Consider the following 461373-nt stretch of genomic DNA (forward strand, 5'->3'; position numbering starts at 1 on the left):
AGTGGCTGGCCGAGGCGCGTCCTGATTTACGTTTCCCGCAGCAGGCGGGTGAGCAGGCGGATATCAACATCGCCTACTGTCCGGAGCGCGTGCTGCCGGGCCAGGTGATGGTCGAACTGATTAAAAACGACCGCGTCATTGGCGGTATGACGCCCGTCTGTTCCGAACGTGCCAGCGCGCTGTACAAGATTTTCCTGGAAGGCGAGTGCGTGGTGACCAACTCCCGCACCGCCGAGATGTGCAAGCTGACGGAGAACAGCTTCCGCGACGTCAATATCGCCTTTGCGAACGAACTGTCGCTGATCTGCGCCGACCAGGGGATTAACGTCTGGGAGTTGATTAGCCTGGCAAATCGCCATCCTCGCGTGAACATTCTCCAGCCAGGCCCGGGCGTGGGCGGACACTGTATCGCCGTCGATCCGTGGTTTATCGTGGCGCAGAATCCGGCGCAGGCGCGTCTGATTCGCACCGCGCGTGAAGTGAATGACAGCAAGCCTCACTGGGTGCTCAACCAGGTTAAAGCGACGGTAGCGGATTGCCTGGCAGAGAGCGGCAAGCGCGCCAGCGAGCTGAAAATTGCCTGCTTTGGTCTGGCATTTAAACCCAATATTGACGATCTGCGTGAAAGCCCGGCGATGGAAATTGCCGAGATGATTGCCGAATGGCACAAGGGTGAAACGCTGGTGGTTGAGCCGAATATCCATGAATTACCGGCAAAACTGGCGGGACACTGCACGCTGACGGCGCTGGACGACGCGCTGGCGACGGCGGACGTGCTGGTGCTGCTGGTAGATCATAAAGAGTTTAAAGCGACGTCCGGCGATGCTGTTCGTCAGCAGTATATTGTGGATACCAAAGGTGTCTGGCGTTGAACAGCCTGAATGGGGTGCTTGAGTCCCTGCAGTGGGAGAGTGCCTTTTTCGGCCTGCCGTCGGCCATCGTACGTCTGCGCGATGATGCGCCGGTGCTGGCTGAATCAGATTTTATCGCCTGGCAACGGGTGCAGGCTAAGATCCCGGCGGAGCGCGCCGATCTGCTTGACGCGCTCCAGCAGCACGGCTTTCAGCTGGTTGAAGGTGAGGTAGACCTTTCCATTACCCTTACCCGGCACGATGCGTCCGGCGCGGAAATTGCAAACGAACAGGACATCCCCGTGCTGCGTCAGATGGCGGCCCAGGCATTTGCACAGAGCCGCTTTCGTGCGCCCTGGTATGCACCTGACGATAGCGGACGTTTCTATGCCCAGTGGATAGAGAATGCGGTCAAAGGCACCTTTGACCACGTCTGCCTGGTTTTCCGTGCTGGGGACGGTCAAATCCAGGGGTTCGTCTCGCTGCGTAAGCTCAACGAGCGCGAGGCGCGTATTGGCTTATTAGCCGGGCGCGGCATGGGTGAGAAACTCATGCAGGCGGCGCTGCACTGGGCGCAGCAGCAACAGCTTGTGACGCTGCGGGTCGCGACCCAACTGGGCAACACCGCCGCGCTTAAACGTTATATTGCGAGTGGTGCCAACATCGACGCCACCGCCTACTGGTTATACAGGTGACAAGATGATTCCATTTAACGCACCACCCGTTGTCGGAACTGAACTTGACTATATGCAGTCTGCCATGGGCAGCGGCAAACTCTGTGGTGACGGCGGTTTTACCCGTCGCTGTCAGCAGTGGATGGAACAGCGTTTTCGCAGCGCCAAAGTGCTGCTGACCCCGTCCTGCACGGCATCGCTGGAAATGGCGGCACTGTTGCTGGATATCCAGCCCGGTGATGAAGTGATTATGCCGAGCTATACCTTCGTTTCCACCGCGAACGCCTTTGTCCTGCGCGGAGCGAAAATCGTCTTTGTGGATATCCGCCCGGATACCATGAACATTGATGAGACGCTGATTGAAGCGGCGATCACCGACAAAACGCGCGCGATCGTGCCGGTTCACTACGCGGGCGTGGCCTGTGAAATGGACACCATCATGGCCATCGCCCAAAAACATAATCTGTTCGTGGTGGAAGATGCCGCGCAGGGCGTGATGTCCACCTACAAAGGACGCGCGCTGGGCACTATTGGCCACATTGGCTGCTTTAGCTTCCACGAAACCAAAAACTACACGGCGGGCGGAGAAGGTGGCGCGACGCTGATTAACGACCGGGCTCTCGTGGAGCGTGCGGAAGTGATCCGTGAAAAAGGCACCAACCGCAGCCAGTTCTTCCGGGGTCAGGTAGATAAATACACCTGGCGCGACATCGGTTCCAGCTATCTGATGGCGGATCTGCAGGCGGCATACCTGTGGGCGCAGCTGGAAGCGGCTGAACGTATCAACCTTCAGCGTCTTTCCCTGTGGCAAACGTATTACGATGCGCTTGAGCCGCTGGCCAAAGCCGGGCGTATTGAGCTGCCGACCATCCCGGCGGATTGCGTCCACAATGCGCATATGTTCTACATCAAGCTGCGCGATAACGACGACCGCAGCGAGCTCATCGCCTGGCTGAAAGAGGCCGAGATTATGGCGGTGTTCCACTACATCCCGCTGCACTCCAGCCCGGCCGGCGAAGCGTTTGGCACGTTCGCGGGTGAAGATCGTTACACCACGAAAGAAAGTGAGCGTTTGCTTCGCCTGCCACTGTTCTACAACCTCGCGCCTGTTAACCAGCGTACGGTGATTAATACCCTTCTGAGTTATTTCGGCTGATATGTCTCTGGCAAAAGCATCGGTGTGGACCGCCGCGTCCACGCTTGTAAAAATTGGCGCCGGGCTGCTGGTCGTCAAGCTGCTGGCCGTCTCATTTGGCCCCTCTGGCGTGGGGCTGGCGGGTAATTTCCGCCAGCTCGTTACCGTCCTTGGGGTGCTGGCCGGTGCCGGTATCTTCAACGGCGTGACCAAATACGTTGCGCAGTATCACGATGATGCGGCTCAGCTGCGCAGGGTGGTGGGCACCTCTTCGGCGATGGTCACGGGTTTTTCGACCCTGATGGCGGTTGTCTTTCTGCTGGCGGCGGCGCCCATCAGCCAGGGATTGTTCGGGCACACCCATTATCAGGGGCTGGTGCGTCTGGTCGCGTTGGTTCAGATGGGCATTGCCTGGGCAAACCTGCTGCTGGCGCTGATGAAAGGTTTTCGTGATGCCGCCGGGAACGCGCTTGCCTTAATCCTGGGCAGCGTCATCGGCGTGATTGCCTATTACTTCTGCTATCGCCTTGGCGGCTATGAAGGCGCACTGCTTGGGCTTGCGCTGGTCCCGGCCCTGGTTGTTGTGCCTGCGGCATTGATGCTGATGCGTCGGGGCGTCATCCCTTTGAGCTACCTGAAACCGCAATGGGACACGATGCTTGCCAGCCAGCTGGGTAAATTTACCCTGATGGCGCTCATCACCTCCGTCACGCTGCCGGTGGCCTACGTGATGATGCGAAACCTGCTGGCGGCGCATTATAGCTGGGATGAGGTGGGGATCTGGCAGGGCGTAAGCAGTATTTCCGACGCCTATCTCCAGTTTATTACGGCTTCCTTTAGCGTTTACCTGCTGCCAACCTTATCGCGTCTGACGTCCAGACAGGATATTACCCGTGAGATTTTCCGATCGCTGCGCTTTGTGCTGCCGGCCGTCGCAGCGGCCAGCTTTACCGTCTGGTTACTGCGCGATGTTGCCATCTGGCTGCTGTTCTCGGCGAAGTTCACCGCCATGCGCGATCTCTTTGCCTGGCAGCTGGTGGGTGATGTGCTGAAAGTGGGTGCTTACGTTTTTGGCTATCTGGTGATTGCAAAAGCGTCCCTGCGGCTGTATATCCTGGCGGAAATTAGCCAGTTTGCGTTACTGACAGCATTTTCACACTGGCTGATACCCGCGCACGGTGCGCTGGGGGCGGCTCAGGCCTACATGGCAACCTATATCGTTTATTTCGCCGCCTGTTGCGGCGTATTTTTATTGTGGCGTAAACGCGCATGACTGCACTGATTCACATCCTGGGATCGGATATCCCACACCATAACCAGACCGTTTTGCGGTTCTTCAACGACGAGCTGGCATCGGGTAACCCTGATGCGCGTGAGTTTATGGTTGCAGGTCAGGATAAGGGCCTGAGCGAGGCGTTTCCGGCGCTGACGATTCGCTTCTGGCCGGATAAGGCCGCGCTGGCGAAGGCGGTTGTTGCCAAAGCCAAAGCGGATCGTAAGCAACGTTTCTTTTTCCACGGGCAGTTCAATACCGGCCTATGGCTGGCACTGCTCAGCGGGGGGATTACACCCTCCCAGTGCAGCTGGCATATCTGGGGAGCCGATCTCTACGAAGTCTCCCGCGGCTGGAAATTCCGTCTTTTCTATCCGCTGCGGCGTATGGCGCAGGGGCGCGTCGGCTGTGTGTTTGCCACCCGTGGCGATCTCAACTATTTTGCTAAACAGCACCCGAACGTGCGCGGAGAACTACTCTATTTCCCAACCCGCATGGATCCGGCGCTGAACGCCATGGCGAATGACGCGGTGCGTGAAGGCAAGCTGACGATCCTGGTGGGGAATTCCGGCGATCGCAGTAACGAACACGTCGCGGCGCTCAGGGCGGTGCATCAGCAGTTTGGCGATACGGTGAACGTGGTGGTGCCGATGGGCTATCCCGCCAACAACGACGCCTATATTGCTGACGTTCGCCAACAAGGGCTTGCGCTGTTTAGTGCAGAAAATCTGCACATCCTCAGCGATAAGCTGGAATTTGATGAGTATCTTGCGCTGCTGAGAAAATGCGATCTCGGCTATTTCATCTTCGCCCGACAGCAGGGAATCGGCACGCTATGTCTGCTGATTCAGGCGGGTGTACCGTGCGTGCTCAACCGCGACAACCCGTTCTGGCAGGACATGGCCGAGCAGCATATTCCGGTGCTGTTTACCTCTGACACGCTGAATGTCGAGGTGGTACGGGAAGCCCAACGCCAGCTCACGCTGGTGGATAAGAATAGCATCGATTTTTTCAGCCCGAATTACCTCACGCCGTGGCACCGCGCGCTGCGTATCGCTTCAGGAGACAAAGCATGAGTCAGTTGCAATTCAGCGGCTTACTGGTTGTCTGGCTTCTGAGCACCCTGTTTATTGCCACGCTTACCTGGTTTGAATTCCGCCGGGTGCGTTTCAACTTTAACGTTTTCTTCTCGTTACTGTTTCTGCTGACCTTCTTTTTCGGCTTCCCGCTGACCAGTATTCTGGTCTTCCGTTTTGACGTGAGCGTCGCGCCGCCGGAAATCCTGCTCCAGGCGCTTCTGGCGGCAACCTGCTTCTATGCCGTCTACTACGTCACCTATAAAACGCGTCTGCGTTCAGCGCAGGCTGCTGCCCCGCGCCGGCCGCTTTTTACCATGAATCGGGTGGAAACCCACCTGACGTGGGTGATGCTGATGACCATCGCCCTGGTCAGCGTCGGTATCTTCTTCATGCATAACGGCTTTCTGCTGTTTAAGCTCCACTCCTACAGCCAGATTTTTTCGGCCGAAGTCTCGGGCGTGGCGCTTAAGCGTTTCTTCTACTTCTTCATTCCGGCGATGCTGGTGGTCTTTTTCCTGCGCCAGGACAGCAAAGCGTGGCTGTTCTTTCTGGTCAGCACCGTCGCGTTTGGCATTCTGACCTACATGATTGTGGGCGGTACGCGCGCGAACATTATCATCGCCTTCGCCATCTTCCTGTTTATCGGCATCATCCGCGGCTGGATCTCGCTGTGGATGCTGGTTGCAGCAGGCGTGTTTGGCATTGTCGGGATGTTCTGGCTGGCGCTGAAACGCTACGGGATGAACGTGGCGGGCGATGAGGCGTTTTACACGTTTCTCTACCTGACGCGCGATACCTTCTCGCCGTGGGAAAACCTGGCATTGCTGCTGCAAAACTACGACAAGATTGATTTCCAGGGGCTGGCACCGATTGTTCGCGACTTCTACGTCTTTATCCCTTCCTGGCTATGGCCGGACCGGCCTGGCGTGGTGCTTAACACGGCAAATTACTTTACCTGGGAAGTGCTGAACAACCATTCCGGTCTGGCAATCTCGCCAACGCTGATTGGTTCCCTGGTGGTGATGGGAGGGGCGTGGTTCATTCTCCCCGGGGCGGTTGCCGTGGGGCTGATTATCAAGTGGTTCGACTGGCTTTACGTGCGTGGCAACGAAGAGACCAACCGCTATAAAGCCGCCATTTTGCACAGTTTCTGCTTTGGTGCCATTTTCAATATGATCGTTCTGGCGCGCGAAGGGCTGGACTCGTTCGTTTCGCGCGTGGTGTTCTTCATGGTCGTTTTCGGCCTCTGCCTGTTGCTGGCCAAACTGTTGTACTGGCTGTTTGACAGCGCAGGACTCGTGCACAAGCGCGAGCGGCAGGGCAGCACAACGCTGTCGCAAGTCTGAGTAAGGATAGTAATGACTGATAAAATTTCTGCACCGCGCTACGCGCTACGTGGCCTGCAGCTAATTGGCTGGCGCGACATGCAGCACGCGCTGGACTTTCTGTTCGCCGATGGCCAGATGAAATCCGGTACGCTGGTGGCCATCAACGCGGAAAAAATGCTGGCGGTTGAGGATAATGCGGAAGTCAAAAGCCTGATTGAAGCGGCTGAATTTAAATACGCGGACGGGATCAGCGTGGTCCGCTCTATCCGTAAAAAGTATCCTGACGCTAATGTTTCCCGCGTGGCGGGGGCCGATCTCTGGGAGCAGCTTATGGCCCGCGCAGGTGCGCAGGGCACGCCCGTGTTCCTGATTGGCGGTAAGCCGGAGATACTGGCCCAGACGGAGGAGAAACTGCGTCGTCAATGGAATGTTAATATCGTCGGCAGCCAGGATGGTTACTTCAAACCGGAAGATCGACAGGCTCTGTTTGAGCGCGTTCGTGACAGCGGGGCGAAAATTGTCACCGTGGCGATGGGCTCCCCGCGCCAGGAGATCCTGATGCGTGACTGCCGTCTGGTCTGTCCTGATGCCCTCTACATGGGCGTCGGCGGCACGTACGACGTCTTTACCGGCCACGTTAAGCGTGCGCCAAAGATCTGGCAAAATCTGGGGCTGGAGTGGCTGTACCGCCTGTTATCACAACCGACGCGCATTAAACGACAGATCCGTCTGCTTCGCTACCTCGCCTGGCATTACACCGGGAAAATGTAATCAAAATGTAGCGCGATATGCTATTCGCGCTGCAACTCGCCTGCAAAACTGCTGATAATCTGTGCAATGCATTCATTTTTTTAATGCATCGTTTGCCATTTGGCAGATTTTAGGAAACCATTCGCTCCGTATTTTAGTACCCCTAAAAAACAATACCCGGTATTAAGCCGGGAAACAGCAAACACAATCGAGGATCTATGGCAGAGAAACAACCGGAGCTACAGCGTGGGCTGGAAGCTCGTCATATTGAACTGATAGCGCTGGGCGGCACTATCGGCGTGGGCCTGTTTATGGGCTCCGCAAGCACGCTCAAATGGGCAGGCCCTTCCGTATTACTGGCGTATATTATCGCCGGGCTGTTTGTTTTCTTCATTATGCGTTCCATGGGCGAAATGCTCTTCCTGGAGCCGGTAACCGGCTCTTTCGCCGTTTACGCGCATCGCTATATGAGCCCCTTCTTCGGCTACCTGACGGCCTGGTCATACTGGTTTATGTGGATGGCGGTGGGCATCTCAGAGATCACCGCGATAGGGGTCTACGTCCAGTTTTGGTTCCCGGACATGGTCCAGTGGATACCCGCGCTCATTGCCGTGGGGCTGGTGGCGCTGGCAAACCTGGCAGCCGTGCGCCTTTACGGTGAAATTGAGTTCTGGTTCGCAATGATCAAAGTCACCACGATTATTGTGATGATTGTCGTTGGCCTGGGCGTGATTTTCTTCGGCTTTGGCAACGGTGGACACGCTATCGGCTTTGGCAACCTGACCGAAAACGGCGGCTTCTTTGCCGGCGGCTGGAAGGGCTTCCTGACGGCGCTGTGTATCGTTGTGGCCTCGTATCAGGGCGTGGAGCTGATCGGTATTACCGCCGGTGAAGCGAAAAACCCGCAGGTCACGCTGCGTAGCGCGGTGGGTAAAGTGCTGTGGCGTATCCTGATTTTCTATGTGGGCGCGATCTTCGTCATCGTGACCATCTTCCCGTGGAACGAAATTGGCACGACGGGTAGCCCGTTTGTATTAACCTTCGCCAAAATTGGTATCACGGCGGCGGCGGGCATCATCAACTTTGTGGTCCTGACGGCAGCACTGTCAGGCTGTAACAGTGGGATGTACAGCTGCGGGCGTATGCTCTATGCGCTTTCGAAGAATAACCAGCTGCCTGCGGCGATGAGTAAAGTCTCACGTGCCGGCGTACCGGTGGCGGGTGTGGCGGTCTCCATTGCGATCCTGCTGATTGGTTCGTGTCTGAACTACATCATCCCGAATCCGCAACGCGTGTTCGTTTACGTTTATAGCGCCAGTGTGCTGCCGGGCATGGTGCCGTGGTTTGTTATCCTCATCAGCCAGCTGCGTTTCCGCCATGCGCATAAAAAAGCGATCGAAAGTCATCCGTTCCGCTCAATTCTGTTCCCCTATGCGAACTATTTGACGATGGCGTTCCTGATTTGCGTATTAATCGGCATGTACTTTAATGAAGATACCCGCATGTCGCTGTTTGTCGGGATGATCTTCCTGGCGGCTGTGACGGCCGCATATAAGCTTTTTGGCCTGGGTCGCCGCGGCACCACGCAGAAAGTGGAGGAATAAGCGGCAAAATGTGCAAACCATAACCAAACGCGCATTTTTTTCAAAAAAGCACTAGACAGCGGGGACGGAGGTACGTAATATCCAGCCCCGCAACGGCGCTAAGCGCCCGTAGCTCAGCTGGATAGAGCGCTGCCCTCCGGAGGCAGAGGTCTCAGGTTCGAATCCTGTCGGGCGCGCCATTTTAGTCCCGGCGCTAGAGCTGCGGTGGTCTGAGAAGTAGTCAGTACCGCGTGAAAGAATACAGTGGTGGCTATAGCTCAGTTGGTAGAGCCCTGGATTGTGATTCCAGTTGTCGTGGGTTCGAATCCCATTAGCCACCCCATTATTTGAAAGAGTTGTGAATTGCGAAGGTGGCGGAATTGGTAGACGCGCTAGCTTCAGGTGTTAGTGTCCTTTGGATGTGGGGGTTCGAGTCCCCCCCCTCGCACCACGACTTTTTAAATGAATTGAACTAAAAATTCAAAAAAGCAGTACATCGGCGAGTAGCGCAGCTTGGTAGCGCAACTGGTTTGGGACCAGTGGGTCGGAGGTTCGAATCCTCTCTCGCCGACCAATTTTGAACCCCGCTTCGGCGGGGTTTTTTGTTTTCTGCGATTCTTCATCCCTGTCGTTATTCCCCAACCACGTCCTTTTTCATTGTCGCAATCCAGCGACATGCAACTCATTGAAAGTCATATAAAAAACCATTTATGGGTTTTGCCGTCTCCTCCTGGCGACATATTCCCGCCTTTTCCCGCTACGTTGTAGCGCTTAAGGCGGCGCTTAGCAGCATAATTTCCTTTTATCTTAAAATGTTGCGTCATGTAAAAGTTCTGGGTGTTATGTTGGCACGTTACGTGCAATAATATGCGTGTAGATGCTCATTCCATCTCTTATGTTCGCCTTAGTGCCTCATAAACTCAGGAATGACGCAGAGCCATTTACGGTGCTTATCGTCCACTGACAGATGTCGCTTCGGCCTCATCAGACACCATGGACACAACGTTGAGTGAAGCACCAAATATGTTGTCTTACAGACCTGTTTTAACGCCTGCTTTTATAGCAGGCGTTTTTTTATGCCTTATTCCCGATACAAGCGCATGATCAGGGCAACCATCAGCAGGGCCGATGCAGAGACAGCATATAGCGCCTGTACTGAGCCAAACCCTGAAGCCACCGCCGCTGCAATGCCGGTGAAAAGAGAGGCGCTGAGCGTTTGCCAGCGCCAGGCTTTACCGCTGGCAGAAGCGGTTTGCGTGAGAGGAAAACTACTGAGTACGCCAAACGTGCCCGCTGCGAAGAGAACATTCGAGGCCAGATGCGCGATAAAGATCATCCCCAGCGCACATACCGTCCACCCGGACAAAAACGGCAGCATGCCATAAGCGGCCAGAAAGATGCTCAGACAAACGATTATTCGCGGCGTGTGGGCCGCAAAGCGCATCAGGCTCTCTTTTTTTAGCAGCAGGGGGCCACAAAGCTGCCCCAGACTCCTCGCGAAAAGCAGGGGCAAAGCAAGGCCCGCCGCATCCTGAGGACGGAGCTGCTGGGCCAGTGCAGGAAGAAGCGCCATGGCCGGTGATCCGACGGCGGCCAGCGCCGGCAGGATGAGCAGGCTGCGTTTCTGCCGAACGGTCAACGCCTGCCAGCGTAATGTTGCAGAACCCCCCTTTTCCATAGTAGTGGGGCCTGGTGCCGGAGAAAACCGGCGTCCAGCCATCCATAGCAGTAACAGTGACCCGAAAAAGCTCAAGGCATCAATGGCCAGCAGGGTAAACACGGATGTCTTCTGAAACAGCACCACGCCGAGGCCGGTCCCTAACAACACCTGAGAAGCAAAAATCACATTTTCCAGACAGGTCGCAGCAGGCAGCTCTGCTTCGCTAAATCCGCGCTTAAAGAGCAATGTCAGCGCGGGCCAACTCATCCCGCTGAGCAGCGCTTCGGTGGATTGCACGGCGAGCAATGCGGCAACGCTGTGGTAACCCACGCCAAGCAGGGGAAAGAGCAGGGCGAGCAAGCCTAGTCCCTCGGTCAGTATCAGCAGGGAGATCGGAGAACAGCGTGAGCACAGCTTTTCACCGATCGTGCTGCCGATGAATCCGGGTACCGTAGCGAAAAGAAAAGCGAGAGTCAGCAGAGCGGGCGGGGCTGACCATGCTAAGAGCAAACCGAAGACCACAACCTGGGTTAGACCATTCCCCAGCGAAGAAAAGATAAAAGCGCAGGCAAGCAGGCGCAGCCAGCGGTGGCAGCGCAGCGCCTGGATAAGCGCATACAAAAGCGAGTTCATTGAGATTTCCTTTCAAAAACGATTTAGTCCACGCTGCAAAATGTGCGCGTGTGTGAAAAAAGGTTAATGAAAAGACATCGTTACATTGGCGGATTCGTTTGCGGATGTGGGTGCAAAGAATGTAGCAGGAGAAAGGCGATAAAAAAAGGAGACCCGCTGGCCTCCTTTTTATTTACTGCTGCGTACCGTTATTTTGCAGCGTTAGCAGCAACCCATCACGACGCATGGCGGCTGCCTCTTCCGGCTTATGCTGCTTGTCCAGCGTATCGGCAAGCCACGCGTAGTCAAACGCGTCCGGACGCTGTTTCAGCGCCGCGCGGAAGGAGAGGCTCGCCTCCTGCCATTCTCCGTGCTTCATCAGCGACTGACCAAGCGTGCTCCACAGCAGCGGGCGGTCACCGACGGTTTTAATCTGATGACGCAGCACTTTTTCGATTTGCTCAGGATTATTGGTTTTCAGGCGCGGGATCACCATCACCAGACGATCGTCATACTGGCGCTTCAGGCCGTCGAGGAGGATCTCCTGAGCCGTGTCATGATCGTCACATTCAATAAGATGTTCCGCCATGGCGACCTGCAGAGGAACCTGCTGACGCGTCTTACGGCTCTGATTCTTCCACCACGTTTTCAGACCGTCGCTGCCCAGGTCGGCGCGCGCCTGATCCATCAGGCCAATCCATGCCAGACGCTGAAGCTCATCACGATGTTCATCGTCACCCACCTCGGCCTTCGCCATTGACGGAATGATGTCCAGCAGTGAACCCCAGGCGCCGGTACGAATATACGCCTGCTCGGCAAGACGCAGCACTTCCGGATGACGTGGCGCAACTTCCAGCAGGCGATCGATACCGTGACGCGCCGCGTGATTTTCATTGCGCGCCAGCTGCAGGCGAACGCGCGTGATTTCTACCGGAATCGGGTCGCCATGAGCCAGCTCTGCCGCCCGCTCCAGATGCTGATTGGCGCGGGCTTCGTCACCGCGCTGCTGCGCCGCTTCGGCAGCGAGCAGATAATTAACCACCGGCTGTTCGGCATGATCGGCGTTTTTCGACATCAGCTTTTCAACCTGCTGATAGTCACCCTCGGCAAGCTTAAGCAGCGCCTGTTCGGTCTGCTTACGGGCGCGGCGGCGCTTGCGGCCAACGAACCAGCCGCGCGTGTGGGCACCGGTGCGGAAAATGCGGCGCAGGATCCACTCGATCGCAAACAGCACCACCACGCCGAGGATCAGAATGATCGTCAGGCCGGTTACGCTGGTTTCAATGTTGTAGTTATCGGTCTGGATCAGGACGTAACCCTGATGACCCGCAAGCATAGGTCCCAGCACGATCCCGGCGATCAGCAGGATGAAGAGTAAGAGGACTTTAAGCATCATTACTCTCCTTGTGGTGCGCTTTCAGGCGCTGGAGCCGGAGCCGCTTCGCCCGACGGCTCTGCCGGCACGCCCGGTTGCGCCAGCAGGTTACGTACGCGCGTCTGCATCAGTTTCTCCAGAATCGGCTGGCTGGCCAGCTTATCCGGCACGTTCATGGTGATGTTCTGCTGGCTCAGCTTATCAATGTCTTCGAGGAAGGCGGTGGTCGTCGCATCATCGGTGTTGTAGTAGGCGCGTACCCACGTTGAAACGTTATCCAGCGCCTGTTTATAGATCTCTTCCTGATGACGCGGCACGGCCTGAGCCGCTACCAGCAGGCGGGAACGGATGTTCTCGCGCAGATAGATATCCTGGTTCGGCGCCAGCAGCGGCACGGCGGTTTCGTCGCGACGGCGGATAGTGATGAAGCTGTCCATAAAGTTCTGCCAGCTTTTCTGCAGGTTTATGCGCCATTCGCTCAGGGAGCTGGAAAGCTCGGTACCGTCGGAATCCATCGGGGAGTCGTCGTCGTTGTTATCCGCCAGCTGCAGGTTATCAATCTGATTCGACAGCTGGTTCACCTTAAGGATAATGCCGTCGTAATCCACCTGCGAGACGGCGGAGAGGCTGGCGATGTCCTCGGTGATCGCGCGACGGGCCGTGATAAGGCTCGGGTCGTTCATGTCTGCCAGGCTCGCGTCGGCGCTTTTCAGCAGCGCGGCGGCAGTGGTGACGTCCTGATCGCTCCAGAGCTTACGTCCGGCGAGCTTCACCAGGAAGTCAGCCTGCGAGAGCAGCCAGGTTTTGGCATCGGTACCGGAAATCGTGGCGACTTTCTGCTGCACGTCGCCCAGCTGTTTGGTCAGCTCTTCCTGTTTGCTGTTCGCCTCGGCAAGCGCGGCGGCCTGCTGCTTAATCACCGCTTCCAGCTCGGTTTTCTGCGTCTCCTGCGCTTTTTGCAGGGCGGTGAGCTGATTCACCAGCGCGTCGCTGGTGGACGTTTGATTAGCACCCTGTTGCTTCACCAGACCGTACAGGCCAACCCCTGCTGCCAGCGCAATGGCAATGGCAATCGCGCTCAGCGCGAGGCTCGTTTTGTTGCTGCCGTTTTTCTTCTCAGCGGTTTTCTCTGTCGTCTCTGGCTGTGGCGTCGTCTCCACAGTCTCCCTGGTCTCTTCAACCACGGCGGAGGATTTGTCGTGTTCCGTCATTATGGCTTCCCATTTGAGAGTTATTGTAATGCGCGCAGCAGCGCATCGTTGTCGGCGTTATCAGCGATCCGAATATCCTGCCAGCCCAGTTCCCGGGCCTGGTTCGCCAGACGCTCACTGACGACTAAAAGCCGACAGCGGAGTAACCAGTTTTCGCGATACCAGAGCGGTATCAGCGACCAAAGCTGTTGTAACATTTCACCGCTGGTGACCACCAGCGTATTAATGCCGCGCGCGTGCCAGCGCATCGCCTCTTCCGCGCCATCGTAGTGTTTTGCACAGCGCTGATAGCACTCAATGAACGTTACGTCTGCACCACGTTCACGCAGCGTTTCGCCCAACAGTTCGCGGCCACCATTACCGCGCAAAATGAGCGCACGCTTTCCGGCAATAGTTTGTAATTCAGGTAATTGTAGCAAGACTTCGCTGATTTCCCGATCTAACGGGTAACGAACGTCCGCGCTGCTTACGGTATGCAGCGCCAGTGCCGTTGTGCGGCCAATCGCGAAATAGCGGGGGGCGGTTGGCCAGGCCAAACCCTGCTGTTGCAGCTGCGCGTGGGCAAATTCCACGGCATGTTGCGACAGCGCAAACAGCAGGTCGCCTTCCTGAAGGGTATTCATCTGGTCGGCGAGCGCAGAGAGCTCCCGACCGGGGGAGAATTCAATGAGCGGAAAACTCCAGGCCACCTGCCCCAGTGCGCGCAGACGGCTCACTAACTGCTCTCCTGCGGGAGAAGGGCGGGTGACGAGAATACTCATGCAGGGGGCTCTCCATTATAAACGTCAGCCAGAATCTCGCGGGCGCCGTTATCCAGCAGTTCTTCCGCCAGCGACACGCCAAGCTGCTCGGCATCTTGCGCTTTACCGCGACGTTCGCCGCGTACCATCTGCGAACCGTCCGGAGCGCCCACCAGCGCGCGCAGCCACAGTTCACCTTCTGTTAATTCAGCATAGCTGCCAATCGGTACCTGGCATCCCCCTTCGAGGCGGGTATTCATCGCACGCTCGGCTTTTACGCGGATAGCGGTCTCGTCATGGTTCAGCGGTGCGAGCAGTTCGCGGGTACGCGCATCGTCCAGACGGCACTCGATGCCGACGGCACCCTGGCCCACGGCCGGGAGCGACAGCTCTGGCGGCAACGCCACGCGAATGCGCGACTCCAGCCCCAGACGCTTAAGGCCGGCAACGGCGAGGATAATGGCATCGTAATCGCCGTTATCCAGCTTGCCCAGGCGCGTGCCGACGTTACCGCGCAGCGAGCGAATGATCAGGTCAGGACGGCGCTCTGCCAGCTGACACTGACGGCGTAAACTGGACGTGCCAACCACGCTACCCTTCGGCAGCGCGTCGAGCGAGTCATAGTGGTTAGAGACAAACGCATCGCGCGGATCTTCGCGCTCGCAGATGGTCACCAGCCCCAGCCCTTCCGGGAACTCGACGGGCACGTCTTTCATTGAATGTACGGCGATATCGGCGCGGTTCTCAAGCAATGCCAGTTCCAGCTCTTTGACAAACAGGCCTTTGCCGCCCACTTTCGCCAGGGGCGTATCGAGGATCACGTCACCGCGCGTGACCATCGGCACCAGCTCGACGCGCAATCCACTGTGGCAGGCTTCAAGGCGCTGCTTCACATAATGTGCCTGCCAGAGCGCGAGAGGGCTTTGGCGTGTGGCAATTCTCAAAACATTGTCTAACATGCTTGTTACCGTCATTATCAATCGCTAACCATCCTAACATTGTTGACTCTGGGATGGCAGTTTTACGGTTGATGAAGCGTGAGAGGGACAAGGCGGCGTATTCGTCAGCCATAGCCGTATTCAGGAATTTACACGTACAGAACGGTGCTACACTTGTATGTAGCGCATCTTTCTTTACGGTCAACCGGCAAGGTGTTAAATTGATCACGTTTTAGACCATTTTTTCGTCGCTACCACCAAAAATGATAAGGGCGAAAAAGGGTAACGGTTATCTTTTTGAAATACTGCGGGTCCGCTGTTATTCGTGTTTTGAATAGCTTGCGACACCCGGAAACATCAGGCGATACGTCTTGTACCTCTATATTGAGACTCTGAAACAGAGACTGGATGCCATTAATCAACTGCGTGTGGATCGCGCGCTTGCTGCCATGGGCCCTGCTTTCCAGCAGGTATACAGTCTGCTGCCGACATTATTGCACTATCACCATCCGCTGATGCCTGGCTACCTTGACGGTAACGTTCCCCAGGGCATTTGCCTTTTCACGCCTGATGAAACTCAACAGCATTACCTCAACGAACTGGAACTCTACCGCGGCATGCCGCCACAAGAGTCTCCAAAAGGTGAACTGCCGATTACCGGCGTTTACTCTATGGGGAGCACCTCATCGGTAGGGCAAAGCTGTTCTTCGGACCTGGACATCTGGGTCTGCCATCAGTCCTGGCTCGATAACGACGAGCGTCAGCTGCTGCAGCGCAAGTGCAGCCTGCTGGAGAGCTGGGCGGCCTCGCTCGGCGTGGAAGTAAGCTTCTTCCTGATTGATGAAAACCGTTTCCGCCATAACGAAAGCGGCAGTCTGGGTGGTGAGGACTGCGGCTCGACTCAGCACATCTTACTGCTGGATGAATTTTACCGTACTGCCGTGCGTCTGGCCGGGAAGCGTATTCTGTGGAATATGGTCCCTTGCGAAGAAGAAGAGCATTACGATGACTACGTCATGTCGCTTTACGCGCAGGGCGTACTGACGCCAAACGAATGGCTGGACCTCGGCGGTCTGAGCTCTCTGTCAGCCGAAGAATACTTTGGCGCAAGCCTCTGGCAGCTCTATAAAAGTATCGACTCACCGTACAAAGCGGTGCTGAAAACGCTGCTGCTGGAAGCCTATTCCTGGGAATACCCCACGCCGCGCCTGCTGGCGAAAGATATTAAGCAGCGTCTGCACGACGGGGAGATCGTCTCCTTCGGGCTGGACGCCTACTGCATGATGCTGGAGCGCGTGACCGAATACCTGAAAGCCATTGATGACACCACGCGTCTTGACCTGGTGCGCCGATGTTTCTATCTCAAAGTCTGTGAGAAATTGAGCCGCGAGCGCGCCTGCGTGGGCTGGCGTCGTGAAGTGGTCAGTCAGTTAGTGAAAGAGTGGGGATGGGACGAAGCGCGTCTGTCCATGCTCGACAACCGGGCCAACTGGAAAATCGATCAGGTGCGTGAAGCGCACAACGAACTGCTCGATGCGATGATGCAAAGCTACCGTAACCTGATCCGCTTTGCGCGCCGTAACAACCTCAGCGTTTCCGCCAGCCCGCAGGACATTGGGGTATTAACCCGCAAGCTGTATGCCGCGTTTGAAGCGCTGCCGGGTAAAGTCACCCTTGTTAACCCGCAGATTTCGCCAGACCTGTCAGAACCGAATCTGACCTTTATCTATGTGCCGCCGGGCCGCGCAAACCGCACCGGGTGGTATCTGTATAACCGTGCGCCAAGCATGGACTCAATCATCAGCCATCAGCCGCTGGAGTATAACCGCTACCTGAACAAGCTGGTGGCCTGGGCCTGGTTTAACGGCCTGCTGACCTCGCGCACGCGCCTGTTTATCAAAGGCAACGAGGTGGTTGATCTCGCTAAGCTGCAGGAGATGGTCGCGGATGTGTCGCACCACTTCCCGCTGCGTCTGCCTGCCCCAACGCCGAAAGCGCTCTACAGCCCGTGCGAAATTCGCCATCTGGCGATTATCGTCAACCTGGAATACGACCCGACGGCGGCCTTCCGCAATCAGGTGGTTCATTTTGACTTCCGCAAGCTGGACGTCTTCAGCTTTGGCGAGCAGCAAAACTGCCTGGTGGGCAGCGTGGATCTGCTGTACCGCAACTCGTGGAACGAAGTGCGTACCCTGCATTTCAACGGCGAGCAGGCGATGATCGAAGCGCTGAAAACCATTCTCGGCAAGATGCACCAGGATGCCGCACCGCCTGACAGCGTTGAGGTGTTCTGCTACAGCCAGCACCTGCGCGGTTTAATTCGTACCCGAGTGCAGCAGCTGGTTTCTGAGTGTATCGAACTGCGTCTCTCCAGTACCCGCCAGGAAACCGGACGCTTTAAAGCGCTGCGCGTCTCCGGCCAGACCTGGGGCCTGTTCTTCGAACGTCTGAACGTGTCGGTACAGAAACTGGAAAACGCCATCGAGTTCTACGGCGCGATTTCACATAACAAGCTGCATGGCCTGTCGGTGCAGGTGGAAACCAACCACGTTAAGCTGCCGCAGGTGGTGGACGGATTCGCCAGCGAAGGGATTATTCAGTTCTTCTTTGAAGAGTCGGGCGACGATGCCGGGTTCAACATCTACATTCTGGATGAAACCAACCGCGCCGAGGTGTATCACCACTGTGAAGGCAGTAAAGAGGAGCTGGTGCGCGACGTCAGCCGCTTCTACTCCTCTTCGCACGACCGTTTCACCTACGGCTCAAGCTTTATCAACTTTAACCTGCCGCAGTTCTACCAGATTGTGAACGTCGACGGTCGTACGCAGGTGATCCCGTTCCGCACCCAGGCCGTAACGCCTGCCGCGCCTGCCAATCAGGACACCGCGCCGCTGTTGCAGCAGTATTTCTCCTGAGCCTTTTCGCTCGCCCGGTGGCGGCTACGCCTTACCGGGCCTACAACAACTCGAACCCGTAGGCCGGGTAAGCGCAGCGCCACCCGGCACCAAAACTATCTGAAACTCACAGCCTCACCCGCCTGCGCGGTCGCCGCCTGTTCCAGCAGATCCCAGAACGGTACGCCGCTGCGGTCGCAAACCCATTCCCCGTCCTTCAGATCGAAATGATAGCCGCCCTGTTTCGCGGCCAGCCACACCTGGTGAAGCGGCTCCTGGCGGTTAATAATTATTTTGCTGCCATTTTCGAAGCTCAGGGTCAGAATGCCGCCGTTGATTTCACAATCGATATCGCTGTCGCCGTCCCAGTCGTCAAGACGCTCTTCGATGGTCATCCACAGGTTGTCGGCAAGGCGATGGAATTCACTGTCGTTCATGGTTTTGTTCCTGTTTTTCGTGATGCCGGCAGTATAACCCTAAATAATTCCCGTTGCAGGAAAGCGGCAAACTCTTGCTTTTGTGTCTTCTCCTGCGATGATAGAAACAGATTTGAACTTACGAGCAACTTTATAATGAAAAACGTCTTCCGAACGCTTGCCGTTCTCATCACGCTGTTTAGCCTGACTGGTTGTGGACTGAAAGGACCGCTGTACTTCCCGCCAGAGGATAAAACCGCGCCGCCGCCGACGAAACCCGTACAAAGCGGCATTGAGTCTAGCACGCCAAATACTAACGACCGTGGCGACAACGGTGGCCCGACTCAGGTTAATCTCTGACGACAACGTTCTGTACCCGCGCAATGGAGCAAATGATGCAGTTCTCTAAAATGCATGGCCTTGGCAACGATTTTATGGTCGTCGACGCGGTAACGCAGAATGTGTTTTTCTCCCCGGAACTGATCCGTCGCCTGGCGGATCGGCATCTGGGCGTGGGGTTCGATCAGCTGCTGGTGGTCGAGCCACCGTACGATCCCGACCTCGATTTTCACTACCGTATTTTTAACGCGGACGGCAGCGAAGTTAACCAGTGCGGCAACGGCGCGCGCTGTTTTGCCCGCTTTGTCCGCCTGAAAGGGCTGACCAACAAGCGTGATATTCGCGTCAGCACGGCCAATGGCCGCATGGTGCTCAGCGTCACCGATGATGAGCTGGTGCGCGTGAATATGGGCGAGCCTAACTTCGAGCCCTCCGTCGTGCCGTTTCGCGCAAACAAAGCGGAAAAGACCTATATTATGCGTGCGGCCGAGCAGACAGTATTGTGCGGCGTCGTCTCAATGGGTAACCCACACTGCGTGATTCAGGTTGATGATGTGGAAACCGCCGCGGTCGAAACGCTCGGCCCGGTACTGGAAAGCCACGAACGTTTCCCGGAGCGCGCGAACATCGGCTTTATGCAGGTGGTGAAGCGCGAGCACATTCGCCTGCGGGTTTACGAGCGCGGCGCGGGCGAGACTCAGGCCTGCGGAAGCGGCGCCTGTGCTGCGGTGGCCGTGGGCATCTCTCAGGGGTTACTGGCAGAAGAGGTTCGCGTGGAGTTACCGGGCGGTCGGCTTGATATCGCCTGGAAAGGACCGGGTCATCCACTGTATATGACTGGCCCGGCGGCACATGTCTATGACGGGTTTATCCATCTATGAAACAACCAGGGGAAGAACTGCAGGAAACAGTGACGGAACTGGACGACAGAGCTGTTGTTGATTATCTGCTGCGCAATCCTGAGTTTTTTATTCGCAATGCACGCGTCGTCGAAGAGATGCGCGTGCCGCATCCGGTTCGCGGGACCGTGTCGCTGGTCGAATGGCACATGGCGCGCTCGCGCAACCACATCAATCAGCTAGAAGAGAACATGACGCTGCTGATGGAGCAGGCCAGCACCAACGAAAGCCTGTTCTATCGTCTGCTGCATCTGCAGGCGCGTCTGGCGTCGGCGCACAGCCTTGACGAGTTCCTCAGCCGCTTCCACCGCTGGGCTCGCGAGCTGGGGCTGGCGGGCGCAACGATTCGTCTTTTCCCTGACCGCTGGCGCATTGGCGCACCGTCGGGGTTCACCCATCTGGCGCTCAGCCGTCAGGCGTTTGAACCGCTGCGCATTCAGCGTCTGGGCCATGAGCACCACTATCTGGGGCCGCTGAACGGGCCTGAGCTGCTGGTGGTGTTACCGGAAGCCAAAGCGATTGGCTCGGTGGCGATGTCGCTGATGGGGCGCGATGGCGATCTGGGTGTCATGTTATTTACCAGCCGCGATGCGCATCACTATGAGCAGGGGCAAGCCACGCACCTGCTGCAGGAGATCGCCCTGATGCTGCCCGAGCTGCTGGAGCGCTGGATTGAGCGCGTATGACGGCCGGACTGCTCGCCACTGACGTCTCGCGCTTTCTGCGCTATCTGGGCGTGGAGCGTCAGCTTAGCCCCATTACCCTGCTCAACTACCAGCGTCAGCTTGATGCCATCATGCAGATTGCCGACGAAATCGGCCTGAAAAGCTGGCAACAATGTGACGCTGCGACGGTACGCGGGTTCGTCGTGCGTAGCCGTAAAAAAAATCTCAGCCCGGCAAGCCTGGCGCTCAGGCTCTCAGCGCTGCGCAGTTTCTTCGACTGGCTGGTCAGCCAGGGGGCCTTAAAAGCCAACCCGGCAAAGGGGATCGCCACGCCGAAAGCGCCGCGCCATCTGCCTAAAAATATCGACGTTGACGACGTAAACCGCCTGCTGGATATCGACCTTAACGATCCGCTCGCCGTGCGCGACCGCGCGATGCTGGAGGTGATGTACGGTGCCGGGCTGCGTCTGTCCGAGCTGGTTAATCTTGATATCAAACACCTCGATCTGGAGTCCGGTGAAGTGTGGGTGATGGGCAAGGGCAGCAAAGAGCGCCGCCTGCCGATTGGCCGCAATGCGGTTTCCTGGATTGAGCACTGGCTTGACCTGCGCGGGCTGTTTGGCAGCGAAGAGGATGCGCTGTTCCTGTCGAAGCTCGGCAAACGGATCTCGGCGCGTAACGTCCAGAAGCGCTTTGCGGAGTGGGGCATTAAGCAGGGGCTGAACAGCCACGTTCACCCGCACAAGCTGCGCCACTCCTTTGCGACACACATGCTTGAGTCGAGCGGCGATCTGCGCGGCGTGCAGGAACTGCTTGGCCACGCAAATCTGTCGACCACTCAAATCTATACCCACTTAGACTTCCAACACCTTGCCTCGGTGTATGACGCGGCGCATCCACGCGCCAAACGGGGGAAATAATGCGTTTTTACCGCCCACTTGGTCAGATCTCAGCCCTGACGTTTGACCTTGATGACACCCTTTACGACAACCGCGAGGTGATTCTGCGTACCGAGCAGGAGTCGCTGGCGTTTGTGCAGAACTACCATCCCGCGCTGAAAGCGATACAGAACAAGGACTTTCAGAAGCTGCGTCAGTCCCTGCGGGAGACCGAGCCGGACATTTACCACGACGTGACCGAATGGCGTCGTCGTGCGGTTGAGCAGGCGATGCTCAATGCTGGCCTGAGCGCGCAGGATGCGGCCATCGGTGCCGAAGCGGCCATGGAAAACTTCGCCAAATGGCGCAGCCGTATCGACGTGCCGCAGGAGACTCACGACACGCTGGCGAAGCTTGCCGAAAAGTGGCCGCTGGTGGCCATCACCAACGGCAATGCACAGCCCGAGCTGTTTGGCCTTAGCGATTACTTTGAATTTGTGCTGCGCGCAGGCCCGCACGGGCGTGCGAAGCCGTTCAGCGATATGTACCATCTGGCGGCGGATAAGCTTAACCTGCCGCTGGGTAACATTCTGCACGTGGGGGATGACCTGACCACGGACGTGGCCGGTGCTATCCGCTGCGGGATGCAGGCCTGCTGGATCAAGCCGGAAAATGCGGAGCTGATGACCTCAACCGACAGCCGTCTTCTGCCGCACGTGGAAATTTCACGGTTGGCATCCCTCACGACGCTGATATAATCACCAGTAATATTGTATAAATTACCAGGGGTTTGCAGTTGTAGGCCCGGTAAGCGAAGCGCCACCGGGCGCTTCGCTGTGTTCCTGAATACTATGTGACGGTGCCAATGGACGTTTCTTACCTGCTCGACAGCCTTAATGACAAACAGCGTGACGCGGTTGCCGCCTCGCGCACCAACATGCTGGTGCTGGCTGGGGCGGGCAGTGGTAAGACGCGCGTGCTAGTTCACCGTATCGCCTGGCTGCAGAGCGTGGAGAACTGCTCCCCGTACTCCATCATGGCGGTGACGTTTACCAACAAGGCGGCAGCAGAGATGCGCCACCGTATCGCCCAGCTGATGGGCACCAGCCAGGGCGGCATGTGGGTTGGCACCTTCCACGGTCTGGCGCACCGCCTGCTGCGCGCGCACCATATGGACGCTAACCTGCCGCAGGATTTCCAGATCCTCGACAGCGAAGACCAGCTCCGCTTGCTGAAGCGCCTGATTAAGGCGATGAACCTCGACGAGAAGCAGTGGCCGCCGCGTCAGGCGATGTGGTACATCAACGGCCAGAAGGACGAGGGGCTGCGCCCGCACCACATTCAGAGCTTCGGCAACCCGGTCGAGCAGACCTGGCAGAACGTTTACAAGGCCTATCAGGAAGCGTGCGATCGCGCCGGCCTGGTGGATTTTGCCGAGCTGCTGCTGCGCGCCCACGAGCTGTGGCTCAACAAGCCGCACATCCTGCAGCACTACCGCGAACGCTTCACCAATATCCTGGTGGACGAATTCCAGGATACCAACAACATCCAGTACGCGTGGATCCGCCTGCTGGCCGGTGATACCGGCAAGGTGATGATCGTGGGCGACGACGATCAGTCGATTTACGGCTGGCGCGGGGCGCAGGTGGAGAACATTCAGCGCTTCCTCAACGATTTCCCCGGCGCGGAAACCATCCGTCTGGAGCAGAACTACCGCTCAACCAGCAACATCCTGAGCGCGGCCAACGCCCTGATTGAAAACAACAACGGGCGTCTGGGTAAAAAGCTGTGGACCGACGGCGTCGACGGCGAACCGATTTCGATTTACTGCGCCTTCAACGAGCTCGACGAAGCCCGCTTCGTGGTGAACCGCATAAAAACCTGGCAGGACAACGGCGGCGCGCTGGAGCAGTGCGCCATTCTCTACCGCAGCAACGCCCAGTCGCGCGTGCTGGAAGAGGCGCTCCTGCAGGTGAGCATGCCGTACCGCATTTACGGTGGTATGCGCTTCTTCGAACGTCAGGAAATCAAAGATGCGCTGTCGTATCTGCGCCTCATTGCGAACCGTAACGACGACGCGGCGTTTGAACGCGTGGTCAATACGCCGACCCGCGGGATTGGCGACCGCACGCTGGACGTGGTGCGTCAGGCCTCGCGCGATCGCCAGCTGACGCTGTGGCAGGCGTGCCGCGAGCTGCTGCAGGAAAAAGCCCTCGCCGGACGTGCCGCCAGCGCATTACAGCGCTTCCTTGAGCTGATTGACGCTCTTGCGCAGGAAACCGCCGACATGCCGCTGCACGTGCAGACCGACCGGGTGATTAAAGACTCCGGCCTGCGCACCATGTACGAGCAGGAAAAAGGCGAGAAGGGCCAGACCCGTATTGAGAACTTAGAGGAGCTGGTCACGGCAACGCGCCAGTTCAGCTACAACGAAGAAGACGAAGACCTGATGCCGCTGCAGGCGTTCCTCTCCCACGCCGCGCTGGAAGCGGGCGAAGGGCAGGCCGACACCTGGCAAGATGCGGTTCAGCTGATGACCCTGCACTCCGCCAAAGGCCTGGAGTTCCCGCAGGTATTTATCGTCGGGATGGAAGAGGGGATGTTCCCGAGCCAGATGTCGCTGGATGAAGGCGGCCGTCTGGAAGAGGAACGTCGTCTGGCCTACGTGGGCGTGACGCGCGCGATGCAAAAGCTGACGCTAACCTACGCCGAAACCCGCCGTCTGTACGGTAAAGAGGTCTATCACCGTCCGTCGCGCTTTATCGGCGAACTGCCGGAGGAGTGCGTGGAAGAGGTGCGTCTGCGGGCGAGCATCAGCCGTCCGGTCAGCCATCAGCGCATGGGCTCGCCGATTGCGGAAACCGACACCGGCTACAAGCTGGGCCAGCGCGTGCGCCATTCGAAGTTTGGCGAAGGCACTATTGTGAATCTGGAAGGCAGCGGCGAGCACAGCCGCCTGCAGGTAGCGTTCCAGGGGCAGGGGATCAAATGGCTGGTGGCGGCCTATGCGAAGCTGGAAACAGTCTAACATTCAGAAAAATATCATTATTTTGTAATAATCTGCTAGCCTTATACAGTGAAGGTCAATTAATGCCCTTCAGCGTTCCGTTGCGTGTTGACGCCACAGTTATAGCTGGCGTAACATGCGCGCACGATTACGCTAAGAGGACATTCGCCTTGGACACACCCAGTAGATACTGGCTCAATTCCCTGTCATCCAGGAACAACTCCTAAGGCTATCTCCTCTTGCTGATGGCCTTAGTGGTTGTCAGCGACCTGCATTATTCCCGTCGCGCTGAGTCAGGCTGTTTAATGGTCTGAAACCCAATTTGTTTCTGTGTGCCCACCGAACTGTCCGATATTTTTTGCATTGGGAGTCCCGGTCATGTTGAGCGCATTTCAACTCGAAAATAACCGACTGACTCGGCTTGAAGCCGAAGAGTCACAGCCCCTCATTGATGCCGTATGGGTGGATCTGGTCGAGCCGGACGACGATGAACGCCTTCGCGTACAATCTGAACTGGGGCAAAGCCTGGCAACCCGCCCGGAACTGGAAGACATCGAAGCATCCGCGCGTTTTTTTGAAGACGAAGACGGTCTGCATATTCACTCCTTCTTCTTCTTTGAAGATGCGGAAGACCACGCGGGTAACTCCACCGTGGCGTTTACCATTCGCGACGGCCGTCTGTTTACCCTGCGCGAGCGCGAGCTGCCGGCATTCCGCCTCTACCGCATGCGCGCCCGCAGCCAGGCAATGGTGGACGGTAACGCTTACGAGCTGCTGCTCGATCTGTTCGAGACCAAAATTGAACAGCTGGCGGACGAAATCGAAAACATCTACAGCGATCTGGAAAAGCTGAGCCGCGTGATCATGGAAGGCCATCAGGGCGATGAGTACGACGAAGCGCTCTCCACGCTGGCGGAGCTGGAAGATATCGGCTGGAAGGTGCGCTTGTGTCTGATGGATACCCAGCGCGCGCTGAACTTCCTTGTGCGCAAGGCGCGTCTGCCGGGCGGTCAGCTGGAGCAGGCGCGGGAAATTTTACGAGATATCGAATCCCTGCTGCCGCACAACGAATCTCTGTTCCAGAAGGTGAACTTCCTGATGCAGGCGGCGATGGGCTTTATCAACATCGAGCAGAACCGCATCATCAAGATCTTCTCGGTAGTGTCCGTGGTGTTCCTGCCGCCGACGCTGGTGGCGTCCAGCTACGGGATGAACTTTGAGTTTATGCCGGAGCTGAAATGGAGCTTTGGTTACCCGGGGGCGATTATCTTTATGATCCTCGCGGGGCTGGCGCCGTATCTGTACTTTAAGCGCCGGAACTGGCTGTAAAAATCTGGCGGGTGGCGCTGCGCTTACCCGCCCTACGATCGAATTCCCTCTCCCTGTGGGAGAGAGTTAGGGTGAGGGCAACATCACAGCCCTTTGCGCACCCTGCGCTGGGTATAAATCGCATCCGCAACAAAGATTGCCAGAGCCACCCAGATAAAAGCGAACGTCACCATCTTATCCGCCCCCGGCACCTCACCGTAAAACACCACCGCCAGCAGGAACATCAGCGTCGGGCCAATGTACTGGAAGAAGCCCAGCGTGGAGAGACGCAGACGCGTCGCGGCACCGGTGAAGCACAGCAGTGGAATGGTGGTCACCACGCCCGCCGCCATCAGCATCAGGTTCAGCGACCACGGGTTGCTGCCCATATGGCTGGTGGCGCTGTCGGCGATGCCGAAGAGATAAATCGCCGCCACGGGCAGCAGCCACAGGGTTTCAAACAGCATCCCCGTCTGCGCTTCCACCGCAATCTTCTTACGCACCAGGCCGTAGAACGCAAAGCTGAACGCCAGGCCGAGGGCAATAATCGGCAGCGAGCCGAAGGTCCAGAGCTGCACCAGTACGCCGCAGAAGGCCAGAATCACCGCCACCCACTGCATCCGGCGGAAGCGCTCACCGAGGAAAATCATCCCCAGCACGATATTCACCAGCGGGTTAATGAAGTATCCCAGGCTCGCTTCGAGCATGTGATGATTATTCACCGCCCAGATAAACAGCAGCCAGTTGCCGCCAATCAGCACCGCTGAGAGCGCCAGCAGGAAAATCTTTTTCGGGGTTTGCAGCAGCGTTTTGACGCCCGACCACTGACGGCTGAGGCTCATCAGCGCAATCATAAAGAAGAATGACCAGATAACGCGGTGAGTCAGGATCTCATCGGCCGGAACGTAGGCGATAAGCTTGAAATACGCCGGGGCGATACCCCAAATAAAATAAGCGGCAAGGGCGAGTAAAACGCCCTGCCGCGTCTGTTTAGCATCCATCGGGAAAATCCGTTACAAAAAAGTGAATTAATTTTACCCGATTTTGCCGCCTCAACCCACCATATAAGTGGCGGTTGCGCTGGCGATATACACCTGTTCTTCGTTGTGTAATTCAACGCGCGCCACGGCAACTTTATTTCCCGCGCGCAGCAGGCTGCTGGTACAGGTAAAGCGATTTCCGCGCCCCGGGCGAAGATAGTCGACGCGCAAATCAATGGTGCCCATACGCGCCAGACGCTGGCGGAGTTCGTCTTCGTTGATGGTGTCATGGCGGGTCAGCGTACTGCCCACGCAGACCAGACCTGCCGCCACGTCCAGCGCGGAGGCAATCACGCCGCCGTGCAAAATACTTTGCGCCCAGTTACCTACCATCATGGGCTGGTTGTTGAAGCTCAGCTGGGCAAAATCTTTCTCGTAACGCTCCAGCTCCAGTCCCAGCGCGCGGTTAAACGGCATATGGTAAACAAAAATCTCGCCCACGAGTTTTAACACTTCTTCGGCGGTAAGCATGGCTGACATGAGGCATCACATCCTTATTGTTAACGAAATGTTGATTTTATGCCTCAGCAACAAGGAATTCCACTTTCAGAAACGAGGATGCAGCAGTTGTCGCAGAAGTCTGTAGAATGTTCGCCACATAACTATTCAGCTAATTTTACTCTTTTGCAGGAGAACACCACCGATGCGGACGTATCTGGCCTGGTTACTGGCGGCGGTTGCGCTGCCCCTCACAGCATATGCGCAGGAAGCGACGATCAAAGAGGTGCATGATAAACCTGCCGTTCACGGTAGCATTATCGCGAACCTTCTTCAGGAGCATGACAATCCGTTCACGCTCTATCCGTATGACACCAACTACGTAATTTATACCCAGACCAGCGATCTCAACAAAGAGGCGATAAGCTCCTATAACTGGTCTGATAATGCGCGTAAAGATGAGGTGAAGTTCCAGCTCAGCCTCGCGTTCCCGTTCTGGCGCGGTATTCTGGGGCCGAACTCGGTGCTTGGAGCGTCTTACACCCAGAAATCCTGGTGGCAGCTCTCTAACAGCGGAGAGTCCTCGCCGTTCCGTGAAACCAACTATGAGCCGCAGCTGTTCCTCGGTTTTGCAACGGATTATGAGTTTGCGGGCTGGACGCTGCGTGACGTCGAAGTGGGCTTTAACCACGATTCCAACGGTCGCTCTGACCCGACATCCCGCAGCTGGAACCGCGCCTATACGCGTCTGATGGCGCAGAACGGTAACTGGATGGTGGAAGTGAAGCCGTGGTATGTGGTGGGCGAAACCGATGATAACCCGGATATCACCAAATATATGGGCTACTACCAGCTCAAAGTCGGCTATCAGTTGGGGGATGCCGTGCTCAGCGCCAAAGGCCAGTACAACTGGAACACCGGTTACGGCGGTGCGGAAGTGGGCTTAAGCTATCCAATGACGAAGCATGTCCGCATCTATACTCAGGTGTACAGCGGTTACGGCGAGTCGCTTATCGATTACAACTTCAACCAGACCCGCGTCGGCGTGGGCGTGATGCTGAACGATATTCTCTAGGCTGTTCGAATGTTTTTGCGTTAAACGTTGAAGTTTCTTTCTCAGGCGCTGAAAATAGCGCCTGTTTCATTTCTGGCATATGGGGTTAACGTGGCGCAGGCGGAAGTATTGAATCAGGAGTCGCTGGCTAAACAGGTTTTGCATGAAACCTTTGGCTACCAGCAGTTCCGCCCCGGCCAGGAAACCATCATTGAAACGGTGCTGGAAGGTCGTGATTGCCTGGTGGTGATGCCGACCGGCGGCGGTAAGTCCCTCTGTTATCAGGTGCCCGCGCTGGTGCTTAACGGCCTGACGGTCGTGGTATCCCCTCTCATTTCTCTGATGAAAGACCAGGTTGACCAGCTGCTCGCCAACGGCGTGGCGGCAGCCTGTCTTAACTCCACGCAAACCCGGGAGCAGCAGCAAGAGGTGATGGCCGGGTGCCGCACCGGGCAGATCCGCCTGCTGTATATCGCGCCGGAACGCCTGATGCTGGATAACTTCCTCGATCACCTGGCGCACTGGAACCCGGTGCTGCTGGCGGTAGATGAAGCGCACTGTATTTCCCAGTGGGGACACGATTTCCGCCCGGAATACGCTGCCCTCGGCCAGCTGCGTCAGCGCTTCCCCGAGCTGCCGTTTATGGCGCTTACCGCCACGGCGGATGACACCACGCGGCTGGATATCGTTCGCCTGCTCGGGCTGAACGACCCCTATATTCAGGTCAGCAGCTTCGACCGCCCAAACATCCGCTATATGCTGATGGAAAAGTTCAAGCCGCTGGATCAGCTCCTGCGCTACGTCCAGGAGCAGCGCGGGAAGTCCGGCATCATCTACTGCAACAGCCGTGCGAAGGTGGAAGACACTGCCGCGCGTCTGCAAAATCGTGGCTTTAGCGCCGCCGCGTATCATGCCGGGTTAGAGAACCACATCCGCGCCGACGTGCAGGAAAAATTCCAGCGTGACGACCTGCAAATCGTCGTCGCGACGGTGGCGTTCGGAATGGGCATTAACAAGCCCAACGTGCGCTTTGTGGTGCATTTCGACATCCCGCGCAATATCGAATCCTACTATCAGGAAACCGGCCGCGCCGGGCGTGACGGTCTGCCTGCGGAAGCGATGCTGTTTTACGATCCGGCCGATATGGCGTGGCTGCGCCGCTGTCTGGAAGAGAAACCGCAGGGACAGCTGCAGGATATCGAGCGCCACAAGCTCAACGCGATGGGCGCGTTTGCCGAAGCGCAAACCTGCCGTCGTCTGGTGCTGCTCAACTACTTTGGTGAAGGGCGCCAGGAGCCGTGCGGCAACTGCGATATCTGCCTCGATCCGCCAAAGCAGTACGATGGCCTGATGGACGCGCGTAAGGCGCTCTCGACCATTTACCGTGTGAATCAACGCTTCGGGATGGGCTACGTGGTGGAGGTGCTGCGCGGCGCCAATAACCAGCGTATCCGCGATATGGGCCACGACAAGCTGCCGGTTTACGGTATTGGCAAGGAGCAGAGCCACGAGCACTGGGTGAGTATCATTCGCCAGCTGATCCACCTCGGCTTCGCCACGCAGAACATTGCCCAGCACTCCGCCCTGCAGCTGACCGAGGCGGCGCGTCCGGTCCTGCGCGGAGACGTCGAACTCAAGCTCGCCGTACCGCGCGTCATCGCCCTGAAGCCGCGCGTGATGCAGAAATCCTACGGCGGCAACTACGACCGCAAGCTGTTCGCCAAACTGCGCAAGCTGCGTAAAGCCATCGCTGATGAAGAAAACATCCCGCCTTACGTGGTGTTTAACGACGCGACGCTGATCGAGATGGCCGAGCAAATGCCGCTCAGCGCCAGCGAGATGCTCAGCGTCAACGGCGTGGGAACGCGCAAGCTGGAGCGCTTCGGTAAAGAGTTTATGGCGCTCATCCGCTCTCACGCCGATGGTGATGATGAGGAGTAGTCAGCCGGGCGAAAAAGTGCCAGGATGATGACTCACTAAATTATTTCCTCGCGAGCTAATTATGTTAATGCTATTTCTCACCGTGGCGTTAGTGCACATCGTTGCGCTGATGAGCCCCGGCCCGGACTTTTTCTTCGTATCACAAACGGCCGTCAGCCGCTCCCGCAAAGAGGCGATGATGGGCGTGCTCGGTATCACCATGGGCGTTATGGTCTGGGCGGCCGTTGCGCTGCTCGGTCTGAACCTTATCCTGGCGAAGATGGCCTGGCTGCATAACATCATTATGGTCGGCGGCGGTCTGTACCTGTGCTGGATGGGCTACCAGATGCTGCGCGGGGCGCTGAAGAAAGAAGAGAAAAAGCCGGAAGAGCCAAAGGTGGAGCTGGCAACGGGCGGCCGCAGCTTTGTAAAAGGGCTGCTGACCAATCTGGCGAACCCGAAAGCCATTATCTATTTCGGCTCGGTGTTCTCGCTGTTTGTCGGCGATAGCGTCGGCGCGGGCGCACGCTGGGGAATCTTCCTGCTGATCGTCGTTGAAACCTTTGCCTGGTTTACCATCGTGGCCAGCCTGTTTGCCTTACCGGCGATGCGCCGCGGCTATCAGCGTATCGCGAAGTGGATTGACGGCTTCGCCGGCGCGCTGTTCGCCGGCTTCGGCATTCATCTCATCATTTCTCGCTAAGCATGACGCGCTGACGCAAGCAGCGCGCCAACCAGCATAAACAGCGAGCCAAAGACTTTATTCAGGGCCTTCATCTGCTTAGGCCCTTTAATCCACGCCGCAATTCGCTGTGCCAGCGTCGCGTAACCAATCATCACGATGATATCGACGATAACGGTGGTCGCGCCCAGCACCACGTACTGCATCACCTGGGGCTGATGCGGAACGATAAACTGCGGGAACAGCGCGGCGAGGAAAACGATGCTCTTCGGGTTGGTCAGGTTGACGAACACTGCGCGCTTAAACAGATGGCCGCGGTTTTGCGTCTGAGCCAGCGTATTCAGGTTGATGGAGCCTGCCGCGCGCCACTGCTGGATGCCGAGCCAAATCAGATACGCTGCGCCGGCCCATTTCAGCACCTCAAAGGCCAGCACGGAGCGGGAGAACAGGGTCCCCAGACCGATCCCGACCAGCACAATATGAATGCCCAGCCCGGTCTGCAAACCGGCAATCGACGCCGCCGCACCGCGATAGCCGTGATTGATGGAGGTGGTCATGGTGTTAATAGCCCCAGAGCCCGGAGAAAGGCTGAGGATAATGGATGTCAGCAGGTAGGCGAACCACCATTCGAAGGTCATTTGAAACTCCCGAACCGTCTATTTTTATGCCACAATACGCTATTATTGAGTCATTTTGTGACCGGTGACGAAAAAAACGATATTCCCTGGATTACGTGAGTGGAAACCCAATGTTTCAGCAGAAAAAGGACTGGGAAACACGAGAAAACGCTTTTGCTGCTTTCTCTATGGGGCCGCTGACCGATTTCTGGCGGCAGCGTGAGGAAGATGAGTTTACGGGCGTCGGGGGCATCCCGGTGCGTTTCGTTCGTTTCCGAAATGAAGAAAATGACCGGGTGATTGTGGTCTGCCCCGGGCGTATTGAAAGCTACGTTAAATACGCCGAGCTGGCCTATGACCTGGTCCATATGGGGTTCGATGTCCTGATCATCGACCATCGTGGACAGGGGCTGTCCGGACGTATGCTGCCGGACACGCACCGTGGGCACGTCGATCGCTTCAGCGATTACGTCGACGATTTTGCCGCGTTCTGGCAGCAGGACGTTCAGCCCGGCCCCTGGCGCAAGCGGTATATTCTTGCGCACTCCATGGGCGGCGCCATTTCGACGCTGTTTTTGCAGCGTTATGCGCACGAGTGCGACGCCATTGCGCTCACCGCGCCGATGTACGGTATCGTCATCCGTTTTCCTGACTGGATGGTGCGCCATCTTCTTGACTGGGCTGAGGGCCATCAGCGCATTCGTGAAGGTTATGCCATTGGCACAGGACGCTGGCGCGCGCTGCCGTTCGCCATCAACGTCTTAACCCATAGCCGGCAGCGTTATCGCCGCAATCTGCGCTTTTATGCCGATGAACCGCGCTTGCGCGTCGGCGGCCCGACCTGGCACTGGGTGCGGGAGGGGATTCTGGCCGGTGAGCAGGTGCTGGCGGGCGTAGGCGATGATGACACGCCGACGCTTCTGATCCAGGCGGAAGAAGAGCGTGTGGTGGATAACCGCATGCATGACCGCTATTGTGAACTGCGCGCTGCAGCCGGTCACCCTTGTGAAGGGGGTAAACCGCTGGTCATTAACGGCGCGTTCCATGAGATCCTTTTTGAAAAGGACGCTATGCGCTCAGTCGCGCTCAACGCCATTGTTGAATTTTTCAACAGGCATAATTGATTCTTGTTTTCCACCAGAGGTTGAAATCCCTATGTACCAGGTTGTTGCATCTGATTTAGATGGCACGCTGCTTTCCCCCGACCACACCCTAACGCCTTACGCGAAAGAGACCTTAAAACTCCTGACTGCCCGTGGCGTGAACTTTGTGTTCGCCACCGGCCGCCACCACGTGGACGTGGGGCAGATCCGCGATAATCTTGAGATCAAATCGTACATGATCACCTCCAACGGTGCGCGCGTGCATGATACCGACGGCAACCTGATCTTTACCCACAATCTGGATCGCGATATTGCCGCCGATCTGTTCGGCGTGGTGCATAACAACCCGGCTATCGTTACTAACGTTTACCGCGACGACGACTGGTTTATGAACCGCCACCGCCCGGATGAAATGCGTTTCTTCAAGGAAGCGGTATTCAACTACTCCCTTTACGAACCGGGCCTGCTGGAGCCGGAAGGGATCAGCAAGGTGTTCTTCACCTGTGACAGCCACGAAGAGCTGCTCCCGCTGGAACAGGCGATCAACGCCCGCTGGGGCGATCGCGTCAACGTGAGCTTCTCAACCCTGACCTGTCTGGAAGTAATGGCGGGTGGCGTCTCCAAAGGTCACGCGCTGGAAGCGGTTGCGAAACGTCTGGGCTTCGGGCTGAAAGACTGTATCGCCTTCGGTGACGGCATGAACGACGCCGAGATGCTTTCGATGGCGGGCAAGGGCTGCATCATGCAGAACGCGCACCAGCGTCTGAAGGATCTGCACCCTGAGCTGGAAGTGATTGGTTCTAACGCTGACAACGCGGTACCGAAGTATCTGCGTAAACTGTTCCTTGAATAATCTTCATTCGGTTGTTTATTGCTCAGTTGTCAACTAAAGAGTTCGCTACAATGCCTCTCCTTCTTTCTGAGAGACAAGCATTGTGGCGCTACTCATTATCACCACTATCCTGTGGGCCTTCTCCTTTAGCCTGATTGGCGAATACCTTGCCGGTTCGGTCGACAGCTACTTCTCGGTGCTGATGCGCGTGGGGCTGGCGGCGCTGGTGTTCCTGCCGTTTCTGCGTACGCGCGGGCAATCGCTGAAAACGATTGTGCTTTATATGCTGGTGGGAGCGATGCAGCTCGGCATCATGTATCTGTTCAGCTTCCGGGCCTACGTCTACCTGTCCGTCTCCGAATTCCTGCTTTTTACCGTGCTGACGCCGCTCTATATCACGCTGATTTACGACCTGCTCAGCAGACGCCGTCTGCGCTGGGGATACCTGCTGAGCGCCGCGCTGGCGGTGATCGGCGCGGCGATTATTCGCTATGACAAAGTCAGCGATCACTTCTGGACCGGGCTGATGTTCGTCCAGCTCGCCAACATCAGTTTCGCCATCGGCATGGTGGGCTACAAACGCCTGATGGAAACCCGTCCGATGCCGCAGCATAACGCGTTTGCCTGGTTCTATATGGGCGCCGCGATTGTCGCGGTAGCGGCGTGGTTCATGCTCGGTAATCCGCAAAAGCTGCCGACCACCGCCGTGCAGTGGGGCGTTCTGGTCTGGCTGGGCGTAGTGGCGTCAGGGCTGGGATACTTCATGTGGAACTACGGCGCTACGCAGGTAGACGCCGGTACGCTGGGGATCATGAACAACGTGCATGTCCCGGCAGGGCTGCTGGTCAACCTCGCCATCTGGCAGCAACAGCCGCACTGGCCAAGCTTCATTATTGGGGGAGCGGTGATCCTGGCTTCGCTGTGGGTCCATCGCCGATGGGTCGCTCCGCGCTCCGCACAAACGGAAGATGGTCGCACGCGTGGTTCCGCGCTGAGCGAATAAACGCCTCCGTAATCGGCTGACGCTGCTCGCCATCGCGCACGGCGGCGTACAGTCGGCTCCACAGTCCTTCACCCAGGGTTTTGGTCTGCACCAGACCCTGGCGTTCAAAACTCTCCACCACCCAGTGCGGCAGCGCCGCGATACCCATTCTGGCCGCCACCATCTGAATCAGCAGCAGGGTGTTATCCACGCTTTTCAGCTGCGGGCTAATGCCTGCTGGCTGCAGGAAGTGGCGCCAGATATCCAGGCGGCTGCGCTGGACCGGATAAATCAGCAGCGTTTCTGTCGCCAGGTCTTCCGGCGTGATGCGCGTTTTGGCGGCCAGCGGGTGGTCCGGCGCCAGCACCAGGCGCACTTCATAATCAAACATCGGCGAATAGTGCAGGCCACTGCGCGGCAGGATGTCAGAGGTCATGACCAGATCCAGCTCGCCCTGCTGCAGCGACGGCTGGGGGTCAAAGGTCACGCCGGATTTGAAGTCCATCTCCACCTGCGGCCACTTCTGACGGAAGTTCTCAAGCGCGGGGGTCAGCCACTGAATACAGCTGTGGCACTCAATGGCGATGCGCAGTTTGGTCTGCTGCGGTTCGTTACACGCCTGCAGCGCGCTCGCGATCTGCGGCAGTACCTGATTCGCCAGCTGAAGAAGAATTTCACCCTGCGGCGTAAAGCGCAGGGGCTGGCTCTTACGCACAAAAAGACGGAAGCCGAGGCGTTGTTCCAGATCGCTGAACTGGTGAGAAAGGGCGGACTGGGTCTGGTGCAGCGTGGCCGCAGCCGCCGCGAGCGAACCGCAGTTCCGCAACGCTTGTAGCGTTTTCAGGTGTTTAATCTCGATCATGAAAGTCCTTCACTTCGCCATGAACATATTGCGCTTGAGGAATATACAGTACCTGCCAATTATAGATGTGTAAACATCTGGACGTCTAAATAACGAATTTCACAAGGGGCATACCATGACAATCCGCAATCACACTCTCGGTTTCCCTCGCGTAGGCCTGCGTCGCGAGCTGAAAAAAGCGCAAGAAAGCTACTGGGCGGGTAATGCCACCCGCGAAGAGCTGCTGGCGGTAGGACGCGAGCTGCGCGCCCGCCACTGGGATCAGCAAAAACAGGCGGGCATTGACCTGCTGCCGGTGGGCGATTTCGCCTGGTACGACCATGTTCTGACGACCAGCCTGCTGCTTGGCAACGTACCGGCTCGTCATCAGAACAAAGATGGATCGGTAGATATCGATACTCTGTTCCGCATCGGCCGTGGCCGCGCGCCAACGGGGGAGCCAGCGGCAGCGGCGGAAATGACCAAGTGGTTTAACACCAACTATCACTATATGGTGCCGGAGTTTGTCAAAGGCCAGCAGTTCAGGCTGGACTGGACGCAGCTTCTGGACGAAGTGGATGAAGCGCTGGCGCTGGGCCACCAGGTGAAGCCGGTGCTGCTCGGGCCGGTAACCTATCTGTGGCTGGGCAAAGTGAAAGGTGAGCCGTTTGACCGACTCAGCCTGCTGAAGGATATTCTGCCGGTCTACAAACAGGTGCTGAGTGAGCTGGGCAAACGCGGCATTCAGTGGGTGCAAATCGATGAACCGGCGCTGGTGCTTGAGCTGCCGCAGGATTGGCTAGATGCCTTTAAACCGGCGTATGACGCGCTCACCGGTCAGGTAAAACTCCTGCTGACGACCTATTTTGAAGGCGTGGCGTCGAACCTGAAGACCATTACCGCGCTGCCGGTTCAGGGCCTGCACGTTGACCTCGTACACGGTAAAGACGATGTCGCGGAGCTGCACAAGCGCCTGCCAGCGGACTGGCTGCTCTCTGCCGGGCTGATTAACGGCCGTAACGTCTGGCGCGCCGATCTCACCGAAAAATATGCACAAATCAAAGACATCGTCGGCAAACGTGAGCTGTGGGTGGCCTCATCTTGTTCCCTGCTGCACAGCCCGATCGATCTGAGCGTGGAAACGCGTCTGGATGCCGAGGTGAAAAGCTGGTTTGCCTTCGCCCTGCAAAAATGCGAAGAGCTAACGCTGCTGCGCGACGCGCTCAACAGCGGCGACACGGCGGCGATTACCGAATGGAGCGCCCCGATCCAGGCGCGTCGTCACTCGGCGCGCGTGCACAACCCGGCGGTGGAAAAACGTCTGGCGGCCATCACCGCCCGGGACAGCCAGCGCCAGAGCCCGTACGAGGTGCGCGCTGAAGCGCAGCGCGCACGCTTCAATCTGCCCGCGTGGCCAACAACGACGATAGGTTCTTTCCCGCAAACTACGGAGATCCGCGGCCTGCGTCTGGACTTTAAGAAGGGCAATCTGGATGCGAATCACTACCGCACCGGCATCGCGGAACACATCAAGCAGGCGATTATCGAGCAGGAGCGCCTGGGGCTGGACGTGCTGGTGCACGGTGAAGCCGAGCGTAACGACATGGTGGAATATTTTGGCGAGCACCTGGACGGCTTCGTCTTTACCCAGAACGGCTGGGTGCAGAGCTACGGCTCCCGCTGCGTGAAGCCGCCTGTGGTCATTGGTGACGTCAGCCGTCCGGAAGCGATCACCGTGGAGTGGGCGAAGTATGCCCAGTCCCTGACCGACAAGCCGGTAAAAGGCATGCTGACCGGTCCGGTGACCATTCTCTGCTGGTCGTTCCCGCGCGAAGACGTGACCCGTGAAACCATTGCGAAGCAAATTGCGCTGGCGCTGCGTGATGAGGTGGCGGATCTGGAAGCGGCAGGCATTGGCATTATCCAGATTGACGAGCCGGCCCTGCGCGAAGGCCTGCCGCTGCGCCGCTGCGACTGGGATGCCTACCTGCAGTGGGGCGTGGAGGCGTTTCGCATCAACGCCGCGGTGGCGAAGGACGACACCCAGATCCACACCCACATGTGTTACTGCGAATTTAACGACATCATGGATTCGATTGCCGCGCTGGATGCCGACGTGATCACCATCGAGACTTCGCGTTCAGACATGGAGCTGCTGGAGTCGTTTGAAGAGTTTGACTACCCGAATGAAATCGGGCCGGGCGTGTACGACATTCACTCCCCTAACGTGCCGAGCGTGGAGTGGATTGAAGCCCTGTTGAAAAAAGCGGCCCAGCGCATTACGGCAGAGCGCCTGTGGGTGAACCCGGACTGCGGACTGAAAACCCGCGGCTGGCCGGAGACGCGTGCGGCGCTCGCCAACATGGTGAAGGCGGCGCAGAATTTGCGTCAGGCGTAGCGGTGCAGGATTGCCGGGTGGCGACAACGCTTACCCGGCCTACCTGTTGGCCCGGTAAGGCGTAGCCGCCACCGGGCTTTTTGCTTTATGCTTTCTTCCCGCCGTACTGGCTAAACCACGCCAGCATCCGCTGCCAGCCATCTTTGGCTGATTCTGCGTGATAGCTTGGACGATAATCGGCGTTAAACGCGTGCCCGGCATCCGGGTAGACCACAATCTCCGCCTTCGCATTTGCCGCACGGAGCGCATGGCGCATGGTCTCTACCGAATCAAGCGAAATACCGGTGTCCTGACCGCCGTAAAGCCCTAACACGGGGGCATTTAACTCGGTGGCGATATCGACGGGATGTTTCGGTGAATTCAGCGTTTTTTCACCCACCAGTTTGCCGTACCAGGCGACAGCGGCTTTGAGCTGCGGGTTATGCGCGGCATACAGCCAGCTAATGCGTCCGCCCCAGCAGAAACCGGTGACCAGCAGACGATGCGGATCCCCGCCGTTGCGCGCCGCCCAGCTGGCGACGTGGTCGAGATCGGCCAGCACCTGCGCGTCCGGGACTTTGCTGACCAGGTTGCTGAGCAATGTTGGAATATCGCTGTAGTCGTTCGGATCGCCCTGGCGGAAGTAGAGCTCTGGCGCAACGGCCAGATACCCTTCCAGCGCCAGCCGGCGGCAGAGGTCGCGAATGTATTCGTGAACACCAAATATCTCCTGAATCACAATCACGATGGGCAGCGGACCGTCTGCCGATTTTGGCCGTGCGTGCCAGGCAGGCATATTCTCCCCCTGCGAGGGAATGGAGGTCTCGCCCGCGGTAATTGCCGCTTCTGGCGTCGACACGATGGTTGAAGCATGTGGGGCCGCAGCAGGTGCAAAACCGGTTTTTTCAGTCATGGCATTCTCCGTACCAATGAGTTAGCGCAAAGGTAAATATAGACACCAGGTTAACAACTCACAGTGCCTTAAACGGTCTATCTTTTGTGCAGCACCTGGCGATATAACTTGTTAATGTGATGTGAATCACCTTTTTATGGAAATTCAATGTAATCATTTTCATTCATGGTGAGGTGCGTCACGAAAATATGCTTACTGCTTCTGTAAAGTACCGTTTTACTTCTTCTGACTAACCGACCCACAGAGGAGTCACCTATGTCTAAGTCTGATGTTTTTCATCTCGGCCTCACCAAAAACGATTTACAAGGGGCTACGCTCGCTATCGTCCCTGGCGATCCTGAGCGTGTGGAAAAGATCGCCGCGCTGATGGATAAGCCGGTCAAGCTGGCTGCCCATCGTGAGTTCACCACCTGGCGCGCAGAGCTGGATGGCAAAGCGGTGATCGTGTGCTCTACCGGTATCGGTGGTCCGTCTACGTCTATTGCTGTTGAAGAGCTGGCCCAGCTGGGCATTCGTACTTTCCTGCGTATCGGTACTACCGGCGCTATCCAGCCGCACATCAACGTCGGCGACGTGCTGGTCACGACCGCGTCCGTTCGTCTGGACGGCGCAAGCCTGCACTTTGCACCGATGGAATTCCCGGCAGTGGCTGATTTCGAATGCACCACCGCGCTGGTTGAAGCCGCGAAGTCCGTAGGCGCAACCACCCACGTGGGCGTAACCGCCTCTTCCGACACCTTCTACCCGGGCCAGGAGCGTTATGACACCTTCTCAGGCCGCGTGGTAAACCGTTTCAAAGGCTCAATGGAAGAGTGGCAGTCCATGGGCGTGATGAACTACGAAATGGAATCCGCAACGCTGCTGACCATGTGCGCAAGCCAGGGTCTGCGTGCCGGTATGGTGGCGGGCGTTATCGTCAACCGTACCCAGCAGGAGATCCCGAACGCCGAAACCATGAAGCAGACCGAAAGTCATGCAGTGAAAATCGTGGTGGAAGCCGCGCGTCGCCTGATCTAATCCTCTCTTCTGAAATCAAAGGCCGACGCGTTCGGCCTTTATTTTTTGCGTAGCGCCTCGCAGGAAAAGCCTTTCAAACTGGACGTTTATACAGCACAATTCTATTTTGTGCGGGTAATACGTTGATGCAGGGGGTTTTGTGGATATCTCAATCCTGATTTACGCGGTGATTGCGCTGGTGGGCTTAGGGATTGGCTGGCTGATTTCCAGCTACCAGCATGCGCAGCAGAAGGCCGACCAGCTGGCCGAGCGAGAAGAGATGGTCGCCGATTTAAGCGCGACAAAACAGCAGCTTGCTCTTAGCGAACACTGGCGCGACGAGTGCGAACTGCTCAACAACGAGCTGCGTAACCTGCGAGATATCAATACGTCACTGGAGGCCGATCTCCGCGAAGTGACCACCCGCCTTGAATCCACCCAGCTGCATGCGGAAGACAAAATCCGCCAGATGATCAACAGCGAGCAGCGCCTCAGCGAACAGTTTGAGAACCTCGCCAACCGAATTTTTGAGCACAGCAACCGCCGCGTTGACGAACAGAACCGCCAGAGCCTCAACAGCCTGCTGACGCCGCTGCGCGAACAGCTGGACGGTTTTCGCCGTCAGGTGCAGGACAGCTTTGGTCAGGAAGCCCGCGAGCGGCACACGCTGGCGCATGAGATTCGCAATCTCCAGCAGCTGAATGCGCAAATGGCGCAGGAAGCGGTCAACCTGACCCGCGCGCTGAAAGGGGATAACAAAACCCAGGGCAACTGGGGAGAAGTGGTGCTGACCCGCGTGCTGGAGGCCTCTGGCCTGCGGGAAGGATATGAATACGAAACGCAGGTCAGCATTGAGAACGACGCCCGCTCTCGCATGCAGCCGGATGTGATTGTGCGGCTGCCGCAGGGTAAAGATGTGGTGATTGACGCCAAAATGACGCTGGTGGCGTATGAACGTTACTTTAATGCGGACGATGACTACACGCGCGAGTCTGCGCTACAGGAGCACATTGCCTCCGTGCGTAACCACATTCGCCTGCTCGGCAGAAAAGACTACCAGCAGCTGCCGGGGCTGCGCTCGCTGGACTATGTTCTGATGTTCATCCCGGTAGAACCCGCATTTCTGCTGGCACTCGACAGACAGCCTGAACTTATCACCGAAGCGCTCAAAAATAACATTATGCTGGTCAGCCCCACCACGCTGCTGGTGGCGTTACGCACCATTGCGAACCTGTGGCGCTATGAGCACCAGAGCCGCAACGCTCAGCAGATTGCCGATCGCGCCAGCAAGCTTTACGACAAAATGCGCCTTTTCGTGGACGACATGTCTTCCGTCGGGCAGAGCCTGGATCGTGCGCAGGATAACTACCGCCAGGCGATGAAAAAACTCGCCTCCGGACGCGGCAATTTGCTGGCTCAGGCCGAATCATTCCGCAGCCTGGGGGTTGAGGTTAAACGCGAGATTAATCCGGAATTGGTCGAACAGGCCACCGCCCAGGACGACGAGTTTCGCCTGCGAGAAGGTGCGGACGAACAAAATACAAACAGTGAAGACAATACGTTAGCGGCGGATTTATCACCAGACGAGACTCCAGCGCGTTTCTTTCGCGGTGGTTGAAACGTAGGGCAAACGCGCCCAATCTGTTACACTTCACGAACATTTTACTGATAAGCAGGCTCTGAGATGGCTGACGATTCACAAGACACAACGCACTTTGGCTTTCAGACTGTCGCCAAAGCGCAGAAAGCTGACATGGTGGCCCACGTATTTCATTCCGTGGCGGCGAAGTACGATGTGATGAATGACCTGATGTCGTTCGGCATTCATCGCTTGTGGAAGCGCTTCACCATTGACTGTAGCGGCGTTCGCCGTGGACAAACGGTGCTGGATTTAGCCGGTGGTACGGGCGATTTAACCGCGAAATTCTCCCGTCTGGTGGGCGAAACCGGTCGCGTTGTTCTCGCCGATATTAATGACTCCATGCTGAAAATGGGACGCGAAAAGCTGCGTAACATCGGCGTGGTGGGGAATGTGGAGTATGTGCAGGCAAACGCCGAAGCGCTGCCATTCCCGGACAATACCTTTGACTGCATCACGATCTCTTTCGGTCTGCGTAACGTGACCGATAAAGAAAAAGCGCTGCGCTCCATGTACCGCGTGTTGAAGCCGGGTGGACGTCTGCTGGTGCTCGAGTTCTCTAAACCTATCATTGAGCCGCTGAGCAAAGCCTACGACGCCTATTCCTTCCACGTGCTGCCGCGTATTGGTGAGCTGGTGGCTAACGACGCTGAAAGCTACCGCTATCTGGCGGAGTCTATCCGTATGCACCCGGATCAGGACACATTAAAAGCCATGATGCAGGATGCAGAATTTGAGAACGTTGAATATTTCAACCTGACGGCGGGCGTCGTCGCGCTGCATCGCGGTTACAAATTCTGAGTGGAGGTGTCCCGTGCCCTTTAAACCCTTAGTCTCCGCAGGCGTCGAGAATGTACTGAACGCTTTTCTGTATCGCGCTCCGGCGCTGAAAGCTGCACGTCAGCGGCTTAACGGGAAGGTATTACGCATTGTTTTAAAAGAGTTCTCGACGCCGCTTGTGCTGGTATTCAGCGAACGCCAGCTTGACGTTCTGGGGGGGTGGGAAGGTGAAGCAGACTGCTCGGTCATTACGCACATGAGCGTGCTGCCTAAACTGCGCGATCGCCAGCAATTAACGGCGCTTATCCGCAGCGGTGAGCTGGAAGTGGAGGGCGACATTCAGGTCGTGCAGAACTTCGTTGCGCTCACCGATCTAGCGGAGTTCGATCCGGCAGAGCTGCTCGCGCCTTTTATCGGCGACATCGCCGCCGAAGGCATCGGGAAAGTCCTTCATGGTGGCGCCTCCTTTGCGCGTAAAAGCCTTCAGCGCCAGCAACGCTATGCGGCGGAAGTGCTGACTGAGGAGTGGCGAATGGCGCCCGGACCACTGGAAGTTGCATGGTTTGCGGAAGAGACCGCTGCTGTTGAACGTGCGGTTGATGCGTTAACCAAACGGCTGGAAAAACTGGAGGGCAAATGACGCCTGGTGAAATTCGGCGCCTCTATTTTATTATTCGCACCTTTTTGAGCTACGGGCTCGACGAGCTTATCCCCAAAATGCGTATCACGCTGCCGCTTCGTATCTGGCGGCGGATGCTGTTCTGGATGCCCAATCGCCATAAAGGTCAACCGCTGGGTGAGCGTCTGCGCCTGGCGCTGCAGGAGCTCGGTCCGGTTTGGATTAAATTCGGACAGATGCTGTCGACCCGCCGCGATCTCTTCCCGCCTCTGATTGCCGATGAGCTCGCGATGCTGCAGGATCGCGTCGCACCGTTTGACGGCGCGCGCGCGAAAAAGCAAATTGAAGAGGCGATGGGAAATGTACCCGTTGAGACCTGGTTTGACGATTTCGACATTAAGCCACTGGCATCGGCCTCTATTGCGCAGGTGCACACCGCGCGTCTGAAAGAAAACGGCAAAGAAGTCGTTATTAAGGTCATTCGTCCGGACATCCTGCCAGTCATCAAAGCGGACATGAAGCTGATTTATCGTCTGGCGCGCTGGGTGCCACGCCTGCTGCCGGACGGGCGTCGCCTTCGTCCACTGGAAGTGGTGCGGGAATATGAAAAAACGCTGATTGATGAGCTTAACCTGCTGCGCGAATCGGCAAACGCCATTCAGTTGCGTCGCAACTTTGAAAACAGCCCGATGCTCTATGTACCTGAAGTCTATTCTGACTACTGCAGCCAGAACATGATGGTGATGGAGCGTATCTACGGTATTCCGGTTTCGGATGTGGTGGCCCTGGAGAAACAGGGAACGAACATGAAGCTCCTGGCCGAGCGTGGGGTACAGGTCTTCTTTACCCAGGTGTTCCGCGACAGCTTTTTCCATGCGGACATGCATCCGGGCAATATCTTCGTGAGCTACGAGCATCCTGAGGATCCGAAGTATATCGGTATCGACTGCGGAATTGTGGGGTCGCTGAACAAGGAAGATAAACGGTATCTGGCTGAGAACTTCATCGCGTTCTTCAACCGCGACTACCGTAAGGTGGCCGAGCTGCACGTCGATTCCGGCTGGGTGCCGCCGGATACCAACGTCGAAGAGTTTGAGTTCGCGATCCGGACCGTTTGTGAACCGATTTTTGAAAAACCGCTGGCGGAAATCTCCTTCGGGCATGTGCTGTTGAACCTGTTCAACACGGCTCGCCGTTTTAATATGGAAGTTCAGCCACAGCTAGTTTTACTTCAGAAAACATTACTTTACGTTGAGGGTGTAGGCCGACAGCTCTATCCTCAGTTAGACTTGTGGAAGACCGCGAAACCTTTCCTTGAATCCTGGATTAAGGATCAGGTTGGCATTCCGGCGCTGGTGCGCTCGCTGAAAGAGAAAGGTCCGTTCTGGATAGAAAAAATGCCTGAAATTCCTGAACTGGTTTATGACAGTTTGCGTCAGAGCAAGAACCTTCAGCACAGCATGGATAAAATCGCCCGCGAGCTTCAGTCCAGCCGTGTTCGCCAGGGACAGTCACGCTATCTCTTTGGGATTGGCGCAACGCTGCTGCTGAGCGGTACGCTGCTGCTGATCAACCGTCCGGACTGGCAGATGATGCCCGCCTGGCTGATGGCTGGCGGGGTGGTAGTCTGGCTGGCAGGCTGGCGAAAAACGCGCTGAGCGTGCGTCGCTATCGACGGGTCGCATACGTATAATGCGATCTGACTCATTAATCATCTATCCCTGAGGAACATGTATGGGTGGTATCAGTATCTGGCAATTAGTCATTATTGCCGTCATCGTCGTGCTGCTGTTTGGCACCAAAAAGCTCGGTTCTATTGGTTCCGATCTGGGCGCGTCTATCAAAGGCTTCAAGAAAGCGATGAGCGATGATGAGAGCAAGCAGGATAAAACCAGCCAGGACGCTGACTTTACTGCTAAATCCATCGCCGACAAGCAAGAAGAAGCCAAAAAGGAAGACGCTAAACGCCACGATAAAGAGCAGGTGTAAGTCGTGTTCGACATTGGTTTTAGTGAGCTCCTGCTGGTCTTTGTGATTGGCCTGATTGTGCTGGGGCCGCAGCGTCTGCCGGTGGCAGTGAAAACCGTTGCGGGCTGGGTTCGTGCGCTGAGATCGCTGGCATCGACCGTTCAGAATGAACTGGCGCAGGAGCTTAAGCTGCAGGAATTTCAGGAAAGCCTGAAAAAGGTCGAAAAGGCGAGCATGGATAACCTGACGCCGGAACTGAAAGCGTCAATGGATGAGCTGCGCGAAGCGGCGGAATCGATGAAGCGCTCCTATAGCGTTAACGATCCTGAAAAAGCGAGCGATGAAGCGAACACCATCCATAACCCGGTGGTGAAGGGCAGCGAGGAGCAGCGCGAGGGCGTAACGCCTGCCAGTGCTGAACATCAGGCTGCCGCACCAGAACAGACGCCGCAGGAAACCGAATTGAAAAAACAGGCGCAGCCGGAAGAGCCGGTGGCAAAAGCGGCGGAAGTGAAGCCCGTTGCGTCCGTTTCCGAATCATCCCCCTCGTCGAGTGATAAAGCGTAAACATGGCAGTAGATGATACTCAACCGCTGATTACGCACCTCATTGAGCTGCGTAAGCGCCTGTTAAACTGCATTATTGCGGTTTTACTCATATTCCTGTGCCTGGTCTATTTTGCCAACGATATCTATCAGGTGGTCTCTGCGCCGCTGATCAAGCAGATGCCGCTGGGCGCAACGATGATTGCAACAGACGTTGCTTCTCCGTTCTTTACCCCCATCAAGCTGACCTTCTGGGTGTCGTTGATTGCCTCTGCACCGGTCATTCTTTACCAGGTGTGGGCGTTTGTGGCGCCAGCGCTGTATAAGCATGAACGCAAGCTGGTGATCCCGCTGCTGGTGTCCAGCTCGCTGCTGTTCTATATCGGCATGGCGTTTGCCTATTTCGTTGTCTTCCCGCTGGCCTTCGGCTTCCTGACGCATACCGCGCCGGAAGGGGTCCAGGTGTCGACGGATATCGCCAGCTACCTCAGCTTTGTGATGGCGCTGTTTATGGCGTTTGGCGTGGCATTCGAAGTGCCGGTGGCCATTGTGCTGCTTTGCTGGGTAGGGGTTACGACCCCGGATGACCTGCGTAAGAAGCGTCCATATATTCTGGTGGGCGCCTTCGTGGTCGGCATGCTGCTGACACCGCCGGATGTGTTCTCGCAGACGCTGCTGGCCATACCAATGTACTGTCTGTTTGAGGTCGGCGTTTTCTTCTCGCGTTTCTACGTGGGTAAAGGACGTCGAGCGGATGACGAAGACGATACGTCCGACAAGACCACTGAAGAGTAAAACCAGCCGCCCGTCAGGGCGGTTGTTATATGGGGATTTGCATGTTTGATATCGGACTCAACCTGACCAGCTCGCAGTTTGCGAAAGATCGTGATGAGGTGGTTGCGCGTGCGTTTGCCGCCGGGGTGAAAGGACTGCTGCTGACGGGCACCAACCTGCATGAGAGCGAGCAGGCGCAGCAGCTGGCGCAACGCTACGATCGCTGTTGGTCTACTGCTGGCGTGCATCCTCACGACAGCAGCCAGTGGACCGCGGAAAGTGGCGACACCCTGTACAGGCTGGCGAAGACGCCAGACGTTGTGGCGATCGGCGAATGCGGTCTCGATTTCAATCGTAACTTTTCCACGCCTGAAGAGCAGGAAAAGGCGTTCACTGCCCAGCTTGCGCTGGCGGCAGAGCTTGGAATGCCCGTGTTTATGCACTGCCGCGACGCGCATGAGCGTTTCCTGGCACTTCTGGATCCGTGGCTGGAGAAACTGCCCGGCGCGGTACTGCACTGCTTCACCGGTTCACGGCAGGAAGCGCTGGATTGCCTGAAGCGAGGGCTTTATCTGGGTATTACCGGCTGGGTGTGCGATGAACGCCGCGGGCTTGAACTTCGTGAGCTGTTGCCGGTAATCCCGGCTGACCGGCTGCTCCTCGAAACCGATGCGCCTTATCTGCTACCGCGCGATATGAAACCCAAACCGGCATCGCGGCGAAATGAGCCCGCGTATCTGGGGCACATTGTTGAGAGCGTCGCGAAGTGGCGCGGAGAGGATCCGCACTGGCTTTCGGCGCAGACGGATGACAACGTGCGTAATCTGTTCGGGATAAACGTTTAAAGTTTGCGGAAGTCGGTGTTTTTAACGCTCTGCAGCACCTGCTTGTTCAGCAGATTGAGCAACAGCATAGAGCGCGCTTCCCCGTCCGGTTCGGCAAAAATCGCCTGCAGGCCTTCGAAAGCGCCTTCGGTAATCACGACGCTATCGCCGCTGTAAGGGGTTTCAGGGTCGGTGATCCCTTCAGGCTGTTGATAAATCGACAGCTGATGAATGACCGTCGACGGAACCGTTGCCGGGTGTGCGCCAAAACGAACGAAGTGGCTGACGCCGCGCGTTGCGCTGATGGTGGTGGTGTGGATGACTTCCGGGTCGAACTCCACGAACAGGTAGTTCGGGAACAATGGCTCACTGACGGTTGTGCGCTTCCCGCGCTGCATTTTTTCAAGCGTGATCACGGGCGTCAGGCAATTTACAGACTGACGTTCAAGATGTTCCTGCGCGCGCTGAAGTTGCCCGCGTTTGCAATACAGTAAATACCAGGCCTGCATAATCACTCTTTCCCTTAGTTCGGGGCGCAAGCATATCAAAACCCTGGCGGGATCGCTAAGTTGATTATAATGGGGGAAAATGGAACAGAACGCATAAGTTCACGCTTATTTAACAAAATTACAGCATCAAGCAGGCATACGCCGTATAATGAAGCGCTTACAGAGAGGCCATGATTAACTGCATGAAATACCACGATCTCCGCGACTTCCTGACGCTGCTGGAAAAGCAGGGTGAACTCAAACGTATTACACTTCCTGTCGATCCTTATCTGGAAATGACAGAAATTGCTGACCGCACCCTGCGTGCCGGTGGCCCCGCATTACTGTTTGAAAATCCGAAAGGTTACTCCATGCCGGTGCTGTGCAACCTGTTTGGTACACCGCGTCGTGTTGCACTGGGAATGGGGCAGGAAGACGTCTCTGCGCTGCGTGAAGTCGGTAAACTGCTGGCGTTTCTGAAAGAGCCGGAGCCACCGAAGGGCTTCCGCGATCTGTTCGACAAGCTGCCGCAGTTTAAGCAGGTGCTGAACATGCCCACCAAACGCCTGCGCGGCGCGCCGTGCCAGCAGAAAGTGCTGGAAGGCGATGCGGTAGATCTGACTAAAATCCCTATCATGCAGTGCTGGCCTGAAGATGCCGCTCCGCTGATCACATGGGGGCTGACCGTTACGCGCGGCCCGCACAAAGAGCGGCAAAACCTCGGTATTTACCGCCAGCAGTTGATTGGCAAGAATAAACTCATCATGCGCTGGCTGTCGCATCGCGGCGGCGCGCTGGATTTCCAGGAGTGGTGCGCTGCGCATCCGGGGGAACGTTTCCCGGTGTCTGTCGCCTTAGGCGCCGATCCGGCCACCATTCTGGGAGCCGTCACCCCCGTGCCGGATACGCTCTCTGAATATGCGTTTGCAGGCCTGCTGCGCGGAACGAAAACCGAAGTCGTGAAGTGTATTTCTAACGATCTCGAAGTTCCGGCCAGTGCAGAAATTGTTCTGGAAGGTTACCTTGAGCAGGGTGAAATGGCGCCAGAAGGCCCTTACGGCGACCACACCGGCTATTACAACGAAGTGGATAACTTCCCGGTGTTCACCGTGACGCACATTACGCAGCGTGAAGATGCGATTTATCACTCTACGTATACCGGACGTCCACCGGATGAACCGGCGGTACTGGGCGTGGCGCTGAATGAAGTGTTTGTGCCGATTCTGCAAAAGCAGTTCCCGGAAATTGTTGATTTTTATCTGCCGCCTGAAGGATGCTCGTATCGCATGGCGGTGGTCACGATGAAGAAGCAGTATCCTGGTCATGCTAAACGCGTGATGATGGGCGTATGGTCTTTCCTGCGCCAGTTTATGTATACCAAATTTGTTATTGTTTGCGATGATGACGTTAACGCCCGCGACTGGAATGACGTAATCTGGGCCATTACCACGCGAATGGACCCGGCGCGCGACACGGTGTTAGTCGAAAATACGCCGATAGATTACCTGGATTTTGCCTCGCCGGTTTCCGGCCTTGGCTCAAAGATGGGACTGGATGCCACAAATAAATGGCCTGGCGAAACCGACCGTGAATGGGGTCGCCCGATCAAAAAAGATCCTGCAGTGACCGCGCGAATTGACGCGATCTGGGACGAGCTGGCCATAATGAATAACGGTAAACCCTGAGCTGACCGTTAAGCCCTATAGACTTCCCGACAGAGAGAGCGAATGACAACCTTAAGCTGTAAAGTGACCTCGGTAGATGCCATGACCGACACCGTATATCGCGTCCGTTTAGTGCCAGAAGCGCCATTCTCTTTCCGCGCGGGTCAGTACCTGATGGTTGTGATGGATGAGCGTGATAAGCGTCCTTTCTCTATGGCCTCAACGCCAGCGGAGCAGGAATTTATTGAGCTTCATATTGGTGCGTCAGAGCTTAACCTGTATGCGATGGCGGTGATGGATCGGATCCTGAAGGAACGTGAAATCGTTGTGGATATTCCGCACGGCGATGCGTGGCTGCGCGATGACGAAGACCGTCCGCTGATCCTGATCGCTGGCGGTACGGGCTTCTCTTATGTGCGCTCTATTCTGTTGACAGCACTGGCGCGTAACCCTGACCGCGACATCACCATTTACTGGGGTGGCCGCGAAGAGAAACATCTGTACGACCTGTCTGAGCTGGAAGCGCTGAGCGTAACTCATCCTAACCTGCGCATTGAGCCGGTGGTTGAGCAGCCGGAAGAGGGCTGGCGTGGTCGTAGCGGGACGGTGCTGACGGCGGTGCTGCAGGATCACGGCACGCTGGCAGGGCACGATATCTATATCGCTGGCCGTTTTGAGATGGCGAAAATTGCCCGCGACCTGTTCTGCAACGAACGTGACGCGCGTGAAGACCGCCTGTTTGGCGATGCGTTTGCCTTCATTTAAATAAAAAAACCCGCCCCTGACAGGCGGGAAGAACGGCAACTAAACTCTTTCTCTTCGCCAATGACGCCATAACTGCGTTGGCTGCGCTCGTTCACCCGAATCACTTACTTTAGTAAGCTCATCGGGATTCGCTCGCTTGCCGCCTTGTTCTGACGCCATTGGCTTTGAGATACTTTTCCTGATTTACACTCTCTCAAACACCGTCGCGATACCCTGACCCAGCCCGATACACATCGTTGCCAGACCAAACTGGGCATCTTTGCGTTCCATCAGGTTAATCAGCGTCGTGCTGATACGCGCTCCGGAGCAGCCCAGTGGGTGACCGAGGGCGATCGCGCCGCCGTTGAGGTTAATCTTCTCGTCGATCTGCTCCATCAGCCCCAGATCTTTAATGCACGGCAGGATCTGCGCGGCGAACGCTTCGTTCATTTCGAACAGGTCGATGTCGCTGGCGGTTAATCCCGCTTTTTTCAGCGCCAGCTTCGAGGCCGGAACCGGGCCGTAACCCATGATTGAAGGATCGCAGCCCACGACCGCCATCGAACGTACCCGAGCGCGAGGAGTTAAGCCCAGCTCGCGGGCGCGACTTTCGCTCATTACCAGCATCGCGGCGGCACCGTCGGACAGCGCCGACGAAGTACCTGCCGTTACTGTACCCGTGACCGGATCAAACGCAGGGCGCAGGGTAGAAAGCGCTTCTACGGTGGTTTCCGGGCGGATGACTTCGTCGTAGCTGAACTGCTTCAGTACGCCGTCTGCGTCGTGGCCGCCGGTCGGGATGATCTCATTCTTAAAGGCACCGGACTGCGTCGCCGCCCATGCGCGAGCATGAGAGCGCGCGGCAAAGGCATCCTGCATTTCACGGCTAATGCCGTGCAGCCGAGAGAGCATCTCGGCGGTCAGGCCCATCATCCCCGCGGCTTTCGCCACGTTACGGCTCATGCCCGGGTGGAAATCGACCCCGTGGCTCATCGGCACGTGACCCATGTGCTCGACGCCGCCCACCAGGCAGGCCTGCGCATCACCGGTCATGATCATGCGCGCCGCGTCGTGCAGCGCCTGCATTGACGAACCGCACAGGCGGTTCACGGTGACGGCCGGAACCGAGTGCGGGATCTCCGCCAGCAGCGACGCGTTACGGGCGATGTTGAAACCTTGCTCCAGGGTCTGCTGCACGCAGCCCCAGTAGATATCGTCCAGCGCAGCAGGATCCAGCGCCGGGTTACGCGCCAGCAGGCTACGCATCAGATGCGCGGAGAGATCTTCTGCACGCACGTTACGGAATGCACCGCCTTTTGAACGGCCCATCGGGGTGCGAATCGCATCAACAATGACAACCTTTTCCATTGTGACTCCTTAAGCCGTTTTCAGCTCGCCAACCGGACGGGCTGGCTCAACTGCTGGATAGTAGGGTTCGTTATGGCGCGCTTTGTTGCGAAGCCCTTCCGGCACCTCATAAAGCGGGCCGAGATGCTGATACTGCTGAGCCATATCGAGATAGCGGGCGCTGCCGAGCGTGTCCAGCCAGCGGAACGCGCCGCCGTGGAACGGAGGGAAGCCCAGGCCGTACACCAGCGCCATGTCCGCTTCTGCCGGGCTGGCGATGATGCCTTCTTCCAGGCAACGCACCACTTCGTTGACCATCGGGATCATCATCCGGGCGACGATCTCATCGTCGGTGAAGTCGCGTTTTGGCTGGCTAACGTCGGCCAGCAGGCCGTCCACCACGGCATCTTCTTCTTTCTTCGGTTTGCCTTTGCTGTCTTCTTTATAGCGCCAGAAGCCCAGGCCGTTTTTCTGGCCGAAGCGGTTAGCGTCGAACAGAGCGTCAATGGCGTCGCGATAATCTTTCTGCATACGCTGCGGGAAGCCTGCCGCCATTACCGCCTGAGCGTGGTGGGCGGTATCAATGCCGACCACATCCATCAGATACGCCGGGCCCATCGGCCAGCCGAACTGTTTCTCCATTACTTTGTCGATTTTGCGGAAGTCCGCACCGTCGCGCAGCAGCTGGCTGAAACCGGCGAAGTAAGGGAACAGCACGCGGTTTACGAAGAAGCCCGGGCAGTCGTTAACAACGATCGGCGTTTTGCCCATCTTGCTCGCCCATGCCACCACTTTAGCGATGGTTTCGTCAGAGGTTTTTTCCCCACGGATCACTTCGACCAGCGGCATACGGTGTACCGGGTTGAAGAAGTGCATCCCGCAGAAGTTTTCCGGACGCTTCAGCACGCTCGCCAGTTCGCTGATTGGAATGGTGGAGGTGTTAGAGGCCAGCACGGTCTCAGGACGAACCTTGTCTTCCGTTTCCGCCAGCACCGCTTTTTTGACTTTCGGATTCTCGACGACGGCTTCGACTACCACGTCGACACGGTCGAAACCGCTGTATTCCAGCACGGGCTGAATGGTGGAGATCACACCTGCAAGCTTCAGCCCGTCAATTTTTCCGCGTTCCAGCTGTTTATTCAGCAGCTTGGCCGCTTCGGTCATGCCCAGCGTCAGGGATTTCTCGCTGATGTCTTTCATCACCACCGGCACGCCTTTCCAGGCCGACTGGTAAGCGATGCCGCCACCCATAATGCCGGCGCCGAGTACCGCCGCATGTTTTGGCGTCTCAACGTTTTTAGTCAGCTGTTTGGCTTTACCCTTCACGAACTGATCGTTGAGGAAGATACCGACCAGCGCGCGGGCTTCATTGGTGTGCGCCAGCGGGACAAAGCTCTGATTTTCGAGCTTCAGCGCCTCGTCGCGTCCGAGACGAGCAGCCGCTTCAATGGTTTTCACCGCCGTGATCGGCGCCGGGTAGTGTTTACCCGCCGTCTGCATGACCATGCCTTTGGCGATGGTGAAGCTCATGGTGGCTTCAATTTTGCTGAGTTTTAACGGCTCCAGCTTCGGCTGGCGTTTGGCTTTCCAGTCGAGATCGCCGTTAATGGCCTGACGCAGAATGGCGAGTGCGCCTTCAACCAGTTTCTCTGGCTTCACGACGCCGTCGACCAGGCCGATTTTCTGCGCCTGTTCGGCGCCGACATCTTTACCTGCGGCAATGATCTCCAGGGCGCTGTCGGCACCCAGCATGCGCGGCATACGCACGGAGCCGCCAAAGCCCGGCATGATGCCCAGCTTGGTTTCCGGCAGGCCGATGCGCAGGTCCGGCGTCGCCAGACGGTAGTCGGTCGCCAGCACGCACTCGCAGCCGCCGCCCAGCGCATAGCCGTTAACGGCGGAAATGGTCGGGACAGGCAGATCTTCCAGACGATTAAAGACGCTGTTGGCAAAGTGCAGCCACTGGCTCAGCTGTTCTTCCGGAACCAGGAACAGCGAAAGAAACTCGGTGATATCGGCACCGACAATAAAGGCCGCTTTGTTCGAACGCAGCAGCAGCCCTTTTAATTCAGGTTGTTTTTCAAGAATATCCAGCGCCTGGCCAAGACTGGCCACCGTTGCGGTATCAAGCTTGTTCACTGAGCCGGGGGCATCGAACACCAGTTCGGCAATGCCATCTTCCAGCCAGTTGAGGTACAGGGTGTCGCCTTTGTAGAGCATGTCAGTCTCCTGAATCCAGCAATTGGATCTGGTCATACCAGATGAATCGGAGTGTGGGATTTATGTTAATAAAATGCAAATTACTCATTAAGAAAATGCTGCATTGATCACGGTCGGTGGAAATCACGCAGCCGGAGTGAGGTGTGCTAAGATGCGATGACTTGAGGTCAAAAAAACGAAAGGAAGAATGATGGACTCACTGGCTTCGCTTTATAAAAATCATATCGTTACCCTACAGGAACGTACCCGCGATGTACTGGCCCGCTTTAAGCTGGATGCGCTGCTGATCCACTCCGGCGAGCTGATGAATACCTTTCTGGATGACCACGCTTATCCGTTCAAGGTGAACCCGCAGTTTAAAGCCTGGGTGCCGGTAACTCAGGTTCCAAATTGCTGGCTGCTGGTGGACGGCGTGAACAAGCCGAAACTGTGGTTCTACCTGCCGGTCGATTACTGGCACAACGTAGAACCGCTGCCGACCTCTTTCTGGACGGAAGAGATTGATGTGATTGCACTGCCGAAAGCGGACGGCATTGGCAGCCAGCTGCCTGCCGCGCGGGGCAACATCGCCTATATTGGCCCTGTTCCGGAGCGCGCGCTGGGTCTGGATATTCCGGCAGACAAACTCAATCCGAAAGGCGTGCTGGATTACCTGCACTATTACCGCGCGTATAAAACCGACTACGAACTTTACTGCATGCGTGAAGCGCAAAAAACGGCGGTGAATGGCCACCGTGCCGCGCACGAAGCGTTCCAGTCGGGGATGAGCGAGTTCGACATCAATCAGGCCTATCTGACCGCGACGGGCCACCGTGATACCGACGTGCCTTACAGCAATATCGTCGCGCTGAATGAGCACGCGTCTGTGCTTCACTACACCAAGCTGGATCACCATGTTCCGTCGGAAATGCGCAGCTTCCTGCTGGACGCAGGGGCAGAGTACAACGGCTACGCGGCCGACCTGACCCGTACCTGGGCGGCGAATGCGGATACCGATTTCGCGCAGCTGATTAAAGACGTGAACGATGAACAGCTGGCGCTGATTGCCACCATGAAGGCGGGAACCAGCTATGTGGATTACCACATCCAGTTCCATCAGCGCATCGCAAAACTGCTGCGTAAGCATCAGATTGTGAAAGACATGAGCGAAGAGGCGATGGTCGAGAACGATCTGACCGGGCCATTCATGCCGCACGGTATCGGTCACCCGCTGGGCCTGCAGGTTCACGACGTTGCGGGCTTTATGCAGGATGACACCGGGACGCACCTGGCGGCTCCGTCTAAATATCCTTACCTGCGCTGCACCCGTATTCTGGAGCCGCGTATGGTGTTGACGATTGAACCGGGGATCTACTTTATCGAATCCCTGCTGGCGCCGTGGCGTGAAGGCCAGTTCAGCAAACACTTCAACTGGGAAAAAATTGACGCGCTGAAGCCGTTTGGCGGCATTCGCATCGAAGATAACGTGGTGGTTCACGAAAACGGTATTGAGAACATGACGCGAGACCTGAAGCTGGCCTGATGGAAAGCTGGCTGATACCGGCTGAACCGGTCACCTTTGTTGAGGAAATCAAGAAAAGCCGCTTTATTACGCTGCTGGCGCATACCGACGGCGTAGAGGCGGCAAAGGCGTTTGTCGAATCCGTTCGGGCTGAGCATCCTGACGCGCGTCACCACTGCGTGGCGTGGGTGGCAGGGCCGCCGGACGATTCACAACAGCTGGGGTTTTCCGACGACGGTGAACCGGCGGGCACGGCCGGTAAACCCATGCTTTCGCAGCTGATGGGCAGCGGCGTGGGTGAAATTACCGCCGTGGTGGTGCGCTACTACGGCGGTATCCTGTTGGGCACGGGTGGGCTGGTAAAAGCGTATGGCAGCGGAGTTCAGCAGGCACTGAATATGCTCACAACTATCCGCAAAACGCCGCTCACTGAATATACTTTGTTGTGCGATTACGCTCAGCTATCGGGCATTGAAACGCTGCTCAAACAGTTTAACGGCGTGATTGCGCACAGTGATTACCAGGCAATGGTGCAATTACGCGTGGCGCTTCCTCAGGCGGAGCTGGCTGCTTTTTCAGCAAAACTGGCTGATTTTAGTCGTGGTTCGTTGCAATTGCTGCCGATTGAAGAATAATCCCCACCTCACTTTTTTGAATACCAAAGGAAGCGGCAGAGATGCATTTTCGTGCCATAACCCGAATCGTTGGACTACTGGTCATACTCTTTTCCGGGACGATGATTCTCCCAGGACTGGTGGCGCTTATCTACCGGGACGGCGCGGGGCGTGCATTTACCCAGACCTTCTTTGTCGCGCTGGCGATTGGCTCGCTGCTGTGGTGGCCAAACCGTCGTCAGAAAGGTGAGCTGAAATCTCGCGAAGGATTTCTGATTGTGGTCCTGTTCTGGACGGTGCTGGGGAGCGTTGGTTCGCTGCCCTTTATCTTCTCTGAACAGCCTAACCTGAGCATCACGGATGCCTTTTTTGAATCGTTCTCCGGTTTAACAACCACCGGGGCGACGACGCTGGTGGGGCTGGATTCACTCCCGCACGCCATTCTCTTTTATCGCCAGATGCTGCAGTGGTTCGGGGGGATGGGGATCATCGTCCTGGCAGTGGCTATTCTCCCTATTCTGGGCGTTGGCGGCATGCAGCTCTATCGCGCCGAAATGCCCGGACCGCTGAAAGATAACAAGATGCGCCCGCGTATTGCCGAGACGGCGAAAACCCTCTGGCTTATCTATGTATTACTGACGGTGGCCTGTGCGCTGGCGCTATGGTTCGCCGGGATGCCCGCTTTCGACGCCATCGGACACAGCTTTGCGACGATCGCTATCGGCGGGTTCTCCACCCACGATGCCAGCGTCGGCTACTTCGACAGCCCAACCATTAACACCATCATTGCCATTTTCCTGCTGATTTCAGGCTGTAACTACGGTCTGCACTTCTCTTTACTGAGCGGGCGCAGCCTGAAGGTGTACTGGCGTGACCCGGAATTCCGCATGTTTATTGGCGTCCAGCTTACGCTGGTAATCATCTGTACCCTGGTGCTGTGGTTCCATGATGTCTACAACTCCGCGCTGACCACGCTAAATCAGGCGTTCTTCCAGGTGGTATCGATGGCGACGACCGCCGGGTTTACCACGGACAGCATCGCGCGCTGGCCGCTGTTCCTGCCGGTGCTGCTTTTATGCTCGGCATTTATCGGGGGCTGTGCGGGTTCTACGGGCGGCGGCCTGAAGGTGATTCGTATTCTGCTGCTGTTTAAGCAGGGCAACCGTGAGCTGAAGCGCCTGGTCCACCCGAACGCGGTTTACAGCATTAAGCTGGGGAACCGCGCGCTGCCGGAACGTATCCTCGAAGCGGTGTGGGGATTCTTCTCGGCGTATGCGCTGGTCTTTATCGTCAGTATGCTGGCGATTATCGCGACGGGGGTGGATGATTTCTCCGCCTTTGCGTCCGTCGTAGCAACATTGAATAACCTCGGGCCCGGCCTGGGCGTTGTGGCGGATAACTTTGCCAGCATGAACCCGGTCGCGAAATGGATCCTCATCGCCAATATGCTGTTTGGTCGTCTTGAGGTCTTTACGCTGCTGGTGCTGTTCACCCCTACATTCTGGCGCGAGTAAGGAGCCGTTGATGAAAACATTGATTCTTTTCTCTACGCGAGACGGGCAAACGCGTGAGATTGCCGCTTATCTGGCGTCGGAATTAAAAGAGCTGGGTATTTACTCTGATGTGGTGAACCTGAACCGTGCGGAGCAGATAGCCTGGCAGGAGTACGATCGCGTGGTGATTGGCGCGTCAATTCGTTACGGGCATTTCCATCCGGCGCTGGATCGCTTTGTGAAAAAGCACACGGCGGTGCTCAACAAATTGCCCGGTGCCTTTTACTCGGTCAACCTGGTCGCACGTAAAGCTGAGAAGCGTACGCCGCAGACCAACAGCTACACGCGCAAGTTTTTACTCAGCTCGCCGTGGCAGCCAGACCTGTGCGCCGTCTTTGCCGGCGCGCTGCGCTACCCTCGCTACCGCTGGTATGACCGCTTTATGATCCGCCTGATTATGAAGATGACCGGGGGTGAAACCGATACGCGTAAAGAAGTGGTTTATACCGACTGGTCGCAGGTGGCCAGTTTTGCGCGGGAAATCGCACATTTAACGGGCGATTCGCGACATAAATAAGCGTTAAGTTTGAAAAGTGAGCGAACGAAAAGTTTTTTGTATTTTATGCTTGTCACGTCGGAATAACTCCCTATAATGCGCCTCCACTGACACGGAACAACGGCACACACGCCGCCGGGTCAGCAGAGAAAAGCGAAAATAAACGCTTGACTCTGAAGCGGGAAAGCGTAATATGCACACCCCGCGCCGCAGCGAAAAGCGAAGCGGCACTGCTCTTTAACAATTTATCAGACAATCTGTGTGGGCACTCAAAGTGACATGGATTCTTAACGTCGCAAGACGAAAAATGAATACCAAGTCTCTGAGTGAACATACGTAATTCATTACGAAGTTTAATTCACGAGCATCAAACTTAAATTGAAGAGTTTGATCATGGCTCAGATTGAACGCTGGCGGCAGGCCTAACACATGCAAGTCGAGCGGTAACACAGGGAGCTTGCTCCTGGGTGACGAGCGGCGGACGGGTGAGTAATGTCTGGGAAACTGCCTGATGGAGGGGGATAACTACTGGAAACGGTAGCTAATACCGCATAACGTCGCAAGACCAAAGAGGGGGACCTTCGGGCCTCTTGCCATCAGATGTGCCCAGATGGGATTAGCTAGTAGGTGGGGTAACGGCTCACCTAGGCGACGATCCCTAGCTGGTCTGAGAGGATGACCAGCCACACTGGAACTGAGACACGGTCCAGACTCCTACGGGAGGCAGCAGTGGGGAATATTGCACAATGGGCGCAAGCCTGATGCAGCCATGCCGCGTGTATGAAGAAGGCCTTCGGGTTGTAAAGTACTTTCAGCGGGGAGGAAGGTGTTGAGGTTAATAACCTCAGCAATTGACGTTACCCGCAGAAGAAGCACCGGCTAACTCCGTGCCAGCAGCCGCGGTAATACGGAGGGTGCAAGCGTTAATCGGAATTACTGGGCGTAAAGCGCACGCAGGCGGTCTGTCAAGTCGGATGTGAAATCCCCGGGCTCAACCTGGGAACTGCATTCGAAACTGGCAGGCTAGAGTCTTGTAGAGGGGGGTAGAATTCCAGGTGTAGCGGTGAAATGCGTAGAGATCTGGAGGAATACCGGTGGCGAAGGCGGCCCCCTGGACAAAGACTGACGCTCAGGTGCGAAAGCGTGGGGAGCAAACAGGATTAGATACCCTGGTAGTCCACGCCGTAAACGATGTCGACTTGGAGGTTGTGCCCTTGAGGCGTGGCTTCCGGAGCTAACGCGTTAAGTCGACCGCCTGGGGAGTACGGCCGCAAGGTTAAAACTCAAATGAATTGACGGGGGCCCGCACAAGCGGTGGAGCATGTGGTTTAATTCGATGCAACGCGAAGAACCTTACCTACTCTTGACATCCAGAGAACTTAGCAGAGATGCTTTGGTGCCTTCGGGAACTCTGAGACAGGTGCTGCATGGCTGTCGTCAGCTCGTGTTGTGAAATGTTGGGTTAAGTCCCGCAACGAGCGCAACCCTTATCCTTTGTTGCCAGCGGTTCGGCCGGGAACTCAAAGGAGACTGCCAGTGATAAACTGGAGGAAGGTGGGGATGACGTCAAGTCATCATGGCCCTTACGAGTAGGGCTACACACGTGCTACAATGGCGCATACAAAGAGAAGCGACCTCGCGAGAGCAAGCGGACCTCATAAAGTGCGTCGTAGTCCGGATTGGAGTCTGCAACTCGACTCCATGAAGTCGGAATCGCTAGTAATCGTAGATCAGAATGCTACGGTGAATACGTTCCCGGGCCTTGTACACACCGCCCGTCACACCATGGGAGTGGGTTGCAAAAGAAGTAGGTAGCTTAACCTTCGGGAGGGCGCTTACCACTTTGTGATTCATGACTGGGGTGAAGTCGTAACAAGGTAACCGTAGGGGAACCTGCGGTTGGATCACCTCCTTACCTTAAAGAACCTGCCTTTGCAGTGCTCACACAAATTGTCTGATGAAAAACAGCAGTAAAAATCTCTGCAGGCTTGTAGCTCAGGTGGTTAGAGCGCACCCCTGATAAGGGTGAGGTCGGTGGTTCAAGTCCACTCAGGCCTACCAAACTCCTTTTAAAGGATGAGCGGTACAGAGATTATAAACGATGGGGCTATAGCTCAGCTGGGAGAGCGCCTGCTTTGCACGCAGGAGGTCTGCGGTTCGATCCCGCATAGCTCCACCATCTTTTACTGCGAACACAAGAAAACTTCAGAGTGAACCTGAAAAGGTGCACTGCGAAGTTTTGCTCTTTAAAAATCTGGATCAAGCTGAAAATTGAAACGACACATCTTTAATGGTGTGTTCGAGTCTCTCAAATTTTCGCAAGTCGATGGTGAATCGAAAGAAACATCTTCGGGTTGTGAGGTTAAGCGACTAAGCGTACACGGTGGATGCCCTGGCAGTCAGAGGCGATGAAGGACGTGCTAATCTGCGAAAAGCGCCGGCGAGGTGATATGAACCTTTGACCCGGCGATGTCCGAATGGGGAAACCCAGTGTGATTCGTCACACTATCGTTAACTGAATACATAGGTTAACGAGGCGAACCGGGGGAACTGAAACATCTAAGTACCCCGAGGAAAAGAAATCAACCGAGATTCCCCCAGTAGCGGCGAGCGAACGGGGAGCAGCCCAGAGTCTGAATCAGCTTGTGTGTTAGTGGAACGGTCTGGAAAGTCCGGCGATACAGGGTGACAGCCCCGTACACGAAAGCACACAGGTTGTGAACTCGAAGAGTAGGGCGGGACACGTGGTATCCTGTCTGAATATGGGGGGACCATCCTCCAAGGCTAAATACTCCTGACTGACCGATAGTGAACCAGTACCGTGAGGGAAAGGCGAAAAGAACCCCGGCGAGGGGAGTGAAAAAGAACCTGAAACCGTGTACGTACAAGCAGTGGGAGCACCTTCGTGGTGTGACTGCGTACCTTTTGTATAATGGGTCAGCGACTTATATTCTGTAGCAAGGTTAACCGTATAGGGGAGCCGAAGGGAAACCGAGTCTTAACTGGGCGTTAAGTTGCAGGGTATAGACCCGAAACCCGGTGATCTAGCCATGGGCAGGTTGAAGGTTGGGTAACACTAACTGGAGGACCGAACCGACTAATGTTGAAAAATTAGCGGATGACTTGTGGCTGGGGGTGAAAGGCCAATCAAACCGGGAGATAGCTGGTTCTCCCCGAAAGCTATTTAGGTAGCGCCTCGTGAACTCATCTTCGGGGGTAGAGCACTGTTTCGGCTAGGGGGCCATCCCGGCTTACCAACCCGATGCAAACTACGAATACCGAAGAATGTTATCACGGGAGACACACGGCGGGTGCTAACGTCCGTCGTGAAGAGGGAAACAACCCAGACCGCCAGCTAAGGTCCCAAAGTCATGGTTAAGTGGGAAACGATGTGGGAAGGCACAGACAGCCAGGATGTTGGCTTAGAAGCAGCCATCATTTAAAGAAAGCGTAATAGCTCACTGGTCGAGTCGGCCTGCGCGGAAGATGTAACGGGGCTAAACCATGCACCGAAGCTGCGGCAGCGACGCTTATGCGTTGTTGGGTAGGGGAGCGTTCTGTAAGCCGTTGAAGGTGTGCTGTGAGGCATGCTGGAGGTATCAGAAGTGCGAATGCTGACATAAGTAACGATAAAGCGGGTGAAAAGCCCGCTCGCCGGAAGACCAAGGGTTCCTGTCCAACGTTAATCGGGGCAGGGTGAGTCGACCCCTAAGGCGAGGCCGAAAGGCGTAGTCGATGGGAAACAGGTTAATATTCCTGTACTTGGTGTTACTGCGAAGGGGGGACGGAGAAGGCTATGTTAGCCGGGCGACGGTTGTCCCGGTTTAAGCATGTAGGCGGAGGTTCCAGGTAAATCCGGTACCTTTTAACGCTGAGGTGTGATGACGAGGCACTACGGTGCTGAAGTAACAAATGCCCTGCTTCCAGGAAAAGCCTCTAAGCATCAGGTAACATCAAATCGTACCCCAAACCGACACAGGTGGTCAGGTAGAGAATACCAAGGCGCTTGAGAGAACTCGGGTGAAGGAACTAGGCAAAATGGTGCCGTAACTTCGGGAGAAGGCACGCTGATATGTAGGTGAAGCCCCTGCGGGTGGAGCTGAAATCAGTCGAAGATACCAGCTGGCTGCAACTGTTTATTAAAAACACAGCACTGTGCAAACACGAAAGTGGACGTATACGGTGTGACGCCTGCCCGGTGCCGGAAGGTTAATTGATGGGGTTAGCGGCAACGCGAAGCTCTTGATCGAAGCCCCGGTAAACGGCGGCCGTAACTATAACGGTCCTAAGGTAGCGAAATTCCTTGTCGGGTAAGTTCCGACCTGCACGAATGGCGTAATGATGGCCAGGCTGTCTCCACCCGAGACTCAGTGAAATTGAACTCGCTGTGAAGATGCAGTGTACCCGCGGCAAGACGGAAAGACCCCGTGAACCTTTACTATAGCTTGACACTGAACACTGGTCCTTGATGTGTAGGATAGGTGGGAGGCTTTGAAGCGTGGACGCCAGTCTGCGTGGAGCCGACCTTGAAATACCACCCTTTAATGGCTGGTGTTCTAACGTAGACCCGTAATCCGGGTTGCGGACAGTGTCTGGTGGGTAGTTTGACTGGGGCGGTCTCCTCCCAAAGAGTAACGGAGGAGCACGAAGGTTAGCTAATCCTGGTCGGACATCAGGAGGTTAGTGCAATGGCATAAGCTAGCTTGACTGCGAGAGTGACGGCTCGAGCAGGTGCGAAAGCAGGTCATAGTGATCCGGTGGTTCTGAATGGAAGGGCCATCGCTCAACGGATAAAAGGTACTCCGGGGATAACAGGCTGATACCGCCCAAGAGTTCATATCGACGGCGGTGTTTGGCACCTCGATGTCGGCTCATCACATCCTGGGGCTGAAGTAGGTCCCAAGGGTATGGCTGTTCGCCATTTAAAGTGGTACGCGAGCTGGGTTTAGAACGTCGTGAGACAGTTCGGTCCCTATCTGCCGTGGGCGCTGGAGAATTGAGGGGGGCTGCTCCTAGTACGAGAGGACCGGAGTGGACGCATCACTGGTGTTCGGGTTGTCATGCCAATGGCACTGCCCGGTAGCTAAATGCGGAAAAGATAAGTGCTGAAAGCATCTAAGCACGAAACTTGCCCCGAGATGAGTTCTCCCTGACCCTTTAAGGGTCCTGAAGGAACGTTGAAGACTACGACGTTGATAGGTCGGGTGTGTAAGCGCAGCGATGCGTTGAGCTAACCGATACTAATGAACCGTGAGGCTTAACCTTACAACGCCGAAGCTGTTTCGGCGGACGAGAGACAGACAATCAAATTTCAGCTTTGATACAGATTTAACAGAATTTGCCTGGCGGCTTTAGCGCGGTGGTCCCACCTGACCCCATGCCGAACTCAGAAGTGAAACGCCGTAGCGCCGATGGTAGTGTGGGGTCTCCCCATGTGAGAGTAGGGAACTGCCAGGCATCAAATAAGTGAAGAGGCCATCCGAAAGGATGGCCTTTTTGCGTTTATACGCTGCACAAACTAATCCCCCAACGCCCTGCTTATACGGTAAACTACCTGCGTTTTTGCATCAGGATAGCGTCTATGAACCACTCCCTTAAGCCCTGGAATACCTTTGGCATTCAACGCAATGCTAAACAAATTGTACGTACCGATACTGCACAGCAACTGCTGGATGCATGGCAAAGCGCAACAGAAAATAACGAACCCGTACTGATTCTGGGCGAAGGAAGTAATGTCCTGTTTCTCGATGATTTTGCGGGAACGGTGATCGTTAACCGCATCATGGGGATTGATGTTGAAGAGCGTGCCGATAGCTGGCACCTGCACGTGGGGGCTGGAGAAAACTGGCATCATCTGGTGCAATTCACCCTCGAAAAAGGGATGCCGGGTCTGGAAAACCTTGCGCTTATTCCAGGCTGCGCCGGATCGTCACCTATTCAAAACATCGGCGCCTACGGCATCGAACTGAAACATGTCTGTGAATATGTCGACTGCATCGAACTGGCGACCGGAACGGCTAAGCGTTTAACCGCAGGACAGTGTCGATTTGGCTATCGTGACAGTATCTTCAAACATGAATATCAGGACCGCTACGTGATTGTCGCCGTGGGTCTGCGCCTGTCGAAGAACTGGCAGCCGGTGCTGACCTACGGGGATTTAACGCGTCTCGATCCGGAAACCGTTACCGCACGCGACGTTTTTGACTCGGTTTGCCATATGCGGATGACCAAACTTCCCGATCCAAAAGTAAACGGAAACGCCGGCAGTTTCTTCAAAAATCCGGTTATCAGCAGCGAAAATGCAAAAGTCTTTCTTGAAGGATGGCCAGCCGCGCCACATTACCCTCAGGCGGATGGCAGCGTGAAGCTTGCCGCGGGATGGCTTATCGATCAATGCCAGCTAAAAGGCACTTCAGTAGGCGGTGCTTCTGTTCACCAGCAGCAGGCTCTGGTGCTGATTAATCAACGCGATGCGACCAGCGATGATGTTGTACAGCTGGCTCATTATGTTCGTCAGCGTGTGGGCGAAAAATTTAACGTCTGGCTGGAGCCAGAAGTTCGCTTCATTGGCTGCACAGGTGAAGTCAATGCCGTGGAGGCTATCGCGTGAAGGACAATACCATTCCCTTAACCCTGATTAGCATCCTTGCTGACGGTGAGTTTCATTCTGGCGAGCAGCTGGGTGAACAGCTTGGCATGAGCCGTGCTGCTATCAATAAACATATTCAGACGCTTCGCGACTGGGGTGTTGATGTGTTCACGGTTCCCGGAAAAGGCTACAGTCTGCCGGAGCCGATTCAATTGCTGAATGAAGAAAAGATCCGCAGCCAGATCGGACACGGCAATGTTGCGGTGCTGCCGGTGATTGATTCGACGAACCAGTATCTTCTGGATCGTCTGCCTGAGCTGACATCCGGCGATGCCTGCGTTGCTGAATATCAACAGGCCGGTCGCGGCCGTCGCGGTCGCAAATGGTTTTCGCCATTTGGCGCTAACCTCTATTTGTCCATGTACTGGCGACTCGATCAGGGCCCGGCCGCTGCTATTGGCCTGAGTCTGGTCATCGGCATCGTCATGGCGGAAGTGCTGCACGATCTGGGAGCGGATAAAGTACGTGTTAAGTGGCCTAATGACCTCTACCTCAACGATCGTAAACTTGCCGGTATTCTTGTCGAACTGACGGGAAAAACGGGCGATGCGGCACAGATCGTCATTGGGGCAGGCCTCAATATGGTGATGCGCAACGTACAAAATGATGTGGTGAATCAGGCCTGGACGAACCTCCAGGAGGCGGGGATCGTCATCGATCGTAACACCCTTGCCGTGCGTATGATTAAAGAGTTGCGCAGTTCACTCACGCTTTTTGAGCAGGAAGGGCTGGCACCGTTCCTGTCTCGTTGGGAAAAGCTGGATAACTTCATCAACCGCCCGGTGAAACTGCTGATTGGTGATAAAGAGATCTACGGGACTTCACGCGGTATTGACGCACAGGGCGCGCTGCTCCTGGAGCAGGACGGTGTGATAAAACCCTGGATGGGCGGTGAGATTTCACTGCGAAGTGCCGAATAACCGGATTGAGTTAATTATGCGAAAACCCGTCTGCGCGACGCTGGCCGTCATGATGAGTCTGCTGTTCTCGCCTCTCTCTCATGCGGATCGGGCCTGGGAGAGCTACAAGGCCCGCTTTTTCAAACCGGAAGGCCGCATTGTCGATACCGGCAATGGCGGCGTGTCGCATACGGAAGGCCAGGGTTTTGCCATGCTGATGGCGGTGGCCAACGACGATAAGGCCACGTTCGATAAGCTCTGGCAATGGACAGACAGTCAGCTGAAGAACAAAGAAAATGGTCTGTTTTACTGGCGCTATAATCCCGCAGAGTCCAACCCGGTCGCCGACAAAAACAACGCTGCCGATGGCGACGTGCTGATTGCCTGGGCGTTGCTGAAAGCCGACGCCCGCTGGCATGACAAACGCTACAGCGCCGCATCGGATGCAATTACAAAAGCACTGATTGACCATAGCGTGATCCGCTATGCCGGTTACCGCGTGATGCTGCCCGGCGTCCAGGGGTTTAAGCTTGAGGGTGAAGTGGTCCTTAATCCTTCCTATTTCGTGTTTCCGGCCTGGCAGGCCTTCTCCAGACGCAGTCATTTGCCGGTCTGGCGCGATTTGATTAAGGACGGGAAACGCCTGCTGGGGAAAATGGGTTCGGGTAAAGCGAATCTGCCCACTGACTGGGTTTCACTGGCATCAGGTGGCAAGCTGGCACCTGCTAAAGGCTGGCCGCCGCGAATGAGCTATGACGCGATTCGTGTTCCGCTGTACGTCGCCTGGTCTGATAAGCAAAGCCCGCTGCTGACGCCGTGGAAGGCCTGGTTCGGACAGTTTTCCCGGGAACAAACTCCCGCCTGGGTTAACGTCACGACCAACGAATATGCGCCCTACATGATGGAAGGCGGCCTGCTGGCTGTACGTGATTTCACGATGGGGCAGTCTTCCGGTGAACCCGAAATCACCTCTAAAGACGACTACTATTCGGCAAGTCTGAAAATGCTGGAGTGGATCGCCCAGCAATAATGTTGACATTGTCCCTCTCCCCGATGGGGAGAGGGACGTCATACCGTGTTACTGCGGATACGGTACCCAATCCCCGCCGTTCAGGCGAACGTAAGGTTTGTTTTGATATTGAATGACGACCGCGTTAGCGTTCTCGGAGACTTCTGCCGTTTGCGGCAGGTTGCTGGTGAGCTGATCCCAGTTCACGCTATCTTCCACAAACAGCTTCCCGTCAACGGCGCGGGCAACCAGCTCTGAGATTGCCAGATAGCTGGTTGGCTGTGTAATCTCAATCGGTGCGCCCTGATGCGGTGCCTTCATACCAAAGAATTTAATGCCTGCAGGCACGTTGGTAATGGACGGGCTTGGGATATCACGCAGACCCGACACCTGCATTCTGTCACCTTTCAGCGCTCCACCGTGCTCAGGCACCACAACCACCATCACTTTACGGCCCGATTTTTCCAGCTCCGTGAAGAACGCGTCCAGCTCGTCAAAGAACTTCTGAGCACGCACTTTATAATCAGCCGTTTTGCTCACGCCCGGGAAATGGTTACCGTCGTGGAGCGGCAGAGTGTTATAGAACGTCGCGCTGCGCGGATTACTGTCTTTTTCGATGGTCTGCAGCCAGCGTTGCAGGACGGCAGTATCGTCATAAACGGGCGAGCCGTCGAAGCCCAGCAGAGAGACGGGAAGACCGGTTTGATCCATCAGCGGTGCCTGCATGCCGCCCTGTTCGCGCACCTCTTTCAGGAAGTTACCGAACTGGCCGTTATGCCCCAGCATCAGATGCTGCGTAAAGCCCAGCTTTGCGAGGTTATCGAACAGATAACACTGGTTACCGGCGGGTTGATACAGGTTTTTATGCGATGTTTGACCGCAGCTTGCACGCAGCAGGCGGATCGCCGCCGGGCCGCTGTAAGAGGTAGCAGAGTTGAAATCTTTAAACTGAATATCGAAGTGTGACCACAGCGGATGAGACATCAAACCGGCGGCGTCCACGTCGGCCCAGGAGAGAGAGCAGATGTTGATCACCAGCAGTTCAAACGGCTGAGCATCCGCCGGCAGCGCATCCGGGAATTTAGTCTGTCGCTTGTCTTCCGCGGTATAGAAACTGGAGAGCCAGGCGTTCAGGTTGGTTGAGGTCGGCGGTGCGGTCTGGGTTGGGATATCGCCCACCACAGGCGTATCGCCTGCCGTTGTGACGGTTGCCGCCGCGCTTCCCCCTGTGGTGGTCACCGTGGTGGTCGGTTGACCGGCAGGCCACAGCGAAAAGTTCGGCCCAGCCAGCGTCAGCACGTTAAGCCAGATCATAATCGCGACCACAAACACCGTGACGCGGATCCACTGCGACAGGAACAGCCAGGCAACCAGCAGCACAAATACCGCGCCAATCATCTGCCAGTTAATAAAGCGCTCGGTCAGATCGAGGACATAGCTGGCGCTAAAGCCCGCCACCTGCGACCCCTGGCTCATAATGCTGTCCGGCCCCGGTAGCCAGGTATCATGCCAGAACAGCGCAAAGCCGACAGGTATAGCGACCCAGTGGCGCAAGCGATGTAGCCTGATATTCGGCAGCGGCATCAGCAGGAAGGCCATAAATACCAGGTTGAGAAGGGGATGGAAATTCAGATAGCCTGCCCACAGCAGACCAAACTTCACCAGAAAGTAGAAGTTCCAGCCGGAAAGGCCGCGCCAGTATTGCCAGAGCGGCGAGGGTGACGAAGCGGTATAGGTAGAATTAGTCATGTTTTCGGTCTGCCTTGACGTGTGATGCCCGTGTCAGTGTTCCGGCTGGTTTTACATAGCGAGGTTTAATAAACAGCACTCTGGCCGTATCACGGATACGGCGTATGGAATGGCGCGCATAGTAGCCAAGCGGGAAAAAGATCAGCGCACAGAATATAACCAGTTGAATGATATCGCTGATGTTCATGATGATGCGTTCTCCGCGTTGTCTGTTAATAAGCGAAGGGGTTCCGGAACCCGACGCCAGACGTGTCCATCATGCCTTGCATTGAGGATAGGTTTGGCATCGCTCTTAATTGCGAGCGGTTTGGCCCATTGTTCAGGCTGGAGCGCACGCATCTGCACCAGCTCCGCGCTAATCGTATTATCTTCGAACCAAATCATACGGTTCGAGAAAATATCCCCTGTAGGCAGGGGGAAGATGTGGTTAAGCGCCGTATCGAGATCGTTTACCCGGCAGAAGGACAAAAACAGCACCAGGCGATTGTCGCCAATGGTCATGATGTCCCCAGTACGGTTCGGGCGACATAAAGTGAGAGCCTGTTCAACGCGAATACCCGGTACAGGGCGCAGGGCAACCATGACCCCTTTTCCGTCAGCAGGAAGAAGCGTGTTGTTCATCATGTTGCCCACGGCGTCGCAGAAGGTATCCCATTTTTGGTACCCACGCAGCTTCATCGGCTGCGTCATGGAGAGCAGCGTGGAAATATCTTCCGGTACGTGGCGGCTAAACTGCTGGCCCTGAACGCTTTCGATAAGCGTCAGACAGCGTGACAACGGCGCATTCCATGGAATAACCATATTGGCACCGCAGCCCAGAAGCAGGCGCTCATCGGTGGCGCGCAGGCTGGTATTATTTTCGCGCACGATAATTTTCAACGCACTGCCGCGCTGGCGGCGTAAGGTGTGGATTTGCCGCGCCAGCGTCTCAATCTGGTTATTCTGCATCAGCGAGAAAATAAGGGTTGCCGCCTGGGTTGTGCGGGCTTCATGGAAAAGGGCTTCGTTAGAATCAAACAGCGTCCAGTTTTCCGACAGGGCGGGTGCCCCCTCTAAAACCGCGATATGGCTCAGGATGCGTTTTTCATCACTGCGCGGTTGCACCACGGTTTCTTCCTGCTGCGCCAGGTGCCACTCGCCCTCGACATGTTTCAGCGTAAGCTGTTGCCTGGCGCTCACGCCTTTTTCGGTAATGACTCCAAATTATTGATAGTGTTTTATGTTCAGATAATGCCCGATGACTTTATCATGCAGCTCCACCGATTTTGAGAACGACAGCGACTTCCGTCCCAGCCGTGCCAGGTGCTGCCTCAGATTCAGGTTATGCCGCTCAATTCGCTGCGTATATCGCTTGCTGATTACGTGCAGCTTTCCCTTCAGGCGGGATTCATACAGCGGCCAGCCATCCGTCATCCATATCACCACGTCAAAGGGTGACAGCAGGCTCATAAGACGCCCCAGCGTCGCCATAGTGCGTTCACCGAATACGTGCGCAACAACCGTCTTCCGGAGCCTGTCATACGCGTAAAACAGCCAGCGCTGGCGCGATTTAGCCCCGACGTAGCCCCACTGTTCGTCCATTTCCGCGCAGACGATGACGTCACTGCCCGGCTGTATGCGCGAGGTTACCGACTGCGGCCTGAGTTTTTTAAGTGACGTAAAATCGTGTTGAGGCCAACGCCCATAATGCGGGCGGTTGCCCGGCATCCAACGCCATTCATGGCCATATCAATGATTTTCTGGTGCGTACCGGGTTGAGAGGCGGTGTATGTGAACTGTAACTGCCATGTTTTACGGCAGTGAGAGCAGAGATAGCGCTGATGTCCGGCAGTACTTTTACCGTTACGCACCACCCCGTCAGTAGCTGAACAGGAGGGACAGCTGATAGAAACAGAAGCCACTGGAGCACCTCAAAAACACCATCATACACTAAATCAGTAAGTTGGCAGCATCACCAATTCGCCCATCAACAATAAGGGAGCCATTGATGGCCATACTCGGATTACAGGGTGTCCGTGGCGGTGTGGGTACCACATCAGTTACCGCGGCGCTGGCGTGGTCATTACAGCTTTTAGGTGAATCGGTGCTGGTTATTGACGCCTGCGCCGATAATTTGTTGCGTATGTCGTTTAACGTCGACTTTTCTCGTGAAGAGGGCTGGGCCCGGGCACTGCTTGATGATAAAGACTGGCAGGATGCAGGGATGCGCTATACCTCCCAGCTTGATCTGCTGCCGTTTGGGCAACTGAGCACCACGGAACGCGAGAATGAAGCCGCGTATCAGCGCTTGTTTTCACAGTTCACGCTGGCGCTGCAAACCCTGAAAGAAAAGGGGCACTACAAGTGGATCCTACTGGATCTGCCGCACGGCGCCGGCACGCTGACCCGACAGCTTATCGCCCAGTGCGATCATATACTTTCCATCGTCAACGTCGATGCGAACTGCCATATCCGCCTGCATCAGCAGGGGCTGCCTCAGAACGCTCACCTTCTGATTAACGATTTGCGCATTGGCAGCCAGATTCAGGACGATCTGTATCAGGTCTGGCTGCAAAGCCAGCGCCGTCTGCTTCCCATTGTCATCCATCGTGATGAGGGAATGGCGGAATGCCTTGCGTCTAAGCAACCGCTCGGCGAATACCGCAGCGATTCACTGGCGGCAGAAGAGATCCTGACGCTGGCTAACTGGTGTCTGCTGAACTTCGCCAACAGGGCGGAGCATGCAGGGAGTTCTGTATGAGTCGTCTCGCCAGCTGGTTACTCATCCCACCGGTCAGTTCGCGTTTGAGCGAACATTACCGGCATTTCCGCCGACACGGTGCTTCGGCATTTAGCGCCGCGCTCGGCTGTTTCTGGATGATTCTGGCCTGGATGTTTATTCCCCTCGAACACCCGCGCTGGCAGCGCATACGTGCCCGGCACAGTGAGCTATATCCGCACATTAATCCCAACCGACCGCGTCCTTTGGATCCGGCACGCTATCTCATTCAAGCCATCTGGCTGGTGGTCACGTCATCCCGCTCAGAGAAAATAACGCCGCACTGGCGCAGCTTCTCCCGCGTGCAGCAGTTACGTGAGCGCTACCACCAGTGGCTGGACAGGCTGCCCAACAGCGTAAGCGATAAGACCAGCCATCTGGATAACCACAAAGAGCTCGGGCATCTCCACCCGGGCCTGCGGCGCTTTATCCTCGGCGTGATCGTCGTGTTCTCGCTCATTCTGGCGCTGGTCTGTATTACGCAACCTTTCAACCCTCTGGCGCAGTTCACCTTCCTGATCCTGCTGTGGGGCGTGGCGCTGCTGGTCCGCCGTATTCCGGGCCGCTTCTCGGCGCTGATGCTGATTGTGTTGTCGTTGACCGTCTCCTGTCGCTACATCTGGTGGCGTTATACCTCAACCCTGAACTGGGACGACCCGGTCAGCCTGGTGTGCGGCCTGGTGCTGCTGTTTGCCGAAACCTACGCCTGGATCGTACTGGTGCTGGGCTATTTCCAGGTTATTTGGCCGCTCAACCGCCAGCCGGTTCCGCTGCCAAAAGACACCGCGCAGTGGCCGTCTGTTGATCTCTTTGTACCGACCTACAACGAAGATTTGAGCGTGGTGAAAAATACCATTTATGCCGCGCTGGGCATCGACTGGCCGAAAGACAAGCTTAAGGTCTGGATCCTGGATGACGGCAACCGTCCGGCGTTCCGCCAGTTCGCAGAAGAGGTTGGCGTCGAGTACATCGCCCGTCCGACTCACGAGCATGCGAAAGCCGGGAACATCAACAACGCGTTGAAGTATGCCACAGGGGAGTTTGTCTCGATCTTTGACTGTGACCACGTGCCGACGCGCTCGTTCCTGCAGATGACCATGGGCTGGTTCCTGAAGGAGAAAGAGCTGGCGATGATGCAGACGCCGCACCACTTCTTCTCGCCGGATCCGTTTGAACGTAACCTTGGCCGCTTCCGCAAAACCCCGAACGAAGGCACCCTGTTCTATGGCCTGGTGCAGGACGGGAACGACATGTGGGATGCCACCTTCTTCTGCGGCTCGTGTGCGGTTATCCGCCGTAAGCCGCTGGATGAAATTGGCGGTATTGCCGTCGAAACGGTCACTGAAGATGCGCACACCTCTTTGCGCCTGCACCGTCGTGGCTATACCTCGGCGTATATGCGTATTCCGCAGGCCGCCGGTCTGGCAACGGAGTCACTGTCGGCGCACATTGGCCAGCGTATTCGCTGGGCGCGCGGCATGGTGCAGATTTTCCGTCTCGATAACCCACTGATTGGGAAAGGGCTCAAGCTGGCGCAACGTCTCTGCTACGTCAACGCCATGTTCCACTTCTTATCCGGTATCCCGCGGCTGATCTTCCTGACGGCGCCGCTGGCGTTCCTGCTCCTTCACGCTTATATCATTTACGCCCCGGCGCTGATGATTGCGCTGTTTGTTCTGCCGCACATGATCCACGCGAGCCTGACGAACTCGAAGATACAGGGTAAATACCGCCATTCCTTCTGGAGTGAAATCTACGAAACGGTGCTGGCCTGGTATATCGCGCCGCCGACGATGGTGGCGCTGATTAACCCGCACAAAGGGAAATTTAACGTCACCGCCAAGGGCGGCCTGGTGGAAGAAGAGTACGTCGACTGGGTGATCTCCCGTCCGTATATCTTACTGGTATTGCTGAATATCGTTGGCGTCATCGCCGGTATCTGGCGTTACTTCTACGGCCCGGAAAACGAAATCCTGACCGTCTTTGTGAGTATGGCCTGGGTCTTCTACAACCTGATTATCCTCGGCGGCGCGGTAGCGGTGTCGGTGGAGAGTAAACAGGTTCGCCGTGCGCATCGCGTTGAAATCTGCATGCCTGCGGCGATCGCCCGTGAAGATGGCCACCTCTTCTCCTGTACAGTGCACGACTTCTCTGACGGTGGTCTGGGGATCAAAATCAACGGCCAGGCGAAGGTGCTGGAAGGCCAGAAAGTTAACCTGCTGCTTAAGCGCGGTCAGCAGGAGTATGTCTTCCCGACGCAGGTTGTTCGAGTGGCGGGCAATGAAGTCGGTTTGCAGCTGATGCCGTTGACCAAAAAGCAACATATCGATTTTGTGCAGTGTACGTTTGCCCGCGCGGACACGTGGGCTCTCTGGCAGGACAGCTTCCCGGAAGATAAACCTCTGGAAAGCCTGCTGGATATTCTGAAGCTGGGGTTCCGTGGCTATCGTCACCTTGCAGAATTCGCCCCGTCGTCGGTGAAATTAATTTTCCGGTCACTTACTTCGCTGGTTTCCTGGGTCGTGTCGTTCATTCCTCGTCGTCCTGAGCGGGATGAGGCGAAGCAGGCGGACCCGGTTATGGCTCAACAATGATGATAACGCGATGAAAACAAAACTTTCCTGGTTATGTGCAGTGGCAATGGGGATGAATGTCCTCCCCGCAACAATGGCTAACGCAGCTCCTGGTAACGCAGCGGCAACGCCTGCGCCAACGGTACCTGTCGTCGCGCAGGCAACCGATCCGGTTGTCACCGCGGCACCCGGTCAAACAGAAAATATCACGCCGAACCAGCCAACGGAGGGGAACACCCTGCCGGCAGACGGCCAGGTCATCGGGCAGGTGATGCCGGGCGTCCGGGGGGCGAATGCGCCCGTCGTTGCGGACAATGCGCCGTCGCGGGACGTGAAGCTGACCTTCGCGCAAATTGCACCACCTCCGGGCAGTATGGTGCTGCGCGGCATCAACCCTAACGGCGGCATCGAGTTTGGCATGCGCAGCGATGAGGTCGTTTCGAATGCGGTGCTGAACCTGGAATACACGCCGTCGCCATCTCTGCTGCCGACGCAGTCTCAGCTGAAGGTCTACCTGAATGATGAGCTGATGGACGTACTGCCGGTCACCAAAGAGCAGCTGGGCAAGAAAACCCAGGCGCAGGTGCCGATCAATCCGCTGTTCATCACCGACTTTAACCGTATCCGTCTGGAATTTGTCGGTCACTACCGCGATGTCTGCGAAAACCCGGCCAGCAACACGCTGTGGATGGACGTCGGACGTAACTCCTCGCTGCAGATGACCTACCAGTCGCTGGCGCTGAAAAACGATCTCTCGGCATTCCCGGTTCCGTTCTTCGATCCGCGTGATAACCGTCCGCTCACGCTGCCGATGGTGTTTGCATCATCCCCGGACGTGACCGAGCAGCTGGCGGCCACCATTGTGGCGTCCTGGTTTGGTTCACGTGCTGGCTGGCGTGGACAGAGCTTCCCGGCGATGTATGACAAACTGCCGGACAGAAATGCCATTGTGTTTGCGACCAACGCGAAACGCCCGGGCTTCCTGCGCGATCATCCGGACGTCAAAGCGCCGACCGTTGAGATGATAAGCCACCCGGAAAACCCGTACGTGAAGCTGCTGGTGGTCTTTGGCCGCGACGATAAAGATCTGGTGCAGGCCGCAAAAGCGATTGCCCAGGGCAACGTCCTTTTCCGCGGTGACAGCGTGGTGGTGGATGAGGTCAAACCGCTGCTGGCGCGTAAACCTTATGATGCGCCAAACTGGGTGCGTACCGACCGTGCGGTGACATTTGGCGAGCTGAAAACCTATGAAGAACAGCTGCAGGCGACGGGGCTTGAGCCAGCGCCGATTAGCCTGTCACTGAATCTGCCGCCGGATCTGTATCTGCTGCGCACCAACGGCATTGATATCAACCTGAACTACCGTTATACCGCGCCAGCGACCAAAGACAGCTCGCGCATGGATATCAGCCTGAACAACCAGTTCCTGCAATCGTTCAGCCTGCAAAGCACGCAGGATACTAACCGCCTGATGCTTCGCCTGCCGGTGTTGCAGGGGCTGCTGGACGGTAAAACGGATGTCTCCATCCCGGCACTGAAGCTCGGCGCGATAAACCAGCTGCGCTTTGACTTCCAGTACATGAACCCGATGCCTGGCGGCTCGGCGGAAAACTGCATCACCTTCCAGCCCGTACAGAACCACGTTGTGATTGGCGATGAGTCGACCATCGACTTCTCGAAGTACTATCACTTCCTGGCGATGCCGGATCTGCGCGCCTTTGCTAACGCGGGCTTCCCGTTCAGCCGCATGGCCGATCTCTCTGAGTCCATCGTTGTGATGCCAAAAGCGCCAAGCGAAGGGCAGGTCACGACCCTCCTGGATACCATGGCGACCGTTGGGGGACAGACGGGATTACCGGCGATTAACGTCACGTTGACGGATGATGGCAGCCAGATCCAGAACAAAGATGCTGACATCATGGTGATCGGCACTATTCCGGATAAGCTGAAGGATGACAAACGTATCGATCTGCTGGTGAAAGCGGCCCAGTCCTGGGTTAACACGCCGCTGCGCCAGACCGAGTTCCCAAGCATTATGCCGGATGTGAACGACCGTCAGGCCAGCGCGCAGACGACCGTAACGTCTCAGGGGGCAATGGCTGCGGTGGTGGGCTTCCAGTCACCTTACAACGAACAGCGTAGCGTGGTGGCTCTCCTGGCGGACAGCCCGCGCGGGTATGAACTGCTCAATACGGCCATGAACGACAGCGGTAAACGTGCCGCGATGTTTGGTTCCGTTTCGGTGATACGTGAGTCCGGCGTCAACAGCCTGCGCGTGGGCGATGTGTACTACGTAGGCCATCTGCCGTGGTTCGAACGACTGTGGTATGCGCTGGCTAACCATCCGGTTCTGCTCGCCATCCTGGCGGCGGTCAGCGTGGTCTTGCTGGCATGGGTGCTGTGGCGTCTGCTGCGTATCATCAGCCGTCGTCGCCTGAACCCGGATGAGTAAGATGTGATGAAAGCCTTTCGCTGGTGTGCATTAGCAGCGTTGATGCTGGCGGCGCTTCCTCTTCGCGCCGCCTGTACCTGGCCTGCCTGGGAGCAGTTTAAAAAGGATTACATCAGTGAGGGCGGGCGTGTCGTTGATCCCAGCGACACGCGCAAAATTACGACCTCGGAAGGGCAAAGCTACGCCTTGTTCTTTGCCCTTGCGGCGAACGATCGCAGCGCGTTTGACCAGCTGCTGACCTGGACGCGCGATAATCTTGCCAGCGGCAATCTCAACGACCATCTGCCCGCCTGGCTATGGGGTCAGAAAGATAAAGAGACGTGGGCGGTGATTGATACCAACTCCGCCTCTGACGCCGATGTCTGGATCGCCTGGTCTCTGCTCGAAGCGGGTCGGTTGTGGAAACATCCGGACTATACCCGCACGGGTAAGGCGCTGCTGAAACGCATTGTCAGTGAGGAAGTGGTGAAAGTGCCGGGGCTCGGCGCAATGCTGCTTCCCGGTAAAGTCGGTTTTGCCGATGAAAACGTCTGGCGTTTTAACCCCAGCTATCTTCCTCCGCAGCTAGCGAGTTATTTCACGCGTTTTGGTACCCCGTGGACCCAGCTTCGTGAAACCAATCAGCGTCTGCTGCTGGAGAGCGCGCCGAAAGGTTTTTCGCCGGACTGGGTTCAGTATCAGAAAAACAAAGGGTGGCGGTTACAGCAGGATAAATCGCTGGTGGGCGGCTACGATGCCATCCGCGTTTATCTCTGGGTGGGAATGATGAGTGATAAAGATCCTCAGAAAGCCCGGCTGCTGACGCGCTTCCAGCCGATGGCGGCAAAGACAATGAAACGGGGTGTGCCGCCGGAGAAAGTGGATGTGGCGACGGGTAAACGCACCGGGAATGGCCCGGTCGGGTTCTCTGCCGCCATGCTGCCGTTTTTACAACAACGTGATGCCCAGGCGGTTCAGCGCCAGCGCGTTGCAGACCATTTTCCCGATAATAATGCCTATTACAGCTACGTGCTGACTCTCTTTGGGCAAGGATGGGATCAGCATCGTTTTCGCTTCACCGCAAAAGGTGAATTAATACCGGATTGGGGCCAGGAATGCGCAAGTTCACAGTAAATCTACTCACTTTATCGCTTGGCCTGGCACTGATGCCGATGGCTGAGGCCGCCAACTCTCCGCAGCAGAAACAGCTGCTGGAACAGGTTCGGCTGGGCGAATCGACACAGCGTGAGGATTTGGTTCGTCAGTCGCTTTACCGTCTTGAGCTGATTGACCCGAACAACCCTGACGTCATTGCCGCACGTTTTCGCTACCTGCTGCGCCAGGGCGATAACGCCGGTGCGCAAAAAAAGCTGGATCGTCTGAAAGGGATCGCGCCGGGCTCGAGTGCGTATCAGTCATCTCGCAACACGATGCTGCTGTCCACCCCGGATGGCCGCCAGCAGCTCCAGCAGGCGCGATTGCTCGCCACCACGGGACACACGCAGGAGGCGATTGCAGCCTATGACAAGCTGTTTGACGGCAACCCGCCGGGCGGCGACGTGGCGACGGAATACTGGAACGTCGTGGCGAAAGACCCCGCTCGCCGGAATGCGGCCATTAACCAGCTCAAGAAAATCAACGCCAGCAGTCCCGGAAATACGCAGCTGCAGGCGACGCTGTCCCAGCTTTTGTTCCAGAGCGGACGCCGTGATGAAGGCTTTGCCGTATTGCAGGAGATGGCTAAATCGACCAACGGGCGCAGCCAGGCGTCTGATATGTGGTATGACCAAATCAAAGGCCAGCCTGCCAGCAGCGCCAGCGTCAGCGCGCTGCAAAAATACCTGAGCGTATTCAGCAGTGGTGATAGCGTCGTGGCGGCGCGTGCCCAGCTCGAAGAACAGCAAAAACAGCTCGCTGACCCGGCGTTCCGCGCGAAAGCGGAAGGGCTGGCGGCTGTGGATGCCGGGCAGGGGAGTAAGGCGGTGGCTGAGCTGCAAAAAGCCGTCAGCGCCAACCATGCCGACAGTGAAGCGGTGGGCGCCCTTGGCCAGGCCTATTCCCAGAAAGGCGACCGCGCCCGCGCGGTGGCGCAGTTTGAAAAGGCGATCGCCCTCGATCCCCAGAGCGATAACCGGGGTAAATGGGACAGTCTGCTCAAGGTCAACCGCTACTGGCTGCTGATCCAGCAGGGTGATGCGGCCCTGAAGGCGAATAACCCTGCGCAGGCGGAGCGTTACTATCAGCAGGCGCGCGGTATCGACAATACCGACAGTTATGCCGTGCTGGGGCTGGGCGATGCCGCCGCGGCGCGTAAAGACAACGACGCGGCGGAACGTTACTATCGCCAGGCGCTGCGTATGGACAGCGGCAACAGCAATGCGGTCCGCGGCCTGGCCAATATTTACCGCGCGCAGTCCCCGGAGAAGGCCTCGCAGTTTATCCAGTCTCTCTCCGCCAGCCAGCGCCGGAGCATCGATGATATTGAACGCAGCCTGACCAACGAGCAGCTCTCCGCTCAGGCAGAACAGCTGGAAAATCAGGGGAAATACGCCCAGGCGGCAGAGATTCAGCGTCGTCGTCTGGCGCTCTCTCCCGGCGACGTGTGGATAACCTATCGTCTCTCGCGCGATCTCTACAGCGCAGGTCAGCGCAGCCAGGCGGATACCCTGATGCGTCAGCTTGCCAGCCAGAAACCGTCCGACCCGGATCAGGTGTACGCCAGCGGGCTCTATCTTTCCGGCAACGATCAGGACCGCGCCGCGCTGGCGCATCTGGACACGCTGCCGCGCAGCCAGTGGAACGGCAATATTCAGGAGCTTGCCGACCGCCTGCAAAGCAACCAGGTGCTGGAAACCGCCAACCGTCTGCGTGACAGCGGCAAAGAGCAGGAGGCGGAAAACCTTCTGCGCCAGCAGCCGACCTCCACCCGCATCGACCTGACGCTGGCGGACTGGGCGCAGCAGCGTGGCGATCTGGCGTCGGCGAAAACGACGTACAGCGCTGTACTGCAGCGTGAACCGCAGAACGAAGACGCGATCCTCGGCCTGACCGAGATTTATAGCGCGCAGGGTGACAAAGATGCCGCGCGCGCAGAGCTGGCGAAACTGCCCGCCGCGCAAAATGGCCAGCCGCTGTCGCTCAACATGCAGCGCCGGATCGCGATGGCGCAGGCAGGTCTGGGCGATTCCGCTGCCGCAGAACAGACCTTCAACAACATCATTCCGCAGGCTAAATCGCAGCCCGGCTCCATGGAAAACGCGCTGGTGTTACGTGATGCCGCGCGTTTCCAGGCGCAAAACGGTCAGCCTCAGCAGGCGCTGGAAACCTATAAAGACGCGATGGTGTCGTCCGGCGTCACGACGACCCGTCCGGCCGACAACGACAGTTTCACTCGTCTGACGCGTAACGATGAAAAAGACGACTGGCTGAAGCGCGGCGTACGCAGTGATGCCGGTGACTTGTACCGTCAGCAGGATGTTAACGTCACGCTGCAGCACGACTACTGGGGTTCCAGCGGAACGGGCGGCTATTCCGACCTGAAAGCGCACACCACCATGCTGCAGGTGGATGCCCCGCTGTCTGACGGGCGCATGTTCTTCAGAAGCGATCTGGTCAACATGGACGCCGGTTCATTTGATAACAATAACGGGACCTACGATCCAAAATGGGGGACCTGCTACGAAACGCCGTGTAGCGGCAACACCCATCAGTCCGACAATGGCGCAAGCGTCGCCGTCGGCTGGCAGAATAAAACCTGGGCGATGGATATTGGCACCACGCCAATGGGCTTTGACGTCGTCGATGTGGTGGGCGGGATCAGCTACAGCAGCGATCTGGGCCCCATCGGCTATACCGTTAACGCCCATCGCCGCCCAATCTCCAGCTCTCTGCTGGCGTTCGCCGGGCAAAAAGATACCAACACCGGCACCACCTGGGGCGGCGTACGTGCCACCGGTGGCGGCGTAAGCATGAGCTATGACAAAGGGGAAGCGAACGGCGTCTGGTCAAGCCTGAACGCGGAAACGCTGACGGGTAAAAATGTGGAAGATAACTGGCGCGTCCGCTGGATGACGGGTTACTACTACAAGCTCATTAATAAAAACAACGAGCGCCTGACGGTCGGCGTCTCCAATATGCTCTGGCACTACGACAAAGACCTGAGCGGTTATACCCTGGGTCAGGGCGGCTACTACAGCCCGCAGGAGTATGTCTCCTTCGCACTGCCGGTGACCTGGCGTAAACGCACGGAGAACTGGTCATGGGAGCTGGGTGGCTCAGTGTCCTGGTCTCACTCTAAAACCAAAGACGAGCTGCGCTATCCAATTCAGAACCTGATCCCGACCGATGAGCCAGACCGCTATACCGACCGGGGCGCGATGGAAACCGGCAGCAGCTCCTCAGGCACGGGTTATACCGCGCGGGCCATTATTGAACGCCGCGTAACGTCCAACTGGTTTGTGGGCATGGGCGTGGATATTCAGGAAGCGAAAGACTATACCCCAAGCCATGCGCTGATCTATGTGCGTTACTCTGCTGCAGGCTGGCAGGGCGATATGGACTTACCGCCGCAGCCGCTCATCCCTTACGCGGACTGGTAATCGGATTTTCCTTAATCCATTTGTAAGTCTCTCTTAATAGCGCGGCAATCGGGTATACTCAGGCGCGCCAGGTTTACACCCTGGCGCGCCCTGCGCTTCGAGTTTTGTGGAGAGTCATTTTGCGTGTCAGCCGTTCCTTAACAATCAAACAGATGGCGATGGTTTCTGCCGTCACCATGCTGTTTGTACTGCTCTTCTGCGTAATTTTGCTGTTTCATTCCGTACAGCAGAATCGCTATAACACGGCTTCGCAGTTAGAAAGTATCGCCCGCTCGGTGCGCGGCCCTCTCTCTGCCTCTATCCTGAAAGGGGATATTCCCGAAGCGGAAACCATTTTAAAACGCATTCAGCCTGCCGGCGTCGTGAGCCGCGCCGATGTGGTCTTGCCCAACCAGTTTCAGGCGCTGCGGATGAGCTTTATCCCGGAGCGTCCCGTCCCGATGATGGTGATGCGCCTGTTTGAACTGCCGGTGCAGATTTCGCTGCCCGTTTATTCGCTTGAACGCCCTGCCAACCCGCAGCCGCTGGCCTACCTGGTATTACAGGCGGACTCCTACCGCATGTATAAATTCGTCATGAGCTGGGTGGTTACGTTAGTGACCACTTGCTTACTTATGACGCTTATTCTCAGCGTGGCGCTTACCTGGTGCATTAACCGGCTGATTGTTCATCCGCTGCGCCGTATCGCCCGCGAGCTGAATACGCTTGCGCCGCAGGATCAGATGGGGCATCAGCTTGAGCTACCGCGTCTGCATCATGACGATGAGATAGGTATGCTGGTGCGCAGCTACAACCTCAACCAGCAGCGCATCCAGCGCCAGCAGGATGAGCTAAACAGCAGCGCCACGCGCTTCCCGGTGTCTGAGCTTCCTAATAAAGCCTTCCTGATGGCGATGCTGGAGCAGACCGTTGCCCGTCAGCAAACCACGGCGCTGATGGTTATCGCCTGTGAAACCCTGCAGGACACGGCTGGCGTGCTCAAGGAGAGCCAGCGCGAAATGCTGCTGCTGACTCTGGTCGAAAAAGTGAAGTCTGTCCTTGCCCCGCGCATGGTGCTGACCCAGGTCAGCGGTTACGACCTGGTGGTGATTGCCAACGGCGTAAAAGAACCCTGGCATGCGATCACTTTAGGTCAGCAAGTACTCACTGTCGTTAATGAGCGGTTGCCCATTCAGGGTATCCAGCTTCGTCCAAGCGCCAGTATCGGTATTGCGATGTACTATGGCGATTTAACGGCAGAGCAGCTTTATCATCGCGCGTTCTCGGCGGCGTTCACCGCCCGGCGCAAAGGCAAAAATCAGATCCAGTTCTTCGCGCCGGAAGAGATGGAAAAGGCGCAGCAGCGCCTGACGGAAGAGAGCGACATCCTGACCGCGCTGGATAACCGCCAGTTCGCCCTCTGGCTACAGCCGCAGGTGAATTTGCTGACGGGAGAAGTGAAAAGCGCCGAGGCACTGCTGCGCGTGCAGCAGCCGGATGGTTCATGGGAGCTACCGGAAGGGCTGATTGAGCGCATTGAGTCCTGCGGCCTGATGGTTACCGTTGGCTACTGGGTGCTGGAGGAGTCCTGCCGTCAGCTTGCTGCCTGGCAGGAGCGCGGCGTGACGCTGCCGCTGTCGGTCAATTTGTCTGCCCTGCAGCTTATGCACCCAACCATGGTTTCAGAGATGCTGGAGCTGATCCATCGTTACCGAATCAAGCCTGATACGTTAACTCTGGAAGTGACGGAGAGCCGACGCATCGACGACCCTAATCAGGCGGTCGCAATTCTGAAACCGCTGCGTAATGCCGGCATTCGCATCGCGCTGGATGATTTTGGCATGGGGTACGCCGGGCTGCGTCAGCTTCAGCACATGAAAACCCTTCCGGTGGATGTGCTCAAAATTGATAAAGCGTTTGTCGACGGTCTGCCGGGCGACAGCAGCATGGTGCAGGCGATTATCCAGATGGCACGCAGCCTCAACCTGCATCTTATTGCCGAGGGAATTGAAACCGAAGCGCAACGCGCCTGGCTGGCAGAGGCGGGCGTGGAGAGCGGACAAGGCTTCCTTTTTGCCCCTGCTGTTCCTTCGGATGTCTTTGAAGAACGATACCTTTCTGGTGCTGACAATAACGCAAAAGTGTAATTTTGTTGCTGGCTTGTGCGAGCCAGCTCAAAGTTCTTAACATTTGTGTTTCAAATTTGAACTGAGTTTATTTCTGTCCTGCTATGTGGGTGTTATTTTAAAGCCGCAGGTTAACCATAACCTTACAAAGCCTGTGGTTTTTCTTCCCAAGGACACCTTATGAAAACCTCACTCTTCAAAAGTCTTTATTTCCAGGTCCTGACAGCCATCGCCATCGGTATTCTGCTGGGTCACTATTACCCTGAGCTGGGCGCGCAAATGAAACCGCTTGGCGACGCGTTCGTTAAGCTCATCAAAATGGTCATCGCTCCGGTGATCTTCTGTACCGTCGTGACGGGCATCGCTGGCATGGAAAGCATGAAGGCGGTAGGTCGTACCGGTGCAGTGGCGCTTCTCTATTTCGAAGTGGTCAGTACCCTTGCGCTGATTATCGGTCTGATCATCGTCAACGTGGTGCAGCCGGGCGCGGGGATGAACGTAGACCCGTCAACGCTGGATGCCAAAGCGGTCGCGGTGTATGCCGAGCAGGCGAAGGATCAGGGCGTGGTGGCCTTCCTGCTGGACGTAATACCGGGCAGCGTCATTGGCGCGTTCGCCAGCGGAAACATCCTGCAGGTTCTGCTGTTCGCGGTGTTGTTTGGCTTTGCCCTGCACCGTCTGGGCAGCAAAGGCCAGCTTATCTTTAATGTGATCGAAAGCTTCTCGCAGGTGATCTTCGGCATCATCAATATGATCATGCGCCTGGCGCCGATCGGTGCTTTCGGTGCGATGGCCTTTACCATCGGTAAGTATGGCGTCGGTACGCTGGTGCAGCTGGGTCAGCTGATTATCTGCTTCTATATCACCTGTATCCTTTTCGTGGTCGTGGTGCTGGGCTCCATCGCCCGCGCGACGGGTTTCAACATCTTCAAATTTATCCGTTACATCCGCGAAGAGCTGCTGATTGTTCTGGGGACCTCCTCTTCAGAGTCGGCGTTGCCGCGTATGCTCGACAAGATGGAAAAGCTGGGGTGCCGTAAATCGGTGGTCGGGCTGGTGATCCCGACGGGCTACTCCTTCAACCTGGACGGCACCTCGATATACCTGACGATGGCGGCCGTGTTTATCGCTCAGGCGACCAACAGCCATATGGATATTTTCCACCAGATTACCCTGCTGGTGGTGCTCCTGCTCTCCTCTAAAGGCGCGGCAGGCGTGACGGGCAGTGGCTTTATCGTGCTGGCTGCCACCATTTCCGCTGTGGGTCACCTGCCGGTGGCGGGTCTGGCGTTGATTCTCGGTATCGACCGCTTCATGTCAGAGGCGCGCGCGTTAACCAACCTGGTGGGTAACGGCGTGGCAACGGTGGTAGTGGCGAAATGGGTAAAAGAGCTGGATCACAAAAAGCTCGACGATACTCTGAATAATCGTTCAACTGACAGCAAAAATCCTGGCTTATCCTCTTAATCTTGACACAAATGCCCGTATTCCCTTGTCGGGATGCGGGCTCCTGCGCATAATAACTGTTCGTACCTGTCATAATTCGACAAGATTTTTTTTGGGTATATTTCACTTCTGACCGTGACGTTTTGCCGAACGCGCGGTCTAATCGACGTGTTTTCATCGTCATCTTTAAGAGTGAAGAGCGTCGCGAAACACTCTTTTTTAACCAGGAATGTTGATCAGGGGTTCACATGCAGGGCACAAAAATTCGACTCTTAACCGGCGGTTTGCTGATGATGGCAGCAGCCAGTTATGTGCAGGCAGATGCGCTCCAGCCAGACCCGGCCTGGCAACAAGGGACATTAGCGAACGGTTTTCAGTGGCAGGTGTTAGCCACTCCGCAGCGTCCCAGTGACCGTATAGAAATCCGTCTGTCTATTAATACCGGTTCCCTCACGGAAAGCACTCAGCAAACCGGTTTTAGCCATTTTATTCCCCGGCTGGCGCTCACGCAGAGCGGCAGCCTGCAAGCGGTTCAGGTGCGTTCGCTTTGGCAGCAGGCCATCGATCCAAAACGCCCGCTCCCCCCGGCTGTTGTCTCGTATGACTACACCATGTTTAACCTGAGCCTGCCTAATAACCGTAACGATCTGCTTAAAGAAGCGCTTACATATCTCTCCGATGCCTCTGGCAATCTGGCGATTACGCCGGACACCGTCAACTATGCGCTGAGCAACAGCGACATGGTGGCGACCTGGCCCGGGGATACCAAAGAGGGCTGGTGGCGTTACCGCCTGAAGGGCTCGACGCTGCTGGGACACGATCCGGCCGAACCGCTGAAACAGCCGGTGGATGCCGAACAGGTAAAATCGTTCTACCAGAAGTGGTACACCCCGGACGCGATGACGCTGATCGTGGTGGGTAACGTGGACAGCCGCGCGGTGGTGGAGCAGATCAACAAAGCGTTTGGTGATTTGAAAGGCAAGCGTGAAACGCCAGCCCCTGTTCCGACGCTCTCTCCGCTGCGTGCAGAGCCTGTCAGCATTATGACGGACGCCGTGCGTCAGGATCGCCTCTCCGTCATGTGGGATAACGCCTGGCAGCCAATCCGCGAGTCCGCGGCGATGCTGCGCTACTGGCGTGCTGATCTGGCGCGTGAAGCGCTGTTCTGGCACGTTCAGCAGACGCTGAGCAAGAACAACGTGAAGAATATCGGTCTTGGCTTTGACTGCCGCGTGCTGTTCCAGCGTGCGCAGTGCGCCATCAACGTTGAATCGCCGGGCGATAAGCTGAATGCCAATCTGGGCGTGGTCGCGAAAGAGCTGGCAAAAGTGCGTAAAGAGGGTCTTTCCGAAGAGGAATTCAACGCTCTCGTGGCGCAGAAAAAACTCGAGCTGCAGAAGCTGTTTGCGACCTACGCTCGCGCCGATACCGACATTCTGATCAGCCAGCGTATTCGCTCTCTGCAGAATCAGGTGGTCGACATTGCGCCGGAACAGTACCAGAAGCTTCGTCAGGACTTCCTGAACGGTCTGACCGTCGAGATGCTTAATCAGGACCTCCGTCAGCAGCTGTCGCAGGAGATGGCGCTGATCCTCCTGCAGCCGAAGGGCGAGCCGGAATATGACATGAAGGAAATTCAGACGACCTGGGATTCCATTATGGCTACCGCGCCGCAGCCTTCGCAGGCCGCCACGGCTGATGATTTACATCCGGACGCGACGGATATTCCGCAGGGGCAGTAATGCTTAAACATTCCCTCTCCCTGTGGGAGAGGGTTAGGGTGAGGGCATCAGCCCGCACCTTACTTAAACAGGCATCGCCTCACGCGGAATAATCGCCCCGCGATACTGAATCACCGTGCTGGCCGTCAGGTGCCCACGCTGTGCCGCCGCTTCCGGCGTTCCACCCGTCAGACGTACCGCCAGATACCCAGCGCTGAATGAATCGCCGGCCGCCGTGGTATCAATCACTTTCTCTTTGGCAAGCTTCACCGCCGGAACGTTAACCAGCGCTTCGCCCGCCACCGCGACCAGGCACGAATCCGCCCCGCGCTTAATCACCACTTCGCTCACGCCTGCCGCCTGCGTGCGTGCAATCACGTCCTCTACCGGTTTCTCACCCCACAGGGCGTCTTCATCGTCGAGCGTCAGGAAGGCGATATCGGTGCACTGCAGCATCTGCTGATAGACCTGCTGCGTCTCTTCGCGGCTGGCCCACAGGCGCGGGCGATAGTTGTTATCGAAAATAACCTTGCCGCCGTTTGCACGGCATTCGCGCAGCAGCGAGAGCAGCTTTTCACGGCTGGCGGGGCTTAAAATCGCCAGGCTAATGCCGCTCAGATAGAGGTAGTCAAAGGTCGCCAGCTCTTCGCAGATGGCCGCGGCTGCGTCGCTCTCCAGCCAGAATTTGGCCGCGGCTTCGTTACGCCAGTAATAAAACGTGCGTTCGCCGGTGCTGTCGGTTTCGATGTAATAAAGCCCCGGGAGGCGGTTCTCCATACGCTGAATCAACGACGTTTCAACATGTTCACTCTGCCAGGCCTCCAGCATTTGCTGGCTGAAGCTGTCCGTGCCCAGGGCGGTCACGTAGTTCACGGTAAGCGCGTCAGGCGCGACCTGACGGGCAATATAAACGGACGTGTTTAACGTATCGCCACCAAATCCGCGGCTGACTTCCGCGCCTTTTTGTGACAGCTCAATCATGCATTCGCCAATCACGGCAATTTTTTTGGACATAGTCGTGAACCTGAACAGAAGAATTATCAGCAGTGTGCGCTGAGTGAATTAACCGGTCAACTATATTAAAACAACGTTCCATTATTTTATTTGAGCCAGCGCGTGTTCCCGCGCATTTCTGTCATCTTAATTTCATTTTCCCGGTGAATTGAACATAAAGTTCTCAATTGTCGGGCCGATAATCCTGTGACGAGTCCAGAAAGGCTATCCCAACAACAGGACATCTGAAATGAAGTCAGAGCAGGTTATCCAGCGGCTGAGCACTACGCCTGAGGCAAGTATTGAGAACTTGCAGGAGCATCGCTACTGGCTGCAATGTGAGCGTGCGTACACCTATCAGCCGATCTACCGAACAGATGGTCGACTGATGGCGATTGAAATTTTGACCGTCGTTACGCATCCCTCAAACCCTACTCAGCGCATCGCGCCGGATCGCTATTTTGCCGAAGTTGCCGTTCGCCAGCGTCTGGACGTGCTGGAAGAGCAGCTTCGTATGCTGGCGACGAAGCAACCTTTTTTCGAACAGCACGATATCCTCGCCTCGGTGAACGTCGATGGCCCAACCCTGCTGGCGCTGCGTCAGAACGCGAAATTGCAGGAGCTGATCGCCACTCTGCCGTGGATGCGCTTCGAGCTGGTGGAGCATGTCCGCCTGCCGCAGGATTCCTCGTTTGCGTCGATATGCGAATACGGCCCGCTGTGGCTGGATGACTTTGGCACCGGCATGGCGAACTTCTCCGCCCTGAGTGAAGTACGCTACGACTACATTAAAGTGGCCCGCGACCTGTTTATTATGCTGCGTCAAACCCCGGAAGGGCGGAATCTGTTTACGCTGTTATTACAGCTGATGAACCGCTATTGCCAGGGCGTGATTGTTGAAGGTGTGGAAACACTGGAAGAGTGGCGTGATGTGCAAAACTCTCCCGCAGCGGCGGCGCAAGGCTATTATCTCTCCCGCCCGGTACCCATGGATCGCCTCGATAGCGTTATAACGACCCTCTGATAAGCCCGCTTCCCTTTGTCTGGACTATAGTTTTACAGGACAGGTCATCAGGAAAGGGGATAAAAATGACGAGAACAACCAGGGTAATCTCCTGGACAGCAGGGATTTTCTTGTTGTTGATCGTGGTCGTCGCCATCATTATTGCGACGTTTGACTGGAACCGTCTCAAGCCGACCATCAACCAGAAAGTCTCAACCGAACTGAACCGCCCCTTCGCCATACGCGGTGATTTAGGGGTGGTATGGGAGCGTCAGAAAGAGGAGCCCGGCTGGCGCAGCTGGATCCCCTGGCCTCACGTCCATGCCGACGACATCATTCTCGGCAACCCGCCGGATATCCCGGACGTCACCATGGTCCACCTGCCGCGCGTTGAAGCCACGCTGGCTCCGCTGGCGCTCCTCACCAAAACGGTCTATCTGCCGTGGATCAAACTTCAGCAGCCCGATGCGCGCCTGATCCGACTTTCAGAAAAAAACAACAACTGGACGTTTAACCTTGCCAGCGACAGCGAAAAAGATCCGAATGCCCAGCCTTCCTCCTGGTCATTCCGTCTCGACAATATTCTTTTCGATCGAGGACGGATCGCCATCGACGATAAGGTCAGCAAGGCGGATGTGGAGATCCTCGTCGATCCGCTGGGCAAACCGCTGCCGTTTAGCGAGGTCACGGGCACGAAAGCAAAAGGCGACGCGGCAAGCGTAGGTGACTATGTCTTCGGCCTGACGGCAAAAGGGCGCTACAACGATCAGCCTCTCAGCGGTAAAGGGAAAATAGGCGGCATGCTGGCGCTGCGGAGCGAAGGCACGCCGTTCCCGGTGCAGGCGGACTTCCGTTCCGGTAACACCCGCGTGGCGTTCGTGGGCACGGTCAACGATCCGATGAATATGGGGGGCGTCGACCTTCAGCTCAAATTTGCCGGTGATTCGCTGGGCGAGCTGTATGAACTGACCGGCGTGCTGCTGCCGGATACCCCGCCGTTCGAAACGGACGGGCATCTGGTTGCCAAAATCGATACCGAAAAAGCGTCCGTTTTTGACTACCGGGATTTCAACGGCCGCATCGGCGACAGTGATATTCACGGCACGCTGACCTACACCACCGGAAAACCGCGCCCGAAACTGGAAGGGGATGTTGAGTCCCGTCAGCTGCGTCTGGCCGACCTGGGCCCGCTAATTGGCGTGGACTCGGGTAAAGGTACCAAGTCGAAAGAGATCAAAAAGGATGTTCAGCCTGCCGGCAAAGTGCTGCCATACGATCGCTTCGAAACCGACAAATGGGATGTTATGGATGCGGATGTGCGCTTCAAAGGCGGAAAAATTGAACATGGCAGTACGCTGCCGATCAGCAATCTTTCGACCCATATCCTCCTCAAAAACGCCGACCTGCGCCTGCAGCCGCTGAAGTTCGGCATGGCGGGCGGGACGATTTCCTCGAATATTCACCTGGAAGGCGATAAGAAGCCGATGCAGGGACGGGCGGAAATCCAGGCGCGTCGATTGAAGCTGAAAGAGCTGATGCCGAACGTAGAACTGATGCAGAAAACTCTCGGTGAAATGAACGGTGATGCCGACATTCGCGGCGTGGGGAACTCGGTGGCGGCGCTGCTGGGCAGCGGCAATGGTAACCTGAAGCTGCTGATGAACGACGGGCTGGTGAGCCGCAACCTGATGGAGATCCTGGGGCTGAACGTCGGTAACTACGTCATCGGGCAAATCTTCGGTGATGACGAGGTGCGGGTGAACTGCGCGGCGGCCAATCTGGATCTGGTTAACGGCGTGGCACGTCCACAGATATTTGCCTTCGACACGGAAAACGCGGTGATTAACGTGACCGGGACCGCGAGCATGGCCTCGGAGCAGCTTGATTTGACGATTGACCCGGAAAGTAAGGGGATCCGCATCATCACCCTGCGCTCGCCGCTTTACGTGCGCGGAACCTTCAAAAACCCTCAGGCGGGCGTGAAGCCCGGACCGCTGATTGCGCGCGGTGCGGTAGCTGCGGCCCTGGCGACGCTGGTCACCCCAGCCGCAGCCCTGCTGGCGTTGATTTCGCCGTCTGAGGGCGAGGCTAATCAGTGCCGTACTATTTTGTCGCAGATGAAGAAGTAGCTCCCTTTCTCCCTCTCCCTGTGGGAGAGGGCCGGGGTGAGGGCATCGGGCCGCAGTGAATTACAGAGCCTGGTGCTTCGTCTCGTGCGTCAGCAGCAGCGCAATCAGCGTCAGCGCTGCCATGGCCGCCAGATAGACGCCCACGTAGAACAGACCATAGTTCGCCTGCAGCCAGGTGGCGATATACGGCGCAACGGACGCGCCCAGAATAGAGGCAACGTTGTAGGAGAACGACGCACCGGTATAACGCACTTCCGTCGGGAACAGCTCAGGCAGCAGCGCGCCCATCGGGCCGAAGGTCAGCCCCATCAGGCTCAGGCCAATCAGCAGATAGGCCATCACCAGTGCCGGACTACCTGAACCCAGCAGCGGCGGGAAGACGAACAGGGCAAACAGAATGATCAGCGTGGTGATCACAATCATGCTTGAGCGGCGACCAAACTTATCCGCCAGCAGACCCGCAATCGGTACCATGACCCCGAACCCGATCACCGCCATCATCAGCATCCACAGCACTTCGTTACGCGGCAGCCCCAGGCCAACCGGCGCGGCGGCGGTACTGAACGTCATGGAGTAGACGGTCATGATGTAGAACAGCGTATAGGTTGCCAGCATGATGAACGTGCCCAGTACGGTCACGCGGACGTGTTTGGTCAGCAGCGTACCCAGCGGCACTTTCACCTGCTTGTTCGCCGCGGCCACTTTCGCAAAAACTGGGGTCTCATGCAGCGAAACGCGCACATACAGGCCAATCAGCACCAGCACGGCTGAGAAGATAAACGGGAGACGCCAGCCCCAGCTCATGAACTGTTCATCCGTCAGCAGCCAGGAGAGCAGCAGGAACGTCCCGTTGGCAAAGAAGAAGCCAATCGGTGCGCCCAGCTGCGGGAATGAACCGTACAGTGCGCGCTTGCGCGCCGGGGCGTTCTCGGTGGCCAGCAGCGCCGCGCCGCCCCATTCACCGCCCAGTCCCAGACCCTGACCGAAACGCGCCAGCGCCAGCAGGACCGGCGCCAGAATGCCGATGGTTTCATAGGTTGGCAGCAGACCGATGGCTACGGTGGAGATGCCCATCGTCAGCAGCGAGGCCACCAGGGTGACTTTGCGGCCAATGCGATCGCCAAAGTGTCCAAACAGCGCAGAGCCAATCGGACGCGCAACAAACGCGATGGCAAAGGTCGCCAGAGACTGCAGCGTGGCCGCCGTCGGATCGCCCTGCGGGAAGAAAATATGCGGGAAGACGATGACCGCGGCGGTGGCATAAATATAAAAGTCGAAGAACTCAATGGCGGTGCCAATCAGCGAGGCGACGACAACTTTATTGCGCGAGTTTACCGGAACGTTTTCCGTTCCTGAGTCGAGTGTGGTGGCTGTTGCTTGCATAATATTTTCTTATTTTTGTCGAACGAAAGGCCATATTACGCACAGCAAAAGCGACATTTCAATCTGTAACAAAGCCGCGCGCTGGTGATAAAAGCAACAAAAAGCGGATAATTTTCAGGCCAGCGAAAACACGTCTATGAAATGCTTCACAGATTTTAAATATCAGTCAATTAAACTGGTTTTCGGTTAAATAAAAGTTACGGACTGGATTTATATGCTGAAATGATGAATCGGGCTGAAATTTCAGCCCGAGAGCGGGGCTAGCGGTGCGTTTTACCGGGCATTCGCGTGTCGCCTTTGTACTCGGCGGTGGCAATCCATGCCGCGCAGAACAGCGTCAGGCGGGCGAAGAAATAGAAGAAGGCCATCAGTCCCAGCACCGAGCCAAACGCCGCGCCGGAAGGCGATTTCACCAGCGACGGCAGCGTGTAGGTCATCACGATTTTGATCACCTCAAAGCCGATCGCCGCAATCAACGTGCCGCGAATCAGCGCCTTCTTGCGCGGACGATGGCGGGGCAAGCGCCAGAAGATCCAGAAGAACAGCAGGTAGTTAGCGAAGATGGAAATGGCCAGCCCAATGCCGCGCCAGGCGGGCTTCAGCCATTCGATGTAATCAAGATAGAGCGCGGAGATGATCATCTGCTGCGCCGAGCCCGCCACGGAGGTAATGGAAAGCGTCACGATCAGCGCGACGAGCAGGCCAATCAGCGAAACAAAATCGCGGAGATACTTCACCCAAATTTTCTCCTGGTCCTGCGGCTTACGCTCCCAGACGTCGCGTGACTGGGCGCGAATGGCCTCGCGCAGGTTGCCCATCCAGTTAACGCCGGAGTAAAGTGCAATCAGCAAACCGACGATACCGACGGTGGTACGCTGCTGCACGGCGGTATTGATGGTGCTCTTGAGCGTGCTGGCAAGAGTCGGGTCACTGACGTTATTCAGGATCTTACTGAAGATATCCTGCAGCAGCGTCGGGTGCGACGCGAGCACAAAACCTGCCGCTGCAAACGACACCATCAGGATCGGGATCATCGACAGGAAGGAAAAATAGGTGATGGCGGCACCAAACTGGTTCCCCATGCGGTCATTAAAGCGCTCGGTCGCGCGTATCAGATGCGCAACCATGGGAAACTGCTGAATTCTCGCGGCGATGCCGGTGACGGTCCCCAGCGCTTTGCTGGCGGTGCCTGGCGTTTTGGCCTCTTCGGGCCCGGTTTCCATCTTTTTGACGGGCTCATACTCTAAATGTTGGGTGGGTCGTTGCGGGTTGTTTTCCGGCGTCACGCGCATTTTCCTTTTCGTTGAGCTGGATGTGTTTGTGAATTATAGCTTGCGGCTAGTCCACGTAAGCTTTTGTGAGTTCGGTAAGCCACTCCATGAACAGATGGACCCGGCGGGAGAGGTTGCGGCGGTGAGGGTAAATCAGGGAGACGGGCATCGGTTCGGCCCGGTATTGCGGGAGGATCTCAGTCAGTTTCTTCGCGCGCAGTAAATCGCGCACCCCAACCCGCGGAACCTGAATAATGCCCAGCCCGGCGAGACAGGCAGCCTGGTAAGTTTCCGTGCTGTTGACGGTTAATACCCCGCCCGTTTTTATCCACTGCGTCGCACTGCCGTTATAAAACTCAAAACCCTGCGGGCGGGTTCCCAGCATCGCAGCGTAGTGGATCACGGCGTGCGAGCCTAAATCGTCCAGGGTTTCCGGATAGCCAAAACGCGTCAGATAATCCGGGCTGGCGCAGTTAATCACCGACAGCTTGCCCAGAGGACGAGCAATCAGCCCTGAATCCTTCAAAGTGCCGACGCGCACCACGCAATCAAACCCTTCGCGAATCACATCCACCAGGCGATCGCTGCTGCTGAGCTCCAGTTCAATGCCCGGATAGTGCTGCAGAAAAGCAGGTAGTTTGGGGATGACTAAATTTCGAGCAACGCCGACGGGCATATCCACGCGCAGCCGACCGCTGATGCTGGAGGGATCGTGCTGAAACATACCGTCGAGTTCATCAAGGTTTGCCAGCAGATCTTTTGCCCGTTCGTAATAGACCATGCCGTCCTGCGTCAGGCTGACGCGGCGCGTGGTGCGGTGCAATAGCTGGGTCCCAAGCCGGTTTTCCAGGGCCTGAATTTGCCGCGAGACGCTGCCTTTCGGCAGGGTTAATGTTTCGGCCGCGCGGGAAAAACTCTCCAGTTCCGCGACGCGGACGAACAACTGCATTGCGTGAATTTTATCCATAGAGGAAGCTCATTGTTGTTTCTGGTGAAACAGTGAAGCGTTTTAACCCATCTTTATTGATTTTCTATCACCTAATAAGCTCTTTCTCAATCTCCTTAACAGCCAAAACGAGGTTTATGATGAGTGAACGTATCGCATTAGTGACGGGTGGTAGCCGTGGTCTGGGTAAAAACGCTGCGTTAAAGCTGGCGGCAGACGGCACGGGAATTGTCCTGACATACAACCGTAGCCAGCAGGAAGCGCTGGATGTTGTGCATGAAATTCAGCAAAAAGGCGTCAACGCAGCGGCATTACAGCTCAACGTCGGGGATATCACGGGTTTTGATCATTTTGCCCGACAGCTTCAGGAAACTCTTAAGACCGTCTGGCAGCGCGAAACCTTTGACTATTTATTGAACAATGCCGGAACGGGTTTATATGCGCCCTATGCCGACACGACGGAAGCCCAGTTTGATGAAGCGTTGAACATTCATTTCAAAGGACCTTTCTTCCTGACCCAGCGCCTGCTGCCGCTGCTTAACGACGGGGGACGTATCCTCAACGTCTCCAGCGGGCTGGCCCGTTTTACCCAGCCGGGCTCAGGGACCTATGCGGCCATGAAGGGGGCGATGGAAGTGTTGACGCGTTATCAGGCGAAAGAGCTGGGCGCGCGCGGGATTTCCGTCAATATCATTGCGCCGGGTGCGATAGAAACCGACTTTGGCGGCGGACGCGTGCGCGACAACGCGGAGCTGAATCAGTTGCTGGCCTCGCAGACGGCGCTGGGACGGGTGGGGCTGCCGGACGATATTGGCGATGCCATTGCGGCACTGCTCAGCGATAAGCTGGGCTGGATGAATGCGCAACGTATTGAAGTGTCAGGCGGTATGTTCCTGTGATGCGCGGGCTTAAGGGGAAGGAACCTCTTAAGGAAACCCTTAATATGGATGTGTCTGCATACTGACAGTGATAAAGAACGCAGGCAGCCATAGCCGATAACCCATTTTCATCACGATATTTCTCCAGAGAAAGACCCGGATGTTTTTTTATTAACGCAATGGCCGCTGAAAATATTTCCAGCGAATGATGTTTGATATTCGTTTCCTCTTAATAGCGACACTGAAGAGGAAACGACGTCCGGGAAATATCTGCTAAAAAGCGGTTGGTCAGGAATTATTATTCAGGTATTCCTGCTGTAATAAACCAAATAGCCAGTCATTTTGCCAGCGCCCCGCAAGGTAATAGCTCTCGCGTAATTCACCTTCCAGGCGAAAGCGGGCTTTTTCCAGCAGGCGTCTTGACGCGACATTTCCCGCGGTAACGGTGGCGGTGAGTCGCCGTATACCGCCCTGATGAAAAGCGTAATCGCAAAGTGCTTTCAGGGATTCAAAGCCGTAACCTTTCCCCTGCGCCTCGGGTGCGAAAAGGAAGCCCACTTCGGCGCAGTCCTCCTCCCGATGAATATACCCGGTAACGCCCAGCGGGGCATGTGAGGCGGTGTCACGTACGACGAGACAAAGCCAGTGCGCGCTGCCCGGTGCCCATGGGGTCAGACGCGAATCAAACGCCTCGCGGATCGCCGCGACGGGACGATCTTCCGCCACAAAGCGCATCACGTCCGGGTGCTGCTGTAGCGCCAGAAAAAAGGGCCAGTCTTGTTCCTGCAGGGGCGAACAGGTCAGGCGAGAGGTAATTAAAACCGGCATTCAGTTTCTCCTGAAACATTTTAAATCATTTTAGGGTTGTCACTTTATTTCAACAGAAAGTCAGGTATGGTTAACCGCGTATAAATAAAAAGAAAAAAGGGCGTCTCGTGCCCATTCCGGATGTCTTCGTTGTCGCTTAAGGAAAACAATGACTCTCAGCACATCACACCATATTCGCGAACAGTTTGAACACTGTCTGGCGGTCATTCGCCATGCGTCGGTGGAAATTTTACTCCTTCTGAATGTACATGCTTCTGAGGGAAAAGATCCACGCTGGTTCCTGGAACAACTCGACAGCGCGCGATTAGCTCTGGGCGGCTGGGGAGCCGTTGCGAAAAAACTCAACCTCAATGATGCCGAGATGTCGGAATTTACGCTCCAGCTGCGCCTGCTGCAGCAGCGCGTTCCGCAGTATGAAAGCGGACAGGATGTGAGTGAAAACCAGCTTATTGCGGCGATGCGGTTTGTGACCGCGCTGGAACATCTTCGCCTGCAGCAGCCGCTGTTGACCTACAGCACTGACCTGGCACCGGGAAGCGAACTCCAGCAGCAGCAGGCGCACAAGCAGGTACGCGCGATTGAGCTGATGATTAAAGGGCTCATCCAGCAGGCCTGGCCCGATCAGGTGCGGCTGAACAACCATCTTAAGACCCTGTTTAACGCTGACCGCGTGCGGCGCTGGCTGAAGCTTGGCGAGATCAATGATGTCCTCAGAGGCATGATGTTCAGTGAACTGGCGCAGATGCTGGTGGATAAAAAAGAGTTCAGCCGCTATTACGCTTCGCTGTTCAGCGACCCGTCCATGCTGACGCTGCTGGTTGAACCGCGCAAAACGCTGCAAACCTTCCTCGATGATATTCGGCAAATCCGCAACAGCATCACCGTTCAGAAAACGCTAAGCTCGGCGCAAATCCAGCTGCTGGATAACTACTATGCGCAGATCGCGCGGCCCGTTCAGCGCGCGTTTGAAGAGGGGAGAACGCGCGTCAATCCGGCCGGATTCATGGCGGTAGATGCCAGCGAATTGCATACCTTCTGGGAAAAGGCGCAGAAAATGGATCGGGTCACCGGTGGGGATCTGTTTGAAGTCCGTGACACCATTGAAAAGCCGACCCAGCGCGCGCCGCGTACCCCTGAACAACGCGAGCAGCTCATTTCCGGTGCGCTATGGGGGGCGGTTGGCGTCATGGTGATCGCCATCGTGGCGGGAGGCTTCTGGCTGGTGACCAGCAGCAAACCGCAGCCTGCAACCGCCAGCGCGGCTGAAGCGGCTCCTCCGCAGGAAATGCGCGAGACGCCTTCCTCGCGCGAAACGCTCACGCGCATGGGGGTCACCTGGGACGAGAATAATTTCCGCTCGGCCATTAACCGCAACGATACCCGCGTGACCCTGCTATTTTTGCAGGGCGGTATGGACTGGAAGCTGTCCTGGACCGAAGAGGCGATGTCGGCAGGCTATGACGATGTGCTGGAGCTGATGTTACGCTACCGGCAGAACATGGTGGAAGAGAAGCCGTGTCGTCGCTTCATCAACACGCTCAGCCATGCCATGTCGAACGGCGAGTCTCTGACCTCGGTTCGTAAAGAGTATCTCAAAGCGTTCTGCACCGTGCCTGCCGAGGTGAAACGCCAGCAGCACGATCTCGACATGGCCACACGCCGCGCGCAGTCGCAGCCGGATGCCACCACGAAAAAATGGCAGTCCATTCAGACTGCCATTTATGAGGTGATTCGCTGATCTCTTCTCCCTCTCCCTGTGGGAGAGGGCCGGGGTGAGGGCACCAGACCGCACCCCGCTTAAGGCTCCCCATACAGCCCAATCAGCCGCCGCACCACGCCGTTCGTCCAGCCAAAACCGTCCTGCAGCGGATATTCACCCCCGCCACCTTCGCGCGGCGTGCTGCTGGCGATGTGATACTTCTCAATTAGCTTGTGATGCGTCTTATAAAAATGGTTCACCGTATGCAGCCAGCTCCAGGCTATCTCATCGCCCAGCGAGTCGTTGCCGTACTGCTTGAACCCCTGAATCGCCATCCACTGCAGCGGCGCCCAGCCGTTGGGTTTATCCCACTGCTCGCTGGTTTCGTACTCGGTCGCCAGAATTCCGCCCGGGGTCAGCAGCCGCGCTTTGACCGCATCAGACAAACGTTCTGCCTGCTCGTGCGTCGCCATTCCAACATACAGCGGCACAATGCTGGCGGCAGAAAACAGCGCCAGCTCTTCGCGTCGCCAGTCGTAATCGCGGTAGCAGCCGCTCTCCTCATCCCACAGATAGCGGTTCACCGCCGCGCGGCGATCGTTGGCTTTCTGGCGGAACGCCTCTGCCGTCTCTTTATCCCCTTTCGACGCCGAGATGTTGGCGATAGCGCTTTCCAGCTTGAACAGGAAGGCGTTCAGATCGATGGGGATAAACTGCGTCGTGCGGATGCTGGCGAGCCGCGCCGGATCGCGCAGCCAGCGGGACGAATAATCCCAGCCGGACGCCGCCCCCGCGCGCAGATCGCGGTAAACCTCATTGGGCGGACGACCCGAGTGGCGGGCAGTTTCCACGTCCTCAATCCACGATTCGTCGCGCGGGGTATCACGGTCGTCCCAGTAGCGGTTGAGCAGTGAACCGTCCGGCATGCGCACGGCGCTGCGGTAAGCCTGGTTAAGCAGCAGCGACTCCGCGCCGTCCATCCAGAAGGCGTACTCCATTTTGAGGTGATCCAGATAGCGTTTCGCACCGCGCACGCCGTCCTCCTCGAACAGCTCCACCATCAGGGCAAAGACCGGCGGCTGCGAGCGGCTGAGATAATAGGTGCGGTTGCCGTTGGGGATATGCCCGTAGCGTTCAATCAGCCAGGCGAAGTTGTCTGCCATACACTTCAGCAGATCGTTACGGCCACTCTCCGCCAGCCCCAGCATGGAGAAATAGGAATCCCAGTAGTAGGTTTCGCTGAATCGCCCGCCGGGGACGATATAGGCCTGCGGCAGGGCCAGCAGGGAAGACCAGGGAATATGATCCTGTGGCTCGCGCGTCAGCACCGGCCACAGGTTATCAATGTGCTCTTTCAGGGAGAGTCCCGGGTCGGAGACATATTCTGTGCCGTACGTTTCCGGCATCCAGAAGTGGTTCTCCACAAACTGGCGCAGGTCGAAATCCCGATGGCGTCTGACCTTGCGGTAGCGGATCAGGATATCTAGCGGATCCATCTTCGGCGCGCAGTCGGGGAAGGTTTTACTGTCCGCAAACAGCCGCGTCGACTGCACATGCTCGAACAGTTCAAGATAGCGGTCTGCGGGCGTCAACGCATCGGAGGCGGGTAGCCCCTCGATCATTTCGGGTTCCGGCTCCGCCTCAATCATTTCATCCAGTTTCAACTCGCAGGGATCGGTCTCGTAGCGCAGCTCTTCTGCAATCTCGAACTCGATGTTCTCGGTAGCCTGTAGTTTCTGGTTGAACATGGTGATAGGGACCTCCGGTTGTGTGTTCAAAAGACAGGTTTATCCGGGCGTCCTATAAGCGTAGTCATTCGCTTCGGTAGATGGGGAGGGATATGTGCGGTAGATCACTATTTTCGGAGCATTCGTTTTGCAACGATTTATGAATGTTAAAAAAATGCCCCTCCGGAGAGGGGCATCAGGATTAACGCATGGTCACAAACTCTTCCGCGGCCGTAGGGTGGATGGCCACCGTGTTGTCGAAGTCTTTCTTGGTTGCGCCCATCTTCAGCGCCACGGCGAAGCCCTGCAGGATCTCGTCCATGCCGAAACCGATGCCGTGGATACCGACAATCTTCTCTTCCGGACCTACGCAGACCAGCTTCATGCGGCACGGCTGACGGTGAGAGGTGACGGCGGTGTACATCGCGGTAAACGCCGATTTATACACTTTCACCTGGTCGTCGCCGTACTGCTCGCGCGCCTGCGGCTCGGTTAAGCCGACGGTGCCGATTGGCGGGTGGCTGAAGACCACGGTCGGAATGTTGCTGTAGTCCAGATGCTCGTCCGGCTTGTTGTTGAACAGGCGCTCGGAGAGACGACGACCCGCCGCAACGGCGACCGGCGTCAGCTCAACCGCGCCGGTGTTGTCGCCGACCGCATAAATGCCCGGAACGCTGGTGTTCTGGAATTTATCGACGACAATATAGCCTTTTTCATCGGTTTTCACGCCGGTCACGCCCAGGTTGAAGTTATCGTTCGCCGGCTCACGGCCAATCGCCCAGATCAGGCAATCGACGGTCTGGCTGCGGCCATCTTCCAGCTCAAGCGTCAGGCTGCCGTCCGCGTTTTTCACCACCGCTTTTGGCACGGCGTTGGTGTGCAGGGTCGGGCCTTCGGTGTTCATTACTTCAACCAGCGTATCGACAATCAGCGGGTCAAAGCTGCGCAGCGGCGCGTGTTTACGTACGAACAGGTGCGCTTCTGCGCCCAGGCCGTTAATCACGCCGGCCAGTTCCACCGCAATGTAACCCGCGCCAACAACGGCAACGCGCTTAGGCAGGGCAGGCAGCTCGAAGAAACCGTCGGAATCAATGCCGTATTCCACGCCCGGGATGTTCGGGTGGCTCGGACGGCCGCCGGTGGCGATCAGGATGTGATCGGCGGTGATCGTCTCGCCGTTCACTTCGATCGTTTTCGCGTCCACAAAGCGGGCGAAGCCGTGGATCACGTCAACGTTATTTTTACCCAGCACGTTGTCGTACGAGGTGTGAATGCGGTCGATGTAGGCGGTACGGCTGGCGATCAGTTTGTCCCAGTCGAAGCGGTTGATGGTGGTGTCAAAGCCGTAGTCCGGGCCATACATATGGATAGCTTCACGGATTTGCGCCGCATGCCACATCACTTTCTTCGGTACACAACCCACGTTCACGCAGGTGCCGCCCAGCGCTTTGGCTTCAATCAGCGCGCACTTCTGGCCGTACATGGCCGCACGGTTGATGGAGGCGATGCCGCCGCTGCCGCCGCCGATTGCGATGTAGTCATAATGCTTAGTCATTACTTTTGTCCTTAATCGTGAATTGCCGCGATTGTATACCTGAAATCAATAGTTTCCACCGATGGCTGCGATTACTCCGGCACGATCCAACTGACGGTGGCGTGGCCTGTACCCGCTGGCACCAGCGTTTTATGCAGCCACGGCAGCACGTTGTTCATCTGCGCTTCGAGCTTCCACGGCGGGTTGATCACAATCATCCCGGAGGCGGTCATGCCGCGCTGATCGCTGTCAGGGCGTACCGCCAGCTCGATCTGCAGGATCTTGCGGATGCCGGTCGCTTCCAGGTCTTTGATCATGCGTTTGATTTGCGCGCGCAGCACCACCGGGTACCACAGGGCATAGGTGCCGGTAGCAAAGCGTTTGTAGCCTTCGTGGATACCGGTCACCACCGCCTGATAGTCGGTTTTGATTTCGTACGGCGGGTCGATCAGCACCAGGCCGCGACGGGAAACCGGCGGCAGTTTGGCCTTCAGCTGCTGGTAACCGTCGGATTTTTCCACGCGGGCGCGGCTGTCTTTCTGAAATTCAGAACGCAGCAGCGGGAAGTCGCTCGGATGCAGCTCGGTCAGCTGGAGGCTGTCCTGCTCGCGCAGCAGCTGACGTGCAATCAGCGGCGAGCCAGGGTAGTAGCGCAGCTGGCCGTTGCGGTTGAAGTGATTCACCACACCGATGTAAGGCTCCAGCTCGGCAGGCAGGTCGTCCTGCTGCCAGATGCGGGCAATCCCTTCCAGATATTCACCGGTACGCTCGGCATGCTCGCCGCTCAGCTGATAACGGCCCGCGCCCGCGTGCGTGTCCAGATAGAGAAACGGCTTCTCTTTCTCTTTGAGCGATTCGATGATCAGGCTCTGAACGGTGTGTTTAAGGACGTCGGCGTGGTTGCCTGCGTGGAAGCTGTGGCGATAACTGAGCATGGATGAATGTGTTCCAGGTAGTAAACGTAGGCCCGATTAGCGTAGTGCCATCGGGCAAAAATAGAGCGTATCGCCACAGTATACAGAAAAGTTTCCACTGCCGCGAAAGCGCAACGTCCGGCATTGAAATCCTCTACACTTAACCCCATTCTAGATCTCATATGCACAGCGCCGGATGCGCGCTTCATTCACCTATTTCAACAGGACAGCGTTTATGACCAATCCATTACTGACGCCTTTTTCGTTGCCGCCGTTTTCTAAAATCCTCCCTGAGCATGTGGTTCCAGCCGTTACGCAATCGCTGGGCAACTGCCGCGCGGCGGTAGAAAGCGTGGTAGCGCAGGGCGCGCCGTACACCTGGGAAAATCTGTGTCAGCCGCTGGCCGAAGTGGACGACGTGCTGGGGCGTATCTTCTCCCCGGTGAGCCACCTGAACTCGGTAAAAAACAGCCCGGAACTGCGCGAAGCCTACGAACAGACGCTGCCGCTGCTCTCTGAGTACAGCACCTGGGTTGGCCAGCACGAAGGGCTGTACAAAGCCTACCGCGACCTGCGCGACGGCGACCACTATGCCGAACTGAACACGGCGCAGAAAAAATCGGTCGATAACGCCCTGCGTGATTTTGAGCTGTCCGGGATTGGCCTGCCAAAAGAGAAGCAGACCCGCTACGGCGAAATCGCCGCGCGTCTGTCCGAGCTGGGCAACCAGTACAGCAACAACGTGCTCGACGCCACCATGGGCTGGACGAAGCTGATTACCGACGAAGCTGAGCTGGCCGGTATGCCAGAAAGCGCGCTGGCGGCGGCAAAAGCCCAGGCCGAAGCGAAAGAGCAGGACGGTTTCCTGTTAACGCTGGATATCCCGAGCTATCTGCCGGTGATGACCTACTGCGACAACCAGGCCCTGCGCGAAGAGATGTACCGTGCGTACAGCACCCGCGCCTCCGATCAGGGGCCGAATGCCGGTAAGTGGGACAACAGCCCGGTAATGGCGGAGATCCTCGCCCTGCGACACGAGCTGGCACAGCTGCTGGGCTTCGAAAATTACGCCGATAAATCCCTCGCCACCAAAATGGCGGAGAACCCGCAGCAGGTGCTCGACTTCCTGACCGATCTGGCGAAACGCGCCCGTCCTCAGGGTGAGAAAGAGCTGGCCCAGCTGCGCGCCTTCGCGAAAGCGGAGTTCGGCGTGGACGAGCTGCAGCCGTGGGATATCGCGTACTACAGCGAAAAACAGAAGCAGCACCTCTACAGCATCAGCGACGAGCAGCTGCGCCCGTACTTCCCGGAAAACAAAGCCGTTAACGGCCTGTTCGAAGTGGTAAAACGCATCTATGGCATCACCGCCAAAGAGCGTACCGATATCGACGTCTGGCATCCGGACGTGCGCTTCTTCGAACTGTATGACGAGAAAAACGAGCTGCGCGGCAGCTTCTACCTCGATCTCTACGCGCGTGAGAACAAACGCGGCGGGGCGTGGATGGACGACTGCGTGGGCCAGATGCGTAAAGCCGACGGTTCTCTGCAAAAACCGGTCGCCTACCTGACCTGTAACTTCAACCGTCCGGTAAGCGGCAAACCGGCGCTGTTCACCCATGACGAAGTGATTACCCTGTTCCACGAGTTTGGTCATGGTCTGCACCATATGCTGACCCGCATCGAAACCGCAGGCGTGGCCGGTATCAGCGGCGTGCCGTGGGATGCGGTCGAGCTGCCAAGCCAGTTTATGGAAAACTGGTGCTGGGAGCCGGACGCGCTGGCGTTTATCTCCGGTCACTATGAGACCGGCGAGCCGCTGCCGAAAGAGCTGCTGGATAAAATGCTGGCGGCGAAAAACTACCAGGCGGCGATGTTCATCCTGCGCCAGCTGGAGTTCGGCCTGTTCGATTTCCGCCTGCACGCCGAGTTTAGCCCGGAGCAGGGCGCGAAAATCCTTGAGACCCTGGCCGAGATTAAAAAGCAGGTTGCCGTTATTCCTGGACCAACCTGGGGCCGCTTCCCGCATGCCTTCAGCCACATCTTCGCAGGCGGCTACGCGGCGGGCTACTACAGCTACCTGTGGGCCGACGTGCTGGCGGCAGATGCCTTCTCTCGCTTCGAAGAAGAGGGGATCTTCAACCGCGAAACCGGCCAGTCGTTCCTCGATAACATCCTGACCCGCGGCGGGTCTGAAGAGCCAATGGTGCTGTTCAAACGCTTCCGCGGACGCGAGCCGCAGCTGGATGCGATGCTTGAGCATTACGGGATCAAAGGCTGATTGTTACGTGAAGATCTGCTTAGTAGATGAAACAGGCGCCGGAGACGGCGCCTTATCTGTTCTGGCGGCCCGCTGGGGGCTGGAGCACGATGAAGAAAACCTGATGGCGCTGGTGATGACGCCGGAGCATCTCGAATTACGCAAGCGCGACGAACCGAAGCTCGGCGGGATTTTCGTCGACTTTGTCGGCGGCGCGATGGCGCACCGGCGCAAGTTCGGCGGCGGTCGCGGCGAAGCGGTGGCCAAAGCGGTCGGCATCAAAGGGAGCTACCTCCCGGATGTGGTCGATGCCACGGCGGGACTGGGGCGCGATGCGTTTGTGCTAGCGTCTGTCGGCTGTCGCGTGCGGATGCTGGAGCGTAATCCGGTGGTCGCTGCGCTGCTCGACGATGGACTAGCGCGGGGCTACGCGGACCCGGAAATCGGCTCCTGGCTGCAGGATCGTTTGCAGCTGATCCACGCCTCCAGCCTGACGGCATTGACGGATATCACCCCGCGCCCGCAGGTGGTCTATCTCGACCCTATGTTCCCGCATAAGCAGAAAAGCGCGCTGGTGAAGAAAGAGATGCGGGTGTTTCAGTCTCTGGTGGGGCCGGATTTGGATGCCGATGGCCTGCTGGAGCCGGCTCGTCAGCTTGCCACGAAGCGGGTGGTGGTAAAGCGCCCGGACTATGCACCGCCGCTGGCGGACGTTGCGACCACTAACGCGGTGACCACGAAAGGGCACCGGTTTGATATTTATCCGGGTACGCCGGAATAAAAAAGCCGGGTGGCGGCTTCGCCTTACCCGGCCTGTGTCCTCGATCTATCCCCTCTCCCTTTGGGAGAGGGTTAGGGTGAGGGGAGCTTAACGCACTTACTCGTCTTCTTCGTCACGCAGTGGAACAATCAGCATATCCACGTGAACGGTGTTAATCAGCTGGCGCGCTGAAGACATCAGCTTGCTCCAGAAGTCCTGATGGTGACCGCAAACCACCAGGTCCATATCGTATTTCTTGATCGCATCAACCAGCACCTGGCCCAGGTCGCCGCTGCCGCTCAGGGTTTCGGTAATTGGATAGCCCGCGTTGGTGGAGAGTTCGCTCAGGGCATGGTGAGTCTCTTCGGAAATGCGTTTCTGCATATCGCCAAGATTCACGTCGATCAGACCGGTGTAGAGGTCGGAGTAATTCACGTCAACGTGAATCAGCGAAACTTTCGCGTTGTAGGGACGTGCCATGGATACCGCTTTATCAACCAGCACTTTGCTCTCAGGGGAGAGGTCAACCGCGATGAGAATGTGTTTGTAAGCCATAGTGTTACTCCTTCCTTAAGTTATCGATGACTAAGTGAGAATGCCGTCGTCTGATACTTTCATTACGGCCCAGTTAAACATATTTTTCAAGCTTTGGTGTTGATAACGATTAACCTTGTGGCAAAAAAATTAACGGATCTCCTACACTATTAAATGAGCCGTTCGGATATTAAAACGCGAACCGGATCGACTTCTGGTCATTCTTTCACTGAACTGTCTGTCAGGGCATTGGGGTGCGGTAGCTCAGGAGCCTTGCTTCGTGGGCGGACGCCGGGGAGGATGTATGATTAGCACCGTCGCATTGTTTTGGGCGTTATGCGTGGTTTGCATAGTGAATATGGCGCGCTACTTCTCATCGTTACGTGCGCTGTTAGTGGTACTTCGTGGTTGCGATCCGTTGCTTTATCAGTATGTGGACGGTGGAGGGTTCTTCACCTCGCATGGACAGCCCAGCAAGCAGATGCGTCTGGTGGGATACATCTACTACCAGCGCTACCGCGATCATCACGATGAAGAGTTTATTCGTCGCTGCGAGCGCCTGCGTCGTCAGTTCATTTTGACCAGCGCCCTGTGCGGGCTGGTCGTGGTCAGTATGATTGCATTGATGATTTGGCACTGAGCATCACAGCAGGCGGGGAAAGCCCCGCCTTCTTTCATCTGGCTCAGGGCTTAACTGAGAACCGGAGACTGGAGATATTGTTCTCAATCGAAATAACCTTTCCGCTATAGGCAATGTTCACTTCCCCGCTTGTATCAATACTGGCCGAGGTTATCGTGCCTGTACCTTCGATTACCGGATACTTCATCGCAAGCTGATGGATAATATCAGGGTCTTTCCCTGCAAGCGCCCCCGAGAGATAGTAACGGTAGATTGGTGGTACGGTTGTGCCACCCTGATTGTTCACGGTCATATAGAGCCAGACGCTATCGGATAATTTATAAACGCGCTGTAGCTCATCGCTATTTCGCTGATTGGGCTGATGGTTTAACCAGAAAAATCCAATGAACAGAACCAGAAGTGAAAAGGTAACAAGGCGATGAATCCATTTAATAGCCGTTTTGAATGGCATAGTCTATTCCGTCATGGGTGTTGTTTGGACTGAGAACATTCGCGAGGATAATAGTTATTTGTGCAGTAAAAATCTGAACAGATAGTGTTCAGATTGTCCTGATTACAGCACTGGGTTGAGTAAAAAAACAGCCATAAAAAAAGCGGGTCAGTTTCCTGACCCGCTTTTTTGTCGCACTAAACCGATTAGATCAGCTTCAGCGAAATCCAGTACAAACCGCCAGACAGCAGGATGGATGCCGGAAGGGTGAACACCCAGGCCATCAGAATGTTGGTCACGGTTTTGCGCTGCAGACCGCCACCGTCAACAATCATGGTACCTGCCACGGACGAGGAGAGTACGTGGGTGGTAGATACCGGCATACCGGTGTAGCTCGCCAGACCGATAGACACTGCCGCCGTCATCTGCGCGGACATACCCTGCGCATAGGTCATGCCTTTCTTACCGATCTTCTCGCCGATGGTGGTCGCCACACGACGCCAGCCAATCATCGTACCGATACCGAGCGCCAGCGCGACGGCCATGATGATCCAGATTGGCGCGTACTCGATGGTGTTGAGCATATCGCCTTTCAGTTTCTTCAGGAGACGCTGGTCGTCAGCATTCACGTCAGGCAGCTTCGCCACTTTATCCGTCACATCAGAGATGCACAGCATAATGCGACGCAGCTGACCACGCTGCTCGACGGTCAGTTTGTCATAACTTTCGATATTGCCCAGCATGCCTTTCGCACGTTCCAGCGCGTTAATCGCGTTTGCCGGATGGCAGTGGAACTCGCCTGGTGCAGTCGTGGCACCGGCTTCCGGAGAAGGGATTAACTGGTCAACGCCGGTCGCCTTCTTCAGCAGTTCAGGATGTTGCTGGAAGTAGGTTTCGACGTTGTTGACCGCATCGCGGGTACGGGTGATTTCGTAGCCGGAGGCATTCATGTTGACCACGAATCCTGCCGGTGCAACGCCAATCAGTACCAGCATCACCAGACCAATGCCTTTCTGACCATCGTTCGCGCCGTGTGAGAAAGCCACGCCGATAGCGGAAATGATCAGGGCAATACGCGTCCAGAATGGCGGCTTTTTCTTGCCGTCTTTCTTTTCACGCTCTGCAGGCGTCAGGTGAATACGGGAGCGTTTTTTGGTATTGCTCCAGTAACGACGCAGGATGAAGATCAGCCCGCCAGCCACCACCAGACCCACGATAGGGGAGACGATGAGTGAGGCAAAGATCCCCAGTACTTTCGGGATATTTAATGCATCAACAACCGAGGTACCGGTCATGAGGGCATTCGTTAACCCGATACCGATAATCGCGCCGATGAGGGTGTGAGAACTGGATGCAGGCAGGCCAAAATACCAGGTACCGAGGTTCCAGATAATTGCAGCAAGCAGCATTGAGAACACCATAGCGAGGCCATGGCCAGAACTAACGTTAAGCAGCAGATCCGTTGGCAGCATATGCACGATGGCATACGCAACGCTCAGCCCGCCCAGGAGAACACCAAAAAAGTTAAATACCGCCGCCATAACAACCGCAAGCTGCGATCGCATTGCGCGAGTGTAGATAACCGTCGCTACTGCGTTTGCAGTGTCGTGGAAGCCGTTGATCGCTTCGTAAAACAGTACAAAAACCAGAGCAAGCAATAATAAAAGCCCGGTATGTAAATCCAGGCCGGCAAACAAATGTAGCATAGGACGTTACGCCATTTTGAGGACATGAACGCGGCGCATTATCCAGGACAAATGCGCGGCGGGCAAAGTGAAATATAGACTTTTTTTGACATACCACCTGATTTGCGAAAAGCACTAGAAAGGATATTCTTTAAATTTCAATGGAATGCCTTTGTAATATCTTTTTACGCTGGTGTGACCACAGAGGAAACTTTACAATCCGCGGCAGTTAACAAAGAGGGTTTTGACGTGGAAAGGTTTGATGCCGTAGTAATTGGCGCCGGTGCGGCGGGTATGTTTTGTGCGGCAATGGCCGGACAGGCGGGTCGTCGCGTGCTGCTGCTGGATAACGGTAAAAAGCCCGGCCGTAAGATCCTGATGTCCGGCGGCGGGCGCTGCAACTTTACTAATCTGTATGTTGAACCCGCGGCCTATTTGAGCCAAAACCGTCATTTTTGTAAATCTGCGCTGGCGCGCTACACCCAATGGGATTTTATCGACCTGGTGGGCAAGCACGGCATCGCGTGGCATGAAAAGACGCTGGGGCAGCTGTTCTGCAACGACTCCGCGCAGCAGATTGTCGATATGCTGGTGGCCGAGTGCGAGAAGGGCGGCGTCGTCATGCGCCTGCGCACGGAAGTGCTGGAAGTCGCCCGCGACGACCAGGGCTATACGCTGCAGCTGAACGGTGAAACCGTCAGTGCTGATAGCCTGGTGATCGCCAGCGGCGGCCTGTCGATGCCGGGGCTGGGCGCCTCCCCGTTCGGCTATAAGATTGCCGAACAGTTTGGCCTTAAAGTCTTGCCCACTCGCGCCGGGCTGGTGCCGTTTACGCTGCATAAACCGCTTCTTGAACAGCTTCAGACGCTGTCTGGCGTGTCCGTTCCCTCGGTCATTACCGCCGAAGACGGGACGGTGTTCCGCGAAAATCTGCTCTTTACCCATCGCGGTCTTTCCGGCCCGGCGGTACTGCAAATCTCCAGCTACTGGCAGCCTGGGGAGTTTGTCACGGTGAATCTGCTCCCCGATTGCGATCTCGACGCGTTCCTTAACGAGCAGCGTACCGCGCACCCAAATCAAAGCCTGAAAAACACCCTGGCAATGCAGCTGCCAAAACGTCTGGTGGAATGTTTGCAGGCGCTGGGGCAGATCCCGGACGTGTCGCTCAAGCAGCTTAACAGCCGCGAGCAGGAGATGCTGGTGGAAACCCTGACAAACTGGCGCGTGCAGCCAAACGGCACCGAAGGCTACCGCACGGCGGAAGTGACGCTGGGTGGCGTTGACACGAATGAGCTCTCGTCCCGCACCATGGAAGCGCGCAACGTGCCGGGGCTCTATTTTATTGGCGAAGTGATGGATGTGACCGGCTGGCTCGGCGGGTACAACTTCCAGTGGGCATGGGCAAGTGCCTGGGCGTGTGCTCAGGCGCTGGCAGATGTCCGAAGACAATAAAGTTGTACACAAAGCACTAAAGTTGTAACCATTCTCAAAAAACGACGCTAATGTTGTATACTTACTGAATGTGTGGTTATAGGGTTGGAGACTATAAAATGCACATATAGGTACGTATCAATGTCGTTTTTTGGGTACGATCATGGGTAGGGGTAGGCGTCTCAAATCCTATTTGGATTATGAAAATGCGCTAGGTGACGGCATAGGAGTGGGCTATGGCCAAAGTTATCAGCCCTGGCTTAGAGCTCAGGACGTTAAATCCCGTGGAAACCGTTCGATAGTCTTTGGCCTTAAGACGTTTCGAAACCATCATCTCCTTTCTTCTGTCGAAAGTAACTTTTTCTATCTGGCTGAGTTTAATGACTCGGTGATTGATATCCGGGAACAATTCCCACTCTTTCCTCTCCGGCTTACCCAACAAATAGCAAATCATTTACATTTTCAACATCCTATGGTGAGGGGAGTAAGAGGAGTACCTGTCGAAGTTCTGAATGTTATGACAACCGATTTTTTACTGACCTTGAGAACTCCTGAAGGCGGACTTCGATACAAAGCTGTAGCAGTAAAACAAAACGAGAGCATACCTGAACGCGAAGCCCAAAAACTTGAAATAGAGAGGATGTTTTGGCAGTTGATTGATGTGGTGATGCTGCCAACTTACTGATTTAGTGTATGATGGTGTTTTTGATGTAGCCCCCTGAAACACCGGACAGTAGCTGTATCTCCAGATAAGAGATAGGCTTGAATATATGTCTAACACTAACGCCAATTTTGAGATGACCGGGATCCTGTTAGGGCAAGAAGCCCGTAAACGTAAAACTCCTCAGGAGAAGATCGCCATTATCCAGCAGACGATGGAGCCGGGCATGAATGTCTCCCATGTCGCCCGCCTGCATGGTATCCAGCCCAGCCTGCTGTTTAAGTGGAAGAAGCAATATCAGGAAGGCAGCCTCACCGCCGTTGCGGCCGGAGAGGAAGTCGTTCCTGCTTCTGAGCTTACTGCTGCTCTGAAGCAGGTCCGGGAACTTCAGCGCCTTCTGGGCAAGAAGACGATGGAAGTTGAGATCCTGAAAGAAGCCGTGGAGTACGGCCAGTCGCGAAAATGGATAGCGCACGCGCCCTTGTTGCCAAAGGACGGGGAATAGCCCTGGTCAGCCGCACCATGGGCGTGTCGCGTGCGCAGCTGTCACTGCGGATTAACCGTTCTGCCGACTGGCAGGACAGGCGCTGTAACCGGCGTAATGACGAAGCAGACGAAGAAATACTGTCGGCTATCCTCGACATCATCAGCGATATGCCGAGTTATGGTTATCGACGCGTGTGGGGCATCCTGCGCAAGCAACGTCGCACAGAGGGACAGCCACCTGTGAACGCCAAACGGCTTTACAGGATAATGAGCGAGCATAACCTGTTGTTGTTGCATGACAAACCAGAGCGACCGAAGCGTGAACATAAGGGCAAGATAGCGGTGGCAGAAAGCGATATGCGCTGGTGTTCAGATGGCTTCGAGTTCGGCTGCGACAACGGCGAAAAACTGCGGGTAACGTTCGCGCTGGACTGCTGCGACCGTGAGGCCATAGACTGGGCAGCAAGCACGGGAGGCTATGACAGTTCGACCGTGCAGGATGTGATGCTGAGGTCGGTGGAAAAGCGCTTCGGCGACAGGCTACCGGAAACACCAGTGCAGTGGCTGACGGATAACGGTTCAGCGTATACCGCGTATGAAACGCGGAGGTTCGCGAGAGAGCTGAATCTGGAGCCCTGCACAACAGCGGTGAGCAGCCCGCAGAGTAATGGCATGGCCGAACGGTTCGTGAAAACGATGAAAGAAGACTATATCGCGTTCATGCCAAAACCGGATGTGAGAACAGCACTGCGAAACCTTGCAGTAGCGTTCACGCATTACAATGAAAACCACCCGCACAGCGCGCTGGGATATCACTCCCCGAGGGAATACCGGCGGCAGCGGACATCGTTAACTTAAGATACAAAAGCTGTCCGGAGATGGAGGGTCAAGATCAGTATGATGGTGTTTTTGAGGTGCTCCAGTGGCTTCTGTTTCTATCAGCTGTCCCTCCTGTTCAGCTACTGACGGGGTGGTGCGTAACGGTAAAAGTACTGCCGGACATCAGCGCTATCTCTGCTCTCACTGCCGTAAAACATGGCAGTTACAGTTCACATACACCGCCTCTCAACCCGGTACGCACCAGAAAATCATTGATATGGCCATGAATGGCGTTGGATGCCGGGCAACCGCCCGCATTATGGGCGTTGGCCTCAACACGATTTTACGTCACTTAAAAAACTCAGGCCGCAGTCGGTAACCTCGCGCATACAGCCGGGCAGTGACGTCATCGTCTGCGCGGAAATGGACGAACAGTGGGGCTACGTCGGGGCTAAATCGCGCCAGCGCTGGCTGTTTTACGCGTATGACAGGCTCCGGAAGACGGTTGTTGCGCACGTATTCGGTGAACGCACTATGGCGACGCTGGGGCGTCTTATGAGCCTGCTGTCACCCTTTGACGTGGTGATATGGATGACGGATGGCTGGCCGCTGTATGAATCCCGCCTGAAGGGAAAGCTGCACGTAATCAGCAAGCGATATACGCAGCGAATTGAGCGGCATAACCTGAATCTGAGGCAGCACCTGGCACGGCTGGGACGGAAGTCGCTGTCGTTCTCAAAATCGGTGGAGCTGCATGATAAAGTCATCGGGCATTATCTGAACATAAAACACTATCAATAATTTGGAGTCATTACCAGTTCATGTCAGAGAAGCCCTTAAAAGCTTTGATCCCTGGAGATATAGACAGGCCACAGCACAAGGAATTCGTAAGAAAAATAGACGAGGTTATGCGCAATTTCGACGAGAAAATACTGTCTCTTGACCATGATCTTGTTATCACCAGAACAGCTGAAAAGAAAAATACCTACGATGCTCTTCAGCGTTGCGGGCTTATAAATACAGATCCACTTAATAAATTGTAATGAGGTCATCAGTTCGTAACGGTCAAAGAGAGGTGGGGTAAATGAGAATGTTGTCTGTTTTACCTGATGAATCCTTGTTCAGTCGGTTTTGTCGGACAGCTACCGTGTACGGTATGTCCCCATCTTCTCTGTTAACGATCATTTTCCACAAACCTGATATGAGCGTCCATCCAATTCTCAATTCAGGATTAAAGGCTATTTCTCTTCATACATCCGAAAGTGCAGACCAGCTCTGGCATGAACAGACTTTACTCCCTCTGTTTGCCTGGGCACTACCAATCAGTCGTAATGAAATTATGGATTTCAACACGACCCCTGCCAGGCTTAATCGATTGTGCCGCCTTAGTAATTTTTCACTAGGACAGCGGACACTATTGAAGTTTTGCCCGGTTTGCGCTCGTGAAGATACTTTTCATTATGGTGTTACTTATTGGCATCTGGCGCATCAACTTCATGGGGTTACAACCTGCCATCGGCACCAGGTAGTGCTTGAAAGCATCAATGTCCCTTCTGCACCGCACATACGTATTGGACTGATGCCTCCTGTTTCGTATACAGAACAACTCAGCAATGAGACAGACTTCGATTTTGCTAAATTTTGTTATGAGTCCATAAATATAATCAGAAGAAAAGAAATTTGTCACCCAAATTACATGGATGTACTTAAAAAGTTAAATTTATTATCATTGGACGGGAATCTGAAGAAAAATGTATTTTACGCACATGTTTATGCTAAGTGCCAGTTATTTGGGGAGGGTTCATCGGAGCTTCTACCGACATCCCTTACTGATTATCACTACTGGGAGCCTATACTCAAAGATAAATGTTGTCAGCATCCCACAAAGCACCTTTTGCTTTGTTATTGTTTGTTAAATACTTGCTGGCCAACGTATGCAGGAAGTCGTCCTAATAAAAAGAAAGAAATCTTTAAAAGTCATAAGGAATACAGCTTTCATATGGCTGAAAATAATACTAGTGTTAGCAACCTTGGGAGAGAATTTAATCGCAGCAGATGTTACATTAAAACACTTATTTATAAAAAATACCTGAGGGCGTTTAAGCGAAACACAAAAATTAATATATTCACTGAATTGCTTATCAAGTCTATGGCTGTAAGGGGGTTTAGTCTGGCATCCATAGCTGAGAAAAACTCATTATCGGAAGGAACTGTATCCTCTGTAATTTCATCTTGTTACGGTTTATGCTCATGGCGTAAAAAATGTAAAAAAGATTCTTTAAGACGGCGTCATAAGCAGAAAATATTAAGATTTATACATAATCAATCCATTTCTGTAACGCGAAAGTTAGTCAAGGAAAGTTGTTATGCTAGTTTCTTTTGGCTAAATAAACATGAAAATGGCTGGCTTAATTCCTGTCTTCCTAAAGCAGTACGATGTTATAGAAATAAAAGAGTAGACTGGAGCGAGAGAGATATAATCTCATCATCATTAATAAATGTTGTTTTATCTCAGGGGCAATACCCGATGTCACTTACAAGCCTGGATGCTTTACTGGGGGGGCATAACTGGCTTTTGAAATACAGAGATAAACTACCAATGACAATGACACTTCTCAGGAAAAAGAATCTAATTAAATAAGAGGGAGTGATATGGTTTACGAAAATGAATTGTGGCACAGTTTTCTTCTGCGTTCACAGATAATGTATAACTTATCCAATTGCAGGAACATAATATCTAAGCATGGTGAACTAAGGTACGATGCCTTTCCTCGGCTCGAACTGATTGATATGTACAAATTGCATAGTTTGCAGGATATATATGACATTCTTGCCACAAGAAATGGTTATATACTAACTTCCAATATAGTGTCGTTATCTTCTGGTGTTTACGGGTATTTCAACGCTGTTGAAGATGCCTGTCGAAATAATTTACACATAACTAATTCATATCCATTGGTAAACATCTCAAAGATTCGTTACTGCCATAAATGTATTATTGAAGATATACACTCTAAAGGCATTGGTTATCTTCGTCATAGATGGTTGTTTGAATCTAAATGTGCAGCTCATAGTACCTGTTTATATGAGGTTTGTTTTGACAACTATTTGGATGCAGTGAAAGGACTTAGTGACTTAATTATAAGTGGAATAAATCCTCATGGTTATTGTTCCCTTGTGGTTGACATTTCAAATCCTTTCAAAACTCCAGTGTATTTATTGCCATGTGCCAGGGATAAAATTTTAAAATGGATTTCTGACAATAAAAATGAGCTGGTTTACTTTCTCTTTGACCTCTTTAAAAGTAAATCGCATTCTAGTTTATTAAAGGTTATTGAAGTCAGGATAATGCATAGTAGTTATATTTCTGCGGTGTTCAGGATATTGAGTGAGGTTAATTTTTGTAATTTCAACTCATTTATTACCGATTTATTCGAGGACGTAAGTTATGCCTCTGTTGGACTTGATGATTATTCTGTTAATGTGGATTTTCTCAGGCTAAAAGCCGCAGATTGCAAATTTTGCCGGTTCAATGGTAAAAATTTTTGCTCACTTTTTAATGTAAAGCTTCTTCGCTAATTTTTACTTCATTTATAAACTACTAAGAAAGCTAATAAGATAGGGTTATATATTTTGATTAGGGCGGGAATAAATTATCACTTCCCGAGTATCCCTGGGGGTTACCACCTGAGTATGATGCCGGTTAGCAACAACGTCTAAGGAAGGTGCGAACAAGTCCCTGATATGAGATCATGTTTGTCATCTGGAGCCATGGAACAGGGTTCATCATGAGTCATCAACTTACCTTCGCCGACAGTGAATTCAGCAGTAAGCGCCGTCAGACCAGAAAAGAGATTTTCTTGTCCCGCATGGAGCAGATTCTGCCATGGCAAAACATGGTGGAAGTCATCGAGCCGTTTTACCCCAAGGCTGGTAATGGCCGGCGACCTTATCCGCTGGAAACCATGCTACGCATTCACTGCATGCAGCATTGGTACAACCTGAGCGATGGCGCGATGGAAGATGCTCTGTACGAAATCGCCTCCATGCGTCTGTTTGCCCGGTTATCCCTGGATAGCGCCTTGCCGGACCGCACCACCATCATGAATTTCCGCCACCTGCTGGAGCAGCATCAACTGGCCCGCCAATTGTTCAAGACCATCAATCGCTGGCTGGCCGAAGCAGGCGTCATGATGACTCAAGGCACCTTGGTCGATGCCACCATCATTGAGGCACCCAGCTCGACCAAGAACAAAGAGCAGCAACGCGATCCGGAGATGCATCAGACCAAGAAAGGCAATCAGTGGCACTTTGGCATGAAGGCCCACATTGGTGTCGATGCCAAGAGTGGCCTGACCCACAGCCTAGTCACCACCGCGGCCAACGAGCATGACCTCAATCAGCTGGGTAATCTGCTGCATGGAGAGGAGCAATTTGTCTCAGCCGATGCCGGCTACCAAGGGGCGCCACAGCGCGAGGAGCTGGCCGAGGTGGATGTGGACTGGCTGATCGCCGAGCGCCCCGGCAAGGTAAGAACCTTGAAACAGCATCCACGCAAGAACAAAACGGCCATCAACATCGAATACATGAAAGCCAGCATCCGGGCCAAGGTGGAGCACCCATTTCGCATCATCAAGCGACAGTTCGGCTTCGTGAAAGCCAGATACAAGGGGTTGCTGAAAAACGATAACCAACTGGCGATGTTATTCACGCTGGCCAACCTGTTTCGGGCGGACCAAATGATACGTCAGTGGGAGAGATCTCACTAAAAACTGGGGATAACACCTTAAATGGCGAAGAAACGGTCTAAATAGGCTGATTCAAGGCATTTACGGGAGAAAAAATCGGCTCAAACATGAAGAAATGAAATGACTGAGTCAGCCGAGAAGAATTTCCCCGCTTATTCGCACCTTCCCTAAAAGACCTACGATCACGATAAATGTCACTGGGTCACTCTCAAGCAAAGTGGTCAGGGGTGCTAGATACCAGTACTGCTTACTCAACACGGCCTTGTTTTTGAAAGATGCCGAATCTTGGCAAGAGGCGTATTACAGCCTATAGTCTGTTAATGAGTATTACAGCTTATCTGCTGTAAATCCATTCGTTGTGCTTGTTAACCCGTCGATACGGAAGATCACTTATGAACACTCAATACGCTTTGAAGACCTTGAATCAGTTGCGTCCTGTTTTAATCGGCTTTCGCAAAGCCAATGGACTGACGCAAAGAGATGTTTCTGAACGTTTGGGTGTAACACAGCAAACTTATGCCCGACTGGAGGCCAACCCTGCAAGTGTGGGTTTTGAGCGTTTGTTTAGAGTGTTCAGCGTCCTTGGAGTGGAGATCGTACTTTCATCCAGGGAACCATTGTCAGATGCAAAGCCCGAATACGGAGCTTTGCACAATGATTCTTCACTTCCAGCCAGGCGGGAGAAATGGTGACGCCATGCGCTTCCCGGTCTAATTGTCTGCAGCAATATTAACCCCTTAGCGGCCTGAAGTATCAGGTTGCTATGAAGCCTTTCGTTTCTTCTGTTATGTTAAATACACCAGTTTGAGCTGTTTCGGACAACCATAAATTATCTCTTCACTCTTAAATGAAAATTTTATGTCGATCACATTATCGATGAATTTAGGAAATAATCCGTAAATGAAAATCTATCTACCTTTAAATTTATCAATGTCCGTACGACATAATTAATATCAAAGAATGTGTATTATTATCATTTAAGTCATAAAAGCCATGAGTCAGTTCCAAAAAATATAATGAGCATTGAAATTATTACCCATCATTCTGGAGTTTTAACTTAGCCATGTATCGAACCACAAGTTGGCTTCCGGTGTTTTGAGGAGCAGTAAAGTTCAGAAAGCGCGACCAGATCATAATCCAGAAATGTCGTTAAGATATTCTGAATAACGGTTATCCCTGCATGTTGGCAGGCATTTGAAAATATATTTTGTATTCAGGTTGCAGCAAAACGCTTTCTTACACACAGGACTTCATATGCGGCTCAGAAAATTAAAACTGAAAAACTTCAGAGGCTACAGAAACTCTACTGAAATCATTATTGATGAAAGCATGACGGGTATTGTCGGTCGTAATGACTTTGGGAAGTCAACGATTCTGGAAGCGCTGGCTATTTTTTTTGAAACAGAAGGAATGAAGGCTGACAAGAATGACATGAACTGTTTCAGCCTAAGAGAAGGGGACGGCCGTTTTGAAATAGCCTGTGAATTTGATGACCTGCCCGATTTTATCATGATCGACGACAGGGTGCAGACCACGCTCGCCTCAGAACATCTGCTGAATGAAGACGGCAATTTTGAAATCGTCAAAACGTTTAAAGCAACGACCTCAGGAAAACCGGAGCAGACCTGCATCCGCTGCATCCATCCCGAAGAGGAGCCCCTGAGAAACTTACTGGCAATGAAAATTTCCGAGCTCAGGGCGGTGGGAAAAGAAGCTGAAAAAAATGTGGCGGATAAACGCACTGCATCGTTATGGCGTCAGGCCATCAGGGAAGCCGCCGCTCCCTATACCTGTTCTGAAATGTTGCTGGATGTCGATAAAGAGTTTGGAACCGACACAAAATCATTATGGGGTAAGATCCTCGATTTGCTGCCCACGTATGCGATTTTCAAAGCCGACAGGGAAAGCAGCGACGGGGATTCAGAAGCTAAAAACCCCTTACAGCAGGCCGTAAAAGACGCTCAGGCTGCGCTGCAGGACAAAATTACAGCGCTGGAAAATGAGATCCAGGACAGCGTACTGGATGTCGCACAGAGAACGCTGGATAAATTACGTGAAATGGCCCCCGAACTCGCCAGTGAACTGACTCCACGATTTAAGGAGAAACCCAAGTGGACCTTCAGTTTCACCCTGGACGGGGAAAATGGCATCCCCATCAATAAGCGCGGCAGCGGGATAAGGAGGCTTATCCTGTTGAATTTTTTCCGGGCTGAGGCCGAGAAGCATGTCGCGGGGACGCCCAGAAATGTGATTTATGCCATAGAGGAGCCTGAAACGTCACAGCATCCGAACTATCAGATGATGCTGATGAAAGCGTTACTGGCACTGGCAGGCCAGCCGCACCGTCAGATTATCGTCACCACCCATGTCCCGGCGCTGGCCGGATTGATCCCTGTCGAAGGCGTACGTTATGTCACCCGAAATGAGGCGGGTGAACCCGTAGTAAAAATGCCGGATGACGCTGTGCTGAAGGAAGCCACTGAAAGCCTGGGGGTGCTGCCAGAGACCGGTATGGAAAGGGCGCAGGGGATAGTTCTGGTAGAGGGAAAGTCGGATGTCACTTTCCTGAGGCATGCGGCCAGTTCATTAAAACAGTCAGGTATGTTGCCAGCCTCTCTGGAGGACGTGAAAATAGTGCCAGTCCTCATAGGAGGGTGTGGCAGCGTCAAACACTGGGTGACATTGAATCTGGCCAACGATCTGGGGCTTCCCTGGTGCGTATTTCTGGACTCCGATATTGGGGGAGACCCTGCACAGGTTCTGTCCATTCAGAAACGTAAAAAAGAAGTGGAGGATGCCGGTAAGGTATTCTTCGCCACGCGCAAACGTGAAATAGAGAACTATCTCTGCCCGGATCTGATTGAAGAAATGACCGGTGTAGCCGTCACGTTTACGGACACCTGTGATGCTAAAAAAATAATTGGCCGGGCGGTGGGAATGAAACCCGATAATGGGTAATGGTGCCAACTTACTGATTTAGTGTATGATGGTGTTTTTGAGGTGCTCCAGTGGCTTCTGTTTCTATCAGCTGTCCCTCCTGTTCAGCTACTGAAGGCGTGGTGCGTAACGGTAAAAGTACTGCCGGACATCAGCGCTATCTCTGCTCTCACTGCCGTAAAACATGGCAGCTACAGTTCACTTACACCGCTTCTCAACCCGGTACGCATCAGAAAATCATTGATATGGCCATGAATGGCGTCGGATGTCGCGCCAGTGCACGCATTATGGGCGTTGGCCTCAACACGATTTTACGACACTTAAAAAACTCAGGCCGCAGTCGGTAAACTCACGCATACAACCGGGCAGTGACGTCATTGTTTGCGCGGAAATGGACGAACAGTGGGGTTACGTCGGCGCTAAATCACGCCAGCGCTGGTTGTTTTACGCGTATGACAGGATACGGAGGACGGTTGTGGCGCACGTATTCGGTGAACGCACGTTGGCCACGCTGGAGCGTCTTCTGGGCCTGCTGTCGGCCTTTGAGGTCGTGGTATGGATGACGGATGGCTGGCCGCTGTATGAATCACGCCTGAAGGGAGAACTGCACGTTATCAGCAAGCGATATACGCAGCGCATTGAGCGGCATAACCTGAATCTGAGGCAGCATCTGGCAAGGCTGGGCAGGAAGTCACTGTCGTTCTCAAAATCGGTGGAGCTGCATGACAAAGTCATCGGGCATTATCTGAACATAAAACACTATCAGTAAGTTGGAGTCATTACCGCTTTCTCTGCTATGGCCCATCCGGAATTAAAAAGCTCTGTGCCACAGGCTGATTCAGCCGTAGCGGCCCCGGAAAAGATTCAGCTTAATTTCTCGGAAAATCTGACCGTGAAATTCTCAGGTGCAAAATTAACGATGACGGGTATGAAAGGCATGTCATCACATTCTCCGATGCCGGTCGCGGCAAAAGTGGCGCCAGGCGCTGACCCTAAATCTATGGTCATTATTCCGCGAGAGCCTTTACCCGCTGGCACTTATCGTGTTGACTGGCGCGCGGTTTCTTCAGATACGCACCCTATTACCGGTAATTACACCTTTACAGTGAAGTAATATTATGAACGACCTGATTATGATTGTTATTCGTTTTCTTCTTTATCTGGATTTGATGGTAATATTTGGATTGCCATTTTTTCAGATATATGGAATAAGCGGTGTCAGACATGAAACCTATAACCTGACTAATTTCAGGTCGTTTATAACCTTTGCTGTTGTTACAGGCATCATTCTTACTGGCATTAATATGCTCCTGGTATCTAATGCCATGAGTGGAGTAACTGACCTCAGAGAATTATCCATCCATGTTATCGAGATGGTGATAGAAGAAACTGATGTGGGTATTAGCTGGATTGTCAGGCTCTGTGCCCTGTTTACCACACTCGGTGCTTTGTTCCTTTACACTAATAAGAGAGTATTGTCCTGCCTGCTGATGACGATGAGTGGGGGCGTGGCGCTGGCTACACTTGCCTGGGGAGGACACGCCGTTATGCATGACGGTCTGCATTACTATCTCCATTTACTGAGCGATCTGACCCATCTCGGTGCTGCAGGTGCCTGGACAGGTGCTCTGGTTGCATTTGCTATCCTGCTGATGCGCAGAAACGAGCATAATGCACAGAGCGTCATTGTGATATCTGACTCCCTGGCAAAATTTGCCACGGCAGGAACGGTGATTGTTGTAGCCCTGATCCTGAGTGCGCTGGTCAACTATCTGTATATTGCTGAGGGTAACTTAACTCCCTTATTCAACAGTTCCTGGGGGAGGATATTGCTTGCCAAGACGGCTCTGTTTGTTCTGATGCTTCTTCTGGCTGCAGCAAACCGGTTTCACCTGGGTCCCCGGCTTGAAGTTATGGTCAGGGAAGGGAATTATGATCGCAGCGTTGCCCTGATGCGAAACAGCATCCTGACAGAATTCGTTGTTGCGATTATCATTCTGGGCGCCGTAGCGTGGCTCGGAATGCTTGCTCCGTCTCAGGTCAGCTAGGGGACAGCCAAAGCTCATGCGTGAGATTTTTACTTTCATATCAGCGAGTTGACCATGCAGCGTATTTTAATCGTTGAAGACGAACAAAAAACAGGTCGTTACCTGCAGCAGGGACTGGTTGAGGAAGGCTATCAGGCCGATCTCTTTAATAATGGCCGCGATGGTCTCGGGGCCGCGTCGAAGGGACAGTATGATTTGATAATACTGGACGTGATGCTGCCTTTCCTCGACGGGTGGCAAATCATCAGCGCACTGAGGGAGTCCGGGCACGAAGAACCGGTCCTGTTTTTAACCGCAAAGGACAACGTGCGGGACAAAGTGAAAGGACTGGAGCTTGGCGCAGATGACTACCTGATTAAGCCCTTTGATTTTACGGAGCTGGTTGCACGTGTAAGAACCCTACTGCGCCGGGCACGCTCGCAGGCCGCAACAGTCTGCACCATCGCCGATATGACCGTTGATATGGTGCGCCGGACCGTGATCCGTTCGGGGAAGAAGATCCATCTCACCGGTAAAGAATACGTTCTGCTTGAGTTGCTGCTGCAACGCACCGGAGAAGTGTTACCCAGGAGTCTTATCTCGTCCCTGGTCTGGAACATGAATTTTGACAGTGATACGAATGTGATTGATGTCGCCGTGAGACGTCTGAGAAGTAAAATTGATGATGACTTTGAGCCAAAACTGATCCATACCGTTCGCGGTGCCGGATATGTCCTGGAGATCAGAGAAGAGTGAGGTTCAAAATTTCCCTGACCACACGCCTGAGCCTGATTTTTTCTGCGGTGATGCTTACGGTATGGTGGTTATCAAGTTTTATCCTGATTAGCACCCTTAATGGCTATTTCGATAATCAGGACCGCGATTTTCTGACAGGTAAACTTCAGCTCACCGAAGAGTTTCTTAAAACAGAGACGTTCCGGAACAAAACGGATATTAAGTCATTATCAGAAAAAATAAACGATGCGATGGTAGGGCACAATGGTTTATTCATTTCTATAAAAAACATGGAAAATGAAAAAATTGTTGAACTCTATGCCAAAAATTCTGTTGTTCCAGCGGTCCTGCTTAATAAGTCGGGTGATATTCTCGACTATATGATCCAGACGGAAGAAAATAACACCGTGTACCGCAGTATCTCGCGGCGGGTTGCCGTGACGCCGGAACAGGGTAAAAGCAAACATGTCATCATTACGGTTGCCACGGATACTGGGTATCACACCCTGTTTATGGACAAACTCAGTACCTGGCTGTTCTGGTTCAATATCGGTCTGGTCTTTATTTCTGTTTTTCTGGGCTGGCTGACCACACGTATTGGTCTGAAACCGTTACGGGAAATGACCAGTCTGGCTTCCTCCATGACTGTACACAGCCTGGATCAGCGTCTAAATCCCGATCTGGCTCCGCCGGAAATCTCTGAGACCATGCAGGAGTTCAATAATATGTTTGATCGCCTGGAGGGGGCATTCCGGAAACTGTCAGATTTCTCGTCTGACATCGCGCATGAGCTGCGCACACCAGTCAGTAATCTGATGATGCAGACGCAGTTTGCACTGGCTAAGGAAAGGGATGTTTCGCATTACCGCGAAATTTTATTCGCTAACCTGGAAGAACTGAAAAGGTTGTCACGAATGACCAGTGACATGCTTTTTCTGGCACGTTCAGAGCATGGTCTGCTGCGGCTGGATAAACATGATGTGGATCTGGCAGCCGAACTGAATGAATTACGTGAGTTGTTCGAGCCCCTGGCAGACGAAACAGGAAAGACAATCACGGTTGAAGGAGAGGGCGTTGTTGCCGGAGACAGCGATATGCTCCGACGTGCTTTCAGTAACCTGCTTTCCAATGCAATCAAGTATTCTCCCGATAACACCTGTACAGCGATACACCTTGAGCGTGACAGTGACTGTGTGAACGTGATGATTACGAATACGATGTCCGGCCAGGTTCCCGCTAATCTGGAACGTTTGTTTGACCGGTTCTATCGCGCAGACTCATCAAGGTTCTACAACACGGAAGGCGCGGGGCTGGGATTATCAATTACAAGGTCGATCATTCATGCTCACGGCGGCGAGCTGTCAGCAGAACAGCAGGGGCGGGAAATTGTGTTCAAAGTGCGCCTGTTAATGGATTAATCCCGTTCTTCAGGAGAAACCTGGAAGGTGACAAAATTGTCATCATTCAGTCACGCGATAAACAGAGGCGGTTTTTTATAATCATACATAAATCAGGAGCAGAGTGATAACGCAATCGCCTGGTTCCTGGAGTGATGAATAACCCGCCCTGAGATCAAATGCTTTCTCTGTTATAAGCCGTTGATTGTTTGGGTATGAAAACACCGGAGACCCAACCATGAAAAAGATCCTTGTATCATTTGTTGCCATTATGGCTGTCGCTTCATCCGCCATGGCTGCAGAGACAATGAACATGCATGACCAGGTAAATAATGCCCAGGCACCCGCCCATCAGATGCAGTCAACCTCTGAAAAAAGCGCTGTTCAGGGAGACAGTATGACAATGATGGATATGAGCGGACACGATCAGGCTGCAATGTCCCATGAAATGATGCAAAACGGCAACGCTTCTGCCCACCAGGACATGGCGGAGATGCATAAAAAAATGATGAAAGGCAAACCAGGGGCCACCAACGAATCAGCAACGTCATTTTCAGAAATGAACGAGCATGAAAAAGCCGCTGTTGTGCACGAGAAGGCGAATAATGGTCAGTCTTCCGTTATTCATCAGCAGCAGGCTGAAAAGCATCGCAGCCAGATCACCCAGAATTAACCCGCAGCTCCACTTGTTAGACCCTCATTTGACGCCGAAGTCACTGGCTTACGCTCCCATTCGGGAGCGTTTTTTTTATTCTTTCATTTATCATTGAGTCTTATGGGAATGGATTTAATCAGTTACTTAATCCCTGCCTCAGCAACAAGTCCCGGAAAGAGCAGCTTTATATTCCGGGTTTTTCTGCTCATAACCTCAACGGTGGCGCTTAGGATGTACTTTGTAAGTACCCAGAGTGTGTGTCATCAGTACCGGTGTTAATGCACCAGCCCATTCCAGCCATGTATACCCATGTAAATCCCAACAGCAGCAATCAGGGCGCTTGAAATATAGGGGGCTCTTCTGGCGATGGTATTGAAGCCACTCCAGCGTTTGGCGACCTGACGAACGCTGATCGCCGCACCCACTCCAACCGTTACGAGGGTCAATGCCAGGCCGATACTGAAACAAACAACCAGTGTGGCACCCAGCGTAAGCGCTTTAAGCTGAAGGCAGATCAACAATACAGTTATAGCTGCCGGGCAAGGGATAAGCCCTCCTGTCAGTCCAAATATCAGGATTTGCCCGTTGGTTACTTCTTTCCCGTCGAAGCGGCGTTTTATGTCATTGGCATGAGCCAGTTCGTGAGCGTCCTGATACTCTTTCGAATTCACATCCAGCCCATCAAGCTCAGAGTGGTCATGGTCGTGTTCAGCGAACGCCACATCATAGTCATGGACATGACCACGATGTCCCAGAGACAGACGTACGTTGAAACTGTGAGGCTCAGGGATGGGAGATGTTGACTCCAGATAATCACCATGATCAACAAATTCAAAAGTCTGAGAGATCGTACTGTTTTCCCGAAGTGTGGTTAATGAGATATCTTCAGAAGCCCATCTTTGGCCACTAAGAGTGCGTAGCCGCCAGTGGGGAAGTTGTCCTTCTTCAAAAATGGACAGTTCAACTTTTCCATGGCCAGTATCGATCAACCTTGTTTCGTCATGGTGATGATGTTCATTCTCCTGCATTCCCTCCAGCCAGTTTTTCTCACCGCTCCAGGTTCGCCAGAACATCCAAAAAGCCGTACCAAGGATGATCACTGAAGAGACCATCTGTAGCCAGGGTTCGGCTGATTCTGCGGTAAATTTATTACTGATATACATCCCTCCAAAAGCAATCAGCCATACGACTGCAGTGTGCGACAATGTTGCCGCGACACCCAGCATCACGGCCTGACGTACGGTGCCTTTTATAGCAATGATGAATGCTGCCATCATTGTTTTGGAGTGCCCGGGCTCCAGTCCATGAAGCGCGCCAAGCAGAATGGCGCTGGGGATGAAAAACCATGCGTTGCCTTGCTGAAGAAGTGTCGTAAATTCGTTCATGAGAATCATTCTTGGTTATTAAGTGTAGGCCGGATTCTACTCCCCCCCAGTAAAATATACTACCCCCCAGTAGAATAACGCTGGTATAGTTACATAAAATATCCAGGAGAGTGAGAGCCCACATGTCACATACCATCCGCGATAAACAAAAACTGAAAGCACGTACAAGCAAGATCCAGGGGCAGGTTGCTGCGCTGAAAAAAATGCTTGATGAACCTCACGAATGTGCCGCTGTACTGCAACAAATAGCCGCCATACGTGGTGCCGTGAATGGTTTATTGCGTGAAGTGATTAAACTGAACATATTGTTCATGAAAGTGAAGAACAGAAACGAGAAGAAGACCTGGACGTTGTGCTGAAGGTTCTGGATTCTTACATCAAGTGACAGTTTGGCTAAAAGCCCTGAGCATTAATTTATCTAAATAACACGTTATCAAGTGACGGTTTTGGGCTGTTTGTAGCGGCATAGTGAGTTTGTTTAATCAATGAGCTTTAAGATGCCCCCCTTCATGCAAGGCAACGCGTACATTTCTGGTACATCTACTTCCCTTACTTTGCTCAGGGCAACCCACATTGTTAAAGCCTCTACTCGCTGACCATCAAAATCACCCAACGTCAGATAATGGAAAAAAATTTTGGATGACATTTTGAAACGTGTCCTCTGCTGTGAACGTCGAGAGATGCTACGCGAGAAAGGAGATGACCTACTTAGTATCCTGTTAAGTAGGTCTATCTGAAGAAGTAGACAACTTTAAAGTCTTTTTCATGTTAAAGGAGACAACTTTAATGTCTGTGTACAGCAGAAGACAAGTGACATAAGAGCACAGCCACTCGTCGCGGTTGGCTTTATGGGCTGACGGTGGTTACGTCCGTCACAGCAAGAATATTGCTCGCGGCCACGGTCCCCATCTTGATATATGACGCTGCGGTAACGCCGCCAATATGCGGTGAAATAACCACGTTTTCTACGGACTGCCACAGGTGCGGCGCGGTCAGCGGCTCGTGGGTAAAGCTGTCCAGCGCGGCGCTGTGCAGCGTGCCATCCCTGAGCGCCGCCAGTAACGACTCATCGTGGATCAGTCCACCGCGTGCCGTATTGACCAGAATTGCGTTCCGCTTGCAGTGTGCGAGCGTCTGGCTATTGATCATCCCCCGATTCTCATCGGTCAGCGGACAGTGCAAAGAGATGACATCGGAACGGGAAAGAAGTCCGTTCAGCGTTTCTGCGCGTTCGCACAGGGCAGGCATGGTCTTAGCATAGGGATCGTAAGCCAGCACCTTCATGCCGAAAGCGTGGCCAATAGTCGCCACGCGCGAGCCGATAGCACCCAACCCAATTAGCCCTAGGGTTAAGCCCTCCAGTTCAATGGATTTATGCGTCGCCTTATCCCAGTGCCCGTCTCGCAGCCGCTTGTCCAGAGGCACTACTGACTTTGCGCAGGCGAGGATCAGCGCCCAGGTATGTTCAGCCACTGCCGCCGCGTTTGCGCCTGGCGCAGCCCGGACGGCGATGTTGCGCTCGGCCGCTGCCGTCTGGTCTATCACATCGATCCCGCTTCCGTGCTTGGAAATAACCTGCAGAGCCGGGGCGGCATCCATGACCTTCGCGGTGATCCTGCCGTAACGTACCAGGATCGCCACAGGATTGTGTCGTTTACACAGCGCGATCAGGTCATCTTCTGTGGGCTGGCGGCCCGCAAACACTACCTCAAAGCCCTGTAACATGACCGTGGCCTGCTCCGCCAGGTCGCTTCCGGTAACCAGAACTACGTCTTTGCCGCCCATTACAGCGTCTCCCCGTCGCTCAACATACCTGCCTTACGAAGCGCGTCATCAAGCCAGCGTGGACGTAAATCGCCTTCACGGATGGCAGCAAGACGCCGGGTCTCCATCTCCAGCTTTTCTTTTGCCAGAGCGATAACCTCCTGAACCTCATCTCGCGGGATAACGACCACGCCGTCGATATCCGCGACAACCAGATCCCCGGCCTGAACCGTCGCCCCGGCGACTGAAATGGGATGATTAACCCGGCCAGAAATTAACTTTGTCGGGCCGCAGGGGTTCAGACCGGCAGAAAAGACGGGGTAGTGACCTTTGCTCAGGGTATCGGCGTCACGTACAGCGCCATCAATAATAATGCCCGCAATGCCGCTCGCCTGAGCCTGAGTGGCCATGATTTCGCCAAGCAGCGCGCAGCTCAGGTCGCCTTTGCCATCGACGATCAGGACATCGCCGGGCTGCGCCACCGCCATCGCGGCATGAATCGCCAGATTATCACCCGGACGGACTTCAACGGTGATGGCCGGACCCGCAACGGACATGTGTGGGGCCAGCGGTTTGATGCGGCCATGAAGCGTACCGCGGCGACCGGCCACGTCGGCCAGAATAGCTGCCTGATACTCGGCAGCCCGACGAACGTCCTCGGCAGAAACGCGCTCGAAATGGCGATTAATCGGTTTTTTTTCAGTAACGGACATAAATGCCTCCATATTGTTTTACTGAGTACAATGCAGGTGTACAGAACAAAACAACTATAGCGGTGTTGCTTTCCTTTTAGCCAGACCCGAGGTGGCGTTTGTGATGTAAACACGAAGTGACTCACAAAATTTGAGGTACACTCACTGCCGGGCTAACAAGGAGATAATGATGGGGAATGAAGGCGTTGTAGCGGTTGAAAAAGCGCTGGCTTTACTGGATTGCTTCCGTCCTGGAGATGAGAGCCTGACGCTGACCGCGCTGGCACAGCTGTCGGGTTATCACAAAACCACGGTTTACCGCTTGATGAATTCTCTTGAACGGATGAATTACGTCGTCAGGCATGAAGACGGCAATTATGCGCTGGGCCCACGTCTGCTTTACCTCGGCAAGCTGTATGAACAATCTTTCCATCTTTCCCGGGTGGTTCAGCCAGAGCTTCAGGCCTTATCCCTGGCGTCTCAGGAGAGTGCCAGCTGGTATGTGCTGGAGGGAGGGCAGCGGCTTTGCCTGTTTCGCGCTGAAGCGTCGCATGGCCTGCGACACAGCAATCTTCCCGGCAGCCAGTTCCCGCTCGATAATTCGGCCATCAGTAAGGTATTGCGTCATTGGGGGCTCAATGAAAGCCTGCCGGAGGAAGACGCTGAACTCCCATTCTACACGTCAGGCGCGCGCGATCCCCACACCGCTGCGTTTGCGATGCCTGTCTTCGGCGTTCACGACAAGCTGGTTGCGGCGTTAGCCCTGACCGGCCCCATCTCGCGGCTGACGGAAGATCGTCGTGAGAAGGAGATAGGGCAGTTGATGAAGGCGGCCGCAAGCCGTCTGTCGCAGAAAATGGGCGCCAGTAAGCCCTTCTGTCAGCAGTTCTTTGGTGAAACGAGCGACGCGGCGGAAGAAAATCTTTAAACGCCGAAGCGGGACAAATGTCCCGCTTCTGTCATCGTTAATGCGTGACCTGTTTTTCGTGTAGCTGAGCGCGGCGGGCCTGCCGGCCCATAATGAGCACCGCGATGCCCCAGCCACGCACAGCGCGGCCAGCGGAAGCATAGCCAGCGTGTAGCTGCCCGTTCGCTCATTGATAATGCCGTACGCGTTTACCATCACCGCCCCGCCTATCAGGTTTGCGATGGCGCCAATCGCGGCCAGTCCCGCCGCTGCTGAGGTACTGCTCATCCAACCGGACGCCAGCGCCCAGAAAGGCCCTTTCATTGAGTAAGCGCCTATCAGCATAATGCTGAGGATAACGATCGTGGCAGACAGCGAGACGCTTACAAAGGCGGCGAACACGCCGGCGGCAATCATGAACAGCGTGAGTGCGGTATGCCAGCGGCGTTCGTTGGTACGATCGGAATTCCGTCCCCATACAATCATCAGAACCGATGCCAGACCGTAAGGAATGGCGTTAAACAGACCTGTCTCCAGGTTATCGAGATGGAAGGATTTCAGCAGTTGAGGAGACCAGACGCTGATGGTGGTGCCCGCAGAAGATGCACCCGCGTAAATCAGCGCCATCAGCCAGATTTGGCGATGCTTTAGCAACTGCCACGTCGTCTGGTGTCCAATGTTCTTTTGCTGGCTACGCTCGGTCTCAAGCGTGGTTTCCAGCCACTTTTTCTGTTCATCACTGAGCCATTTCGCCTGATGAGGGCGATCCCGGAGAATAAACCAGGCTGCAATACCCAGCAGCACCGCCGGCAAGCCTTCAATGATGAACAGCAGATGCCAGCCGCGAAGGCCCAGCCAGCCATCCAGTGACAGTATCAATCCGGAAAGCGGGGAGCCGATGAAGTTAGCGAGCGGGATGGCGACCATAAAGGACGCAATAATGCGTGCGCGGTAGCGGGACGGGATCCACCAGGTCAGATACAGCACGACGCCCGGGAAGAAGCCCGCCTCTGCAGCACCGAGAAGAAAACGAACGATATAGAGCGACGTGGTGTTCTGCACCAGGGCCATACACATGGAGACGATGCCCCAGCTGATCATAATGCGCGGGATCCACAGCCGGGCGCCGACTTTCTGCATGGCCAGGTTGCTGGGTACCTCAAACAAAAAATAGGCCACGAAGTAAAGGCTGCTGGCGAAGCCAAACGCGGCTTTGCTGAGGCCAAGGTCCTCATTCATCTGCAGCGAAGCCATGCCGATATTCCCGCGATCGATAATGGAGACCAGGTAACTGACAATCAGAAACGGGAGAATACGCCAGATCACCTTCCGCATCGTCTCTCTTTCTATGTCCTCGGTGGCGGTCGCGCCGTTACGTAAATGTTCTGTCATTGTGTCCTCGCAGGGTTTGTTCTTTGTTTTATTAGGTACAACTCAGTTTTATTAAACAAAACCACTATAGCGACGGCGCGTTATTTTTATCCAGTTAATGGAAGGTTTAAATGATGTAAATAAGAGGTGACTCACAGATAGTGCGCTTCAGATATATCGTTCACAGCAGCCGAACCAGCGGCAAAGAGGAGGTTCTGTAATGGAAATAATCACGCAACGCAATTATTGCACCAACTTTTCCTCGCCGTTCAACTAAGCTTCGACCGGGTGCCCCGCCGCGTTAGTGGGGCCATATTCCTTTTGGTCGAGCACGCATCATGCAGCTACTCAGTATTATTATTTTGCTTACCCTAACCGTGGTGATCCATTCGCTGTGGATGTTTGGCGTTTTAAAATTCATTAGGTTAGAAGTCGATTCTGCGGTACGCATCGTGTTACGCAACGTCGGTATCGTGATCTCCATGATCTTTGCCCACCTCCTTGAGGCCGGACTGTTTGCTGCGTTTTATTTTGTCATCGACGCGTTTAATGACTGGAACACCAGCTTCTATTTTTCACTGGTCAGCTACGCGACGGTAGGATACGGCGACGTCACGTTACCCCAGCACTGGCGGCTCATCGGCGGTGTGGAAGGGCTGGTGGGCGCGTTGATGGTGGGCTGGTCCGTGGCGGTTCTGGTGGCGGTGCTGCAGCGTTTGCGCGGCATGAGCGCCTAAACGGCAGATGCGCGATCCCCGTCGGGTAAGGTAAAGTACTCCTCCTTGCGCGGCCAGAAGGCCGCGAATTTGAGGGCGAAGAGGCTGATTAACGGCCCGCCCTTTTCTGTTCCTGGTTTACGCCAGTTTGCATGGTGTTGTGTTTTGTCTGCCAAAAGGGTTTTGTATGTCTGCTGCTCATCTCGGTTTCCCGACGGAAACCGTTGTTGTCTTTGTGGTGATGGCCGTTGGGGCGATGTTTATCGACCTCTTTATGCACCGTCACGATAAACCCGTCTCGCTGAAAAGCGCGGCGATGTGGTCCATTTTCTGGGTCATGATGGCGATGGCCTTCGCCGGATTCCTGTATGTTCACCACGGCGCCGAGATGGCGAGCCTGTTCCTCACCGGCTATGCGCTGGAAGAGGTGCTCTCCGTCGATAACCTGTTCGTGATGATGGCGATCTTCGCCTGGTTCGGCGTGCCGGATAAGTACCGTCACCGCGTGCTCTACTGGGGCGTACTGGGGGCGATTGTCTTCCGCGGCATCTTTGTGGCTATCGGCACCAGCCTGTTAAGCCTGGGGCCGTACGTTGAGGTGATCTTCGCGCTGGTCGTCGGCTGGACGGCGGTGATGATGCTCAGACGCAATGAAGAGAGCGACGAAGTGGAAGATTACTCGGGTCATCTCGCCTATCGCCTGGTGAAGCGCTTCTATCCGGTCTGGCCGAAAATCAGCAGCAACGCCTTTATTCTGACGCAGAAAGAGGTGGATGCGGAGCTTGAAAAGCCGGAAACCAGGACGTGATGGTCGGACGCGTGAAGAAGGCGAAGCGCTATGCGACGCCGCTGCTGCTTTGCGTAGCCGTCGTCGAGCTCTCTGACGTCATGTTCGCGTTTGACTCCGTGCCGGCCATTATTGCCGTGAGCCGCGAGCCGCTGATTATCTACAGCGCCATGATGTTCGCGATTCTCGGCCTGCGTACGCTTTACTTCGTGCTGGAAGCGCTGAAGCAATATCTGGTGCACCTCGAGAAAGCCGTGGTGCTGCTGCTGTTCTTCGTGGCGTTCAAGCTGGGATTAAATGCCACCGACCACTTCTGGCATCACGGTTACAGCATTGGCGCCACGGCCAGTCTGTTTGTGGTGCTTGGCGTGCTGGCGCTGGGGATTATTGCGAGCGTGATGTTCCCGGGGAAACGTGAGGCCTGATGTACCGCTTTTCTCCCTCTCCCTGTGGGAGAGGGCCGGGGTGAGGGCACCAGACCGCACCTAACCCTTAATCGGTGAATTCCGACGCTTGCGCGGGTGGTGGAAGTGCCGCCAGTGCGGATCCTGCGCCGCCGCCAGCAGCTCGTGGTCGCCGCGGGTGTCTCCCCAGGCGCGCAGGTGATAGGCGTTCAGATCGCCATACACTTTTTCCAGCCTCGCCACCTTCTGGGCGCAGCGACAGTTATTGCCCGTAATGCGCCCCGTCAGCTTGCCGTCTTTCACTTCCAGCTGCGTGCCAATCAGCTTAATGCCGAGCTTATCAGCCCACGGCTGGAGCACCAGCGCCGGGGATGCGGAACAGATGGTCACCTCCGCACCGGAATTTACCTCAGCCGCCACCGCCAGAACCCCTTCGGGGCGCATCAGCTTGTTCCAGTATTTTTCGCAAAAGGCTTCCGCCTGCTGGCGCAGCCAGTGTTCATCCACGCCCGTCAGGAACGTTTTAATCAGCACTTCCTTCAGCTCATCGCGCGTCAGCTTGCGACGCACGCAGTGGAGCGTGGGCAGCGCCATGCGCACCAGGCGGCCCGCGAAGTAGCGTTTACCGAAGGCAAAACGCAGGAAAGGAATAAAGCTGTCGTGGTGCGTTAATGTCCCGTCAAAGTCAAAGACAGAGAGCACGCTGGATTTTGCCACCGTCTCGTCGGCAATCATATTGGTCATAAATACGTCTTAGCTGAAATACACATTCTGCGGATCAGTTTACCTGCTTTAGCTGGACAGTCCTTATATCACCACTCTTTTTTTCTCAATCTTGCGATCTCAAAGTGAATCCATTTTTGGCCTCGATAACAATTGGTGAAAAAACGAACTGTCTATATTATCGCCACATCGCAAGATATTTAGGGGAACCATTGGGCCCCACAGGTAAGGAAAAACTCACTCACTACTTCTTTCTTGATATGACTCTTAGATCGCTTATTTCAATCCTCACGTTAAGTTTTGCTTCGTTTTCTGCGTTCAGCTTTCAACTTCCAGCGTCGATGTTATCGATGAACAGTGAACTGGCAGCATCACCGGCGAAATCTGCGCTGGTGCATCAGGAAACAGGCCCGCTGCGCTCGCGTATTCTCGACCAATACCAGAAGTGGAAAGGCACCCAGTACCGGTGGGGCGGAACTACGCATCGCGGGGTGGATTGCTCCGCGCTCATGCAGCACCTGTTCACCGATGCGGCGCATCTTAATTTGCCGCGCACGACGAGTGAACAGATCCATCGCGGCGTGCAGGTCGCGCAATACCGCCTGAGAGCCGGCGATCTGGTCTTCTTCCAGACGGGCCCGAACCGCAAGCACGTCGGCGTTTATATTGGCAAAAACCAGTTTATTCATGCCTCAACCAGTCAGGGCGTAACGGTTTCAACCCTGACGGATGATTACTGGCAAGCACACTACATTACCGCCCGTCGCATTGCAGGCAGCGCGGCCTGACAGCCTCAGATAATGTCATCCACGACGCCACCGTCGACGCGCAGCGCCGCGCCCGAGGTGGCGGAGGCCTGGGGCGAACAGACATAAATCACCATATTGGCCACCTCTTCAACCGTTGCCGCACGCTGGATAACCGAGCTGGGGCGGTTGGCCATCACAAACTCTTTCGCCAGCTGTTCCAGCGATTTGCCGGTTTTTTCGATTTCATCTTTCATCATCTCTGCGAAACCGTCTGACATCGTCGGGCCCGGCAGCACGCTGTTGACCGTCACGCCGCTCCCCGCCACGAACTTCGCCAGCCCGCGCGCCAGCGAGAGCTGCGCCGTTTTGGTCACGCCGTAGTGGATCATATCCGCCGGAATATTGCAGGCCGACTCGGAGGAGATGAACACCACGCGTCCCCAGCCTTTCTGCACCATACCCGGCAGCAGGGCGCGGGACAGACGCACGCCGGACATCACGTTGGTCTGCCAGTAACGCTCCCAGGTCTCATCGTCGGTGGCATAGAAATCCTGCGGACCGTAAATCCCGGCGTTGTTGACCAGAATATCGACGTTATTCGCTACCTTCAGAAGCGACTCGACCCCTTCCGCCGTGCTGAGGTCGGCAATCGCGGCGCGCACCTGTACGCCCGGCACCACCTGCTGGAGCTGCTGAATGCCTTTATTCACCGATTCCGTGCTGCGGCCATTGACGATCACTTCCGCACCGCTTTCTGCCAGACCTCTGGCAATGGCGAACCCGATCCCGCCGGTTGAGGCGGTCACCAGCGCCACTTTCCCCGCAAAGTCGATTTTCATCATCTGCTCCTTCTCGTTTAAACGTTCGGACCTTAAAGCGTAGCAGGTGAGGATGACGGCTCCTGGCTAAAAAGGCGCAACAGCGTCTCAACCTGCTCATCAAGCGGGGCGAGGGAACGCTTTACAATCAGGTGAAGCGGCGTTGCCCTGCGCGCGCCGTGGCTCAGCGGCAGGCGCTTCAGTACGCCCTGATCCAGCTGGGTCTGGATACGTTCCTCTGGCAGCCAGCCGTAGCCGACCTGGGAGACGACGGCCTCTATGGCGGCATCGATGGTGGAGAAGGTCCACGACTCGCCGGCAGCACGCGCGGCGGGCTGGCTGTCCGCAATCTGGATGAGCGGCCACGGGCGCAGCATCTCATCATTTAGCGGCGCGTCGAGGTGAAACAGGGGATGCCGGGAATGGGCCACGGCAACAAAGTCGATATTCATCAGCCATTCGCCGAGCCCGGTAATGTCCTGGCGGCGGGTTAAGACCATCACATCGGCTTCGTCGTTAATGGCGTCGGCGCGGGTATTTTCCAGCACCTCTGTCAGACGAACCTGAGTCTGCGGATACTGCTGCTGGAACTGACGAAGAATAGCGAACAGGCGGCGGCGCGGGAAAATGGAGTCCACCACCAGATCTAACCGCGTGCGCATCCCGTTGCGAAGGGTCGCTGCGCGCGTCTCAACATACGAAAACGCTTTCAGCAGCGGTTTAACCTGGTTGAGAAGAAGCTCTCCGGCCGGGGTTAACACCGCCCGTCGCCCCTCCGGCACCAGCAGCGCCACGCCGAGCCGCTCCTGCAGCAGCGACAGGTTATAGCTCACCGAGGACTGGCTGCGGTGGGTTTCTTCCGCGGCTTTGGCGAAACTGCCCGCTTCCACCACTCTTTCCAGTAAAGCCCATTGTTCCAGCGTCGTCTTATGCATAATTTATCTAAAATTTGGATGACTTTGATTAAAACATAGCGTTATTCATTCATTTTTTGAAGGGGTACGATCGTCTCATCAAAACAAAGGAGACATCTTATGAACACCTTCGACAAACACGACTTAAGCGGCTTCGGGTGATGCTGCCAACTTACTGATTTAGTGTATGATGGTGTTTTTGAGGTGCTCCAGTGGCTTCTGTTTCTATCAGCTGTCCCTCCTGTTCAGCTACTGACGGGGTGGTGCGTAACGGTAAAAGTACTGCCGGACATCAGCGCTATCTCTGCTCTCACTGCCGTAAAACATGGCAGTTACAGTTCACATACACCGCCTCTCAACCCGGTACGCACCAGAAAATCATTGATATGGCCATGAATGGCGTTGGATGCCGGGCAACCGCCCGCATTATGGGCGTTGGCCTCAACACGATTTTACGTCACTTAAAAAACTCAGGCCGCAGTCGGTAACCTCGCGCATACAGCCGGGCAGTGACGTCATCGTCTGCGCGGAAATGGACGAACAGTGGGGCTACGTCGGGGCTAAATCGCGCCAGCGCTGGCTGTTTTACGCGTATGACAGGCTCCGGAAGACGGTTGTTGCGCACGTATTCGGTGAACGCACTATGGCGACGCTGGGGCGTCTTATGAGCCTGCTGTCACCCTTTGACGTGGTGATATGGATGACGGATGGCTGGCCGCTGTATGAATCCCGCCTGAAGGGAAAGCTGCACGTAATCAGCAAGCGATATACGCAGCGAATTGAGCGGCATAACCTGAATCTGAGGCAGCACCTGGCACGGCTGGGACGGAAGTCGCTGTCGTTCTCAAAATCGGTGGAGCTGCATGATAAAGTCATCGGGCATTATCTGAACATAAAACACTATCAATAATTTGGAGTCATTACCAGCGCTTGCATCATTAATTCCTGACAAAGATTGAAGGCCTGATGTTAATCGATGCTGTAGATGCCGGTTTAACTGCCTTGCCGCCAGCGCCGGTTCTTGTTCATTTGCATCGTAAAATTCGTTGATGTTCACGCGGTCGCGGACATCCACGGTGAAAACGGGTTTTTCTGGCGGTACATCATACCAGCGACTTTTTTTATCCAGCAGGTGTTCGCTACAGTGGATCAGCACCACCCGCAGATCGCTGTTACAGCGCACGGCGATATTTGCCGCGCCGCGCTGGAGGGAGATAGCCTCACCAAGCCGGGTACGCGTGCCTTCCGGGAAGATTAACAGCGTGTCGCCCTGAGCCAGACGCTGCTGGCTGGCCGCGAGCAGGGGCTCGGCTTCGCTGTTAATCAGGTAATCCGCCGCGCGGATAACGCCGCTGACAAAGGGGTTGCGCAGCAGCGCGCTCTTCACCAGACAGTCGGTTTCCGGCATCACCGACGCCAGAATCACGTAGTCAATTAACGTGGGGTGGTTAGCCACCACCAGACATCCCCGATCGCTGCGCAGCGCGTCAAGATTGTGAATGCGATAGTCCAGTACGCCGAGGCTGCGCGCCACGGTCAGGAAGAAGCGGAAGCTGGCCGCAATGCTGCGACGCGCCAGGCGGCGACGGCTGGCGCGGTCGCGCTGGACGATTAGCAGCAGGTTGAACCAGACCAGCGACAGCAACAGCCCGCCCACGCCAAACAGCGCGAAGCAGAAGCCGGTCATCGCCAGACGCCATAGCCAGTTGATACGGGCAGCCAGGCGGTTCATGCGCGCGTCCATTGCCACAGCAAACGTTCGCCGGGCACCACAAACTGACGTTCCTCGCTGAGATAGCGCTGCAGGAACATCAGGCTTTGCGGCAGGGCAGGTTCTTCACCCGTGCTGCCGCTGCGGGTTTCACACTGCATTCCGTTGCCGGATTCAATCACCAGCGCCAGCGCGTAGGGCCAGGTGGGCATCTGCGGCGGTAACGCTGGATGGTAAAATTCCGGCAGCGCGCCGTCAAAATCGACCAGCAGGACGCGGGAATAGCCCGCCTGCAGCAGGCTCAGCACTTCACATAAGGCCTGCTGGAAGGTGTCCAGTCCGGCAGAAATAGATGACGAGACGATGGCCTGGCGTGCGGTGATCGTGAGATTACCCACCGCGGAATTGTGCACGGACATCGCGAAATCGGTGGGTGAAACGGACTGCCCGGTCGCCAGAGCATGCAGAATACGGTCGTTGCGCTCCAGCTCGCCGTGGCGGCTGGAATAGACGACGGCATCAATGGCGTGGTTTTGCAGCATGGCAAGACCAATATCCACCGCCAGCTTACTGCCTGAATTGAGGCGGCGCGCGGTCATCATGGGTAAAGCGGTCAGGCGGGGAAGCGGGGCCGCTGGATCGACGGTCAGCTGCAGGCGCGACCACGCCTGCCACTCTGTGGCATCGCTGAGTCCTGGCGCTCTTGCCTGCCAGTCGATAATGTTCAGTGAAAATTTCATCTACGCGCGTCCGCGAAAAATAACCGTATTCAAAGGGCAGGCTGGGCCACCCGGGCAGCTAAGCTGCTCTATTGTTCACGTTTGGTGCATATCAGCAGGGTATGACCGACCCCAAGGTTGTCCAGCCGCTGTTCAACGCTGAAACCTGCGCTCTCCAGGTAGCGATAAAACTTCTCTACGCTGTAAAACCGGCTATTACCATTCGCCATACAGGTGAAATAGAGCGAGGTGGCATTCAGGCTGAAAGAGGCTGCTTCAAATTTCTGAGCATCCCAGAAAAGCTCCATGATGCACAAACGTGCGCCTGGCTTCATAGCCTGTGCGACGCGCGTCAGCATGGCGACAATCTGATCCGGAGAGAAACAATCCAGGAACTGGCTCATCCACCAGACGTCGGCGTCACCCGGCAATGTTGCTGGGCTAAGCATATCGACAGCATGGAATGCAATACGATGAGAAAAACCTGCTTTTGCGATGTTTTCCTGCGCCAGCGCTATCTGCTGCGGCAGATCGAGGATCGTCACGGCAACATTTTCGTCATAGCGGCAGCAGCGTAACGACCATTTACCCGTATTTCCGCCCACATCGTACAATTTTGTCGGCGAGCTTGCGAATATATATGGCAAAGCAGCGTCAAAAGCGGCGTCAGAATAGTAATGATCGAAGGCGAACCAGCTCTCTTTCGCCGCAGCAGGTAATTGGGATAACGCCGGGTAGATGGTTGGCCAGTTGCCAAACACGGCTAATCCGGCCGGTTTTTCTTCCTGCAGGGCGTCCGCCAGGTGAAATAGCCCCTGGTAACAAACGTCCTGGGTGAAATCCATATTTACGCGGGTCATTTCGTCGTGCAGTAAAAAATGGCCCACTTTCGCCAGGAAATAACGTCCATTCTGTTGGGTAACAATTCGACCGCTTAATCCCATATCCAGCAGTACGCTGACGGCATAGCTGCCGAGCGTGCTGTGTTCGGTTATTTCCTCGAGGCCTGCCCCCTCTTTACCTTGTTTATCGAGCCAGGCGAGAACGCCTGAGTTACGCAGACAAAGCGCAGTCTGGAATAACATCGGGGCAAAGGCGATGCGCTGCGCTTCGGTAATGGCATCCAGTGCGCTGAGTGTGTCCTTTTCGTACATGACTGCGTAACCTTTGAGGGCAATAAAGAGAGGTTATCGGGCCATACGCGGCCCGACTTTAGAAAAATATTACAGCGCGGCGCCAGAGGAGAGGTTCAGCTGAATATCGTGGTCGAGGTTATTCACCCAGCGGTTATAATTTTTGTGAATTTTACCGTCTGCCGCTTTCAGGTTAAGGCTGTTTTCATAGTTGATTGAATAGCTTGTTGCCGTGTACGGAATACTCACCTGGACCGAGTGATCGCGTGACTGCAGACGCCCCTTAATCATTCCCGGGCCGGTTTCCGTCATGATCCAGTCGCGTTTTTGACCAGCTTTCAAAATTGCCGTTTTTACCTGATCGGCAGTATGGCCTGTGCTTACAATAGAGTGAACCTGAGCGATTGGCGCGGTACGCGCGCAGCCTGCCAGCGCGCCAACGAATACGGCAGCAGCACACCATTTAACGATCTTTTTCATCAACAACTCCATATCAATAATAACAATTAAAGGCAGTGGTTTTTACAAATAATATTCATCCGGCTTTTTGCTATCGCCAGGTGTAATTTTTAATCAATATTAATGTTTGCATTACGTTGAAGCGAAGGCGGGAATAATAACATGGAAAATAAATAAGGATTTCATTTTTTATAATTTGCGTTAAATCATGAATTGCATTTGAACGTAATGCGCGCGGCGTAACTAAAAACAGAATGAATATCGCCTTAACGCAAATAAAAATACCGCGACGGATTAGGGACGCGGTAATTTACGGTGTATTACTGACGGTTTAAACCTGCCTGTACAGGCAGGTCCGCTACCCGGGTAATCGGCTTTTCGGCCTCCCCGGCCCGAGCAGGATCGCCAGCTTGCTGCCGCCTTTGGTGGTCTCCATCCAGATTTTACATACGCTGGTCAGGGGGACCGACAGCAGCATACCGACCGGGCCCAGCAGCCATCCCCAAATCAGTAAGGATAAAAATACCACCAGCGTCGACATGCCCAGACGGTGTCCCATCATGCGCGGTTCAAGAATATTGCCCAGCACCATATGCACGACGAGGAACAGCGCGCCGACCAGCATGCATTCGTAGAAGCCGTTAAACAGAAACGCCTGAATCATCGGCGGTACGGCGGAAAGCACCGCGCCAATATTGGGCACGTAGTTCAGCAGAAAGGCCAGCACGCCCCACATCAGCGCGAACTGCACGTCCATCAGCATCAGCCCCAGCCAGACAATCACCCCGGTCCAGACGCTCAGGAGCGTTTTCAGCGCCAGATATTTGGAGACGCCCTTCAGCGCCCGGTGTAAGCCGGCAATGTGAATTTGTGGATTGTTCAGCGCAAAGCGCAGCTTATAGGGGACGTGGCGAACTTCGAACAGCATAAACACCACCGTCATGACCAGCAGCAGAATGCTGGCCATCGCGCCGGAAAGCCCCGTCATCAAGGTGGTGGCGTAGGTCATGACTTTCTCGGAGTCCATCCTGCGCAGCATCCGTTCGGGTGAGATATGGAGATTAAGGAAGGGGACCATCTCCTGCAGCGCGACAATTTTACGCGTCAGCTCTTTGTTGTACTGCGGCAGCATGGTGGAGAATTCGCTCAGCGATGCCGCCAGTACGCCAAAGAGCGCCGTCAGGCCAATCAGCATGACAATAACCACGATGGTGATGGCCACCGGACGGCTAACGCCCCGGCGTAAAAACCAGGTGACCAGAGGATTAAGCACGATGGCAAAAAAGAGCGCCAGCAGGAGCTGAACAATAATGTCGGCGGCAGCATGGATACCCGCAAGGATAACCACCAGACAGGCGAGTTTTAATAAGATGTGGAGTCCTGCTTTGTCGGACGGGTTAGCGATCATGCGTGTTCCTTAATATGATGACCCGATAAGTGTAGTGCCCGGGCTTCGCTTCGTCTGGCACCGTTAATCTGAAAGTCGGGGCTGATTTTCTTATTGCGCCGTGGTAATAGTGAAACACTGTTGTAAAAAATCCAGGTAGAACCCCATGCCCGAAGCTGCCGCTGAACCGGCACTGAGCGGACTGCGCCTCAATCTGCGCATCGTTTCCGTTGTGATTTTCAACTTTGCCAGCTATCTGACCATCGGCCTGCCGCTGGCAGTCCTGCCGGGCTATGTCCATGACGTGATGGGCTTCAGCGCCTTTTGGGCGGGGCTGGTGATAAGCCTGCAATATTTCGCCACGCTCCTCAGCCGCCCGCATGCCGGGCGCTACGCGGACACGTTCGGTCCAAAAAGCATCGTGGTGGTGGGACTGTGCGGCTGTTTTCTCAGTGGCCTGAGCTATCTGCTGGCTGCCGCAACCAGCCACTGGCCGCTGGTCAGTCTGGCGCTGCTCTGCCTGGGCCGCGTCATTCTTGGCATCGGGCAAAGTCTGGCGGGAACCGGCTCAACGCTGTGGGGCGTGGGTGTAGTAGGCGCGCCGCACATTGGCCGGGTGATCTCCTGGAACGGGATTGTCACCTACGGTGCGATGGCGCTCGGGGCGCCGCTCGGCGTGGCCTGCTATGCGCTGGGCGGGCTGCATGGGCTGGCCATCACCATTATGGCGGTCGCGCTGCTGGCGATCCTCTTTGCGCTGCCGCGCCCGAAAGTGAAGGCCAGCAAAGGCAAGCCGCTGCCGTTTCGGGCGGTGCTGGGGCGCGTCTGGCCGTACGGCATGGCCCTGGCGCTGGCGACCACCGGCTTCGGCGTGATTGCGACCTTCATTACCCTGTTCTACGACGCCAAAGGCTGGGACGGCGCGGCCTTTGCGTTAACCCTGTTCAGCTGTGCGTTTGTTGGCGCCCGTCTGCTTTTCCCTAACGGCATCAACCGTCTGGGCGGGCTGAACGTGGCGATGATCTGCTTTGTGATAGAGATAGTCGGGCTGCTGCTGACCGGAATAGCGATGGTGCCCTGGGTCGCGAAAGTGGGTGTGTTCCTCGCGGGGGCTGGCTTTTCCCTGGTCTTCCCGGCGCTGGGCGTGGTGGCGGTAAAAGCCGTGCCGCAGCAGAATCAGGGGGCGGCGCTGGCGACCTATACGGTGTTTATGGATATGTCTTTAGGCATTACCGGCCCGCTGGCGGGGCTGGTGATGGCCTGGGCAGGGGTTCCGGTGATCTATCTTGCCGCGGCGGGTCTGGTGGTGATTGCGCTGCTGCTGACGTGGCGGCTAAAAAAATGGCCCCCGGTGCAGGCACCGGAGGCCACGTCATCGTCGTGAAGCGTTACTGGATCACGATGGTGTTAATGATGTTTTCAGCAGCCGTCTGCGCTTTCTGCTGATCTTCCGCTGGCAGGGTGATCTGCAGGGTCAGCAGTTTGTTATCAACCTTGCCCAGCACCACAGAAGAGTAGGCGGTCTGGCCTTTTGCAGAGATGATGCTGTCGAGCTGTTGCAGCGTGTGGCCTTTCAGCTCGATGGATTTATTGGTCACGACCTGCAGCTGAGGATCGCGGCCGCGCTGCTGATCTTCCAGACGTTTGGACAGGACGGCCAGGTCTTCGCTGGTGTCGTCGCCCACAATCACAATGACCGCTTTCTGCCCGGTTGCGTCGGAGTAAACGTGCATGTTGTTCGCCTGGGTGCCCAGCTTGCCGCTCTGGTCAGTCATATCGGCTGGCAGAGAGAAACTGAGTTTGCCATCCATCAGATTCACCGGCTGGCCGGTCGCGTTGCTCTCTGCGGATGCGCCCTGAGCAGGCGTTTTCGTGTCGCTGTTATCACAGGCTGCAAGACCCACAACCAGCAGGCCAATCCCGACATATTTAACCAGATTGCGCATTGACTTCTTCCTTTCGATAAACGGCCATAACGGCTCATTCGCTCATCTTATCACAACTGATAAAGCGAACCCTTAACCAGCCTGCAATGCCGTGATTTCAGATTTATCTGCCAGCCTTTTCAGCAGCATATTGAGCAGCACGCCGTACATCGGCAGGAAGAACACAATGCTGATAAGCACCTTGAAGCAGTAGTCCACCAGCGCGATTTCCATCCAGTGTTCAGCCATGAACGCATCCGGGCTGCGCCAGAAGGCGATGAAGAAGAAGGCCAGCGTATCGCTCACGTTACCGAACAGCGTGGAGGCGGTTGGTGCCATCCACCAGCGATGGTTCTGCCGCAGGCGGTTAAACACATGCACGTCGAGGATCTGCCCCAGCGCGTAGGCCATAAAGCTTGCTGCGGCGATACGGGCAACAAACAGGTTGAAGTGGGTTAACGCCTCAAAGCCCTGCCAGCTTCCCATATAAAACAGTGACGAAACCACGTACGAGATGAACAGCGCCGGGAGCATGACCGAAAAAATAATGCGGCGAGCCAGCGGTGCGCCAAAGATACGCACGGTCAAATCCGTCGCGAGGAAAATAAACGGGAAGCTAAATGCGCCCCAGGTGGTATGAAAACCAAAGATGGAGATCGGGAGCTGCACCAGATAGTTGCTGGAGGTGATCACCAGCAAATGGAAAAGCGAAAGCCAGAACAACGCTTTTACGCGCTGTGATTCAGAAAACGACGTCATATTGTGACCTTTTTATACGTTGGGGTGAGGGAACCCAATAAAAACCGCAGCATGATACTGCTTTGGCAGGACATTGCAATGGTTAGTTTTTACGCAATCGTTAACCTGGTTTGCATTGATCGCAACCGGGCGTAAACTACAGCCGTTTTTACCAGACCGAGAAGACCATGACCGACCTGTTTTCCAGCCCAGACCACACTCTTGATGCCCAGGGCCTTCGCTGCCCGGAACCGGTAATGATGGTACGCAAAACCGTGCGCAACATGCAGACCGGTGAAACGCTGCTGATTATTGCCGACGACCCGGCCACGACCCGCGATATTCCCGGCTTTTGTACCTTTATGGAACATGAGCTGGTGGCACAGCAGACCGAAGCGCTGCCGTACCGGTATTTGATTCGTAAGGGTTAAGTTTTGTAGGCCGGGTAAGGCGAAGCCGCCACCCGACGAATATGTGTCCTCTGCGGCCTGATGCCCTCACCCCGGCCCTCTCCCACGGGGAGAGGGAGAAAGTCAGCCTTTCATCCACGCCCTGATCCCGTCCAGGAACATCTGCGTTGCCATCATCACCAGAATCAGCCCCATCAGGCGTTCCAGCGCGTTCACCCCTTTCTCACCCAGCAGGCGCAGGAACAGCGACGACTGCAGCAGGATGATAAACGTCCCGCCCCAGGCGATCAGCAGGGCAATCACCAGATGGCTCATCTGGTTCGGATACTGATGCGACAGCAGCATCAGCGTGGCCAGAATGGTCGGCCCGGCAACGAGTGGAATTGCCAACGGCACAATAAACGGCTCTTCACCCGCAGGCAGGCCGCTGCTGCTGCCTTCCGCGCTCGGGAAAATCATCCTAATGGCAATCAGGAACAGAATAATCCCGCCGGAAATCGACACGGTTTCGGCGCGCAGGTTCAGGAACGCGAGAATTTTTTCACCCGCAAACAGGAAGATAAACATCACCAGCAGGGCGATGAGCAGCTCGCGGATCATGATCGCCCGGCGACGCTTCGGCTCGGTGTGCTTAAGCACCGACATGAAGATCGGCAGGTTTCCCAGTGGATCCATTATCAGGATCAATAAAACCGCTGCGGAAATGATTTCACTCATGTAAATTATCCCTGAAATTCTCTAAGGTTATTATGATAATTAGCTGTATTTCTGATTGCCGGGCAATCATCGATTAATTTCGCTTGCGACTTTGGCAGCATTTTGTAATGTGAAGCATATCCCAGTTCAATACTGGCTTGCACAAACAGCACACACCCTCAGCAGGAAAAAAATGCTATGAAAAACGTTGGTTTTATCGGCTGGCGCGGTATGGTCGGCTCTGTACTCATGCAACGCATGGTTGAAGAGCGCGATTTCGACGCTATCCGCCCGGTCTTCTTCTCCACTTCCCAGCTCGGCCAGGCTGCTCCGTCCTTTGGTGGTACCACAGGCACGTTGCAGGATGCTTACGATCTGGAAGCGCTGAAGGCACTCGACATTATTGTCACGTGCCAGGGAGGCGATTATACCAACGAAATCTATCCAAAGCTGCGTGAAAGCGGCTGGCAGGGCTACTGGATTGACGCGGCCTCTTCGCTGCGTATGAAAGACGATGCCATCATCATTCTTGACCCGGTTAACCAGGGCGTCATCACCGACGGCCTGAACAACGGCGTGAAAACCTTTGTTGGTGGGAACTGCACCGTCAGCCTGATGCTGATGTCCCTCGGCGGCCTGTTCGCGCAGGATCTGGTGGAGTGGGTCTCCGTGGCGACCTACCAGGCGGCGTCCGGCGGCGGTGCGCGTCACATGCGCGAGCTGCTGACCCAGATGGGCCAGCTGCACCAGAGCGTCGCGACCGAGCTGGCAAACCCGGCGTCCGCGATCCTTGATATTGAACGTAAAGTGACTCAGCTTACCCGCAGCGGCGAGCTGCCGGTGGACAACTTCGGCGTACCGCTGGCCGGCGGCCTGATTCCGTGGATCGACAAACAGCTGGATAACGGCCAGACACGCGAAGAGTGGAAGGGCCAGGCTGAGACCAACAAAATCCTCGCGACCGAGAACACCATTCCGGTTGACGGTCTGTGCGTACGTATCGGCGCGCTGCGCTGCCACAGCCAGGCCTTCACCATTAAACTGAAAAAAGATGTGTCTATTCCGACCGTGGAAGAGCTGCTGGCCGCGCACAACCCGTGGGCGAAAGTGGTACCAAACGATCGCGATATCACCATGCGCGAGCTGACCCCGGCTGCCGTTACCGGCACGCTGACCACGCCGGTTGGCCGTCTGCGCAAGCTGAACATGGGGCCGGAGTATCTCTCCGCGTTCACCGTCGGCGACCAGCTTCTGTGGGGTGCCGCCGAGCCGTTGCGCCGCATGCTACGCCAGCTGGCGTAATAATTTGTTAACTACCGGGGGTGATTTTCACCCCTTTTTTTTGCGTACTACATGGAGTAACACGCGTATGTCTTATTTTTTATCAGGAGTCATCTAGAGCGTTGGCTATGCTTTAAGGAAGAGTCATTTCTTACCTGAGGTTCGAACGGAGCAGAATGGATGCACATTTTTGTGCTGTCCCGTTCAGGTCACATTAAAAGTCGTCCCGGAGCGCTTAAAAAGGACGACATAAAAAACAGGATGAATACCATGTCCGATCGTGTGGATAGAGACGTGATTAATGCGCTTATTGCGGGTCATTTTGCTGACCCCTTTTCTGTGCTTGGGATGCATCAAACTGAGGATGGCCTTGAAGTTCGGGCACTGTTACCGGATGCCACAGAAGTCTGGGTGATTGAACCCAAAACCGGCCGCAAGGTGGGTAATCTTGAATGCCTCGATTCCCGTGGCTTCTTCTCGGGCGTAATGCCCCGCCGTAAAAACCCTTTTCGCTATCAGCTCGCCGTTCTCTGGCACGGTCAGCAAAACCTGATTGACGATCCATACAGCTTCGGCCCTCTGCTTAAAGAGATGGACGCCTGGCTGCTCTCAGAAGGAACGCATCTTCGCCCTTATGAAACCCTGGGTGCCCATGCCGATACCATGGACGGCATTACCGGCACGCGGTTCTCCGTGTGGGCACCTAACGCCCAGCGCGTCTCCGTTGTCGGCCAGTTCAACTACTGGGACGGTCGCCGCCACCCGATGCGCCTGCGCCGTGAAACCGGCATCTGGGAGCTGTTTATCCCCGGGGCGCACCCCGGGCAGCTTTATAAATTCGAGATGATCGATGCCAACGGCAAGCTGCGCATTAAAGCCGACCCGTATGCCTTCGAAGCGCAGATGCGCCCGGATACCGCGTCGCTGATTTGCGGCCTGCCGGAGAAGGTCGTCCAGACGGAGGAGCGTAAACAGGCCAACCGCTTTGACGCGCCCATTTCCGTCTATGAGGTACACCTTGGCTCCTGGCGTCGCCACACCGATAACAACTTCTGGCTGAGCTACCGTGAGCTTGCCGACCAGCTGGTGCCGTATGCCAAATGGATGGGCTTTACCCACCTTGAACTGCTGCCGGTCAATGAGCATCCGTTCGACGGCAGCTGGGGCTATCAGCCCACCGGGCTGTATGCGCCAACGCGCCGCTTCGGCACGCGCGATGACTTCCGCTATTTCATTGATGCCGCGCACGCCGCCGGGCTGAACGTCATCCTCGACTGGGTGCCGGGCCATTTCCCGTCGGATGACTTTGCGCTGGCAGAGTTTGATGGCACGAAGCTGTACGAGCACAGCGACCCGCGCGAAGGCTATCACCAGGACTGGAATACGCTGATCTACAACTACGGTCGCCGTGAAGTCGCAAACTACCTGGTCGGGAATGCCCTGTACTGGATCGAGCGGTTTGGCATTGATGCCCTGCGCGTCGATGCGGTGGCGTCGATGATCTACCGCGACTACAGCCGCAAAGAGGGCGAGTGGATCCCGAACGAGTTTGGCGGCCGTGAAAACCTGGAAGCGATTGAATTCCTGCGCAATACCAACCGCATTATCGGCGAACAGGTGGACGGTGCCGTGACCATGGCGGAAGAGTCGACCGACTTTGCGGGCGTCTCCCGTCCGCCGTCATTAGGCGGCCTGGGGTTCTGGTATAAGTGGAACCTGGGCTGGATGCACGACACGCTCGACTACATGAAGCTGGATCCGGTTCACCGCAAGTATCATCACGATAAGCTGACGTTCGGGATGCTCTACAACTACACCGAAAACTTCATGCTGCCGCTGTCTCACGATGAAGTGGTGCACGGCAAAAAATCCATTCTCGACCGCATGCCGGGCGACGCGTGGCAGAAATTTGCCAACCTGCGCGCCTACTACGGCTGGATGTTTGCCTTCCCGGGCAAGAAACTGCTGTTTATGGGCAATGAGTTCGCTCAGGGACGCGAGTGGAACCACGACGCCAGCCTCGACTGGCATCTGCTGGAAGGCGGCGACAACTGGCACCACGGGGTGCAGCGTCTGGTGCGCGACCTGAACCTGACCTACCGCCACCACAAAGCGCTGCACGAGCTCGACTTCGATCCGTACGGCTTTGAGTGGCTGGTGGTGGACGACCACGAGCGCTCGGTGTTTGTCTTTGTGCGTCGTGACAAAGCGGGTAACGAAATCATCGTCGCCAGCAACTTCACGCCGGTGCCGCGCGAACACTATCGCTTCGGCATTAACCAGCCGGGCAAATGGCGCGAGATCCTGAATACCGACTCGATGCACTACCACGGCAGTAACGCCGGTAACGGCGGGCTGGTACAGAGCGACGCCATCGAAAGCCACGGACGACCCAACTCCCTGAGCCTGACGCTGCCGCCGCTTGGCACCATCTGGCTGATGCGGGAGGGCGAATGACGCAGCTTACGGCAGGTAAACCCGAACCGCTCGGCGCGCGTTTTGACGGAAAGGGGGTCAATTTCACCCTCTTTTCCGCTCACGCTGAGCGGGTAGAACTGTGCGTGTTTGATGGGGAAGGTAACGAGCACCGTTACGATTTACCCGAGCGCACGGGGGATACCTGGCACGGCTACCTGGCCGGAGGACGGCCAGGCATGCACTATGGCTTTCGCGTACACGGTCCGTGGGATCCGGCGCAGGGCCACTGGTTTAACCCGGCGAAGCTGTTGATTGACCCGTGCGCGCACCGCGTGGACGGCGAATTTAAAGACGACCCGCTGTTCCACGTGGGCTACGGCGAGCCCGACCACCGCGACAGCGCGCCCGTCGCGCCAAAAAGCGTGGTGGTGAACGATCTTTATGACTGGGAAGACGATGCCCCGCCGCAGACGCCGTGGGGCAATACCGTCATTTATGAAGCCCACGTCAAAGGGCTGACGTACCTGCACCCGTCGATCCCCAAAGAGATGCGCGGCACCTATAAGGCGCTCGGGCATCCCACCATGATCGCCTACCTGAAACACCTCGGCATCACCGCGCTGGAACTACTGCCCGTCGCCCATTTCGCCAGCGAGCCGCGCCTGCAGCGGCTGGGGCTAAGCAACTACTGGGGCTACAACCCGCTGGCGATGTTCGCGCTTGAGCCACGCTATGCCGCCCATCCGGAAAAGGCGCGGGACGAATTTCGCGATGCGGTGAAGGCGCTCCATACGGCGGGCATTGAGGTCATTCTGGACGTCGTGCTGAACCACAGTACCGAAAGCGATCTCGACGGTCCGACGCTCTCCATGCGCGGAATTGATAACCGTAGCTATTATTGGATCAGGCAGGATGGCGATTATGAGAACTGGACCGGCTGCGGTAACACGCTCAACCTCAGCCATCCGGCGGTCACGCATTTTGCTTATGAGTGCCTGAAATACTGGGTGGAAACGTTCCACGTCGACGGTTTTCGTTTCGACCTGGCGCCCGTGATGGGGCGCACGCCAGCGTTCAGCCAGCAGGCGCCGCTGTTTGAGGCGATAAAAAATTGTCCGGTGCTCTCGCAGGTGAAGCTTATTGCCGAGCCGTGGGACATCGGTGAAGGCGGTTATCAGGTCGGGAATTTCCCGCCGCTGTTTGCCGAGTGGAACGATCACTATCGCGATGCCGCGCGCCGCTTCTGGCTGGAACGGAATCTGTCGCTGGGGGAGTTCGCCGGACGCTTTGCCGCTTCAAGCGATCTCTTTAAGCGCGACGGCAAACGCCCGTCGGCCACCGTCAATCTGTTGACGGCACACGACGGTTTTACGCTCCGGGACTGCGTTTGTTTCAATCAGAAACACAATGAGGCAAACGGCGAAGAGAATCGCGATGGCACTAACAATAACCATAGCTTTAATCATGGTATAGAAGGGTTAGGCGGAAGCCTGGACGTCATCGAGCGGCGACGTGCCAGCGTTCATGCTTTGTTGACAACGCTTTTATTGTCGCAGGGCACGCCGATGCTGCTGGCAGGCGATGAACACGGCCATAGCCAGCACGGTAACAACAATGCGTATTGCCAGGACAACACGTTAACCTGGCTCGACTGGGGTGAAGCCAACAGCGGGCTGATTCATTTTACCGCTGCGCTGATCCATCTTCGCCAGCAGATCCCCGCGCTGACCGCCGACCGCTGGTGGGAAGAGGGTGACGGCAACGTTCGCTGGTTGAATCAAGACGCGCAACCGTTAAGCGCGCAAGAGTGGCAACACGGCGTACCACGCCTGCAAATCCTGCTGTCGGATAAATGGCTGGTCACGCTGAACGCGACGGATGACGTCGCAGAGATTGTTTTACCTGAAGGGGAATGGCGAGCTGTTCCCCCCTTTGCCGGAGCGGATAATCCGGTAGTAATGGCTGTCTGGCACGGGCCTGCGCACGGAGTGTGCGTATTCCAAAGATGATAAAAAAGGAGTTAGTCATGGTTAGATTAGAGAAGAACGATCCCTTAATGTTGGCGCGCCAGCTACCATTAAAAACGGTTGCCCTGATACTTGCGGGTGGACGTGGTACCCGTCTGAAAGATTTGACCATCAAGCGCGCGAAACCGGCTGTTCACTTTGGTGGTAAGTTCCGTATCATCGACTTTGCGCTCTCCAACTGTCTCAACTCGGGCATTCGCCGTATTGGCGTCATTACGCAGTATCAGTCGCACACGCTGGTTCAGCATATCCAGCGCGGCTGGTCATTCTTCAGCGAAGAGATGAACGAGTTTGTCGATCTCCTTCCCGCTCAGCAGCGCGTCCACGGCGAGAACTGGTACCGCGGAACGGCGGATGCGGTGACGCAGAACCTCGACATCATTCGTCGCTACAGCGCGGAATACATCGTGATCCTCGCCGGGGACCATATCTACAAGCAAGATTACTCCCACATGCTCATCGACCACGTCGAAAAAGGGGCGCGCTGCACCGTAGCGTGTCTGCCTGTGCCCGTTGCTGAAGCGACGGCGTTTGGCGTGATGCACGTGGATGCCGACGACAAAATTATCGACTTTGTTGAAAAGCCGGCGAACCCGCCAACCATGCCGGGCGATGACACCAAATCGCTCGCCAGCATGGGGATTTATGTCTTTGATGCAGATTATCTTTATGAGCTGCTGGAAGAAGACGACAAAGACGAAAACTCCAGCCACGACTTCGGTAAAGACATCATTCCGAAAATCACGAAAGCTGGCATGGCGTATGCACATCCTTTCCCGCTGTCCTGCGTGCAGTCCGACCCCAATGCGGAACCTTACTGGCGCGATGTGGGAACTCTGGAAGCGTACTGGAAAGCGAACCTCGACCTGGCGTCGGTCACGCCTGAGCTGGATATGTACGACCAGAACTGGCCGATTCGTACCCATATGGAATCGCTGCCGCCGGCCAAATTCGTGCAGGACCGCTCCGGCAGCCACGGCATGACGCTCAACTCGCTGGTATCCGGCGGGTGCATTATTTCAGGCTCGGTAGTGGTGCAGTCGGTGCTGTTCCCCCGCGTGCGGATAAATTCATTCTGTAATATCGATTCGGCAGTCTTACTGCCTGATGTCTGGGTAGGGCGCTCGTGTCGTCTGCGCCGCTGCGTTATCGATCGTGCCTGCGTCATTCCCGAAGGGATGGTGATTGGTGAGAACGCGGAAGAAGACGCGCGTCGTTTCTATCGTTCGGAAGAGGGGATCGTGTTAGTCACACGGGAAATGTTGCGGAAGCTGCAGATCAAACAGGAGCGATGATGCAGGTTTTACATGTATGTTCTGAGATGTTCCCGTTGTTAAAAACGGGCGGTCTGGCAGATGTTCTGGGTGCATTACCGGCAGCGCAAATCGCCGGAGGCGTGGATACCCGAGTCCTGCTGCCCGCCTTTCCGGATATCCGGCGCGGTATTCCCGATGCAAAAGTGGTGACCCGCCGTGAGACCTTCGCCGGACGCATCACCCTGCTGTTTGGACATTACAATGGCGTAGGGATTTACCTGATCGACGCGCCGCACTTATACGATCGACCGGGCAGCCCGTATCACGATACGAACCTGTTCGCCTACACCGATAACGTGCTGCGCTTTGCGCTGCTCGGCTGGGTCGGTGCAGAAATGGCGACGGGGCTGGATCCGTTCTGGCGCCCGGATGTGGTGCACGCGCACGACTGGCACGCCGGGCTTGCCCCGGCGTATCTCGCGGCGCGCGGCCATCCGGCCAAATCGGTCTTTACCGTGCATAACCTGGCGTATCAGGGGATGTACTATGCCCATCACATGAGTGAAATCGATCTGCCATTATCGTTCTATAACATGCACGGGCTGGAATTTAACGGGCAAATCTCGTTCCTGAAAGCCGGACTGTACTACGCCGATCACATCACGGCGGTGAGCCCGACCTACGCGCGTGAGATCACCCAGCCAGAGTTTGGCTACGGCATGGAAGGGTTGCTGCAACAGCGCCACCGCGAAGGCCGCCTGTCGGGCATTCTGAACGGCGTGGATGAACAGATCTGGAGCCCGGAAACCGATCTCCTGCTGGCGGCGCGCTATGGCCGTGATTCCGTGGAAGACAAAGCGGAAAACAAACGCCAGCTGCAGATTGCAATGGGCCTGAAGGTTAACGACAAAGTGCCCCTGTTCGCGGTGGTCAGCCGCCTGACCAGCCAGAAAGGGTTGGATCTGGTGCTGGAGGCGCTGCCCGGTTTACTGGAGCAGGGCGGGCAGCTGGCGCTGCTCGGTGCGGGCGACCCGGTGCTGCAGGAAGGTTTCCTTGCCGCCGCGGCGGAACATCCGGGGCAGGTGGGCGTGCAGATTGGCTACCACGAAGCGTTCTCGCACCGCATCATGGGCGGCGCGGACGTCATCCTGGTGCCGAGCCGTTTCGAACCCTGCGGCCTGACGCAGCTTTACGGCCTGAAATACGGCACGCTGCCGCTGGTACGCCGCACGGGCGGACTGGCGGATACCGTATCCGATAGCTCTCTGGAAAACCTGGCGGACGGTATCGCCAGCGGGTTTGTCTTTGAGGACAGTAATGCCTGGTCGCTGCTTCGGGCGATTCGGCGTGCTTTCGTCTTGTGGTCCCGTCCATCGCTCTGGCGTTACGTTCAGCGTCAGGCGATGTCCATGGACTTTAGCTGGCATGTCGCGGCGCAGTCATACCGCGATCTCTATCAACGCTTGATGTAACGAGGCGAAGTTACTGATATGAACGCTCCATTTAGCTACTCTTCACCCACGCTCAGCGTTGAGGCGTTAAAGCACTCCATCGCCTACAAGCTGATGTTCACCATCGGGAAAGATCCGGTTATTGCCAACAAGCACGAGTGGCTGAACGCCACCCTGTTTGCGGTGCGTGACCGTTTAGTTGAACGCTGGCTGCGATCAAACCGCGCCCAGCTCTCGCAGGAAACGCGTCAGGTTTACTACCTGTCGATGGAATTTTTGATTGGCCGCACGCTGTCCAACGCGCTGTTGTCGCTCGGTATTTATGACGACGTCAAAACCGCCCTGGAAGAGATGGGGTTAGATTTAGAAGAACTGATCGACGAAGAGAACGACCCGGGCCTCGGCAACGGCGGCCTGGGGCGTCTCGCCGCCTGCTTCCTCGACTCGCTGGCAACGCTGGCGCTGCCGGGCCGCGGCTACGGTATTCGCTACGACTACGGTATGTTCAAACAGAACATCGTCGACGGGCGCCAGAAAGAGTCGCCGGACTACTGGCTGGAGTACGGCAACCCGTGGGAGTTTAAGCGCCACAATACGCGCTACAAGGTGCGCTTTGGCGGGCGTATCCAGCAGGAAGGCAAAAAATCCCGCTGGGTAGAAACGGAAGAGATCCTGGCCGTGGCCTACGACCAGATTATCCCCGGCTATGACACCGATGCCACCAACACGCTGCGCCTGTGGAGCGCTCAGGCCAGTAGCGAAATTAACCTCGGTAAATTCAACCAGGGTGACTACTTTGCGGCAGTGGAAGATAAAAACCACTCCGAGAACGTGTCCCGCGTGCTGTATCCGGATGACTCGACCTACTCCGGCCGCGAGCTGCGCCTGCGTCAGGAGTATTTCCTCGTCTCCTCGACGATTCAGGATATCCTCAGCCGCCACCATCAGCTGCACAAAACCTACGCCAACCTGGCGGAGAAAACGGCGATCCACCTTAACGACACCCACCCGGTGCTTTCCATTCCGGAGCTGATGCGCCTGCTGATTGACGAGCATAAGTTCAGCTGGGATGACGCGTTTGAAGTGACCTGTCAGGTATTCTCCTACACCAACCACACGCTGATGAGCGAAGCGCTGGAAACGTGGCCGGTAGACATGCTCGGCAAAATCCTGCCGCGCCATCTGCAGATTATCTTTGAGATTAACGACTACTTCCTCAAGACCCTGCAGGAGCAATACCCGAACGATACCGGGCTGCTGAGCCGCGCTTCCATTATTGATGAATCGAACGGGCGCCGCGTGCGCATGGCCTGGCTGGCGGTCGTCATCAGCCACAAGGTCAACGGCGTGTCCGAGCTCCACTCGAACCTGATGGTGCAGTCGCTGTTTGCGGACTTCGCGAAGATCTTCCCGACGCGGTTCTGCAACGTAACCAACGGGGTCACGCCGCGCCGCTGGCTGGCGCTGGCCAACCAGCCGCTCTCTGAGGTGCTGGACGAGAATATTGGCCGTACCTGGCGGACCGATTTGAGCCAGCTGAGCGAGCTGGAACAGCACATTGATTTCCCGACGGTGAACAAAGCCGTGCGCGAAGCCAAGCTGCTGAACAAAAAGCGTCTGGCGGTCTGGCTGGCGATGCACCTCAACGTGGTGGCAAACCCGAAAGCGCTGTTCGACGTTCAGATCAAACGCATCCACGAATACAAGCGTCAGCTGATGAACGTGCTGCACGTGATCACCCATTACAACCGCATCAAGGCCGATCCAACGGCCGAATGGGTACCGCGCGTGAAGATCTTCGCCGGTAAGGCGGCCTCTGCCTACTACATGGCGAAGCATATCATTCATCTCATCAACGATGTCGCGAAGGTGGTTAACCAGGATCCGGACATTGGCGACAAGCTGAAGGTGGTCTTCATTCCGAACTACAGCGTAAGCCTGGCGCAGATGATCATCCCGGCGGCGGATCTCTCTGAGCAGATTTCCACGGCGGGTACGGAAGCATCCGGCACCAGTAACATGAAGTTTGCTCTTAACGGCGCGCTGACCATCGGCACGCTGGACGGGGCGAACGTCGAGATGCTGGAGCACGTGGGCGAAGAAAATATCTTTATCTTCGGTAATACGACGGAAGAGGTGGAGGCGCTGCGCAGGAAAGGCTACTTGCCACGTCAATATTACGAAGAGGATGAAGAGTTACGCCAGGTGCTGACGCAGATCGCGACCGGCGTGTTTAGCCCTGATGAACCGAGCCGCTATCGCGATCTGGTGGACTCGCTGATTAACTTTGGCGATCACTACCAGGTGCTGGCGGATTATCGCAGCTACGTGGACTGTCAGGATAAGGTGGACGAACTGTATCGTCAGCAGGAGAAGTGGACCAGCGCCGCGATGTATAACATCGCCAATATGGGCTATTTCTCGTCCGACAGGACCATCAAGGAGTATGCCGAGACGATCTGGCATATTGATCCGGTGAGGTTGTAAAAGCAAAACGGCAACCTCGGTTGCCGTTTTTAGTGTTTGTTCCCTCTCCCTGTGGGAGAGGGTCAGGGTGAGGGCATCAGCCCGCACCGATCGTATTACGACGCCAGCGACAGCTCACGCTTCCCCGCATTTTGCAGCAACCACTGCGCCACGCGAGACTGCTGCTCGGCGTTGAGCCACATCCCTTCTTTGGTACGACGCCAGATAGCATCATCCAGGCGACGAACCCACTCATGCTCAACCAGGTAACGCAGCTCGGCTTCGTACAGCTCGTGGCCGAAATGCTCGCCCAGATCCGCAATGTCCTTCGCATCGCCCAGGAACAGCTCGATATTGCTGCCGTAGGTGCGGGCATAGTGGCGCGCCATTCCTTCGGTGATGAATGGGAAGCGACGGCACAGCTTCGCGGCGTAATCATCGCGGTTATCGCCGATATCACCGCCGGGCAGTACCGCGCCTTTGGTCCATGCCGGGCCAATGCCTTTGTAGTACGGCGCCAGTTTTTCCAGCGCGTGCTCGGCCAGCTTGCGGTAGGTGGTCAGCTTGCCGCCAAACACGGAAAGCAGCGGCGCCTGACCGTCAACGTCGTGAATATCGAGCGTATAGTCGCGGGTAATCGCCTGCGGTGAGTCAGACTCGTCATCGCACAGTGGACGCACGCCGGAGTAGGTCCAGACCACGTCGTCGCGTGACAGCTGCTTCCTGAAGTGCGCGTTATACACTTTGAGCAGGTAGTTCACTTCGCTCTCGTCGATCTCGACGTTCTTCGGATCGCCTTTGTACTCCACGTCGGTGGTGCCGATGATCGAGAATTCGTCCATCCACGGGATCACAAACACGATGCGCTTGTCTTCGTTCTGCAGAATGTAGGCCTGCTTCTGCGTATGCACGCGCGGCACCACAATGTGGCTGCCCTTGATCAGGCGAATGCCGTACGGCGAAGGCAGATGCATGCCGTCGTCGAAGAACTGCTTCACCCACGGGCCGGTAGCGTTCACCAGACCGCGCGCTTTCCAGCTAAATTTCTCGCCGGTATCGATGTCTTCCGCTTCCACAATCCACAGGCCGTTTTCACGACGGGCAGCGGTCGCGCGGGTACGGGTTTTCACCTCGCCACCTTTCTTCTCGACCATCTGGGCATTCGCCAGCACCAGACGCGCATCGTCCACCCAGCAGTCGGAATATTCGAAACCGCGCACGATTTCAGGCTTTAGGACCGATTCTGAGCCAAAACGCAAACCTTTCGAACCCGGGAGGCTGGTGCGTTTACCCAGATGATCGTACATAAACAGACCAATTCGGATCATCCACGCCGGACGCAGATGCGGACGATGGGGCAGGCGGAAGCGCATCGGAATAGCCAGATGCGGCGCCATTTTCAGCAGCACTTCACGTTCGGCCAGTGCTTCACTGACCAGGCGGAATTCGTAGTGTTCCAGGTAGCGCAGGCCACCGTGAATCAGTTTGGAGCTGGCGGACGACGTCGCGCAGGCGAGATCGTTAGCTTCCAGCATCAGTACGGATAAACCGCGTCCTGCGGCATCGACCGCAATACCGGCACCGTTGATGCCACCGCCTATCACAATCAGATCTTTGGTTTCCATAACACCCTCATGCACTTTCGTTAAAGCTCAGAAATGTTCGATATCGCTCATAATAGCAAAGGAACGCGCTTTTGGTAACATCAAAAAAACAATTTAGAGTGATATGGATAACATAATGGCGTTTACCCGCCGCCAGGACGTACACTACGGGGTAAAATTGTGTCGTTGACCACTGTAAAGAGAACACCATGGATCAGTTTGAATGTATTAACGTAGAAGAAGCCCACCAGAAGATGCACCAGGGAAAAGCGGTGCTGGTGGACATCCGCGATCCGCAGAGTTTTGCGATGGGCCACACGCCGGGCGCGTTCCATCTCACCAACGACACGCTGGGCGCGTTTATGCGCGATAACGACTTCGAGACGCCGGTGATGGTCATGTGCTACCACGGCAACAGCAGCAAAGGTGCGGCGCAGTATCTGCTTCAGCAGGGCTACGACGCGGTATACAGCGTCGACGGCGGCTTCGATGCCTGGCATCGTCATTTCCCGGCAGAAGTGGAATACGCTTTTGAGCGCTGATCCCGCTATACTGTCCCCTTTTGTGTGGAAATAAGCGACCGCTGCCCATGTTGATGATCACCTCTTTTACCAACCCGCGCGTCGCCCAGGCGTTTGTCGACTATATGGCGACGCAGGGCGTTATTCTGACCATTCAGCAACATAACCAGACCGACGTCTGGCTGGCCGACGAGGGCCAGGCCGCGCGCGTAAACGAGGAGCTGGCGCGTTTTCTTGAGAACCCCGGCGACCCGCGCTATCTGGCGGCCAGCTGGCAGTCCGGGCAGACCGACAGCGGACTGCACTACAGCCGTTTTCCCTTCCTTGCCACCATCCGCGAACGCGCGGGCCCGTTTACGATGCTGCTGATGGCGGCCTGCATTATCGTCTTCATTATTATGAACGTGGTGGGCGACCAGAGCGTGATGATTGCCCTGGCCTGGCCCTATGACCCGTCTCTTGAGTTTGACGTCTGGCGCTATTTTAGCCACGCGCTGATGCACTTCTCGGTGATGCATATCCTCTTCAACCTGCTCTGGTGGTGGTATCTCGGCGGTGCCGTTGAAAAGCGTCTGGGCAGCGGCAAGCTGATCGTTATCACCCTTATCAGCGCCCTGCTGAGCGGCTATGTGCAGCACAAGTTCAGCGGGCCGTGGTTCGGCGGGCTGTCGGGCGTCGTGTATGCCCTGATGGGCTATGTCTGGCTTCGCGGGGAGCGCGATCCGGAAAGCGGCATCTATCTGCAGCGCGGATTAATAACCTTTGCGTTAATATGGCTAATTGCCGGATGGTTTGATCTGTTTGGTATGTCTATCGCCAACGGTGCACACGTCGCCGGGCTGGCCGTGGGGCTGGCGATGGCGTTTGCCGACACGCTCCATGCGCGAAAACGAACATAATTCTCAGGGATAATTGATGAAACAAACACAACGTCATGACGCTATTATCGAACTGGTAAAAAAACAGGGATACGTCAGCACCGAAGAGCTGGTGGAGCAGTTTGCCGTCAGCCCACAAACCATCCGTCGTGACCTGAACGACCTGGCCGATCAGAACCGCATTCTTCGCCACCACGGCGGGGCGGCGCTGCCGTCCAGTTCGGTCAATACCTCCTGGCATGACCGTAAAGCCACGCAGACGGCAGAGAAAGAGCGCATTGCCCGCAAGGTCGCCAGCCAGATCCCGAACGGGGCGACGCTGTTTATTGATATCGGCACCACGCCGGAAGCGGTCGCCCATGCGCTGCTGGATCACGAGAACCTGCGCGTGGTCACGAACAACCTGAACGTGGCCAATACCCTGATGCAGAAAGACGACTTCCGCATCATCCTCGCGGGCGGCGAACTGCGCAGCCGCGACGGCGGGATTATTGGCGAAGCGACCCTTGATTTTATCTCTCAGTTCCGCCTCGACTTCGGCATTCTCGGGATCAGCGGCATCGACAGCGACGGCTCGCTGCTGGAGTTCGATTATCACGAGGTGCGCACCAAGCGCGCGATTATTGAAAACTCGCGCCACGTGATGCTGGTGGTGGACCATTCGAAGTTTGGCCGTAACGCGATGGTGAACATGGGCAGCATCAGCATGGTGGATGCGGTTTATACCGACGTGATGCCGCCGGCGGGCGTGATGCAGGTGATTAAAGATAATAATTTGCAGTTAGAGTTGTGTTGAAAAGCCGTTCCCCCTCTCCCTGTGGGAGAGGGCCGGGGTGAGGGCAAGGTCCTACACGCCATACCCCATCATCTTCAACAATTGCTGCGCATGCTGCACCGCATCCTGACGATGCGCCACGCCCAGCTTCTGATACAGATTGCGGATATGCGTTTTGATGGTGGTCGCCGCCACCGCGAGCTCGCCGGCAATCTGCTCGTTGCTGTAGCCTGAATAGATCAGCCCCAGAACCTGCCATTCGCGCTGGGTGAGCGGGCTGGTGCGGATAAGTTCCGGCACTTCCGGATGGTTGAGCAGACGTTCAACGAAGTTCTCATCAAAATGCGCGAACTTGTGCCGATGATGCTGGTTAATCTCGCGCAGGATGCGCTGGGCGCGATGCTGGTCCAGCTCCGGCAGCGTGTTGAGCTGAATAAGCTGACGCAGCTGCTGCGCCATCACTTCACCTTCAATCACAAAGTGGCTGATAAACCCGGTGCGGTTAGCCAGCTGCAGCGCTTCCAGCAGCACGCGCTGGGCATCGTTTTTACGACCCGCCTGCCAGTAGAGCTGGTTCAGCAGCAGCAGGTTGCGGTTCAGGTCGCTCATCAGACGCAGGCTGCGCGCGTTCTCGTTCAGCTCTTCCAGCACAATCTCTGCGGGCTCTACTTCACCGAGAAGGATCTGCGCGCGGGCAATGTTGCGCCACTGGCTCTGCAGGAAGTGGTTGTTCGCAAATTCCGGTTTTGGCGTCTGACGCAGCCAGTTGGCGGCGGATTTTTTATCGCCGGTCATCTGCCAGTAAATCACCCGGACCTTATCGGCGTTGGAGACCCAGTCGCTGTGATACTGACCGTTGCCGAGCAGGTTCTCCAGGCGGTTCAGATGGTTGCGGGCGTTATCGAGATCGCCGCGCGCCAGCGAGCACTGCACCAGCAGCGCCAGGCACTGCAGCTGCTGCTGAGGCTGGAAGCTGGAAAGGACATCCACACCCTGGCGGGCGCAGCTTTCCGCTTCATCCAGACGTGACCATGCCCACAGCAGCTGAGCGCGAATACGCAACAGGAACTCGTGCATCGGCAGCTGTTCCAGATGCTGTTCACGAATCAGCTGGAACGCTTTTTCCTGGTTTTCCCAGGCGGCCTGCAGGAACCCCTGCGCGAATAAAATCTCGCTCTGTTGGATCAGGCTCCACAGCGCGTAATGCCAGACATCATGACGACGCGCCATCTGTTCGGTTTGCTGCATCAGTGAAAGCGAACGGGTGAGGTCGCCTTCGCAGTGCAGCACTTCACCGTGCACCGAGGTCGCAACGATGCGGCTGTAGAAGTTAGCCAGCGGCAGTTCATCCAGCGCGACCATCGCCAGCCGTTCAGCTTCGTCCGGGTCGCCGTCGTTAATGGCCACCTGAGCGCGCAGCGCGTTAAATTCGCCGTGCAGGGTGGTATCCATTTCGCTTTCCATCTCCTGCTCGGCGCGCGCCAGCAGGGTGTTCACTTCGCTGTAGCGGTGCTGGCTCTGCATCAGCCAGGCCTGCAGCAGCACCAGACGCGGGTTCTCCAGCAGGCTTTCCCACGGCAGGGCTTTGAGAGACTCTTCCAGCAGGGTCAGCTCGCTGTGGTTAAACAGGCCCCACGCATGATTGAGGAGGATATCGCGCAGCATGCTGGCATCACCGGCGGCCAGCGCGTGGTGGATGGCCTCGCTCGGGAAGCCTTGCGCCATCCAGCTTTCGGCAGCGGCGCGGTGGATCTCCGGAAGTTCAACCGCCAGTTCCCACTGACAGCGCTGGCGCAGGAAGCTGCCAAACAGCGGGTGATAGCTAAACCACTCGCCGGGATCGTCCATGCGCGTCAGGAAAAGGCCCTGACGTTCAATCTCTTCGAGCTGCAGCTGACCGTTTTCACACCCCGTCACGCGAACGATGAGTGCATCGTTCATGGAGCGCAGCAGAGAGCTTTTCAGCAGGAAATTACGCGTCGAGGGATCGACGCTGTCCAGCACCTCATCCACCAGGTAGTCAGAAAGGTGACTGGCGTTGATGCCCGCCAGACGCCGGGCAGACTGATGCGCCGGACTGTTGTTTTGTCGGGCAGAGAGCGCGATAAGCTGCAGCGCCGTGGCCCAGCCGGCAACGTCATCACACAGACGGCTGCTCTCGGCGGCCTCAATCGGTGATGTCAGGCGGCAGTCAAAGAACTGTTTCGCTTCCTGGTGGGTAAAGGCCAGCTGCTGGCTGCCCACTTCCAGAAGCTGATCGCGCACGCGCAGGTTGGCAATACCCAGCTGCGGCAGGTTGCGTGACAGCACCACTAAAGTCAGATTTTCCGGCTGATGGCGCAGGAAGAAACGCATCGATTCATGAATCACCGGGTTAGTGATGAGATGGTAATCATCAATCACCACGTAAAGCGGGCGATGCCATTCGGCCAGTTCGATAAACAGCTGAGAGAAAAGGGAGGACAGGCTGGCGTACTGGCGCTTTTGCACCATCACCTCACTGGCGACGCAGTGTCCATGGGTGGCTTGCTGTATGGCGGCAATCAGATAGCTGGCAAAACGCTCCTGCTGGTTATCGCCCTCGTCGAGGGAGTACCAGCCAAGATCGCTTTTACCCGCGGCCCATTGCGAAATGAGCGTTGTTTTTCCATAGCCTGCAGGGCTCGTAACCAGCGCCAGTCGGAAATTATGCGCGCCGGAAAGTTTAGCCAACAGACGCTCGCGGACCACTGTATGGTCAAGACGAACCGGGCGACTTAATTTAGACGGAATCAACATAGGTTTCACTTCACTGTGGGGAACGAGAGATTTTATTTTTTTGCGCTTCGTAATTAATAGGATATAAGGTCGAACAGAAAGAGAACTATTGCAAGTTATGTCTGGGTTTTGTGGTTCTGAATTTGCACTCTGTCACAAAACATTCAGGCAAATGTTGGAACTTTCTCGAAAGGGGCTTAACGCCGCGTCACTACTGGCTCGTCTGTAAACATTACCGCTGCGCTGAAACTGGTTTCAGAAAGGTATAGTGACGTCAAATTTAATAAAGAGCGGGTAAAGTTGAGTGAGAGTAATACTCTCCGGAGATGTAACCCGATGACTAAATTATTATTCTACGTAAGTAATCATTTCAGAACGGATTAATTTCACCCGAAACTGCATTTCATTTCTTTGACATTCTCCCCGGTTACTTTTTTATCTTCCGGGCACACTCGAACTATGCTCTGAGAGTGGCCTCGATCACACTTTTATGCTCATCCCCGCTACTCCTCCCTGTCTAATCCCCCACAGGAGGAGGAAGAGGGGAAATGAGCCAGGCACACTAGCGCCAACTTGTGTTTTCTTTCTAAAGGATGCCGATCCCCTATGTCACAGCCTACCTTCAACAAAGCTCAATTCCAGGCTGCCCTGACGCGTCAGTGGCAGCGTTTTGGCCTTCATGCTGCAAACGAAATGACGCCTCACCAGTGGTGGCAGGCCGTGAGCGGTGCGCTCGCAGAGCAGCTGGATGCTCAACCGGTGGCGAAGCCTGTTAAAGGCCAGCGTCACGTGAACTATATCTCGATGGAATTCCTGATTGGCCGCCTGACCGGCAACAACCTGCTGAACCTGGGCTGGTATCAGGACGTCGGTGACGTGCTGAAAGAACACGACATTAACCTGACCGACCTGCTGGAAGAAGAGACTGACCCGGCGCTGGGCAACGGCGGCCTGGGCCGTCTGGCGGCCTGTTTCCTGGACTCTATGGCGACCGTCGGCCAGTCGGCGATCGGCTATGGTCTGAACTACCAGTACGGCCTGTTCCGTCAGTCGTTTGCCGATGGCCATCAGATGGAAGCGCCAGACGACTGGCATCGCAATACCTATCCGTGGTTCCGCCACAACGCGCAGCTGGATGTGCAGGTCGGCATTGGCGGAAAAGTGACAAAGCAGGGGCTCTGGGAACCGGCGTTCACCATTACCGGTGAAGCCTGGGATCTGCCGGTGCTCGGCTACCGTAACGGCGTGGCGCAGCCGCTGCGTCTGTGGCAGGCGAAGCACGCGCATCCGTTTAACCTGACCAAATTCAACGACGGCGATTTCCTTCGCGCCGAGCAGCAGGGCATCGACGCCGAGAAGCTGACCAAAGTCCTCTACCCGAACGACAACCACCTGGCCGGTAAAAAGCTGCGCCTGATGCAGCAGTACTTCCAGTGCGCCTGCTCCGTGGCGGACATTCTGCGTCGCCATCACCTGGCGGGCCGCAAGCTGGCGCAGCTGCCGGACTTCGAAGTGATTCAGCTCAACGACACGCACCCGACGATTGCCATCCCGGAACTGCTGCGCGTGCTGATCGACGAGCATCAGCTGAGCTGGGACGACGCCTGGGCCATCACCAGCCGTACCTTTGCCTACACCAACCACACTCTGATGCCAGAGGCGCTCGAGTGCTGGGATGAGAAGCTGGTGAAAACGCTGCTGCCGCGCCACATGCAGATCATCAACAAGATTAACGACCAGTTTAAAATCCTGGTGGATAAAACCTGGCCAGGCAACAAGGCGGTCTGGGCGAAACTGGCGGTGGTTCACGATAAGCAGGTGCGCATGGCGAACATGTGCGTGGTCAGCGGCTTTGCGGTGAACGGCGTGGCGGCGCTGCACTCGGATCTGGTGGTCAAAGATCTCTTCCCGGAATACCACCAGCTGTGGCCGACCAAATTCCACAACGTGACCAACGGCATCACGCCGCGTCGCTGGATCAAGCAGTGCAACCCGCTACTGGCCGGTCTGCTGGATAAGACCCTGAAGAAAGAGTGGGCCAACGATCTGGACCAGCTCATCAACCTGGAAAAACAGGCTGACGACGCGAAATTCCGCGAGCAGTACCGGGCGATCAAGCTGGAGAACAAGGTTCGTCTGGCGGAGTTCGTGAAAGTGCGTACCGGCATTGAGATCAACCCGAACGCCATTTTCGATATCCAGATTAAACGTCTGCACGAGTACAAACGTCAGCACCTGAACCTGCTGCACATTCTGGCGCTGTACAAAGAGATCCGCGAGAACCCGCAGGCTGACCGCGTGCCGCGCGTGTTCCTGTTCGGTGCGAAAGCGGCGCCGGGCTACTACCTGGCGAAAAACATTATCCTCGCCATCAATAAAGTGGCGGCGGCGATCAACAGCGATCCGAAAGTGGGCGACAAGCTGAAGGTGGTGTTCCTGCCGGACTACTGCGTCTCGGCGGCTGAACTGCTGATCCCGGCGGCGGATATCTCCGAGCAGATCTCTACCGCAGGGAAAGAGGCGTCCGGTACCGGCAACATGAAGCTGGCGCTGAACGGCGCGCTGACCGTCGGTACGCTCGACGGGGCCAACGTCGAAATCGCCGAGAAGGTCGGTGAAGAGAATATCTTTATCTTCGGCCATACCGTGGAAGAGGTGAAAGCCATCAAGGCCAAAGGCTATGACCCGGTGAAATGGCGTAAGAAAGACAAAGTGCTCGACGCGGTGCTGAAGGAGCTGGAAAGCGGTAAATACAGCGAAGGCGACAAGCACGCGTTTGACCAGATGCTGCACAGCATGGACAAACACGGCGGTGACCCGTATCTGGTGATGGCGGACTTCACGGCCTATGTAGAAGCGCAAAAGCAGGTCGACGTGTTGTATCGTGACCAGGAGGCGTGGACCCGCGCGTGCATTCTGAACACTGCCCGCTGCGGTATGTTCAGCTCTGACCGTTCAATCCGTGATTATCAGGCCCGTATCTGGCAGGCAAAACGCTAAGGAAGCGCGATGGAGAGTAAACGTCTGGACAGCGCCGCGCAGGCGGCGGGGATCAGCCTCAGTTACATAAATGCGCACGGCAAACCGCAGTCTATTGGCGCCGACACCAAAAGACGTTTGCTGGACGCCATGCACAAAGCCGACGCGAAAGCGTCGGTTGCGCCGGTGCCGAACGTGAAGGTGTTCACCTCAGGCAAAAAGATGCCGCTGGCGGTGGAGGGGCGCGGCGAGTTTAGCTGGCTGCTCACCACCGAAGAGGGGCATCAGCACAAAGGCCACGCCACCGGCGGCAAAACGTTAAACCTTCCGGCGAAGCTGCCGGAGGGTATCACACCCTCACGCTCACCCAGGATGACCTGCGTTTCCACTGCCGGGTGATCGTCGCGCCAAAACGCTGCTACGAGCCGCAGGCGCTGCTCGAAGGCAAAAAGCTGTGGGGCGCCTGCGTGCAGCTCTACACCCTGCGCTCCGACAGCAACTGGGGCATCGGTGATTTTGGCGATCTGAAAAAGATGCTGGCTTCCGTGGGCGAGCGCGGCGGCGCGTTTATTGGCCTCAACCCGATCCACGCGCTCTATCCGGCCAACCCGGAGAGCGCCAGCCCGTATAGCCCGTCGTCCCGTCGCTGGCTGAACGTGATTTATATCGACGTTAACGCGTTAGATGACTTCAAAAATAGCAAAGAGGCGCAGGCGTGGTGGAAACTCAGCACCACGCAGCAGGCTCTCAAGCAGGCGCGCGACGCGGACTGGGTGGACTATTCCACCGTCACGGCGCTGAAAATGGCCGCGCTGCGTCTGGCGTGGAAAGGCTTTTCGCAGCGCGACGACGAGCAGATGGCCGCGTTCCGCCAGTTTGTGACGCAGGAGGGCGAGAGCCTGTACTGGCAGGCGGCGTTTGATGCGCTGCACGCGTATCAGGTGAAAGAGGACGAAATGCGCTGGGGCTGGCCGGTCTGGCCTGACGCCTATCAGTCCGTCGACACGCCTGAAGTGAAAGCGTTCTGTGAAAAATATGCCGATGAAGTGGACTTCTACCTGTGGCTGCAGTGGCTGGCGTACAGCCAGTTTGCCGCCTGCTGGCAGGTGAGCCAGGGCTATAAGATGCCGATCGGCCTGTATCGTGACCTGGCCGTGGGCGTGGCGGAAGGCGGCGCGGAAACCTGGTGCGACCGCGAGCTTTACTGTCTGAAAGCCTCCGTCGGCGCGCCGCCGGATATCCTTGGCCCGCTCGGCCAGAACTGGGGATTGCCGCCGATGGATCCGCACGTCATGGCGGCGCGCGCCTACGAGCCGTTTATCGACCTGCTGCGCGCCAACATGCAGAACTGCGGCGCGCTGCGCATCGACCACGTGATGTCCGTGCTGCGCCTGTGGTGGATCCCGTACGGTGAAACCGCCGATCACGGGGCGTACGTGCAGTACCCGGTTGACGATCTGCTGTCGATCCTGGCGCTGGAAAGTAAGCGCCACCAGTGCATGGTGATCGGTGAAGATCTCGGTACCGTGCCGGTGGAAATTGTCAGCAAGCTCCGCGACAGCGGCGTCTACTCCTATAAAGTGCTCTATTTTGAAAACGACCATGAGAAAACCTTCCGCGCGCCGAAAGCGTACCCTGAACAGTCAATGGCAGTCGCGACGACGCATGACCTTCCTACGCTTCGTGGCTATTGGGAAAGCGGCGACCTGACGCTCGGCAAAACGCTGGGGCTGTATCCTGATGAAGAGGTTCTGCGCGGCCTGTATCAGGATCGCGAGCTCTCCAAACAGGGGCTGCTGGATGCGCTTCACAAGCAGGGCTGTCTGCCGAAACGTGCCGGACATAAGGCGTCGTTGATGTCGATGACCGCGACCCTCAATCGCGGCCTGCAGCGCTATATTGCCGACAGCAACAGCGCCCTGCTGGGCCTGCAGCCGGAAGACTGGATTGATATGGCGGAGCCGGTGAACATTCCAGGCACCAGCTATCAGTACAAGAACTGGCGTCGCAAGCTGTCCACAACGCTTGAGAAGATGTTTGCCGATGACGGGGTGAACAAGCTGATTAAGGATTTGGACAAGCGGCGAAAAGCGGCCGCGAAGAAGTGATAAAAAAACCCGCCAGTGGCGGGTTTTTTATTGCCCGGTAAGCGTAGCGCCACCCGGCTTTTTTACATCAAACCACCATATTCAACAGCAGCACCCCGACCAGACCACACACCGAAATAATGGTTTCCAGCGCGGACCAGGACTTGATGGTTTCACCGATTGTCAGGTTGAAGTACTCCTTGAACAGCCAGAAGCCAGGGTCGTTAACGTGAGAGAAAATCACGCTACCGGAACCGACGGCGATAACCATCAGCTCAGGGCTTACGCCCGTTGTCGCAATCAGCGGGGCAACGATACCGCCCGCGGTGATCGCCGCAACGGTTGCAGAACCCAGCGCAATACGCAGAACCGCGGCAATAGACCAGGCCATCAGGAGCGGCGATACGTTGGTTTCATGCATCATGGCAGCGATGTATTTGTCCACGCCGCTGTCGACCAGAACCTGCTTGAACGCACCGCCACCGCCGATGATCAGGAGCATCATGGCAATAATTTTGATGGAAGAGGTCAGCGTGTCGTTGATCTGATCCATAGAACGGCCGCGGTTCAGGCCGAAGGTGAACATCGCGATCAGCACGGCAATCAGCGTTGCCATCACCGGGTCACCCAGGAATTCCGCAACGGACAGGAACGGATGACCTTTCGGCAGGATCATCTCCGCCACGGCGCGCATCGCCATCAGGATCACCGGTACCAGAGAGGTCCAGACGCTGACGCCAAAACCAGGCATCTCTTCTTCGGTGAAGGTTTTGGCGCTGTACAGACCTTCCGGAATCGGCTTATCAATGCCTTTCAGGAAGCGGGCGTAAACCGGGCCAGCCAGAATCACCGTTGGGATCGCCAGAATCGTACCGAACAGCAGGGTTTTACCCATATCCGCGTGGAAAATGGTTGCGATAGCGGTTGGGCCCGGGTGCGGCGGCAGGAAGCCGTGAGTCACGGACAGCGCCGCAGCCATTGGCACACCGACATACAGCAGCGGGATGTTTGCCGCAGCCGCGATGGTGAACACCAGTGGCAGCATCAGCACGAAGCCCACTTCATAGAACAGCGCGAAGCCGACGGTAAAACCGGTTAACACCACGGCCCACTGAATGTGCTGTTTACCGAATTTGGCAATCAGGGTGGTGGCAATACGCTGTGCGCCCCCGCAGTCCGCCAGCATTTTGCCGAGCATGGCGCCGAAGCCCATGATCAGCGCCAGGCTGCCGAGCGTGCCGCCGACGCCGGCTTTGATGGAACTGATAACTTTAACCAGCGGCATACCCTGCATCAGACCGACTGCAAGTGCCACCAGAACCAGAGCGATAAATCCGTTCAGCTTGAAGCGGATCATCAAGAGCAGTAATAACACAACACCGATAGCAACGATGACTAATGGCATGATTTACCTGGCCTTTGAATTGTTATGGGTAACGTCATTGTTTCAACGACAAATTCCGATTGTCCCAACTGGGAACAGAGTGTTAACGGCACTCATACTGATGCCTTCGAAACCATTAAGTTTAGTCGGCTGTTATAAGGATGCTGAGTGCCCACGAGAATGATACGGGTAACATGACTTGATTGAGAATCACCCTGGGAGGGTAAATTTGAATTATGAGACGCAGGTCAACATATAGAGGGAGAGGTAAACGCAAAACGGTAACCACGAGGTTACCGTTTTTAATGTTTTCACCCTCTCCCGTGGGAGAGGGCTGGGGTGAGGGCATCAGACCTCACTATTTTTGTAGGCCCGGTAAGCGCAGCGCCACCGGGCGATACAGACGGATACTGAATTAGTAGTAAGAGTGCTCGCCGCGCTGGTGCTCGGTCAGGTCACGCACGCCTTTCAGTTCCGGGAACTCGTTCAGCAGCTGCTTCTCGATCCCTTCTTTCAGCGTTACATCGACCATGGAACAGCCGTTACAGCCGCCACCAAACTGCAGAATGGCAAAACCTTCGTCGGTGATTTCCATCAGGGAAACACGACCGCCGTGGCCCGCCAGCTGTGGGTTGATCTGGGATTGCAGCAGATACTCAACGCGTTCCATCAGCGGGGCATCGTCAGACACTTTACGCATTTTCGCGTTCGGCGCTTTCAGGGTCAGCTGAGAACCCAGCTGATCGGTGACGAAGTCGATCTCCGCATCTTCAAGATACGGTGCACTCAGCTCATCAACGTAGGCGGTGAGCTGTTCAAATTTAAGGGCAGTGTCAGTCGCTTCCACAGCGTCCGGAGGACAATAAGAAACACCACATTCTGCATTCGGAGTGCCTGGATTAATCACAAACACGCGGATCTGCGTCCCTTCTTCCTGATTTGCCAGCAGTTTGGCAAAGTGCGCTTGTGCAGAATCGGAAATACGGATCATAGCTTTGGCCTAATAGTTGACTAAATTACCTGGGTATAATCATACGCCCATTGAAGAAGGGCTACAAGGTACGGCACAGACACCATACCTGAACCGACGCGGCGCCGCTTCGCAAAAGCAGTCGGGAAAGTTCAGCAACGGTACTGCCCGTGGTGACGACATCATCCACAATCGCGATATGGAGACCGTCGACCGGCAATTCAAGGCGAAAGGCATTTTTGAGGTTTCTTTTGCGCAGCCGGGCGCTGAGCTGATGCTGGATGGCGGTGGCATGAACACGCGTCAGCGCGCGGGCCTCGTACCGACAGCCGAGCCACCACGCGAGGGGACGGCAGAGCAGGTCACTCTGGTTATAGCCGCGCCGCCAGTGCCGACGTCGGTATAAAGGGACATTCACCACCATGTCGATTTTCGCCAAAGCCCGCTGACGCCGCGCCTGCAAAACCGCCAGCAATAGCAGGCGGGCAAGGGGCTGTGCCAGCGAGCTCTGCCCGGAAAACTTCAGCGCATGAACCAGTCTGCTCAGCGGGGAGACATAATCATCCACGGCCACCAGCGCGCTCCACGGCGGGGATTTTTTCAGGCAGCGGCCACAGGGCAACGAGGGGTTTGTGGCCGGTAAACCACATTGTGGACAGATCCCGATACGCCATTCCAGCGCTCGCGTACAGACAGAGCAGACACCCCACCCGCTGAGCGCCAGCGGCATTTGGCATAGCCAGCACAAGCCGGGTACTGTTAGCATGTGCAACCTCCTTGTGAAAAAAGAGAACAGTAACTGATGAAGACGCTGTGGTGGCAGACCGTAGGGACAGGAAATTGCCATCTTGTGCTGCTGCACGGATGGGGCCTGAACGCGGAGATATGGCATTGCATACGTGAGGAACTTGCCTCGCATTTCACACTGCATCTGGTGGATTTACCCGGTTTTGGCCGCAGCCGCGGGTATGGTGCGTTGTCGCTTGATGAGATGGCGCAGCAGGTTCTGGACGCTGCGCCGCAAAACGCGGTCTGGCTGGGCTGGAGCCTGGGCGGGCTGGTGGCAAGCCAGATTGCGCTGTCGCGGCCTGACCGCGTAAAAGCGCTGGTGACGGTGGCGTCATCGCCCTGTTTTAGCGCGCAGGAAGAGTGGCCGGGGATCAAGCCTGACGTGCTGGCGGGCTTCCAGCAGCAGCTGAGCGACGATTTCCAGCGGACCGTAGAGCGGTTCCTGGCATTGCAGACAATGGGCACTGACACCGCGCGTAAGGATGCCCGAACGCTGAAGCAGACCGTGCTTTCGCTGCCGATGCCGGAGGTTGAGGTGCTCAACGGGGGGCTTGAACTCCTGAAAACGGTTGACCTGCGCGAGCCGCTGGCCGCGCTGACGATGCCGCACCTGCGTATCTATGGTTACCTCGACGGGATCGTGCCGCGCAAAGTGGTTCCGCTGCTGGATTCGCTCTGGCCGGACAGTGAATCGCAGATCATTGCTAAAGCCGCACATGCCCCGTTTATCTCTCATCCGACGGAGTTTTGTTCAGCGCTCATTGCGTTAAGTCAACGTTTCGACTGATTATTTTCTATCCAGCCTGGAAAAAGTTACACACCGCAACCATACTCCTGATGTCGTTGCGGTTGTTCTGCCTACGATAATCAAAACAACAATCCTATGGAGAGTCAGGCTATGAAACTTGTTACAGGTATTGTCACTTCTCTGGTTATTGGGTCACTGTCATTTGGCGTCTTTGCGGCAAAAGAGCTGGAAAAAGATAAAGTTGCCGGCATGAATCTGACGAAAATTGGTGAGATTTCTACGTCTGACACCACCGCGCCGATGGACGCGAGAAAAGAGCTGTCGAAGAAAGCGGATGAGCTGGGCGGAACGTACTACGTCGTCACCAGCGCAGAAAAACAGACCAAAAACGTACGCGCAACCGCGGACGTCTACAAGTAATACGATAAAGCCGGGCAGCGATGCCCGGCTTTGTTAACGCAGCGCCCACCACTCTCTTAGGCAGGCCTTTCCTTCCGGACAGCTTTTACAACTGCCGGAGAGACAGCCGTCCGCGTCTTCCTGAATCCGCACGGCTTTCCCCATGGCTTCCAGTCTTTCCAGCATGGCATCGATCATCGGCTGCGGCGTATGCAGGCTGAAGCTCAGCTGTTTCGCCTCCATCCGCCCTTGCAGTGCCAGCAGGTCACGAACCTGAATCAACGATGCCATGGTGTGCTCCTTAGTGACAGTCGCCCGCCGGGCTGCTGCAGCAGGTCGCGGCGGTTTTACGGTTTGCCAGCAGGTCGATGTCGACGCGGCTGCGCGCCCGCCGCAGCAGACCAAGCACGATCGCGTTAAACAGCACAACCGAGAGAATACAGACCAGGCTGTAGCGCGGATGCTGGCTGAAGTTAACGGTTTGATAAAAGAGCGTCGACAGCGAGTACGCAATGTTTAACCCCCACAGGATGGAGAAGCCCATCCAGCCGCGGCTGGACTCGCGCGCAATCGCCCCCATCACGGAGATGCATGGAATGTAGAGCAGAACAAAGATGAGGTAGCTGTAGGCCGCAGACGCGCTGCCAAATTTCTCGCCCATCACGCCCATGGCACCCGTCGCCATTTCGCCGTCGCCTTTGCTGGCCTCAATAGGGTTCGCCAGCACGCTCAGGCTGAAGGTGTCTTTCAGGCTCTGCCTGGTTTCCTCTACGGCACCCAGCAGTTCATGACCGAGATGAAACTCTGCCGGATTAAATTCCTGTTCCTGAATGTTCTCGGCGGTGTAAAGCGTGTTCAGGGTGCCGACAACCACCTCTTTCGCCATCGCGCCGGTGAACAGCCCGACGGTTGCCTGCCAGTTATCCTCATGCACGCCAATCGGTTTGAAGACCGGCGTGATGACGCGGCTGACGGAGGCGAGGGCAGAGTCGTTGATGTTATCTGCCGCCTGCCCGCTGAGGGTGAAGCTGTTCAGCGCGCTCAGGAAAATGCTGACGATGACAATGACCTTACCGGCGCGCAGCACAAAGCCCTTCAGGCGCTGCCAGGTCTGGATCGCCAGGCTTTTCAGATGCGGCACGTGATACACCGGCAGCTCCATCACAAACGGCGACGCTTCACCGCGCATGATGGTGTGCTTCAGCATTAAACCGGTAAGAATAGCCATCACGATGCCCAGCACGTACAGCGAGAAGACCGCCAGCGCGCCCTGCTGACCGAAGAAGGCTGCAGCAAAGACCGCAAAGATTGCCAGACGGGCACCGCAGGACATAAACGGCGCCATCATGATGGTCATAAGACGTTCACGCGGCGCATCCAGGGTGCGTGCGCCCATCACCGACGGTACGTTACAGCCGAAGCCGACAATCAGCGGGACGAAGGATTTACCCGGCAGACCCAGCGCCTGCATCAGACGATCCATCACAAACGCGGCGCGCGCCATGTAGCCGGAATCTTCCAGGAACGAGAGGAACAGATACATCATGCCGATCTGCGGCACCAGAGGCAGAACGGTGTTGATACCGCCGCCGATCCCCTGCGCGAGGAAGATGGTTAACCATTCCGGGAAGTGCAGGGTGTAACCCACCCACTGAATACCGTGTACGAAGACCGCGACGGAACCGGCGTCGAAAATGGGCTGGAGTGCGCCGCCGATGTTAATGGCGAGCAGGAACATCACGTACATGACCAGCAGGAAGATGGGCAAACCGAGGAAGCGGTTAAGCACAACTTTATCCACCGCTGCCGTAAAGCGGCTGGGCTCTGCCGTCAGGGCGTTGCTGACAACGTCGCAAATCGAGGCGATGGCCTGGTAACGCGCATCGGCGATGTGTAGCGCCGGGTCGTCCAGCTCGTCGCTAAGACGGGCCACCGTCGCGTCCAGCTTATCTGCCGCATGCCCGGCGTAAGCGCGGCTGTAGATATCGCCTTCCAGCATCTGCAGGCCGAGCCACAGGCGCTGTTTTGCAGGCATGCTGTTGTCCATCTCCTGCGCCAGCACATTGGCTTCGCGCAGGAGAGGCTGCGCGTAATGCACCAGCTCAATGTCGCGATTACCCTGGTGACGGTCAATGGCCAGCTTCAGCGCATCAATACCGCGAGCGCGCGTCGAGACCAGCGGAACGACCGGGCAACCCAGGCGCGCGGAGAGGGCATCGACGTCGATACGCAGCTTTTGTTTCTCCGCAATGTCGAGCATGTTGAGCGCCACGATGCAGGGGATCCCCAGCTCCAGCAGCTGCAGCGTCAGATAAAGGTTACGTTCGAGATTGGAAGCGTCGACCACGTTGATCAGCAGGTCCGCGTCGCCGCCAAGAATATAGTGGCAGGCGATCTGCTCATCGAGCGAAGTTTGCGACGAAATGGTGGTTAAGGAGTAGGTGCCGGGAAGGTCAACCAGCGTCACCTGGCTGTCCGTTGTCGTGAACTGGCCTTCTTTACGCTCAACCGTCACGCCCGCCCAGTTGCCCACGCGCTGGCGGGCTCCGGTCAGCTGGTTAAAAAGGGTGGTCTTGCCGGAATTAGGATTGCCAATTAAGCCAATAGTTAACTTTTTCATTTTTTTAGACTCACTGAAACCGCTGGCTTGTTATCAGGATAAGGCTTCGACTTCTATTAACGCGAGGTCTTTCTTACGCAGCACCAGATTTACGCGGCGGGTTTCGATATGAACCGGATCGCCCAGCGGCGCCACGCGCACGACCTGGAATGACGAGCCGGGCAGCATGCCCAGCGACAGCAGCTTTTGCCGATAGGCCGGGCTAATTTCGCGGGTAAAACCGGTAATCTTCCATGCACTGTCTGGAGTGAATTGCATAACGCCTGATTCCACGAAAGGTTAAATTATCTACTATGGGATGATAATGAGAATAGTTTTTATCAGCAATATTAAAACTGTGACGGAATGTTGTTTACGGTATTAATTTACGGCCTGTTTGACCTGGCTCAATATTTGCTGAATTGCCTGGAAAACGAAAAGGGGAGTATTTGTTAACGGAGTGATAATTCGTGGTTTAAATATGGCTATGCAATCGGTTTCATATATTTCGATATGATTTTATGCCCCCCACCCTAACCCTCTCCCCTTTGGGGAGAGGGTTAGGGTGGGGGGCATTGACAACCTTAGCGTTTCTTACCCATCGCTGCCGCCAGCGCATCCATCATCGCGCTGTTGCCTGCAGGCTGAGCATCACGTCCGCGCGGTTTTGCCGCTTTCGCGGCCGGGCGCTGCTGCTCGCGGCCACCGCCGTTTCCGCCACGGCGCGCGTTGGTGTCGCCCGGCTGCTCGTCCAGACGCATGGTTAGCGCGATACGCTTGCGCTGCAGATCCACTTCCAGCACTTTGACCTTCACGATGTCACCCGCTTTAACCACGGTGTGCGGGTCTTCAACGAACTTGTCGGCGAGGGATGAGATATGCACCAGACCGTCCTGATGCACGCCGATATCCACAAACGCGCCAAAGTTGGTGACGTTGGTCACCGCGCCTTCCAGCACCATGCCGGGCAGCAGGTCGTTCATGGTTTCCACGCCGTCAGCAAAGGTCGCCGTTTTGAACTCAGGGCGCGGATCGCGTCCCGGCTTTTCCAGCTCTTTGATGATGTCGGTGACGGTTGGAACACCAAATTTATCATCGGTGAAATCAACGGCTTTCAGGTTGCGCAGGGCGCTGTTGTCGCCCATCAGGTCTTTCAGCGCCTGCTGGGTGGCGGCCAGAATACGCTCCACAACCGGGTACGCTTCCGGGTGAACGGTGGAGGCATCCAGCGGGTTATCGCCGTGGTTGATGCGCAGGAAGCCCGCGCACTGCTCAAAGGCTTTTGGCCCCAGACGGCTCACCTTCAGCAGCTGCTGACGGTTCTGGAACTGGCCGTTCTCATCACGCCAGGCGACGATGTTCTGGGCCATCATGCGGGTTAAGCCTGCCACGCGGGTCAGCAGGGGAACGGAGGCGGTATTCAGGTCAACGCCGACGGCGTTTACGCAGTCTTCCACCACCGCATCCAGCTTGCGCGCCAGCTGAGTCTGGCTCACGTCGTGCTGATACTGGCCCACGCCGATAGATTTCGGATCGATCTTCACCAGCTCCGCCAGCGGATCCTGCAGGCGGCGTGCGATAGAAACCGCACCGCGCAGGGAAACGTCCAGGTCAGGGAACTCCTGGGCCGCCAGCTCGGATGCGGAATAAACGGATGCCCCGGCCTCGCTGACGATCACTTTCTGTGCCGTCACTTTCGGGAACTGCTTCTGCACGTCGAGGTAGAAACGCTCGGTTTCACGAGAGGCCGTACCGTTGCCGATGGCAACCAGCTCGACGTTGTATTTTTCGCACAGCGCCGCCACCACGACGGCCGCTTTGGCTGCCTGGCCGGTGTGCGGATAAATGGTATCGGTCGCCACCAGCTTGCCGGTGCCGTCAACCACAGCGACCTTCACGCCGGTACGCAGACCCGGATCGAGACCCATGGTCGCGCGCAGGCCAGCGGGGGCGGCCATCAGCAGGTCGTGCAGGTTACGGGCGAAGACGTTAATCGCTTCATCTTCGGCACGCTCGCGCACGGTGCCCATCAGCTCGGTTTCAAGGTGCATCAGCACCTTGATGCGCCAGGTCCAGCTCACCACGCCTTTGCGCCAGCTGTCCGCCGGGGCGTTGTTCAGGCGCAGGCCGAGATGGTCGATAATGATCTGCTCGCAGTGGCTCTCTTTCGGCGGCTCGTCAAACTGCGGATCGGCGTTCAGGGAGAGCTGGAGCACGCCTTCGTTGCGGCCGCGGAACATTGCCAGCGCGCGGTGAGACGGCGCGGTAGAGATCGGTTCGTGGTGATCGAAGTAGTCGCGGAATTTCGCGCCTTCTTCCTCTTTACCCGCGACGACGGTAGAGACGATGTGGGCTTTCTTCCACAGGTAATCGCGCACTTTAGCAAGCAGGGCGGCGTCTTCGGCGAAGCGCTCCATCAGAATGTAGCGCGCGCCGTCAAGGGCGGCCTTGGTGTCCGCTACGCCTTTGTCGGCGTCGATAAATTTGGCGGCTTCGGTTTCCGGGTCGTGGGACGGCTCGTTCCACAGCAGGTCGGCCAGCGGCTCAAGACCCGCTTCAATCGCAATCTGCCCGCGCGTGCGGCGCTTCGGTTTGTACGGCAGATAGAGATCTTCGAGTTCGGTTTTGCTCAGGGTGCCGTTGATGGCGCTTTCAAGCTCGCTGGTCAGCTTGCCCTGTTCGCCGATGGATTTGAGGATCGCCTGACGACGTTCTTCCAGCTCGCGCAGATAGCCCAGACGGGTTTCCAGGTTACGCAGCTGCGTGTCATCCAGACCGCCGGTGACTTCCTTACGATAGCGTGCAATAAACGGCACGGTGTTCCCTTCATCAAGCAGGCGAACGGCAGCTTCTACCTGTTCGGCTCTGGCCTGAATATCACCCGCAATAATGCGGCAGAGCGAATCTTTCATCATGGCTTTATCATCTGTTGAGTCGAAAAAATCAGGGGATAGTTATACGGGCTGACACGGCAAAATGCCAGCCGGGGAGGGCGCTCTCGGACTATTTTACGTAGACGATCTCATTGACGTACCAGCTGGCTTCACCGGCAGGGGTCTGAACGACGGCCAGATCGCCCACTTCCTTTTTCAGCAGCGCGCGGGCCATCGGGGAGTCGATGGAGATGTAATCCTTACGACCAAAAATTTCATCGTAGCCGACAATGCGAAAACGCAGGGTGTCACCGTCGTCGTTTTCAATCTCCACCCACGCGCCGAAGAACACTTTGCCCTCCTGCTGCGGGGAGTAATCGACAATTTTGAGATTCTCGAGGCACTTCGTCAGATAGCGAACCCGGCGGTCAATTTCGCGCAGCCGCTTTTTGTTGTACTGGTAGTCAGCGTTTTCGCTGCGATCGCCCAGGCTTGCCGCCCAGGTCACCTTTTTGGTTACTTCAGGACGCTCTTCGCGCCAGAGGTAATCCATCTCTTTTTTGAGCTTTTCGTACCCTTCGCGGGTGATCAGGGGCGTTTTCATGGTAAAGCCTTTGCTGCCTGCCGGTTAACTGTCTTGCGCACAATACGTACCACACAGTGTAACAGACAGGATTAATAATGATTTATGTGATGAAATGAGCAGATAAGCTGCTGTTAAATATGCTTTGTAACAATTTCGACTAGAATTTATACCAGAATTAACTGGTCGAATACGTGCACTTTTTTAGAATACGCTGTTACAAAGACTATCCGAACCTTTGGGAGTACACACAATGCAAGAGAACTACAAAATTCTGGTCGTGGATGACGACATGCGCCTGCGCGCGCTGCTGGAACGTTATCTGACCGAGCAGGGCTTCCAGGTTCGTAGCGTCGCGAACGCTGAGCAGATGGACCGTCTGCTGACCCGTGAATCTTTCCACCTGATGGTTCTCGACCTGATGCTGCCTGGCGAAGACGGGCTTTCTATTTGCCGCCGTCTGCGCAGCCAGAGTAACCCGATGCCGATCATCATGGTCACGGCGAAGGGCGAAGAAGTTGACCGTATCGTGGGCCTCGAAATCGGCGCGGACGACTACATTCCAAAACCGTTTAACCCGCGTGAACTGCTGGCGCGTATTCGCGCTGTTCTCCGCCGTCAGGCTAACGAACTGCCCGGCGCACCGTCTCAGGAAGAAGCCGTCATTGCCTTCGGCAAGTTCAAGCTGAACCTCGGCACGCGCGAGATGTTCCGTGAAGACGAGCCAATGCCGCTCACCAGCGGCGAGTTTGCGGTCCTGAAAGCGCTGGTCAGCCACCCGCGTGAACCGCTTTCCCGTGACAAGCTGATGAACCTGGCGCGCGGTCGCGAATACTCCGCAATGGAGCGCTCCATTGACGTGCAGATCTCCCGCCTGCGCCGCATGGTGGAAGAAGATCCTGCGCATCCTCGTTATATTCAGACCGTATGGGGTCTGGGCTACGTGTTCGTCCCGGACGGCTCTAAAGCATGAGGCGAATGCGCTTCTCGCCGCGTAGCTCGTTTGCCCGCACCCTGTTACTGATCGTCACCCTGCTGTTCGTCAGCCTGGTGACGACCTATCTGGTGGTGCTGAACTTTGCGATCCTGCCGAGCCTCCAGCAGTTTAATAAGGTCCTGGCCTACGAAGTCCGTATGCTGATGACCGATAAACTGCAGCTGGAGGACGGCACGCAGCTCGTCGTTCCCCCGGCGTTTCGCCGTGAAATCTACCGTGAGCTGGGCATTTCGCTCTATTCCAACGAAGCGGCGGAAGACGCGGGCCTGCGCTGGGCTCAGCACTATGAATTCCTCAGCCAGCAGATGGCGCAGCAGCTGGGCGGCCCAACGGAAGTGCGCGTTGAGGTCAACAAAAGCTCGCCCGTCGTCTGGCTGAAAACCTGGCTGTCACCCAATATCTGGGTGCGCGTTCCGCTGACCGAAATCCATCAGGGCGACTTCTCGCCGCTGTTCCGCTACACCCTGGCGATTATGCTGCTGGCGATAGGCGGCGCGTGGCTATTTATCCGTATACAGAACCGACCGCTGGTCGACCTGGAGCACGCTGCGCTGCAGGTCGGTAAAGGGATTATTCCACCTCCGCTGCGCGAATATGGTGCCTCGGAAGTCCGTTCGGTGACGCGCGCGTTTAACCATATGGCGGCAGGCGTGAAGCAGCTGGCGGACGATCGTACGCTGCTGATGGCGGGCGTCAGCCATGACCTGCGCACGCCGCTGACGCGTATTCGTCTGGCGACGGAGATGATGGGGGAAGAGGACGGTTACCTTGCCGAGTCCATCAATAAGGACATCGAAGAGTGTAACGCCATCATCGAGCAGTTTATTGACTACCTGCGCACCGGACAGGAGATGCCGATGGAAATGGCGGATCTGAACGCGGTGCTGGGCGAGGTTGTGGCGGCGGAAAGCGGCTACGAGCGCGAGATTGATACCGACCTTCAGGCGGGGGAGATCCAGGTACGCATGCACCCGCTCTCCATCAAACGTGCAGTGGCGAACATGGTGGTCAACGCGGCGCGCTACGGCAATGGCTGGATTAAAGTCAGCAGCGGGTCTGAACTCAACCGCGCCTGGTTCCAGGTGGAAGACGACGGTCCGGGCATCAAGCCCGAGCAGCGTAAGCATCTATTCCAGCCGTTTGTGCGCGGCGACAGCGCGCGCAGCACCAGCGGCACGGGCTTAGGCCTGGCGATTGTTCAGCGTATTATCGATAACCACAACGGGCTGCTGGAGATTGGCACCAGCGAGCGGGGTGGGTTGAGCATTCGCGCCTGGCTGCCGGTACCGGTGACGCGGGGGCAGGTGAAAGAGGGTTAAAAAAAGGGTGGCAATTGCCACCCTTTTTTGTAGATCGGGTAAGGTGAAGCCGCCACCCGACAACATAAGACCTCTGCGGCCTGATGCCCTCACCCCAGCCCTCTCCCACAGGGAGAGGGAGAAGGGCTACAGCTTAGGTCCTGCGCTCACCAGCGCAGCACCCGCCGGGGTATCGGTATACTTCTCGAAGTTCTCGATAAACAGCTTCGCCAGCGATTCCGCCTTCTCGCGCCACTGCTCCGGAGAACCGTACGTGTTGCGCGGGTCGAGGATATGCGTATCCACACCCGGCAGCGACGTTGGGATCGCCAGGTCAAACATCGGCAGCGTAAAGGTTTCGGCGTCGTCCAGAGAACCATCCAGAATGGCGTCGATAATCGCGCGGGTATCTTTGATAGAGATACGTTTGCCGGTACCGTTCCAGCCGGTGTTCACCAGGTAGGCCTGCGCACCGGATGCCTGCATGCGTTTCACCAGTACTTCAGCGTACTGCGTCGGGTGCAGCGACAGGAAGGCCGCGCCGAAGCAGGCGGAGAAGGTTGGGGTTGGCTCCGTCACGCCGCGCTCGGTACCCGCCAGCTTGGCGGTAAAACCGGAGAGGAAGTGATACTGCGTCTGGCTGGCCGTCAGGCGAGACACCGGCGGCAGCACGCCGAACGCATCCGCCGTCAGGAAAATGACCTTCGTGGCATGACCCGCTTTTGACACCGGCTTCACGATATTGTCGATGTGGTAGATCGGGTAAGAAACGCGGGTGTTTTCCGTTTTCGACGCATCGTCGAAGTCGATGGAGCCGTCGGCACGCACGGTGACGTTTTCCAGCAGCGCATCGCGACGGATCGCGTGGAAGATATCCGGCTCGGCCTCTTCAGACAGGCGAATGGTCTTCGCGTAGCAGCCGCCTTCAAAGTTGAATACCCCGTCGTCATCCCAGCCGTGTTCGTCATCGCCAATCAGGCGACGTTTTGGATCGGTGGACAGGGTGGTTTTACCGGTGCCGGACAGGCCGAAGAATACCGCCACGTCGCCTTTTTCACCGACGTTAGCCGAGCAGTGCATGGAGGCGATGCCCCGCAGCGGCAGCAGGTAGTTCATGACGGAGAACATCCCTTTCTTCATTTCGCCGCCGTACCAGGTACCGCCGATCAGCTGGATACGCTCGGTCAGGTTGAAGGCCACAAAGTTTTCGGAGTTCAGACCCTGCTCTTTCCACTGTGGATTAGTGCATTTCGCACCGTTCATCACGATGAAATCCGGGGTGAAATCCTGCAGCTCTTCGTCAGTTGGACGAATAAACATGTTTTTCACGAAATGCGCCTGCCAGGCCACTTCAGTGATAAAACGCACGGAGAGACGGGTGTCGGCGTTTGCGCCGCAGAAAGCGTCGACAATGAACAGACGCTTGCCGGAAAGTTGATGAGTGACGAGCCCTTTCAGGTGCTGCCAGGTTTCCGGAGAGAGCGGTTTATTGTCGTTCTTCCCTTTGCCCTTGTCAGCCCACCACAGCGTATCGCGGGTGGTTTCGTCTCGGACGATATACTTATCTTTCGGCGAACGACCGGTAAAGATACCGGTATCGACGGCGATAGCACCAAGATTCGTCAACACACCACGCTCGTATCCTTCCAGTGCTGGATTGAGCTCTTCCTGATACAGCGTATCGTAGTCGGGGTTGTAGACGATTTCCTGGACGTCGTGAATACCATAAGCCTTGAGATCTTGCGGGGTTAAACCAGTAACACGCATATCACTGCTCCTTAGCCAATATGTACTGCCTGAAATTGTAGGGTTTTTCTGAGGTTGTTAACCGCGACGGGGCTCATAGATTTACGCATCTGGACAAAACCCTTACTAACGGAAAACGCTGCGACTCCAGTCACAGCGCAGGCGGATTATCGCAGGAATCGCTTTTTGGTTGGGGAAAATGTTCCGAAAAGGTTAAAGAGTGGTGATTTTATCGGAAAGAATGTGAATGTAATCGCATACACGTAAGAAAATTACGTAAGTGTTACATAGGGAAAGCGATTCAGCTTGGGGGGAGTTTTTTACCCCTCACCCCAGCCCTCTCCCCAAAGGGGAGAGGGGGTTCAAGTTCCCTCTCCCCTTTGGGGAGAGGGTTAGGGTGAGGGGAAAGAAGTTTAGTGAACCTGCGGATCCGCCGGGGAGGCGTTATTGCGGATCTCAGCGATATCCATCGAATTGAACACGTAGTGCGTACCGCAGTAATCACAGTGCATATCAATTTCGCCGTCTTCAGCCATAATGCTGTCGATCTCTTCATCCGGCAGAGTTTTCAGTGCGCCAGCGCAGCGCTCGCGGGAGCAGGTGCACTTAAATTCCACGGATTGCGGATCGTAAACCGTCACTTCTTCTTCGTGGTACAGACGCCACAGCACGTCGGTCGCCGACAGGTTGAACAGCTCTTCCGCTTTGATGGTTTCGGTCAGCGTCGCCAGGTGCTCAAAGTCATTGGTCTGTGCGTCCTGCGCAGGCAGAACCTGCAGCAGCATACCGCCCGCAGCAGGCTGACCGTCCACTTCACCGGTGCGGATGAAGAGACGCGTCGGCAGCTGTTCAGAACGCATGAAGTAATCTTCCAGGCAGGCTGCCAGGGTATCGCCTTCCAGACCCACCACGCCCTGATAGCGCTCGCCTTCCTCAGGGGAGATGGTGATCACCAGGTAGCCATTACCCACCAGCGTTTTGAGGTCTGCATTTTCAGGCACGTCGCCCTGAACGCGCGCCACGCCGCGCATCTGCTGCTGGTTATTGCCATTGATCACCGCCAGCGTCATCGGGCCGTCGCCCTGCAGCTGCACGGTGATATCACCGGCAAACTTCAGCGTCGCCGTCAGCAGGCTGGTGGCAACCAGCAGTTCGCCCAACAGGGTCTTCACCGGCAGCGGGTAATTGTGGTTTTCCAGAATCTGTTTCCAGGTTTCGGATACGGTGACCAGCTCGCCGCGCACGGCGAATTGTTCAAACAGATAGCGGTGTAATTGGTCGTGTTGGGCCATTTTCATCTCTCGTGCGGGTGAGGTTAATCAGTCTCACCGTGTTTAAATTTCATCAGATCGCGGCGCTCTTTTTTATCCGGTCGCCGGTCCGGGTGGGGCATCGTCAGCGCGTTCATTTTGCGCGCCAGCGCGGTCTTCTCGCGTTTTTCAATGCTCTCCGCCGTCTCTTCATAAAGCAGTACGGCTTCCGCTGCGGGTCGCCGCTGTTCGGTAATAGCTTTAATCACCACCGTACGTTCATCGTTGCCCTGACGCAGCGTTAAGGTGGCATTCAGCTCAACCAGCTTGCTCGGTTTGCTGCGCTGGCCGTTGTAATGCACTTTTCCGCCGTCAACCATCTCGCGGGCAAGGGCGCGTGTTTTATAAAAACGCGCCGCCCACAGCCATTTATCCAGTCTTACCCCGTCGGAGGGTTTTTCTTTCATGGCATCTCCTTCACGATCAGTGAGGGGATCATCTGGCGATAGTCGTTCAGTCCAGGGTGGCGCAGATAGCTTTTTTCAGCCAGGCCAGAGTCAGGATTGGTCACGCCCAGACAGTAGCGAATGCCAAACCTTGCCGCGGAATCCAGAATGGGCTCGCTGTCATCAATGAACAACGTACGTTCTGGCTGCAAACCCGTCTCTTCCCTCACCGCATGCCACAACCGCTGATCCTCTTTCGGATAACCAAATGTGTGGGTGGAAAGTAATAAATCAAGGTGCGACGCCAGACCGGTATGCTCCAGCTTCACCGCCAGATTATGTGGATGCGCGTTGGTCAGCAAAATACGGCGCTTGCCGCTTGCTTTCAGCGCATCCAGAAAGGGCACGGTATCCTCACGCAGAACGGCGCGCGGGCCCTGGGCGGTGGTCATGGCACAAATATCCAAACCGAGGCGCTCGCTCCAGTAGTCAAGACAGTACCAGTTTAGCGTATGTTGCACCGCGCTATATTGCGAACGAATGAATGCCTGCGCTTCTGCCGGGGAGATACCCTGCTGCTCGCCATAGGTTTCTGGAACCAGCGTTTGCCAGAAATAGTTATCAAAGGCGAGATCGAGCAGCGTGCCGTCCATATCCAGCAGAACGGTATCTACCTCCTGCCAGGCGATATCAAGATGCATAAGGGGGAACTCCAGCCAGAAGAAACGTGCGCGACAGGGTAGCACATCTTGCCGCGCAACGACGTTATCAGATCAGGCTCTCAGACGAGGGGATCAGCTTAGGATTGAGGCAGTTTTCATAATACTGCTGAATGTCGGCAAGCCGGGTGCGCGAGCGCTGGTAGCGGCGCAGGGCCATAAAGCCGTTCCAGAAAATGGCGATCAGCATCGCGGTCATCAGCAGTGAGGTACCGATGTAACGCCACAAGCCTGCGCTATCCGGCATCCGGTGCAGGCCGATATGGCGAGTGCCGTTGGCGTCGGTATAAATACTCGTGACAATTCCTTCGGCGCTGAACGGCGTTTGCATCAGCATCTGCGCCAGGCGCTGGAACTGGCTCCACTGCTCCTGCGCCGGGTAGTCATAAAGCGCAACCTGCGGATAGGGCTGATCGACCAGGTCGCTGCCTTCATCGCTTGCAATCACAAAGCCGCCCGGCGCAGGGCTGTTCAGCGCCTGAGCCGCACGGGTGGTCTCGCGCATCATGAACGGCGACGTCGAGGTGGCGACCAGGTTATCCAGCGATTCAGCGCTCACCGGACGCAGCAGCACGTTAACGCCATCCAGTCGTCCCGCTTCGGCGCGTTTCACCAGCGAGTCCCAGTCTTTACTGTTCCCCAGGTTTACCAGGGCGTTTTTAAGGCGTATGCACTCATCCTGAGAGGAGCATAAATCCTGCGTTTTCAGGACGATGTCACCAAAATCATCCAGCAGAACCATGCCTGATTTCTGAATGGCCGAGCGCAGCGCGGGGCTGACGCGCGAATCATCGTCCGGTTTTGGGTGCAGCTGGCGGTTAACCGTCTGGGTGAGAGCCGTGGCCTTGTTCACCACTTCGGATTCAGGCAGCGGCAGCGGCGGCGCGTCGTTCCAGATAATTTGCGAACAATCGAACGGCATGAACGCCGAGCTCTGACGCGTGTTCCACGCCCCCGGGGTGTGAATATTACACATCCCGGTCCCCTTCAGGCGCAGCGTGTCCCCCACGCGTACACCGGCTTCATCCAGTTTGTTGACGCTGGTCGCTTCAATGGTTTGCGCCCCTTTGATCCACGACAGGGTGAATTTAATGGGCATATCCAGCGGCACGAAAAGCAGCAGCATGACTAAGACCAGCGCGGCGCCGCCGGCAATGACCGCGCTGCGCAGCCAGTGCTGAAGCGGGAAGTTTTTGACTTCATCATGCAGAGACAGAAAGCGCCCCTGACGCACAACGTGGCGGTCAAGGTAGATATCAATATCGGTTTTCTGCCCTAGGTCCTGCGCAATCCACGGTTGCCAGTGGCGCGGGTAGATAAGGTCGATAATACCGAGCGAAATATTGTTGAGATGTTCCTGATCGTTTTCACCGAACAGGCCCCAGCGCTTTGGGGTACCGCGCAGGCAGTGGATCTCTCGCAACGAGGTTTTGGCAGGTGGGGCAAAGAGCCCCCACAGCCCGGCTGCCAGCAACAGCACCGCGCCTCCCGCCAGCCAGGGAACAAACACATCCGGCGTGAGCAGGCAGATAAAAAAGAGCAGGAAGGCAGCAACAATCAGAATGGCTTCACGGATGCCGTCCGGGCGGCTCAGGGCGTACTCTTCATGCGTCTCCTGGCGAATGTTAAGCAGTTCGATCTGCTCTGTCTCTTCGCCACGAATGGACGCCTGCGTTGAACTCGCGCGTTCCAATGCAAAACGCGGGGCTTCCTGAAGGTATTCATTCAGCGTATGGCCGTTAAGCGTGATAACCAGAGGCAATGAATCGGTGTGAATCAGCTCAACGCTGTTTTCGTCATTAATGTACTGCTCCCAGGACGGGGGCAGATGCACTTCGACGGAATCAAGGTAATAGCGCCATTTGTTGGGGTCATCAGTGGTGATGCCATAGCGCGTGATGGAGCGCGTCACGCAGAGCACGGTATCACTTTGCGCATTAAGCTTGAGCGCGACGGGCGCAGCGGTGGCTCCCGTTGGCCCAGGCGTTAGCTGAGTACGGTTCAGGATTTCGAGATAGTTTTCAACCGCATCGCGCTCGTCTTGCGTGAGTTTACGCGTGCTCGCACCTGCAAATGCAGTTAAAAAGGGCAGACGATAACGGCGCTGTACGCGGCGCCTGTACAACCACCCTGCAACCAACGCGCCGGCCAGCATAGCAGCGAGAACAATCAAAATGGTGCTCATGCTTTCCCCATCTTACTTATCTTCTTACAGGTGTAGTCAGTAGCACCTTTACATTGAATGAGAGTCTGTGGTTGGCTATCGGCAAGTATGGAGTCGAACTTGAGCATTCTGAAGCGCATCCCAGTGACCGGTGATGATAGCAAAGCCTGTTATGGCGCGATATCAGCAAATTCCTGGAAACATTTCAACCTCTTGACATTTGTTTTGAATTGAGGATTGATCCCAGTTACGTTGCATAAATGTAAATAAAGAACGATTGACATTGCCGAAACCGTGCGGCATATCGCACAATAACGCCAGTTCTCACTGCTAAGACCCATCAAGATGAGCAAACCACTACAAAAACCCACCATTCTGAATGTTGAAACTGTCGCCAAATCGCGCCTGTTTAATGTCGAAAGTGTGGACCTGGAGTTCAGCAACGGTGTGCGTCGCGTTTATGAACGTATGCGCCCCTCTTCGCGCGAAGCGGTGATGATTGTTCCCATTGTCGACGATCATCTGATTTTGATCCGCGAATACGCTGTGGGAACGGAATCTTACGAGCTTGGGTTCTCGAAAGGGCTTATCGACCCGGGTGAAACCGTCTTTGAAGCGGCAAACCGCGAGCTGAAAGAAGAGGTGGGCTTCGGTGCGAATGAGCTTTCATTCCTGAAAAAGCTGAGCATGGCGCCGTCCTATTTTTCCAGCAAAATGAATATCGTGGTGGCCGAAGACCTCTATCCTGAATCGCTCGAAGGGGATGAGCCGGAACCGCTGCCGCAGGTTCGCTGGCCGCTAGCGCACCTGATGGATCTGCTGGAAGACCCTGACTTTAATGAGGCTCGCAACGTGAGCGCGCTGTTCCTGGTACGGGAATGGTTGAAGGGGCAGGGGCGACTGTAATGGCCTGATGCCCTCGCCCCAACCCTCTCCCGTGGGAGAGGGAGCAAACACAAAAACGGCAACCAAAGGTTGCCGTTTTGCTTTGTTGTCAGAACAGCTCGTGCGTCTCGCCGTTATCAATAATCTCTGTCCCCACCTCGTGCACCGCCTGCGTGGTTGGCTGCGTGCCCTCGATGAAATACTCTTCGCGACTATTACCGCCGTTGGCGAGCTGGCCCGTGCTGCGGTCGATATTAACCGTCACCACGCCTGGCGGTGGCGTTAACGGCTGCTCCGGCACGCCTTCAAGAACGGACTTCATGTAGGCGTCCCAGGCCGGCTGCGCGCTCTTCGCACCGCCTTCGTAGCCGGAAATCTGATCCTTAATCGCGCCGGAGGCCGTTGTACGGCCTAAGTCACGGCGGTGATCGTCGAAACCGATCCAGACCGATGTCACCACGCCCGGGCCGTAGCCGGAGAACCACGCATCTTTCGAGCTGTTGGTTGTCCCCGTTTTACCGCCGATATCATGGCGCTGCAAATCACGCCCTGCGCGCCAGCCTGTGCCCTGCCAGCCCGGTTCACCGAAGATGTTGGTGTTCAGCGCGCTTTTGATCAGGAATGACAGCGGCGTGTTGATCACATGCGGGGCATACTCCGGCGCACCGGTCTGTGCCACCAGCGACTGGTTAGCCTGCTCGAGCTGCGGCTGCGGCACGTCGCCGTTCTGCTGCTCCTGAGACACGGCAGGGTCTTCCATGTCCTTGTTTTCAAGCACCTCGGATTTTGGCGTATTGCCATAAATGACCGGAATATCGCAGTCAGGGCAGGCAATCTTCGGCTTCGCTTCGAACAGCACGCCGCCCTGGTCGTTTTCAATCTTGCTGATGAAGTACGGATCAATCAGGAAGCCGCCGTTGGCCATCACCGAGTACCCGCGTGCGACCTGAAGCGGCGTAAACGAGGCGGAGCCTAACGCCAGCGACTCGGTGCGAACGATGTTCTGCGCCGGGAAACCGAAGCGCTGCAGATACTCTGCGGCATAGTCGACGCCCATCGCGCGCATGGCGCGCACCATCACCACGTTTTTCGACTGTCCCAGACCCTGACGGAGACGAATTGGCCCGGCATACTCCGCAGGGGAGTTCTTTGGCTGCCAGTCGGAACCGGCACCGGCATCCCAGCGGGAGATTGGCACGTCGTTCAGGATGCTGGCGAGGGTCAAGCCCTTATCCATCGCCGCCGTGTAGAGGAACGGTTTGATATTGGAACCGACCTGACGCAGCGCCTGGGTGGCGCGGTTAAATTTGCTCTGGTTGAAATCAAACCCGCCGACCAGGGCCAGGATGGCACCGTTCTGTGGATTGATAGAGACCAGGGCCGAGTTGACGTCCGGCACTTGTGCCAGCCACCAGGATTCGCCTACCTTGCGCACCCAGATTTGCTGCCCGGTCTGGACGGCATCGGTCACTTTACGCGGCGTTGCGCCCTGCAGGGTATCCGAGCGGTAAGGACGCGCCCAGCGGATACCGTCCATACGCAGGGAGACGGACGTACCGTCCGCGAGCGTCGCAACGGCTTCCTGAGGATCGGCCTGCGTCACCACGGCAGGAAGGAGCGGACCATAGGTTGGCAGCACCTTCAGCGTACTGGTGATTTTTTTGCTGTCCCACGCGCTTTCGCCCACTTTCCAGAGCACGTTTGACGGGCCGCGATAGCCGTGACGCATATCGTAGTCCATCACGTTGTTCCGCACCGCTTCCTGAGCCGCCTGCTGGACCTTGCGGGTGACGGTGGTGTACACGCGATAGCCATCTTCATAGGCCTTGTCACCATAGCGAGTCACCATCTCCTGGCGAACCATTTCGGTCAGGTAAGGAGATGCGAAGGCGATTTCAGGGGCGTGGTAGTTAGCGTCAATAACATCGCTACGCGCCTGGTCGTACTCGCTCTGGCTGATGTAGCCTTCGCTCAGCATACGTGACAGAACGACGTTACGACGCGCGGTGGCGCGATCGAGCGAGTAGAGCGGGTTAAACGTGGAAGGCGCTTTCGGCAGACCGGCAATGGTTGCCATTTCGCTTAAGGTGAGCTGCTCAACAGGCTTACCGAAGTACACCTGTGCGGCTGCCCCCACGCCATAGGCGCGGTAACCCAGGTAGATTTTGTTGAGGTACAGCTCAAGGATTTCGTCTTTGCTCAGCAGCTGCTCAATACGGATCGCGAGGAACACCTCTTTGATCTTACGTATCAGCGTCTTTTCAGGGCTGAGGAAGAAGTTACGCGCCAGCTGCTGCGTAATGGTACTCGCCCCCTGAGAGGCGTGACCAGAGAACAACGCAATGCTCGCGGCACGGAAAATCCCCACCGGATCGACACCGTGGTGCTCGTAAAAACGGCTGTCCTCCGTGGCGATAAAGGCTTTCACCATCACGGGTGGAATTTGGTTTAAGGTCAGCGGAATACGACGCTTCTCGCCATACTGCGCCATCAGCTCGCCATCGGCGCTATAGACTTGCATCGGGATCTGGAGGCGCACATCGCGAAGCGTGGCGACATCAGGTAGCTGTGGCTCAATATATTTGTATAAACCGTAAATCGAGCCTGCTCCCAGCAGAATGCAACAGACTGCAAGGATGAATAAATACTTTACGAACTTCACCGGAGATTTCCCATTTGGTTTCACTTGGGCAGTTTCTAAACAATCGCGCGGTAGTATAAAGGCAAGCCTGATTCATTGATATAGCCGTCAACCCGACGGGCGATAAGGAGATCGTGAAGCATGGCTTTCAAAATATGGCAAACGGGCGTTCATATTCAACAGGATAGGGCGCTGATAGTCGCCCTGGCCCGGGAGAAGTTGGGCTGGTGCTTGCGCCGCTGGTGGGCGATTCCTCTGGACGAGGGCATCATTCGTGACGGCAAAATTTGTCAGCCAGAACAGCTGGTTGATGCGTTACGCGACTGGCGCAAAACGCTGCCGCACTACCACCGTGTATTCCTCTCTTTCCCGGCAGCACGGACTCTGCAACGGACGCTCCCCCGCCCGACCGTTGCGCTGCGCGACAGCGAGCAGCTCTCATGGCTTGGTGCGGCGCTCGCGCGCGAACTGGAGATGTCTGCCGATACGCTCTGTTTCGATTACGCGCAGGATACCTTCAGCAATACCTTTCACGTGACCGCCGCGCAAAACAACGAGATCGACACCCTACTGGCGCTGGCGAAAACGCTGCGTTTGCGGCTGGTGGCCATTACGCCGGATGCCAGCGCGCTGGCGAATCTTCTTCCCGCGGTGGCACCAGCGACGTGCGTCGCCTGGCGGGACGATCGGCAGTGGCTGTGGGCGATGCGCCACCAGTGGGGACGCCGCTTTACCACAGAAGCCGAAAACGTGTCTGAGCTGTCGGCGCTGCTGGCGCTTGGTTCGGATGACATCGCGCTGTTTGATAGCCGACGTGATCCGTGGGAAATCCTGGAACGCTGCCATGCCCCGCTACCGGACCGCGGCGCTGATTATACCGTTGCGCTGGCGTTGGCCATGAGCGAGGTGCCCGGATGAGCATCATGAACTTTCTGCCCTGGCGACAGCAGCGGCGCGCACGATGCCTGCGTTTCTGGGGGGCAATGTGTGTCGGCACCGTGCTGTTGATGTTCGCGATCATTTTCTGCCTGCGGATAAACCCTGTTATGAGGCTGCACGCGCTGCAAACGGAGCTGACGGGAATGCAGACCGTGCAGCACGCGCTTGCCTCCCGGGAGAAACTCGCCTCACAGGCGCAGAAGCCAGCGCAGACCCTTCAACGACGCGCATGGCAACCGGTGCTGGAATCCCTTTCCCGCGCCACTCCTTCACAGGTCTGGCTGACAGAGCTTCGCTATCAGCCTCCTGCTCTGATGTTGAGCGGGTATGCCATAACCCTGCCGGCCCTGTCTGCTCTGCGCGATGCGCTGGGCCAAATAGCGGGTTTTACGCCCGGAACGGCGGGTGAGCTTCGGCAGGACAGCCAGGGGCGCTGGATGTTCACCCTCCATCTTAAAAGCGAGGGATAACGCATGGATACCCTGTTAGAACGCTGGTGCGAAAGCCGTCCCTGGTATCGGGTGCTTTTCTGGTGTCTGGGGAGTTTCCTGGCAGGACTGGCCGCGTGGGGCACCTTGCTCAGACCGCTAGACAGGCAGTGTGCTGAACGACAGCGACAGCTGATTCAGGACGCGAGGACGAACGCGGCGCTATGGTCTGCCGTCAGAAAGGTGCCGTTTCTTACGGAAACAACGGAAGCACTGGCGCTGACGCCGTTTTCCCCGCTCGATTTTCAGGACGATAACGCGACGCTGGTTCACTGGAAGCCGCTGCAGAACGGAGGGGAACTGATGCTGGAGGTGGAGTGGCAGGCTCTCCCGGCGCTTTTTTCCCGGCTGGCGCAGCGGGATGTGCAGATCGCCGCTTTCGCGATTGCACCACAAGGTACAGCGCTGCGCCTGCGGCTGGAGCTGGAACATGCGAAATAGCGCGCGATATTTGCTGGTTTGCTCAGCGCTGCTATTGAACGGCATGCGCGATCCGTTTCGTCCGCCGGACGATCCCTGCGCCATTGGCGAGCTGGCGCAGTGGCGCTATCGCGGCATGGTGGGAGGACAGCAGGCTATCGGCATTTTACAGGATGGGCAAAAGCGCTGGTACCGCCTGAAAACGCATGAGCGCTTCCCGGCAGGCTGGACGATAACAGCCATCAATGAAACGGAACTGGTTGTTGATGTGGGTGACACATGTGAACCAGGAAAATGGACGTGGCAACGAGAAGGAACGAATAAGAATGAATTTACGGATAATGCTGTGGCTGCTGGCGTTCAGCCATCCGCTGTGGGCCGCCGCGCCAAAACCGGTCACGCTGGTGGTGGATGACGTGCCTGTAGTCCAGGTGCTGCAGAGCCTGGTTGCACAGGAGAACCGAAATCTGGTGATATCGCCTGATGTCGGCGGCACGCTTTCGCTCAACCTGACGCGCGTCCCCTGGCGTCAAGCGTTACAGACGGTTGTCACCAGCGCTGGCCTCGTTTTGCGAGAGGAGGGCGGCATTTTTTATGTGCATACCGCGGCCTGGCAGCGTGAACAGCAGGAGCGCTCAGAACAGGAACGAACGCGTCGACAGCTTGATGCGCCGCTGGTGTCTCACAGCATCGCTTTTTCCTATGCCGATGCCGGAGAGCTGCAAAAAGACGCGGAAAAGCTCCTGAGCCCCAAGGGAAGTTTGTCTCTCGACAAACGCACTAACCGGCTGCTGATTCGGGATAACCAGACGGTGGTGGAGACGCTGCAGCGCTGGGCCGCTCAGATGGATATTCCCGTCGAACAGGTCGAGCTGGCGGCGCACATTGTGACCATGAATGAAAAAAGCCTGCGTGAGCTGGGGGTGAAGTGGAATCTCGCCGACGCCGCCGACGCGGGCAAGGTTGGCCAGCTCACCACGCTTGGCAGCGATCTTTCCGTCGCCAGCGCCACCAGCCACGTGGGTTTTAACATCGGACGGATCAATGGTCGGCTGCTGGATCTGGAGCTCTCTGCGCTGGAACAAAAACAGCAGGTCGATATCATCGCCAGCCCGCGGCTGCTGGCCTCGCATATGCAGCCGGCCAGCATCAAGCAGGGGAGTGAAATCCCGTATCAGGTCTCAAGCGGTGAAAGCGGCGCCACCTCCGTTGAGTTTAAGGAGGCGGTATTAGGGATGGAGGTCACGCCGGTGGTGTTACCGGGAGGGCGCGTGCGCCTGAAATTGCACATCAGCGAAAATATGCCGGGACAGGTTCTGCAGCAGGCTGATGGCGAAACGCTGGCTATCGACAAACAGGAGATAGAAACCCAGGTGGAGGTAAAAAGTGGAGAAACGCTGGCGTTGGGTGGAATTTTTTCGCAGAAGAACAAAACCGGCAGCGACAGCGTGCCGGGGCTGGGGAAAATCCCCTGGCTTGGGCAGCTTTTTCGCCATGATGGTAAGGATAATGAACGGCGCGAGCTAGTGGTGTTTATTACGCCACGTCTGGTCGGTATTCGCTGACGGGTAACGATCCCCGCAATGATTTTGCATTCAGTTTGTTGCAGATGTTTGACGTGGGGCATGAATTAGCATACAAGGAGTACCGATTTGAGTTGGACTTACGTCTTATTACCTTATGCGCCCGACGCGGTGATTTAATCAGTTGCCAAACAAGCCGGAGTATTGAGATAATTTTTAGTCTGACTCTCGCTCTATTGCATATGAGGTTTCAGTTCATGTCCTGCTACGCTGGGTGTCTGCGAAGCGGGGATTACCATTAACGAATAGTCTTAGTAGTACCGATAAAATGGCAGAGAAACGCAATATCTTTCTGGTTGGGCCTATGGGTGCCGGCAAAAGCACTATTGGGCGTCAGTTAGCTCAACAACTCAATATGGAATTTTACGATTCTGATCAAGAGATTGAGAAACGAACCGGAGCTGATGTGGGCTGGGTTTTCGATGTAGAAGGCGAAGAAGGTTTCCGTGACCGAGAAGAAAAAGTGATCAACGAACTCACGGAAAAACAGGGCATCGTTCTGGCAACAGGCGGCGGTTCTGTGAAATCTCGCGAAACCCGTAACCGTCTCTCCGCCCGTGGCGTAGTGGTCTATCTTGAGACGACCATCGAGAAACAGCTGGCACGTACGCAGCGCGATAAAAAGCGCCCGCTGCTGCAGGTTGAAACGCCACCACGCGAAGTTCTGGAAGCGTTGGCCGATGAACGCAATCCGCTGTATGAAGAGATTGCCGACGTGACCATTCGTACTGACGACCAGAGCGCTAAAGTGGTTGCAAACCAGATTATTCATATGCTGGAAAGCAACTGATTCTGGCTTTATATACACTCGCCTGCGGGTAAAAGCATTAAAGGTGGATGTCGCGTCATGGAGAGGATTACAGTTACTCTCGGGGAACGTAGTTACCCTATCACCATCGCGGCTGGTTTGTTTAACGACCCAGCTTCCTTTTTACCACTGAAAGCGGGTGATCAGGCGATGCTGGTCACCAATGAGACGCTGGCTCCGCTTTATCTCGACCGCGTACGCCACCTGCTTGAGCAGGCGGGCGTAAAAGTCGACAGTGTGATTCTCCCCGATGGCGAGCAGTATAAAAGCCTGACGGTACTGGATACCGTCTTTACCGCATTGCTGCAAAAACCGCACGGTCGCGATACAACACTGCTTGCCCTGGGCGGCGGTGTTGTGGGCGATCTGACCGGCTTTGCGGCCGCAAGCTATCAACGTGGCGTCCGTTTTATTCAAATCCCGACCACGTTGCTGTCCCAGGTCGACTCCTCTGTGGGTGGCAAAACGGCAGTCAACCATCCGCTCGGCAAAAACATGATTGGCGCGTTCTACCAGCCCGCATCGGTGGTGGTGGATCTCGACTGTCTAAAAACGCTGCCGAAGCGCGAACTGGCTTCTGGTCTGGCGGAAGTGATCAAATACGGCATTATTCTTGATGGCGAGTTCTTTAGCTGGCTTGAAGAGAATATGGATGCGCTGCTGTGCCTGGATGAGGCTAAACTGGCATACTGCATTCGTCGTTGTTGTGAACTGAAAGCAGAAGTTGTTGCAGCAGACGAGCGTGAAACCGGCTTACGTGCTTTACTGAATCTTGGGCATACGTTTGGCCATGCCATTGAAGCCGAGATGGGTTATGGCAACTGGCTGCACGGTGAAGCCGTCGCGGCCGGTATGGTCATGGCAGCCCGCACCTCTGAACGTCTGGGGCAGTTTAAACCTGAAGAGACGGCACGCATCATTGCGCTGCTTGAACGTGCAGGTTTGCCGGTAACTGGGCCGCAGGAGATGTCGGCGCAAGCGTATTTACCCCACATGATGCGCGATAAAAAAGTATTGGCAGGTGAGATGCGTCTTGTACTCCCGCTTGCAATAGGGAAGAGTGAAGTGCGCGGCGGAGTGCCGCACGATGTCGTTCTTGGCGCTATCGCTGATTGTCAGCAGGCGTAACAACTAGAAAGGTCAGGCCACTGTCGCAGGTGGTCGTTTAGCTTCAGGTGAAATGCAAAGTCGTTAGCATAAGCCTTTGAGTGGGGTGTTAAATGGATGAATTCAAACCAGAAGACGAGCTGAAACCCGATCCCAGCGATCGTCGTACTGGTCGTTCTCGTCAATCTTCAGAACGTGATAACGAGCCGCAGATCAACTTTGACGATGTTGATCTGGATGCAGACGATCGTCGCCCTTCGCGCAGCCGTAACGCGCACGAAGAGCGAGCAGAAGAGGATTATGAGTCCGAAGAAGATTCAATGGACGAACAGCCTGTAGAGCGTCGCCCGCGTAAACGTAAAAAAGCCGCTGCGCCGAAACCGGCTTCCCGCCAGTACATTATGATGGGCCTTGGCGTTCTGGTGCTTGTGCTGCTGATTGTCGGCATTGGCTCCGCGCTTAAAGCACCGTCAACGAACTCAACCGAGCAAACTGCTTCCGCTGAGAAGAGCATCAACCTGTCCGGTAACGATGCGACCAATCAGGCGAATGGCGCACAGCCTGCACCGGGTGCGACTTCCGCAGAGCAGACCGCAGGTAACACCACAGCGCCGCAGGATGTTTCTCTGCCGCCCGTTTCTTCAACCCCTGCTCAGGGTCAGGCACCTGCCACGCCTGAAGGCCAGCAGCGCGTAGAAGTTCAGGGAGATCTGAACAATGCGCTGACGCAGCCGCAGAACCAGCAGCAGGTTGATAACGTCGTGGTTAACTCTACGCTGCCAACCGAGCCGGCAACCGTTGCCCCGATTCGCGGTGGTAACGCTCAGCCACAAACGGCTGCGACGGAAACCAAACCGCGCCAGACGCAAACTGCGACGCGTCCTGAACGTAAGCAGGCGGTCATTGAGCCTAAGCGTGAAACCAAACCTCAGGCAGTCGTCAAAGCGCCTGAAGTGAAAGCCGTACCGGCACAGCCGAAACACACCGAAACGGCTGCGGTGAGCGAGCCTGCTAAAGCGCCAGTCACTCAGACCGCGCCGAAAGCAACGGCGACCACAGCGGCACCGGCTGCCACAGCTGCACCTGCAGCAACAGCTCCGGCAGCCACGGCAACAGCCTCCAGCGCCGCAGCAGGCAAAACTGCAGGTAACGTTGGCTCGCTGAAGTCTGCGCCATCCAGCAACTACACGCTGCAGCTGAGCAGTTCGTCTAACTATGACAACCTCAACGGTTGGGCGAAGAAATCAAATCTGAAAAACTACGTTGTTTATCAGACGACCCGCAACGGTCAGCCGTGGTATGTGCTGGTCAGCGGCGTTTATTCGTCCAAAGATGAAGCGAAACGTGCCGTAGCGGCACTGCCAGCTGATGTTCAGGCAAAAAATCCCTGGGCGAAGCCGATTCATCAGGTTCAGGCCGATCTGAAGTAATGTTTAAAGCGCAGGATGCTGTCGGAGCTTTCTCCACAGCCGGAGAAGGTGTAATCAGTTAGTCAGCATGAAAAAAAATCGCGCTTTTCTGAAATGGGCAGGGGGGAAATACCCCCTGCTCGATGATATTAAAAAGCACCTGCCAAAAGGCGAGTGTCTAATCGAGCCTTTCGTGGGTGCGGGATCGGTGTTCCTCAACACCGATTTTTCTCGTTATATCCTTGCGGATATCAACAACGACCTTATCAGCCTCTATAACATTGTTAAGCTGCGTACCGAAGAGTATGTCGCAGAGGCGCGCAAACTGTTTACGCCGGAGAATAATCACCCGGACGTTTACTACCAGTTCCGCACTGAGTTTAATCAGAGTCAGGATCCGTTCCGTCGGGCGCTGCTGTTCCTCTATCTCAACCGACATGGTTACAACGGCCTGTGCCGCTATAACCTGCGTGGGGAATTTAACGTGCCGTTTGGTCGCTATAAGCGCCCGTATTTCCCGCAGGACGAGCTGTATCACTTTGCCGAAAAAGCGCAAAACGCAGAGTTTCATTGCCTCTCCTATGAAGAGTGTATGGAACTGGCAGGCGTAAACTCGGTGGTTTACTGTGACCCGCCTTACGCACCACTGTCTGCAACGGCGAATTTCACCGCTTATCACACCAACAGCTTCAGCCCGGCCGAACAGGCTCGTCTGGCGGAGATGGCGGAAAAGCTGGTCAGCAAAAGAATTCCGGTGTTAATTTCGAATCACGATACCCCTGATACGCGCGAATGGTACAAAGCCGCGAAGCATTTTCAGGTCAAAGTGCGGCGTAGCATTAGCAGCAACGGCGGCACACGTAAAAAGGTGGACGAACTTCTGGCTCTTTATCGCCCCTGAGCCGTTTTGCCCGCCGGTAAACACATTTCAAGGAGAAGCGGATGAAACAGTTTTTGATTGCTCCCTCAATTCTGTCGGCCGATTTTGCCCGCCTGGGTGAAGACACCGCCAAAGCTCTCGCGGCTGGCGCAGATGTTGTCCATTTCGACGTTATGGACAACCACTACGTCCCTAACCTGACCATTGGCCCAATGGTGCTTAAGGCATTACGTAACTATGGCATTACCGCGCCGATCGACGTTCACCTGATGGTGAAGCCTGTCGATCGCATCGTGCCTGACTTCGCCGCAGCGGGTGCCAGCATCATCACTTTCCATCCGGAAGCCTCTGAACACGTAGACCGCACGCTGCAGCTGATCAAAGAGAACGGCTGTAAAGCGGGGCTGGTGTTTAACCCGGCCACGCCGCTGAGCTATCTCGACTATGTCATGGACAAGCTGGACGTGATCCTGCTGATGTCCGTTAACCCGGGTTTCGGCGGTCAGTCGTTTATCCCCCACACGCTGGATAAGCTGCGTGAAGTGCGCCGTCGTATTGATGAGTCAGGTTACGATATTCGTCTGGAAGTGGACGGCGGGGTGAAAGTGAATAACATTGGTGAAATTGCGGCAGCGGGTGCGGATATGTTCGTTGCAGGTTCGGCAATTTTCGACCAGCCGGATTACAAAAAAGTCATTGATGAAATGCGCCGTGAGCTGGCGAAGGTAAGTCATGGATAAATTGCAGGCAATTCGGGGTGTGGCATTCGACCTCGACGGCACGCTGGTCGACAGCGCGCCGGGCTTAACGAGCGCCGTAGACCAGGCGCTGTATGCACTTGAACTCCCCGTTGCGGGTGAAGATCGCGTGGTAACGTGGATTGGCAACGGTGCCGATGTCCTGATGGAGCGCGCGTTGACGTGGGCTCGCCAGGAGCGTGCGTCGCAGCGTTCCGCGCAGGGTAAACCGAGCGTTGACCACGCTGATATCCCGAAGGACGAGCAGCTGCGTATTCTGCGCAAACTGTTCGATCGTTTCTACGAAGAGACCGTCGAGGAGGGCAGCTTCCTGTTCCCGGACGTTCAGGAAACGCTGAGCGCGCTGCACGCGAAGGGCATCCCGCTGGGGCTGGTGACCAACAAACCGACGCCGTTCGTTGCGCCTCTGCTGGAAGCGCTCGATATCGCGAAGTATTTCTCCGTGATTGTGGGCGGCGACGACGTGCAGAACAAAAAGCCGCATCCGGAACCGCTGTTGCTGGTGGCAGGAAAATTATCCTTAACCCCTGCGGAGCTGCTCTTTGTCGGGGATTCGCGCAATGATATTCTGGCTGCCCGGGCGGCAGGATGTCCTTCCGTCGGATTAACCTATGGCTACAACTACGGTGAGGCCATCACGCTAAGTGAGCCGGATGTGGTTTTCGACCACTTCAAAGATTTGTTGCCCGCACTCGGGCTTTCGCACAGTGAACATCAGGAATTGAATAATGACTAAGCCCATCGTTTTTAGTGGCGCACAGCCTTCAGGTGAATTGACCATTGGTAACTACATGGGTGCGTTACGTCAGTGGGTCAGCATGCAGGATGAGTACCATTGCATTTACTGCATCGTCGATCTCCATGCGATTACCGCGCGTCAGGATCCTGAGAAGCTGCGTAAAGCCACCCTGGACACCCTGGCGCTGTACCTGGCCTGCGGCATCGATCCTGAGAAGAGCACCATTTTCGTTCAGTCTCACGTGCCGGAGCACGCGCAGCTGGGCTGGGCGCTGAACTGCTACACCTATTTCGGCGAGCTGAGCCGCATGACGCAGTTCAAGGATAAATCCGCACGCTACTCTGAAAACATCAACGCCGGTCTGTTCGACTATCCGGTGCTGATGGCGGCGGACATCCTGCTGTATCAAACCAACCAGGTGCCGGTGGGTGAAGACCAGAAGCAGCACCTGGAGCTGAGCCGCGATATCGCCCAGCGCTTTAACGCGATTTACGGCGATGTGTTCAAAGTGCCAGAGCCGTTTATTCCGAAGTCCGGCGCGCGCGTGATGTCGCTGCTGGAGCCGACCAAGAAGATGTCCAAGTCTGACGATAACCGCAACAACGTTATCGGCCTGCTGGAAGATCCGAAATCCGTCGTCAAAAAGCTCAAGCGCGCGGTCACCGACTCCGACGAGCCGCCTGTGGTGCGCTACGACGTGCAGAACAAAGCGGGCGTTTCCAACCTGCTGGATATCCTCTCCGGCGTGACTGGCCAGAGCATTCCTGAACTGGAAAAACACTTCGAAGGCAAGATGTACGGCCACCTGAAAGGTGAAGTGGCAGACGCCGTTTCCGGCATGCTGACCGAGCTTCAGGAGCGTTATCACCGTTACCGTAACGACGAAGCTTTCCTGCAGAAGGTGATGAAAGAGGGCGCGGAAAAAGCCAGCGCGCGTGCGTCCGAAACCCTGAAAGCGGTGTACGAAGCGATTGGGTTTGTGGGTAAACCGTAGGTAAAAGCAAAACGGTAACTACGTTACCGTTTTTAGGGTTTGTTCCCTCTCCCTGTGGGAGAGGGTCAGGGTGAGGGCATCAGACCGCACTTCCCTAAACAAAAAAACCGGGAAAACCCCGGTTTTTTTACGCCTGAAAAACGCTTACTGCTCCGCCGCCGGGCCGCAGCCACCGATGATCTTCGAAATGGAGATCGCCGGGTGCAGCAGGTAATCGTAGCTGCAGTTATTTTTGGTGTTCTGTACATGACCGGTACAGGCAGTCAGAGTCGATAACAGGCCAACCAGAACGGCGGCTTTTGCCAGTTTGAACATACGCATTCCTTGTCTTAAAAACGAAATTGGATGTAACTCAAGGGAATAAAGGGAGAAATTCCACTTCGGGGCGGTATGTTATCGACAGCGGTAAGAGGGGAGTAGTCCGCATAAGGACTACTCCGCAAAGGAAGAATATGCGTTAGTGATTTGAGAACCAGTTCAGCTTATCGCGCAGTTCAACCACGCGACCGACCACAATCAGCGCCGGGCTTTCGACCTGCTGAGCTAGTTCACCGAGCTGCGTCAGTACACCATCCACTACGCGTTGCTTGATGGACGTACCGTTTTCCACCAGCGCAACCGGCATATCAGCCTCCATGCCGTGCTCCAGCAGCTTCGCCTGAATCGTCGCGGCCTGGTTCAGCCCCATGTAGAAGACCAGCGTCTGCTTTTCCGCGGCCAGGTTATGCCAGTCCAGCTCGCTGCCGGTTTTCATATGGCCCGTCACCAGACGCACGCTCTGGGCATAGTCGCGGTGGGTCAGCGGAATGCCAGAGTAAGCTGAGCAGCCGGATGCCGCCGTAATGCCCGGCACCACGGAGAACGGAATGCCCGCGTCACACAGGGTTTCCAGCTCCTCGCCGCCGCGACCAAAGATAAACGGATCGCCACCCTTAAGGCGCACCACGCGCTTACCTTTCTGCGCCTCGCGCAGCAGGATCTGGTTAATCTCCTCCTGCGGCACGCAGTGATAGCCCGCCCGTTTTCCAACGAATACACGGTCGGCATCGCGGCGTACCAGGTTCATGATGTCATCGGAGACCAGGCGATCGTAAACCACGGTATCGGCCTGCTGGATCTGCTGTAGCCCTTTCAGCGTCAGCAGGCCCGCATCTCCCGGCCCGGCCCCGACCAGCACCACTTCACCGCGATGGTCCAGCGGCTCGCTCAGCAGCTGTTCGGTCGTCTCTTCAACGGCTTTGGTGTCCTGATTCGCCAGCGACTGCGCCAGCCTGTCGTTCACAAAGAATTTTTCCCAGAAGCGACGACGCTCGCCCACGGTGGAAAAGGTTTGCTTCACGCGGGAGCGGAGCTGCCCGGCGTAATGGGCAATCTGACCAAGATGCTGGGGCAACAGGGCCTCCAGCTTTTCCCGCAGCAGGCGGGCGAGAACCGGCGAGCGTCCGCCGGACGATACCGCAATCATCAGCGGCGAGCGGTCGATAATCGACGGCATGATAAAGCTGGCCTCTTTCGGCGCATCCACCACGTTGCAGAAGATTCGACGCGCTTCGCAGGCGTCGCTGACGCGCTGGTTCACCTCATCATCATCCGTTGCGGCAATGGTCAGCCAGCAGGTATCCAGCAGAGATTCATTAAACTCACCCTGTTCCAGCGTGAGCATCCCTTCCTGGGCCCAGACCTCAAACTGTGGGGCGAAGGTGAGGGCGTTGACGGTGAGCCGGGCGCCAGCCTCTAACAGCAGGCGCGCTTTGCGTTCAGCCACGTCGCCGCCGCCCACGAGCAGGCAGTCGCGGTTGCGTAATTGACAGAAAATCGGCAGGTGATCCACGACATTACCTCGTAGCTTTTATGGAGGGGGTAAGAATTGACGTCAGGATAACAGCAGGAATCGTACAAAACATACGGTTTTTCCTGCCGTTACCCATAAGGGGTCATAAGCTTTCGTATTAAAAAGGCGGGGGATTAGCCTTTCAGCTGCACCTTGCCGTCCTTCACGCGAACGTCATAGTGCTTCACTGAATGACTCTCATCTTCCATGCAGTAGCCGTCGCTTAAGCGGAAACGCTGCTTTTTCAGCGGACTGGCGACCCACAGCTCCCCCTGATGCTCGGCAATCAAGCCGCGGGAGAGTACGCTAGCCTCGAAGAACGGGTCGATATTGCTGATGGCAAAAACCTGTTCATCGTGGCGAGGGCGGAAAATCGCGACCTGTTCTTTGCCCAGCAGCGCGCACACGCCGGTGGCGGGGATGATGTCGTTAATATCGCAAATGTTTATCCACTGGCTCATGCGTTTTCCTCCACCAGCGTCACCGGAATACGCTCATACGGTGTCGCCGGACGATGCTGTTCACGCTCCGGCACAACCTGTACGTTCGGGTCGCGCTGGGTGCTGTTGATAAAGTGTTTGAAGCGCGTCTGCGCCGCCGGGGTGTTGACGGTTTCCGTCCACTCGCAGATCACCGCCTCGCGAAGGCGCGCCATCTCGGCTTCCAGATGTTCGTTCAGGCCCAGCTTGTCGTCGATGATCACCGATTTCAGGTAGTCGATGCCGCCTTCCAGATTATCGAGCCAGGAAGCGGTACGGGTCAGCTTATCGGCGGTACGGATGTAGAACATCATGAAGCGGTCGAGGTACTGAATCAGCGTGTCGCGATCGAGATCCGCCGCCAGCAGGTCCGCATGGCGTGGCTTCATCCCACCGTTGCCGCAGACGTACAGGTTCCAGCCTTTCTCGGTGGCGATGATACCCACGTCTTTACCCTGCGCTTCCGCACATTCGCGGGTACAGCCGGAGACGCCAAACTTCATTTTGTGCGGGGTGCGGATGCCTTTGTAGCGGTTCTCCAGCTCCACGCCGAAGCCCACGCTGTCGCCCACGCCGTAGCGGCACCAGGTGCTGCCCACACAGGTTTTCGCCATGCGCAGCGCTTTGGCGTACGCGTGGCCAGTTTCGAAGCCCGCTTCAATCAGCTGACGCCAGATTTCTGGCAGGTCGTCCTTCTGCGCACCAAACAGGCCGATACGCTGGGAGCCGGTGATTTTGGTGTACAGATTAAATTCACGGGCGATACGGCCCACGGCAACCAGCCCTTCCGGCGTGATTTCGCCACCGGCGGAACGTGGAATAACGGAGTAGGTACCGTCTTTCTGGATGTTCGCCAGGAAGTTATCGTTGGTGTCCTGCAGCGGCGTATGCTCGGGCTTGAGCACGTACTCGTTCCAGCAGGAGGCCAGCAGGGAGCCGACGGTCGGTTTACAGACTTCGCAGCCGTAGCCCTGGCCGTGCTTCGCCAGCAGTTCGTCGAAGGACTTAATGCCCTCCACGCGGATCAGGTGGTACAGCTCCTGGCGAGAATACGCGAAGTGCTCGCACAGGTTGTTGTTCACTTCGATCCCCTGTTTCGCCAGCTCGGCGTTCAGCACCTGAGTGACCAGCGGAATACAGCCGCCGCAGCCGGTACCGGCTTTGGTTTCGGCTTTCAGGGCCGCCACGGTGTGGCAACCTTTGTTGATGGCGGAGATTAGCATGCCTTTGGTGACGTCGAAGCAGGAGCAAATCTGCGCGCTGTCTGGCAGTTTATCGACGCCGATAGACGGCTTGCCGCTGGACGCGTGCGCCGGGAGGATCAGCGCGTCCGGGTTTTCCGGCAGTTCGATGGCGTTCAGCACCAGCTGGAGCAGGTTGCCGAAGTCGCTGGTATCGCCCACCAGCACCGCACCGAGCAGGGTTTTATTGTCCTGGCTAACGATGAGGCGCTTGTAGACTTCTTTGCTTTCGTCGAGATAGACATAGCTGCGTGAATTCGGGGTGCGGCCATGCGCATCGCCAATACCGCCTACGTCCACGCCCAGCAGCTTCAGCTTGGCGCTCATGTCTGCACCGGTAAACGCGTTTTCGCTGCCGAGGATATGGTCCACGGCGACCTGCGCCATTTTGTAGCCCGGCGCCACCAGGCCGTATACGCGGTTGTTCCAGCTGGCGCATTCGCCGATGGCGTAGATATCCGGATCGGAGGTCTGGCAGGCGTCGTTGATCATGATCCCGCCGCGCTGCGCCACGGCCAGACCGCACTGGGTCGCCAGCTTGTCGCGCGGACGAATACCGGTGGAGAAGACGATGAAGTCCACTTCCAGCTCGCTGCCGTCGGCAAAGCGCATGGTTTTGCGTGCTTCAGTCCCTTCCTGCACGATCTCTTTGGTGTTCTTGCTGGTGTGAACCTTCACGCCCATGCTTTCGATTTTACGACGCAGCTGGTCACCGCCCATATGGTCCAGCTGTTCGGCCATCAGCATCGGGGCAAATTCGATGACGTGGGTTTCAACGCCGAGGTTTTTCAGCGCGCCTGCCGCTTCCAGACCCAGCAGACCGCCGCCGACCACCGCACCGCGTTTGCTTCTGCGCGCGCAGGACTCAATGGCGTTGAGGTCTTCAATGGTACGGTAGACGAAGCAATCCTGAGTTTCCGAGCCTTTGATCGGCGGGATCCACGGATAGGAGCCCGTCGCCATGATCAGCTTGTCGTAAAAAACCGTACGCCCGGCGCTGGAGTGGATCACTTTTTCCTGACGGTTGATGGTGATAGCGCGTTCGCCCACCAGCACTTTTACGCCATGCTTCTCGTAGAAACCTTCGCGCACCAGAGAGAGTTCTTCGGCGGTATGATGGGAGAAGTAGGAAGACAGGTGCACACGGTCATACGCCTTGCGGGGTTCTTCACAGAACACGGTAATATCGAACTGCTCAGCATCGGCCTTATCGAGAAGATCCTCAATAAAGCGGTGGCCGACCATGCCGTTACCGATGATAGCGAGTCTGACTTTGCTCATTATTGCCTCGATTTCTTTTCTATTATTGCCTACCTTAACGATTCAGCAGAGGCGCTTATTGATGCAAATCAAATACGTCTTCGCCTACTCCTTAGGTGGTATGCGACTGATTTGTCAGGATTTTTATAAGTGGCGGAAATCGCAGGCTTTTCGTGCTCGTTGAATTTGTGTACAAATCAGGGGCGGTTTTGCCAAAATCGATACGCCTGAATATCAGCGGCGTTTTTTAGGGGAAGGGTATGTCTACAACACCGTTATGGCTTGTTCAGAATGTTCGTTTACCGGGTCGGGAAGGGCTGTGGCAGCTTGCCATTGAGAACGGGCGATTTGGTGACATCACCCCGATGGACGATACTCACGCCGAAAGTTATGAAGTATTGAACGCGCGCGGCGGGCTTGCGATCCCGCCGTTCATTGAGCCGCATATCCATCTTGATACGACACAGACCGCGGGTGAGCCGAACTGGAACCAGTCCGGCACGCTGTTCGAAGGCATTGAGCGCTGGGCGGAGCGCAAGGCGTTGCTCAGCCATGAGGATGTCAAAGCGCGCGCCTGGAAAACGCTGAAGTGGCAAATTGCCAACGGCATCCAGTTTGTCCGCACCCATGTGGATGTCTCCGACCCGACGCTTACCGCCCTTAAGGCGATGCTGGAGGTGAAGCAGGAGGTTGCCCCGTGGTTGACGCTGCAAATCGTCGCGTTCCCGCAGGAAGGTATTCTCTCTTACCCGAACGGCGCGGCGCTGCTGGAAGAGGCGTTAAGGCTTGGGGCCGACGTGGTGGGGGCGATCCCGCACTTCGAGTTCACCCGCGAGTATGGCGTACAGTCGCTGCACATCGCTTTTGAACTGGCGAAGAAGTATGACCGTCCGCTGGATATCCACTGCGATGAAATCGACGACGAGCAGTCGCGGTTTGTCGAGACGGTGGCAGCGCTGGCATATGAGGCCGGCATCGGCCCGCGCGTGACGGCCAGCCACACCACCGCCATGCACTCCTACAACGGCGCATACACCTCGCGGCTGTTCCGCCTGCTGAAGATGTCGGGGATTAACTTCGTCGCTAACCCGCTGGTCAATATTCATCTGCAGGGGCGCTTTGATGACTATCCGAAGCGCCGCGGCATCACGCGCGTGAAAGAACTCCAGGAAGCGGGCATTAATGTCTGCTTCGGCCATGACGACGTCTTCGACCCGTGGTACCCGCTCGGCACCGGCAACATGCTGCAGGTGCTGCATATGGGGCTGCACGTCTGCCAGATGATGGGCTATCCGCAAATCGACAGCGGCCTGAATCTCATCACCCATAACAGCGCCCGGACCTTCGGCCTGAGCGATTACGGTATTAAGACAGGTAACCCGGCGAACCTGATTATTCTGCCTGCTGAGAGCGGGTTTGAAGCTGTGCGCTGTCAGGTGCCGGTGCGCTGGTCGATTCGTCAGGGACGGGTGATCGCCACGACGCAGCTGGCGCAGACGTGGATCCAGACGGATGTCGGGGGAGAAGAGGTAAGCTTTGCCAGAAACAGCCCCTCTGCAGAGCGCAAAGGGGCGTAAGGGTTAGTGAGACGATGCTGCCGCGTTGTGCTGGCGGTGGCGGGTCACGAAGCCCAGGATGAAGCACATGATGAACACCACGGCATACAGACCGTTAGCGGTGTGCAGCGCTGCCAGCGGGCCGCTGTGGGCCACGATCGGGCCAGTGACTACGAAGGTCAGCATGGTGCCGATGGTGCCGCAGGTCAGGACGAAGTTAACCAGCTTCGGCGAGGCCACTTTGGTCTGCAGCGAACCCAGGGTGATGATCGAGGTATAAATGGCGCTGGAGAAGAAGCCCAGGGTCAGAATGAACCACGGCATATGTTCCGGTGAACCGTTGATGAACAGGTACATCAGTACGGTCGCCATACCTGCCAGCACGGTCAGAATGCGCTGCAGGTCGAAGAAGCGCAGGATGAAGCTAAACGCCCACATGCCGAACATGTAAGACATCCAGAAATCGCTCACCAGTTGACCCGCATCGTTCAGGCTCATGCCCAGACCTTTGGCGTATTCCGGTACCCAGGAGATAAAGCCCAGCTGGCCCAGGATGTAGCACAGGGCGGCAACGGAGAGGAACAGCACGCCGATGCCCCATTTTTCTTTCGCAACGGGCTCGGTGGTGGTTTGCGCTTTCTTGCCCAGCACCGGGAACTCGCAGCCGAAGGTCAGAATAAAGATCGCCACGTAGACCAGACCAATGCAGGCATAGACCCAGTACCACTCGATGCTGCGCGCCAGCAGAACGGCCGCGACCATCGGGAAAATCATACCGGCCATGCTGAAGAAGGAGTCGGTAAACAGCAGGCGCGCGCCGCGCTGGCGGCCTTCATACATGTGGGTAATCAGGAACGTACCGATCGACATGGTGATCCCGCTGACCAGACCCAGCACGAACATCGCGGCGGAGAACAGCGCGATGCTGTGGCTCAGCATCAGGCCCGCCACGGCGGCGACCATCAGCACAAAGCCAAAACGCAGCTGGGTTTTCAGCGGGACGATTTCCATCAGCCAGGCGTTCAGGAAGATAGAGATCAGAATCCCTGCGTTGAGGAAGGTGAAGGTATTACTCATGCTGGAAACGGGCAGCTGGAAGTAGTCTGCGATATTTCCCATCACCATCCCGGTGACGATCACCAACGCGCCGGTCAGGGCGTAGGAGAAGAAGCTGATCCATGTGAGCTTGATGCGATTGCTGTTAGTCATGTCTGGCCTGTTCAGAAAAGGAAAAGCGCCCAGGGGGCGCTGAGAGCGGGCAGATTTTAGACATTAAAGTGATCCATTCATATCTTTTAAGAGAAATTAGAAGTTAATTGCATGGTTTTGTGTGATCGTGATCACATAAAAAGGTGCGAAAGCCAACCGTTTGCGCGGTTACAACTGTTTCAATTTCGTAAAATTAGGTAAAAGGCTGGTCTCCGTTCATACTGCTCTTTAGAATCAAGCCATTCGCTTTTTATACTGCGCTTTGTTAAGGAATTCTCATGCTCAAATCAACACTGGCGGCTGTTGCAGCTGTGTTTGCTCTTTCTGCCGTTTCCCCTGCTGCGCTGGCAGCCAAAGGGGACCCTCACGTTCTGCTGACCACCTCCGCCGGGAACATTGAGCTAGAACTGAATAGCCAGAAAGCTCCGGTTTCCGTGAAAAACTTCCTCGACTACGTGAACAGTGGTTTCTATAACAACACCACCTTCCACCGCGTGATCCCGGGCTTTATGGTGCAGGGCGGCGGCTTCAACGAGCAGATGCAGCAGAAACAGCCTAACCCGCCAATCAAAAACGAAGCGGACAATGGCCTGCTGAACAAACGCGGCACCATCTCCATGGCGCGTACCGCAGACAAAGATAGCGCGACCAGCCAGTTCTTCCTGAACGTGGCGGATAACGCCTTCCTCGACCACGGTCAGCGCGACTTCGGCTATGCCGTTTTCGGTAAAATCGTGAAAGGGATGGACGTGGCCGACAAGATTTCTCAGGTGCCTACTCACGACGTCGGTCCGTATCAGAATGTGCCGTCAAAACCGGTGGTTATCCTCTCCGCGAAAGTTCTGCCGTAATTCTTCTGAACGCGGGCTTCTCCTGCCCGCGTTCTGTAACCCTCCCTGCGAAAGCGCGTTTTGCTGCTTATACTTGTGGCAAACGGACTATTCAGGGAGGCGTTAAGTGAAAAAGCTCACCGACAAGCAAAAATCCCGTCTCTGGGAACAGCAGCGTAACGTCAATTTACAGGCCAGTTGTCTCCTTGAAAAAGGTAATGGTCCCTCAGAACCCCATATTGAGACGCTGGAGCTTGGGCCTTCCGCGCCCGGGTTGCCCCATCTATGCCTTATTCATCGTCATTTGTACCGCAGCGAGATGAAGCGGGCAGGCGAGCTCCGCACTGAAGATATTTTTAAGGGTGACATTCCTTTCTGCCATTTCGAATACATCGAGAAGATGGGCAACGAGCTGATGGCGGCGCTGGAAGGCGAAAAGTATCTTGTGGGTCTTGATAAAGCGGCGTTTGTTGACCGGGTTAGCCACTATTACTGCGAAATCAACATGCTGCATCCGTTTATGCGCGGCAACGGTATTGCCCAACGCGTTTTCTTCGAGCAGCTGGCGCTCCACGCGGGTTACTCGCTGGACTGGCGCGATATCGATCCCGACCAGTGGGTGGCGGCTAACCGAAGCGGCGCAACGGGAGATTTAACCGCGCTAAACGCTATCTTTGCCAAAGTAGTGAGCGAAGCGCGGGAATCTGAGTAGAATAGGGCGGCATTTTTTTCGGGAGCCGCCATGATTCTGCTGATAGATAACTACGATTCCTTCACCTGGAACCTTTACCAGTATTTTTGTGAACTGGGTGCAGAGGTGGTTGTCCGCCGTAACGACGAGATCGGACTGGACGATATCGGGATGCTGGCTCCGCAGAAAATCGTGATTTCTCCGGGGCCGTGTACGCCGTCGGAATCGGGTATTTCTCTGGATGTTATCCAGCACTATGCCGGCAAGCTGCCGATCTTGGGCGTCTGCCTGGGCCATCAGGCGATTGCCCAGGCGTTTGGTGCTACCATCGTGCGCGCCGCCAAAGTGATGCACGGAAAAACCTCTCCGGTCACACACGCCGGCACCGGGGTATTCACGGGGCTCAATAACCCGTTAACCGTGACGCGCTACCATTCCCTGGTCATTGACCCGCCGACGCTGCCCGACTGCTTTGAGGTGACCGCCTGGAGCGATACGCAGGAGATCATGGGGATTCGTCACCGCGAATGGGACCTCGAAGGCGTGCAGTTCCACCCGGAAAGCATCCTCAGCGAGCAGGGGCACGCGCTGCTGGCGAATTTCCTCAATCGCTGAATATCTGTTGCCTTGTTATGATTTTTTATGCATATTTTGTGATTATATTTTCACAATCACTGTGACATAAAATGGATGGTCATGACATGGCAACTGAACAACCAGCAATTACCCGCGCGACATTTGATGAAGTGATCCTGCCGATTTATGCACCGGCTGAGTTTATCCCGGTGAAGGGAAAGGGCAGCCGCGTCTGGGATCAGCAGGGGAAAGAGTATGTGGATTTCGCGGGCGGTATTGCGGTCACGGCGCTGGGTCATTGCCATCCCGTGCTGGTGGAGGCGCTGAAAACCCAGGGCGAAACCCTGTGGCACACCAGCAACGTGTTCACCAACGAACCGGCGCTGCGCCTGGGCCGCAAGATCATTGATGCGACCTTTGCCGAGCGCGTGCTGTTTATGAACTCCGGCACCGAAGCCAACGAAACCGCTTTTAAGCTGGCGCGCTACTACGCGACAACGCGCCATAGCCCGTACAAAACCAAAATCATCGCCTTCCACAATGCCTTCCACGGACGCTCCTTCTTTACCGTTTCCGTTGGCGGCCAGCCGAAGTATTCCGACGGGTTTGGCCCGAAGCCGGCCGACATCGTCCACGTGCCGTTTAACGATCTGCATGCCGTGAAAGCGGTGATGGACGACCACACCTGCGCCGTTGTTGTCGAGCCGATTCAGGGTGAAGGCGGCGTGACCGCGGCAACCCCGGAATTCCTGAAAGGACTGCGCGCGCTGTGCGACGAACATCAGGCGCTGCTGGTCTTTGATGAAGTACAGTGCGGGATGGGGCGTACCGGCGATCTGTTCGCGTATATGCACTACGGCGTGACGCCGGATATTCTGACCAGCGCTAAAGCGCTCGGCGGTGGTTTCCCGGTGAGTGCGGTACTGACGACGCAGGAGATCGCCTCCGCTTTCCACGTCGGCTCTCACGGCTCTACCTACGGCGGCAACCCGCTGGCGAGCGCCGTGGCGGGCGCCGCATTCGACATTATCAACACGCCGGAGGTGTTGAACGCCGTGAGCGCGAAGCGCGAGCTGTTCGTAAAATACCTGCAAAAGATTGATGAGCAGTACGACGTGTTCAGCGAAATCCGCGGGATGGGGCTGTTGATTGGCGCCGAGCTGAAGCCGCAGTACAAGGGCCGCGCGCGCGACTTCCTGCACGCTGCGGCGCACGAAGGGGTTATGGTACTCAATGCCGGACCGGACGTGATGCGCTTTGCGCCGTCGCTGGTGGTGGAAGACAGGGATATTGAGGACGGGTTAACCCGCTTTGCCGCGGCGGTCGCGAAGATCGTTAAAGGTTAATACTCGGTTCGCTTTAACCGGCGCGTTAACCAAATCCCGTGATGCGGGCGCTGACGCCATGCCACCGACGAAATGGTGTGCATGGTGTTCAGATGCCCGAGAACGCGCTGCAAATGCTGCTCCAGCGTGCTCATTGGCCCGTGGGTTAACGTCTCCGGTGCTTCCAGAATGTTTGAATCTCCCGACTCGCCCGGCGCGTCATACTCCAGACGCTGCTGACACCTCTGCAACGCAATTTCACATGACTGCAAATAGCGCTGCGCCAGATCCGGCGTCAGCATCGTGTGCTCGCGCGCCAGCGTGGTCATGGCGTTAATGTGCTCGACGATAAACTGGCTGTGCGTCACCCAGAGCTTCATGTCTGCCAGATAGTGCGAGTTAAAGCCCGGCTCCTGCATCGCCTGGTTGAGCGAGTTAAACAGGGCGTTGTGCGCCTGGTTGACCTTCATTCGCTGATAGGCCAGCGGCGAGGGCTGCGGGTCGTCGCTCAGGATCAGGCGAATAGCCTGCTGGTCGGCTTCCAGCGCGTCGTGGGCGTTCTGGCGCAGCAGTCCGCTTTGCCACTGCGGCCACAGCCAGACCATGCCGCCAAAGGCAATCAGACAGCCGATTAGGGTATCAATCAGCCTGGCGACAATAAACTGTTCGCCATTGAGCGTGAGCAGCTGCAGGGTATATACCGCCGTCACCGTAAAGCCCACCATCGCCCAGCCGTAATTTTTGCGGATAATCAGGTAGCTCACCAGCGTAACCGCCAGCATGCCTGCCAGGGTATAGCCTTCCGGCACGTGGAAGTGCAGCGTCACGCCCGCGATGATCAGCCCGGCCATCGTTCCGCCAGCCCGATGCAGAATACGCACCCGCGTGGCGCCGTAGCCGTTCTGGGTGACAAACAGCACGGTCATTAAGATCCAGTAGGGTTTCGGCAGGTGCAGCGCCATACCCATCAGGCTGGCGGTACTGAGCATCACGCTAATCCTTGCGGCGTTGCGCAGGGCGGACGATTTAAGAGAAAGATAGCTTTTGAGCGCGGGCAATAGCGGAAGCCGTTTCTGCTTATCCGCCATCAGGTCGCGGGGATAAAGCGGGCGCTGCGTGCGCAACACGCGGGCGATACGGCTGAAGTGCCAGGCGGCAAACTGGCCGACGGGGTTATCCGGATGCTGACGGGCGATTTTCTCCAGCGCGCCCAGCTGCTTATCCATGTTAAAGCGCGTCGGGTAGCGGTGATAGAGAATATCATCGGCCAGCACCCGCAGGCGTGCGGACACGGTCTGCGCGTTCCAGCGGATCACCGCTTCGGCGTGGCTGCGCTCGACCAGCTTTTGCACCTCCTGCGGGTGGTGAAGGCTAACGGAGATATGCTCCTGCAGATCCAGCCCGACCTGGAAGGTGCGCAGCAGCCGCTTGTATTCGTGGTTCTTGTTGGCGGCGAGCATATGCAGCTGCTGATAGCACTGGCTTATGAGATCCACCACCTTCTGCTGGCGCGTCAGCAGCGGCGGTAAGGATTTTTCCGGATCGGTATGCTGGGTGAGCAGGGTGTATTTGGCCTCGCAGTAATCCGCAAGCTGCACATAGAGCAGGCTCAGGGATTCACGCAGCGGCTGTTCGCGCCACAGCCAGAACCAAAACCAGTTAAACAGCCCGTACCATAATGTCCCCAGGGCGTAAATCAGCAGTGGCTCCCACACCGGCATATTCCCTGCAAGGCTCAGCGTGAAAATGGCCGCAATCAGCGAGGCGGGAAGCAGGCGGGCGTGCAGCGAACTGATTTCCGCCGTGACGCCGAGGGTCATCGCCAGCACGGTCAGGATCAGCGGCAGCGGGATATCCCGGGCAAGCAGAAGTTGTACGGCGAGGCTACAGCCGGCAAACAGGCAGCCACCGATAATCAGGCGTTTGAAAAAGCGCTTATGCGGCGTGTCCAGACCGGCGATGTTGCAGCAGGCGGGCACGAGGGAAAACAGCAGGCCTTGCTGAAGATGTCCGAGGATCAGGCCTATGGCCACAGGAAGACACAACACCAGCGTTTGTCGCAGTGCGTAGTTAACTTCCGGGTGATAGATCAGCCTGCGCCACATGGGGAGTAGAGACAAAAACGGCGTGACACCTTGCGATGGCACGCCGTTTAAGCGGAATTAACGCGTTCCGTAAACCACGATGGTTTTACCGTGGGCGGAGATCAGGTTTTGATCTTCCAGCATTTTCAGGATACGGCCCACTGTTTCACGGGAGCAACCGACGATCTGACCAATTTCCTGACGGGTAATTTTAATTTGCATGCCGTCCGGGTGGGTCATGGCGTCTGGCTGTTTCGCCAGGTTCAACAGGGTTTGTGCGATACGGCCGGTAACGTCCAGGAAGGCGAGGTTACCCACTTTCTCTGACGTAACCTGCAGACGGCGCGCCATTTGGGAAGAAAGACGCATCAGGATGTCAGGGTTAACCTGAATCAGCTGACGGAACTTCTTGTAAGAAATTTCAGCCACTTCACATGCTGTCTTTGCACGAACCCAGGCGCTACGTTCCTGGCCCTCTTCAAACAGGCCCAGTTCACCGATGAAATCGCCCTGGTTCAGATAAGAAAGGATCATCTCTTTCCCTTCTTCATCTTTGATCAGCACTGCCACCGAGCCTTTAACGATGTAATACAACGTTTCCGCTTTTTCACCCTGGTGAATCAGCGTGCTCTTTGATGGGTACTTATGAATGTGGCAATGAGACAAGAACCATTCGAGAGTCGGGTCTGTTTGCGGTTTGCCAAGCACCATGCGCTGTTATCCTCTGTTATAAGCTGTCACCAGAGTCATCAGATGCATCCGGACTCTGGGGTTGCAATCGAATTCTTACCCATACCCTGGGAAGTCGGCTACCGTAACGTTTCGCAGCCAGTAAAGTTTGATGTCCTCTGCATACACGTGTAACGTCAATGTATTACTGTAGCATCCTGAGTGTTTTAGCATAGCTTTCGCCGCGTGTCTCCTGGTGTCTCGCTTCAGCATGATGCAGGTCGCCTTCCATTGCGAGAAATGTAACGCACGCGTAATCTGTCACCAAAAATGCAACGTTGGAGTTTAAGAATATGCAAGCGCGCGTGAAATGGGTTGAAGGTTTAACGTTCCTGGGCGAGTCCGCGTCAGGACACCAGATTTTGATGGACGGTAACTCCGGCGATAAAGCACCCAGCCCAATGGAAATGGTGCTGATGGCGGCAGGCGGATGCAGCGCAATTGATGTGGTATCGATTCTGCAAAAAGGACGTCATGACGTGACGGATTGTGAAGTCAAACTCACGTCAGAACGTCGCGAAGAGGCGCCACGCCTGTTCACCCATATTAACCTGCACTTTGTGGTCACCGGTAAAGAGCTGAAAGACGCGGCGGTCTCGCGTGCGGTTGACCTGTCTGCGGAGAAGTACTGCTCGGTGGCGTTAATGCTGGAGAAAGCGGTAAAAATCACGCATTCGTATGAAGTGATCGAGGCGTGATTGATGGGGCATCGTGCGTGTTGATGCCCTCACCCTAACCCTCTCCCACTGGGAGAGGGAACATGCTCACGCGATCTGTTTCCCTTCCATCAGTCGCTCCACCAACGGCGTCATGATGAGCTCCATCGCCAGCCCCATTTTTCCGCCCGGCACCACTAACGTATTCATGTGCGAAATAAAAGAGCCCTGCAGCATGGCCAGCAGCCAGGGGTAATCAATGCCGTCGAGATTGCGGAAATGGATCACTACAAAGCTTTCATCCAGCGACGGGATGCTTTTGGCCGCGAACGGGTTGGAGGTGTCCACCGTCGGCACGCGCTGGAAGTTGATATGGGTGCGGGAGAACTGCGGCGTCAGAAAGTTAATGTAATCCTCCATGGAGCGCACCACGGAGTCCATCACCGCCTCTCGCGAATGGCCGCGCTCGCTCATGTCACGCGTCAGCTTCTGGATCCACTCCAGGTTAACGATAGGGACCACGCCGACCAGCAGATCCACGTGGCGCGCCACGTCGTGTTGAGGGGTGACCACGCCACCGTGAAGTCCTTCGTAAAACAGGACGTCGGTGGGTTCCGGCAGCGGCTGCCACGGGGTAAAGGTTCCCGGCACCTGATTCCAGGGGACGGCTTCATCATAGGTGTGCAGATACTTGCGGGACTGCCCTTTGCCGCTCTTACCGTACTCTATAAAGGTTTGTTCCAGCAGGCCAAAGTCATTGGCTTCCGGGCCGAAGTAGCTGATGTGTTTACCCGAATCGCGCGCCTTACGAATGGCCATGTCCATCTCCGGACGCGTGTAGCGGTGAAAGCTGTCGCCTTCGACCTCCGCCGCACGGAGATTCAGCTGGGCGAAAATCTTGCGAAATGCGAGGCTGGTGGTGGTGGTTCCCGCACCACTCGACCCCGTAACGGCAATAACCGGATGTCTGGCAGACATAGCAACTCCCTGACTGAAAAGGGTGGAAGATCAGCCGTGAAACGCGTTGCGGGGCATGATATTGACCGTCTCATGCAGTTCTGACCACACCAGCACCACGTCGCCGCTTTTCAGCTGGCGCTTAACATCGTTGACCTTTTGCTCAAGCGAGCGTTCCTGTTCACCATAATCGGTGCCTTCGCGTAATACAAAGCTTTCAATCAGATTATCGAGCGTTTCGGGAGCCAGATCCTGCCAGGGAATAATCATTTTGCACCGTCCAGATAAGGGGTCAGCCAGTCAGGAATACGCGCCTCAAGCCACATTTTCGGGCGGCGCAGCGTGCCGCCGATAAACCCGACGTGGCCGCCGTGCTCGGTCAACTGATAGTGAACGTTGTCGGGCAGGAACTCCTGAGCGGGGATCGAGTGATGATCCATAAACGGGTCATCTTTGGCATGAATAATCAGCGTCGGCTGCGTGATCTTGCTTAGCAGCGGCATGGCGCTGCACTGACGATAATAGTCAATCGCATCGGCGAAGCCGTGGATTTTCGCGGTGATCAGATCGTCGAACTCGCGAATACGGCGCACCTTTTTCAGCTGGCGCAGGCTTACCGGCAGGGTATCCGGGTAGGCCTTCAGTTTACGCGCCGCATTGGCCTTCAGCAGGTTGAGCAGGTAGCGCTGATAGACGCGGGAAAAGCCTTTATCCATGTGGTAGCTGCACTGCTCGAGCATAAACGGCGCGGAGACAATGACGGCGGCATCCAGCGGGACGCTTTCACCCTCTTTGGCCAGCAGACAGGCCAGCATATTGCCGCCCAATGAGTAGCCCACCGCGGCGGTTGGCACGGTGCCAAAGTTGTCCCGCAGCCAGTGTAAAAACCACGTGCCGTCTTCGGTTTCACCCGAGTGATAAATGCGTTTCTGACGATTCGGTTCACCGCTGCAGCCGCGAAAATGCATCACCACGCCGAGCCAGCCGCGTGCTTTTGCCGCTTCAATTAGCCCATGCGCATACGGGCTGTGCAGGCTGCCTTCCAGACCGTGAAAGACCACCAGACGCGGTTTATGGCGAGCCTGTTCAGGCGCTTCGCTCCAGGCGAGATCCAGAAAGTCACCGTCTGGCAGGTCAAGCCGTTGCCAGTGCGGGGTGAACTGAACCTTGCGGCGGATCAGTCGCGGCAGCATGGTCTGCAAATGGGGATTCGCCACGCCGCGCATAGGCACGAACTCAGTGCTGTCTTCGGCCGCAATGTCGAAGTCTGATGGTATGATTTGGGTCATAAGCGCGATGCTGATTCTTGTCGGAAATTTACGATACTTTCCGAATTGTACCCCGTTTAAGCTGGATTTCCGAACCCGGTACGGATTCTGTTCTTCAAATGGGGTAAATAGGTCAGTCAGCCTGCAGCATTGCTTCCAGCTGTTCCTGCGCGTCGAGCCACGCCATCTCGCACTCTTCGAGACTGGATTTGGTCTTCGCCTGGGTTTGCAGGCAGTCGGTCAGCTCAGCCTTGCGGCTCTGGTCATACAGGCCGCTATCGCCAAGCTTCTCTTCAACAACAGCAAGCGTGGCGTTGAGTTTTTCCATCTCTTTTTCGAGACGGGTAATCTCTTTACGCAGGGGCTGCGTCTGGGTGCGAAGCTCCGCTTCACGACGCTTCTGGTCTTTACGCGCCTGCGCGCTGTTGGCGTTGTCTTTTGCTGACTCTTCCGGCTGGTTTTCCTGCTTCTGCACGTCCGTCAGCCACTGCTGGTAGTCTTCCAGATCGCCGTCGAACGGTTCAACTTTGCCGCCGTGCACTAAATACAGATCGTCCGTGGTGGAGCGGATCAGGTGACGGTCGTGCGAGACGACAACCAGCGCGCCTTCAAACTCAATCAGCGCTTCGGTCAGCGCCTGGCGCATGTCGAGATCCAGGTGGTTGGTCGGTTCATCAAGCAGCAGCAGGTTCGGGCGCTGCCAGACGATCAGCGCCAGCACCAGACGGGCCTTTTCGCCGCCGGAGAAGCGCTCGGTGTTTTCAGTCACCTTATCGCCCTGGAAGCCGAAGCCGCCGAGATAGTCGCGCAGCTTCTGCTCCATCTCCTGCGGCGCCAGACGCGCGAGATGCTGAATCGGTGATTCATCCGCGCGTAAAAATTCCAGCTGATGCTGGGCGAAGTAACCCAGCTTGATGCCCTTCGCCAGGCCGATTTCACCGCTGACCGGGTTAAGCTCGCCCGCCAGCAGTTTGATCAGCGTCGATTTACCGGCGCCGTTACGCCCCAGCAGGCCAATACGCGAACCCGGCACCAGGTTGAGCTTGATGGAATCGAGAATAATGCGGTCGGCATAGCCCGCGCTGACCTTCTCCATCTTCAGCAGCGGGTTAGGCAGGCTCTCCGGCTCGCGGAAGCTGAAGTGGAACGGGTTATCCACGTGCGCCGGGGCGATCATCTCCATGCGTTCCAGCATCTTGATGCGGCTCTGGGCCTGCTTCGCTTTTGAGGCCTTGGCCTTAAAGCGATCCACGAAGCTCTGCAGGTGCGCCACGCGCTGCTGCTGGCTTTCGTACATGGACTGCTGCTGGGCGAGACGCGTCGCGCGCTGGCGCTCGAAGGAGCTGTAGTTGCCGGTGTACTCGAACATCGTTTGCTGTTCGATATGAATGATTTTATCCACCACCGGGTCAAGGAAGTCGCGGTCGTGGGAGATCAGAATCAGAGTGCCCTGATAGCTCTTGAGCCACTTCTCCAGCCAAATAACCGCATCGAGATCGAGGTGGTTGGTCGGTTCGTCAAGCAACAGCAGGTCAGAGCGGCAGATCAGCGCCTGCGCCAGGTTAAGACGCATACGCCAGCCGCCGGAGAAGTCGCTGACCGGGCGTTCCAGCTGTTCGTTGCTGAAGCCCAGGCCGTGTAGCAGGCTGGAGGCGCGGGAGCGAATGGTCCACGCGTCGATGGCATCCAGCTTGCCGTGAACGGTGGCGATGGCGTGACCGTCGTTGCGCTCGTTAGCAGAATGAAGTTCCGCCTCGAGCTTACGGTATTCACGGTCGCCGTCGATAACATAGTCGAGCGCCGGTTCGCTCAGCGCCGGCGTCTCCTGGTTTACCCAGGCGAGCTGCCAGTTCCCCGGGAAGGTAAAGTTACCGCCATCCGCGCTAATCTCGTTTTTCAGCAGCGCCAGCAGGGTGGATTTACCGCAGCCGTTTTTGCCGACCAGGCCCACTTTTTGGCCTGGGTTGATGGTAGCAGTGGCGTTATCCAGCAGGACGCGCACGCCGCGACGAATTTGTAACGAGGAGAAAACAATCATAGAAGCGCCGTATGTTCCGACTATGTTAATTTGTCATTATGATAATGTAAGGTGTGGGCCATTTTCCGCACCGGGCCGCCATGGTAGCCCAAAACAGCGACGATACACAAAAACAGAAACAAGACCGGGAGGGGAATGATGTCTCAGACAGCAAAAGTGCTGCTGCTGTATGCCCATCCGGAATCTCAGGACTCGGTGGCAAACCGGGTGCTGCTTAAGCCGGCCACACAGCTCAGCAACGTGACGGTGCACGATCTCTACGCGCACTATCCTGATTTCTTTATTGATATCCCTTACGAGCAGGAGCTGCTGCGTCAGCATGACGTGATTGTGTTCCAGCATCCGCTTTATACCTATAGCTGTCCGGCGCTGCTCAAAGAGTGGCTGGACCGCGTGCTGAGCCGGGGCTTCTCCAGCGGGGTGGGGGGGAACCAGCTTGCGGGAAAGTACTGGCGTAGTGTGATTACGACCGGTGAACCCGAAAGCGCTTACCGCCACGACGGGCTGAATCGTTATCCGATGAGCGATATCCTCAGGCCATTCGAACTGACGGCGGCCATGTGCCGTATGCACTGGATGAGCCCGATTATTGTCTACTGGGCGCGGCGTCAGGATCCGAAAGAGCTGGCAAGCCACGCCAGAGCCTACGGTGAATGGCTGGCGTCACCGATTCCGGCAGGAGGTCGTTAATGGAAGGATCGAATTTGCTCCTCGCCGGGGTGCTGTTTTTATTTGCGGCCGTCGTTGCGGTGCCGCTTGCGGCACGGATTGGTATCGGTGCGGTGTTGGGTTATCTGCTGGCGGGGATCGCGATTGGCCCCTGGGGACTGGGATTCATCAGCGATGTAGATGAGATCCTCCATTTCTCCGAGCTGGGCGTGGTGTTCCTGATGTTCATCATCGGCCTGGAGCTGAATCCTTCGAAATTGTGGCAACTCCGACGCTCCATATTTGGCGTGGGCGCCGCGCAGGTGTTGTTCAGCGCCGCGATCCTGGGCGGCCTGCTAATGCTGACCAACTTTTCATGGCAGGCGGCGGTGATTGGCGGGATAGGCCTTGCGATGTCGTCGACGGCGATGGCGCTGCAGCTGATGCGCGATAAGGGGATGAATCGCAACGAAGCCGGTCAGCTGGGCTTTTCGGTGCTGCTGTTCCAGGATTTGGCGGTGATCCCGGCGCTGGCGCTGGTGCCGCTGCTGGCGGGGTCCGGGGACGATCACTTCGACTGGGCTAAAATCGCCATGAAGGTGCTGGCCTTCGCGGGCATGCTGATTGGCGGTCGTTTCCTGCTACGTCCCGTGTTCCGCTTTATAGCCGCGTCTGGCGTTCGCGAGGTGTTTACCGCCGCGACGCTGCTGCTGGTGCTGGGATCGGCGTTGTTTATGGACGCGCTGGGGCTGTCGATGGCGCTCGGGACCTTTATTGCCGGGGTGCTGCTGGCGGAGAGCGAGTATCGCCACGAGCTGGAAATTGCCATCGATCCCTTCAAAGGGCTGCTGCTAGGTCTGTTCTTTATTTCGGTGGGGATGGCGCTCAACCTTGGCGTGCTCTATACCCATCTGCTGTGGGTGATCGTGAGCGTCGCCATCCTGGTGGCGGTGAAGATGCTGGTGCTGTACGTCATGTCACGTATCTACGGGCTGCGCAGTTCGGAACGCATGCAGTTTGCCAGCGTGTTAAGCCAGGGAGGCGAGTTCGCGTTTGTGCTGTTTTCGACCGCCTCCTCCCAGAAGCTGTTTAAAGACGATCAAATGGCGCTTTTGCTGGTGACGGTCACGCTGTCTATGATGACCACGCCGCTGCTGATGAAGCTGGTGGATAAACTGCTGTCGCGCCGCCTGAATCCAGCTGACGATGAAGACGAAGCGCCGTGGGTGGAAGACGACAAGCCGCAGGTGATTGTGGTGGGCTTTGGCCGTTTCGGACAGGTTATCGGGCGATTGCTGATGGCGAACAAAATGCGCATTACGGTACTGGAGCGGGATATCAGCGCGGTCAACCTGATGCGTAAATATGGCTATAAGGTTTACTACGGCGACGCGACCCAGCTCGAGCTGCTGCGCTCGGCGGGGGCCGAAGCGGCAGAGTCCATTGTGATTACCTGTAACGATCCGGAAGACACGATGAAGCTGGTGGATCTGTGCCAGCAGCATTTCCCGCATCTGCATATTCTGGCGCGTGCGCGGGGACGTGTTGAAGCTCACGAATTGTTGCAGGCGGGTGTGAAACACTTCTCCCGTGAGACGTTCTCCAGTGCGCTGGAGCTGGGCCGTAAGGCGCTGATCTCGCTCGGCATGCATCCGCATCAGGCGCAGCGCGCCCAAATGCACTTCCGCCGGCTGGATATGCGGATGTTGCGCGAGCTGATGCCGGTACATACCGATACGGCGCAGATCTCCCGCGTGCGGGAAGCGCGTCGCGAGCTGGAGGAGATCTTCCAGCGAGAGATGCAACAGGAACGACGCCAGCTCGATGGCTGGGATGAATTTGAATAAAGGGTAACGAAAGATGGCTGTACGTAAACGCTTTATTGCGGGTGCAAAATGCCCGACCTGCCAGGCGCAAGATACCCTGGCGATGTGGCGGGAAAATAATATTGATGTTGTTGAGTGTGTTAAGTGCGGTCACCAGATGCGTGAGGCCGATAAAGAGGCCCGCGATCACGTTCGCAAAGAAGAGCAAGTTATCGGGATTTTTCATCCGGACTAGCGATATGCCCTGAGTTTTTTTAAGCTAAAGGGTACACGGGTGCAGATTTCCGCTACAATCTGCGCCAGCAATTTTCCCACGCTCAGGAGATATCATGAAAGTAGCAAAAGACCTGGTGGTCAGCCTGGCCTATCAGGTACGTACAGAAGACGGTGTGTTGGTTGATGAGTCTCCGGTGAGTGCGCCGCTTGACTACCTGCATGGTCACGGTTCCCTGATTTCTGGCCTGGAAAACGCGCTGGAAGGTCATGAAGTTGGCGACAAATTTGACGTTGCTGTAGGCGCGAACGACGCTTACGGTCAGTATGACGACAACCTGGTTCAGCGCGTTCCTAAAGACGTGTTCATGGGCGTTGACGAACTGCAGGTTGGCATGCGCTTCCTGGCTGAAACTGACCAGGGTCCGGTTCCTGTTGAAATCACCGAAGTGGAAGATGACCACGTCGTGGTTGACGGTAACCACATGCTGGCTGGCCAGAACCTGAAGTTCAACGTAGAAGTTGTTGCGATCCGTGAAGCGACCGAAGAAGAGCTGGCTCATGGCCACGTTCACGGTGCGCACGGTCACGACCATGACCACGATCACGGCCACGACGGCTGCTGCGGTGGTCACGGCCACGATCACGACCATGGTCACGACCACGGTAAAGGTGGTTGCGGTAACGGCGGCTGCGGCTGCCACTAATTCCGTCATGCGGAAAATAAAAAAGCGGGATAATCCCGCTTTTTTTACGCCTCAATAATGAGGTGGTGGCGTCTCTTCTGACTGAGAGGCGATGTGCGATGACTGCGTTGCCTTCACTTTTTCAGTGAGCAGGCGCATCAGATCGCGCAGCTTTGCCATTTCGAGCTCATGTGCGGTCACGGTCTGGTTTAGCTCTTCGATGGTGATGTCCTGAAAAGCCAGGCGGCTTTCCAGCTCAGCCATTCTCGCTTCTACTGCTGTATCCTTCATCATTCACCTCGTTTATTTCAGATTCGCCATAATGGCCCTGCGGCGGCGCAGTTTAACTGAGTTTATCCTTAAGTACAGTTCGCATCTCCTTGGCAGGAAACTTATTTAAACAAAAATAGTCTGAAAAGTGGCGAGAATTGGAAGTGTCTGTCTGTAGATTTCTTCCGCAACGTTTTATAGTACGTAACTCATTTACGTTTAACGCTGGGGTGAGAGTCCCCAGGCCCTGGAGATATGGATGAAATCACTGTTTAAAGTAACGCTGCTGGCGACCACGATGGCTGTTGCGCTGAACGCGCCGCTGTCATTCGCTGCTGATACTGCTGCGAAGCCTGCTGCTACTGCAGACAGCAAAGCGGCGTTCAAAAATGACGACCAGAAATCCGCCTATGCACTGGGCGCATCTCTGGGTCGTTACATGGAAAACTCTCTGAAAGAACAAGAGAAACTGGGCATCAAACTTGATAAAGCTCAGCTGATCGCGGGCGTTCAGGACGCATTTGCAGATAAGAGCAAGCTGTCTGACCAGGAAATTGAACAGACTCTGCAGGCGTTCGAAGCGCGCGTGAAGGGTGCCGCGCAGACCAAGATGGACGCGGACGCTAAAGACAACGAAGCGAAAGGCAAAGCCTACCGCGATACCTTTGCCAAAGAGAAGGGTGTGAAAACCTCTTCTACCGGCCTGGTATACAAAGTTGAGAAAGAAGGCACCGGCGATGCGCCTAAAGACAGCGACACCGTTGTTGTGAACTACAAAGGTACGCTGATCGACGGTAAAGAGTTCGACAACTCTTACACCCGCGGTGAGCCGCTCTCCTTCCGTCTGGACGGCGTTATCCCGGGCTGGACTGAAGGCCTGAAAAACATCAAGAAAGGCGGCAAGATCAAGATGGTTATCCCACCGGATCTGGCCTATGGCAAAACCGGCGTTCCGGGTATCCCTGCCAACTCTACGCTGGTCTTTGACGTAGAGCTGCTGGATATTAAACCGGCACCGAAAGCGGATGCCAAGGCAGACGCACCGGCTGACGATAAAGCCGCTGCTGCTAAGAAGTAATGTTGAAAAAAACCGCCGCCTTTCAGGCGGCGGTTTTTTTATTGTGGGGCAGATATAATTAACACTGGAAAGCGCTACGCACGCTGTATTAATTTAGTTGTCCGTGTAGATAATGAGCCTGCCCTGAAAACCTAACGACAGGCTCCTGAAAAGGAGTGTTTTTTTCATGTCCAGGTCGCTTTTAACCAACGAAACCAGTGAACTTGATTTGCTGGATCAACGTCCTTTCGATCAGACCGACTTCGATATTCTGAAATCCTACGAAGCGGTAGTGGACGGGTTAGCGATGCTCATTGGCTCCCACTGCGAAATCGTATTGCACTCCCTGCAAGATCTAAAGTGTTCCGCCATCCGCATTGCGAATGGTGAGCATACTGGCCGTAAAATTGGTTCGCCAATTACCGACCTTGCATTGCGTATGCTGCATGACATGACCGGCGCGGACAGCAGCGTCTCCAAATGCTATTTCACCCGCGCCAAAAGCGGCGTGCTGATGAAATCAGAAACCATCGCGATTCGAAACCGCGAGCATCGTGTTATTGGGCTGCTGTGCATCAACATGAACCTTGATGTGCCATTCTCGCAAATCATGAGCACCTTTATTCCACCTGAAACGCCGGACGTTGGCTCCTCAGTTAACTTTGCCTCCTCTGTTGAAGATCTGGTGACGCAGACGCTTGAGTTTACGATTGAAGAGGTGAATGCCGATCGCAACGTCTCAAACAACGCCAAGAATCGTCAGATCGTGCTCAATCTTTATGAAAAAGGGATTTTTGATATTAAAGACGCCATCAACCAGGTGGCCGATCGTCTGAACATCTCCAAGCACACGGTCTACCTCTATATTCGCCAGTTCAAAAGCGGCGATTTCCAGGGACAAGACAAGTAATGCGTTTTGCATTAATGGTGACAGGCCCGGCGTACGGCACTCAGCAGGCCAGCTGCGCGCTGCAGTTTGCGCATGCGCTACTGGCGGCCGGACATGAGCTGGCGAGCGTCTTCTTCTATCGGGAAGGGGTGTATAACGCGAATCAGTTTACGTCACCGGCGAGCGATGAGTTCGATCTGGTGCGCGCCTGGCAGGCATTAAACGAAACGCAGGGCGTAGAACTGCACATCTGCGTGGCGGCGGCACTGCGCCGCGGGGTGACCGATGCAACCGAAGCCGCACGTCTTGGTTTATCGGGTTCTAACCTGCAGCCCGGCTTTTCGTTGAGTGGTCTGGGGGCACTGGCACAGGCGGCATTAACCTGCGACAGAGTGGTGCAATTCTGATGAAGCGCGTGGCATTTGTTTTTACCTCTGCGCCGCACGGCAATGCGTCCGGCAGAGAAGGGCTGGATGCGCTGCTCGCGACCTCAGCATTGACCGAAGATATCGGTGTCTTCTTTTTGGGCGACGGCGTATTTCAGCTTCTGGCGGGGCAACAGCCTCAGGCCATTCTGGCGCGTGATTACATCGCGACGTTCAAAGTGTTACCGCTTTACGATATCGAAACCTTCTATGTCTGTGCCGACTCCCTGGCTGCGCGCGGCCTAAACGAGGCAACGCCTTTCGTGCTGGATGTGACAGTCCTGTCTTCTGCTGCATTGCGCGAACACCTTTCTCACTACGACACCGTTCTGACTTTCTGAGGCTGACATGCTCCATACTCTGAGCCATTCACCATGGCAATGTGATACCGACGCGTTACTGAGTATGCTGCGCGAAGGTGATGATCTGCTGCTGATTCAGGATGGCGTGCTTGCCGCACTGGAAGGCAGTCGTTTCGTTGAAATCCTCACGAATGCCCCCATAACAGTCTCTGCGCTGAAGGACGATCTGGATGCGCGGGGTCTTTCTGGTCAAATTTCAGCCAAAATTGACGTGGTTGGCTATACTGATTTCGTCAATCTTACTGTGACGCACGCCAGTCAAATGAACTGGTGATTTGAGATCGCTGTATATTTCTTGACACCTTTTCGACGTAGCCCTAAAATTTCGCGTCCTCATATTGTATGAGGTCGTTTTATTACGTGTTTACGAAGCAAAAGCTAAAACCAGGAGCTATTTAATGGCAACAGTTAACCAGCTGGTACGCAAACCACGCGCACGCAAAGTTGCAAAGAGCAACGTGCCTGCGCTGGAAGCCTGCCCGCAGAAACGTGGTGTATGTACTCGTGTATATACCACCACTCCTAAAAAACCAAACTCCGCACTGCGTAAAGTATGCCGTGTGCGTTTGACTAACGGTTTCGAAGTGACTTCCTACATCGGTGGTGAAGGTCACAACCTGCAGGAGCACTCCGTGATCCTGATCCGTGGCGGTCGTGTTAAAGACCTTCCGGGTGTTCGTTACCACACCGTTCGTGGTGCGCTCGACTGCTCAGGTGTTAAAGACCGTAAGCAGGCTCGCTCCAAGTACGGCGTGAAGCGTCCTAAGGCTTAATGGTTCTCCGTTAAGTAAGGCCAAACTGATTTATCTTAATGTCAAACTAAACTCTTTGAGTTTTGGACAATCCTGAATTAACAACGGAGTATTCCCATGCCACGTCGTCGCGTCATTGGTCAGCGTAAAATCCTTCCAGATCCGAAATTCGGATCAGAACTGCTGGCAAAATTTGTAAATATCCTGATGGTAGATGGTAAAAAATCTACTGCAGAAGCAATCGTATACAGCGCGCTTGAGACCCTGGCTCAGCGTTCTGGTAAAAATGAACTGGAAGCTTTCGAAGTCGCTCTCGACAACGTTCGCCCAACCGTAGAAGTTAAGTCCCGCCGCGTTGGTGGTTCTACTTATCAGGTTCCAGTTGAAGTTCGTCCGGTTCGTCGTAATGCTCTGGCAATGCGTTGGATCGTTGAAGCTGCTCGTAAACGCGGTGATAAATCCATGGCTCTGCGTCTGGCGAACGAACTTTCTGATGCTGCAGACAACAAAGGTACTGCAGTTAAGAAACGTGAAGACGTTCACCGTATGGCAGAAGCCAACAAGGCGTTCGCACACTACCGTTGGTAATCCCTTCGGAGTATTAGTCACCAGGCGGGCGCTTCAGAGAAGCCGCCCGCTCTGGGTAACTTAACTGAACGCCTAAAGATATAAACGAGGAATCAAATGGCTCGTACAACACCCATCGCACGCTACCGTAACATCGGTATCAGTGCGCACATCGACGCCGGTAAAACCACTACTACCGAACGTATTCTGTTCTACACCGGTGTAAACCATAAAATCGGTGAAGTTCATGACGGCGCAGCCACCATGGACTGGATGGAACAGGAGCAGGAGCGTGGTATCACTATCACCTCCGCAGCGACTACTGCATTCTGGTCAGGTATGGCTAAGCAGTACGAACCGCATCGCGTAAACATCATCGACACCCCAGGGCACGTTGACTTCACCATCGAAGTAGAACGTTCCATGCGTGTTCTTGACGGCGCGGTAATGGTTTATTGCGCAGTTGGTGGTGTTCAGCCACAGTCTGAGACCGTATGGCGTCAGGCGAACAAATATAAAGTTCCACGCATCGCGTTCGTTAACAAAATGGACCGTATGGGTGCTAACTTCCTGAAAGTTGTTGGTCAGATCAAATCCCGTCTGGGCGCGAACCCTGTTCCGCTGCAGCTGGCAATTGGTGCTGAAGAAGGCTTCACCGGCGTTATCGACCTGGTGAAAATGAAAGCCATCAACTGGAACGATGCAGACCAGGGCGTTACCTTCGAATACGAAGATATCCCGGCTGAAATGCAGGACCTGGCTGACGAATGGCACCAGAACCTGATCGAATCCGCTGCTGAAGCTTCTGAAGAGCTGATGGAGAAATACCTGGGTGGTGAAGAACTGACTGAAGAAGAGATCAAAAAAGCTCTGCGTCAGCGCGTTCTGAACAACGAAATCATCCTGGTAACCTGTGGTTCTGCGTTCAAGAACAAAGGTGTTCAGGCGATGCTGGATGCGGTAGTTGATTACCTGCCATCCCCGGTTGACGTTCCTGCGATCAACGGCATCCTGGACGACGGTAAAGATACTCCGGCTGAGCGTCACGCAAGCGACGAAGAGCCATTCTCTGCACTGGCGTTCAAAATTGCTACCGACCCATTCGTGGGTAACCTGACCTTCTTCCGCGTTTACTCTGGCGTGGTTAACTCCGGTGACACCATCCTGAACTCCGTGAAAGCGGCGCGTGAACGTTTTGGCCGTATCGTACAGATGCACGCTAACAAACGTGAAGAGATCAAAGAAGTTCGTGCGGGCGACATCGCTGCAGCTATCGGTCTGAAAGACGTGACCACTGGTGACACCCTGTGTGACCCGGATCACCCGATCATTCTGGAGCGTATGGAATTCCCTGAGCCGGTAATCTCCATCGCAGTTGAACCAAAAACCAAAGCTGACCAGGAAAAAATGGGTCTGGCTCTGGGCCGTCTGGCGAAAGAAGACCCATCATTCCGCGTATGGACTGATGAAGAATCTAACCAGACCATCATCGCTGGTATGGGTGAACTGCACCTGGACATCATCGTTGACCGTATGAAGCGTGAATTCAACGTTGAAGCGAACGTGGGTAAACCTCAGGTTGCTTACCGCGAAGCGATTCGTGCGAAAGTTACCGATGTTGAAGGTAAACACGCTAAGCAGTCTGGTGGTCGCGGTCAGTACGGTCACGTTGTGATCGACATGTACCCACTGGAGCCGGGCTCTAACCCGAAAGGTTACGAGTTCATCAACGACATCAAAGGTGGTGTAATTCCTGGCGAATACATCCCAGCCGTTGATAAAGGCATTCAGGAACAGCTGAAAGCGGGCCCTCTGGCTGGCTATCCGGTTGTTGACATGGGTGTTCGTCTGCACTTCGGTTCTTACCACGACGTTGACTCCTCTGAACTGGCGTTTAAACTGGCTGCGTCTATTGCCTTTAAAGAAGGCTTTAAGAAAGCAAAACCAGTTCTGCTTGAGCCAATCATGAAGGTTGAAGTAGAAACTCCTGAAGAGAACACCGGTGACGTTATCGGTGACTTGAGCCGTCGTCGCGGTATGCTGCGTGGTCAGGAATCCGAAGTGACTGGCGTTAAGATCCACGCTGAAGTTCCGCTGTCTGAAATGTTCGGATATGCAACTCAGCTGCGTTCTCTGACCAAAGGTCGTGCATCATACACCATGGAATTCCTGAAGTATGATGATGCGCCTAACAACGTTGCTCAGGCCGTTATTGAAGCCCGTGGTAAGTAATCCACAGGATTAAAACCTAAGTCCCGTGCTCTCTCCACAGGGGAGAGCACTATAGTAAGGAATATAGCCGTGTCTAAAGAAAAATTTGAACGTACAAAACCGCACGTCAACGTTGGTACTATCGGCCACGTTGACCATGGTAAAACTACCCTGACTGCTGCAATCACTACCGTTCTGGCTAAAACCTACGGTGGTTCTGCTCGTGCATTCGACCAGATCGATAACGCACCAGAAGAAAAAGCTCGTGGTATCACCATCAACACTTCCCACGTTGAATATGACACCCCGACTCGCCACTACGCACACGTAGACTGCCCAGGCCACGCCGACTATGTTAAAAACATGATCACCGGTGCTGCGCAGATGGACGGCGCGATCCTGGTTGTTGCTGCGACTGACGGCCCAATGCCTCAGACTCGTGAGCACATCCTGCTGGGTCGTCAGGTAGGCGTTCCTTTCATCATCGTGTTCCTGAACAAATGCGACATGGTTGATGACGAAGAGCTGCTGGAACTGGTAGAGATGGAAGTTCGTGAACTGCTGTCTCAGTACGATTTCCCGGGCGACGATACTCCAATCGTTCGTGGTTCTGCTCTGAAAGCGCTGGAAGGCGACGCAGAGTGGGAAGCGAAAATCATCGAACTGGCTGGCTTCCTGGATTCTTACATCCCAGAACCAGAGCGTGCGATTGACAAGCCATTCCTGCTGCCAATCGAAGACGTATTCTCCATCTCCGGTCGTGGTACCGTTGTTACCGGTCGTGTAGAGCGCGGTATCATCAAAGTTGGCGAAGAAGTTGAAATCGTTGGTATCAAAGAGACTGCGAAGTCTACCTGTACTGGCGTTGAAATGTTCCGCAAACTGCTGGACGAAGGCCGTGCTGGTGAGAACGTTGGTGTTCTGCTGCGTGGTATCAAACGTGAAGAAATCGAACGTGGTCAGGTTCTGGCGAAGCCAGGCTCAATCAAGCCACACACCAAGTTCGAATCTGAAGTGTACATCCTGTCCAAAGACGAAGGCGGCCGTCATACTCCGTTCTTCAAAGGCTACCGTCCACAGTTCTACTTCCGTACAACTGACGTGACCGGTACCATCGAACTGCCAGAAGGCGTTGAGATGGTAATGCCAGGCGACAACATCAAGATGGTTGTGACTCTGATCCACCCAATCGCGATGGACGACGGTCTGCGTTTCGCAATCCGTGAAGGCGGCCGTACCGTTGGCGCGGGCGTTGTTGCTAAAGTTCTGGGCTAATTAATTATCCCTGAATAAAAAAAGGACGCTTCGGCGTCCTTTTTTGTTTTCTGCCGTTCAGGCACTGTCACAAAATTTCGCATTTTTTGCCTGCTCCCGCCCCGTATTGTGGCGCTTGTGCTATTGTAATCATAACCATTCTCACTTACACTTTGCGCATAATTTGAACGGGAGTCTCTATGTACGTTTGTTTATGTAATGGTGTAAGCGACAAGAAAATACGTCAGGCCGTTCGTCAGTTTCAGCCTCAGTCATTTCAGCAGCTACGCAAATTTGTTCCGGTGGGAAATCAATGCGGTAAATGTGTACGTGCTGCGCGAGAGATCATGCAGGACGAATTGATGCAGATCCCGGAATACAAAGAGATCGCGTAAGCGCCCATCTTTTTTTTGACATCCCTGTAGCCCGATCTACGCTTCAATGAGTGGAAGCGGAGGGACTATATAATGAAAGGTGATGTTAAAATCATAAGTTATCTCAATAAATTATTGGGAAATGAGCTTGTCGCAATTAACCAGTACTTTCTTCACGCGAGAATGTTCAAAAACTGGGGGCTTAAACGTTTGAACGACGTTGAGTACCATGAATCGATCGATGAAATGAAGCACGCCGATAAATATATCGAGCGTATTTTATTTCTTGAAGGTATTCCAAACCTGCAGGATCTTGGAAAGCTGGGCATCGGAGAAGATGTCGAAGAGATGCTGCGTTCCGACCTCAGGCTGGAGCTTGAAGGCGCCAAAGATCTCCGTGAAGCTATTGCCTACGCAGACAGCGTACATGACTACGTCAGTCGCGATATGATGATCCAGATCCTGGCCGATGAAGAAGGCCACATTGACTGGCTGGAAACGGAACTGGACCTGATTGCTAAAATCGGCCTGCAGAACTACCTTCAGTCGCAGATTAAAGTGGAAGAGTAACCACCGTCTTCCAGCCTATGCATAAACCCGCTGCTGCCAGAAATGGCCCAAAAGGCAGTGGGTTTTTTAATGCCCCTTTATCAGAGATGAATAACGAAAACACAAGAATGCTAAGTAGCGCCATAAGCGCAGCGAGTAGCGCCAGCGCAGGCAGCACGCACCAGCCATGCCAGGCACCAAGCGCCGCCAGGTATTTTACATCGCCATATCCCATCCCTTCACGCCGGCAGATAAACCGATATCCCCAGTAGATAACGGCAAAGCCGATATATCCCGCCATTGCACCCACCACCGCACTCGGCAGAAAATCAGGATGGATACAGAGCTGAAAGAGCAGGCCCGTCCAGAGTAGCGGGCAGAGAAATTTATCGGGAAGCAGTCCGTAGCGAATATCTGCATGGACAAGAAAGGCCGTCAGCGAAAAATAGCTCAGCAAAAAGGGGAGGGTGGTTAACATGGAAATGGCCTCAAAAGGGTTTGAGCGCATACTCGTTATAATCGGCCTGGCCGGCAATCGACAAAAACGACAATTGCGTAGGGGCTCGAGACAAAGCATTGAGAAGGGATACATTGCGTAAAAAGTTGCGTGCCCTTACGCATACTGCACCTCAGGCGCTTAATTTCTAAACGGCACTTGCGTCTTGCCCAGATTTACGTATAATGCGCGGGCTTGTCGTAATTGACGGCGGGTTCAATCTGAACCAGAGTAGCTCACTTTGTTACTCAACAATGCTCCCAATTGGGGAGCTACGTAAGAACGGTTACACTCTCCCATCAATCGTAATGGGTTTGAGGAGTAATCATTTTCGTTTATAAAATAATTGGAGCTCTGGTCTCATGCAGAACCAAAGAATCCGTATCCGCCTTAAAGCGTTTGATCATCGTCTGATCGATCAATCAACCGCGGAAATCGTCGAGACTGCTAAGCGCACTGGTGCGCAAGTCCGTGGTCCGATCCCGCTGCCGACCCGCAAAGAGCGCTTCACCGTTCTGATCTCCCCGCACGTCAACAAAGACGCGCGCGATCAGTACGAAATCCGCACTCACAAGCGTCTGGTTGACATCGTTGAGCCAACTGAGAAAACCGTTGATGCTCTGATGCGTCTGGATCTGGCTGCCGGTGTAGACGTGCAGATCAGCCTGGGTTAATCAGGTCATCGAGCGATTGAGAGGTTGATACAATGATTGGTTTAGTCGGTAAAAAAGTGGGCATGACCCGCATCTTCACTGAAGATGGCGTTTCAATCCCAGTAACCGTAATCGAAGTTGAAGCAAACCGCGTTACCCAGGTTAAAGATCTGGCTAACGATGGCTACCGCGCTGTTCAGGTGACCACTGGTGCTAAAAAAGCTAACCGTGTAACCAAACCAGAAGCGGGTCACTTCGCTAAAGCTGGCGTAGAAGCTGGCCGTGGTCTGTGGGAATTCCGTCTTGCTGAAGGCGAAGAGTTCACCGTAGGTCAGGACATTAGCGTTGAGCTGTTTGCTGACGTTAAAAAAGTTGACGTAACCGGTACCTCTAAAGGTAAAGGTTTTGCTGGTACTGTTAAGCGCTGGAACTTCCGTACCCAGGACGCTACCCACGGTAACTCCTTGTCTCACCGCGTTCCGGGTTCTATCGGTCAGAACCAGACTCCGGGCAAAGTGTTCAAAGGCAAGAAAATGGCAGGTCAGCTGGGTAACGAACGTGTGACCGTTCAGAGCCTGGACGTAGTACGTGTTGACGCTGAGCGCAACCTGCTGCTGGTTAAAGGTGCAGTTCCGGGTGCAACCGGTAGCGACCTGATCGTTAAACCAGCTGTGAAGGCGTAAGGGGATAGCAATGGAATTAGTATTGAAAGACGCGCAGAGCGCGCTGACTGTTTCCGAAACTACCTTCGGTCGTGATTTCAACGAAGCGCTGGTTCACCAGGTTGTAGTTGCTTATGCAGCTGGTGCTCGTCAGGGTACTCGTGCTCAGAAGACTCGTGCTGAAGTAACTGGTTCTGGCAAAAAGCCATGGCGCCAGAAAGGTACCGGCCGTGCGCGTTCAGGTTCTATCAAGAGCCCGATCTGGCGTTCAGGTGGCGTGACCTTCGCTGCGCGTCCACAGGACCACAGTCAAAAAGTTAACAAAAAGATGTACCGCGGCGCGCTGAAAAGCATCCTGTCCGAACTGGTACGTCAGGATCGTCTGATCGTTGTCGAGAAGTTCTCTGTTGAAGCGCCTAAAACTAAGCTGCTGGCACAGAAACTGAAAGACATGGCTCTGGAAGATGTGCTGATCATCACCGGTGAGCTGGACGAGAACCTGTTCCTGGCCGCACGTAACCTGCACAAGGTTGACGTACGCGATGCGACTGGTATCGACCCGGTTAGCCTGATCGCCTTCGACAAAGTCGTAATGACTGCTGATGCTGTTAAGCAAGTTGAGGAGATGCTGGCATGATTCGTGAAGAACGTCTGCTGAAGGTGCTTCGCGCACCGCACGTTTCTGAAAAAGCGTCTACTGCGATGGAAAAAACAAACACCATCGTTCTCAAAGTTGCTAAAGACGCGACCAAAGCAGAGATCAAAGCTGCTGTGCAGAAACTGTTTGAAGTCGAAGTCGAAGTCGTTAACACCCTGGTAGTTAAAGGGAAAGTTAAACGTCACGGACAGCGTATCGGTCGTCGTAGCGACTGGAAAAAAGCTTACGTCACCCTGAAAGAAGGCCAGAATCTGGACTTCGTTGGCGGCGCTGAGTAAGTCGGAGGAGTAATACAATGGCAGTTGTTAAATGTAAACCGACATCTCCGGGTCGTCGCCACGTAGTTAAAGTGGTTAACCCTGAGCTGCACAAGGGCAAACCTTTTGCTCCGTTGCTGGAAAAAAACAGCAAATCCGGTGGTCGTAACAACAATGGCCGTATCACCACTCGTCACATCGGTGGTGGCCACAAGCAGGCTTATCGTATTGTTGACTTCAAACGCAACAAAGACGGTATCCCAGCAGTTGTTGAACGTCTTGAGTACGATCCGAACCGTTCCGCGAACATCGCGCTGGTTCTGTACAAAGACGGCGAACGCCGTTACATCCTGGCCCCTAAAGGCCTGAAAGCTGGCGACCAGATTCAGTCTGGCGTTGATGCTGCAATCAAAGCAGGCAACACCCTGCCGATGCGCAATATCCCGGTTGGTTCTACCGTTCATAACGTAGAAATGAAACCAGGTAAAGGCGGTCAGCTGGCACGTTCCGCTGGTACTTACGTTCAGATCGTTGCTCGTGATGGTGCTTATGTCACCCTGCGTCTGCGTTCTGGTGAAATGCGTAAAGTCGAAGCAGACTGCCGCGCTACTCTGGGCGAAGTTGGCAATGCTGAGCATATGCTGCGCGTTCTGGGTAAAGCAGGTGCTGCACGCTGGCGTGGTGTTCGTCCTACCGTTCGCGGTACTGCGATGAACCCAGTCGACCACCCACATGGTGGTGGTGAAGGTCGTAACTTTGGTAAGCACCCGGTAACTCCGTGGGGCGTTCAGACCAAAGGTAAGAAGACCCGCAGCAACAAGCGTACTGATAAATTTATCGTACGTCGCCGTAGCAAATAATTTTAGAGGATAAGCCATGCCACGTTCTCTCAAGAAAGGTCCTTTTATTGACCTGCACTTGCTGAAGAAGGTAGAGAAAGCGGTGGAAAGCGGAGACAAGAAGCCCCTGCGCACTTGGTCCCGTCGTTCAACGATCTTTCCTAACATGATCGGTTTGACCATCGCTGTCCATAATGGTCGTCAGCACGTTCCAGTCTTTGTTACCGACGAAATGGTTGGTCACAAACTGGGTGAATTCGCACCGACTCGTACTTATCGCGGCCACGCTGCTGATAAAAAAGCGAAGAAGAAATAAGGTAGGAGGAAGAGATGGAAACTTTAGCTCAACATCGCCATGCTCGTTCTTCTGCTCAGAAGGTTCGCCTTGTTGCTGACCTGATTCGCGGTAAGAAAGTGTCGCAGGCCCTGGACATCCTGACCTATACCAACAAGAAAGCTGCGGTATTGGTCAAGAAAGTACTGGAATCTGCCATTGCTAACGCTGAACACAACGATGGCGCTGACATCGACGATCTGAAAGTCGCGAAAATTTTCGTAGATGAAGGCCCAAGCATGAAGCGCATTATGCCGCGTGCGAAAGGTCGTGCAGATCGCATCCTGAAGCGCACCAGCCACATTACTGTGGTTGTGTCCGATCGCTGAGACTCTGGAGACTAGCAATGGGTCAGAAAGTACATCCTAATGGTATTCGCCTGGGTATTGTAAAACCATGGAACTCTACCTGGTTTGCGAACACCAAAGAATTCGCTGACAACCTGGACAGCGATTTTAAAGTACGTCAGTACCTGACTAAGGAACTGGCTAAAGCGTCTGTATCTCGTATCGTTATCGAGCGTCCAGCGAAGAGCATCCGTGTGACTATTCACACTGCTCGTCCTGGCATCGTTATCGGTAAGAAAGGCGAAGACGTAGAAAAACTGCGCAAGGTCGTAGCGGATATCGCTGGCGTTCCTGCACAGATCAATATCGCTGAAGTTCGTAAGCCTGAACTGGACGCTAAATTGGTTGCTGACAGCATCACTTCACAGCTGGAACGTCGTGTTATGTTCCGTCGTGCTATGAAGCGTGCTGTACAGAACGCAATGCGTCTGGGCGCTAAAGGTATCAAAGTTGAAGTTAGCGGCCGTCTGGGCGGCGCGGAAATCGCACGTACCGAATGGTACCGCGAAGGTCGCGTACCGCTGCACACTCTGCGTGCTGACATCGACTACAACACCTCTGAAGCGCACACCACTTACGGTGTAATCGGCGTTAAGGTATGGATCTTCAAAGGTGAGATCCTGGGTGGTATGGCTGCTGTTGAACAACCGGAAAAACCGGCTGCTCAACCTAAAAAGCAGCAGCGTAAAGGCCGTAAATAAGGAGCGTCGCTGATGTTACAACCAAAGCGTACAAAATTCCGTAAAGTGCACAAAGGCCGCAACCGTGGTCTGGCGCAGGGTACGGATGTTAGCTTCGGCACTTTCGGTCTGAAAGCTGTTGGCCGTGGTCGTCTGACTGCACGTCAGATCGAAGCAGCACGTCGTGCAATGACCCGTGCAGTTAAGCGTCAAGGTAAGATCTGGATCCGTGTATTCCCGGACAAACCGATCACCGAGAAGCCACTGGAAGTTCGTATGGGTAAAGGTAAAGGTAACGTGGAGTACTGGGTTGCCTTGATCCAACCGGGCAAAGTCCTTTATGAAATGGACGGTGTTCCGGAAGAGCTGGCCCGTGAAGCCTTCGGCCTGGCAGCAGCGAAACTGCCTATCAAAACCACCTTTGTAACTAAGACGGTGATGTAATGAAAGCAAAAGAGCTGCGTGAAAAAAGCGTTGAAGAGCTGAACGCTGAGCTGCTGAACCTGCTGCGTGAGCAGTTCAACCTGCGTATGCAGGCTGCAAGTGGCCAGCTGCAACAGACTCACCTGCTGAAGCAAGTGCGTCGCAATGTTGCACGCGTTAAGACTTTACTGACTCAGAAGGCGGGTGCGTAATGACCGATAAAATCCGTACTCTGCAAGGTCGTGTTGTTAGCGACAAAATGGAGAAATCCATTGTTGTAGCTATCGAACGTATTGTGAAACACCCGATCTACGGTAAATTCATCAAGCGTACGACCAAACTGCACGTACATGACGAGAACAACGAATGTGGTATCGGCGACAAGGTTGAAATCCGTGAATGCCGTCCACTGTCCAAGACTAAGTCCTGGACGCTGGTTCGCGTTGTAGAGAAAGCGGTTCTGTAATACAGTACGCCTTCTCAATACGAATAAACGGCTCAGCGATGAGCCGTTTATTTTTTCTACCCATATTGCAGAAGCGGTGTTATAATGCCGCGCCCTCGATATGGGGCTTTTTAACGGCTCTGATTTTAGAGTCTCAGGTAGTAGTTGACATTAGCGGAGCACTAAAATGATCCAAGAACAGACTATGCTGAACGTCGCCGACAACTCCGGTGCACGTCGCGTAATGTGTATCAAGGTTCTGGGTGGCTCGCACCGTCGCTACGCAGGCGTAGGCGACATCATCAAGATCACCATCAAGGAAGCAATTCCACGTGGTAAGGTCAAAAAAGGTGATGTGCTGAAGGCGGTAGTGGTGCGCACCAAGAAGGGTGTTCGTCGCCCTGACGGTTCTGTCATTCGCTTCGATGGTAATGCATGCGTTATTTTAAACAATAACAGCGAGCAGCCTATCGGCACGCGTATCTTTGGGCCGGTAACTCGTGAACTTCGTACTGAGAAGTTCATGAAAATTATCTCTCTGGCACCAGAAGTACTCTAAGGAGCGAATCATGGCAGCGAAAATCCGTCGTGATGACGAAGTTATCGTGTTAACCGGTAAAGATAAAGGTAAACGCGGTAAAGTAAAAAATGTTCTGTCTTCCGGCAAACTTGTCGTTGAAGGTATCAACCTGGTTAAGAAACATCAGAAGCCGGTTCCGGCCCTGAACCAACCAGGTGGCATCGTTGAAAAAGAAGCTGCTATTCAGGTTTCTAACGTTGCAATCTTCAATGCGGCTACCGGCAAGGCTGACCGTGTAGGCTTTAGATTCGAAGACGGCAAAAAAGTCCGTTTCTTCAAGTCTAACAGCGAAACTATCAAGTAATTTGGAGTAGTACGATGGCGAAACTGCATGATTACTACAAAGACGAAGTAGTTAACAAACTCATGACTGAGTTTAACTACAATTCTGTCATGCAAGTCCCTCGGGTCGAGAAGATCACCCTGAACATGGGTGTTGGTGAAGCGATCGCTGACAAGAAACTGCTGGATAACGCAGCAGCTGATCTGACAGCAATCTCCGGTCAAAAACCGCTGATCACCAAAGCACGCAAATCTGTTGCAGGCTTCAAAATCCGTCAGGGCTATCCGATCGGCTGTAAAGTAACTCTGCGTGGCGAACGCATGTGGGAGTTCTTTGAGCGCCTGATCACTATTGCTGTTCCACGTATCCGTGACTTCCGTGGCTTGTCCGCTAAGTCTTTCGACGGTCGTGGTAACTACAGCATGGGTGTCCGTGAGCAGATCATCTTCCCAGAAATCGACTACGATAAAGTCGACCGCGTGCGTGGTTTGGATATTACCATTACCACTACTGCGAAATCTGACGAAGAAGGCCGTGCTCTGCTGGCTGCCTTTGACTTCCCGTTCCGCAAGTAAGGTAGGGTTACTGAATGGCTAAGCAATCAATGAAAGCACGCGAAGTAAAGCGCGTAGCTTTAGCTGATAAATTCTTCGCTAAACGCGCTGAACTGAAAGCGATCATTTCTGATGTGAACGCTTCCGACGAAGATCGTTGGAATGCGGTTCTCAAGCTGCAGTCTCTGCCGCGTGATTCCAGCCCGTCTCGTCAGCGTAACCGCTGTCGTCAAACAGGTCGTCCACATGGTTATGTGGGCAAGTTTGGGTTGAGCCGTATCAAACTGCGTGAAGCCGCTATGCGCGGTGAAGTGCCAGGCTTGAAAAAGGCTAGCTGGTAATTACCAATTGAATCACGGGAGTAAAGACAGATGAGCATGCAAGATCCGATCGCGGATATGCTGACCCGTATCCGTAACGGTCAGGCCGCGAACAAAGTTGCGGTCACCATGCCTTCCGCCAAGCTGAAAGTGGCAATTGCCAACGTGCTGAAGGAAGAAGGTTTTATCGAAGATTTTAAAGTTGAAGGCGACACCAAGCCGGAACTGGAACTTACTCTCAAGTATTTCCAGGGTAAAGCTGTTGTAGAAAGCATTCAGCGTGTCAGCCGCCCAGGTCTGCGCATCTATAAGAAAAAAGATGAGCTGCCAAAAGTTATGGCTGGTCTTGGTATCGCAGTTGTTTCTACCTCTAAAGGTGTTATGACTGATCGTGCAGCGCGCCAGGCTGGTCTTGGTGGCGAAATTATCTGCTACGTAGCCTAATCGGAGGAAAGAATGTCTCGTGTTGCTAAAGCACCGGTCGTTATTCCTGCCGGCGTTGATGTAAAAATCGACGGTCAGGTTATTACGATCAAAGGTAAAAACGGCGAGCTGACTCGTACCCTCAACAAAGCTGTTGAAGTTAAACATGCAGATAACGCTCTGACCTTCGGTCCACGTGATGGTTTCGTGGATGGATGGGCTCAGGCTGGTACCGCGCGTGCCCTGCTGAACTCAATGGTTGTTGGTGTTACCGAAGGCTTCACTAAAAAGCTTCAGCTGGTTGGTGTAGGTTATCGTGCAGCTATCAAAGGGAATGCAGTAGGCCTGTCTCTGGGCTTCTCACACCCTGTTGAGCATCCGCTGCCGGCCGGTATCACTGCAGAATGTCCGACTCAAACTGAAATCGTGCTGAAAGGCGCTGATAAACAGCTGATCGGTCAGGTTGCAGCAGATCTGCGCGCCTACCGTCGTCCTGAGCCTTATAAAGGCAAGGGTGTTCGTTACGCCGACGAAGTCGTGCGTACCAAAGAGGCTAAGAAGAAGTAAGGTAACACTATGGATAAGAAATCTGCTCGTATCCGTCGTGCGACCCGCGCACGCCGCAAGCTCAAAGAGCTGGGTGCAACTCGCCTGGTGGTACATCGTACCCCGCGTCATATTTACGCACAGGTAATTGCACCGAACGGTTCTGAAGTTCTGGTAGCTGCTTCTACTGTAGAAAAAGCTATCTCAGAACAATTGAAGTACACCGGTAACAAAGACGCCGCTGCAGCTGTAGGTAAAGCTGTTGCTGAACGCGCTCTGGAAAAAGGCATCAGCAATGTTTCCTTTGACCGTTCCGGGTTCCAATATCATGGTCGTGTCCAGGCACTGGCAGATGCTGCCCGTGAAGCTGGCCTTCAGTTCTAAGGTAGAGGTGTAAGATGGCTCACATCGAAAAACAGGCTGGCGAACTGCAGGAAAAGCTGATCGCGGTAAACCGCGTATCTAAAACCGTTAAAGGTGGTCGTATTTTCTCCTTCACAGCACTGACTGTAGTAGGCGATGGTAACGGTCGCGTTGGTTTTGGTTACGGTAAAGCGCGTGAAGTTCCAGCAGCGATCCAGAAAGCGATGGAAAAAGCCCGTCGCAATATGATTAACGTCGCGCTGAACAACGGCACCCTGCAGCACCCAGTTAAAGGTGTTCACACGGGTTCTCGTGTATTCATGCAGCCAGCTTCAGAAGGTACCGGTATCATCGCCGGTGGTGCAATGCGCGCCGTTCTGGAAGTTGCTGGGGTTCATAACGTTCTGGCCAAAGCATATGGTTCCACTAACCCGATCAACGTGGTTCGTGCAACTATTGATGGCCTGGAAAATATGAATTCTCCAGAAATGGTCGCTGCCAAGCGTGGTAAATCCGTTGAAGAAATTCTGGGGTAATTGACCATGGCAAAGACTATTAAAATCACTCAAACCCGCAGTGCAATCGGTCGTCTGCCGAAACACAAGGCAACGCTGCTTGGCCTGGGTCTGCGTCGTATTGGTCATACCGTTGAACGCGAGGATACTCCTGCTGTTCGTGGTATGGTCAACGCGGTTTACTTCATGGTTAAAGTTGAGGAGTAAGAGATGCGTTTAAATACTCTGTCTCCGGCCGAAGGCTCTAAAAAGGCGGGTAAACGCCTGGGTCGTGGTATCGGTTCTGGCCTCGGCAAAACCGGTGGTCGTGGTCACAAAGGTCAGAACTCTCGTTCTGGCGGTGGCGTACGTCGCGGTTTCGAGGGTGGCCAGATGCCACTGTACCGTCGTCTGCCGAAGTTCGGCTTCACCTCTCGCAAAGCAGCGATCACAGCGGAAATCCGTCTGTCTGACCTGGCGAAAGTTGAAGGCGGCGTTGTAGACCTGAACACGCTGAAAGCAGCAAACATTATCGGTATCCAGATCGAGTTCGCGAAAGTGATCCTGGCTGGTGAAGTTTCTACTCCGGTAACTGTTCGTGGCCTGCGTGTTACTAAAGGTGCTCGTGCTGCTATCGAAGCTGCTGGCGGTAAAATTGAGGAATAAGTAGCAGATGGCTAAGCAACCGGGATTAGATTTTCAAAGTGCCAAAGGTGGATTTGGCGAGCTGAAACGCAGACTGCTGTTTGTTATCGGCGCGCTGATTGTGTTCCGTATTGGCTCTTTTATTCCGATCCCTGGTATCGATGCCGCTGTACTTGCCAAACTGCTTGAGCAACAGCGAGGCACCATCATTGAAATGTTCAACATGTTCTCTGGTGGTGCTCTCAGCCGTGCTTCTATCTTTGCATTGGGTATTATGCCGTACATTTCGGCATCTATTATTATCCAGCTGCTGACGGTCGTTCATCCGGCCCTGGCAGAGTTGAAGAAAGAAGGGGAGTCTGGACGTCGTAAGATTAGTCAGTACACCCGTTACGGTACTCTGGTGCTGGCAATATTCCAGGCGATCGGTATTGCTACCGGTCTGCCGAATATGCCTGGTATGCAGGGCCTGGTGTTAAACCCGGGCTTTGCATTCTACTTCACCGCTGTTGTAAGTCTGGTCACAGGGACTATGTTCCTGATGTGGCTCGGCGAACAGATTACTGAGCGTGGTATCGGTAACGGTATCTCTATCATTATCTTCGCCGGTATTGTTGCGGGCCTCCCGCCAGCCATCGCCCATACTATCGAGCAAGCGCGTCAAGGCGACCTGCACTTCCTCCTGTTGCTGTTGGTTGCAGTATTAGTATTTGCAGTGACGTTCTTTGTTGTCTTCGTTGAACGTGGTCAACGCCGCATTGTGGTGAACTACGCTAAACGTCAGCAAGGTCGTCGTGTCTATGCTGCACAGAGCACACATTTACCGCTGAAAGTGAACATGGCGGGGGTTATCCCGGCTATCTTCGCTTCCAGTATTATTCTGTTCCCGGCGACCATCGCGTCATGGTTCGGGGGCGGTACTGGTTGGAACTGGCTGACAACAATTTCGCTGTATTTGCAGCCTGGGCAACCACTTTATGTGTTACTCTATGCGTCTGCGATCATCTTCTTCTGTTTCTTCTACACGGCGTTGGTCTTCAACCCGCGTGAAACAGCAGATAACCTGAAGAAGTCCGGTGCATTTGTACCAGGAATTCGTCCGGGAGAGCAAACGGCGAAGTATATCGATAAAGTAATGACTCGCCTGACTTTGGTTGGTGCGCTTTATATTACTTTTATCTGCCTGATCCCGGAGTTCATGCGTGATGCAATGAAAGTACCGTTCTACTTCGGTGGGACCTCACTGCTTATCGTTGTTGTCGTGATTATGGACTTTATGGCTCAAGTGCAAACTCTAATGATGTCCAGTCAGTACGAGTCTGCATTGAAGAAGGCGAACCTGAAAGGCTACGGCCGCTAAATGGTCGCCTGAGAAGTTACGGAGAGTAAAAATGAAAGTTCGTGCTTCCGTCAAGAAATTATGCCGTAACTGCAAAATCGTTAAGCGTGATGGTGTCATCCGTGTGATTTGCAGTGCCGAGCCGAAGCATAAACAGCGCCAAGGCTGATTATTTCGCATATTTTTCTTGCAAAGTTGGGTTGAGCTGGCTAGATTAGCCAGCCAATCTTTTGTATGTCTGTACGTTTCCATTTGAGTATCCTGAAAACGGGCTTTTCAGCATGGTGCGTACATATTAAATAGTAGGAGTGCATAGTGGCCCGTATAGCAGGCATTAACATTCCTGATCAGAAACATGCTGTGATCGCATTAACTTCGATCTACGGCGTCGGCAAGACCCGTTCTAAAGCCATTCTGGCTGCAGCGGGTATCGCTGAAGATGTTAAGATCAGTGAGCTGTCTGAAGAACAAATCGACACGCTGCGTGACGAAGTTGCCAAATTTGTCGTTGAAGGTGATCTGCGCCGTGAAATCAGCATGAGCATCAAGCGCCTGATGGATCTTGGTTGCTATCGCGGTTTGCGTCATCGTCGTGGTCTGCCAGTGCGCGGTCAGCGTACTAAGACCAACGCACGTACCCGTAAGGGTCCGCGCAAACCGATCAAGAAATAATCGGGGTGATTGAATAATGGCAAAGGCACCAGTTCGTGCACGTAAACGTGTAAGAAAACAAGTCTCTGACGGCGTGGCTCATATCCATGCTTCTTTCAACAACACCATCGTTACTATTACTGATCGTCAGGGTAACGCATTGGGTTGGGCAACAGCCGGTGGTTCCGGTTTCCGTGGTTCTCGCAAATCCACTCCGTTCGCAGCTCAGGTTGCAGCAGAGCGTTGCGCAGAAGCCGTAAAAGAATACGGCATCAAGAATCTGGAAGTTATGGTTAAAGGTCCGGGTCCGGGTCGTGAATCTACTGTTCGCGCTCTGAACGCCGCTGGTTTCCGCATCACGAATATTACTGATGTGACTCCGATCCCTCATAACGGTTGTCGTCCGCCGAAAAAACGTCGCGTATAACGCTCCGTTTTTTAGGTTAGTTGGAGATAGAAAATGGCAAGATATTTGGGTCCTAAGCTCAAGCTGAGCCGTCGTGAGGGCACCGACTTATTCCTTAAGTCTGGCGTTCGCGCGATCGATACCAAGTGTAAAATTGAACAAGCTCCTGGCCAGCACGGTGCGCGTAAACCGCGTCTGTCTGACTATGGTGTGCAGTTGCGTGAAAAGCAAAAAGTTCGCCGTATGTACGGTGTGCTGGAGCGTCAGTTCCGTAACTACTATAAAGAAGCAGCACGTCTGAAAGGCAACACAGGTGAAAACCTGCTGGCTCTGCTGGAAGGTCGTCTGGACAACGTTGTATACCGTATGGGCTTCGGCGCTACTCGTGCTGAATCACGTCAGCTGGTTAGCCACAAAGCAATCATGGTAAACGGTCGTGTTGTTAACATCGCTTCTTATCAGGTTAAAGCGAATGACGTTGTTAGCATTCGTGAGAAAGCGAAAAAGCAATCTCGCGTGAAGGCCGCTCTGGAGCTGGCTGAGCAGCGTGAAAAGCCAACCTGGCTGGAAGTTGATGCTGGCAAGATGGAAGGTACGTTCAAGCGTCAGCCAGAACGTTCTGATCTGTCTGCGGACATTAACGAACACCTGATCGTCGAGCTTTACTCCAAGTAAAGCTTAGTACCAAAGAGAGGACACAATGCAGGGTTCTGTGACAGAGTTTCTAAAACCGCGCCTGGTAGATATCGAGCAAGTGAGTTCGACGCACGCCAAGGTGACCCTTGAGCCTTTAGAGCGTGGCTTTGGCCATACTCTGGGTAACGCACTGCGCCGTATTCTGCTCTCATCGATGCCGGGTTGCGCGGTGACCGAGGTTGAGATTGATGGTGTACTTCATGAGTACAGCACCAAAGAAGGCGTTCAGGAAGATATCCTTGAAATCCTGCTCAACCTGAAAGGGCTGGCGGTGAGAGTTCAGGGTAAAGATGAAGTTATTCTTACTCTGAATAAATCTGGCATTGGCCCTGTGACTGCAGCCGACATCACCCACGACGGTGATGTTGAAATCGTCAAGCCGCAGCACGTGATCTGCCACCTGACCGATGAGAACGCAGCTATTAGCATGCGTATCAAAGTTCAGCGCGGTCGTGGTTATGTGCCGGCTTCTGCCCGAATTCATTCGGAAGAAGATGAGCGCCCAATCGGCCGTCTGCTGGTCGACGCATGCTACAGCCCTGTAGAGCGTATTGCCTACAATGTTGAAGCAGCGCGTGTAGAACAGCGTACCGACCTGGACAAGCTGGTCATCGAAATGGAAACCAATGGCACAATCGATCCTGAAGAGGCGATTCGTCGTGCGGCGACCATCCTGGCAGAACAACTGGAAGCTTTCGTTGACTTACGTGATGTACGTCAGCCGGAAGTGAAAGAAGAGAAACCAGAATTCGATCCGATCCTGCTGCGCCCTGTTGACGATCTCGAATTGACTGTCCGCTCTGCTAACTGCCTCAAGGCAGAAGCTATCCACTATATCGGTGATCTGGTACAGCGTACCGAGGTTGAGTTGCTGAAAACGCCGAACCTGGGTAAAAAATCTCTTACTGAGATTAAAGACGTGCTGGCTTCACGTGGTCTGTCTCTGGGCATGCGCCTGGAAAACTGGCCACCGGCAAGCATTGCTGACGAGTAACCGGATCACAGGTTAAGGTTTTACTGAGAAGGATAAGGTCATGCGCCATCGTAAGAGTGGTCGTCAACTGAACCGCAACAGCAGCCATCGCCAGGCTATGTTCCGCAACATGGCAGGTTCACTGGTTCGTCATGAGATCATCAAGACGACCCTGCCTAAAGCGAAAGAGCTGCGTCGCGTAGTTGAGCCGCTGATTACTCTTGCCAAGACTGACAGCGTTGCTAATCGTCGTCTGGCATTCGCCCGTACTCGTGATAACGAGATCGTGGCAAAACTGTTTAACGAACTGGGCCCGCGTTTCGCGAGCCGTGCCGGTGGTTACACTCGCATTCTGAAGTGTGGTTTCCGTGCAGGCGACAACGCGCCGATGGCTTACATCGAGCTGGTTGATCGTTCAGAGAAAGCAGAAGCTGCTGCAGAGTAATCTGCAGTAACGTAAAAAAACCCGCTCCGGCGGGTTTTTTTATATCCGCGATATCCCCACTTCTCTACAATGTCTGTATCAATTCTGTTCATCCCCAGGAGCCGGTAATGTGGTTGCTCGACCAGTGGGCAGAACGCCATATTCGCGATGCCCAAAAAAAAGGCGAATTCGACGCTCTTCCGGGAAGCGGCGAACCCCTTGTGCTTGACGATGATTCGCACATCGCACCGGAATTACGGGCTGGATACCGTTTGCTGAAAAATGCGGGTTGTCTCCCCCCAGAGCTCGAACAGCGCAGAGAGGCTGTTGAACTGGCCGATCTTCTAAAAGGGATCCGCCATGACGATCCACGACATTCTGAACTTAGCCGCCGTCTCGCCCTGCTTGAACTCAAGCTACGCCAGGCTGGGATGAACACTGATTTTCTGCACGGTGAATACGGTGAAATATTGATGCAGAAAATAAGCGAGGAGTAGTTATGTACCGCATCGGTGAACTTGCGAAGCTTGCGAACGTTACGCCGGATACCATCCGATATTACGAAAAGCAGCAGATGATCGATCATGAAGTACGTACTGAAGGAGGCTTTCGCCTTTATACCGATAACGATCTGCAGCGCCTGCGGTTTATTCGTTATGCGCGTCAGCTCGGTTTCACACTGGATTCGATCCGCGAGTTATTATCGATCCGCATCGATCCGGAACACCACACCTGCCAGGAATCTAAAAGCATCGTGCAGGCCCGGCTGGATGAAGTTGAAGCGCGTATACAGGAACTGCAAACCATGCAGCGCTCTCTGCAAAGGCTGAATGATGCCTGCTGTGGTACGGCACACAGCAGCATTTATTGTTCAATCCTCGAAGCCCTTGAACAGGGAGCGAGTGGAGAAACTCAGGGCTGTTGATTTTTAGTTCAACCGGGTCTAGACTCCCGTCGTCATAAACCTTGCTCTGGAGACATTATGAGCCGCTATCAGCACACGAAAGGACAAATCAAGGACAATGCCATTGAGGCGTTACTTCACGACCCGTTATTCAGGCAGCGCGTTGAGAAGAATAAAAAAGGGAAAGGAAGTTATCTGCGTAAAGACAAACATGAAAAACGGGGTAACTGGGAGGCCAGTGGCAAGCAAGCGAATCGCTTATTTACCACTGGCCTTCCTGCTTTTATCTATTGATTAGACGCGGTTATTCTGCTCTTTTAACAGATCGCGGATCTCACTTAACAGCACTTCTTCTTTCGTTGGCGCAGGTGCTGCAGCCGGCTCTTCTTTTTTACGGTTGAGTCTGTTGATCAGCTTGATAGCCATAAATATGGCAAACGCGACAATCACAAAATCAAATACGTTCTGAATAAATACGCCATAGTGCATTACTACTGCCGGAACATCACCCTGCGCTTCACGCAGCGTGAAAGCGAATTGTTTGAAATCAATGCCGCCGATTAACAACCCTAAAGGTGGCATGATAATGTCGGCCACTAATGATGAAACAATCTTGCCGAATGCCGCACCAATAATGACACCCACTGCCAAATCCACCACGTTCCCGCGCATCGCAAATTCGCGAAATTCTTTAATAAAACTCATTGTTCTCTCCTTGTGCCAGCTGACGAGTTTAAGTTTAACAAATCATTAGCCAATTGCCATTCGGGATAATTAAACATTATGAAAAATAAAAGGCACAGAAATTAAACGGATAAAGTAAGGGTGCTCTTACTCGAGCACCCAATTCTTTAAAGGAAGAATGGACTTGGCTGGAATAAACGTTCGACGTCGGTAATAAATTTTTTATCGGTAAGGAACATAATTACGTGATCGCCTTGCTCAATTCGTAAATTATCATTGGCAATCATGACGTCGTTCCCGCGCACAACGGCGCCGATAATCGTGCCTGGCGGCAGTTTAATTTCGTCGATCGAACGGCCGACGACTCGTGACGTCGTTTCATCTCCATGAGCAACGGCTTCAATGGCCTCCGCTACGCCACGGCGCAGCGATGACACGCCGACAATATCCGCTTTACGAACATGGCTCAGGAGCGCGGAAATTGTCGCCTGCTGAGGGGAAATGGCAATATCAATAACGCTGCCCTGAACCAGATCGACATACGCCTTACGCTGGATAAGCACCATGACTTTTTTAGCCCCCATGCGCTTTGCGAGCATGGCGGACATTATATTCGCCTCGTCGTCGTTGGTGACGGCAATAAAGAGATCAACTTGATCAATATGCTCTTCAGCCAGTAGCTCCTGATCAGACGCATCACCATAAAATACGATCGTATTTTGCAGTTTCTCCGCCAGTTCAGCAGCACGCTGTTGATCGCGCTCGATCAACTTCACGCTGTAATCTTTTTCCAGACGATGTGCCAGACCGGCGCCGATATTGCCGCCGCCGACCAGCATAATGCGTTTATAAGGTTTTTCGAGACGCTGAAGTTCACTCATCACCGCACGAATATGCTGTGAGGCCGCAATAAAGAAGACCTCATCACCGGCTTCGACAATCGTGGAGCCTTGCGGGCGAATTGGTCTGTCGTGACGGAAAATCGCTGCAACGCGCGTATCGATATGCGGCATGTGCTCGCGCATGGTGGAAAGCGCATTGCCGATCAATGGTCCGCCATAATAGGCCTTAACCACTGCCAGGCTCACTTTGCCCTCGGCAAAGTTCACCACCTGCAGGGCGCCCGGATATTCGATCAGGCGATAGATATTGTCGATAACCAGCTGTTCTGGTGCGATGAGGTGGTCAATGGGGACCGCTTCGGAATTAAACAGTTTTTCAGCATCGCGAACATAGTCCGGAGAGCGAATACGCGCAATTCGGTTTGGCGTGTTGAAAAGCGAGTAGGCCACCTGACAGGCCACCATATTGGTTTCGTCAGAACTGGTTACCGCAACCAGCATGTCGGCATCGTCGGCGCCCGCCTCACGAAGAACACGTGGGTGCGAACCATGACCCTGCACCACGCGCAGGTCAAACTTGTCCTGTAATACACGCAGACGATCGCCGTTGGTATCAACAATTGTGATGTCGTTGTTTTCGCCAACCAGGTTTTCCGCCAGCGTTCCGCCCACCTGTCCTGCACCCAGAATGATAATCTTCATATCTCGTGACCTGTTCTCAACATCACTCTTTGATTAGCTTAGCGTAAAAGAAGCCATCGCCCTCTTCAGCACCCGGCAGGTTCTGCAGACCCGGGGATTCAGGCGTTCCCGTATCGCGCAGCGCGGCGTCCGACGTACGTTTAAGGAAGGCCGCGATTTGCTGGCTGTTTTCTTCCGGCAGTACGGAGCAGGTCGCATAGACCAGCGTTCCGCCAGATTTAAGATGCGGCCAAATGGCGTCGAGAATGTCGGATTGCAGTTGGGCAAGTTCCTGAATATCACGATCGCGGCGTAGCCACTTGATGTCCGGATGACGACGAATAACACCGGTTGCAGAGCAGGGGGCATCCAGCAAAATGCGATCGAATTGCGTTTCACCACACCATTCTGCGGGTTTGCGTCCATCGCCCTGCTTAACCTGAGCCTTCATGCCCAGACGCTTGAGGTTGTCGTAGACGCGTGAGAGACGCTGTTCATCGACATCCACTGCCAGCACGCTGGCCTGCGGAGCCACTTCAAGAATATGCGTCGTTTTGCCCCCAGGCGCGGCGCACAGATCGAGGATCTGCTCACCATTTTTGGGTTCAAGCCAGGTCATGCAACCCTGAGCCGAGGCATCCTGTACGGTTACCCAGCCTTCATCAAAACCGGGTAATGCATGTACCGGTGTCGGTGAGGCTAAGCGTACGGCATCCGGATAGGCTTCATGTGGGAATCCACTCATTCCAGCTTGTTCGAGCAAGCTCAGCCATGCGTCACGGCTGTGGTGATTACGATTCACGCGTAACCACATTGGCGGACGCTGATTGTTGGCATCGGCAATCTCCTGCCACTGCTGTGGATAAGCTTTTTTCAGGCGCTTCAACAGCCAGTCAGGGTGCAGAAAACGTGCTTCGCTTTGGGCAAATTCAGCCAGAAGCTCTTCCTGCTGTCTCTGAAACTGACGCAGTACGCCGTTGATCAGCCCTTTCAGCTGAGGGCGTTTAATCGCAACGGCGCCTTCCACCGTCTCAGCCAGCGCGGCATGAGGTGGGATGCGGGTATGAAGAAGCTGATAAAAACCCACCATAATCAAATAGTGTACGGTGCGCTGCTTGCCTGTCATTGGGCGTGACATCAGCTTGTTAATCAACCACTCAAGCTGAGAAAGCGTGCGCAGAACGCCAAAGCAGAGCTCCTGAAGCAGGGCTTTGTCTTTATCAGAGACTTTTTGTTGCAGGGGAGGCAGGACGTTACTTAATGACTGGCCCTGCTCGATAACCTGCTCAACGGCCTGAGCCGCCATACTGCGTAGATTTTGTTTTTTCATAACCGTAAAAATAAAAATGCCCGGAAACACCGGGCCTTAAGGATAAATTTGCTCAGGCAAGACGATTGCCCGGAATAAACCATTCGCGGCGGGAATTTAACAGATCCTGAGCGCTCATGGCCTTCTTGCCGGCCGGTTGTAGCGATTCAAGATTCAGGATCCCTTGTGCAGTCGCCACCTGGATCCCGTTCTTGTTGGCGTCAACAATCGTACCGGGTTCAGCCGTGGTAGTACCGCTAATGACGGAGGCTTTCCAGACTTTCACCGGCTGCTCATCAATCTCCATCCAGCTCATCGGCCACGGATTAAAAGCGCGGATGCAGCGTTCAAGTTGCGCGGCTGACAGGGACCAGTCGATACGCGCTTCTTCTTTGCTCAGTTTTTCGGCATACGTCACCAGCGCGTCATCCTGAACTTCCGGTTTCGCCGTGTTGTCAGCAAGCTGCTGGAGCGTCTCGATAAGCCCTTGTGGACCAAGGTCTGCCAGTTTGTCATACAGCGTAGCGCTGGTATCGTCTGACGTAATGGGGCACGCCAGTTTATACAGCATATCGCCGGTGTCTAAACCTACGTCCATCTTCATGATGGTAACGCCCGTTTCGGCATCACCCGCCCACAGCGAGCGCTGGATAGGTGCAGCACCACGCCAGCGCGGGAGCAGAGACCCGTGCACGTTGATGCAACCCAGGCGTGGCATATCAAGCACAGCTTTTGGCAGAATTAAACCGTAAGCCACTACCACCATTACGTCGGCATTCAGGTCAGCAACCAGCTGCTGATTTTCCTGCGGGCGTAACGATGCAGGCTGGAAAACGGGTAGCCCTTGCTCTTCTGCCAGCACCTTTACTGGGCTCGGCATCAATTTTTTGCCGCGACCAGCCGGACGGTCCGGCTGGGTAAAGACGCCAACAACCTGGTGACCAGACGATAACAGCGCGTCAAGATGACGCGCTGCAAAATCAGGGGTTCCCGCGAAGATAATACGTAGTGTTTTAGACACGATGATCCTTGTATCTGGGGGGGCGTTATGCGCGAGAACGCAAACGATCCAGTTTCTCTACTTTCTGACGAATACGCTGCTGCTTCAGCGGCGAGAGATAATCGATAAACAGTTTACCGACCAGGTGGTCCATCTCATGCTGAATACAAATTGCCAGCAGGTCGTCTGCTTCCAGTTCGAACGGATTACCGTCGCGATCCAGCGCGCGAATTTTCACCTTTTCGGCACGCGGTACTAAAGCGCGCTGTTCAGGAATGGACAGACAGCCTTCCTCAATACCGGTTTCGCCACTCTTTTCGAGCAGCTCAGGGTTGATCAGTACCAGACGTTCATCGCGATTTTCGGAAACATCAATCACGATAATTCGCTTGTGAATGTCCACCTGCGTGGCCGCCAGGCCAATGCCTTCTTCGGCGTACATGGTATCGAACATATCATCAACGATACGCTGGATTTCTGCATTCACTTCTTTGACCGGTTCAGCGACGATGCGAAGGCGCTCGTCCGGAATATGTAACACTTGCAAAACTGCCATAAATTTCCAGAGTCGTGTTCAGGAGTTGATAAGAATACTCTTTCTATTCTAGACAAATCCCCCATCGATTGACAGCATCAGTGACCAATCGCAATGATTGCGGAGGCCGCTTATGGCAGGGGAAAGGATGACGTCTACCGAGATATGGTTACGGCTAATACACACAGGGTCTCTGTGTGGTGATGTAATGCTGGAAGTGGCTGCGCGACTGCAGAAGCAGGAACACCTCAACGTGCCCGTGGCCAGAAACGTCGGGCTGACAGCAAAGCAGACTGAACGCTTCTTTGCACTCGATGAGAGCGAGCTGGAACGTAGCCTTATGTGGCTCGAGCAGCCGGGACATCATTTATTAACGGCCAACCATCCCCTTTATCCCCCTTTGCTCCGCACGATCCCTGATTATCCCGGGGCATTATTCGTAAAAGGTAACCCTGAGACGCTTAATACGGTTCAACTGGCGGTGGTAGGCAGTCGTGCGCCGTCATGGTACGGCGAGCGATGGGGGAAAATCCTGTGCGAACAACTGTCACAAAGCGGTTTCACGATCACCAGCGGGCTGGCCTGCGGTATTGACGGCGTAGCCCACAGCGCGGCGCTGTCAGTTAAGGGACGAAGCGTAGCGGTGCTGGGGAACGGTCTTTTTAGCATTTATCCACGCCGGCATCAGGCACTGGCGATGCGGCTTATTGAATCTGACGGCGCGATAGTGTCTGAGTTTCCGCTTTCCGCACAGCCCAGGCCGGCAAACTTTCCACGTCGTAATCGAATCATCAGCGGGCTTAGCAAAGGCGTACTGGTGGTTGAAGCGGCGCGCCGAAGCGGTTCGCTGGTCACGGCGCGATGCGCGCTCGAGCAGGGGAGAGAAGTCTTCGCCTTGCCTGGTCCGATAGGTAATCCCGGATGCGAGGGGCCCCACTGGCTGATTAAGCAAGGGGCTACGCCGGTAACGGAAGTAGGAGATATTCTTGAAAATTTGCAATATGGGTTGCAATGGCTGCAGGAAGATCCCGAAAAGCGACAATATTCATCAGATCAGGGAAAGGTGGCATTGCCATTTCCCAAGCTCCTGGCTAACGTAGGAGATGAGGTAACACCTGTTGACGTTGTCGCTGAACGTGCCGGCCAACCTGTGCCAGTAACGGTAGCACAGCTACTCGAACTGGAGTTAGCAGGGTGGATCGCAGCTGTACCCGGCGGCTATGTCCGATTAAGGAGGGCATGCCATGTTCGACGTACTGATGTATTTGTTTGAGACTTACATCCATAACGAAGCAGAAATGCGAGTGGATCAGGACAAATTGACACAGGATCTTACCGATGCGGGGTTTGAGCGGGAAGATATCTATAATGCGTTGATGTGGCTGGAAAAACTGGCTGATTATCAGGAAGGCCTCGCCGAACCGATGCAGCTTGCTTCTGACCCATTGTCAGTACGCATTTATACAGCGGAAGAGTGTGAAAGGCTGGACGCCAGCTGCCGGGGGTTCATCTTATTCCTTGAGCAGATTCAGGTGCTGAACCTCGAAACGAGAGAAATGGTGATAGAGCGCGCCATGGCGCTGGATACAGCAGAATTTGAACTGGAAGATCTCAAGTGGGTGATCCTGATGGTTCTGTTTAATATCCCGGGCTGTGAAAACGCCTATCAGCAAATGGAAGAATTACTCTTTGAAGTGAATGAAGGTATGCTGCACTAATTCAATGTGCAGCACCAAGAGTTGTTATGGCCAAATCAGCACTATTCACGGTGCATAAAAACGAGCCCTGCCCGCAGTGCGGGGCTGAACTTGTTATTCGGTCCGGGAAACACGGCCCGTTTCTCGGTTGTTCACACTATCCGGAATGTGATTATGTCCGTCCCCTGAAAAGCCAGGCGGATGGACATATCGTTAAAATTCTGGAGGGTAAGTTTTGTCCAGTCTGCGGTGGTGAATTAGCCCTGCGTCAGGGGCGTTTCGGCATGTTTATTGGATGTAGCCGCTACCCGGAATGCGAACATACGGAACAAATTGATAAGCCTGATGAAACGGCAATTGCGTGCCCTCAGTGTCAGCGCGGTCAGTTGGTACAGCGCCGTTCCCGTTATGGTAAGACGTTCCATTCGTGCGATCGCTACCCTGAATGCCAGTTCGTTATCAATTTTAAACCGGTAGCGGGAACCTGCCCTCATTGCAATTATCCGCTACTTATAGAGAAGAAAACTGCGCAAGGCATGAAACGCTTCTGTGCCAGTAAACAATGTGGAAAGCCGGTTACGGCGGATCAAAATAGTGAATAATAACCTGCCATCAGGCTCCATTGCGCATGCAGTGGACGTACTGAAAAATGAAGAAGTCATCGCCTATCCAACTGAAGCTGTTTTTGGGGTCGGTTGCGATCCTGACAGCGAGACGGCAGTGAGCCGTCTGCTTGCCTTAAAACAAAGACCTGTCGAGAAAGGGCTAATTTTGATCGCTGCGAATTATGAGCAGCTTAAACACTATATCGATGACTCCATGCTGACGCTGGCGCAGCGCGAGACTATCTTCTCCGCGTGGCCTGGGCCTGTGACCTTCGTCTTCCCGGCGCAGCCAACAACGCCGCGCTGGTTAACCGGACGCTTTGATTCCCTCGCCGTTCGCGTAACTGACCATCCGCTGGTGGTTGAGCTTTGTCTGGCATTTGGTAAACCGCTGGTCTCAACCAGCGCCAACCTGACCGGATTGCCACCTTGTCGGTCAACCGAAGAAGTACTGGCGCAGTTCGGGAATGACTTCCCTGTTGCGGTCGGTGAAACGGGAGGGCGCCTGAATCCGTCTGAAATTCGCGACGCTTTGACCGGCGAACGTTTTCGCCAGGGGTAATCTCATGGAAACCTATGCTGTTTTTGGTAATCCGATTGCACACAGCAAGTCACCGTTGATTCATCAGCAATTTGCGAAGCAGCTGCAGATAAATCATCCCTATGGTCGCGTACTGGCACCGGTGGATGCATTTATCCCAACGCTGGAGGCTTTTTTCGCCGCGGGCGGTAAAGGCGCGAATGTGACGGTTCCTTTTAAAGAGGAAGCCTTCGAACGTGCGGATGAGCTGACCGAGCGCGCTTCACTGGCTGGTGCGGTCAATACCCTAAAACGGCTTGAGGATGGACGCCTTTTGGGTGACAACACCGACGGAATTGGTTTACTTAGCGATCTGGAACGATTGTCGTTTATTAAGCCCGGATTCCGGGTCCTGCTGATTGGTGCGGGTGGCGCATCGCGGGGAGTGCTGTTGCCTCTGCTTTCAATGGACTGTGCGGTGACCATTACCAACAGAACCTTTTCCCGCGCGGAAGCGCTGGCGGCGTTGTTTGCGCATACCGGCAGCGTGAGCGCGGTAGCGCTTGACGATCTTGCCGATCGTGAGTTCGATCTTGTCATCAACGCCACGTCCAGCGGCATCAATGGTGAGATCCCGGCAATTCCCGCTTCTCTGGTCAGCGCGCATATGTACTTCTATGACATGTTTTATCAGAAAGGGAAGACGCCTTTCCTTTACTGGTGTGAACAACACGGCGCGAAGCAGTTAGCCGATGGACTGGGAATGCTGGTGGGGCAGGCTGCGCATGCGGTGCTGCTCTGGCATGGCGTGTTGCCTGCGGTCGAACCTGTCATTGAAAAGTTAAAGCAGGAGCTTTCGGCGTGAACCAGGCTATTCATTTCCCGGACAGAGAAAACTGGGATGAGAGTAAACAAGCGGTCTGTTTTCCAGTGCTGGTGCAGGGTATGCAACTTACCTGTGCCATTGCTGGGGAAACGCTGTTGCGTCGTTTTGGCGGTTCAGACCCGATAGCGATATTTTGCGAAAATCGCTGGGATCTGGAAGAGGAAGCCAGCGATTTAATCCGCGAACAGCAGGAAGACGATCAGGGCTGGGTTTGGTTGTCCTGATCCAAATAGTCATTCTTCCATTTAACGTAGTTGTTCGCCGAGTATTTTAACCCTTCGATCTCCGCCTCCTTCAGGGGGCGGATCTGTTTTACCGGGCTTCCCAGGTAGAGATAGCCACTCTCCAGCCGTTTGTTCTGTGGTACCAGGCTACCGGCACCAATCATTACGTCATCTTCTACTATGACGCCATCCAGCAAAATCGACCCCATGCCAACAAGTACGCGATTTCCGATAGTGCAGCCGTGAAGCATCACTTTATGGCCGACGGTAACCTCTTCTCCAATGATGAGGGGATTACCGTCCGGGTTATAGGAGGATTTGTGCGTGACATGCAGAACGCTGCCGTCCTGAATATTGGTACGGGCGCCAATCGACACATAGTTAACATCTCCCCTGATGGCGACGAGCGGCCAGATGCTGACGTCATCGGCCATTCGGACATCACCAATCACCACGCTGCTGGCATCGATCATCACGCGATCGCCTTTTTGGGGGAAGAGATCTTTATAAGGACGTAATACTGCGGGCATATCTACCTCTAACAATGAGCGCTATACAGAAGACTTTGATCATAGTAATGGATCGAGGCAAGGCAAAATACGTCAATATTTAAGCAGATCGGGCGGGATTTCAGCGAAAAGCGCGGAAAATCAGCAGTCGGAAAAAAAGATCTAAAAAATACTTGTGCTAAAAAATGGGATCCCTATAATGCGCTCCCATCGACACGGCGGATGTGAATCACTTCACACAACAAGCGGTTCGGTTGAAGAGAAAAAATCCTGAAATAACGGGTTGACTCTGAAAGAGGAAAGCGTAATATACGCCACCTCGCAACGGTGAGCGAAAGCCGCGTTGCACTGCTCTTTAACAATTTATCAGACAATCTGTGTGGGCACTCAAAGTGACATGGATTCTTAACGTCTTCGGACAATAAATGAATACCAAGTCTCTGAGTGAACATACGTAATTCATTACGAAGTTTAATTCACGAGCATCAAACTTAAATTGAAGAGTTTGATCATGGCTCAGATTGAACGCTGGCGGCAGGCCTAACACATGCAAGTCGAGCGGTAACACAGGGAGCTTGCTCCTGGGTGACGAGCGGCGGACGGGTGAGTAATGTCTGGGAAACTGCCTGATGGAGGGGGATAACTACTGGAAACGGTAGCTAATACCGCATAACGTCGCAAGACCAAAGAGGGGGACCTTCGGGCCTCTTGCCATCAGATGTGCCCAGATGGGATTAGCTAGTAGGTGGGGTAATGGCTCACCTAGGCGACGATCCCTAGCTGGTCTGAGAGGATGACCAGCCACACTGGAACTGAGACACGGTCCAGACTCCTACGGGAGGCAGCAGTGGGGAATATTGCACAATGGGCGCAAGCCTGATGCAGCCATGCCGCGTGTATGAAGAAGGCCTTCGGGTTGTAAAGTACTTTCAGCGGGGAGGAAGGTGTTGAGGTTAATAACCTCAGCAATTGACGTTACCCGCAGAAGAAGCACCGGCTAACTCCGTGCCAGCAGCCGCGGTAATACGGAGGGTGCAAGCGTTAATCGGAATTACTGGGCGTAAAGCGCACGCAGGCGGTCTGTCAAGTCGGATGTGAAATCCCCGGGCTCAACCTGGGAACTGCATTCGAAACTGGCAGGCTAGAGTCTTGTAGAGGGGGGTAGAATTCCAGGTGTAGCGGTGAAATGCGTAGAGATCTGGAGGAATACCGGTGGCGAAGGCGGCCCCCTGGACAAAGACTGACGCTCAGGTGCGAAAGCGTGGGGAGCAAACAGGATTAGATACCCTGGTAGTCCACGCCGTAAACGATGTCGACTTGGAGGTTGTGCCCTTGAGGCGTGGCTTCCGGAGCTAACGCGTTAAGTCGACCGCCTGGGGAGTACGGCCGCAAGGTTAAAACTCAAATGAATTGACGGGGGCCCGCACAAGCGGTGGAGCATGTGGTTTAATTCGATGCAACGCGAAGAACCTTACCTACTCTTGACATCCAGAGAACTTTCCAGAGATGGATTGGTGCCTTCGGGAACTCTGAGACAGGTGCTGCATGGCTGTCGTCAGCTCGTGTTGTGAAATGTTGGGTTAAGTCCCGCAACGAGCGCAACCCTTATCCTTTGTTGCCAGCGGTTCGGCCGGGAACTCAAAGGAGACTGCCAGTGATAAACTGGAGGAAGGTGGGGATGACGTCAAGTCATCATGGCCCTTACGAGTAGGGCTACACACGTGCTACAATGGCGCATACAAAGAGAAGCGACCTCGCGAGAGCAAGCGGACCTCATAAAGTGCGTCGTAGTCCGGATTGGAGTCTGCAACTCGACTCCATGAAGTCGGAATCGCTAGTAATCGTAGATCAGAATGCTACGGTGAATACGTTCCCGGGCCTTGTACACACCGCCCGTCACACCATGGGAGTGGGTTGCAAAAGAAGTAGGTAGCTTAACCTTCGGGAGGGCGCTTACCACTTTGTGATTCATGACTGGGGTGAAGTCGTAACAAGGTAACCGTAGGGGAACCTGCGGTTGGATCACCTCCTTACCTTAAAGAACCTGCCTTTGTAGTGTCCACACAGATTGTCTGATGAAAAGTAAATAGCAAGGCGTCTTGCGATTGAGACTTCAGTGTCCCCTTCGTCTAGAGGCCCAGGACACCGCCCTTTCACGGCGGTAACAGGGGTTCGAATCCCCTAGGGGACGCCACTTGCTGGTTCGTGAGTGAAAGTCACCTGCCGTCATATCTCAAAACTCATCTTCGGGTGACGTTTGAGATATTTGCTCTTTAAAAATCTGGATCAAGCTGAAAATTGAAACGACACATCTTTAATGGTGTGTTCGAGTCTCTCAAATTTTCGCAATTTGATGATGAATCGAAAGAAACATCTTCGGGTTGTGAGGTTAAGCGACTAAGCGTACACGGTGGATGCCCTGGCAGTCAGAGGCGATGAAGGACGTGCTAATCTGCGAAAAGCGCCGGCGAGGTGATATGAACCTTTGACCCGGCGATGTCCGAATGGGGAAACCCAGTGTGATTCGTCACACTATCGTTAACTGAATACATAGGTTAACGAGGCGAACCGGGGGAACTGAAACATCTAAGTACCCCGAGGAAAAGAAATCAACCGAGATTCCCCCAGTAGCGGCGAGCGAACGGGGAGCAGCCCAGAGTCTGAATCAGCTTGTGTGTTAGTGGAACGGTCTGGAAAGTCCGGCGATACAGGGTGATAGCCCCGTACACGAAAGCACACAGGTTGTGAACTCGAAGAGTAGGGCGGGACACGTGGTATCCTGTCTGAATATGGGGGGACCATCCTCCAAGGCTAAATACTCCTGACTGACCGATAGTGAACCAGTACCGTGAGGGAAAGGCGAAAAGAACCCCGGCGAGGGGAGTGAAAAAGAACCTGAAACCGTGTACGTACAAGCAGTGGGAGCACCTTCGTGGTGTGACTGCGTACCTTTTGTATAATGGGTCAGCGACTTATATTCTGTAGCAAGGTTAACCGTATAGGGGAGCCGAAGGGAAACCGAGTCTTAACTGGGCGTTAAGTTGCAGGGTATAGACCCGAAACCCGGTGATCTAGCCATGGGCAGGTTGAAGGTTGGGTAACACTAACTGGAGGACCGAACCGACTAATGTTGAAAAATTAGCGGATGACTTGTGGCTGGGGGTGAAAGGCCAATCAAACCGGGAGATAGCTGGTTCTCCCCGAAAGCTATTTAGGTAGCGCCTCGTGAACTCATCTTCGGGGGTAGAGCACTGTTTCGGCTAGGGGGCCATCCCGGCTTACCAACCCGATGCAAACTACGAATACCGAAGAATGTTATCACGGGAGACACACGGCGGGTGCTAACGTCCGTCGTGAAGAGGGAAACAACCCAGACCGCCAGCTAAGGTCCCAAAGTCATGGTTAAGTGGGAAACGATGTGGGAAGGCACAGACAGCCAGGATGTTGGCTTAGAAGCAGCCATCATTTAAAGAAAGCGTAATAGCTCACTGGTCGAGTCGGCCTGCGCGGAAGATGTAACGGGGCTAAACCATGCACCGAAGCTGCGGCAGCGACGCTTATGCGTTGTTGGGTAGGGGAGCGTTCTGTAAGCCGTTGAAGGTGTGCTGTGAGGCATGCTGGAGGTATCAGAAGTGCGAATGCTGACATAAGTAACGATAAAGCGGGTGAAAAGCCCGCTCGCCGGAAGACCAAGGGTTCCTGTCCAACGTTAATCGGGGCAGGGTGAGTCGACCCCTAAGGCGAGGCCGAAAGGCGTAGTCGATGGGAAACAGGTTAATATTCCTGTACTTGGTGTTACTGCGAAGGGGGGACGGAGAAGGCTATGTTAGCCGGGCGACGGTTGTCCCGGTTTAAGCATGTAGGCGGAGGTTCCAGGTAAATCCGGTACCTTTTAACGCTGAGGTGTGATGACGAGGCACTACGGTGCTGAAGTAACAAATGCCCTGCTTCCAGGAAAAGCCTCTAAGCATCAGGTAACATCAAATCGTACCCCAAACCGACACAGGTGGTCAGGTAGAGAATACCAAGGCGCTTGAGAGAACTCGGGTGAAGGAACTAGGCAAAATGGTGCCGTAACTTCGGGAGAAGGCACGCTGATATGTAGGTGAAGCCCCTGCGGGTGGAGCTGAAATCAGTCGAAGATACCAGCTGGCTGCAACTGTTTATTAAAAACACAGCACTGTGCAAACACGAAAGTGGACGTATACGGTGTGACGCCTGCCCGGTGCCGGAAGGTTAATTGATGGGGTTAGCGGTAACGCGAAGCTCTTGATCGAAGCCCCGGTAAACGGCGGCCGTAACTATAACGGTCCTAAGGTAGCGAAATTCCTTGTCGGGTAAGTTCCGACCTGCACGAATGGCGTAATGATGGCCAGGCTGTCTCCACCCGAGACTCAGTGAAATTGAACTCGCTGTGAAGATGCAGTGTACCCGCGGCAAGACGGAAAGACCCCGTGAACCTTTACTATAGCTTGACACTGAACACTGGTCCTTGATGTGTAGGATAGGTGGGAGGCTTTGAAGCGTGGACGCCAGTCTGCGTGGAGCCGACCTTGAAATACCACCCTTTAATGGCTGGTGTTCTAACGTAGACCCGTAATCCGGGTTGCGGACAGTGTCTGGTGGGTAGTTTGACTGGGGCGGTCTCCTCCCAAAGAGTAACGGAGGAGCACGAAGGTTAGCTAATCCTGGTCGGACATCAGGAGGTTAGTGCAATGGCATAAGCTAGCTTGACTGCGAGAGTGACGGCTCGAGCAGGTGCGAAAGCAGGTCATAGTGATCCGGTGGTTCTGAATGGAAGGGCCATCGCTCAACGGATAAAAGGTACTCCGGGGATAACAGGCTGATACCGCCCAAGAGTTCATATCGACGGCGGTGTTTGGCACCTCGATGTCGGCTCATCACATCCTGGGGCTGAAGTAGGTCCCAAGGGTATGGCTGTTCGCCATTTAAAGTGGTACGCGAGCTGGGTTTAGAACGTCGTGAGACAGTTCGGTCCCTATCTGCCGTGGGCGCTGGAGAATTGAGGGGGGCTGCTCCTAGTACGAGAGGACCGGAGTGGACGCATCACTGGTGTTCGGGTTGTCATGCCAATGGCACTGCCCGGTAGCTAAATGCGGAAAAGATAAGTGCTGAAAGCATCTAAGCACGAAACTTGCCCCGAGATGAGTTCTCCCTGACCCTTTAAGGGTCCTGAAGGAACGTTGAAGACTACGACGTTGATAGGTCGGGTGTGTAAGCGCAGCGATGCGTTGAGCTAACCGATACTAATGAACCGTGAGGCTTAACCTTACAACGCCGAAGCTGTTTCGGCGGACGAGAGACAGACAATCAAATTTCAGCTTTGATACAGATTTAACAGAATTTGCCTGGCGGCTTTAGCGCGGTGGTCCCACCTGACCCCATGCCGAACTCAGAAGTGAAACGCCGTAGCGCCGATGGTAGTGTGGGGTCTCCCATGTGAGAGTAGGGAACTGCCAGGCATCAAATTTAGCGTGCTGATATGGCTCAGTTGGTAGAGCGCACCCTTGGTAAGGGTGAGGTCCCCAGTTCGACTCTGGGTATCAGCACCACTTTATACTTAGGTTAAAGTTCGGCAAGAAGTAAAAGAATTTGTCTGGCGGCTTTAGCGCGGTGGTCCCACCTGACCCCATGCCGAACTCAGAAGTGAAACGCCGTAGCGCCGATGGTAGTGTGGGGTCTCCCCATGTGAGAGTAGGGAACTGCCAGACATCAAATAAGTGAGAAGGCCATCCGAAAGGATGGCCTTTTTGCGTTTATGCGCCGAAAAAAGGGTAGGCCGGGTAAGGCGAAGCCTCCACCCGGCAGAGCAAACGACTAATGAATCACCTGCGACAGGAATGCTCGCGTACGTTCTGACTTCGGATGGGCAAAGAACTCATCCGGCGGCGCCTGTTCGACAATCTCACCGCGGTCCATAAAGATCACCCGGTCGGCCACGGTTCGCGCAAACCCCATCTCATGCGTCACACAGAGCATGGTCATACCGGATTGTGCCAGCCCAATCATGGTGTCCAGAACCTCTTTCACCATTTCCGGATCGAGGGCAGATGTCGGTTCATCAAACAGCATAATTTTCGGTTTCATACACAGCGAACGGGCGATAGCCACACGCTGCTGTTGGCCACCTGATATCTGGCCAGGGAATTTATTAGCATGCTCTGCGATACGTACACGCTCCAGGTAGTGCATTGCCAACGCCTCCGCTTCCTTTTTTGGCATCTTTCGTACCCAAATTGGCGCAAGCGTACAGTTCTGCAGAACGGTCAGGTGCGGAAACAGATTAAAGTGCTGAAATACCATTCCCACTTCCTGACGTACGCGCTCGATATTGCGGATATCTTCATTCAGCTCGATACCATCAACCACAATGCGTCCTTGCTGATGTTCTTCAAGATGATTAATACAGCGAATGGTTGTGGATTTCCCGGATCCAGAAGGGCCGCAAAGGACAATGCGCTCTCCCTGCTTGACCTTAAGATTAATGTCCTTCAGGACATGAAATTGTCCGTACCATTTATTCACATTTTCCAGCGTAATCATCGCGTCGGCGGGTGTCATAGTTATTTGGCTCATAATTTCCTCAGTGCGGTGTACGCCCGGTGTTAAAGCGCTTTTCCAGATGCTGGCTGTAGCGCGACATGCTAAAACAAAAGATCCAGTAGATCAGGGCAGCAAAGACATATCCTTCGGTGGACATACCCAGCCAGACAGGGTCAACGGTTGCCTGTTGCACGCTGCTAAAGAGATCGAACAATCCGATGATGATCACCAGGCTGGTATCCTTGAAGAGGGCGATGATCGTGTTAACCAGACCCGGAATGACCAGCTTGAGTGCTTGTGGAAGAATGACCAGCCCCTGCGTTTTCCAGTAACCGAGCGCCAGTGATTCCGCCGCTTCGTACTGGCCTTTAGGTAACGCTTGCAGACCACCACGTACAACTTCAGCGACATAGGCGGACTGGAAGAGAATCACCCCCACCAGGGCACGGATCAGCTTGTCGATGGTTGTTCCCTCTGCCATAAACAGCGGCAGCATGACCGACGACATAAACAACACGGTGATAAGCGGTACGCCGCGCCAGAACTCAATGAATATAACGGAGAGCACGCGGACGATCGGCATTTTTGAACGCCGTCCCAGGGCCAGTAAAATCCCCCACGGTAGCGCACCGGCTATCCCCACTGAAGCAATAATCAGCGTCAGCGTCAGGCCGCCCCACTGGCGTGTTTCAACGCGTTCCAGCCCCAGGAAACCGCCATACAACAGCACCCAGACAATAATCGGATAAACCACTGCCCAGCCGGCAATATAGCGTCCACGATGAGGCAGCTTTTTCCAGAACATAGCTGCGACAGAAAGCAGGCCGATAACCAGCGCCAGATTAATCCGCCAGCGCTGTTCATGGGGATACAATCCATACATAAACTGGCCGAAGCGCTCATGAATAAACACCCAGCAGGCGCCGGCTTTAGTGCAGTCTGCTCGGGTTGAACCGACCCAGTTGGCCTGTAAAAACGCCCAGTTCAGCAGGGGAGGAATCAATTCCCACATGAGCCACAGGCAGACAATCGTCAGCAGGCTGTTACTCCAGCTGGAGAACAGATTCTTACGCGCCCACAGAATGAAACGTCCACCTGTCGAGTTGGCAGGGCGCGAGGAGTGCGACAGTATCGCTTTTGTCATCATAGATCCTTAGCGCTCGACCAGTGCTATACGGCGGTTATAAAGGTTCATCAGCAGTGAAATCACCAGGCTGATGATCAGATAGACAGACATCGTGATGGCGATGGTTTCAATGGCTTGTCCGGTCTGGTTAAGCACGGTTCCGGCGAAGAGTGACACCATATCCGGGTAACCAATGGCAGCGGCCAGCGACGAGTTTTTGACGATGTTGAGATACTGGCTGGTCAGAGGGGGAATGATGACCCGTAAAGCCTGCGGAATGATGACCTGGCGAAGCGTCACGGTATGGGGCAATCCCAGAGAGCGCGCCGCCTCGTGCTGCCCGTAAGGTACGGCCTGGATCCCCGCACGGATAATCTCGGCAATAAACGCGGACGTATAAATCGACAGCGCCAGCGTCAGGGCTGCCAGCTCGGGAATTAATACCATCCCGCCCTGAAAGTTAAAGCCCCGCAGATGTGGAATATCCCAGTGCAGCGCTGCTCCAAACAGCCAGTGTGCTATTAGCGGCAGGCTAACGATCAGGACAGCTGCCGTAGGCCAGGTTCTACGAAGCTGACCGGTTTTTATCTGATGCTTGCGGTTAAAACGGAATACCCCCGCAGAGAGCGCAAGCGCTATCACAATCGCGCCGATAAAAGCGTACAGCCCTTCACCCGGCTGAGGAGAAGGAATGGACAACCCACGGTTACTCAGGAAAAACAGCTCAAACGCGTCGACGGCCTGGCGGGGACCGGGAAGGTTACGCAGTACGGCGAAATACCAGAAGAATATCTGCAGGAGCGGGGGGATATTGCGGAACGTCTCAATATAAACAGTCGACAGTTTCCGCAGGAGCCAGTTTTCAGAAAGACGCGCCAGGCCAATAAAGAAGCCCAGTATCGATGCGAAGACGATACAAAGCGCCGATACCAACAGCGTATTCAGTAAACCGACTACGAACACGCGTCCGTACGTGTCACCTTCCTGGTAATCAATAAGGTGCTGAACGATACCAAACCCCGCGCTGCGATCTAAAAACGCGAAACCGGAGGTAATGCCGCGATTATTCAGGTTGGTGATGGTGTTATGGATGAGATACACGGCGATGAGTACAACCGCAACAATAGCAATAATCTGGAATAGCCAGGCGCGGACCGCGGGATGAGAAAAGGATAGCGATCCTTTTACGGCTGAGCGGCGATGGGACATAAAGAAACCTCAGTAACCATGACTCTGGAGTGGGCACTGCCGGAGCAGTGCCCGTTACAGCTATGACTTAACGTACTGGTGGTGCGTACTGAATACCGCCGTTGTTCCAGAGATTGTTCTGGCCGCGTTTGATCTTCAGCGGGCTTTCCGATCCCACGTTGCGCTCAAAGATCTCAGAGTAGTTGCCCACCTGTTTGATGATGTTGTAAGCCCACTTGTTATCCAGCTTCAGATCCTTGCCGAAATCACCTTCTTTACCGAGCAGGTGTGCCATATCCGGGTTGGATGGCTTAGCGGCTTTTTCATCAACGTTTTTGGAATTGATGCCCATCTCTTCTGCGTTCAGCATGGCAAACAGCGTCCAGCGAACAATGGAGAACCAGTCTTCATCACCACGACGAACGACGGGGCCGAGAGGTTCTTTGGAGATCACTTCAGGCAGGACAATCCACTCTGCCGGGTTGCTCAGCTTAATGCGTAAGGCATACAGCTGTGACTGGTCAGAGGCAAGCGTGTCGCAACGGCCGGATTCCAGCGCTTTGGCCGATTCATCCGAGCGGTCGAATGTCACCGGGGTGTATTTCATGTTGTTTGCTTTGAAATAATCCGCGACGTTCAGCTCGGTATCGGTGCCCGCCTGGATACAAACGGTGGCGCCATCCAGTTCCTTGGCGCTTTTCAGGCCAGCTTTATTGTGGGTCAGGAAGCCGATGCCGTCATAATAGGTCACGCCCGTAAATGACATCCCCATGCCTGCATCACGGGAGGAAGTCCAGGTGGTATTACGGGAGAGCATGTCGACCTCGCCGGACTGCAGCGCCGTAAAGCGCTCTTTCGCCGTCAGCGGGGTATATTTTACTTTGCTGTCATCGCCAAAAACGGCGGCTGCAACGCCACGGCAGACATCCACATCAATACCGGTAAATTTGCCGTTCGCATCGGCATAAGAGAAGCCAGGCAAACCGTCACTGATACCACATTGAACAAAACCTTTCTTTTTAACGGCATCCAGTGTCGTTCCCGCATGGGCTTGACCAGCTACGGCAAACAACATGCCTGCAGCGGCCAGGCTGGCTATCATCGTCTTTTTCATAATGCATCCTGTGTGGCGAAATTTATCGTTATAGAGGCGTTTTTAAACGCTTTACCTGTCTGTGGCTTTGGCCAACGTTTATAAAGCAAACGTAATGCCAGTTTTGCGTTCGACAAAATAAGAGACGAGTGAACGCTTAATGCTGAGTGTAGACAGGCTTAAATAAAACGAGCGCCCCGAAACGGTGCGAAATTGCAACCTGTGCCACAAATCGGAGCAAAAGTTGCGAGTCGGGTCAGGAAAAAGAAGAGATAGTTTTCAGCGTGAATATTGGCAGGGTATTCAATAATATTAATGTGTGAAAATCATCACGATAGAATAAGTAATGTGAATGAGTATGCGAAAAAGTTGTGACTGACTTCAGGCTTAGATTAATTTAGTGAATATATACAGGGCTATTTTTTTACTTATTTGAAAATACTGCACTCATTAAAAGCAAAAGCGCGGCCAGAGCCGCGCTTTCTCAACAGATGTTACTTGGTCAGGGCAACAATACCCAGCGTCAGACCCGCTACTGCGGCAGCACCGCCGGCGATAGCACCCGCAGTCTCCCAGTTATCCTGGGTGGTGCCTTTCATACAGGTATTGGTATGAACCAGTCGGCCCTGGTCGTCGTAAACCGGTACACATGGAGAATCGTGCGCGCAACCAGCAAGCAGCGCAGCGAGAAGTGCAACGGAAATGAATCTTTTCATGATGTTACCTCAGTATTATTTCTCATCCGCTATAAAGCCAGGAGGGCGATTAACGAACTGGAGGTTATTTTACCACCGGGGTAAGTCCTCGTTACACGAGGAATAATCTCAAATTATGTAGTTTGTAAAAATCGTGGAGAAAAGTCGGTTTCAGGAGGAATTAATGGAGACATTATGGAGTTACAAGAGACTGTTTTTACTTAATGCAAATCATCATATTCTTAATGCTGCCTTTATGTAAAATCTAATTCGTTGTTTATGTTAAAAATAAAAAGGCACCAGAGGTGCCTTTTCAGGGAAACATTAATCTTTATGGTGAGTAAACCGTCGCCGAACAACCACAAAGAAGACGGGCACGAAGAAAATTGCCAGAAGCGTTGCGGAAAGCATTCCCCCCATAACGCCCGTACCGACGGCGTTTTGCGCGCCGCTCCCGGCCCCGGTGCTGATCACCAGCGGCATGACGCCAAGAATAAAGGCCAGGGACGTCATCAGGATCGGTCGAAGGCGCATCCTGGAGGCTTCCAGCGTGGCTTCAATAATGCCTTTGCCTTCTTTATCCATCAGGTCTTTAGCAAATTCGACGATCAGGATGGCGTTTTTCGCCGATAAACCAATCGTCGTCAGCAGGCCGACCTGGAAATAGACGTCGTTGTTTAACCCGCGCAGCGACGCTGCGAGAAGAGCCCCAATGACCCCCAGCGGCACAACCAGCATGACGGAGAACGGAATGGACCAGCTTTCATACAGCGCAGCCAGGCACAGGAACACCACGATCAGTGAAATGGCGTACAGTGCTGGCGCCTGGTTACCCGAGAGGCGCTCCTGATAAGACATCCCCGTCCAGTCATAGCCGATACCAGAAGGCAGTTTTGCCGCGAGGCTTTCCATCATAGCCATGGCCTCACCGGTACTTTTACCCGGAGCGGATTCACCCAGGATCTCCATAGAGGGCATCCCGTTATAGCGCTCCAGACGAGGTGAACCATAGACCCAGTGAGCGTTACTGAAGGCGGAGAACGGGACCATTTCCCCATTCGCGCTGCGCACGTAAAGGTTATTAATATCTCCTGGCAACATACGGAATTTTGCGTCGGCCTGGACATAGACCTTTTTCACGCGCCCATGATCGATAAAGTCGTTCACATAGCTGCCACCTAAGGCCGTCGAAATCGTCTGGTTGACGTCAGAAAGACTGACGCCCAGCGCCTGCGCTTTCTCCTGATCGACATCCAGCTTGAACTGAGGCGTATCTTCAAGACCGTTAGGGCGCACGCGAACCAGCAGGTCAGGGTGCTCATGCACCATGCTGAGCAGTTGGTTACGCGCCTGCGTCAGCTGGGTATGCCCCAGGTTGGCCTGATCGATCAATTCAAAATCGAAGCCCGTGGCGGTACCCAGTTCGATAATTGCAGGCAGGTTAAACGGGAACACGAGGCCGTCTTTAATTTGACTGAAGGCTTTCGTCGCGCGACCCACAATGGCTTCAACGCCGTTTTCCGCCCCCGGGCGCTCCTCCCAGGGCTTCAGGCTGACGAAGGCAATACCGGCGTTCTGACCCTGGCCGCTAAAGCTAAAGCCGTTTACGGTAAAGACGGATTCAACGTTCGCTTTCTCTTTGTTCAGATAGTAGTCCTGAACCTGATCAAGGACCTGCTGAGTACGCGTCTGGGTTGCACCCGCCGGGAGTTGAACCATCGTCATAAACACCCCCTGATCCTCTTCGGGCAGGAAGGAGGTAGGCAAGCGCAGGAAGAGCACCGCCATCCCTCCGACGATAATGACGTACACCGCCAGATAGCGCCCTGCCTTACGCAAAATACCGCTCACGCTGTTGCTGTAATGCTCCACGCTTTTATCGAAGAGCGCATTAAACCAGCCGAAGAAGCCACCTTTATTCTCATGATGGCCGCCGGATACGGGCTTAAGCAACGTTGCGCAGAGGGCGGGCGTCAGGATTAGCGCAACCAGTACGGACAACGCCATTGCGGAAACGATAGTCAGCGAGAACTGGCGATAGATCGCCCCCGTCGAGCCGCCAAAAAAGGCCATCGGAATAAAGACCGCCGAGAGCACCATGGCGATCCCGACCAGTGCACCCTGGATCTGCTCCATCGACTTCTGCGTGGCCTCTTTCGGCGGCAGTTTGTCCTCGACCATGACGCGTTCAACGTTCTCAACGACCACGATAGCGTCATCGACCAGCAGACCTATCGCCAGCACCATGCCGAACATCGTCAGAGTATTGATGGAGAAACCGAATGCCGCCAGAACCGCAAAGGTACCCAGCAGAACAACCGGCACCGCGATAGTCGGGATGAGCGTCGCCCGCAGGTTTTGCAGGAACAGGTACATGACCAGAAAGACGAGAATGATTGCTTCAAACAGGGTCTTCACCACTTCATGAATGGAGATTTTCACAAAAGGGGTGGTGTCATAGGGATAGACGACTTTCAGCCCCTGCGGGAAGAACTGTTGCAGTTGCGCCAGCTTGCTCTTAATGGCTGCCGCAGTGTCCAGCGCATTTGCCCCGGTTGCCAGCTTAATCCCCAGACCGGTTGCCGCCTGCCCGTTGATTTTAGTGACCATGTTGTAGTTTTCGCCGCCCAGCTCAATGCGAGCCACGTCCTTCAGATGAACCATCGAGCCGTCCTGGTTCACCTTCAGCGTCACGCGGCCAAACTCCTCCGGAGATTTCAGGCGGGTTTGCGCGATGATCGAGGCATTCAGCTGCTGCCCGGGAATGGACGGCGTTCCGCCCAGCTGGCCTGCCGCTATCTGATCGTTCTGCGTTTTCAGCTGGTTGATAATATCCTGCGGCGTCAGCTGGTATTTGTTCATCGCGTTGCTGTCGAGCCAGATGCGCATCGCATACTGAGCGCCAAACAGCTGAACGTCACCGACGCCAGACGTTCGGCTGATGGCATCTTTGACGTTCGACGCGACATAGTCAGAGATGTCATTCTGCGTGAGATTTTTGTTGTCTGAAACAAAGCCGGCGACCAGCAGGAAGCTGCTGCTGGATTTCTCCACGCCAATCCCTTGCTGCTGTACCTCTTGCGGCAGCAACGGCATGGCGAGCTGCAGCTTGTTCTGCACCTGCACCTGGGCGATATCCGGATCGGTTCCGGACTCGAAGGTCAGGGTGATGGTGACGTTACCCGCTGAATCGCTGGTGGAGGACATATACATCAGCTTATCGATACCGTTCATGTTCTGTTCGATAACCTGGGTCACGGTATCCTGCACCGTTTGAGCGTCAGCTCCCGGGTAGGTCGCGGATATCGCCACGGCGGGAGGGGCAATGGTCGGATACTGTGCGACGGGAAGTTTGAGAATGGCCAGCCCACCTGCAATCATCAAAATGATGGCAAGTACCCAGGCGAAAACCGGTCTCTGAATAAAGAAATTAGCCATGTCGTCGTCCCTTAACCGGCTGGCGTTGTGGTGGTATCCGGCGTGGCGACGACGGTTACCCCCGGTCTGACTTTCTGTAGCCCGCTGACAATCACGCGATCACCGTTTTTCAGCCCTTCCGTCACCAGCCAGCGATCGCCAATTGCCTGAGGAGCCACGACGGTTCGCGGCTCAACCTGGTTTTTATCGTTCACCACCAGGACGGTTGCATCGCCTCGCGGTGTGCGGGTCACGCCTTGCTGTGGTACCAGAATCGCATCCGGCTGGGTGCCTTCATCAATGCGGGCGCGAACAAACATGCCGGGTAACAACAGATGCTGAGGGTTCGGGAAAATGGCGCGCAGGGTAATCGAGCCGGTACTTTCATCGACCGTGACGTCAGAGAACTGCAATGTGCCTTTCAGCGGATAGGGCTGCCCGTTCTCCATCAGCAGTTCAACGCTGCTGGCGGTATCGCCTTTTTGCAGGCTCGTCTGTTTCAGGCGCATAAAATCATTGCTGGACTGGGTGACATCGACATAAATCGGATCGAGCTGCTGGACCGTTGCCAGCGCTGCGGCTTGCCCGTCCGTCACCAGCGCCCCTTCGGTCACGCTGGATTTCCCGATACGACCCTCAACCGGAGAGGTCACTTTGGTGTAGGCAAGGTTAATACGTGCGCTTTCAACGCCCGCTTTTGCGGCAACCACGCTGGCATCTGCCTGCTGAGCCGTCGCCACGGCTTGGTCATACTCCTGCTTACTGACATACTGGGTGCCTACCAGCGGGAGATAACGTTTCACCGTCAGGTGTGCAATATTGGCCGCCGCCTGAGCCTTCGCCAGTTCGCCTTTCGCGCTGTCATAGGCTGCCTGATAGGTCGCAGGATCAATCTGGTAGAGTGACTCGCCCGCTTTTACATCGCTACCCTCCGCGAAGTTACGGCTAAGGATAATGCCGCTAACCTGAGGACGAACCTCCGCAACGCGAAATGCATCTGTTCTGCCCGGGAGTTCAGTGGTGACAGCCAGAGGCGCGCTTTTCACAATATGCACGCTGACCTGAGGCGCCTGCAGGTGTTGTTGTTGATTTTCCTGACCATCGCATCCAGTGAGCAGTACCGTACAGACAATGAAACCGGATAAGGGCAAGCGTCTGAAATGATTCGTCATTACTGTTCCTTTAAATACCCATTAACCGATATATGCCGCAAATCGGTAGCAGGGGCAGAGGGATAAAAATAAAATGTAGCTGCGTATAATAATGAGGGTATTTAATGTTTTTTAATTTATAAGTGCGAATGACCATGCTTGTGGAAGAAAAACAGAATCAGACCAGCTTCATTCTGGGATATAGTTCAGGCATGTTAATCAGGTAAATGAGTTTAATATTTTATAATTATTCATTTCGTCAATTTAATTGATTGGATGTATTTGTATTAATTATAAATCAAGAGGGGTGACTTTTTTTGTGCAAAATTAAAACGGATTTTAGTGAATACTTACATTTGCATGAACGTAATATGACCTTTAAACCTTGTGAGTAACGAGTAGTTGCCTATGGCGCGTAAAAAGAAAGAAGAGGCTCAACAAACCCGGCAGCAGCTGATTGAGGCGGCTATCGGACAGTTTGCCACGCGTGGCGTAGCCAGCACGACGCTGGTAATGACTCCAAATTATTGATAGTGTTTTATGTTCAGATAATGCCCGATGACTTTATCATGCAGCTCCACCGATTTTGAGAACGACAGCGACTTCCGTCCCAGCCGTGCCAGGTGCTGCCTCAGATTCAGGTTATGCCGCTCAATTCGCTGCGTATATCGCTTGCTGATTACGTGCAGCTTTCCCTTCAGGCGGGATTCATACAGCGGCCAGCCATCCGTCATCCATATCACCACGTCAAAGGGTGACAGCAGGCTCATAAGACGCCCCAGCGTCGCCATAGTGCGTTCACCGAATACGTGCGCAACAACCGTCTTCCGGAGCCTGTCATACGCGTAAAACAGCCAGCGCTGGCGCGATTTAGCCCCGACGTAGCCCCACTGTTCGTCCATTTCCGCGCAGACGATGACGTCACTGCCCGGCTGTATGCGCGAGGTTACCGACTGCGGCCTGAGTTTTTTAAGTGACGTAAAATCGTGTTGAGGCCAACGCCCATAATGCGGGCGGTTGCCCGGCATCCAACGCCATTCATGGCCATATCAATGATTTTCTGGTGCGTACCGGGTTGAGAGGCGGTGTATGTGAACTGTAACTGCCATGTTTTACGGCAGTGAGAGCAGAGATAGCGCTGATGTCCGGCAGTACTTTTACCGTTACGCACCACCCCGTCAGTAGCTGAACAGGAGGGACAGCTGATAGAAACAGAAGCCACTGGAGCACCTCAAAAACACCATCATACACTAAATCAGTAAGTTGGCAGCATCACCCACGACGCTGACGGATATCGCTGATGCCGCTAAGTTGACTCGCGGCGCGATCTACTGGCACTTCACCAGTAAATCTGAAATATTTAATGCCATCTGGGAACACCAATTACCGCTTCGCGACATTATTCACGACAGGCTTTCGCTTTCCGATAGTGACGATCCATTGTTAAAACTTCGTGAGCAATTTATTACCGCGTTGCAGTATATTGCCCATGAACCCCGGCAATGTGCGCTTTTACAAATTCTGTATCATAAGTGTGAATTTAGCAGTGATATGATTTCTGAGCGTGAAATCAGAAAGCGTATCGGATTTAACGATGACACGCTACGTGCCGCGCTGGAGACCTGTATTTCGCGGAACATCATTTCGCCACAGGTGAATGTTGATCTCACCTTGATTGTATTCCACGGTTTTTTTAGCGGAATAATTAAAAACTGGTTAATGAATAACGATAGTTTTAATCTTTATCAGCAGGCTCCCGCTCTGGTCGATAGCATACTGGCGACACTCCCGGTTATTCGCGTGTCGCCAGATGAGGGTGCTTACTGCTCAGCGCCAGGTAACATTTCCCCTCGGGCACAAAGTGCTTCTATGGTCTGCGCGCTGACGGGTTTACCTAACAGATAACCCTGAAGGGTGTTACAGCCAAGCTCGGTTAAAAAGGCTTGCTGCGCTTCGGTTTCCACACCTTCAGCCACGACTTTCAGGTTAAGTGTTTTAGCGAGAGCCACAATTGCTGAGACAATAGTGGCATCCTCGCTCTCGCCGCTGAGCTCTTTTACAAACGGCCTGTCGATTTTCAATTCGCAGGCCGGTAAGCGCTTGAGATACAGCAGGCTCGAATATCCGGTGCCAAAATCATCAATGGAGGCCTTCACGCCTGCATCCGTCAGCTCTGTCAGCACGCGTACGCTCTCATCCGGGTTGCTCATCGCCGTGGTTTCCGTCACTTCGAGGATCAACATTTCCGGTGGCACCTGGTGAAGTGCCAGGCAGTCGAGAACCGTTTTAACCAGCGAAGGTTGTTCAAACTGCAGTGTCGACAGATTTACCGCCATTGACCAGCTTTGATGCCCCTGGAGATGCCATTCCCGCAGCTGGCGACAGGCTTCATTAATCACCCAGTTGCCAATGGGGACGATTAGCCCCGTTTTTTCCGCCAGCGGCAGGAAAAGGTCGGGGGTCAGTAGCCCCTGCTTAGGATGCTGCCAGCGCAATAACGCCTCGAATCCGAGGACCGGGCCCGCCGGGGCGTGAAATTTTGGCTGGTACAGCAGGCGCAGCTCATTGCGATCGACCGCCATCCACAGATCGTTCATTAACTGGAGATGAGTCTGCGCCAGGGTGTTCATGGAGGGCTGGAAAAAGTGGTAACCGTTACGGCCCATATGCTTCGTGTGATACATCGCCGCGTCGGCGTTAAACATCAGCTCACGCTCGGTTTTGCCGTCGTGAGGGTAGAGCGCGATACCAATGCTGAGGGTCACTACCAGTTCATAGGGGCTGAGATTGAACGGGCTATCGATAGCGCGCACCAGCGAATTTGCCAGCGATGCCGCGTCGTCCGGACCTTCTCCCTCTGCCAGCAGAACAAATTCATCACCGCCGATACGTGCAAGGGTGAACTGGCCTTTCAGGAGAAGCAGCAGACGCTGCGTAACGGCGACCAGCAGCCTGTCACCGACATCATGTCCGTAGGCATCATTGATGGCTTTAAAGCCGTCAAGATCCATGAACATCAGGGCAAAGTGGTTCCCTTCACGATCGGCTTTGCTGATGGCCTGATCGAGTCTGTCTTCCAGCAGGATACGGTTGGGCAGGCGCGTCAGGGTATCGTGTAGCGCCAGCTGAGCGAGTTCCCGGTTAGCTTCTGCCAGCGACGAGGCCAGAAGGGCGGTACGTGTCTGAAGGCGGGCATCCAGCATCGAGACCAGCAGGGTGATCCCAAGAATTGAGAGCGCGACGACGCTGACCAGCACCGCCAGCCAGCTCCCGTTGATACCCTCATGGTGAACCATTGTGGACATCGGAAACTGAGCCGCTTTCATCCCGGCATAGTGCATGCCGGCAATCGCAATTCCCATCGTGATGGCGGCACCCATACGCATCAGCACGACCTGCGCGGCTTCGCGACGCAGGCGGAAGGTGAGCCATAATGCCGCGAGCGAAGCGGCAAGCGCAATCACGACCGAAATGGCCACCCACATCTTGTCCCAGATAATCCCGGGCATCACTTCCAGCGCCGCCATGCCGGTGTAATGCATAGCAACAATACCGCTTCCCATCACCAGCGCGCCGGGCAGCAGTCGGCGCAGGCGTAGTTGCTCGCAGCTCACGAGCCATAGCGCAAACAGCGACGAACCTATGGCGATGACCATGGATAGCACCGTCAGGGTGGCGTTGTAGCTCATGCTCATGGAGAGGTCCATCGCCAGCATGCCGATAAAATGCATGGCCCACACGCCGATGCCCATAGCAATACCGCCGCCAGCCAGCCAGACGCGGGCAGCGACGCCCTCACTCCCGGCGACGCGTGCAGCCATGTTCAGCGCGGTATACGCAGCAAGAATGGCAACAACAAAGGAGAGGACGACAAGGATATGGTTGTATTGGCTGACCAGCATGGACGGTTCTACTCGAGTGTGGGGTTACGCTAGAGCGGTTGAGAAGGGCGAGACATTATCACCGTCAGGTAATGGCTCAAAGGGATTTAAATCCCCGTTTTTAGTGGGTAATAACGGGGTGATTTGCGCAATTGGGCGGTTAGTCGAGCTCTGAGCAGTTTACGAGTTTCAGCGGATTAACGGAGTTCATATTGCGACACTTATCGGTTTCGGTGCTCATTAGTTCAATCCACTGCATCAGGAGTGTATCGAAAATGAGAACGGAGATTGCAAAGACAACCAGCCACCAGTATTTACGAATCATTGTGTCATTCCGCGGGAAGATCGCCAGTAAGGTGGGGGAAATATACACGAAAAACCGTGGTTGAAAAGCTGGAGAGGCGAAGGTTTACAATGCGTTGACGGAGAAGCGCAAATAATAAAAAAGGCGCTTCCCCATGCCGAAGAGCGCCTTTTTAAACAAGCATTTAACTGATTAGTATCAGTTCATGCCGTATTTTTTCAGTTTCTTACGCAGAGTACCACGGTTGATACCCATCATCAGCGCAGCGCGGGTTTGGTTACCGCGGGTGTATTGCATCACCATGTCCAACAGTGGCTGTTCAACTTCAGCCAGTACCAGCTCATACAGGTCATTAACATCCTGACCGTTCAGTTGAGCAAAATAGTTCTTCAGTGCCTGTTTAACCGAGTCACGCAGGGGCTTTTGAGTTACCTGGTCCTGAGAGTTAACGGTAGAAACGGTCAGTACGTCAGAATTTACGCGTTGTTCGAACATAGTTCTGTCAGCTCTTTATTTCATTACGCAAGATTTTCGAAGTATGCCTCCAACGCCTCCAGCTGTACGCTGGCATCCTCTATGGCGTTGAATGTGCGCCGAAACTGGTCATCTGGAGCGTGCTCCTGGAGATACCAGGAGACGTGTTTACGCGCAATTCGGTACCCTTTTGCCTGACCGTAGTGGTCATGCAGTTCCCGAACATGCGAACAAAGCAAGCGCTTAACCTCTGCCAGAGGCAGCGGGGCAAGCAGCTCCCCAGTGTCCAGATAATGCTGGATTTCCCGGAAGATCCAGGGTCTTCCCTGAGCTGCACGTCCTATCATCAGAGCATCAGCTCCCGTATAGTCGAGTACAGCCCTGGCTTTAAGCGGGTCAGTTATGTCGCCATTCGCGATAATCGGAATGGAAACTTTCTGCTTAACTGCCCGAATGCTGTCGTATTCAGCTTCACCGTTGAACAAACAGGCGCGAGTGCGTCCATGGATGGTCAGGGCCTGAATGCCACAGTCTTCGGCCAGTTGGGCAATCTCTACACAGTTACGGTGTTCCGGCGACCAACCCGTGCGAATCTTCAACGTAACAGGAACGTCCACCGCGCTGACAACCGCCGTCAGGATAGCTTTCACCTGGTCGGGGTATTGCAGAAGGGCTGAACCTGCAAGCTTGCGATTCACCTTTTTGGCCGGGCACCCCATATTGATATCAATAATCTGGGCACCACTTTCCACGTTAATCCGCGCGGCATCTGCCATCTCTTCAGGCACGCTTCCGGCAATTTGCACGGTGCGAATACCTGGTTCATCAACGTGCACCATCCGAAGGCGGGATTTATCGCTTTCCCAAACCTGCGGGTTAGACGACATCATCTCGGATACGGTTAAACCGGCTCCCATCTCATAGCACAGCGTCCTGAACGGCCGGTCTGTAATACCTGCCATTGGGGCTGCGATCAGGCGATTTCTAAGCTGGTGGTGTCCGATGCGCATGAGTTAAGAAATGACCATACTGTGACTGCAAGGCGGCGTATATTACGCATTTTTTGCACGAGATGAAAGGCCAAACTTTGAACAATCCACTGTTGTAGATCAAGGAATCGCCGCCCAATCTTTCCGTTCAAAATTATTCATTATTTAAATCATTAAGTTATATGATAATGGTTATTTTATGGACGCTTACAATTTCCCGTAACTTCTCATCATTTCTGAATAAATGCGTTACTGAAGCGGGATAATCTGCTGTTTTTAGCAGCAGATTTCCCCACTTCTTTGCGATCTGCGTCGCATTTTAGAACATGATCATCATGCGAAAAATGTGTGTTATTCGACCACGACGCGCCCATGCAGCGACTGTACCGGACGGTTATTATCGTGATGCATCGTCTGGGTGAATCTGGCAAGTTGTTCTGCAGAAACCGTCAGGGGCTGCTTAAGCACAATCCAGGTGACGCCTTCTGTACATGGTGGGGTGGTCAGTGAACCGCTAAAGCGCCAGTACGTTTTATGTTTTGGCAGCAGTTTGTTCAGGTTGAGATCCTGTTTGATGGAGACGTTCTGCTCGGCCTGCTGAGGCATAACGCGCCACAGTTTTTCTAGCTCCGGGTTTGCGGCTCCTTTATCAAACATGACCGCCACCACCGTCAGTTCCCCACTGGCATTTTTATGGACCAGATGCATTTCCATCGCGTATCTCTTGCCATGCACGGTGTTTTCGCTCGGCGCGTGGAAATGGAACTGCTGTAACGTCCAGGTTTGCTTATCAAGAGTAAGGGTATCTAGAGTGTTAGCCTGTTCACTTGCCTGAATGGTATGGCCGTTGTTCGTCAGCGTAACAGGGCCATCAACGTAGTGGGTTTGTAGCGGGGAGAGATGGGCGTTAGCGGTCGAATCAATATTAATAGGGGACTGGTTCATTCCGCTTTGACAGGTCTTGTATGCCTCGTCCATCTCGCCCCAGTGTTGCGGTGAACCTTCCCCTTCATAGCTCCAGTGTGATGCGAATGCTGAAGCCGAGATCATGCTCAGCGCCAGCAGCGCTGCCTTGCCTGTAACGTGTGTCATCATATTCTTCCGGTGAATTTTTGTAATACAAATCAGCATGATTTGTAGGGTTATTTTACCGAAGAATGAACGGGGGAGAGAGGATTATCAGAGGGGGAGAGGCGTGGTCAGATGACCACGCCAAATGCTTATTTTTTACGACCGGTGATGCGGCACCACTCTTCTTTTTCTACCACCGGGTCAAGGGCAAAGAGATCGGCGTAGGCTTCACACACGCTGTCGGCCTGGCTCGCCAGGATACCGGAAAGACCCAGCAGACCGCCCTCAACGGGCAGCACGCTGATTAACGGAGCCAGTTCGCGCAGTGGGCCCGCCAGAATGTTTGCGACCACCACATCGGCTTTCATGGCTTCTGGCTGTGCATCCGGCAGATACAGCTCCAGACGATCGGAGACGCCGTTACGCTCGGCATTATCGCGGCTGGCCTGAATAGCCTGCGGATCGATATCGATCCCGATGGCTTTTGCCGCGCCCAGCTTCAGGGCTGCAATCGCGAGGATCCCGGATCCACAGCCGAAGTCGATCACTGTCTTACCGTCCAGATCCAGACCATCCAGCCACTGCAGGCACAGGGACGTGGTGGGGTGAGTACCGGTACCAAACGCCAGGCCCGGGTCGAGCATCACGTTGACCGCATTCTCGTCCGGAACGTCGCGCCAGCTTGGGCAGATCCACAGACGTTTGCCGAACTGCATCGGGTGGAAGTTATCCATCCACTCGCGTTCCCAGTCTTTGTCTTCCAGCTGTTCGATTTTGTGCACAAAACCCGCGCCCAGCAGAGGATGATTCTCCAGAATCGCGACAACCTCTTTCATATCGGTTTCGGCATCAAACAGGCCAATAACGTCGGTATCACCCCACAGGCGGGTTTCGCCCGGCAGCGGCTCAAAGACCGGCGTGTCATGCGTGTCCTGGAAGGTGATAGAGACCGAACCGGCCTCCATCAGCGCATCGCTCAGTTCCTCGGCGTTCGCGCCGGTTGTGTTCAGTTTTAGTTGGATCCACGGCATGGCAAAACTCTTTATTTATCAGTAGAAATCATAGCGGGTTGTGGGACGGGCTGACCGAAACGGTTCCCCACCACAAACGCCAGTAAACTTAGCAGTAACGAAGGCACAATTGGATGGAAGCCCAGGTACTGAATCTTAAACGTTGCGAGTACGGCGTAAAGCACGCCGCCGACAATCATAGCGCTCAGCGCACCGGCAGCATTCGCGCGCTCCCAGTAGAGCCCTAACACCAGCGGCCACAGGAATACAGCTTCAAGCCCACCGAATGCCAGCAGGTTCAGCCAGATGATCATCTCTGGCGGGCGCCACGCGGCTAACAGCAGCAATGCCCCTAATGCCAGAGTAATAACGGCCGACATGCGCTTCAGGCGCCGTTCATTCTCTGCCTGCTCAGGACGCAGGTTCAGATAGAGATCTTTAATGATCGTAGCGGAACTTTGCAGCAGCTGAGCGTTGATGGTCGACATAATGGCGGCCATCGGTGCGGCGAGGAAGATCCCGGCGGCAAATGGCGGCAGTACTTTAACCATCAGGGTTGGGATAACCAGATCGGGTACGGTAAGGTCAGGAATAACTGCCCGACCTAACGCGCCTGCCAGGTGCATACCAAACATCAGGATGGCGACAACGATAGTGCCGATAATGATACCTCTGTGCACGGCTTTGCTGTCTTTGTAAGAGATACAGCGCACGGCGGTATGCGGCAGGCCGATCACCCCAAAGCACACCAACACCCAGAACGAGGTCATAAAGGTTGGCGAAAGGATGTCATCCGCGCCCTGCGGAGAGACCAGTTTCGGGTCGATGGTTTCCAGCGTTTCGACGGCGTGGCTCAGGCCACCAGCAGCATGCACAATGCCCACCAGCAGAACAAGGGTGCCAACAAGCATCACCAAACCCTGCATCGTATCGTTCAGCACGCTGGCGCGGAATCCGCCAAACGCGGTATACAGCGCAATGCTGACTCCAAAGATGATCAAGCCTGTCTCGTAGGGGATACCCGCCGCCGTTTCCAGCAGGCGTGCCCCGCCGATAAACTGCACCGTCATTGCGCCAATAAAGGCCACCAGCAGGCTTAAGCTGGCCAGCCACACCAGTAAACGGCTCTGATAGCGGGCAAACAGCATATCGTTGAGCGTCACGGCATTATAACGGCGCGCCAGAATGGCAAATTTTTTACCCAGTATGCCCAGCGAGAGCCAGACGGCTGGAAGCTGGATCATCGCCAGCAGAACCCAGCCTAACCCGTATTTATAGGCTGCACCGGGCCCGCCGATAAACGAGCTGGCGCTGATGTAGGTCGCGGTCAGCGTCATGGCCAGCACGACGCCGCCCATCGAGCGGCTGCCAAGAAAATACTCGTTCAGGAAGGTGCCCGTCGTTCTTTTACGCATGGCGTAAACGGATAAACCAAACACCACTAACAAGTAAGCGATAAGCGGCAGAATGACTTCAAGCTGCATCATCGTCCTCCAGCGGAATATCGCGATAGATGAATTTCACCATTGCCCAGCACAGCAGGATGAAGACCAGCGGTACCAGCAGACACGCCATTTCGAACCAGTGCGGCAGGCCGGTGATGCCAATAGCGGAGTCAGGTAAGTAAGCAGTTACTAACCATGCTGCGAGATAGAGAAGGGTCAGCCACAGCGCCCAGCGCGCTTCTTTATGGGCCTGAACAAAACGTTTGTCCATTTTTTGTCCCTTGTGGATGAAGAAAGCGGGGATTGTACATGATGAGGCTTTCCAGGCCCCAGAAATAAAAAAGGCCGGATAATCCGGCCTTTTAGCAACACAGGTCTCTTACTTCTCGTTCAGACCGAGTTTTTTCTCCAGATAGTGGATGTTAGTTCCACCATTCTGGAAGTGCTCGTCGCTCATGATACGCATCTGCAGATCAACGTTGGTTTTGATACCGTCGATGATCAGTTCCTGCAGGGCGTTTTTCATGCGGGCAATCGCCACGTCACGGTTTTCGCCGTAGCAGATAAGCTTGCCGATCATTGAGTCATAGTACGGCGGTACGGTGTAACCGGCGTAGATATGAGACTCCCAGCGCACGCCAAAGCCACCCGGCGCGTGGAAACGCGTGATTTTACCCGGGCTTGGCAGGAAGGTGTTCGGGTCTTCGGCGTTAATACGGCACTCTACCGCATGGCCTTTCACCACAACTTCTTCCTGCTTGATGGACAGCGGCTGGCCTGCAGCGATACGCAGCTGTTCTTTGATCAGGTCAACGCCGGTGATCATTTCGGTAACCGGATGTTCAACCTGAATACGGGTGTTCATTTCGATGAAATAGAACTCGCCGTTCTCGAACAGGAACTCAAAGGTACCTGCACCGCGATAGCCGATATCGACACACGCTTTGGAGCAACGCTCGCCGATGTAGCGACGCAGTTCCGGCGTAATGCCCGGTGCTGGTGCTTCTTCGACCACTTTCTGGTGACGACGCTGCATGGAGCAGTCACGTTCTGCCAGATAGATCGCGTTACCCTGACCGTCAGCCAGCACCTGAATTTCGATGTGGCGTGGGTTTTCCAGGTATTTTTCCATGTACACCATGTCATTGCTGAAAGCGGCTTTCGCTTCTGCTTTGGTCATGGAGATGGACTGCGCCAGTTCAGCATCGCTACGCACAACGCGCATACCGCGACCGCCGCCGCCGCCGGACGCCTTGATGATAACCGGATAGCCAATGCGTTTAGCATGAGCACGGTTAGCATCCATGTCGTCGGTCAGAGGGCCGTCAGAGCCTGGTACGGTTGGAACACCGGCTTTTTTCATCGCGGTGATTGCAGACACTTTGTCGCCCATCAGGCGGATAGTGTCGGCTTTCGGGCCGATGAAGATGAAGCCAGAGCGTTCAACCTGCTCAGCAAAGTTGGCGTTCTCAGAGAGGAAGCCGTAACCCGGATGAATTGCCACCGCGCCGGTGATTTCAGCGGCGCTGATGATAGCCGGGATGTTCAGATAGCTTTTTACGGACGGAGCCGGGCCAATACAGACCGTCTCATCCGCCAGCAATACGTGTTTTAAATCGCGATCCGCGCTTGAGTGCACAGCGACGGTCTTGATGCCCAGTTCTTTACAGGCACGAAGAATACGCAGTGCGATCTCGCCGCGGTTGGCGATAACAATTTTATCCAGCATGTACGCCTCGTTACTCGATGACGACCAGCGGCTCGTCAAATTCAACCGGCTGACCACTTTCGACCAGAATCGCTTTCACAGTACCTGATTTGTCTGCTTCGATCTGGTTCATCATTTTCATCGCTTCAACGATGCACAGGGTATCGCCTACGTTGACTTTCTGACCCACTTCGATGAACGCCTTCGCGTCCGGGCTCGGGGTGCGGTAGAAAGTACCAACCATTGGGGAACGTACGATGTGACCACTGATTTCTGCTGCAGCGGCAGGTGCGGCTTCAGCTGCTGGCGCAACGGCTGCGGAGAGCGCAGGCTGCTGCACTGGCGCAGCATAAGCCTGCTGCATTACCGGGAAGCTAGCGGCTGGGGCTGCACGGCTGATGCGTACAGACTCTTCGCCTTCAGAAATTTCCAGTTCGGAGATGCCTGATTCTTCAACCAGCTCGATCAGTTTTTTAATCTTACGAATATCCATGAGTGGGTTCCGTACTCTTGTTTAGTGTGATTGTGACAAGCGTTTTACCGCTGTCTGTAAAGCGTATGAATAGCCGTCTGCGCCCAGTCCACAGATAACGCCAGCAGCGATATCCGACAGATACGAATGGTGACGGAACGGCTCTCGTGCGTGCACATTACTCAGGTGGATCTCGATAAACGGGATACTCACCGCGAGCAGTGCGTCGCGGATAGCAACACTGGTGTGCGTAAACGCGGCCGGATTGATCAGGATATAGTCCACATTGTCTTTAGCCTGATGAATACGGTCGATGAGTGCGTACTCCGCATTCGACTGAAAATGATCCAAATCCACATTCAGTGACGCTGCTTCCGTTCCCAGACGGTTAACAATTTCACTCAATGTTAGCGTGCCGTACTTCTCTGGCTCACGGGTGCCGAGCATGTTCAGGTTCGGTCCGTTCAAAACTAAGATATGGAATTTATCAGTCATTATGCCGCTATCTCCTGCGATTTTCGGGTAAAAAACAAAATATACCTTCGAAACGCAAATGTCACCTTTTCAGAGGCTTAAAACCGCTGTCAGGCGAACCAAGGTCGCACATTATAACGATTTCGTAGCATTTAGCAGCTAAATACTGGTCTTATCAGGGAAGATTATCAACCGCTATCCGAAAAAGATTTGCGGTTGACGGGCAATCTGCGGGAAAACGCACAGTTTCGCGAACTATCGCAACCACTGGCGGAACTTCTTGTAACGCCATGCCAAAAGCGCCACGGCCGCCAGTGCATAAAGGATTGGCTGCGGCGAGAGGATCTTCACCGACCACAGGTAATGAATGGGAGCGAGGATCGCGACAAGATAGACGAAGTTATGCAGAAGCTGCCAGCGTCTGCCCAGTTTTCGCTGCGCATATTGCGTGGATGTCAGCGCTAACGCCAGTAAAACCACCCAGCTCACGATACCCAGCGTCAGATAAGGACGTGTCACCAGTTCGCGGCCAAGCAGCGCCAGATTGTTAATTCCCAGTTCCAGCAGGGCGTAGCTGGTGAGGTGCAGCGTCGCCCAGGCAAAACACCATAGCCCTAACAGGCGACGGGTGCGTATCAATAAGGGCTGTTTAGCGTAGCGCGCCAGCGGCGAGACGAGCAAGGTGGCCAGCAAAAATTTCAGAGCCATCCGACCGGTAAAATGCTGGATATCCTTCGCCGGGTCTGCGCTAAAGAGCCCCTGGCTTGCGGCCCAGAACAGCCATATAAAAGGAAGCAGCCCGGCCAGGTGCAGCAGCACTTTCAGCCAGGTAATCTGTTTTGCCGTTAAACGCACTCAGAAGTTCTCCCGTAAGTTGAGGCCACGGTAAAGCGAGGCCACTTCATCCGCATAGCCGTTAAACAGCAGCGTCGGCTGGCGCTTCACGTCAAGCGCACCGCCGGAACCGATAAACCGCTCGGTTGCCTGCGACCAGCGCGGATGATCCACGTGCGGGTTCACGTTGGCGAAGAAGCCGTATTCGTCCGGAGCCGCCAGATTCCAGGTGGTTGGCGGACGTTCGCGGGTAAGCTTAATGCTGACGATAGATTTAATCCCTTTGAAACCATATTTCCACGGTACGGTTAAACGGATAGGGGCACCGTTCTGCGGCGGAAGCGCTTTGCCATAAACGCCAACGGTCAGCAGGGTGAGGGGGTGCATAGCTTCGTCAAGACGTAGCCCTTCTACATACGGATACTCAAGCCCGCCGCCGATAAACCTATCTTTCTGCCCGGGCATCTCGTCCGGCGCATAGCGCGTCTGGAAAGCGACATATTTTGCGTTGCTGGTGGGCTCAACCATTGCCAGCAGTTTATGCAGCGGGAAGCCAATCCAGGGCACCACCATCGACCACGCCTCCACGCAGCGCATGCGATAGATACGCTCCTCGAGCGGGAAACGGGTGGTGAGATCGTGGTGGTCCAGCGTCAGGGGTTTCGCCACTTCGCCATCAATTTTCAGCGTCCACGGATCGGTTTTGAGGCTCCCCGCATTGGCGGCAGGATCGGCCTTATCGAGACCAAATTCGTAGAAGTTGTTGTAGCCGGTGACTTTATCTTCCGGCGTGAGCGTCAGCTTGTTTTGCCATTCGGCCGGTTTCGTAAAGGTGAGCGGGGCGCCGGATGGGGCCTTTGGCCGATCGTTGCCTTTAAACCAGTCGAGCAGGTCGGCGTGTGACGCAGGAGAGAGCGTCAGGGCAGTGGCACTGATGCCAAGCATTTTCAGGATCTGGCGGCGCTGTAACATAAAGACAGACTCGGACGTTACGTCGGCTTCCGTCAGTTTTCGGTTTTTCATGGCATCCTCCGTCATGCGTTTTTCTAAGCATGACGGAGGAGAGGGATTCGCGCGAATATGTCACGAAAATTTGAAGATTAGGCGATTTTCACCAGCGCACGACCGTGGAACTGGTTATCCATGATCTTACTGGCGTATTCCGGCGCCTGGCTGAGGGTTATCTCCGTTGCGCTCTGGGTATAGAAAGATTCCGGCAGATCGCGCACCAGCCGTTCCCAGGCTTCATGACGACGGGCCGGTGGGGTCATCACGGAATCCACACCCTGCAGGCGTACGTTACGCAGAATAAATGGCATCACGGTGGTTGGCAGGGCAAATCCGCCCGCCAGACCGCAGGCTGCCACGCAGCCGCCGTAGTTCATCTGCGCAAGGACTTTTGCCAGCACCTTATCACCGACGGTATCCACCGCCCCTGCCCAAACCTGTTTTTCCAGCGGACGGCTTTCGGCAAATTCGTCGCGGCTGAGAATACGGCTGGCGCCGAGCTGGCGCAGATAGTCATGGGTACTTTCTCGACCGGAAACCGCAGCGACCTGATAGCCCAGCTTGTGGAGCAGCGTGACTGCCGTGCTGCCCACGCCGCCGCTGGCACCGGTGACGACAATTTCCCCTGATTCAGGGCGGATACCCGCATCTTCCAGCGCCATCACGCACAGCATGGCGGTAAAGCCTGCCGTGCCGACGATCATTGCCTTGCGGCCATCCATGCCTTTCGGCACAGGCACCAGCCAGTCGCCCTTCACGCGCGCCTGCGTTGCCAGCCCGCCCCAGTGATTTTCACCCACGCCCCAGCCGGTGAGCAGTACATGCTGGCCTGGATGGAAGCGCGGATCCTCGCTGGTATGAACCCGGCCAGCGAAATCAATCCCCGGCACCATAGGGAAATTTCGGATGATTTTACCCTTACCGGTAATAGCCAGCGCATCTTTATAATTTAAACTGGACCAGTCGATGTCGACGGTTACTTCGCCTTCCGGCAGGCGACTCTCTTCAACCGCCTGCACTGAGGCAAGCGTTTTTCCGTCCTGCTGTTCTAAGATCAAAGCCTGCATACGGGGTCCTCACGACTCAGATGATTGGAAAATAATTTCTGAAGACTATACTCGCTCAGGGAAACGCAGTGCCGATTTAACGCAATAAATTGCCAGATACACCCGATTTGGTAGTATGCCGCATTTGAAATGCAAGTTAGCGCTTACTCGCTACCCCATCAACCCACGGAGTAATCTCAAGGATGCGATTAACGACGAAGTTCTCAGCTTTTATCACCTTGCTGACGGGGCTTACCATTTTTGTCACGCTTCTGGGCTGTTCCCTGAGCTTTTACACCGCCATTCAGGACAAGCTGGTCAACCGGGTACAGTCTGTTGCCTCGGTGATTGATACGCGTCTGCTGACGACGCCGCTACCGGCGCTCTCCCGTGAGCTAGATGAGTTGATGGTACCTGTTGATATCGTTCAGATCGACATTCAGCAGGGAAAGCATCGTGTTTTAAGCCACGAACGACCGGGAAGCTATCGCCCCGCGGGCGTGGTAAGCCAGTATCGGGAAGTGACGGTGCATTCCCTTAAAAATCCAGGGATGACCATACACATGGTCTACCTCGATCCGATGGCCAGCTATTTCCGTTCCATGATGACCACCGCGCCGCTCACCGTCGCCGTTGCGTTTATCGTCCTGCTGATCTTTCTCGCGGTCCGCTGGCTGCGTCGCCAGCTTTCCGGTCAGGAGCTGCTGGAGATGCGATCCGTACGCATCCTGAACGGTGAGCGCGGCCCGCAGGTGCGTGGCTCCGTTCACGAGTGGCCGTCTCGCGCCAGCAGCGCGCTGGATACCCTGCTCTCCGAAATCCAGTTTGCCAGCGACCAGCGCAGCCGTATGGATACGCTGATTCGCTCTTATGCGGCGCAGGATAATAAAACCGGCCTTAACAACCGTCTTTTCTTTGATAATCAGCTCGCCACGCTGCTCGACGATTCAGAAAAAGTGGGGACTCACGGGGTGGTGATGATGATTCGCCTGCCCGATTTCGATCTCCTGCGCGACACCTGGGGACAGCGGGCCGCGGAAGAAAATCTCTTTACGCTGATCAACCTGCTCTCCACCTTTATTATGCGCTACCCGGGCGCGCTGCTGGCCCGCTATCACCGCAGCGACTTTGCCGTGCTGTTGCCGCATCGCACGCTGAAGGAATCCGAAAGCATCGCCAGCCAGCTGCTGAAGGCGGTAGATGCGCTGCCGCAGAGCAAAATGCTCGACAGGGACGATATGGTCCACATGGGGATCTGCGCCTGGCGTGGCGGACAATCCACAGAGCAGGTGATGGAACATGCGGAAGCCGCTACCCGCAACGCCGTGTTGCAGGGGGCCAACGGATGGGCGGTTTACGATGACTCGCTGCCGGAAAAAGGGCGCGGCAACGTGCGCTGGCGAACGCTGATTGAGCAAATGCTCAGCCGCGGCGGTCCACGAATTTATCAAAAACCCGCGGTCATGAAAAACGGCAACGTTCATCACCGTGAACTGATGTGTCGTATTTTTGACGGTACCGAAGAGGTCATCTCTGCGGAATATCTGCCGATGGTGCTGCAATTTGGCCTGTCCGAAGAGTATGACCGCCAGCAAATTACCCGGCTGATTCCGTTTTTATCCTTCTGGCCTGAAGAAAACCTGGCTTTACAGGTCACCGTGGAGTCGTTAATACGCCCACGTTTTCAGCGCTGGCTACGTGATACGCTAAGGAAGGTGCGAATAAGCGGGGAAATTCTTCTCGGCTGACTCAGTCATTTCATTTCTTCATGTTTGAGCCGATTTTTTCTCCCGTAAATGCCTTGAATCAGCCTATTTAGACCGTTTCTTCGCCATTTAAGGTGTTATCCCCAGTTTTTAGTGAGATCTCTCCCACTGACGTATCATTTGGTCCGCCCGAAACAGGTTGGCCAGCGTGAATAACATCGCCAGTTGGTTATCGTTTTTCAGCAACCCCTTGTATCTGGCTTTCACGAAGCCGAACTGTCGCTTGATGATGCGAAATGGGTGCTCCACCTTGGCCCGGATGCTGGCTTTCATGTATTCGATGTTGATGGCCGTTTTGTTCTTGCGTGGATGCTGTTTCAAGGTTCTTACCTTGCCGGGGCGCTCGGCGATCAGCCAGTCCACATCCACCTCGGCCAGCTCCTCGCGCTGTGGCGCCCCTTGGTAGCCGGCATCGGCTGAGACAAATTGCTCCTCTCCATGCAGCAGATTACCCAGCTGATTGAGGTCATGCTCGTTGGCCGCGGTGGTGACTAGGCTGTGGGTCAGGCCACTCTTGGCATCGACACCAATGTGGGCCTTCATGCCAAAGTGCCACTGATTGCCTTTCTTGGTCTGATGCATCTCCGGATCGCGTTGCTGCTCTTTGTTCTTGGTCGAGCTGGGTGCCTCAATGATGGTGGCATCGACCAAGGTGCCTTGAGTCATCATGACGCCTGCTTCGGCCAGCCAGCGATTGATGGTCTTGAACAATTGGCGGGCCAGTTGATGCTGCTCCAGCAGGTGGCGGAAATTCATGATGGTGGTGCGGTCCGGCAAGGCGCTATCCAGGGATAACCGGGCAAACAGACGCATGGAGGCGATTTCGTACAGAGCATCTTCCATCGCGCCATCGCTCAGGTTGTACCAATGCTGCATGCAGTGAATGCGTAGCATGGTTTCCAGCGGATAAGGTCGCCGGCCATTACCAGCCTTGGGGTAAAACGGCTCGATGACTTCCACCATGTTTTGCCATGGCAGAATCTGCTCCATGCGGGACAAGAAAATCTCTTTTCTGGTCTGACGGCGCTTACTGCTGAATTCACTGTCGGCGAAGGTAAGTTGATGACTCATGATGAACCCTGTTCCATGGCTCCAGATGACAAACATGATCTCATATCAGGGACTTGTTCGCACCTTCCCTAATGCAATGCGAAAAATCGCAACGTAAACACATTATTTTTGAACTTGCTGAGGCCGATGTAGGTCAACACATCAGCCGGTTACGTCCGGTGGTACGTTTGATCAATGCGCTCGGTGCACGTATCGCTGTGACGCAGGCAGGTTTAACGCTGGTCAGCACCAGCTGGATCAAGGAGCTTGATGTGGAGTTATTAAAGCTACATCCGGGGCTGGTAAGGAATATTGAGAAGCGTACGGAAAACCAGCTGCTGGTACAGAGTCTGGTAGAAGCGTGCAAGGGTACGCGAACACAAGTATTTGCCACGGGCGTGCGCTCCAGAAGCGAATGGCAGATGTTAACAGCGCGCGGCGTGATGGGCGGTCAGGGAGATTTTTTTGCTGCCTCTCAACCGCTTGACACCAACGTGAAAAAATATTTGCAAAGATACTCTGTTTGACCTGCCGTTTACGCTGTTTTCACGTAGAATATCGCGCCTGTAGCTTTGAGTATGTCGAGCAAAAAGCCAGTGAACGACCTGTAACGGGTTACAAACGTCAGTGGGGAACGCTACTGTTTACTCAGCCCTGAGGGAGTCAGGGGATGATTTTGTAACATCAGGAAACGTACTGCACAAATTTTCACCGTTGCAGATGATTTTTGCGCCTTGTCGCTGCTGCGTGTGGTTGGTAAAGTAAGCGGATTTTGTTTTCCGCCCCAGCTTTCAGGATTATCCCTTAGTATGTTGAAAAAATTTCGTGGCATGTTTTCCAATGACCTGTCCATTGACCTGGGTACCGCGAATACCCTTATTTATGTAAAAGGACAAGGCATCGTATTGAATGAGCCTTCCGTTGTGGCCATTCGTCAGGATCGTGCAGGCTCGCCGAAAAGCGTGGCTGCAGTGGGTCATGACGCAAAGCAGATGCTGGGTCGTACCCCTGGCAACATCGCCGCCATTCGCCCAATGAAAGACGGCGTTATCGCCGACTTCTTCGTGACTGAAAAAATGCTTCAGCACTTCATCAAGCAGGTTCACAGCAACAGCTTCATGCGTCCAAGCCCGCGTGTTCTGGTGTGTGTGCCGGTTGGCGCAACCCAGGTAGAGCGTCGCGCAATCCGTGAATCTGCCCAGGGTGCAGGTGCACGTGAAGTGTTCCTGATTGAAGAGCCAATGGCTGCGGCCATCGGTGCGGGTCTGCCTGTTTCCGAAGCTACCGGTTCTATGGTGGTGGATATCGGTGGTGGTACCACTGAAGTGGCCGTTATCTCTCTGAATGGCGTGGTGTACTCCTCTTCCGTACGTATCGGTGGTGACCGTTTCGATGAAGCCATCATTAATTATGTGCGCCGTAACTACGGCTCTCTGATCGGTGAAGCCACCGCAGAGCGTATCAAACACGAAATCGGCTCTGCCTATCCGGGCGATGAAGTGCGTGAGATCGAAGTACGTGGCCGTAACCTGGCTGAAGGTGTTCCACGCGGTTTCACCCTGAACTCCAACGAAATTCTGGAAGCTCTGCAGGAACCACTGACGGGCATCGTGAGCGCGGTAATGGTTGCGCTGGAACAGTGCCCACCAGAGCTGGCGTCCGATATCTCCGAGCGCGGTATGGTTCTGACCGGTGGTGGTGCGCTGCTGCGTAACCTCGACCGCCTGTTAATGGAAGAGACAGGTATTCCTGTCGTAGTTGCAGAAGATCCACTGACTTGCGTCGCCCGTGGTGGTGGCAAGGCGCTGGAAATGATCGACATGCACGGCGGCGATTTGTTCAGCGAAGAGTAGTCGAGTTTGAGAGGGTAGCAATTTGCTACCCTTTCTCTCTGACGCGAGAATACGCATAGCCTATGAAGCCAATTTTTAGCCGTGGCCCATCGCTACAGTTTCGCCTCATCCTGGCGGTTCTGGTTGCGCTTGGGGTCATTATTGCCGATAGCCGCCTCGGTACGTTCAGCCAGATCAGAACGTACATGGATACCGCCGTCAGTCCTTTCTACTTTGTTTCAAATGGTCCCCGTGAACTGCTCGACTCCGTTTCTCAAACGCTGTCTTCGCGTGACCAACTCGAACTCGAAAACCGGGCATTACGTCAGGAACTGCTGCTGAAAAACAGCGAACTGCTGATGCTGGGGCAATACAAGCAGGAGAACGCGCGTCTGCGTGAACTGCTCGGCTCGCCGCTGCGTCAGGATGAGCAGAAAATGGTCACGCAGGTGATCTCCACCGTGAACGACCCCTACAGCGATCAGGTTGTGATCGACAAAGGGAGCGTGAACGGGGTGTATGAAGGTCAGCCTGTTATCAGTGATAAAGGCGTCGTGGGCCAGGTTGTTGCCGTGGCCAAACTGACCAGCCGCGTGCTGCTGATTTGCGATGCCACGCATGCGCTGCCGATCCAGGTTCTGCGCAACGACATCCGCGTGATTGCGGCCGGTAACGGCTGTACGGACGATCTGCAGCTGGAACACCTGCCGGCTAACACGGATATCCGCGTGGGCGACGTGCTGGTGACGTCCGGTCTGGGTGGACGCTTCCCTGAAGGCTATCCGGTTGCGGTGGTCTCTTCGGTCAAGCTGGATACTCAGCGTGCCTATACCGTGATTCAGGCGCGTCCAACCGCCGGTTTGCAGCGTCTGCGCTATCTACTGCTGCTGTGGGGTGCCGATCGTAACGGTGCTAATCCGATGACGCCTGAAGAGGTACATCGCGTGGCAAATGAGCGCCTGATGCAGATGATGCCACAGGTTCTCCCGCCTGCGGATTCCATGGGCCCGCCTGCGCCAGTACCGGCGCCGGCAACCGGGTTAACGCAGCCGCTGCCGGATGCGCCGCCACCGCCTAAACTCTCTTCGGGAGGGCAGTAGTGGCAAGCTATCGTAGCCAGGGACGCTGGGTCATCTGGCTCTCGTTTCTCATTGCACTGTTACTGCAAGTGATGCCCTGGCCGGATGACATTCTCGTTTTCCGGCCAAACTGGGTATTGCTCATTTTACTCTACTGGATCCTTGCCCTGCCGCATCGCGTAAATGTCGGCACAGGTTTCGTGATGGGTGCCATACTGGATCTCATTAGCGGCTCTACGCTTGGCGTGCGCGCCTTGTCCATGAGCATTATTGCGTACCTCGTCGCACTCAAATTCCAGCTCTTTCGTAACCTTGCGCTCTGGCAACAGGCCCTGGTGGTGATGTTATTGTCGCTCGCTGCGGATATCGTTGTTTTCTGGGCAGAGTTTTTAGTGATCAACGTCTCTTTCCGACCGGAAGTGTTCTGGAGTAGTGTAGTAAACGGTGTGCTCTGGCCATGGTTATTCCTGCTGATGCGTAAGGTTCGCCAGCAGTTTGCTGTGCAATAAAAGGTTTCTATGACGTCTTTGTATCTCGCTTCCGGCTCCCCGCGCCGTCAGGAACTCCTGACGCAGCTAGGAGTCTCTTTTGAACGCATCGTTACCGGCATTGAAGAAAAACGTGCTGAGGGCGAAAGCGCTCAACAGTACGTGTCTCGCCTGGCGCGCGAGAAAGCGCAGGCGGGCGTGGCCAGTGTGCAACGCGATCTTCCCGTGCTGGGAGCAGATACCATCGTTATTCTGAACGGTGAAGTGCTTGAGAAACCGCGCGACGCCGATCATGCGGCGCGCATGCTGCACAAAATGTCCGGACAAACGCATCAGGTGATGACGGCCGTCGCGCTGGCTGACCGCCAGCACGTGCTGGATTGCCTGGTGGTGACCGAAGTGACGTTCAGAGTACTTACCGACGACGACATCGCCGCTTATATTGCCAGCGGTGAACCGATGGATAAAGCAGGTGCATACGGTATTCAGGGGCTGGGTGGCTGTTTTGTCAGGAAGATTAATGGCAGCTATCACGCCGTAGTCGGCTTACCGCTGGTGGAAACGTATGAGTTGCTGAGCAATTTTAACTCACTGCGTGAGGGAAGGGATAATTATGACGGCTGAATTGTTGGTAAACGTAACGCCATCGGAAACCCGTGTGGCCTATATTGATGGTGGCATTCTTCAGGAAATTCATATTGAGCGTGAAGCGCGGCGCGGAATAGTAGGCAATATCTACAAAGGTCGTGTCAGTCGTGTACTACCGGGTATGCAGGCGGCTTTTGTAGATATTGGACTGGATAAGGCGGCGTTTTTACATGCCTCCGATATCATGCCGCACACCGAGTGCGTCGCGGGCGAAGAGCAAAAGCAGTTTGCCGTGCGCGATATTTCTGAACTGGTACGTCAGGGGCAGGATCTGATGGTGCAGGTGGTGAAAGATCCCCTCGGCACCAAAGGCGCCCGTCTGACCACCGACATTACCTTACCTTCCCGCTATCTGGTCTTTATGCCCGGCGCGTCGCACGTGGGCGTTTCGCAGCGTATTGAGAGCGAAACCGAGCGCGAGCGTCTGAAGAAAGTGGTCAGCGCCTACTGCGATGAGCAGGGCGGGTTTATCATCCGTACCGCTGCGGAAGGGATCAGCGAAGAAGACCTGGCGTCGGATGCGGCTTACCTGAAGCGCGTCTGGACCAAAGTGATGGAGCGTAAAAAACGCAACCAGACCCGCTACCAGCTCTACGGTGAACTGGCGCTTGCCCAGCGCGTTCTGCGTGACTTTGCCGATGCGCAGCTCGACCGCATTCGCGTGGACTCGCGCCTGACCTATGAGGCGCTGCTGGAATTTACCGCTGAGTACATCCCGGAGATGCCAGGCCTGCTGGAGCATTATTCAGGACGTCAGCCGATCTTCGATCTCTATGATGTCGAAAACGAGATCCAGCGCGCGCTGGAGCGTAAGGTCGAGCTGAAGTCAGGCGGCTATCTGATCATCGATCAGACCGAGGCGATGACCACCGTCGATATCAACACCGGCGCATTTGTCGGCCATCGCAATCTCGATGACACCATCTTCAATACCAACATCGAAGCCACGCAGGCGATTGCGCGCCAGCTTCGTCTGCGCAATCTGGGCGGCATTATCATCATCGACTTTATCGATATGAGTAATGAAGACCATCGTCGCCGCGTGCTGCACTCGCTTGAGCAGGCGCTGAGCAAAGACCGCGTGAAAACCAGCATTAACGGCTTCTCGCAGCTGGGGCTGGTGGAAATGACGCGTAAGCGTACCCGCGAGAGCGTTGAGCATGTGCTGTGTAATGAATGCCCAACCTGCCATGGACGTGGAACGGTAAAGACGGTTGAGACCGTCTGCTACGAAATTATGCGTGAAATCGTCCGTGTTCATCATGCTTACGACTCCGATCGTTTTCTGGTCTATGCTTCCCCTGCGGTGGCTGAAGCGCTGAAAGGCGAAGAGTCACACGCGCTGGCGGAAGTGGAAATCTTTGTCGGCAAACAGGTAAAAGTACAAATTGAACCGCTCTATAACCAGGAGCAGTTTGACGTCGTGATGATGTAAGACGCAGTACGCTGCGTGACGAAAGCTGACAAGGAGAGATGCGTGAGGCGATTGCCGGGGATTTTATTGCTTACAGGGGCAACGCTGGTCGTGATTGTCGCGTTGCTCGTGAGCGGGCTACGCCTCGTATTACCGCATCTGGACAGCTGGCGTCCGCAGCTGCTGGCTAAAATTGAATCCACCACCGGCGTGCCGGTGAACGTAAGCCAGCTAAGCGCTAACTGGCAGAATTTTGGCCCGACGCTCGATGTCCGGGATATCAACGCCAGCCTGAAAGATGGCGGCTATCTGAAAATCAAACGCGTAACCCTGGCGCTGGACGTCTGGCAAAGCCTGCTGCATCTGCGCTGGCAGTTTCGCGATCTCACCTTTTATCAACTCCAGTTCCTGACCAATACGCCGCTGTCTGGCGGCGATAGCGGTCAGGGTCTTGAAGCCAACCGCTTTAGCGATCTTTTCCTCCGCCAGTTCGATCACTTCGATCTGCGCGACAGCGAAGTGAGCTTCATTACCCTCTCCGGCCAGCGCGCTGAACTGGCGATCCCTCAGCTGACCTGGCTCAACGGTAAAGAACGTCACCGCGCCGAGGGGCAGGTCAATCTCTCAAGCCTGAACGGCCAGCACGGCGTGATGCAGGTGCGTATGGATCTGCGGGACGACGACGGCCTGTTAAACAACGGCAAAGTCTGGCTACAGGCCGACGATGTGGACGTGAAGCCATGGCTGGGCGACTGGATCCAGCAAAACATGCAGCTGGAGACTGCCCGTTTCAGCCTTGAAGGCTGGCTGACCCTGACCAAAGGCGAATTTGCCAGCGGCGATATCTGGCTTAAGCAGGGGGGCGCCAGCTGGAAAGGCGAAAAACAGCAGCATCAGCTTTCCGTCGATAACCTCACCGCGCACGTGACGCAGGAGAAAGAGGGCTGGCAGTTTGCCATTCCGGATACGCGCATCACCATGGACGGCAAGCCGTGGCCGCGCGGTGCGCTGACGCTGGCCTGGATGCCGGAGCAGGACGTCGGCGGCACGGCCAGTAAACGCAGCGACGAGCTGCGCATCCGCGCCAGCAACCTGGATTTGGCGGCCATTGAAGGCCTGCGCTCGATGGCGGCAAAACTCTCTCCGGATTTGGGCGAGATCTGGCTGGCAACGCAGCCGAGCGGGAAGATAGACGCTCTGGCGCTGGATATCCCGCTCCAGGCGACGGAAAAAACCCGCTTCCAGGCCACGTGGAAAGATCTTGCCTGGAAGCAGTGGAAGCTGCTGCCGGGGGCGGAACACTTTAGCGGCAAGCTGGAAGGCAGCGTGGAAAACGGCAGGCTGACGGTTGATATGCACGACGCCAAAATGCCTTACGAGACGGTCTTCCGCGCGCCGCTGGAAATCGAACAGGGCAGCGCGGTGCTTAACTGGCTCCGTAACGACAAGGGCTTCCAGCTTGATGGCCGCCATATCGATGTGAAAGCCAAAGCCGTTCACGCGCGCGGCGATTTCCGCTATCTGCAGCCTGAGGGCGATGAGCCGTGGCTGGGTATTCTGGCCGGGATCAGCACCGATGACGGCTCTCAGGCCTGGCGCTACTTCCCGGAAAACCTGATGGGAAAAGCCCTGGTGGACTATCTCAGCGGCGCGATTCAGGGCGGTCAGGCGGACAATGCCACGCTGGTCTACGGCGGTAATCCGCATCTTTTCCCGTACAAACATAATGAAGGCCAGTTCCAGGTGCTGGTCCCACTGCAAAACGCGACCTTTGCGTTCCAGCCCGGCTGGCCCGCGCTGAAAAACCTGGATATCGAGCTCAACTTCCTCAATGACGGGCTATGGATGAAGTCCGACAGCGTGGCGCTGGGCGGCGTGACGGCCAGCAACCTGACGGCCAACATCCCGGACTACTCAAAAGAGAAGCTGCTGATTGATGCCGATATCAACGGTCCGGGCAAAGCGGTGGGACCGTACTTTGAGGAGACGCCGCTGAAAGAGTCGCTGGCGGCGACGCTCCAGCAGCTACAGCTTGATGGCGATGTGAATGCTCGCTTACATCTTGATATCCCGCTGGACGGAGAGATGACCACCGCCAAAGGCGACGTCCGTCTGAAGAACAACAGCCTGTTCATCAAACCCCTTGAGAGCACGCTGAAAAATCTCAGCGGGCAGTTCAGCTTTGAGAACGGTAACCTGAAGAGCGAGCCGCTTACGGCCAGCTGGTTTAATCAGCCCGTTAATATCGACTTCACGACCACCGAGGGTGAAAAGGCTTATCAGGTGGCCGTCAATCTGGACGGTAACTGGCAGCCATCACGAATGGACGTCCTGCCGAAACCCATTGAGGCGTCAGTGCAGGGCGCAGTCGCCTGGCAGGGTAAAGTGACAATTGACCTGCCTTATCACGCGGGCGCCCAGTATAAGGTCGACATCACGGGCGATCTGAAAAACCTTCAGAGCCAGCTGCCTGCGCCGCTGGATAAACAGGCCGGACAGCCGCTGCCGGTAAAGCTGAACGTCGATGGCAACCTGAACAGCTTCGCGCTGACCGGAAGCGCGGGCGGGACAAACCACTTCAACAGCCGCTGGCTGCTTAACCGCAAGCTCACCCTCGACAAAGCCATCTGGACAACGGATAGCCGCTCCACGCCGCCTCTGCCGGAGCAGGCTGGCATTGAGTTGAACCTCCCACCGATGGACGGCGCAGAGTGGCTGGCGCTGTTCCAGAAAGGCGTAGGGCAGAACGTTGATGAAACCGCCCAGTTCCCGCAAACCATTACCGTACGTACGCCGTCGCTGATGCTGGGCGGACAGCAGTGGAACAACCTGAGCCTGGTTTCACAGCCTGGCGCTAACGGCACGAAGGTGGAGGCCCAGGGAAGAGAGATAAACGGCACGCTGACCATGCGCAATCACGCGCCGTGGCAGGCGGCGATCCGCTACCTCTACTACAACCCGGCAAGCGCCGCGAGCGGGAAAGATAAACCGGCAGAGGCGTCGCCGCTGAGTAATGTTTCCCGCGTCGATTTTAGCGGCTGGCCCGATCTTCAGCTGCGCTGTGCGGAGTGCTGGCTGTGGGGGCAGAAATATGGCCGTATCGACGGTGATTTCACTATTCAGGCCAACACGCTTACGCTCTCCGGCGGCCTGGTTGATACCGGTTTTGGCCGCATGACGGCCGCAGGGGAATGGGTGAATAACCCGGGCGAGCAGCGAACGTCCCTGAAGGGCGACATTAAAGGCAACAAGCTGGATGCGGCAGCCAATTTCTTTGGTATCAGCACGCCGCTGCGTGGCTCGTCGTTTGACGTCGATTACGATCTTCACTGGCGTGACGCCCCGTGGAAGCCGGATGAGGCCTCGCTGAACGGCATTCTGAAAACCCACTTTGGCAAAGGTGAAATTGCCGACGTGAGCACGGGGCGCGCCGGGCAGATCCTGCGCCTGCTGAGTTTTGACGCGCTGCTGCGCAAGCTGCGCTTCGATTTCAGCGATACCTTCAGCGAAGGTTTCTACTACGATTCCATCCGCAGCACGGCGTGGATCAAGGACGGCGTTCTGCATACGGACGACACGCTGGTGGATGGCCTGGAAGCGGATATCGCCATGAAAGGCTCCGTCAACCTCGTGCGTCGCGAGCTGGATATGGAAGCCGTGGTGGCGCCGGAAATTTCCGCCAGCGTGGGCGTGGCGGCGGCTTTTGTGGTGAACCCGATTGTCGGTGCGGCGGTGTTTGCCGCCAGTAAAGTGCTGGGTCCGCTGTGGAGCAAAGTCTCCATTCTGCGCTACCGCATTACCGGTCCGGTAGATAAACCGCAGATTAACGAGGTGCTGCGCCAGCCGCGCAAAGATGCACAGCAATGATTTGACGTGGGCAGGTAATTGCCTCACTCTCAATAAATACGATCTTTATACCGCCACGGGCGGCAACGAACGAGTAGCAATACGATGAGTCTGAACCTGGTAAGTGAACATTTGCTCGCAGCGAACGGCCTGAGCCATCAGGACCTGTTCTCCATTCTTGGTCAACTGACCGAACGCCGTCTCGACTACGGCGACCTTTATTTCCAGTCGAGCTATCACGAATCCTGGGTTTTAGAAGACAGCATCATCAAAGATGGCTCCTACAACATTGACCAGGGCGTCGGCGTCCGTGCCGTCAGCGGCGAGAAAACCGGTTTTGCCTATGCCGATCAGATTAGCCTCACCGCACTTGAGCAGAGCGCACAGGCCGCGCGTAACATTGTGCGTGATACCGGCGATGGTCGCGTGAAAACCCTGGGAGAAGTGCAGCACTCTGCGCTCTATACCAGCATCGATCCGCTGCAGAGCATGAGCCGTGAAGAGAAGCTGGATATCCTGCGTCGCGTGGACAAAGTTGCCCGCGCGGCGGACAAACGCGTGCAGGAAGTTTCTGCCAGCCTGAGCGGTGTGTATGAGTTGATTCTGGTTGCGGCAACGGACGGTACCCTTGCGGCAGACGTTCGCCCGCTGGTGCGTCTCTCCATCAGCGTGCAGGTCGATGACGACGGCAAACGCGAGCGCGGCTCAAGCGGCGGCGGCGGTCGTTTCGGCTATGACTGGTTCCTGGGCGACGTTGACGGTGAAGCACGCGCCGACGCGTGGGCGAAAGAAGCCGTGCGCATGGCGCTGGTGAATCTGAATGCCGTCGCGGCGCCGGCGGGCTCATTCCCGGTGGTGCTGGGCGCTGGCTGGCCGGGCGTGCTGTTGCACGAGGCCGTAGGCCACGGCCTGGAAGGCGACTTTAACCGTCGCGGGACGTCCGTGTTCAGCGGTCAAATCGGGCAGCTTGTCTCCTCTGAGCTGTGCACCGTGGTGGATGACGGCACCATGCGCGATCGTCGCGGCTCGGTGGCTATTGACGATGAAGGTACGCCAGGCCAGTACAACGTGCTGATCGAAAACGGCGTGCTGAAAGGCTACATGCAGGACAAACTCAACGCGCGCCTGATGGGCGTAGCGCCGACGGGCAACGGACGCCGTGAATCTTACGCGCATCTGCCGATGCCGCGCATGACTAACACGTACATGCTGCCGGGCAAATCCACGCCGCAGGAGATTATCGAATCCGTTGATTACGGTATCTTTGCGCCAAACTTTGGCGGCGGCCAGGTGGACATCACCTCCGGTAAGTTTGTTTTCTCTACGTCAGAAGCGTATCTGATCGAGAAAGGCAAAGTGACCAAAGCGGTGAAGGGGGCGACGCTGATTGGCTCCGGTATTGAAGCCATGCAGCAGATCTCTATGGTCGGTAACGATCTGAAGCTGGATAACGGCGTGGGCGTCTGCGGTAAAGAGGGCCAGAGCCTGCCGGTTGGCGTAGGCCAGCCAACGCTGAAGGTGGACAACCTGACGGTGGGCGGCACGGCGTAATTTCCTGACCCTCTCCCCAAAGGGGAGAGGGTACTGCTCCACGCTGTCTTTTTTCCTCGTCCTTATGAAAAAAGGTCTACTCTTTCCTTCTCCCCCGCATCCCCTGAAACAGCTCCGCCACGTCCACAAAATACTCGGTCAGATAGTTAATACACACCTGTACCTTGAGCGGGAGTTTGTCTTTTTCGGTATACAGGGCGTACACCGGACGCGGATCGGACTGGTAGCGCGGGAAGAGGATCTCCAGCACGCCGCTGTTGATCTCGTTGATCACCCACATTAACGGCACGTAGGCGATCCCGGCCCCGGCCACCAGCCAGCGCGAAATGGTCATCGGATCGTTAGTGACAAACCGCCCTTCCGGCAGCAGTTTGGTAGAAATCCCTTCCGGGGCAATCAGCTCGAATTCATTATCGGGCCGCACGCTGTACTCCAGCCACGAGTGGTTGGTGAGATCGGCGGGTTTCTCCGGAACGCCGTACTGCGCCAGATAACTTTTTGAGGCGCAGACCACCATCGGCATGCTGCCCAGCCTGCGCGAGAACAGGCTGGAATCCTGCAACGCGCCGACGCGGATCACCACGTCCAGCCCGTCGGCAATCAGGTCCGGCGCCGGGATACCCGTCACCAGATTGACCGTAAGCCCAGGGTACTCTTTCAGCATATCCGCGGTCATGGCAGCGAGAACATTTTGTGCCATAGTTGAAGAACACCCGATGCGCAGCGTGCCGATAGGGGTGTTGTTGAAGGCATAGAGCTGTTCGTGAACATCCTGCACTTCAAGCAGCATACGGCGACAGCCCTGATAGTAAATTTTACCCGCCTCCGTCAGCCCAATGCTGCGGGTACTGCGGTTGAGCAGCTTGACCTGAAGCTCATCTTCCAGTTTGGACACCGTCTGGCTGATGGATGAGACGCTCATCTGAAGCTGGCGGGCAGCGGCGGTAAACGAGCCCAGTTCAACCACTTTGGCGAAGACCGACATGCGTTTTAAACGTTCCATTGTTCACTCTGGCTTAAAAGTGATTTAGATCACATATTATAGATAACAGCATAACAGTTACGTTAATATATTATTTATTACATAACGGCTGCGCCATTCTCGCCTGGCGTTTCTTGCTCTCCCGCGGTGGCGTGCGCTTAAAAATTCTGAAGCCTGCACTCTCTCTTATCAAGGTCAACATGAGTCTGTTTCCCGTTATCGTGGTGTTCGGTCTGTCGTTCCCGCCGATATTTTTCGAGCTTCTTTTATCACTGGCGATCTTCTGGCTGGTGCGCAAGGTGCTGGTCCCTACCGGGATCTACGATTTCGTCTGGCACCCTGCATTGTTCAATACCGCGCTGTATTGCTGCCTGTTTTATCTGATATCGCGCATGTTTGTCTGAGGTTGATGTGAAAACGCTAACAAGAAAAATCTCCCGCACTGCCATCACAATGGCGCTGGTTATCCTCGCCTTCATCGCTATTTTCCGCGCCTGGGTTTATTACACCGAATCACCGTGGACGCGTGATGCACGATTCAGCGCCGATGTGGTGGCAATAGCCCCTGACGTGGCCGGTCTTATCACAGCGGTCAATGTCCACGACAACCAGCTGGTGAAGAAAGATCAGGTCCTGTTCACCATCGACCAGCCTCGTTACCAGAAAGCGCTGGAAGAGGCGGAAGCGGACGTGGCCTATTATCAGGCGCTCGCTGCGGAGAAACGCCGCGAGGCAGGCCGCCGTAATCAGCTGGGCGTTCAGGCAATGTCCCGTGAAGAGATTGACCAGTCCAACAACGTGCTGCAAACCGTGCTGCACCAGCTGGCGAAAGCGCAGGCAACGCGCGATCTGGCGAAGCTCGATCTCGAGCGCACCGTGATCCGCGCGCCGTCAGATGGCTGGGTGACCAACCTCAACGTCTATGCCGGGGAATTCATTACCCGCGGCTCAACCGCCGTGGCGCTGGTTAAACAGAACTCCTTCTACGTGCTCGCCTATATGGAAGAGACCAAGCTGGAAGGCGTGCGCCCAGGTTATCGGGCGGAAATTACGCCGCTCGGCAGCAACCGCGTCTTTAAAGGCACCGTCGACAGCGTTGCCGCAGGGGTGACTAACTCCAGCAGCTCTAACGATGCCAAAGGGATGGCGACGGTCGATTCCAACCTGGAGTGGGTGCGTCTGGCCCAGCGCGTGCCGGTGCGCATCCACCTGGATGAACAGCAGGGAAATCTGTGGCCCGCGGGTACCACGGCGACGGTGGTGATCACCGGTGAAAAGGACCGGGATGCCAGCCAGGACTCGTTCTTCCGTAAAATTGCCCACCGCCTGCGCGAGTTTGGTTAATCGCCATGGGTATCTTTTCCATCGCCAGCCAGCACATTCGCTTCGCCGTGAAGCTGGCGTGCGCCATCGTGCTGGCGCTGTTTGTTGGCTTTCACTTCCAGCTTGAAACCCCTCGCTGGGCAGTGCTGACGGCTGCGATTGTCGCGGCGGGCCCGGCCTTTGCCGCGGGTGGGGAACCCTATTCAGGCGCGATCCGCTATCGCGGGATGCTGCGTATCATCGGGACGTTTATCGGCTGTTTCGCGGCGCTGACCATTATTATTCTCATGATCCGCACCCCGCTGCTGATGCTGATGGTCTGCTGCATCTGGGCGGGTTTCTGCACCTGGATCTCGTCTCTGGTGAAAGTGGAGAACTCCTACGCCTGGGGGCTGGCGGGCTATACCGCGCTGATTATTATCATCACCATCCAGTCCGAGCCGCTGCTGGCCCCGCAGTTTGCGGTGGAGCGATGCAGCGAAATTGTGATTGGTATTGTCAGCGCGATCGTCGCTGATCTGCTTTTCTCCCCGCGCTCCATCAAGCAGGAAGTCGACCGTGAGCTTGACGCGCTGATCGTTGCCCAGTATCAGCTGATGCAGCTGTGCATTAAGCACGGCGACAGCGAAGAGGTGGATAAAGCCTGGAGCGGGCTGGTACGCCGTACGCAGGCGCTGGAAGGGATGCGCAGCAATCTTAATATGGAGTCCTCGCGCTGGGCCCACGCGAATCGACGCCTTAAAGCCCTTAACACCGTCTCTCTGACGCTGATTACACAGGCATGTGAAACCTATCTGATTCAGAACACGCGCCCGGAAGCGGTCACCGATACGTTCCGTGAACTGTTTGCCGAGCCGGTGGAAACCGTACAGGACGTGCATAAGCAGCTCAAGCGCATGCGCCGGGTGATTGCCTGGACCGGGGAGCGCGACACGCCGGTGACCATCTATACCTGGGTCGGCGCCGCGACGCGCTATCTGCTGCTGAAGCGCGGAGTGATCGGCAACACCAAAATCAGCGCGGCGGAAGAAGAGGTGCTGCAGGGGGAAGTGGTGATCAAGGCGGAATCCGCCGAGCGCCATCACGCCATGGTCAACTTCTGGCGTACGACGCTTGCCTGCATGCTCGGCACGCTGTTCTGGCTGTGGACGGGCTGGACGTCCGGCAGCGGCGCGATGGTAATGATTGCCGTTGTGACCGCACTGGCGATGCGTCTGCCTAACCCGCGTATGGTTGCCGTTGATTTCCTCTACGGCACCATTGCCGCCCTGCCGATAGGCGCGCTCTATTTCCTGGTCATCATCCCGTCGACGCAACAGAGCATGCTGCTGCTCTGTATTAGCCTGGCGGTAATGGCGTTCTTTATCGGCATTGAAGTGCAAAAGCGGCGTTTGGGATCGCTGGGGGCGCTGGCGAGTACGATTAACATCATCGTGCTCGATAACCCGATGACCTTCCATTTCAGCCAGTTCCTCGACAGCGCGTTAGGCCAGCTGGTGGGCTGCTTCCTGGCCATGATGGTGATACTGCTGGTTCGGGATAACTCGCAGGCAAGAACGGGCCGCGTGCTGCTGAACCAGTTCGTGTCGGCTGCCGTGTCGTCTTTGACTACCAATACCGCGCGCCGTAAAGAGAACCATCTGCCCGCGCTCTACCAGCAGCTGTTTTTACTGCTGAACAAGTTCCCGGGCGATATCGCGAAGTTCCGGCTGGCGTTAACCATGATCATCGCACACCAGCGTTTGCGTAACGCGCCCGTGCCGATCAACGACGATCTGTCGGCCTGGCACCGCCAGCTGCGTCGTACCGCCGATCACGTGCTTTCTGCCAGCAGCGATGACAAACGGCGTCGCTACTTTACGCAGCTGCTTGAAGAGCTCGATATCTATCAGGAAAAGCTCAAGCACTGGGAGGCACCGCCTCAGGTGACCGAGCCGGTAGGACGGCTGGTGTTTATGCTGCATCGCTACCAGAATGCCCTCACGGATAACTGACAGAAGTAAAAAAACCGACGCCAAAAGCGTCGGTTTTTTTGTGGCTATACTTATTCCAGCACGTTCTTACATTTCAGAAAGGGAGAACACATGACGACCCAGGCGCTTCAGGACCACATCCTTTTTCAGACCGGTTATCTGGTCAACGGAATCTGGAAAACGCTGGATACAACCTTTGATGTGCTGAATCCCGCGACCGGCGAGGTCATTGCTAAAGTCGCTAAAGCGGGTAAAGCGCAAACCGAAGACGCTATCGCAGCGGCTACCCAGGCCTTCCCGGCATGGCGTGCCAAAACCGCGAAAGAGCGCTCGGCGATTCTCTACCGCTGGTACGAGCTGATTATTGAGAATAAAAGCTGGCTCGGGCGGTTGATGACCACCGAACAGGGCAAACCCCTGAAAGAAGCGGAGGGAGAAGTCGAGTATGCCGCCAGCTTTATCCAGTGGTTTGCCGAAGAGGCCAAACGCGCGAACGGTGAAATTATTCCGCCGATCAAACCCGGCTCACGCATTCTGGCGACCCGTGAACCCATTGGTGTGGTCGCGGCGATTACGCCGTGGAATTTCCCGATGGCCATGCTCACCCGCAAGTTGGGCCCGGCGCTGGCGGCCGGATGCACCGGGGTAATTAAACCGGCCAACAACACGCCGCTCAGCGCCTTTGCGCTGCTTACGCTGGCGAAACAGGCCGGAGTGCCCGACGGTGTTCTCAACGCCGTAGCCGGGAATACGCATGAAATCAGCGATGCGATCATGGCAAGCCGCGACGTGCGTAAAATCTCCTTCACCGGTTCAACCTCCGTCGGCAAAACGCTGGTGCGTAACGCCGCAGAAACCATGAAAAAAGTCTCGATGGAGCTGGGGGAAATGCCCCGTATATCGTTTTTGAGGATGCGGACATCGACGCAGCGGTTAAGGGCGCGATCGCCAACAAGTTCCGCAATGCCGGGCAGGTCTGCGTCAGCGTGAACCGTTTTTATATTCAGGAAACCGTCTACGACAAATTTGTGAATAAACTTGCCGATGCGGTGAATGGGCTGAAGGTGGGGAATGGTCTTGAGGAGGGGGTAGTCGTTGGGCCGCTGATTGAACCTTCTGCGGTCAACAAGGTGCGTGAGCATGTCGACGATGCCGTTGCCCGGGGCGCAACCGTACTGGCTGGGGGTAAACCCCATCCGCTTGGCGGGAATTTCTGGATGCCAACCGTACTGGGCGACTGTCATGAAGGCATGAAGCTCGCAGAAGAAGAGACGTTTGGCCCGGTGGCGGCGTGCTTCCGTTTCACCTCGGAAGATGAAGTCATCCAGCGCGCCAACAATACGCCGTATGGACTGGCGGCTTACTTCTACACCCAGAATCTTTCTCGGGTCTTCCGTGTTTCACAGGCCATCGAGAGCGGGATGATCGGCATCAACGAGTGCGCCGTCTCCACGGAGCTCGGCCCCTTTGGCGGCGTAAAAGAGTCAGGTCTTGGACGAGAGGGCTCCGTGCTGGGGCTGGAAGAGTATCTGGAAGTTAAAACCCTGCATATTGGGGGATTATAATAGACAGGGCGGCATCTGCCGCTCGCCTGGACTGGGTGGCTGGCAATGAAAACCTATACGTTTGATTTTGACGAGATCGACAGTCAGGAAGACTTCTACCGTGAATTTATCCGGGCGTTTGATCTTGAACGGGAAAGCGTGACGAATCTGGATACGCTGTGGGACGTGGTCACCGGCAGTCAGTTGCCGCTACCGCTGGAAATTGAGTTCATCCATTTGCCCGATAAGCTGCGAAGACGTTTTGGCGCGCTGATATTGCTGTTCGATGAAGCGGAAGAAGAGCTTGAAGGGCAGCTGCGCTTTAACGCGCGGCATTGAATGAAAAAAAGCCCCTGACCATGAGGCCAGGGGCAAGTCGTATGATGAGATACGACGAGGGTTTATTTATACAGTTCTGCCGTTGCATGCCAGTGGTCACCCTGATTCAGTTCGGTGACGCGGTAGCTGCTGGCGCCTGCTTTTTCAGCTTTGGCGGCAAGTTCGTGGCGGATATCCATCGGTGAACCGGTGACAGACGTTACGGAGATGCTGCCCATACGCTGTAGATTTTGTGCCTGGTCGGCATTTACCTGCTGTACGGCTGCGCTTGCGCCGAAAGAGAGAACAGATGCCAGACCGAGGGTTGCGATGATCAATTTGGTTTTCATAGTCTTTACTCCTGAATAGGGTTTTTTACTCAACGGCGAGAAGGGTTGAACCGCTATTTTTATGCCTGGTGCCGTTGAGTGGAGATTTACGTTTTCAGCTATTACTAAAACTTATTTGTACAGCTCAGCGGTGGCGTGCCAGTGGTCACCAGAACGCGCTTCGATGATGCGATAGGATGACGCACCCTGTTCTTCCGCTTTTTTGTTCAGCATCTCATGCATGTCCATTGGCGATGTGCCGACCGCGCCGACAGAAACCGTACCGATGGCCTGGCGGGATTGCGCCTGGTCAACATTGATAGAGTCTGCTGCGAAAGCACCGAATGACAGGACAGACAGGACGCTGAGCGCCGCTACAGTTGATTTGATTTTCATGATTCTTACCTCGTCGAATTTTTTAGTGGGGTCTTGTTTCGTGACCCTCATCACAAAATCAAGTATACACTAATAACGGTAAAAATTAATACCAGACTAATGGTTTCCCTTGTTATTACGTGTTAACCAGTCTGTTTTTTATAACCAAAATGCATAATATTGGGTGTTTTTTGTACATTTATAGCAGGTATATCTAATTAAATCATATGGATACCCGCTTTTGATTTTTTGTGCGATTTTTTGATTTAGCATTCACCAGATGAATGTTAATGGGTGGTAAAAAGCACTATTTGTCAAAGTGAAGGGCAGTGGAAAAGAGGGGGAAACGCAGCAGAAGCAGAACGATCCCCGCAGCGGCGCTACGGGGAGAGGGGATTAGAGTTCCTGTTCGAACAGAACCAGAATCGCTTCGTGGAGATCTTTCACGGAGAAACCGCTAGCCGGTGTGGTGAAGATGGTGTCATCGCCGGCGATAGTCCCGAGGATACCCTCCGTTTTACCCAGCGAGTCCAGCATGCGGGCAATCAGCTGCGCGGCACCCGGGCTTGTGTGGATCACCACGACGGCGTCATTATGATCGATATCCAGAACCAGATTCTTGAGCGGGCTGGAGGTGGTCGGCACGCCAAGTTCTGCCGGCAGGCAATAGACCATCTCCATCTTGGCGTTTCGCGTACGCACCGCGCCAAATTTCGTTAACATGCGGGAGACTTTCGACTGATTGATATTATCGAAGCCTTGTTCCTGCAGCGCCTGAACAATTTCTCCCTGAGAACTGAATTTCTCTTCTTTAAGTAGCGCCTTAAAGGCCTTTACTAATTCTTCTTGCTTAGACGAGCTTCGCATAAGTCACCCGGAATATGACGATAGAAACAACATTATTATGCATGTGGATGAATTTTTATGCAAATTATCTACTCAGCGCCAGGCTGAAATAATGTTATGAAAGGGAGTGATTTTATCAGATTTCGTTATCAGAAAACATGTCTGGGTCACGCCGCGCAAATAAGCTTAAAAGTAAATTAAATGTTATCAAAATGATGTTGTTTTGGTGGCGGGGCAGGGTGTATTGTAACCACCTCTTAATGCGTTGCCCTCTGTCGTCAGATAGTCTTCTGGTGAGAGATAAAGTCGCGTGACCTCAAATTCTTTAGCTACGAAAATTGTAATTATTTACTTGCTGAATTATGGTCGCCGCAACGGATTTACAGATACTTAAGTTAACCATAATAAGGAGTTTAGGATGAAAGTCGCAGTCCTCGGCGCTGCTGGTGGTATCGGCCAGGCGCTTGCCCTACTACTGAAAACCCAACTGCCTTCAGGCTCAGAACTCTCCCTGTACGATATTGCCCCGGTAACCCCAGGTGTGGCGGTTGACCTGAGCCACATCCCGACTGCTGTAAAAATCAAAGGCTTCTCCGGTGAAGATGCACGTCCTGCTCTGCAGGGTGCCGACGTGGTGCTGATTTCTGCAGGCGTGGCGCGTAAGCCAGGCATGGATCGTTCAGACCTGTTCAACGTCAACGCGGGCATCGTGAAAAACCTGGTGCAGCAGATTGCAGAAATCTGCCCGAAAGCATGCATCGGCATCATCACTAACCCGGTGAACACCACCGTGGCTATCGCGGCAGAAGTGCTGAAGAAAGCGGGTGTTTACGACAAAAACAAACTGTTCGGCGTAACCACGCTGGATATCATCCGTTCCAACACCTTTGTTGCTGAGCTGAAAGGCAAACAGCCAACAGAAGTGGAAGTTCCGGTCATCGGCGGTCACTCTGGCGTCACCATCCTGCCTCTGCTGTCGCAGATCCCAGGCGTGAGCTTCACCGAGCAGGAAGTGGCTGACCTGACTAAACGCATCCAGAACGCAGGCACCGAAGTGGTGGAAGCGAAGGCGGGTGGCGGTTCTGCGACCCTGTCTATGGGCCAGGCGGCTGCGCGTTTTGGTCTGTCACTGGTTCGCGCTCTGCAGGGCGAGAAAGGCGTTGTTGAATGCGCTTACGTTGAAGGCGATGGCGAACACGCTCGCTTCTTCTCTCAGCCGCTGCTGCTGGGTAAAAACGGTATCGAAGAGCGTAAATCCATTGGTACGCTGAGCGCGTTTGAACAACACGCGATGGAAGGCATGCTGGATACGCTGAAGAAAGATATCACCCTGGGCGAAGAGTTCGTTAACAAGTAAAACGAACCGTCTCCCGGTAAAAAAAACGGAGCTTATCGCTCCGTTTTTTTATGTCTGTCAGTTAGTGGCCGGATATTCCTGAATCGTCACGTGCAGCGTCAGTTTCTTATCGTTGCGCATGACCTCAACAGGGATGATAGAACCCGGGCGAATTTCTGCCACCTGATCCATCGTCTCCAGCGCAGAGACCGCTGGCGTGCCGTTGACCGACACAATGACATCGTTTACCTGAATCCCCGCGTTAGCCGCCGGACCACCCGGTGCCACCTCGTTAACCACGATGCCCTGAATCTGATCGATACCGCCGCCCTGGGTGTGCATCGGCGCAATTTCGCGCCCGCCGATACCGATGTAGCCGCGGATCACGCGTCCGTCGCGGATCAGTTTATCCATAATTTTGGTCGCCAGCTGGAACGGAATGGCAAAGCCGATCCCTTCCGGCGTCTCACCGTCGTTACTCTTATCAAACGAGAGGGTGTTGATGCCCATCAGTTCGCCCAGCGAGTTGACCAGCGCCCCGCCGGAGTTACCGTGGTTGATGGAGGCATCGGTTTGCAGGAAGTTCTGCCGCCCGGAGGGGTTCAAACCGATACGACCGGTCGCGCTGATTATCCCCTGGGTGATGGTCTGGCCCAGGTTGTAAGGGTTACCGATAGCCAGTACGACGTCACCAATATGCGGGGTACGTTTACGGTTGATCGGGATGACCGGCAAACCGCCCGTGGCATTAATTTTCAGAACGGCCAGGTCGGTCAGGCTGTCAGAACCAACGAGTAACGCCTCAAACACGCGGCCATCCTGCAGAGCGACGATGATCTGGTCGGCATCGTTAATCACGTGTTTGTTGGTAATAATGTAGCCGCGCTCGTCCATGATCACGCCGGAGCCGAGGGTGCGGATCTCCAGCTGGTTATGGGCTGAGGTATTCAGGCCTCGGTTATAGACGTTAACCACGGCAGGTGCGGCACGGCGAACGGCCTGATTATAGGTGGCCGGCGTTTCATCCGTGCTATCGAACTGGGGAGCCGACAGTTTATTGAACTGACGTAAAGACGGCAGCGCCAGCAGCAGCAGGCCAGCGACAATCAAACCGATGACAGTAGAACGTAAGAGCTTTAAAAGCATGATGCGCGTGTCGTTAAAAAAGGAACGATTTGCAGCATAACATGAGTTATCCGGACATCACACGCAGCGGTGATGTCCGGGTCGCAAATGCTTAGCGCAACAGAATATAGATGGACTCATTGCCACGCATGATCTGCAGGGCAATAACCGCCGGTTTACTTTCCAGCACCTTGCGCAGTTCGGCAATAGACTGCACGCGGTTGCGGTTGACACCGATAATCACGTCATCCTGATGCAATCCGGCCTGTGCGGCAGGGCTGCTCTTCTCGACGGTATCGATGCTAATGCCTTTCGTGCCGTCCTTCAGCTGCCCGTCGCTCAACGTAGCCCCCTGTAGCGCCGGGGCGATAAGCTCCGCACTGGCCGAGGAAGAGGTGCTCTTATCCAGCGTCACTTCAACGTCAAGCGGCTTGCCGTCACGTATCAGGCCCAGCTTCACTTTGGCGCCAGGTTCCGTCGTGGCAATCCGCGAACGCAGTTCTGCAAAGCTGTTCAACGGTTTGTCGTTCAGGCTGACGATCACATCCCCTGACTTCACGCCCGCTTTTGCCGAGCCGGAGTTTGGCAGCACTTCACTGACAAACGCCCCGCGCTGTACGTTGATATTGAACGCTTTTGCGATATCCGCGCTCATCTCCATACCTTTAATACCCAGCAGCCCGCGTTTGATTTCACCGAACTGGATCAGCTGCTGCGCCAGGGTTTTGGCCATGTTGCTGGGGATAGCAAAACCGATCCCGATGCTGCCGCCGCCCGGGGCCAGAATAGCCGTGTTAATCCCAATCAGCTCGCCGTTAAGGTTAAGCAATGCTCCGCCGGAGTTACCACGGTTGATTGAGGCATCGGTCTGGATAAAGTTTTCCAGTCCTTCCAGATTGAGGCCGCTGCGCCCGAGCGCCGAGACGATCCCGGAGGTGGCGGTCTGCCCTAAACCAAAGGGGTTGCCCACGGCGACGGCAAAATCGCCGACGCGCAGTTTGTCGGAATCCGCTATGGCAATCTGGGTCAGGTTGCTTGGGTTTTGTACCTGCAGCAGCGCGATGTCGCTCTGGTCATCGCCGCCGATCAGTTTGGCATCAAATTCACGGCCATCGTTCAGCTGGACGCTGATCTTATCGGCCTGGCTGATGACGTGATTGTTGGTCAGGATATAGCCTTTTGCCGCATCAATAATGACGCCAGAGCCCAGGCCTTCAAAAGGCTGCGCCTGCTGGTCCGGAGACTCATCGCCAAAATATTTTTTCAGTTCTTCAGGGACGCGTTGGCTTTGTACTGCGGTGCCCTCAACCTGAACGCTGACGACCGCAGGCAACACTTTTTCCAGCATTGGCGCGAGGCTTGGAATGGCCGCCTGGCCAGGCACCTGGGAAGGAATGGCGGCGAATACAGGGACGGACGCCGAGAGAGATAACCCGACACTTAACGCGATAGCGCTCAACAGCTGGTTTTTTTTCTTCATCGATGTTGACTCTCGTAACCTGGAATAAAGGAAAAACGGCCCTAAAAACACGTTGATGTTATTGAATTTTAAACCGCTGAACAATGAGGTATGTAACTAAATGATAGCTGGGGTCATCAAGAAAGGACGGGCGCAATCGCTGCGCCCGTAAAATAAATTCAGGTTGTGCGATTAATCGCGTTTTACACCGCCGCGCAGCAGGCCGGACGCGCCATCGGAATAGTCGCGAGGCATCTGAACGGGCGCCTGATCGTTACCGGCTTCAGAGTCAGCCAGACGGTTGCGGAATGGGTTGGTTTCCGCGGTCATTTCCGGCAGCAGGCTGCTGGAGCTTTTTGCCATATGTTGATACAGCTGACGATAGTCGGTTGCCATGTTGTCCAGCAGCTCGGCGCTACGGGCAAAATGGCTGACCAGCTCTTCGCGATACTCTTCCAGCTCGGCTTTGTTCTTTTCCAGTTCGTACTGCAGTGACTGCTGCTGACGCAATTTGCGATTACCGAAACGCATGGCCACAGCACCAATGACGATGCCGACGACTAAACCGATTAGCGCATATTCCCAGGTCATGAACTTCTCCCGTTGTCTTGTTGTTCCGTAGGGTGTTGGCTCGGCTCCTGCCTGTGCCTGATAATGCCACTATAACCGCTATTTCTGCAGAAGTGGAATCCTGACGTATCATCGCGTAGTGTAGAACGGCCTTTTTTTCATCAGTCACGTCTGCTGGTGAGCGTTAATTGAAGGAATAACAATAAGATTATGCAAAACCTGTCCCCTGCATCGCGATATCAACTGGCCCTTAACGAGGGCACTCATCAGCCTGATGACGTTCAACGTGAGGCGGTAAACCGCCTGGAGATGATTTACCAGGAGCTCACGGCAAAACCCGCTGAAGTCGAACAGAACGGTGGGTTAAAGGCGGCATTTGGGCGGTTGCTCGGTAAAAAAGCGCCACAGGCTCACGCGCCGGTGCGCGGTTTATATATGTGGGGCGGGGTCGGTCGCGGAAAAACCTGGCTGATGGACCTGTTTTATATGAGCCTGCCCGGCGCACGTAAGCAGCGTCTGCACTTCCATCGTTTTATGCTGCGGGTGCATGAAGAGCTGACCGCACTGCAGGGCAAGAGCGATCCGCTGGAGATTGTGGCCGACAGGTTCAAAGCTGAAACGGACGTGCTCTGCTTCGATGAGTTTTTTGTGTCTGACATCACCGATGCCATGCTGCTAGGCGGCCTGATGAAAGCGCTATTTGCCCGCGGGATCACGCTGGTGGCCACGTCGAATATCCCGCCGGATGAGCTCTATCGTAACGGCCTGCAGCGGGCACGCTTCCTGCCCGCCATCGATGCCCTCAAGCAGCACTGCGACATTATGAACGTCGATGCCGGTGTCGATTATCGTCTGCGCACGCTGACCCAGGCGCATCTGTGGCTTTCGCCGTTAAATGCAGAGACCATCCGCGAGATGGATACACTCTGGCTGGCGCTGGCGGGAGCAAAACGCGAGCACGCCCCGGAACTCGAGATTAACCATCGACCGCTGCCCACACTCGGCGTCGAAAACCAAACGCTGGCGGTCTCCTTTACGACGCTCTGCGTGGATGCCCGCAGCCAGCACGACTACATTGCGCTTTCGCGTCTGTTCCACACCGTGATGGTGCTGGACGTGCCGGTGATGACGCGGCTGATGGAGAGCGAAGCACGGCGCTTCATTGCGCTGGTGGACGAGTTTTATGAGCGCCACGTCAAGCTGGTGGTCAGCGCCGAGGTACCTTTATATGAGATTTACCAGGGCGAGCGGCTGAAGTTCGAGTTCCAGCGCTGCCTGTCGCGCCTGCAGGAGATGCAGAGCGAGGAATACCTGAAGCTGGAACATATGCCATAAATGCCACCCTCTCCCGTGGGAGAGGGGCTGGGGGTGAGGGCACCAGACCGCACAATACCCACCCCCGAAAAACCCATTCCAAAACGCATTTAAGGGTCGATCTTTGACCTCAACTTCTCTATAATCTTGCGACCCCACGTTACGAGAAGGTTTTTTTCCCAAAACTTTCTATGTGTCGGCATGTGCTATTCGAAGGGGTAGGTTTGCCGGACTTTGTCGTGTGAGCCTCAACTGACTAAACGTTTGGGTGTTCACCAACGTGTAACTTATTTATTTGGGTAAGCTTTTAATGAAAACTTTTACAGCTAAACCAGAAACCGTACAGCGCGACTGGTATGTTGTTGACGCGACCGGTAAAACTCTGGGCCGTCTGGCTACTGAACTGGCTCGTCGCCTGCGCGGTAAGCATAAAGCGGAATACACTCCGCACGTTGATACCGGTGATTACATCATCGTTCTGAACGCTGATAAAGTTGCTGTAACCGGCAACAAGCGTACTGACAAAGTGTACTATCACCACACCGGCCACATCGGTGGTATCAAAGAAGCGACCTTTGAAGAGATGATTGCCCGCCGTCCTGAGCGTGTGATTGAAATCGCGGTTAAAGGCATGCTGCCAAAAGGCCCGCTGGGTCGTGCTATGTTCCGTAAACTGAAAGTTTACGCAGGCAACGAGCACAACCACGCGGCACAGCAACCGCAAGTTCTTGACATCTAATCGGGATTATAGGCAATGGCTGAAAATCAATACTACGGCACTGGTCGCCGCAAAAGTTCCGCAGCTCGCGTTTTCATCAAACCGGGCAGTGGTAAAATCGTAATCAACCAGCGTTCTCTGGAACAATACTTCGGTCGCGAAACTGCCCGCATGGTAGTTCGCCAGCCGCTGGAACTGGTTGATATGGTAGAAAAACTGGATCTGTACATCACCGTTAAAGGTGGTGGTATCTCCGGTCAGGCAGGTGCGATCCGTCACGGTATCACCCGCGCTCTGATGGAGTACGACGAATCCCTGCGTTCTGAACTGCGTAAAGCTGGCTTCGTTACTCGTGACGCGCGTCAGGTTGAACGTAAGAAAGTGGGTCTGCGTAAAGCACGTCGTCGTCCACAGTTCTCCAAACGTTAATCCATTCTGCTTACGCAGAACGATTGGCGAAAAACCCGCTTCGGCGGGTTTTTTTATGGATAATGCGCAGGTTATCCACAATATCCATGCATATATCTTCTCTTTTTCCACATTTCCAGAATCCCCTCACCACAAAGCCATCAAAATCTGGTAAACTATCATCCAATTTTCTGCCCAAATATCGGTGAATACTCGATTTTTGTTCGTTTCTTGAACAATGTGTTTTCTCTGGGATGGGCGATACAACATCTGGCTGGCCCCTGTTGGGCTGGTAGCAGTAAAAATTCTGAATATACCTGGAGGTTTTCATGGCTGTCGCTGCCAACAAACGTTCGGTAATGACGCTGTTTTCTGGTCCTACTGACATTTATAGCCATCAGGTTCGTATCGTGCTGGCCGAGAAGGGTGTCAGTTTTGAGATCGAGCATGTGGAAAAGGATAACCCGCCTCAGGATCTGATCGATCTCAACCCGAGCCAAAGCGTACCGACGCTGGTGGATCGCGAGCTGACCCTGTGGGAATCCCGTATCATTATGGAATATCTGGATGAGCGTTTCCCGCATCCGCCACTGATGCCTGTTTATCCTGTCGCGCGTGGTGAAAGCCGCCTGTACATGCAGCGTATCGAAAAAGACTGGTACTCGCTGATGAACGTTATCGTCAGCGGTTCCGCTTCTGAAGCCGACGCTGCGCGTAAGCAACTGCGTGAAGAGCTGCTGGCTATCGCCCCGGTGTTTGGTCAGAAACCATTCTTCCTGAGCGATGAGTTCAGCCTGGTGGATTGCTACCTGGCACCGCTGCTGTGGCGTCTGCCAACCCTGGGCGTAGAGTTCAGCGGTCCTGGCGCGAAAGAGCTGAAGGGCTATATGACTCGCGTATTTGAACGCGACTCTTTCCTGGCATCTTTAACTGAACCGGAACGTGAAATGCGTCTCGGCCGAGGCTAATGACTGTGGAAATGTCACAACTTACCCCACGCCGTCCTTATCTGCTGCGCGCCTTCTATGAATGGCTGCTGGATAACCAGCTCACGCCGCACCTGGTTGTGGATGTGACGTTGCCGGGCGTGCTGGTTCCTATGGAATACGCGCGTGACGGACAGATCGTACTGAACATTGCGCCGCGTGCGGTGGGTAACCTGGAGCTGGCTAACGATGAAGTGCGCTTCAACGCCCGTTTCGGCGGCGTGCCGCGTCAGGTTTCCGTGCCGCTGGCAGCCGTGCTGGCTATCTACGCGCGTGAAAACGGTGCGGGTACCATGTTCGAGCCGGAAGCGGCGTATGATGAAGATGTTGCCAGCCTGAATGATGACAACGCATCCGATGAGCGCGAAAGCGACACGGTGATGTCACTTATTGATGGCGATAAACCCGATCGTCACGACGACAATGACCCTGATGACGATCCGCCTCCGCGCGGTGGTCGTCCGGCTCTTCGCGTCGTGAAATAAAAAACAGGCCCAATCGGGCCTGTTTTTTTTACACTTCCAGGTAGTTCAGGATCCCGTCAGCCGCCTTACGGCCTTCGGCAATCGCCGTTACCACCAGGTCAGAACCACGAACGATATCGCCACCGGCGAAGATTTTCGGGTTGCTGGTCTGGAATGCGTTGTCGCTGCCTTCTGGCGCAATCACGCGGCCCTGCGAATCCAGCTCAACGCTGTGCTTCGCCAGCCATTCCATGCTGTGAGGACGGAAACCGAACGCCATCACCACGGCATCGGCCGGGATCACGTGCTCAGAACCGGCGACGATCTCGGCGCGACGACGGCCCTTCGCATCCGGTGCGCCCATCTCAGTGCGCGCCATCTTCACGCCGCTCACTTTACCGTTGGCATTCACTTCAATACCCAGAGGCTGGATGTTGAACTGGAACTCCACGCCCTCTTCACGCGCGTTTTTCACTTCGCGCTTAGAGCCCGGCATGTTCTCTTCGTCACGACGATAGGCGCAGATCACGTGTGCCGCATTCTGACGAATGGAGGTACGCACGCAGTCCATCGCGGTATCACCGCCGCCCAGCACCACCACGCGTTTGCCTTCCATGCTGACGAACGGCTCATCGGCGGTTTCGCCGTAGCCCATGATCTGCTTGGTGTTGGCAATCAGGAACGGCAGCGCGTCAAACACGCCCGGCGCATCTTCGTTCTCCAGACCGCCGCGCATGGACTGATAGGTGCCCACGCCGAGGAACACGGCGTCGTAATCCTTCAGCAGGTCGTCGAGCTGCACGTCGCGACCCACTTCCACGTTCAGTTTGAACTCAATGCCCATGCCGGTGAAGATTTCACGGCGACGGGTCATGACCTCTTTTTCCAGCTTAAAGGCCGGGATACCGAAGGTCAGCAGACCGCCGATTTCCGGATGACGGTCAAAGACCACCGCCTTCACGCCGTTGCGGGTCAGCACGTCCGCACAGGCCAGGCCCGCCGGGCCCGCGCCGATGATGGCCACGCGCTTGTCGGTTTGCTTCACGCCGGTCATATCCGGACGCCAGCCCATCTCGAACGCTTTATCGTTGATATAGCGCTCGATGTTGCCGATGGTCACCGCACCGAACTCGTCGTTCAGCGTACAGGAGCCTTCGCACAGACGGTCCTGAGGACACACGCGGCCGCACACTTCCGGCAGGGTGTTGGTCTGGTGAGACAGCTCGGCGGCTTCAAAAATACGTCCTTCGTTGGCCAGCTTCAGCCAGTTCGGAATGTAGTTGTGTACCGGACATTTCCATTCGCAGTATGGGTTACCGCAGGACAGGCAGCGGTCTGCCTGCGCCTTGGCCTGGCCTTCTGAAAACGGCTCGTAGATTTCAACAAATTCAATTTTGCGGATCTTCAGCGGTTTCTTTGGCGGATCAACACGCTGCAGGTCGATAAACTGGTATACGTTCTGGCTCATCTGAATTCCTTACTGCGCCTGCACGCGCAGCTCTGCTGCGCTACGACTACGGTGACCCAAAAGGGCTTTAACATCGCTGGACTTCGGCTTAACCAGCGCGAATTTCGCAGAGAACGCCGGCCAGTTCGCCAGGATCTCTTCGCCGCGCGAAGAACCGGTATGCTGCACGTGTTCGGTAATCAAGCCGCGCAGGTGTTCTTCATGGATAGCCAGCGTATCAACGTCCAGCACTTCTACCAGCTCCGGGTTCACGCGTTTGCGGAACTCGCCGTCTTCGTCCAGGACGTACGCAAAACCGCCCGTCATGCCCGCGCCGAAGTTCACGCCGGTTTTACCCAGAACGCAAACAATCCCGCCCGTCATGTATTCACACCCGTTATCGCCAATGCCTTCCACCACGGTGATAGCACCGGAGTTACGCACCGCAAAACGCTCGCCCGCACGGCCTGCTGCAAACAGACGACCGCCGGTCGCGCCGTACAGGCAGGTGTTACCGATGATGCTGGCTTCATGGCTGCGGAAGGCTGAGCCGACCGGAGGACGCACCGCCAGCAGACCGCCCGCCATGCCTTTACCGACGTAGTCGTTGGCATCCCCGGTCAGGTACAGCTCAACGCCGCCTGCGTTCCATACGCCGAAGCTCTGACCCGCGGTACCGCTGAAATGCGCGGTAATCGGATCCGCTGCCAGCCCCTGGTCACCGTGCGTCTGCGCGATGTAGCCGGAAAGGGAGGCACCCACGGAGCGGTCGGTGTTGCGGATATCAAACCAGAACGTTTTGCTCTGCTTGTCGTCCACGTACGGTTTCGCCTGCTGCAACAGCTGTGCGTTCAACACGCCGTTATCGAACGGCGGGTTGTTCTCGGTGCAGTAGACCGCTTTGCCAGGGTGCGGCTGCGCGGTTTCCAGCAGCTTGCTCAGCTCCAGCTTCTGCTGCTTCGCCGTGAAGCCTTCCAGCTCTTTCAGCAGGTCGGTACGGCCAATCAGGTCCACCAGGCGTTTCACGCCCAGCTGCGCCATCAGCTCGCGGGTTTCGCGTGCGATGAACTCAAAGTAGTTGGTCACTTTGAACGGCAGACCGTGATAGTGGTTCTTACGCAGCTTCTCGTCCTGGGTAGCAACGCCGGTTGCGCAGTTGTTCAGATGGCAAATACGCAGGTATTTACAGCCGAGCGCAACCATTGGGCCGGTACCGAAGCCGAAGCTTTCCGCGCCGAGGATCGCCGCTTTAATGATGTCGAGGCCCGTTTTCAGGCCGCCGTCCACCTGCAGACGGATCTTGTGACGCAGACCGTTAGCCACCAGCGCCTGCTGGGTTTCCACCAGGCCAAGCTCCCACGGACATCCCGCATATTTCACGGAGGAGAGCGGGCTTGCGCCGGTGCCGCCGTCGTAGCCGGCGATGGTGATGAGATCCGCATAGGCTTTCGCCACGCCGGTAGCGATGGTGCCGACGCCCGGTTCGGAAACCAGCTTCACGGAGATCATCGCCTTCGGGTTGACCTGCTTCAGGTCGAAAATCAGCTGCGCTAAGTCCTCGATAGAGTAGATATCGTGGTGCGGCGGCGGGGAGATCAGCGTCACGCCCGGCACGGAATAGCGCAGTTTGGCGATGTACGGGGTAACTTTATCACCCGGCAGCTGGCCGCCTTCGCCCGGTTTAGCACCCTGAGCGACTTTAATCTGGATTACGTCGGCGTTGACCAGGTACGCAGGCGTCACGCCAAAGCGACCGGATGCCACCTGCTTGATACGGGACACTTTGTTGGTGCCGTAACGCGCCGGATCTTCACCGCCTTCGCCGGAGTTGGAGTTGCCGCCGATGCTGTTCATGGCTTCCGCTAGCGCTTCATGGGCTTCCGGGCTCAGCGCGCCGATGGACATCGCTGCAGTATCGAAGCGTTTGAACAGTTCGGATGCAGGCTCAACCTCGTCAATGCTGACCGCTTCATCACCCGGATTGAGGGCAATGAGGTCGCGCAGCGTTGCCGCCGGACGGTTGTTTACCAGCTCAGCGTACTGCTGGTAATCGCTGTATTCGCCGCTCTGAACCGCCTGCTGCAGCGTGCGCACCACGTCCGGGTTATAGGCGTGGTATTCGCCGCCGTGAACGTATTTCAGCAGACCGCCCTGATCCAGCGGCTTACGTGCCAGCCAGGCGCGTTTGGACAGGTTCACCAGATCCTGCTGGAAGTCAGCAAAACCGGCGCCGCCGATGCGGCTGACCACGCCCTGGAAGCAGAGGTTGGCGACCTCGTCATGCAGGCCGACCGCTTCAAACAGCTTCGAACAGCGGTAGGATGCAATGGTCGAGATGCCCATTTTGGACATGATCTTGTACAGACCTTTGTTGATGCCGTTACGGTAGTTCAGCATCACTGCGCGGTAATCTTTGTCTATCGCGCGGGTATCCACCAGGCGTGCCAGCGTTTCGTAGGCCAGGTACGGGTAGATTGCCGTCGCGCCAAAGCCTAACAGCACGGCAAAGTGGTGCGGGTCGCGGGCGCTGGCGGTTTCAACAATGATGTTGGCGTCGCAGCGCAGGCTCTTGTCGACCAGACGCGTCTGGATAGCGCCGACCGCCATCGGGGCAGGTACCGGCAGACGGTTTTTCGCGATATTACGGTCGGACAGCACCAGCAGAACGGTACCGTTACGCACCATCTGTTCGGCTTTGTCACACAGCGCATTCACCGTCTCTTCGAGGCTCGCTTCGGTCACGTCGAAGGTAATATCGAGCGTGTCTGCGCGGTAGTGCTCCTCTTTCATGGTGGTGAGCTGTTTGAAATCGGAGTACAGCAGGATCGGCGATTTAAAGGTCAGGCGGTGCGCCTGGCCTTCGGCTTCGCAGAAGACGTTCATCTCGCGACCGATGCTGGTGGCCAGCGACATCACGTGCGCTTCGCGCAGCGGGTCGATCGGCGGGTTGGTCACCTGCGCGAACTGCTGGCGGAAGTAATCGTAAATGATGCGCGGCTGGCTGGAGAGCACGGCAAACGGGGTATCGTCCCCCATAGAGCCGACCGCTTCCTGGCCGTTTTCACCCAGTACGCGAATAACAGAGTCCAGCTCTTCCGCGCTGTAGTTAAACTGTTTCTGGAAGCTCGCAAGCGTGTCGTCGTCCAGTTCGCGACGACCCACTTCTTCATCCGATAAATCTTCGAACGGCACGAGGCGACGGACGTTCTTCTCCATCCACTCTTTGTACGGATGGCGGCTTTTCAGATCGTGATCGGTTTCGGCTGAGTGCAGAATGCGCCCACCGCGGGTGTCGATAACCATCAGCTCGCCCGGACCGACGCGGCCCTTCTCGACCACTTCGTCAGGCTGGTAATCCCAGATACCGACCTCAGAGGCGCAGGTGATGAGCTTGTCTTTGGTGATGACGTAGCGCGCCGGACGCAGACCGTTACGGTCCAGGTTACAGGCGGCGAAGCGGCCGTCGGACATGACGATGCCCGCCGGGCCGTCCCACGGCTCCATGTGCATGGAGTTAAAGTCGAAGAACGCGCGCAGCTCAGGGTCCATATCCGGGTTGTTCTGCCAGGCCGGTGGCACAAGCAGACGCATGGCGCGCACGATGTCCATCCCGCCCGCCAGCAGCAGTTCCAGCATGTTATCCATGGAGCTGGAGTCAGAGCCGGTTTCGTTCACGAACGGCGCGGCATCGTGCAGGTCAGGGATCAGCGGCGTCTGGAACTTATAGGTACGGGCGCGGGCCCACTGGCGGTTACCGGTGATGGTGTTGATCTCGCCGTTGTGCGCCAGGTAGCGGAACGGCTGAGCCAGCGGCCAGCGTGGAACGGTGTTGGTGGAGAAGCGCTGGTGGAACAGGCAAATGGCCGATTCCAGACGCAGGTCCGCCAGGTCCAGGTAGAAGCGCGGCAGGTCAGCCGGCATACACAGACCTTTATAGATGTTCACCAGGTTAGAGAGGCTACAGACGTAGAACTCTTTATCGTCCTGGAGACGTTTTTCAATGCGGCGGCGGGCAATAAACAGACGGCGTTCCATATCACGCGGACGCCAGCCCGCAGGCGCGTTAACGAAAATCTGTTCAATACGAGGCAGCGAGGAGAGGGCGATTTCACCGAGCACCCCTTCGTTGGTTGGCACATTGCGCCAGCCGACAATCGACAGGGTTTCACGCTGAAGTTCTTCTTCGACGATGCGGCGTGAGGCGGCAGCCTTTTCAGGATCCTGGTTCAGGAACAGCATGCCGACAGCGTAGTTTTTGGCTAAACGCCAGCCGCGCTCTTCCGCCACGATGCGGAAGAAACGATCCGGTTTTTGCAGCAGCAGGCCGCAACCGTCGCCCGTTTTACCATCGGCAAGAATCGCGCCACGGTGCTGCATTCGGGCCAGTGCGTGAATAGCAGTACGCACTACCTTGTGGCTAGGTTCGCCTTCTATGTGGGCGATCAGGCCGAAACCACAGTTATCCTTCTCAAGGGATTTATCGTACAACATATCAGTGAACCTCCCCAGGCTCGTCGGGCTTCCCACTGAACTTTACCGTGGCGCACAGGCACAGAAAGAGCATGGCGACGGGGTTTGCGTTTCATACGCGGACCTCGCATTCGCCCTCTTTTTCATCCTTTCGCGCAGGTAAACAAGTTTGAGGACTTGCTTCAGAGGGAATCTCAATTACTGCATAAATATGATGAGCAGGCCGCTCATCCAGAAAGCTTCCAGCGGATTTCCAACTTATCGGGAATTGGTACACAGGTCAAATGGCAATCTTATTTATACAAAAATGTGCTAAAGAGAGTTTATCTAATTGTAATTAAAGGGTATTTAACTATTTTTACATTGATTGCATGCCCTGACAGGACGTAGCGGAGTGTGATCTGACTCACTATATGAAAGCGGTATTATCAATGTAGCGTGCTGAATAGCAGTTTTATAGCAGAATAATAATCTGGCATTGGTTGCAAACCCGCATAAACCCACTGTTTTTCAGTGGTGGCGCTATAAATGAAAAAAACAATCAGAACATAAGGAAAAGTAATCACGGGTAGCGTGAATGAAATTGCAGTAATCCTGAGTATTTACTCATATAGATAAAGGCCGTCCAGGGCGATTGATCCAGGTCATCGCCGACAGAGGCTAAAAGTGGCAGGCTTGTCCCCTTTCTCCGGGACGGTCTATCAGATTATGCAGTTACAGAAATTAGTCAATATGTTTGGTGGGGATCTTTTGCAGCGGTACGGGCAAAAGGTTCATAAGCTGACGCTGCACGGCGGGTTTAGCTGCCCGAATCGCGATGGCACCATCGGGCGCGGCGGCTGCACCTTCTGTAACGTTGCGTCCTTTGCTGACGAAGCCCAGCAGCATCACTCTATCGCTGAACAGCTCGCCCATCAGGCCAGCCTGGTGAACCGTGCGAAGCAGTATCTGGCCTATTTTCAGGCCTACACCAGCACGTGGGCGGAGGCGCAGGTGCTGCGCTCTATGTATCAGCAGGCCGTCAGCCAGGCTAACATCGTTGGGCTGTGCGTGGGCACGCGCCCGGACTGCGTACCGGACGCGGTGTTGGACCTGCTCAGCGAGTACAAAGAACAAGGCTACGAGATCTGGCTGGAGCTGGGCTTGCAGACCGCGCACGACAAAACCCTGCACCGTATTAACCGTGGCCATGATTTCGCCTGCTACCAGCGCACCACGCGCCTGGCCCGCGAGCGTGGGCTGAAGGTCTGTTCGCACCTGATTGTCGGCTTGCCGGGTGAAGGGCAGCAGCACGGCCTGGAGACGCTGGAAAAGGTGGTTGAAACCGGCGTGGACGGCATTAAGCTGCACCCGCTGCATATCGTTACGGGAAGCATTATGGCGAAAGCCTGGGAAGCCGGGCGGTTAAGCGGTATTGAGCTTGAAGACTATACGGTGACGGCGGGGGAGATGATTCGCCACACGCCGCCGGAAATCGTCTACCACCGTATTTCGGCCAGCGCCCGCCGCCCAACGCTTCTGGCACCGCTGTGGTGTGAGAACCGCTGGACGGGGATGGTGGAAATCGACCGCTATCTGCAGGAGAACGGCGTGCAGGGCTCGGCGCTTGGCCACCCGTGGGTTCCCCGTCTACCGGCGACGGCCGCCTAATAAACTTCCCAGCATGCCGCGCACTATCTGATTGGTGACCTGCCGCGCCGCGCTTTTCGCCATGGTCTGTACCACGCCGTCGCGCTTGCCGCCGCGCGGCCCGGTGCTGCCGAACAGGATGTCTTTGAGCCCCCCGAGAATACCGTCATCCACGGCGACAGACTGCCCTTTAGCGGCAGGCGCATCCTGGGATTCGGTTGTCGCCTGCACCCCTTTTTGCAGCATCTCGAACGCAGACTCGCGATCCACCTCGTCTTCGTACTTCCCGTAAACCGGTGAGTGGTTAATCAGGCCGTTGCGTTCATCGTCGGTAACCGGTCCCATGCGCGAGCAGGGCGCGATCACCATGGCGCGTTCTACCACGGACGGGCTGCCCTTAGCATCCAGGAACGAGATCAGCGCTTCACCGGTGCCTAACGCCTGAATCGCCGCTTCGGTATCAAAAGCAGGATTGGCGCGCATGGTCTGCGCGGCGGCTTTCACCGCTTTCTGATCCTTCGGCGTAAAGGCGCGCAGGGCGTGCTGCACGCGGTTACCGAGCTGGCCGAGCACGTTATCCGGGATATCCGATGGGTTTTGTGAAACAAACCAGACGCCGACCCCTTTGGAGCGGATCAGGCGAATGACCTGTTCAATTTTATCCAGCAATACCTGCGGCGCGTCGCTAAACAGCAGGTGCGCTTCGTCAAAGAAGAAGACCAGCTTCGGTTTTTCCAGATCGCCCGCTTCGGGTAACTGTTCGTAGAGCTCAGAGAGCATCCACAGCAGGCTGGCGGCGTAGAGCTTTGGCATCTGATAGAGCTTCTCGGAGCTCAGAATGTTGATGATGCCTTTGCCGCTGCTGTCGGTGCGCATCCAGTCTTTGATATCCAGCATCGGCTCGCCGAAGAAGTGCTCGGCGCCCTGTTGTTCCAGGGTCAGCAACCCACGCTGAATGGCGCCCACCGAGGCGCTGCTGATATTGCCGTACTGGTTCTGGAAGGATTTGGCGTTATCGCCGATGTACTGCGTAATGGCGCGCAGATCTTTAAAATCAAGCAGCAGCAGTCCCTGATCGTCGGCAATGCGGAAGATAATATTCAGCACGCCGGACTGCACGTCGTTGAGGTTAAGCAGACGGGCCAGCAGCAGCGGGCCGAGATCGGAGACGGTAGCCCGCACCGGGTGGCCTTTCTCACCAAAAATATCCCACACTACCACCGGATTGTTATGCGGCGTCCAGTCCGTGATGCCAATATTCTTCAGCCGTTCGAGCAGTTTTTCAGAGGCCGTCCCTTCCTGAGCCACACCGGTTAAATCACCTTTCACGTCAGCCATAAAGACCGGTACGCCAATCTCCGAAAGCGACTCCGCCAGCTTTTGCAGGGTGACGGTTTTCCCCGTCCCGGTCGCTCCGGTGATCAGACCGTGGCGGTTCGCCATTGCGGGCAGTAAATACAGCTCTTTTTCCAGCGTCCGGGCAATTAACAATGGTGTACTCATGATGCGCTTCCTCTCTTAGTCCTGGGTGGAGTATAGGCAACCTGACCGCAATTTGGTTGAGTAAATTCCTGACTTTGCGGCGCATTATCCAGCGCGGACTATGCTTTTGCATACGGTTCACAAAAATAGTGGGAAACGATGTCCAGATTCTTCTTTAACGATCGCAAACAGCTGGTCAACGATGCCATTGAAGGCATACTGCTTTCTGCGCCACACGCAAATCTCGTCAAACTTGATATCGATCCGGCCATCAGGATCGTCGCACGCGGCGACTGGGACAAAAGCCGCGTGGCGGTGATCTCCGGCGGCGGTTCAGGCCACGAACCCGCGCACGCCGGGTTTGTCGGCAAAGGGATGCTGACGGCGGCAGTGTGTGGCGATCTGTTCGCCTCGCCGAGCGTGGATGCGGTGCTGAATGCCATTGTGGCGGTCACGGGCGATCGCGGCTGTCTGCTGATCGTCAAAAACTACACCGGCGATCGCCTGAACTTTGGCCTGGCGGCAGAAAAGGCCAAACGCTACGGCCTGAAGGTGGAGATGGTGATCGTGGCGGACGATATCGCGCTGCCGGATAACAAACAGCCGCGCGGTATTGCCGGTACGGCGCTGGTGCATAAGATTGCGGGCTATGCGGCGGAGCACGGGAAATCGTTGAGTGAGGTGCGGGATATTGCGCAACAGGCCTGCGATAACCTCTGGAGCCTGGGCGTTGCGATGCAAACGTGCAACCTGCCGGGCAGCGACGAGGAAGAGGGGCGCATTAAGCAGGGCCATGTCGAGCTGGGGCTGGGCATACACGGCGAGCCCGGTGCTTCCGTCGTGGATACGCAGAACAGCAAAGCCATTATCGACACGCTGGTGACGCCGCTACGCGCGCAGGCGGGAGAAGGGCGCTTTGCGGTATTGATTAACAATCTCGGCGGCGTATCGGCGCTGGAGATGGCGCTGCTGACCAAAGAGCTGGCGCATTCGGCGCTTAAAAAGGAGATCGCGTACCTGATAGGCCCCGCGCCGCTGGTGAGCGCGCTGGACATGAAGGGCTTTTCGCTCACGCTGCTGAAGCTCAACGATTTCTTTGAAAAGGCGATTCACGCCGAGGTTGAAACGCTGGGCTGGCAGAAGCCCGTAGCGTTTGCGCCACTGCGCACCGTGGCGCATACCGCCATTCACGATCGCGTGGAATACACCCCGGCGGACAACCTGCGGGTGGGCGAATATGTCTCCACGGTGACCAGCACGCTGCTCCAGCTGGAAAACCGGCTGAACGCGCTGGATGCGAAAGTGGGCGACGGTGATACGGGCTCTACCTTTGCGCAAGGCGCGCGGGATATTGCGCAGCGTCTGGAGGATCGCAAGCTCCCGCTTGATAACCTATCGACGCTGCTGCTGCTGGTGGGCGAGCGGCTGGCCACGGTGATGGGCGGATCGAGCGGGGTGCTGATGTCGATCTTCTTCACCGCGGCCGGGCAAAAGCTTCACGATGGACAGCCGCTACCGGATGCATTGCTCAGCGGACTGGCGCAGATGAAGCAGTACGGCGGAGCAGATCTCGGCGATCGTACCCTGATCGACTCGCTGCAGCCGGCGCTGGAGGCGTTGCTGAAAGGCGATATCGAGGCAGCGGCGAAGGCAGCACAGTACGGTGCCGAAGCAACGGCGAAAATGGCGAAAGCCGGTGCGGGGCGCTCGTCGTATGTGAATAAAGAGAACCTGGATGGGGTAATGGATCCCGGTGCGGTCGCGGTGGCTGAGGTGTTTAAGGCCATGGTAGATGCAAAACGGTAACGACCGTTACCATTTTTAGTGTGGGCGCCCTCTCCCTGTGGGAGAGGGTTGGGGTGAGGGCATCAGGCCGCACATTCCCCGTCAATGTCACATCAAAAATCCGCTTTTAACACCACGCGGTAGCGGGCTTTGCCGTCACGCACGTGCTGGATCGCTTCGTTGATTTTCGACATCGGATACAGTTCGGTGGTCGGGGCCACTTTGGTGCGTCCGGCAAACTTCATCAGCTTGCGCAACTCAAACGGCGTACCGGTCGCGGAGCCTGACACGCTGCGATCCCCGCCGATCAGGGTAAACGCCGGAACCGGCAGCGGCTTCATTACCGCACCGACGGTATGGAAGTTGCCGCCGTAGGCCAGCGCCTCAAAGTACGGCTGCCAGTCGAGATCCACGTTAACGGTGTTGATGATCAGGTCAAACTGACCCGCCAGCGCGTTCAGCGCTTCAGGATCGCGGCTGTTCACGACTTTATCCGCACCCATCGCCAGCACTTCTTTCTCTTTCGCCGGGTTCGAGCTGAATGCCGTGACTTCACAGCCCATCGCGTGAAGCAGCTTGATAGCGATATGGCCCAGACCGCCAATACCAATCACGCCCACGCGGCTGGTGGCGGTGATATGGTGCATCAGCAGGGGTTTGAAGACGGTGATACCGCCGCACAGCAGCGGACCGGCGGATTCGATATCAATGCTGTCCGGCAGCGGGATGACCCATTGCCAGTCGGCGCGCAGTTTGTCGGCAAAACCGCCTTTGTTCAGAATAGTGGGAACGGCGCCCTCGAGGCAGTTGATCTGATTGCCGCTGATACAGGCATCGCAGTGACCACAGCTGCGTGCCGTCCAGCCAATGCCCACGCGCTGGCCCACTTTCAGCCCTTTGTCCTGCGCGGCGCTACCGAGCGCCACGACGCGGCCAATGACTTCGTGCCCGGCAACCAGCGGATAGCTCGAGAAGCCCCATTCGTTGTCGATCATCGAGAGATCCGAGTGGCAGATCCCGCAGTAATCAACCTGTACTTCGACGTCTTCAGCTTTTAGTTCGCCCGCATCGTACTCGTACAGCTCAAGTTCTGCACCCGCCTGCGGTGCGGCGTAGCTTTTTATCTTCGACATCGTGTTTCCCCCGTTGTGGTGTGAACTGAGAGTGTAGAGCATTCAGTTTACAGCCGCTTAACAGAAGAGGGCAGGAACGAAACTTACAGACTTTTCAGCATTCGGACTTCGCAATCAACGTGGCCGGTACAGCCCAGCGGTGCATCGATATGCTCAAAGCCCAGATGTTCATACAGGCCGATGGCCTCTTTGAGGAAAGCGGTGGTTTCAAGGTAGCAGCGTGTAAAACCCTGCTTACGCGCGTGGTCCAGCGCAATCAGCGCCAGCTTTTTTGCCAGTCCTTGCCCGCGCGCCGTTGGCAGGAAATACATTTTCTGCAGCTCACAGATATCCGGCTCGCTGCAGCTGAGGGGCGCCACGCCGCCGCCGCCCACCACCCGGCCGTTCTGCTCGATTACCCAGTAGGCATGCCCTGGCTGGCTGTAGAGCTGGTAAAGCTCGTCCAGGTTCGGGTCCGCAACCGTGTAGCCTTTGTCAGCCGTCAGGCCATATTCGGCAGAAACGGTGCGGATAACGGCGGCGATAGCCGGGTTATCCTGCTCAGTGATCCGACGCATCGTCGTCGCGACGGGGGTAATCACGCTCATAGCATTACTCATAACAAAAATTGACACATAACTGCTGTTAATAGCACCGCAGAAAGGGGAGTGCAAGCGAGGAGTTTTCAGGAAGGATACCCCTTACGCCCTGAAGCGTAAGGGGTAAAAGCATTACAGGGCTGCGATAACCGCCTGCTGCTCAATCAGCTTGGTCTTCGCATCGGCGAAAGCAACCAGACGCTCACGCTCTTTCGCGATGACCGCTTCCGGCGCGCGGGCGACAAAGCCTTCGTTCGCCAGCTTGCTTTCGATTTTGCCAATTTCCACGTCGACTTTCGCCACTTCTTTCGCCAGACGAGCCAGCTCGGCGTCTTTGTCGATCAGGCCCGCCATCGGGATCAGCAGCTCGGCGCCGTCGATGATTTTGGTCACGGAAACCGGACCTTTATCATCCGCAGGCAGCACGGCGATGCTTTCCAGACGTGCCATGGTTTTCAGGAAAGTGTTGTTCTCGGTGACGCGACGAACGGCAGCCTCGCTGCAGCCACGAAGCAGCAGCTCCAGCGGTTTGCCAGGGGCGATGTTCATTTCAGCACGGATGTTACGTACCGCAACGATCGCCTGTTTCAGCCACTCGGTATCCGCGGACGCCGCTTCATCAACCTTGGCCGCATCGAATTCCGGGAACGGCTGCAACATGATGGTATCTGCGTTGATGCCTGCAATCACCTTCACGCGCTGCCAGATGGTTTCGGTGATAAATGGAATGACCGGATGCGCCAGGCGCAGCAGACCTTCCAGAACGGTAATCAGAGTGTTGCGCGTGCCGCGCAGTTCCGCCTCAGTGCCGCCGTTCATCACCGGCTTCGCCAGCTCCAGATACCAGTCGCAGAACTGGTTCCAGGTGAATTCGTACAGGATGCCCGCGGCGATATCGAAGCGGTAGCTGTCCAGCGCCTCGCGGAACGCTTTCACCGTCTGGTTGAATTCCGCCAGGATCCAGCGATCTGCCAGAGACAGCGTCATCTCGCCGCCGTTGAAGCCGCAATCCTGATCTTCGGTATTCATCAGCACGAAGCGGCTGGCGTTCCACAGTTTGTTACAGAAGTTACGGTAACCTTCCAGACGCTTCATGTCCCAGTTGATGTCACGACCGGTAGAGGCCAGTGCCGCCAGGGTGAAGCGCAGGGCGTCGGTACCGTGAGACTCGATCCCGTTCGGGAACTGCTTCTCGGTGCGCTTGCGGATTTTCTCAGCCAGCTGCGGCTGCATCATGTTGCCGGTACGTTTTTCCAGCAGATCTTCCAGAGAGATACCGTCAACCATGTCCAGCGGGTCGATCACGTTACCCTTGGACTTGGACATCTTCTGGCCTTCGTCGTCGCGGATCAGACCGGTCATGTAGACGGTATGGAACGGAACCTGCGGCTTGCCGTCTTCGTCTTTGATGAAGTGCATGGTCATCATGATCATGCGGGCAATCCAGAAGAAGATAATGTCGAAGCCGGACACCATTACGCTGGTTGGGTGGAACTGACGCAGCGCGTCGGTGTTTTCTGGCCAGCCGAGGGTGGAGAAGGTCCACAGCGCGGAGGAGAACCAGGTGTCCAGCACGTCTTCGTCCTGACGCAGCGCAACGTCCGCGCTCAGGTTGTTTTCCTGACGCACTTCGTCTTCGCTACGGCCAACGTAAACGTTGCCTTCGTTGTCGTACCACGCCGGGATACGGTGGCCCCACCACAGCTGACGGGAGATACACCAGTCCTGAATGTCGCGCATCCAGGAGAAGTACATGTTTTCGTACTGCTTCGGCACGAACTGAATGCTGCCGTTTTCAACCGCTTCGACAGCCGGTTTCGCCAGCACGTCGGCACGCACGTACCACTGGTCGGTCAGCATTGGCTCGATAACCACGCCGCCACGGTCGCCGTACGGCACGGTCAGATCGTGAGGTTTGATCTCTTCCAGCAGGCCAAGCGCGTCAACGGCTGCCACGATGGCTTTACGCGCGGCAAAACGCTCCAGCTTCTGGAACTCAGCCGGGATGTCGCTGGAGTAGACGTCGGATTCGTTGCCTTTGGTGTCATATACTTCAGCACTTTCACGGATATCACCGTCAAAGGTCAGGATGTTGATCATCGGCAGGGCGTGACGACGGCCGACTTCATAGTCGTTGAAGTCGTGCGCAGGGGTGATTTTTACGCAGCCGGTGCCTTTTTCCATATCGGCGTGTTCGTCGCCCACAATCGGAATACGGCGGTTTACCAGCGGCAGCACCACGAATTTGCCGATCAGATCTTTATAACGCGGATCTTCCGGGTTAACGGCCACGCCGGTATCGCCCAGCAGGGTTTCCGGACGGGTTGTTGCAACCACCAGGTAATCTTTACCGTCGGCGGTTTTTGCACCATCGGCCAGCGGATAGCGGATGTGCCACATGGAGCCTTTAGACTCGCGGTTTTCCACTTCCAGGTCAGAGATGGCGGTGCGCAGTTTCGGATCCCAGTTTACCAGGCGTTTGCCGCGGTAAATTAGGTCTTCTTTGTACAGGCGGACGAAGACTTCTTTAACGGCGTTGGACAGGCCTTCGTCCATGGTGAAGCGCTCGCGCTCCCAGTCCACGGAGTTGCCGAGACGGCGCATCTGACGGGTAATGGTGCCGCCGGATTCCGCCTTCCACTGCCAGATTTTGTCGATGAACGCGTCGCGACCGTAGTCGTGGCGGGTTTTTCCTTCTTCAGCGGCAATTTTACGCTCAACCACCATCTGGGTCGCGATACCCGCGTGGTCAGTCCCCGCCTGCCACAGGGTGTTTTTACCCTGCATGCGCTGGTAGCGGATCATGGTGTCCATGATGGTCTGCTGGAAAGCATGACCCATATGCAAACTGCCGGTGACGTTCGGCGGCGGGATCATGATGCAGAAGGACTCTTTGCTTTCGTCGCCGTTAGGCTTGAAATAGCCCTGCTGTTCCCAGTGCTCGTAAAGCGGCTGTTCGATATCGCGTGGGTTATATGTCTTTTCCATTATTTCCAGGTTGCCGTATTCAGGTTAAAACCAGCCAGGCGGTACGCTTTATAGCGTTCGCGCGCCAGTTGTTTCAAAGATTCTTCGTAAGGGACAAAGTCTACCACTTCTGTGAAAGCGGTGGCAAAATCTGCAAAATCTATCCGCAGGCTAATCAGAATATCGCGCGCGCTGCTGTTGCGCTTTTGCGGCCAGGCAATTTCAACCGGTGCACCGCCGCGCGGGCCTTCGCCCGACAGATTATGCGGCACAAAACTCTCCGGCGGGCGCGCCCACAGCGCTTCATCCAGGCGAATCGCCTGCTGTTCATCTTCACAGGCAATCAGAACGCGTTTACCTGCGCGCCAACGTTCTGCGGCAATTTCACACACCAGCTGTTCGACGGCGCTGAGGCCATCCTGATGGGTGTCGTTGTCCAGAAGGTAGAACGTTGCATTCTTCATATATGGGGCTTCTTGTGCTCACTTTAAATACTTAAGCCGGGTGGCGGCTTCGCCTTACCCGGCCTACGGTTTACTGCCGTTTTGACTTACTCGTCGCCGTTAAAACCCGCACGATTGAGCAGGAACTGCGACAGCAGCGCCACTGGACGACCGGTGGCGCCTTTGGCTTTACCGGAGCGCCATGCGGTGCCCGCGATATCCAGGTGCGCCCAGTTGTACTTGCGGGTGAAGCGTGCCAGGAAGCAGCCCGCGGTGATCGCACCGCCAGGACGTCCGCCAATGTTCGCCATATCCGCAAAGTTGGACTCCAGCTGATCCTGATACTCGTCACCCAGTGGCAGACGCCATGCGCGGTCCCCGGCCTGCTCTGAGGCACCAATAAGCTCGTGCGCCAGCGGATTGTGGTTCGACATCAGGCCGGTGATGTGGTGGCCCAGCGCAATCACGCAGGCACCGGTGAGGGTGGCGACGTCAATTACCGCTTCAGGCTCGAAGCGCTCAACGTAGGTCAGCACGTCACAGAGCACCAGACGGCCTTCGGCGTCGGTGTTCAGCACTTCAACGGTCTGGCCGGACATGGTGGTCAGAACGTCACCCGGACGATAGGCGCGCCCGCCAGGCATGTTTTCGCAGCCCGCCAGAACGCCGATCACGTTGATAGGCAACTGTAGTTCCGCGACCATGCGCATCACGCCGTAAACCGCCGCCGCGCCGCACATGTCGTACTTCATCTCATCCATGCCTTCGGCAGGCTTGATGGAGATGCCGCCGGAGTCGAAGGTCAGGCCTTTACCGACGAGCACAATCGGGCGCGCGTCTTCGGACGGATTGCCTTTGTACTCGATGACGGACATCAGGGATTCGTTCTGCGAGCCGTTACCGACCGCCAGGTAAGAGTGCATGCCCAGCTCTTTCATCTGCTGTTCGCCGATGACGCGGGTAATGACGTTTTTGCTGTAGGCGTCGGCCAGCTGACGCGCCTGAGAGGCCAGGTACGCCGCGTTACAGATGTTAGGCGGCATGTTGCCGAGATCTTTGGCCGCTTTAATGCCGGCTGCGATCGCCAGACCGTGCTGGATCGCGCGTTCGCCGCTGGTCAGCTCGCGACGGGTTGGCACGTTAAAGACCATTTTACGCAGCGGACGACGCGGCTCGCTTTTATTAGTCTTCAGCTGATCGAAGCTGTACAGGCTCTCTTTTGCCGTTTCAACCGCCTGACGCACTTTCCAGTAGGTGTTACGCCCTTTAACGTGCAGTTCCGTCAGGAAGCAGACGGCTTCCATTGAGCCGGTATCATTCAGCGTATTGATTGTTTTCTGAATCACCTGCTTATACTGACGTTCATCAAGCTCGCGTTCTTTGCCGCAGCCAATCAGCAGAATACGTTCTGACAGCACGTTCGGAACATGGTGCAGTAACAGCGTCTGCCCAGGTTTGCCTTCCAGTTCGCCACGGCGCAGCAGGGCGCTAATATAGCCGTCACTGATTTTATCGAGTTGCTCGGCGATCGGGGAGAGTCGGCGTGGTTCAAAGACGCCCACAACGATGCAGGCACTCCGCTGTTTCTCCGGGCTACCGCTTTTTACACTGAACTCCATGCACTACGCTCCTGAATCTTAAAGACAACGGCGGCAGCTACGGATAGAATTGAAACCTTTCGTAACTCATGTCCGCTGTTGTGGTGACTTCGTGTTAATCTTACGTTACTACGGTTTCGACACGTCAGAAAAAGTCCTGAAGCGTGAATCCGCCGGATGTTTTAATCTTAGCGATGATTTCGACGACTCAAGAGAATAAATGACGTTTAAGCCATGAAACAAGCGATTTTCCAGCAAAGAGACGGGTTTTTACGGGCGTATTTAAAGTGATAATCATAAGATATCTGGTGCGGGAGACGCTCAAAAGCCAACTGGCGATCCTCTTCATCCTGCTGCTGATTTTTTTCTGTCAGAAGCTGGTTAAGATCCTCGGTGCGGCCGTTGACGGCGAAATTCCAACAAATCTGGTGCTTTCCCTGCTTGGTTTAGGGATCCCGGAAATGGCGCAGCTCATCCTGCCGCTAAGTCTTTTCCTTGGCCTGCTCATGACGCTTGGGAAACTCTACACCGAGAGTGAAATCACGGTGATGCATGCCTGTGGCCTGAGCAAAGCGGTACTGGTGAAAGCGGCCATGATACTGGCGCTGTTCACGGGTATTGTCGCGGCGGTGAATGTGATGTGGGCGGGTCCCATGTCTTCCCGTCATCAGGACGAAGTGCTGGCCGAAGCGAAAGCCAACCCCGGCATGGCAGCCTTAGCTCAGGGTCAGTTCCAGCAGGCGACCGACGGCAACTCCGTGCTGTTTATTGAGAGCGTTGACGGCAGTAAATTCAACGACGTATTCCTGGCGCAGTTACGTCCCAAAGGTAACGCGCGTCCTTCCGTGGTGGTTGCAGACTCCGGTCAGCTTGCTCAGCGCAAAGATGGTTCTCAGATCGTGACGCTGAACAAAGGCACCCGTTTCGAAGGCACCGCGATGCTGCGCGACTTCCGTATTACGGATTTCCAGAACTATCAGGCCATTATCGGCCACCAGGCGGTGGCGCTCGATCCAACGGATACCGAGCAAATGGACATGCGCACCCTGTGGAATACCGATACCGACAGAGCGCGCGCTGAGTTCCACTGGCGTATTACGCTTGTATTCACCGTGTTTATGATGGCGCTGATTGTCGTTCCGCTGAGCGTGGTGAACCCGCGCCAGGGACGCGTGCTCTCTATGCTGCCGGCGATGCTGCTTTACCTGATCTATTTCCTGCTGCAAACCTCGATTCGTTCTAACGGCGCGAAGGGTAAGCTGGACCCTATGGTCTGGACATGGTTCGTCAACAGCCTGTACATCTTACTGGCGCTGGGATTAAACCTGTGGGATACGGTGCCTGTGCGCCGCATACGTGCCCGATTCTCGCGTAAAGGAGCCATCTAATGCAGGCGTTTGGCGTTCTTGATCGCTATATCGGTAAAACCATTTTTACCACCATCATGATGACGTTGTTCATGCTGGTGTCGCTCTCCGGCATTATCAAATTTGTCGACCAGCTGAAAAAAGCCGGGCAGGGGAGCTATGACGCGATGGGCGCGGGGATGTATACCCTGCTCAGCGTGCCGAAAGATGTGCAGATCTTCTTCCCGATGGCGGCCCTGCTGGGCGCGCTGCTGGGGCTGGGAATGCTGGCGCAGCGCAGTGAGCTGGTCGTTATGCAGGCCTCGGGCTTTACCCGCATGCAGGTCGCGCTGTCGGTAATGAAAACCGCGATCCCACTGGTGCTGTTGACCATGGCGATCGGCGAGTGGGTTGCGCCGCAGGGCGAACAGATGGCGCGTAACTACCGTGCGCAGGCCATGTACGGCGGCTCGCTGCTCTCGACTCAACAAGGTTTATGGGCGAAAGACGGTAAAAACTTCGTCTACATCGAACGGGTGAAGGGGAATGATGAACTGGGTGGGGTGAGCATCTATGCTTTCGATGACCAGCGCCGTCTGGAGTCAGTCCGCCACGCCTCTTCGGCGAAATTTGACGCCGAGCATAAACAGTGGCGTTTGTCCCAGGTCGATGAGTCTGACCTGACCGATCCGAAACAGATCGCCGGTTCTCAGACGGTCACCGGTACATGGAAGACCAACCTGACGCCCGATAAGCTCGGTGTTGTTGCGCTGGACCCTGACGCGCTCTCCATCAGCGGTTTACACAACTATGTGAAATACCTGAAGTCGAGCGGGCAGGATGCAGGACGTTACCAGCTCAACATGTGGAGCAAGATCTTCCAGCCGATGTCCGTGGCGGTGATGATGCTGATGGCGCTGTCGTTTATCTTCGGCCCGTTACGCAGCGTGCCGATGGGCGTGCGCGTCGTGACCGGTATCAGCTTCGGCTTTGTGTTCTACGTGCTCGATCAGATCTTCGGTCCGCTGACGCTGGTTTATGGCATTCCGCCGATAATTGGAGCGCTGCTGCCAAGCGCAAGTTTCCTCCTGATCAGCCTCTGGCTGCTGTTGAAACGCTCCTGATCGACCTCTCCTCGCTTCCGGTTAACCGGGAGCGAGGCTAATCTCCTGTTTCACCCCGCACTTTCTCTCACAACCTTCAACGCCTCGCCCTGAATTTGAGTATTATTGAGCGATAAAGTCGTGAAGGGATCCTCTATGAAGCAAATTCGAATGCTTGCCCAGTATTACGTCGACCTGATGATGAAGCTTGGGCTGGTGCGTTTCTCCATGCTGCTTGCGCTGGCGCTGGTCGTTCTGGCCATTGTTGTGCAAATGGCCGTCACCATGGTTCTGCATGGTCAGGTCGAGAGTATCGACGTCATCCGCTCCATCTTCTTTGGCTTGCTCATTACGCCCTGGGCAGTCTATTTCCTTTCCGTGGTGGTTGAACAGCTGGAAGAGTCCCGTCAGCGTCTGTCAAAACTGGTCGATAAACTGGAAGAGATGCGCGAACGCGACCTGAAGCTCAACGTCCAGCTAAAAGACAACATTGCGCAGCTGAATCAGGAGATCTCCGATCGTGAGAAGGCGGAAGCCGAGCGTCAGGCCACGCTGGAGCAGCTAAAGATCGAAATGAAAGAGCGCGAGGTCACGCAGATCCAGCTTGAGCAGCAATCCTCTTTCCTGCGGTCGTTCCTCGATGCTTCGCCGGACCTGGTGTTTTACCGTAATGAAGATAAAGAGTTTTCCGGCTGTAACCGGGCGATGGAGCTGCTCACCGGGAAAAGCGAGAAGCAGCTGATTAACCTGAAGCCGCAGGACGTTTACTCTGAAGAGGCGGCGGCCAAGGTCATGGAGACGGACGAAAAAGTATTCCGCCATAACGTCTCGCTGACCTATGAACAGTGGCTGGATTACCCGGACGGACGCAAAGCCTGCTTTGAGATCCGTAAGGTGCCCTACTATGACCGCGTGGGGAAACGCCACGGCCTGATGGGCTTTGGCCGCGATATCACCGAGCGTAAGCGCTATCAGGACGCCCTGGAGCGCGCCAGCCGTGATAAGACTACCTTTATCTCCACCATCAGCCACGAGCTGCGTACGCCGCTTAATGGCATTGTCGGGCTGAGCCGTATTCTGCTGGATACCGACCTGACCGCAGAGCAGGAAAAATACCTCAAGACTATCCATGTCTCCGCGGTCACGCTGGGTAATATCTTCAACGATATTATTGATATGGATAAGATGGAGCGCCGTAAAGTTCAGCTTGATAATCAGCCTGTTGATTTCACCAGCTTCCTTGCAGATCTCGAAAACCTGTCCGGCCTGCAGGCGCAGCAGAAGGGACTGCGTTTTATCATGGAGCCAACCCTGCCGCTGCCGCATAAAGTGGTGACTGACGGCACGCGTCTGCGCCAGATCCTGTGGAACCTTATCAGCAACGCGGTGAAATTTACCCAGAAGGGGCAGGTGGCGGTGCGCATCCGCTTTGACGAAGGCGATATGCTGCACTTCGAGGTGGAAGACTCCGGGATGGGTATTCCGCAGGAGGAGCAGGACAAAATTTTCGCGATGTACTACCAGGTGAAGGACAGCAACGGCGGGAAACCGGCTACCGGAACCGGCATTGGCCTGGCGGTCTCTAAGCGGCTGGCGAAGAGTATGGGGGGCGATATCACCGTTGCCAGCCAGCCGGGTAAAGGGTCAACCTTCACGCTGACGGTCCATGCGCCGGCGGTGGCGGAAGAGGTTGAAGACACCTTTGAAAACGACGACATGCCGCTGCCCGCGCTTCACGTCCTGCTGGTGGAAGACATTGAGCTGAACGTAATTGTGGCGCGCTCGGTGCTGGAAAAACTGGGCAACAGCGTTGATGTCGCGATGACCGGTAAGGCCGCGCTGGAGATGTTTAAACCGGGCGAATACGATCTTGTCCTGCTGGATATTCAGCTGCCGGATATGACCGGGCTGGATATCTCGCGTGAGCTGACGCGTCAGTACGCGGCCGACGAACTGCCGCCGCTGGTGGCGCTGACGGCGAACGTGCTGAAAGATAAAAAAGAGTATCTCGATGCCGGTATGGACGATGTACTCAGCAAGCCGCTGGCGGTGCCTGCTCTGACCGCCATGATTAAGAAGTTCTGGGATACCCGTGATGAAGAGGAGAGCACCATGACGTCTGTTGATAGCGCAAAAGCCCAAACGATACTCGATACCGCGATGCTGGAGCAGTACATCGATCTGGTTGGCCCGAAACTGATTACCGATGGTCTGGCGGTGTTCGAAAAAATGATGCCGGGCTATCTGAGCGTGCTGGAATCAAACCTGACCGCCCGGGACCGGAAGGGCATCGTCGAAGAAGGACATAAAATTAAAGGTGCGGCCGGCTCGGTCGGCTTACGCCATCTGCAGCAGTTGGGTCAACAGATTCAGTCGCCTGATTTACCTGCATGGGAAGATAACGTGGGTGATTGGGTTGAAGAGATGAAACAAGAGTGGCAAAACGATGTGGCGGTGCTTAAAGCCTGGGTCGACGCCAGAAAAAAATGACCCCGGCTTAACCGGGGTGCGCGAATACTGCGCCAACACCAGGGAAATCGTGGCTGCGCCTGTTTTATAAAGTTATTTTCGAAAGGGCGCTGCCTGAAAAATTTAGGCCGCACGCAGATAAGATAGCAAATCTTAAATGGTTTGTTACATGAATCAGTGAAATGTGTGAAGCATAGCGTTTTAATCAAAATTATTAATGTGCTTCAGCAAGTTGCAGAAAAGGATTGTCATGATGAAAAAGATTGGTGTCGTGCTGAGCGGATGCGGTGTTTTCGATGGTTCTGAGATACATGAAGCCGTAATCACGCTGCTGGCCCTGGCAAAGCACGGAGCAGAGGTTATTTGTTTTGCGCCAGACAAAAATCAGGCGGATGTGATTAATCATCTGACCGGCGAGCCGATGGCGGAAACCCGTAATGTACTGATTGAAGCCGCGCGTATTGCGCGAGGTGATATCCATCCTCTTATTCAGGCAGACCCTACAGAGCTTGATGCGCTCATTGTGCCGGGTGGGTTTGGCGCGGCCAAAAATCTCAGTACCTTTGCTGCGCAGGGGGCGGAGTGTCAGGTCGATCCTCATTTAAAGGCGCTGTCGCAGGCCATGCATGCGGCTGGAAAACCGCAGGGCTTTATCTGCATCGCGCCGGCAATGCTGCCCAGGATTTTTGATTTCCCGCTGCGTCTGACTATCGGGACGGATATTGATACCGCAGAGATCGTCGAGGAAATGGGGGGCGAACACGTTCCGTGCCCGGTTGATGACATTGTAGTTGATGAAGATAACAAAATTGTCACCACCCCGGCGTATATGCTGGCGAATAATATCGCTGAGGCGGCCTCAGGCATTGAAAAGCTGGTGGCACGCGTGCTGGTGCTGACTGAATGAGGCGTAAATTTGCCGCAGGCGCAGGGGTGAAACGTTTTCTCTTGCGCATCGTACTTGTGCTGGCTGTATTCTGGGGAGGCGGGCTGGCTTTATTCAGCATTATGCCGGTTCCGTTCTCTGCCGTTATGGTTGAGCGCCAGCTTAGCGCGTGGTTCAGCGGCGATTTCAGCTACGTTGCCCACTCTGACTGGGTGAGCATGGACGAGATCTCCCCGTTCATGGGGCTGGCGGTCATCGCGGCGGAGGACCAGAAATTCCCGGAGCACTGGGGGTTCGACGTTGCGGCCATTGAGAAGGCGCTAGCCCATAACGAACGCCATGAAAACCGCGTGCGCGGTGCGTCAACCTTGTCGCAGCAGACGGCCAAAAATCTGTTTCTGTGGGATAGTCGAAGCTGGGTGCGAAAAGGGCTGGAAGCGGGGTTGACCCTGGGGATGGAAACGGTCTGGAGCAAAAAACGCATTCTGACCGTCTATCTGAACGTCGCTGAGTTTGGCGACGGTATATTTGGCGTGGAAGCTGCCGCACAGCGGTATTTCAATAAGCCAGCCAGCCGTCTGAGCATGTCAGAAGCGGCGCTATTGGCCGCTGTGTTACCGAACCCCATCCGCTTTAAGGCCAGTGCCCCATCAGGGTACGTGCGAAGCCGTCAGGCGTGGATTATGCGCCAGATGAATCAGCTGGGTGGAGAGGGGTTTATGCAGCGTAATAATCTTATGTAGAGCGGGTAAGCGCAGCGCTACCCGCCTGAATAGCAGACCTTAATCTTCGTCGAACCCTGCGTTAAACAGGGCAATCACCGCCGCCAGAGCTTCCTCTTCCTGAGGACCGGTGGCTTCTACCTCAATCTGGCGCCCTTTGGCGGAATCCAGCATCAGCAGCGCAATCACGCTGTTCGCCTCCGCTTCGGTACCTTCGTCATTCCGCAGCAGAACCTCTGCATCGAAACCCTGCATCAGCTCAAACAGCTTCATCGCCGGGCGTGCATGCATACCCAGCTTGTTGGTGATCTCAACGGTTTGTTTTACGGTCATGTTTTACGTTTTTCCAGCGTGCGATGACGGGACTGAACGTTCTTCCCGCGCGAGCGGAAATAGTCGGCCAGCTGTTCGGCGATGTAAACCGAACGATGTTTACCGCCGGTACAGCCAATCGCCACCGTCAGGTAGCTACGATTGTTTGTCTCCAGCATAGGTAACCATAGCTCAAGGTAGCTTCGCGTCTGGTAGATAAAATTGTGTACTTCTGTGTGCCGGTCGAGGAACGCCGCGACGGGTTTATCCAGGCCGGTCATTGGACGCAGCTTCGGATCCCAGTGCGGGTTCGGCAGGAAGCGCACGTCGAAAACGTAGTCCGCATCGATTGGAATACCGTGCTTAAAGCCGAAGGATTCGAACACCATCGTCAGTTCGCGCTCGCGTTTACCCAACAGCCGGGTACGCAGCATTTCCGCCAGCTCGTGAACGGACATCTCAGAGGTGTCGACAATCAGGTCGGCACGAGAACGCAGCGGCTCCAGCAGGTCGCTCTCTTCATCGATAGCGCTCTCCAGAGAGAGGTTCTTGCTGGATAGCGGGTGCAAGCGACGGGTATCGCTGTAGCGGCGGATTAGCGTATTGCGGTCTGCGTCGAGGAACAGCAGCTGAGGCGAGAACGCGTCAGGCAGGTTGCTCATGGCCTGTTCGAAGATCTCTGGCGATTCAGGCATGTTACGAACGTCGATACTGACGGCGGCAGAGGTTTGTCTCTCCGCCAGCGTGCGGGCCAGGTCGGGTAACAACACGACCGGCAGGTTATCGACGCAGTAAAAACCCATGTCTTCCAGCGCGCGCAGAGCAACGGATTTCCCCGACCCTGAACGGCCACTGACAATCATCAGCACCATGTTCCGTTTCTCCTCAGGACAACAGATGTGAAGGCCATCTCCTGGTTATGCATCATCCTGATTGCCTTCTGCTTCAGTGATAATTTGATAGAGCTCTTCATCACTTTGGGCCGAGCGCAGTCGACGGCAAATGGTTTTATCGGCCAGACGTTTTGCGACCAGCGACAGCGTATGCAGATGGGTTTTCGTCTGGTCGGCAGGCACCAGCAGCGCGAAGAGGAGATCGACAGGCTGGTTATCAATGGCATCGAAGGCGATGGGTGTTTCAAGCTGCACAAACACACCCACGGCACGCAGGGTATCCTCTTCCAGTTTGCCGTGCGGGATCGCGATGCCGTTGCCGATACCGGTACTGCCCATTTTTTCACGGGTCAGAATCGCTTCGAATACCACCTGCGGCGGCAAGCCCAGCTGTTTTGCAGCCAGTTCACTGATGATCTCCAGCGCACGTTTTTTGCTCTGGCAGTGAACCGCACTGCGGGTACATTCCTGGTTAAGGACATTGCTCAGTTGAAGAGCGGAATCGTTGTTCATCATAATTTCACCTAAGCGCTAACTGTACAAATGGCCTGTTGTGTTTCACAACAGGCCGTCCTGCACCCGTTAACTGCCCGGACAATTAGTGTTGTTTCAGTTTATCTTTATGTTTATTGAGCTGTCGTGCAAGCTTATCAATCAAGCCGTCGATAGCAGCGTACATGTCTTGCCCTTCCGCACTGGCATGCAGTTCACCCCCGTTAACATGCAGGGTGGCATCCGAGATATGAGTCACTTTCTCCACTTTCAACACAATATAGACCTGATTGATCCTTTCGAAATACTGCTCGAGTTTTGCAAACTTCGCGTTCACAAAGTCGCGTAAAGCCTCAGTAATTTCGACGTTTTGTCCAGTGATGTTGAGCTGCATAGTGTCTTCCTTATCGGTTGTGTCAAACCAGCTGTTTACGCTGGTTGGACGGCGGAATGGATAAAGACTCTCGATACTTCGCAACAGTACGACGTGCCACCATAATACCCTGATCGGACAGCATGGTGGTTAACTTACTGTCGCTTAGTGGCTTCGCGGGGTTCTCCGCGGCGATCAACTTCTTCACCAGGGCACGAATAGCCGTTGACGACGCTTCGCCGCCGCCCTCGGTATTCACATGGCTGGAGAAGAAATACTTAAGCTCAAATATACCGCGTGGACTATGCAGATACTTCTGCGTGGTGACACGGGAAATGGTTGATTCATGCATCTCGACGGCCTGGGCGATATCCGCCAGTACCATCGGTTTCATGTACTCTTCGCCCTGCTCAAAGAACGCCTGCTGCTGTTCGACAATACAGCGGCTGACGCGTAGCAGCGTATCATTTCGGCTCTCCAGACTTTTGATCAACCATCGCGCTTCCTGAAGATTGCTACGAATATATTGATTGTCGGAGTCGTTACGCGCGCTGGTGCACATGGAGGCATACTGCTGGTTGATTTGCAGGCGAGGGATGCTGTCTGAGTTCAGTTCAACGACCCAGCGGTCATTGTGTTTTCTGACCAGCACGTCCGGGATGACGTACTCGGGCTCGCTGGTCTGGATCGACTGTCCCGGGCGCGGATCGAGCGACTGGATCAGATTCACCGCTTCTTTCAGCACCTCTTCCTTCAGGCGCGTGACGCGCATCAGGGAGCGGAAATCGTGGTTGGCCAGCAGATCCAGATGATCGCTAATAATTAAGCGCGCCTCGTCGATCCATGGCGTCTCTTTGCTGAACTGAGATAGCTGGATCAGCAGGCAGTCGCGCAGATCTTTTGCGGCCACGCCTACCGGATCGAAACGCTGGATGCGCTTCAGTACGGCTTCGACTTCCTCAAGCTCAATCTCGTCGTCGCCCATGCTTTCCAGGATATCGTCCAGCGTGACGGTCAAATAGCCGGTGTCGTCAACGGCATCGACAATTGAGGTGGCAATCGCGCGGTCGGTATCGGAGAAGGGGGTGAGTTCCACCTGCCACATCAGGTAATCCTGCAGCGACTGGGTGGTCTCTCCCTGATAGACCGGTAGCTCATCATCCTGGTAGTCTGCACGCGTACCGGAAGGAGTTCCGGCGGTGTAGATTTCATCCCAGCTGGCATCCAGCGGTAGCTCGTCGGGCATCTCTTTTTGTTCGAGTGCATCCGCGGTGTCGAGCGCTTCTGTATCCTGTGACTGCTGAGTATCTACCTCGTCATGAAGATCGGTTTGTTCCAGCAGGGGGTTGCTGTCCAGCGCCTGCTGGAGCTCCTGCTGAAGTTCTAACGTGGACAGTTGCAACAGGCGAATTGCCTGCTGTAGCTGCGGCGTCATTGCCAGTTGTTGGCTGAGCCTTAATTGCAAACCTTGCTTCATGTTCAGAGCATTTTTCTCCGGTTCGGCGTTACGTTACCTCTACCCTATCAGAGTCTGAAGTCTTCCCCAAGATAGACGCGCTTAACATGATCGTCTTCGAGGATCTGCTGCGGCGTACCGTGGGCGATCAGATTGCCCTGGCTCACAATATACGCGCGTTCACACACGGCCAGCGTTTCACGGACGTTGTGGTCGGTGATCAGTACGCCAAGCCCGCTGTCACGCAGGTGTTCAATGATACGTTTAATGTCGATAACCGAGATCGGGTCAACGCCCGCAAACGGTTCATCCAGAAGGATAAATTTCGGGTTTGCGGCCAGCGCACGCGCAATCTCAACGCGGCGGCGTTCACCCCCGGAGAGTGCCTGACCGAGGCTGTCGCGCAGATGCTCAATATGGAACTCTTCCATCAGCTCGTTGGCACGATCCTGACGCTGTTCGCTGGTCAGATCGTTACGAATTTGCAGGACCGCCATCAGGTTATCGTAAACGCTGAGACGACGGAAAATGGAGGCTTCCTGCGGCAGGTAGCCGATTCCGCGACGCGCGCGCGCGTGCAGCGGCAGAAGGCTGATGTCTTCATCGTCAATGATAATGTTGCCGGCATCACGCGGCACAATGCCAACGACCATGTAGAAGGTGGTGGTTTTACCCGCACCGTTAGGGCCAAGCAGCCCTACAATTTCGCCGGAGTTGACGGTCAGACTGACATCTTCTACGACACGGCGGCCCTTGTAGGCCTTCGCGAGATTTTTTGCAGTTAATGTTGCCATAACGAATTAGTTACTCTTCTTCTGTGCCGGGGCCTGGCCTTTGCCTTTGTCCTGCAGCTGCGACGGAACCAGTACGGTTGTGACGCGTTTGCCTTTCTCGCTGGAGGCCTGCATTTTTTGCTCTTTCACCAGATAGGTGATCTGGTCGCCGGTGATGTTGCTGTCCAGCTGTTCCAGATACGCATTTCCGGTCAGGATGACCAGGTCCTTCGCCAGCTCGTAGTGCATGTGCGAGGCGTGGCCTTTCACCGGCTTGCCGTTGTCCTGCATCTGGTAGAAGGTTGCCGGGTTGCCGTAACCATCAATGATCTCTTTGCCCTGCTCGCCACCCGGACGGGTCACGACCACTTTGTCGGCGTTAATTTTGATGGTGCCCTGAGTCATGACGACGTTACCAGTGAAGGTGACGACGTTGCCCTGCATATCGAGAGACTGGGTATCAGACTCGATATGGATCGGTTGGTCGGTATCGCCCGTTACAGCAAGCGCGGGGAGACTGGTCGCCAGCATCGCGCTGGCGATAATTACTTTAAGGCTGAGTTTGTTTGTTTTGAATTTCATAGGAGGTTCTAACCTTTTCAATCAGCTCGGCGTTCTTGCTGCGTAAGTTCCCGCGCATTCTCAAACCGCTGGAATTAAATGTTGTGCCATACAGTGTGACCAGATCCTGCGAGGTCACGTCCTGGGTTACCAGGTTAATCTGGGCATTATCCGTCGTAATTTTTCTCAGTTGCGAGTCAGCGGTCAGGGCGTTGACTTCAACGTGACCATACAGATAAAGCATACGGTCATTTGTCAGTTTTGCCCGATCTGACTTAATTGACCACGTCGGCACTTTGTCCTTATCAAATGTGGTCATGACAGGCTGGGTAAACCACGAAATACCGTCATCTGAAAAATATTCAACATGCTGGGCAATCAGGCGATAGTTCAGCGCGCCTTCCGGGCTGTAGACCACGGTGTCGCTGTGATCGCTTTTATAGGTTGGATCGTTATTGTTGACCACTTCCGTTTGCGTATCGTCGCGATCGGCAAGGTTCACGCCAATCAATACCAGTGCGACAAGCGAAAGCAAAATGATAATCCAGCGTCTGGTTTTACTCATATCGATTGCCCTTTGGCCTCATCAAGCTTGCCCTGCGCCAGCAAAAGCAGATCGCAGACTTCACGTACGGCACCGCGGCCTCCGTTGATGTGGGTAACGTAGTCAGCGCGCGGGATCAGCAGCGGATGCGCATCGGCAACGGCGATGCTCAGCCCGACTTCAGCCATCACGGGCCAGTCAATCAGATCGTCCCCGACGTAGGCCACGTTTTCCGGCGCGATAGCCAGTTTACCCAGTAAATCCTTAAACGCCGCCATCTTATCGGATTGACCCTGATACAGATGGGTAATTCCTAAGGTTTCACAGCGGTCTTCTACCAGTTTAGCTTTTCGCCCGGTGATGATAGCCACCTCAATACCGGAAGTGAGCGCACAGCGGATGCCGTAGCCGTCGCGAACGTTAAACGCTTTCAGCTCTTCACCATTATTGCCCATGTAAATCAGGCCATCGGAAAGTACGCCATCCACGTCCAGGATGAGCAGACGAATGTTTTCCGCCTTCGCCATCATCTGGGTGCTGACCGGTCCATAACAGGTTGCAAGGGATGCACCCGCATTACTCATTGTCTTATCCTTCATTACACTACGCCTGCGCGCAGCAGATCATGCATATGTACCACACCCAGCAACTGGTCGCCATCGGCAACCATCACTGAGGTAATGTGACGGGACTGCATCAGGTTCAGCACATCCACTGCCAGCGTTCCCGGACGCACGCGGATACCGCCCGGCGTCATCACATCGGCAATGCCGAGCGTGCGGACATCTACACCCATGTCGAACACGCGACGCAGGTCGCCATCGGTGAAGATCCCCTGAATTTTCATCAGATCGTCGCACACGACCGTCATACCCAGATTCTTACGGGTGATTTCCAGCAGCGCATCACGCAGGGAGGCTTCTTTACTGACGTGAGGGATCTCGTCCCCGGTGTGCATAATATCGTTTACCCGAAGCAGAAGCTTGCGCCCCAGCGCGCCGCCCGGGTGGGAAAGCGCGAAATCCTCCGGCGTAAAACCGCGGGCTTCGAGCAGCGCGACGGCAAGCGCATCACCCATGACCAGCGCTGCGGTGGTGCTGGACGTCGGCGCCAGGCCGAGCGGACAGGCCTCCTTGGGCACTTTCACGCACAGGTGAATATCGGCCGCCCGCGCCATGCTACTTTCCGGACGGCTGGTCATGCAAATAAGCGGCACCTGCAGTCGCTTCAGTACCGGGATCAGCGCCAGAATTTCATTGGACTCCCCGGAATTGGACAGCGCGATGACGATATCCTGCGGCGTGACCATACCCAGGTCACCGTGCGCGGCTTCCCCTGGATGTACAAAGAAGGAAGAGGTTCCGGTGCTGGCAAACGTTGCCGCCATTTTGCGTCCAATGTGGCCGGACTTACCCATCCCCATCACCACGACTTTGCCGGCACAGTAGAACATCTTCTCACATGCCAGACTAAAATCCTGATTAATGTACTGATCTAACTGCGCCAGACCTTCACGTTCAATCTCCAGAACCTCTTTGCCTGCTTTCTGAAAGTCAAAACCCGGCTGCAATTCTATTTGCGACATAATGCGTTTCCGTTTACCCAGAGAGAAGAGGCGAGAGCCAGTACAGCATCGCCATCCATACGATAAATCCACCCGTCAGCAGCGCGCCTGCGCCTTTGCCGATCTGTCTTTGCCGCCGCCAGCAGAGCAGGGCAAATATCACGCTGACCAATAACATCACGCCGTAGTCGCGTGAGAATGCCAGGGGATTAAAGGGCCCTGGCGTAATCAGGGCCGGCAGGCCCATCACAATGGCGATATTAAATATGTTGGAACCGATGATATTACCAATGGCAATGTCATCCTCACCTTTACGTGCCCCTGCAATCGCCGTGGCCAGCTCCGGCAGGCTGGTGCCGATGGCAATCACCGTCAGGCCAATGGTCAGTTCACTGATGGCGAAATAGTTCGCCAGCACCGTCGCGTTATCCACGACCATGCGCGTTGCCATCGGCATGATGATCAGCGCAACGCCAAGCCAGAGCAGGGCAACAGGCAGCGTGCCTTCTCGCGGCAGTTCGGCGACCTGCTCGCGCGTGAGGCTATCCTGACCCTGCTTCTCAGCCAGTCGGGCGATTTTAACACTATACAGCAGCCAGATGATGGCCAGCGCCAGCAGGAAAATACCGTCGCTGTAGCTCAGCACACCATCGTAAAATACGCAGCCTGCCAGCAGGCTTACGATTAACATTAGCGGCAATTCACGGCGTAGAACATCAGAATGCACGCGAAATGGATGGAGCAGTGCGGCCAGGCCTAAAATCAAGAGTATATTGACGATGTTGGAGCCAATTGCGGTACCTACTGCCAGGTCTAACTGACCATGCAGCGATGCCGAGACAGAGACGATGATTTCAGGAAGTGACGTTCCCACGCTGACAACGGTCATCCCGATGACGACAGGCGGTACGCCCGTCAGGCGACAGAGGATAGATGCAGCAAAAACTAAACGGTCAGCACTGTAGACCACCAAAAGTAAACCAATTATTAACAGTGCTGTTGCTAAAAGCATCAAAAGTCCTTTCTTCAGGTATACTCGTCGGTCCATCGCAGGGGAATGGCTGGACTGCATACAGTCTGAGGCGTAACGAATTCCTAATTTTGACTTTATGCGCCGGAAAAGTAAAACAAATGCCAGCTTTCGCTAACCTCAACGGCTATTATTCTGTAAAAATGCGGAGTTGAGGGCTGATTCAGGCGGCATGCCTTAACGTGAGCAGGGTAATAAAGGAACCATAAATGAGCCAAACGATGGCGAATTTAGTCGATGTTCGCGGCGTGAGTTTTTCTCGCGCCAACAGATTGATATTTGATGATATTTCGTTGACCGTACCGCGTGGCAAGATCACTGCCATCATGGGGCCGTCCGGGATCGGTAAAACGACCCTGCTGCGTCTCATTGGTGGGCAGATCCCACCCGATCGCGGTGAAATCCTCTTCGATGGCGAAAACATCCCGGAGATGTCACGTTCGCGTCTGTATACTGTCCGCAAACGAATGAGCATGCTCTTTCAGTCGGGAGCCTTGTTCACCGACATGAATGTCTTTGATAACGTGGCCTATCCGCTGCGCGAGCATACCAGCCTGCCGCCTGAACTGCTGAAAAGCACGGTGATGATGAAGCTCGAAGCCGTCGGTTTGCGGGGCGCCGCGAAGCTGATGCCTTCGGAGCTATCCGGCGGGATGGCGCGCCGCGCCGCGCTGGCGCGAGCCATTGCATTAGAACCTGATTTAATCATGTTCGACGAACCGTTTGTTGGACAGGATCCCATCACGATGGGCGTGCTGGTTAAGCTCATCTCTGAACTGAACAGCGCGCTTGGCGTCACCTGCATTGTGGTATCTCACGATGTACCTGAAGTATTGAGCATTGCCGATTACGCCTATATCGTGGCGGACAAAAAGATCGTCGCACACGGCAGCGCTCAGGCGCTGCAGGAAAATTGCGATCCGCGCGTGCGGCAGTTCCTCGACGGTATTGCCGATGGCCCCGTGCCGTTCCGCTACCCGGCGGGCGACTATCGTGACGATTTACTGGGAATAGGGAGTTAAGCCACTCATGCTGTTAAATGCGTTGGCCGCTCTCGGACACCGTGGCATAAAAACCATCAGGACGTTCGGGCGTGCCGGATTGATGTTATTCAACGCGCTGGTCGGCAAGCCGGAATTCCGCAAGCACGCACCGCTGCTGGTGCGGCAGCTTTATAATGTCGCCGTGCTGTCGATGCTCATCATCATTGTTTCCGGTCTGTTTATCGGTATGGTGCTTGGGCTACAGGGCTATCTTGTTCTGACAACCTACAGTGCAGAAACCAGCCTCGGGATGCTGGTGGCGCTCTCGCTGCTGCGTGAACTGGGGCCGGTTGTGGCGGCGCTGCTGTTCGCCGGGCGCGCGGGGTCGGCATTAACGGCTGAAATTGGCCTGATGCGTGCGACCGAGCAGCTCTCCAGCATGGAGATGATGGCGGTCGATCCGCTGCGTCGTGTGATCTCGCCGCGTTTCTGGGCTGGGGTGATCTCTTTACCGTTACTGACTATTCTGTTTGTCGCCGTGGGTATCTGGGGCGGTTCGCTGGTTGGCGTGCACTGGAAAGGCATTGACGCCGGTTTCTTCTGGTCCGCAATGCAGGATGCCATCGACCTGCGAATGGATCTGGTTAACTGCCTGATCAAAAGCGTGGTATTTGCCATTACGGTCACCTGGATTGCATTGTTCAATGGTTACGATGCCATCCCGACGTCGGCGGGCATTAGCCGCGCAACTACACGTACAGTCGTACATTCGTCGCTGGCCGTACTGGGTCTGGATTTTGTGCTCACCGCACTGATGTTTGGGAATTGAGTTCATGCAAACGAGAAAAAATGAAATTTGGGTCGGTGTATTCCTGCTGCTGGCGCTGCTGGCCGCGCTGTTTATCTGCCTGAGAGCGGCGGATATCACGTCTGTGCGCACCGAGCCGACGTATCGCATCTATGCCACCTTCGATAACATCGGCGGGCTGAAGGCGCGTTCACCGGTTCGTATCGGCGGCGTGGTGATCGGACGCGTATCTGACATTACGCTTGATGAGAAAACCTATCTGCCACGCGTCGCGATGGATATCGAAGAGCGTTACAACCATATCCCGGACACCAGCTCCCTTTCTATTCGCACTTCCGGCCTGCTGGGCGAACAATATCTGGCGCTTAACGTCGGCTTTGAAGACCCCGAGCTGGGAACGACTATCCTTAAAGACGGTAGCGTCATTCAGGATACGAAATCCGCGATGGTGCTGGAGGATATGATTGGTCAGTTCCTTTACAGCAGTAAAGGGGATGATAAAAAATCCGACGCTGCCCCAGCGCAGAGCGAAGATCATACCGACGTCGCACCGACGCCAGGTGCTGCGAATTAATATCAGGAGAAGTCATTCATGTTTAAACGACTGTTAATGGTTGCCATGCTGGTCATCGCCCCTCTTACCGCCGCCCACGCTGCGGATCAGAGTAACCCGTACAAACTGATGGACGAAGCGGCGAAAAAGACCTTCGACCGTCTTAAAAATGAACAGCCTAAAATTCGTGCTAATCCTGATTATCTGCGTGAAGTTGTTGACCAGGAGCTGCTGCCGTACGTGCAGATTAAATATGCGGGTGCGCTGGTGCTGGGACGTTATTACAAAGACGCGACCCCTGCGCAGCGTGATGCCTACTTTGCCGCGTTCCGTGAATACCTGAAACAGGCTTATGGCCAGGCGCTGGCGATGTACCACGGCCAGACCTATCAGATTGCGCCTGAGCAGCCGCTGGGCGATGCAACTATCGTCCCTATCCGTGTGACGATCATCGATCCTAACGGTCGTCCGCCGGTTCGTCTGGATTTCCAGTGGCGTAAAAACAGCCAGACCGGTCACTGGCAGGCGTATGACATGATTGCCGAAGGGGTAAGCATGATCACCACCAAACAGAACGAATGGAGCGATCTGCTGCGCACCAAAGGCATTGATGGCCTGACCGCTCAGCTGCAGTCTATCTCTCGCCAGAAAATTACCCTGGACGAGAAGAAGTAATGTCACAGCAACTCAGCTGGTCGCGTGAAGGCGAAACATTAAAGCTGTCCGGTGAACTGGATCAGGATCTGCTGAACCCACTGTGGGACAAACGCCACGAAGCGATGCAGGGCGTGACGCGTATCGACTTAACAGACGTTACGCGGGTGGATACGGCGGGTGTTGCGCTGCTTGCCCATCTGGTTGCCGTGGGGAAAAAGCAGGGGACAAGCGTTAAGCTTCACGGCGCGAGCGATAATGTCGTGACTCTTGCGCAGCTCTATAACCTCCCTGAGGACGTACTGCCTCGTTAATATTTTCAGTGCGTTACTTCCGAAAGCCCTGACTGTTTCATCGTCGGGGCTTTTTGCTTGTTTAAGACAACGCCACTTTGCTCTAAGATGTTGGGCTTGTTTTCACTATCAGATGATTAAGAACCCATGGAAAATCATGAAATCCAGACAGTGCTGATGAATGCACTCTCCCTTCAGGAAGCCCACGTCACTGGCGATGGCAGTCACTTCCAGGTTATTGCTGTGGGTGAGATGTTCGACGGTATGAGCCGCGTGAAGAAACAGCAGGCTGTGTACGCGCCGCTGATGGAATATATTGCGGATAACCGCATCCACGCCCTGTCGATTAAAGCGTTCACCCCGCAAGAGTGGGCACGCGATCGCAAACTAAACGGTTTTTGAGCTGAGGGCGACAGGCCCGCAGCACGGTTGAATTTATAAGAGAGCACACAATGGATAAATTTCGTGTACAGGGGCCAACGCGTCTCCAGGGCGAAGTCACAATTTCTGGCGCAAAAAACGCCGCGCTGCCAATCCTCTTTGCTGCGCTGCTGGCTGAAGAGCCGGTAGAAATTCAGAACGTACCGAAGCTGAAAGATATCGACACCACCATGAAGCTGCTCACCCAGCTGGGCACGAAAGTTGAGCGTAACGGTTCCGTCTGGATCGACGCCAGCAAGGTGAACAACTTCTCAGCTCCTTACGATCTGGTGAAAACCATGCGTGCATCCATCTGGGCGCTTGGCCCGCTGGTAGCGCGTTTTGGTCAGGGACAGGTCTCTCTGCCGGGCGGCTGTGCTATCGGTGCGCGTCCGGTTGACCTGCACATCTTTGGTCTGGAGAAACTGGGCGCAGAGATCAAGCTGGAAGAAGGTTACGTTAAAGCGTCCGTCAATGGTCGTCTGAAAGGCGCGCACATCGTCATGGACAAAGTGAGCGTGGGCGCAACGGTCACCATTATGTCTGCGGCGACGCTGGCAGAAGGTACCACCATCATCGAAAACGCCGCGCGTGAACCGGAAATTGTGGATACCGCCAATTTCCTCGTGGCGCTGGGGGCGAAGATTTCCGGTCAGGGTACCGACCGTATCACCATCGAAGGCGTTGAGCGTCTGGGTGGCGGTGTCTATCGCGTTCTGCCGGACCGTATCGAAACCGGTACCTTCCTGGTCGCTGCGGCGATTTCTGGCGGTAAGATTGTTTGTCGCAACGCGCAGCCAGATACCCTGGATGCGGTGCTGGCGAAACTGCGCGATGCGGGTGCGGATATCGAAATCGGCGAAGACTGGATCAGCCTCGATATGCACGGTCAGCGTCCAAAAGCGGTCAATGTGCGTACGGCGCCGCATCCGGCGTTCCCTACGGACATGCAGGCGCAGTTCACCCTGTTGAACCTGGTCGCCGAAGGCACTGGCTTCATCACAGAAACCATTTTCGAGAACCGCTTTATGCACGTACCGGAGCTGATCCGTATGGGTGCGCATGCTGAGATCGAAAGTAATACCGTGATTTGCCACGGCGTTGAGAAACTGTCAGGTGCTCAGGTGATGGCAACCGATCTGCGTGCGTCTGCAAGCCTGGTGCTGGCGGGGTGTATCGCGGAAGGCACAACAATCGTGGATCGTATCTATCACATCGATCGTGGTTATGAGCGTATCGAAGATAAACTGCGCGCGCTGGGTGCCAACATCGAGCGTGTGAAGGGCGAGTAATCGTTCCGGCAGCCCCCTGCCAGCAATGACCGGGGGGTTGCTGTTCCTGTCAAAAACGCGTTATTCCTGCGGTTCTGTTTTTACCTTTCTCTGGCGAATCATGCGCGATCTGTCGATAAATTCATGGGTAATGGGATCGTGATAGCGAGAAGGCCAAATTACCCACGGATGCGTATCCAGCGCCGTCGCGATAATTAATTCTCCCTTGGGCCAGGGGCGGGTGAGGGCGTTTGCCAGAGTTGAAGAACTCAGTCCATGGCGGCGGGACTCTGCTGCCAGTGAAGTGCCTCTTTTGCGCAGTGCGGCAATAATATCAGCCGTGTGCCAGTCGATAAATTTCGTATCCATAACGCCGTCCTTAAGTTCGGATTCACCTACGCCGTTTCTTCTGAAACGACGCGGTTACTATACCCATTTCAACTTCTTGTTCTAAAAAGTTCGCGTTACTTGAAGGGATATTCAGAATAAGACACGGCTTTATTCATGCGGTCTCTAAACCGATGAATTTACATGAACACGGAATTTACAGGTGTGTTCTGGAATCTCCCCGCTATCGCTGCGGGGAGAAACAAGGGGATTAACGGTCGCGCTGAACGGCGATGTGGGCAAGACCAATCAGTGCCTCGCGCCACGGACTGTCTGGAATGACCTGAAGCGCTTCGATGGCTTTGTCGGCTTCTTCTTCCGCACGCTGACGCGTCCATTCCAGCGATCCGCAGATAGCCATGGTTTCCAGTACAGGTTCCAGAAGATGGCGGCCATTTCCCTGCTCAATCGCTTCACGGATCATTTTCGCCTGGTCGGCTGTTCCATTGCGCATAGCATGAAGCAGCGGCAGGGTGGGTTTGCCTTCGTTCAGGTCATCGCCCACGTTTTTGCCGAGCGTCTCGCCGTCCGCACTGTAGTCCAGCAAATCATCAATCAGCTGGAATGCCGTACCCAGGTAGCGGCCATAGTCCTGCAGGCCTTTTTCCTGTGCTTCGGTACAGTCAGCCAGAATGCCGGAACACTGGGCTGCCGCTTCAAACAGGCGCGCAGTTTTGCTGTAGATGACGCGCATGTAGTTTTCTTCGGTAATGTCAGGGTCGTTGACGTTCATCAGCTGCAGCACTTCGCCTTCAGCAATGACGTTTACGGCTTCGGACATCACTTCCAGCACTTTCAGTGAGCCCAGGCTGGTCATCATCTGGAAGGCACGGGTATAGATAAAATCCCCCACCAGGACGCTGGCTGCGTTTCCGAAAGCAGCGTTTGCCGTGGCTTTGCCACGACGCATATCCGATTCATCCACAACATCGTCATGCAGAAGCGTCGCCGTGTGAATAAATTCGATGAGCGCTGCGATAGTGATGTGAGCATTTCCCTGATAGCCAACGGCTCTGGCAGCCAGAATGGCAATCATCGGACGAATGCGTTTACCGCCGCCGCTGACGATGTAATAGCCCAACTGATTGATCAGCTGAACGTCAGAGTTGAGTTGCTCCAGGATTGCTGCATTCACACCCGCCATATCTTGCGCGGTTAACTCGTTGATTTTTTCTAAATTCATCGCAAAAGCCGGGCTTTTTATCCTGTTGATCCCATCTTCAATGGGGTAACGAAGGGTTTCGGTTTATCAATAGTAGTGCTGATTGTACTGAAAAAACGGCACAGATAAACGTTACCGTACGTGTTGTGTTTTTTTTCTTCATGTATTGACGGTAGCACTTGTCAAAGGCTCGCGTTTTGCGTAATATTCGCGCCCTATTGTGAATATTTATAGCGCACTCTGATTCATACGAGGACGTGCGCGGAAGCGGAGTTTATATGTACGCGGTTTTCCAAAGTGGTGGTAAACAACACCGAGTAAGCGAAGGTCAGACCGTTCGCCTGGAAAAGCTGGACATCGCAACTGGCGAATCTGTTGAGTTCGCAGAAGTTCTGATGATCGCAAACGGTGAAGAAGTCAAAATCGGCGTTCCTTTCGTTGATGGCGGCGTTATCAAAGCTGAAGTTGTTGCACACGGTCGTGGCGAGAAAGTTAAAATCGTTAAGTTTCGTCGTCGTAAGCACTACCGTAAGCAGCAGGGCCACCGTCAGTGGTTCACTGATGTGAAAATTACTGGCATCAGCGCCTAAGACCTGAGGAGAGATTTAAATGGCACATAAAAAGGCTGGCGGCTCCACACGTAACGGTCGCGATTCAGAAGCTAAACGCCTTGGCGTTAAGCGTTTCGGTGGCGAATCCGTTCTGGCGGGTAGCATCATCGTTCGTCAACGTGGTACCAAATTCCACGCTGGCAACAACGTAGGTTGCGGTCGTGACCACACTCTGTTTGCTAAAGCAGACGGTAAAGTGAAATTTGAAGTTAAAGGCCCGAACAACCGTAAATACATCAGCATCGTTGCTGAGTAAGGTTTTCTCGGTCCGGTAACGGATTAAAGCCCCGCAACGTGTTGCGGGGCTTTTTACATTGGAAACCCGGTAATTTTTTCTGTAGGGAAAACGGGCATGAAGCAGCAGGCCGGCATTGGTATTGTTTTGGCGCTCACTACCGCAATGTGCTGGGGTGCGCTGCCAATTGCAATGAAGCAGGTTCTGGAAGTGATGGAGCCGCCTACGGTGGTCTTTTATCGCTTTCTGATGGCAAGCATCGGCCTCGGGGCCATTCTGGCTATCAAAGGTAAGCTTCCACCCTTGCGGCTTTTCCGCAAACCGCGCTGGCTGGTATTGCTGGCTATCGCGACGGGCGGTCTGTTCGGTAACTTCATCCTGTTCAGCTCTTCCCTGCAATATCTCAGCCCCACGGCGTCGCAGGTGATAGGTCAGCTTTCACCGGTGGGCATGATGGTCGCCAGCGTCTTTATCCTCAAGGAAAAGATGCGTGGTACGCAGATTATCGGGGCGAGCATGCTGCTGTGCGGTCTGGTGATGTTCTTCAACACCAGTCTGATAGAGATTTTCACCCGCCTGACGGATTACACATGGGGTGTAATTTTTGGTGTGGGGGCAGCAACGGTCTGGGTGAGCTATGGCGTCGCACAAAAGGTGTTATTGCGTCGTCTTGCCTCACAGCAGATCCTCTTTTTACTGTACACTTTGTGTACAATAGCATTGCTGCCATTAGCAAAGCCGGGTGTGATTTCCCAGCTTAGCGACTGGCAACTGGCGTGCCTCATTTTTTGTGGGCTGAACACGCTGGTCGGTTATGGCGCGCTGGCCGAAGCGATGGCGCGCTGGCAGGCAGCACAGGTGAGCGCGTTAATTACGCTTACTCCGCTGTTTACGCTGTTATTTTCAGATTTGTTATCAATGGCCTGGCCCGATGTCTTCGTCAGACCGATGCTCAACCTGTTGGGTTATCTCGGTGCGTTTGTCGTGGTTGCGGGCGCGATGTATTCCGCCATTGGTCATCGTCTTTGGGGACGTTGGCGCAAAAATGAAGCGGTTGTAGTAGTCCCCCGCTCAGGCGAATGAGTTACGGAGAGTAAAATGAAGTTTGTTGATGAAGCGACGATCCTGGTCGTGGCTGGTGATGGCGGCAATGGTTGCGTGAGCTTCCGCCGTGAAAAGTATATCCCACGTGGCGGTCCTGACGGCGGCGACGGCGGGGATGGTGGTGACGTGTGGCTGGAGGCGGATGAAAACCTCAACACGCTGATCGACTACCGTTTCGAAAAATCTTTCCGTGCCGAGCGCGGCCAGAACGGCCAGAGCCGTGACTGTACCGGTAAACGTGGTAAAGACGTCAACATCAAGGTTCCGGTCGGTACGCGTGTGATTGACCAGGGCACTGGTGAAACCATGGGTGATATGACCAAACACGGTCAGCGCCTGCTGGTTGCTAAAGGTGGCTGGCACGGTCTCGGTAACAGCCGTTTTAAATCATCGGTTAACCGTGCTCCGCGTCAGAAAACCATGGGCACACCGGGCGATACGCGCGAGCTGCAGCTGGAACTGATGCTGCTGGCAGACGTGGGTATGCTGGGTATGCCTAACGCCGGTAAATCGACGTTTATCCGTGCTGTATCGGCCGCGAAGCCAAAAGTGGCGGATTATCCGTTTACGACGCTGGTGCCAAGCCTGGGCGTTGTTCGTATGGACCACGAAAAGAGCTTTGTTGTCGCTGATATCCCTGGTTTGATCGAGGGCGCAGCAGAAGGCGCAGGACTGGGTATTCGCTTCCTGAAACACCTTGAGCGCTGCCGCGTATTGCTGCACATCGTTGATATTAATCCAATCGATGAGTCCGATCCGGTCGAAAACGCCCGTATCATCATCGGTGAACTTGAAAAATACAGCGAAAAACTCGCAGGTAAGCCGCGCTGGCTGGTCTTCAACAAGATCGACCTGATGGACAAGGCCGAAGCGGAAGCAAAAGCCAAAGCGATTGCTGAAGCGATGGGTTGGGAAGATAAATACTACCTGATCTCTGCGGCAAGCCAGGTTGGCGTGAAAGATCTGTGCTGGGATGTGATGACCTTCATCATTGAGAACCCAATTGTTCAGGCGGAAGAAGCGAAACAGCCTGAAAAAGTCGAATTCATGTGGGATGACTACCACCGTCAGCAGCTCGAAGAGCTGGAAGCGGAAGAAGATGATGAAGACTGGGACGATGACTGGGATGAAGACGACGAAGAAGGCGTCGAGTTCATCTACAAGCACTAATATCTGTCCAAAGCCCCCATTATGGGGGCTTTTTTTATTCCAGCGTTGCGGGCAGCCAGCAGCTGGCGATCAAACCACCTTCAGCGCCGTTCTCAAGCGTCAACCTGCCGTGGTGGAGCTGCACGATGCGCTGCACGATACTCAGGCCCAGACCGCTGCCACCGTAGCGCTGGTCAAGACGGCGGAATGGCTCGGTAATTGACTGTCGGTGCGCTTCATCAATACCGGGCCCCTGATCGATCACACCGATCTGCGTCCCCCCGTCGATCTCGGTTAATGTCACTGTAATCGTTGTCCCTGCCGGGCTGTAGCGCCCGGCATTCTCCAGCAGGTTGCGCAGCATCAGACGCAGGAGCACGGCGTCTCCCTGAACCGTGAGCGCGCTTTTAGCGGGCCAAATCACCGTATGCTCTTTGGCTTCATGCCCCAGGCCGAGAGGTTCAATGATATTTTCCGTCCAGCTCACGGTTTCGTAGTGTCCGCTGGCCATTGCCTGTCCGGCACGGGCCAGCATCAGCAGCTGTTCGACGGTATGCATGAGCTGATCGATACGGCTAATTAACGTCGCGGCCTGTGGTGCGCCTGACTGCGCCATAAGCTCCAGATGAAGCCGGATACCGGCAAGGGGCGTTCGGAGCTCATGTGCGGCGTCAGCGGTGAAGAGACGCTCCTGCTGAATGGTATTGTCCAGCCGGGCGAGCAGCTGGTTCAGGGAGGTTGTCACCGCGCCTATTTCTTCCATGTCGGAATACATAGGAAGCGGAGTTAAGTTATCCGCCGAACGGTTAGCCAGGCTGTCACGCAGTTTATTCAGCGGTCGGGTTATCCAGGTGACCGCCCAGAATGAAAACAGCAGCGTGAAACCGACCATCACCAGAGAAGGGACGAGAAGGGAAGCAATCGCCTCGCGGATCTCTTTTTCGACATGGTTATTGCGGGCTTTTGCCGACAGCGTTTCATTCACCAGAAAGCCAATCTGCTCACGGCTTTCATGCCACAGCCAGATGACGCTTATCAGCTGGAAAAATAAGAGAATAACCGCCAGCAGCACCATCAAACGCCGACGCATGCTGTTCATTTCTGGCTCTCAAGGCGATAGCCAACGCCACGGACGGTTTTGATTCTGTCCTTGCCGAGCTTGCGACGCAGGTTGTGAATGTGAACTTCAAGGGTATTTGACCCCGGGTCGTCCTGCCAGGAGTAGATATCCTGCTGGAGCGTTTCTCTGTGCACCGTTTGCCCGCTGCGCATGATCAGACGCGTAAGCAGGGCGAACTCTTTTGGCGTCACTTCTACCGCCTGGTCCCGGCGCAGTACCTGCTGGGTTTGCAGATTCAGCGTAATATCGCCGTCGGTCAGTAAGTTATCACTATGGCCCTGATAGCGGCGAATCAACGCTCGCACTCGAGCCTGCAGCTCCGCAAGCGCAAAAGGCTTCACCAGGTAATCATCTGCGCCTGCATCAAGGCCGGTGATACGATCCTCAATGGCATCGCGCGCCGTCAGGATCAACACCGGGTTGGCGATACCGCGGCGTCGCCACTGGCTGAGCAGCGTGGCGCCGTCTTTATCAGGCAGGCCCAAATCGAGGATCACCAGACTGTATTCGCCGCTCTGGATCAGGGCGTCCGCCTCCGCTGCGGTGCCGGCACAGTCGAGGGCATAACCTTCATTGGTCAGCCCCAGCGCCAGCCCTTCCTGCAATAACAGATCGTCTTCAACTATGAGTAGTTTCATCGCTAGTTATTCTGGTAGATGTCCTTATAAAGCCTGCTTTCGAAGCGAACAAGCGGAATACGACGATTGCGCTGGTCGGTCGGTTCGACGGCATAGCCGGAAAGATACTGCACGAATGCCATGCGCTGTCCGCTGGCGGTAGTGATGAAGCCAGCAAGGTTGTAAACCCCCTGCAGTGAGCCTGTTTTAGCGGATACTTTGCCATCCACACCGGCAGCGTGAAGCCCGGCGCGGTACTGCAGTGAACCGTCATGCCCGGCCAGCGGCAGCATTGAAATAAAGTTTAGCTCAGTGTCGTGCTGCGCAATGTACTGAAGCACCTGCATCATCGTGGCCGGAGAGATCAAATTATGACGCGATAATCCGGAGCCATCGACGGCGATGGTATTACCCAGCTCGATCCCGGCCTGCTGGCGCAGGATCTGACGAACGGCGTCTGAACCCGCACGCCAGGTGCCCGGCACGCCGAAACGCGCGTGACCAATCATGCGAAATACGGTGTCGGCAATCATGTTGTCAGACTTTTTCAGCATGATTCGCAGTAAATCGTGCAGCGGAGGAGACTGTTTGCTGGCGATGACCGTGCCGGGCTGGTTAACCTGCGTCTGGCGAAGCAGCGTGCCGGAGTAGGTTATGCCCGCTTGTTTCAGTTCATCTTTCAGAATGGCGCCCGCATAGCTTGCCCCATCCTGTATCGCAAAGGCCAGCGGCAGCGGATCGGCGCGCTGCGTCAGGCAGCCGGTAAGCGTAAAGCGGTTAAGATCGCCCGGCACGACGTCCAGCTCACAATATTGCGCATCCGGGGAGCCTTTCGCCAGCGTGCGGACCTGGCTAAACATTGTGACCGGGTAGTAGGACGCTATGCGGATAAACGCTAAATCATCTGGCTTTGGCGCGCTGTAAAGCGAAACCGAGAAGCAGTTACGGTCAACAATAGCGGCGGCGGGTGGGGCGCTAAAACATTGGGTCATGTCGTTCCACGGCCAGCCAGGGGCTTTATCGTGGCTGGCAAAGATGGACGTGTCGATCAGCACATTGCCATCAATTTTCTGCACGCCAGATTTTTTCAGTACCGCAACCATATTGCGGATATCCTGGCGCTTAAAGGTCGGATCGCCGCCAAAACGGGCGATAAGATCGCCTTTCAGTTCGCCACCCTCGACGTTACCTTTGGTCTCGAGTGTGGTCGTAAAACGGAAGTCAGGCCCGAGCTGGAGCAGGGCGGCGAGGGCAGTGATCACCTTTTGGGTACTGGCAGGCAGCGCCATCTGTTGACTGTGATAGTCAATCTCGGGAGCCTGTGCGCCAACCTTCTGCACCATCAGGGCAAGGTTCGCGCCTGCGGGGAGCTGATTAATGTACTCATCAACATTCGCGGCCTGGGCGGTGAACGTTATACTGGTAGTCAATCCGATGATAAATCTGGAAAATCGCATAATCTCGCGCTAACAACCCGAAAACAAACCGTCATACTACGGTGCATGGCACTGCAAAGTAAACGATGACCCATAGTGAACTTCGCGGTAAAATGCATATCAAATTGAAAAATTGCTGCTGACCTGGGGCATTGCTCCCGGGTCGGTTTTCTTTTTGCTTCTTGCCCGCTTAGGGGGGCAGGAGCAGGGAACACTGCTCCCAACAGGAATGTTTAAGAGGTATAACAAATGCAAGCTATTCCGATGACCTTACGTGGTGCCGAAAAACTGCGCGAAGAGCTGGATTTCCTGAAATCCGTGCGTCGCCCTGAAATCATCGCCGCTATCGCGGATGCGCGCGAGCATGGCGACCTGAAAGAGAACGCTGAATACCACGCCGCGCGTGAGCAGCAGGGCTTCTGTGAAGGGCGTATTAAAGATATCGAAGCAAAACTGTCCAATGCACAGATTATCGATATCACCAAAATGCCTAATAATGGGCGTGTGATCTTTGGTTCTACCGTGACCGTGCTGAACCTGGACAACGACGAAGAGCAGACCTATCGCATCGTGGGTGATGATGAAGCAGACTTCAAACAGAACCTGATTTCAGTGAACTCTCCGATTGCTCGCGGCCTGATCGGCAAAGAGCAGGACGATGTTGTCACCATCCGCACCCCTGGCGGTGAAGTGGAATACGAAATTATTAAGGTTGAATACCTGTAATTCGCTTCTCCACTAAGATGTTGATACATTGTAAAGAAAAGAAAAAGGCCGCATAGCGGCCTTTTATCAACTCAAGGAGCATGGCATTTTGCTCGCCTGCTGACAGAAATCCCTCGTTTCACACAGAAAATGTGTTTGATTCAGGATATCCTTAGCGTGGCAGCGAGATTTTACGCTCTTTAGATGGGCGGTAGAGCACCAGCGTTTTACCGATGACCTGTACATTACAGGCGCCGGTTTCGCGCACGATGGCTTCCACGATCAGGTTTTTAGTGTCTCTGTCTTCAGAGGCGATTTTCACCTTGATCAGCTCGTGGTGTTCCAGCGCTTGTTCAATCTCGGCAAGCACCCCTTCGGTCAAACCATTGTTGCCAAGCATGACTACAGGCTTGAGCGGATGTGCCAGACCTTTAAGGTGCTGTTTTTGTTTAGTACTCAGATTCATCGTATATTTTTGCTTACGTTGGGATTGAAAACGGTTCATTCTACCGCCATCTCCCTAATATCGCCAAATAGCAGCGTAGAAATTTACGCCAAAGGTAAGCAACGATGAACCCGGACGGAAAAGTTAAATGACAGGTAAAAAGCGTTCTGCCAGTTCCAGCCGCTGGCTTCAGGAACACTTTAGCGATAAATATGTTCTGCAGGCGCAGAAAAAGGGGTTACGTTCCCGCGCCTGGTTTAAACTTGATGAAATACAGCAAAGTGACAAACTTTTTAAGCCGGGGATGACGGTTGTCGACCTCGGTGCTGCCCCTGGCGGATGGTCCCAGTATGCGGTCACGCAGATCGGCGGAGCGGGTCGAATCATCGCGTGCGATCTTTTACCAATGGATCCCATCGTTGGTGTCGACTTCCTTCAGGGCGACTTTCGTGATGAATTAGTGCTGAAAGCGTTACTTGAACGTGTGGGTGACAGTAAGGTTCAGGTTGTCATGTCTGATATGGCACCAAATATGTGTGGAACACCTGCGGTGGATATCCCCCGCGGCATGTATCTGGTGGAGCTAGCGTTAGAAATGTGTCGTGATGTTCTGGCGCCTGGTGGTAGTTTTGTTGTGAAGGTGTTTCAGGGCGAAGGTTTCGAGGAGTATCTTAAGGAAATTCGCTCCCTGTTTGCGAAGGTTAAAGTTCGTAAGCCGGACTCTTCCCGGGCCCGTTCCCGAGAAGTGTATATTGTAGCGACCGGGCGAAAATGATAACCGGTAGATTTCAGGCGAAAGTTTGAATGAAACTGGATATAGAGTATCCTGACGCTGTTTTTAACACAGTTGTAATGTGAGGTTAATCCCTTGAGTGACATGGCGAAAAACCTAATTCTCTGGCTAGTCATTGCCGTCGTGCTGATGTCAGTATTCCAGAGCTTTGGGCCCAGCGAGTCGAATGGCCGCAAGGTGGATTATTCTACCTTCCTGCAGGAGGTCAATCAGGACCAGGTTCGCGAAGCGCGTATCAACGGACGTGAGATCAACGTTACCAAGAAAGATAGTAACCGTTACACGACTTACATCCCGGTGAACGATCCTAAGCTGCTTGATAATCTTCTGACCAAAAACGTCAAGGTAGTTGGCGAGCCGCCAGAAGAACCAAGCCTGCTGGCTTCTATCTTCATTTCCTGGTTCCCGATGCTGCTTCTTATCGGCGTCTGGATCTTCTTTATGCGTCAGATGCAGGGCGGCGGTGGCAAAGGTGCCATGTCGTTCGGTAAGAGCAAGGCGCGTATGCTGACGGAAGACCAGATCAAGACTACCTTCGCTGACGTCGCCGGTTGTGACGAAGCGAAAGAAGAGGTGGGTGAACTGGTTGAATACCTGCGTGAACCGAGCCGTTTCCAGAAACTGGGCGGTAAGATCCCGAAAGGCGTGCTGATGGTTGGCCCTCCGGGTACCGGTAAAACCCTGCTGGCGAAAGCCATCGCGGGTGAAGCGAAGGTGCCGTTCTTTACTATTTCAGGTTCTGACTTTGTCGAAATGTTCGTGGGTGTCGGTGCATCTCGTGTGCGTGACATGTTCGAGCAGGCCAAGAAGGCAGCACCGTGCATTATCTTCATCGATGAAATCGACGCCGTAGGCCGCCAGCGTGGCGCTGGCCTGGGCGGTGGTCACGATGAACGTGAACAGACGCTGAACCAGATGCTGGTTGAGATGGACGGCTTCGAAGGTAACGAAGGTATCATCGTTATCGCGGCGACTAACCGTCCGGACGTACTTGACCCTGCGCTGCTGCGTCCAGGCCGTTTCGACCGTCAGGTTGTTGTGGGTCTGCCGGACGTTCGCGGTCGTGAACAGATTCTGAAAGTTCACATGCGTCGCGTACCGCTGGCGCCGGATATCGATGCGGCAATCATTGCGCGCGGTACCCCGGGCTTCTCCGGTGCGGACCTGGCGAACCTGGTCAACGAAGCTGCACTGTTTGCCGCTCGCGGTAACAAGCGCGTCGTATCGATGGTGGAGTTTGAGAAAGCGAAAGATAAAATCATGATGGGTGCGGAACGTCGCTCCATGGTGATGACGGAAGCGCAGAAAGAGTCCACGGCATACCACGAAGCGGGTCACGCGATTATCGGTCGCCTGGTGCCGGAACACGATCCGGTGCATAAAGTGACGATTATTCCGCGCGGTCGTGCGCTGGGTGTGACCTTCTTCCTGCCTGAAGGCGACGCGATCAGCGCCAGCCGTCAGAAGCTGGAAAGCCAGATTTCGACCCTGTACGGCGGTCGTCTGGCAGAAGAGATTATCTACGGTGTGGAACATGTTTCTACCGGTGCGTCCAACGACATTAAAGTTGCGACAAACCTGGCGCGTAACATGGTGACGCAGTGGGGCTTCTCCGACAAACTCGGTCCGCTGCTGTATGCAGAGGAAGAGGGTGAAGTATTCCTGGGCCGTTCTGTGGCTAAAGCGAAACATATGTCCGATGAGACGGCGCGTATCATCGACCAGGAAGTAAAATCTCTGGTAGAGCGTAACTACGCACGTGCACGCCAGATCCTGACCGACAATATGGACATCCTGCATTCGATGAAAGATGCGCTCATGAAATATGAGACCATTGATGCACCGCAGATTGACGACCTGATGGCGCGCCGTGAAGTGCGTCCGCCAGCGGGCTGGGAAGACCCAGGCGCTTCCAATAATTCTGACAACAATGGCACCCCGCGTGCGCCGCGTCCGGTTGATGAACCGCGTACGCCAAATCCGGGCAACACCATGTCAGAACAGTTGGGCGATAAGTAAGCCACTGCTGTTGAAGCGTTTGTCTGTAATTCAAACCCTGGAGCTTGCTCCGGGGTTTTTCATTTCTGTTTAACGATATAGATACCAGGGATTTCGCCATGAAATTATTCGCTCAGGACTCGCATCTCGATCTTTCACATCCCCATGTGATGGGGATCCTGAATGTTACCCCTGACTCCTTCTCTGACGGCGGCACGCATAACACGCTTATCGAGGCGGTTAAGCACGCGAATTTAATGATTAATGCGGGTGCCACCATCATTGACGTGGGCGGTGAATCGACGCGTCCTGGTGCGGCGGATGTGTCTGTGGAAGAAGAGCTGGCGCGCGTGGTGCCGGTGGTTGAAGCGATTGCACAGCGGTTTGAAGTATGGATCTCCGTTGATACCTCTAAACCCGAAGTGATTCGTGAAGTGGCGAGAGTGGGCGCTCACATTATCAATGATATTCGCTCACTCACCGAGCCTGGCTCACTTGAAGCCGCGGCAGAGACGGGGTTACCGGTATGCCTGATGCATATGCAGGGCCAGCCGAAAACCATGCAGGAAGCACCGAAGTACGACGATGTCTTTGCCGACGTGAATCGCTTCTTTATTGAGCATATCGCGCGCTGTGAACGTGCAGGTATCCCAAAAGAGAAATTGTTGCTCGACCCAGGGTTCGGTTTCGGTAAAAATCTCTCCCACAATTATGCGTTGCTTGCGCGCTTATCGGAATTCCATCACTTTGACCTGCCGCTGCTGGTGGGGATGTCGAGAAAGTCGATGATTGGGCAGTTGCTGAACGTGGGGCCGAGCGAACGCCTGAGCGGCAGCCTGGCCTGCGCGGTGATTGCGGCGATGCAGGGCGCGCACATTATTCGTGTCCATGACGTCAAAGAAACAGTAGAAGCCATGCGTGTGGTGGAAGCCACACTGGCAGCGAAGGAAAACAAACGCTATGAGTAATCGTAAGTATTTTGGTACCGATGGTATCCGTGGGCGTGTAGGCGATGCTCCCATCACCCCTGATTTTGTCCTGAAGCTCGGCTGGGCTGCTGGCAAAGTGCTGGCGCGTCATGGTTCCCGTAAGATCATTATCGGTAAAGACACCCGTATTTCCGGCTATATGCTGGAATCAGCGCTGGAAGCGGGTCTGGCGGCGGCTGGACTGTCCGCGTCCTTTACAGGCCCAATGCCAACGCCTGCAGTCGCGTATCTGACGCGCACCTTCCGTGCGGAAGCGGGGATTGTTATCTCAGCTTCTCACAACCCGTTCTACGACAACGGCATTAAATTCTTCTCCATTGACGGCACCAAGCTCCCGGATGACGTGGAAGAAGCCATTGAAGCCGAAATGGAAAAAGAGATCACCTGCGTTGATTCCGCAGAGCTGGGTAAAGCGAACCGTATCGTTGATGCGGCGGGCCGTTATATCGAATTCTGTAAAGGCACCTTCCCGAATGAGCTAAGCCTTGCTCACCTCAAAATTGTAGTGGACTGTGCTAATGGCGCGACCTATCACATCGCCCCGAATGTCTTCCGCGAACTGGGTGCGAAAGTCATCACCATTGGCTGTGAGCCGGATGGTCTGAACATTAACGAGCAGGTGGGCGCAACTGACGTTCGTGCCCTGCAGGCGCGTGTTCTGGCAGAGAAAGCCGACCTGGGCATTGCGCTGGACGGCGACGGTGACCGCGTGATCATGGTCGACCACGAAGGTAACAAGGTCGACGGCGATCAGATCCTCTACATCATTGCCCGTGAGGGCCTGCGTCAGGGCCAGCTGCGCGGCGGTGCGGTGGGCACGCTGATGAGTAACATGGGCCTGGAACTGGCGCTGAAACAGCTCGGTATTCCGTTTGTCCGCGCGAAAGTCGGTGACCGCTATGTGCTGGAAAAACTGCAGGAGAAGGGCTGGCGCATCGGTGCAGAAAACTCGGGTCACGTGATCCTGCTCGATAAAACCACCACCGGTGACGGTATCGTGGCCGCGCTGCAGGTGGTTGCCGCAATGGCGCGCAACCATATGAGCCTGCACGATCTGTGCAGCGGGATGAAAATGTTCCCACAGATCCTGGTAAACGTACGCTTCACTGCTGGTAAAGGCGATCCGCTGGAAAATGAGAACGTTAAAGCGGTGATGGCTGACGTTGAAGCGGCCCTGGGCAATCGTGGACGCGTGCTGCTGCGTAAGTCCGGTACTGAACCGCTGATCCGCGTGATGGTGGAAGGTGAAGACGAAGCGCAGGTTACCGAATTTGCACACCGTATTGCGGATGCTGTGAAAGCTGCATAATTGTGCACGCTAAATATATAAAAAGGCGGCTTTTGTCGCCTTTCTTTTAAGCAATTAATGGCTTTTTGCTGTTTTTTTCCGCAGTTGATACAATGCGTCAAAAATGCCCTTGCGAAGGTCATTCGCTTTGGTTAGTATTCACACCCGCTTCAGTGGGAAACAAAAATCCTGCTAATTGGTCGAAGCATTGGTATGCGGCAAATCCGCAAGGAACAGGTTGATTATGTACGAAGCTCTTTTAGTTGTTTTCCTTATTGTAGCCATCGCTCTCGTAGCGCTGATTATGCTGCAGCAAGGTAAAGGCGCTGATATGGGAGCCTCCTTCGGAGCAGGCGCTTCCGGTACGCTGTTCGGTTCAAGTGGTTCTGCGAACTTCATGACCCGCACAACGGCGATTCTGGCTACGCTGTTCTTCATCATCAGTCTGGTGCTTGGCAATATCAACAGCAACAAGACCAGCAAAGGAAGCGAGTGGGAAAACCTGAGCGCGCCAGCGAAAACTGAGCAAACTCAGCCAGCTGCACCGGCTAAGCCAGCCAGCGATATCCCGCACTAAGTATTCTGTACCGAGGTGGTGGAATTGGTAGACACGCTACCTTGAGGTGGTAGTGCCCTAACGGGCTTGTGGGTTCGAGTCCCATCCTCGGTACCAATATTCCAGAAGAAAGACGTCGAAAGACGTCTTTTTTTTCGTCTGTAGATTGCGAGTCTCCGATCTTTTGTAGGGCGGGTAAGCGAATGCGCCACCCGCCATGTTGCCCGGTGGCGCTGCGCTTACCGGGCCTACGAAAATCAAAATAAAAAAGGCGCCCTGTGGGCGCCTTTTGCACGTTATATCAGCGATTACTTCTTATCGCTGTGCTCCAGGTTTTCAACCTGCGGCAGACCGTTACCGGAATTCGCGGAGAGCAGGCCATTCTCAACATAGTTGAACAGCTTCTCGCGGGTATCGGTGATGTCCAGGTTACGCATGGTCAGCTGACCAATACGATCGTCCGGCGAGAACACTGATTCACCTTTCTCCATGGTCAGACGCTCTGCTTTATAGGTCAGGTTGTCAGACACGGTGTTCAGGATGGAGTAATCGTTACCGCGACGCAGTTCCAGCGTTACTTCACCGGTGATCGCGCTTGCCACCCAACGCTGCAGCGCATCACGCAGCATCAGCGCCTGTGGATCGAACCAGCGGCCCTGATACAGCAGTTTACCCAGCTGACGGCCATGAGAGTGATACTGCTCGATGGTATCTTCGTTGTGAATGCCGGTCAGCAGACGCTCGTAAGCGATGTGCAGCAGCGCCATTCCCGGGGCTTCATAGATGCCACGGCTTTTCGCTTCGATGATGCGGTTTTCAATCTGATCGCTCATACCCAGACCGTGACGACCGCCAATACGGTTAGCTTCCAGCATCAGTTCAACATCATCAGAGAAGGTTTTACCGTTCAGCGCCACCGGATGGCCGCGTTCGAAACGCACGGTCACTTCTTCAGCCTGGATTTTGACGTTTTCGTCCCAGAACTTCACGCCCATGATCGGGTTAACGATCTTCACGCTGGAGTTCAGGAATTCCAGGTCTTTCGCTTCGTGCGTCGCACCCAGCATGTTGGAGTCGGTGGAATAGGCTTTCTCGACTGACATCTTATAGTCGAAACCGCAGGCGATCATAAACTCGGACATCTCATGGCGGCCACCCAGCTCGTCGATGAAGTCGGTATCCAGCCACGGCTTGTAGATCTGCAGTTCGGCGTTGGTCAGCAGGCCATAGCGATAGAAACGTTCAATATCGTTACCTTTATAGGTGCTGCCGTCACCCCAGATGTTGACGCCGTCTTCTTTCATCGCCGCAACTAGCATGGTGCCGGTGACCGCACGGCCCAGCGGGGTGGTGTTGAAGTAGGTCAGGCCGCCGGTGGTGTTATGGAATGCACCACACTGAATAGCCGCGATACCTTCAGCGACCAGTTGCTTACGGCAGTCAATCAGGCGCGCATTCTCTGCACCATACTCTTTAGCGCGACGAGGAATGGCATCATAGTCGTCCTCATCCGGCTGACCCAGGTTCGCAGTATAGGCGTACGGAACCGCTCCCTTCTGGCGCATCCACAGCAGTGCAGCGCTGGTATCCAGGCCACCTGAGAAAGCGATGCCAATACGTTGTCCAACCGGAAGATGCTTGAGAATCGTCGTCATAGAATAAAACCCTGCTTGATTGACTGATTAGAGACCGCTTTCGCTCTCTTGTGCATTTTTATGCAAAATAAGTGAGTATTCATTTAATCATCTTTTGGCGAAGACCGGAAGAGAGTCGTGCGTTTTTTGTAAAAATTTTGGTCTAATCGATCTGGCGGAAGTTGGGTTGACAGGTGGGGTCAACTATCAATATACTAAACGCCGATTTTACGTCCCGTCTTCGGTACCAAATCCCAGCATTATTTGCAAATTCTGTCCAAAACGCGTAGAATTTGCCACGTTTCAGGCGCGGGGTGGAGCAGCCTGGTAGCTCGTCGGGCTCATAACCCGAAGGTCGTCGGTTCAAATCCGGCCCCCGCAACCACTTTCCCATAAAGTTCTTTTTCAAATATACTGTGAAGACTTAGAGCCTTCGTAGCTGGATTTGAAAAAATTCTTTCGGAAAGTGCTCCAGGCCACAGTTGTGGCTATAGGGTTCAGTTATCTAAAGCCCCGATTTATCGGGGTTTTTTGTTATCTGACTACAGAATAACTGGGCTTTACGCCCTTTTTTTATGTCTTGGGGGTGGGCTTGTCCACATTAGAGCAAAAATTAACAGAGATGATTACTGCACCGGTCGAAGCACTGGGCTACGAACTGGTCGGCATCGAATTCGTTCGCGGCCGTACATCGACGCTGCGCATCTATATTGATAGTGAAGATGGCATCAATGTTGATGATTGTGCTGATGTCAGCCACCAGGTGAGTGCGGTTCTTGATGTTGAAGACCCGATTACCGTTGCGTACAACCTGGAAGTTTCCTCACCTGGCCTCGATCGCCCGATGTTCACGGCCGAGCACTACGTGCGCTTTACCGGTGAAGAAGTGGCTCTCGTTCTGCGTATGGCCGTACAGAACCGCCGTAAATGGCAGGGAATTATCAAAGCCGTTGATGGTGAAATGATCACGGTGACAGTCGAAGGCAAAGATGAAGTGTTCGCGCTGAGTAATATCCAGAAGGCGAACCTGGTTCCCCACTTTTAACAGTCTGGATTGAGGTGAAAAGCCCGCGATGAACAAAGAAATTTTGGCTGTTGTTGAAGCCGTCTCCAACGAGAAATCACTGCCGCGTGAGAAGATTTTCGAAGCGCTGGAAAGTGCACTGGCTACAGCAACCAAGAAAAAATACGAACAAGAGATCGATGTTCGCGTAGAAATCGATCGTAAAAGCGGTGACTTCGATACATTCCGTCGTTGGGTAATCGTTGAAGAAGTGACCCAGCCGACCAAAGAGATCACGCTGGAAGCCGCCCGTTTTGAAGACGAAAGTCTGAACGTGGGCGAGTACGTTGAAGATCAGATTGAATCTGTTACCTTCGACCGTATCACGACCCAGACCGCTAAACAGGTTATCGTGCAGAAAGTTCGCGAAGCCGAGCGCGCGCTGGTTGTCGATCAGTTCCGCGATCAGGAAGGCGAAATCATCACCGGTGTGGTGAAGAAAGTGAACCGCGACAATATCTCCCTGGAGATCAAATCCGAAGGGTTGCCGGGTAACGCTGAAGCCGTGATCCTGCGTGAAGATATGCTGCCGCGTGAAAACTTCCGTCCAGGCGACCGTATCCGCGGTGTTCTGTACGCCGTTCGTCCTGAAGCGCGTGGTGCACAGTTGTTCGTGACCCGTTCTAAACCAGAAATGCTGGTAGAACTGTTCCGTATCGAAGTGCCGGAAATCGGTGAAGAAGTTATCGAGATTAAAGCGGCGGCTCGCGATCCGGGCTCCCGTGCGAAAATTGCGGTGAAAACCAACGACAAGCGTATCGACCCGGTCGGTGCTTGCGTCGGTATGCGCGGTGCGCGTGTCCAGGCTGTTTCTACTGAGCTGGGCGGCGAACGTATTGATATCGTTCTGTGGGATGACAACCCGGCGCAGTTCGTGATCAACGCAATGGCTCCAGCTGATGTGGCGTCTATCGTTGTTGACGAAGACAAACACACCATGGATATCGCTGTTGAAGCGGGCAACCTGGCGCAGGCAATCGGCCGTAACGGTCAGAACGTACGCCTGGCGTCACAGCTGAGCGGCTGGGAACTCAACGTAATGACCGTTGATGACCTGCAGGCTAAGCATCAGGCTGAAGCCCATGCGGCGATCGATACCTTCACTAAATACCTGGATATTGACGAAGACTTCGCCACTGTTCTGGTTGAAGAAGGTTTCTCTACGCTGGAAGAACTGGCCTATGTGCCAATGAAAGAGCTGCTGGAAATTGACGGTCTGGATGAACCAACCGTTGAAGCCCTGCGTGAACGCGCTAAAAACGCACTGACCACCCTGGCACTGGCTCAGGAAGAAAGCCTTGGCGATAAGAAGCCGGCTGATGACCTGCTGAATCTGGAAGGTCTTGATCGTGCGATTGCGTTCAAGCTGGCTGCCCGTGGTGTTTGTACGCTGGAAGATCTCGCTGAGCAAGGCGTTGATGACCTGGCTGATATCGAAGGTTTAACCGACGAGAAAGCCGGCGAGCTCATCATGGCCGCACGTAATATTTGCTGGTTCGGCGACGAAGCGTAATAAACTGTAGCAGGAAGGAACAGCATGACTGATGTAACTGTAAAATCGCTGGCTGCTGAGATTCAGACCTCCGTGGACCGCCTGGTACAGCAATTTGCTGATGCAGGGATCCCGAAGTCCGCTGATGACTCGGTGAGCGCGCAAGAAAAACAAACCTTGTTAACGCACCTGAACCGTGAACACGGTTCTACGCCTGACAAGTTAACGCTGCAGCGCAAAACGCGCAGCACGTTAAACATCCCTGGTACCGGTGGCAAAAGCAAATCGGTACAAATTGAAGTCCGCAAGACGCGCACCTTTGTAAAACGTGATCCGCAAGAGGCAGAACGCCTTGCCGCGGAAGAGCAGGCACAGCGTGAAGCGGAAGAACAAGCTCAGCGTGAGGCGGAAGCAACCGCCAAACGTGAAGCAGAATTAAAAGCTGAACGTGAGGCCGCAGAAAAAGCGAAACGCGACGCAAGTGATAAAGTGAAGCGTGACGCTGCGGAAAAAGACAAAGTGAGCAATCAACAGACAGACGAAATGACCAAAACCGCCCAGGCTGAAAAAGCCCGCCGTGAAAATGAAGCTGCCGAGCTGAAGCGTAAAGCGGAAGAAGAAGCCCGCCGTAAGCTGGAAGAAGAAGCTCGCCGCGTCGCCGAAGAAGCGCGCCGTATGGCAGAAGAAAACGAGAAGAATGGTGTGAATACCGTTGAGCCGACTGAAGACACCAGCGACTATCACGTGACCACTTCTCAGCATGCGCGTCAGGCTGAAGATGATAACGACCGTGAAGTTGAAGGCGGTCGTGGCCGTGGCCGTAATGCAAAAGCTGCGCGTCCGGCGAAAAAAGGCAACAAGCACGCTGAATCCAAAGCTGACCGTGAAGAAGCACGCGCGGCTGTTCGCGGTGGTAAAGGCGGCAAGCGTAAAGGTTCCGCTCTGCAGCAGAGCTTCCAGAAGCCTGCTCAGGCCGTAAACCGTGACGTCGTGATTGGCGAAACCATCACCGTTGGCGATCTGGCGAACAAGATGGCGGTTAAAGGCTCTCAGGTCATCAAAGCGATGATGAAACTGGGCGCCATGGCGACCATCAACCAGGTGATCGATCAGGAAACCGCACAGCTGGTTGCTGAAGAGATGGGCCACAAAGTTATCCTGCGTCGTGAAAACGAGCTGGAAGAAGCAGTAATGAGCGACCGTGATACTGGCGCTGCGGCTGAACCGCGTGCACCGGTTGTGACCATCATGGGTCACGTTGACCACGGTAAAACCTCTCTGCTTGACTACATTCGTTCTACTAAGGTCGCCTCTGGTGAAGCGGGTGGTATTACCCAGCACATCGGTGCTTACCACGTAGAAACCGAAAACGGCATGATCACCTTCCTGGATACCCCAGGTCACGCAGCGTTTACCTCAATGCGTGCTCGTGGTGCTCAGGCAACGGATATCGTAGTCCTGGTTGTTGCCGCAGACGACGGCGTGATGCCACAGACCATCGAAGCTATCCAGCACGCGAAAGCGGCGCAGGTGCCTCTGGTTGTTGCAGTCAACAAAATCGATAAGCCAGAAGCCGATCTGGACCGCGTGAAGAACGAACTGTCTCAGTACGGCGTTATGCCGGAAGAGTGGGGCGGTGAAGCGCAGTTCATCCCAGTATCTGCTAAAGCGGGTACCGGTATCGACGACCTGCTGAACGCGATCCTGCTGCAGGCTGAAGTACTGGAGCTGAAAGCGATCCGTAATGGTATGGCGAGCGGCGCGGTAATCGAATCCTTCCTGGATAAAGGTCGTGGCCCGGTTGCAACCGTTCTGGTTCGTGAAGGTACCCTGAACAAGGGCGACATCGTTCTGTGTGGCTTCGAATACGGCCGCGTTCGTGCGATGCGTAACGAACTGGGTCAGGAAGTTCTGGAAGCGGGTCCGTCCATTCCAGTGGAAATCCTGGGTCTGTCCGGTGTTCCGGCTGCCGGTGACGAAGTGACCGTTGTGCGTGACGAGAAGAAAGCGCGTGAAGTGGCACTGTATCGTCAGGGCAAATTCCGTGAAGTTAAACTGGCTCGTCAGCAGAAATCTAAACTCGAGAACATGTTTGCCAACATGACCGAGGGCGAAGTTCACGAAGTGAACATCGTTCTGAAAGCTGACGTTCAGGGTTCTGTGGAAGCGATCTCCGACTCCTTGCTGAAACTGTCTACCGACGAAGTGAAAGTGAAGATCATCGGTTCTGGCGTAGGTGGTATCACCGAAACCGACGCGACCCTGGCTGCTGCCTCCAACGCTATCCTGGTTGGCTTCAACGTTCGTGCGGATGCATCTGCGCGTAAAGTGATTGAAGCTGAAAGCCTGGATCTGCGTTACTACTCCGTCATCTATAACCTGATCGACGAAGTGAAAGCAGCGATGAGCGGCATGCTGTCTCCTGAGCTGAAACAGCAGATCATCGGTCTGGCTGAAGTACGTGACGTGTTCAAATCACCGAAATTCGGTGCGATCGCGGGCTGTATGGTTACCGAAGGTAACATCAAGCGTCACAACCCAATCCGCGTACTGCGTGACAACGTGGTTATCTACGAAGGCGAGCTGGAATCCCTGCGCCGCTTCAAAGATGACGTTAACGAAGTCCGTAACGGCATGGAATGTGGTATCGGCGTGAAGAACTACAACGACGTTCGCGTTGGCGATATGATCGAAGTGTTCGAGATCATCGAAATTCAGCGTACCATCGCTTAATTACCGATTGTAAGCCGGGATCGCCTCGCGCCACTCGGCAATAATTTTAAAAGGGGCTTTTAGCCCCTTTTTTGTCTGGAGAATTTATTATGGCGAAAGAATTTGGTCGCCCTCAGCGCGTAGCGCAGGAAATGCAGAAAGAGATCGCACTCATTCTGCAACGTGAAATTAAAGACCCGCGCGTCGGCATGATGACCACCGTTTCCGGTGTCGAAATGTCCCGTGATCTGGCGTATGCAAAAGTGTTCGTCACCTTCCTGAACGATCAGGACGAAGCGGCAGTGAAAAACGGCATTAAAGCGCTGCAGGAAGCCTCTGGTTTCATCCGCTCCCTGCTCGGCAAAGCGATGCGCCTGCGTATCGTGCCTGAACTGACCTTCTTCTACGACAACTCGCTGGTCGAAGGTATGCGTATGTCCAATCTGGTGACCAGCGTGGTTAAACATGACGATGAGCGTCGTGTTAATCCGGCGGACGACAGCAAGGAGGACTGATGAGTCGTCCTCGTCGTCGCGGTCGCGACGTGCATGGTGTGCTGCTGCTGGATAAACCCCAGGGCGCTTCCAGCAACGACGTACTGCAAAAAGTTAAGCGTATTTATAACGCCAACCGTGCTGGCCATACGGGCGCGCTCGATCCGCTGGCAACCGGCATGCTGCCGGTCTGCCTGGGAGAGGCGACAAAGTTTTCCCAGTACCTGCTCGACTCCGATAAGCGTTACCGCGTTATCGCTAAACTGGGCCAGCGCACGGATACCTCCGACGCGGATGGCCAGGTGGTGGAAGAGCGCCCGGTGACCTTCAGCGCGGAACAGCTTGATGCTGCGCTGGAGAGCTTCCGTGGGGACACGATGCAGGTGCCGTCGATGTATTCGGCGCTGAAATATCAGGGCAAGAAGCTCTACGAATATGCACGCCAGGGCATTGACGTCCCGCGTGAAGCCCGTCCGATAACCGTGTATGAGCTGCTGTTTATTCGCCACGAAGGTGATGAGCTGGAGCTGGAAGTACACTGTTCGAAAGGGACCTATATTCGCACCATCATCGACGACCTCGGTGAAAAGCTGGGCTGCGGTGCGCATGTGATTTACCTGCGCCGTCTGGCGGTAAGCAAGTACCCGGTGGAGCGGATGGTGACCCTGGAACAGCTGCGCGAGCTGGTAGAACAGGCGGAAGCGCAGGGGATTGCGCCGGCAGATTTGCTGGATCCCTTGCTGATGCCGATGGACAGTCCGGCAGCAGACTTCCCGGTTGTTAATCTTCCTTTAACATCGTCCGTTTACTTTAAGAACGGCAACCCGGTTCGTACGGCACAAGCGCCGCTGGAAGGACTGGTACGCGTGACCGAAGGTGACGAAGGGAAATTCATCGGTATGGGCGAAATGGATGGCGAAGGGCGCGTTGCGCCGCGTCGTCTGGTCGTCGAATATCCGGTCGACGCGTGACGGTGATAACGGCTCACCTTGCGATAAGCAGGGGAGACGAGTAGAATATCGCCGCTTAACGCCTGGTAAATTGTTTAACAATCTGCGGGGCGTACATGGGATTGCTGAATTAGAGATCGGCATCCTTACATTCTTTATACTTTGGAGTTTGAAAATGTCTCTAAGCGTTGAAGCTAAAGCTAAAATCGTTTCTGAGTTTGGTCGTGGTACTAACGACAGCGGTTCTACCGAAGTTCAGGTTGCACTGCTGACTGCACAGATTAACCACCTGCAGGGTCACTTTGCAGAGCACAAAAAAGATCACCACAGCCGTCGTGGTCTGCTGCGTATGGTTTCTCAGCGTCGTAAACTGCTCGACTACCTGAAACGTAAAGATGTTGCACGCTACACCGCGCTGATCGAGCGTCTGGGTCTGCGTCGCTAATTCTTGCGAGTTTCAGAAAAGGGGGCCTGATGGCCCCTTTTTTCAACCAGACGGCAGCAATTCACTGGAAACTATTGTATTGTTGCTATAAATGATCTTCATTGCAGAGGTTCGCGCGGCTAATGAGAGGCTTCACCCATGGGGGTGTTGGTTGTCATTAGTCGCGAGGATGCGAAGAAGGTCGGGTTAAATCGACAGCACACCGGTGGTGTGCTGTCAAACATTTAAGAAAGGACAGAACTTTGCTGAATCCGATCGTTCGTAAATTCCAGTATGGTCAACATACCGTCACGCTGGAAACCGGCATGATGGCACGTCAGGCTACTGCTGCCGTTATGGTAAGCATGGATGACACTGCGGTATTCGTTACCGTTGTTGGCCAGAAAAAAGCTAAACCAGGTCAGGACTTCTTCCCGCTGACCGTTAACTACCAGGAGCGTACCTACGCTGCCGGTAAAATCCCGGGTGGTTTCTTCCGTCGTGAAGGCCGTCCAAGCGAAGGCGAAACCCTGATTGCGCGTCTGATTGACCGCCCGGTTCGTCCGCTGTTCCCGGAAGGCTTCGTTAACGAAGTACAGGTTATCGCGACCGTTGTTTCCGTTAACCCACAGGTTAACCCGGACATCGTTGCCATGATCGGCGCATCCGCTGCCCTGTCACTGTCTGGTATTCCATTCAATGGCCCAATCGGTGCCGCGCGTGTTGGCTACATTAACGACCAGTACGTGCTGAACCCAACCCAGGAAGAGCTGAAAGAAAGTAAGCTGGACCTGGTTGTTGCGGGTACTGAAGCGGCTGTACTGATGGTTGAATCCGAAGCTGAACTGCTGAGCGAAGACCAGATGCTGGGCGCTGTGGTATTTGGCCACGACCAGCAGCAGATCGTTATCCAGAACATCAACGACCTGGTGAAAGAAGCCGGTAAACCACGTTGGGACTGGCAGCCAGAAGCAGCAAACGACGCGCTGAACGCACGCGTTGCAGCCCTGGCAGAATCTCGTCTGAGCGATGCATACCGCATCACTGACAAACAGGAGCGTTACGCTCAGGTTGACGTGATCAAGTCTGAAACTATCGCGACGCTGGTTGCTGAAGACGAAGCGCTGGACGCTAACGAACTGAGCGACATTCTGCACGCTATCGAGAAAAACGTTGTTCGTAGCCGCGTTCTGGCAGGCGAGCCGCGTATCGATGGCCGCGAAAAAGACATGATCCGTGGTCTGGATGTGCGTACTGGCGTTCTGCCACGTACTCACGGTTCCGCGCTGTTCACCCGTGGCGAAACGCAGGCGCTGGTTACCGCGACCCTGGGTACCGCACGTGACGCACAGAACATCGACGAACTGATGGGCGAGCGCACTGACAGCTTCCTGTTCCACTACAACTTCCCTCCGTACTCCGTAGGCGAAACCGGTATGGTTGGCTCGCCGAAGCGTCGTGAAATTGGTCACGGTCGTCTGGCGAAGCGCGGCGTGCTGGCAGTGATGCCAGAAGCAGACAAATTCCCGTACACCGTACGTGTGGTGTCTGAAATCACCGAATCCAACGGTTCTTCTTCCATGGCTTCCGTGTGTGGTGCCTCTCTGGCGCTGATGGATGCAGGCGTGCCAATCAAAGCCGCCGTTGCGGGTATCGCAATGGGCCTGGTGAAAGAAGGCGACAACTTCGTTGTTCTGTCTGACATTCTGGGTGACGAAGACCACCTGGGCGATATGGACTTCAAAGTCGCGGGTTCCCGCGAAGGTATCTCTGCGCTGCAGATGGATATCAAAATTGAAGGTATCACCAAAGAGATCATGCAGGTTGCTCTGAACCAGGCTAAAGGTGCGCGTCTGCACATCCTGGGCGTGATGGAACAGGCGATTAACGCGCCGCGTGGCGACATTTCTCAGTTCGCTCCACGTATCCACACCATCAAGATCAATCCAGACAAGATCAAAGATGTTATCGGTAAGGGCGGTTCCGTAATCCGTGCGCTGACCGAAGAGACTGGCACCACGATCGAAATCGAAGATGACGGTACTGTGAAGATCGCAGCAACCGACGGCGAGAAAGCGAAATTCGCGATCCGTCGCATCGAAGAAATCACGGCAGAGATCGAAGTGGGCCGCGTCTACGCAGGTAAAGTGACCCGTATCGTTGACTTTGGCGCGTTCGTTGCCATCGGTGGCGGTAAAGAAGGTCTGGTTCACATCTCTCAGATCGCTGACAAGCGCGTTGAGAAAGTGACCGATTACCTGCAGATGGGTCAGGAAGTACCGGTGAAAGTTCTGGAAGTTGATCGCCAGGGCCGTATCCGTCTGAGCATTAAAGAAGCAACCGAGCAGTCTCAGCCAGCTGCTGCGCCAGAAGCACAGGCAGCAGAACAGCAAGGCGAGTAAGTTGCCATTTGCCCTCCGCTTTGCGGAGGGCCTATTATCAGGCAGGACGCCTTGTTAAGCCGCCGGGGGACAGGACGTTCATCCAATAGTTGTCTTCGGGAGTGGGAAATGAAGCCTTTTTTGCGCTGGTGTTTCGTTGCGACAGCTTTAACGCTGGCAGGATGCAGCAACTCTGCCTGGCGTAAGAGCGAAGTCCTCGCAGTGCCATTGCAACCGACTTTGCAGCAGGAAGTGATTCTGGCACGCATGGAACAAATACTTGCCAGTCGGGCTTTAACCGATGAAGAACGCGCACAGCTTTTATATGAGCGCGGAGTGTTGTATGATAGTCTCGGTCTGAGGGCATTGGCGCGAAATGATTTTTCACAAGCGCTGGCTATCCGACCTGATATGCCTGAAGTATTCAATTACTTAGGCATTTATTTAACGCAGGCAGGCAATTTTGATGCTGCCTATGAAGCGTTTGATTCTGTACTTGAGCTTGATCCAACTTACAACTACGCGCACTTGAATCGCGGTATCGCATTGTATTACGGCGGTCGTGATAAGTTAGCGCAAGATGATCTGCTGGCGTTTTATCAAGACGATCCTAATGATCCTTTCCGTAGCCTGTGGCTTTACATCGTTGAGCGGAAGCTCGATGAGAAGCAGGCAAAAGAGGCACTGAAACAGCGCTTCGATAAATCGGACAAGGAACAGTGGGGATGGAACATTGTCGAGTTCTACCTGGGCAACATTAGCGAAGCAACGCTGATGGAACGCCTCAAGGCGGACGCAACGGATAACACCTCGCTCGCTGAGCATCTCAGTGAAACCAACTTCTATTTAGGTAAGTACTACCTAAGTCTGGGGGATATGGACAGCGCTACGGCACTGTTCAAATTAGCGGTTGCTAACAACGTACACAACTTCGTTGAGCACCGTTATGCATTGTTGGAATTATCGCTCTTGGGCCAGGAGCATGACGACCTGGCAGAATCGGACCAGCAATAGCTGACGACATAAACATCAGCCCGTAATCTTTTGATTGCCATCACCTTAACTGGTGAGGGCGTTGTTGTTCGTCAATACACCTACTTTGAGCCGGTTCACACTTTTCAATGAAAATTGCTAATCATTTTCACGATGAGCTAAGTAGACTGGCCGCCATTAATATCGAGGCACTTGTACTACATGGCTGAATTCGAAACCACTTTTGCAGATCTGGGCCTGAAGGCTCCTATCCTTGAAGCCCTTAACGATCTGGGTTACGAAAAACCATCTCCGATCCAGGCTGAGTGTATCCCACACCTGCTTTCTGGTCGTGACGTGCTGGGCATGGCCCAGACTGGTAGCGGTAAAACTGCAGCATTCTCGCTGCCGCTGCTGAACAACATTGATCCGGACCTGCGAGCACCGCAGATCCTCGTCCTGGCTCCAACCCGTGAACTGGCTGTTCAGGTTGCAGAAGCAATGACGGAATTCTCTAAACATATGCGCGGCGTAAACGTGGTAGCCCTGTACGGCGGCCAGCGTTATGACGTGCAGTTACGCGCCCTGCGCCAGGGCCCACAGATTGTTGTCGGTACGCCGGGCCGTCTGCTGGATCACCTGAAGCGCGGTACTCTGGACCTCTCTAAACTGAGCGGCCTGGTACTGGATGAAGCCGATGAAATGCTGCGTATGGGCTTCATCGAAGACGTCGAAACCATCATGGCGCAGATCCCGGACGGTCATCAGACCGCGCTGTTCTCTGCCACCATGCCAGAAGCGATTCGTCGTATCACCAAGCGCTTCATGAAAGATCCTCAGGAAGTGCGTATTCAGTCCAGCGTTACCACTCGCCCGGACATCAGCCAGAGCTACTGGTCTGTGTACGGCATGCGCAAAAACGAAGCGCTGGTACGTTTCCTGGAAGCGGAAGATTTTGATGCGGCGATTATCTTCGTGCGTACCAAAAACGCGACCCTGGAAGTGGCTGAAGCCCTGGAGCGTAGCGGCTACAACAGCGCAGCGCTGAACGGCGACATGAACCAGGCCCTGCGTGAGCAGACTCTGGAGCGTCTGAAAGACGGTCGTCTGGATATCCTGATTGCAACCGACGTGGCAGCACGTGGTCTGGACGTTGAGCGTATCAGCCTGGTTGTGAACTACGACATCCCGATGGATTCCGAGTCTTACGTTCACCGTATCGGCCGTACCGGTCGTGCGGGTCGTGCTGGCCGCGCGCTGCTGTTCGTTGAGAACCGCGAGCGTCGTCTGCTGCGTAACATTGAACGCACCATGAAGCTGACCATTCCAGAAGCTGACCTGCCAAACGCAGATCTGCTGGGCAAACGCCGTCTGGAAAAATTCGCCGCGAAAGTACAGCAGCAGCTGGAAAGCAGCGATCTGGACCAGTACCGTGCGCTGCTGTCGCAGATTCAGCCTGTTGCTGAAGGCGAAGAGCTGGACATGGAAACCCTGGCTGCAGCACTGCTGAAAATGGCTCAGGGCGAACGTAGCCTGATCGTGCCACCAGATGCGCCGATGCGTCCTAAGCGTGAATTCCGTGACCGTGACGATCGCTTCGAACGTCGTGGCGACCGTAATGACCGCAATGACCGTGGCCCACGTGGTGACCGTCCAGAGCGTGGTGGTGAAGATCGTCCACGTCGCGAGCGTCGTGACGCTGGTGATATGGAACTGTACCGCATTGAAGTGGGCCGTGATGACGGCGTTGAAGTTCGTCACATCGTTGGCGCGATCGCTAACGAAGGCGACATCAGCAGCCGTTACATTGGTAACATCAAGCTGTTCGCATCCCACTCTACCATCGAGCTGCCAAAAGGTATGCCGGGTGAAGTACTGCAGCACTTTACGCGTACCCGCATCCTGAACAAGCCGATGAACATGCAGCTGATGGGCGATGCACAGCCACGCCCTGACCGCGGTGGTGAGCGTCGTGGCGGTGGTCGCAGCTTCGGTGGCGAACGTCGTGAAGGCGGCCGCAGCGAAGGTCGCGGTGAACCACGTCGTTTCTCCGGCGAGCGTCGCGAAAATCGCGGCCCACGTCGTGACGAAGGCACCAGCCGTCGCCGTGACGCGTAAGCCTTACGCAACTGACGTAAAGTAAAATATACAGCCCCGATAAACGCTATCGGGGCTTTTTTTATTCCTTTTGTACTCTTGTACTGGTACAGTGCGTCACATTAAAATGCAGAACCGCATGATTGACTGGAGAAAAGGCTGTATGGCGACACTAACCACCACCCAAACGTCACCTTCGCTGCTTGGCGGCGTGGTGATCATCGGCGGAACCATCATTGGTGCCGGGATGTTTTCCCTGCCTGTGGTCATGTCCGGTGCGTGGTTCTTCTGGTCGCTGGCCGCGCTGGTCTTCACCTGGTTCTGCATGCTCCATTCCGGGCTGATGATCCTTGAAGCAAACCTGAACTACCGCATTGGCTCCAGCTTCGACACCATTACCAAAGATCTGCTGGGTAAAGGCTGGAACCTGGTGAACGGGCTATCCATCGCGTTTGTACTCTATATCCTGACCTACGCGTACATTTCAGCGAGCGGCTCGATTCTGCACCACACCTTCTCGGAGATGTCGCTGAACGTTCCGGCGCGTCTGGCAGGGCTGTGTTTTGCGCTAGCTGTGGCGTTTATCGTCTGGATGAGTACCAAAGCGGTAAGCCGCATGACGGCGATCGTATTAGGCGCTAAGGTCATCACTTTCTTCCTGACTTTCGGCAGCCTGCTGGGGCACGTGACGCCCGCCACGCTGTTTAACGTCGCCGAAGTGAACACCTCCTACACGCCGTACCTGCTGATGACGCTGCCGTTCTGTCTGGCGTCGTTTGGCTACCACGGTAACGTGCCGAGCCTGATGAAGTACTACGGCAAAGATCCCCGCACCATTGTGAAGTGTCTGGTCTACGGCACGCTGCTGGCGCTGGGTCTGTATGTGATTTGGCTGCTGGGGACGATGGGCAACATCCCGCGTCCGGAATTTATCGGCATTGCCCAGAAGGGCGGTAACATCGACGTGCTGGTGCAGGCGCTGAGCGGCGTGTTGAACAGCCGCAGTCTGGATCTGCTGCTGGTTATCTTCTCTAACTTTGCGGTGGCGAGCTCTTTCCTCGGCGTAACCCTGGGCCTGTTTGACTACCTGGCGGATCTGTTTGGCTTTGATGATTCTGCGATGGGGCGTTTCAAAACCGCGCTGCTGACCTTCCTGCCACCGATTGTGGGCGGCCTGCTGTGGCCGAACGGCTTCCTCTACGCCATCGGCTATGCAGGGCTGGCGGCAACTATCTGGGCGGCGATTGTGCCAGCGCTGCTGGCACGTAAATCACGTAAACGCTTCGGCAGCCCGAAATTCCGCGTCTGGGGCGGTAAGCCGATGATTGCGCTGATTCTGGTATTCGGCGTTGGTAACGCTCTGGTACACGTGCTGTCGAGTTTTAACCTGTTGCCTGTGTATCAGTAAAACGAGGGGTTGAACCCCTCACCCCGGCCCTCTCCCATAGGGAGAGGGAGAAAAGCAAAAAACTACCCCACCAGTTCCTCTTTCACCTGCATCGCCAGTTCAAACGAATGCAAACGCGCCTGGTGATCGAAAATCTGGCCGTTAACCATAATCTCATCCGCCTGCGTTTCGCGTAGCACCGCGTCCAGCCCGTGTCGCACTTTCGCCTTATCGCCTACCAGCGACATGCTCAGCGCCTGCTGCACGCCATACTGTTCGGAGGCTGACCACAGCTGATGCATATTCTCCACCGGCGGCGGAAGCTGGCCCGTCTCACCGCGGCGCAGCTTCACAAACGCCTGCTGCATAGAGGTAAACAGGAATTCCGCGTCGCGATTGCTGTCGGCCGCAATGATGTTAATGCACACCATCGCGTACGGCTTCTCAAGACGTTCGGACGGTTTGAAGTTCGTGCGGTAAAGATGCAGCGCCTGATGCAGCATATCCGGTGCGAAGTGCGAGGCGAAGGCAAACGGCAGCCCCAGCTGCGCGGCAAGCTGGGCGCTGTAGAGGCTTGAGCCCAACAGCCACACCGGGATCTTCTCACCGTAGCCCGGCACCGGACGCACGTGCGGGTTCGGATCGCGCGCGTCGAACCAGTCCACCAGTTCAGCCACGTCGCGCGGGAAGTTGTCGATATCGCCGCTCATATGGCGACGCAGGGCGCGCATGGTCGGCTGGTCGCTGCCGGGCGCACGACCAAGCCCTAAATCTATACGGCCCGGGTAGAGCGTATTCAGCGTGCCAAACTGCTCGGCAATCACCAGCGGGGCGTGGTTCGGCAGCATTACGCCGCCGGAGCCCAGATGCAGGGTGGTGGTATTTGCCGCCAGATAGCCGATCAAAACCGAGGTCGCTGCGCTTGCGATGCCAACCATGTTGTGGTGCTCGGTCAGCCAGTAGCGGTGATAGCCACGCTTTTCGGCCAGCTGAGCCAGATCCAGGGAGTGCGAAAAGGCTTCTCTTGCAGAGGAGCCTTGTGGGATCGGCGCCAGATCCAGCACCGAAAACGGAATGGTTTTGTCAGTCATAACAGCTCACTTTGTCGACGGTGAATCTTTAATACTGCATTAAAAAATGATAACCGTTGTTAACAAAGTGAGCCATTTTTACGCCTGAAGTTCCAGCCCGGCGAGACGCCTCCAGTAGCCGTTGCAGTCGCTGTTTGCCGTCAGCGGCAGCGGTGAGGCCCCGTTTTCGTTGGCGCGGAAGGCGTCCAGCATCGCGAACACCCCGGTATCCAGGGGCGACAGCCGAACCATATCCACCAGCCCGTCCATCGACGCCAGCTCGTTGCCGAGGTTATAGACATAGCCGCTCATGGTTTGAATACCGTTGAGGACAAACACCTGCTGATTCTCCTGCGACAGCATGCTGCGTCCATTCGGGTATTTAATGCAGCAGGTTTCGCACTCGTCTTTCGGGCGGTCTTCCGAGCGCGCGGTAAAGCAGCGGGCGGAGTAGGCCAGCGGCAGATGACCGTAGCTCAGCACTTCCACTTCAAACTGATTGCGAATGCCCAGCTCGTCGCACTGGTTAAGCAGGTTAGCCAGCCAGTCACGGGAAAGCTCTACCGGCATGCACCAGCGCGTCATCCCCTGTTTGAGCAGCAGGCGCAGGGTGACGGCGTTGTAGCAGTTCAGGGCATGACCCGCGACAAACGGCAGCCTGCGTTCAGCGCACATGTTCACCACGCCGAGATCGCTCGCTTCCAGCAGGAACTCGCCGTTTTCGACGTAGCGCTTCAGCTCGCCCAGTTCGGAGGACGCCTGCACGAGTGCAAGCGTGGAGAGCACCACCTGCTTGCCGCTGCCTGCCAGGCCTTTCGCCATATCCAGCCAGTCACCCACTTTGGTGGCGCGGCGCTTGCTGCACACCGCCTCGCCGAGGTAAATCACGTCGGCGCTGCTGGTGGCGGCCTGTTGGTAAAAATCTTCCAGCGTCTCTTTTGGCCAGTAGTAGAGCACCGGTCCTAATGAATATTTCATGATGATCTCACTGCCATTTACGGTGATACGCGCCAAGCGTGGTTTGCGTGCCTTCGGACATCGAACCAAGCGTCTCCATCCAGGCCTGCTGTGGAGCGTAGTTCTGCGGATCCGCCATGCAGCGGTCGATGGCCTGACGCCATACTTTCGCGACCTGGCTCACGTAGGCCGGGCTGCGCTGACGTCCTTCGATTTTCACCGACGCAATATTGGCCGCCAGAAGTTCCGGCAGCAGCTCCAGCGTGTTGAGGCTGGTCGGCTCCTCCAGCGCGTGATAGCGCTCGCCGTCGACCAGATAGCGGCCTTTACACAGGGTTGGATAACCGGCGTTTTCCCCGTCCTGGTAGCGGTCGATCAGCACCTCATTCAGGCGAGACTCCAGCCCCTGAGGGGTCTGCTGCCAGCGAACAAAGCGGGCAGGGGAGCAGGCTCCGACGGTATTTGGCGATTCTCCGGTTAAATAAGAGGAAAGATAGCAGCGGCCTTCGGCCATGATGCACAGGCTGCCAAAGGCAAAAACCTCCAGCGGTACTGGCGTGACGCGCGCGAGTTGCTTAACCTGATGAATAGAGAGCACGCGCGGCAGCACCACGCGGGACACGTCAAAGTGTTGATGGTAAAAACGCACCGCCTCTTCGTTGGTGGCAGATGCCTGAACAGAGACGTGGCGCTCAATATGGGGATAGCGTTCTGCCGCATACTCAAGCATGGCGAGGTCGGCCAGGATTAGCGCATCGGCACCCAGCTGTGCCGCCATATCCACCGCGCGCTGCCAGCGGGCGTAGCCGTCAGGATGAGCAAAGGTATTGATGGCGATATGCAGCTTGCGGCGGTGCTGGTGAACGAAGTTAACGGCTTCCTGAAGCTTTTTCTCCGTAAAGTTGAGGCCAGCAAAATGGCGGGCGTTGGTGTCATCTTTCAGCCCGATATAGACCGCATCGGCCCCATTTTCGATGGCCGCCTTAAGCGCCGGAAGGTTTCCGGCAGGGCAGAGCAGCTCCATAATTTATCCTGATGTAGTCGATCGCAAAATTGTTAACGAGCTGGGATTTTAATTAACCCATACGCGACAATTTTTGATTTAAGGCAGCTAATGGCGTATTGATGACACCAATAATGAGGTACGGCGGGCGACGGTTTGTTGATTTACGCCGCTATGTTGCGCTTCGGATATGGCAAAATAGCAGGACTATAGATATCAGGGAGTAAAGCTCGTGCTGGATAAACTGCGTTCACGTCTCGTACAATTTGGTCCATCAATGCTGAGCGTGCCGGTCAAGCTGGCGCCGTTCGCGCTTAAACGCCAGGTGCTGGAGCAGGTCCTGAGCTGGCAGTTCCGCCAGGCGCTGCAGGACGGCGAGCTGGAGTTCCTGGAAGGCCGCTGGTTAAGCATTGAGGTGCGTGACATCGGGCTGCGCTGGTTTACCTCCGTTGAGAATGACCAGCTGATCGTACGCGAATCCGCCGACGCGGATGTGAGCTTTAGCGCCAACGCCAGCGATCTGCTGATGATCGCCGCGCGTAAGCAGGATCCGGATACGCTCTTCTTCCAGCGCCGTCTGGTGATTGAAGGCGACACGGAGCTGGGCCTGTACGTTAAGAATTTAATGGATGCCATTGAGCTGGAGCAGATGCCGAAAGCGCTGCGCGTGATGTTAATGCAAATGGCAGATTTCGTTGAGGCCGGGCTGAAAACCCCGCCGGACGGTAAACACACTTCAGTAGGTGAGCCATGCTGATTCGAGTCGAAATTGGGATTGATGCGCCGGGGATCGATGCGTTGTTACGCCGCGCCTTTGCGAGCGATGCCGAAGCCCAACTGGTCCACGACCTTCGCGAAGACGGCCTGATTACGCTGGGGCTTGTTGCCACCGATGACGAAGGTCAGGTGGTGGGCTATGTTGCCTTCAGTCCGGTCATCGTTCAGGGCGAAGAGCTGCAGTGGGTTGGCATGGCGCCGCTGGCGGTAGATGAAAGCTATCGCGGGCAGGGGCTGGCACGCCAGCTGGTCTATGAAGGGCTGGATTCGCTCAATGAGTTCGGTTACGCGGCCGTTGTCACGCTGGGCGATCCGGCATTCTATGGCCGTTTAGGCTTTGAGCAGGCCGCGCATTACGATCTGCGCTGCCGCTGGCCGGGTACGGAATCCGCTTTCCAGGTCCATCGCCTGGCGGACGACGCGCTCAACGGCGTCAATGGCCTGGTCGAGTACCACGACCATTTCAATCGCTTTTAATCAGGCTCTCGCGTAGCGCCTCAAAGGAGTCGTCTCCGGTCACGAGGCGCTCTTTCTGGCGCTTCGTCAGCTGCTTGATGCGATATTCCAGCCTGAGCGCCAGCGATCGGTCGCCGACGGCCGCTGAGAAGGCGAGCTGTAATTCCCCTTTCCCCCGCAGCGCCTTTGCCCCTTTTCCCGTTTGATGTTGTAAAAAACGCCGCGCCACATCGGTGGTGATCCCGGTGTAGAGGGCGTTATCAGCGGTTCGGACAAGATAGAGAAACCAGCACACGGTATACAGATTCAGTATGTTAAGGTGAACGCACCATAGCATGAGAGAGAACGAAAATGGAAACACTGGCCGCCATTAACCGCTGGCTGGCAAAGCAGCATGTTGTCACCTGGTGCGTCTATGACGAGGGTGAGATGTGGTGCGCAAATGCGTTTTACTACTATGACCCTGAGCGCGTGGCTTTTTATGTCATGAGTGAAGACAAAACGCGTCATGCGCAGATGACCGGCCAGCAGGCAAAGGTCGCGGGCACGGTAAACGGCCAGCCGAAAACGGTCGCGCTGATCCGCGGCGTGCAGTTTAAAGGGGAGATCCGTCGTCTGGATGGTGAAGAGAGCGACGCGCGCCGTAAGCTCTACACGCGCCGCTTTCCCGTTGCCGCTGCGCTAAAAGCCCCGGTGTGGGAAATCCGCCTCGATGAGCTGAAATTTACCGACAACACCCTGGGCTTTGGCAAGAAGCTGCACTGGTTACGCGCCGAGCAGGCGTAGCGCTTCTCGGTTAAACGCCGGAAGATCGTCCGGGGTTCGGCTGGTGATCAGCTGGTCTTTGTCGTTGACCACCTCCTGATCGTAAAACTCGGCCCCCGCGTTTTTCAGATCGATAACGATCGGCTTCACGGCGGTGAGCTTACGCCCGCGGACCACTTCTGCGCTGATGAGCAGTTGCGGGCCGTGGCAGATGGCAAAGACCGGTTTGCCGGTAGAGACAAAGTCCCGGGTGAAGGTCACGAAGCGCTCGTCCCCGCGCAAGGAATCCGGGGAATGGCCGCCGGGTAACAGCAGGGCGTCAAAATCTGAGGGGCTAATGTTATCGATGGTCTCATCGATGGTTACGGTCGCCTCGCCCTTATGGCCTGTCACCGTTTTACCCGCCTCTTTCTCAATGGTGATGACCTCATGTCCCGCCTTGCGGAACGCCTCTGCTGGAGAGGTGAATTCTGAATCTTCAAACTCGTCGGTAATCAAGACTGCGATTTTCTTGCCCATGCTTCCTCCGTTGTTTTGGCTTCAGACTGATTTTTCTCCGCTTGTGGTAAATACTTACCTGTAACAGACTTCTAAGTGTGGTCGACGACGCTGAGTTCGCAAACGGACAATTCTGTAAAGGGGAAAAGATGAGTCAGGTATTGATTACAGGTGCTACCGGGTTAGTGGGCGATCATCTGCTGCGGCTGCTGATTCAGGATCGCCGCGTGAACTATATCGCCGCCCCGACGCGTCGACCGCTGGCGGACTTATCCGGCGTCTTTAATCCGCACGATCCTCAGCTGACCGACGCGCTGGCGCAGGTGCAGGATCCCATTGATATCGCCTTTTGCTGTCTGGGCACCACGCGGCGGGAGGCGGGCAGCAAAGAGGCATTTATCCACGCCGACTATACGCTGGTGGTGGATACCGCACTTACGGCGAAAAAGCTGGGGGCCAAACATTTTCTGGTGGTCAGCGCGCTGGGCGCCAGTGCCGGGTCGCCTTTCTTCTACAACAAGGTGAAGGGCAAGATGGAGGATGCGCTGATTGCGCAGAAATGGGAGCAGCTGACGATTGTGCGCCCCTCGATGCTGATCGGCCACCGGGACGAACGCCGGTTTAACGAGTCGATATTTGCCCCGCTGTTTCGCATTCTTCCCGGCAACTGGAAATCCATCGAGGCGCGGGACGTTGCGCGCGCGATGTTAAAAGAGGGGCTGGCCCCGTCGAAAGCGGGCGTCAACATTATCCCTTCGGCAAAACTGCGTGAAATCGCGCAGGGCGAGGCGTAAACTCCCCCGGCTAATAACCTAATACTCTCCGGGGAATGCTATGACTGGTCAGTCTTCATCTCAGGCGGCAACACCTGTTCAATGGTGGAAGCCCGCACTCTTCTTTCTCGTGGTCATTGTTGGCCTCTGGTACGTGAAATGGCAGCCGTACTACGGCAAAGCCTTCACCGCCGCCGAAACGCACAGCATCGGTAAATCTATTCTCGCGCAGGCTGATTCCAGCCCGCTGCAGGCGGCGTGGGACTACGCCATGGTCTACTTCCTTGCCGTCTGGAAAGCCGCCGTCTTAGGCGTGATCCTGGGGTCACTGATTCAGGTGCTTATCCCCCGCAACTGGCTGGTGAAAACGCTCGGGCAGCCGCGCTTTCAGGGCACGCTGCTGGGAACGATTTTCTCCCTGCCGGGCATGATGTGCTCCTGCTGTGCCGCGCCCGTGGCCGCAGGGATGCGCCGTCAGCGCGTGTCGATGGGCGGCGCGCTGGCGTTCTGGATGGGGAACCCGCTGCTCAACCCGGCAACGCTGGTGTTTATGGGCTTTGTGCTGGGCTGGCATTTCGCGTTCATCCGCCTGGTCGCCGGGCTGCTGACCGTGCTGGTGGTGGCGACGCTGGTGCAAAAACTGGTGAAGGATACTGCCGCAGAACCCGCAGCCGTTGAGCTGGACGTCAGCGAGCCGCAGGGTGGCTTCTTTGCGCGCTGGGGCAGGGCGCTATGGCAGCTTTTCTGGAGCACCATCCCGGTCTATATCCTGGCGGTACTGGCTCTGGGGGCGGCGCGCGTCTGGCTCTTCCCGCATGCGGATGGCGCTATCGACAACACGCTGATGTGGGTCATTGCGATGGCCGTTGCAGGCTGTCTGTTTGTGATCCCAACGGCGGCGGAGATCCCGATTGTTCAGACCATGATGCTGGCCGGTATGGGTACCGCACCGGCGCTGGCGCTGCTGATTACGCTGCCGGCGATCAGCCTGCCGTCGCTTATCATGCTGCGTAAGTCGTTCCCGGCGAAAGCGCTGTGGCTGACCGCAGGGCTGGTGGCGTTGAGCGGGGTGATGGTGGGCAGTATTGCGTTGATGTAAAAAAAGCCCGGTGGCGCTGGCGCTTACCGGGCCTACAAAAAAATCCCCTCAAGCGAGGGGATTTTTTTTATTTGATGTAAGTAAACGCGGTGGTGACGTGCTTCACGCCGCTCACCCGGCTGGCGATATCGGCCGCCGCTTTCCCTTCACGGTCGGTCACCAGACCCAGCAGGAACACTTCGCCGTTTTCAGTCGTCACTTTCACGTTGGAGGATTTCACCTGGTCCGAGCCCAGCAGCTGGGAACGCACTTTGGTGGTGATCCAGGTATCGGAAGAGGCGTCACCCAGGCCAATTGGTTTGCCCTGACGTACTTCGTTAAACACCTCTGTGGTCCCTTCGACGCCCATCGCAATCTGTTTCGCGCGAGAGGCGAGCTCCAGATTCGGCGCCTGGCCTGCCAGCAGCACTTTGCCCTGATAAGCCGTCACGTTGATACGCGCTTCTTTCTTGATTTGTTCGTCTTTCGACAGCGCACTGTTGACGCGCAGCTCCAGCGTACCGTCATCCACCTGTGTCCCCACGGTGCGTGGATCGGTTGCCGCTTTGGTGCCTACCGCGGCGGTACCCACAACGGCCGCAGCGATACATCCCTGAAGCAGTAATGCAGACATAAGGACTGCGAGGGTCGATAAAGCCTTCATAAGAACTCCTTAATCATCCTGGTGAGGGAAAAGCGTGTTATCGATCAAATCACATAAGCAGTTCACCGTGAGCATATGCATCTCCTGAATACGCGCGCTCCGGTGAGAAGGAATGCGGATTTCCACATCCTGCGGCCCAAGCAGACCCGCCAGCTCACCCCCGTCATAGCCGGTTAAGGCCACGATTGTCATGTCGCGGGTGACGGCGGCTTCAACGGCTTTGACAATATCCCGGCTATTGCCGCGCGTGGAGATGGCCAGCAGCACATCTCCGGCGTGACCCAGGGCTCGCACCTGCTTAGCGTAAATTTCGTCATGCAGACGATCGTTAGCAATCGCCGTTAAGACCACATTATCGGTATTAAGTGCAATGGCGGGTAAACTCGGGCGTTCTGTTTCAAAGCGATTGATCATGCTGGCAGCAAAATGCTGTGCGTTGGCGGCTGACGTGCCGTTGCCACAACAGAGGATTTTGTTGCCATTAAGCAGGGATTGCACCAGCGTCATTGCGGCACGCGAGATAGCATCCGGAAGGGCTTCCGCCGCGGCAATCTGAGTCTGGATGCTTTCTGTGAAGCACACTTTAATTCTTTCGAGCACGTTATCCCTTTTAAATCTTAATTATGCGTCTTCGCCAAAAGCGTTTTTAAGCCATTCGATCTCATTTCCGGTGAAGGCTATCACATCGAACCGGCAATCCACAGTATCAAAGCTCCCATTATGGCGGGCAAGCCACAAGTGGGCAGTCTGTAATAATTTATGTTGTTTGGCGAGCGTCACGCTGGCGGCAGCACCGCCAAAACGGGAGGACTGTCGAAAGCGGACTTCTACAAACACGATGACCTGACCGTCTTTCATGATCAGGTCGATTTCGCCGCCGCGCCCGCGGACGTTAGCGGCGATAAAGCGCAGTCCTTTGCCTTCAAGCCAGCGACGCGCCTTTAACTCCCACGCATCGCCGGTCTCTTTACGGCTTAACTGGCCGGGACGATTTGCCCCTGCTGGTATTTGAGCCATGATAACTTCCTGTTGATCACGCAGTCCTGAGTCGCGGTCAGATCGCCGGTGTTGCCGTTAAGCTCAAAGCCCGGCACCTGACGCATCTGGGTAAAGTGGTTCGCCAGCGCCCATGCATCGACACCCATCGCATACAGACGCGCCAGCGAATAATCGTTACGTACGGTACTCAGCGCCTGCTGCATCAGCGCCGGGTTGCTGCCTGCCAGCATCGGGATTTCGCTGTACTGCAGACCGTCCATTTCCAGACGGAAATCCGGGCCTGCGGTGCCCTGCGCGCTGCGCGAGCTGGCGTAGAGCGTTGCGCCGCTCTGGCTGCCGTTACGCATCGCGATCATCGGTTTGATAAAGGCGATCTCCTGCGGCGTGGCAACGATATAGGCCGCATCCACTTTACCGCCACCGCTAATCTGCGCGTCGGTAGGCGGGGCAGGGATCGTCAGGCCGCCAATCGTCACGCTCTGCTGCTGCGGCAGGCTCGCGGTGACAGGACTGCCGTTAAGCGCGATACCCGCTCCACCGTTTACACCCGCGCGCAGTTCAGAGACGGAACCGAATTTCTGCTGCAGCACCACGCCGCCGCCCAGCTTCTGCCACTCATCGGCAAAGGCATTGGCCACGCGATCGCCCAGCGCGCTGCGTGGGATGAGCAGCAGCGGAGCCTGCTTACCCTGCTCGTGAATATGGCGCGCCGCATCGCGGGCTTCATCTTCAGGGGAAAGCGCGAAGTAGCAAATATTGGCCCGGTTCTGAACCTGCTCAGGCTGGTTGAGCGCCAGCACGTTCAGCGTGGTATTGCTCTTCATCAGCTCTTCCACGTTGTTTTTCAGCAGCGGACCGACAACGATGCTCGCCCCGTCCTGTTGAACCTGCGCCAGAACCTGGTCAAGCGGCTGCGAGCTGGTGTCGTAAATTTTCAACTCAGCGCCCGGGTTGGCGCTGGCGGTTGCCACGGCCTGCGGCTGCGCAGCAGGTTGGGCTGCGGGTTGTGCAGGCTGCGGTTGAGGCTGTTGTGCTGTTGCGTCAGGCGCTGGCGCCGCTTGCGTCTCGGCCGGAGCCTGAGTAGCAGGTGCTGCCGCAGCCGGTGCAGCTGTAGCCGGAGGCGTCGTCGGAGCCGTCACCGGGTTTTGCATTGTACCCTGCGCCGGCGCTTGCGCCGTGGTCAGGTCGCTGGTCTCCGCTGCGGACGGGCTGACCACATCATTCACGTTAGCCGCCTGGGCCGCCTGCGCGGGAACCGCGCTGCCGGTTACCGACGTCGTGCCGTTTTTCGCGGCTTCAAAGCCCTGCTGAATGGTACGGCCAAACACCGCCGCCTGGCCGTTGAGCGGCAGAAGCAGCGCGATTTTGCTGGTGGACGCTGGCTTAAAGTTCTGCACGTTCACCAGCTGGGTTGGCAGCATTTTCGCACCCGGGTTTTGCGGGTAGCGCGTCTGCCAGTCCGTAATACCGGCTTTAAGCATCTTTGGATCGCTGCGGTTGTTAAACCACATCTGCTGCAGATCCAGCCAGCCCTGAAGGACGTTTTCATCGGCGTTGATGACCAGCGCCTGCGCCTGTTCCTGAGTCATTGAGGCAAGCGCTTGCCAGGTGGCATCGATATTTTTCTGCTTGTCGGCACCGCCGAGCAGCGGCTCTTGCGCGACGAGGGCGCGGAGCAGCGTCAGGGAAGGACGCCCCTGCTCTGCGGTAATGCCCGCCTGCCAGAAGCGAGCCTGCTGATTTTTATCCAGCGCGCTCACGTCAATATCCCCGAGGATCTTCTTCGCGGCGGCGTAATCTTTCAGCGCGACCTTCAGCTCGGCAGAGAGCAGGCTCTGCTCACGACGCTGGGCGTCGTTAAGATCTTTTGGCAACTGGTTAAACAGTTCGGCTGCCTGCTGGGTTTTACCCTCTTTCAGCAGTGCACGAATGGCGAGTAATTGCCAGTTGGTCTTGGTATCATTTGAACTCTGCGACATTTGTTGCAGATAAAAGCCAGAATCAGCCTGAGCAGAACCCTGAAGATGGGCGGTGCTCTGGTCAGGTGCCTGGGTGCCACAGCCTGCAAAGATCAGGGCTGCCAGCAGAAGCGGCACGCTGCGCGTGGCTTTTTTTCGAAGAAACGTTAACGGTACCATACTGTATCCAGTGATTTTTTTTACGCAATGCTCAATATTAAATCGGCAATACGGACGAAACAATGAAACAACACGAAACGGCAGATAATTCTCAAGGCCAGCTTTATATTGTACCTACTCCTATCGGGAATTTGTCTGATATTACCCAACGTGCGCTCACCGTACTGCAAGCTGTTGATTTAATTGCTGCTGAAGATACCCGCCACACCGGCCTGCTGCTGCAACATTTCGCGATTAACGCCCGTTTGTTTGCTCTGCACGATCACAATGAGCAACAAAAAGCCGAAACGCTGGTGGCGAAGCTGAAAGAGGGGCAGAACATTGCCCTGGTCTCCGACGCCGGTACGCCGCTAATCAACGATCCTGGCTATCACCTGGTGCGTACCTGTCGTGAAGCCGGTATTCGCGTTGTGCCGCTGCCGGGGCCGTGCGCTGCCATTGCTGCGCTGAGCGCCGCAGGTCTGCCGTCTGACCGTTTCTGCTATGAAGGCTTCCTGCCTGCCAAATCCAAAGGCCGCCGTGACGTGTTAAAAGATCTGGAAGCGGAACCGCGCACCCTGATCTTCTACGAATCCACGCACCGCCTGCTGGAGAGCCTGGAAGATATGGTGACCGTGTGGGGAGAAGCCCGCTACGTGGTGCTGGCGCGCGAGCTGACCAAAACCTGGGAAACCATTCACGGTGCCCCAGTGGGTGAACTGCTGGCGTGGGTGAAGGAAGACGAAAACCGCCGCAAGGGTGAAATGGTGCTGATTGTCGAAGGGCATAAGGCGCAGGAAGACGCGCTCCCTGCCGACGCGCTGCGCACGCTGGCGCTGCTGCAGGCGGAACTGCCGCTGAAGAAGGCCGCCGCGCTGGCGGCGGAAATTCACGGCGTGAAGAAAAATGCGCTGTATAAGCATGCGCTGGAGCAGCAGGGTGAGTAATCCCCTGCCGCCTGTTTTGCCGGGTGGCGGCTGCGCCTAACCCGGCCTGCAGATCTTTAAGTGCGTTTTAGTTAACTGGCACCGCCTCAAACACCAGCGTTTCCAGCGGCTGCAGCGTAATCACCACCGCGTTTTTATACTCCTCCGGTACGGTTGAATTACTGCCGTACACCGCTTTCAGACGAAACTGCGCCGCGTTCCCTGTCGGGATTTCGAAATCTTTTGTTAAATCCAGGTAGTAGCTTTGCGGCTTATCCGACGGGTTACGCAAGCTGAGAATCGCTTTGTCCTTGCTCCAGGATGCCCAGCCGTACACCTGCAGCGCGGTTGGATCGCCACCAACCCAGTGCGTATCCACCAGCACGCCGGCGTTTTCCCGCGACCACTTCGCGGCCCGCGCCAGGGTATCCCACTTCGCCTTATTCAGCATTGAAGGGGTGATATACAGCTCCTGCAGCTGGGTTCCGGTCGCGAAGTAGCTCCAGACCTGATCGGCAAAGTCGCTGTCCGTTTGCACTTTCTCCAGCCCGTAATAGGCGTTTTCCGCGCTGACGATCCCGTGGTACATCAGCGAGTTCAGCGGGAACAGCGGGCCTTTGCGAACAATGGAGCGGTACGTTTCCGCATCGCGGTAGGTCATCCACTGCTGCACCGGCGTGCCGGGGCCGTACAGGTTGATGTCATCGCCCTGGCGCCAGATGGAATCAGCGTAGAACAGCCAGGATGGGCTGGCGTTGGTACCTGTCGTCAGGTTGATAAACAGATTGGGGTTGGCGCTGCGCATGTTGTGCAGCAGAGCGATAGAGGCGTCAAAATCCGAGGCGAACGGGCTGCCCTTAATATGCGAATTGGCATTACCCATCCCGTCCAGCTTGAACGAGGTAATGTGCTCGTTTTTAATTAGCTTAACGATCTGCTCATTGAAGTTTTTAAAATAGTTTGGGCCTGACAGCGCCAGTTTCCCGTCTACCGTTTCGAAACCGTACTCTTTTGCATGCGAGACGCGAGTGTCGCGCGGTTTGTTATATCCACCCCACGGCGAGAGCCACAGTCCAACCGAGCTGTGCATGCTGTCGGCTTTTTCCCGAACTTTGCCAAAACCGTTGCTGAATGCCGGGCCAAACAGCCAGCGCCCGGTCAGGTCATCCCAGCCGTCGTCAAGCAGGAAGGCGTCCAGCGCCACGCCGCGCCCGGTGATAAATTCCTTATTCCATTCATCCATCCGCCCCAGCACGTCCTGCTCGGAATATGGGGTAAAGAAGCCGATATCCATCCAGCTGTTGTAGTGTAAATAAGGCTTATACGGACGCGGGCGGACGGCATCAATAAACTGGTTTACGCTGCGGCGCAGCTGGCTGTTCTCCGGGAAGGTGCCGAAGCAGGTGGTAAAGCTGACCGGCGACTCTGGCTGAATCGGCGTTTTCAGCTCTACGTTGAGATTGGTGGTCGCTTCATAGGCGTAAGTGTTAACGATAGGCTTGTCAGGCAGAATAAAGAACGAGTCTGCGACGATCGGCGAGCTGTTAATCGCCCCGTCTACGTAAGGTGCCTGAGCCTGCTTTTTGGTCGGGAAGAAGGTAATTTTCGCCACGTCTCGCGGCTGGCCAACGGCGGCAACGGTGTAGTCGATGCTGGCGTATTTCCCCTTCACCAGGTTCAGCTTCACCGTTACGTTAAAGTCCGGATGGGTGAAATCGATGACCAGGCCGCTGTCCTGCTTTTCGACATGCTTGATTTTAAAATCAGCGGTGTGGATTTTCGTCTCGTCCGGAAGCGTCAGAAAGAACAGCTCCTGCGGCGTGAGCGGATGGTTAGCTCTGATGTCCTTAACCACTACCGTTGAGTTTGCATCATCAAATGACAGGGCTATATTGTCGTTACCGAGCGCGTAATTCGCGGCCACCGCGCTATGGGAAACGCACAGGGCCAGCACTGAGAGTGCGAGGATTTTTTTCATCAGCGTAAGCTCCTTTTTAATCAGACTTCTGCCGGAAGCAGCAATCGGTTTGCCGATCCGCAAACGGCGATCTTGCTTCTGACCACCTCTTTCATGGCGTCCATGCCGACCCGCATATAGAAGCGCGGATCGTTGCCCTGCGGGTTTTCGGCAAACCAGGCCTTAACCGCGTCAGAGAAAGCAATTTTCAGCTCGGTCGCCACGTTGACTTTGCACACGCCCAGCTCGATGGTGCGGCGAACAAACTCATCAGGCACATCGCTCGCGCCGTGCAGCACCAGCGGCACGGTGACCACTTCGCGGATTTCTGCCAGCCGCTGGAAGTCGATTTTCGGGCGTTTGGTATACAGGCCGTGCGCGGTGCCGATGGCGACGGCAAGGCTGTCTACGCCGGTAAGTTCGACGAAGCGTTTCGCCTCCTGCGGATCGGTGAGGAATGCGCTTTCCGCGTCCACGCTCATGTCATCTTCCACGCCGCCCAAGCGGCCCAGCTCGGCCTCGACGCTGCAGTCGTTGAGGTGGCAGAAATCGACCACCGACTTCACCAGCTTCACGTTTTGTTCAAACGGGTAGTGACTGCCGTCGATCATCGCGCTGCGCACGCCCGCGTTGACCTTGCGGCGAATATCGTCCAGCGATTCGTGGTGATCGAGGTGCAGCGCCAGCGGCATGTCGTAGGTGTGGGAGTAGGCGCTGCACAGAGCGTAGATCTCTTCCAGCGCAATATGCTTAAAGGTGCCCGGCGTGCCCGCGAGGATCACCGGCGATCGCATTTCGCTGCACGCTTCGAGGATCGCCTGAATCGTCTCCGCGTTGTGGATGTTGAACGCAGGAACGGCGTAGCCTTTTGCCTGCGCGTCCTGCAGAAGATATTTCGTCGAGATAATACTCATAATCAGATCCTCTTAAGCCTGCCACGGATGAATAACGACGCCCTGCACCACGCGGTTGACCGTCCCGCTGGCGGATGGCGTATCGGGCGTAATGCCTGTGCTAAGCGACTGGGTGAGCGCAAAGACCTGGGCATACATCAGGAAGCAGAACGCCTGTTCCATATCGATAAACGGACGTGAAGGCGGCAGCAGAATGTGCGGACCCGCTTCAATGACCGGAGCGTTTTCAGCGGCGATGGCAATGACGCGCAGGGCCTGGCGATCGCGGCGCAGCTCGGCCAGCAGATCCAGATCGTACTGACGCGTATACGGATGGCTGGAGATAAACACCACCACCAGCGTTTCGCTATCGACCAGCGACTTTGGCCCGTGACGGAAGCCCGTTGGGGAGTCGTAAAATGCCGCCAGCTTGCCCGCCGTCAGCTCCAGCACCTTCAGCGCCGATTCGCGCGCCGCGCCCTGCAGGCCGCCGCTTCCCAGATACACGATCCGTTTCCACGGTTCGCTGCCAAAGACGCCGTGGCTGAAATCCCCGAGCGAGGCGAGGATCGCCTGGCAGCGATCGGCGACGTCGCGGAAGGTGTGGGTATTGATCGTTTCCGGGGCGAACACGGCCAGACAGCTCGCCATCATGGTGGTAATGCTGCTGGTCATCGCGAACCCGCGATCGTGCGTTTCGGCAGGCATCAGCAGGGCAAAGGCGTTATCGCTGACGACGGCGTTCTGGTACAGGCTGCCCGCCTCGTTGCAGGTAATCGACAGGTGGTAGCACTCCGGCACGAACTGGTTTGCCAGCTCGACGGCCGCGACGCTTTCCGGGCTGTTGCCGGAGCGGGCAAACGAAATCAGCAGCAGCGGATGCGCAGGGCTGAAGTAGTCCATCGGGTTCGTGACCAGATCGGTTGTCGGGACGGCAGTGAAGTTTTTCCCGGTGTGGCTTGAAAGCCATGGCGCAATGATATCACCGATAAAGGCGGACGTGCCCGCGCCGGTCAGGACGATCCGCAGGTCGTCCTTGCGCAGCAGCGGCGTCAGGAAACTGTCGATTGAAGCATGCAGGTTATCGATGTTGTTGAGCGAGCGGATCCAGCTGGCAGGCTGCTGGCGGATCTCTTCCTCGGTCCAGGTGCCGGTTGTGGCGGCGGTAGTGGTTTGTGGCATAACTCAGTCCTTAGTCGTGTGAATTCCACATCAGACGCTGGCAATCGTGTCGCTATCTTTCGTTTCGTTTCACTTGTTCACTTAAGCAGTTAAATAAAATCTATAGAAAAGAAATCGAAACTTCAATGAAAGAAAAGAAATAAAACGAAAAGTGTGATCGTGAAAGGAAAGGGGAAATTTAAGGAAAGGAAAAGAAAGGCCTTACGGTTTCAGGCCGTAAAGCCAAAAGGTGACACAATGAAAGGGCTAAAGGGGGAGAGCCTGGCCCTGAATCCAGATCCGCTGGAGGTGTAAACCCCCGTCCGGCGCAATGATATTGGCGCGTTTGCCCGGGGCTAAGGATCCAAGCTGACCGTCAACGCCCAGCAGCCGGGCAGGGTGCAGCGAGGCCATATGGATCGCCTCTTCGGCGGTTACGCCCGCATACTCCACCATATTCCTGACCGCGGCATCCAGCGACAGCGTGCTGCCCGCCAGCCCGCCGGAGCCGGTTCGAACCACGCCGTTTTGCATCGTGACCTCTTCGCCGCACAGGGTATACCGTCCGTCCGGCATACCTGCCGCCTGCATGGCATCGGTAATCAGCACCACGCGATCCTGCGCGCAGCCGCAGCATAAACGCATCGCCCCTGGATGCACGTGGTGGCCGTCGGCAATCAGCTCCAGCCACGCCCGTTTGTCCGTAAGCCCTGCGCCGACCATGCCTGGCTCTCTGTGGTGCAGCCCCGTCATGCCGTTGTAGCAGTGAACCAGCCCGTCGGCACCCGCATCAAACGCGGCAAGAGTTTGCCGGTAGGTGGCAGCGCCGTGGCCCAGCATGACGCGTATACCGCGCTGTTTAAGATGGCGAATCGCCTGCAGCGCGCCGGGTTTTTCCGGCGCGAGCGCCACCACCCGTAGCGTGCCCTGTGAAACGTCAGCCAGCCTGTCCAGCTCGGCGATATCCAGCTCCCGGAACAGCTCGGGCGGATGCGCCCCTTTGTTCTGGGGCGTAAAGTACGGTCCTTCCAGATAGCTGCCCAGAATCTGCGCGCCGGGTCCGCCGGACTGACTGCGCCTGGCGATACGCATCAGCGCGCTGTGGATGGCCTCCATCGGCGCGGTGACGGTGGTGGGCAGAAATGCACCCACCCCTTCACGCGCTTTATGCATTGCCAGAGTGTCCAGCACGTCGGGCGCATCATCCATGACGTCCACGCCCGCGCCGCCGTGGACGTGCGTATCGATATAGGCCGGGCAAAGCAGCTCCGCATCGCGCGTCGTAACGCCCGCCGGAATGGGTTCAATCGCCGCAACCGCGCCGCTTTCAATGCGTAGCTGGTGGTCGTCCAGCCAGCCCTGCTCGGTAAGGATCCGTCGCGCGCGCAGCAGCTGGCTCATATCCCTTCCTCAGCCGGAGCTTCCTCGCGACAGCGCCCCAGCTCGTCCACCAGGCTCGTCAGGCCGCGGTGTCCGCACTCCAGCGCCTGCAGACGAAACGCCTCGCTGCTTAATCCGTCTCGCTCCAGCACCATCTCCAGCAGCAGCTGCAGGTTGGTGCCGGTGATCACTTCGCTACCCGGCCTTTGCATCGCGAGCGTTGACGCCACGCGGAACGGCGTGCCGCCGAGCAGGTCGGTGAGAAACACAATATCGTGCTGCGCATCGAGTTCGTTCACCGCCTGCTCAAGCTGAGCGGTCAGCCGCGCGGTGGTGGAGGTTTCCGGAAAATCGATGGCGATAAACTGCGGCTGCTCGCCGAGGATCTGCTTCATCGCCTGCTCAAGCCCGCTGGCAAAACCGCCGTGACCCGTCAAAATAATGCCTAACATCGCAACCTCTTTGCTTTTACAGGAAGTGACAGAATTTACCGACAACGCCCAGCAGCACGGTGATACCGATTAGCCGCAGCGGGCTCCAGCCGCGGCGTACCAGCCAGAACATGGTCAGGGTGTAGACCAGCGGCAGGAACGCGGGCATCAGCTTGTCGATGACGTCGGCCTGCAGTTTGACGACCGCATCGCCCGCTTTGATTTCGAGCGTGGTATTGAGGCGGACGTAGGTTGCCACCAGCGCGCCGATCACCGTCATCCCGACGATAGACGCCGCGTGGCCGACCTTTTTGGTGTTGGCTTTAATCAGCGGAATGGCCGCGACGCCCATCCGGTAAGCGTAGTGCGCCAGGCCAAAGCGCAGGCCAAGGTGCACCACGTTAAACAGCACGATAAAGACCACCGCGCCCAGAATCGAACCCTGCAGCGCCAGGCTGGCGCCAATTCCGCCGCAGATGGGCAGCAGGGTTAGCCAGAACATGGCGTCGCCAATACCGCCGAGCGGCGCGCCGACGGCAATTTTTGTGCTCTGGATGCTGTTCACATCCTGCTTGGATCGCTCCATCGCCAGAATGATGCCGATAACAAAGGTCACCAGGAACGGGTGGGTGTTAAAGAAGCCCATATGGCCTTTCATCGCCCGCGCCAGGTCCCGCTTGTTGGTGTGGATCTTTTTCAACGCGGGCAGCAGCCCGTACAGCCAGCCGGAGGCCTGCATACGTTCGTAGTTAAACGAGGCCTGCAGCAGCATGGAACGCCAGGCCACGCGGTTTATATCCTTTTTCGTCAGCTCGGCACCGATGTTCTGGTCTTCGTAGACGTTTTCATTCACGCCGGTCAGCAGCGTCTCTTCGCTTTCAGACACGCCAGGCAGGGTGGTGTGGTTAGATGCCATCTTCGAATTCCTCTTTCTGAGCGGCGGGAGCCGTCGGTTCAGGTGATTTACGCATCAGGTCGATCAGCGCCATCGCCAGCGCGGCCGCCGCAATCGCCAGCACCGGAAGCTTGAGCCAGGCGGCGGCGACAAAACCGATAATGAAGTAAGGGATGTAGACGTTTTTCATCATGATCTTCAGCAGCACGGCGAAACCGATGGCTGGCATGATGCCGCCCGCGACGCCGAGGCCGTCAATCAGACGCGCTGGCAGGACGTCAATGGCGGTTTTCGCATGTTCCGCACCGAAGTAGATCGGCAGGAACGCGCACAGAAAATAGAAGATGCCGAGCGCCAGCAGCGCAAGATAGTTAACCCGTTCAATACCGTTTGTATCTGCATTAGCCGCCATGCGATCGCAGCGCGACATGACGCCGGACATCACCGAGAAGAGGAACGTAATCCCCATCTGAACCGCCACGGCAAACGGCACGGCGACGCCAACCGCGACTTCTGGCTTCACGCCGGTGCTGATGGCAAAGGCGGTGCCCACGATGGTGCCGATAATGACGTTAGGCGGCTGGGCACCGGCGAGCGGGGCCAGCCCCATCCAGACCAGCTCTAACGTCCCGCCGGTCAAAATGCCGGTGTGCAGATCGCCCAGAATCAGGCCGACCAGCGGCCCGAGTACCACCGGGCGGTGCATGTGCGTTAACCCGTTAAACATATTCAGACCGGCGATAAAGGCGAGTATGCCCAACCCAAGCGCCTGCAACAGACTGATTTCCATTGTGAATCCCTCAGAGCAGTTTAAAGAGATCCAAAGCAGTTTCTGTTGGAACGCCCTGAACGAAGCATTCCACACCGGCCGCTTTCAGGCCGTTGAACGCGGCGATATCGTTCGCGTCGACAGAGACCGTTTTGGCAATTTGTTGTTTGCCACTGGCGTAGTGCATATTTCCGACGTTAATACGGGTGATGGGTACGCCGCCCTCGACCAGCTTCAGAAAATCGGCGGGTGATTTGCAGACCAGCAGGATTTTCTGGCGGTCAGCGGCGCGGTGAATGTTGTCGATCACCTTTTGCAGCGACCAGAAGCGCACGGCGATCCCTTCCGCGAGCACCATTTCCATCAGGTTCTGTTGAACCGGATCCTCAGCGACCTCATCGTTAGCGACGAGCACCAGGTTTGCCCCCGCAAACCCCACCCACTGCACGCCCACCTGACCGTGGATCAGGCGTTCGTCGATGCGGCATAAGACAATGTTTGGCATAGCGTTTTCCTCTTTTTTAATTATGCGTCTTGAGTCGTTACGCCTTCGCAGGCGGCGTGGTACTGCTGGAGTATGTCCTGAATGTGGTCGATGATGAGTTCCCGTGGCGTTGACTTGAGAGCGCCCTCGCGAACTTTACTGTACTGCAGCGGCAGGTACTGGCTGATCAGCGGCAGGGGAACAGGCTCGTCTGCCAGGTTACGCACCAGCCGTGCAAAGGCGTCGTCAATCTGGCTGTCCGGCCAGTAGTAGCGCACGCGGTCAGAGTAGCTGTAGCCGCGCGCCAGGCGACGCGCGTTGCCGTCACCGTGGTAATGGCTTTGCCAGTATTCCGGGCGGTCGAGCATGACGTTTTCCAGCACGTGACGCAGGCCGGAGCTGGCTTTTGCCGGCAGCAGCTCCTCTTCAATGGCGGCCAGCGAGAACAGCGCCTCGCGCAGGGCGAAGGTCAGGGCGGGGCCAACTTTCAGAATGGCAAAGTGATCGTTAACCAGCTGGCGCAGCGCCTGCGGCGTCTGGTAGTCGGTGGAGTGCGCTTCAAACACCAGCGTGTCGTAGGCTTCAACCATTTTGCTCAGGGCAACGGCTTTCTGCGGCTGATAGTCGCAGACGTGCGCGTGGTCGAACTCCACGCCAGGCTGGACCACCAGGCCAATAATGCGCGGCCAGATGTCGCTCAAACCTTCCTTTTCGAACGCGTGACGATGCGCTTCAAGCGTGGCGCGGGCCGCGTCCGGCGTGGTGACGGCAAGTTCGGTGAGCGTCTCGTGCGCGCCACCGGGAACCGGCACTTCCGTGCCGATAACGTAGACCAGATCGGATTCACCAAACTGCTCGCGGCAGGTCGCTTCGGCAATCTTCGCCAGGCGTGCGGCGCGTCCGGCAACGATCGCGTCGGTCAAGGGAACCGGGTCGTCCTCGCAGGACATGCTGCAGTCCAGGTGGATCTTTTTGAATCCGGCAGAAACATAGCTTTTGATCAGATCGTCGGCATTTGCCATCGCCTGTTCCGCAGGGAGATTTTGCCAGCGGTTAGGGCCGAGATGATCGCCGCCGAGGATCAGCTGTGACGTCGGAAAACCGAGCGACTCGGCAAGCTTGCAGACAAATCCGTGAAAATCCGCAGGCGTCATGCCGGTATAGCCGCCAAACTGATCCACCTGGTTGGAGGTGGCCTCGATCAGCAGCGGCGACTGATGCGAATGCGCGTAACGAATGGCAGCTTCAAGTACCAGCGGATGTGCGGAACAGACGGCATAGATCCCGTTCGAATTCCCTCGTTTATGTTGTTCCACCATTTCTGTCAGATGTTTCACTTTCCTCTCCATTTCGGATGGTAATGATACTTGTCTTTCGTTTTGTTTCATTTAATCCTGCATCATGGTGATATAAAAATAAAACGAAAGATAATAGTTTTCCGATCTGTTTCACAAAAGAAACATAATGAAAGGTTTCAGCGCAGTGTTGGCTTGCGTCTGTACGTAAGGCGGGACTTGCATTCCCGAAAAAGAAAGGCCTTAATAGGCAAAACGAAATGAAACGAAAGACTATTTATTAAGGATCTCGTATGAGCAGCACCGATTCATCCGCGGAAAAGCGCATCACCGGCACCAGTGAAAGGCGAGAGCAGATCATTCAGCGGTTGCGGGCGCAGGGAAGCGTGCAGGTTAACGATCTGTCTCATCTGTACGGCGTATCGACGGTGACGATCCGCAACGATCTGGCGTTCCTGGAGAAGCAGGGCATCGCCGTTCGCGCTTACGGTGGGGCATTGATTTGCGAAGGCAACATGCCGGGCGCTGAGCCTTCCGTGGAGGATAAAAGCTCGCTGAATACGGCGGTGAAGCGCAGTATCGCGCAGGCCGCTGCCGCGCTGGTCAAACCCGGGCACCGTATTATTCTTGACTCCGGCACCACGACGTATGAAATCGCCCGCATGCTGCGCCAGCACACGGACGTGATTGCGATGACCAACGGGATGAACGTGGCGAATGCGTTGCTGGAAGCGGAAGGGGTGGAACTGCTGATGACCGGCGGGCATCTGCGCCGTCAGTCGCAATCTTTCTACGGTGACCAGGCAGAACAATCGCTACAGAATTACCATTTCGACCTGCTGTTCCTGGGCGTTGACGCCATCGATCTCGACCGCGGCGTAAGTACGCATAACGAAGACGAAGCCCGCCTGAACCGCAAAATGTGCGAGGTGGCGGAGCGCATTATCGTTGTCACGGACTCGAGTAAATTTAACCGCTCAAGCCTGCATAAAATCATTGATACACAAAGGATTGATATGATTATTGTCGATGAAGGCATTCCGGCGGAGAGCCTGGACGGGCTGCGGAAAAGCGGGATTGAGGTGGTGTTGGTTTAAGGGGCTTTTCACCTCTTCCTGTGGGCTGAGGGTTCCCCCCAAAATAATGCCAGCACGGACGACCCCCTCTCCCTGAGGGAGAGGGCTGGGGTGAGGGGGAACATACGGCTGTGGTGGTCATTCCGTTCACTTTATGTTCCTTGCTACTCTGTAACGACATGACCCGTGAACGTGCCATGGCGGCTCAGTCGCCGCCGCCCTGGCAACCCGGGCTCCCGGCGGTAAATCGCCGCTTCGCGGTGCCCTCGGCTTATTCCTTCCGGCTTGTCGGGTACGGGCGGAGGCAACGTCCCTGTAAAGCCCGCCCTCTCGGCGCATCCCTGCGCCTCGCCCCGGCCGGAAAGCAAACGCCTCAGCGATTTACAGCCGGACCAGGGCGTCGCTGCAAGTCATTCATTCTCCTGAAGCAACATTGATCGCTTCGGGTTGAGAAATTGCTGGGGCTCCCTCTCTCACAGGGAGAGAGGACCGTTTGGTGCGGTTGGGGATATGAATCACGTCACCGGTGCCGGGTTGAACACCGCCAGCTGATTATGTAATCCCCATTGATCCGAGAAGGTTTTCTTCCGCCCGCTGGCGACATCCAGAATGAAGTGGAACAGCTTCCAGCCCACGTCCTCAATGCTCTCTTCCCCGGTGGCGATGGTGCCCGCGTTGATGTCCATTAAGTCATACCAGCGGTTTGCCAGCTCGGTGCGGGTCGCCATCTTGATCACCGGCACCGCCATCAGGCCGTACGGCGTGCCGCGCCCGGTGGTAAAGACCTGTACCGTAATGCCGGACGCTACCTGCTGAGTACCGCAGACGAAATCGCTGGCCGGCGTTGCCGCGTAGATCAGGCCGCGCTTCGTTGGGCGCTGGCCCGGAGAGAGCACTTCCACAATCGCGCTCTGGCCGGATTTGGCAATCGATCCAAGCGCTTTTTCCACCACGTTGGCCAGGCCGCCTTTTTTGTTGCCCGGAGACGGGTTGGCGCTGCGGTCGGTTTTGCCCATATCGAGATAGCTATCGTACCAGGCCATTTCCTCGAGCAGGCGCTTGCCGACCTCTTCATTAACGGCGCGTGGCGTGAGTAGATGGATGGCGTCACGCACTTCGGTTACCTCGGAGAACATCACCGTGGCGCCGCAGCGCACAAGCAGATCGGATGCATAGCCCACCGCCGGGTTGGCCGTCACGCCGGAGAAGGCATCGCTGCCGCCGCACTGTGTTCCCACTACCAAATCAGACGCCGGGCAGGTTTCGCGCTGGCGCTTGTTGAGCTTGTCCAGATGGCGTTCAGCCACCTGCAGGATATCGTCGACCATTGAGCGGAAACCCACGTGGCGTTCGTCCTGCAGGCGCACGATGCTGGCCTCGTCTGCCGGAATGGCTTTGACATCTTCGGTGCCCTGCAGCAGGCGCTCTGGCTGCAATTTTTCACACCCCAGACCGATGACCATCACCTCGCCGCCAAAGTTCGGGTTCAGGGCGATATTATGGATGGTACGAATAGGCACCACGGCAGCGGGTGCGTTAATCGCCACGCCGCAGCCGTAGAGGTGGTTCAGGCCAACCACGCCGTCGACGTTCGGGTATTTCGGCAGCAGATCGCGTTCGATGATTTTCACCACGTAATCCACTACGCCCGCCACGCAGTGCACGCTGGTGGTAATGCCGAGCAGATTCTTGGTGCCGACGCTGCCGTCCGCGTTGCGGTAGCCTTCGAAGGTATAGCCCTCCAGCGGAGGAAGCGGTTCCGGCACGCGGGTCGCCAGCGGAAGCGTGTTTAGCGGCGGCGCTTCAGGCAGCGCCACCAGCGACTCCTCAACCCAACTACCCTGTGGTATAGAGCGAACGGCATAGCCGATGACTTCACCGTAACGTACGATTTCGCTATTAGCAGGGATATCCACCAGGGCGACCTTATGTCCCTGCGGAATATGCTCAATCAGTTCCAGCCCGTCCGGGAAGCGGGTGCCCGCTTTTAAGCCATTGTCGTTGACAATAATCGCCACATTATCGGTGTCGTGGACTTTTATATAAAACGCCGTCGGCGATGCCTGTCGAATTTCAATGTCGGCCATTGTTCAGTATTCTCCAGCAAAGTGTCTGATAATAAATTCAGCCAATTTTCAAATGGTAGAAATAAATACGCGGCTTTCAGAAATAAAGCATGTCAGCATAGGGGATATGAAAATGTGATCTCGATCGCTCCAGAACCAGTAATGCCTGATTCTGTGCATTAGCGCCCAGCGCCTTGTGCATATGCAAAAAAATTTATCGAAGTGTAACGCAATACTTGAGCATTAAAACAATGTGCGGTCATGGATTGCGTCTTATACTGAATGACGATTTTATAACGCCAAAATACGTCAGAATAATAAATATAATGCTGGTGCGGTGTCTGATTAAATAAAATGATGCTGATATAGGCTGCGGAATTAAAAAGGTAAATACGATGAGTAACGATATCTTCCCGAATAAATTTAAAGCGGCCCTCGCGGCACACCAGATTCAGATTGGCTGCTGGTCCGCGCTGGCAAACCCTATCAGCACCGAAGTGCTGGGCCTGGCCGGTTTTGACTGGCTGGTGCTGGACGGCGAACATGCGCCGAACGATATCAGCACCTTTATTCCGCAGCTGATGGCGCTGAAAGGCAGTCCCAGTGCCCCGGTAGTGCGCGTGCCAACTAACGAGCCGGTAATTATCAAGCGCCTGCTGGATATCGGTTTCTACAACTTTCTGATCCCGTTTGTGGAGACGGAAGAACAAGCGGCCCTGGCCGTAGCTTCAACGCGCTATCCGCCTGAAGGGATCCGCGGCGTTTCCGTTTCGCATCGCGCCAATATGTTTGGCACCGTGCCGGACTACTTCGCGCAGTCCAATAACAACATCACCATTCTGGTTCAGATCGAGAGCCAGCAGGGCGTTGATAACGTTGACGCGATTGCAGCCACAAACGGCGTGGACGGTATCTTCGTCGGCCCGAGCGATCTGGCGGCCGCCTTTGGCCATCTGGGTAACGCCAGCCATCCTGACGTGCAGCGCGCGATCCAGCACATCTTTGCCCGCGCTAAAGCTCACGGCAAACCGTGCGGCATTCTGGCGCCGGTTGAGGCTGACGCCCGTCGCTATCTGGAGTGGGGAGCCACGTTTGTTGCCGTCGGCAGCGACCTCGGCGTATTCCGCGCAGCCACGCAGAAATTAGCCGACGCTTTTAAAAAATAACCATCATTGAGGAAACAGATTATGACGCTGAAAGTGGGTTTTATTGGCCTGGGCATCATGGGTAAACCAATGAGTAAGAACCTCATCAAAGCGGGTTACTCACTGGTGGTATCCGATCACAATCCGCAGGCCGTGGCAGAGGTGATAGCGGCTGGCGCTGAGACGGCCACCACCGCGAAGGCCATTGCCGAGCAGTGCGATGTCATCATCACCATGCTGCCAAACTCACCGCATGTTAAAGAGGTTGCGCTGGGTGAGAACGGCATTATCGACGGTGCGAAGCCGGGCCTGGTGTTGATCGATATGAGCTCTATTGCGCCGCTCGCGAGCCGAGAAATCAGCGAGGCGTTAAAAGCGAAGGGCGTCGAGATGCTGGATGCGCCGGTCAGCGGCGGTGAGCCGAAAGCGATCGACGGCACGCTGTCGGTGATGGTCGGCGGTGATAAAGCCGTTTTCGATAGATACTACGACCTGATGAAAGCGATGGCGGGCTCCGTGGTGCATACCGGGGACATCGGGGCGGGTAACGTGACCAAGCTGGCCAACCAGGTCATTGTGGCGCTGAACATTGCCGCCATGTCCGAAGCGCTGACGCTGGCAACCAAAGCGGGCGTCAACCCGGATCTGGTCTATCAGGCCATTCGCGGTGGTCTGGCGGGCAGTACCGTGCTGGATGCCAAAGCGCCGATGGTCATGGATCGTAATTTCAAACCCGGTTTCCGCATCGACCTGCATATCAAAGATCTGGCGAACGCGCTGGATACGTCACATGGCGTGGGCGCACAGCTGCCGCTGACCGCGGCGGTCATGGAGATGATGCAGGCGCTACGTGCCGACGGCCTGGGCACGGCCGATCACAGCGCGATTGCGTGCTACTACGAAAAACTGGCGAAGGTGGAAGTGGCGCGTTAATCACGCCTTGCCTACACCTTAGGGTGACAGCGGCGCGCAAACCCTCTATACTGCGCGCCGAAGCTGACCAGACAGTCGCCGCTTCGTCGTCGTCCCTTTCGGGGGAGACGGGCGGAGGGGAGGAAAGTCCGGGCTCCATAGGGCAGGGTGCCAGGTAACGCCTGGGGGGGAAACCCACGACCAGTGCAACAGAGAGCAAACCGCCGATGGCCCGCGCAAGCGGGATCAGGTAAGGGTGAAAGGGTGCGGTAAGAGCGCACCGCGCGGCTGGTAACAGTCCGTGGCACGGTAAACTCCACCCGGAGCAAGGCCAAATAGGGGTTCACAAGGTACGGCCCGTACTGAACCCGGGTAGGCTGCTTGAGCCAGTGAGCGATTGCTGGCCTAGATGAATGACTGTCCACGACAGAACCCGGCTTATCGGTCAGCTTCAACTTCTTAAAAAACCCCGCTTCGGCGGGGTTTTTGCTTTCTGGGTTCTGCTGGACGGGTAAGCGCAGCGCCGGACAAACGACATCAATTCTCATATTTGCGACATTAAGCACATTTCACTGCTTTTATACCTTTCGTATCGATCCTGTATCTGTAGACGATCGTCATCACAAAATTTCACGCTAAAAAACAGGCGATTTTCAGTATTGATAATTTGTTATGATTGTTACCATAATGATCGCGAAACTTTTCTCGTTTGATATGCATATATTGAAATCAAATACATTTCTCCCGTGAATATGTGACGAATTCCACTCTTTTCCACAAACCTGAAAATTTGCATCGGAAAAATTTAATAAATTGAAAGAATGTTTCAAACAAATAGCGATTATTTATTGGTCTTTAATTGCCTGAAAGATCGTCTTTATTGATTTTTTTAACGCAGGAAAATTTATCAAGGTTATCGCCATAAAATAAATTTATTACTACTGCTTTTATTGATCGATATCAGCGTAATGGTGTGGCTGTATTTATTCATGTTATTGATAATAAATGTATTTTTTGGTTGTCATTGTTCCTGTGAAGCGCGCGAAAAAGCAAATTGTGAGTGACAGCACATACCCCCTTAAACACTATTAGGTAGAATCCGCTCCGTCATAGGGAAATAAGTGCAGAATATTATGAACACTATTATTCTACCGAAAACACAGCACCTCGTGGTATTTCAGGAAGTCATTAAAAGTGGCTCCATAGGTTCTGCAGCAAGACAGCTGGGCCTGACGCAACCCGCCGTCAGCAAAATCATCAGCGATATTGAGTCCTACTTCGGCGTGGAAGTGATGGTGCGTAAAAACACCGGCGTAAAACTCACCGCCGCGGGCCAGGTTCTGCTCTCGTACTCTGAGTCGATCACCCGCGAAATGAAAAACATGGTGAGTGAGATTAACAGCCTGAGTTTCAGCACCGTTATGGACGTCTCCTTTGGCTACCCGTCGCTGATCGGCTTTACCTTCCTGTCTGAGATGATCAAAAAATTCAAGGAAGTGTTCCCGAAAGCACGCGTCTCGATGTATGAAGCCCAGCTCTCCTCTTTCCTTCCGGCCATTCGCGACGGTCGTCTGGATTTCGCTATCGGCACGCTGAGCGATGAAATGCTGCTGCAGGATCTGCACGTCGAACCGCTGTTTGAGTCCGAGTTTGTGCTGGTCGCCAGCAAAACGCGAACGTGCACCGGCCCGACGACACTGGCATCGCTCACGCACGAGCAGTGGGTGATGCCGCAAACCGATATGGGCTACTACAAAGAACTTCTGACTACTCTGCAAGACAACCACATCAGCATCGAAAACATCGTCCAGACCGATTCCGTCGTCACCATTTATAACCTCGTGCTGAATGCCGATTATCTGACGGTCATTCCCCGCGATATGATTGCCCCGTTCGGTTCTGATCAGTTTATTGTGTTGCCCGTGGAAGATGAATTACCCGTGGCACGTTATGCCGCCGTGTGGTCAAAAAATTACAGGATTAAAAAATCGGCGTCAGTATTAGTTGAGCTGGCAAAACAGTATTCGTCGATGAATATCGAAAGACGACGATGAATAATGAGTAATCATTTTAAAAACACCCAGAGCTTATCTCTGTAACGCTCTGATACCCTGACTTTGCCTGAAAAGAATGAATTATTATAACGAGGATATTATGCATATTACCTACGATCTCCCGGTAACGATTGAAGATATTCAGGACGCCAGAAAACGACTGGCAGGAAAAATATATAAAACAGGTATGCCGCGCTCGAATTATCTTAGCGAACGCTGCAAGGGCGAAATATTCCTGAAGTTTGAGAACATGCAGCGTACCGGCTCGTTTAAGATCCGCGGCGCGTTTAACAAGTTAAGCTCGCTGACCGACGCTGAAAAACGCAAAGGCGTTGTCGCCTGCTCCGCGGGAAACCACGCGCAGGGTGTGTCCCTCTCCTGCGCGATGCTTGGCATCGACGGCAAAGTGGTGATGCCGATGGGCGCGCCGAAGTCTAAAGTGGCCGCGACGCGCGACTACTCGGCGGAAGTTGTGCTGCACGGCGAGAACTTCAACGACACCATTGCCAAAGTCAGCGAAATCGTCGAGATGGAAGGACGTATTTTTATTCCGCCGTACGATGACGCCAAAGTGATCGCCGGGCAGGGCACCATCGGTCTGGAAATTCTCGAAGATTTATACGACGTGGATAACGTTATTGTGCCTATCGGCGGCGGCGGTTTAATTGCCGGGATTGCGACGGCAATTAAATCCATCAACCCCACCATTAATATCATCGGCGTGCAGTCAGAAAATGTTCACGGCATGGCGGCATCGTTTCAGGCCGGGGAAATAATGAGCCATCGCGTTACCGGCACGCTGGCCGACGGCTGTGATGTTTCTCGTCCCGGTAATTTACCGTTCGAAATTGTTCGCGAGCTGGTTGATGACATTGTGCTGGTCAGCGAAGACAACATTCGCGACAGCATGATCGCGCTTATTCAGCGAAATAAAGTAGTGACGGAAGGCGCCGGCGCGCTGGCCTGTGCCGCGTTATTAAGCGGCAAGCTTGACCACTATATTCAGGGGCGTAAAACCGTCTGCATTATTTCCGGCGGAAATATCGATCTCTCCCGTGTTTCCCAAATTACCGGCTTCGTTGACGCATAAAGGTGACCTATGAGCAACACAGAAAGCATTATCGTTGGCCAGACAAAAACGTCCTCCTGGCGTAAGTCTGATACCACATGGACCCTCGGCCTGTTTGGTACCGCCATTGGCGCAGGCGTGCTGTTCTTCCCCATTCGCGCAGGCTTTGGTGGATTGATCCCTATTCTGCTGATGCTGGTTCTCGCGTTCCCGATTGCGTTTTACTGTCACCGCGCGCTGGCGCGTTTGTGTCTGTCCGGCAGCAATGTCTCCGGCAACATCACCGAAACGGTGGAAGAGCACTTTGGTAAAACCGGTGGGGTGGTGATCACCTTCCTCTACTTCTTCGCCATTTGCCCGCTGCTGTGGATTTACGGCGTCACCATTACCAACACCTTTATGACCTTCTGGGAAAACCAGCTCCAGCTGCCTGCGCTGAACCGCGGCGTGGTGGCGCTGTTCCTGCTGCTGCTGATGGCCTTTGTTATCTGGTTTGGTAAAGACCTGATGGTGAAGGTCATGAGCTTCCTGGTGTTCCCGTTTATCGCCAGCCTGGTGCTGATTTCCCTGTCGCTGATCCCTTACTGGAACTCGGCGGTGATCGACCAGGTCAACCTGAGCGATATCGCCTTCACCGGTCATGACGGCATTCTGGTCACGGTGTGGCTGGGTATCTCCATCATGGTCTTCTCCTTCAACTTCTCGCCTATCGTCTCCTCGTTTGTGGTCTCCAAGCGCGAAGAGTACGAGCCGGAGTTCGGTAAAGCGTTCACCGAGCAGAAATGTTCCAAAATCATCGGTCGCGCCAGCCTGCTGATGGTGGCCGTGGTGATGTTCTTCGCCTTTAGCTGCCTGTTTACGCTCTCTCCGCAGAACATGGCGGACGCCAAGGCGCAGAACATTCCGGTGCTCTCCTACCTGGCGAACCACTTTGCGTCGATGTCCGGAACCAAATCGACGTTCGCGACGGTGCTGGAATACGGTGCCTCCATCATCGCGCTGGTGGCTATCTTCAAATCCTTCTTCGGCCACTACCTGGGCACGCTGGAAGGGCTGAACGGCCTGATCCTCAAGTTCGGCTACAAGGGCGATAAGAAGAAAGTCTCCGTTGGCAAACTGAACACCATCAGCATGGTGTTCATCATGGGCTCCACCTGGGTTGTGGCCTACGCCAACCCGAACATTCTGGACCTTATTGAAGCCATGGGCGCACCAATCATCGCCTCTCTGCTCTGCCTGCTGCCGATGTATGCCATCCGCAAAGCACCGGCGCTGGCGAAATATAAAGGGCGTACCGAGAACATCTTCGTTACCGCGGTCGGCCTGCTGACCATTCTGAATATCGTTTACAAACTGTTCTAACCCATTGCTCAGGAAGAGCGGAGTCACATGATGATTGAGTTTCCGGTTGTACTGGTTATTAACTGCGGATCGTCCTCTGTTAAGTTTTCGGTGCTCGACGCCAGCAGCTGCGATGCCCTGATGACGGGAATTGCAGATGGGATCAACACCGAGAAGGCCTTTATTTCCGTGAACGGGGGTGAGCCGGCCAGACTGGCTCACCAGGACTACGAAGGGGCGCTGGCTGCCATCGCCCTGGAGCTGGAGAAGCGTAACCTGATGAGCAGCGTGGCCTTAATTGGCCACCGCATTGCGCACGGCGGCGACCTCTTCAGCGAGTCGACCCTGATTACGGAAGAGGTGATCGAGCAGATCCGCCAGGTCTCCCCGCTGGCGCCGCTGCATAACTACGCCAACCTGAGCGGCGTGGAAGCCGCAGAGCGCCTGTTCCCGGGCGTGCAGCAGGTGGCGGTATTTGACACCAGCTTCCACCAGACGCTGCCGCCGCAGGCGTATCTGTACGGATTGCCGTACTGCTATTTTGAAGCGCTGGGCGTGCGCCGCTACGGCTTCCACGGCACCTCTCACCGCTACGTGGCCGCGCAGGCGCATACGCTTCTCGGGCTGTCCCCCGATGACAGCGGCCTGGTGATTGCCCATCTCGGCAACGGGGCGTCCATCTGCGCGGTGCGCAACGGCGAAAGCGTCGACACCTCGATGGGGATGACGCCGCTGGAAGGGCTGGTGATGGGGACGCGCTGCGGCGACGTGGACTTCGGCGCGATGGCGTGGATTGCCCAGCAAACCGGCCAGTCGTTCGAGGATCTTGAGCGCGTAGTCAATAAAGAGTCCGGGTTGCTGGGGATCTCCGGTATCTCCTGCGATTTACGTACGCTGGAGAAAGCCTGGCACGAAGGCAACGAGCGGGCACAGCTGGCTATCCGCACCTTCGTTCACCGCATTGCGCGGCATATCGCCGGGCACGCGGCGTCGCTGCACCGCCTGGATGGGGTGGTCTTTACCGGCGGCATTGGCGAAAACTCGAAGCTTGTCCGCGCGCTGGTGGCGGAACATCTGAACGTGTTCGGCATCCGCCTCGACGACGCCCAAAATGCCCTGCCGGGCAGCGCGGGCGAGCGCGTGATCTCCACCGAGTCGTCCCGCGTGGCCTGCGCGGTTATCCCTACCAACGAAGAAAAAATGATCGCGCTGGACGCCCTCCGTCTTGGGAAGGTTACCCCGGCCGCGGCTTACGCCTGATAAAGCGAGAAACACATGAAAGTAACAATCGATACGGGCGTCGCGCCCTACAGCGACGCATGGGCCGGGTTTCGCGGTGAAGAATGGAAAAACGCCGTCAACGTCCGCGATTTTATTCAGCATAACTACACCCCTTATGAAGGCGATGAAGCTTTCCTCGCGCAGGCGACGCCAGCAACGACGGCGCTGTGGCAGAAGGTAATGGTCGGCATTCGCCAGGAGAACGCCACCCACGCCCCGGTGGATTTTGACACCAACATTGCCACCACCATTACGGCCCACGGGCCGGGCTATATCGACCAGGATCTGGAGACGATCGTTGGTCTGCAAACCGATAAGCCGCTCAAGCGCGCGCTGCACCCGTACGGCGGGATCAACATGATCCGCAGCTCGTTCGAAGCCTATGGCCGGGAGATGGATCCGCAGTTCGAATACCTGTTTACCGACCTGCGCAAAACCCACAACCAGGGCGTGTTTGACGTCTACTCCCCGGAGATGATGCGCTGCCGTAAATCCGGCGTGCTGACCGGTCTGCCGGACGGCTACGGGCGCGGACGCATCATCGGCGACTATCGCCGCGTGGCGCTATACGGGATCGCTTATCTGGTGCGCGAGCGTGAACTCCAGTTTACGGATCTGCAGGGCAGGCTGGAGCGCGGTGAAGATCTGGAGGCCACGATCCGCCTGCGTGAAGAGCTGGCGGAGCACAGGCGCGCGCTGCTGCAGATCCAGCAGATGGCGGCGAACTATGGCTTTGATATCTCGCGCCCGGCGATGAACGCCCAGGAAGCGGTGCAGTGGGTCTATTTTGCCTACCTGGCGGCGGTGAAATCCCAGAACGGCGGAGCGATGTCGCTGGGGCGCACGGCCTCGTTCCTCGATATCTACATTGAACGCGACATGCAGGCAGGAAGGCTGAATGAAGTCCAGGCGCAGGAGCTGATCGACCACTTCATCATGAAGATCCGCATGGTGCGCTTCCTGCGCACGCCGGAGTTTGACACGCTCTTCTCCGGCGATCCGATCTGGGCGACGGAAGTGATCGGCGGCATGGGGCTGGACGGACGCACGCTGGTGACCAAAAATAGCTTCCGCTATCTGCACACGCTGCACACCATGGGGCCTGCGCCGGAGCCGAACCTGACGATCCTCTGGTCTGAACAACTGCCGATCGCGTTCAAGAAATACGCCGCGCAGGTGTCGATCGTCACCTCTTCGCTGCAGTATGAGAACGACGATCTGATGCGTGCGGACTTCAACAGCGACGACTACGCCATTGCCTGCTGCGTCAGCCCGATGGTGATCGGCAAGCAGATGCAGTTCTTTGGCGCGCGCGCCAACCTCGCCAAAACGCTGCTGTACGCGATCAACGGCGGGGTGGACGAGAAACTGAAGATCCAGGTCGGCCCGAAAACCGAGCCGCTGCTGGACGACGTGCTGGATTACGACACCGTGATGGCGAGCCTCGATCACTTTATGGACTGGCTGGCGGTGCAGTACATCAGCGCCCTGAACCTCATTCACTACATGCATGATAAGTACAGCTACGAAGCCTCGCTGATGGCGCTGCACGACCGCGACGTCTATCGCACCATGGCCTGCGGCATTGCCGGACTGTCGGTGGCCGCAGATTCCCTGTCGGCCATTAAATACGCCACGGTGAAGCCGGTGCGCGACCATACCGGACTGGCGGTCGATTTCGTGATTGAAGGGGACTATCCGCAGTATGGCAACAACGACGACCGCGTGGACAGCATCGCCTGCGACCTGGTGGAGCGCTTTATGAAGAAAATTCAGGCGCTGCCAACCTACCGCAACGCGGTGCCAACCCAGTCGATCCTGACCATCACCTCCAACGTGGTTTACGGTCAGAAGACCGGGAACACGCCGGACGGACGCCGCGGCGGCACGCCGTTTGCGCCTGGCGCGAACCCGATGCACGGCCGCGACAGAAAAGGGGCCGTGGCCTCGCTAACGTCGGTGGCCAAGCTGCCGTTCACCTATGCGAAAGACGGGATCTCCTACACCTTCTCCATCGTGCCGCAGGCGCTGGGCAAGGACGAGCTGGTGCGCAAAACCAACCTGGTGGGGCTGCTGGACGGGTACTTCCATCACGAAGCGTCCATTGAGGGCGGGCAGCATCTGAACGTCAACGTCATGAACCGGGAAATGCTCCTCGATGCCATTGCGCATCCCGAGAATTACCCGAACCTGACGATCCGCGTGTCAGGCTATGCGGTGCGTTTTAACGCCCTGACGCGCGAGCAGCAGCAGGATGTGATTTCGAGGACGTTTACGCAATCTATCTGATGACATTCAGGTCTCATGCCCCCTCAACGCAGGGGGCATTTTTTTTGCCCGCTAAACATACAAAATTGTTTATATAATTACTCACACATATTCATCCGCTCTTGAAAAACAATACGCCTGCTTTTCCCTATCACAGCATGTAAGGACAGTAAGATGATGAAAATGACCCGTATTGCGCTGGTCGCCGCCTCGCTGGCAGTGTGCAGTTTTACGGCAAAGGCCGCGAACGTTGAGGCTGCCCCGTCTCCCTCGCAGGATCCGCTGGTACAGCACCTGAAGCTCAGCAATGAGCAGGTTAAGAAGATTGAAGATCTGCATAAGCAGTTGGAACAAAATGTCAGCAAAATCCCGATGACGGGAGTGAAGGACGGCGCGCTGATTGACATGTTCCAGGCGGGTAAATGGGACGAAAGCACGGTGAAAAGCCAGCTTGCTGCCTTTAGCAAAATTGAAGAGCAGACCCGCTATTACCGCGTGAAATATTACTTCGACGTCAGCCAGGTGTTGACGCCGGAACAGCGTAAGCAGATTAGAACCGATATGGCTAACGCGCTGGCAGAGTGATTTCGTACGTCGCATACGGCGCCGGATGATTCTCCCGTGGCTCGACCGGTTCCCTCTCCCACTGGGAGAGGGTTAGGGTGTGAGTATTTTCTAAACCGGCAAATCAATCAGCAGCGCGCGCAGCGGCGTATCCGCCACCAGGGTGATATTCGCTTCATCACGAATAAACGCCCCGTCGCCGCAGGTGAGCGCTTCTTTCTCTTCCGTGTGCGTCACCGCATGTACCGTACCGTGAATAGACTGTAAATAGGCGCGCGGGCCATGAAGCTGGAAGCTCGCCTGCTCACCTTTCTTCAGTTCGATATGGTGCAGCCACACCTGCTGGCGCAGCTGCAGGCTACCTTTACTGCCGTCCGGCGATGCAATCAGCTGCTGCTTATCGCCCGTTAAATCTAACTTCTGTACCAGCGGATTTTCACGCTCGGGGCAGGCGTCCAGCCACAGCTGCATACGGGTCAGCGTTTTATCTTTGCTGAGGTTATGTTCGCTGTAGCTGATGCCCGGCTGCGTGGAAATTAACAACGCTTCGCCAGCCTTTGCCTGGACATGATTGCCCTCGCTATCGCGGTATTCTGCCTCGCCTTCCAGGATCAGGTTCAGGATATCGACTTTCGGGTACGTACGCGGCTGGAAGGAGGCACCCGGGGCGAGCACTTCCTGATTCAACACGCGCAGTGAAGCGTAACCGAGGAGTTTAGGGTCAAAGTAGTGTCCAAAGGAAAAGGTGTAGCGGGCCTGCAGCCAACCGAAATCGGCTTGTCCGCACTGTTTAGCTGTTCTTGTCGTAATCATAAACTTGACCTCTCTTTACACTAAAACAATGGTAAAGGTATGGACGCTGCATTGTTAGCCAGATATTCTGCCCGGTATGTTCAAATTTCCTGAATGAGAACGAGATGGCTAAAGAGAGAGCATTGACGCTTGAGGCGCTTCGCGTCATGGACGCGATTGACCGGCGCGGCAGTTTTGCGGCGGCGGCAGATGAGCTGGGGCGCGTTCCGTCTGCGCTAAGCTACACCATGCAGAAGCTGGAGGAAGAGCTGGACGTGGTGCTGTTTGACCGCTCCGGTCATCGAACAAAATTCACCAACGTGGGGCGAATGCTGCTGGAGCGCGGCCGCGTGCTGCTGGAAGCGGCGGACAAGCTCACGACGGACGCCGAAGCGCTGGCGCGCGGCTGGGAAACCCATCTGACGTTAGTTACCGAAGCGCTGGTGCCGACTGAAGCGCTGTTCCCGCTGGTGGACCGCCTGGCGGCGAAGGCCAATACGCAGTTGTCAATCATCACCGAGGTGCTGGCAGGCGCGTGGGAACGTCTGGAGACGGGCAGGGCGGATATTGTGATTGCGCCGGACATGCACTTCCGTTCCTCATCGGAAATCAACTCGCGCAAGCTCTACAGCGTGATGAACGTCTATGTTGCCGCACCCAATCACCCGATTCACCAGGAGCCGGAGCCGCTCTCTGAAGTGACGCGCGTGAAGTATCGCGGCGTGGCGGTAGCGGATACCGCGCGCGAGCGTCCGGTGCTGACGGTGCAGCTGCTGGATAAGCAGCCTCGCCTGACGGTGACCTCGCTGGAAGACAAACGGCAGGCGCTATTGGCCGGTCTGGGCGTGGCGACCATGCCGTACCCGTTTGTGGAAAAAGACATTGCTGAAGGGCGGCTGCGCGTTGTCAGCCCGGAATATAGCCACGAGGTGGATATTATTATGGCGTGGCGCCGTGACAGCATGGGCGAAGCCAAATCATGGTGTTTACGCGAAATTCCGAAGCTTTTCACGCAATACAATAAATAAAATCGTAATTTGTAGGCCCGGTAAGCGAAGCGCCACCGGGCTTTTTTTATGCGCCGATTTTCGGATCCGGACCAAAGCGGTTTTCGCCCGGCGTCCCGCTCTGGCAGTTGAAAATTAAAATCACGATCCAGCCAATAATCGGGATCAACAGCAGCAGTAACCACCACGCTGAACGATCGGTGTCGTGCAGTCGACGGAACAGCACCGCCCATGATGGCAGCAGGACTAACAGGCCATAAATGGTAGTCAGCACGCCTTCACCGCCAGCCCGCTCCCAGCCAAGAATTTTATCCACAATACCCAGCACCATAATGAGAATGAAGTTCACCAGAACGAACATCCAGTACTCTTTCCGGCGGGCACGACCACCAAATCCAATGTAGTTACGCAGTACTTTTAAATACCAGTCCATTTTCCTTGCCTCATTAGTCAGTCAATCACTTGTTTTCTAAGCGATCGAGGTAAGGATAGATGGAGATTGTGAATTAAAAAAGGGCATCTGTTGATGCCCTTAATATTTAGCCAAATCGGACGTCGCGCCCGTGAGGTTCATCCAGATCCTGCCACGGCCCAATGGAGATAATACCCGTCGGGTTGATGGTTTTGTGGCTGCGGAAATAGTGGGTGCGGATATGGTCGAAGTCGACCGTGTCGGCAATACCCGGCATCTGGTAGATGTCGCGCAGGAAACCATGCAGGTTCAGGTAATCGCTGATGCGGTGCTTGTCGCACTTAAAGTGGGTGACATAGACCGGATCGAAGCGAACCAGCGTGGTCCACAGGCGAATGTCCGCTTCCGTCAGGCGATCGCCCGTCAGGTAGCGATGCTGGCCCAGGATCTGCTCGAGACGCTCAAGCGATTCAAACACCTTTCCGACCGCTTCGTCATACGCTTCCTGGCTGGTGGCGAAACCGGCCTTGTAGACACCGTTGTTGACGTTGTCGTAAATCCAGCTGTTCAGCTCGTCAATTTTCTCACGCAGCTCAACCGGATAGTAATCTCCGGCGCGGGCGCCGTGCGCGTCAAACGCGGTATTGAACATGCGGATGATTTCCGCAGACTCATTGCTGACAATCGTCTGGTTTTTCTTGTCCCACAGCACCGGCACGGTAACGCGCCCGGTGTAGTGAGGATCGGCGCGCAGATAGAGCTGGTAAAGGAAATCGTGGTGGTAAAGATCGTCGCCGGTCGCCGCGGGGAAATCACTGTCAAACGTCCAGCCGTTTTCCAGCATCAGCGGGTTCACGACCGAAACAGGAATTAAGGATTCGAGACCTTTAAGCTTGCGCACAATCAGCGTGCGGTGTGCCCACGGGCAGGCAAGCGAAACATAAAGATGATAACGGTCTTTCTCAGCCGCGAAGCCGCCTTCGCCGCTCGGGCCTGGCGCGCCGTCGGCGGTCAGCCAGTTACGGAAGGCCGAAACTGAGCGCTTGAAGCGACCTCCGGTGGATTTGGTGTCATACCAGACATCCTGCCATACGCCGTCTACGAGTTGTCCCATTTTTTCCTCCGTCAGATAGCAAAAGCGAGGAGATATCTCCTCGCTTTGTGTTCATTCAGTATAGCGTGCTTACCACTTCTTATTCAGAACGCGGTCAATGCTGTATGCGCCCGGGCCAGTGACGGCCAGCAGCAGGAAGCCACCCGCGATGGTCAGGTTTTTCATGAACATCAGAGAGTTCACGCCTTCCGCAAAGTTGCTGTGGAAGATGAACGCCGTCAGCACGGTGAAGCCTGCGGTGAACAGCGCGGTGGTACGGGTCAGGAAGCCGAACAGTACCGCCAGGCCGCCGCCGAACTCAAGAAGAATGGTCAGCGGCAGCAGGAACCCCGGAACGCCCATGGCTTCCATATACTGCTGGGTACCCGCATAACCGGTGATTTTTCCCCAACCTGCCACGATGAACAGAATTGGCATCAGAATACGCGCGACCAGTACACCAACATCTTCTAATTTTTTCATTTTACTCTCCAGGAAACCACATGAGCGGCTGAACATTATTTGTCTGCAATTCCGGTTAGATACCGCGGCGTTGCTGTCGATGGAGAGGATAATAAACGGGGCGGGTGGTAATTGTTAGCAAGGAAAACTGTCAATCTTCTTCAAAGATATTGAGTAAGGGGCGTGCGCGTTGTGCCCTTACCCCAACCCTCTCCCACAGGGAGAGGGCGCAAAACAAAAAACGGTAACCTGGGTTACCGTTTTGCTTTTATCACCGCAGCTGCTGCTGCCGCAACGTTGCTTTCACCAGACGCCAGGCGCTCCAGGCGCCGAATCCACGACGAGCCCAGCGGATCAGCATATTCGGATGACGAACGGACCAGATCGCCATCACGCTGCTGCCGACCAGCGCCCATGAACGCAGGCTCAGGACGGTATTCCAGCCCCGGTCAAACCGTCGCGTCGCGTCAATCCAGTCGCGACGACTGGCAGACAGATCCAGCCTTTGCTGCTGGATCTGGCTTAGCAGGTACGCTTTTCGCTTTTGACGTTCGGCTTTACCGCTCACGGCTAGTCATCCTCCAGCAGAGCGCGATCGTTCGCCAGCTCCTGACGCGTATGGCGCAGGAAAGTGGACTTGCGCGCTTTACGCAGCGTCCAGATACCGCCTATCAACGCGGCGACCAGCAGAACGACGGTGGTGGCAATCATCGCGTTAAGACGATACTGCGGATCGATGGCCCAGATGATTAACACCATCAGGCTCATCAGACCAAACGCGGCGAAGAGCATGGTCAGCCCGAGCATCAGCAGCATCTGGAAGAGGTTCGCTTTCTCCTCCTCCAGCTCGACCACTGCCAGCCGGACGCGCGTTTCGGCAATCCCAACCAGCGTCGTTAAAATACGCTGGCCGATGCCGAGGACGTTGTTAGCAGGCCCTTGTGCGTGACGAGGATCTTCCATATCAACGACGCGTCAGAAGGACACCCAGTACCACACCCACTGCGGCACCAATCCCTACACCCGTCCATGGATTATCACGCACATATTCGTCCGCGCGCGCAGCCGCTTCGCGTGTCTGTTTCGCCAGCGCATCACCGGTTTCACCCAGGCGATAGCGGCTCTCTTTCAGCGCCTGCTCCGCCTTGCTGCGCAGTTTGCTGACCTCTTCTTTTGACTTGTCAGCAGAGGAGTTCAGCACCTCTTCAAGGGTATCGGCCAGGGATTTCAGTTCAGCGCGCAGATGTTCAGACGTCGTATCTTTTGACATGATTCTCTCTCCTGTTGAGATTTCCGTTAACTCAATAATCGCGAGCTTCCAGCGCTTTCAGGTCGTCCTGCGCTTCTTTCAACTTCTTCTCGCGCTTAGCAATTTTTTCCGCATCTCCTTTCTCTTTCGCTTCCTGCAGGTCGCGACGGCGCTCGGCTATCTCGTCCTTCTGTTCAGCGATTTTCTTCTTGTGGTCGGCACGAAGCTTGCTGTCTGAACAGTTCGCTTTCACTTCGCTCAGCGCTTTTTTAAGACCATCAACACGGTGCTGATTGTTATGCTTTTCGGCATAACCGATCTCACGCTGAATATCCTGTTCTTTCTCCTGACAGAGAGAGCTTGCGAAGGATGCTGTGCTTAAAGAAAAAAGGGCCAGAGCCAGAGTCATGCGGAATTTCATTATCGAAACCTTCCATTGTGTTGCGGCGTTAGCCGCTATCCAAAGTTATGCGGAGTACATTGAGGGGTGCTCCGCGTACTTAAGCATAGTAAGTAAACGGGGGATTCACCAAAGTGAGTGAAAAGATTCGGAATCCTGGAAGTTATCCAAACCGATGCGACGTATCGCGAATCAATGAGAGCCAGGCTGCAGGCTGGCTGTCATCTTCCTGCTGGGCAATGATATACCCGTGCGGCAGCGTACGGTCGAGAACCACTTTCGCGGCGGCACTTTGCGCACGGGAATCAAACTTGATCAGTAAAACATCGTCCTGCGGGGTGATGCTCTTAAAGCGGATCCCGTTCGCATCCAGATGATGCCAGACGGAAAAACCGTCAGGCACGCTGGCGCCCTGGTTTACCGGGCGGATGGCCAGCGTCGATTCCTGATGCGAAAGCGCGCTCCATGCCAGCAGCATGGCGCTGAGGACGATCAGCGTAATCACGGCAACGGCAAAACGACGCAGGGCGAGCGGTGAGATAACCATCGTTAGCCTCTGGCTCCGTATTTCTTCTTCCACAGGACAACCAGTGAGCCAATCAGGCCGAAGACCAGCAGAACCACAGGCAGCAGCATCAGGCAGGACATCAGCTGGTCTTCATATTTCATAAAGACCGGCGTTTTACCCAGCGCATAGCCGAGCGTCGTCAGAATAAGCACCCATAGCAGGCCGCTCATCCAGTTAAAGAACTGGAAGCGCGCGCTGCTCAACCCCGACAGACCGGCAATGGTCGGCAACAGGGTGCGAACAAAGGCGATAAAGCGGCCAATCAGCAGCGCGGAAAGCCCGTGCTTGTGGAACAGGTGGTGCGCCCTCTGGTGATAATGCGCGGGAAGATGAGAGAGCCAGTTCTGGACGATCCGGGTATTGCCCAGCCATCTTCCCTGGATATAGCTCACCCAGCAGCCGAGGCTGGCCGCAACGGTCAGTAATAAAATGGTGTGCGGAAACGCCATCGCCCCTTTGGCACACAGCACGCCGACAAGCACCAGCAAACTGTCACCGGGCAGGAAGGCTGCAGGCAGCAAACCGTTCTCAAGGAACAGGATCATAAACAAGACGAAATAGAGCATGCCAATCATGGAAGGGTTGGCCAGCGTTTCAAAATCCTGCGCCCAGAGGGCATGCAGTAGTTGGGTCAAAAGTTCCATTCAGTGTTCCTGGAAATCGGTTAACGTCACGCCTGTTATCCGGGACAAACAGCACGGCGACATTGTTGTGATTTCATTATGGTCGCTCGCGGACACATTGCGGTGTGGCCAACACTGTTCCCTGTTAATTGGCTGGTTAGCAAGCACTAACTTACAAAATAAGGAATTGAATCCAATTGTAACAAAGCCCAACGTTCTGCGTCACAGAATTTGCAGGGTTGAGTTGATTTTGGCGTAAGCCCAGGAAGTGAGCGAGGGGATTTACAAAGGCTGACACTATATATGTTTTGCTTACCCATGTAAGCCGAAAGGCGCGACGTAGCGCCTGCCAGCAGAAAGGTCATCTATTTTGCGGCACTGGAAGCCGTATCGAGATGAACAACCGGATTATCGGCAAAAAGATAGCGGTCAGCGTTAAATTCGAAGTCATCGCTGGTTTCGTTGAACAGCATCTGCTTGGTGTTTTCGAGGTGCTGCCACATCGCCAGCTTAGCGGCATGCGGATCTTTACGAATCAGCGCCTTAAGGATTTGGTCGTGATCGTCGCACCAGTTGTCGACGGTACGGGAATCGATATGGTCGTGCAGTTTTTTCCAGTACGGGTTGTGAACGCGCTGAGTCCACATTTTTTCAACGATTGCCGCCAGCGCCGTATTTTGGGTTGCCAGAGCGACCTGAACGTGGAACTGAAGATCCCACTCTGAATCGCGGAAACATTTTTCCTTACGGGCATTCTCCTGGATCTCCATCAGCTTCATGATGTCCTGCTTGGTCACCTGCGTCGCCGCAAACTCAGCAATATTGCTTTCAATCAGCTGGCGAGCCTGGAGCAGCTCGAACGGGCCATAGCTGGCGAATTCCAGACTTTCGTCCGCGACGGGAGAGTGTTTCGGCAGATTAGAAATCACGTGAATGCCGGAGCCTTTGCGTACCTCAACGTAGCCTTCCACTTCCAGCATGATAATTGCTTCACGCACCACGGTGCGGCTCACGCTTTTTTCATCCGCGATAAAGCGCTCGGCGGGAAGTTTATCACCGACAAGATAGACCCCTTGCTCGATGCGATCTTTCAGCTCCGCAGCAAGTTGTTGATATAAACGACGTGGTTCGGTGATTTCCATATGCGCTCCAGGCAGGGTACGGCAGATGATTTGTTATACCACTTTTGCGTGCCACTCTCCAGATTTTGCCATTAAAAAAGCCGCCCGGAGGCGGCTTAGTTGAAACGTATTTTCGCTAACTCTGCGTAGCCGGTTTGCCGAGGGACTCTTTCGCCAGCTCCTCTGCCGATTTGCTTTTCAGCACCGTCCAGATAACCACCGCACCCATCAGGTCGAAGATCGCCAGCACCGCGAACAGCGGGCTGAAGCCGATGGTATCCGCCAGCGCGCCGACCACCAGTGCGAACATCGTACTCGCGGTCCAGGCGGCCATGCCGGTCAGACCGTTGGCGGTTGCCACTTCGTTACGACCAAAGACGTCAGACGAGAGCGTAATCAGCGCGCCGGACAGGGACTGGTGCGCAAAGCCACCGATGCACAGCAGGGCAATGGCGATGTACGGGCTGGTGAACAGGCCGATCATGCCTGGGCCGATCATCAGCAGTGCGCCCATGGTCACCACCATCTTACGGGAAACGATCAGGTTCACGCCAAACCAGCGCTGGAACAGCGGTGGCAGGTAGCCGCCCACGATACAGCCCAGGTCAGCGAACAGCATTGGCATCCAGGCGAACATCGCAATCTCTTTCAGGTTAAAGCCGTAAACTTTAAACATGAACAGGGGGATCCACGCGTTAAAGGTACCCCAGGCTGGTTCAGCCAGGAAACGCGGCAGGGCGATACCCCAGAACTGACGGGTGCCAAGGATCTGCCAGACGGTCATTTTTTTGCCGTTGTTGGTCTGATGCTGCGCTTCCTGACCGCCAATGATGTATTCACGTTCTTCTTCGGAGAGTTTTTTCTGATCGCGCGGGTGTTTATAGAAAACCAGCCACGCCATCGCCCAGGCAAAGCTCAGCACGCCAGAGATGATGAACGCCATCTGCCAGCTGTGCATCACGATAGCCCACACCACCAGCGGCGGCGCTATCATCGCCCCGATGGACGAGCCCACGTTGAAGTAGCCGACCGCAATGGAGCGCTCTTTCGCCGGGAACCACTCGGAGCTGGCCTTCAGGCCCGCCGGGATCATCGCGGCTTCAGCCGCACCGACCGCACCGCGCGCCAGCGCCAGTCCACCCCAGCTGCCTGCCAGCGCGGTTGCGCCGCAGAACACCGCCCAGGCGATGGCGAAGAAGGCATAACCGATTTTGGTACCGAGAATGTCCAGCACATAGCCAGCAACAGGCTGCATGATGGTATAAGCCGCGGAATAGGCGGCAATGATGTAGGAGTATTGCTGCGTGGAGATATGCAGCTCTTCCATCAACGTTGGCGCTGCTGCTGCCACGGTGTTACGCGTCAGGTAGCCCAGCACGGTGCCTAACGTCACCAGTGCGATCATATACCAACGTAACCCTTTAATTTTACGCATCTAAAACCTCATCGTTATGTTATTTCCGCGCCAGAGCACGGCAACCTCTCAACCGTTTCCGGGAGCAGTTGTGTAACGGGAGGGGCGTAACCAGGAGCATGTCCCGGAACGGCCCGAACCTTGCCATAAGTAAGCGTGCATAAGTCGGTATCCGTACCGTTAAACCCGATGTCTCTCACACCGGTAATGCATTCCGTCGGCTTATAGTTTGCGACGGCGAAAAGATAACTTGTCATACAACTTTAAAAGGTGAGTGACATCACAAATGTATGATTCTTTGTGGGGACATTATCTGCTGCGCACAAAGCCAGTACTGGCGGGGGTTGCAGAAGGGTTTACTCCATTGAGGGTGATTTATTTGTTGGCGTTTATTGATCTCACTCACGAAAAAAGCTTCGGTTGGTGGAAATTGGTGTGATAACTTTGCAGCATATGAACATACGCTTTCTGCGCTCCCGTAATGAGGAAGACGATAATGACGCCGTTTATGACCGAAGATTTTCTGTTAGATACCGAATTTGCTCGCCGCCTGTACCACGACTACGCAAAAGACCAGCCGATTTTCGACTACCACTGCCATTTACCGCCGCAGCAGGTTGCCGAAAATTACCGTTTCAAAAACCTGTATGACATCTGGCTGAAGGGTGACCACTACAAATGGCGCGCCATGCGCACCAACGGCGTGGCTGAGCGCCTGTGTACCGGCGATGCGACCGACCGAGAGAAGTTTGACGCCTGGGCGGCGACCGTTCCGCACACCATCGGCAACCCGCTCTACCACTGGACCCATCTTGAGCTCCGCCGTCCGTTTGGCATCACCGGCAAGTTGCTCTCCCCAACGACCGCGGATGAAATCTGGGATCGCTGCAACGCGCTGCTGGCGCAGGATAACTTCTCCGCGCGCGGCATCATGAATCAGATGAACGTGAAGATGGTGGGCACTACCGACGATCCGATCGACTCCCTGGAGCATCATGCCGTTGTCGCGAAAGACACCTCTTTTGATATCAAAGTGCTGCCAAGCTGGCGCCCGGACAAAGCCTTCAACATTGAGCAGGCCACCTTCACCGACTACATGGCGAAGCTGGCGGAAGTGTCGGATACCGACATCCGTCGTTTCGCTGACCTGCAAACCGCGCTGACCAAACGTCTGGATCACTTCGCGGCGCACGGCTGTAAAGTGTCTGACCACGCGCTGGACGTGGTGCTGTTTGCGGAATCAAACGAAGCCGAGCTGGACAGCATTCTGGCGCGTCGTCTCTCCGGCGAAGGCTTAAGCGAGCACGAAGTGGCGCAGTTCAAAACGGCGGTGCTGGTATTCCTCGGTGCGGAATATGCGCGTCGCGGCTGGGTACAGCAGTACCATATCGGCGCGCTGCGCAATAACAACCAGCGCCAGTTCAAACTGATCGGTGCGGATGTGGGCTTCGACTCCATCAACGACCGTCCGCTGGCGGAAGAGCTGTCCAAACTGCTGAGCAAACAGAACGAACAAAACCTGCTGCCAAAAACCATCCTGTACTGCCTGAACCCGCGCGATAACGAAGTGCTGGGTACCATGGTCGGCAACTTCCAGGGCGAAGGGATGCCGGGCAAGATGCAGTTCGGTTCCGGCTGGTGGTTCAACGATCAGAAGGACGGCATGGAGCGTCAGATGACGCAGCTGGCGCAGCTGGGTCTGCTGAGCCGCTTTGTCGGCATGCTTACCGACAGCCGCAGCTTCCTGTCCTATACCCGTCATGAATATTTCCGCCGCATTCTGTGCCAGATGATTGGCCGCTGGGTGCACGCAGGCGAAGCGCCAGCGGATATCCAACTGCTGGGCGAAATGGTGAGAAACATCTGCTTTAACAATGCGCGTGACTACTTCGCCATTGAACTGAACTAAGGCCGTTTGAGGTTGATATGCAATACATCAAAATCCATTCGCTGGATAACGTGGCCGTCGCGCTGACGGATCTCGCTGAAGGCGACGTGGTGACCGTTGATAACCTGAGCGTCACCCTGCGTCAGGCGATCGTTCGTGGACACAAGTTTGCCCTGATCCCCATTGCGAAAGGGGAGAACGTGGTGAAGTACGGTTTGCCCATCGGCCATGCGCTGGCGGATATTGCGCCGGGTGAATACATTCACTCACACAATACCCGCACCAATCTGAGCGATCTGGACGAGTACAGCTATCAACCTGATTTACCCGCAGAAGAGCGTCAGGCGGCGGATCGTGAGGTGCAGATCTACCGTCGCGCCAGCGGCGACGTGGGGATCCGCAACGAGCTGTGGATCCTCCCGACCGTCGGCTGCGTCAACGGAATTGCGCGTCAGATCCAGACTCGCTTCCTGAAAGAGACCAACGATGCCGAAGGCACTGACGGCGTGCATCTGTTCAGCCACACCTACGGCTGTTCCCAGCTCGGTGACGACCACATTAACACCCGCACCATGCTGCAAAACATGGTGCGTCACCCGAACGCGGGCGCGGTGCTGGTGATTGGCCTCGGCTGCGAGAACAATCAGGTGGACGCCTTCCGCGACACGTTGGGCGAGTTCGATCCTGAGCGCGTGCATTTTATGGTGTGCCAGCATCAGGATGACGAAGTGGAAGCGGGCGTTGAACAGCTTCACCAGCTTTATGAGGTGATGCGCCACGACAGGCGCGAGCCGGGCAAGCTGAGCGAGCTGAAGTTTGGGCTGGAGTGCGGCGGGTCTGATGGCCTTTCCGGTATTACTGCCAATCCGATGCTGGGCCGCTTCTCGGATTACGTGATTGCCAACGGCGGCACGACGGTGTTGACCGAAGTGCCGGAAATGTTCGGCGCGGAGCGTATTCTGATGAGCCACTGCCGCGACGAAGAGACCTTTGAGAAGACCGTCACCATGGTGAACGACTTCAAACAGTACTTCATCGCCCATAATCAGCCGATTTACGAGAACCCGTCGCCGGGCAACAAAGCGGGCGGGATCACCACGCTGGAAGAGAAATCCCTCGGCTGTACCCAGAAAGCGGGCGCGAGCCAGGTGGTTGACGTTCTGCGCTACGGCGAGCGCCTGAAAACCCACGGTCTGAACCTGCTGAGCGCACCGGGCAACGATGCGGTCGCCACCAGCGCGCTGGCGGGTGCCGGCTGCCATATGGTGCTGTTCAGTACCGGTCGCGGCACGCCGTATGGCGGTTTTGTGCCGACGGTGAAAATCGCCACCAACAGCGAGCTGGCGGCAAAGAAAAAGCACTGGATCGACTTTGATGCGGGCCAGCTGATTCACGGCAAAGCCATGCCGCAGCTGCTGACGGAGTTCGTGGACGCTATCGTGGAATTTGCTAACGGCAGGCAGACCTGTAACGAGAAGAACGACTTCCGCGAGCTGGCGATCTTCAAGAGTGGTGTGACGCTTTAAGTGCTTTGTCGGGTGGCGCTAGCGCTTACCCGACCTACTGAACCCTGTAGGCCCGGTAAGGCGTAGCCGCCACCGGGCTTTTGTTGTTAACTGCGCAGGGCGTTCTTCGCTAAACGCGCGTCTTCCGCCTGACAGGCCGCTGCGGTAAACAGCACGTCGGTAGAGGAGTTCAGCGCGGTTTCGCAGGAGTCCTGCAGCACGCCGATGATAAAGCCGACGGCCACAACCTGCATCGCAATCTCGTTCGGGATGCCGAACATATTACACGCCAGCGGGATCAGCAGCAGCGAACCGCCCGCCACGCCGGATGCGCCACAGGCACACAGCGACGCCACGACGCTCAGCAGCAGCGCGGTTGGCAGATCCACCGGAATGCCCAGCGTATGCACCGCCGCCAGAGTCAGCACGGTAATGGTGATTGCCGCGCCCGCCATGTTAACGGTTGCACCCAGCGGGATCGACACGGAATAGGTATCGCGGTCCAGGTTCAGCTTCTCCGCCAGCGCCATGTTAACCGGAATGTTCGCGGCAGAGCTGCGGGTGAAGAAAGCATATACGCCGCTCTCGCGCAGGCAGGTCAGCACCAGCGGATACGGGTTGCGGCGGATCTGCCAGAACACCAGCAGCGGGTTGATCACCAGCGCCACCAGCAGCATACAGCCGACCAGCACAACCAGCAGCTGCGCGTAGCCCCACAGCGCGTCGAAACCGGTGGTTGCAAGCGTAGAGGAGACCAGCCCGAAAATACCGATTGGCGCAAAGCGAATCACCAGCTTCACCATAAAGGTCACGGCGTTGGACACATCGTTGACCAGGTTTTTCGTGGTGTCATTACCGTGACGCAGCGCGAAGCCCAGACCAATCGCCCAGACCAGGATGCCAATGTAGTTCGCGTTCATCAGCGCGGTGATGGGGTTAGAGACCATGCTCATCAGCAGGCCGCGAAGCACTTCGACAATGCCGGATGGCGGCGTGATGTCACCGGCCGCGCTGGTCAGGTGCAGCGTGGACGGGAACAGGAAGCTAAACACCACGGCCGTTAAGGCAGCCGAGAAGGTTCCCAGCAGATAAAGGAACAGAATGGGGCGAATGTTGGTTTTTTGTCCGTGCTGGTGGTTGGCAATTGACGCCATAACCAGCATCAGAACCAGTACCGGTGCGACGGCCTTCAGTGCGCCAACGAAAAGGGTCCCGAGCAGCCCCGTAGCCTCCGCAGCAGGTTTTGACACCATCGCCAGCAGAATACCCAGCACCAGCCCGACCAGAATTTGTTTAACGAGGCTGCCCTGCGCCAGGCGCGCGAACAGACCGCTTGATTGTGTGCTCATACGTATTTCCTGAGTGAAATTGCGTTCCATCCCGGATGTGCTCTTAGTCACATTTATGTCCGGATGTAAGTATTTGTTTGCCTGGTTGAGTATCAGGGAAAGCAGCGAAAGGCGGAAGCGTAAAATGCTGGATTTTACGTGTTGCGTCATGTTTTTTAACTATTGATTAACGAAAGTGCCGGGTGGCGCTACGCTTACCCGGCCTACACTGCATTTCCCCCTCTCCCTGTGGGAGAGGGTCGGGGTGAGGGCATCAGCCCGCACCGAACGCTTTATTCCACCTGCTGCTTCTTATCGTGCTGGCGGTTAACCCAGGTATTGATAATCAGCGTCACGATCAGAATGCCAAACACCACGCCGAGCGAAATGGCGATCGGGATATGGTAGAAATCGACGATCAGCATCTTGATACCGATAAACACCAGGATCACCGACAGACCGTACTTCAGCATCGAGAAGCGCTCCGCCGCGCCTGCCAGCAGGAAGTACATCGCACGCAGGCCGAGAATGGCGAACAGGTTTGAGGTCAGGACGATGAACGGGTCGGTGGTCACCGCGAAGATCGCCGGAATGCTGTCCACCGCGAAAATCACGTCGCTCAGCTCAACCAGAATCAGTACCAGCAGCAGCGGAGTGGCAAACAGCAGGCCGTTCTTGCGCACGAAGAAGTGCTCGCTCTCAATCTTGTCGGTCATGCGCAGATGCCCACGGATCCACTTCACCAGCGGGCGATCGCCAATCGCGGAGCCGTCTTCTTTCGCCAGCGCCATTTTGACCCCGGTGAACAGCAGGAACGCGCCAAAGACGTACAGCAGCCATTCGAACTGGGTAATCAGCCAGCTGCCGGCGAAGATCATGATGGTACGCAGGATAATCGCGCCCAGCACGCCGTAGACCAGCACGCGTCGCTGCAGGGCAGCAGGCACGGCAAAGTAGCTGAACAGCATCAGCCAGACGAAGACGTTATCAACCGCCAGGGCTTTTTCAATCAGATAACCGGTGAGGAATGCGAGCGCCTGAGGATCGGCCACCGCGCGGCCTTCGGTCGAGGCCAGGTACCACCAGAAGGCGGCACAGAACAGCAGGGAGAGGGTGACCCATACCAGAGACCAGGCCGCAGCCTGTTTGATGCTCATGCCGTGCGCGCCGCGACGGCCCTGCAAAAAGAGGTCGATCGCCAGCATGATGAGCACGACAACCGCGAATCCGCCCCACAACATTGGAGTGCCGACAGAATGCATACTATTTTCCTTACACATAAAAAACAAAAACGGCCATGGTCAGAAGACGATAGCCGTTAGCTTTTTATGCATAGACCTCGCCTTCCGGCAAGGTCTCACTTACAACCACGAAGGTTGCCCGGCGACCGGATGCGCGTTTAACGCATCGTAATGACGATCCACCGGCGAAGAAGTTACTCCCCTTTGCAGGTAACAAAATATGTCAGACCATTGGTTTCGTCAATGGTCTGCGCCGTTTCATTACACAGCTTTACGCGATAACTTCCGCGCTGACGCCGTCTGCCGGGAATACCACGCCGGTCTGGCGGCGGATCTCCGTTTGCAGCTTCGCCGTGGTGCGGCTCACCGCGAGGCCAGGGTGATTCACTTCATTGTCTTCCACCAGACGGGCGAAGACCTCTGCCTCATAGAGCATAGTGTTAATATGCTGAGGCTGCGTCAGCTCCTGCACTTTGCCGCCGCGCGGCACAAAGCTCACTTTCTGGCACTCGGAGATCTTCTCGATAACCAGCGAGCCCGCTTCGCCCTGAATTTCGCTCGGCAGCACGGAATCGCTCACCTTGGAGTGCTGCAGCGTGACGCTGAAATCACCGTAGTCCAGCACCGCTACACCGTGCGCATCCACGCCGCTCTCCAGCAGGCTGGCGGTGGCGCTGACGCCGTGCGGCTCGCCCCACAGGGCCACGGCGGAGGCCAGGCAGTAGAAACCGATATCCATAATAGAGCCGTTCGAGAAGGCCGGATTAAAGGTGTTCGGATTCTCGCCGTCCAGGTAGCGCTGGTAGCGCGACGAGTACTGGCAGTAGTTGATAAAGGCTTTACGCACCTTGCCAATTTTCGGCAGGGACTGCAGCAGCAGCAGGAAATTCGGCAGGCTGGCGGTTTTGAACGCTTCGAACAGCACCACCTGGTTTTCGCGGGCAAGCGCAATGGCCGCTTCCACTTCCTGGATGTTTGACGCCAGCGGCTTCTCGCAAATCACATGCTTTTTATGGCTGAGGAACAGCTTTGTCTGCGGGAAGTGCAGGGAGTTCGGGCTGGCGATATACACCGCGTCAATGGCGTCGCTTTGCGCCATCTCATCAAGCGAAGTGAAGAGATGCTCAACGAGATAGTCGTTAGCAAAACTCTGCGCCTGCTCAAGGCTGCGGGAATAGACTGCGGTAAGTTTAAGTTTGCCGGTTTCGTGGGCGGCGTCGACGAACTGGCGCGTGATCCAGTTCGTACCAATGACTGCGAAACGTATCATAAACGTTTACGTACTCCGTAGCGGGGAACCTTTAGCCACTGTAGCACGTCATCATGACAATTCGCGTGCGCTATTCCGCATTACCATTTAACGATAAATGCGTAAGCCACAAGCGGGTATCAAACTCCAGCTGGTGGTACTGCGGCTCCATGTGGCAGCAAAGTGAATAGAACGCTTTGTCGTGCTCTTTCTCCTTCAGATGCGCCAGCTCGTGGACGACGATCATCCGCAGAAAGGCCTCCGGCGCGTTACGGAAAACCGTCGCGACGCGGATTTCGGCCTTCGCTTTCAGCTTGCCGCCCTGCACGCGGGAGATGGCGGTGTGCAGACCGAGCGCGTTTTTCAGCACGTGGATCTTGTTGTCGTACATCACCTTGTTGATCGGCGGCGCGCTCTTCAGATACCGGCTTTTCAGATCCTGCGTATACTGCCAGAGGGCCTTATCGGTCGCGAAATCGTGCGTGCCGGGATAGCGTTTTTCCAGCACCGCGCCGAGCTTCTGCTCGGCAATCAGGCTGCGAACCTGAGTCAGTAAATGCTCCGGATAGCCCTGGAGATAAGTAAGTTGGTTCATCAACGCCCCAAATCGACAATAAAACGGGTATACTCACGCACCCTTTTCAGGGATACGCCAAATTTTACCATTCAGGAGGGCCGATGAGCCACTTAGACAACGGTTTCCGTTCACTCAACCTTAAACGTTTCCCGGAAACGGACGACGTTAACCCGCTCATGGCGTGGGAAGCGGCGGATGAATATCTGCTGCAGCAGTTGGATGAGACTGAAATCCGCGGCCCGGTTTTGATCCTGAATGACGCGTTTGGCGCGCTGGGATGCGCCCTGGCGGAGCACACGCCTTACAGCATCGGCGATTCCTACCTGAGCGAGCTGGCGACGCGTGAAAACCTGCGCCATAACGACATCGAAGAGTCCAGCGTGAAATTCCTCGACAGCACCGCGGATTACCCGCAGGCGCCGGGCGTGGTGCTGATCAAAGTGCCAAAAACCATGGCGCTGCTGGAGCAACAGCTGCGCGCGCTGCGTAAGGTCGTGACGCCTGAAACGCGCATTATCGCGGGCGCCAAAGCGCGCGATATTCACACCTCGACGCTGGAGCTGTTCGAGAAGATCCTCGGCCCGACCACCACCACGCTGGCGTGGAAAAAAGCGCGCCTGATCAACTGTACCTTCAGCGCGCCAGAGCTGGCCGACGCGCCGGAGACCCTGAGCTGGAAGCTGGAAGGGACCGACTGGACCATCCACAACCACGCGAACGTCTTCTCCCGCACCGGGCTGGATATCGGGGCGCGTTTCTTTATGGAACATCTGCCGGAAAATCTGGAAGGTGAGATTGTCGATCTGGGCTGCGGTAACGGCGTGATTGGCCTGACGCTGCTGGCGAAGAACCCGGACGCCAGCGTGGTGTTCAGCGACGAGTCGCCGATGGCGGTGGCCTCCAGCCGTCTGAACGTGGAAACCAACATGCCGGAAGCGCTGGACCGCTGCGAGTTTATGATCAACAACGCGCTGTCCGGCGTAGAACCGTTCCGCTTCAACGCGGTGTTCTGCAACCCGCCGTTCCACCAGAAGCACGCCCTGACGGATAACGTCGCGTGGGAGATGTTCCACCACGCGCGCCGCTGCCTGAAAATCAACGGCGAGCTGTACATCGTGGCGAACCGCCACCTGGACTACTTCCACAAGCTGAAGAAGATTTTCGGCAATTGCGTCACCATTGCGACGAACAACAAGTTCGTGGTGCTGAAAGCGGTGAAGCTGGGGCGTCGTCGGTAAGATTGTTATGTGCGGCCTGATGCCCTCACCCCAACCCTCTCCCACAGGGAGAGGGCGCAAACACTAAAAACGGCAACTGGGTTGCCGTTTTGCTTTTACCCTGCCGCCCGGCAATGTCCTAGATCGCCAGAGCCAACTTCGTCCCCTGCGCAATTGCCCGCCGCGCGTCCAGCTCCATCGCCACGTCGCACCCGCCGATCAAATGCACCGTTTTACCGGCTTCGCGCAGCGGATCGGCCAGATCGCGCTTTGGCTCCTGACCGGCACATAGAATGATGTGATCCACGCGCAGCAGCTGCGGCTCGCCGCCGATCGTAACGTGCAGACCCTCGTCGTCGATCTTCTGATAGCTCACCGCTGGGATCATCTTCACCCCGCGCGAGAGCAGGGTGGCTCGGTGGATCCAGCCCGTGGTTTTGCCCAGCCCTTCGCCCGGCTTGCTGGCCTTACGCTGCAGCATCACGATCTGGCGCGGGCTTTTCGGCAGCTGCGGCCCTTCCGGGCGCAGTCCGCCGGACTGATTCAGGCTGGTGTCGATACCCCATTCCACGCAAAACTCGGCAATGTTCTGGCTGGTGGCCTCGCCCGGCTGGCTTAAGTACATGGCGGTATCAAAGCCGATCCCGCCGCAGCCGATAATCGCCACCTTCTCGCCAACCGGCGTTTTGTCACGCAATACATCCAGATAGCTCAACACCTTCGGATGATCGATACCCTCGATCGCCGGCAGGCGCGGTGCGATCCCGCTCGCCAGGATCACCTCGTCGAAACCGATCAGATCCGCCGCGCTGACAAACTGGTTAAGCCGCAGATCGACGCCTGTAAGCTCGATCATCCGGCGGTAGTAGCGCAGCGTTTCATAGAACTCCTCTTTGCCGGGGATCTGTTTGGCGATATTAAACTGCCCGCCAATCTCCGCCAGCGCATCAAACAGCGTCACGCTGTGCCCGCGCGAGGCGGCATTTACCGCAAACGCCAGCCCCGCCGGGCCAGCCCCCACCACGGCCAGGCGTTTTTTATTGACCGCCGGAACGATCGGCATTTTGGTTTCATGGCAGGCGCGCGGGTTAACCAGGCAAGAGGTGACCTTGCCGACGAAGATCTGATCCAGACAGGCCTGGTTACAGCCGATGCAGGTGTTGATCTCATCCGCACGGCCGCTTTGCGCTTTGGACAGCAGTTCGGCATCGGCCAGGAACGGCCGCGCCATCGACACCATATCGGCGTCGCCGCGCGAAATCACATCGTCCGCCACCTGCGGATCGTTAATGCGGTTGGTGGTGACCAGTGGAACAGAGACTTTGCCTTTCAGCTTCCGTGTTACCCAGCTGAACGCCGCGCGCGGCACCGGCGTGGCGATGGTCGGGATGCGTGCTTCGTGCCAGCCGATGCCGGTGTTGATAATCGTGGCACCTGCGGCTTCAATCGCCTGCGCCAGCTGCACGGTTTCGTCGAACGTGCCGCCGCCTTCCACCAGGTCGAGTATCGACAGGCGGAAGACGATAATAAAGTCTGCGCCCGCACGTTCGCGCACCGCGCGCACCACCTCTACGGCAAAGCGCATCCGGCGGGCATAGTCGCCGCCCCATTCGTCGTCGCGCTGGTTGGTGCGGGCGGCGAGGAACTCGTTGATCAGGTAGCCTTCTGAGCCCATCACCTCAACGCCGTCGTAGCCCGCCTCGCGGGCCAGCGCCGCGCAGCGGGCGAAGTCGTCAATCAGCGCGAGGATCTCGTCGTGGGTGAGGGCGTGAGGTTTAAAACGGTTAATCGGTGCCTGGAGGGCCGACGGTGCGACCAGGTTCGGCTGATAGCTGTAGCGTCCGGTGTGCAGGATTTGCAGGGCGATTTTACCGCCCTCGCGGTGTACCGCGTCGGTCACAATGCGGTGGTGCGGCAGCTGTGACGCATCGTTCAGGACCGCGCCGCCCTCCATGCCCACACCGGAAGGCGCAGGGGCTACGCCGCCGGTGACAATCAGCGCCACCCCGTGGCGGGCGCGCTCGGCATAGAAGGCTGCCAGACGCTCGGCCCCGTCCGGATGCTCCTCCAGCCCGGTGTGCATCGAGCCCATCAACACGCGGTTTTTGAGTGTAGTGAACCCCAGATCGAGAGGGGCGAATAACGACGGGTAGCGGCTCATAGTCTCTTCCAGTGTAAAATTATTGTTATGTGGTCGGATGAGTTACTAATTTAGCCAGCGGGGAGTAAAAGGGAAAAGGCGAATGCAGTGATTGTGATGGGATTCAAATATTGGTGTGGCCTGATGCCCTCACCCTAACCCTCTCCCTTAGGGAGAGGGCCGGGGTGAGGGGGATGTCCGCACTAGCCCCGGTGCCTGCCACATCGACGTCGTCAGCCCGCTGTCCACCAGCCCAAGCTGGTCGGCGTACACCGCCTGCCATTTCTGCATCATGCCGTCGTACAGCTCGCGGTGCTGCGGGTTTGGCGTGAACTCGCGGCTCCACTTCACCAGCCGCTCGCCCGTCGAGGCCATATCCGCAAACAGACCCGCGCCGGTGCCAGCGGCAATCGCGCAGCCCAGCGCCGTCGCCTCTTTCACTTCCGGCACGCGCACCGGCAGGCCGGTGACGTCGCTTAAGATCTGGCTCCACAGGGCGCCCTTAGCCCCGCCGCCCGCAAACACCAGGCTTTCAAACGTCACGCCGGAGAAGCGCGAAATTTGCGCCAGGTTACAGGCCGAGACGATCGCCGCGTTCTCCTCCAGGGCGCGGAACAGCGTCGCTTTGTTGCACTTTTCCGGGTCGATGGAGAGGTTAATAAACGACGGCGCGGCGTGGTACCACTGCTTAAAATGCATCGCGTCGGAAAATATCGGCATCACCCCGTGGGAGCCTGCCGGTACGCGGCTCGCCATCTCTTCCAGCAGGGAGTAGGTGTCCATCCCCATCCGCTCGGCAATCAGCTTCTCCTCGGCGCAGAAGGCGTCGCGGAACCAGCGCATGGTCAGCCCGGTAAAGAAGCTGATCGACTCCGCCTGCGCCATGCCGGGAATAACGTGCGGGTTCACGCGGATGTTCATCTCGGGGTCGGTGCGCACCTGCGGCAGGTTGACCACCTGCTGCCAGAAGGTGCCGCCCAGCACCGCCGTTTGTCCGGCGCGAACCACGCCCAGCCCCAGACAGCCCAGCTGTACGTCGCCGCCGCCCATCACCACCGGGGTACCTTCGCGCAGGCCGCTCTGCTGCGCGGCCTCTTTGGTGATAGCGCCCAGCACGGTGCCGGTCTCTTTCACCGGGGAGAGGATATCGGCGCGCAGCCCGGCCATGTCGAGCAGCGCCGGACGCCAGTCGCGGGAAAACAGATCCAGCATGCCGGTGGTGCCCGCGTTCGACGGATCAACCGCCAGCTCGCCCGAGAGCTTCGCCGCCAGCCAGTCGCTGATCATGGTGATGGTCGCGGCCTTGCGATAAATATCCGGACGATGGTGCGCCAGCCACAGGAGGCGCGGCATGGCGCTCAGCGCCAGCGTCTGGCCGGAAACTTCATACACCTCGGATTCAAAACGGTCGTCGTGGATCTCTTTGAGTTCGGCCACCTCGCGGCTGGCGCGGGCGTCGACGTTGGCGCAGGCCCAGATGGCCTCGCCGTTGCGGTCGTACAGCACGATCCCTTCGCGCATCGAGCAGCAGGCGACGGACTGAATATCCGCCGCGCTCAGGCGCGCGCGCTCCAGCGCCTGATGAATGCACCGGCAGGCCAGCTGCCAGTTGGTCTCGAGGTCGAACTCCATCGATCCCGGCACGTTCTCCACGCTCAGGTGCTTCCACTCGGCCTGGCCGACGGCAATCTGGTTGCCTTGTAAATCGAAAATCACGGCGCGAACGCTGCCTGTCCCTGCATCTAACGCTAAAAGGTAACTCATGAGCTTGCCTCGTTGTTAGCGCAGGGCCTGCCCGTTACGTCAGGGCCAGCACCGCGCGGGCTGTCGTCTCCTCCGTCACCAGGCCATTGATACGACGACCCTTCAGTGCGGCATAAATCGCATCGGCTTTCTCTTCCCCTCCGGCCACGCCAACGATGGTGGGCAGCTGCGCCAGTTCATCGAGCGTGACGCCCAGCAGTTCTTTGTGGATCTCCAGCTCCTCGACGCACTCGCCCTCGGCATTGAGGAAATAGCCGAGAATATCGCCGACCGCGCCTTTGCGGGCGTACATCAGCTGTTCACCTTCGCTGATATAGCCGGAGCGCAGTATCGTGGCGTCACGGCGCTGGTTCACCGAACCAATGCCGACCACCGCGACGTCGGCGGCGGCGGCGGCGAGGATCACGTCCCGCACGCTGGTCTCGCGTTTTAAGATCCCAGCCACCTCTGCGGATGACACGCGAAGCGGGGCGGGGATCATGCTGACGCTGCAGGCCGCGTCCAGCTGGCCGATACCGGTCATATACGGCCCGACGCCGCCGGAGAGCGTCACCAGGCGGATCTGCTGCGAGCTGATAAAACCGCTCAGGTGCTGCAGGCTGCTCATGGTGGTTTCACCAAACCCCACCGCCAGCAGCTGGCCGGGCTCCAGTACGCCCATCAGCGACTGCGCCGCGCCAATGCCCAGCCGCACGTTCATCGGCGGCGTATTTAACGCGGGCATCACGCGCACCAGCTTCAGGCCGAAGCGCTGCTGTAGCTCGGTCTCCAGCGCCAGGCAGCCCTCGTAGCGGGAGTTGATCTGCACGCGGATCACCCCGGACTGACGGCCTTTTTCCAGCAGGCGGGAGATCTTCAGGCGCGGCAGCCCGAGCCGCTCGCCGATGTCGTTCTGGGTTAATCCGTCGTGGTAGTAGCACCAGGCCACGCGCGCCACGAGTTCCTCTTCCGCCAGTGCCAGCCCGGCAAACCGTCCTTCTTCCGCAGTGCGTTTATCGCTCATAGTTGAACTCTTATAAAAATTTAGATCATATGTTCGTGATGGCGCGAAGGGAAAGTGTGAGCCACGCGACAAAACGGATCTTTTAGATCGTTTCTGGTTTATCTGTATCTCAATCGATAAAACTGTGATCCCTGCACGGTTGTAAATATAGTTCACCGTCTACGCTTTTGAACATTATTAAATCTAAAAATCATTTGTTCAATAGCGGAGCGATGATGACCTCACTTCTCGACGCGCGAAATATCAGCAAGCAGTTCTCAGGCGTGCCGGTTCTAAAAGGCATTGATTTCACGCTTCTTGCGGGCCAGGTGCACGCGCTGATGGGCGGAAACGGCGCGGGAAAATCGACGCTGATGAAGATCATCGCCGGGGTCGAAACGCCGGACAGCGGTGAACTTTCTGTCGAGGGGCAGTCATATGCGCGGCTCACTCCCTTACAGGCGCACAGGTTAGGCATTTACCTGGTGCCGCAGGAGCCGCTGCTGTTTCCCAACCTGACGGTGCGGGAAAACATCCTGTTCCGCCTGCCGCGCGAGCGCGATCTGGAAAAGCGGCTGGCGGAGAAACTCCAGCAGCTGCAGTGCCAGCTTAACCTTGATGCCGCCGCCAGCACCCTGGAAGTGGCGGATCAGCAGATGGTGGAGATCCTGCGCGGGCTGATGCGCAATGCCAGGATCCTGATTCTCGATGAACCCACGGCCTCCCTCACGCCGGGCGAAACCGAGCGGCTGTTCCGCCAGATCCGCGCCCTGCAGGCGCTCGGCGTCGGGATTGTCTTTATCTCGCACAAGCTGCCGGAAATCCGCATGCTTTCAAGCCACGTCTCGGTGATGCGCGACGGCGCGGTAGTGCTGAGCGGCGAAACCGCGCAGTTTGACGACAGCGCCCTGATCGCCGCCATGACGCCGGTAAGCCGGGAGAAATCCCTCAGCGATACGCAAAAGCTGTGGCTGGCGCTGCCGGGCAACCGCCGCACCCAGCCGCAGGATTTCCCGGTGCTGCGCGTTGACGATCTCACCGGGGAAGGGTTTATCGATCTCAGCCTTGAGATCTACGCCGGAGAGATCGTCGGCCTGGCCGGGCTGGTGGGATCCGGGCGCACCGAGCTTGCGGAAACGCTCTACGGCCTGCGGCCGGTACGCGGGGGCCGCGTCTGGCTGGAGAATCAGGAGGTTACCGGCGATCCGGTAAGTTCACGCCTGGAAAAAGGGCTGGTTTACCTGCCGGAAGACAGGCAGGTGTCCGGCCTGTTCCTCGACGCGCCGATCCGCTGGAACACCGTGGCGCTGAACGAGCCGTCGATTTGGCAGCAGCGCAAGCGGGAGTCGGCGGTGGTGGAGCGCTATCACCGGGCGCTGGGGATCAAGCTCAACCATGCGGATCAAACCGTGCGCACGCTCTCCGGCGGCAACCAGCAGAAGGTGCTGCTGGCGCGCTGCCTGGAGGCCAACCCCTTATTGCTGATCGTCGATGAACCGACGCGCGGGGTGGATGTCTCGGCGCGCGCCGACATCTACCAGCTGATAAAAAGCGTGGCGGCGCAGAACGTGGCGGTGCTGATGATCTCAAGCGATCTTGACGAGTTTCCCGGCCTTGCGGACCGGGTGCTGGTGATGCATCAGGGCGTGCTCAGCGGCGAGCTGCCGCGCCACGCCGTCAGCCTCGACAGGATGATGGCGCTGGCGTTTGGAGGGCAATCATGAAGACCTTACTCAAAAACCGCGAGCTGAGCGCGTTTCTCGCCATTCTGGCGCTGTTCGCCGTGCTGGTGGCGCTGAACCCGTCCTACTTCAGCCTGCAGACGCTGGGGATGATTTTCGCCAGCTCGCAGATCCTGATCCTGCTGGCCATCGGCGCGGCGCTGGTGATGCTGACCCGCAATATCGACGTGTCCGTCGGCTCCATCGTCGGGCTGTCTGCCATCGCCGTCGGCGTGGCGCTTAATAGCGGCTACAGCCTGCCCGTTTCCATTCTCTTCGCGCTGTCTATTGGCGCGCTGGCCGGGGCGTTCAACGGGTTCCTGGTGGTGGGGCTGCGCATCCCGGCGATTGTCGCCACCCTCGGCACGCTGGGGCTGTACCGCGGGGCAATGCTGCTCTGGACCGGCGGAAAGTGGATTGAAGGGCTGCCGCCGGGGCTGAAATCCCTCTCTGAGCCTGCCGCCGTCGGCATTTCGCCGCTCGGCATGCTGGTGTTGATTATCGCGGCCACAGGCGCATGGACGCTGTCGCGTACTGCGTTCGGGCGTGATTTCTACGCGGTGGGGGATAACCTCGCCGCCGCGCGCCAGCTGGGCGTGGCGGTGAACCGCACCCGCATGATCGCCTTTACCCTCAACGGCATGCTGGCGGCCTGCGCCGGGATCGTCTTTGCCGCGCAGATTGGCTTTGTGCCCAACCAGACCGGCAGCGGGCTGGAGATGAAGGCCATCGCCGCCTGCGTGCTCGGCGGTATTTCGCTGCTGGGCGGCACGGGCACGCTGGTTGGCGCGCTGCTCGGGGCCTTCTTCCTGACCCAAATCGACACCGTGCTGGTGCTGTTCAGGCTCCCGGCGTGGTGGAACGACTTTATCGCCGGGCTGGTGCTGCTGGGCGTGCTGGTGCTCGACGGGCGCCTGCGCCAGGCGCTGGCGCGCCACCAGCGGGCGCTGAAGTACGGTCGCTTCCAGCCGGGTAACAAAGGGGGAAAGCACGTCACCCCGTTTCCCAAACGCAAAAAAGAGGTGGCGTAAATGAGGCTTAACTGGGAAAGCGCGCTGCTGATTTTACTGGTGCTGGAGATCCTGCTCTTTGGCGCCATCAACCCGCGCATGCTCGACATCAACATGCTGCTGTTCAGCACCAGCGATTTCATCTGCATCGGCATCGTGGCGCTGCCGCTTACGCTGGTGATCATCAGCGGCGGGATCGACATCTCCCTCGGCTCGACCATCGGCCTGTGCGCCATCGCGCTGGGCGTGATGATGCAGGCCGGATGGCCGATGGCGGTTGCCATTCCGCTGACGCTGATGCTCGGCCTGCTGTGCGGATTATTTAATGCCGCGCTGATCCACTACACCGGCATCAGCCCGCTGGTTATCACCCTCGGCACCCTCTACCTCTACGGCGGCGGCGCGCTGCTGCTCTCCGGCATGGCGGGGGCGACGGGCTACGAGGGCATCGGCGGCTTCCCGGACGGCTTCACGGCGTTCGCTAACCTCACGGTGCTGGGTCTGCCGATCCCGCTGGTGCTGTTCGCGGTGATTACGTTTTTCTTCTGGCTGATTACCCACCGCGGGCGCTTTGGCCGTCATCTGTTTTTGATTGGGCAGAATCCGCGCGCGGCGCGCTATGCGGCGCTGTCGGTGAACGGTATGCCCTACGCGCTGTACGGGCTGGTGGGCATGGCCTCCGCCATTGCCGCACTGGTGATGGTCTCCTATTTCGGCTCCGCGCGTTCGGATCTGGGGCGCGATTTGCTGATGCCTGCGCTCACCGCCGCCGTGCTCGGCGGGGCCAATATCTACGGCGGGTCAGGTTCGGTGGTCGGTACGGCGCTGGCGGCGCTGCTGGTGGGCTACCTGCAGCAGGGTTTACAGATGGTCGGCATCCCTAACCAGGTGTCGAGCGCGCTGTCAGGGGCGCTGCTGGTTGTGGTGGTGATGGGACGTTCGCTGAGTCTGCACCGCGAGTGGGTGCGTTCTCTCTTTAGAAAACTATCCGGAGCGTAAGATGAAAACAAAACTGTTCGTCCTGGCAATGGCCCTCAGCTTCGCCTCGGCGCAGGCGGCGGACCGCATTGCCTTTATCCCGAAGCTGGTGGGCGTGGGGTTCTTCACCAGCGGCGGCAACGGCGCGAAAGAGGCGGGGAAAGAACTCGGCGTAGATGTGACCTACGACGGCCCGACCGAGCCGAGCGTCTCCGGCCAGGTGCAGCTCATCAATAACTTCGTCAACCAGGGCTATAACGCCATTATCGTCTCCGCCGTGTCGCCGGACGGCCTCTGCCCGGCGCTCAAGCGCGCGATGCAGCGCGGCGTCAAGGTCCTGACCTGGGATTCCGACACCAAACCGGAGTGCCGCAGCATCTACATCAACCAGGGGACGCCGGAGCAGCTTGGCGGCCTGCTGGTGGAGATGGCGGGCAAGCAGGTCACCAAACCGAACGCTAAAGTGGCGTTCTTCTACTCAAGCCCGACCGTCACCGACCAGAACCAGTGGGTGAAAGAGGCGAAGGCCAAAATCGAGAAAGATCACCCCCAGTGGCAGGTCGTGACGACCCAGTTTGGCTATAACGACGCCACCAAATCCCTGCAAACCGCCGAAGGGATCTTAAAAGCGTATCCGGATCTGGATGCGATCATCGCCCCGGACGCTAACGCGCTTCCAGCGGCGGCGCAGGCGGCGGAAAACCTGAAACGGGAAGGGGTGGCGATTGTCGGGTTCAGCACGCCGAACGTGATGCGTCCGTACGTTGAGCGCGGCACGGTGAAAGCCTTCGGCCTGTGGGACGTGGTGCAACAGGGCAGAATTGCGGTCAATGTCGCCGATCGCCTGCTGAAAAAAGGCGATCTTAACGTCGGCGACAGCGTGGACGTAAAAGATATCGGCGCGCTGAAGGTCGAACCGAACAGCGTGCAGGGCTACCAGTATGAGGCGAAGGGCAACGGCATCGTGCTGCTGCCGGAGCGCGTGGTGTTCACTAAAGAGAACATCAGCAAATACGATTTCTGACGGGGGAGCAAATGGCTGATTTAGACGACATCAAAGACGGCAAGGATTTTGGCATCGGCACGCCGCAGCAGAACGTGCCTTACACCCTGAAGGGCTGCGGCTCGCTGGACTGGGGCATGCAGTCCAGGCTTGCGCGCATCTTCAACCCGCAGAGCAACCGCACGGTGATGCTGGCCTTTGACCACGGCTACTTTCAGGGGCCGACCACCGGCCTTGAGCGCATCGATCTCTCCATCGCGCCGCTGTTTGGCGAAACCGACGTGCTGATGTGCACCCGCGGCATCCTCAGGAGCCAGGTGCCAGCCGCGACGAACAAACCGGTGGTGCTGCGCGCCTCCGGCGGTAATTCGATTCTGGGCGAGCTGTCCAACGAGTGCGTGGCGGTGGCGATGGAGGACGCGCTGCGCCTGAACGTCTGCGCGGTGGCGGCGCAGGTGTATATCGGCAGCGAGTTTGAGCATCAGTCGATCAACAACATCATCAAGCTGGTGGACGCGGGCGCGCGCTACGGCATGCCGACGCTGGCGGTGACGGGCGTCGGCAAGGAGATGGCGCGCGACGCGCGCTATTTCTCGCTGGCCAGCCGCATCGCCGCCGAAATGGGGGCGCAGTTCGTCAAAACCTACTACGTGGACGAGGGCTTTGAAAAAGTGACCGCCAGCTGCCCGGTGCCGATTGTGATCGCCGGGGGCAAAAAGCTGCCGGAGCACGAAGCGCTGGAAATGTGCTGGCGCGCGATTGACCAGGGCGCGTCGGGCGTGGATATGGGGCGCAATATCTTCCAGTCCAGCGCGCCGCTCGCCATGCTGAAGGCGGTGAAAAAAGTGGTTCACGAGAACTGGAACGCCCGCGATGCGTTCCAGTTCTGGCAGGAAGAGAAACAGGGAGAAGCAAAATGAACGTGACGCTGGTTGAAATCAACATTAAGCCCGAGCGGGTGGACGAGTTTCTGGAGGTGTTTCGCGCCAACCACGAGGGGGCAATCAAGGAGCCGGGAAACCTGCGTTTTGACGTATTGCAGGACCCGAGGGTCAAAACCCGGTTCTTTATCTACGAGGCCTATAAAGACGAAGAGGCGGTGCTGGCGCATAAGCAAACCCCGCACTACCTGGCGTGCGTGGATAGGCTCGAAGAGCTGATGTCGGAGCCGCGCAAGAAACGCAGTTTTGTGGGGCTGTTGCCGGAGTAACAGGCGTTATAAAGGTTTTGTAGGCCGGGTCAGCGCTAGCGCCACCCGGCGTTGTTCAGGCCAGCGCCAGATCCGCAAGTATCGTAGCAAGCGCTTCGCGCGGCTCACCCTGAAGAGCCTGAAGGGGGAAGGGTAGCGCGGGCGTTTCCACTTTCCCCAGCATTTCTGCCGCTGCCGCTACCACCCGCAAACTACCATAATGGCGGAATAGCGCCCAAAGCGGCTCCAGCCGCTCGGATTGTGCCGACTCTTTCGAACGGGCAATCGCCAGCGCTGCTTGCGGAAACAACCCGCCGACCACCGAGTACCAGACGTCAAACCCGGCCTGCAGGGCGGAGGCCGCTCGCCAGTCACCGGCGATGCCCAGCGTGACGGTATCAGGAAGACGAGCGCGTACCTGCGACAGGTCCTCCGGCACGCGGCCAAGCTTTATGGACCCTATATTCGGCAGGGCCGCGGCGGCAAATAACAGTTCATCGCTAAACGAAAAACCGGTCGTGGCGGGATTATCGTAAATGCACAGCGGTACGGAGAGCTGGCGGGTCACCGTTTCATACAGATCAAACACTTCGTCTTCCGTTAATCGCTGGTACGACACGGGTGCCAGCAGCACGCCGGAGACACCTGCCGATTGTGCGTCGTCAGCCAGACGCAGAATATCATCCAGCCGCAATGCGCCGATGCTGACGATGACCGGAATGTCATCAGCATGCGCCACCGCGCAGCGTGCGATCCGACCGCGCTCTTCAACGGTCAGATAGGCATAACTTCCCGTTGAGCCCAAAATGCCCAGTGAATCCACGCCAGCGTCGACCACGGGGCGCAGAAGATTGATGAAGGCGTGCTCGTCAAACGTCCCCTCTTTCAGGGGGGTTAACGGAAACGCGCTTAACCCGTGAAACATCGTGTTGTCCTTCTTTGAAAGTATTAAACGGCTCACTGCCGTCGGCCAGCGAGCCAGAATAAGCAGAGAGATTTCACCGCCAACCAGAATGACGTAGCGAAGACTCACCGCGCGGAAATATCCACCACCGGATTCAGGGGAGCCGTTCACTTCGCCAGGACACGGGAATGGGACAATCAAGTTATTGCATGTGAACGAGGGCTGATCAACCCTGACGGTGGATGAGACGATGGCAGAGTTTCACCGGTAACAACCGCCCGTGACGTGTAGCGTCCGGACCTACAAAAACACAGCCTGGGCTCCGCTTTTTACTTTATTACGCCCGCGATCCTTTCCATCAGGTAGGGAAAGAAGGGATTTGACGTAATACGCATTAAGGAGTCCATATCCGCGAGCAAAACGGCACGCTCGCCTCTGACTCTTAAAATTCCAAGGCTGAGCCCATAGCGATTCGGTTCATACGGTTCACTTCCATATAAGGAATCATGTACAGGAAAAGGGAGAGCAACATGTGATAAAGAAAAAACATCTCGCGGATACAGCAGGTTAAGTGGCTGAACGTCTGCTGTTGTTGTGTGTGCTAAGTGTGTCGAAGCCACCATCTTCATGCTCTCTGAAGAGGCGTTTTTGACAATAGTCGTCGTAAAGGTACGCTCTGGCGTTGCCAGCAAATGCGATAGCGCACGATCGGAAGAGTGACGAAAGAGTGCACGAAAATTGACCGCGCGATTAATATCAAATAAAACCAGTTCGCTACCGTTATCCGGTAGGTTTTGATGAAGAACATCCAATACTGCTCTGGTGCTGACCGTGGAATCCAGAACGGATTGAAACGTTAGTACGTGAGGAAATTCTTTCCAGCGCGAACTTGAATTGCGCCGGTTAAGCTCGCGTTTTAATGACTCGGTAAGTAGATAAGCCTGGCGTGCGCCATTCACGGGAAAAGAATTATATTTAAAAGGATTAAATTCGGGGACCAGACCTAACCATGCCGCACGAGAAAAGGCCGGGAGAAAGGCCGTCCATTCGGCCATTCCCGAAAAGCGAGCAAAGCGACTTACCCCTATCATGGGGGAAATAAGGACTATTTGTTGTGGCTTCCTCAAACTACTGTCGTCAAGGGCGTCGAGGGCATATTTCATGGCCAGTGCCCCACCATTGGAAAAGCCAACAATGTGCAGAGGCGTATCGGCATTTGTCATTTTCGTCGCCTCACGCACGGCAAGACGTGTTGCAGCCAGCCAGTCCTGCCATTTAACATCCGTTAAAGCCCCTGGTACGGTGCCATGGGCAGGTAAACGGATCCCGATTGCGACAAATCCTGCTTGTTGATATAGCCGGGCAATATGCTGCAAACTGTATGGGGAGTCCGTTAGCCCGGTGATGCTGCCAACTTACTGATTTAGTGTATGATGGTGTTTTTGAGGTGCTCCAGTGGCTTCTGTTTCTATCAGCTGTCCCTCCTGTTCAGCTACTGACGGGGTGGTGCGTAACGGTAAAAGTACTGCCGGACATCAGCGCTATCTCTGCTCTCACTGCCGTAAAACATGGCAGTTACAGTTCACATACACCGCCTCTCAACCCGGTACGCACCAGAAAATCATTGATATGGCCATGAATGGCGTTGGATGCCGGGCAACCGCCCGCATTATGGGCGTTGGCCTCAACACGATTTTACGTCACTTAAAAAACTCAGGCCGCAGTCGGTAACCTCGCGCATACAGCCGGGCAGTGACGTCATCGTCTGCGCGGAAATGGACGAACAGTGGGGCTACGTCGGGGCTAAATCGCGCCAGCGCTGGCTGTTTTACGCGTATGACAGGCTCCGGAAGACGGTTGTTGCGCACGTATTCGGTGAACGCACTATGGCGACGCTGGGGCGTCTTATGAGCCTGCTGTCACCCTTTGACGTGGTGATATGGATGACGGATGGCTGGCCGCTGTATGAATCCCGCCTGAAGGGAAAGCTGCACGTAATCAGCAAGCGATATACGCAGCGAATTGAGCGGCATAACCTGAATCTGAGGCAGCACCTGGCACGGCTGGGACGGAAGTCGCTGTCGTTCTCAAAATCGGTGGAGCTGCATGATAAAGTCATCGGGCATTATCTGAACATAAAACACTATCAATAATTTGGAGTCATTACCTAAACGCTGATGTTAAACATCAGAGGTTTATTTTTACAATGTAGCCTGGAGGTTGCATTTTTTCACGCATTATTACGCGTTGACAGGAATATAGATAGCAGAATAAGCAGACTGTCGATTCAGGTAAAATATTTCCCCTCGGGCAGAGGGGAAATATTCATTACGCATCCACACTTATTCGCAGCGCTGCCAGCGCTTTACACGCTGCTTTCAGCACCTGCTCGCACTGCTCAATCGTCAGCGTCAGCGGCGGTTCAATGCGGATGGTTTTCGAGTTGTTGAGTGTTCCGGCGACCAGCACCCGCTGGCGGAACATCTCGCTCGCGAAGCTATAGCCGGTTTCGTTATCGACAAACTCAATCGCCATCAGCATCCCTTTGCCACGCGCGTCCTGCACCAGGTCCGGATACTCCCGGCCTAGCTGACGGAAGCCGTCCAGCAGCATGTCGCCTTTCTGCTCCGCCTGCGCGGGCAGGTTTTGCTCCAGCAGCACGTTGATGGTTGCCAGCGCGGCCGCGCAGGCCAGCGGGTTACCGCCAAAGGTGGTGGTATGCAGGAACGGATTGTCGAACAGCACCGAGAAGACCTCCTCGGTGGCCACCGTCGCGCCAATCGGCATCACGCCGCCGCCGAGCGCCTTCGCCAGGCACAGAATGTCCGGCTGAACGTTTTCGTGCTCGCAGGCAAACATCTTGCCGGTGCGCCCCATCCCGGTCTGTACTTCGTCGAGGATCAGCAGCGCGCCAAACTCATCGCACAGCTGACGCACGGCGGGCAGATAGCCCTGCGGAGGGAGGATCACGCCGCCTTCGCCCTGAATCGGCTCCAGGATCACCGCCGCCACGTCATCGCCGGTTTTACGGCATTCGCTCAGCACGGTGCGCATGGCGCTGATGTCGCCAAACGGCACGTGGCGGAAGCCCGGCAGCAGCGGCATAAACGGTTTGCGGAAGGTGGATTTGGCGGTAGCAGACAGTGCGCCCAAGGATTTACCGTGGAACGCGCCGCTGGTGGCGATAAAGGTGAATTTCCCGCGCGGCGACTGGTACGCTTTGGCGAGTTTAATCGCCGCTTCGACCGATTCCGTGCCGCTGTTGCTAAAGAAGCTGTACTTCAGTTTGCCGGGCGTTAAGGCCGCCAGCGTTTTCGCGAGCATGGCGCGAAGCGGGTCGAGCAGTTCCTGGCTATGGAGAGGTTGTTTCGCAAGTTGATTCTGTACGGCGGAAACCACAACTGGATTACGGTGCCCCACGTTGAAGATACCAAAACCACCCAGGCAATCGATAAACTCCTGTCCCTGGGTGTCGACAAGCGTGTTAAGACTCCCCGCTTGCCACTCTACGGCTCCGTAATCCCCGCCGGCGGTAACAGATTTGCGATACTCCAGAAAACCTGGATTGACGTGCTCTTTAAAGTAATCGATGACCTCTCGGTTAAGTTGTTTCATCTCCTCATGATCGAGCGTTCGCTTCTCAATGAGATTCAGTGCGTGCGCGGTACAGGCAAGAGCCGAGGCGCTGGAAGGTAACCTGTTCAAAATGTGCTCCCGGGGATCGCGTATCACATGATACTGGTTTAAGTATTGCAGGGATTACGCCACTTCAGATGCCTTAACGAAAATCGGGATAAACGCCAGGTTAAAATAATGTTGCACAATATTTAATCATGCAGGAGCAACCGAAACGGGATTTAGCGGTACAGGGAAGAGAGGATAAATGAGGGCGGAAAAGCGCAGCTGCACTAAAGAAGTGCATTCGCTGCAACTTAAGTGGGCATTAACTGGTCATGCTTTATAGGTAATTTCTTTGTGAAAGTATTTGAAATCAATGAATTATAAAATCGTACAAAAAGTATGGTTTAAGTGAAATCTGCGATCTTCATCAAGTTTAACAACTAAAGATAAATTGTTTACCGCCGAAAAAACATTGACCCACAAAATTAACATTCAAATAACCTGCAAGGGATGCCCACAATGTCCTCTCCAACCTATGTCACCCAGAATGAATATCCTCTGGACGATGACACCACCTTAATGTCTACCACAGACGTCCACAGCTACATCACACACGCCAACGACACCTTTGTGCAGGTGAGCGGCTACCAGCTCGATGAGCTGACGGGCCAGCCGCACAATATGGTGCGCCACCCCGATATGCCAAAAGCCGCGTTTGCCGATATGTGGTACACGCTGCAGCAGGGCGAGCCGTGGAGCGGGATTGTCAAAAACCGGCGCAAAAACGGTGACCACTACTGGGTGCGAGCGAATGCGGTGCCGATGGTGCGCCGCGGGCAGGTGACGGGCTATATGTCCATTCGCACCAAAGCCACGGCGGAAGAGATTGCCGCCGTGGAGCCGCTCTACCGGGCGCTGAACGACGGGAGCTGTAAGAAACGTGTGCACAAGGGGCTGGTGGTTGGAAAAGGCTGGCTGGGTAAACTGCCGGCTATGCCGCTGCGCTGGCGCGTGCGCTGCGTGATGGCGGCGCTTTTTGCCGTTCTCGCCGCCACGCTGGTCGCGACCTCTGCCGGGTGGATACCGCTCGCCGCAGCCGCGCTGGTGATGCTGCTGGGGACACTGCTGTTTGAGCAACAGATTGTCCGCCCGGTAGAGAATGTGGCGCGACAGGCGCTGAAGGTCGCAACCGGTGAGCGCAACAGCGTGCAGCATCTGAACCGCAGCGACGAGCTGGGGCTGACGCTGCGCGCGGTCGGGCAACTGGGCCTGATGTGCCGCTGGTTAATCAATGACGTGTCGAGCCAGGTGGTGAGCGTCCGTGACGGCAGCGACAGGCTGGCGCAGGGAAATGAAGACCTGAACGATCGGACGCGTCAGACCGTGGCGAACGTGCAGCAGACCGTTGCAACAATGAACCAGATGGCCGCTTCCGTTCAGAGTAACTCTGAAACCGCCGCCGAGGTGGATAAACTCTCCGTGGCCGCGAGCAGCGCGGCGACGAAAGGGGGCAACGCGATGCAGACCGTCGTCAAAACCATGGATGACATTGCTGACAGCACGCAGCGAATTGGCTCGATTACCTCCCTGATTAACGATATCGCTTTCCAGACCAATATTCTGGCGCTGAACGCGGCGGTTGAAGCGGCAAGGGCAGGGGAGCAGGGCAAAGGTTTTGCCGTGGTCGCGGGCGAAGTCCGCCATCTTGCCAGCCGCAGCGCCAGCGCCGCCAATGATATTCGTAAACTCATTGATGCCAGCGCCAGCAAGGTGCAGTCCGGCTCTGAGCAGGTTCACGCCGCAGGCCGCACGATGGATGATATTGTCGAGCAGGTGAAAAACGTGACGCAGCTTATCGCCCAGATCAGCCACGCGACCTCCGAGCAGGCAACCGGACTGTCAGAGTTGACCCGCGCGGTGGCCGAACTCGACAGCATCACGCAGAAAAACGCCGACCTGGTCGAGGAGAGCGCCCACATTTCTGCGATGGTGAAGCACCGCGCCGGACGCCTTAAGGATGCGGTGACCGTGCTCCATTGATTCAATAATGTTCCGGAAAAGCCGTTTATTCCGTAAGGAGTAAGCGGCGTTTTATTTTCTGGTTGTGACTATTAATGTGCTTTATTGTTAATTTAATATTAAATAACTAAAGAAAGTGCCTCAGTTATTTATTCCTGCCTAAGTCAGTTCTTCAGAATGCTATTTCAAAAATACCCCGTTTGACGGTCTGGTAACGATCGATGAGGCCATATTAATAGCCTACACCTATGCATTGCGGGGGTTATGAAATAAAAAAGCGATCAAACTCATAAAGTTAGCGAAATCGTTACCGATAACAGCGATCGTCTGAGAAATAATCACATCGATGGAGAAAATATGTTCTTACATGACGTAAAGATCGGCACGAAATTATTTCTGGCGTTTGGGTTCTTTATTGTCCTGATGGCGATCAGCGCGAGCCTGTCTCTGCTGAGCCTGAACCGGGCTAATAACGGGATGCAATCGATTATTAGCAGCGATTATCCGACCACGGTAAAAGCGAACCAGTTAATCGATAACTTCCAGGAATTTATTAGCACTCAACAGCTGATGCTGCTGGACGAGCAGGGCACTTACACGGGGCAATCTCAGCAGCGCCTGAAAGAGATCAGCGAGCACATCACGGTGATCCTGGGCGAGCTGAACAACGCGCTGCAGGATCAGAAGTCTCAGCAGGTGCTGGCGGAAATCCGCAGCGTGCGCCAGCAGTATCTGGACTCGCGCTACCGCATTCTGCAGGCGGTGCAGAACAACAATCGTGCGGGCGCTATTCAGGAGATGATGACCACTACCCTCGCCGTGCAGCAGGCTTATAAAGCGAAGGTGAAGGAGCTGATTACCATTCAAAACAGCGAGATGCAGAGTGCCGGTGCGCAGGTGGAAGGGGATTTCAGATCTAACCGACTGCTGCTGATCCTGCTCACGCTCTTTAGCATTGCGGCAGGCAGCCTGATCGGCTGGTTTATCGTGCGCGCTATCACTCGTCCGCTCGGCGAGGCGGTGCATTTTGCAAAAGCCATTTCTGAGGGCGATCTCACGGGCAGCATCACGCCACACGGCAAAGACGAAACGGGTCTGCTGCTGCATGCGCTGATGGAGATGAAAACGCGACTGCTGGACATCGTGCAGCAGGTGCAAACCGGCTCGGAGAATATCTCCAGCGCTGCAGCGCAGATTGTCGCCGGGAACCAGGAGCTGGCCGCGCGCACGGAAGAGCAGGCCAGCTCCGTTGAACAGACCGCCGCCTCGATGGAGCAGATCACCGCGACGGTGAAAAATACCGCCTCGCATACCGGGGAAGCGACCAACCTCTCGGCGGATGCCGCCACGGTGGTTAAAAACAACGGCGAGATGATGAAGCAGGTGACCAGCAAAATGCGCCTGATTAACGAGACGTCGAACCGGATGTCCGACATTATCGACCTGATCGACGCCATTGCGTTCCAGACAAACATTCTGGCGCTGAACGCGGCGGTGGAAGCGGCGCGCGCCGGTGAGCACGGTCGCGGCTTTGCGGTGGTGGCGGGTGAAGTTCGCCAGCTTGCCCAGAAGAGCGCGTCGTCTGCCAGCGAAATCCGCGAGCTGATTGAGAGCTCCACCAGCCAGACTCAGGACGGGATGAACCTGGTCGAAAAAGCGAGTGGGCTGATCAACGGGATGGTCGGCAACGTGGAAGAGATGGACGTGATCCTGCGGGAAATTCGCCAGGCCAGCCACGAGCAGACGGAAGGTATCTCGCAGATTAACAGCGCGATTGGCCTGATTGACGCCACCACCCAGCAGAACTCCGCGCTGGTGGAGGAGTCTGTGGCTGCGGCGGCATCGCTTAACGAACAGGCGATGCACCTGAAGGAGCTGGTACGCGTCTTCCGCGTGAGCGAGCACGCGACGGCTTAGTCCAGCTGGGAGATCTCGAGCGCCGCGCGGTCAATAACGCCGATAATCTGCTTGAGCTGCGCGTCGCTGAGCTCTCCCTGATTCACCTTGAGGTCTAACACCGCTTTGAAGTTATCCAGCGCCCGCTTCATCTGCGGGTTTTTGCGCAGCTGAAAACCGACGGAACGGGCTTTGATCCGCACCTGGATCTGTTCCAGCTGCTCCCGGTTTTCGTCCAGCCAGCGTTGTCCTTCAGCGGTAATCGTAATCGTCTTACGACCGTTCTCTTCTTCCGTAATAGTGATAAACGTTTGATCCTGAAGATAATCCAGGGTCGGGTAGATCACGCCTGGGCTCGGGGTGTAATTCCCCTGAGTCAGATTCTCGATCTCTTTGATCAGCTCGTAGCCGTGGCTCGCGCTGCGGGTCAGGATATCCAGAATCACCAGCCGCAGATCGCCGTGGCCGAAAAAGCGCGGTCGGCGCCCGCCGCTGTCGTGTTCGTATCGCATAGTAGCTCTCTCAATTTGATATATCTAAACTATATCTAAGATATATTCAGATGCAATCTAAAAGATCTTGCATTTTTTCTTATTAGTAATCATTATCATTTGAAAATTGATTTAGATATATCGTATTCACCAGAGAAGGGGCTAAAAATGGCATCTACCCGTTACCCACAGCGTGTTCGTAATGACCTGCGCTTTCGCGAGCTGACGGTGCTCCGCGTTGAGCGCCCCAGCGCGGGTTTCCAGCGCATTGTTTTAGGCGGCGAGGCGCTGGAGGGCTTTAGCTCCTGCGGTTTCGACGACCATACCAAAGTCTTTTTCCCGGCTCCTGGGGCGGTATTTGTACCGCCGGTGGTCACCGATGAAGGCATCGACTGGGGAGACGGCGTACGTCCTCAGACGCGCGACTACACGCCGCTGTACGACGAGGCAAACCATGAGCTGGTGCTCGATTTCTTCGTTCATGACGGCGGCATTGCCAGCCGCTGGGCGGTCGAGGCGAAAGCGGGTGACAGGCTGACCATCGGCGGCCCGCGCGGTTCGCTGGTGGTGCCGGAGGATTACGCCTGGCAGCTGTACGTGTGCGACGAGTCCGGCATGCCCGCGCTGCGCCGACGCCTGGAGAGCATTGCTAAACTGCCGGTTCGCCCGGAAATTCATGCGGTAGTGACGGTCGGGGACGAATCTTATAAAGACTATCTGGCACACCTGAGCGGGTTCGATATCACCTGGGTGGTGGGCCACAGCGAGCAGGCGGTAGCGGACCATCTGGCGGCGCTGACCGTTCCCGGTGAAGACTATTTCATCTGGCTGACCGGGGAAGGGAAGGTAGTGAAGACGCTGAGCCGTCAGTTTGAAACCGATGCGATTGACCAGCAGCTGGTGCGTGCCAGCGCATACTGGCACGCCAAATAATCAGGCGGCGGAATCCAGCTGCGCTTCGCTCACCTGATGTTCGAGCGAGGCGCGGACCTCGTGCAGGGCTTTCTCCTGCTGAGCGAAGTATGCTTCCATATTGTTCAGCGACGAGACCAGAAGCCAGGACTCCTCTTTCTCAAGCTCCGCCAGCTCGTTCACTAAAATGTCTATCTGCTCGCGAACCTGCGCCATTTTTTTTCGGATACGTTCCAGATCGTTCAGCCTGTCGCTTGCCATCAATGGCTCAAAGCCCTGCTGCAGGCGGGCCACCAGTGAGCGAATGGTTTTAACGTCGCCACGCTGCTTCGCCTGGTTGAGCTGCACCATCATCGCGTTGGCTTCTTCTTTCAGGTCATCCGCCACCAGATCCGGGTGGCAGAGCTTGCTCGCCTGCCGCCAGAGACGCTTCAGCTCGTTCCGATCCTCTTCCGAAAGATCCTTACCCTTGCGCAGCCGCACTTCGGCATCGTGATGCTGTTCGCGATACTTTTCGTACTCTTCGTTAGCGTCGTCGCGCGCCTGACGCGCAGGCTCCTCTTCGCGCGTTAAGCCGCTCTCCAGCTCCAGCGCTTCGGCCAGCAGGTTGGCAATCAGATTGCTTTGCTGTTCAAGATGCTTGCGCGCCTCAGCGGCCTGCACGGAGTCGGCCGGGAGATCGCGCCAGCGCTGGGTGAGCGTCGCCAGCACCTCTACCGCCTGCGCCATATAGCGCTGGCAGCGACGGTAATCTTCCTCACGGCGACGCGCTTCCGCCTGCTGACGGCGCAGGTTCAGCTCGGCCAGGGTTTTACGCAGGGCGAGGATCTGCTGCATCAGCGGCCCGAGACGGGAGAAATAGAGATCGTTGAACTCATCGAGCTGCTGCACCCGGGCGTTGCGGCGGTCAATCAGATCGCGCAGACGTTCTTCCAGCGCCTTCAGCTCCAGCTTGCTGGCGGCCACCTGCGGATCGCGCCACTGGGTCACGGCGCGCTGGCCCTGCAGCCAGGCGGTAATTGCCGCCATCGCAGCGGTGTAGTTCTTCTCCTCAAGCGCCACGACGATTGCCTGTAGCTCATCGTCAAACGCTTCATTTTTCAGGCGTGTCAGCTGGTTCTGGATGATGTCGTCATCTTCCAGTTCAATGGCATTTTTAATGATTTCTAGCCGTTTGATCGGTGTGCTCATGATGCCTTTCGCTTTGGCGCTTAAGTATTTGAGTTAAGGTTAGTTGTTGTAAAAGCTACAGGAAATAATACACACGGATGATGATCGGCGCGATGGGGGATTTCTTTAGTTTTTAGGGTTTGTGAGTAAAGAGACAGAATGGTTTGCGTTCCCCGTTCCCGCTCTGCCAATGCTTCCACGCTTCGCCATGGGGTTCGCAGCGCTTTCCGTGCCTGAGGAGCATCATATAGCAATGGATATTTCATTGTACAAATCGTATTCGTGAATTCCTCAAAATCCAACGTCACGCTCATTTTTATTACACTAAACCTAAATTTATTTTTTTTAGTTGACCTTTATATCTATGAGTGATTTGTTAATAACATTCCGGGATGTTAATGCTCCGGCATTGTCTCCCGGGAAATAAGCAATGGTATATATAAAGGTAACGGTATGCGATTTTTAAAATATATAATTATTCCAGCAATAGTGAGTCTTTCTGGTTGTAGCACTTTCTTTCCTGAGCCGAAAATGTACATGCCTCCTCCGAATAGCGAGGATGTGGCTAAGATTCGCCTCATTGGCCCGCCGATGAGTTATGGCATCTATCAGTATGATAAAACAGGTAAAGAAATTGGTGGATGGGTACTTAAGCACAATCGTTATCTGAACCCTTTCCTTGGGTCGACAAAAGATATTGGTCTCCCTAAAGTGACGGGCAAGAAATATGATAAAGACTATTTTGAAACGCTGATTGTGCCAGACGAAAAAACGACTGTTCAGCACGCTTTATACCAGGGATGTAATGTCTCGCTCACCTTTACGCCAGAAAAGAAAAAGATTTACGAAGGGCATATTAGCTATAGCGATAAAACGGGATATTGCGTGCTTTATATGAAAGAAGTCGCGCTGGATACCGTCAATGGTATTTATATTGAAAAGGATTTTGTACAGTGAGAACCATGAATGTCTTAGGCGTGGCGCTAGTCTGTCTCCTGAGCACCTCTTGTGCATCAAACTACGATGGAACTAAGGCAACAAGCCTGGCGCAGTATTCTGAAAAAGAGATAAAGCAGAAGCTGATCCCGGAGGTCACGACCCGCAAAGATGTACTGATTGCTTTTGGCGTGCCTGCCAATACGGCTGACTACAATAATACGCGCCACTGGGAATATACGTCGCAGATCCTCGACCGTCGTATCTATCTCATCATTCCACTTAATCTGGACCGCAAGCAGCAGCTGTCCGTTGATTTTTCTGACAAAGGAATTCTGACTTCATACAACTACATCGAAAAATAACGTTTAAAATCAATGAAAAGGCTGGCGAACGTCGTCAGCCTTGAATCTTGCAGCCTCAGCTAACCTCGCTGTAAATCCCCACTACGCGACCCACCGTTTTTATCTCGTCGATACCGCATTCAAACGGAACCTTGCCGCCTGCCACGTGGAGTTTTTTACCCGGCAGCAGCGTGAGGTCGCGGATGCTGGCGGTGCCTTCAATCTCAACCAGCCACAGGCCGTCGGTTAACGATGCTTCTTTTTCAATAAAGTGCAGCTTCCCCTCCGCCCGAACGGCGATGCCGCGAGCCAGCGGTTTGCTAAAGAAACCAGAATCGATACTCAAAGTGGTATTTTCTTCCAGCCTTCCATCACTCAGTGTGAATGTGGAAACCGAAACCGGATCGCCCGGCGCGGGGTGACCTTCAAACTGCGCGCCTTGTCCGGTCATCAGCCAGCGGAGGCTGGCGCCGGTGTCCAGCGCGCACTGAACCGCAAAGTCGTAAGAGACGGTACCGCGCGCGTAGCGGTTCTGAAGCGAGCTGGCGGCGATATTAAAGTGCCGGGCCAGCTGGATTTTCTGCGTGAAACCATATACCTGACAGATTCTATCGAGTAACTCTTCATTATTCACTTGAGAATCTAAAATCAAAATATATTCCTTTGGGTGTTTACTAATACTCATTTGGGTATTAGTATCATTACAAATTCGGGCAATCAGCGGCAGGCGTTGGCAAACAGAGGCTAATGATTGCAGACATTATCAAAATGGGAATCATGCAGCATGGCATCTGAAATCGCAATCATCAAACGGCGGAAAAAACCGTGCTCTGCCCGTTTTCAGCGCACTAGCGTGCGTGAATTTACGCGAGGGGAGATATGGCGATAGAAGCTGCCCGTGCAAGGGTTCCACTTAGCGTGGGAGCGCGTCTTAGCGGGCTTAACCACGTCGCTGAACTGCGCGCCCGATACGGGAGCGATAGCGGAAAAGAGCTGGCGCGGTTTCTGGCTGAAATGCGCGATAAGCGCGATCCCTGTTTTGAGGAGAACAGCAGGGCGCTGGCGGCCCTCTTTTTCCTGGCGAGATTGCCCGTCGCCCGCCACGAGTGCGATATCAGCGAGCTGACGACCGAAGAGAAACGGGCGCTGATTAATGCCATGAACCATTTTCGTGCTGTTGTGAGTTTATTTCCTGAACGGCTGACCATGCCGATATAACCCAACCCAAAAACTAATGGCGTAAACCCGCCGGGCACCCTATTGCCTGAAATTAAGGAGAACGCGTGATGCGAAACAGTGAAAACCGCCCTTATCCCACCGGAAGTGAAGAACTGAAACGCCTGCTGGCAGAGGCAAAAACAGAGGAACGATGCGCGCGAGCCCTCGCGGTCTCCCTGCGTCTGGAGGCGCTGGCGAGCCATATCTACAAAACCGGCATGAGCGGAGAAGACGTTGCCGAACTACTGTCCCACGAGGCGGCTCGCTATGAGCGTGAATCCCAGGAGCTGCACTGATGGCCGATTTTATCGATCTTGCGCAGGCGCGCGAGCAGGAAGACAGAGAGCGATACATTAATCGCGCCCGCAGACGACCCGTATCGCCTTCGCGTTTCCTCTGCGAGGACTGCGAGGCGCCGATACCGGAGGCGCGCCGAATAGCGGTGCCCGGCGTAGCCCTGTGCGTAACCTGCCAGGAGATCGCAGAGATAAAAAATAAACACGTCCGGGGAGGATAAGTTGGCTACGTCATTTGCTTATCCGTGGAATGCCCCACGGTCGGCCATTGCCAGCCCTTATCTCACCCATGCCCAACAGCAGCGCCGCGATCGCCTTTTCGCGTCGCTGCAGCAGGCAAGAATTGCCCTCTCACAGCAGCCCGACTGCGTACGCTTCGAAATCTGGCGCACGGTTGACGCCCTCGAACAGCATCGGGGCAGCCCGCAGGCCAACGCCTTTTTGATCCGCTTCTGCAAAAGGATGTTGCCTCGCCTGCGGCGGGTCTCTGATCGCTATGTCTGCACAGGCCTGCACGACGAAGTCTCCAGGGCCGTGTTCGGCGGCCATTTCGACACGCAGCTTCTGCAATATCTCGCCTCGCGGATGGTCGAACTGGTTGCCCGCTATAACCGCCTTCCGGATATGACCCGCGCGGACATCGACCTGCTGGCCGCAGATATCGCCAGCTTTATTCGCGGCGAGCTGGCGAATATTAACGATGCTGAAATGGGCGAATACCAGACGCTGTACGTCTGGTATCAGCGCGCCGGACTGATCGCCCGGCAGTTCAACGTGTCGCCACCGCACTGGGAGCGGGTGTCGAAGACGTTTTTCAATAAAGATGACGTTGCCGCGGCGGTGATCCGCATGTTTTCCGAGACGTGGTGGCGCGGGCGGCTGCGTCGGGTCGCGGCTGCCTGGCGCGAGCATTTGCAAATTGCCCTCGGCAACGTCAGCAAGCGAAAAGCGGCGTATGCGAGCAAACGCTGCGTGACCGAGTGGCGCGAGCAGAAGCGCCGCACGCGCGAATTTCTCAAGGGCATGGAGCTGGAAGATGAAGAGGGCAACCGCATCAGCCTGATTGAAAAATACGACAGCTCGGTGGCCAACCCGGCGATCCGTCGCTGTGAACTGATGACCCGTATCCGCGGGTTTGAAAATATTTGTGAGTCGCTGGGCTACGTGGGCGAGTTCTATACCTTAACCGCGCCCGCGCAGTATCACGCGACGCTGAAATCAGGTTTCCCCAACGCGAAGTGGAACGGGGCCAGCCCGGCGGATACGCAAATCTACTTTACCCGTCTCTGGGCGCGTATCCGCGCAAAGCTCCACCGTGACGGGCACCGAATCTTCGGTATCCGCGTTGCGGAACCCCACCACGACGGTACGCCCCACTGGCACATGCTGATGTTTATGCTGCCGGAAGACGTCGAATGCGTTCGCCGGATTATCGGGGATTATGCCCGGCAGGAGGATGCCGTTGAGCTACGGAGCGAAAGCGCCAGACAGGCGCGCTTTCACTCGGACGCGATCGATCCGCAGAAAGGCAGCGCTACCGGCTATATCGCCAAATACATCTCAAAGAATATCGACGGCTATGCGCTCGATGGCGAGACCGATAGCGAAAGCGGCGGGCTGCTGAAGGAGACGGCGTCCGCCGTGTCGGCCTGGGCAGGGCGCTGGCACATTCGCCAGTTTCAGTTCATCGGCGGCGCGCCGGTAACGGTCTACCGCGAGCTGCGGCGTCTGGTGGATACCGAGGCCGCGCGCGGTCTGAGCGTTGAGTTTGCCGCCGTCCAGGAGGCTGCCGACGCCGGGGACTGGGCGGGTTACGTTACCGCGCAGGGCGGGCCGTTTGTGCGTCGCGATGATTTACAGGTGCGCACGCTGTATGAACCGCACGCCGGGTTTAACCAGTACGGCGAGGAAACGGTCCGCATCCGCGGCGTGTACGATTCCGCCGTTGGCGCGGGCAGCCCAGTTTTAACCCGGCTCACGCAGTGGAAAATTGTGCCGAAGCGGGCCGCGGATCTTAAGGACGCGCCCGTATCCTCTCGGAGTTCTGTCAATAACTGTACGCAGACCGATCTTTCTCAACCCCTCAGCCGACGTGCAAGACGGGCGTTAACCGAACGCATCAAATTCATCCGCCCTGGCGCTACAGCGCCCGTCGTCTTCGCGAGCGACCCGCAGAACGGGGTTCCGGAGAAGGTGATCGATGAGATACGGCTCGCCACCGGGATAGCCATCAGTCGGGCAGAAGCCCTGCATCTGATGGCGGGAGGCATCAGCCGCTTTAACGATAAATGGTGCAGGGGCGCAGCTGACGGATCGCTATTTCCGGCACCGTGTTCTTACCAGCAAAAGGCGCGGAAAATCCTTGAACGTATTGGGTATTTAACGGATCTCTTCGCCCAGAGAGCCCGCTAATCTCCATCCATATCATGTACATACCGTCAAGGGTTCTGATTTTTCGCTTCACTCTTTTTATGAATACGTGCTACTGTATGTTTATACAGTATCTCGTGGTGGAGGTTGTGTGGACAGAGAGTTGAACGAGCAGGTCATGATTGAACGAGTCGAGCTGATTGCGCGACTGACGACGGAAGGAACGTGTCAGGAAAGAGATCGTGAGATTGCCCTGAATTTGATTGCTGAGATTGCGCGGGGAAATTTAATCAAGAACAACGCATTTACCGTTGTGTTCTCAGCATCGCCTGTTCCGGAACGAATCAAAAA

General features: G+C 55.6%; 426 protein-coding genes, 10 tRNA genes, 7 rRNA genes, 1 other RNA gene and 14 pseudogenes (2 of these 458 cut by a window edge). 278 read left to right on the top strand and 180 right to left on the bottom strand.

The window, feature by feature from the left end:
- From wecC to ACJ69_RS17980, 12 genes and pseudogenes are all read left to right on the top strand, one after another.
- A pseudogene (wecC, locus tag ACJ69_RS17925) lies at positions 1 to 872 on the top strand (UDP-N-acetyl-D-mannosamine dehydrogenase) (it extends 390 nt beyond the left edge of the window).
- Entirely contained in the window at positions 869 to 1546 is a 678-nt protein-coding gene (gene rffC, locus ACJ69_RS17930) for a dTDP-4-amino-4,6-dideoxy-D-galactose acyltransferase (protein WP_054829706.1), read from the top strand. Before wecC ends, rffC begins: the two are co-directional and overlap by 4 nt.
- Before the next feature lie 4 nt (positions 1547 to 1550).
- Positions 1551 to 2681, top strand: a complete 1131-nt coding sequence (rffA, locus tag ACJ69_RS17935; protein ID WP_059347437.1) for a dTDP-4-amino-4,6-dideoxygalactose transaminase — start codon at positions 1551 to 1553, stop codon at positions 2679 to 2681.
- Position 2682: 1 nt separating this feature from the next.
- Positions 2683 to 3933: a lipid III flippase WzxE gene (gene wzxE, locus ACJ69_RS17940; protein WP_059347439.1), complete on the top strand. Its 1251-nt coding sequence runs from the start codon at positions 2683 to 2685 to the stop codon at positions 3931 to 3933.
- Positions 3930 to 5009 carry a TDP-N-acetylfucosamine:lipid II N-acetylfucosaminyltransferase gene (locus ACJ69_RS17945; protein WP_059347440.1) on the top strand — a complete coding sequence of 360 codons (1080 nt, stop codon included), beginning with the start codon at positions 3930 to 3932 and terminating at the stop codon, positions 5007 to 5009. The genes wzxE and ACJ69_RS17945 overlap by 4 nt, the downstream gene beginning before the upstream one ends.
- Positions 5006 to 6358 carry an ECA oligosaccharide polymerase gene (gene wzyE / locus ACJ69_RS17950; RefSeq protein WP_059347442.1) on the top strand — a complete coding sequence of 451 codons (1353 nt, stop codon included), beginning with the start codon at positions 5006 to 5008 and terminating at the stop codon, positions 6356 to 6358. Before ACJ69_RS17945 ends, wzyE begins: the two co-directional genes overlap by 4 nt.
- 12 nt (positions 6359 to 6370) lie before the next feature.
- Positions 6371 to 7111, top strand: a complete 741-nt coding sequence (gene wecG, locus ACJ69_RS17955; RefSeq protein WP_059347443.1) for a lipopolysaccharide N-acetylmannosaminouronosyltransferase — start codon at positions 6371 to 6373, stop codon at positions 7109 to 7111.
- A 197-nt stretch (positions 7112 to 7308) separates the two neighbouring features.
- Positions 7309 to 8694: a bifunctional threonine/serine APC transporter ThrP gene (gene thrP, locus ACJ69_RS17960; protein WP_047646996.1), complete on the top strand. Its 1386-nt coding sequence runs from the start codon at positions 7309 to 7311 to the stop codon at positions 8692 to 8694.
- Between the two features lie 102 nt (positions 8695 to 8796).
- Positions 8797 to 8873, top strand: a tRNA-Arg gene (locus ACJ69_RS17965).
- 67 nt (positions 8874 to 8940) lie between these two features.
- Positions 8941 to 9016 (top strand) — tRNA-His (locus tag ACJ69_RS17970).
- Positions 9017 to 9038: 22 nt separating this feature from the next.
- Positions 9039 to 9124: transfer RNA gene (locus ACJ69_RS17975), tRNA-Leu, on the top strand.
- 46 nt (positions 9125 to 9170) lie between these two features.
- Positions 9171 to 9247, top strand: a tRNA-Pro gene (locus ACJ69_RS17980).
- Positions 9248 to 9754: 507 nt separating this feature from the next.
- On the opposite strand, the gene ACJ69_RS17985 is transcribed toward ACJ69_RS17980, so the two are convergent.
- From ACJ69_RS17985 to hemC, 5 genes are all read right to left on the bottom strand, one after another.
- Entirely contained in the window at positions 9755 to 10966 is a 1212-nt protein-coding gene (locus ACJ69_RS17985; RefSeq protein ID WP_059347445.1) for an MFS transporter, read from the bottom strand.
- A 172-nt stretch (positions 10967 to 11138) separates the two neighbouring features.
- Positions 11139 to 12338 (bottom strand): protoheme IX biogenesis protein HemY, encoded by a 1200-nt coding sequence (gene hemY, locus ACJ69_RS17990; protein WP_054829707.1) that lies wholly within the window; start codon positions 12336 to 12338, stop codon positions 11139 to 11141.
- Between the two features lie 2 nt (positions 12339 to 12340).
- Positions 12341 to 13531, bottom strand: coding sequence for a uroporphyrinogen-III C-methyltransferase (gene hemX, locus ACJ69_RS17995; protein WP_054829708.1), 1191 nt, complete (start codon positions 13529 to 13531; stop codon positions 12341 to 12343).
- A 20-nt stretch (positions 13532 to 13551) separates the two neighbouring features.
- Complete coding sequence (gene hemD, locus ACJ69_RS18000; RefSeq protein ID WP_047647002.1) at positions 13552 to 14292, bottom strand: uroporphyrinogen-III synthase; 741 nt, start codon at positions 14290 to 14292, stop codon at positions 13552 to 13554.
- Positions 14289 to 15230 carry a hydroxymethylbilane synthase gene (gene hemC, locus ACJ69_RS18005; RefSeq protein ID WP_059347446.1) on the bottom strand — a complete coding sequence of 314 codons (942 nt, stop codon included), beginning with the start codon at positions 15228 to 15230 and terminating at the stop codon, positions 14289 to 14291. Before hemC ends, hemD begins: the two co-directional genes overlap by 4 nt.
- Positions 15231 to 15580: 350 nt before the next feature.
- Here hemC and cyaA point away from each other — a divergent pair, with 350 nt between their 5' ends.
- Positions 15581 to 18124: a class I adenylate cyclase gene (cyaA, locus tag ACJ69_RS18010; protein ID WP_023309629.1), complete on the top strand. Its 2544-nt coding sequence runs from the start codon at positions 15581 to 15583 to the stop codon at positions 18122 to 18124.
- 95 nt (positions 18125 to 18219) lie between these two features.
- On the opposite strand, the gene cyaY is transcribed toward cyaA, so the two are convergent.
- Positions 18220 to 18540 carry an iron donor protein CyaY gene (cyaY, locus tag ACJ69_RS18015; RefSeq protein WP_023333807.1) on the bottom strand — a complete coding sequence of 107 codons (321 nt, stop codon included), beginning with the start codon at positions 18538 to 18540 and terminating at the stop codon, positions 18220 to 18222.
- A gap of 135 nt (positions 18541 to 18675) precedes the next feature.
- On the opposite strand from cyaY, the gene lptM reads away from it, so the two are divergent.
- The 8 genes from lptM to corA all read left to right on the top strand — a co-directional run bounded on the left by lptM (position 18676) and on the right by corA (position 25636).
- Complete coding sequence (gene lptM / locus ACJ69_RS18020; protein WP_054829709.1) at positions 18676 to 18879, top strand: LPS translocon maturation chaperone LptM; 204 nt, start codon at positions 18676 to 18678, stop codon at positions 18877 to 18879.
- 35 nt (positions 18880 to 18914) lie between these two features.
- Entirely contained in the window at positions 18915 to 19739 is an 825-nt protein-coding gene (gene dapF, locus ACJ69_RS18025) for a diaminopimelate epimerase (protein WP_008501545.1), read from the top strand.
- Positions 19736 to 20443: a DUF484 domain-containing protein gene (locus ACJ69_RS18030; RefSeq protein ID WP_023309626.1), complete on the top strand. Its 708-nt coding sequence runs from the start codon at positions 19736 to 19738 to the stop codon at positions 20441 to 20443. Before dapF ends, ACJ69_RS18030 begins: the two co-directional genes overlap by 4 nt.
- Positions 20440 to 21342 carry a tyrosine recombinase XerC gene (gene xerC, locus ACJ69_RS18035; RefSeq protein WP_059347447.1) on the top strand — a complete coding sequence of 301 codons (903 nt, stop codon included), beginning with the start codon at positions 20440 to 20442 and terminating at the stop codon, positions 21340 to 21342. The genes ACJ69_RS18030 and xerC overlap by 4 nt, the downstream gene beginning before the upstream one ends.
- Positions 21342 to 22058, top strand: a complete 717-nt coding sequence (gene yigB / locus ACJ69_RS18040; protein WP_059347448.1) for a 5-amino-6-(5-phospho-D-ribitylamino)uracil phosphatase YigB — start codon at positions 21342 to 21344, stop codon at positions 22056 to 22058. Before xerC ends, yigB begins: the two co-directional genes overlap by 1 nt.
- A 107-nt stretch (positions 22059 to 22165) precedes the next feature.
- Positions 22166 to 24328 carry a DNA helicase II gene (uvrD, locus tag ACJ69_RS18045; protein WP_033146899.1) on the top strand — a complete coding sequence of 721 codons (2163 nt, stop codon included), beginning with the start codon at positions 22166 to 22168 and terminating at the stop codon, positions 24326 to 24328.
- A 149-nt stretch (positions 24329 to 24477) separates the two neighbouring features.
- Positions 24478 to 24534, top strand: coding sequence for a YsgD/CorL family protein (gene ysgD / locus ACJ69_RS25780; RefSeq protein WP_212743980.1), 57 nt, complete (start codon positions 24478 to 24480; stop codon positions 24532 to 24534).
- 151 nt (positions 24535 to 24685) lie between these two features.
- Positions 24686 to 25636, top strand: a complete 951-nt coding sequence (gene corA, locus ACJ69_RS18050) for a magnesium/cobalt transporter CorA (protein ID WP_008501540.1) — start codon at positions 24686 to 24688, stop codon at positions 25634 to 25636.
- Between the two features lie 83 nt (positions 25637 to 25719).
- Here the strand turns inward: corA and rarD are convergent, their stop codons facing one another.
- Both rarD and yigI read right to left on the bottom strand, forming a co-directional pair.
- The gene (gene rarD, locus ACJ69_RS18055; protein ID WP_023309622.1) at positions 25720 to 26616 is read right to left on the bottom strand and encodes an EamA family transporter RarD; all 897 of its coding nucleotides are present in this window, start codon (positions 26614 to 26616) and stop codon (positions 25720 to 25722) included.
- 51 nt (positions 26617 to 26667) lie between these two features.
- Positions 26668 to 27135 (bottom strand): acyl-CoA thioesterase YigI, encoded by a 468-nt coding sequence (gene yigI, locus ACJ69_RS18060; RefSeq protein WP_008501538.1) that lies wholly within the window; start codon positions 27133 to 27135, stop codon positions 26668 to 26670.
- Positions 27136 to 27298: 163 nt separating this feature from the next.
- On the opposite strand from yigI, the gene pldA reads away from it, so the two are divergent.
- From pldA to rhtC, 3 genes are all read left to right on the top strand, one after another.
- A complete protein-coding gene (pldA, locus tag ACJ69_RS18065) occupies positions 27299 to 28168 on the top strand; it encodes a phospholipase A (protein ID WP_023333803.1) in 870 nt (289 codons plus the stop codon).
- A 90-nt stretch (positions 28169 to 28258) separates the two neighbouring features.
- Positions 28259 to 30088, top strand: a complete 1830-nt coding sequence (recQ, locus tag ACJ69_RS18070; protein ID WP_029741834.1) for an ATP-dependent DNA helicase RecQ — start codon at positions 28259 to 28261, stop codon at positions 30086 to 30088.
- Between the two features lie 61 nt (positions 30089 to 30149).
- Positions 30150 to 30770 (top strand): threonine export protein RhtC, encoded by a 621-nt coding sequence (gene rhtC, locus ACJ69_RS18075; protein ID WP_010426287.1) that lies wholly within the window; start codon positions 30150 to 30152, stop codon positions 30768 to 30770.
- Here rhtC and rhtB read toward each other — a convergent pair.
- Positions 30767 to 31387: a homoserine/homoserine lactone efflux protein gene (gene rhtB, locus ACJ69_RS18080; RefSeq protein ID WP_059347449.1), complete on the bottom strand. Its 621-nt coding sequence runs from the start codon at positions 31385 to 31387 to the stop codon at positions 30767 to 30769. The genes rhtC and rhtB overlap by 4 nt on opposite strands.
- 110 nt (positions 31388 to 31497) lie before the next feature.
- On the opposite strand from rhtB, the gene pldB reads away from it, so the two are divergent.
- From pldB to ACJ69_RS18095, 3 genes are all read left to right on the top strand, one after another.
- A complete protein-coding gene (pldB, locus tag ACJ69_RS18085; RefSeq protein ID WP_059347450.1) occupies positions 31498 to 32490 on the top strand; it encodes a lysophospholipase L2 in 993 nt (330 codons plus the stop codon).
- A gap of 31 nt (positions 32491 to 32521) precedes the next feature.
- On the top strand, positions 32522 to 33322 hold the full coding sequence (gene yigL / locus ACJ69_RS18090; RefSeq protein WP_054829711.1) for a sugar/pyridoxal phosphate phosphatase YigL: 801 nt from the start codon (positions 32522 to 32524) through the stop codon (positions 33320 to 33322).
- 82 nt (positions 33323 to 33404) lie between these two features.
- The gene (locus ACJ69_RS18095; protein WP_032665167.1) at positions 33405 to 34304 is read left to right on the top strand and encodes a carboxylate/amino acid/amine transporter; all 900 of its coding nucleotides are present in this window, start codon (positions 33405 to 33407) and stop codon (positions 34302 to 34304) included.
- Here the strand turns inward: ACJ69_RS18095 and metR are convergent.
- Complete coding sequence (gene metR / locus ACJ69_RS18100; protein ID WP_023309616.1) at positions 34192 to 35145, bottom strand: HTH-type transcriptional regulator MetR; 954 nt, start codon at positions 35143 to 35145, stop codon at positions 34192 to 34194. The genes ACJ69_RS18095 and metR overlap by 113 nt on opposite strands.
- Before the next feature lie 115 nt (positions 35146 to 35260).
- Between metR and metE the strand changes: the two genes are divergently transcribed.
- The gene (gene metE, locus ACJ69_RS18105) at positions 35261 to 37522 is read left to right on the top strand and encodes a 5-methyltetrahydropteroyltriglutamate--homocysteine S-methyltransferase (RefSeq protein ID WP_059347452.1); all 2262 of its coding nucleotides are present in this window, start codon (positions 35261 to 35263) and stop codon (positions 37520 to 37522) included.
- Between the two features lie 85 nt (positions 37523 to 37607).
- On the opposite strand, the gene ACJ69_RS18110 is transcribed toward metE, so the two are convergent.
- Positions 37608 to 38414 (bottom strand): dienelactone hydrolase family protein, encoded by an 807-nt coding sequence (locus ACJ69_RS18110; protein WP_059347453.1) that lies wholly within the window; start codon positions 38412 to 38414, stop codon positions 37608 to 37610.
- A 255-nt stretch (positions 38415 to 38669) separates the two neighbouring features.
- On the opposite strand from ACJ69_RS18110, the gene udp reads away from it, so the two are divergent.
- From udp to tatD, 9 genes are all read left to right on the top strand, one after another.
- Positions 38670 to 39431: a uridine phosphorylase gene (gene udp / locus ACJ69_RS18115; RefSeq protein ID WP_059347454.1), complete on the top strand. Its 762-nt coding sequence runs from the start codon at positions 38670 to 38672 to the stop codon at positions 39429 to 39431.
- A gap of 139 nt (positions 39432 to 39570) precedes the next feature.
- The gene (gene rmuC, locus ACJ69_RS18120; protein ID WP_029741827.1) at positions 39571 to 41028 is read left to right on the top strand and encodes a DNA recombination protein RmuC; all 1458 of its coding nucleotides are present in this window, start codon (positions 39571 to 39573) and stop codon (positions 41026 to 41028) included.
- Between the two features lie 66 nt (positions 41029 to 41094).
- On the top strand, positions 41095 to 41850 hold the full coding sequence (gene ubiE / locus ACJ69_RS18125; RefSeq protein WP_023309612.1) for a bifunctional demethylmenaquinone methyltransferase/2-methoxy-6-polyprenyl-1,4-benzoquinol methylase UbiE: 756 nt from the start codon (positions 41095 to 41097) through the stop codon (positions 41848 to 41850).
- Between the two features lie 13 nt (positions 41851 to 41863).
- Positions 41864 to 42469 carry a ubiquinone biosynthesis protein UbiJ gene (gene ubiJ, locus ACJ69_RS18130; protein WP_059347456.1) on the top strand — a complete coding sequence of 202 codons (606 nt, stop codon included), beginning with the start codon at positions 41864 to 41866 and terminating at the stop codon, positions 42467 to 42469.
- Positions 42466 to 44106: a ubiquinone biosynthesis regulatory protein kinase UbiB gene (ubiB, locus tag ACJ69_RS18135; protein WP_029741825.1), complete on the top strand. Its 1641-nt coding sequence runs from the start codon at positions 42466 to 42468 to the stop codon at positions 44104 to 44106. Before ubiJ ends, ubiB begins: the two co-directional genes overlap by 4 nt.
- Before the next feature lie 76 nt (positions 44107 to 44182).
- On the top strand, positions 44183 to 44437 hold the full coding sequence (tatA, locus tag ACJ69_RS18140; RefSeq protein ID WP_023309609.1) for a Sec-independent protein translocase subunit TatA: 255 nt from the start codon (positions 44183 to 44185) through the stop codon (positions 44435 to 44437).
- Between the two features lie 3 nt (positions 44438 to 44440).
- A complete protein-coding gene (tatB, locus tag ACJ69_RS18145) occupies positions 44441 to 44983 on the top strand; it encodes a Sec-independent protein translocase protein TatB (RefSeq protein ID WP_029741824.1) in 543 nt (180 codons plus the stop codon).
- Positions 44984 to 44985: 2 nt separating this feature from the next.
- Positions 44986 to 45756: a Sec-independent protein translocase subunit TatC gene (tatC, locus tag ACJ69_RS18150; protein WP_023309607.1), complete on the top strand. Its 771-nt coding sequence runs from the start codon at positions 44986 to 44988 to the stop codon at positions 45754 to 45756.
- Between the two features lie 41 nt (positions 45757 to 45797).
- A complete protein-coding gene (tatD, locus tag ACJ69_RS18155) occupies positions 45798 to 46580 on the top strand; it encodes a 3'-5' ssDNA/RNA exonuclease TatD (protein ID WP_029741823.1) in 783 nt (260 codons plus the stop codon).
- On the opposite strand, the gene rfaH is transcribed toward tatD, so the two are convergent.
- Entirely contained in the window at positions 46577 to 47068 is a 492-nt protein-coding gene (rfaH, locus tag ACJ69_RS18160; RefSeq protein WP_033146887.1) for a transcription/translation regulatory transformer protein RfaH, read from the bottom strand. The genes tatD and rfaH overlap by 4 nt on opposite strands.
- A gap of 173 nt (positions 47069 to 47241) precedes the next feature.
- Here rfaH and ubiD point away from each other — a divergent pair, with 173 nt between their 5' ends.
- Together ubiD and fre are read left to right on the top strand one after the other, a co-directional pair.
- Positions 47242 to 48732 carry a 4-hydroxy-3-polyprenylbenzoate decarboxylase gene (gene ubiD, locus ACJ69_RS18165; protein ID WP_161496003.1) on the top strand — a complete coding sequence of 497 codons (1491 nt, stop codon included), beginning with the start codon at positions 47242 to 47244 and terminating at the stop codon, positions 48730 to 48732.
- 42 nt (positions 48733 to 48774) lie between these two features.
- Positions 48775 to 49476 carry an NAD(P)H-flavin reductase gene (gene fre, locus ACJ69_RS18170; protein ID WP_054829712.1) on the top strand — a complete coding sequence of 234 codons (702 nt, stop codon included), beginning with the start codon at positions 48775 to 48777 and terminating at the stop codon, positions 49474 to 49476.
- A 183-nt stretch (positions 49477 to 49659) separates the two neighbouring features.
- Here the strand turns inward: fre and fadA are convergent, their stop codons facing one another.
- Positions 49660 to 50823, bottom strand: a complete 1164-nt coding sequence (fadA, locus tag ACJ69_RS18175) for an acetyl-CoA C-acyltransferase FadA (protein ID WP_008501515.1) — start codon at positions 50821 to 50823, stop codon at positions 49660 to 49662.
- 9 nt (positions 50824 to 50832) lie between these two features.
- Positions 50833 to 53022: a fatty acid oxidation complex subunit alpha FadB gene (fadB, locus tag ACJ69_RS18180; protein ID WP_059347457.1), complete on the bottom strand. Its 2190-nt coding sequence runs from the start codon at positions 53020 to 53022 to the stop codon at positions 50833 to 50835.
- A gap of 190 nt (positions 53023 to 53212) precedes the next feature.
- Here fadB and pepQ point away from each other — a divergent pair, with 190 nt between their 5' ends.
- The 12 genes from pepQ to ACJ69_RS18245 all read left to right on the top strand — a co-directional run bounded on the left by pepQ (position 53213) and on the right by ACJ69_RS18245 (position 65764).
- Positions 53213 to 54544, top strand: coding sequence for a Xaa-Pro dipeptidase (gene pepQ, locus ACJ69_RS18185; protein WP_045888442.1), 1332 nt, complete (start codon positions 53213 to 53215; stop codon positions 54542 to 54544).
- A complete protein-coding gene (locus tag ACJ69_RS18190; protein WP_054829713.1) occupies positions 54544 to 55158 on the top strand; it encodes an IMPACT family protein in 615 nt (204 codons plus the stop codon). Before pepQ ends, ACJ69_RS18190 begins: the two co-directional genes overlap by 1 nt.
- Before the next feature lie 41 nt (positions 55159 to 55199).
- On the top strand, positions 55200 to 56651 hold the full coding sequence (trkH, locus tag ACJ69_RS18195) for a Trk system potassium transporter TrkH (protein ID WP_023309600.1): 1452 nt from the start codon (positions 55200 to 55202) through the stop codon (positions 56649 to 56651).
- Positions 56652 to 56661: 10 nt separating this feature from the next.
- Positions 56662 to 57207: a menaquinone-dependent protoporphyrinogen IX dehydrogenase gene (hemG, locus tag ACJ69_RS18200; protein WP_029739672.1), complete on the top strand. Its 546-nt coding sequence runs from the start codon at positions 56662 to 56664 to the stop codon at positions 57205 to 57207.
- Positions 57208 to 57561: 354 nt separating this feature from the next.
- A 16S ribosomal RNA gene (locus ACJ69_RS18210) occupies positions 57562 to 59101 on the top strand.
- A gap of 69 nt (positions 59102 to 59170) precedes the next feature.
- Positions 59171 to 59247, top strand: a tRNA-Ile gene (locus ACJ69_RS18215).
- Positions 59248 to 59289: 42 nt separating this feature from the next.
- Positions 59290 to 59365: transfer RNA gene (locus tag ACJ69_RS18220), tRNA-Ala, on the top strand.
- Between the two features lie 181 nt (positions 59366 to 59546).
- Positions 59547 to 62451 (top strand): 23S ribosomal RNA (locus tag ACJ69_RS18225).
- Positions 62452 to 62527: 76 nt separating this feature from the next.
- Positions 62528 to 62643: ribosomal RNA gene (rrf, locus tag ACJ69_RS18230) — 5S ribosomal RNA — on the top strand.
- The 16S, 23S and 5S rRNA genes sit together here with 2 tRNA genes alongside, the layout of an rRNA operon.
- 124 nt (positions 62644 to 62767) lie before the next feature.
- Positions 62768 to 63796 carry a UDP-N-acetylmuramate dehydrogenase gene (gene murB / locus ACJ69_RS18235; RefSeq protein WP_054830385.1) on the top strand — a complete coding sequence of 343 codons (1029 nt, stop codon included), beginning with the start codon at positions 62768 to 62770 and terminating at the stop codon, positions 63794 to 63796.
- A complete protein-coding gene (gene birA, locus ACJ69_RS18240; protein ID WP_059347459.1) occupies positions 63793 to 64755 on the top strand; it encodes a bifunctional biotin--[acetyl-CoA-carboxylase] ligase/biotin operon repressor BirA in 963 nt (320 codons plus the stop codon). The genes murB and birA overlap by 4 nt, the downstream gene beginning before the upstream one ends.
- Before the next feature lie 16 nt (positions 64756 to 64771).
- On the top strand, positions 64772 to 65764 hold the full coding sequence (locus ACJ69_RS18245) for a glycosyl hydrolase family 8 (RefSeq protein ID WP_059347461.1): 993 nt from the start codon (positions 64772 to 64774) through the stop codon (positions 65762 to 65764).
- 48 nt (positions 65765 to 65812) lie between these two features.
- Here the strand turns inward: ACJ69_RS18245 and bcsG are convergent, their stop codons facing one another.
- From bcsG to ACJ69_RS18265, 4 genes and pseudogenes are all read right to left on the bottom strand, one after another.
- Positions 65813 to 67492 (bottom strand): cellulose biosynthesis protein BcsG, encoded by a 1680-nt coding sequence (gene bcsG, locus ACJ69_RS18250; RefSeq protein WP_029740465.1) that lies wholly within the window; start codon positions 67490 to 67492, stop codon positions 65813 to 65815.
- Complete coding sequence (gene bcsF, locus ACJ69_RS18255) at positions 67485 to 67682, bottom strand: cellulose biosynthesis protein BcsF (RefSeq protein ID WP_024908822.1); 198 nt, start codon at positions 67680 to 67682, stop codon at positions 67485 to 67487. The genes bcsG and bcsF overlap by 8 nt, the downstream gene beginning before the upstream one ends.
- Positions 67676 to 68680 (bottom strand): annotated as a pseudogene (bcsE, locus tag ACJ69_RS18260) (cellulose biosynthesis protein BcsE); the annotation flags it as partial. The gene bcsF and the pseudogene bcsE, both read right to left, overlap by 7 nt.
- Positions 68681 to 68695: 15 nt before the next feature.
- A protein-coding gene (locus ACJ69_RS18265; RefSeq protein WP_103215986.1) for an IS1-like element IS1A family transposase occupies positions 68696 to 69393 on the bottom strand; the annotation gives its coding sequence in 2 pieces (ribosomal slippage) (positions 68696 to 69144 and positions 69144 to 69393; 699 coding nt in all).
- An 86-nt stretch (positions 69394 to 69479) separates the two neighbouring features.
- Between ACJ69_RS18265 and bcsQ the strand changes: the two genes are divergently transcribed.
- The 8 genes from bcsQ to ACJ69_RS18305 all read left to right on the top strand — a co-directional run bounded on the left by bcsQ (position 69480) and on the right by ACJ69_RS18305 (position 85145).
- Positions 69480 to 70232: a cellulose biosynthesis protein BcsQ gene (bcsQ, locus tag ACJ69_RS18270; protein WP_029740463.1), complete on the top strand. Its 753-nt coding sequence runs from the start codon at positions 69480 to 69482 to the stop codon at positions 70230 to 70232.
- Positions 70229 to 72844, top strand: coding sequence for a UDP-forming cellulose synthase catalytic subunit (gene bcsA, locus ACJ69_RS18275; protein WP_059347462.1), 2616 nt, complete (start codon positions 70229 to 70231; stop codon positions 72842 to 72844). The genes bcsQ and bcsA overlap by 4 nt, the downstream gene beginning before the upstream one ends.
- A 10-nt stretch (positions 72845 to 72854) precedes the next feature.
- Complete coding sequence (bcsB, locus tag ACJ69_RS18280; RefSeq protein WP_059347464.1) at positions 72855 to 75275, top strand: cellulose biosynthesis cyclic di-GMP-binding regulatory protein BcsB; 2421 nt, start codon at positions 72855 to 72857, stop codon at positions 75273 to 75275.
- Positions 75276 to 75281: 6 nt separating this feature from the next.
- Positions 75282 to 76388 (top strand): cellulose synthase complex periplasmic endoglucanase BcsZ, encoded by a 1107-nt coding sequence (gene bcsZ / locus ACJ69_RS18285; RefSeq protein ID WP_047646780.1) that lies wholly within the window; start codon positions 75282 to 75284, stop codon positions 76386 to 76388.
- Positions 76370 to 79852: a cellulose synthase complex outer membrane protein BcsC gene (gene bcsC, locus ACJ69_RS18290; protein ID WP_059347467.1), complete on the top strand. Its 3483-nt coding sequence runs from the start codon at positions 76370 to 76372 to the stop codon at positions 79850 to 79852. The genes bcsZ and bcsC overlap by 19 nt, the downstream gene beginning before the upstream one ends.
- A gap of 119 nt (positions 79853 to 79971) precedes the next feature.
- Positions 79972 to 81978 carry a biofilm formation regulator HmsP gene (hmsP, locus tag ACJ69_RS18295; protein ID WP_029740458.1) on the top strand — a complete coding sequence of 669 codons (2007 nt, stop codon included), beginning with the start codon at positions 79972 to 79974 and terminating at the stop codon, positions 81976 to 81978.
- 159 nt (positions 81979 to 82137) lie between these two features.
- A complete protein-coding gene (locus ACJ69_RS18300; protein WP_023333768.1) occupies positions 82138 to 83424 on the top strand; it encodes a dicarboxylate/amino acid:cation symporter in 1287 nt (428 codons plus the stop codon).
- Positions 83425 to 83651: 227 nt separating this feature from the next.
- Positions 83652 to 85145, top strand: coding sequence for a M16 family metallopeptidase (locus tag ACJ69_RS18305; RefSeq protein ID WP_054830219.1), 1494 nt, complete (start codon positions 83652 to 83654; stop codon positions 85143 to 85145).
- A gap of 63 nt (positions 85146 to 85208) precedes the next feature.
- Here ACJ69_RS18305 and kdgK read toward each other — a convergent pair whose 3' ends face one another.
- On the bottom strand, positions 85209 to 86138 hold the full coding sequence (kdgK, locus tag ACJ69_RS18310; protein ID WP_059347469.1) for a 2-dehydro-3-deoxygluconokinase: 930 nt from the start codon (positions 86136 to 86138) through the stop codon (positions 85209 to 85211).
- Positions 86139 to 86367: 229 nt separating this feature from the next.
- Here kdgK and pdeH point away from each other — a divergent pair, with 229 nt between their 5' ends.
- Together pdeH and ACJ69_RS18320 are read left to right on the top strand one after the other, a co-directional pair.
- Positions 86368 to 87141 (top strand): cyclic-guanylate-specific phosphodiesterase, encoded by a 774-nt coding sequence (pdeH, locus tag ACJ69_RS18315; protein ID WP_023309584.1) that lies wholly within the window; start codon positions 86368 to 86370, stop codon positions 87139 to 87141.
- A 65-nt stretch (positions 87142 to 87206) separates the two neighbouring features.
- On the top strand, positions 87207 to 89249 hold the full coding sequence (locus ACJ69_RS18320; RefSeq protein ID WP_059347471.1) for an AsmA family protein: 2043 nt from the start codon (positions 87207 to 87209) through the stop codon (positions 89247 to 89249).
- A 60-nt stretch (positions 89250 to 89309) separates the two neighbouring features.
- On the opposite strand, the gene ACJ69_RS18325 is transcribed toward ACJ69_RS18320, so the two are convergent.
- The 3 genes from ACJ69_RS18325 to ACJ69_RS18335 form a co-directional block, all read right to left on the bottom strand.
- Positions 89310 to 90632 (bottom strand): MFS transporter, encoded by a 1323-nt coding sequence (locus ACJ69_RS18325; protein ID WP_047646786.1) that lies wholly within the window; start codon positions 90630 to 90632, stop codon positions 89310 to 89312.
- Positions 90633 to 90892: 260 nt separating this feature from the next.
- Positions 90893 to 91918, bottom strand: coding sequence for an inner membrane protein YhjD (gene yhjD, locus ACJ69_RS18330; RefSeq protein WP_038417846.1), 1026 nt, complete (start codon positions 91916 to 91918; stop codon positions 90893 to 90895).
- A gap of 52 nt (positions 91919 to 91970) precedes the next feature.
- On the bottom strand, positions 91971 to 92870 hold the full coding sequence (locus tag ACJ69_RS18335) for a LysR family transcriptional regulator (RefSeq protein WP_059347473.1): 900 nt from the start codon (positions 92868 to 92870) through the stop codon (positions 91971 to 91973).
- Positions 92871 to 92989: 119 nt separating this feature from the next.
- Between ACJ69_RS18335 and ACJ69_RS18340 the strand changes: the two genes are divergently transcribed.
- Positions 92990 to 93748: an SDR family NAD(P)-dependent oxidoreductase gene (locus ACJ69_RS18340; protein ID WP_029742153.1), complete on the top strand. Its 759-nt coding sequence runs from the start codon at positions 92990 to 92992 to the stop codon at positions 93746 to 93748.
- 97 nt (positions 93749 to 93845) lie between these two features.
- On the opposite strand, the pseudogene ACJ69_RS25995 reads toward ACJ69_RS18340, so the two are convergent.
- Both ACJ69_RS25995 and ACJ69_RS18345 read right to left on the bottom strand, forming a co-directional pair.
- Positions 93846 to 93944, bottom strand: a pseudogene (locus tag ACJ69_RS25995) (lysozyme); the annotation flags it as partial.
- Positions 93945 to 94015: 71 nt separating this feature from the next.
- Complete coding sequence (locus ACJ69_RS18345; RefSeq protein WP_029742154.1) at positions 94016 to 94555, bottom strand: GNAT family N-acetyltransferase; 540 nt, start codon at positions 94553 to 94555, stop codon at positions 94016 to 94018.
- A gap of 148 nt (positions 94556 to 94703) precedes the next feature.
- On the opposite strand from ACJ69_RS18345, the gene ACJ69_RS18350 reads away from it, so the two are divergent.
- Positions 94704 to 96293, top strand: a complete 1590-nt coding sequence (locus tag ACJ69_RS18350) for an STY4199 family HEPN domain-containing protein (RefSeq protein WP_059347475.1) — start codon at positions 94704 to 94706, stop codon at positions 96291 to 96293.
- A gap of 59 nt (positions 96294 to 96352) precedes the next feature.
- Here ACJ69_RS18350 and ACJ69_RS18355 read toward each other — a convergent pair whose 3' ends face one another.
- The 3 genes from ACJ69_RS18355 to ACJ69_RS18365 form a co-directional block, all read right to left on the bottom strand.
- The gene (locus ACJ69_RS18355) at positions 96353 to 98002 is read right to left on the bottom strand and encodes an alpha,alpha-trehalase (RefSeq protein WP_059347476.1); all 1650 of its coding nucleotides are present in this window, start codon (positions 98000 to 98002) and stop codon (positions 96353 to 96355) included.
- Between the two features lie 181 nt (positions 98003 to 98183).
- Positions 98184 to 99536 (bottom strand): glutathione-disulfide reductase, encoded by a 1353-nt coding sequence (gene gorA / locus ACJ69_RS18360; protein ID WP_033146863.1) that lies wholly within the window; start codon positions 99534 to 99536, stop codon positions 98184 to 98186.
- Positions 99537 to 99607: 71 nt separating this feature from the next.
- Positions 99608 to 100450, bottom strand: coding sequence for a 23S rRNA (adenine(2030)-N(6))-methyltransferase RlmJ (locus ACJ69_RS18365; RefSeq protein ID WP_023333753.1), 843 nt, complete (start codon positions 100448 to 100450; stop codon positions 99608 to 99610).
- 214 nt (positions 100451 to 100664) lie between these two features.
- Between ACJ69_RS18365 and prlC the strand changes: the two genes are divergently transcribed.
- Together prlC and rsmJ are read left to right on the top strand one after the other, a co-directional pair.
- Complete coding sequence (prlC, locus tag ACJ69_RS18370; RefSeq protein WP_059347478.1) at positions 100665 to 102707, top strand: oligopeptidase A; 2043 nt, start codon at positions 100665 to 100667, stop codon at positions 102705 to 102707.
- Between the two features lie 7 nt (positions 102708 to 102714).
- Entirely contained in the window at positions 102715 to 103467 is a 753-nt protein-coding gene (rsmJ, locus tag ACJ69_RS18375) for a 16S rRNA (guanine(1516)-N(2))-methyltransferase RsmJ (protein WP_168980315.1), read from the top strand.
- A gap of 96 nt (positions 103468 to 103563) precedes the next feature.
- Here the strand turns inward: rsmJ and uspA are convergent, their stop codons facing one another.
- Positions 103564 to 104001, bottom strand: coding sequence for a universal stress protein UspA (uspA, locus tag ACJ69_RS18380; RefSeq protein WP_003861223.1), 438 nt, complete (start codon positions 103999 to 104001; stop codon positions 103564 to 103566).
- A gap of 283 nt (positions 104002 to 104284) precedes the next feature.
- Here uspA and uspB point away from each other — a divergent pair, with 283 nt between their 5' ends.
- Positions 104285 to 104620, top strand: coding sequence for a universal stress protein UspB (gene uspB, locus ACJ69_RS18385; RefSeq protein WP_003861224.1), 336 nt, complete (start codon positions 104285 to 104287; stop codon positions 104618 to 104620).
- Positions 104621 to 104663: 43 nt separating this feature from the next.
- Here the strand turns inward: uspB and ACJ69_RS18390 are convergent, their stop codons facing one another.
- On the bottom strand, positions 104664 to 105071 hold the full coding sequence (locus ACJ69_RS18390; RefSeq protein ID WP_059347481.1) for a hypothetical protein: 408 nt from the start codon (positions 105069 to 105071) through the stop codon (positions 104664 to 104666).
- Positions 105072 to 105256: 185 nt separating this feature from the next.
- On the bottom strand, positions 105257 to 106756 hold the full coding sequence (pitA, locus tag ACJ69_RS18395) for an inorganic phosphate transporter PitA (RefSeq protein ID WP_008503116.1): 1500 nt from the start codon (positions 106754 to 106756) through the stop codon (positions 105257 to 105259).
- 228 nt (positions 106757 to 106984) lie between these two features.
- Between pitA and ACJ69_RS18400 the strand changes: the two genes are divergently transcribed.
- From ACJ69_RS18400 to ACJ69_RS18480, 16 genes and pseudogenes are all read left to right on the top strand, one after another.
- Positions 106985 to 108187 (top strand): BaiN/RdsA family NAD(P)/FAD-dependent oxidoreductase, encoded by a 1203-nt coding sequence (locus ACJ69_RS18400; RefSeq protein ID WP_059347850.1) that lies wholly within the window; start codon positions 106985 to 106987, stop codon positions 108185 to 108187.
- 142 nt (positions 108188 to 108329) lie between these two features.
- Positions 108330 to 108830 (top strand): annotated as a pseudogene (locus ACJ69_RS18405) (TnsA endonuclease N-terminal domain-containing protein); the annotation flags it as partial.
- A gap of 133 nt (positions 108831 to 108963) precedes the next feature.
- A protein-coding gene (locus tag ACJ69_RS18415; protein WP_116799391.1) for an IS3 family transposase occupies positions 108964 to 110171 on the top strand; the annotation gives its coding sequence in 2 pieces (ribosomal slippage) (positions 108964 to 109285 and positions 109285 to 110171; 1209 coding nt in all).
- Positions 110172 to 110235: 64 nt separating this feature from the next.
- A protein-coding gene (locus tag ACJ69_RS18420) for an IS1-like element IS1A family transposase (protein ID WP_103215986.1) occupies positions 110236 to 110933 on the top strand; the annotation gives its coding sequence in 2 pieces (ribosomal slippage) (positions 110236 to 110485 and positions 110485 to 110933; 699 coding nt in all).
- 14 nt (positions 110934 to 110947) lie between these two features.
- Positions 110948 to 111175 (top strand): annotated as a pseudogene (locus ACJ69_RS18425) (ATP-binding protein); the annotation flags it as partial.
- A 41-nt stretch (positions 111176 to 111216) separates the two neighbouring features.
- Complete coding sequence (locus ACJ69_RS18430) at positions 111217 to 112773, top strand: TnsD family Tn7-like transposition protein (RefSeq protein WP_024143025.1); 1557 nt, start codon at positions 111217 to 111219, stop codon at positions 112771 to 112773.
- A gap of 11 nt (positions 112774 to 112784) precedes the next feature.
- On the top strand, positions 112785 to 113711 hold the full coding sequence (locus tag ACJ69_RS18435; RefSeq protein WP_000262426.1) for a hypothetical protein: 927 nt from the start codon (positions 112785 to 112787) through the stop codon (positions 113709 to 113711).
- A gap of 209 nt (positions 113712 to 113920) precedes the next feature.
- The gene (locus ACJ69_RS18440; protein WP_000019402.1) at positions 113921 to 114901 is read left to right on the top strand and encodes an IS5-like element IS5 family transposase; all 981 of its coding nucleotides are present in this window, start codon (positions 113921 to 113923) and stop codon (positions 114899 to 114901) included.
- A gap of 371 nt (positions 114902 to 115272) precedes the next feature.
- Positions 115273 to 115572 carry a helix-turn-helix domain-containing protein gene (locus ACJ69_RS24510; protein ID WP_001097217.1) on the top strand — a complete coding sequence of 100 codons (300 nt, stop codon included), beginning with the start codon at positions 115273 to 115275 and terminating at the stop codon, positions 115570 to 115572.
- A gap of 562 nt (positions 115573 to 116134) precedes the next feature.
- Complete coding sequence (locus tag ACJ69_RS18450; protein ID WP_059347483.1) at positions 116135 to 117838, top strand: AAA family ATPase; 1704 nt, start codon at positions 116135 to 116137, stop codon at positions 117836 to 117838.
- A 50-nt stretch (positions 117839 to 117888) separates the two neighbouring features.
- Positions 117889 to 118586, top strand: a protein-coding gene (locus tag ACJ69_RS18455) for an IS1 family transposase (protein ID WP_223274117.1) whose coding sequence is annotated in 2 segments (ribosomal slippage) — positions 117889 to 118138 and positions 118138 to 118586 — 699 coding nt in all. Because the reading frame shifts where the segments join, the coding sequence is not laid out codon by codon here.
- 9 nt (positions 118587 to 118595) lie between these two features.
- Positions 118596 to 118931, top strand: coding sequence for a copper homeostasis periplasmic binding protein CopC (gene copC / locus ACJ69_RS18460; protein ID WP_153251311.1), 336 nt, complete (start codon positions 118596 to 118598; stop codon positions 118929 to 118931).
- A gap of 55 nt (positions 118932 to 118986) precedes the next feature.
- A complete protein-coding gene (gene pcoD / locus ACJ69_RS18465; RefSeq protein WP_229692861.1) occupies positions 118987 to 119865 on the top strand; it encodes a copper resistance inner membrane protein PcoD in 879 nt (292 codons plus the stop codon).
- Between the two features lie 54 nt (positions 119866 to 119919).
- Positions 119920 to 120600, top strand: a complete 681-nt coding sequence (pcoR, locus tag ACJ69_RS18470; protein ID WP_001188930.1) for a copper response regulator transcription factor PcoR — start codon at positions 119920 to 119922, stop codon at positions 120598 to 120600.
- Positions 120597 to 121997: a copper resistance membrane spanning protein PcoS gene (gene pcoS, locus ACJ69_RS18475; RefSeq protein WP_001211180.1), complete on the top strand. Its 1401-nt coding sequence runs from the start codon at positions 120597 to 120599 to the stop codon at positions 121995 to 121997. Before pcoR ends, pcoS begins: the two co-directional genes overlap by 4 nt.
- 217 nt (positions 121998 to 122214) lie before the next feature.
- A complete protein-coding gene (locus ACJ69_RS18480) occupies positions 122215 to 122649 on the top strand; it encodes a hypothetical protein (RefSeq protein WP_000723070.1) in 435 nt (144 codons plus the stop codon).
- 257 nt (positions 122650 to 122906) lie between these two features.
- Here ACJ69_RS18480 and ACJ69_RS18485 read toward each other — a convergent pair whose 3' ends face one another.
- A complete protein-coding gene (locus tag ACJ69_RS18485) occupies positions 122907 to 124016 on the bottom strand; it encodes a nickel/cobalt efflux protein RcnA (protein WP_001001957.1) in 1110 nt (369 codons plus the stop codon).
- A gap of 122 nt (positions 124017 to 124138) precedes the next feature.
- Between ACJ69_RS18485 and rcnR the strand changes: the two are divergent.
- A pseudogene (gene rcnR / locus ACJ69_RS18490) lies at positions 124139 to 124401 on the top strand (Ni(II)/Co(II)-binding transcriptional repressor RcnR).
- Positions 124402 to 124862: 461 nt separating this feature from the next.
- Here the strand turns inward: rcnR and ACJ69_RS18495 are convergent.
- Positions 124863 to 125801 carry an NAD(P)-dependent oxidoreductase gene (locus tag ACJ69_RS18495; protein ID WP_059347485.1) on the bottom strand — a complete coding sequence of 313 codons (939 nt, stop codon included), beginning with the start codon at positions 125799 to 125801 and terminating at the stop codon, positions 124863 to 124865.
- On the bottom strand, positions 125801 to 126493 hold the full coding sequence (locus ACJ69_RS18500; RefSeq protein WP_047646795.1) for an RraA family protein: 693 nt from the start codon (positions 126491 to 126493) through the stop codon (positions 125801 to 125803). Before ACJ69_RS18500 ends, ACJ69_RS18495 begins: the two co-directional genes overlap by 1 nt.
- Positions 126494 to 126662: 169 nt before the next feature.
- Here ACJ69_RS18500 and ACJ69_RS18505 point away from each other — a divergent pair, with 169 nt between their 5' ends.
- On the top strand, positions 126663 to 127400 hold the full coding sequence (locus ACJ69_RS18505; protein WP_023309548.1) for an IclR family transcriptional regulator: 738 nt from the start codon (positions 126663 to 126665) through the stop codon (positions 127398 to 127400).
- A gap of 37 nt (positions 127401 to 127437) precedes the next feature.
- Here ACJ69_RS18505 and ACJ69_RS18510 read toward each other — a convergent pair.
- Positions 127438 to 128771, bottom strand: a pseudogene (locus tag ACJ69_RS18510) (MFS transporter).
- A gap of 317 nt (positions 128772 to 129088) precedes the next feature.
- On the opposite strand from ACJ69_RS18510, the gene ACJ69_RS18515 reads away from it, so the two are divergent.
- Positions 129089 to 129487, top strand: coding sequence for a potassium channel family protein (locus ACJ69_RS18515; RefSeq protein WP_054830325.1), 399 nt, complete (start codon positions 129089 to 129091; stop codon positions 129485 to 129487).
- Between the two features lie 166 nt (positions 129488 to 129653).
- Positions 129654 to 130678 (top strand): annotated as a pseudogene (locus ACJ69_RS18520) (TerC/Alx family metal homeostasis membrane protein).
- Between the two features lie 60 nt (positions 130679 to 130738).
- Here ACJ69_RS18520 and ACJ69_RS18525 read toward each other — a convergent pair.
- The gene (locus tag ACJ69_RS18525; protein WP_014885577.1) at positions 130739 to 131401 is read right to left on the bottom strand and encodes an HAD family hydrolase; all 663 of its coding nucleotides are present in this window, start codon (positions 131399 to 131401) and stop codon (positions 130739 to 130741) included.
- 239 nt (positions 131402 to 131640) lie between these two features.
- On the opposite strand from ACJ69_RS18525, the gene ACJ69_RS18530 reads away from it, so the two are divergent.
- Complete coding sequence (locus ACJ69_RS18530) at positions 131641 to 132168, top strand: NlpC/P60 family protein (protein WP_029740677.1); 528 nt, start codon at positions 131641 to 131643, stop codon at positions 132166 to 132168.
- A 5-nt stretch (positions 132169 to 132173) separates the two neighbouring features.
- Here the strand turns inward: ACJ69_RS18530 and ACJ69_RS18535 are convergent, their stop codons facing one another.
- A complete protein-coding gene (locus ACJ69_RS18535; RefSeq protein WP_047646797.1) occupies positions 132174 to 132968 on the bottom strand; it encodes an SDR family NAD(P)-dependent oxidoreductase in 795 nt (264 codons plus the stop codon).
- Between the two features lie 32 nt (positions 132969 to 133000).
- The gene (locus ACJ69_RS18540; RefSeq protein WP_032662157.1) at positions 133001 to 133882 is read right to left on the bottom strand and encodes a LysR family transcriptional regulator; all 882 of its coding nucleotides are present in this window, start codon (positions 133880 to 133882) and stop codon (positions 133001 to 133003) included.
- 191 nt (positions 133883 to 134073) lie between these two features.
- On the opposite strand from ACJ69_RS18540, the gene ACJ69_RS18545 reads away from it, so the two are divergent.
- Positions 134074 to 134771 (top strand): IS1-like element IS1A family transposase gene (locus ACJ69_RS18545; protein WP_103215986.1). Its coding sequence is split into 2 segments (ribosomal slippage): positions 134074 to 134323 and positions 134323 to 134771, totalling 699 coding nucleotides; the frame shifts between segments, so codons are not numbered across the junction.
- On the opposite strand, the gene ACJ69_RS18550 is transcribed toward ACJ69_RS18545, so the two are convergent.
- The 5 genes from ACJ69_RS18550 to ACJ69_RS18570 form a co-directional block, all read right to left on the bottom strand.
- Complete coding sequence (locus ACJ69_RS18550) at positions 134706 to 135593, bottom strand: lysophospholipid acyltransferase family protein (RefSeq protein ID WP_232248605.1); 888 nt, start codon at positions 135591 to 135593, stop codon at positions 134706 to 134708. The two genes, ACJ69_RS18545 and ACJ69_RS18550, sit on opposite strands and share 66 nt — an antisense overlap.
- A complete protein-coding gene (locus ACJ69_RS18555) occupies positions 135590 to 136312 on the bottom strand; it encodes a beta-ketoacyl synthase chain length factor (protein ID WP_047646813.1) in 723 nt (240 codons plus the stop codon). The genes ACJ69_RS18550 and ACJ69_RS18555 overlap by 4 nt, the downstream gene beginning before the upstream one ends.
- Before the next feature lie 68 nt (positions 136313 to 136380).
- On the bottom strand, positions 136381 to 137445 hold the full coding sequence (locus ACJ69_RS18560; RefSeq protein WP_059347486.1) for a methyltransferase: 1065 nt from the start codon (positions 137443 to 137445) through the stop codon (positions 136381 to 136383).
- 69 nt (positions 137446 to 137514) lie between these two features.
- The gene (locus ACJ69_RS18565; protein WP_054830390.1) at positions 137515 to 137904 is read right to left on the bottom strand and encodes a lipoprotein; all 390 of its coding nucleotides are present in this window, start codon (positions 137902 to 137904) and stop codon (positions 137515 to 137517) included.
- A 337-nt stretch (positions 137905 to 138241) separates the two neighbouring features.
- Positions 138242 to 139291: an AI-2E family transporter gene (locus ACJ69_RS18570; protein ID WP_023309517.1), complete on the bottom strand. Its 1050-nt coding sequence runs from the start codon at positions 139289 to 139291 to the stop codon at positions 138242 to 138244.
- Between the two features lie 145 nt (positions 139292 to 139436).
- On the opposite strand from ACJ69_RS18570, the gene ACJ69_RS18575 reads away from it, so the two are divergent.
- The gene (locus tag ACJ69_RS18575) at positions 139437 to 140654 is read left to right on the top strand and encodes an MFS transporter (protein ID WP_059347487.1); all 1218 of its coding nucleotides are present in this window, start codon (positions 139437 to 139439) and stop codon (positions 140652 to 140654) included.
- 4 nt (positions 140655 to 140658) lie between these two features.
- On the opposite strand, the gene ACJ69_RS18580 is transcribed toward ACJ69_RS18575, so the two are convergent.
- A complete protein-coding gene (locus tag ACJ69_RS18580; RefSeq protein WP_023309515.1) occupies positions 140659 to 141216 on the bottom strand; it encodes a DcrB family lipoprotein in 558 nt (185 codons plus the stop codon).
- A gap of 72 nt (positions 141217 to 141288) precedes the next feature.
- Positions 141289 to 141954, bottom strand: coding sequence for a 7-cyano-7-deazaguanine/7-aminomethyl-7-deazaguanine transporter (locus ACJ69_RS18585; RefSeq protein WP_023309514.1), 666 nt, complete (start codon positions 141952 to 141954; stop codon positions 141289 to 141291).
- Between the two features lie 167 nt (positions 141955 to 142121).
- Between ACJ69_RS18585 and tusA the strand changes: the two genes are divergently transcribed.
- On the top strand, positions 142122 to 142364 hold the full coding sequence (gene tusA / locus ACJ69_RS18590) for a sulfurtransferase TusA (RefSeq protein ID WP_008503071.1): 243 nt from the start codon (positions 142122 to 142124) through the stop codon (positions 142362 to 142364).
- A 102-nt stretch (positions 142365 to 142466) separates the two neighbouring features.
- Here the strand turns inward: tusA and ACJ69_RS18595 are convergent, their stop codons facing one another.
- Positions 142467 to 143060: a YhgN family NAAT transporter gene (locus ACJ69_RS18595; RefSeq protein ID WP_059347489.1), complete on the bottom strand. Its 594-nt coding sequence runs from the start codon at positions 143058 to 143060 to the stop codon at positions 142467 to 142469.
- A gap of 177 nt (positions 143061 to 143237) precedes the next feature.
- On the opposite strand from ACJ69_RS18595, the gene asd reads away from it, so the two are divergent.
- From asd to glgP, 6 genes are all read left to right on the top strand, one after another.
- A complete protein-coding gene (gene asd, locus ACJ69_RS18605; protein ID WP_059347490.1) occupies positions 143238 to 144341 on the top strand; it encodes an aspartate-semialdehyde dehydrogenase in 1104 nt (367 codons plus the stop codon).
- Positions 144342 to 144590: 249 nt separating this feature from the next.
- A complete protein-coding gene (glgB, locus tag ACJ69_RS18610) occupies positions 144591 to 146777 on the top strand; it encodes a 1,4-alpha-glucan branching enzyme (protein ID WP_029740652.1) in 2187 nt (728 codons plus the stop codon).
- Positions 146774 to 148747: a glycogen debranching protein GlgX gene (gene glgX / locus ACJ69_RS18615; RefSeq protein WP_059347492.1), complete on the top strand. Its 1974-nt coding sequence runs from the start codon at positions 146774 to 146776 to the stop codon at positions 148745 to 148747. The genes glgB and glgX overlap by 4 nt, the downstream gene beginning before the upstream one ends.
- A 17-nt stretch (positions 148748 to 148764) precedes the next feature.
- Complete coding sequence (gene glgC, locus ACJ69_RS18620; RefSeq protein WP_023333724.1) at positions 148765 to 150060, top strand: glucose-1-phosphate adenylyltransferase; 1296 nt, start codon at positions 148765 to 148767, stop codon at positions 150058 to 150060.
- Positions 150060 to 151493 carry a glycogen synthase GlgA gene (gene glgA, locus ACJ69_RS18625; RefSeq protein ID WP_023309509.1) on the top strand — a complete coding sequence of 478 codons (1434 nt, stop codon included), beginning with the start codon at positions 150060 to 150062 and terminating at the stop codon, positions 151491 to 151493. The genes glgC and glgA overlap by 1 nt, the downstream gene beginning before the upstream one ends.
- 18 nt (positions 151494 to 151511) lie before the next feature.
- Complete coding sequence (gene glgP, locus ACJ69_RS18630) at positions 151512 to 153959, top strand: glycogen phosphorylase (RefSeq protein WP_059347494.1); 2448 nt, start codon at positions 151512 to 151514, stop codon at positions 153957 to 153959.
- A 95-nt stretch (positions 153960 to 154054) separates the two neighbouring features.
- Here glgP and glpD read toward each other — a convergent pair whose 3' ends face one another.
- A complete protein-coding gene (gene glpD / locus ACJ69_RS18635) occupies positions 154055 to 155563 on the bottom strand; it encodes a glycerol-3-phosphate dehydrogenase (RefSeq protein WP_054830076.1) in 1509 nt (502 codons plus the stop codon).
- 188 nt (positions 155564 to 155751) lie between these two features.
- On the opposite strand from glpD, the gene glpE reads away from it, so the two are divergent.
- From glpE to ACJ69_RS18655, 3 genes are read left to right on the top strand one after another with little or no spacing between them, the layout of a single operon-like run.
- The gene (glpE, locus tag ACJ69_RS18645; protein WP_006177908.1) at positions 155752 to 156084 is read left to right on the top strand and encodes a thiosulfate sulfurtransferase GlpE; all 333 of its coding nucleotides are present in this window, start codon (positions 155752 to 155754) and stop codon (positions 156082 to 156084) included.
- 47 nt (positions 156085 to 156131) lie between these two features.
- On the top strand, positions 156132 to 156962 hold the full coding sequence (glpG, locus tag ACJ69_RS18650; protein WP_059347496.1) for a rhomboid family intramembrane serine protease GlpG: 831 nt from the start codon (positions 156132 to 156134) through the stop codon (positions 156960 to 156962).
- A 16-nt stretch (positions 156963 to 156978) separates the two neighbouring features.
- On the top strand, positions 156979 to 157737 hold the full coding sequence (locus ACJ69_RS18655; protein ID WP_008503060.1) for a DeoR/GlpR family transcriptional regulator: 759 nt from the start codon (positions 156979 to 156981) through the stop codon (positions 157735 to 157737).
- Positions 157738 to 157788: 51 nt separating this feature from the next.
- Here the strand turns inward: ACJ69_RS18655 and malT are convergent, their stop codons facing one another.
- Positions 157789 to 160494, bottom strand: a complete 2706-nt coding sequence (gene malT, locus ACJ69_RS18660; RefSeq protein WP_059347497.1) for an HTH-type transcriptional regulator MalT — start codon at positions 160492 to 160494, stop codon at positions 157789 to 157791.
- A gap of 585 nt (positions 160495 to 161079) precedes the next feature.
- Here malT and malP point away from each other — a divergent pair.
- Together malP and malQ are read left to right on the top strand one after the other, a co-directional pair.
- The gene (malP, locus tag ACJ69_RS18665; RefSeq protein ID WP_059347500.1) at positions 161080 to 163473 is read left to right on the top strand and encodes a maltodextrin phosphorylase; all 2394 of its coding nucleotides are present in this window, start codon (positions 161080 to 161082) and stop codon (positions 163471 to 163473) included.
- A gap of 9 nt (positions 163474 to 163482) precedes the next feature.
- Positions 163483 to 165560: pseudogene (gene malQ, locus ACJ69_RS18670) on the top strand (4-alpha-glucanotransferase).
- Between the two features lie 67 nt (positions 165561 to 165627).
- On the opposite strand, the gene gntT reads toward malQ, so the two are convergent.
- From gntT to gntX, 3 genes are all read right to left on the bottom strand, one after another.
- On the bottom strand, positions 165628 to 166944 hold the full coding sequence (gene gntT, locus ACJ69_RS18675) for a gluconate transporter (protein ID WP_029742207.1): 1317 nt from the start codon (positions 166942 to 166944) through the stop codon (positions 165628 to 165630).
- A 394-nt stretch (positions 166945 to 167338) separates the two neighbouring features.
- Positions 167339 to 167914, bottom strand: a complete 576-nt coding sequence (nfuA, locus tag ACJ69_RS18680; protein WP_008503055.1) for a Fe-S biogenesis protein NfuA — start codon at positions 167912 to 167914, stop codon at positions 167339 to 167341.
- A 61-nt stretch (positions 167915 to 167975) separates the two neighbouring features.
- Positions 167976 to 168659, bottom strand: a complete 684-nt coding sequence (gene gntX / locus ACJ69_RS18685) for a DNA utilization protein GntX (protein WP_059347501.1) — start codon at positions 168657 to 168659, stop codon at positions 167976 to 167978.
- A 36-nt stretch (positions 168660 to 168695) separates the two neighbouring features.
- Between gntX and bioH the strand changes: the two genes are divergently transcribed.
- Together bioH and ACJ69_RS18695 are read left to right on the top strand one after the other, a co-directional pair.
- Complete coding sequence (gene bioH, locus ACJ69_RS18690) at positions 168696 to 169469, top strand: pimeloyl-ACP methyl ester esterase BioH (RefSeq protein ID WP_029742204.1); 774 nt, start codon at positions 168696 to 168698, stop codon at positions 169467 to 169469.
- Positions 169470 to 169580: 111 nt separating this feature from the next.
- Entirely contained in the window at positions 169581 to 169850 is a 270-nt protein-coding gene (locus ACJ69_RS18695; protein ID WP_023309499.1) for a YdgH/BhsA/McbA-like domain containing protein, read from the top strand.
- Positions 169851 to 169883: 33 nt separating this feature from the next.
- Here ACJ69_RS18695 and feoC read toward each other — a convergent pair whose 3' ends face one another.
- The 5 genes from feoC to greB form a co-directional block, all read right to left on the bottom strand.
- Entirely contained in the window at positions 169884 to 170120 is a 237-nt protein-coding gene (gene feoC, locus ACJ69_RS18700) for a [Fe-S]-dependent transcriptional repressor FeoC (protein ID WP_059347503.1), read from the bottom strand.
- Between the two features lie 10 nt (positions 170121 to 170130).
- A complete protein-coding gene (gene feoB, locus ACJ69_RS18705) occupies positions 170131 to 172449 on the bottom strand; it encodes a Fe(2+) transporter permease subunit FeoB (RefSeq protein ID WP_059347505.1) in 2319 nt (772 codons plus the stop codon).
- Between the two features lie 33 nt (positions 172450 to 172482).
- Complete coding sequence (gene feoA / locus ACJ69_RS18710) at positions 172483 to 172707, bottom strand: ferrous iron transporter A (protein WP_054830074.1); 225 nt, start codon at positions 172705 to 172707, stop codon at positions 172483 to 172485.
- A gap of 305 nt (positions 172708 to 173012) precedes the next feature.
- Entirely contained in the window at positions 173013 to 175343 is a 2331-nt protein-coding gene (locus ACJ69_RS18715; protein ID WP_059347507.1) for a Tex family protein, read from the bottom strand.
- A gap of 88 nt (positions 175344 to 175431) precedes the next feature.
- Positions 175432 to 175905: a transcription elongation factor GreB gene (greB, locus tag ACJ69_RS18720; RefSeq protein ID WP_014885539.1), complete on the bottom strand. Its 474-nt coding sequence runs from the start codon at positions 175903 to 175905 to the stop codon at positions 175432 to 175434.
- A 232-nt stretch (positions 175906 to 176137) separates the two neighbouring features.
- On the opposite strand from greB, the gene ompR reads away from it, so the two are divergent.
- The gene (gene ompR / locus ACJ69_RS18725) at positions 176138 to 176857 is read left to right on the top strand and encodes an osmolarity response regulator transcription factor OmpR (RefSeq protein ID WP_001157751.1); all 720 of its coding nucleotides are present in this window, start codon (positions 176138 to 176140) and stop codon (positions 176855 to 176857) included.
- Positions 176854 to 178200: a two-component system sensor histidine kinase EnvZ gene (gene envZ / locus ACJ69_RS18730; RefSeq protein ID WP_010436407.1), complete on the top strand. Its 1347-nt coding sequence runs from the start codon at positions 176854 to 176856 to the stop codon at positions 178198 to 178200. The genes ompR and envZ overlap by 4 nt, the downstream gene beginning before the upstream one ends.
- Positions 178201 to 178326: 126 nt before the next feature.
- Here envZ and pckA read toward each other — a convergent pair whose 3' ends face one another.
- The 5 genes from pckA to ACJ69_RS18755 form a co-directional block, all read right to left on the bottom strand.
- Entirely contained in the window at positions 178327 to 179946 is a 1620-nt protein-coding gene (gene pckA / locus ACJ69_RS18735; protein ID WP_023309493.1) for a phosphoenolpyruvate carboxykinase (ATP), read from the bottom strand.
- 392 nt (positions 179947 to 180338) lie between these two features.
- A complete protein-coding gene (gene hslO, locus ACJ69_RS18740) occupies positions 180339 to 181223 on the bottom strand; it encodes an Hsp33 family molecular chaperone HslO (RefSeq protein WP_161495995.1) in 885 nt (294 codons plus the stop codon).
- Between the two features lie 17 nt (positions 181224 to 181240).
- On the bottom strand, positions 181241 to 181642 hold the full coding sequence (gene hslR, locus ACJ69_RS18745; protein ID WP_029740483.1) for a ribosome-associated heat shock protein Hsp15: 402 nt from the start codon (positions 181640 to 181642) through the stop codon (positions 181241 to 181243).
- Positions 181639 to 182322 carry a GMP/IMP nucleotidase gene (yrfG, locus tag ACJ69_RS18750; RefSeq protein ID WP_059347508.1) on the bottom strand — a complete coding sequence of 228 codons (684 nt, stop codon included), beginning with the start codon at positions 182320 to 182322 and terminating at the stop codon, positions 181639 to 181641. The genes hslR and yrfG overlap by 4 nt, the downstream gene beginning before the upstream one ends.
- A 67-nt stretch (positions 182323 to 182389) precedes the next feature.
- On the bottom strand, positions 182390 to 184525 hold the full coding sequence (locus ACJ69_RS18755; RefSeq protein WP_059347510.1) for an intracellular growth attenuator family protein: 2136 nt from the start codon (positions 184523 to 184525) through the stop codon (positions 182390 to 182392).
- 324 nt (positions 184526 to 184849) lie between these two features.
- Here ACJ69_RS18755 and nudE point away from each other — a divergent pair, with 324 nt between their 5' ends.
- The gene (gene nudE / locus ACJ69_RS18765; RefSeq protein ID WP_008503041.1) at positions 184850 to 185410 is read left to right on the top strand and encodes an ADP compounds hydrolase NudE; all 561 of its coding nucleotides are present in this window, start codon (positions 184850 to 184852) and stop codon (positions 185408 to 185410) included.
- 88 nt (positions 185411 to 185498) lie between these two features.
- Here the strand turns inward: nudE and mrcA are convergent, their stop codons facing one another.
- Positions 185499 to 188051, bottom strand: coding sequence for a peptidoglycan glycosyltransferase/peptidoglycan DD-transpeptidase MrcA (mrcA, locus tag ACJ69_RS18770; RefSeq protein WP_059347511.1), 2553 nt, complete (start codon positions 188049 to 188051; stop codon positions 185499 to 185501).
- Positions 188052 to 188171: 120 nt separating this feature from the next.
- Here mrcA and ACJ69_RS18775 point away from each other — a divergent pair, with 120 nt between their 5' ends.
- The 12 genes from ACJ69_RS18775 (at position 188172) to trpS (ending at position 198155) form a co-directional block, all read left to right on the top strand.
- Positions 188172 to 188948: a type IV pilus biogenesis protein PilM gene (locus ACJ69_RS18775; RefSeq protein WP_059347513.1), complete on the top strand. Its 777-nt coding sequence runs from the start codon at positions 188172 to 188174 to the stop codon at positions 188946 to 188948.
- Positions 188945 to 189439 (top strand): PilN domain-containing protein, encoded by a 495-nt coding sequence (locus tag ACJ69_RS18780; protein ID WP_059347515.1) that lies wholly within the window; start codon positions 188945 to 188947, stop codon positions 189437 to 189439. The genes ACJ69_RS18775 and ACJ69_RS18780 overlap by 4 nt, the downstream gene beginning before the upstream one ends.
- A 3-nt stretch (positions 189440 to 189442) precedes the next feature.
- Entirely contained in the window at positions 189443 to 189898 is a 456-nt protein-coding gene (locus tag ACJ69_RS18785) for a HofO family protein (RefSeq protein ID WP_059347517.1), read from the top strand.
- Entirely contained in the window at positions 189888 to 190292 is a 405-nt protein-coding gene (locus ACJ69_RS18790) for a HofP DNA utilization family protein (protein WP_059347519.1), read from the top strand. The genes ACJ69_RS18785 and ACJ69_RS18790 overlap by 11 nt, the downstream gene beginning before the upstream one ends.
- A complete protein-coding gene (gene hofQ / locus ACJ69_RS18795; RefSeq protein WP_232248706.1) occupies positions 190219 to 191442 on the top strand; it encodes a DNA uptake porin HofQ in 1224 nt (407 codons plus the stop codon). Before ACJ69_RS18790 ends, hofQ begins: the two co-directional genes overlap by 74 nt.
- Before the next feature lie 286 nt (positions 191443 to 191728).
- Positions 191729 to 192250: a shikimate kinase AroK gene (gene aroK / locus ACJ69_RS18800; protein WP_003861630.1), complete on the top strand. Its 522-nt coding sequence runs from the start codon at positions 191729 to 191731 to the stop codon at positions 192248 to 192250.
- Between the two features lie 57 nt (positions 192251 to 192307).
- Positions 192308 to 193396, top strand: a complete 1089-nt coding sequence (gene aroB / locus ACJ69_RS18805) for a 3-dehydroquinate synthase (protein WP_023309482.1) — start codon at positions 192308 to 192310, stop codon at positions 193394 to 193396.
- A 92-nt stretch (positions 193397 to 193488) separates the two neighbouring features.
- A complete protein-coding gene (damX, locus tag ACJ69_RS18810; protein ID WP_059347521.1) occupies positions 193489 to 194805 on the top strand; it encodes a cell division protein DamX in 1317 nt (438 codons plus the stop codon).
- Between the two features lie 67 nt (positions 194806 to 194872).
- Complete coding sequence (dam, locus tag ACJ69_RS18815; RefSeq protein ID WP_023309480.1) at positions 194873 to 195685, top strand: adenine-specific DNA-methyltransferase; 813 nt, start codon at positions 194873 to 194875, stop codon at positions 195683 to 195685.
- Between the two features lie 41 nt (positions 195686 to 195726).
- Positions 195727 to 196404, top strand: a complete 678-nt coding sequence (rpe, locus tag ACJ69_RS18820; RefSeq protein WP_024907923.1) for a ribulose-phosphate 3-epimerase — start codon at positions 195727 to 195729, stop codon at positions 196402 to 196404.
- Complete coding sequence (gph, locus tag ACJ69_RS18825) at positions 196397 to 197158, top strand: phosphoglycolate phosphatase (RefSeq protein ID WP_023333697.1); 762 nt, start codon at positions 196397 to 196399, stop codon at positions 197156 to 197158. The genes rpe and gph overlap by 8 nt, the downstream gene beginning before the upstream one ends.
- On the top strand, positions 197151 to 198155 hold the full coding sequence (gene trpS / locus ACJ69_RS18830) for a tryptophan--tRNA ligase (protein WP_047646834.1): 1005 nt from the start codon (positions 197151 to 197153) through the stop codon (positions 198153 to 198155). The genes gph and trpS overlap by 8 nt, the downstream gene beginning before the upstream one ends.
- 144 nt (positions 198156 to 198299) lie before the next feature.
- On the opposite strand, the gene ACJ69_RS18835 is transcribed toward trpS, so the two are convergent.
- From ACJ69_RS18835 to nirB, 4 genes are all read right to left on the bottom strand, one after another.
- The gene (locus ACJ69_RS18835) at positions 198300 to 198470 is read right to left on the bottom strand and encodes a YhfL family protein (RefSeq protein WP_047646835.1); all 171 of its coding nucleotides are present in this window, start codon (positions 198468 to 198470) and stop codon (positions 198300 to 198302) included.
- 142 nt (positions 198471 to 198612) lie between these two features.
- A complete protein-coding gene (gene cysG, locus ACJ69_RS18840; RefSeq protein WP_059347523.1) occupies positions 198613 to 199986 on the bottom strand; it encodes a siroheme synthase CysG in 1374 nt (457 codons plus the stop codon).
- A 134-nt stretch (positions 199987 to 200120) separates the two neighbouring features.
- Positions 200121 to 200447, bottom strand: a complete 327-nt coding sequence (gene nirD / locus ACJ69_RS18845; protein WP_029740471.1) for a nitrite reductase small subunit NirD — start codon at positions 200445 to 200447, stop codon at positions 200121 to 200123.
- Positions 200444 to 202987, bottom strand: coding sequence for a nitrite reductase large subunit NirB (nirB, locus tag ACJ69_RS18850; protein ID WP_032648349.1), 2544 nt, complete (start codon positions 202985 to 202987; stop codon positions 200444 to 200446). The genes nirD and nirB overlap by 4 nt, the downstream gene beginning before the upstream one ends.
- 239 nt (positions 202988 to 203226) lie before the next feature.
- Here nirB and ACJ69_RS18855 point away from each other — a divergent pair, with 239 nt between their 5' ends.
- Positions 203227 to 204543, top strand: a complete 1317-nt coding sequence (locus ACJ69_RS18855) for a cytosine deaminase (RefSeq protein WP_059347525.1) — start codon at positions 203227 to 203229, stop codon at positions 204541 to 204543.
- A gap of 3 nt (positions 204544 to 204546) precedes the next feature.
- Here ACJ69_RS18855 and tsgA read toward each other — a convergent pair whose 3' ends face one another.
- The gene (gene tsgA, locus ACJ69_RS18860) at positions 204547 to 205731 is read right to left on the bottom strand and encodes an MFS transporter TsgA (RefSeq protein ID WP_059347527.1); all 1185 of its coding nucleotides are present in this window, start codon (positions 205729 to 205731) and stop codon (positions 204547 to 204549) included.
- A 278-nt stretch (positions 205732 to 206009) separates the two neighbouring features.
- On the opposite strand from tsgA, the gene ppiA reads away from it, so the two are divergent.
- The 4 genes from ppiA (at position 206010) to argD (ending at position 209174) form a co-directional block, all read left to right on the top strand.
- The gene (gene ppiA / locus ACJ69_RS18865) at positions 206010 to 206582 is read left to right on the top strand and encodes a peptidylprolyl isomerase A (RefSeq protein WP_023309471.1); all 573 of its coding nucleotides are present in this window, start codon (positions 206010 to 206012) and stop codon (positions 206580 to 206582) included.
- Between the two features lie 106 nt (positions 206583 to 206688).
- The gene (locus tag ACJ69_RS18870; RefSeq protein ID WP_054830113.1) at positions 206689 to 207273 is read left to right on the top strand and encodes a putative adenosine monophosphate-protein transferase Fic; all 585 of its coding nucleotides are present in this window, start codon (positions 206689 to 206691) and stop codon (positions 207271 to 207273) included.
- 30 nt (positions 207274 to 207303) lie between these two features.
- Positions 207304 to 207867: an aminodeoxychorismate synthase component 2 gene (pabA, locus tag ACJ69_RS18875; RefSeq protein ID WP_059347529.1), complete on the top strand. Its 564-nt coding sequence runs from the start codon at positions 207304 to 207306 to the stop codon at positions 207865 to 207867.
- An 86-nt stretch (positions 207868 to 207953) separates the two neighbouring features.
- A complete protein-coding gene (argD, locus tag ACJ69_RS18880) occupies positions 207954 to 209174 on the top strand; it encodes a bifunctional acetylornithine/succinyldiaminopimelate transaminase (RefSeq protein ID WP_181599573.1) in 1221 nt (406 codons plus the stop codon).
- Here argD and ACJ69_RS18885 read toward each other — a convergent pair.
- Together ACJ69_RS18885 and crp are read right to left on the bottom strand one after the other, a co-directional pair.
- Positions 209171 to 211258, bottom strand: a complete 2088-nt coding sequence (locus ACJ69_RS18885; RefSeq protein WP_032662299.1) for a YccS/YhfK family putative transporter — start codon at positions 211256 to 211258, stop codon at positions 209171 to 209173. The genes argD and ACJ69_RS18885 overlap by 4 nt on opposite strands.
- Positions 211259 to 211315: 57 nt before the next feature.
- Positions 211316 to 211948: a cAMP-activated global transcriptional regulator CRP gene (crp, locus tag ACJ69_RS18890; RefSeq protein WP_000242758.1), complete on the bottom strand. Its 633-nt coding sequence runs from the start codon at positions 211946 to 211948 to the stop codon at positions 211316 to 211318.
- Positions 211949 to 212259: 311 nt separating this feature from the next.
- Between crp and ACJ69_RS18895 the strand changes: the two genes are divergently transcribed.
- A complete protein-coding gene (locus ACJ69_RS18895) occupies positions 212260 to 212664 on the top strand; it encodes an OsmC family protein (RefSeq protein WP_008503018.1) in 405 nt (134 codons plus the stop codon).
- A gap of 66 nt (positions 212665 to 212730) precedes the next feature.
- Here the strand turns inward: ACJ69_RS18895 and ACJ69_RS18900 are convergent, their stop codons facing one another.
- The 4 genes from ACJ69_RS18900 to ACJ69_RS18915 form a co-directional block, all read right to left on the bottom strand.
- Entirely contained in the window at positions 212731 to 213600 is an 870-nt protein-coding gene (locus ACJ69_RS18900) for a phosphoribulokinase (protein WP_047646845.1), read from the bottom strand.
- Positions 213601 to 213630: 30 nt separating this feature from the next.
- Complete coding sequence (locus ACJ69_RS18905) at positions 213631 to 213849, bottom strand: YheU family protein (RefSeq protein WP_008503016.1); 219 nt, start codon at positions 213847 to 213849, stop codon at positions 213631 to 213633.
- Positions 213846 to 214868, bottom strand: coding sequence for a hydrolase (locus tag ACJ69_RS18910; RefSeq protein WP_029741379.1), 1023 nt, complete (start codon positions 214866 to 214868; stop codon positions 213846 to 213848). Before ACJ69_RS18910 ends, ACJ69_RS18905 begins: the two co-directional genes overlap by 4 nt.
- A 112-nt stretch (positions 214869 to 214980) precedes the next feature.
- Complete coding sequence (locus ACJ69_RS18915) at positions 214981 to 216885, bottom strand: ABC transporter ATP-binding protein (protein WP_029741378.1); 1905 nt, start codon at positions 216883 to 216885, stop codon at positions 214981 to 214983.
- A gap of 138 nt (positions 216886 to 217023) precedes the next feature.
- On the opposite strand from ACJ69_RS18915, the gene kefG reads away from it, so the two are divergent.
- From kefG to slyD, 4 genes are all read left to right on the top strand, one after another.
- Positions 217024 to 217575, top strand: coding sequence for a glutathione-regulated potassium-efflux system ancillary protein KefG (gene kefG / locus ACJ69_RS18920; RefSeq protein WP_014885493.1), 552 nt, complete (start codon positions 217024 to 217026; stop codon positions 217573 to 217575).
- Positions 217575 to 219380: a glutathione-regulated potassium-efflux system protein KefB gene (gene kefB, locus ACJ69_RS18925; protein WP_059347533.1), complete on the top strand. Its 1806-nt coding sequence runs from the start codon at positions 217575 to 217577 to the stop codon at positions 219378 to 219380. The genes kefG and kefB overlap by 1 nt, the downstream gene beginning before the upstream one ends.
- A gap of 13 nt (positions 219381 to 219393) precedes the next feature.
- Positions 219394 to 219594 carry a YheV family putative zinc ribbon protein gene (locus ACJ69_RS18930; RefSeq protein ID WP_010436300.1) on the top strand — a complete coding sequence of 67 codons (201 nt, stop codon included), beginning with the start codon at positions 219394 to 219396 and terminating at the stop codon, positions 219592 to 219594.
- A 94-nt stretch (positions 219595 to 219688) separates the two neighbouring features.
- A complete protein-coding gene (gene slyD / locus ACJ69_RS18935) occupies positions 219689 to 220279 on the top strand; it encodes a peptidylprolyl isomerase (RefSeq protein WP_014833521.1) in 591 nt (196 codons plus the stop codon).
- A 51-nt stretch (positions 220280 to 220330) separates the two neighbouring features.
- Here the strand turns inward: slyD and ACJ69_RS18940 are convergent, their stop codons facing one another.
- Positions 220331 to 220549 carry a protein SlyX gene (locus ACJ69_RS18940; protein ID WP_029741375.1) on the bottom strand — a complete coding sequence of 73 codons (219 nt, stop codon included), beginning with the start codon at positions 220547 to 220549 and terminating at the stop codon, positions 220331 to 220333.
- A gap of 238 nt (positions 220550 to 220787) precedes the next feature.
- On the opposite strand from ACJ69_RS18940, the gene fkpA reads away from it, so the two are divergent.
- From fkpA to bfr, 11 genes are all read left to right on the top strand, one after another.
- Positions 220788 to 221606 (top strand): FKBP-type peptidyl-prolyl cis-trans isomerase, encoded by an 819-nt coding sequence (fkpA, locus tag ACJ69_RS18945; protein ID WP_023309460.1) that lies wholly within the window; start codon positions 220788 to 220790, stop codon positions 221604 to 221606.
- A 166-nt stretch (positions 221607 to 221772) separates the two neighbouring features.
- Positions 221773 to 222495 carry a helix-turn-helix transcriptional regulator gene (locus ACJ69_RS18950; protein WP_014171909.1) on the top strand — a complete coding sequence of 241 codons (723 nt, stop codon included), beginning with the start codon at positions 221773 to 221775 and terminating at the stop codon, positions 222493 to 222495.
- Positions 222495 to 222881: a sulfurtransferase complex subunit TusD gene (tusD, locus tag ACJ69_RS18955; RefSeq protein ID WP_059347535.1), complete on the top strand. Its 387-nt coding sequence runs from the start codon at positions 222495 to 222497 to the stop codon at positions 222879 to 222881. Before ACJ69_RS18950 ends, tusD begins: the two co-directional genes overlap by 1 nt.
- On the top strand, positions 222881 to 223240 hold the full coding sequence (gene tusC, locus ACJ69_RS18960; RefSeq protein ID WP_047646851.1) for a sulfurtransferase complex subunit TusC: 360 nt from the start codon (positions 222881 to 222883) through the stop codon (positions 223238 to 223240). Before tusD ends, tusC begins: the two co-directional genes overlap by 1 nt.
- 7 nt (positions 223241 to 223247) lie before the next feature.
- Complete coding sequence (gene tusB, locus ACJ69_RS18965) at positions 223248 to 223535, top strand: sulfurtransferase complex subunit TusB (RefSeq protein WP_054830114.1); 288 nt, start codon at positions 223248 to 223250, stop codon at positions 223533 to 223535.
- A 124-nt stretch (positions 223536 to 223659) separates the two neighbouring features.
- Positions 223660 to 224034 (top strand): 30S ribosomal protein S12, encoded by a 375-nt coding sequence (gene rpsL, locus ACJ69_RS18970; RefSeq protein WP_000246815.1) that lies wholly within the window; start codon positions 223660 to 223662, stop codon positions 224032 to 224034.
- Between the two features lie 96 nt (positions 224035 to 224130).
- A complete protein-coding gene (gene rpsG / locus ACJ69_RS18975; RefSeq protein ID WP_004106370.1) occupies positions 224131 to 224601 on the top strand; it encodes a 30S ribosomal protein S7 in 471 nt (156 codons plus the stop codon).
- A gap of 96 nt (positions 224602 to 224697) precedes the next feature.
- Positions 224698 to 226812 (top strand): elongation factor G, encoded by a 2115-nt coding sequence (gene fusA / locus ACJ69_RS18980; protein ID WP_029741372.1) that lies wholly within the window; start codon positions 224698 to 224700, stop codon positions 226810 to 226812.
- A 69-nt stretch (positions 226813 to 226881) separates the two neighbouring features.
- Positions 226882 to 228066, top strand: coding sequence for an elongation factor Tu (gene tuf / locus ACJ69_RS18985; RefSeq protein ID WP_023309456.1), 1185 nt, complete (start codon positions 226882 to 226884; stop codon positions 228064 to 228066).
- 179 nt (positions 228067 to 228245) lie between these two features.
- Complete coding sequence (gene bfd / locus ACJ69_RS18990; protein WP_008503493.1) at positions 228246 to 228440, top strand: bacterioferritin-associated ferredoxin; 195 nt, start codon at positions 228246 to 228248, stop codon at positions 228438 to 228440.
- A 72-nt stretch (positions 228441 to 228512) separates the two neighbouring features.
- The gene (bfr, locus tag ACJ69_RS18995; protein ID WP_008503492.1) at positions 228513 to 228989 is read left to right on the top strand and encodes a bacterioferritin; all 477 of its coding nucleotides are present in this window, start codon (positions 228513 to 228515) and stop codon (positions 228987 to 228989) included.
- On the opposite strand, the gene ACJ69_RS19000 is transcribed toward bfr, so the two are convergent.
- A complete protein-coding gene (locus tag ACJ69_RS19000) occupies positions 228973 to 229446 on the bottom strand; it encodes a prepilin peptidase (RefSeq protein WP_059347851.1) in 474 nt (157 codons plus the stop codon). The two genes, bfr and ACJ69_RS19000, sit on opposite strands and share 17 nt — an antisense overlap.
- A gap of 380 nt (positions 229447 to 229826) precedes the next feature.
- On the opposite strand from ACJ69_RS19000, the gene rpsJ reads away from it, so the two are divergent.
- The 31 genes from rpsJ (at position 229827) to ACJ69_RS19155 (ending at position 244657) form a co-directional block, all read left to right on the top strand.
- Positions 229827 to 230138 (top strand): 30S ribosomal protein S10, encoded by a 312-nt coding sequence (gene rpsJ / locus ACJ69_RS19005; RefSeq protein WP_001181005.1) that lies wholly within the window; start codon positions 229827 to 229829, stop codon positions 230136 to 230138.
- 32 nt (positions 230139 to 230170) lie between these two features.
- The gene (rplC, locus tag ACJ69_RS19010; RefSeq protein WP_006178923.1) at positions 230171 to 230800 is read left to right on the top strand and encodes a 50S ribosomal protein L3; all 630 of its coding nucleotides are present in this window, start codon (positions 230171 to 230173) and stop codon (positions 230798 to 230800) included.
- A gap of 10 nt (positions 230801 to 230810) precedes the next feature.
- Complete coding sequence (gene rplD / locus ACJ69_RS19015) at positions 230811 to 231416, top strand: 50S ribosomal protein L4 (protein WP_000424395.1); 606 nt, start codon at positions 230811 to 230813, stop codon at positions 231414 to 231416.
- A complete protein-coding gene (gene rplW / locus ACJ69_RS19020; RefSeq protein WP_000617546.1) occupies positions 231413 to 231715 on the top strand; it encodes a 50S ribosomal protein L23 in 303 nt (100 codons plus the stop codon). The genes rplD and rplW overlap by 4 nt, the downstream gene beginning before the upstream one ends.
- A 17-nt stretch (positions 231716 to 231732) precedes the next feature.
- Entirely contained in the window at positions 231733 to 232554 is an 822-nt protein-coding gene (rplB, locus tag ACJ69_RS19025) for a 50S ribosomal protein L2 (RefSeq protein WP_000301859.1), read from the top strand.
- Between the two features lie 16 nt (positions 232555 to 232570).
- Positions 232571 to 232849, top strand: a complete 279-nt coding sequence (gene rpsS / locus ACJ69_RS19030; protein ID WP_001138117.1) for a 30S ribosomal protein S19 — start codon at positions 232571 to 232573, stop codon at positions 232847 to 232849.
- Between the two features lie 14 nt (positions 232850 to 232863).
- Positions 232864 to 233196: a 50S ribosomal protein L22 gene (gene rplV / locus ACJ69_RS19035; RefSeq protein ID WP_002919773.1), complete on the top strand. Its 333-nt coding sequence runs from the start codon at positions 232864 to 232866 to the stop codon at positions 233194 to 233196.
- Between the two features lie 17 nt (positions 233197 to 233213).
- Positions 233214 to 233915: a 30S ribosomal protein S3 gene (gene rpsC, locus ACJ69_RS19040; protein ID WP_000529945.1), complete on the top strand. Its 702-nt coding sequence runs from the start codon at positions 233214 to 233216 to the stop codon at positions 233913 to 233915.
- Between the two features lie 12 nt (positions 233916 to 233927).
- Complete coding sequence (gene rplP / locus ACJ69_RS19045; protein WP_002919759.1) at positions 233928 to 234338, top strand: 50S ribosomal protein L16; 411 nt, start codon at positions 233928 to 233930, stop codon at positions 234336 to 234338.
- Positions 234338 to 234529 carry a 50S ribosomal protein L29 gene (rpmC, locus tag ACJ69_RS19050; protein ID WP_003863282.1) on the top strand — a complete coding sequence of 64 codons (192 nt, stop codon included), beginning with the start codon at positions 234338 to 234340 and terminating at the stop codon, positions 234527 to 234529. The genes rplP and rpmC overlap by 1 nt, the downstream gene beginning before the upstream one ends.
- Positions 234529 to 234783, top strand: a complete 255-nt coding sequence (gene rpsQ / locus ACJ69_RS19055; RefSeq protein WP_008503489.1) for a 30S ribosomal protein S17 — start codon at positions 234529 to 234531, stop codon at positions 234781 to 234783. The genes rpmC and rpsQ overlap by 1 nt, the downstream gene beginning before the upstream one ends.
- A 166-nt stretch (positions 234784 to 234949) precedes the next feature.
- Positions 234950 to 235321, top strand: a complete 372-nt coding sequence (rplN, locus tag ACJ69_RS19060; protein WP_002919748.1) for a 50S ribosomal protein L14 — start codon at positions 234950 to 234952, stop codon at positions 235319 to 235321.
- 10 nt (positions 235322 to 235331) lie between these two features.
- Positions 235332 to 235646, top strand: coding sequence for a 50S ribosomal protein L24 (gene rplX, locus ACJ69_RS19065; RefSeq protein WP_003863287.1), 315 nt, complete (start codon positions 235332 to 235334; stop codon positions 235644 to 235646).
- Between the two features lie 14 nt (positions 235647 to 235660).
- Positions 235661 to 236200 carry a 50S ribosomal protein L5 gene (gene rplE / locus ACJ69_RS19070; protein WP_001096206.1) on the top strand — a complete coding sequence of 180 codons (540 nt, stop codon included), beginning with the start codon at positions 235661 to 235663 and terminating at the stop codon, positions 236198 to 236200.
- A gap of 14 nt (positions 236201 to 236214) precedes the next feature.
- Complete coding sequence (gene rpsN / locus ACJ69_RS19075) at positions 236215 to 236520, top strand: 30S ribosomal protein S14 (protein ID WP_003863291.1); 306 nt, start codon at positions 236215 to 236217, stop codon at positions 236518 to 236520.
- Between the two features lie 30 nt (positions 236521 to 236550).
- Entirely contained in the window at positions 236551 to 236943 is a 393-nt protein-coding gene (rpsH, locus tag ACJ69_RS19080; protein WP_006178918.1) for a 30S ribosomal protein S8, read from the top strand.
- A 12-nt stretch (positions 236944 to 236955) separates the two neighbouring features.
- On the top strand, positions 236956 to 237489 hold the full coding sequence (gene rplF, locus ACJ69_RS19085; RefSeq protein WP_003863296.1) for a 50S ribosomal protein L6: 534 nt from the start codon (positions 236956 to 236958) through the stop codon (positions 237487 to 237489).
- 9 nt (positions 237490 to 237498) lie between these two features.
- Positions 237499 to 237852 (top strand): 50S ribosomal protein L18, encoded by a 354-nt coding sequence (gene rplR, locus ACJ69_RS19090; RefSeq protein ID WP_003863297.1) that lies wholly within the window; start codon positions 237499 to 237501, stop codon positions 237850 to 237852.
- Between the two features lie 14 nt (positions 237853 to 237866).
- Complete coding sequence (gene rpsE, locus ACJ69_RS19095) at positions 237867 to 238367, top strand: 30S ribosomal protein S5 (protein WP_003863299.1); 501 nt, start codon at positions 237867 to 237869, stop codon at positions 238365 to 238367.
- Between the two features lie 6 nt (positions 238368 to 238373).
- Positions 238374 to 238553, top strand: a complete 180-nt coding sequence (gene rpmD / locus ACJ69_RS19100; RefSeq protein WP_003863301.1) for a 50S ribosomal protein L30 — start codon at positions 238374 to 238376, stop codon at positions 238551 to 238553.
- A 3-nt stretch (positions 238554 to 238556) separates the two neighbouring features.
- Positions 238557 to 238991 (top strand): 50S ribosomal protein L15, encoded by a 435-nt coding sequence (rplO, locus tag ACJ69_RS19105; protein ID WP_003863304.1) that lies wholly within the window; start codon positions 238557 to 238559, stop codon positions 238989 to 238991.
- Between the two features lie 7 nt (positions 238992 to 238998).
- Complete coding sequence (gene secY / locus ACJ69_RS19110) at positions 238999 to 240330, top strand: preprotein translocase subunit SecY (protein WP_029740636.1); 1332 nt, start codon at positions 238999 to 239001, stop codon at positions 240328 to 240330.
- A 31-nt stretch (positions 240331 to 240361) separates the two neighbouring features.
- Positions 240362 to 240478, top strand: coding sequence for a 50S ribosomal protein L36 (gene rpmJ, locus ACJ69_RS19115; RefSeq protein ID WP_000868187.1), 117 nt, complete (start codon positions 240362 to 240364; stop codon positions 240476 to 240478).
- Between the two features lie 146 nt (positions 240479 to 240624).
- Positions 240625 to 240981, top strand: coding sequence for a 30S ribosomal protein S13 (gene rpsM, locus ACJ69_RS19120; protein WP_003863308.1), 357 nt, complete (start codon positions 240625 to 240627; stop codon positions 240979 to 240981).
- 16 nt (positions 240982 to 240997) lie between these two features.
- A complete protein-coding gene (gene rpsK, locus ACJ69_RS19125; RefSeq protein WP_003863312.1) occupies positions 240998 to 241387 on the top strand; it encodes a 30S ribosomal protein S11 in 390 nt (129 codons plus the stop codon).
- A gap of 33 nt (positions 241388 to 241420) precedes the next feature.
- Positions 241421 to 242041 (top strand): 30S ribosomal protein S4, encoded by a 621-nt coding sequence (gene rpsD, locus ACJ69_RS19130; RefSeq protein ID WP_004868345.1) that lies wholly within the window; start codon positions 241421 to 241423, stop codon positions 242039 to 242041.
- A gap of 25 nt (positions 242042 to 242066) precedes the next feature.
- On the top strand, positions 242067 to 243056 hold the full coding sequence (locus ACJ69_RS19135) for a DNA-directed RNA polymerase subunit alpha (RefSeq protein WP_002919219.1): 990 nt from the start codon (positions 242067 to 242069) through the stop codon (positions 243054 to 243056).
- A gap of 40 nt (positions 243057 to 243096) precedes the next feature.
- Positions 243097 to 243480 carry a 50S ribosomal protein L17 gene (gene rplQ, locus ACJ69_RS19140; protein WP_001216368.1) on the top strand — a complete coding sequence of 128 codons (384 nt, stop codon included), beginning with the start codon at positions 243097 to 243099 and terminating at the stop codon, positions 243478 to 243480.
- A 107-nt stretch (positions 243481 to 243587) separates the two neighbouring features.
- Positions 243588 to 243956 (top strand): DnaJ family domain-containing protein, encoded by a 369-nt coding sequence (locus tag ACJ69_RS19145; RefSeq protein ID WP_029740637.1) that lies wholly within the window; start codon positions 243588 to 243590, stop codon positions 243954 to 243956.
- Positions 243957 to 243958: 2 nt separating this feature from the next.
- Entirely contained in the window at positions 243959 to 244384 is a 426-nt protein-coding gene (zntR, locus tag ACJ69_RS19150; RefSeq protein ID WP_029740638.1) for a Zn(2+)-responsive transcriptional regulator, read from the top strand.
- 57 nt (positions 244385 to 244441) lie between these two features.
- On the top strand, positions 244442 to 244657 hold the full coding sequence (locus tag ACJ69_RS19155) for an alternative ribosome-rescue factor A (RefSeq protein WP_023309450.1): 216 nt from the start codon (positions 244442 to 244444) through the stop codon (positions 244655 to 244657).
- On the opposite strand, the gene mscL is transcribed toward ACJ69_RS19155, so the two are convergent.
- The 5 genes from mscL to def all read right to left on the bottom strand — a co-directional run bounded on the left by mscL (position 244658) and on the right by def (position 249435).
- The gene (gene mscL / locus ACJ69_RS19160; RefSeq protein WP_023309449.1) at positions 244658 to 245068 is read right to left on the bottom strand and encodes a large-conductance mechanosensitive channel protein MscL; all 411 of its coding nucleotides are present in this window, start codon (positions 245066 to 245068) and stop codon (positions 244658 to 244660) included.
- Positions 245069 to 245214: 146 nt separating this feature from the next.
- Positions 245215 to 246591 carry a Trk system potassium transporter TrkA gene (gene trkA, locus ACJ69_RS19165; RefSeq protein ID WP_008503482.1) on the bottom strand — a complete coding sequence of 459 codons (1377 nt, stop codon included), beginning with the start codon at positions 246589 to 246591 and terminating at the stop codon, positions 245215 to 245217.
- Positions 246592 to 246613: 22 nt separating this feature from the next.
- Positions 246614 to 247900 carry a 16S rRNA (cytosine(967)-C(5))-methyltransferase RsmB gene (gene rsmB / locus ACJ69_RS19170; RefSeq protein WP_059347852.1) on the bottom strand — a complete coding sequence of 429 codons (1287 nt, stop codon included), beginning with the start codon at positions 247898 to 247900 and terminating at the stop codon, positions 246614 to 246616.
- Between the two features lie 52 nt (positions 247901 to 247952).
- Positions 247953 to 248900, bottom strand: coding sequence for a methionyl-tRNA formyltransferase (fmt, locus tag ACJ69_RS19175; protein WP_029740641.1), 948 nt, complete (start codon positions 248898 to 248900; stop codon positions 247953 to 247955).
- Between the two features lie 25 nt (positions 248901 to 248925).
- Positions 248926 to 249435, bottom strand: a complete 510-nt coding sequence (gene def / locus ACJ69_RS19180) for a peptide deformylase (protein WP_006812188.1) — start codon at positions 249433 to 249435, stop codon at positions 248926 to 248928.
- 127 nt (positions 249436 to 249562) lie between these two features.
- On the opposite strand from def, the gene dprA reads away from it, so the two are divergent.
- Genes dprA through ACJ69_RS19210 form a run of 6 tightly spaced genes read left to right on the top strand, consistent with a single transcriptional unit; the run spans position 249563 to position 253346 of the window.
- Positions 249563 to 250687 (top strand): DNA-protecting protein DprA, encoded by a 1125-nt coding sequence (gene dprA / locus ACJ69_RS19185; protein WP_059347537.1) that lies wholly within the window; start codon positions 249563 to 249565, stop codon positions 250685 to 250687.
- Positions 250659 to 251132, top strand: coding sequence for a DUF494 family protein Smg (gene smg, locus ACJ69_RS19190; RefSeq protein ID WP_059347539.1), 474 nt, complete (start codon positions 250659 to 250661; stop codon positions 251130 to 251132). Before dprA ends, smg begins: the two co-directional genes overlap by 29 nt.
- A gap of 26 nt (positions 251133 to 251158) precedes the next feature.
- Positions 251159 to 251713 carry a DNA topoisomerase family protein gene (locus tag ACJ69_RS19195; protein WP_059347540.1) on the top strand — a complete coding sequence of 185 codons (555 nt, stop codon included), beginning with the start codon at positions 251159 to 251161 and terminating at the stop codon, positions 251711 to 251713.
- Positions 251706 to 252278 carry an L-threonylcarbamoyladenylate synthase type 1 TsaC gene (tsaC, locus tag ACJ69_RS19200; RefSeq protein WP_059347542.1) on the top strand — a complete coding sequence of 191 codons (573 nt, stop codon included), beginning with the start codon at positions 251706 to 251708 and terminating at the stop codon, positions 252276 to 252278. Before ACJ69_RS19195 ends, tsaC begins: the two co-directional genes overlap by 8 nt.
- Positions 252279 to 252282: 4 nt before the next feature.
- The gene (gene aroE / locus ACJ69_RS19205; RefSeq protein WP_059347544.1) at positions 252283 to 253101 is read left to right on the top strand and encodes a shikimate dehydrogenase; all 819 of its coding nucleotides are present in this window, start codon (positions 252283 to 252285) and stop codon (positions 253099 to 253101) included.
- Positions 253098 to 253346 carry a DUF1488 family protein gene (locus ACJ69_RS19210; RefSeq protein WP_054830161.1) on the top strand — a complete coding sequence of 83 codons (249 nt, stop codon included), beginning with the start codon at positions 253098 to 253100 and terminating at the stop codon, positions 253344 to 253346. The genes aroE and ACJ69_RS19210 overlap by 4 nt, the downstream gene beginning before the upstream one ends.
- On the opposite strand, the gene ACJ69_RS19215 is transcribed toward ACJ69_RS19210, so the two are convergent.
- Positions 253322 to 253876 (bottom strand): gamma carbonic anhydrase family protein, encoded by a 555-nt coding sequence (locus ACJ69_RS19215; protein WP_047646180.1) that lies wholly within the window; start codon positions 253874 to 253876, stop codon positions 253322 to 253324. The two genes, ACJ69_RS19210 and ACJ69_RS19215, sit on opposite strands and share 25 nt — an antisense overlap.
- A 472-nt stretch (positions 253877 to 254348) precedes the next feature.
- Between ACJ69_RS19215 and ACJ69_RS19225 the strand changes: the two genes are divergently transcribed.
- From ACJ69_RS19225 to rrf (ACJ69_RS19250), 6 genes are all read left to right on the top strand, one after another.
- Positions 254349 to 255888, top strand: a 16S ribosomal RNA gene (locus ACJ69_RS19225).
- An 85-nt stretch (positions 255889 to 255973) separates the two neighbouring features.
- Positions 255974 to 256049 (top strand) — tRNA-Glu (locus ACJ69_RS19230).
- A gap of 193 nt (positions 256050 to 256242) precedes the next feature.
- Positions 256243 to 259147, top strand: a 23S ribosomal RNA gene (locus tag ACJ69_RS19235).
- A gap of 76 nt (positions 259148 to 259223) precedes the next feature.
- Positions 259224 to 259338: ribosomal RNA gene (rrf, locus tag ACJ69_RS19240) — 5S ribosomal RNA — on the top strand.
- Between the two features lie 14 nt (positions 259339 to 259352).
- Positions 259353 to 259428: transfer RNA gene (locus ACJ69_RS19245), tRNA-Thr, on the top strand.
- Positions 259429 to 259471: 43 nt separating this feature from the next.
- Positions 259472 to 259587: ribosomal RNA gene (gene rrf / locus ACJ69_RS19250) — 5S ribosomal RNA — on the top strand.
- A gap of 106 nt (positions 259588 to 259693) precedes the next feature.
- On the opposite strand, the gene ACJ69_RS19255 is transcribed toward rrf (ACJ69_RS19250), so the two are convergent.
- The 7 genes from ACJ69_RS19255 to ACJ69_RS19285 form a co-directional block, all read right to left on the bottom strand.
- Positions 259694 to 260452, bottom strand: a complete 759-nt coding sequence (locus ACJ69_RS19255) for an amino acid ABC transporter ATP-binding protein (protein ID WP_014171880.1) — start codon at positions 260450 to 260452, stop codon at positions 259694 to 259696.
- Between the two features lie 7 nt (positions 260453 to 260459).
- Entirely contained in the window at positions 260460 to 261563 is a 1104-nt protein-coding gene (locus tag ACJ69_RS19260; RefSeq protein ID WP_038417796.1) for an amino acid ABC transporter permease, read from the bottom strand.
- A 9-nt stretch (positions 261564 to 261572) separates the two neighbouring features.
- Complete coding sequence (locus ACJ69_RS19265; protein ID WP_023309438.1) at positions 261573 to 262754, bottom strand: amino acid ABC transporter permease; 1182 nt, start codon at positions 262752 to 262754, stop codon at positions 261573 to 261575.
- A gap of 67 nt (positions 262755 to 262821) precedes the next feature.
- The gene (locus ACJ69_RS19270) at positions 262822 to 263847 is read right to left on the bottom strand and encodes an amino acid ABC transporter substrate-binding protein (RefSeq protein WP_023333654.1); all 1026 of its coding nucleotides are present in this window, start codon (positions 263845 to 263847) and stop codon (positions 262822 to 262824) included.
- A 473-nt stretch (positions 263848 to 264320) separates the two neighbouring features.
- Entirely contained in the window at positions 264321 to 264542 is a 222-nt protein-coding gene (locus tag ACJ69_RS19275; RefSeq protein WP_008502867.1) for a lipoprotein, read from the bottom strand.
- Between the two features lie 303 nt (positions 264543 to 264845).
- A complete protein-coding gene (locus ACJ69_RS19280; RefSeq protein ID WP_059347546.1) occupies positions 264846 to 267959 on the bottom strand; it encodes an efflux RND transporter permease subunit in 3114 nt (1037 codons plus the stop codon).
- 11 nt (positions 267960 to 267970) lie between these two features.
- Positions 267971 to 269110: an efflux RND transporter periplasmic adaptor subunit gene (locus ACJ69_RS19285; protein WP_059347547.1), complete on the bottom strand. Its 1140-nt coding sequence runs from the start codon at positions 269108 to 269110 to the stop codon at positions 267971 to 267973.
- Positions 269111 to 269497: 387 nt separating this feature from the next.
- Here ACJ69_RS19285 and ACJ69_RS25355 point away from each other — a divergent pair.
- Positions 269498 to 269599 (top strand): annotated as a pseudogene (locus tag ACJ69_RS25355) (acrEF/envCD operon transcriptional regulator); the annotation flags it as partial.
- A 14-nt stretch (positions 269600 to 269613) separates the two neighbouring features.
- Here ACJ69_RS25355 and ACJ69_RS19290 read toward each other — a convergent pair.
- Positions 269614 to 270311, bottom strand: a protein-coding gene (locus ACJ69_RS19290) for an IS1-like element IS1A family transposase (RefSeq protein ID WP_103215986.1) whose coding sequence is annotated in 2 segments (ribosomal slippage) — positions 269614 to 270062 and positions 270062 to 270311 — 699 coding nt in all. Because the reading frame shifts where the segments join, the coding sequence is not laid out codon by codon here.
- A 41-nt stretch (positions 270312 to 270352) separates the two neighbouring features.
- Between ACJ69_RS19290 and envR the strand changes: the two genes are divergently transcribed.
- Positions 270353 to 270994 carry an acrEF/envCD operon transcriptional regulator gene (gene envR / locus ACJ69_RS24540; protein ID WP_232248616.1) on the top strand — a complete coding sequence of 214 codons (642 nt, stop codon included), beginning with the start codon at positions 270353 to 270355 and terminating at the stop codon, positions 270992 to 270994.
- Here the strand turns inward: envR and ACJ69_RS19295 are convergent.
- The 14 genes from ACJ69_RS19295 to acuI form a co-directional block, all read right to left on the bottom strand.
- The gene (locus tag ACJ69_RS19295; protein WP_059347549.1) at positions 270910 to 272991 is read right to left on the bottom strand and encodes a putative bifunctional diguanylate cyclase/phosphodiesterase; all 2082 of its coding nucleotides are present in this window, start codon (positions 272989 to 272991) and stop codon (positions 270910 to 270912) included. The genes envR and ACJ69_RS19295 overlap by 85 nt on opposite strands.
- A gap of 139 nt (positions 272992 to 273130) precedes the next feature.
- Positions 273131 to 273295, bottom strand: a complete 165-nt coding sequence (locus tag ACJ69_RS19300) for a DUF2556 family protein (RefSeq protein ID WP_023309432.1) — start codon at positions 273293 to 273295, stop codon at positions 273131 to 273133.
- Positions 273296 to 273472: 177 nt separating this feature from the next.
- Positions 273473 to 273769 (bottom strand): DNA-binding transcriptional regulator Fis, encoded by a 297-nt coding sequence (gene fis / locus ACJ69_RS19305; RefSeq protein WP_000462905.1) that lies wholly within the window; start codon positions 273767 to 273769, stop codon positions 273473 to 273475.
- Between the two features lie 23 nt (positions 273770 to 273792).
- Complete coding sequence (dusB, locus tag ACJ69_RS19310; protein ID WP_023309409.1) at positions 273793 to 274758, bottom strand: tRNA dihydrouridine synthase DusB; 966 nt, start codon at positions 274756 to 274758, stop codon at positions 273793 to 273795.
- A gap of 330 nt (positions 274759 to 275088) precedes the next feature.
- Positions 275089 to 275829 carry a carbonic anhydrase gene (locus ACJ69_RS19315; RefSeq protein ID WP_054830261.1) on the bottom strand — a complete coding sequence of 247 codons (741 nt, stop codon included), beginning with the start codon at positions 275827 to 275829 and terminating at the stop codon, positions 275089 to 275091.
- Between the two features lie 128 nt (positions 275830 to 275957).
- A complete protein-coding gene (gene prmA, locus ACJ69_RS19320) occupies positions 275958 to 276839 on the bottom strand; it encodes a 50S ribosomal protein L11 methyltransferase (protein ID WP_029741742.1) in 882 nt (293 codons plus the stop codon).
- Positions 276840 to 276850: 11 nt separating this feature from the next.
- Positions 276851 to 278302 carry a sodium/pantothenate symporter gene (gene panF / locus ACJ69_RS19325; protein ID WP_029741741.1) on the bottom strand — a complete coding sequence of 484 codons (1452 nt, stop codon included), beginning with the start codon at positions 278300 to 278302 and terminating at the stop codon, positions 276851 to 276853.
- Positions 278292 to 278534, bottom strand: a complete 243-nt coding sequence (locus ACJ69_RS19330) for a YhdT family protein (RefSeq protein WP_006178860.1) — start codon at positions 278532 to 278534, stop codon at positions 278292 to 278294. Before ACJ69_RS19330 ends, panF begins: the two co-directional genes overlap by 11 nt.
- A 108-nt stretch (positions 278535 to 278642) precedes the next feature.
- Entirely contained in the window at positions 278643 to 279992 is a 1350-nt protein-coding gene (gene accC / locus ACJ69_RS19335) for an acetyl-CoA carboxylase biotin carboxylase subunit (protein WP_023333644.1), read from the bottom strand.
- A gap of 10 nt (positions 279993 to 280002) precedes the next feature.
- Positions 280003 to 280464 carry an acetyl-CoA carboxylase biotin carboxyl carrier protein gene (gene accB, locus ACJ69_RS19340; protein ID WP_010436174.1) on the bottom strand — a complete coding sequence of 154 codons (462 nt, stop codon included), beginning with the start codon at positions 280462 to 280464 and terminating at the stop codon, positions 280003 to 280005.
- A gap of 21 nt (positions 280465 to 280485) precedes the next feature.
- Entirely contained in the window at positions 280486 to 280938 is a 453-nt protein-coding gene (aroQ, locus tag ACJ69_RS19345; RefSeq protein ID WP_023309405.1) for a type II 3-dehydroquinate dehydratase, read from the bottom strand.
- A 234-nt stretch (positions 280939 to 281172) separates the two neighbouring features.
- Positions 281173 to 281772 carry a protein-methionine-sulfoxide reductase heme-binding subunit MsrQ gene (gene msrQ / locus ACJ69_RS19350; RefSeq protein ID WP_032659655.1) on the bottom strand — a complete coding sequence of 200 codons (600 nt, stop codon included), beginning with the start codon at positions 281770 to 281772 and terminating at the stop codon, positions 281173 to 281175.
- Positions 281773 to 282774 carry a protein-methionine-sulfoxide reductase catalytic subunit MsrP gene (msrP, locus tag ACJ69_RS19355; protein WP_059347551.1) on the bottom strand — a complete coding sequence of 334 codons (1002 nt, stop codon included), beginning with the start codon at positions 282772 to 282774 and terminating at the stop codon, positions 281773 to 281775.
- A gap of 77 nt (positions 282775 to 282851) precedes the next feature.
- Complete coding sequence (acuI, locus tag ACJ69_RS19360) at positions 282852 to 283826, bottom strand: acrylyl-CoA reductase (NADPH) (RefSeq protein ID WP_059347552.1); 975 nt, start codon at positions 283824 to 283826, stop codon at positions 282852 to 282854.
- A 182-nt stretch (positions 283827 to 284008) separates the two neighbouring features.
- Here acuI and csrD point away from each other — a divergent pair.
- Positions 284009 to 285514: pseudogene (gene csrD, locus ACJ69_RS19365) on the top strand (RNase E specificity factor CsrD); the annotation flags it as partial.
- Between the two features lie 147 nt (positions 285515 to 285661).
- On the opposite strand, the gene ACJ69_RS19370 reads toward csrD, so the two are convergent.
- On the bottom strand, positions 285662 to 286642 hold the full coding sequence (locus ACJ69_RS19370) for an IS5-like element IS5 family transposase (protein WP_000019402.1): 981 nt from the start codon (positions 286640 to 286642) through the stop codon (positions 285662 to 285664).
- A 65-nt stretch (positions 286643 to 286707) separates the two neighbouring features.
- On the opposite strand from ACJ69_RS19370, the pseudogene ACJ69_RS19375 reads away from it, so the two are divergent.
- The 8 genes and pseudogenes from ACJ69_RS19375 to tldD form a co-directional block, all read left to right on the top strand.
- Positions 286708 to 287148 (top strand): annotated as a pseudogene (locus tag ACJ69_RS19375) (EAL domain-containing protein); the annotation flags it as partial.
- 282 nt (positions 287149 to 287430) lie between these two features.
- A complete protein-coding gene (mreB, locus tag ACJ69_RS19380; RefSeq protein ID WP_000913396.1) occupies positions 287431 to 288474 on the top strand; it encodes a rod shape-determining protein MreB in 1044 nt (347 codons plus the stop codon).
- Between the two features lie 62 nt (positions 288475 to 288536).
- Entirely contained in the window at positions 288537 to 289553 is a 1017-nt protein-coding gene (gene mreC / locus ACJ69_RS19385; protein ID WP_023309400.1) for a rod shape-determining protein MreC, read from the top strand.
- Positions 289553 to 290041 carry a rod shape-determining protein MreD gene (gene mreD / locus ACJ69_RS19390; protein WP_023309399.1) on the top strand — a complete coding sequence of 163 codons (489 nt, stop codon included), beginning with the start codon at positions 289553 to 289555 and terminating at the stop codon, positions 290039 to 290041. Before mreC ends, mreD begins: the two co-directional genes overlap by 1 nt.
- Before the next feature lie 9 nt (positions 290042 to 290050).
- Positions 290051 to 290644 (top strand): Maf family protein, encoded by a 594-nt coding sequence (locus ACJ69_RS19395; RefSeq protein WP_059347556.1) that lies wholly within the window; start codon positions 290051 to 290053, stop codon positions 290642 to 290644.
- A complete protein-coding gene (rng, locus tag ACJ69_RS19400; protein ID WP_010436156.1) occupies positions 290634 to 292103 on the top strand; it encodes a ribonuclease G in 1470 nt (489 codons plus the stop codon). Before ACJ69_RS19395 ends, rng begins: the two co-directional genes overlap by 11 nt.
- A 42-nt stretch (positions 292104 to 292145) precedes the next feature.
- Positions 292146 to 295949 carry an AsmA2 domain-containing protein YhdP gene (gene yhdP, locus ACJ69_RS19405; RefSeq protein ID WP_059347557.1) on the top strand — a complete coding sequence of 1268 codons (3804 nt, stop codon included), beginning with the start codon at positions 292146 to 292148 and terminating at the stop codon, positions 295947 to 295949.
- Positions 295950 to 296033: 84 nt separating this feature from the next.
- Positions 296034 to 297479: a metalloprotease TldD gene (gene tldD / locus ACJ69_RS19410; RefSeq protein ID WP_059347559.1), complete on the top strand. Its 1446-nt coding sequence runs from the start codon at positions 296034 to 296036 to the stop codon at positions 297477 to 297479.
- Between the two features lie 76 nt (positions 297480 to 297555).
- On the opposite strand, the gene aaeR is transcribed toward tldD, so the two are convergent.
- Positions 297556 to 298482 carry an HTH-type transcriptional activator AaeR gene (aaeR, locus tag ACJ69_RS19415; RefSeq protein ID WP_023616809.1) on the bottom strand — a complete coding sequence of 309 codons (927 nt, stop codon included), beginning with the start codon at positions 298480 to 298482 and terminating at the stop codon, positions 297556 to 297558.
- Positions 298483 to 298661: 179 nt separating this feature from the next.
- Here aaeR and aaeX point away from each other — a divergent pair, with 179 nt between their 5' ends.
- From aaeX to ACJ69_RS19440, 5 genes and pseudogenes are all read left to right on the top strand, one after another.
- Positions 298662 to 298865 (top strand): p-hydroxybenzoic acid efflux pump operon protein AaeX, encoded by a 204-nt coding sequence (gene aaeX / locus ACJ69_RS19420; protein WP_003860416.1) that lies wholly within the window; start codon positions 298662 to 298664, stop codon positions 298863 to 298865.
- Positions 298866 to 298872: 7 nt separating this feature from the next.
- A complete protein-coding gene (aaeA, locus tag ACJ69_RS19425; protein WP_023309394.1) occupies positions 298873 to 299805 on the top strand; it encodes a p-hydroxybenzoic acid efflux pump subunit AaeA in 933 nt (310 codons plus the stop codon).
- A 5-nt stretch (positions 299806 to 299810) separates the two neighbouring features.
- The gene (aaeB, locus tag ACJ69_RS19430; RefSeq protein WP_054829680.1) at positions 299811 to 301778 is read left to right on the top strand and encodes a p-hydroxybenzoic acid efflux pump subunit AaeB; all 1968 of its coding nucleotides are present in this window, start codon (positions 299811 to 299813) and stop codon (positions 301776 to 301778) included.
- A gap of 90 nt (positions 301779 to 301868) precedes the next feature.
- A pseudogene (locus tag ACJ69_RS19435) lies at positions 301869 to 303322 on the top strand (NAD-dependent succinate-semialdehyde dehydrogenase).
- A 45-nt stretch (positions 303323 to 303367) separates the two neighbouring features.
- Positions 303368 to 303640 (top strand): barstar family protein, encoded by a 273-nt coding sequence (locus tag ACJ69_RS19440; protein WP_023309391.1) that lies wholly within the window; start codon positions 303368 to 303370, stop codon positions 303638 to 303640.
- Positions 303641 to 303702: 62 nt separating this feature from the next.
- Here the strand turns inward: ACJ69_RS19440 and yhcN (ACJ69_RS19445) are convergent, their stop codons facing one another.
- The 3 genes from yhcN (ACJ69_RS19445) to argR form a co-directional block, all read right to left on the bottom strand.
- Positions 303703 to 303969 carry a peroxide/acid stress response protein YhcN gene (gene yhcN, locus ACJ69_RS19445; RefSeq protein WP_023333630.1) on the bottom strand — a complete coding sequence of 89 codons (267 nt, stop codon included), beginning with the start codon at positions 303967 to 303969 and terminating at the stop codon, positions 303703 to 303705.
- A 111-nt stretch (positions 303970 to 304080) separates the two neighbouring features.
- A complete protein-coding gene (gene yhcN / locus ACJ69_RS19450) occupies positions 304081 to 304344 on the bottom strand; it encodes a peroxide/acid stress response protein YhcN (RefSeq protein WP_029740076.1) in 264 nt (87 codons plus the stop codon).
- 375 nt (positions 304345 to 304719) lie between these two features.
- Positions 304720 to 305190: a transcriptional regulator ArgR gene (gene argR, locus ACJ69_RS19455; RefSeq protein WP_023309388.1), complete on the bottom strand. Its 471-nt coding sequence runs from the start codon at positions 305188 to 305190 to the stop codon at positions 304720 to 304722.
- A gap of 397 nt (positions 305191 to 305587) precedes the next feature.
- Here argR and mdh point away from each other — a divergent pair, with 397 nt between their 5' ends.
- Positions 305588 to 306526, top strand: a complete 939-nt coding sequence (gene mdh, locus ACJ69_RS19460) for a malate dehydrogenase (protein WP_023309387.1) — start codon at positions 305588 to 305590, stop codon at positions 306524 to 306526.
- A 57-nt stretch (positions 306527 to 306583) separates the two neighbouring features.
- Here the strand turns inward: mdh and degS are convergent, their stop codons facing one another.
- The 3 genes from degS to zapG all read right to left on the bottom strand — a co-directional run bounded on the left by degS (position 306584) and on the right by zapG (position 309680).
- Positions 306584 to 307651 (bottom strand): outer membrane-stress sensor serine endopeptidase DegS, encoded by a 1068-nt coding sequence (gene degS / locus ACJ69_RS19465; RefSeq protein WP_023309386.1) that lies wholly within the window; start codon positions 307649 to 307651, stop codon positions 306584 to 306586.
- A gap of 91 nt (positions 307652 to 307742) precedes the next feature.
- Positions 307743 to 309110 carry a serine endoprotease DegQ gene (degQ, locus tag ACJ69_RS19470; protein WP_059347561.1) on the bottom strand — a complete coding sequence of 456 codons (1368 nt, stop codon included), beginning with the start codon at positions 309108 to 309110 and terminating at the stop codon, positions 307743 to 307745.
- A 171-nt stretch (positions 309111 to 309281) separates the two neighbouring features.
- Positions 309282 to 309680, bottom strand: coding sequence for a Z-ring associated protein ZapG (gene zapG, locus ACJ69_RS19475; protein WP_008502832.1), 399 nt, complete (start codon positions 309678 to 309680; stop codon positions 309282 to 309284).
- A 189-nt stretch (positions 309681 to 309869) separates the two neighbouring features.
- Here zapG and zapE point away from each other — a divergent pair, with 189 nt between their 5' ends.
- From zapE to sspB, 5 genes are all read left to right on the top strand, one after another.
- The gene (gene zapE, locus ACJ69_RS19480; protein WP_059347562.1) at positions 309870 to 310994 is read left to right on the top strand and encodes a cell division protein ZapE; all 1125 of its coding nucleotides are present in this window, start codon (positions 309870 to 309872) and stop codon (positions 310992 to 310994) included.
- Between the two features lie 289 nt (positions 310995 to 311283).
- The gene (gene rplM, locus ACJ69_RS19485; RefSeq protein ID WP_006178824.1) at positions 311284 to 311712 is read left to right on the top strand and encodes a 50S ribosomal protein L13; all 429 of its coding nucleotides are present in this window, start codon (positions 311284 to 311286) and stop codon (positions 311710 to 311712) included.
- A gap of 15 nt (positions 311713 to 311727) precedes the next feature.
- Positions 311728 to 312120: a 30S ribosomal protein S9 gene (rpsI, locus tag ACJ69_RS19490; protein ID WP_003860436.1), complete on the top strand. Its 393-nt coding sequence runs from the start codon at positions 311728 to 311730 to the stop codon at positions 312118 to 312120.
- Positions 312121 to 312428: 308 nt separating this feature from the next.
- On the top strand, positions 312429 to 313067 hold the full coding sequence (sspA, locus tag ACJ69_RS19505; RefSeq protein ID WP_023333624.1) for a stringent starvation protein SspA: 639 nt from the start codon (positions 312429 to 312431) through the stop codon (positions 313065 to 313067).
- Between the two features lie 5 nt (positions 313068 to 313072).
- On the top strand, positions 313073 to 313570 hold the full coding sequence (gene sspB, locus ACJ69_RS19510) for a ClpXP protease specificity-enhancing factor (protein ID WP_029740078.1): 498 nt from the start codon (positions 313073 to 313075) through the stop codon (positions 313568 to 313570).
- Positions 313571 to 313598: 28 nt separating this feature from the next.
- On the opposite strand, the gene gltD is transcribed toward sspB, so the two are convergent.
- Together gltD and gltB are read right to left on the bottom strand one after the other, a co-directional pair.
- Positions 313599 to 315017 (bottom strand): glutamate synthase subunit GltD, encoded by a 1419-nt coding sequence (gene gltD, locus ACJ69_RS19515; protein WP_029740079.1) that lies wholly within the window; start codon positions 315015 to 315017, stop codon positions 313599 to 313601.
- A 9-nt stretch (positions 315018 to 315026) separates the two neighbouring features.
- Entirely contained in the window at positions 315027 to 319487 is a 4461-nt protein-coding gene (gltB, locus tag ACJ69_RS19520) for a glutamate synthase large subunit (RefSeq protein WP_032665053.1), read from the bottom strand.
- Between the two features lie 687 nt (positions 319488 to 320174).
- Between gltB and ACJ69_RS19525 the strand changes: the two genes are divergently transcribed.
- The gene (locus ACJ69_RS19525; protein ID WP_153251391.1) at positions 320175 to 321116 is read left to right on the top strand and encodes a TIGR01212 family radical SAM protein; all 942 of its coding nucleotides are present in this window, start codon (positions 320175 to 320177) and stop codon (positions 321114 to 321116) included.
- Here ACJ69_RS19525 and ACJ69_RS19530 read toward each other — a convergent pair.
- Positions 321096 to 322598 (bottom strand): helicase HerA-like C-terminal domain-containing protein, encoded by a 1503-nt coding sequence (locus ACJ69_RS19530; RefSeq protein ID WP_029740082.1) that lies wholly within the window; start codon positions 322596 to 322598, stop codon positions 321096 to 321098. The genes ACJ69_RS19525 and ACJ69_RS19530 overlap by 21 nt on opposite strands.
- A 138-nt stretch (positions 322599 to 322736) precedes the next feature.
- Between ACJ69_RS19530 and ACJ69_RS19535 the strand changes: the two genes are divergently transcribed.
- Positions 322737 to 324383, top strand: coding sequence for a dihydroxyacetone kinase subunit DhaK (locus ACJ69_RS19535; RefSeq protein ID WP_059347565.1), 1647 nt, complete (start codon positions 322737 to 322739; stop codon positions 324381 to 324383).
- Between the two features lie 92 nt (positions 324384 to 324475).
- Here ACJ69_RS19535 and ahr read toward each other — a convergent pair whose 3' ends face one another.
- From ahr to pepA, 5 genes are all read right to left on the bottom strand, one after another.
- A complete protein-coding gene (gene ahr / locus ACJ69_RS19540; protein ID WP_029739607.1) occupies positions 324476 to 325495 on the bottom strand; it encodes an NADPH-dependent aldehyde reductase Ahr in 1020 nt (339 codons plus the stop codon).
- A gap of 83 nt (positions 325496 to 325578) precedes the next feature.
- Positions 325579 to 326082, bottom strand: coding sequence for a GNAT family N-acetyltransferase (locus tag ACJ69_RS19545; protein ID WP_029739608.1), 504 nt, complete (start codon positions 326080 to 326082; stop codon positions 325579 to 325581).
- Positions 326083 to 326205: 123 nt separating this feature from the next.
- On the bottom strand, positions 326206 to 329061 hold the full coding sequence (locus ACJ69_RS19550) for a valine--tRNA ligase (protein ID WP_059347568.1): 2856 nt from the start codon (positions 329059 to 329061) through the stop codon (positions 326206 to 326208).
- On the bottom strand, positions 329061 to 329504 hold the full coding sequence (holC, locus tag ACJ69_RS19555; RefSeq protein WP_008502815.1) for a DNA polymerase III subunit chi: 444 nt from the start codon (positions 329502 to 329504) through the stop codon (positions 329061 to 329063). The genes ACJ69_RS19550 and holC overlap by 1 nt, the downstream gene beginning before the upstream one ends.
- Before the next feature lie 86 nt (positions 329505 to 329590).
- On the bottom strand, positions 329591 to 331102 hold the full coding sequence (gene pepA, locus ACJ69_RS19560; RefSeq protein ID WP_023309366.1) for a leucyl aminopeptidase: 1512 nt from the start codon (positions 331100 to 331102) through the stop codon (positions 329591 to 329593).
- A gap of 266 nt (positions 331103 to 331368) precedes the next feature.
- Here pepA and lptF point away from each other — a divergent pair, with 266 nt between their 5' ends.
- The 5 genes from lptF (at position 331369) to mtgA (ending at position 337628) form a co-directional block, all read left to right on the top strand.
- Positions 331369 to 332469, top strand: coding sequence for an LPS export ABC transporter permease LptF (gene lptF / locus ACJ69_RS19565; protein WP_024906345.1), 1101 nt, complete (start codon positions 331369 to 331371; stop codon positions 332467 to 332469).
- Positions 332469 to 333551, top strand: a complete 1083-nt coding sequence (lptG, locus tag ACJ69_RS19570; RefSeq protein WP_029739610.1) for an LPS export ABC transporter permease LptG — start codon at positions 332469 to 332471, stop codon at positions 333549 to 333551. Before lptF ends, lptG begins: the two co-directional genes overlap by 1 nt.
- 135 nt (positions 333552 to 333686) lie before the next feature.
- Positions 333687 to 336020: an aerobic respiration two-component sensor histidine kinase ArcB gene (arcB, locus tag ACJ69_RS19575; RefSeq protein WP_047646435.1), complete on the top strand. Its 2334-nt coding sequence runs from the start codon at positions 333687 to 333689 to the stop codon at positions 336018 to 336020.
- A 232-nt stretch (positions 336021 to 336252) separates the two neighbouring features.
- Positions 336253 to 336906, top strand: coding sequence for an isoprenoid biosynthesis glyoxalase ElbB (elbB, locus tag ACJ69_RS19580; protein ID WP_059347853.1), 654 nt, complete (start codon positions 336253 to 336255; stop codon positions 336904 to 336906).
- Positions 336903 to 337628 carry a monofunctional biosynthetic peptidoglycan transglycosylase gene (gene mtgA / locus ACJ69_RS19585; protein ID WP_047646433.1) on the top strand — a complete coding sequence of 242 codons (726 nt, stop codon included), beginning with the start codon at positions 336903 to 336905 and terminating at the stop codon, positions 337626 to 337628. Before elbB ends, mtgA begins: the two co-directional genes overlap by 4 nt.
- 39 nt (positions 337629 to 337667) lie before the next feature.
- On the opposite strand, the gene npr is transcribed toward mtgA, so the two are convergent.
- The 11 genes from npr to ACJ69_RS19640 form a co-directional block, all read right to left on the bottom strand.
- Entirely contained in the window at positions 337668 to 337940 is a 273-nt protein-coding gene (gene npr / locus ACJ69_RS19590) for a PTS phosphocarrier protein NPr (RefSeq protein ID WP_003861872.1), read from the bottom strand.
- Entirely contained in the window at positions 337937 to 338791 is an 855-nt protein-coding gene (gene rapZ / locus ACJ69_RS19595) for an RNase adapter RapZ (RefSeq protein WP_014885397.1), read from the bottom strand. The genes npr and rapZ overlap by 4 nt, the downstream gene beginning before the upstream one ends.
- 45 nt (positions 338792 to 338836) lie before the next feature.
- On the bottom strand, positions 338837 to 339328 hold the full coding sequence (gene ptsN, locus ACJ69_RS19600; protein WP_008501443.1) for a PTS IIA-like nitrogen regulatory protein PtsN: 492 nt from the start codon (positions 339326 to 339328) through the stop codon (positions 338837 to 338839).
- An 82-nt stretch (positions 339329 to 339410) separates the two neighbouring features.
- Positions 339411 to 339698 (bottom strand): ribosome hibernation promoting factor, encoded by a 288-nt coding sequence (gene hpf, locus ACJ69_RS19605; RefSeq protein ID WP_008501444.1) that lies wholly within the window; start codon positions 339696 to 339698, stop codon positions 339411 to 339413.
- A 22-nt stretch (positions 339699 to 339720) separates the two neighbouring features.
- Complete coding sequence (rpoN, locus tag ACJ69_RS19610) at positions 339721 to 341154, bottom strand: RNA polymerase factor sigma-54 (protein WP_023309360.1); 1434 nt, start codon at positions 341152 to 341154, stop codon at positions 339721 to 339723.
- Positions 341155 to 341201: 47 nt separating this feature from the next.
- Positions 341202 to 341927 (bottom strand): LPS export ABC transporter ATP-binding protein, encoded by a 726-nt coding sequence (lptB, locus tag ACJ69_RS19615; protein ID WP_023309359.1) that lies wholly within the window; start codon positions 341925 to 341927, stop codon positions 341202 to 341204.
- Between the two features lie 6 nt (positions 341928 to 341933).
- Positions 341934 to 342488: a lipopolysaccharide ABC transporter substrate-binding protein LptA gene (gene lptA / locus ACJ69_RS19620; protein WP_023309358.1), complete on the bottom strand. Its 555-nt coding sequence runs from the start codon at positions 342486 to 342488 to the stop codon at positions 341934 to 341936.
- A complete protein-coding gene (gene lptC / locus ACJ69_RS19625) occupies positions 342457 to 343032 on the bottom strand; it encodes an LPS export ABC transporter periplasmic protein LptC (RefSeq protein WP_023309357.1) in 576 nt (191 codons plus the stop codon). The genes lptA and lptC overlap by 32 nt, the downstream gene beginning before the upstream one ends.
- The gene (gene kdsC / locus ACJ69_RS19630; RefSeq protein WP_023309356.1) at positions 343029 to 343595 is read right to left on the bottom strand and encodes a 3-deoxy-manno-octulosonate-8-phosphatase KdsC; all 567 of its coding nucleotides are present in this window, start codon (positions 343593 to 343595) and stop codon (positions 343029 to 343031) included. Before kdsC ends, lptC begins: the two co-directional genes overlap by 4 nt.
- Before the next feature lie 14 nt (positions 343596 to 343609).
- Positions 343610 to 344596, bottom strand: a complete 987-nt coding sequence (gene kdsD, locus ACJ69_RS19635; RefSeq protein WP_023333606.1) for an arabinose-5-phosphate isomerase KdsD — start codon at positions 344594 to 344596, stop codon at positions 343610 to 343612.
- Positions 344597 to 344609: 13 nt separating this feature from the next.
- Entirely contained in the window at positions 344610 to 345587 is a 978-nt protein-coding gene (locus ACJ69_RS19640; RefSeq protein WP_047646430.1) for a calcium/sodium antiporter, read from the bottom strand.
- Between the two features lie 227 nt (positions 345588 to 345814).
- Here ACJ69_RS19640 and mlaF point away from each other — a divergent pair, with 227 nt between their 5' ends.
- The 7 genes from mlaF (at position 345815) to murA (ending at position 350608) form a co-directional block, all read left to right on the top strand.
- On the top strand, positions 345815 to 346627 hold the full coding sequence (mlaF, locus tag ACJ69_RS19645; RefSeq protein WP_023309353.1) for a phospholipid ABC transporter ATP-binding protein MlaF: 813 nt from the start codon (positions 345815 to 345817) through the stop codon (positions 346625 to 346627).
- Between the two features lie 7 nt (positions 346628 to 346634).
- Positions 346635 to 347417 (top strand): lipid asymmetry maintenance ABC transporter permease subunit MlaE, encoded by a 783-nt coding sequence (gene mlaE / locus ACJ69_RS19650; protein WP_023333605.1) that lies wholly within the window; start codon positions 346635 to 346637, stop codon positions 347415 to 347417.
- 4 nt (positions 347418 to 347421) lie between these two features.
- Positions 347422 to 347970: an outer membrane lipid asymmetry maintenance protein MlaD gene (mlaD, locus tag ACJ69_RS19655; protein WP_059347570.1), complete on the top strand. Its 549-nt coding sequence runs from the start codon at positions 347422 to 347424 to the stop codon at positions 347968 to 347970.
- Between the two features lie 18 nt (positions 347971 to 347988).
- Positions 347989 to 348624: a phospholipid-binding protein MlaC gene (gene mlaC / locus ACJ69_RS19660; RefSeq protein ID WP_029739617.1), complete on the top strand. Its 636-nt coding sequence runs from the start codon at positions 347989 to 347991 to the stop codon at positions 348622 to 348624.
- A complete protein-coding gene (mlaB, locus tag ACJ69_RS19665; RefSeq protein WP_029739618.1) occupies positions 348624 to 348917 on the top strand; it encodes a lipid asymmetry maintenance protein MlaB in 294 nt (97 codons plus the stop codon). Before mlaC ends, mlaB begins: the two co-directional genes overlap by 1 nt.
- Positions 348918 to 349043: 126 nt before the next feature.
- The gene (gene ibaG, locus ACJ69_RS19670; RefSeq protein WP_008501458.1) at positions 349044 to 349298 is read left to right on the top strand and encodes a BolA family iron metabolism protein IbaG; all 255 of its coding nucleotides are present in this window, start codon (positions 349044 to 349046) and stop codon (positions 349296 to 349298) included.
- Positions 349299 to 349348: 50 nt separating this feature from the next.
- Positions 349349 to 350608: a UDP-N-acetylglucosamine 1-carboxyvinyltransferase gene (gene murA, locus ACJ69_RS19675; protein WP_023309349.1), complete on the top strand. Its 1260-nt coding sequence runs from the start codon at positions 349349 to 349351 to the stop codon at positions 350606 to 350608.
- A gap of 60 nt (positions 350609 to 350668) precedes the next feature.
- Here murA and sfsB read toward each other — a convergent pair whose 3' ends face one another.
- Together sfsB and ispB are read right to left on the bottom strand one after the other, a co-directional pair.
- Positions 350669 to 350956, bottom strand: coding sequence for a DNA-binding transcriptional regulator SfsB (gene sfsB, locus ACJ69_RS19680; RefSeq protein WP_029739619.1), 288 nt, complete (start codon positions 350954 to 350956; stop codon positions 350669 to 350671).
- A 229-nt stretch (positions 350957 to 351185) separates the two neighbouring features.
- Positions 351186 to 352157: an octaprenyl diphosphate synthase gene (ispB, locus tag ACJ69_RS19685; protein ID WP_024906360.1), complete on the bottom strand. Its 972-nt coding sequence runs from the start codon at positions 352155 to 352157 to the stop codon at positions 351186 to 351188.
- 257 nt (positions 352158 to 352414) lie between these two features.
- Between ispB and rplU the strand changes: the two genes are divergently transcribed.
- From rplU to cgtA, 4 genes are all read left to right on the top strand, one after another.
- The gene (gene rplU / locus ACJ69_RS19690) at positions 352415 to 352726 is read left to right on the top strand and encodes a 50S ribosomal protein L21 (RefSeq protein ID WP_003025032.1); all 312 of its coding nucleotides are present in this window, start codon (positions 352415 to 352417) and stop codon (positions 352724 to 352726) included.
- Between the two features lie 19 nt (positions 352727 to 352745).
- Positions 352746 to 353003, top strand: coding sequence for a 50S ribosomal protein L27 (gene rpmA, locus ACJ69_RS19695; RefSeq protein ID WP_004385076.1), 258 nt, complete (start codon positions 352746 to 352748; stop codon positions 353001 to 353003).
- A 96-nt stretch (positions 353004 to 353099) separates the two neighbouring features.
- Positions 353100 to 354065 carry a DMT family transporter gene (locus tag ACJ69_RS19700; protein WP_059347571.1) on the top strand — a complete coding sequence of 322 codons (966 nt, stop codon included), beginning with the start codon at positions 353100 to 353102 and terminating at the stop codon, positions 354063 to 354065.
- 15 nt (positions 354066 to 354080) lie between these two features.
- Positions 354081 to 355256 carry an Obg family GTPase CgtA gene (gene cgtA, locus ACJ69_RS19705; protein WP_010436018.1) on the top strand — a complete coding sequence of 392 codons (1176 nt, stop codon included), beginning with the start codon at positions 354081 to 354083 and terminating at the stop codon, positions 355254 to 355256.
- Between the two features lie 34 nt (positions 355257 to 355290).
- On the opposite strand, the gene pmrB is transcribed toward cgtA, so the two are convergent.
- The 3 genes from pmrB to dacB are packed head-to-tail and all read right to left on the bottom strand — an operon-like array spanning position 355291 to position 358429.
- Positions 355291 to 356334 (bottom strand): two-component system sensor histidine kinase PmrB, encoded by a 1044-nt coding sequence (gene pmrB / locus ACJ69_RS19710; protein ID WP_047646427.1) that lies wholly within the window; start codon positions 356332 to 356334, stop codon positions 355291 to 355293.
- On the bottom strand, positions 356331 to 356993 hold the full coding sequence (gene pmrA, locus ACJ69_RS19715) for a two-component system response regulator PmrA (RefSeq protein ID WP_029739624.1): 663 nt from the start codon (positions 356991 to 356993) through the stop codon (positions 356331 to 356333). The genes pmrB and pmrA overlap by 4 nt, the downstream gene beginning before the upstream one ends.
- A gap of 2 nt (positions 356994 to 356995) precedes the next feature.
- Positions 356996 to 358429 carry a serine-type D-Ala-D-Ala carboxypeptidase gene (gene dacB / locus ACJ69_RS19720; RefSeq protein ID WP_029739625.1) on the bottom strand — a complete coding sequence of 478 codons (1434 nt, stop codon included), beginning with the start codon at positions 358427 to 358429 and terminating at the stop codon, positions 356996 to 356998.
- 228 nt (positions 358430 to 358657) lie between these two features.
- Here dacB and greA point away from each other — a divergent pair, with 228 nt between their 5' ends.
- Positions 358658 to 359134, top strand: coding sequence for a transcription elongation factor GreA (gene greA / locus ACJ69_RS19725; RefSeq protein ID WP_059347573.1), 477 nt, complete (start codon positions 358658 to 358660; stop codon positions 359132 to 359134).
- A 151-nt stretch (positions 359135 to 359285) separates the two neighbouring features.
- On the opposite strand, the gene yhbY is transcribed toward greA, so the two are convergent.
- On the bottom strand, positions 359286 to 359579 hold the full coding sequence (yhbY, locus tag ACJ69_RS19730; RefSeq protein WP_003861814.1) for a ribosome assembly RNA-binding protein YhbY: 294 nt from the start codon (positions 359577 to 359579) through the stop codon (positions 359286 to 359288).
- 127 nt (positions 359580 to 359706) lie between these two features.
- Here yhbY and rlmE point away from each other — a divergent pair, with 127 nt between their 5' ends.
- The 6 genes from rlmE (at position 359707) to ACJ69_RS19760 (ending at position 365299) form a co-directional block, all read left to right on the top strand.
- Positions 359707 to 360333 (top strand): 23S rRNA (uridine(2552)-2'-O)-methyltransferase RlmE, encoded by a 627-nt coding sequence (gene rlmE / locus ACJ69_RS19735; RefSeq protein WP_010436004.1) that lies wholly within the window; start codon positions 359707 to 359709, stop codon positions 360331 to 360333.
- Positions 360334 to 360435: 102 nt separating this feature from the next.
- Positions 360436 to 362370: an ATP-dependent zinc metalloprotease FtsH gene (ftsH, locus tag ACJ69_RS19740; protein WP_029739626.1), complete on the top strand. Its 1935-nt coding sequence runs from the start codon at positions 360436 to 360438 to the stop codon at positions 362368 to 362370.
- Positions 362371 to 362468: 98 nt separating this feature from the next.
- On the top strand, positions 362469 to 363317 hold the full coding sequence (gene folP / locus ACJ69_RS19745; protein ID WP_054829683.1) for a dihydropteroate synthase: 849 nt from the start codon (positions 362469 to 362471) through the stop codon (positions 363315 to 363317).
- The gene (glmM, locus tag ACJ69_RS19750; RefSeq protein WP_023309339.1) at positions 363310 to 364647 is read left to right on the top strand and encodes a phosphoglucosamine mutase; all 1338 of its coding nucleotides are present in this window, start codon (positions 363310 to 363312) and stop codon (positions 364645 to 364647) included. Before folP ends, glmM begins: the two co-directional genes overlap by 8 nt.
- A gap of 223 nt (positions 364648 to 364870) precedes the next feature.
- Positions 364871 to 365203, top strand: a complete 333-nt coding sequence (gene secG / locus ACJ69_RS19755) for a preprotein translocase subunit SecG (protein WP_054829684.1) — start codon at positions 364871 to 364873, stop codon at positions 365201 to 365203.
- A 9-nt stretch (positions 365204 to 365212) separates the two neighbouring features.
- Positions 365213 to 365299, top strand: a tRNA-Leu gene (locus ACJ69_RS19760).
- Positions 365300 to 365490: 191 nt separating this feature from the next.
- Here ACJ69_RS19760 and argG read toward each other — a convergent pair.
- Complete coding sequence (gene argG, locus ACJ69_RS19765) at positions 365491 to 366837, bottom strand: argininosuccinate synthase (RefSeq protein WP_023309336.1); 1347 nt, start codon at positions 366835 to 366837, stop codon at positions 365491 to 365493.
- Positions 366838 to 367124: 287 nt separating this feature from the next.
- On the opposite strand from argG, the gene ACJ69_RS19770 reads away from it, so the two are divergent.
- The 12 genes from ACJ69_RS19770 (at position 367125) to mtr (ending at position 380809) form a co-directional block, all read left to right on the top strand.
- Positions 367125 to 367201: transfer RNA gene (locus ACJ69_RS19770), tRNA-Met, on the top strand.
- A 207-nt stretch (positions 367202 to 367408) separates the two neighbouring features.
- Entirely contained in the window at positions 367409 to 367861 is a 453-nt protein-coding gene (gene rimP / locus ACJ69_RS19775) for a ribosome maturation factor RimP (RefSeq protein WP_014833432.1), read from the top strand.
- Between the two features lie 28 nt (positions 367862 to 367889).
- Positions 367890 to 369392 carry a transcription termination factor NusA gene (nusA, locus tag ACJ69_RS19780; protein ID WP_029739628.1) on the top strand — a complete coding sequence of 501 codons (1503 nt, stop codon included), beginning with the start codon at positions 367890 to 367892 and terminating at the stop codon, positions 369390 to 369392.
- A 24-nt stretch (positions 369393 to 369416) separates the two neighbouring features.
- The gene (infB, locus tag ACJ69_RS19785; protein ID WP_059347575.1) at positions 369417 to 372104 is read left to right on the top strand and encodes a translation initiation factor IF-2; all 2688 of its coding nucleotides are present in this window, start codon (positions 369417 to 369419) and stop codon (positions 372102 to 372104) included.
- Positions 372105 to 372193: 89 nt separating this feature from the next.
- A complete protein-coding gene (gene rbfA / locus ACJ69_RS19790) occupies positions 372194 to 372598 on the top strand; it encodes a 30S ribosome-binding factor RbfA (protein ID WP_003024988.1) in 405 nt (134 codons plus the stop codon).
- A complete protein-coding gene (truB, locus tag ACJ69_RS19795; protein ID WP_029739630.1) occupies positions 372598 to 373548 on the top strand; it encodes a tRNA pseudouridine(55) synthase TruB in 951 nt (316 codons plus the stop codon). Before rbfA ends, truB begins: the two co-directional genes overlap by 1 nt.
- A 154-nt stretch (positions 373549 to 373702) precedes the next feature.
- Complete coding sequence (gene rpsO / locus ACJ69_RS19800; protein ID WP_003861789.1) at positions 373703 to 373972, top strand: 30S ribosomal protein S15; 270 nt, start codon at positions 373703 to 373705, stop codon at positions 373970 to 373972.
- A 242-nt stretch (positions 373973 to 374214) separates the two neighbouring features.
- On the top strand, positions 374215 to 376353 hold the full coding sequence (pnp, locus tag ACJ69_RS19805) for a polyribonucleotide nucleotidyltransferase (protein WP_029739631.1): 2139 nt from the start codon (positions 374215 to 374217) through the stop codon (positions 376351 to 376353).
- A 108-nt stretch (positions 376354 to 376461) separates the two neighbouring features.
- Positions 376462 to 377346 carry a lipoprotein NlpI gene (gene nlpI / locus ACJ69_RS19810; protein ID WP_023309331.1) on the top strand — a complete coding sequence of 295 codons (885 nt, stop codon included), beginning with the start codon at positions 376462 to 376464 and terminating at the stop codon, positions 377344 to 377346.
- A 107-nt stretch (positions 377347 to 377453) separates the two neighbouring features.
- Positions 377454 to 377534: a protein YrbN gene (yrbN, locus tag ACJ69_RS25360; protein WP_097397692.1), complete on the top strand. Its 81-nt coding sequence runs from the start codon at positions 377454 to 377456 to the stop codon at positions 377532 to 377534.
- Entirely contained in the window at positions 377527 to 379422 is a 1896-nt protein-coding gene (locus ACJ69_RS19815; RefSeq protein ID WP_029739632.1) for a DEAD/DEAH family ATP-dependent RNA helicase, read from the top strand. Before yrbN ends, ACJ69_RS19815 begins: the two co-directional genes overlap by 8 nt.
- A 142-nt stretch (positions 379423 to 379564) precedes the next feature.
- The gene (mtr, locus tag ACJ69_RS19820) at positions 379565 to 380809 is read left to right on the top strand and encodes a tryptophan permease (RefSeq protein ID WP_047646463.1); all 1245 of its coding nucleotides are present in this window, start codon (positions 379565 to 379567) and stop codon (positions 380807 to 380809) included.
- Between the two features lie 62 nt (positions 380810 to 380871).
- Here mtr and ACJ69_RS19825 read toward each other — a convergent pair whose 3' ends face one another.
- The 3 genes from ACJ69_RS19825 to ubiU form a co-directional block, all read right to left on the bottom strand.
- Entirely contained in the window at positions 380872 to 381879 is a 1008-nt protein-coding gene (locus ACJ69_RS19825; RefSeq protein ID WP_059347577.1) for a luciferase-like monooxygenase, read from the bottom strand.
- A 78-nt stretch (positions 381880 to 381957) separates the two neighbouring features.
- Positions 381958 to 382836 (bottom strand): U32 family peptidase, encoded by an 879-nt coding sequence (locus tag ACJ69_RS19830; RefSeq protein ID WP_029739635.1) that lies wholly within the window; start codon positions 382834 to 382836, stop codon positions 381958 to 381960.
- Positions 382837 to 382843: 7 nt separating this feature from the next.
- On the bottom strand, positions 382844 to 383839 hold the full coding sequence (ubiU, locus tag ACJ69_RS19835; protein WP_059347578.1) for a ubiquinone anaerobic biosynthesis protein UbiU: 996 nt from the start codon (positions 383837 to 383839) through the stop codon (positions 382844 to 382846).
- Between the two features lie 211 nt (positions 383840 to 384050).
- Between ubiU and ubiT the strand changes: the two genes are divergently transcribed.
- Complete coding sequence (gene ubiT, locus ACJ69_RS19840; RefSeq protein WP_029739636.1) at positions 384051 to 384575, top strand: ubiquinone anaerobic biosynthesis accessory factor UbiT; 525 nt, start codon at positions 384051 to 384053, stop codon at positions 384573 to 384575.
- Entirely contained in the window at positions 384569 to 385072 is a 504-nt protein-coding gene (locus ACJ69_RS19845) for a GNAT family N-acetyltransferase (RefSeq protein WP_023309324.1), read from the top strand. The genes ubiT and ACJ69_RS19845 overlap by 7 nt, the downstream gene beginning before the upstream one ends.
- On the opposite strand, the gene ACJ69_RS19850 is transcribed toward ACJ69_RS19845, so the two are convergent.
- Positions 385059 to 385388, bottom strand: a complete 330-nt coding sequence (locus ACJ69_RS19850) for a GIY-YIG nuclease family protein (protein ID WP_052194014.1) — start codon at positions 385386 to 385388, stop codon at positions 385059 to 385061. The two genes, ACJ69_RS19845 and ACJ69_RS19850, sit on opposite strands and share 14 nt — an antisense overlap.
- Positions 385389 to 385402: 14 nt before the next feature.
- Here ACJ69_RS19850 and ACJ69_RS19855 point away from each other — a divergent pair, with 14 nt between their 5' ends.
- Entirely contained in the window at positions 385403 to 385837 is a 435-nt protein-coding gene (locus ACJ69_RS19855) for a YhbP family protein (protein WP_023309322.1), read from the top strand.
- On the opposite strand, the gene ACJ69_RS19860 is transcribed toward ACJ69_RS19855, so the two are convergent.
- Complete coding sequence (locus tag ACJ69_RS19860) at positions 385817 to 386335, bottom strand: type 1 glutamine amidotransferase domain-containing protein (RefSeq protein WP_059347580.1); 519 nt, start codon at positions 386333 to 386335, stop codon at positions 385817 to 385819. The genes ACJ69_RS19855 and ACJ69_RS19860 overlap by 21 nt on opposite strands.
- 128 nt (positions 386336 to 386463) lie before the next feature.
- On the opposite strand from ACJ69_RS19860, the gene ACJ69_RS19865 reads away from it, so the two are divergent.
- Positions 386464 to 387108 (top strand): NAD(P)H-binding protein, encoded by a 645-nt coding sequence (locus tag ACJ69_RS19865; RefSeq protein WP_033146736.1) that lies wholly within the window; start codon positions 386464 to 386466, stop codon positions 387106 to 387108.
- Between the two features lie 40 nt (positions 387109 to 387148).
- Positions 387149 to 388186: a permease gene (locus ACJ69_RS19870; protein WP_059347581.1), complete on the top strand. Its 1038-nt coding sequence runs from the start codon at positions 387149 to 387151 to the stop codon at positions 388184 to 388186.
- A 67-nt stretch (positions 388187 to 388253) separates the two neighbouring features.
- Here the strand turns inward: ACJ69_RS19870 and dolP are convergent, their stop codons facing one another.
- Genes dolP through ACJ69_RS19890 form a run of 4 tightly spaced genes read right to left on the bottom strand, consistent with a single transcriptional unit; the run spans position 388254 to position 391966 of the window.
- Entirely contained in the window at positions 388254 to 388829 is a 576-nt protein-coding gene (dolP, locus tag ACJ69_RS19875; RefSeq protein WP_029739641.1) for a division/outer membrane stress-associated lipid-binding lipoprotein, read from the bottom strand.
- A 9-nt stretch (positions 388830 to 388838) separates the two neighbouring features.
- Complete coding sequence (gene diaA / locus ACJ69_RS25365) at positions 388839 to 389429, bottom strand: DnaA initiator-associating protein DiaA (protein WP_003861754.1); 591 nt, start codon at positions 389427 to 389429, stop codon at positions 388839 to 388841.
- Between the two features lie 21 nt (positions 389430 to 389450).
- Entirely contained in the window at positions 389451 to 389846 is a 396-nt protein-coding gene (locus ACJ69_RS25370; protein ID WP_028014533.1) for a YraN family protein, read from the bottom strand.
- Positions 389804 to 391966: a penicillin-binding protein activator gene (locus tag ACJ69_RS19890; protein ID WP_059347583.1), complete on the bottom strand. Its 2163-nt coding sequence runs from the start codon at positions 391964 to 391966 to the stop codon at positions 389804 to 389806. The genes ACJ69_RS25370 and ACJ69_RS19890 overlap by 43 nt, the downstream gene beginning before the upstream one ends.
- Positions 391967 to 392028: 62 nt before the next feature.
- On the opposite strand from ACJ69_RS19890, the gene rsmI reads away from it, so the two are divergent.
- A complete protein-coding gene (rsmI, locus tag ACJ69_RS19895) occupies positions 392029 to 392892 on the top strand; it encodes a 16S rRNA (cytidine(1402)-2'-O)-methyltransferase (protein ID WP_023309315.1) in 864 nt (287 codons plus the stop codon).
- A gap of 67 nt (positions 392893 to 392959) precedes the next feature.
- Here the strand turns inward: rsmI and ACJ69_RS19900 are convergent, their stop codons facing one another.
- The 9 genes from ACJ69_RS19900 to kbaZ form a co-directional block, all read right to left on the bottom strand.
- Positions 392960 to 394849 (bottom strand): alpha-galactosidase, encoded by a 1890-nt coding sequence (locus ACJ69_RS19900; protein WP_059347584.1) that lies wholly within the window; start codon positions 394847 to 394849, stop codon positions 392960 to 392962.
- Between the two features lie 20 nt (positions 394850 to 394869).
- A complete protein-coding gene (kbaY, locus tag ACJ69_RS19905) occupies positions 394870 to 395742 on the bottom strand; it encodes a tagatose-bisphosphate aldolase subunit KbaY (protein WP_059347586.1) in 873 nt (290 codons plus the stop codon).
- 12 nt (positions 395743 to 395754) lie between these two features.
- On the bottom strand, positions 395755 to 396903 hold the full coding sequence (locus tag ACJ69_RS19910; RefSeq protein ID WP_054830053.1) for an SIS domain-containing protein: 1149 nt from the start codon (positions 396901 to 396903) through the stop codon (positions 395755 to 395757).
- Between the two features lie 246 nt (positions 396904 to 397149).
- A complete protein-coding gene (nagA, locus tag ACJ69_RS19915) occupies positions 397150 to 398283 on the bottom strand; it encodes an N-acetylglucosamine-6-phosphate deacetylase (RefSeq protein WP_059347588.1) in 1134 nt (377 codons plus the stop codon).
- Positions 398280 to 398714, bottom strand: a complete 435-nt coding sequence (gene agaF / locus ACJ69_RS19920) for a PTS galactosamine/N-acetylgalactosamine transporter subunit IIA (protein ID WP_029739648.1) — start codon at positions 398712 to 398714, stop codon at positions 398280 to 398282. Before agaF ends, nagA begins: the two co-directional genes overlap by 4 nt.
- A gap of 16 nt (positions 398715 to 398730) precedes the next feature.
- Positions 398731 to 399609, bottom strand: coding sequence for a PTS N-acetylgalactosamine transporter subunit IID (gene agaE / locus ACJ69_RS19925; RefSeq protein WP_045355422.1), 879 nt, complete (start codon positions 399607 to 399609; stop codon positions 398731 to 398733).
- The gene (gene agaW / locus ACJ69_RS19930) at positions 399599 to 400378 is read right to left on the bottom strand and encodes a PTS N-acetylgalactosamine transporter subunit IIC (protein WP_054830054.1); all 780 of its coding nucleotides are present in this window, start codon (positions 400376 to 400378) and stop codon (positions 399599 to 399601) included. The genes agaE and agaW overlap by 11 nt, the downstream gene beginning before the upstream one ends.
- Before the next feature lie 10 nt (positions 400379 to 400388).
- Entirely contained in the window at positions 400389 to 400862 is a 474-nt protein-coding gene (gene agaV / locus ACJ69_RS19935) for a PTS N-acetylgalactosamine transporter subunit IIB (protein WP_023333561.1), read from the bottom strand.
- 20 nt (positions 400863 to 400882) lie between these two features.
- On the bottom strand, positions 400883 to 402178 hold the full coding sequence (gene kbaZ / locus ACJ69_RS19940; protein ID WP_232248629.1) for a tagatose-bisphosphate aldolase subunit KbaZ: 1296 nt from the start codon (positions 402176 to 402178) through the stop codon (positions 400883 to 400885).
- 251 nt (positions 402179 to 402429) lie between these two features.
- Between kbaZ and ACJ69_RS19945 the strand changes: the two genes are divergently transcribed.
- The gene (locus ACJ69_RS19945; RefSeq protein ID WP_023309305.1) at positions 402430 to 403233 is read left to right on the top strand and encodes a DeoR family transcriptional regulator; all 804 of its coding nucleotides are present in this window, start codon (positions 402430 to 402432) and stop codon (positions 403231 to 403233) included.
- A 494-nt stretch (positions 403234 to 403727) separates the two neighbouring features.
- Here ACJ69_RS19945 and garD read toward each other — a convergent pair whose 3' ends face one another.
- The gene (garD, locus tag ACJ69_RS19950) at positions 403728 to 405299 is read right to left on the bottom strand and encodes a galactarate dehydratase (RefSeq protein ID WP_045888054.1); all 1572 of its coding nucleotides are present in this window, start codon (positions 405297 to 405299) and stop codon (positions 403728 to 403730) included.
- A gap of 374 nt (positions 405300 to 405673) precedes the next feature.
- Here garD and garL point away from each other — a divergent pair, with 374 nt between their 5' ends.
- From garL to ACJ69_RS19995, 9 genes are all read left to right on the top strand, one after another.
- The gene (gene garL / locus ACJ69_RS19955; protein ID WP_059347592.1) at positions 405674 to 406444 is read left to right on the top strand and encodes a 2-dehydro-3-deoxyglucarate aldolase; all 771 of its coding nucleotides are present in this window, start codon (positions 405674 to 405676) and stop codon (positions 406442 to 406444) included.
- A 21-nt stretch (positions 406445 to 406465) separates the two neighbouring features.
- Positions 406466 to 407356, top strand: a complete 891-nt coding sequence (garR, locus tag ACJ69_RS19960) for a 2-hydroxy-3-oxopropionate reductase (protein WP_029739654.1) — start codon at positions 406466 to 406468, stop codon at positions 407354 to 407356.
- 59 nt (positions 407357 to 407415) lie between these two features.
- Positions 407416 to 407792, top strand: an RNA gene (gene rnpB / locus ACJ69_RS19965) — RNase P RNA component class A.
- A gap of 676 nt (positions 407793 to 408468) precedes the next feature.
- The gene (tdcA, locus tag ACJ69_RS19970) at positions 408469 to 409389 is read left to right on the top strand and encodes a transcriptional regulator TdcA (RefSeq protein WP_008501504.1); all 921 of its coding nucleotides are present in this window, start codon (positions 408469 to 408471) and stop codon (positions 409387 to 409389) included.
- A 100-nt stretch (positions 409390 to 409489) separates the two neighbouring features.
- Entirely contained in the window at positions 409490 to 410479 is a 990-nt protein-coding gene (gene tdcB / locus ACJ69_RS19975; RefSeq protein ID WP_029739655.1) for a bifunctional threonine ammonia-lyase/L-serine ammonia-lyase TdcB, read from the top strand.
- A 9-nt stretch (positions 410480 to 410488) separates the two neighbouring features.
- Positions 410489 to 411820, top strand: coding sequence for a threonine/serine transporter TdcC (gene tdcC, locus ACJ69_RS19980; RefSeq protein WP_029739656.1), 1332 nt, complete (start codon positions 410489 to 410491; stop codon positions 411818 to 411820).
- A gap of 30 nt (positions 411821 to 411850) precedes the next feature.
- Positions 411851 to 413059, top strand: a complete 1209-nt coding sequence (tdcD, locus tag ACJ69_RS19985; protein WP_059347854.1) for a propionate kinase — start codon at positions 411851 to 411853, stop codon at positions 413057 to 413059.
- Between the two features lie 15 nt (positions 413060 to 413074).
- Entirely contained in the window at positions 413075 to 415369 is a 2295-nt protein-coding gene (gene pflB, locus ACJ69_RS19990; protein WP_059347593.1) for a formate C-acetyltransferase, read from the top strand.
- A gap of 153 nt (positions 415370 to 415522) precedes the next feature.
- Positions 415523 to 415933 (top strand): Spy/CpxP family protein refolding chaperone, encoded by a 411-nt coding sequence (locus ACJ69_RS19995; protein WP_029739658.1) that lies wholly within the window; start codon positions 415523 to 415525, stop codon positions 415931 to 415933.
- Between the two features lie 90 nt (positions 415934 to 416023).
- Here ACJ69_RS19995 and ACJ69_RS20000 read toward each other — a convergent pair whose 3' ends face one another.
- Positions 416024 to 416725 (bottom strand): pirin family protein, encoded by a 702-nt coding sequence (locus ACJ69_RS20000; protein WP_023309295.1) that lies wholly within the window; start codon positions 416723 to 416725, stop codon positions 416024 to 416026.
- A gap of 104 nt (positions 416726 to 416829) precedes the next feature.
- On the opposite strand from ACJ69_RS20000, the gene ACJ69_RS20005 reads away from it, so the two are divergent.
- A complete protein-coding gene (locus ACJ69_RS20005; RefSeq protein WP_029739659.1) occupies positions 416830 to 417732 on the top strand; it encodes a LysR family transcriptional regulator in 903 nt (300 codons plus the stop codon).
- 46 nt (positions 417733 to 417778) lie between these two features.
- Here the strand turns inward: ACJ69_RS20005 and ACJ69_RS20010 are convergent, their stop codons facing one another.
- The 11 genes from ACJ69_RS20010 to ACJ69_RS20060 all read right to left on the bottom strand — a co-directional run bounded on the left by ACJ69_RS20010 (position 417779) and on the right by ACJ69_RS20060 (position 425074).
- Positions 417779 to 418144, bottom strand: coding sequence for a DUF805 domain-containing protein (locus tag ACJ69_RS20010; RefSeq protein WP_029739660.1), 366 nt, complete (start codon positions 418142 to 418144; stop codon positions 417779 to 417781).
- Positions 418145 to 418250: 106 nt separating this feature from the next.
- Positions 418251 to 419237, bottom strand: a complete 987-nt coding sequence (locus ACJ69_RS20015; protein ID WP_054830056.1) for a glutathione S-transferase family protein — start codon at positions 419235 to 419237, stop codon at positions 418251 to 418253.
- A gap of 69 nt (positions 419238 to 419306) precedes the next feature.
- Positions 419307 to 419699, bottom strand: a complete 393-nt coding sequence (locus ACJ69_RS20020) for a DoxX family protein (protein WP_023309292.1) — start codon at positions 419697 to 419699, stop codon at positions 419307 to 419309.
- Positions 419700 to 419949: 250 nt separating this feature from the next.
- Positions 419950 to 420246 (bottom strand): YqjK-like family protein, encoded by a 297-nt coding sequence (locus ACJ69_RS20025; protein ID WP_024906403.1) that lies wholly within the window; start codon positions 420244 to 420246, stop codon positions 419950 to 419952.
- Positions 420247 to 420248: 2 nt separating this feature from the next.
- Positions 420249 to 420641 carry a phage holin family protein gene (locus ACJ69_RS20030; RefSeq protein WP_023333540.1) on the bottom strand — a complete coding sequence of 131 codons (393 nt, stop codon included), beginning with the start codon at positions 420639 to 420641 and terminating at the stop codon, positions 420249 to 420251.
- A 1-nt stretch (position 420642) separates the two neighbouring features.
- The gene (locus ACJ69_RS20035) at positions 420643 to 420948 is read right to left on the bottom strand and encodes a DUF883 family protein (protein WP_008503141.1); all 306 of its coding nucleotides are present in this window, start codon (positions 420946 to 420948) and stop codon (positions 420643 to 420645) included.
- Positions 420949 to 420979: 31 nt separating this feature from the next.
- Positions 420980 to 421348, bottom strand: coding sequence for a DUF1090 domain-containing protein (locus ACJ69_RS20040; protein WP_029739662.1), 369 nt, complete (start codon positions 421346 to 421348; stop codon positions 420980 to 420982).
- Between the two features lie 142 nt (positions 421349 to 421490).
- Entirely contained in the window at positions 421491 to 421874 is a 384-nt protein-coding gene (mzrA, locus tag ACJ69_RS20045) for an EnvZ/OmpR regulon moderator MzrA (RefSeq protein ID WP_023309290.1), read from the bottom strand.
- Positions 421875 to 421876: 2 nt separating this feature from the next.
- Positions 421877 to 422539 carry a DedA family general envelope maintenance protein YqjA gene (gene yqjA, locus ACJ69_RS20050; protein WP_023309289.1) on the bottom strand — a complete coding sequence of 221 codons (663 nt, stop codon included), beginning with the start codon at positions 422537 to 422539 and terminating at the stop codon, positions 421877 to 421879.
- A 344-nt stretch (positions 422540 to 422883) separates the two neighbouring features.
- Positions 422884 to 423660 (bottom strand): transcriptional regulator ExuR, encoded by a 777-nt coding sequence (gene exuR / locus ACJ69_RS20055; RefSeq protein ID WP_023309288.1) that lies wholly within the window; start codon positions 423658 to 423660, stop codon positions 422884 to 422886.
- Positions 423661 to 423775: 115 nt separating this feature from the next.
- The gene (locus tag ACJ69_RS20060; RefSeq protein ID WP_047646407.1) at positions 423776 to 425074 is read right to left on the bottom strand and encodes an MFS transporter; all 1299 of its coding nucleotides are present in this window, start codon (positions 425072 to 425074) and stop codon (positions 423776 to 423778) included.
- A 475-nt stretch (positions 425075 to 425549) separates the two neighbouring features.
- Between ACJ69_RS20060 and uxaC the strand changes: the two genes are divergently transcribed.
- A complete protein-coding gene (gene uxaC, locus ACJ69_RS20065) occupies positions 425550 to 426962 on the top strand; it encodes a glucuronate isomerase (protein WP_059347595.1) in 1413 nt (470 codons plus the stop codon).
- A gap of 17 nt (positions 426963 to 426979) precedes the next feature.
- Positions 426980 to 428467 (top strand): UxaA family hydrolase, encoded by a 1488-nt coding sequence (locus tag ACJ69_RS20070; RefSeq protein WP_054830199.1) that lies wholly within the window; start codon positions 426980 to 426982, stop codon positions 428465 to 428467.
- 86 nt (positions 428468 to 428553) lie between these two features.
- On the opposite strand, the gene sstT is transcribed toward ACJ69_RS20070, so the two are convergent.
- The 4 genes from sstT to ACJ69_RS20090 form a co-directional block, all read right to left on the bottom strand.
- Positions 428554 to 429795 (bottom strand): serine/threonine transporter SstT, encoded by a 1242-nt coding sequence (gene sstT / locus ACJ69_RS20075; RefSeq protein WP_059347598.1) that lies wholly within the window; start codon positions 429793 to 429795, stop codon positions 428554 to 428556.
- Positions 429796 to 430067: 272 nt separating this feature from the next.
- Positions 430068 to 431036: a TerC family protein gene (locus tag ACJ69_RS20080; protein ID WP_029739669.1), complete on the bottom strand. Its 969-nt coding sequence runs from the start codon at positions 431034 to 431036 to the stop codon at positions 430068 to 430070.
- Positions 431037 to 431286: 250 nt separating this feature from the next.
- Positions 431287 to 432285, bottom strand: coding sequence for a Gfo/Idh/MocA family protein (locus ACJ69_RS20085; protein ID WP_059347600.1), 999 nt, complete (start codon positions 432283 to 432285; stop codon positions 431287 to 431289).
- Between the two features lie 70 nt (positions 432286 to 432355).
- Complete coding sequence (locus ACJ69_RS20090) at positions 432356 to 432859, bottom strand: YgjP-like metallopeptidase domain-containing protein (protein ID WP_023333531.1); 504 nt, start codon at positions 432857 to 432859, stop codon at positions 432356 to 432358.
- Between the two features lie 83 nt (positions 432860 to 432942).
- Between ACJ69_RS20090 and rlmG the strand changes: the two genes are divergently transcribed.
- Positions 432943 to 434079 carry a 23S rRNA (guanine(1835)-N(2))-methyltransferase RlmG gene (rlmG, locus tag ACJ69_RS20095; RefSeq protein ID WP_059347601.1) on the top strand — a complete coding sequence of 379 codons (1137 nt, stop codon included), beginning with the start codon at positions 432943 to 432945 and terminating at the stop codon, positions 434077 to 434079.
- A gap of 118 nt (positions 434080 to 434197) precedes the next feature.
- Here the strand turns inward: rlmG and ACJ69_RS20100 are convergent, their stop codons facing one another.
- The 3 genes from ACJ69_RS20100 to lsrR form a co-directional block, all read right to left on the bottom strand.
- The gene (locus ACJ69_RS20100; RefSeq protein ID WP_059347603.1) at positions 434198 to 436219 is read right to left on the bottom strand and encodes an NADPH-dependent 2,4-dienoyl-CoA reductase; all 2022 of its coding nucleotides are present in this window, start codon (positions 436217 to 436219) and stop codon (positions 434198 to 434200) included.
- A 147-nt stretch (positions 436220 to 436366) separates the two neighbouring features.
- The gene (gene lsrK, locus ACJ69_RS20105) at positions 436367 to 437962 is read right to left on the bottom strand and encodes an autoinducer-2 kinase (protein ID WP_059347605.1); all 1596 of its coding nucleotides are present in this window, start codon (positions 437960 to 437962) and stop codon (positions 436367 to 436369) included.
- 34 nt (positions 437963 to 437996) lie between these two features.
- Positions 437997 to 438965 carry a transcriptional regulator LsrR gene (lsrR, locus tag ACJ69_RS20110; protein ID WP_054830200.1) on the bottom strand — a complete coding sequence of 323 codons (969 nt, stop codon included), beginning with the start codon at positions 438963 to 438965 and terminating at the stop codon, positions 437997 to 437999.
- A gap of 215 nt (positions 438966 to 439180) precedes the next feature.
- Here lsrR and lsrA point away from each other — a divergent pair, with 215 nt between their 5' ends.
- From lsrA to lsrG, 6 genes are read left to right on the top strand one after another with little or no spacing between them, the layout of a single operon-like run.
- Complete coding sequence (gene lsrA, locus ACJ69_RS20115; RefSeq protein WP_059347607.1) at positions 439181 to 440668, top strand: autoinducer 2 ABC transporter ATP-binding protein LsrA; 1488 nt, start codon at positions 439181 to 439183, stop codon at positions 440666 to 440668.
- A complete protein-coding gene (lsrC, locus tag ACJ69_RS20120; RefSeq protein ID WP_054830201.1) occupies positions 440665 to 441696 on the top strand; it encodes an autoinducer 2 ABC transporter permease LsrC in 1032 nt (343 codons plus the stop codon). The genes lsrA and lsrC overlap by 4 nt, the downstream gene beginning before the upstream one ends.
- Positions 441697 to 442674, top strand: a complete 978-nt coding sequence (lsrD, locus tag ACJ69_RS20125) for an autoinducer 2 ABC transporter permease LsrD (RefSeq protein WP_059347608.1) — start codon at positions 441697 to 441699, stop codon at positions 442672 to 442674.
- Position 442675: 1 nt separating this feature from the next.
- Complete coding sequence (gene lsrB / locus ACJ69_RS20130) at positions 442676 to 443677, top strand: autoinducer 2 ABC transporter substrate-binding protein LsrB (protein ID WP_059347610.1); 1002 nt, start codon at positions 442676 to 442678, stop codon at positions 443675 to 443677.
- A gap of 11 nt (positions 443678 to 443688) precedes the next feature.
- Positions 443689 to 444576, top strand: coding sequence for a 3-hydroxy-5-phosphonooxypentane-2,4-dione thiolase (lsrF, locus tag ACJ69_RS20135; RefSeq protein ID WP_029741387.1), 888 nt, complete (start codon positions 443689 to 443691; stop codon positions 444574 to 444576).
- Complete coding sequence (gene lsrG / locus ACJ69_RS20140) at positions 444573 to 444866, top strand: (4S)-4-hydroxy-5-phosphonooxypentane-2,3-dione isomerase (RefSeq protein WP_023333521.1); 294 nt, start codon at positions 444573 to 444575, stop codon at positions 444864 to 444866. The genes lsrF and lsrG overlap by 4 nt, the downstream gene beginning before the upstream one ends.
- 55 nt (positions 444867 to 444921) lie before the next feature.
- On the opposite strand, the gene ACJ69_RS20145 is transcribed toward lsrG, so the two are convergent.
- Positions 444922 to 445770 (bottom strand): dihydrodipicolinate synthase family protein, encoded by an 849-nt coding sequence (locus tag ACJ69_RS20145; RefSeq protein ID WP_059347855.1) that lies wholly within the window; start codon positions 445768 to 445770, stop codon positions 444922 to 444924.
- 308 nt (positions 445771 to 446078) lie between these two features.
- Positions 446079 to 447149: pseudogene (locus ACJ69_RS20150) on the bottom strand (alpha/beta hydrolase); the annotation flags it as partial.
- A gap of 55 nt (positions 447150 to 447204) precedes the next feature.
- Here ACJ69_RS20150 and ACJ69_RS20155 point away from each other — a divergent pair.
- A protein-coding gene (locus tag ACJ69_RS20155; RefSeq protein WP_103215986.1) for an IS1-like element IS1A family transposase occupies positions 447205 to 447902 on the top strand; the annotation gives its coding sequence in 2 pieces (ribosomal slippage) (positions 447205 to 447454 and positions 447454 to 447902; 699 coding nt in all).
- Positions 447903 to 448077: 175 nt separating this feature from the next.
- Here the strand turns inward: ACJ69_RS20155 and ygjG are convergent.
- Positions 448078 to 449454, bottom strand: a complete 1377-nt coding sequence (gene ygjG, locus ACJ69_RS20160) for a putrescine aminotransferase (protein WP_054830233.1) — start codon at positions 449452 to 449454, stop codon at positions 448078 to 448080.
- 435 nt (positions 449455 to 449889) lie between these two features.
- Here ygjG and ACJ69_RS20165 point away from each other — a divergent pair, with 435 nt between their 5' ends.
- Both ACJ69_RS20165 and ACJ69_RS20170 read left to right on the top strand, forming a co-directional pair.
- Positions 449890 to 451410, top strand: coding sequence for a methyl-accepting chemotaxis protein (locus ACJ69_RS20165; RefSeq protein ID WP_059347612.1), 1521 nt, complete (start codon positions 449890 to 449892; stop codon positions 451408 to 451410).
- A 336-nt stretch (positions 451411 to 451746) separates the two neighbouring features.
- A complete protein-coding gene (locus ACJ69_RS20170) occupies positions 451747 to 453306 on the top strand; it encodes a methyl-accepting chemotaxis protein (RefSeq protein ID WP_059347614.1) in 1560 nt (519 codons plus the stop codon).
- On the opposite strand, the gene ACJ69_RS20175 is transcribed toward ACJ69_RS20170, so the two are convergent.
- A complete protein-coding gene (locus ACJ69_RS20175; protein WP_054830234.1) occupies positions 453303 to 453797 on the bottom strand; it encodes a PadR family transcriptional regulator in 495 nt (164 codons plus the stop codon). The two genes, ACJ69_RS20170 and ACJ69_RS20175, sit on opposite strands and share 4 nt — an antisense overlap.
- Positions 453798 to 453944: 147 nt before the next feature.
- Here ACJ69_RS20175 and ACJ69_RS20180 point away from each other — a divergent pair, with 147 nt between their 5' ends.
- Positions 453945 to 454709, top strand: coding sequence for a siderophore-interacting protein (locus ACJ69_RS20180; RefSeq protein ID WP_059347616.1), 765 nt, complete (start codon positions 453945 to 453947; stop codon positions 454707 to 454709).
- On the opposite strand, the gene ACJ69_RS20185 is transcribed toward ACJ69_RS20180, so the two are convergent.
- Positions 454710 to 455879, bottom strand: a complete 1170-nt coding sequence (locus ACJ69_RS20185; RefSeq protein ID WP_054830235.1) for a coiled-coil domain-containing protein — start codon at positions 455877 to 455879, stop codon at positions 454710 to 454712.
- A 432-nt stretch (positions 455880 to 456311) separates the two neighbouring features.
- Between ACJ69_RS20185 and ACJ69_RS20190 the strand changes: the two genes are divergently transcribed.
- Both ACJ69_RS20190 and ACJ69_RS20195 read left to right on the top strand, forming a co-directional pair.
- Positions 456312 to 456815 carry a hypothetical protein gene (locus tag ACJ69_RS20190; protein WP_081051450.1) on the top strand — a complete coding sequence of 168 codons (504 nt, stop codon included), beginning with the start codon at positions 456312 to 456314 and terminating at the stop codon, positions 456813 to 456815.
- Positions 456812 to 457159: a hypothetical protein gene (locus ACJ69_RS20195; RefSeq protein WP_054830236.1), complete on the top strand. Its 348-nt coding sequence runs from the start codon at positions 456812 to 456814 to the stop codon at positions 457157 to 457159. Before ACJ69_RS20190 ends, ACJ69_RS20195 begins: the two co-directional genes overlap by 4 nt.
- Before the next feature lie 55 nt (positions 457160 to 457214).
- Here the strand turns inward: ACJ69_RS20195 and ACJ69_RS20200 are convergent, their stop codons facing one another.
- Positions 457215 to 457790: a phage repressor protein CI gene (locus ACJ69_RS20200; protein ID WP_054830237.1), complete on the bottom strand. Its 576-nt coding sequence runs from the start codon at positions 457788 to 457790 to the stop codon at positions 457215 to 457217.
- A gap of 227 nt (positions 457791 to 458017) precedes the next feature.
- Here ACJ69_RS20200 and ACJ69_RS20205 point away from each other — a divergent pair, with 227 nt between their 5' ends.
- The 5 genes from ACJ69_RS20205 to ACJ69_RS25045 form a co-directional block, all read left to right on the top strand.
- A complete protein-coding gene (locus ACJ69_RS20205) occupies positions 458018 to 458356 on the top strand; it encodes a DUF5347 domain-containing protein (RefSeq protein WP_029741399.1) in 339 nt (112 codons plus the stop codon).
- Between the two features lie 68 nt (positions 458357 to 458424).
- The gene (locus ACJ69_RS20210; protein WP_054830238.1) at positions 458425 to 458652 is read left to right on the top strand and encodes a DUF2732 family protein; all 228 of its coding nucleotides are present in this window, start codon (positions 458425 to 458427) and stop codon (positions 458650 to 458652) included.
- Positions 458652 to 458873 carry a TraR/DksA family transcriptional regulator gene (locus ACJ69_RS20215; protein WP_059347618.1) on the top strand — a complete coding sequence of 74 codons (222 nt, stop codon included), beginning with the start codon at positions 458652 to 458654 and terminating at the stop codon, positions 458871 to 458873. The genes ACJ69_RS20210 and ACJ69_RS20215 overlap by 1 nt, the downstream gene beginning before the upstream one ends.
- Before the next feature lies 1 nt (position 458874).
- Positions 458875 to 461064 (top strand): replication endonuclease, encoded by a 2190-nt coding sequence (locus ACJ69_RS20220; RefSeq protein WP_059347620.1) that lies wholly within the window; start codon positions 458875 to 458877, stop codon positions 461062 to 461064.
- Positions 461065 to 461173: 109 nt separating this feature from the next.
- On the top strand, positions 461174 to 461373 hold the beginning of the coding sequence (locus ACJ69_RS25045; RefSeq protein ID WP_029741403.1) for a DinI-like family protein. Its footprint extends 241 nt past the window's final position; 200 of the gene's 441 nt are visible here — the first part of the coding sequence; its start codon is at positions 461174 to 461176; its stop codon lies beyond the right edge, outside the window.

It is taken from the genome of Enterobacter asburiae (assembly GCF_001521715.1).
Lineage (GTDB): Bacteria > Pseudomonadota > Gammaproteobacteria > Enterobacterales > Enterobacteriaceae > Enterobacter > Enterobacter asburiae.

Bases quoted from the DNA above. Each gene is read 5' to 3' on its own strand.
- rffA (WP_059347437.1), top strand. From the start codon at position 1,551: ATGATTCCATTTAACGCACCACCCGTTGTCGGAACTGAACTTGACTAT.
- wzxE (WP_059347439.1), top strand. From the start codon at position 2,683: ATGTCTCTGGCAAAAGCATCGGTGTGGACCGCCGCGTCCACGCTTGTA.
- ACJ69_RS17945 (WP_059347440.1), top strand. From the start codon at position 3,930: ATGACTGCACTGATTCACATCCTGGGATCGGATATCCCACACCATAAC.
- wzyE (WP_059347442.1), top strand. From the start codon at position 5,006: ATGAGTCAGTTGCAATTCAGCGGCTTACTGGTTGTCTGGCTTCTGAGC.
- wecG (WP_059347443.1), top strand. From the start codon at position 6,371: ATGACTGATAAAATTTCTGCACCGCGCTACGCGCTACGTGGCCTGCAG.
- thrP (WP_047646996.1), top strand. From the start codon at position 7,309: ATGGCAGAGAAACAACCGGAGCTACAGCGTGGGCTGGAAGCTCGTCAT.
- ACJ69_RS17985 (WP_059347445.1), bottom strand. From the start codon at position 10,966: ATGAACTCGCTTTTGTATGCGCTTATCCAGGCGCTGCGCTGCCACCGC.
- hemY (WP_054829707.1), bottom strand. From the start codon at position 12,338: ATGCTTAAAGTCCTCTTACTCTTCATCCTGCTGATCGCCGGGATCGTG.
- hemX (WP_054829708.1), bottom strand. From the start codon at position 13,531: ATGACGGAACACGACAAATCCTCCGCCGTGGTTGAAGAGACCAGGGAG.
- hemD (WP_047647002.1), bottom strand. From the start codon at position 14,292: ATGAGTATTCTCGTCACCCGCCCTTCTCCCGCAGGAGAGCAGTTAGTG.
- hemC (WP_059347446.1), bottom strand. From the start codon at position 15,230: ATGTTAGACAATGTTTTGAGAATTGCCACACGCCAAAGCCCTCTCGCG.
- cyaY (WP_023333807.1), bottom strand. From the start codon at position 18,540: ATGAACGACAGTGAATTCCATCGCCTTGCCGACAACCTGTGGATGACC.
- lptM (WP_054829709.1), top strand. From the start codon at position 18,676: ATGAAAAACGTCTTCCGAACGCTTGCCGTTCTCATCACGCTGTTTAGC.
- dapF (WP_008501545.1), top strand. From the start codon at position 18,915: ATGCAGTTCTCTAAAATGCATGGCCTTGGCAACGATTTTATGGTCGTC.
- ACJ69_RS18030 (WP_023309626.1), top strand. From the start codon at position 19,736: ATGAAACAACCAGGGGAAGAACTGCAGGAAACAGTGACGGAACTGGAC.
- xerC (WP_059347447.1), top strand. From the start codon at position 20,440: ATGACGGCCGGACTGCTCGCCACTGACGTCTCGCGCTTTCTGCGCTAT.
- yigB (WP_059347448.1), top strand. From the start codon at position 21,342: ATGCGTTTTTACCGCCCACTTGGTCAGATCTCAGCCCTGACGTTTGAC.
- uvrD (WP_033146899.1), top strand. From the start codon at position 22,166: ATGGACGTTTCTTACCTGCTCGACAGCCTTAATGACAAACAGCGTGAC.
- corA (WP_008501540.1), top strand. From the start codon at position 24,686: ATGTTGAGCGCATTTCAACTCGAAAATAACCGACTGACTCGGCTTGAA.
- rarD (WP_023309622.1), bottom strand. From the start codon at position 26,616: ATGGATGCTAAACAGACGCGGCAGGGCGTTTTACTCGCCCTTGCCGCT.
- yigI (WP_008501538.1), bottom strand. From the start codon at position 27,135: ATGTCAGCCATGCTTACCGCCGAAGAAGTGTTAAAACTCGTGGGCGAG.
- pldA (WP_023333803.1), top strand. From the start codon at position 27,299: ATGCGGACGTATCTGGCCTGGTTACTGGCGGCGGTTGCGCTGCCCCTC.
- rhtC (WP_010426287.1), top strand. From the start codon at position 30,150: ATGTTAATGCTATTTCTCACCGTGGCGTTAGTGCACATCGTTGCGCTG.
- rhtB (WP_059347449.1), bottom strand. From the start codon at position 31,387: ATGACCTTCGAATGGTGGTTCGCCTACCTGCTGACATCCATTATCCTC.
- pldB (WP_059347450.1), top strand. From the start codon at position 31,498: ATGTTTCAGCAGAAAAAGGACTGGGAAACACGAGAAAACGCTTTTGCT.
- yigL (WP_054829711.1), top strand. From the start codon at position 32,522: ATGTACCAGGTTGTTGCATCTGATTTAGATGGCACGCTGCTTTCCCCC.
- metR (WP_023309616.1), bottom strand. From the start codon at position 35,145: ATGATCGAGATTAAACACCTGAAAACGCTACAAGCGTTGCGGAACTGC.
- metE (WP_059347452.1), top strand. From the start codon at position 35,261: ATGACAATCCGCAATCACACTCTCGGTTTCCCTCGCGTAGGCCTGCGT.
- ACJ69_RS18110 (WP_059347453.1), bottom strand. From the start codon at position 38,414: ATGACTGAAAAAACCGGTTTTGCACCTGCTGCGGCCCCACATGCTTCA.
- udp (WP_059347454.1), top strand. From the start codon at position 38,670: ATGTCTAAGTCTGATGTTTTTCATCTCGGCCTCACCAAAAACGATTTA.
- ubiE (WP_023309612.1), top strand. From the start codon at position 41,095: ATGGCTGACGATTCACAAGACACAACGCACTTTGGCTTTCAGACTGTC.
- ubiB (WP_029741825.1), top strand. From the start codon at position 42,466: ATGACGCCTGGTGAAATTCGGCGCCTCTATTTTATTATTCGCACCTTT.
- tatA (WP_023309609.1), top strand. From the start codon at position 44,183: ATGGGTGGTATCAGTATCTGGCAATTAGTCATTATTGCCGTCATCGTC.
- tatC (WP_023309607.1), top strand. From the start codon at position 44,986: ATGGCAGTAGATGATACTCAACCGCTGATTACGCACCTCATTGAGCTG.
- tatD (WP_029741823.1), top strand. From the start codon at position 45,798: ATGTTTGATATCGGACTCAACCTGACCAGCTCGCAGTTTGCGAAAGAT.
- rfaH (WP_033146887.1), bottom strand. From the start codon at position 47,068: ATGCAGGCCTGGTATTTACTGTATTGCAAACGCGGGCAACTTCAGCGC.
- fre (WP_054829712.1), top strand. From the start codon at position 48,775: ATGACAACCTTAAGCTGTAAAGTGACCTCGGTAGATGCCATGACCGAC.
- fadA (WP_008501515.1), bottom strand. From the start codon at position 50,823: ATGGAAAAGGTTGTCATTGTTGATGCGATTCGCACCCCGATGGGCCGT.
- fadB (WP_059347457.1), bottom strand. From the start codon at position 53,022: ATGCTCTACAAAGGCGACACCCTGTACCTCAACTGGCTGGAAGATGGC.
- pepQ (WP_045888442.1), top strand. From the start codon at position 53,213: ATGGACTCACTGGCTTCGCTTTATAAAAATCATATCGTTACCCTACAG.
- ACJ69_RS18190 (WP_054829713.1), top strand. From the start codon at position 54,544: ATGGAAAGCTGGCTGATACCGGCTGAACCGGTCACCTTTGTTGAGGAA.
- trkH (WP_023309600.1), top strand. From the start codon at position 55,200: ATGCATTTTCGTGCCATAACCCGAATCGTTGGACTACTGGTCATACTC.
- hemG (WP_029739672.1), top strand. From the start codon at position 56,662: ATGAAAACATTGATTCTTTTCTCTACGCGAGACGGGCAAACGCGTGAG.
- murB (WP_054830385.1), top strand. From the start codon at position 62,768: ATGAACCACTCCCTTAAGCCCTGGAATACCTTTGGCATTCAACGCAAT.
- ACJ69_RS18245 (WP_059347461.1), top strand. From the start codon at position 64,772: ATGCGAAAACCCGTCTGCGCGACGCTGGCCGTCATGATGAGTCTGCTG.
- bcsG (WP_029740465.1), bottom strand. From the start codon at position 67,492: ATGACTAATTCTACCTATACCGCTTCGTCACCCTCGCCGCTCTGGCAA.
- bcsQ (WP_029740463.1), top strand. From the start codon at position 69,480: ATGGCCATACTCGGATTACAGGGTGTCCGTGGCGGTGTGGGTACCACA.
- bcsA (WP_059347462.1), top strand. From the start codon at position 70,229: ATGAGTCGTCTCGCCAGCTGGTTACTCATCCCACCGGTCAGTTCGCGT.
- bcsB (WP_059347464.1), top strand. From the start codon at position 72,855: ATGAAAACAAAACTTTCCTGGTTATGTGCAGTGGCAATGGGGATGAAT.
- bcsZ (WP_047646780.1), top strand. From the start codon at position 75,282: ATGAAAGCCTTTCGCTGGTGTGCATTAGCAGCGTTGATGCTGGCGGCG.
- bcsC (WP_059347467.1), top strand. From the start codon at position 76,370: ATGCGCAAGTTCACAGTAAATCTACTCACTTTATCGCTTGGCCTGGCA.
- ACJ69_RS18300 (WP_023333768.1), top strand. From the start codon at position 82,138: ATGAAAACCTCACTCTTCAAAAGTCTTTATTTCCAGGTCCTGACAGCC.
- ACJ69_RS18305 (WP_054830219.1), top strand. From the start codon at position 83,652: ATGCAGGGCACAAAAATTCGACTCTTAACCGGCGGTTTGCTGATGATG.
- kdgK (WP_059347469.1), bottom strand. From the start codon at position 86,138: ATGTCCAAAAAAATTGCCGTGATTGGCGAATGCATGATTGAGCTGTCA.
- pdeH (WP_023309584.1), top strand. From the start codon at position 86,368: ATGAAGTCAGAGCAGGTTATCCAGCGGCTGAGCACTACGCCTGAGGCA.
- ACJ69_RS18320 (WP_059347471.1), top strand. From the start codon at position 87,207: ATGACGAGAACAACCAGGGTAATCTCCTGGACAGCAGGGATTTTCTTG.
- ACJ69_RS18325 (WP_047646786.1), bottom strand. From the start codon at position 90,632: ATGCAAGCAACAGCCACCACACTCGACTCAGGAACGGAAAACGTTCCG.
- ACJ69_RS18335 (WP_059347473.1), bottom strand. From the start codon at position 92,870: ATGGATAAAATTCACGCAATGCAGTTGTTCGTCCGCGTCGCGGAACTG.
- ACJ69_RS18340 (WP_029742153.1), top strand. From the start codon at position 92,990: ATGAGTGAACGTATCGCATTAGTGACGGGTGGTAGCCGTGGTCTGGGT.
- ACJ69_RS18345 (WP_029742154.1), bottom strand. From the start codon at position 94,555: ATGCCGGTTTTAATTACCTCTCGCCTGACCTGTTCGCCCCTGCAGGAA.
- ACJ69_RS18350 (WP_059347475.1), top strand. From the start codon at position 94,704: ATGACTCTCAGCACATCACACCATATTCGCGAACAGTTTGAACACTGT.
- ACJ69_RS18355 (WP_059347476.1), bottom strand. From the start codon at position 98,002: ATGTTCAACCAGAAACTACAGGCTACCGAGAACATCGAGTTCGAGATT.
- gorA (WP_033146863.1), bottom strand. From the start codon at position 99,536: ATGACTAAGCATTATGACTACATCGCAATCGGCGGCGGCAGCGGCGGC.
- ACJ69_RS18365 (WP_023333753.1), bottom strand. From the start codon at position 100,450: ATGCTCAGTTATCGCCACAGCTTCCACGCAGGCAACCACGCCGACGTC.
- prlC (WP_059347478.1), top strand. From the start codon at position 100,665: ATGACCAATCCATTACTGACGCCTTTTTCGTTGCCGCCGTTTTCTAAA.
- uspA (WP_003861223.1), bottom strand. From the start codon at position 104,001: ATGGCTTACAAACACATTCTCATCGCGGTTGACCTCTCCCCTGAGAGC.
- uspB (WP_003861224.1), top strand. From the start codon at position 104,285: ATGATTAGCACCGTCGCATTGTTTTGGGCGTTATGCGTGGTTTGCATA.
- ACJ69_RS18390 (WP_059347481.1), bottom strand. From the start codon at position 105,071: ATGCCATTCAAAACGGCTATTAAATGGATTCATCGCCTTGTTACCTTT.
- pitA (WP_008503116.1), bottom strand. From the start codon at position 106,756: ATGCTACATTTGTTTGCCGGCCTGGATTTACATACCGGGCTTTTATTA.
- ACJ69_RS18430 (WP_024143025.1), top strand. From the start codon at position 111,217: ATGAGAATGTTGTCTGTTTTACCTGATGAATCCTTGTTCAGTCGGTTT.
- ACJ69_RS18435 (WP_000262426.1), top strand. From the start codon at position 112,785: ATGGTTTACGAAAATGAATTGTGGCACAGTTTTCTTCTGCGTTCACAG.
- ACJ69_RS18440 (WP_000019402.1), top strand. From the start codon at position 113,921: ATGAGTCATCAACTTACCTTCGCCGACAGTGAATTCAGCAGTAAGCGC.
- ACJ69_RS24510 (WP_001097217.1), top strand. From the start codon at position 115,273: ATGAACACTCAATACGCTTTGAAGACCTTGAATCAGTTGCGTCCTGTT.
- ACJ69_RS18450 (WP_059347483.1), top strand. From the start codon at position 116,135: ATGCGGCTCAGAAAATTAAAACTGAAAAACTTCAGAGGCTACAGAAAC.
- pcoD (WP_229692861.1), top strand. From the start codon at position 118,987: ATGGTAATATTTGGATTGCCATTTTTTCAGATATATGGAATAAGCGGT.
- pcoR (WP_001188930.1), top strand. From the start codon at position 119,920: ATGCAGCGTATTTTAATCGTTGAAGACGAACAAAAAACAGGTCGTTAC.
- ACJ69_RS18480 (WP_000723070.1), top strand. From the start codon at position 122,215: ATGAAAAAGATCCTTGTATCATTTGTTGCCATTATGGCTGTCGCTTCA.
- ACJ69_RS18485 (WP_001001957.1), bottom strand. From the start codon at position 124,016: ATGAACGAATTTACGACACTTCTTCAGCAAGGCAACGCATGGTTTTTC.
- ACJ69_RS18495 (WP_059347485.1), bottom strand. From the start codon at position 125,801: ATGGGCGGCAAAGACGTAGTTCTGGTTACCGGAAGCGACCTGGCGGAG.
- ACJ69_RS18500 (WP_047646795.1), bottom strand. From the start codon at position 126,493: ATGTCCGTTACTGAAAAAAAACCGATTAATCGCCATTTCGAGCGCGTT.
- ACJ69_RS18505 (WP_023309548.1), top strand. From the start codon at position 126,663: ATGGGGAATGAAGGCGTTGTAGCGGTTGAAAAAGCGCTGGCTTTACTG.
- ACJ69_RS18515 (WP_054830325.1), top strand. From the start codon at position 129,089: ATGCAGCTACTCAGTATTATTATTTTGCTTACCCTAACCGTGGTGATC.
- ACJ69_RS18525 (WP_014885577.1), bottom strand. From the start codon at position 131,401: ATGACCAATATGATTGCCGACGAGACGGTGGCAAAATCCAGCGTGCTC.
- ACJ69_RS18530 (WP_029740677.1), top strand. From the start codon at position 131,641: ATGACTCTTAGATCGCTTATTTCAATCCTCACGTTAAGTTTTGCTTCG.
- ACJ69_RS18535 (WP_047646797.1), bottom strand. From the start codon at position 132,968: ATGAAAATCGACTTTGCGGGGAAAGTGGCGCTGGTGACCGCCTCAACC.
- ACJ69_RS18540 (WP_032662157.1), bottom strand. From the start codon at position 133,882: ATGCATAAGACGACGCTGGAACAATGGGCTTTACTGGAAAGAGTGGTG.
- ACJ69_RS18550 (WP_232248605.1), bottom strand. From the start codon at position 135,593: ATGAACCGCCTGGCTGCCCGTATCAACTGGCTATGGCGTCTGGCGATG.
- ACJ69_RS18555 (WP_047646813.1), bottom strand. From the start codon at position 136,312: ATGAAATTTTCACTGAACATTATCGACTGGCAGGCAAGAGCGCCAGGA.
- ACJ69_RS18560 (WP_059347486.1), bottom strand. From the start codon at position 137,445: ATGTACGAAAAGGACACACTCAGCGCACTGGATGCCATTACCGAAGCG.
- ACJ69_RS18565 (WP_054830390.1), bottom strand. From the start codon at position 137,904: ATGAAAAAGATCGTTAAATGGTGTGCTGCTGCCGTATTCGTTGGCGCG.
- ACJ69_RS18570 (WP_023309517.1), bottom strand. From the start codon at position 139,291: ATGATCGCTAACCCGTCCGACAAAGCAGGACTCCACATCTTATTAAAA.
- ACJ69_RS18575 (WP_059347487.1), top strand. From the start codon at position 139,437: ATGCCCGAAGCTGCCGCTGAACCGGCACTGAGCGGACTGCGCCTCAAT.
- ACJ69_RS18580 (WP_023309515.1), bottom strand. From the start codon at position 141,216: ATGCGCAATCTGGTTAAATATGTCGGGATTGGCCTGCTGGTTGTGGGT.
- ACJ69_RS18585 (WP_023309514.1), bottom strand. From the start codon at position 141,954: ATGACGTCGTTTTCTGAATCACAGCGCGTAAAAGCGTTGTTCTGGCTT.
- tusA (WP_008503071.1), top strand. From the start codon at position 142,122: ATGACCGACCTGTTTTCCAGCCCAGACCACACTCTTGATGCCCAGGGC.
- ACJ69_RS18595 (WP_059347489.1), bottom strand. From the start codon at position 143,060: ATGAGTGAAATCATTTCCGCAGCGGTTTTATTGATCCTGATAATGGAT.
- asd (WP_059347490.1), top strand. From the start codon at position 143,238: ATGAAAAACGTTGGTTTTATCGGCTGGCGCGGTATGGTCGGCTCTGTA.
- glgB (WP_029740652.1), top strand. From the start codon at position 144,591: ATGTCCGATCGTGTGGATAGAGACGTGATTAATGCGCTTATTGCGGGT.
- glgX (WP_059347492.1), top strand. From the start codon at position 146,774: ATGACGCAGCTTACGGCAGGTAAACCCGAACCGCTCGGCGCGCGTTTT.
- glgC (WP_023333724.1), top strand. From the start codon at position 148,765: ATGGTTAGATTAGAGAAGAACGATCCCTTAATGTTGGCGCGCCAGCTA.
- glgA (WP_023309509.1), top strand. From the start codon at position 150,060: ATGCAGGTTTTACATGTATGTTCTGAGATGTTCCCGTTGTTAAAAACG.
- glgP (WP_059347494.1), top strand. From the start codon at position 151,512: ATGAACGCTCCATTTAGCTACTCTTCACCCACGCTCAGCGTTGAGGCG.
- glpD (WP_054830076.1), bottom strand. From the start codon at position 155,563: ATGGAAACCAAAGATCTGATTGTGATAGGCGGTGGCATCAACGGTGCC.
- glpE (WP_006177908.1), top strand. From the start codon at position 155,752: ATGGATCAGTTTGAATGTATTAACGTAGAAGAAGCCCACCAGAAGATG.
- glpG (WP_059347496.1), top strand. From the start codon at position 156,132: ATGTTGATGATCACCTCTTTTACCAACCCGCGCGTCGCCCAGGCGTTT.
- ACJ69_RS18655 (WP_008503060.1), top strand. From the start codon at position 156,979: ATGAAACAAACACAACGTCATGACGCTATTATCGAACTGGTAAAAAAA.
- malT (WP_059347497.1), bottom strand. From the start codon at position 160,494: ATGTTGATTCCGTCTAAATTAAGTCGCCCGGTTCGTCTTGACCATACA.
- malP (WP_059347500.1), top strand. From the start codon at position 161,080: ATGTCACAGCCTACCTTCAACAAAGCTCAATTCCAGGCTGCCCTGACG.
- gntT (WP_029742207.1), bottom strand. From the start codon at position 166,944: ATGCCATTAGTCATCGTTGCTATCGGTGTTGTGTTATTACTGCTCTTG.
- nfuA (WP_008503055.1), bottom strand. From the start codon at position 167,914: ATGATCCGTATTTCCGATTCTGCACAAGCGCACTTTGCCAAACTGCTG.
- gntX (WP_059347501.1), bottom strand. From the start codon at position 168,659: ATGCTAACAGTACCCGGCTTGTGCTGGCTATGCCAAATGCCGCTGGCG.
- bioH (WP_029742204.1), top strand. From the start codon at position 168,696: ATGAAGACGCTGTGGTGGCAGACCGTAGGGACAGGAAATTGCCATCTT.
- ACJ69_RS18695 (WP_023309499.1), top strand. From the start codon at position 169,581: ATGAAACTTGTTACAGGTATTGTCACTTCTCTGGTTATTGGGTCACTG.
- feoC (WP_059347503.1), bottom strand. From the start codon at position 170,120: ATGGCATCGTTGATTCAGGTTCGTGACCTGCTGGCACTGCAAGGGCGG.
- feoB (WP_059347505.1), bottom strand. From the start codon at position 172,449: ATGAAAAAGTTAACTATTGGCTTAATTGGCAATCCTAATTCCGGCAAG.
- feoA (WP_054830074.1), bottom strand. From the start codon at position 172,707: ATGCAATTCACTCCAGACAGTGCATGGAAGATTACCGGTTTTACCCGC.
- ACJ69_RS18715 (WP_059347507.1), bottom strand. From the start codon at position 175,343: ATGATGAAAGATTCGCTCTGCCGCATTATTGCGGGTGATATTCAGGCC.
- greB (WP_014885539.1), bottom strand. From the start codon at position 175,905: ATGAAAACGCCCCTGATCACCCGCGAAGGGTACGAAAAGCTCAAAAAA.
- ompR (WP_001157751.1), top strand. From the start codon at position 176,138: ATGCAAGAGAACTACAAAATTCTGGTCGTGGATGACGACATGCGCCTG.
- envZ (WP_010436407.1), top strand. From the start codon at position 176,854: ATGAGGCGAATGCGCTTCTCGCCGCGTAGCTCGTTTGCCCGCACCCTG.
- pckA (WP_023309493.1), bottom strand. From the start codon at position 179,946: ATGCGTGTTACTGGTTTAACCCCGCAAGATCTCAAGGCTTATGGTATT.
- hslO (WP_161495995.1), bottom strand. From the start codon at position 181,223: ATGAAAATGGCCCAACACGACCAATTACACCGCTATCTGTTTGAACAA.
- hslR (WP_029740483.1), bottom strand. From the start codon at position 181,642: ATGAAAGAAAAACCCTCCGACGGGGTAAGACTGGATAAATGGCTGTGG.
- yrfG (WP_059347508.1), bottom strand. From the start codon at position 182,322: ATGCATCTTGATATCGCCTGGCAGGAGGTAGATACCGTTCTGCTGGAT.
- ACJ69_RS18755 (WP_059347510.1), bottom strand. From the start codon at position 184,525: ATGAGCACCATTTTGATTGTTCTCGCTGCTATGCTGGCCGGCGCGTTG.
- nudE (WP_008503041.1), top strand. From the start codon at position 184,850: ATGAGCAAACCACTACAAAAACCCACCATTCTGAATGTTGAAACTGTC.
- ACJ69_RS18775 (WP_059347513.1), top strand. From the start codon at position 188,172: ATGGCTTTCAAAATATGGCAAACGGGCGTTCATATTCAACAGGATAGG.
- ACJ69_RS18780 (WP_059347515.1), top strand. From the start codon at position 188,945: ATGAGCATCATGAACTTTCTGCCCTGGCGACAGCAGCGGCGCGCACGA.
- ACJ69_RS18785 (WP_059347517.1), top strand. From the start codon at position 189,443: ATGGATACCCTGTTAGAACGCTGGTGCGAAAGCCGTCCCTGGTATCGG.
- ACJ69_RS18790 (WP_059347519.1), top strand. From the start codon at position 189,888: ATGCGAAATAGCGCGCGATATTTGCTGGTTTGCTCAGCGCTGCTATTG.
- hofQ (WP_232248706.1), top strand. From the start codon at position 190,219: ATGCTGTGGCTGCTGGCGTTCAGCCATCCGCTGTGGGCCGCCGCGCCA.
- aroK (WP_003861630.1), top strand. From the start codon at position 191,729: ATGGCAGAGAAACGCAATATCTTTCTGGTTGGGCCTATGGGTGCCGGC.
- aroB (WP_023309482.1), top strand. From the start codon at position 192,308: ATGGAGAGGATTACAGTTACTCTCGGGGAACGTAGTTACCCTATCACC.
- damX (WP_059347521.1), top strand. From the start codon at position 193,489: ATGGATGAATTCAAACCAGAAGACGAGCTGAAACCCGATCCCAGCGAT.
- dam (WP_023309480.1), top strand. From the start codon at position 194,873: ATGAAAAAAAATCGCGCTTTTCTGAAATGGGCAGGGGGGAAATACCCC.
- rpe (WP_024907923.1), top strand. From the start codon at position 195,727: ATGAAACAGTTTTTGATTGCTCCCTCAATTCTGTCGGCCGATTTTGCC.
- gph (WP_023333697.1), top strand. From the start codon at position 196,397: ATGGATAAATTGCAGGCAATTCGGGGTGTGGCATTCGACCTCGACGGC.
- trpS (WP_047646834.1), top strand. From the start codon at position 197,151: ATGACTAAGCCCATCGTTTTTAGTGGCGCACAGCCTTCAGGTGAATTG.
- ACJ69_RS18835 (WP_047646835.1), bottom strand. From the start codon at position 198,470: ATGTTCAAACTGGCAAAAGCCGCCGTTCTGGTTGGCCTGTTATCGACT.
- nirD (WP_029740471.1), bottom strand. From the start codon at position 200,447: ATGAGCCAGTGGATAAACATTTGCGATATTAACGACATCATCCCCGCC.
- nirB (WP_032648349.1), bottom strand. From the start codon at position 202,987: ATGAGCAAAGTCAGACTCGCTATCATCGGTAACGGCATGGTCGGCCAC.
- ACJ69_RS18855 (WP_059347525.1), top strand. From the start codon at position 203,227: ATGTCTACAACACCGTTATGGCTTGTTCAGAATGTTCGTTTACCGGGT.
- tsgA (WP_059347527.1), bottom strand. From the start codon at position 205,731: ATGACTAACAGCAATCGCATCAAGCTCACATGGATCAGCTTCTTCTCC.
- ppiA (WP_023309471.1), top strand. From the start codon at position 206,010: ATGCTCAAATCAACACTGGCGGCTGTTGCAGCTGTGTTTGCTCTTTCT.
- pabA (WP_059347529.1), top strand. From the start codon at position 207,304: ATGATTCTGCTGATAGATAACTACGATTCCTTCACCTGGAACCTTTAC.
- argD (WP_181599573.1), top strand. From the start codon at position 207,954: ATGGCAACTGAACAACCAGCAATTACCCGCGCGACATTTGATGAAGTG.
- ACJ69_RS18885 (WP_032662299.1), bottom strand. From the start codon at position 211,258: ATGTGGCGCAGGCTGATCTATCACCCGGAAGTTAACTACGCACTGCGA.
- crp (WP_000242758.1), bottom strand. From the start codon at position 211,948: ATGGTGCTTGGCAAACCGCAAACAGACCCGACTCTCGAATGGTTCTTG.
- ACJ69_RS18895 (WP_008503018.1), top strand. From the start codon at position 212,260: ATGCAAGCGCGCGTGAAATGGGTTGAAGGTTTAACGTTCCTGGGCGAG.
- ACJ69_RS18900 (WP_047646845.1), bottom strand. From the start codon at position 213,600: ATGTCTGCCAGACATCCGGTTATTGCCGTTACGGGGTCGAGTGGTGCG.
- ACJ69_RS18905 (WP_008503016.1), bottom strand. From the start codon at position 213,849: ATGATTATTCCCTGGCAGGATCTGGCTCCCGAAACGCTCGATAATCTG.
- ACJ69_RS18910 (WP_029741379.1), bottom strand. From the start codon at position 214,868: ATGACCCAAATCATACCATCAGACTTCGACATTGCGGCCGAAGACAGC.
- ACJ69_RS18915 (WP_029741378.1), bottom strand. From the start codon at position 216,885: ATGATTGTTTTCTCCTCGTTACAAATTCGTCGCGGCGTGCGCGTCCTG.
- kefG (WP_014885493.1), top strand. From the start codon at position 217,024: ATGTCTCAGACAGCAAAAGTGCTGCTGCTGTATGCCCATCCGGAATCT.
- kefB (WP_059347533.1), top strand. From the start codon at position 217,575: ATGGAAGGATCGAATTTGCTCCTCGCCGGGGTGCTGTTTTTATTTGCG.
- ACJ69_RS18930 (WP_010436300.1), top strand. From the start codon at position 219,394: ATGGCTGTACGTAAACGCTTTATTGCGGGTGCAAAATGCCCGACCTGC.
- slyD (WP_014833521.1), top strand. From the start codon at position 219,689: ATGAAAGTAGCAAAAGACCTGGTGGTCAGCCTGGCCTATCAGGTACGT.
- ACJ69_RS18940 (WP_029741375.1), bottom strand. From the start codon at position 220,549: ATGAAGGATACAGCAGTAGAAGCGAGAATGGCTGAGCTGGAAAGCCGC.
- fkpA (WP_023309460.1), top strand. From the start codon at position 220,788: ATGAAATCACTGTTTAAAGTAACGCTGCTGGCGACCACGATGGCTGTT.
- ACJ69_RS18950 (WP_014171909.1), top strand. From the start codon at position 221,773: ATGTCCAGGTCGCTTTTAACCAACGAAACCAGTGAACTTGATTTGCTG.
- tusD (WP_059347535.1), top strand. From the start codon at position 222,495: ATGCGTTTTGCATTAATGGTGACAGGCCCGGCGTACGGCACTCAGCAG.
- tusC (WP_047646851.1), top strand. From the start codon at position 222,881: ATGAAGCGCGTGGCATTTGTTTTTACCTCTGCGCCGCACGGCAATGCG.
- tusB (WP_054830114.1), top strand. From the start codon at position 223,248: ATGCTCCATACTCTGAGCCATTCACCATGGCAATGTGATACCGACGCG.
- rpsL (WP_000246815.1), top strand. From the start codon at position 223,660: ATGGCAACAGTTAACCAGCTGGTACGCAAACCACGCGCACGCAAAGTT.
- rpsG (WP_004106370.1), top strand. From the start codon at position 224,131: ATGCCACGTCGTCGCGTCATTGGTCAGCGTAAAATCCTTCCAGATCCG.
- fusA (WP_029741372.1), top strand. From the start codon at position 224,698: ATGGCTCGTACAACACCCATCGCACGCTACCGTAACATCGGTATCAGT.
- bfd (WP_008503493.1), top strand. From the start codon at position 228,246: ATGTACGTTTGTTTATGTAATGGTGTAAGCGACAAGAAAATACGTCAG.
- bfr (WP_008503492.1), top strand. From the start codon at position 228,513: ATGAAAGGTGATGTTAAAATCATAAGTTATCTCAATAAATTATTGGGA.
- ACJ69_RS19000 (WP_059347851.1), bottom strand. From the start codon at position 229,446: ATGTTAACCACCCTCCCCTTTTTGCTGAGCTATTTTTCGCTGACGGCC.
- rpsJ (WP_001181005.1), top strand. From the start codon at position 229,827: ATGCAGAACCAAAGAATCCGTATCCGCCTTAAAGCGTTTGATCATCGT.
- rplC (WP_006178923.1), top strand. From the start codon at position 230,171: ATGATTGGTTTAGTCGGTAAAAAAGTGGGCATGACCCGCATCTTCACT.
- rplD (WP_000424395.1), top strand. From the start codon at position 230,811: ATGGAATTAGTATTGAAAGACGCGCAGAGCGCGCTGACTGTTTCCGAA.
- rplW (WP_000617546.1), top strand. From the start codon at position 231,413: ATGATTCGTGAAGAACGTCTGCTGAAGGTGCTTCGCGCACCGCACGTT.
- rplB (WP_000301859.1), top strand. From the start codon at position 231,733: ATGGCAGTTGTTAAATGTAAACCGACATCTCCGGGTCGTCGCCACGTA.
- rpsS (WP_001138117.1), top strand. From the start codon at position 232,571: ATGCCACGTTCTCTCAAGAAAGGTCCTTTTATTGACCTGCACTTGCTG.
- rplV (WP_002919773.1), top strand. From the start codon at position 232,864: ATGGAAACTTTAGCTCAACATCGCCATGCTCGTTCTTCTGCTCAGAAG.
- rpsC (WP_000529945.1), top strand. From the start codon at position 233,214: ATGGGTCAGAAAGTACATCCTAATGGTATTCGCCTGGGTATTGTAAAA.
- rplP (WP_002919759.1), top strand. From the start codon at position 233,928: ATGTTACAACCAAAGCGTACAAAATTCCGTAAAGTGCACAAAGGCCGC.
- rpmC (WP_003863282.1), top strand. From the start codon at position 234,338: ATGAAAGCAAAAGAGCTGCGTGAAAAAAGCGTTGAAGAGCTGAACGCT.
- rpsQ (WP_008503489.1), top strand. From the start codon at position 234,529: ATGACCGATAAAATCCGTACTCTGCAAGGTCGTGTTGTTAGCGACAAA.
- rplN (WP_002919748.1), top strand. From the start codon at position 234,950: ATGATCCAAGAACAGACTATGCTGAACGTCGCCGACAACTCCGGTGCA.
- rplX (WP_003863287.1), top strand. From the start codon at position 235,332: ATGGCAGCGAAAATCCGTCGTGATGACGAAGTTATCGTGTTAACCGGT.
- rplE (WP_001096206.1), top strand. From the start codon at position 235,661: ATGGCGAAACTGCATGATTACTACAAAGACGAAGTAGTTAACAAACTC.
- rpsN (WP_003863291.1), top strand. From the start codon at position 236,215: ATGGCTAAGCAATCAATGAAAGCACGCGAAGTAAAGCGCGTAGCTTTA.
- rpsH (WP_006178918.1), top strand. From the start codon at position 236,551: ATGAGCATGCAAGATCCGATCGCGGATATGCTGACCCGTATCCGTAAC.
- rplF (WP_003863296.1), top strand. From the start codon at position 236,956: ATGTCTCGTGTTGCTAAAGCACCGGTCGTTATTCCTGCCGGCGTTGAT.
- rplR (WP_003863297.1), top strand. From the start codon at position 237,499: ATGGATAAGAAATCTGCTCGTATCCGTCGTGCGACCCGCGCACGCCGC.
- rpsE (WP_003863299.1), top strand. From the start codon at position 237,867: ATGGCTCACATCGAAAAACAGGCTGGCGAACTGCAGGAAAAGCTGATC.
- rpmD (WP_003863301.1), top strand. From the start codon at position 238,374: ATGGCAAAGACTATTAAAATCACTCAAACCCGCAGTGCAATCGGTCGT.
- rplO (WP_003863304.1), top strand. From the start codon at position 238,557: ATGCGTTTAAATACTCTGTCTCCGGCCGAAGGCTCTAAAAAGGCGGGT.
- secY (WP_029740636.1), top strand. From the start codon at position 238,999: ATGGCTAAGCAACCGGGATTAGATTTTCAAAGTGCCAAAGGTGGATTT.
- rpmJ (WP_000868187.1), top strand. From the start codon at position 240,362: ATGAAAGTTCGTGCTTCCGTCAAGAAATTATGCCGTAACTGCAAAATC.
- rpsK (WP_003863312.1), top strand. From the start codon at position 240,998: ATGGCAAAGGCACCAGTTCGTGCACGTAAACGTGTAAGAAAACAAGTC.
- rpsD (WP_004868345.1), top strand. From the start codon at position 241,421: ATGGCAAGATATTTGGGTCCTAAGCTCAAGCTGAGCCGTCGTGAGGGC.
- ACJ69_RS19135 (WP_002919219.1), top strand. From the start codon at position 242,067: ATGCAGGGTTCTGTGACAGAGTTTCTAAAACCGCGCCTGGTAGATATC.
- rplQ (WP_001216368.1), top strand. From the start codon at position 243,097: ATGCGCCATCGTAAGAGTGGTCGTCAACTGAACCGCAACAGCAGCCAT.
- ACJ69_RS19145 (WP_029740637.1), top strand. From the start codon at position 243,588: ATGTGGTTGCTCGACCAGTGGGCAGAACGCCATATTCGCGATGCCCAA.
- zntR (WP_029740638.1), top strand. From the start codon at position 243,959: ATGTACCGCATCGGTGAACTTGCGAAGCTTGCGAACGTTACGCCGGAT.
- ACJ69_RS19155 (WP_023309450.1), top strand. From the start codon at position 244,442: ATGAGCCGCTATCAGCACACGAAAGGACAAATCAAGGACAATGCCATT.
- mscL (WP_023309449.1), bottom strand. From the start codon at position 245,068: ATGAGTTTTATTAAAGAATTTCGCGAATTTGCGATGCGCGGGAACGTG.
- trkA (WP_008503482.1), bottom strand. From the start codon at position 246,591: ATGAAGATTATCATTCTGGGTGCAGGACAGGTGGGCGGAACGCTGGCG.
- rsmB (WP_059347852.1), bottom strand. From the start codon at position 247,900: ATGAAAAAACAAAATCTACGCAGTATGGCGGCTCAGGCCGTTGAGCAG.
- def (WP_006812188.1), bottom strand. From the start codon at position 249,435: ATGGCAGTTTTGCAAGTGTTACATATTCCGGACGAGCGCCTTCGCATC.
- dprA (WP_059347537.1), top strand. From the start codon at position 249,563: ATGACGTCTACCGAGATATGGTTACGGCTAATACACACAGGGTCTCTG.
- smg (WP_059347539.1), top strand. From the start codon at position 250,659: ATGTTCGACGTACTGATGTATTTGTTTGAGACTTACATCCATAACGAA.
- ACJ69_RS19195 (WP_059347540.1), top strand. From the start codon at position 251,159: ATGGCCAAATCAGCACTATTCACGGTGCATAAAAACGAGCCCTGCCCG.
- aroE (WP_059347544.1), top strand. From the start codon at position 252,283: ATGGAAACCTATGCTGTTTTTGGTAATCCGATTGCACACAGCAAGTCA.
- ACJ69_RS19215 (WP_047646180.1), bottom strand. From the start codon at position 253,876: ATGCCCGCAGTATTACGTCCTTATAAAGATCTCTTCCCCCAAAAAGGC.
- ACJ69_RS19255 (WP_014171880.1), bottom strand. From the start codon at position 260,452: ATGAGCCAAATAACTATGACACCCGCCGACGCGATGATTACGCTGGAA.
- ACJ69_RS19260 (WP_038417796.1), bottom strand. From the start codon at position 261,563: ATGACAAAAGCGATACTGTCGCACTCCTCGCGCCCTGCCAACTCGACA.
- ACJ69_RS19265 (WP_023309438.1), bottom strand. From the start codon at position 262,754: ATGTCCCATCGCCGCTCAGCCGTAAAAGGATCGCTATCCTTTTCTCAT.
- ACJ69_RS19270 (WP_023333654.1), bottom strand. From the start codon at position 263,847: ATGAAAAAGACGATGATAGCCAGCCTGGCCGCTGCAGGCATGTTGTTT.
- ACJ69_RS19275 (WP_008502867.1), bottom strand. From the start codon at position 264,542: ATGAAAAGATTCATTTCCGTTGCACTTCTCGCTGCGCTGCTTGCTGGT.
- ACJ69_RS19280 (WP_059347546.1), bottom strand. From the start codon at position 267,959: ATGGCTAATTTCTTTATTCAGAGACCGGTTTTCGCCTGGGTACTTGCC.
- ACJ69_RS19285 (WP_059347547.1), bottom strand. From the start codon at position 269,110: ATGACGAATCATTTCAGACGCTTGCCCTTATCCGGTTTCATTGTCTGT.
- ACJ69_RS19295 (WP_059347549.1), bottom strand. From the start codon at position 272,991: ATGCTGGTCAGCCAATACAACCATATCCTTGTCGTCCTCTCCTTTGTT.
- ACJ69_RS19300 (WP_023309432.1), bottom strand. From the start codon at position 273,295: ATGATTCGTAAATACTGGTGGCTGGTTGTCTTTGCAATCTCCGTTCTC.
- fis (WP_000462905.1), bottom strand. From the start codon at position 273,769: ATGTTCGAACAACGCGTAAATTCTGACGTACTGACCGTTTCTACCGTT.
- dusB (WP_023309409.1), bottom strand. From the start codon at position 274,758: ATGCGCATCGGACACCACCAGCTTAGAAATCGCCTGATCGCAGCCCCA.
- ACJ69_RS19315 (WP_054830261.1), bottom strand. From the start codon at position 275,829: ATGACACACGTTACAGGCAAGGCAGCGCTGCTGGCGCTGAGCATGATC.
- prmA (WP_029741742.1), bottom strand. From the start codon at position 276,839: ATGCCGTGGATCCAACTAAAACTGAACACAACCGGCGCGAACGCCGAG.
- panF (WP_029741741.1), bottom strand. From the start codon at position 278,302: ATGCAGCTTGAAGTCATTCTGCCGCTTATCGCTTACTTGTTAGTGGTG.
- ACJ69_RS19330 (WP_006178860.1), bottom strand. From the start codon at position 278,534: ATGGACAAACGTTTTGTTCAGGCCCATAAAGAAGCGCGCTGGGCGCTG.
- accC (WP_023333644.1), bottom strand. From the start codon at position 279,992: ATGCTGGATAAAATTGTTATCGCCAACCGCGGCGAGATCGCACTGCGT.
- accB (WP_010436174.1), bottom strand. From the start codon at position 280,464: ATGGATATTCGTAAGATTAAAAAACTGATCGAGCTGGTTGAAGAATCA.
- aroQ (WP_023309405.1), bottom strand. From the start codon at position 280,938: ATGACTGATAAATTCCATATCTTAGTTTTGAACGGACCGAACCTGAAC.
- msrP (WP_059347551.1), bottom strand. From the start codon at position 282,774: ATGAAAAACCGAAAACTGACGGAAGCCGACGTAACGTCCGAGTCTGTC.
- acuI (WP_059347552.1), bottom strand. From the start codon at position 283,826: ATGCAGGCTTTGATCTTAGAACAGCAGGACGGAAAAACGCTTGCCTCA.
- ACJ69_RS19370 (WP_000019402.1), bottom strand. From the start codon at position 286,642: ATGAGTCATCAACTTACCTTCGCCGACAGTGAATTCAGCAGTAAGCGC.
- mreB (WP_000913396.1), top strand. From the start codon at position 287,431: ATGTTGAAAAAATTTCGTGGCATGTTTTCCAATGACCTGTCCATTGAC.
- mreC (WP_023309400.1), top strand. From the start codon at position 288,537: ATGAAGCCAATTTTTAGCCGTGGCCCATCGCTACAGTTTCGCCTCATC.
- ACJ69_RS19395 (WP_059347556.1), top strand. From the start codon at position 290,051: ATGACGTCTTTGTATCTCGCTTCCGGCTCCCCGCGCCGTCAGGAACTC.
- rng (WP_010436156.1), top strand. From the start codon at position 290,634: ATGACGGCTGAATTGTTGGTAAACGTAACGCCATCGGAAACCCGTGTG.
- tldD (WP_059347559.1), top strand. From the start codon at position 296,034: ATGAGTCTGAACCTGGTAAGTGAACATTTGCTCGCAGCGAACGGCCTG.
- aaeR (WP_023616809.1), bottom strand. From the start codon at position 298,482: ATGGAACGTTTAAAACGCATGTCGGTCTTCGCCAAAGTGGTTGAACTG.
- aaeX (WP_003860416.1), top strand. From the start codon at position 298,662: ATGAGTCTGTTTCCCGTTATCGTGGTGTTCGGTCTGTCGTTCCCGCCG.
- aaeB (WP_054829680.1), top strand. From the start codon at position 299,811: ATGGGTATCTTTTCCATCGCCAGCCAGCACATTCGCTTCGCCGTGAAG.
- ACJ69_RS19440 (WP_023309391.1), top strand. From the start codon at position 303,368: ATGAAAACCTATACGTTTGATTTTGACGAGATCGACAGTCAGGAAGAC.
- yhcN (WP_023333630.1), bottom strand. From the start codon at position 303,969: ATGAAAACCAAATTGATCATCGCAACCCTCGGTCTGGCATCTGTTCTC.
- yhcN (WP_029740076.1), bottom strand. From the start codon at position 304,344: ATGAAAATCAAATCAACTGTAGCGGCGCTCAGCGTCCTGTCTGTCCTG.
- argR (WP_023309388.1), bottom strand. From the start codon at position 305,190: ATGCGAAGCTCGTCTAAGCAAGAAGAATTAGTAAAGGCCTTTAAGGCG.
- mdh (WP_023309387.1), top strand. From the start codon at position 305,588: ATGAAAGTCGCAGTCCTCGGCGCTGCTGGTGGTATCGGCCAGGCGCTT.
- degS (WP_023309386.1), bottom strand. From the start codon at position 307,651: ATGCTTTTAAAGCTCTTACGTTCTACTGTCATCGGTTTGATTGTCGCT.
- degQ (WP_059347561.1), bottom strand. From the start codon at position 309,110: ATGAAGAAAAAAAACCAGCTGTTGAGCGCTATCGCGTTAAGTGTCGGG.
- zapG (WP_008502832.1), bottom strand. From the start codon at position 309,680: ATGACCTGGGAATATGCGCTAATCGGTTTAGTCGTCGGCATCGTCATT.
- zapE (WP_059347562.1), top strand. From the start codon at position 309,870: ATGCAAAACCTGTCCCCTGCATCGCGATATCAACTGGCCCTTAACGAG.
- rplM (WP_006178824.1), top strand. From the start codon at position 311,284: ATGAAAACTTTTACAGCTAAACCAGAAACCGTACAGCGCGACTGGTAT.
- rpsI (WP_003860436.1), top strand. From the start codon at position 311,728: ATGGCTGAAAATCAATACTACGGCACTGGTCGCCGCAAAAGTTCCGCA.
- sspA (WP_023333624.1), top strand. From the start codon at position 312,429: ATGGCTGTCGCTGCCAACAAACGTTCGGTAATGACGCTGTTTTCTGGT.
- gltD (WP_029740079.1), bottom strand. From the start codon at position 315,017: ATGAGCCAGAACGTATACCAGTTTATCGACCTGCAGCGTGTTGATCCG.
- gltB (WP_032665053.1), bottom strand. From the start codon at position 319,487: ATGTTGTACGATAAATCCCTTGAGAAGGATAACTGTGGTTTCGGCCTG.
- ACJ69_RS19525 (WP_153251391.1), top strand. From the start codon at position 320,175: ATGCAGTTACAGAAATTAGTCAATATGTTTGGTGGGGATCTTTTGCAG.
- ACJ69_RS19530 (WP_029740082.1), bottom strand. From the start codon at position 322,598: ATGAGTACACCATTGTTAATTGCCCGGACGCTGGAAAAAGAGCTGTAT.
- ACJ69_RS19535 (WP_059347565.1), top strand. From the start codon at position 322,737: ATGTCCAGATTCTTCTTTAACGATCGCAAACAGCTGGTCAACGATGCC.
- ahr (WP_029739607.1), bottom strand. From the start codon at position 325,495: ATGTCGAAGATAAAAAGCTACGCCGCACCGCAGGCGGGTGCAGAACTT.
- ACJ69_RS19545 (WP_029739608.1), bottom strand. From the start codon at position 326,082: ATGAGCGTGATTACCCCCGTCGCGACGACGATGCGTCGGATCACTGAG.
- ACJ69_RS19550 (WP_059347568.1), bottom strand. From the start codon at position 329,061: ATGGAAAAGACATATAACCCACGCGATATCGAACAGCCGCTTTACGAG.
- holC (WP_008502815.1), bottom strand. From the start codon at position 329,504: ATGAAGAATGCAACGTTCTACCTTCTGGACAACGACACCCATCAGGAT.
- pepA (WP_023309366.1), bottom strand. From the start codon at position 331,102: ATGGAGTTCAGTGTAAAAAGCGGTAGCCCGGAGAAACAGCGGAGTGCC.
- lptG (WP_029739610.1), top strand. From the start codon at position 332,469: ATGCAGGCGTTTGGCGTTCTTGATCGCTATATCGGTAAAACCATTTTT.
- arcB (WP_047646435.1), top strand. From the start codon at position 333,687: ATGAAGCAAATTCGAATGCTTGCCCAGTATTACGTCGACCTGATGATG.
- elbB (WP_059347853.1), top strand. From the start codon at position 336,253: ATGAAAAAGATTGGTGTCGTGCTGAGCGGATGCGGTGTTTTCGATGGT.
- mtgA (WP_047646433.1), top strand. From the start codon at position 336,903: ATGAGGCGTAAATTTGCCGCAGGCGCAGGGGTGAAACGTTTTCTCTTG.
- npr (WP_003861872.1), bottom strand. From the start codon at position 337,940: ATGACCGTAAAACAAACCGTTGAGATCACCAACAAGCTGGGTATGCAT.
- rapZ (WP_014885397.1), bottom strand. From the start codon at position 338,791: ATGGTGCTGATGATTGTCAGTGGCCGTTCAGGGTCGGGGAAATCCGTT.
- ptsN (WP_008501443.1), bottom strand. From the start codon at position 339,328: ATGATGAACAACGATTCCGCTCTTCAACTGAGCAATGTCCTTAACCAG.
- hpf (WP_008501444.1), bottom strand. From the start codon at position 339,698: ATGCAGCTCAACATCACTGGACAAAACGTCGAAATTACTGAGGCTTTA.
- rpoN (WP_023309360.1), bottom strand. From the start codon at position 341,154: ATGAAGCAAGGTTTGCAATTAAGGCTCAGCCAACAACTGGCAATGACG.
- lptB (WP_023309359.1), bottom strand. From the start codon at position 341,927: ATGGCAACATTAACTGCAAAAAATCTCGCGAAGGCCTACAAGGGCCGC.
- lptA (WP_023309358.1), bottom strand. From the start codon at position 342,488: ATGAAATTCAAAACAAACAAACTCAGCCTTAAAGTAATTATCGCCAGC.
- lptC (WP_023309357.1), bottom strand. From the start codon at position 343,032: ATGAGTAAAACCAGACGCTGGATTATCATTTTGCTTTCGCTTGTCGCA.
- kdsC (WP_023309356.1), bottom strand. From the start codon at position 343,595: ATGAGTAATGCGGGTGCATCCCTTGCAACCTGTTATGGACCGGTCAGC.
- kdsD (WP_023333606.1), bottom strand. From the start codon at position 344,596: ATGTCGCAAATAGAATTGCAGCCGGGTTTTGACTTTCAGAAAGCAGGC.
- ACJ69_RS19640 (WP_047646430.1), bottom strand. From the start codon at position 345,587: ATGCTTTTAGCAACAGCACTGTTAATAATTGGTTTACTTTTGGTGGTC.
- mlaF (WP_023309353.1), top strand. From the start codon at position 345,815: ATGAGCCAAACGATGGCGAATTTAGTCGATGTTCGCGGCGTGAGTTTT.
- mlaE (WP_023333605.1), top strand. From the start codon at position 346,635: ATGCTGTTAAATGCGTTGGCCGCTCTCGGACACCGTGGCATAAAAACC.
- mlaD (WP_059347570.1), top strand. From the start codon at position 347,422: ATGCAAACGAGAAAAAATGAAATTTGGGTCGGTGTATTCCTGCTGCTG.
- mlaC (WP_029739617.1), top strand. From the start codon at position 347,989: ATGTTTAAACGACTGTTAATGGTTGCCATGCTGGTCATCGCCCCTCTT.
- mlaB (WP_029739618.1), top strand. From the start codon at position 348,624: ATGTCACAGCAACTCAGCTGGTCGCGTGAAGGCGAAACATTAAAGCTG.
- ibaG (WP_008501458.1), top strand. From the start codon at position 349,044: ATGGAAAATCATGAAATCCAGACAGTGCTGATGAATGCACTCTCCCTT.
- murA (WP_023309349.1), top strand. From the start codon at position 349,349: ATGGATAAATTTCGTGTACAGGGGCCAACGCGTCTCCAGGGCGAAGTC.
- sfsB (WP_029739619.1), bottom strand. From the start codon at position 350,956: ATGGATACGAAATTTATCGACTGGCACACGGCTGATATTATTGCCGCA.
- ispB (WP_024906360.1), bottom strand. From the start codon at position 352,157: ATGAATTTAGAAAAAATCAACGAGTTAACCGCGCAAGATATGGCGGGT.
- rplU (WP_003025032.1), top strand. From the start codon at position 352,415: ATGTACGCGGTTTTCCAAAGTGGTGGTAAACAACACCGAGTAAGCGAA.
- rpmA (WP_004385076.1), top strand. From the start codon at position 352,746: ATGGCACATAAAAAGGCTGGCGGCTCCACACGTAACGGTCGCGATTCA.
- ACJ69_RS19700 (WP_059347571.1), top strand. From the start codon at position 353,100: ATGAAGCAGCAGGCCGGCATTGGTATTGTTTTGGCGCTCACTACCGCA.
- cgtA (WP_010436018.1), top strand. From the start codon at position 354,081: ATGAAGTTTGTTGATGAAGCGACGATCCTGGTCGTGGCTGGTGATGGC.
- pmrB (WP_047646427.1), bottom strand. From the start codon at position 356,334: ATGAACAGCATGCGTCGGCGTTTGATGGTGCTGCTGGCGGTTATTCTC.
- pmrA (WP_029739624.1), bottom strand. From the start codon at position 356,993: ATGAAACTACTCATAGTTGAAGACGATCTGTTATTGCAGGAAGGGCTG.
- dacB (WP_029739625.1), bottom strand. From the start codon at position 358,429: ATGCGATTTTCCAGATTTATCATCGGATTGACTACCAGTATAACGTTC.
- greA (WP_059347573.1), top strand. From the start codon at position 358,658: ATGCAAGCTATTCCGATGACCTTACGTGGTGCCGAAAAACTGCGCGAA.
- yhbY (WP_003861814.1), bottom strand. From the start codon at position 359,579: ATGAATCTGAGTACTAAACAAAAACAGCACCTTAAAGGTCTGGCACAT.
- rlmE (WP_010436004.1), top strand. From the start codon at position 359,707: ATGACAGGTAAAAAGCGTTCTGCCAGTTCCAGCCGCTGGCTTCAGGAA.
- ftsH (WP_029739626.1), top strand. From the start codon at position 360,436: ATGGCGAAAAACCTAATTCTCTGGCTAGTCATTGCCGTCGTGCTGATG.
- folP (WP_054829683.1), top strand. From the start codon at position 362,469: ATGAAATTATTCGCTCAGGACTCGCATCTCGATCTTTCACATCCCCAT.
- glmM (WP_023309339.1), top strand. From the start codon at position 363,310: ATGAGTAATCGTAAGTATTTTGGTACCGATGGTATCCGTGGGCGTGTA.
- secG (WP_054829684.1), top strand. From the start codon at position 364,871: ATGTACGAAGCTCTTTTAGTTGTTTTCCTTATTGTAGCCATCGCTCTC.
- argG (WP_023309336.1), bottom strand. From the start codon at position 366,837: ATGACGACGATTCTCAAGCATCTTCCGGTTGGACAACGTATTGGCATC.
- nusA (WP_029739628.1), top strand. From the start codon at position 367,890: ATGAACAAAGAAATTTTGGCTGTTGTTGAAGCCGTCTCCAACGAGAAA.
- infB (WP_059347575.1), top strand. From the start codon at position 369,417: ATGACTGATGTAACTGTAAAATCGCTGGCTGCTGAGATTCAGACCTCC.
- rbfA (WP_003024988.1), top strand. From the start codon at position 372,194: ATGGCGAAAGAATTTGGTCGCCCTCAGCGCGTAGCGCAGGAAATGCAG.
- truB (WP_029739630.1), top strand. From the start codon at position 372,598: ATGAGTCGTCCTCGTCGTCGCGGTCGCGACGTGCATGGTGTGCTGCTG.
- rpsO (WP_003861789.1), top strand. From the start codon at position 373,703: ATGTCTCTAAGCGTTGAAGCTAAAGCTAAAATCGTTTCTGAGTTTGGT.
- nlpI (WP_023309331.1), top strand. From the start codon at position 376,462: ATGAAGCCTTTTTTGCGCTGGTGTTTCGTTGCGACAGCTTTAACGCTG.
- yrbN (WP_097397692.1), top strand. From the start codon at position 377,454: ATGAAAATTGCTAATCATTTTCACGATGAGCTAAGTAGACTGGCCGCC.
- ACJ69_RS19815 (WP_029739632.1), top strand. From the start codon at position 377,527: ATGGCTGAATTCGAAACCACTTTTGCAGATCTGGGCCTGAAGGCTCCT.
- mtr (WP_047646463.1), top strand. From the start codon at position 379,565: ATGGCGACACTAACCACCACCCAAACGTCACCTTCGCTGCTTGGCGGC.
- ACJ69_RS19825 (WP_059347577.1), bottom strand. From the start codon at position 381,879: ATGACTGACAAAACCATTCCGTTTTCGGTGCTGGATCTGGCGCCGATC.
- ACJ69_RS19830 (WP_029739635.1), bottom strand. From the start codon at position 382,836: ATGAAATATTCATTAGGACCGGTGCTCTACTACTGGCCAAAAGAGACG.
- ubiU (WP_059347578.1), bottom strand. From the start codon at position 383,839: ATGGAGCTGCTCTGCCCTGCCGGAAACCTTCCGGCGCTTAAGGCGGCC.
- ACJ69_RS19845 (WP_023309324.1), top strand. From the start codon at position 384,569: ATGCTGATTCGAGTCGAAATTGGGATTGATGCGCCGGGGATCGATGCG.
- ACJ69_RS19850 (WP_052194014.1), bottom strand. From the start codon at position 385,388: ATGCTATGGTGCGTTCACCTTAACATACTGAATCTGTATACCGTGTGC.
- ACJ69_RS19855 (WP_023309322.1), top strand. From the start codon at position 385,403: ATGGAAACACTGGCCGCCATTAACCGCTGGCTGGCAAAGCAGCATGTT.
- ACJ69_RS19860 (WP_059347580.1), bottom strand. From the start codon at position 386,335: ATGGGCAAGAAAATCGCAGTCTTGATTACCGACGAGTTTGAAGATTCA.
- ACJ69_RS19865 (WP_033146736.1), top strand. From the start codon at position 386,464: ATGAGTCAGGTATTGATTACAGGTGCTACCGGGTTAGTGGGCGATCAT.
- ACJ69_RS19870 (WP_059347581.1), top strand. From the start codon at position 387,149: ATGACTGGTCAGTCTTCATCTCAGGCGGCAACACCTGTTCAATGGTGG.
- dolP (WP_029739641.1), bottom strand. From the start codon at position 388,829: ATGAAGGCTTTATCGACCCTCGCAGTCCTTATGTCTGCATTACTGCTT.
- ACJ69_RS25370 (WP_028014533.1), bottom strand. From the start codon at position 389,846: ATGGCTCAAATACCAGCAGGGGCAAATCGTCCCGGCCAGTTAAGCCGT.
- ACJ69_RS19890 (WP_059347583.1), bottom strand. From the start codon at position 391,966: ATGGTACCGTTAACGTTTCTTCGAAAAAAAGCCACGCGCAGCGTGCCG.
- rsmI (WP_023309315.1), top strand. From the start codon at position 392,029: ATGAAACAACACGAAACGGCAGATAATTCTCAAGGCCAGCTTTATATT.
- ACJ69_RS19900 (WP_059347584.1), bottom strand. From the start codon at position 394,849: ATGAAAAAAATCCTCGCACTCTCAGTGCTGGCCCTGTGCGTTTCCCAT.
- kbaY (WP_059347586.1), bottom strand. From the start codon at position 395,742: ATGAGTATTATCTCGACGAAATATCTTCTGCAGGACGCGCAGGCAAAA.
- ACJ69_RS19910 (WP_054830053.1), bottom strand. From the start codon at position 396,903: ATGCCACAAACCACTACCGCCGCCACAACCGGCACCTGGACCGAGGAA.
- nagA (WP_059347588.1), bottom strand. From the start codon at position 398,283: ATGAGCCAGCTGCTGCGCGCGCGACGGATCCTTACCGAGCAGGGCTGG.
- agaF (WP_029739648.1), bottom strand. From the start codon at position 398,714: ATGTTAGGCATTATTTTGACGGGTCACGGCGGTTTTGCCAGCGGGCTT.
- agaE (WP_045355422.1), bottom strand. From the start codon at position 399,609: ATGGCATCTAACCACACCACCCTGCCTGGCGTGTCTGAAAGCGAAGAG.
- agaW (WP_054830054.1), bottom strand. From the start codon at position 400,378: ATGGAAATCAGTCTGTTGCAGGCGCTTGGGTTGGGCATACTCGCCTTT.
- agaV (WP_023333561.1), bottom strand. From the start codon at position 400,862: ATGCCAAACATTGTCTTATGCCGCATCGACGAACGCCTGATCCACGGT.
- ACJ69_RS19945 (WP_023309305.1), top strand. From the start codon at position 402,430: ATGAGCAGCACCGATTCATCCGCGGAAAAGCGCATCACCGGCACCAGT.
- garD (WP_045888054.1), bottom strand. From the start codon at position 405,299: ATGGCCGACATTGAAATTCGACAGGCATCGCCGACGGCGTTTTATATA.
- garL (WP_059347592.1), top strand. From the start codon at position 405,674: ATGAGTAACGATATCTTCCCGAATAAATTTAAAGCGGCCCTCGCGGCA.
- garR (WP_029739654.1), top strand. From the start codon at position 406,466: ATGACGCTGAAAGTGGGTTTTATTGGCCTGGGCATCATGGGTAAACCA.
- tdcA (WP_008501504.1), top strand. From the start codon at position 408,469: ATGAACACTATTATTCTACCGAAAACACAGCACCTCGTGGTATTTCAG.
- tdcB (WP_029739655.1), top strand. From the start codon at position 409,490: ATGCATATTACCTACGATCTCCCGGTAACGATTGAAGATATTCAGGAC.
- tdcC (WP_029739656.1), top strand. From the start codon at position 410,489: ATGAGCAACACAGAAAGCATTATCGTTGGCCAGACAAAAACGTCCTCC.
- tdcD (WP_059347854.1), top strand. From the start codon at position 411,851: ATGATTGAGTTTCCGGTTGTACTGGTTATTAACTGCGGATCGTCCTCT.
- pflB (WP_059347593.1), top strand. From the start codon at position 413,075: ATGAAAGTAACAATCGATACGGGCGTCGCGCCCTACAGCGACGCATGG.
- ACJ69_RS19995 (WP_029739658.1), top strand. From the start codon at position 415,523: ATGATGAAAATGACCCGTATTGCGCTGGTCGCCGCCTCGCTGGCAGTG.
- ACJ69_RS20000 (WP_023309295.1), bottom strand. From the start codon at position 416,725: ATGATTACGACAAGAACAGCTAAACAGTGCGGACAAGCCGATTTCGGT.
- ACJ69_RS20005 (WP_029739659.1), top strand. From the start codon at position 416,830: ATGGCTAAAGAGAGAGCATTGACGCTTGAGGCGCTTCGCGTCATGGAC.
- ACJ69_RS20010 (WP_029739660.1), bottom strand. From the start codon at position 418,144: ATGGACTGGTATTTAAAAGTACTGCGTAACTACATTGGATTTGGTGGT.
- ACJ69_RS20015 (WP_054830056.1), bottom strand. From the start codon at position 419,237: ATGGGACAACTCGTAGACGGCGTATGGCAGGATGTCTGGTATGACACC.
- ACJ69_RS20020 (WP_023309292.1), bottom strand. From the start codon at position 419,699: ATGAAAAAATTAGAAGATGTTGGTGTACTGGTCGCGCGTATTCTGATG.
- ACJ69_RS20030 (WP_023333540.1), bottom strand. From the start codon at position 420,641: ATGGAAGATCCTCGTCACGCACAAGGGCCTGCTAACAACGTCCTCGGC.
- ACJ69_RS20035 (WP_008503141.1), bottom strand. From the start codon at position 420,948: ATGTCAAAAGATACGACGTCTGAACATCTGCGCGCTGAACTGAAATCC.
- ACJ69_RS20040 (WP_029739662.1), bottom strand. From the start codon at position 421,348: ATGAAATTCCGCATGACTCTGGCTCTGGCCCTTTTTTCTTTAAGCACA.
- mzrA (WP_023309290.1), bottom strand. From the start codon at position 421,874: ATGGTTATCTCACCGCTCGCCCTGCGTCGTTTTGCCGTTGCCGTGATT.
- yqjA (WP_023309289.1), bottom strand. From the start codon at position 422,539: ATGGAACTTTTGACCCAACTACTGCATGCCCTCTGGGCGCAGGATTTT.
- exuR (WP_023309288.1), bottom strand. From the start codon at position 423,660: ATGGAAATCACCGAACCACGTCGTTTATATCAACAACTTGCTGCGGAG.
- ACJ69_RS20060 (WP_047646407.1), bottom strand. From the start codon at position 425,074: ATGCGTAAAATTAAAGGGTTACGTTGGTATATGATCGCACTGGTGACG.
- uxaC (WP_059347595.1), top strand. From the start codon at position 425,550: ATGACGCCGTTTATGACCGAAGATTTTCTGTTAGATACCGAATTTGCT.
- ACJ69_RS20070 (WP_054830199.1), top strand. From the start codon at position 426,980: ATGCAATACATCAAAATCCATTCGCTGGATAACGTGGCCGTCGCGCTG.
- sstT (WP_059347598.1), bottom strand. From the start codon at position 429,795: ATGAGCACACAATCAAGCGGTCTGTTCGCGCGCCTGGCGCAGGGCAGC.
- ACJ69_RS20080 (WP_029739669.1), bottom strand. From the start codon at position 431,036: ATGCATTCTGTCGGCACTCCAATGTTGTGGGGCGGATTCGCGGTTGTC.
- ACJ69_RS20085 (WP_059347600.1), bottom strand. From the start codon at position 432,285: ATGATACGTTTCGCAGTCATTGGTACGAACTGGATCACGCGCCAGTTC.
- ACJ69_RS20090 (WP_023333531.1), bottom strand. From the start codon at position 432,859: ATGAACCAACTTACTTATCTCCAGGGCTATCCGGAGCATTTACTGACT.
- rlmG (WP_059347601.1), top strand. From the start codon at position 432,943: ATGAGCCACTTAGACAACGGTTTCCGTTCACTCAACCTTAAACGTTTC.
- ACJ69_RS20100 (WP_059347603.1), bottom strand. From the start codon at position 436,219: ATGAGCCGCTACCCGTCGTTATTCGCCCCTCTCGATCTGGGGTTCACT.
- lsrK (WP_059347605.1), bottom strand. From the start codon at position 437,962: ATGAGTTACCTTTTAGCGTTAGATGCAGGGACAGGCAGCGTTCGCGCC.
- lsrR (WP_054830200.1), bottom strand. From the start codon at position 438,965: ATGAGCGATAAACGCACTGCGGAAGAAGGACGGTTTGCCGGGCTGGCA.
- lsrA (WP_059347607.1), top strand. From the start codon at position 439,181: ATGACCTCACTTCTCGACGCGCGAAATATCAGCAAGCAGTTCTCAGGC.
- lsrC (WP_054830201.1), top strand. From the start codon at position 440,665: ATGAAGACCTTACTCAAAAACCGCGAGCTGAGCGCGTTTCTCGCCATT.
- lsrD (WP_059347608.1), top strand. From the start codon at position 441,697: ATGAGGCTTAACTGGGAAAGCGCGCTGCTGATTTTACTGGTGCTGGAG.
- lsrB (WP_059347610.1), top strand. From the start codon at position 442,676: ATGAAAACAAAACTGTTCGTCCTGGCAATGGCCCTCAGCTTCGCCTCG.
- lsrF (WP_029741387.1), top strand. From the start codon at position 443,689: ATGGCTGATTTAGACGACATCAAAGACGGCAAGGATTTTGGCATCGGC.
- lsrG (WP_023333521.1), top strand. From the start codon at position 444,573: ATGAACGTGACGCTGGTTGAAATCAACATTAAGCCCGAGCGGGTGGAC.
- ACJ69_RS20145 (WP_059347855.1), bottom strand. From the start codon at position 445,770: ATGTTTCACGGGTTAAGCGCGTTTCCGTTAACCCCCCTGAAAGAGGGG.
- ACJ69_RS20165 (WP_059347612.1), top strand. From the start codon at position 449,890: ATGTCCTCTCCAACCTATGTCACCCAGAATGAATATCCTCTGGACGAT.
- ACJ69_RS20170 (WP_059347614.1), top strand. From the start codon at position 451,747: ATGTTCTTACATGACGTAAAGATCGGCACGAAATTATTTCTGGCGTTT.
- ACJ69_RS20175 (WP_054830234.1), bottom strand. From the start codon at position 453,797: ATGCGATACGAACACGACAGCGGCGGGCGCCGACCGCGCTTTTTCGGC.
- ACJ69_RS20180 (WP_059347616.1), top strand. From the start codon at position 453,945: ATGGCATCTACCCGTTACCCACAGCGTGTTCGTAATGACCTGCGCTTT.
- ACJ69_RS20185 (WP_054830235.1), bottom strand. From the start codon at position 455,879: ATGAGCACACCGATCAAACGGCTAGAAATCATTAAAAATGCCATTGAA.
- ACJ69_RS20190 (WP_081051450.1), top strand. From the start codon at position 456,312: ATGCGATTTTTAAAATATATAATTATTCCAGCAATAGTGAGTCTTTCT.
- ACJ69_RS20205 (WP_029741399.1), top strand. From the start codon at position 458,018: ATGGCGATAGAAGCTGCCCGTGCAAGGGTTCCACTTAGCGTGGGAGCG.
- ACJ69_RS20210 (WP_054830238.1), top strand. From the start codon at position 458,425: ATGCGAAACAGTGAAAACCGCCCTTATCCCACCGGAAGTGAAGAACTG.
- ACJ69_RS20215 (WP_059347618.1), top strand. From the start codon at position 458,652: ATGGCCGATTTTATCGATCTTGCGCAGGCGCGCGAGCAGGAAGACAGA.